401 protein-coding genes, 2 tRNA genes, 1 other RNA gene, 1 pseudogene and 1 riboswitch (1 of these 406 only partly in view) are annotated in these 457,353 nt (G+C 63.3%); of the genes and pseudogenes, 272 read left to right on the forward strand and 133 right to left on the reverse strand.

Annotation, left to right across the window (positions count from 1 at the left end):
• Positions 1-199 precede the first annotated feature (199 nt).
• From CDPAHKCJ_RS06560 to tldD, 4 genes are all read left to right on the forward strand, one after another.
• Positions 200-880, forward strand: a complete 681-nt coding sequence (locus tag CDPAHKCJ_RS06560) for a Maf family protein (protein WP_166019162.1) — start codon at positions 200-202, stop codon at positions 878-880.
• Positions 881-1,064: 184 nt separating this feature from the next.
• Positions 1,065-2,528 carry a ribonuclease G gene (gene rng / locus CDPAHKCJ_RS06565; protein WP_043332570.1) on the forward strand — a complete coding sequence of 488 codons (1,464 nt, stop codon included), beginning with the start codon at positions 1,065-1,067 and terminating at the stop codon, positions 2,526-2,528.
• An 80-nt stretch (positions 2,529-2,608) separates the two neighbouring features.
• Complete coding sequence (locus tag CDPAHKCJ_RS13530) at positions 2,609-6,949, forward strand: AsmA-like C-terminal region-containing protein (protein WP_166019163.1); 4,341 nt, start codon at positions 2,609-2,611, stop codon at positions 6,947-6,949.
• Complete coding sequence (gene tldD / locus CDPAHKCJ_RS06575) at positions 6,946-8,406, forward strand: metalloprotease TldD (protein WP_166019164.1); 1,461 nt, start codon at positions 6,946-6,948, stop codon at positions 8,404-8,406. Before CDPAHKCJ_RS13530 ends, tldD begins: the two co-directional genes overlap by 4 nt.
• Before the next feature lie 88 nt (positions 8,407-8,494).
• Here the strand turns inward: tldD and yjgA are convergent, their stop codons facing one another.
• Positions 8,495-8,998: a ribosome biogenesis factor YjgA gene (gene yjgA / locus CDPAHKCJ_RS06580; protein WP_043332563.1), complete on the reverse strand. Its 504-nt coding sequence runs from the start codon at positions 8,996-8,998 to the stop codon at positions 8,495-8,497.
• A 76-nt stretch (positions 8,999-9,074) separates the two neighbouring features.
• Here yjgA and pmbA point away from each other — a divergent pair, with 76 nt between their 5' ends.
• Positions 9,075-10,445 (forward strand): metalloprotease PmbA, encoded by a 1,371-nt coding sequence (gene pmbA, locus CDPAHKCJ_RS06585; protein ID WP_166019165.1) that lies wholly within the window; start codon positions 9,075-9,077, stop codon positions 10,443-10,445.
• A gap of 105 nt (positions 10,446-10,550) precedes the next feature.
• Here pmbA and mgtE read toward each other — a convergent pair whose 3' ends face one another.
• The 12 genes from mgtE to CDPAHKCJ_RS06645 form a co-directional block, all read right to left on the reverse strand.
• Positions 10,551-11,906: a magnesium transporter gene (gene mgtE / locus CDPAHKCJ_RS06590; RefSeq protein ID WP_166019166.1), complete on the reverse strand. Its 1,356-nt coding sequence runs from the start codon at positions 11,904-11,906 to the stop codon at positions 10,551-10,553.
• Positions 11,907-12,313: 407 nt separating this feature from the next.
• Positions 12,314-12,583: an HPr family phosphocarrier protein gene (locus tag CDPAHKCJ_RS06595; RefSeq protein WP_166019167.1), complete on the reverse strand. Its 270-nt coding sequence runs from the start codon at positions 12,581-12,583 to the stop codon at positions 12,314-12,316.
• Positions 12,570-13,565 (reverse strand): RNase adapter RapZ, encoded by a 996-nt coding sequence (rapZ, locus tag CDPAHKCJ_RS06600; RefSeq protein ID WP_166019168.1) that lies wholly within the window; start codon positions 13,563-13,565, stop codon positions 12,570-12,572. The genes CDPAHKCJ_RS06595 and rapZ overlap by 14 nt, the downstream gene beginning before the upstream one ends.
• Before the next feature lie 137 nt (positions 13,566-13,702).
• The gene (locus CDPAHKCJ_RS06605; protein ID WP_043332557.1) at positions 13,703-14,173 is read right to left on the reverse strand and encodes a PTS sugar transporter subunit IIA; all 471 of its coding nucleotides are present in this window, start codon (positions 14,171-14,173) and stop codon (positions 13,703-13,705) included.
• Positions 14,174-14,182: 9 nt separating this feature from the next.
• On the reverse strand, positions 14,183-14,491 hold the full coding sequence (raiA, locus tag CDPAHKCJ_RS06610) for a ribosome-associated translation inhibitor RaiA (protein WP_043332555.1): 309 nt from the start codon (positions 14,489-14,491) through the stop codon (positions 14,183-14,185).
• Positions 14,492-15,145: 654 nt separating this feature from the next.
• Positions 15,146-16,594, reverse strand: a complete 1,449-nt coding sequence (locus tag CDPAHKCJ_RS06615) for an RNA polymerase factor sigma-54 (protein ID WP_054555105.1) — start codon at positions 16,592-16,594, stop codon at positions 15,146-15,148.
• A 234-nt stretch (positions 16,595-16,828) separates the two neighbouring features.
• Complete coding sequence (lptB, locus tag CDPAHKCJ_RS06620; RefSeq protein WP_166019169.1) at positions 16,829-17,566, reverse strand: LPS export ABC transporter ATP-binding protein; 738 nt, start codon at positions 17,564-17,566, stop codon at positions 16,829-16,831.
• A gap of 3 nt (positions 17,567-17,569) precedes the next feature.
• Positions 17,570-18,148: a lipopolysaccharide transport periplasmic protein LptA gene (lptA, locus tag CDPAHKCJ_RS06625; RefSeq protein WP_225347607.1), complete on the reverse strand. Its 579-nt coding sequence runs from the start codon at positions 18,146-18,148 to the stop codon at positions 17,570-17,572.
• A gap of 111 nt (positions 18,149-18,259) precedes the next feature.
• Positions 18,260-18,943, reverse strand: coding sequence for an LPS export ABC transporter periplasmic protein LptC (gene lptC / locus CDPAHKCJ_RS06630; RefSeq protein WP_166019170.1), 684 nt, complete (start codon positions 18,941-18,943; stop codon positions 18,260-18,262).
• Positions 18,943-19,512 (reverse strand): HAD hydrolase family protein, encoded by a 570-nt coding sequence (locus tag CDPAHKCJ_RS06635; RefSeq protein WP_166019171.1) that lies wholly within the window; start codon positions 19,510-19,512, stop codon positions 18,943-18,945. Before CDPAHKCJ_RS06635 ends, lptC begins: the two co-directional genes overlap by 1 nt.
• Before the next feature lie 128 nt (positions 19,513-19,640).
• Positions 19,641-20,693, reverse strand: coding sequence for a KpsF/GutQ family sugar-phosphate isomerase (locus CDPAHKCJ_RS06640; RefSeq protein ID WP_166019172.1), 1,053 nt, complete (start codon positions 20,691-20,693; stop codon positions 19,641-19,643).
• A gap of 99 nt (positions 20,694-20,792) precedes the next feature.
• Entirely contained in the window at positions 20,793-21,737 is a 945-nt protein-coding gene (locus CDPAHKCJ_RS06645; RefSeq protein WP_166019173.1) for a calcium/sodium antiporter, read from the reverse strand.
• 314 nt (positions 21,738-22,051) lie between these two features.
• On the opposite strand from CDPAHKCJ_RS06645, the gene CDPAHKCJ_RS06650 reads away from it, so the two are divergent.
• From CDPAHKCJ_RS06650 to hisD, 9 genes are all read left to right on the forward strand, one after another.
• Positions 22,052-22,972, forward strand: coding sequence for an ATP-binding cassette domain-containing protein (locus tag CDPAHKCJ_RS06650; RefSeq protein ID WP_082388135.1), 921 nt, complete (start codon positions 22,052-22,054; stop codon positions 22,970-22,972).
• A complete protein-coding gene (gene mlaE / locus CDPAHKCJ_RS06655) occupies positions 22,969-23,769 on the forward strand; it encodes a lipid asymmetry maintenance ABC transporter permease subunit MlaE (RefSeq protein ID WP_043332547.1) in 801 nt (266 codons plus the stop codon). Before CDPAHKCJ_RS06650 ends, mlaE begins: the two co-directional genes overlap by 4 nt.
• Positions 23,769-24,233, forward strand: coding sequence for an outer membrane lipid asymmetry maintenance protein MlaD (gene mlaD / locus CDPAHKCJ_RS06660; protein ID WP_043332545.1), 465 nt, complete (start codon positions 23,769-23,771; stop codon positions 24,231-24,233). The genes mlaE and mlaD overlap by 1 nt, the downstream gene beginning before the upstream one ends.
• Positions 24,234-24,387: 154 nt before the next feature.
• The gene (locus CDPAHKCJ_RS06665; RefSeq protein WP_043332543.1) at positions 24,388-25,050 is read left to right on the forward strand and encodes an ABC transporter substrate-binding protein; all 663 of its coding nucleotides are present in this window, start codon (positions 24,388-24,390) and stop codon (positions 25,048-25,050) included.
• Positions 25,051-25,064: 14 nt separating this feature from the next.
• Positions 25,065-25,436: an STAS domain-containing protein gene (locus CDPAHKCJ_RS06670; protein WP_166019174.1), complete on the forward strand. Its 372-nt coding sequence runs from the start codon at positions 25,065-25,067 to the stop codon at positions 25,434-25,436.
• 223 nt (positions 25,437-25,659) lie between these two features.
• Positions 25,660-25,914 (forward strand): BolA/IbaG family iron-sulfur metabolism protein, encoded by a 255-nt coding sequence (locus CDPAHKCJ_RS06675; protein WP_043332541.1) that lies wholly within the window; start codon positions 25,660-25,662, stop codon positions 25,912-25,914.
• Positions 25,915-25,926: 12 nt separating this feature from the next.
• Positions 25,927-27,192: a UDP-N-acetylglucosamine 1-carboxyvinyltransferase gene (gene murA / locus CDPAHKCJ_RS06680; RefSeq protein WP_166019175.1), complete on the forward strand. Its 1,266-nt coding sequence runs from the start codon at positions 25,927-25,929 to the stop codon at positions 27,190-27,192.
• An 83-nt stretch (positions 27,193-27,275) separates the two neighbouring features.
• Positions 27,276-27,920: an ATP phosphoribosyltransferase gene (gene hisG, locus CDPAHKCJ_RS06685; protein WP_043332537.1), complete on the forward strand. Its 645-nt coding sequence runs from the start codon at positions 27,276-27,278 to the stop codon at positions 27,918-27,920.
• 215 nt (positions 27,921-28,135) lie between these two features.
• Complete coding sequence (gene hisD / locus CDPAHKCJ_RS06690) at positions 28,136-29,440, forward strand: histidinol dehydrogenase (protein ID WP_166019176.1); 1,305 nt, start codon at positions 28,136-28,138, stop codon at positions 29,438-29,440.
• A gap of 134 nt (positions 29,441-29,574) precedes the next feature.
• Here the strand turns inward: hisD and CDPAHKCJ_RS06695 are convergent, their stop codons facing one another.
• Complete coding sequence (locus CDPAHKCJ_RS06695; protein ID WP_166019177.1) at positions 29,575-30,891, reverse strand: Do family serine endopeptidase; 1,317 nt, start codon at positions 30,889-30,891, stop codon at positions 29,575-29,577.
• A 187-nt stretch (positions 30,892-31,078) separates the two neighbouring features.
• Here CDPAHKCJ_RS06695 and CDPAHKCJ_RS06700 point away from each other — a divergent pair, with 187 nt between their 5' ends.
• A complete protein-coding gene (locus tag CDPAHKCJ_RS06700; protein WP_166019178.1) occupies positions 31,079-31,846 on the forward strand; it encodes a Nif3-like dinuclear metal center hexameric protein in 768 nt (255 codons plus the stop codon).
• An 88-nt stretch (positions 31,847-31,934) separates the two neighbouring features.
• Here the strand turns inward: CDPAHKCJ_RS06700 and CDPAHKCJ_RS06705 are convergent, their stop codons facing one another.
• Positions 31,935-32,387 (reverse strand): DUF1043 family protein, encoded by a 453-nt coding sequence (locus tag CDPAHKCJ_RS06705; RefSeq protein WP_043332529.1) that lies wholly within the window; start codon positions 32,385-32,387, stop codon positions 31,935-31,937.
• Positions 32,388-32,941: 554 nt separating this feature from the next.
• On the opposite strand from CDPAHKCJ_RS06705, the gene zapE reads away from it, so the two are divergent.
• The 8 genes from zapE to CDPAHKCJ_RS06745 all read left to right on the forward strand — a co-directional run bounded on the left by zapE (position 32,942) and on the right by CDPAHKCJ_RS06745 (position 39,673).
• Positions 32,942-34,099 (forward strand): cell division protein ZapE, encoded by a 1,158-nt coding sequence (gene zapE / locus CDPAHKCJ_RS06710; RefSeq protein WP_043332526.1) that lies wholly within the window; start codon positions 32,942-32,944, stop codon positions 34,097-34,099.
• A 251-nt stretch (positions 34,100-34,350) separates the two neighbouring features.
• Positions 34,351-34,779 carry a 50S ribosomal protein L13 gene (gene rplM, locus CDPAHKCJ_RS06715; protein WP_043332524.1) on the forward strand — a complete coding sequence of 143 codons (429 nt, stop codon included), beginning with the start codon at positions 34,351-34,353 and terminating at the stop codon, positions 34,777-34,779.
• 13 nt (positions 34,780-34,792) lie between these two features.
• Entirely contained in the window at positions 34,793-35,182 is a 390-nt protein-coding gene (gene rpsI / locus CDPAHKCJ_RS06720; RefSeq protein WP_043332522.1) for a 30S ribosomal protein S9, read from the forward strand.
• Between the two features lie 217 nt (positions 35,183-35,399).
• Positions 35,400-35,996 carry a ubiquinol-cytochrome c reductase iron-sulfur subunit gene (gene petA / locus CDPAHKCJ_RS06725; RefSeq protein ID WP_043332520.1) on the forward strand — a complete coding sequence of 199 codons (597 nt, stop codon included), beginning with the start codon at positions 35,400-35,402 and terminating at the stop codon, positions 35,994-35,996.
• A complete protein-coding gene (locus CDPAHKCJ_RS06730) occupies positions 35,996-37,258 on the forward strand; it encodes a cytochrome bc complex cytochrome b subunit (protein WP_166019179.1) in 1,263 nt (420 codons plus the stop codon). The genes petA and CDPAHKCJ_RS06730 overlap by 1 nt, the downstream gene beginning before the upstream one ends.
• Positions 37,259-37,332: 74 nt before the next feature.
• The gene (locus CDPAHKCJ_RS06735) at positions 37,333-38,067 is read left to right on the forward strand and encodes a cytochrome c1 (protein WP_205700830.1); all 735 of its coding nucleotides are present in this window, start codon (positions 37,333-37,335) and stop codon (positions 38,065-38,067) included.
• 215 nt (positions 38,068-38,282) lie between these two features.
• The gene (sspA, locus tag CDPAHKCJ_RS06740; protein WP_043332516.1) at positions 38,283-38,909 is read left to right on the forward strand and encodes a stringent starvation protein SspA; all 627 of its coding nucleotides are present in this window, start codon (positions 38,283-38,285) and stop codon (positions 38,907-38,909) included.
• Positions 38,910-39,076: 167 nt separating this feature from the next.
• The gene (locus CDPAHKCJ_RS06745; RefSeq protein ID WP_166019180.1) at positions 39,077-39,673 is read left to right on the forward strand and encodes a ClpXP protease specificity-enhancing factor; all 597 of its coding nucleotides are present in this window, start codon (positions 39,077-39,079) and stop codon (positions 39,671-39,673) included.
• A 184-nt stretch (positions 39,674-39,857) separates the two neighbouring features.
• Here the strand turns inward: CDPAHKCJ_RS06745 and CDPAHKCJ_RS06750 are convergent, their stop codons facing one another.
• The 4 genes from CDPAHKCJ_RS06750 to CDPAHKCJ_RS06765 are packed head-to-tail and all read right to left on the reverse strand — an operon-like array spanning position 39,858 to position 43,393.
• Positions 39,858-40,436 carry a BON domain-containing protein gene (locus CDPAHKCJ_RS06750; protein ID WP_054555092.1) on the reverse strand — a complete coding sequence of 193 codons (579 nt, stop codon included), beginning with the start codon at positions 40,434-40,436 and terminating at the stop codon, positions 39,858-39,860.
• Between the two features lie 37 nt (positions 40,437-40,473).
• On the reverse strand, positions 40,474-41,067 hold the full coding sequence (locus CDPAHKCJ_RS06755) for a phosphoheptose isomerase (RefSeq protein ID WP_043332512.1): 594 nt from the start codon (positions 41,065-41,067) through the stop codon (positions 40,474-40,476).
• A 21-nt stretch (positions 41,068-41,088) separates the two neighbouring features.
• Positions 41,089-41,490 (reverse strand): YraN family protein, encoded by a 402-nt coding sequence (locus CDPAHKCJ_RS06760; RefSeq protein WP_166019181.1) that lies wholly within the window; start codon positions 41,488-41,490, stop codon positions 41,089-41,091.
• Position 41,491: 1 nt separating this feature from the next.
• Positions 41,492-43,393, reverse strand: a complete 1,902-nt coding sequence (locus tag CDPAHKCJ_RS06765) for a penicillin-binding protein activator (protein ID WP_166019182.1) — start codon at positions 43,391-43,393, stop codon at positions 41,492-41,494.
• 196 nt (positions 43,394-43,589) lie between these two features.
• Between CDPAHKCJ_RS06765 and rsmI the strand changes: the two genes are divergently transcribed.
• The 17 genes from rsmI to lpxC all read left to right on the forward strand — a co-directional run bounded on the left by rsmI (position 43,590) and on the right by lpxC (position 63,971).
• Entirely contained in the window at positions 43,590-44,453 is an 864-nt protein-coding gene (rsmI, locus tag CDPAHKCJ_RS06770; RefSeq protein WP_166019183.1) for a 16S rRNA (cytidine(1402)-2'-O)-methyltransferase, read from the forward strand.
• A gap of 102 nt (positions 44,454-44,555) precedes the next feature.
• Positions 44,556-44,908, forward strand: an RNA gene (gene rnpB / locus CDPAHKCJ_RS06775) — RNase P RNA component class A.
• Positions 44,909-45,193: 285 nt separating this feature from the next.
• Complete coding sequence (rsmH, locus tag CDPAHKCJ_RS06780) at positions 45,194-46,180, forward strand: 16S rRNA (cytosine(1402)-N(4))-methyltransferase RsmH (protein ID WP_166019184.1); 987 nt, start codon at positions 45,194-45,196, stop codon at positions 46,178-46,180.
• A gap of 250 nt (positions 46,181-46,430) precedes the next feature.
• On the forward strand, positions 46,431-46,751 hold the full coding sequence (gene ftsL, locus CDPAHKCJ_RS06785) for a cell division protein FtsL (RefSeq protein ID WP_043332508.1): 321 nt from the start codon (positions 46,431-46,433) through the stop codon (positions 46,749-46,751).
• A 107-nt stretch (positions 46,752-46,858) separates the two neighbouring features.
• Positions 46,859-48,520 carry a penicillin-binding protein 2 gene (locus tag CDPAHKCJ_RS06790; protein WP_166019561.1) on the forward strand — a complete coding sequence of 554 codons (1,662 nt, stop codon included), beginning with the start codon at positions 46,859-46,861 and terminating at the stop codon, positions 48,518-48,520.
• A 105-nt stretch (positions 48,521-48,625) separates the two neighbouring features.
• Positions 48,626-50,224: a UDP-N-acetylmuramoyl-L-alanyl-D-glutamate--2,6-diaminopimelate ligase gene (locus CDPAHKCJ_RS06795; RefSeq protein ID WP_240916689.1), complete on the forward strand. Its 1,599-nt coding sequence runs from the start codon at positions 48,626-48,628 to the stop codon at positions 50,222-50,224.
• Positions 50,221-51,672 (forward strand): UDP-N-acetylmuramoyl-tripeptide--D-alanyl-D-alanine ligase, encoded by a 1,452-nt coding sequence (murF, locus tag CDPAHKCJ_RS06800; protein ID WP_166019185.1) that lies wholly within the window; start codon positions 50,221-50,223, stop codon positions 51,670-51,672. Before CDPAHKCJ_RS06795 ends, murF begins: the two co-directional genes overlap by 4 nt.
• Positions 51,673-51,681: 9 nt before the next feature.
• Positions 51,682-52,764: a phospho-N-acetylmuramoyl-pentapeptide-transferase gene (mraY, locus tag CDPAHKCJ_RS06805; RefSeq protein ID WP_043332504.1), complete on the forward strand. Its 1,083-nt coding sequence runs from the start codon at positions 51,682-51,684 to the stop codon at positions 52,762-52,764.
• Between the two features lie 13 nt (positions 52,765-52,777).
• On the forward strand, positions 52,778-54,289 hold the full coding sequence (gene murD / locus CDPAHKCJ_RS06810; protein WP_166019186.1) for a UDP-N-acetylmuramoyl-L-alanine--D-glutamate ligase: 1,512 nt from the start codon (positions 52,778-52,780) through the stop codon (positions 54,287-54,289).
• Positions 54,282-55,511 (forward strand): putative lipid II flippase FtsW, encoded by a 1,230-nt coding sequence (gene ftsW, locus CDPAHKCJ_RS06815; RefSeq protein ID WP_052384394.1) that lies wholly within the window; start codon positions 54,282-54,284, stop codon positions 55,509-55,511. The genes murD and ftsW overlap by 8 nt, the downstream gene beginning before the upstream one ends.
• 77 nt (positions 55,512-55,588) lie before the next feature.
• Entirely contained in the window at positions 55,589-56,665 is a 1,077-nt protein-coding gene (gene murG, locus CDPAHKCJ_RS06820; RefSeq protein ID WP_166019563.1) for an undecaprenyldiphospho-muramoylpentapeptide beta-N-acetylglucosaminyltransferase, read from the forward strand.
• A 22-nt stretch (positions 56,666-56,687) separates the two neighbouring features.
• Positions 56,688-58,100, forward strand: coding sequence for a UDP-N-acetylmuramate--L-alanine ligase (gene murC, locus CDPAHKCJ_RS06825; protein WP_166019564.1), 1,413 nt, complete (start codon positions 56,688-56,690; stop codon positions 58,098-58,100).
• Positions 58,097-59,098, forward strand: a complete 1,002-nt coding sequence (locus CDPAHKCJ_RS06830; RefSeq protein WP_166019187.1) for a D-alanine--D-alanine ligase — start codon at positions 58,097-58,099, stop codon at positions 59,096-59,098. Before murC ends, CDPAHKCJ_RS06830 begins: the two co-directional genes overlap by 4 nt.
• A gap of 3 nt (positions 59,099-59,101) precedes the next feature.
• Positions 59,102-59,830, forward strand: a complete 729-nt coding sequence (locus CDPAHKCJ_RS06835) for a cell division protein FtsQ/DivIB (protein ID WP_166019188.1) — start codon at positions 59,102-59,104, stop codon at positions 59,828-59,830.
• Positions 59,831-60,119: 289 nt separating this feature from the next.
• Entirely contained in the window at positions 60,120-61,400 is a 1,281-nt protein-coding gene (gene ftsA, locus CDPAHKCJ_RS06840) for a cell division protein FtsA (protein ID WP_043332496.1), read from the forward strand.
• Positions 61,401-61,440: 40 nt separating this feature from the next.
• Positions 61,441-62,607 carry a cell division protein FtsZ gene (gene ftsZ, locus CDPAHKCJ_RS06845; RefSeq protein WP_043332494.1) on the forward strand — a complete coding sequence of 389 codons (1,167 nt, stop codon included), beginning with the start codon at positions 61,441-61,443 and terminating at the stop codon, positions 62,605-62,607.
• A gap of 452 nt (positions 62,608-63,059) precedes the next feature.
• Positions 63,060-63,971: a UDP-3-O-acyl-N-acetylglucosamine deacetylase gene (lpxC, locus tag CDPAHKCJ_RS06850; protein ID WP_054555085.1), complete on the forward strand. Its 912-nt coding sequence runs from the start codon at positions 63,060-63,062 to the stop codon at positions 63,969-63,971.
• 216 nt (positions 63,972-64,187) lie between these two features.
• Here the strand turns inward: lpxC and CDPAHKCJ_RS06855 are convergent, their stop codons facing one another.
• Positions 64,188-64,667 carry a DciA family protein gene (locus tag CDPAHKCJ_RS06855; RefSeq protein WP_166019189.1) on the reverse strand — a complete coding sequence of 160 codons (480 nt, stop codon included), beginning with the start codon at positions 64,665-64,667 and terminating at the stop codon, positions 64,188-64,190.
• A gap of 62 nt (positions 64,668-64,729) precedes the next feature.
• On the opposite strand from CDPAHKCJ_RS06855, the gene CDPAHKCJ_RS06860 reads away from it, so the two are divergent.
• The 4 genes from CDPAHKCJ_RS06860 (at position 64,730) to CDPAHKCJ_RS06875 (ending at position 70,422) form a co-directional block, all read left to right on the forward strand.
• Positions 64,730-65,110 carry a hypothetical protein gene (locus CDPAHKCJ_RS06860; RefSeq protein ID WP_166019190.1) on the forward strand — a complete coding sequence of 127 codons (381 nt, stop codon included), beginning with the start codon at positions 64,730-64,732 and terminating at the stop codon, positions 65,108-65,110.
• Between the two features lie 175 nt (positions 65,111-65,285).
• A complete protein-coding gene (gene secA, locus CDPAHKCJ_RS06865; RefSeq protein WP_166019191.1) occupies positions 65,286-68,048 on the forward strand; it encodes a preprotein translocase subunit SecA in 2,763 nt (920 codons plus the stop codon).
• Positions 68,049-68,137: 89 nt separating this feature from the next.
• Positions 68,138-69,361 (forward strand): bifunctional glutamate N-acetyltransferase/amino-acid acetyltransferase ArgJ, encoded by a 1,224-nt coding sequence (argJ, locus tag CDPAHKCJ_RS06870; protein ID WP_166019192.1) that lies wholly within the window; start codon positions 68,138-68,140, stop codon positions 69,359-69,361.
• Between the two features lie 107 nt (positions 69,362-69,468).
• Complete coding sequence (locus tag CDPAHKCJ_RS06875) at positions 69,469-70,422, forward strand: Nudix family hydrolase (protein ID WP_166019193.1); 954 nt, start codon at positions 69,469-69,471, stop codon at positions 70,420-70,422.
• Positions 70,423-70,552: 130 nt separating this feature from the next.
• On the opposite strand, the gene yacG is transcribed toward CDPAHKCJ_RS06875, so the two are convergent.
• The 5 genes from yacG to pilB all read right to left on the reverse strand — a co-directional run bounded on the left by yacG (position 70,553) and on the right by pilB (position 75,533).
• Positions 70,553-70,798, reverse strand: a complete 246-nt coding sequence (gene yacG, locus CDPAHKCJ_RS06880) for a DNA gyrase inhibitor YacG (RefSeq protein WP_043332481.1) — start codon at positions 70,796-70,798, stop codon at positions 70,553-70,555.
• Entirely contained in the window at positions 70,791-71,441 is a 651-nt protein-coding gene (gene coaE, locus CDPAHKCJ_RS06885; RefSeq protein WP_166019194.1) for a dephospho-CoA kinase, read from the reverse strand. Before coaE ends, yacG begins: the two co-directional genes overlap by 8 nt.
• Positions 71,438-72,235, reverse strand: coding sequence for an A24 family peptidase (locus CDPAHKCJ_RS06890; protein WP_166019565.1), 798 nt, complete (start codon positions 72,233-72,235; stop codon positions 71,438-71,440). Before CDPAHKCJ_RS06890 ends, coaE begins: the two co-directional genes overlap by 4 nt.
• A gap of 145 nt (positions 72,236-72,380) precedes the next feature.
• Entirely contained in the window at positions 72,381-73,619 is a 1,239-nt protein-coding gene (locus tag CDPAHKCJ_RS06895; protein WP_166019195.1) for a type II secretion system F family protein, read from the reverse strand.
• A gap of 177 nt (positions 73,620-73,796) precedes the next feature.
• Positions 73,797-75,533 (reverse strand): type IV-A pilus assembly ATPase PilB, encoded by a 1,737-nt coding sequence (gene pilB, locus CDPAHKCJ_RS06900; protein WP_166019196.1) that lies wholly within the window; start codon positions 75,531-75,533, stop codon positions 73,797-73,799.
• A gap of 572 nt (positions 75,534-76,105) precedes the next feature.
• On the opposite strand from pilB, the gene CDPAHKCJ_RS06905 reads away from it, so the two are divergent.
• Complete coding sequence (locus CDPAHKCJ_RS06905; protein WP_166019197.1) at positions 76,106-76,552, forward strand: pilin; 447 nt, start codon at positions 76,106-76,108, stop codon at positions 76,550-76,552.
• 58 nt (positions 76,553-76,610) lie between these two features.
• Here the strand turns inward: CDPAHKCJ_RS06905 and CDPAHKCJ_RS06910 are convergent, their stop codons facing one another.
• The 6 genes from CDPAHKCJ_RS06910 to CDPAHKCJ_RS06935 form a co-directional block, all read right to left on the reverse strand.
• Positions 76,611-76,913: a hypothetical protein gene (locus CDPAHKCJ_RS06910; protein ID WP_043332474.1), complete on the reverse strand. Its 303-nt coding sequence runs from the start codon at positions 76,911-76,913 to the stop codon at positions 76,611-76,613.
• A gap of 180 nt (positions 76,914-77,093) precedes the next feature.
• Positions 77,094-78,392: a cation diffusion facilitator family transporter gene (locus CDPAHKCJ_RS06915; protein ID WP_240916690.1), complete on the reverse strand. Its 1,299-nt coding sequence runs from the start codon at positions 78,390-78,392 to the stop codon at positions 77,094-77,096.
• A 69-nt stretch (positions 78,393-78,461) separates the two neighbouring features.
• The gene (locus CDPAHKCJ_RS06920) at positions 78,462-80,021 is read right to left on the reverse strand and encodes an ABC transporter permease (RefSeq protein ID WP_240916691.1); all 1,560 of its coding nucleotides are present in this window, start codon (positions 80,019-80,021) and stop codon (positions 78,462-78,464) included.
• Complete coding sequence (locus tag CDPAHKCJ_RS06925) at positions 80,011-80,679, reverse strand: ATP-binding cassette domain-containing protein (RefSeq protein ID WP_346773903.1); 669 nt, start codon at positions 80,677-80,679, stop codon at positions 80,011-80,013. The genes CDPAHKCJ_RS06920 and CDPAHKCJ_RS06925 overlap by 11 nt, the downstream gene beginning before the upstream one ends.
• Positions 80,680-80,755: 76 nt before the next feature.
• Positions 80,756-81,637: a putative selenate ABC transporter substrate-binding protein gene (locus CDPAHKCJ_RS06930; RefSeq protein WP_205700810.1), complete on the reverse strand. Its 882-nt coding sequence runs from the start codon at positions 81,635-81,637 to the stop codon at positions 80,756-80,758.
• A gap of 239 nt (positions 81,638-81,876) precedes the next feature.
• A complete protein-coding gene (locus CDPAHKCJ_RS06935) occupies positions 81,877-82,734 on the reverse strand; it encodes a MurR/RpiR family transcriptional regulator (protein ID WP_166019200.1) in 858 nt (285 codons plus the stop codon).
• Positions 82,735-83,123: 389 nt separating this feature from the next.
• Here CDPAHKCJ_RS06935 and zwf point away from each other — a divergent pair, with 389 nt between their 5' ends.
• The 3 genes from zwf to CDPAHKCJ_RS06950 are packed head-to-tail and all read left to right on the forward strand — an operon-like array spanning position 83,124 to position 86,027.
• Positions 83,124-84,614 (forward strand): glucose-6-phosphate dehydrogenase, encoded by a 1,491-nt coding sequence (gene zwf / locus CDPAHKCJ_RS06940; RefSeq protein ID WP_043332469.1) that lies wholly within the window; start codon positions 83,124-83,126, stop codon positions 84,612-84,614.
• A 1-nt stretch (position 84,615) separates the two neighbouring features.
• Positions 84,616-85,308, forward strand: a complete 693-nt coding sequence (gene pgl, locus CDPAHKCJ_RS06945) for a 6-phosphogluconolactonase (RefSeq protein WP_166019201.1) — start codon at positions 84,616-84,618, stop codon at positions 85,306-85,308.
• A 56-nt stretch (positions 85,309-85,364) separates the two neighbouring features.
• Complete coding sequence (locus CDPAHKCJ_RS06950) at positions 85,365-86,027, forward strand: bifunctional 4-hydroxy-2-oxoglutarate aldolase/2-dehydro-3-deoxy-phosphogluconate aldolase (protein WP_043332465.1); 663 nt, start codon at positions 85,365-85,367, stop codon at positions 86,025-86,027.
• A gap of 289 nt (positions 86,028-86,316) precedes the next feature.
• Here CDPAHKCJ_RS06950 and CDPAHKCJ_RS06955 read toward each other — a convergent pair whose 3' ends face one another.
• From CDPAHKCJ_RS06955 to CDPAHKCJ_RS06965, 3 genes are all read right to left on the reverse strand, one after another.
• On the reverse strand, positions 86,317-87,363 hold the full coding sequence (locus CDPAHKCJ_RS06955; RefSeq protein WP_240916692.1) for a 2-dehydropantoate 2-reductase: 1,047 nt from the start codon (positions 87,361-87,363) through the stop codon (positions 86,317-86,319).
• A gap of 76 nt (positions 87,364-87,439) precedes the next feature.
• Entirely contained in the window at positions 87,440-89,584 is a 2,145-nt protein-coding gene (locus CDPAHKCJ_RS06960) for a DNA topoisomerase III (protein WP_166019202.1), read from the reverse strand.
• A gap of 69 nt (positions 89,585-89,653) precedes the next feature.
• A complete protein-coding gene (locus tag CDPAHKCJ_RS06965) occupies positions 89,654-91,561 on the reverse strand; it encodes a hypothetical protein (protein ID WP_043332458.1) in 1,908 nt (635 codons plus the stop codon).
• 267 nt (positions 91,562-91,828) lie between these two features.
• On the opposite strand from CDPAHKCJ_RS06965, the gene CDPAHKCJ_RS06970 reads away from it, so the two are divergent.
• Both CDPAHKCJ_RS06970 and CDPAHKCJ_RS06975 read left to right on the forward strand, forming a co-directional pair.
• The gene (locus CDPAHKCJ_RS06970; RefSeq protein ID WP_240916693.1) at positions 91,829-92,767 is read left to right on the forward strand and encodes a homocysteine S-methyltransferase family protein; all 939 of its coding nucleotides are present in this window, start codon (positions 91,829-91,831) and stop codon (positions 92,765-92,767) included.
• A gap of 155 nt (positions 92,768-92,922) precedes the next feature.
• The gene (locus CDPAHKCJ_RS06975; protein ID WP_166019203.1) at positions 92,923-94,749 is read left to right on the forward strand and encodes an SEC-C domain-containing protein; all 1,827 of its coding nucleotides are present in this window, start codon (positions 92,923-92,925) and stop codon (positions 94,747-94,749) included.
• 177 nt (positions 94,750-94,926) lie between these two features.
• On the opposite strand, the gene CDPAHKCJ_RS06980 is transcribed toward CDPAHKCJ_RS06975, so the two are convergent.
• The 9 genes from CDPAHKCJ_RS06980 to CDPAHKCJ_RS07020 all read right to left on the reverse strand — a co-directional run bounded on the left by CDPAHKCJ_RS06980 (position 94,927) and on the right by CDPAHKCJ_RS07020 (position 106,154).
• Positions 94,927-96,171, reverse strand: coding sequence for a hypothetical protein (locus CDPAHKCJ_RS06980; RefSeq protein WP_166019204.1), 1,245 nt, complete (start codon positions 96,169-96,171; stop codon positions 94,927-94,929).
• A gap of 70 nt (positions 96,172-96,241) precedes the next feature.
• On the reverse strand, positions 96,242-97,696 hold the full coding sequence (locus tag CDPAHKCJ_RS06985) for a WecB/TagA/CpsF family glycosyltransferase (RefSeq protein ID WP_166019205.1): 1,455 nt from the start codon (positions 97,694-97,696) through the stop codon (positions 96,242-96,244).
• On the reverse strand, positions 97,696-98,778 hold the full coding sequence (locus CDPAHKCJ_RS06990) for a glycosyltransferase family 2 protein (protein ID WP_166019206.1): 1,083 nt from the start codon (positions 98,776-98,778) through the stop codon (positions 97,696-97,698). The genes CDPAHKCJ_RS06985 and CDPAHKCJ_RS06990 overlap by 1 nt, the downstream gene beginning before the upstream one ends.
• Complete coding sequence (locus CDPAHKCJ_RS06995) at positions 98,775-100,151, reverse strand: oligosaccharide flippase family protein (protein WP_166019207.1); 1,377 nt, start codon at positions 100,149-100,151, stop codon at positions 98,775-98,777. The genes CDPAHKCJ_RS06990 and CDPAHKCJ_RS06995 overlap by 4 nt, the downstream gene beginning before the upstream one ends.
• A 147-nt stretch (positions 100,152-100,298) precedes the next feature.
• Complete coding sequence (locus CDPAHKCJ_RS07000) at positions 100,299-101,672, reverse strand: O-antigen ligase family protein (protein ID WP_205700811.1); 1,374 nt, start codon at positions 101,670-101,672, stop codon at positions 100,299-100,301.
• Positions 101,673-101,679: 7 nt separating this feature from the next.
• Complete coding sequence (locus tag CDPAHKCJ_RS07005; protein ID WP_166019208.1) at positions 101,680-103,134, reverse strand: hypothetical protein; 1,455 nt, start codon at positions 103,132-103,134, stop codon at positions 101,680-101,682.
• A gap of 58 nt (positions 103,135-103,192) precedes the next feature.
• Positions 103,193-104,365 carry a polysaccharide biosynthesis/export family protein gene (locus CDPAHKCJ_RS07010; RefSeq protein WP_166019209.1) on the reverse strand — a complete coding sequence of 391 codons (1,173 nt, stop codon included), beginning with the start codon at positions 104,363-104,365 and terminating at the stop codon, positions 103,193-103,195.
• Positions 104,365-104,724, reverse strand: coding sequence for an STAS domain-containing protein (locus CDPAHKCJ_RS07015; protein WP_166019210.1), 360 nt, complete (start codon positions 104,722-104,724; stop codon positions 104,365-104,367). The genes CDPAHKCJ_RS07010 and CDPAHKCJ_RS07015 overlap by 1 nt, the downstream gene beginning before the upstream one ends.
• Positions 104,725-104,948: 224 nt before the next feature.
• Complete coding sequence (locus CDPAHKCJ_RS07020; RefSeq protein WP_082388128.1) at positions 104,949-106,154, reverse strand: AmpG family muropeptide MFS transporter; 1,206 nt, start codon at positions 106,152-106,154, stop codon at positions 104,949-104,951.
• Between the two features lie 253 nt (positions 106,155-106,407).
• On the opposite strand from CDPAHKCJ_RS07020, the gene rfaH reads away from it, so the two are divergent.
• Entirely contained in the window at positions 106,408-106,935 is a 528-nt protein-coding gene (gene rfaH, locus CDPAHKCJ_RS07025) for a transcription/translation regulatory transformer protein RfaH (protein WP_166019211.1), read from the forward strand.
• Between the two features lie 68 nt (positions 106,936-107,003).
• Positions 107,004-107,510 carry a peptidylprolyl isomerase gene (locus CDPAHKCJ_RS07030; protein ID WP_043332448.1) on the forward strand — a complete coding sequence of 169 codons (507 nt, stop codon included), beginning with the start codon at positions 107,004-107,006 and terminating at the stop codon, positions 107,508-107,510.
• 663 nt (positions 107,511-108,173) lie between these two features.
• On the opposite strand, the gene CDPAHKCJ_RS13465 is transcribed toward CDPAHKCJ_RS07030, so the two are convergent.
• A complete protein-coding gene (locus tag CDPAHKCJ_RS13465; RefSeq protein WP_277343442.1) occupies positions 108,174-108,521 on the reverse strand; it encodes a helix-hairpin-helix domain-containing protein in 348 nt (115 codons plus the stop codon).
• A gap of 366 nt (positions 108,522-108,887) precedes the next feature.
• Here CDPAHKCJ_RS13465 and pyrF point away from each other — a divergent pair, with 366 nt between their 5' ends.
• A complete protein-coding gene (pyrF, locus tag CDPAHKCJ_RS07040; RefSeq protein ID WP_166019213.1) occupies positions 108,888-109,589 on the forward strand; it encodes an orotidine-5'-phosphate decarboxylase in 702 nt (233 codons plus the stop codon).
• Positions 109,590-109,701: 112 nt separating this feature from the next.
• Here pyrF and CDPAHKCJ_RS07045 read toward each other — a convergent pair whose 3' ends face one another.
• On the reverse strand, positions 109,702-110,526 hold the full coding sequence (locus CDPAHKCJ_RS07045) for an SIMPL domain-containing protein (protein ID WP_166019214.1): 825 nt from the start codon (positions 110,524-110,526) through the stop codon (positions 109,702-109,704).
• A gap of 178 nt (positions 110,527-110,704) precedes the next feature.
• On the opposite strand from CDPAHKCJ_RS07045, the gene CDPAHKCJ_RS07050 reads away from it, so the two are divergent.
• Positions 110,705-111,541 carry a helical backbone metal receptor gene (locus CDPAHKCJ_RS07050; RefSeq protein WP_166019215.1) on the forward strand — a complete coding sequence of 279 codons (837 nt, stop codon included), beginning with the start codon at positions 110,705-110,707 and terminating at the stop codon, positions 111,539-111,541.
• Between the two features lie 32 nt (positions 111,542-111,573).
• Here CDPAHKCJ_RS07050 and cobO read toward each other — a convergent pair whose 3' ends face one another.
• From cobO to CDPAHKCJ_RS07075, 5 genes are all read right to left on the reverse strand, one after another.
• Positions 111,574-112,173 carry a cob(I)yrinic acid a,c-diamide adenosyltransferase gene (cobO, locus tag CDPAHKCJ_RS07055; protein WP_153635209.1) on the reverse strand — a complete coding sequence of 200 codons (600 nt, stop codon included), beginning with the start codon at positions 112,171-112,173 and terminating at the stop codon, positions 111,574-111,576.
• A gap of 111 nt (positions 112,174-112,284) precedes the next feature.
• Complete coding sequence (locus CDPAHKCJ_RS07060; RefSeq protein ID WP_166019216.1) at positions 112,285-114,168, reverse strand: TonB-dependent receptor; 1,884 nt, start codon at positions 114,166-114,168, stop codon at positions 112,285-112,287.
• Positions 114,169-114,297: 129 nt separating this feature from the next.
• Positions 114,298-114,569: riboswitch (cobalamin riboswitch) on the reverse strand.
• A 306-nt stretch (positions 114,570-114,875) separates the two neighbouring features.
• Positions 114,876-116,117 (reverse strand): NupC/NupG family nucleoside CNT transporter, encoded by a 1,242-nt coding sequence (locus CDPAHKCJ_RS07065; protein WP_166019217.1) that lies wholly within the window; start codon positions 116,115-116,117, stop codon positions 114,876-114,878.
• A gap of 298 nt (positions 116,118-116,415) precedes the next feature.
• Positions 116,416-118,353, reverse strand: coding sequence for a sodium:proton antiporter (locus tag CDPAHKCJ_RS07070; RefSeq protein WP_166019218.1), 1,938 nt, complete (start codon positions 118,351-118,353; stop codon positions 116,416-116,418).
• Between the two features lie 281 nt (positions 118,354-118,634).
• On the reverse strand, positions 118,635-121,856 hold the full coding sequence (locus CDPAHKCJ_RS07075; RefSeq protein ID WP_166019219.1) for an FAD-binding and (Fe-S)-binding domain-containing protein: 3,222 nt from the start codon (positions 121,854-121,856) through the stop codon (positions 118,635-118,637).
• A 355-nt stretch (positions 121,857-122,211) separates the two neighbouring features.
• Here CDPAHKCJ_RS07075 and CDPAHKCJ_RS07080 point away from each other — a divergent pair, with 355 nt between their 5' ends.
• The 5 genes from CDPAHKCJ_RS07080 (at position 122,212) to CDPAHKCJ_RS07100 (ending at position 128,795) form a co-directional block, all read left to right on the forward strand.
• Entirely contained in the window at positions 122,212-123,096 is an 885-nt protein-coding gene (locus CDPAHKCJ_RS07080) for a hypothetical protein (RefSeq protein ID WP_166019220.1), read from the forward strand.
• A gap of 282 nt (positions 123,097-123,378) precedes the next feature.
• The gene (gene crcB / locus CDPAHKCJ_RS07085; RefSeq protein ID WP_166019221.1) at positions 123,379-123,756 is read left to right on the forward strand and encodes a fluoride efflux transporter CrcB; all 378 of its coding nucleotides are present in this window, start codon (positions 123,379-123,381) and stop codon (positions 123,754-123,756) included.
• Between the two features lie 130 nt (positions 123,757-123,886).
• Positions 123,887-125,164 (forward strand): serine--tRNA ligase, encoded by a 1,278-nt coding sequence (gene serS, locus CDPAHKCJ_RS07090; protein WP_043332430.1) that lies wholly within the window; start codon positions 123,887-123,889, stop codon positions 125,162-125,164.
• A 278-nt stretch (positions 125,165-125,442) separates the two neighbouring features.
• Complete coding sequence (gene cobA, locus CDPAHKCJ_RS07095) at positions 125,443-126,648, forward strand: uroporphyrinogen-III C-methyltransferase (RefSeq protein WP_346773904.1); 1,206 nt, start codon at positions 125,443-125,445, stop codon at positions 126,646-126,648.
• Between the two features lie 317 nt (positions 126,649-126,965).
• Positions 126,966-128,795 carry an acyl-CoA dehydrogenase C-terminal domain-containing protein gene (locus CDPAHKCJ_RS07100; RefSeq protein ID WP_166019223.1) on the forward strand — a complete coding sequence of 610 codons (1,830 nt, stop codon included), beginning with the start codon at positions 126,966-126,968 and terminating at the stop codon, positions 128,793-128,795.
• A 154-nt stretch (positions 128,796-128,949) separates the two neighbouring features.
• On the opposite strand, the gene CDPAHKCJ_RS07105 is transcribed toward CDPAHKCJ_RS07100, so the two are convergent.
• Complete coding sequence (locus CDPAHKCJ_RS07105) at positions 128,950-129,495, reverse strand: Mpo1-like protein (RefSeq protein ID WP_166019224.1); 546 nt, start codon at positions 129,493-129,495, stop codon at positions 128,950-128,952.
• A gap of 222 nt (positions 129,496-129,717) precedes the next feature.
• A complete protein-coding gene (locus CDPAHKCJ_RS07110; protein ID WP_166019225.1) occupies positions 129,718-130,170 on the reverse strand; it encodes a hypothetical protein in 453 nt (150 codons plus the stop codon).
• A 231-nt stretch (positions 130,171-130,401) separates the two neighbouring features.
• On the opposite strand from CDPAHKCJ_RS07110, the gene CDPAHKCJ_RS07115 reads away from it, so the two are divergent.
• Together CDPAHKCJ_RS07115 and CDPAHKCJ_RS07120 are read left to right on the forward strand one after the other, a co-directional pair.
• Complete coding sequence (locus tag CDPAHKCJ_RS07115) at positions 130,402-130,728, forward strand: YnfA family protein (protein ID WP_043332424.1); 327 nt, start codon at positions 130,402-130,404, stop codon at positions 130,726-130,728.
• Between the two features lie 134 nt (positions 130,729-130,862).
• Positions 130,863-131,234 (forward strand): hypothetical protein, encoded by a 372-nt coding sequence (locus CDPAHKCJ_RS07120; protein WP_166019226.1) that lies wholly within the window; start codon positions 130,863-130,865, stop codon positions 131,232-131,234.
• 287 nt (positions 131,235-131,521) lie between these two features.
• On the opposite strand, the gene CDPAHKCJ_RS07125 is transcribed toward CDPAHKCJ_RS07120, so the two are convergent.
• The 6 genes from CDPAHKCJ_RS07125 to bioB form a co-directional block, all read right to left on the reverse strand.
• A tRNA-Leu gene (locus CDPAHKCJ_RS07125) sits at positions 131,522-131,606 on the reverse strand.
• A gap of 99 nt (positions 131,607-131,705) precedes the next feature.
• Positions 131,706-132,494 carry a dethiobiotin synthase gene (gene bioD, locus CDPAHKCJ_RS07130; RefSeq protein WP_166019227.1) on the reverse strand — a complete coding sequence of 263 codons (789 nt, stop codon included), beginning with the start codon at positions 132,492-132,494 and terminating at the stop codon, positions 131,706-131,708.
• 58 nt (positions 132,495-132,552) lie between these two features.
• Positions 132,553-133,419: a methyltransferase domain-containing protein gene (locus CDPAHKCJ_RS07135; protein WP_166019228.1), complete on the reverse strand. Its 867-nt coding sequence runs from the start codon at positions 133,417-133,419 to the stop codon at positions 132,553-132,555.
• A 1-nt stretch (position 133,420) separates the two neighbouring features.
• Positions 133,421-134,248, reverse strand: a complete 828-nt coding sequence (locus tag CDPAHKCJ_RS07140; protein ID WP_166019229.1) for a hypothetical protein — start codon at positions 134,246-134,248, stop codon at positions 133,421-133,423.
• Positions 134,245-135,606: an 8-amino-7-oxononanoate synthase gene (locus tag CDPAHKCJ_RS07145; protein WP_346773905.1), complete on the reverse strand. Its 1,362-nt coding sequence runs from the start codon at positions 135,604-135,606 to the stop codon at positions 134,245-134,247. Before CDPAHKCJ_RS07145 ends, CDPAHKCJ_RS07140 begins: the two co-directional genes overlap by 4 nt.
• A 6-nt stretch (positions 135,607-135,612) precedes the next feature.
• Positions 135,613-136,791 (reverse strand): biotin synthase BioB, encoded by a 1,179-nt coding sequence (bioB, locus tag CDPAHKCJ_RS07150; RefSeq protein WP_166019230.1) that lies wholly within the window; start codon positions 136,789-136,791, stop codon positions 135,613-135,615.
• 419 nt (positions 136,792-137,210) lie between these two features.
• Between bioB and CDPAHKCJ_RS07155 the strand changes: the two genes are divergently transcribed.
• The 6 genes from CDPAHKCJ_RS07155 to CDPAHKCJ_RS07180 all read left to right on the forward strand — a co-directional run bounded on the left by CDPAHKCJ_RS07155 (position 137,211) and on the right by CDPAHKCJ_RS07180 (position 142,452).
• Positions 137,211-137,816, forward strand: a complete 606-nt coding sequence (locus CDPAHKCJ_RS07155; protein ID WP_166019231.1) for a ComF family protein — start codon at positions 137,211-137,213, stop codon at positions 137,814-137,816.
• A 182-nt stretch (positions 137,817-137,998) separates the two neighbouring features.
• Entirely contained in the window at positions 137,999-139,096 is a 1,098-nt protein-coding gene (locus CDPAHKCJ_RS07160) for a serine/threonine protein kinase (protein WP_166019232.1), read from the forward strand.
• Between the two features lie 297 nt (positions 139,097-139,393).
• Complete coding sequence (gene folE, locus CDPAHKCJ_RS07165; RefSeq protein WP_166019233.1) at positions 139,394-139,945, forward strand: GTP cyclohydrolase I FolE; 552 nt, start codon at positions 139,394-139,396, stop codon at positions 139,943-139,945.
• A gap of 86 nt (positions 139,946-140,031) precedes the next feature.
• Complete coding sequence (gene folX / locus CDPAHKCJ_RS07170; RefSeq protein WP_166019234.1) at positions 140,032-140,436, forward strand: dihydroneopterin triphosphate 2'-epimerase; 405 nt, start codon at positions 140,032-140,034, stop codon at positions 140,434-140,436.
• Positions 140,437-140,560: 124 nt separating this feature from the next.
• Positions 140,561-140,896, forward strand: a complete 336-nt coding sequence (locus tag CDPAHKCJ_RS07175) for a hypothetical protein (RefSeq protein ID WP_166019235.1) — start codon at positions 140,561-140,563, stop codon at positions 140,894-140,896.
• A 98-nt stretch (positions 140,897-140,994) separates the two neighbouring features.
• Positions 140,995-142,452 (forward strand): NAD-dependent succinate-semialdehyde dehydrogenase, encoded by a 1,458-nt coding sequence (locus CDPAHKCJ_RS07180; protein ID WP_166019236.1) that lies wholly within the window; start codon positions 140,995-140,997, stop codon positions 142,450-142,452.
• A gap of 557 nt (positions 142,453-143,009) precedes the next feature.
• Here the strand turns inward: CDPAHKCJ_RS07180 and glsB are convergent.
• The gene (gene glsB / locus CDPAHKCJ_RS07185; protein ID WP_166019237.1) at positions 143,010-143,951 is read right to left on the reverse strand and encodes a glutaminase B; all 942 of its coding nucleotides are present in this window, start codon (positions 143,949-143,951) and stop codon (positions 143,010-143,012) included.
• Positions 143,952-144,218: 267 nt separating this feature from the next.
• On the opposite strand from glsB, the gene CDPAHKCJ_RS07190 reads away from it, so the two are divergent.
• Together CDPAHKCJ_RS07190 and CDPAHKCJ_RS07195 are read left to right on the forward strand one after the other, a co-directional pair.
• Positions 144,219-144,458 (forward strand): DUF2061 domain-containing protein, encoded by a 240-nt coding sequence (locus CDPAHKCJ_RS07190; protein ID WP_077371853.1) that lies wholly within the window; start codon positions 144,219-144,221, stop codon positions 144,456-144,458.
• Between the two features lie 200 nt (positions 144,459-144,658).
• Positions 144,659-145,666, forward strand: coding sequence for an amidohydrolase family protein (locus CDPAHKCJ_RS07195; RefSeq protein WP_240916694.1), 1,008 nt, complete (start codon positions 144,659-144,661; stop codon positions 145,664-145,666).
• Positions 145,667-145,800: 134 nt separating this feature from the next.
• On the opposite strand, the gene purH is transcribed toward CDPAHKCJ_RS07195, so the two are convergent.
• The 8 genes from purH to dsbD form a co-directional block, all read right to left on the reverse strand.
• The gene (gene purH, locus CDPAHKCJ_RS07200; RefSeq protein ID WP_077371859.1) at positions 145,801-147,378 is read right to left on the reverse strand and encodes a bifunctional phosphoribosylaminoimidazolecarboxamide formyltransferase/IMP cyclohydrolase; all 1,578 of its coding nucleotides are present in this window, start codon (positions 147,376-147,378) and stop codon (positions 145,801-145,803) included.
• 62 nt (positions 147,379-147,440) lie between these two features.
• A complete protein-coding gene (fis, locus tag CDPAHKCJ_RS07205; protein WP_225348107.1) occupies positions 147,441-147,686 on the reverse strand; it encodes a DNA-binding transcriptional regulator Fis in 246 nt (81 codons plus the stop codon).
• A 47-nt stretch (positions 147,687-147,733) separates the two neighbouring features.
• Complete coding sequence (gene dusB, locus CDPAHKCJ_RS07210; RefSeq protein ID WP_166019239.1) at positions 147,734-148,768, reverse strand: tRNA dihydrouridine synthase DusB; 1,035 nt, start codon at positions 148,766-148,768, stop codon at positions 147,734-147,736.
• Between the two features lie 190 nt (positions 148,769-148,958).
• Positions 148,959-149,873 (reverse strand): 50S ribosomal protein L11 methyltransferase, encoded by a 915-nt coding sequence (gene prmA, locus CDPAHKCJ_RS07215; protein ID WP_166019240.1) that lies wholly within the window; start codon positions 149,871-149,873, stop codon positions 148,959-148,961.
• A 123-nt stretch (positions 149,874-149,996) separates the two neighbouring features.
• Positions 149,997-151,337 (reverse strand): acetyl-CoA carboxylase biotin carboxylase subunit, encoded by a 1,341-nt coding sequence (gene accC / locus CDPAHKCJ_RS07220; protein WP_043331987.1) that lies wholly within the window; start codon positions 151,335-151,337, stop codon positions 149,997-149,999.
• Between the two features lie 19 nt (positions 151,338-151,356).
• Positions 151,357-151,830 carry an acetyl-CoA carboxylase biotin carboxyl carrier protein gene (accB, locus tag CDPAHKCJ_RS07225; protein ID WP_043331985.1) on the reverse strand — a complete coding sequence of 158 codons (474 nt, stop codon included), beginning with the start codon at positions 151,828-151,830 and terminating at the stop codon, positions 151,357-151,359.
• 174 nt (positions 151,831-152,004) lie between these two features.
• The gene (gene aroQ / locus CDPAHKCJ_RS07230; RefSeq protein ID WP_043331983.1) at positions 152,005-152,445 is read right to left on the reverse strand and encodes a type II 3-dehydroquinate dehydratase; all 441 of its coding nucleotides are present in this window, start codon (positions 152,443-152,445) and stop codon (positions 152,005-152,007) included.
• Between the two features lie 256 nt (positions 152,446-152,701).
• Positions 152,702-154,750, reverse strand: coding sequence for a protein-disulfide reductase DsbD (gene dsbD, locus CDPAHKCJ_RS07235; protein WP_346773906.1), 2,049 nt, complete (start codon positions 154,748-154,750; stop codon positions 152,702-152,704).
• A gap of 439 nt (positions 154,751-155,189) precedes the next feature.
• Between dsbD and CDPAHKCJ_RS07240 the strand changes: the two genes are divergently transcribed.
• Positions 155,190-156,293, forward strand: a complete 1,104-nt coding sequence (locus CDPAHKCJ_RS07240) for a DUF2333 family protein (RefSeq protein ID WP_166019241.1) — start codon at positions 155,190-155,192, stop codon at positions 156,291-156,293.
• 132 nt (positions 156,294-156,425) lie between these two features.
• Here CDPAHKCJ_RS07240 and ppa read toward each other — a convergent pair whose 3' ends face one another.
• On the reverse strand, positions 156,426-156,956 hold the full coding sequence (ppa, locus tag CDPAHKCJ_RS07245) for an inorganic diphosphatase (RefSeq protein ID WP_043331979.1): 531 nt from the start codon (positions 156,954-156,956) through the stop codon (positions 156,426-156,428).
• 266 nt (positions 156,957-157,222) lie between these two features.
• Here ppa and CDPAHKCJ_RS07250 point away from each other — a divergent pair, with 266 nt between their 5' ends.
• Both CDPAHKCJ_RS07250 and CDPAHKCJ_RS07255 read left to right on the forward strand, forming a co-directional pair.
• On the forward strand, positions 157,223-158,950 hold the full coding sequence (locus tag CDPAHKCJ_RS07250) for a bifunctional protein-serine/threonine kinase/phosphatase (protein WP_043331977.1): 1,728 nt from the start codon (positions 157,223-157,225) through the stop codon (positions 158,948-158,950).
• Positions 158,951-158,997: 47 nt separating this feature from the next.
• Positions 158,998-159,654, forward strand: coding sequence for an NAD-dependent epimerase/dehydratase family protein (locus tag CDPAHKCJ_RS07255; protein WP_166019242.1), 657 nt, complete (start codon positions 158,998-159,000; stop codon positions 159,652-159,654).
• Between the two features lie 168 nt (positions 159,655-159,822).
• Here the strand turns inward: CDPAHKCJ_RS07255 and CDPAHKCJ_RS07260 are convergent, their stop codons facing one another.
• A complete protein-coding gene (locus tag CDPAHKCJ_RS07260) occupies positions 159,823-161,085 on the reverse strand; it encodes a 6-phosphofructokinase (protein WP_166019243.1) in 1,263 nt (420 codons plus the stop codon).
• 194 nt (positions 161,086-161,279) lie between these two features.
• Between CDPAHKCJ_RS07260 and mpl the strand changes: the two genes are divergently transcribed.
• The 3 genes from mpl to CDPAHKCJ_RS07275 all read left to right on the forward strand — a co-directional run bounded on the left by mpl (position 161,280) and on the right by CDPAHKCJ_RS07275 (position 164,101).
• Positions 161,280-162,722 (forward strand): UDP-N-acetylmuramate:L-alanyl-gamma-D-glutamyl-meso-diaminopimelate ligase, encoded by a 1,443-nt coding sequence (gene mpl / locus CDPAHKCJ_RS07265; protein ID WP_166019244.1) that lies wholly within the window; start codon positions 161,280-161,282, stop codon positions 162,720-162,722.
• On the forward strand, positions 162,719-163,372 hold the full coding sequence (locus CDPAHKCJ_RS07270; RefSeq protein ID WP_166019245.1) for a flavin prenyltransferase UbiX: 654 nt from the start codon (positions 162,719-162,721) through the stop codon (positions 163,370-163,372). Before mpl ends, CDPAHKCJ_RS07270 begins: the two co-directional genes overlap by 4 nt.
• A 99-nt stretch (positions 163,373-163,471) precedes the next feature.
• Positions 163,472-164,101, forward strand: coding sequence for a LysE family translocator (locus CDPAHKCJ_RS07275; protein ID WP_166019246.1), 630 nt, complete (start codon positions 163,472-163,474; stop codon positions 164,099-164,101).
• Between the two features lie 160 nt (positions 164,102-164,261).
• Here the strand turns inward: CDPAHKCJ_RS07275 and CDPAHKCJ_RS07280 are convergent, their stop codons facing one another.
• The 4 genes from CDPAHKCJ_RS07280 to CDPAHKCJ_RS07295 form a co-directional block, all read right to left on the reverse strand.
• Positions 164,262-165,140: a DMT family transporter gene (locus tag CDPAHKCJ_RS07280; RefSeq protein ID WP_166019247.1), complete on the reverse strand. Its 879-nt coding sequence runs from the start codon at positions 165,138-165,140 to the stop codon at positions 164,262-164,264.
• Positions 165,141-165,261: 121 nt separating this feature from the next.
• Positions 165,262-166,734 carry a bifunctional DedA family/phosphatase PAP2 family protein gene (locus CDPAHKCJ_RS07285; protein ID WP_240916695.1) on the reverse strand — a complete coding sequence of 491 codons (1,473 nt, stop codon included), beginning with the start codon at positions 166,732-166,734 and terminating at the stop codon, positions 165,262-165,264.
• On the reverse strand, positions 166,731-167,690 hold the full coding sequence (locus CDPAHKCJ_RS07290) for a diguanylate cyclase (protein ID WP_166019248.1): 960 nt from the start codon (positions 167,688-167,690) through the stop codon (positions 166,731-166,733). Before CDPAHKCJ_RS07290 ends, CDPAHKCJ_RS07285 begins: the two co-directional genes overlap by 4 nt.
• Positions 167,690-168,715, reverse strand: a complete 1,026-nt coding sequence (locus CDPAHKCJ_RS07295) for a hypothetical protein (protein ID WP_166019249.1) — start codon at positions 168,713-168,715, stop codon at positions 167,690-167,692. Before CDPAHKCJ_RS07295 ends, CDPAHKCJ_RS07290 begins: the two co-directional genes overlap by 1 nt.
• Positions 168,716-169,027: 312 nt before the next feature.
• Between CDPAHKCJ_RS07295 and CDPAHKCJ_RS07300 the strand changes: the two genes are divergently transcribed.
• The 12 genes from CDPAHKCJ_RS07300 (at position 169,028) to lipA (ending at position 181,241) form a co-directional block, all read left to right on the forward strand.
• Positions 169,028-170,311: a glutamate-5-semialdehyde dehydrogenase gene (locus tag CDPAHKCJ_RS07300; RefSeq protein ID WP_166019250.1), complete on the forward strand. Its 1,284-nt coding sequence runs from the start codon at positions 169,028-169,030 to the stop codon at positions 170,309-170,311.
• A 239-nt stretch (positions 170,312-170,550) separates the two neighbouring features.
• The gene (nadD, locus tag CDPAHKCJ_RS07305; protein ID WP_166019573.1) at positions 170,551-171,186 is read left to right on the forward strand and encodes a nicotinate-nucleotide adenylyltransferase; all 636 of its coding nucleotides are present in this window, start codon (positions 170,551-170,553) and stop codon (positions 171,184-171,186) included.
• A gap of 251 nt (positions 171,187-171,437) precedes the next feature.
• On the forward strand, positions 171,438-171,797 hold the full coding sequence (gene rsfS, locus CDPAHKCJ_RS07310) for a ribosome silencing factor (RefSeq protein ID WP_043331961.1): 360 nt from the start codon (positions 171,438-171,440) through the stop codon (positions 171,795-171,797).
• A gap of 145 nt (positions 171,798-171,942) precedes the next feature.
• A complete protein-coding gene (rlmH, locus tag CDPAHKCJ_RS07315) occupies positions 171,943-172,410 on the forward strand; it encodes a 23S rRNA (pseudouridine(1915)-N(3))-methyltransferase RlmH (RefSeq protein WP_043331959.1) in 468 nt (155 codons plus the stop codon).
• A 42-nt stretch (positions 172,411-172,452) separates the two neighbouring features.
• On the forward strand, positions 172,453-174,399 hold the full coding sequence (gene mrdA, locus CDPAHKCJ_RS07320) for a penicillin-binding protein 2 (protein ID WP_166019251.1): 1,947 nt from the start codon (positions 172,453-172,455) through the stop codon (positions 174,397-174,399).
• The gene (rodA, locus tag CDPAHKCJ_RS07325; RefSeq protein ID WP_166019252.1) at positions 174,389-175,537 is read left to right on the forward strand and encodes a rod shape-determining protein RodA; all 1,149 of its coding nucleotides are present in this window, start codon (positions 174,389-174,391) and stop codon (positions 175,535-175,537) included. Before mrdA ends, rodA begins: the two co-directional genes overlap by 11 nt.
• 70 nt (positions 175,538-175,607) lie before the next feature.
• On the forward strand, positions 175,608-176,651 hold the full coding sequence (gene mltB / locus CDPAHKCJ_RS07330; protein WP_240916696.1) for a lytic murein transglycosylase B: 1,044 nt from the start codon (positions 175,608-175,610) through the stop codon (positions 176,649-176,651).
• A complete protein-coding gene (locus CDPAHKCJ_RS07335; RefSeq protein WP_166019253.1) occupies positions 176,648-177,679 on the forward strand; it encodes a septal ring lytic transglycosylase RlpA family protein in 1,032 nt (343 codons plus the stop codon). Before mltB ends, CDPAHKCJ_RS07335 begins: the two co-directional genes overlap by 4 nt.
• 102 nt (positions 177,680-177,781) lie before the next feature.
• Positions 177,782-178,984 carry a D-alanyl-D-alanine carboxypeptidase family protein gene (locus tag CDPAHKCJ_RS07340; protein ID WP_233593436.1) on the forward strand — a complete coding sequence of 401 codons (1,203 nt, stop codon included), beginning with the start codon at positions 177,782-177,784 and terminating at the stop codon, positions 178,982-178,984.
• A gap of 194 nt (positions 178,985-179,178) precedes the next feature.
• Entirely contained in the window at positions 179,179-179,466 is a 288-nt protein-coding gene (locus tag CDPAHKCJ_RS07345; protein ID WP_043331948.1) for a DUF493 domain-containing protein, read from the forward strand.
• Positions 179,467-179,523: 57 nt separating this feature from the next.
• Complete coding sequence (gene lipB / locus CDPAHKCJ_RS07350) at positions 179,524-180,249, forward strand: lipoyl(octanoyl) transferase LipB (protein WP_082388119.1); 726 nt, start codon at positions 179,524-179,526, stop codon at positions 180,247-180,249.
• Complete coding sequence (gene lipA / locus CDPAHKCJ_RS07355; RefSeq protein WP_052384342.1) at positions 180,249-181,241, forward strand: lipoyl synthase; 993 nt, start codon at positions 180,249-180,251, stop codon at positions 181,239-181,241. Before lipB ends, lipA begins: the two co-directional genes overlap by 1 nt.
• Before the next feature lie 106 nt (positions 181,242-181,347).
• Here lipA and CDPAHKCJ_RS07360 read toward each other — a convergent pair whose 3' ends face one another.
• Positions 181,348-182,337 carry a LysR family transcriptional regulator gene (locus CDPAHKCJ_RS07360; RefSeq protein WP_043331946.1) on the reverse strand — a complete coding sequence of 330 codons (990 nt, stop codon included), beginning with the start codon at positions 182,335-182,337 and terminating at the stop codon, positions 181,348-181,350.
• A 193-nt stretch (positions 182,338-182,530) separates the two neighbouring features.
• Between CDPAHKCJ_RS07360 and CDPAHKCJ_RS07365 the strand changes: the two genes are divergently transcribed.
• The 6 genes from CDPAHKCJ_RS07365 (at position 182,531) to CDPAHKCJ_RS07390 (ending at position 189,201) form a co-directional block, all read left to right on the forward strand.
• Positions 182,531-183,946, forward strand: a complete 1,416-nt coding sequence (locus CDPAHKCJ_RS07365) for an acetyl-CoA carboxylase biotin carboxylase subunit (RefSeq protein ID WP_043331944.1) — start codon at positions 182,531-182,533, stop codon at positions 183,944-183,946.
• A gap of 83 nt (positions 183,947-184,029) precedes the next feature.
• Positions 184,030-185,862 carry a sodium-extruding oxaloacetate decarboxylase subunit alpha gene (gene oadA, locus CDPAHKCJ_RS07370; protein ID WP_166019254.1) on the forward strand — a complete coding sequence of 611 codons (1,833 nt, stop codon included), beginning with the start codon at positions 184,030-184,032 and terminating at the stop codon, positions 185,860-185,862.
• Positions 185,863-185,980: 118 nt separating this feature from the next.
• Positions 185,981-186,532, forward strand: coding sequence for a lactoylglutathione lyase (gloA, locus tag CDPAHKCJ_RS07375; RefSeq protein WP_166019255.1), 552 nt, complete (start codon positions 185,981-185,983; stop codon positions 186,530-186,532).
• A gap of 195 nt (positions 186,533-186,727) precedes the next feature.
• Complete coding sequence (locus tag CDPAHKCJ_RS07380; protein ID WP_166019256.1) at positions 186,728-187,480, forward strand: SDR family oxidoreductase; 753 nt, start codon at positions 186,728-186,730, stop codon at positions 187,478-187,480.
• Between the two features lie 95 nt (positions 187,481-187,575).
• Positions 187,576-188,283 (forward strand): prephenate dehydratase domain-containing protein, encoded by a 708-nt coding sequence (locus tag CDPAHKCJ_RS07385; RefSeq protein ID WP_166019257.1) that lies wholly within the window; start codon positions 187,576-187,578, stop codon positions 188,281-188,283.
• A gap of 63 nt (positions 188,284-188,346) precedes the next feature.
• Positions 188,347-189,201 carry an isochorismatase family protein gene (locus CDPAHKCJ_RS07390; RefSeq protein ID WP_166019258.1) on the forward strand — a complete coding sequence of 285 codons (855 nt, stop codon included), beginning with the start codon at positions 188,347-188,349 and terminating at the stop codon, positions 189,199-189,201.
• Between the two features lie 299 nt (positions 189,202-189,500).
• On the opposite strand, the gene CDPAHKCJ_RS07395 is transcribed toward CDPAHKCJ_RS07390, so the two are convergent.
• Both CDPAHKCJ_RS07395 and pyk read right to left on the reverse strand, forming a co-directional pair.
• Positions 189,501-189,974, reverse strand: coding sequence for a methylglyoxal synthase (locus tag CDPAHKCJ_RS07395; protein ID WP_054555025.1), 474 nt, complete (start codon positions 189,972-189,974; stop codon positions 189,501-189,503).
• Between the two features lie 79 nt (positions 189,975-190,053).
• Positions 190,054-191,523, reverse strand: a complete 1,470-nt coding sequence (pyk, locus tag CDPAHKCJ_RS07400; RefSeq protein ID WP_043331933.1) for a pyruvate kinase — start codon at positions 191,521-191,523, stop codon at positions 190,054-190,056.
• A gap of 747 nt (positions 191,524-192,270) precedes the next feature.
• Here pyk and topA point away from each other — a divergent pair.
• The 3 genes from topA to CDPAHKCJ_RS07415 all read left to right on the forward strand — a co-directional run bounded on the left by topA (position 192,271) and on the right by CDPAHKCJ_RS07415 (position 195,884).
• Positions 192,271-194,913 (forward strand): type I DNA topoisomerase, encoded by a 2,643-nt coding sequence (gene topA / locus CDPAHKCJ_RS07405; protein ID WP_166019259.1) that lies wholly within the window; start codon positions 192,271-192,273, stop codon positions 194,911-194,913.
• Entirely contained in the window at positions 194,913-195,392 is a 480-nt protein-coding gene (locus CDPAHKCJ_RS07410; RefSeq protein WP_166019260.1) for a DUF6586 family protein, read from the forward strand. Before topA ends, CDPAHKCJ_RS07410 begins: the two co-directional genes overlap by 1 nt.
• 252 nt (positions 195,393-195,644) lie before the next feature.
• Positions 195,645-195,884: a hypothetical protein gene (locus CDPAHKCJ_RS07415; RefSeq protein ID WP_052384340.1), complete on the forward strand. Its 240-nt coding sequence runs from the start codon at positions 195,645-195,647 to the stop codon at positions 195,882-195,884.
• A gap of 103 nt (positions 195,885-195,987) precedes the next feature.
• On the opposite strand, the gene lexA is transcribed toward CDPAHKCJ_RS07415, so the two are convergent.
• Complete coding sequence (gene lexA / locus CDPAHKCJ_RS07420; RefSeq protein WP_166019261.1) at positions 195,988-196,617, reverse strand: transcriptional repressor LexA; 630 nt, start codon at positions 196,615-196,617, stop codon at positions 195,988-195,990.
• A gap of 558 nt (positions 196,618-197,175) precedes the next feature.
• Between lexA and CDPAHKCJ_RS07425 the strand changes: the two genes are divergently transcribed.
• The 6 genes from CDPAHKCJ_RS07425 to CDPAHKCJ_RS07450 all read left to right on the forward strand — a co-directional run bounded on the left by CDPAHKCJ_RS07425 (position 197,176) and on the right by CDPAHKCJ_RS07450 (position 202,771).
• Complete coding sequence (locus CDPAHKCJ_RS07425) at positions 197,176-197,853, forward strand: TetR/AcrR family transcriptional regulator (RefSeq protein WP_043331928.1); 678 nt, start codon at positions 197,176-197,178, stop codon at positions 197,851-197,853.
• Positions 197,853-198,395 (forward strand): L,D-transpeptidase, encoded by a 543-nt coding sequence (locus tag CDPAHKCJ_RS07430; protein ID WP_166019262.1) that lies wholly within the window; start codon positions 197,853-197,855, stop codon positions 198,393-198,395. The genes CDPAHKCJ_RS07425 and CDPAHKCJ_RS07430 overlap by 1 nt, the downstream gene beginning before the upstream one ends.
• 259 nt (positions 198,396-198,654) lie before the next feature.
• Positions 198,655-199,800, forward strand: coding sequence for a beta-N-acetylhexosaminidase (gene nagZ, locus CDPAHKCJ_RS07435; RefSeq protein ID WP_166019263.1), 1,146 nt, complete (start codon positions 198,655-198,657; stop codon positions 199,798-199,800).
• A 48-nt stretch (positions 199,801-199,848) separates the two neighbouring features.
• Positions 199,849-201,195: a mechanosensitive ion channel family protein gene (locus CDPAHKCJ_RS07440; RefSeq protein ID WP_240916697.1), complete on the forward strand. Its 1,347-nt coding sequence runs from the start codon at positions 199,849-199,851 to the stop codon at positions 201,193-201,195.
• Positions 201,176-201,757 (forward strand): hypoxanthine-guanine phosphoribosyltransferase, encoded by a 582-nt coding sequence (locus tag CDPAHKCJ_RS07445; RefSeq protein WP_233593439.1) that lies wholly within the window; start codon positions 201,176-201,178, stop codon positions 201,755-201,757. Before CDPAHKCJ_RS07440 ends, CDPAHKCJ_RS07445 begins: the two co-directional genes overlap by 20 nt.
• A gap of 276 nt (positions 201,758-202,033) precedes the next feature.
• Entirely contained in the window at positions 202,034-202,771 is a 738-nt protein-coding gene (locus CDPAHKCJ_RS07450; RefSeq protein WP_166019264.1) for an S-methyl-5'-thioinosine phosphorylase, read from the forward strand.
• Positions 202,772-202,888: 117 nt separating this feature from the next.
• On the opposite strand, the gene mfd is transcribed toward CDPAHKCJ_RS07450, so the two are convergent.
• Positions 202,889-206,416: a transcription-repair coupling factor gene (gene mfd, locus CDPAHKCJ_RS07455; protein WP_166019265.1), complete on the reverse strand. Its 3,528-nt coding sequence runs from the start codon at positions 206,414-206,416 to the stop codon at positions 202,889-202,891.
• 554 nt (positions 206,417-206,970) lie between these two features.
• On the opposite strand from mfd, the gene CDPAHKCJ_RS07460 reads away from it, so the two are divergent.
• From CDPAHKCJ_RS07460 to CDPAHKCJ_RS07510, 11 genes are all read left to right on the forward strand, one after another.
• Positions 206,971-208,419 (forward strand): glyceraldehyde-3-phosphate dehydrogenase, encoded by a 1,449-nt coding sequence (locus CDPAHKCJ_RS07460; protein ID WP_166019266.1) that lies wholly within the window; start codon positions 206,971-206,973, stop codon positions 208,417-208,419.
• Between the two features lie 341 nt (positions 208,420-208,760).
• Positions 208,761-210,110 carry a Na(+)-translocating NADH-quinone reductase subunit A gene (locus CDPAHKCJ_RS07465; RefSeq protein WP_166019267.1) on the forward strand — a complete coding sequence of 450 codons (1,350 nt, stop codon included), beginning with the start codon at positions 208,761-208,763 and terminating at the stop codon, positions 210,108-210,110.
• On the forward strand, positions 210,110-211,342 hold the full coding sequence (locus tag CDPAHKCJ_RS07470; RefSeq protein WP_043331920.1) for an NADH:ubiquinone reductase (Na(+)-transporting) subunit B: 1,233 nt from the start codon (positions 210,110-210,112) through the stop codon (positions 211,340-211,342). Before CDPAHKCJ_RS07465 ends, CDPAHKCJ_RS07470 begins: the two co-directional genes overlap by 1 nt.
• A 1-nt stretch (position 211,343) precedes the next feature.
• The gene (locus CDPAHKCJ_RS07475; protein ID WP_166019268.1) at positions 211,344-212,126 is read left to right on the forward strand and encodes a Na(+)-translocating NADH-quinone reductase subunit C; all 783 of its coding nucleotides are present in this window, start codon (positions 211,344-211,346) and stop codon (positions 212,124-212,126) included.
• Positions 212,127-212,128: 2 nt separating this feature from the next.
• On the forward strand, positions 212,129-212,797 hold the full coding sequence (locus CDPAHKCJ_RS07480) for an NADH:ubiquinone reductase (Na(+)-transporting) subunit D (RefSeq protein ID WP_043331917.1): 669 nt from the start codon (positions 212,129-212,131) through the stop codon (positions 212,795-212,797).
• Between the two features lies 1 nt (position 212,798).
• Positions 212,799-213,419 (forward strand): NADH:ubiquinone reductase (Na(+)-transporting) subunit E, encoded by a 621-nt coding sequence (gene nqrE / locus CDPAHKCJ_RS07485; protein ID WP_043331916.1) that lies wholly within the window; start codon positions 212,799-212,801, stop codon positions 213,417-213,419.
• A gap of 25 nt (positions 213,420-213,444) precedes the next feature.
• Positions 213,445-214,677 (forward strand): NADH:ubiquinone reductase (Na(+)-transporting) subunit F, encoded by a 1,233-nt coding sequence (gene nqrF / locus CDPAHKCJ_RS07490; RefSeq protein ID WP_043331915.1) that lies wholly within the window; start codon positions 213,445-213,447, stop codon positions 214,675-214,677.
• Positions 214,678-214,722: 45 nt separating this feature from the next.
• Positions 214,723-215,754, forward strand: coding sequence for an FAD:protein FMN transferase (locus CDPAHKCJ_RS07495; protein WP_240916698.1), 1,032 nt, complete (start codon positions 214,723-214,725; stop codon positions 215,752-215,754).
• Between the two features lie 233 nt (positions 215,755-215,987).
• Positions 215,988-216,239: a (Na+)-NQR maturation NqrM gene (nqrM, locus tag CDPAHKCJ_RS07500; RefSeq protein ID WP_043331913.1), complete on the forward strand. Its 252-nt coding sequence runs from the start codon at positions 215,988-215,990 to the stop codon at positions 216,237-216,239.
• Positions 216,240-216,371: 132 nt separating this feature from the next.
• On the forward strand, positions 216,372-217,763 hold the full coding sequence (gene sthA / locus CDPAHKCJ_RS07505) for a Si-specific NAD(P)(+) transhydrogenase (protein WP_043331912.1): 1,392 nt from the start codon (positions 216,372-216,374) through the stop codon (positions 217,761-217,763).
• Positions 217,764-217,904: 141 nt separating this feature from the next.
• A complete protein-coding gene (locus CDPAHKCJ_RS07510; protein ID WP_107335345.1) occupies positions 217,905-218,237 on the forward strand; it encodes a YrhK family protein in 333 nt (110 codons plus the stop codon).
• A gap of 65 nt (positions 218,238-218,302) precedes the next feature.
• On the opposite strand, the gene CDPAHKCJ_RS07515 is transcribed toward CDPAHKCJ_RS07510, so the two are convergent.
• The 3 genes from CDPAHKCJ_RS07515 to CDPAHKCJ_RS07525 form a co-directional block, all read right to left on the reverse strand.
• Positions 218,303-219,172 carry a DNA replication terminus site-binding protein gene (locus CDPAHKCJ_RS07515; RefSeq protein ID WP_043331911.1) on the reverse strand — a complete coding sequence of 290 codons (870 nt, stop codon included), beginning with the start codon at positions 219,170-219,172 and terminating at the stop codon, positions 218,303-218,305.
• A 289-nt stretch (positions 219,173-219,461) separates the two neighbouring features.
• The gene (locus CDPAHKCJ_RS07520; protein ID WP_166019269.1) at positions 219,462-220,382 is read right to left on the reverse strand and encodes a carbon-nitrogen hydrolase; all 921 of its coding nucleotides are present in this window, start codon (positions 220,380-220,382) and stop codon (positions 219,462-219,464) included.
• Complete coding sequence (locus tag CDPAHKCJ_RS07525) at positions 220,382-221,443, reverse strand: agmatine deiminase family protein (protein ID WP_166019270.1); 1,062 nt, start codon at positions 221,441-221,443, stop codon at positions 220,382-220,384. The genes CDPAHKCJ_RS07520 and CDPAHKCJ_RS07525 overlap by 1 nt, the downstream gene beginning before the upstream one ends.
• Positions 221,444-221,696: 253 nt before the next feature.
• Here CDPAHKCJ_RS07525 and CDPAHKCJ_RS07530 point away from each other — a divergent pair, with 253 nt between their 5' ends.
• Both CDPAHKCJ_RS07530 and CDPAHKCJ_RS07535 read left to right on the forward strand, forming a co-directional pair.
• A complete protein-coding gene (locus tag CDPAHKCJ_RS07530; RefSeq protein ID WP_166019579.1) occupies positions 221,697-222,941 on the forward strand; it encodes a lipoprotein-releasing ABC transporter permease subunit in 1,245 nt (414 codons plus the stop codon).
• A gap of 52 nt (positions 222,942-222,993) precedes the next feature.
• On the forward strand, positions 222,994-223,716 hold the full coding sequence (locus CDPAHKCJ_RS07535; RefSeq protein WP_205700813.1) for an ATP-binding cassette domain-containing protein: 723 nt from the start codon (positions 222,994-222,996) through the stop codon (positions 223,714-223,716).
• Between the two features lie 90 nt (positions 223,717-223,806).
• Here CDPAHKCJ_RS07535 and CDPAHKCJ_RS07540 read toward each other — a convergent pair whose 3' ends face one another.
• Positions 223,807-224,388 (reverse strand): DUF2062 domain-containing protein, encoded by a 582-nt coding sequence (locus CDPAHKCJ_RS07540; protein WP_166019272.1) that lies wholly within the window; start codon positions 224,386-224,388, stop codon positions 223,807-223,809.
• A 201-nt stretch (positions 224,389-224,589) separates the two neighbouring features.
• On the opposite strand from CDPAHKCJ_RS07540, the gene CDPAHKCJ_RS07545 reads away from it, so the two are divergent.
• From CDPAHKCJ_RS07545 to murB, 9 genes are all read left to right on the forward strand, one after another.
• Positions 224,590-227,490, forward strand: a complete 2,901-nt coding sequence (locus CDPAHKCJ_RS07545; RefSeq protein ID WP_166019273.1) for a ComEC/Rec2 family competence protein — start codon at positions 224,590-224,592, stop codon at positions 227,488-227,490.
• A 106-nt stretch (positions 227,491-227,596) separates the two neighbouring features.
• Positions 227,597-228,376: a MotA/TolQ/ExbB proton channel family protein gene (locus tag CDPAHKCJ_RS07550; RefSeq protein WP_082388116.1), complete on the forward strand. Its 780-nt coding sequence runs from the start codon at positions 227,597-227,599 to the stop codon at positions 228,374-228,376.
• Positions 228,373-228,798 (forward strand): biopolymer transporter ExbD, encoded by a 426-nt coding sequence (locus tag CDPAHKCJ_RS07555; RefSeq protein ID WP_153635253.1) that lies wholly within the window; start codon positions 228,373-228,375, stop codon positions 228,796-228,798. Before CDPAHKCJ_RS07550 ends, CDPAHKCJ_RS07555 begins: the two co-directional genes overlap by 4 nt.
• 28 nt (positions 228,799-228,826) lie before the next feature.
• Complete coding sequence (msbA, locus tag CDPAHKCJ_RS07560; protein WP_233593441.1) at positions 228,827-230,575, forward strand: lipid A export permease/ATP-binding protein MsbA; 1,749 nt, start codon at positions 228,827-228,829, stop codon at positions 230,573-230,575.
• Complete coding sequence (gene lpxK / locus CDPAHKCJ_RS07565; protein WP_166019275.1) at positions 230,572-231,561, forward strand: tetraacyldisaccharide 4'-kinase; 990 nt, start codon at positions 230,572-230,574, stop codon at positions 231,559-231,561. The genes msbA and lpxK overlap by 4 nt, the downstream gene beginning before the upstream one ends.
• 54 nt (positions 231,562-231,615) lie before the next feature.
• Positions 231,616-231,810, forward strand: a complete 195-nt coding sequence (locus CDPAHKCJ_RS07570) for a Trm112 family protein (protein WP_043331901.1) — start codon at positions 231,616-231,618, stop codon at positions 231,808-231,810.
• Complete coding sequence (kdsB, locus tag CDPAHKCJ_RS07575) at positions 231,810-232,649, forward strand: 3-deoxy-manno-octulosonate cytidylyltransferase (protein ID WP_166019276.1); 840 nt, start codon at positions 231,810-231,812, stop codon at positions 232,647-232,649. Before CDPAHKCJ_RS07570 ends, kdsB begins: the two co-directional genes overlap by 1 nt.
• Positions 232,649-233,206 (forward strand): low molecular weight protein-tyrosine-phosphatase, encoded by a 558-nt coding sequence (locus CDPAHKCJ_RS07580; RefSeq protein ID WP_166019277.1) that lies wholly within the window; start codon positions 232,649-232,651, stop codon positions 233,204-233,206. The genes kdsB and CDPAHKCJ_RS07580 overlap by 1 nt, the downstream gene beginning before the upstream one ends.
• Complete coding sequence (murB, locus tag CDPAHKCJ_RS07585) at positions 233,203-234,282, forward strand: UDP-N-acetylmuramate dehydrogenase (protein ID WP_166019278.1); 1,080 nt, start codon at positions 233,203-233,205, stop codon at positions 234,280-234,282. Before CDPAHKCJ_RS07580 ends, murB begins: the two co-directional genes overlap by 4 nt.
• 285 nt (positions 234,283-234,567) lie before the next feature.
• Here murB and rne read toward each other — a convergent pair whose 3' ends face one another.
• A complete protein-coding gene (gene rne / locus CDPAHKCJ_RS07590; protein ID WP_205700814.1) occupies positions 234,568-238,755 on the reverse strand; it encodes a ribonuclease E in 4,188 nt (1,395 codons plus the stop codon).
• Positions 238,756-239,791: 1,036 nt separating this feature from the next.
• Here rne and rluC point away from each other — a divergent pair.
• The 3 genes from rluC to CDPAHKCJ_RS07605 are packed head-to-tail and all read left to right on the forward strand — an operon-like array spanning position 239,792 to position 242,553.
• Complete coding sequence (rluC, locus tag CDPAHKCJ_RS07595) at positions 239,792-240,751, forward strand: 23S rRNA pseudouridine(955/2504/2580) synthase RluC (protein ID WP_166019279.1); 960 nt, start codon at positions 239,792-239,794, stop codon at positions 240,749-240,751.
• Positions 240,744-241,430 carry an HAD-IA family hydrolase gene (locus CDPAHKCJ_RS07600; RefSeq protein ID WP_166019280.1) on the forward strand — a complete coding sequence of 229 codons (687 nt, stop codon included), beginning with the start codon at positions 240,744-240,746 and terminating at the stop codon, positions 241,428-241,430. The genes rluC and CDPAHKCJ_RS07600 overlap by 8 nt, the downstream gene beginning before the upstream one ends.
• A gap of 34 nt (positions 241,431-241,464) precedes the next feature.
• Entirely contained in the window at positions 241,465-242,553 is a 1,089-nt protein-coding gene (locus CDPAHKCJ_RS07605; protein ID WP_166019281.1) for a S49 family peptidase, read from the forward strand.
• Positions 242,554-242,616: 63 nt separating this feature from the next.
• Here CDPAHKCJ_RS07605 and CDPAHKCJ_RS07610 read toward each other — a convergent pair whose 3' ends face one another.
• Positions 242,617-243,213 (reverse strand): nucleoside triphosphate pyrophosphatase, encoded by a 597-nt coding sequence (locus CDPAHKCJ_RS07610; RefSeq protein ID WP_166019282.1) that lies wholly within the window; start codon positions 243,211-243,213, stop codon positions 242,617-242,619.
• A gap of 257 nt (positions 243,214-243,470) precedes the next feature.
• Between CDPAHKCJ_RS07610 and CDPAHKCJ_RS07615 the strand changes: the two genes are divergently transcribed.
• The 16 genes from CDPAHKCJ_RS07615 (at position 243,471) to CDPAHKCJ_RS07690 (ending at position 259,222) form a co-directional block, all read left to right on the forward strand.
• Positions 243,471-244,001: a YceD family protein gene (locus CDPAHKCJ_RS07615; RefSeq protein WP_107335333.1), complete on the forward strand. Its 531-nt coding sequence runs from the start codon at positions 243,471-243,473 to the stop codon at positions 243,999-244,001.
• A gap of 33 nt (positions 244,002-244,034) precedes the next feature.
• The gene (rpmF, locus tag CDPAHKCJ_RS07620; protein WP_065392644.1) at positions 244,035-244,205 is read left to right on the forward strand and encodes a 50S ribosomal protein L32; all 171 of its coding nucleotides are present in this window, start codon (positions 244,035-244,037) and stop codon (positions 244,203-244,205) included.
• A gap of 29 nt (positions 244,206-244,234) precedes the next feature.
• Positions 244,235-245,257 carry a phosphate acyltransferase PlsX gene (gene plsX, locus CDPAHKCJ_RS07625; RefSeq protein ID WP_166019283.1) on the forward strand — a complete coding sequence of 341 codons (1,023 nt, stop codon included), beginning with the start codon at positions 244,235-244,237 and terminating at the stop codon, positions 245,255-245,257.
• 287 nt (positions 245,258-245,544) lie between these two features.
• A complete protein-coding gene (gene fabD / locus CDPAHKCJ_RS07630; RefSeq protein WP_166019284.1) occupies positions 245,545-246,507 on the forward strand; it encodes an ACP S-malonyltransferase in 963 nt (320 codons plus the stop codon).
• 60 nt (positions 246,508-246,567) lie between these two features.
• Positions 246,568-247,311, forward strand: coding sequence for a 3-oxoacyl-ACP reductase FabG (gene fabG, locus CDPAHKCJ_RS07635; protein WP_043331893.1), 744 nt, complete (start codon positions 246,568-246,570; stop codon positions 247,309-247,311).
• A gap of 100 nt (positions 247,312-247,411) precedes the next feature.
• On the forward strand, positions 247,412-247,645 hold the full coding sequence (acpP, locus tag CDPAHKCJ_RS07640) for an acyl carrier protein (RefSeq protein ID WP_024950601.1): 234 nt from the start codon (positions 247,412-247,414) through the stop codon (positions 247,643-247,645).
• Positions 247,646-247,984: 339 nt separating this feature from the next.
• Positions 247,985-249,229: a beta-ketoacyl-ACP synthase II gene (fabF, locus tag CDPAHKCJ_RS07645; RefSeq protein ID WP_166019285.1), complete on the forward strand. Its 1,245-nt coding sequence runs from the start codon at positions 247,985-247,987 to the stop codon at positions 249,227-249,229.
• A 118-nt stretch (positions 249,230-249,347) separates the two neighbouring features.
• The gene (gene pabC / locus CDPAHKCJ_RS07650) at positions 249,348-250,238 is read left to right on the forward strand and encodes an aminodeoxychorismate lyase (protein ID WP_166019286.1); all 891 of its coding nucleotides are present in this window, start codon (positions 249,348-249,350) and stop codon (positions 250,236-250,238) included.
• 72 nt (positions 250,239-250,310) lie between these two features.
• Positions 250,311-251,312 carry an endolytic transglycosylase MltG gene (mltG, locus tag CDPAHKCJ_RS07655; RefSeq protein ID WP_205700815.1) on the forward strand — a complete coding sequence of 334 codons (1,002 nt, stop codon included), beginning with the start codon at positions 250,311-250,313 and terminating at the stop codon, positions 251,310-251,312.
• Positions 251,313-251,411: 99 nt separating this feature from the next.
• Positions 251,412-252,161, forward strand: coding sequence for a dTMP kinase (tmk, locus tag CDPAHKCJ_RS07660; RefSeq protein WP_166019287.1), 750 nt, complete (start codon positions 251,412-251,414; stop codon positions 252,159-252,161).
• Positions 252,158-253,183, forward strand: coding sequence for a DNA polymerase III subunit delta' (locus CDPAHKCJ_RS07665; RefSeq protein WP_166019288.1), 1,026 nt, complete (start codon positions 252,158-252,160; stop codon positions 253,181-253,183). The genes tmk and CDPAHKCJ_RS07665 overlap by 4 nt, the downstream gene beginning before the upstream one ends.
• Positions 253,184-253,483: 300 nt before the next feature.
• On the forward strand, positions 253,484-253,834 hold the full coding sequence (locus CDPAHKCJ_RS07670) for a PilZ domain-containing protein (RefSeq protein WP_043331891.1): 351 nt from the start codon (positions 253,484-253,486) through the stop codon (positions 253,832-253,834).
• Positions 253,835-253,944: 110 nt separating this feature from the next.
• The gene (locus tag CDPAHKCJ_RS07675) at positions 253,945-254,778 is read left to right on the forward strand and encodes a TatD family hydrolase (RefSeq protein WP_166019289.1); all 834 of its coding nucleotides are present in this window, start codon (positions 253,945-253,947) and stop codon (positions 254,776-254,778) included.
• A gap of 42 nt (positions 254,779-254,820) precedes the next feature.
• The gene (locus tag CDPAHKCJ_RS07680) at positions 254,821-255,465 is read left to right on the forward strand and encodes a DUF1285 domain-containing protein (RefSeq protein WP_166019290.1); all 645 of its coding nucleotides are present in this window, start codon (positions 254,821-254,823) and stop codon (positions 255,463-255,465) included.
• Positions 255,466-255,581: 116 nt separating this feature from the next.
• Positions 255,582-258,146: an ATP-dependent helicase gene (locus CDPAHKCJ_RS07685; RefSeq protein WP_240916699.1), complete on the forward strand. Its 2,565-nt coding sequence runs from the start codon at positions 255,582-255,584 to the stop codon at positions 258,144-258,146.
• A 113-nt stretch (positions 258,147-258,259) separates the two neighbouring features.
• A complete protein-coding gene (locus CDPAHKCJ_RS07690) occupies positions 258,260-259,222 on the forward strand; it encodes a sulfurtransferase (RefSeq protein ID WP_240916700.1) in 963 nt (320 codons plus the stop codon).
• A 94-nt stretch (positions 259,223-259,316) separates the two neighbouring features.
• Here CDPAHKCJ_RS07690 and CDPAHKCJ_RS07695 read toward each other — a convergent pair whose 3' ends face one another.
• A complete protein-coding gene (locus CDPAHKCJ_RS07695; RefSeq protein ID WP_166019291.1) occupies positions 259,317-260,552 on the reverse strand; it encodes a dicarboxylate/amino acid:cation symporter in 1,236 nt (411 codons plus the stop codon).
• 227 nt (positions 260,553-260,779) lie between these two features.
• On the reverse strand, positions 260,780-262,423 hold the full coding sequence (locus CDPAHKCJ_RS07700; RefSeq protein ID WP_166019292.1) for an electron transfer flavoprotein-ubiquinone oxidoreductase: 1,644 nt from the start codon (positions 262,421-262,423) through the stop codon (positions 260,780-260,782).
• A 593-nt stretch (positions 262,424-263,016) separates the two neighbouring features.
• Here CDPAHKCJ_RS07700 and CDPAHKCJ_RS07705 point away from each other — a divergent pair.
• The 8 genes from CDPAHKCJ_RS07705 (at position 263,017) to CDPAHKCJ_RS07740 (ending at position 270,604) form a co-directional block, all read left to right on the forward strand.
• Positions 263,017-263,769: an electron transfer flavoprotein subunit beta/FixA family protein gene (locus CDPAHKCJ_RS07705; RefSeq protein WP_166019293.1), complete on the forward strand. Its 753-nt coding sequence runs from the start codon at positions 263,017-263,019 to the stop codon at positions 263,767-263,769.
• The gene (locus CDPAHKCJ_RS07710; RefSeq protein WP_043331885.1) at positions 263,766-264,692 is read left to right on the forward strand and encodes an FAD-binding protein; all 927 of its coding nucleotides are present in this window, start codon (positions 263,766-263,768) and stop codon (positions 264,690-264,692) included. The genes CDPAHKCJ_RS07705 and CDPAHKCJ_RS07710 overlap by 4 nt, the downstream gene beginning before the upstream one ends.
• Positions 264,693-265,009: 317 nt before the next feature.
• Positions 265,010-265,921 carry a DUF3450 domain-containing protein gene (locus CDPAHKCJ_RS07715; protein WP_346773907.1) on the forward strand — a complete coding sequence of 304 codons (912 nt, stop codon included), beginning with the start codon at positions 265,010-265,012 and terminating at the stop codon, positions 265,919-265,921.
• The gene (locus tag CDPAHKCJ_RS07720) at positions 265,921-267,372 is read left to right on the forward strand and encodes a MotA/TolQ/ExbB proton channel family protein (protein ID WP_166019294.1); all 1,452 of its coding nucleotides are present in this window, start codon (positions 265,921-265,923) and stop codon (positions 267,370-267,372) included. The genes CDPAHKCJ_RS07715 and CDPAHKCJ_RS07720 overlap by 1 nt, the downstream gene beginning before the upstream one ends.
• A complete protein-coding gene (locus CDPAHKCJ_RS07725) occupies positions 267,365-267,988 on the forward strand; it encodes a MotA/TolQ/ExbB proton channel family protein (protein ID WP_082388107.1) in 624 nt (207 codons plus the stop codon). The genes CDPAHKCJ_RS07720 and CDPAHKCJ_RS07725 overlap by 8 nt, the downstream gene beginning before the upstream one ends.
• The gene (locus tag CDPAHKCJ_RS07730) at positions 267,981-268,379 is read left to right on the forward strand and encodes a biopolymer transporter ExbD (protein ID WP_166019295.1); all 399 of its coding nucleotides are present in this window, start codon (positions 267,981-267,983) and stop codon (positions 268,377-268,379) included. Before CDPAHKCJ_RS07725 ends, CDPAHKCJ_RS07730 begins: the two co-directional genes overlap by 8 nt.
• Position 268,380: 1 nt before the next feature.
• Positions 268,381-269,175, forward strand: coding sequence for an energy transducer TonB (locus CDPAHKCJ_RS07735; RefSeq protein ID WP_166019296.1), 795 nt, complete (start codon positions 268,381-268,383; stop codon positions 269,173-269,175).
• A gap of 133 nt (positions 269,176-269,308) precedes the next feature.
• Positions 269,309-270,604 carry a hypothetical protein gene (locus tag CDPAHKCJ_RS07740; protein WP_166019297.1) on the forward strand — a complete coding sequence of 432 codons (1,296 nt, stop codon included), beginning with the start codon at positions 269,309-269,311 and terminating at the stop codon, positions 270,602-270,604.
• Positions 270,605-270,726: 122 nt separating this feature from the next.
• Here the strand turns inward: CDPAHKCJ_RS07740 and xthA are convergent, their stop codons facing one another.
• A complete protein-coding gene (xthA, locus tag CDPAHKCJ_RS07745) occupies positions 270,727-271,539 on the reverse strand; it encodes an exodeoxyribonuclease III (RefSeq protein ID WP_166019298.1) in 813 nt (270 codons plus the stop codon).
• Positions 271,539-271,805 carry a hypothetical protein gene (locus tag CDPAHKCJ_RS07750; RefSeq protein ID WP_043331879.1) on the reverse strand — a complete coding sequence of 89 codons (267 nt, stop codon included), beginning with the start codon at positions 271,803-271,805 and terminating at the stop codon, positions 271,539-271,541. The genes xthA and CDPAHKCJ_RS07750 overlap by 1 nt, the downstream gene beginning before the upstream one ends.
• A 1,012-nt stretch (positions 271,806-272,817) precedes the next feature.
• Between CDPAHKCJ_RS07750 and CDPAHKCJ_RS07755 the strand changes: the two genes are divergently transcribed.
• Entirely contained in the window at positions 272,818-274,122 is a 1,305-nt protein-coding gene (locus CDPAHKCJ_RS07755) for a DEAD/DEAH box helicase (RefSeq protein WP_166019299.1), read from the forward strand.
• A gap of 262 nt (positions 274,123-274,384) precedes the next feature.
• Positions 274,385-276,523 (forward strand): ATP-dependent DNA helicase DinG, encoded by a 2,139-nt coding sequence (gene dinG / locus CDPAHKCJ_RS07760; RefSeq protein WP_166019300.1) that lies wholly within the window; start codon positions 274,385-274,387, stop codon positions 276,521-276,523.
• 163 nt (positions 276,524-276,686) lie between these two features.
• Here the strand turns inward: dinG and CDPAHKCJ_RS07765 are convergent, their stop codons facing one another.
• Positions 276,687-277,775, reverse strand: a complete 1,089-nt coding sequence (locus tag CDPAHKCJ_RS07765; protein ID WP_043331875.1) for a 3-deoxy-7-phosphoheptulonate synthase — start codon at positions 277,773-277,775, stop codon at positions 276,687-276,689.
• Positions 277,776-278,308: 533 nt separating this feature from the next.
• On the opposite strand from CDPAHKCJ_RS07765, the gene rpoE reads away from it, so the two are divergent.
• The gene (gene rpoE / locus CDPAHKCJ_RS07770; RefSeq protein WP_043331873.1) at positions 278,309-278,911 is read left to right on the forward strand and encodes an RNA polymerase sigma factor RpoE; all 603 of its coding nucleotides are present in this window, start codon (positions 278,309-278,311) and stop codon (positions 278,909-278,911) included.
• Positions 278,912-279,278: 367 nt separating this feature from the next.
• A complete protein-coding gene (locus tag CDPAHKCJ_RS07775; RefSeq protein ID WP_166019301.1) occupies positions 279,279-280,016 on the forward strand; it encodes a sigma-E factor negative regulatory protein in 738 nt (245 codons plus the stop codon).
• A gap of 220 nt (positions 280,017-280,236) precedes the next feature.
• Here the strand turns inward: CDPAHKCJ_RS07775 and CDPAHKCJ_RS07780 are convergent, their stop codons facing one another.
• Complete coding sequence (locus CDPAHKCJ_RS07780; RefSeq protein ID WP_166019302.1) at positions 280,237-280,482, reverse strand: VF530 family protein; 246 nt, start codon at positions 280,480-280,482, stop codon at positions 280,237-280,239.
• A 127-nt stretch (positions 280,483-280,609) separates the two neighbouring features.
• Here CDPAHKCJ_RS07780 and CDPAHKCJ_RS07785 point away from each other — a divergent pair, with 127 nt between their 5' ends.
• The 9 genes from CDPAHKCJ_RS07785 (at position 280,610) to acpS (ending at position 290,115) form a co-directional block, all read left to right on the forward strand.
• The gene (locus tag CDPAHKCJ_RS07785) at positions 280,610-281,080 is read left to right on the forward strand and encodes a SoxR reducing system RseC family protein (RefSeq protein ID WP_054554989.1); all 471 of its coding nucleotides are present in this window, start codon (positions 280,610-280,612) and stop codon (positions 281,078-281,080) included.
• A 301-nt stretch (positions 281,081-281,381) separates the two neighbouring features.
• Positions 281,382-282,797, forward strand: a complete 1,416-nt coding sequence (locus CDPAHKCJ_RS07790; protein ID WP_166019303.1) for a DegQ family serine endoprotease — start codon at positions 281,382-281,384, stop codon at positions 282,795-282,797.
• Positions 282,798-283,119: 322 nt separating this feature from the next.
• Positions 283,120-284,940 carry a translation elongation factor 4 gene (gene lepA, locus CDPAHKCJ_RS07795; protein ID WP_043331869.1) on the forward strand — a complete coding sequence of 607 codons (1,821 nt, stop codon included), beginning with the start codon at positions 283,120-283,122 and terminating at the stop codon, positions 284,938-284,940.
• A 55-nt stretch (positions 284,941-284,995) separates the two neighbouring features.
• The gene (lepB, locus tag CDPAHKCJ_RS07800) at positions 284,996-285,799 is read left to right on the forward strand and encodes a signal peptidase I (protein ID WP_166019304.1); all 804 of its coding nucleotides are present in this window, start codon (positions 284,996-284,998) and stop codon (positions 285,797-285,799) included.
• A gap of 340 nt (positions 285,800-286,139) precedes the next feature.
• Positions 286,140-286,832, forward strand: a complete 693-nt coding sequence (gene rnc, locus CDPAHKCJ_RS07805; protein ID WP_043331866.1) for a ribonuclease III — start codon at positions 286,140-286,142, stop codon at positions 286,830-286,832.
• Between the two features lie 92 nt (positions 286,833-286,924).
• Positions 286,925-287,869, forward strand: a complete 945-nt coding sequence (era, locus tag CDPAHKCJ_RS07810) for a GTPase Era (protein WP_052384345.1) — start codon at positions 286,925-286,927, stop codon at positions 287,867-287,869.
• Between the two features lie 203 nt (positions 287,870-288,072).
• Entirely contained in the window at positions 288,073-288,789 is a 717-nt protein-coding gene (gene recO, locus CDPAHKCJ_RS07815; protein WP_043331865.1) for a DNA repair protein RecO, read from the forward strand.
• A 121-nt stretch (positions 288,790-288,910) separates the two neighbouring features.
• Positions 288,911-289,741: a pyridoxine 5'-phosphate synthase gene (pdxJ, locus tag CDPAHKCJ_RS07820; protein WP_166019305.1), complete on the forward strand. Its 831-nt coding sequence runs from the start codon at positions 288,911-288,913 to the stop codon at positions 289,739-289,741.
• Positions 289,738-290,115, forward strand: a complete 378-nt coding sequence (gene acpS / locus CDPAHKCJ_RS07825) for a holo-ACP synthase (RefSeq protein ID WP_166019306.1) — start codon at positions 289,738-289,740, stop codon at positions 290,113-290,115. Before pdxJ ends, acpS begins: the two co-directional genes overlap by 4 nt.
• Before the next feature lie 110 nt (positions 290,116-290,225).
• Here the strand turns inward: acpS and CDPAHKCJ_RS07830 are convergent, their stop codons facing one another.
• On the reverse strand, positions 290,226-293,438 hold the full coding sequence (locus CDPAHKCJ_RS07830; RefSeq protein ID WP_166019307.1) for a hybrid sensor histidine kinase/response regulator: 3,213 nt from the start codon (positions 293,436-293,438) through the stop codon (positions 290,226-290,228).
• A gap of 221 nt (positions 293,439-293,659) precedes the next feature.
• Here CDPAHKCJ_RS07830 and cysM point away from each other — a divergent pair, with 221 nt between their 5' ends.
• The 5 genes from cysM (at position 293,660) to ppc (ending at position 302,315) form a co-directional block, all read left to right on the forward strand.
• Positions 293,660-294,646 carry a cysteine synthase CysM gene (cysM, locus tag CDPAHKCJ_RS07835; protein WP_166019308.1) on the forward strand — a complete coding sequence of 329 codons (987 nt, stop codon included), beginning with the start codon at positions 293,660-293,662 and terminating at the stop codon, positions 294,644-294,646.
• Positions 294,646-296,049 carry a 23S rRNA (uracil(1939)-C(5))-methyltransferase RlmD gene (gene rlmD / locus CDPAHKCJ_RS07840; RefSeq protein ID WP_166019309.1) on the forward strand — a complete coding sequence of 468 codons (1,404 nt, stop codon included), beginning with the start codon at positions 294,646-294,648 and terminating at the stop codon, positions 296,047-296,049. The genes cysM and rlmD overlap by 1 nt, the downstream gene beginning before the upstream one ends.
• A 56-nt stretch (positions 296,050-296,105) precedes the next feature.
• Positions 296,106-298,370, forward strand: coding sequence for a GTP diphosphokinase (gene relA / locus CDPAHKCJ_RS07845; protein ID WP_166019310.1), 2,265 nt, complete (start codon positions 296,106-296,108; stop codon positions 298,368-298,370).
• Positions 298,367-299,335, forward strand: coding sequence for a nucleoside triphosphate pyrophosphohydrolase (mazG, locus tag CDPAHKCJ_RS07850; protein WP_166019311.1), 969 nt, complete (start codon positions 298,367-298,369; stop codon positions 299,333-299,335). The genes relA and mazG overlap by 4 nt, the downstream gene beginning before the upstream one ends.
• A 331-nt stretch (positions 299,336-299,666) precedes the next feature.
• Complete coding sequence (gene ppc, locus CDPAHKCJ_RS07855) at positions 299,667-302,315, forward strand: phosphoenolpyruvate carboxylase (RefSeq protein ID WP_166019312.1); 2,649 nt, start codon at positions 299,667-299,669, stop codon at positions 302,313-302,315.
• A 233-nt stretch (positions 302,316-302,548) separates the two neighbouring features.
• Here ppc and CDPAHKCJ_RS07860 read toward each other — a convergent pair whose 3' ends face one another.
• From CDPAHKCJ_RS07860 to CDPAHKCJ_RS07895, 8 genes are all read right to left on the reverse strand, one after another.
• Positions 302,549-303,595: an asparaginase gene (locus tag CDPAHKCJ_RS07860; RefSeq protein WP_166019313.1), complete on the reverse strand. Its 1,047-nt coding sequence runs from the start codon at positions 303,593-303,595 to the stop codon at positions 302,549-302,551.
• A 102-nt stretch (positions 303,596-303,697) separates the two neighbouring features.
• Entirely contained in the window at positions 303,698-304,357 is a 660-nt protein-coding gene (pcp, locus tag CDPAHKCJ_RS07865; protein WP_166019314.1) for a pyroglutamyl-peptidase I, read from the reverse strand.
• 76 nt (positions 304,358-304,433) lie between these two features.
• The gene (locus tag CDPAHKCJ_RS07870) at positions 304,434-305,345 is read right to left on the reverse strand and encodes a DUF979 domain-containing protein (protein WP_166019315.1); all 912 of its coding nucleotides are present in this window, start codon (positions 305,343-305,345) and stop codon (positions 304,434-304,436) included.
• On the reverse strand, positions 305,342-306,115 hold the full coding sequence (locus CDPAHKCJ_RS07875; protein WP_166019316.1) for a DUF969 domain-containing protein: 774 nt from the start codon (positions 306,113-306,115) through the stop codon (positions 305,342-305,344). The genes CDPAHKCJ_RS07870 and CDPAHKCJ_RS07875 overlap by 4 nt, the downstream gene beginning before the upstream one ends.
• 367 nt (positions 306,116-306,482) lie before the next feature.
• Positions 306,483-307,673 (reverse strand): MFS transporter, encoded by a 1,191-nt coding sequence (locus CDPAHKCJ_RS07880; protein WP_240916701.1) that lies wholly within the window; start codon positions 307,671-307,673, stop codon positions 306,483-306,485.
• A 227-nt stretch (positions 307,674-307,900) separates the two neighbouring features.
• Entirely contained in the window at positions 307,901-308,515 is a 615-nt protein-coding gene (locus tag CDPAHKCJ_RS07885; protein ID WP_166019318.1) for a hypothetical protein, read from the reverse strand.
• 250 nt (positions 308,516-308,765) lie between these two features.
• Positions 308,766-309,380, reverse strand: coding sequence for a CBS domain-containing protein (locus CDPAHKCJ_RS07890; RefSeq protein WP_166019319.1), 615 nt, complete (start codon positions 309,378-309,380; stop codon positions 308,766-308,768).
• 343 nt (positions 309,381-309,723) lie between these two features.
• On the reverse strand, positions 309,724-310,224 hold the full coding sequence (locus tag CDPAHKCJ_RS07895; RefSeq protein WP_131431471.1) for a hypothetical protein: 501 nt from the start codon (positions 310,222-310,224) through the stop codon (positions 309,724-309,726).
• Between the two features lie 707 nt (positions 310,225-310,931).
• Here CDPAHKCJ_RS07895 and CDPAHKCJ_RS07900 point away from each other — a divergent pair.
• From CDPAHKCJ_RS07900 to CDPAHKCJ_RS07910, 3 genes are all read left to right on the forward strand, one after another.
• The gene (locus CDPAHKCJ_RS07900) at positions 310,932-312,122 is read left to right on the forward strand and encodes a GGDEF domain-containing protein (protein ID WP_166019320.1); all 1,191 of its coding nucleotides are present in this window, start codon (positions 310,932-310,934) and stop codon (positions 312,120-312,122) included.
• Between the two features lie 87 nt (positions 312,123-312,209).
• Positions 312,210-312,845 carry a hypothetical protein gene (locus CDPAHKCJ_RS07905; protein WP_166019321.1) on the forward strand — a complete coding sequence of 212 codons (636 nt, stop codon included), beginning with the start codon at positions 312,210-312,212 and terminating at the stop codon, positions 312,843-312,845.
• Positions 312,846-313,212: 367 nt separating this feature from the next.
• On the forward strand, positions 313,213-313,752 hold the full coding sequence (locus CDPAHKCJ_RS07910; RefSeq protein ID WP_166019322.1) for a glycine zipper 2TM domain-containing protein: 540 nt from the start codon (positions 313,213-313,215) through the stop codon (positions 313,750-313,752).
• Positions 313,753-313,895: 143 nt separating this feature from the next.
• Here the strand turns inward: CDPAHKCJ_RS07910 and CDPAHKCJ_RS07915 are convergent, their stop codons facing one another.
• The 8 genes from CDPAHKCJ_RS07915 to CDPAHKCJ_RS07950 all read right to left on the reverse strand — a co-directional run bounded on the left by CDPAHKCJ_RS07915 (position 313,896) and on the right by CDPAHKCJ_RS07950 (position 326,120).
• Entirely contained in the window at positions 313,896-314,591 is a 696-nt protein-coding gene (locus CDPAHKCJ_RS07915) for an ABC-type transport auxiliary lipoprotein family protein (RefSeq protein ID WP_166019323.1), read from the reverse strand.
• Between the two features lie 11 nt (positions 314,592-314,602).
• Entirely contained in the window at positions 314,603-316,237 is a 1,635-nt protein-coding gene (gene pqiB, locus CDPAHKCJ_RS07920) for an intermembrane transport protein PqiB (protein ID WP_166019324.1), read from the reverse strand.
• Positions 316,234-317,721: a paraquat-inducible protein A gene (locus CDPAHKCJ_RS07925; protein ID WP_166019325.1), complete on the reverse strand. Its 1,488-nt coding sequence runs from the start codon at positions 317,719-317,721 to the stop codon at positions 316,234-316,236. Before CDPAHKCJ_RS07925 ends, pqiB begins: the two co-directional genes overlap by 4 nt.
• Positions 317,722-318,092: 371 nt before the next feature.
• On the reverse strand, positions 318,093-321,224 hold the full coding sequence (locus tag CDPAHKCJ_RS07930) for an efflux RND transporter permease subunit (protein WP_166019326.1): 3,132 nt from the start codon (positions 321,222-321,224) through the stop codon (positions 318,093-318,095).
• A 101-nt stretch (positions 321,225-321,325) separates the two neighbouring features.
• A complete protein-coding gene (locus CDPAHKCJ_RS07935; protein WP_277343443.1) occupies positions 321,326-322,534 on the reverse strand; it encodes an efflux RND transporter periplasmic adaptor subunit in 1,209 nt (402 codons plus the stop codon).
• A 316-nt stretch (positions 322,535-322,850) separates the two neighbouring features.
• Entirely contained in the window at positions 322,851-324,071 is a 1,221-nt protein-coding gene (locus CDPAHKCJ_RS07940) for a TRC40/GET3/ArsA family transport-energizing ATPase (protein WP_166019328.1), read from the reverse strand.
• A complete protein-coding gene (locus CDPAHKCJ_RS07945) occupies positions 324,062-324,382 on the reverse strand; it encodes a cory-CC-star protein (protein WP_200019223.1) in 321 nt (106 codons plus the stop codon). The genes CDPAHKCJ_RS07940 and CDPAHKCJ_RS07945 overlap by 10 nt, the downstream gene beginning before the upstream one ends.
• Positions 324,372-326,120 (reverse strand): carbon starvation protein A, encoded by a 1,749-nt coding sequence (locus CDPAHKCJ_RS07950; RefSeq protein WP_166019329.1) that lies wholly within the window; start codon positions 326,118-326,120, stop codon positions 324,372-324,374. Before CDPAHKCJ_RS07950 ends, CDPAHKCJ_RS07945 begins: the two co-directional genes overlap by 11 nt.
• Before the next feature lie 528 nt (positions 326,121-326,648).
• Here CDPAHKCJ_RS07950 and coxB point away from each other — a divergent pair.
• The 4 genes from coxB to CDPAHKCJ_RS07970 are packed head-to-tail and all read left to right on the forward strand — an operon-like array spanning position 326,649 to position 330,915.
• Positions 326,649-327,755 carry a cytochrome c oxidase subunit II gene (gene coxB / locus CDPAHKCJ_RS07955; RefSeq protein ID WP_240916722.1) on the forward strand — a complete coding sequence of 369 codons (1,107 nt, stop codon included), beginning with the start codon at positions 326,649-326,651 and terminating at the stop codon, positions 327,753-327,755.
• Positions 327,756-327,785: 30 nt separating this feature from the next.
• Positions 327,786-329,438 (forward strand): cytochrome c oxidase subunit I, encoded by a 1,653-nt coding sequence (ctaD, locus tag CDPAHKCJ_RS07960; RefSeq protein WP_166019330.1) that lies wholly within the window; start codon positions 327,786-327,788, stop codon positions 329,436-329,438.
• 26 nt (positions 329,439-329,464) lie between these two features.
• Positions 329,465-330,058 carry a cytochrome c oxidase assembly protein gene (locus tag CDPAHKCJ_RS07965; protein WP_166019331.1) on the forward strand — a complete coding sequence of 198 codons (594 nt, stop codon included), beginning with the start codon at positions 329,465-329,467 and terminating at the stop codon, positions 330,056-330,058.
• The gene (locus CDPAHKCJ_RS07970; RefSeq protein WP_166019332.1) at positions 330,055-330,915 is read left to right on the forward strand and encodes a cytochrome c oxidase subunit 3; all 861 of its coding nucleotides are present in this window, start codon (positions 330,055-330,057) and stop codon (positions 330,913-330,915) included. Before CDPAHKCJ_RS07965 ends, CDPAHKCJ_RS07970 begins: the two co-directional genes overlap by 4 nt.
• A gap of 17 nt (positions 330,916-330,932) precedes the next feature.
• Here the strand turns inward: CDPAHKCJ_RS07970 and CDPAHKCJ_RS07975 are convergent, their stop codons facing one another.
• Positions 330,933-331,124 carry a DUF2909 domain-containing protein gene (locus tag CDPAHKCJ_RS07975; protein WP_043337068.1) on the reverse strand — a complete coding sequence of 64 codons (192 nt, stop codon included), beginning with the start codon at positions 331,122-331,124 and terminating at the stop codon, positions 330,933-330,935.
• On the opposite strand from CDPAHKCJ_RS07975, the gene CDPAHKCJ_RS07980 reads away from it, so the two are divergent.
• The 3 genes from CDPAHKCJ_RS07980 to CDPAHKCJ_RS07990 all read left to right on the forward strand — a co-directional run bounded on the left by CDPAHKCJ_RS07980 (position 331,123) and on the right by CDPAHKCJ_RS07990 (position 334,139).
• The gene (locus CDPAHKCJ_RS07980; RefSeq protein WP_166019333.1) at positions 331,123-331,947 is read left to right on the forward strand and encodes an SURF1 family protein; all 825 of its coding nucleotides are present in this window, start codon (positions 331,123-331,125) and stop codon (positions 331,945-331,947) included. The genes CDPAHKCJ_RS07975 and CDPAHKCJ_RS07980 overlap by 2 nt on opposite strands.
• 75 nt (positions 331,948-332,022) lie before the next feature.
• Positions 332,023-332,688 carry a hypothetical protein gene (locus tag CDPAHKCJ_RS07985; protein ID WP_166019334.1) on the forward strand — a complete coding sequence of 222 codons (666 nt, stop codon included), beginning with the start codon at positions 332,023-332,025 and terminating at the stop codon, positions 332,686-332,688.
• A gap of 344 nt (positions 332,689-333,032) precedes the next feature.
• The gene (locus tag CDPAHKCJ_RS07990) at positions 333,033-334,139 is read left to right on the forward strand and encodes a COX15/CtaA family protein (protein WP_240916723.1); all 1,107 of its coding nucleotides are present in this window, start codon (positions 333,033-333,035) and stop codon (positions 334,137-334,139) included.
• A 134-nt stretch (positions 334,140-334,273) separates the two neighbouring features.
• On the opposite strand, the gene CDPAHKCJ_RS07995 is transcribed toward CDPAHKCJ_RS07990, so the two are convergent.
• Positions 334,274-334,669, reverse strand: coding sequence for a glutathione S-transferase N-terminal domain-containing protein (locus CDPAHKCJ_RS07995; protein ID WP_166019335.1), 396 nt, complete (start codon positions 334,667-334,669; stop codon positions 334,274-334,276).
• A 75-nt stretch (positions 334,670-334,744) separates the two neighbouring features.
• Positions 334,745-335,824 (reverse strand): LysR family transcriptional regulator, encoded by a 1,080-nt coding sequence (locus CDPAHKCJ_RS08000; protein WP_166019336.1) that lies wholly within the window; start codon positions 335,822-335,824, stop codon positions 334,745-334,747.
• A gap of 131 nt (positions 335,825-335,955) precedes the next feature.
• On the opposite strand from CDPAHKCJ_RS08000, the gene CDPAHKCJ_RS08005 reads away from it, so the two are divergent.
• The 6 genes from CDPAHKCJ_RS08005 (at position 335,956) to CDPAHKCJ_RS08030 (ending at position 341,368) form a co-directional block, all read left to right on the forward strand.
• Positions 335,956-337,161: a multidrug effflux MFS transporter gene (locus CDPAHKCJ_RS08005; RefSeq protein WP_240916702.1), complete on the forward strand. Its 1,206-nt coding sequence runs from the start codon at positions 335,956-335,958 to the stop codon at positions 337,159-337,161.
• Positions 337,162-337,346: 185 nt separating this feature from the next.
• Positions 337,347-338,255 (forward strand): lipid kinase YegS, encoded by a 909-nt coding sequence (yegS, locus tag CDPAHKCJ_RS08010; RefSeq protein ID WP_166019337.1) that lies wholly within the window; start codon positions 337,347-337,349, stop codon positions 338,253-338,255.
• Positions 338,256-338,418: 163 nt separating this feature from the next.
• A complete protein-coding gene (locus CDPAHKCJ_RS08015; RefSeq protein ID WP_166019338.1) occupies positions 338,419-338,874 on the forward strand; it encodes an NfeD family protein in 456 nt (151 codons plus the stop codon).
• Positions 338,875-339,041: 167 nt separating this feature from the next.
• Positions 339,042-340,067: an SPFH domain-containing protein gene (locus tag CDPAHKCJ_RS08020; protein ID WP_043337056.1), complete on the forward strand. Its 1,026-nt coding sequence runs from the start codon at positions 339,042-339,044 to the stop codon at positions 340,065-340,067.
• 73 nt (positions 340,068-340,140) lie between these two features.
• Positions 340,141-340,599 (forward strand): nucleoside deaminase, encoded by a 459-nt coding sequence (locus tag CDPAHKCJ_RS08025; protein ID WP_166019339.1) that lies wholly within the window; start codon positions 340,141-340,143, stop codon positions 340,597-340,599.
• Positions 340,600-340,819: 220 nt separating this feature from the next.
• Positions 340,820-341,368, forward strand: coding sequence for a hypothetical protein (locus CDPAHKCJ_RS08030; protein WP_166019340.1), 549 nt, complete (start codon positions 340,820-340,822; stop codon positions 341,366-341,368).
• Between the two features lie 258 nt (positions 341,369-341,626).
• On the opposite strand, the gene CDPAHKCJ_RS08035 is transcribed toward CDPAHKCJ_RS08030, so the two are convergent.
• Positions 341,627-341,830 carry a cold-shock protein gene (locus tag CDPAHKCJ_RS08035; RefSeq protein WP_043335501.1) on the reverse strand — a complete coding sequence of 68 codons (204 nt, stop codon included), beginning with the start codon at positions 341,828-341,830 and terminating at the stop codon, positions 341,627-341,629.
• Between the two features lie 247 nt (positions 341,831-342,077).
• Between CDPAHKCJ_RS08035 and CDPAHKCJ_RS08040 the strand changes: the two genes are divergently transcribed.
• From CDPAHKCJ_RS08040 to CDPAHKCJ_RS08075, 8 genes are all read left to right on the forward strand, one after another.
• Entirely contained in the window at positions 342,078-342,917 is an 840-nt protein-coding gene (locus CDPAHKCJ_RS08040) for a 2OG-Fe(II) oxygenase family protein (RefSeq protein ID WP_043335503.1), read from the forward strand.
• Between the two features lie 206 nt (positions 342,918-343,123).
• Complete coding sequence (locus tag CDPAHKCJ_RS08045; RefSeq protein ID WP_166019341.1) at positions 343,124-343,549, forward strand: TM2 domain-containing protein; 426 nt, start codon at positions 343,124-343,126, stop codon at positions 343,547-343,549.
• 127 nt (positions 343,550-343,676) lie between these two features.
• On the forward strand, positions 343,677-344,102 hold the full coding sequence (locus CDPAHKCJ_RS08050; RefSeq protein ID WP_166019342.1) for a hypothetical protein: 426 nt from the start codon (positions 343,677-343,679) through the stop codon (positions 344,100-344,102).
• A complete protein-coding gene (locus tag CDPAHKCJ_RS08055) occupies positions 344,099-344,815 on the forward strand; it encodes a divalent cation transporter (RefSeq protein ID WP_166019343.1) in 717 nt (238 codons plus the stop codon). The genes CDPAHKCJ_RS08050 and CDPAHKCJ_RS08055 overlap by 4 nt, the downstream gene beginning before the upstream one ends.
• A gap of 98 nt (positions 344,816-344,913) precedes the next feature.
• Positions 344,914-345,498 carry an exopolysaccharide biosynthesis protein gene (locus tag CDPAHKCJ_RS08060; RefSeq protein ID WP_166019344.1) on the forward strand — a complete coding sequence of 195 codons (585 nt, stop codon included), beginning with the start codon at positions 344,914-344,916 and terminating at the stop codon, positions 345,496-345,498.
• Between the two features lie 301 nt (positions 345,499-345,799).
• Positions 345,800-346,444, forward strand: a complete 645-nt coding sequence (locus CDPAHKCJ_RS08065) for a LysE family translocator (RefSeq protein WP_166019345.1) — start codon at positions 345,800-345,802, stop codon at positions 346,442-346,444.
• A gap of 67 nt (positions 346,445-346,511) precedes the next feature.
• The gene (locus tag CDPAHKCJ_RS08070) at positions 346,512-347,048 is read left to right on the forward strand and encodes a hypothetical protein (RefSeq protein WP_166019346.1); all 537 of its coding nucleotides are present in this window, start codon (positions 346,512-346,514) and stop codon (positions 347,046-347,048) included.
• Positions 347,049-347,161: 113 nt separating this feature from the next.
• The gene (locus CDPAHKCJ_RS08075; protein WP_166019347.1) at positions 347,162-348,187 is read left to right on the forward strand and encodes a hypothetical protein; all 1,026 of its coding nucleotides are present in this window, start codon (positions 347,162-347,164) and stop codon (positions 348,185-348,187) included.
• Positions 348,188-348,343: 156 nt separating this feature from the next.
• Here the strand turns inward: CDPAHKCJ_RS08075 and CDPAHKCJ_RS08080 are convergent, their stop codons facing one another.
• On the reverse strand, positions 348,344-350,326 hold the full coding sequence (locus CDPAHKCJ_RS08080; protein WP_346773908.1) for a transglycosylase SLT domain-containing protein: 1,983 nt from the start codon (positions 350,324-350,326) through the stop codon (positions 348,344-348,346).
• Between the two features lie 274 nt (positions 350,327-350,600).
• Here CDPAHKCJ_RS08080 and CDPAHKCJ_RS08085 point away from each other — a divergent pair, with 274 nt between their 5' ends.
• The 12 genes from CDPAHKCJ_RS08085 (at position 350,601) to sixA (ending at position 365,862) form a co-directional block, all read left to right on the forward strand.
• Positions 350,601-350,933 (forward strand): YkvA family protein, encoded by a 333-nt coding sequence (locus CDPAHKCJ_RS08085; RefSeq protein ID WP_166019348.1) that lies wholly within the window; start codon positions 350,601-350,603, stop codon positions 350,931-350,933.
• Between the two features lie 261 nt (positions 350,934-351,194).
• Positions 351,195-351,581: an MAPEG family protein gene (locus tag CDPAHKCJ_RS08090; protein WP_166019349.1), complete on the forward strand. Its 387-nt coding sequence runs from the start codon at positions 351,195-351,197 to the stop codon at positions 351,579-351,581.
• The gene (locus CDPAHKCJ_RS13370; protein WP_346773909.1) at positions 351,572-352,747 is read left to right on the forward strand and encodes a PaaI family thioesterase; all 1,176 of its coding nucleotides are present in this window, start codon (positions 351,572-351,574) and stop codon (positions 352,745-352,747) included. The genes CDPAHKCJ_RS08090 and CDPAHKCJ_RS13370 overlap by 10 nt, the downstream gene beginning before the upstream one ends.
• Before the next feature lie 343 nt (positions 352,748-353,090).
• A complete protein-coding gene (htpG, locus tag CDPAHKCJ_RS08105) occupies positions 353,091-354,974 on the forward strand; it encodes a molecular chaperone HtpG (protein WP_166019350.1) in 1,884 nt (627 codons plus the stop codon).
• Positions 354,975-355,391: 417 nt separating this feature from the next.
• On the forward strand, positions 355,392-356,312 hold the full coding sequence (locus CDPAHKCJ_RS08110) for a glucosaminidase domain-containing protein (RefSeq protein ID WP_166019351.1): 921 nt from the start codon (positions 355,392-355,394) through the stop codon (positions 356,310-356,312).
• Positions 356,313-356,369: 57 nt separating this feature from the next.
• Positions 356,370-358,457 carry an ATP-dependent helicase gene (locus CDPAHKCJ_RS08115; RefSeq protein WP_166019352.1) on the forward strand — a complete coding sequence of 696 codons (2,088 nt, stop codon included), beginning with the start codon at positions 356,370-356,372 and terminating at the stop codon, positions 358,455-358,457.
• Entirely contained in the window at positions 358,450-360,165 is a 1,716-nt protein-coding gene (locus tag CDPAHKCJ_RS08120) for a protein adenylyltransferase SelO family protein (RefSeq protein WP_166019353.1), read from the forward strand. The genes CDPAHKCJ_RS08115 and CDPAHKCJ_RS08120 overlap by 8 nt, the downstream gene beginning before the upstream one ends.
• Before the next feature lie 635 nt (positions 360,166-360,800).
• The gene (locus CDPAHKCJ_RS08125) at positions 360,801-362,018 is read left to right on the forward strand and encodes an NAD(P) transhydrogenase subunit alpha (RefSeq protein ID WP_205700817.1); all 1,218 of its coding nucleotides are present in this window, start codon (positions 360,801-360,803) and stop codon (positions 362,016-362,018) included.
• Positions 362,015-362,341, forward strand: a complete 327-nt coding sequence (locus CDPAHKCJ_RS08130; RefSeq protein ID WP_166019354.1) for an NAD(P) transhydrogenase subunit alpha — start codon at positions 362,015-362,017, stop codon at positions 362,339-362,341. Before CDPAHKCJ_RS08125 ends, CDPAHKCJ_RS08130 begins: the two co-directional genes overlap by 4 nt.
• A complete protein-coding gene (locus tag CDPAHKCJ_RS08135; RefSeq protein ID WP_166019355.1) occupies positions 362,341-363,729 on the forward strand; it encodes an NAD(P)(+) transhydrogenase (Re/Si-specific) subunit beta in 1,389 nt (462 codons plus the stop codon). Before CDPAHKCJ_RS08130 ends, CDPAHKCJ_RS08135 begins: the two co-directional genes overlap by 1 nt.
• Before the next feature lie 338 nt (positions 363,730-364,067).
• The gene (locus CDPAHKCJ_RS08140) at positions 364,068-365,195 is read left to right on the forward strand and encodes an NAD(P)H-dependent glycerol-3-phosphate dehydrogenase (protein WP_166019356.1); all 1,128 of its coding nucleotides are present in this window, start codon (positions 364,068-364,070) and stop codon (positions 365,193-365,195) included.
• Between the two features lie 157 nt (positions 365,196-365,352).
• Positions 365,353-365,862, forward strand: coding sequence for a phosphohistidine phosphatase SixA (gene sixA, locus CDPAHKCJ_RS08145; protein WP_166019357.1), 510 nt, complete (start codon positions 365,353-365,355; stop codon positions 365,860-365,862).
• Between the two features lie 135 nt (positions 365,863-365,997).
• Here the strand turns inward: sixA and CDPAHKCJ_RS08150 are convergent, their stop codons facing one another.
• Both CDPAHKCJ_RS08150 and CDPAHKCJ_RS13470 read right to left on the reverse strand, forming a co-directional pair.
• On the reverse strand, positions 365,998-366,948 hold the full coding sequence (locus tag CDPAHKCJ_RS08150; protein ID WP_166019358.1) for an AEC family transporter: 951 nt from the start codon (positions 366,946-366,948) through the stop codon (positions 365,998-366,000).
• 129 nt (positions 366,949-367,077) lie between these two features.
• Positions 367,078-367,209 carry a hypothetical protein gene (locus CDPAHKCJ_RS13470; RefSeq protein WP_277343445.1) on the reverse strand — a complete coding sequence of 44 codons (132 nt, stop codon included), beginning with the start codon at positions 367,207-367,209 and terminating at the stop codon, positions 367,078-367,080.
• A 579-nt stretch (positions 367,210-367,788) separates the two neighbouring features.
• Here CDPAHKCJ_RS13470 and CDPAHKCJ_RS08155 point away from each other — a divergent pair.
• From CDPAHKCJ_RS08155 to CDPAHKCJ_RS08180, 6 genes are all read left to right on the forward strand, one after another.
• A complete protein-coding gene (locus CDPAHKCJ_RS08155) occupies positions 367,789-368,979 on the forward strand; it encodes an ABC transporter ATP-binding protein (RefSeq protein ID WP_166019359.1) in 1,191 nt (396 codons plus the stop codon).
• On the forward strand, positions 368,976-371,663 hold the full coding sequence (locus tag CDPAHKCJ_RS08160; RefSeq protein ID WP_166019360.1) for a GldG family protein: 2,688 nt from the start codon (positions 368,976-368,978) through the stop codon (positions 371,661-371,663). Before CDPAHKCJ_RS08155 ends, CDPAHKCJ_RS08160 begins: the two co-directional genes overlap by 4 nt.
• Complete coding sequence (locus CDPAHKCJ_RS08165; protein ID WP_166019361.1) at positions 371,663-373,090, forward strand: DUF4340 domain-containing protein; 1,428 nt, start codon at positions 371,663-371,665, stop codon at positions 373,088-373,090. The genes CDPAHKCJ_RS08160 and CDPAHKCJ_RS08165 overlap by 1 nt, the downstream gene beginning before the upstream one ends.
• 126 nt (positions 373,091-373,216) lie before the next feature.
• Positions 373,217-374,191: an alpha/beta hydrolase gene (locus CDPAHKCJ_RS08170; protein WP_166019362.1), complete on the forward strand. Its 975-nt coding sequence runs from the start codon at positions 373,217-373,219 to the stop codon at positions 374,189-374,191.
• Positions 374,188-375,156: an alpha/beta fold hydrolase gene (locus tag CDPAHKCJ_RS08175; RefSeq protein WP_166019363.1), complete on the forward strand. Its 969-nt coding sequence runs from the start codon at positions 374,188-374,190 to the stop codon at positions 375,154-375,156. Before CDPAHKCJ_RS08170 ends, CDPAHKCJ_RS08175 begins: the two co-directional genes overlap by 4 nt.
• Positions 375,157-375,214: 58 nt before the next feature.
• Positions 375,215-376,387 (forward strand): patatin-like phospholipase family protein, encoded by a 1,173-nt coding sequence (locus tag CDPAHKCJ_RS08180; RefSeq protein WP_166019364.1) that lies wholly within the window; start codon positions 375,215-375,217, stop codon positions 376,385-376,387.
• A gap of 141 nt (positions 376,388-376,528) precedes the next feature.
• On the opposite strand, the gene CDPAHKCJ_RS08185 is transcribed toward CDPAHKCJ_RS08180, so the two are convergent.
• Positions 376,529-377,371: a transporter substrate-binding domain-containing protein gene (locus tag CDPAHKCJ_RS08185; protein ID WP_205700818.1), complete on the reverse strand. Its 843-nt coding sequence runs from the start codon at positions 377,369-377,371 to the stop codon at positions 376,529-376,531.
• Between the two features lie 221 nt (positions 377,372-377,592).
• The gene (locus CDPAHKCJ_RS08190; RefSeq protein WP_166019365.1) at positions 377,593-378,198 is read right to left on the reverse strand and encodes a Smr/MutS family protein; all 606 of its coding nucleotides are present in this window, start codon (positions 378,196-378,198) and stop codon (positions 377,593-377,595) included.
• A gap of 207 nt (positions 378,199-378,405) precedes the next feature.
• Here CDPAHKCJ_RS08190 and prmB point away from each other — a divergent pair, with 207 nt between their 5' ends.
• The 5 genes and pseudogenes from prmB to phaC all read left to right on the forward strand — a co-directional run.
• Positions 378,406-379,368, forward strand: a complete 963-nt coding sequence (gene prmB / locus CDPAHKCJ_RS08195; RefSeq protein ID WP_166019366.1) for a 50S ribosomal protein L3 N(5)-glutamine methyltransferase — start codon at positions 378,406-378,408, stop codon at positions 379,366-379,368.
• 110 nt (positions 379,369-379,478) lie between these two features.
• Positions 379,479-380,570, forward strand: coding sequence for a chorismate synthase (gene aroC, locus CDPAHKCJ_RS08200; RefSeq protein ID WP_166019367.1), 1,092 nt, complete (start codon positions 379,479-379,481; stop codon positions 380,568-380,570).
• A gap of 284 nt (positions 380,571-380,854) precedes the next feature.
• On the forward strand, positions 380,855-381,385 hold the full coding sequence (locus tag CDPAHKCJ_RS08205) for a DUF6489 family protein (RefSeq protein ID WP_166019368.1): 531 nt from the start codon (positions 380,855-380,857) through the stop codon (positions 381,383-381,385).
• A gap of 216 nt (positions 381,386-381,601) precedes the next feature.
• Positions 381,602-382,054, forward strand: coding sequence for a phasin family protein (locus CDPAHKCJ_RS08210; RefSeq protein WP_166019369.1), 453 nt, complete (start codon positions 381,602-381,604; stop codon positions 382,052-382,054).
• Positions 382,055-382,665: 611 nt separating this feature from the next.
• A pseudogene (gene phaC, locus CDPAHKCJ_RS13375) lies at positions 382,666-384,429 on the forward strand (class I poly(R)-hydroxyalkanoic acid synthase); the annotation flags it as partial.
• Between the two features lie 1,018 nt (positions 384,430-385,447).
• Here the strand turns inward: phaC and CDPAHKCJ_RS08220 are convergent.
• Positions 385,448-386,338 (reverse strand): LysR family transcriptional regulator, encoded by an 891-nt coding sequence (locus tag CDPAHKCJ_RS08220; protein ID WP_166019371.1) that lies wholly within the window; start codon positions 386,336-386,338, stop codon positions 385,448-385,450.
• 359 nt (positions 386,339-386,697) lie between these two features.
• Here CDPAHKCJ_RS08220 and leuC point away from each other — a divergent pair, with 359 nt between their 5' ends.
• The 15 genes from leuC (at position 386,698) to CDPAHKCJ_RS08295 (ending at position 405,389) form a co-directional block, all read left to right on the forward strand.
• Positions 386,698-388,149 carry a 3-isopropylmalate dehydratase large subunit gene (gene leuC, locus CDPAHKCJ_RS08225; RefSeq protein ID WP_141392273.1) on the forward strand — a complete coding sequence of 484 codons (1,452 nt, stop codon included), beginning with the start codon at positions 386,698-386,700 and terminating at the stop codon, positions 388,147-388,149.
• Positions 388,150-388,160: 11 nt separating this feature from the next.
• The gene (leuD, locus tag CDPAHKCJ_RS08230) at positions 388,161-388,814 is read left to right on the forward strand and encodes a 3-isopropylmalate dehydratase small subunit (RefSeq protein WP_166019372.1); all 654 of its coding nucleotides are present in this window, start codon (positions 388,161-388,163) and stop codon (positions 388,812-388,814) included.
• A gap of 142 nt (positions 388,815-388,956) precedes the next feature.
• Positions 388,957-390,039, forward strand: a complete 1,083-nt coding sequence (leuB, locus tag CDPAHKCJ_RS08235; RefSeq protein WP_166019373.1) for a 3-isopropylmalate dehydrogenase — start codon at positions 388,957-388,959, stop codon at positions 390,037-390,039.
• 218 nt (positions 390,040-390,257) lie between these two features.
• A complete protein-coding gene (gene asd / locus CDPAHKCJ_RS08240) occupies positions 390,258-391,379 on the forward strand; it encodes an aspartate-semialdehyde dehydrogenase (protein ID WP_166019374.1) in 1,122 nt (373 codons plus the stop codon).
• A gap of 468 nt (positions 391,380-391,847) precedes the next feature.
• Positions 391,848-394,703, forward strand: coding sequence for a FimV/HubP family polar landmark protein (locus tag CDPAHKCJ_RS08245; protein ID WP_166019375.1), 2,856 nt, complete (start codon positions 391,848-391,850; stop codon positions 394,701-394,703).
• On the forward strand, positions 394,703-395,839 hold the full coding sequence (gene truA / locus CDPAHKCJ_RS08250) for a tRNA pseudouridine(38-40) synthase TruA (protein ID WP_205700820.1): 1,137 nt from the start codon (positions 394,703-394,705) through the stop codon (positions 395,837-395,839). Before CDPAHKCJ_RS08245 ends, truA begins: the two co-directional genes overlap by 1 nt.
• 22 nt (positions 395,840-395,861) lie before the next feature.
• Complete coding sequence (locus CDPAHKCJ_RS08255; RefSeq protein WP_166019591.1) at positions 395,862-396,494, forward strand: phosphoribosylanthranilate isomerase; 633 nt, start codon at positions 395,862-395,864, stop codon at positions 396,492-396,494.
• A 303-nt stretch (positions 396,495-396,797) separates the two neighbouring features.
• Complete coding sequence (accD, locus tag CDPAHKCJ_RS08260) at positions 396,798-397,817, forward strand: acetyl-CoA carboxylase, carboxyltransferase subunit beta (RefSeq protein ID WP_166019376.1); 1,020 nt, start codon at positions 396,798-396,800, stop codon at positions 397,815-397,817.
• Positions 397,810-399,312 (forward strand): folylpolyglutamate synthase/dihydrofolate synthase family protein, encoded by a 1,503-nt coding sequence (locus CDPAHKCJ_RS08265; protein ID WP_166019377.1) that lies wholly within the window; start codon positions 397,810-397,812, stop codon positions 399,310-399,312. The genes accD and CDPAHKCJ_RS08265 overlap by 8 nt, the downstream gene beginning before the upstream one ends.
• A gap of 49 nt (positions 399,313-399,361) precedes the next feature.
• Positions 399,362-400,072, forward strand: coding sequence for an SPOR domain-containing protein (locus tag CDPAHKCJ_RS08270; protein ID WP_166019378.1), 711 nt, complete (start codon positions 399,362-399,364; stop codon positions 400,070-400,072).
• A complete protein-coding gene (locus CDPAHKCJ_RS08275; protein WP_166019379.1) occupies positions 400,069-400,797 on the forward strand; it encodes a CvpA family protein in 729 nt (242 codons plus the stop codon). The genes CDPAHKCJ_RS08270 and CDPAHKCJ_RS08275 overlap by 4 nt, the downstream gene beginning before the upstream one ends.
• A gap of 243 nt (positions 400,798-401,040) precedes the next feature.
• Complete coding sequence (gene purF / locus CDPAHKCJ_RS08280) at positions 401,041-402,555, forward strand: amidophosphoribosyltransferase (protein ID WP_166019380.1); 1,515 nt, start codon at positions 401,041-401,043, stop codon at positions 402,553-402,555.
• 234 nt (positions 402,556-402,789) lie between these two features.
• A complete protein-coding gene (locus CDPAHKCJ_RS08285) occupies positions 402,790-404,004 on the forward strand; it encodes an O-succinylhomoserine sulfhydrylase (protein ID WP_166019381.1) in 1,215 nt (404 codons plus the stop codon).
• Positions 404,005-404,181: 177 nt separating this feature from the next.
• On the forward strand, positions 404,182-404,724 hold the full coding sequence (locus CDPAHKCJ_RS08290; RefSeq protein ID WP_166019382.1) for a cytochrome b: 543 nt from the start codon (positions 404,182-404,184) through the stop codon (positions 404,722-404,724).
• A gap of 65 nt (positions 404,725-404,789) precedes the next feature.
• Complete coding sequence (locus CDPAHKCJ_RS08295; protein WP_043336921.1) at positions 404,790-405,389, forward strand: YceI family protein; 600 nt, start codon at positions 404,790-404,792, stop codon at positions 405,387-405,389.
• Positions 405,390-405,507: 118 nt separating this feature from the next.
• Here the strand turns inward: CDPAHKCJ_RS08295 and CDPAHKCJ_RS08300 are convergent, their stop codons facing one another.
• Complete coding sequence (locus CDPAHKCJ_RS08300; protein WP_166019383.1) at positions 405,508-406,125, reverse strand: LysE family translocator; 618 nt, start codon at positions 406,123-406,125, stop codon at positions 405,508-405,510.
• A 633-nt stretch (positions 406,126-406,758) separates the two neighbouring features.
• Positions 406,759-407,625 (reverse strand): 2OG-Fe dioxygenase family protein, encoded by an 867-nt coding sequence (locus CDPAHKCJ_RS08305; protein ID WP_084589647.1) that lies wholly within the window; start codon positions 407,623-407,625, stop codon positions 406,759-406,761.
• 695 nt (positions 407,626-408,320) lie between these two features.
• On the opposite strand from CDPAHKCJ_RS08305, the gene CDPAHKCJ_RS08310 reads away from it, so the two are divergent.
• Positions 408,321-410,111 (forward strand): EAL domain-containing protein, encoded by a 1,791-nt coding sequence (locus tag CDPAHKCJ_RS08310; RefSeq protein ID WP_225347763.1) that lies wholly within the window; start codon positions 408,321-408,323, stop codon positions 410,109-410,111.
• Between the two features lie 398 nt (positions 410,112-410,509).
• Here the strand turns inward: CDPAHKCJ_RS08310 and CDPAHKCJ_RS08315 are convergent, their stop codons facing one another.
• Positions 410,510-411,433, reverse strand: coding sequence for a LysR family transcriptional regulator (locus tag CDPAHKCJ_RS08315; RefSeq protein WP_166019384.1), 924 nt, complete (start codon positions 411,431-411,433; stop codon positions 410,510-410,512).
• A 245-nt stretch (positions 411,434-411,678) separates the two neighbouring features.
• Here CDPAHKCJ_RS08315 and trpB point away from each other — a divergent pair, with 245 nt between their 5' ends.
• Both trpB and trpA read left to right on the forward strand, forming a co-directional pair.
• A complete protein-coding gene (trpB, locus tag CDPAHKCJ_RS08320; RefSeq protein WP_054554923.1) occupies positions 411,679-412,920 on the forward strand; it encodes a tryptophan synthase subunit beta in 1,242 nt (413 codons plus the stop codon).
• Between the two features lie 126 nt (positions 412,921-413,046).
• Positions 413,047-413,886, forward strand: coding sequence for a tryptophan synthase subunit alpha (trpA, locus tag CDPAHKCJ_RS08325; RefSeq protein WP_166019385.1), 840 nt, complete (start codon positions 413,047-413,049; stop codon positions 413,884-413,886).
• 169 nt (positions 413,887-414,055) lie between these two features.
• Here trpA and CDPAHKCJ_RS08330 read toward each other — a convergent pair whose 3' ends face one another.
• Positions 414,056-415,027, reverse strand: coding sequence for an alpha/beta fold hydrolase (locus CDPAHKCJ_RS08330; protein ID WP_166019386.1), 972 nt, complete (start codon positions 415,025-415,027; stop codon positions 414,056-414,058).
• Positions 415,028-415,401: 374 nt separating this feature from the next.
• On the opposite strand from CDPAHKCJ_RS08330, the gene CDPAHKCJ_RS08335 reads away from it, so the two are divergent.
• The 3 genes from CDPAHKCJ_RS08335 to CDPAHKCJ_RS08345 all read left to right on the forward strand — a co-directional run bounded on the left by CDPAHKCJ_RS08335 (position 415,402) and on the right by CDPAHKCJ_RS08345 (position 419,426).
• Positions 415,402-417,753 (forward strand): EAL domain-containing protein, encoded by a 2,352-nt coding sequence (locus tag CDPAHKCJ_RS08335; RefSeq protein WP_166019387.1) that lies wholly within the window; start codon positions 415,402-415,404, stop codon positions 417,751-417,753.
• Between the two features lie 190 nt (positions 417,754-417,943).
• Positions 417,944-418,020 (forward strand) — tRNA-Arg (locus CDPAHKCJ_RS08340).
• Positions 418,021-418,181: 161 nt separating this feature from the next.
• The gene (locus CDPAHKCJ_RS08345; RefSeq protein WP_166019388.1) at positions 418,182-419,426 is read left to right on the forward strand and encodes a tyrosine-type recombinase/integrase; all 1,245 of its coding nucleotides are present in this window, start codon (positions 418,182-418,184) and stop codon (positions 419,424-419,426) included.
• On the opposite strand, the gene CDPAHKCJ_RS08350 is transcribed toward CDPAHKCJ_RS08345, so the two are convergent.
• The 5 genes from CDPAHKCJ_RS08350 to CDPAHKCJ_RS08370 form a co-directional block, all read right to left on the reverse strand.
• A complete protein-coding gene (locus tag CDPAHKCJ_RS08350) occupies positions 419,395-419,628 on the reverse strand; it encodes an AlpA family phage regulatory protein (protein ID WP_166019389.1) in 234 nt (77 codons plus the stop codon). The two genes, CDPAHKCJ_RS08345 and CDPAHKCJ_RS08350, sit on opposite strands and share 32 nt — an antisense overlap.
• 13 nt (positions 419,629-419,641) lie before the next feature.
• On the reverse strand, positions 419,642-419,791 hold the full coding sequence (locus CDPAHKCJ_RS08355; RefSeq protein ID WP_166019390.1) for a hypothetical protein: 150 nt from the start codon (positions 419,789-419,791) through the stop codon (positions 419,642-419,644).
• 184 nt (positions 419,792-419,975) lie between these two features.
• A complete protein-coding gene (locus CDPAHKCJ_RS08360) occupies positions 419,976-420,890 on the reverse strand; it encodes a DNA cytosine methyltransferase (protein ID WP_166019391.1) in 915 nt (304 codons plus the stop codon).
• A 374-nt stretch (positions 420,891-421,264) separates the two neighbouring features.
• Positions 421,265-421,891, reverse strand: a complete 627-nt coding sequence (locus tag CDPAHKCJ_RS08365) for a hypothetical protein (RefSeq protein WP_166019392.1) — start codon at positions 421,889-421,891, stop codon at positions 421,265-421,267.
• 96 nt (positions 421,892-421,987) lie between these two features.
• Entirely contained in the window at positions 421,988-422,275 is a 288-nt protein-coding gene (locus tag CDPAHKCJ_RS08370; protein ID WP_166019393.1) for a hypothetical protein, read from the reverse strand.
• 380 nt (positions 422,276-422,655) lie between these two features.
• Here CDPAHKCJ_RS08370 and CDPAHKCJ_RS08375 point away from each other — a divergent pair, with 380 nt between their 5' ends.
• The gene (locus CDPAHKCJ_RS08375; RefSeq protein WP_166019394.1) at positions 422,656-423,183 is read left to right on the forward strand and encodes a hypothetical protein; all 528 of its coding nucleotides are present in this window, start codon (positions 422,656-422,658) and stop codon (positions 423,181-423,183) included.
• A 407-nt stretch (positions 423,184-423,590) separates the two neighbouring features.
• On the opposite strand, the gene CDPAHKCJ_RS08380 is transcribed toward CDPAHKCJ_RS08375, so the two are convergent.
• The 4 genes from CDPAHKCJ_RS08380 to CDPAHKCJ_RS08395 all read right to left on the reverse strand — a co-directional run bounded on the left by CDPAHKCJ_RS08380 (position 423,591) and on the right by CDPAHKCJ_RS08395 (position 425,533).
• Positions 423,591-423,866: a hypothetical protein gene (locus CDPAHKCJ_RS08380; RefSeq protein WP_166019395.1), complete on the reverse strand. Its 276-nt coding sequence runs from the start codon at positions 423,864-423,866 to the stop codon at positions 423,591-423,593.
• A 166-nt stretch (positions 423,867-424,032) separates the two neighbouring features.
• Positions 424,033-424,269 carry a hemolysin XhlA gene (locus CDPAHKCJ_RS08385; RefSeq protein WP_166019396.1) on the reverse strand — a complete coding sequence of 79 codons (237 nt, stop codon included), beginning with the start codon at positions 424,267-424,269 and terminating at the stop codon, positions 424,033-424,035.
• A gap of 76 nt (positions 424,270-424,345) precedes the next feature.
• Positions 424,346-424,699: a hypothetical protein gene (locus CDPAHKCJ_RS08390; protein ID WP_166019397.1), complete on the reverse strand. Its 354-nt coding sequence runs from the start codon at positions 424,697-424,699 to the stop codon at positions 424,346-424,348.
• Positions 424,700-424,840: 141 nt separating this feature from the next.
• Positions 424,841-425,533, reverse strand: a complete 693-nt coding sequence (locus tag CDPAHKCJ_RS08395; protein WP_166019398.1) for a helix-turn-helix transcriptional regulator — start codon at positions 425,531-425,533, stop codon at positions 424,841-424,843.
• 366 nt (positions 425,534-425,899) lie between these two features.
• Between CDPAHKCJ_RS08395 and CDPAHKCJ_RS08405 the strand changes: the two genes are divergently transcribed.
• The 13 genes from CDPAHKCJ_RS08405 to CDPAHKCJ_RS08465 all read left to right on the forward strand — a co-directional run bounded on the left by CDPAHKCJ_RS08405 (position 425,900) and on the right by CDPAHKCJ_RS08465 (position 432,997).
• The gene (locus CDPAHKCJ_RS08405) at positions 425,900-426,394 is read left to right on the forward strand and encodes a phage regulatory CII family protein (protein ID WP_166019400.1); all 495 of its coding nucleotides are present in this window, start codon (positions 425,900-425,902) and stop codon (positions 426,392-426,394) included.
• 81 nt (positions 426,395-426,475) lie between these two features.
• Positions 426,476-426,796, forward strand: a complete 321-nt coding sequence (locus CDPAHKCJ_RS08410) for a hypothetical protein (protein ID WP_166019401.1) — start codon at positions 426,476-426,478, stop codon at positions 426,794-426,796.
• A gap of 41 nt (positions 426,797-426,837) precedes the next feature.
• Positions 426,838-427,053 carry a hypothetical protein gene (locus CDPAHKCJ_RS08415; protein WP_166019402.1) on the forward strand — a complete coding sequence of 72 codons (216 nt, stop codon included), beginning with the start codon at positions 426,838-426,840 and terminating at the stop codon, positions 427,051-427,053.
• A gap of 28 nt (positions 427,054-427,081) precedes the next feature.
• The gene (locus CDPAHKCJ_RS08420; RefSeq protein WP_166019403.1) at positions 427,082-428,089 is read left to right on the forward strand and encodes a DnaT-like ssDNA-binding domain-containing protein; all 1,008 of its coding nucleotides are present in this window, start codon (positions 427,082-427,084) and stop codon (positions 428,087-428,089) included.
• A complete protein-coding gene (locus CDPAHKCJ_RS08425; RefSeq protein ID WP_166019404.1) occupies positions 428,031-428,780 on the forward strand; it encodes a replication protein P in 750 nt (249 codons plus the stop codon). Before CDPAHKCJ_RS08420 ends, CDPAHKCJ_RS08425 begins: the two co-directional genes overlap by 59 nt.
• A complete protein-coding gene (locus tag CDPAHKCJ_RS08430) occupies positions 428,767-429,123 on the forward strand; it encodes a hypothetical protein (protein ID WP_166019405.1) in 357 nt (118 codons plus the stop codon). The genes CDPAHKCJ_RS08425 and CDPAHKCJ_RS08430 overlap by 14 nt, the downstream gene beginning before the upstream one ends.
• Positions 429,124-429,301: 178 nt before the next feature.
• The gene (locus CDPAHKCJ_RS08435; protein WP_346773910.1) at positions 429,302-429,604 is read left to right on the forward strand and encodes a hypothetical protein; all 303 of its coding nucleotides are present in this window, start codon (positions 429,302-429,304) and stop codon (positions 429,602-429,604) included.
• Positions 429,601-430,137 carry a VRR-NUC domain-containing protein gene (locus CDPAHKCJ_RS08440; RefSeq protein WP_166019406.1) on the forward strand — a complete coding sequence of 179 codons (537 nt, stop codon included), beginning with the start codon at positions 429,601-429,603 and terminating at the stop codon, positions 430,135-430,137. The genes CDPAHKCJ_RS08435 and CDPAHKCJ_RS08440 overlap by 4 nt, the downstream gene beginning before the upstream one ends.
• Before the next feature lie 35 nt (positions 430,138-430,172).
• Complete coding sequence (locus CDPAHKCJ_RS08445; RefSeq protein ID WP_166019407.1) at positions 430,173-430,730, forward strand: hypothetical protein; 558 nt, start codon at positions 430,173-430,175, stop codon at positions 430,728-430,730.
• 723 nt (positions 430,731-431,453) lie between these two features.
• Complete coding sequence (locus tag CDPAHKCJ_RS08450; protein WP_166019408.1) at positions 431,454-431,984, forward strand: glycoside hydrolase family 104 protein; 531 nt, start codon at positions 431,454-431,456, stop codon at positions 431,982-431,984.
• 44 nt (positions 431,985-432,028) lie between these two features.
• On the forward strand, positions 432,029-432,382 hold the full coding sequence (locus CDPAHKCJ_RS08455; RefSeq protein WP_131431534.1) for a phage holin, lambda family: 354 nt from the start codon (positions 432,029-432,031) through the stop codon (positions 432,380-432,382).
• Positions 432,370-432,795, forward strand: coding sequence for a hypothetical protein (locus CDPAHKCJ_RS08460; RefSeq protein ID WP_166019409.1), 426 nt, complete (start codon positions 432,370-432,372; stop codon positions 432,793-432,795). The genes CDPAHKCJ_RS08455 and CDPAHKCJ_RS08460 overlap by 13 nt, the downstream gene beginning before the upstream one ends.
• Positions 432,779-432,997, forward strand: coding sequence for a hypothetical protein (locus tag CDPAHKCJ_RS08465; RefSeq protein WP_166019410.1), 219 nt, complete (start codon positions 432,779-432,781; stop codon positions 432,995-432,997). The genes CDPAHKCJ_RS08460 and CDPAHKCJ_RS08465 overlap by 17 nt, the downstream gene beginning before the upstream one ends.
• 5 nt (positions 432,998-433,002) lie before the next feature.
• Here the strand turns inward: CDPAHKCJ_RS08465 and CDPAHKCJ_RS08470 are convergent, their stop codons facing one another.
• Positions 433,003-433,194 (reverse strand): DUF2188 domain-containing protein, encoded by a 192-nt coding sequence (locus CDPAHKCJ_RS08470; protein WP_166019411.1) that lies wholly within the window; start codon positions 433,192-433,194, stop codon positions 433,003-433,005.
• Between the two features lie 398 nt (positions 433,195-433,592).
• Between CDPAHKCJ_RS08470 and CDPAHKCJ_RS08480 the strand changes: the two genes are divergently transcribed.
• From CDPAHKCJ_RS08480 to CDPAHKCJ_RS08550, 15 genes are all read left to right on the forward strand, one after another.
• On the forward strand, positions 433,593-433,919 hold the full coding sequence (locus CDPAHKCJ_RS08480; protein ID WP_240916703.1) for an HNH endonuclease: 327 nt from the start codon (positions 433,593-433,595) through the stop codon (positions 433,917-433,919).
• Between the two features lie 124 nt (positions 433,920-434,043).
• Entirely contained in the window at positions 434,044-434,523 is a 480-nt protein-coding gene (locus CDPAHKCJ_RS08485) for a phage terminase small subunit P27 family (RefSeq protein WP_054557049.1), read from the forward strand.
• A 6-nt stretch (positions 434,524-434,529) separates the two neighbouring features.
• Positions 434,530-436,239: a terminase TerL endonuclease subunit gene (locus tag CDPAHKCJ_RS08490; protein ID WP_166019414.1), complete on the forward strand. Its 1,710-nt coding sequence runs from the start codon at positions 434,530-434,532 to the stop codon at positions 436,237-436,239.
• 1 nt (position 436,240) lies between these two features.
• Positions 436,241-436,405 (forward strand): hypothetical protein, encoded by a 165-nt coding sequence (locus CDPAHKCJ_RS08495; RefSeq protein ID WP_166019415.1) that lies wholly within the window; start codon positions 436,241-436,243, stop codon positions 436,403-436,405.
• Positions 436,402-437,622, forward strand: coding sequence for a phage portal protein (locus tag CDPAHKCJ_RS08500; protein WP_166019416.1), 1,221 nt, complete (start codon positions 436,402-436,404; stop codon positions 437,620-437,622). Before CDPAHKCJ_RS08495 ends, CDPAHKCJ_RS08500 begins: the two co-directional genes overlap by 4 nt.
• Positions 437,619-438,221 (forward strand): HK97 family phage prohead protease, encoded by a 603-nt coding sequence (locus tag CDPAHKCJ_RS08505; RefSeq protein WP_054557052.1) that lies wholly within the window; start codon positions 437,619-437,621, stop codon positions 438,219-438,221. Before CDPAHKCJ_RS08500 ends, CDPAHKCJ_RS08505 begins: the two co-directional genes overlap by 4 nt.
• Positions 438,222-438,236: 15 nt before the next feature.
• On the forward strand, positions 438,237-439,472 hold the full coding sequence (locus tag CDPAHKCJ_RS08510; RefSeq protein WP_166019417.1) for a phage major capsid protein: 1,236 nt from the start codon (positions 438,237-438,239) through the stop codon (positions 439,470-439,472).
• Between the two features lie 77 nt (positions 439,473-439,549).
• Complete coding sequence (locus CDPAHKCJ_RS08515) at positions 439,550-439,879, forward strand: head-tail connector protein (RefSeq protein WP_054557054.1); 330 nt, start codon at positions 439,550-439,552, stop codon at positions 439,877-439,879.
• A gap of 7 nt (positions 439,880-439,886) precedes the next feature.
• Complete coding sequence (locus CDPAHKCJ_RS08520) at positions 439,887-440,432, forward strand: head-tail adaptor protein (protein WP_166019418.1); 546 nt, start codon at positions 439,887-439,889, stop codon at positions 440,430-440,432.
• An 11-nt stretch (positions 440,433-440,443) separates the two neighbouring features.
• Complete coding sequence (locus CDPAHKCJ_RS08525) at positions 440,444-441,022, forward strand: hypothetical protein (protein WP_166019419.1); 579 nt, start codon at positions 440,444-440,446, stop codon at positions 441,020-441,022.
• Positions 441,019-441,459: a hypothetical protein gene (locus tag CDPAHKCJ_RS08530; RefSeq protein WP_166019420.1), complete on the forward strand. Its 441-nt coding sequence runs from the start codon at positions 441,019-441,021 to the stop codon at positions 441,457-441,459. Before CDPAHKCJ_RS08525 ends, CDPAHKCJ_RS08530 begins: the two co-directional genes overlap by 4 nt.
• A 3-nt stretch (positions 441,460-441,462) precedes the next feature.
• Complete coding sequence (locus CDPAHKCJ_RS08535) at positions 441,463-442,209, forward strand: hypothetical protein (protein ID WP_166019421.1); 747 nt, start codon at positions 441,463-441,465, stop codon at positions 442,207-442,209.
• Between the two features lie 12 nt (positions 442,210-442,221).
• The gene (locus CDPAHKCJ_RS08540) at positions 442,222-442,413 is read left to right on the forward strand and encodes a hypothetical protein (protein ID WP_054557059.1); all 192 of its coding nucleotides are present in this window, start codon (positions 442,222-442,224) and stop codon (positions 442,411-442,413) included.
• A gap of 71 nt (positions 442,414-442,484) precedes the next feature.
• On the forward strand, positions 442,485-446,288 hold the full coding sequence (locus CDPAHKCJ_RS08545; protein ID WP_166019422.1) for a hypothetical protein: 3,804 nt from the start codon (positions 442,485-442,487) through the stop codon (positions 446,286-446,288).
• 33 nt (positions 446,289-446,321) lie between these two features.
• On the forward strand, positions 446,322-446,720 hold the full coding sequence (locus tag CDPAHKCJ_RS08550; RefSeq protein ID WP_166019423.1) for a hypothetical protein: 399 nt from the start codon (positions 446,322-446,324) through the stop codon (positions 446,718-446,720).
• Positions 446,721-446,724: 4 nt separating this feature from the next.
• On the opposite strand, the gene CDPAHKCJ_RS08555 is transcribed toward CDPAHKCJ_RS08550, so the two are convergent.
• Positions 446,725-447,015, reverse strand: a complete 291-nt coding sequence (locus CDPAHKCJ_RS08555) for a hypothetical protein (RefSeq protein ID WP_082388878.1) — start codon at positions 447,013-447,015, stop codon at positions 446,725-446,727.
• Positions 447,016-447,232: 217 nt separating this feature from the next.
• Between CDPAHKCJ_RS08555 and CDPAHKCJ_RS08560 the strand changes: the two genes are divergently transcribed.
• From CDPAHKCJ_RS08560 to CDPAHKCJ_RS08580, 5 genes are all read left to right on the forward strand, one after another.
• Complete coding sequence (locus tag CDPAHKCJ_RS08560) at positions 447,233-450,610, forward strand: hypothetical protein (protein ID WP_166019424.1); 3,378 nt, start codon at positions 447,233-447,235, stop codon at positions 450,608-450,610.
• Positions 450,611-450,696: 86 nt separating this feature from the next.
• Positions 450,697-451,956 carry a hypothetical protein gene (locus tag CDPAHKCJ_RS08565; RefSeq protein WP_166019425.1) on the forward strand — a complete coding sequence of 420 codons (1,260 nt, stop codon included), beginning with the start codon at positions 450,697-450,699 and terminating at the stop codon, positions 451,954-451,956.
• A gap of 12 nt (positions 451,957-451,968) precedes the next feature.
• Complete coding sequence (locus CDPAHKCJ_RS08570) at positions 451,969-452,841, forward strand: hypothetical protein (RefSeq protein WP_166019426.1); 873 nt, start codon at positions 451,969-451,971, stop codon at positions 452,839-452,841.
• A 17-nt stretch (positions 452,842-452,858) separates the two neighbouring features.
• A complete protein-coding gene (locus tag CDPAHKCJ_RS08575; RefSeq protein WP_166019427.1) occupies positions 452,859-453,239 on the forward strand; it encodes a hypothetical protein in 381 nt (126 codons plus the stop codon).
• A gap of 8 nt (positions 453,240-453,247) precedes the next feature.
• The gene (locus CDPAHKCJ_RS08580) at positions 453,248-455,332 is read left to right on the forward strand and encodes a hypothetical protein (protein ID WP_166019428.1); all 2,085 of its coding nucleotides are present in this window, start codon (positions 453,248-453,250) and stop codon (positions 455,330-455,332) included.
• 984 nt (positions 455,333-456,316) lie between these two features.
• Here CDPAHKCJ_RS08580 and CDPAHKCJ_RS08590 read toward each other — a convergent pair.
• On the reverse strand, positions 456,317-457,018 hold the full coding sequence (locus CDPAHKCJ_RS08590) for a hypothetical protein (RefSeq protein WP_166019430.1): 702 nt from the start codon (positions 457,016-457,018) through the stop codon (positions 456,317-456,319).
• Positions 457,019-457,189: 171 nt separating this feature from the next.
• Here CDPAHKCJ_RS08590 and CDPAHKCJ_RS08595 point away from each other — a divergent pair, with 171 nt between their 5' ends.
• Positions 457,190-457,353: the 5' portion of a hypothetical protein gene (locus CDPAHKCJ_RS08595; protein ID WP_166019431.1), read on the forward strand. The gene runs 58 nt beyond the window's last position; 164 of the gene's 222 nt are visible here — the first part of the coding sequence; the start codon lies at positions 457,190-457,192; the stop codon falls past the right edge of the window.

Here is a 457,353-nt window from a genome sequence, read left to right on the forward strand (position 1 = left end):
CTTGTGAGCTTCCAAAAGCCGCCTACGGGCGGCTTTCTGGTACTTGTCAGCCATCAATATCTGTCAGCCATGTTTCTCCGCGAGGTCTTCCATGTCATCCAGTTCAAGGTCATCCGCTTCCAGGCCATCCACACCTGACACCGAAAGCACCACTTCCTCACTCTTTGCGAACTCTGACGCCGCGACGCAGCGCAAAGTGATGTCTCAGGGCACTGATGAACAGGGCACTGATGAACAGGGCTCAGATCAACAGGACGTAGCTCATGCGGAATTGATTCTGGCCTCGGGGTCGCCGCGTCGACGCGACCTGCTGGCCAGTATCGGCATCCACTGTGATGTGGCACCGGTGGATATCGATGAGACGCCGCAGCCCAATGAGTCGCCGGAGCATTACGTGCTGCGTCTGGCGCGGGAGAAGGCGCAGGCCGGGTTCGCGGCTCTGGCGCAGCGGACGGCAGTCCAGACAACGGGGCGGCGAGTGCTCGGCGCGGATACCGCGCTGGCACTGGATGGACGCATTCTCGGCAAGCCGCGTGACGAGTTGGACGCGCGCGAGATGCTGCTCAGCCTCTCGGGGCGTAGCCATCAGGTGCTCAGTGGCGTGGCGCTGTGTCATGGTGAGGCCGGGCGCGACATGCGCTGCGAGATCGAGTTGGTCGAGAGCCGTGTGACCTTTTGCACCATCACCCCGGAGGAGGCCGCGCGCTACTGGGCGACCGGTGAGCCTGCCGACAAGGCGGGTGGCTACGCCATCCAGGGGCTCGGCGCCGTCTTCGTCAGCCATCTCGAAGGCAGTTACAGCGCCGTCGTCGGGCTGCCGCTGCATGAGACCGCACAGCTCTTGAGCAAGGCGGGCGTTCAGCCGTGGCAATCGCTCTGACCGAGATGATCTTCACTGCGTCAGTCGGGTGTCGAATCAGTGCTCCAGCGTCCTCGCGAAAGACGATCGCTTATGTGCGTGGCACAAAATACCCGTTGCAGGAAATCCTTAGTCGATAGATCACAGCCGGGGGCTCCCTTGCTATGTCATAATCGCAAGCAACGACTTTACAAGGACTTGCGCTATGAGCGGCGAGGTATTGATCAACCTGACACCGATGGAGACCCGCGTGGCGGTGGTCGAGAACGGTGTCCTGCAGGAAGCCTTCATCGAACGCAGCGGGCGACGCGGCATCGTCGGCAACATCTACCGTGGCAAGGTGGTGAGAGTGTTGCCCGGCATGCAGGCGGCCTTCATCGATATCGGTCTCGAACGTGCGGCCTTCATCCATGCCCAGGAAGTCATGCCGGCGCACACGCCGCATGATGAGCAGCTCTCTATCCGCGAGCTGCTCAGCGAAGGCCAGCCACTGGTGGTGCAGGTCACCAAGGACCCCATCGGCACCAAGGGCGCCCGGCTGACCACGCATCTGTCGGTGCCGTCACGCTATCTGGTCTACATGCCGGACTCGCCGCATACCGGCGTGTCGCAGCGCATCGAGAGCGATGCCGAGCGTGACCGCCTCAAGGAACTCACCGAGCAGTGCCTGACGGCGCTGGACCCGGAAGCGCCCGGTGGCTTCATTCTGCGCACGGCGGCCGAAGGCATCAGCGAGGCCGAGCTCAAGCAGGACATGCACTTCCTGCTGCGGCTGTGGCGCAAGGTCAGCGAGCGTCGCCTGACCGCCGCCGTGCCCAGCGTGATCTATGATGATCTGCCGCTGTTCATGCGCACGCTGCGCGACGTGATGCGTGACGAGATCGAGCGCGTGCGTATCGACTCGCGTGAGAACTTCATCCGGCTCAAGGAATTCGCCAGCGAGTTCATGCCCGACATGGAAGGGCGCATCGAGTATTACCCCGGCGAGCGGCCGATCTTCGATCTGTTCAGTGTCGAGGATGAGCTGCACAAGGCGATGGGTCGCAAGGTGCAGCTCAAGAGTGGCGGCTATCTGGTGATCGACCAGACGGAGGCGATGACCACCATCGACGTCAACACCGGGGGTTTCGTTGGTCATCGCAACCTCGAAGAGACCATCTTCAAGACCAATCTCGAGGCGGCGACCGCCATCGCGCGCCAGCTGCGGCTGCGCAATCTCGGCGGCATCATCATCATCGACTTCATCGACATGGAAGAGACCGAGCACCAGCGCCAGGTGCTCAGGGTGCTCGAGAAGTCGCTGGAGCGTGATCACGCCAAGAACAAGATGACCGGCGTGACCGAGCTGGGCCTGGTGCAGCTGACGCGCAAGCGCACGCGCGAAAGTCTGGAGCAGGTACTGTGCGAGGCCTGCCCGACCTGTCAGGGGCGCGGCACCCTCAAGACGCCGGAGACGGTCTGCTACGAGATCTTCCGCGAGATCATGCGCGAAGAGCGCGCCTACAGCCCGGATACCTACATGGTGCTGGCCTCACAGAACGTGGTCGATCGCCTGCTGGACGAGGAATCCGCGGCCGTGGCGGACCTCGAGAGCTTCATCGGCAAGACCATCCGCTTCCAGGTCGAGGCGCATTACACCCAGGAGCAATACGATATTGTGCTCATGTGATCTGTCAGCTGCCGCGCCTGCGATGATGCCGGGAGTCGCGTTATCCACATCGTGAGACTGTCCTGTTCGGAGAACCATCAGTGACCCGTTCTACCTCACAAGAGGCGGCACGTTCTACCTCGCAAGAGGTGGTGCAGGAGGGCGTCGATGACGCCCCGTCTTCGTCAGCTTCGTCCCCACCGCCACCCTCGCGTGGACGGCGGTGGGGGCGCGGGCTGCTGATGGTGCTCGCGGTGCTGCTGGCGTTGCTGGCCATCCTGATCGGGGGCCTGCGCTGGTGGTTGACCACGCTGGAGTCGCGCAGTGAGTCCATCAGTGACTTCATTGCCACCCAGACCCATTCCAACGTGGGAATGACATCGCTTGAGGGCCGCATGGATCACCTTGATCCGGCCATCAAGCTGTCCGGTCTGAACCTTTTTCGTCCCAACGAGATGCAGGCGGCGCCGCTATTGAGCGTGTCCCATCTGGAAACCCGTCTCGATGTGCTTTCCTCCCTGCGCCATCTAGCGCCTGTCTTCGATCGCGCTACCGCCACCGGCGTCATCGTGCACCTGTACCAGCGCGAGGATGGCAGCTGGGGCTGGCCGGGGCCGCCGCGTCCTCCCGAAGCGCTCGAGCCCGAAGGGCAGATGAGTCTTGCGCAGATGGAGCAAGGGCTGGCGCTGCTGGCGCGCCAGCGTGTGCGACTCGAGGACGTGCGTCTGGTGCTGCATGGTCGCAACGATACCCTCAACCTGAATGCCGCCGAGCTGTTGCTGTCGGGGGAAGGAGACCGCGCGCATCTGGAGGGCCAGTTGCGTGTCGGAGAATCGCCTCAGGCCGGTGTCAGCGCCGTGCTGGAGGTGCTGCCGGGAGACGACGGCCTCGCCGACTACTCGGCCCAGCTACAGGTGGAGCTGGACGCCGGTGCGTTGGCGAGTGTCGGGCGTCTGATGGGCGAGCGCGACAGCCTGATGCTGCGCGACGCCGATGGCAACGCGACCTTGTGGGCGCGTTGGCGTGAAGCGCGACTGGAAGATGCTCGTCTGCGTCTCGACCTCAATCGCCTGACGCTGGATCACCATGGCGCCCAGCTGGCGCTCAAGGACATTCATGCGCGTGGCCAGTGGCTGCGCGACCTGGCGGGCAGTGATCGCTGGCAGGCCTGGCTCAATCAGATATCGGTTGGCGCCTCGCAACTCGATGACGCCCCGGTGGCCGGCACTCCGGTGGCCGGCACTCCGGTGGCCGGCACTCCGGTGGCCGGCACTCCGGTGGCCGGCACTCCGGCGACCGGCGTCCCGGCGACCGACGCTTCTGTGGCAGACAGTGATGAGCAGACACCACAAGCGGCGCCATCGTCAGAAGTCTCCGCGGCGCTCGCCAGCCTGCCCGAGCGTATTTCGCTGTCGGGAGATCTCGCCGATGGCAGCGTGTCGCTGGTCACCAGCAGTTTCGATCTGGAGAAGGTGGCGCGCTGGCGCAACGTGCTGGCGCTCGGCGAGCTCGGGGATGTGCTCGAGTCTCTCGATCCGCGTGGCACGGCCACCGGACTCTCCCTGTCGCTGGCCGGTATCGGACTCGAGGCCCCGCTGACCATGAAACTGGCGCTGGGCCTCACCGGCGCCGAGGTGGAACCCTGGCAGGGCGCTCCGGGTCTCGGCCCCCTGGCCGCCTGGGTCACCGCGCAGAGTCTTGATGAGGGCGGTATCACGAGCCGGATCGCGTTTCGTGGTGACCCGGGCATGCGCTTTCACTTCCCCGACGTCTTCGGCGACGGCTGGCAGCTCGAGGCTGCCGACGGAGTGGTCGAGGTCAAGGTCGATGACAGTGGCAGCAGTGTCTCGGGGCATGACCTGCATATCCAGCGCGCTGGTGCCGATGTGACGGGCGGCTTCGGCCTGCAGATTCCCGCTCAGGATCATGATCGCTTCCAGCTGGATCTCGAGATGCGCGACGTGAATGCTCGCAGCATTCCGCTGGCCTCCTGGTTGCCGATGAAGGTGCTGGACCCGGCGCTGAGCGAGTGGTTGACGCGTGATGTCGCGGGGCAGGTCCCCGAGGGCAGCCTGCATCTCACTCAGGTGTGGGATGACGACAATGGTGAAAATGGCTATGGCCCCGGCGATTCGATGGACCTTGAGCTGGCCATCGAGGATGGGCGACTCGGTTATGCCGAGGGCTGGCCTGCGCTGGAGGGCGTGAAGGGCAACCTCGCGCTGCATGACAATACGCTGAGTGCCACGGTCGCGGCGGCGCACTCTCAGCCGGCCACGGCGCTGGGCAGTGCAGCGCCCCTGGCGGTGCGTCAGGCCGATGTCGACATGCAGGACAACACCTTGAAGATTCAGGGTGATGTGACCGGCAGCGTCGAGGCGCTGTTCGATCTGCTCTCGCATGCGCCGCTGGAAGATACCGCTGCGCTGATCGCCGAATGGCAGGGCAAGGGCTCGGTGGATGCGACGATGGACATCCGCGTGCCGCTGGAGGACGCCGAGCAGACGCGCATCACGGCGGCGGGCAAGGTCGGCGAGCGCCAGGCGGCGACGCTGGCCTTCCCGGGGCCGGGCATCGAGGTTGACGGCATTCGCGGGCCGCTCGAGTTCGTGCATGACCCATCCCGCCCCGAGGGGCGGCGTGAGCAGTTGACCGGCAATCTCTCTGGCAAGCTGTTCGGTGGTGCGGTCAAGGCGGCGCTCAACATCGGACAGGCAGATTCAAACAGCAAGGGCGCGATCACCTTCGACGGCAAGGCGCCATTGGCACCGGTGCTGGGCTGGCTGGGCGCGCCCGAGCACCTGATCGGCGATGCCGCCGAGAACACCCGGGCCGCCTTGCAGGACGGCGAGACCCCGCGTGCGCTGGGCGGCGAGTTCAACTACCAGGCGCGCCTGATGCTGCCGGATGACGGCGCCAGTCTGGCGCTCTCGAGTGACCTCAAGGGAGTCGCCATCAATCTGCCGGCACCCTTTGGCAAGACGCGAGAGGAGGCGGCACCACTGGCGGTGGATATCGGGCTCGCGGAGGGTGGCGGTGATGTGCGCCTCGACAATCGCGCCCGTGCACGCTGGAAAGGCGGCAATACGCGAGACGATGGCAGCACGGTGGCGATGACGGGGCAGTTGTGGCTGGAACGTTGGCCGAGCGACCCGCAGTGGCCCACCCAGACGGGCTGGGACATCGCCTGGCGCACGCCGACCCTCGCCCCTGAACTCTGGAAGCCGTGGGCGGGAGCGCTCTCCGGTGATGGCAGCGCGAGTGATGAGGGCGGCGATGCTGAGCAGAGCGATCCCCTGCGTGCCTTGTCACGCCTGCGCGTTGCTACCGATTGCCTGATGATCCAGTCCCGGTGTACGGGGCCGATGACGCTCGAGGCCGCGCCGCGGCAGAGCTCGCAGCAGCAAGGGCTGGGTCTGGCCGCGACGCTGGATGGTCAGCTCGCCAGTGGCGAGCTGGTGTGGCAGTCAGGTGCCGCGCGGCCGCTGATTCTGGACCTGGATACCCTGAATCTCGATGCCCTGTGGCCCGCGGATGCCGAGCAGGAGACGCAGACCGCCAGTGCGCCAAGCAACTTTACCGAGGCTATCGATGTCGGTATCGAGCCGACGCCGTATCCCGCCGAGCTGGCCGACTTGCCCGCGGGCAGTCTGCGTCTGGCACACCTCATCTGGCGCGATCAGCAGCTGGGGCCGATCAGTGCGGACTGGACCGCCGACAGTCAGCAGCTGGTGGTGTTGCCGCTCTCCATCACGCTGGGCAAGATCACCGCGGTAGGCAGCATCACCTGGGAGGATGCCGGCGCCAACAGTCTGACGCGCGCTCGTCTGTCCGCCGATGGCAGTGACCTGGGCGGGCTGCTCGAGCGTCTCTCCCAGCCTCGCGGCATCGAGGCGGACCGTGCCCGGGCCGAGGTCAAGCTGGCCTGGCCCGGCGCGCCGCAGGACTTTGCCCTGTCGCGCTCCAATGGTCGTGTCGAGGTCAAGCTGGACGACGGGCGCTTCCTGAATCTGGGCTCGACCTCTGCCCGTCTGCTGGGGCTGGTCAATGTGGATAACCTGCTGCGCCGCCTGTCGCTGGACTTCTCTGACGTCACCGACAAGGGGACGGCCTTCGACAAGGTGCGCGGTGCAGCGACCCTCTTCGATGGGCGGCTGGAAAGCGATGGCTCCTTGCGTATCGAGGCGCCGTCCACCACCGTGACACTCAACGGGCAGGTCGATCTGCTTCGCGGTACCCTTGATCAACGCATGGCCATCACGGTGCCGGTCAGCCAGAACCTTCCGCTGGCCGCCGTGCTGGCAGGCGCGCCCGCCGTGGGCGGGGCGCTGTTCGTGGCCGACAAGATCTTCGGCCGCTTCATCGACAAGGTGACGCAAATTCACTATCGGGTATCAGGCCCCTGGGGCGACCCGAACATTACTCTGGAAAGTGCCGAATGACGCAAAATGCGAGTTCCGGTCGCGTGCTCGACGATGCCGCGGCCCTGTTGCTGACCCCGGGCGGGCTCAGCCTGGATGATCTGGATGCTGGCCTGGCACATGCCATGGGCCCGGGCACCGACTATGCCGACCTCTACTTCCAGCGTATCTGGCAGGAAAGCTGGGTGCTGGAAGACGGCGTCGTCAAGGACGCCAGCTACAACATCGATGGTGGCGTGGGCGTACGCTCACTGGCGGGCGAGAAGACCGGCTTCGCGTACTCCAATCAGATCGATGCCGCCGCGCTTGCCGACACCGGCCGTACTGCGGCGGGTATCTCGCGCAGCGGCAGTAGCGGTACGGTCGCGCGCTCGATCATCACCGAGGCCCCGTCCTTCTACGCGGGCATCGACCCGCTGAATGGCCTGAGCGCTGAGGACAAGGTCGCGATGCTCAAGGAAGCGGATCGCATCGCGCGCAGCCTTGACCCGTCCATCAGTCAGGTATCGGCCTCGCTGTCGGCGCTCTACGAGGTGGTGATGGTGCGTGCCAGTGACGGCACCCTCGCTGCAGACCTGCGTCCGCTGGTGCGTTTCAACATCAGCGTCATCGCGGTGCGCAATGGCCGACGCGAGCGTGGCAGTGCCGGTGGCGGTGGTCGTTTCCCGCTGACCCGTCTGCGCGATGAGAATGTCGCCGAGCGTTACGCGCGTGAAGCCGTGCGTCAGGCGCTGGTCAATCTCGAGGCCATCGATGCGCCGGCCGGTCAGATGCCGGTGGTGCTGGGCAATGGCTGGCCGGGTGTGCTGCTGCACGAGGCAGTCGGTCACGGTCTTGAAGGTGATTTCAACCGCAAGGGCAGTTCTGCCTTCTCGGGCCGCATGGGTGAGCAGGTCGCGGCGCGCGGCGTCACCGTGGTCGATGATGCGACCCTGGCCGATCGCCGTGGCTCGCTGTCCGTCGATGACGAAGGCACCCCGGGGCAGTACACGCCGCTGATCGAGGACGGCATCCTCACCGGCTACATGCAGGACAAGCTCAATGCCCGCCTGATGGGCATGGCGCCGACGGGCAATGCGCGTCGTGAGTCCTTCGCGCACCTGCCGATGCCGCGCATGACCAATACCTACATGCTGGGTGGCGATCGCGATCCGCAGGAGATCATCAAGAGCGTCAAGCGTGGCCTCTACGCGGTCAGCTTCGGCGGTGGCCAGGTCGACATCACCTCCGGGCGCTTCGTGTTCTCCGCAAGCGAGGCCTATCTGATCGAAGACGGCAAGGTGACTACGCCAGTCAAGGGCGCGACCCTGATCGGCAACGGGCCGGAAGCCATGGGCCGCGTCTCGATGATCGGCAATGACCTGGAGCTCGACACAGGTGTCGGCGTGTGTGGCAAGGATGGCCAGTCCGTGCCCGTCGGTGTCGGTCAGCCGACGTTGAAGCTCGATGAGCTGACGGTCGGCGGCACCCAGTCGTGAGCCGGTGGGACTGATCAGCAGAGAATAGACATGACGACGCCGCCGTGGCTGGGCCGCGGCGGCGTCGGTGAAGCGGGAAGTACCAGGATTACAGATCGAGCTCGGCACGCAGCAGCTTGAAGAGCTTCTTGGCGCTGTTGGGCTGTTTGCCGGCGTCACGTTCGGCACGCGCATTGCGGATCAGCTGACGCAGGGCCTGACGGTCCACGTGAGGATAATCCTCGACGAAGATCACGAAGGCTTCATCGTCGTCCAGCAGGCGATCGCGCCAGCGTTCGAGACGCTGGAAGGACGCATCGCGACGCACGTTCTGCTGCTCCATGGCTTCGAAGACGGCACGCACGGCGTCCAGGTCTTCCTTGCGCATCAGCTTGCCGACGTACTGCATGTGGCGACGCAGGCCTTCGTGACTACGAATGCGATGGGTCTCCTCGATGGCGGCCAGCATGTCGTCAGAGAGCGGGAACTTGGCGCGCTGGCCTTCCGGCAGATCGATGATCTTCTTGCCCAGCGCCTGCAGCTCGATCATCTCGCGCTTCAACTGGGACTTGCTGGGGCGCTCGACGAGCTCCTCGGGTCTTTCTTTACGCATGCCAATTCCAATGAGTCGGGGAAATTTGCGGCAGTATAGCACTGCCGGGCCCCCGTCTCCTCAGAAGGAGAACAACATGAGCCAGGCCTTTGATGCCGTTGCTCAGCAACAACTGCTCGAGCGTCGCGTCAGCGAAGCTCTCGAGCTTGCCCGCAGCCTGGGTGCCGACGCCTGTGAGGTCGGTGCCAGCGTCGATCAGGGCGTCAGCATCTCGGTACGTGACGGCGAAGTCGAGACGGTCGAACTATCGCGTGATCAGGGCATCGGCGTGACTGTCTACCTCGGCAACCGCAAGGGCAGCGCGACCTCTTCCGATGCAGGCAGCGACTCGATTCGTGCCGCGGTCGAGAAGGCGGTCTCCATTGCGCACTACACCGGCGAAGACAGCTTTGCCGGTCTGGCGCCTGCCGAGCTGATGGCCACTGACTTCCCTGACCTCAAGGCGCACCACCCCTGGGCGATCAGCGTCGATGAAGCGACTGATCTGGCGCTGGCCTGTGAGCGTGCCGGGCTGGAAGTGGAAGGTATCGCGCAGTCCGAAGGTGCCAGCTTCTCCAGTGGTGAAGGCGTACAGGTCTATGGCAACAGCCATGGTTTCCTGGCCAGCCAGTGCGGCAGCCGCCACTCGATGTCGTGCATGCTGATCGCCAAGGATGCACAGGGCATGCAGCGTGACTATGACTACACCAGTGTGCGCAATCCGGCAGACCTGCGCTCCCCCGAGTCGGTGGGACGTGAAGCCGCACGCCGCACGCTGGCGCGTTTGAATGCGCGCAAGGTGGCGACGGGTCGCATGCCGGTGCTGTTCGATCCGCAGATGTCGGCGGGGCTGGTCGGCCATTATCTGTCTGCCATCGCCGGTGGCTCGCTCTACCGTGAGTCCAGCTTCCTGTGCGATAGCCTGGGTCAGCCGCTGTTCCCCGACTGGTTCACGCTGGGCGAGAAGCCGCGGGAAGTCGGTGGCATGTCCAGCGCCGCCTTCGACAATGATGGTGTCGCGACGCGTGACAATGTCTACTTTGCCGACGGCAAGGTGCAGAGTTATATGCTGAGCGCCTACAGTGCCCGGCGCCTGAACATGCAGACTACCGGCAACGCCGGCGGCGCGCGCAACGTGCGGATCACTGCGCCGCTGACCTCCCTCGATGAGATGCTCAAGCAGATGGGCACCGGCGTACTGGTGACCGAGCTGATGGGCCAGGGCGTCAACGGCGTCACCGGTGACTACTCACGCGGCGCCTCCGGTTTCTGGGTCGAGAACGGCGAGATCCAGCATGCGGTCGAGGAGTTCACCATTGCCGGCAATCTGCGCGACATGGCGGCCAATCTGCTGGCGGTCGGTGATGATGTCGATACGCGTGGCAGTATCCACAGCGGTAGCTGGCTGATCGATGGCATGACCGTCGCCGGCATGTCCGAAGGCGAAGACGATGAGCTGGAAGGCTGATCGCTGAAGCTTCTGTCTCTGCGCGACAGTCCAGACACAACACGGCCGCTCCCTTGGGAGCGGCCGTGTTGTGTCTGGAGCAGTCACTGGACCCCGTCGGGCGTATTACAGATAGAGCCAGGTTGCCAGCCCCAGGAAGGCCATGAAGCCGATCACGTCGGTCACGGTGGTCAATATCACGCTGCCGGAGAGGGCAGGGTCGATATTGAGTTTCTTGAGCAGCACCGGCAGCAGCGTGCCTGTCACGGCGGCGATCAACAGGTTGATCATGATCGCGGCGCCGATGATGGCTCCCAGTTGGACATCCCCGAACCACACGATGGCGATGCCTGCCACCACCACGGCCCATAACAGGCCGTTGAGTCCCGCGACGATGACCTCGCGCTTGAGTAGCCAGCGCACGTTGCCGCTCTTTACGTGCCCCAGCGCGATACCACGAATCAGGACGGTGAGTGCCTGAGAGCCTGCGATGCCGCCCATGCTGGCGACGATGGGCATCAGCACGGCCAGTGCGGTGATCTTCTGAATGGTGCCTTCGAACATGCCGATCACGGCGGAGGCCATGAAGGCGGTCAGCAGGTTGATGCCGAGCCAGACGGCGCGGCGCCATGAGGTTCGCATCACGGGAGAGAAGGTGTCTTCGTCCTCATCCATCCCCGCCATCGACATCACCTGGTGCTCGGCGTCGCCACGGATGACGTCAACCACGTCATCGATGGTGATACGGCCCAGCAGGTTGCCATCGCCGCCGACCACGGGCGCCGAGATCAGATCGTGCTTCTCGAACAGCGAGGCGACTTCGGTTTCCGGCATCAGCGCCGGAATCACCACGCTGTCAGTGTCCATCACTTCGCGCACCGTGACGCCGGGGTCCGAGACCAGCAGGCGATTGATGGGCAGGGCACCGATGAATTCGTCGCGACGTGAGACGACCAGCAGGGTATCGGTGGAGTCGGGCAGGCGCTCGTGACGGCGAATGTAGCGCAGCACCACATCCAGGGTGATGTCCGGACGAATGGTGATGGTGTCCGTGTTCATCAGGCCGCCGGCGGTGTCCTCCGGGAAGGACAGTACCGTTTCGACGCGCAGGCGCTCCTGCGTCTCCATGGAGTCGAGGACTTCGAGAATCACCGCATTCGGCAGGCGCTGCAGAATGTCGGCGACATCATCCGGTTCCAGGTTCTCGGTGGCGGCGAGAACGTCAACGGCGTCCATGTCCTTGAGGAAGTCGGTCTGGATGTCTTCGCCAAGGTATTGAAGGACATCGCCCTGCAGCTCGGCATCGACCAGCTCCCAGAGCAGATTACGCTCCTTGGGGGGCGAGGATTCCAGCAAGTGCGCCACGTCCACTGGCGCGAGGCCGCGATTGAGCATGCGTCTTGCCTGTTCCAGCTCGCCGCTTTCCAGCGCCTGTGACAGGCGATCAAGTCTTGGCTTGAGTTTACGAGACGTCTTGCTCATCTGTCGGCTTCCCCTGTCGACATGAAGGTCAGCACTGATTCTACCATTGGCCCAGGGGGGCGCGTCGACAAAAGAAAACAGTGTTTCTTATCAAAAGGACAATCCACGTCCCCTCACTGGCGCAAAAGCAGCGTTGCCTGGCTGTCAGGCGCAAGGATAGGTGCAGGGATAGGTGTGAGGACGGATACAAGAATCGTCGCGAGAAGTCTCGCGCAAGCAGTGATGGCTGTCGCCCAGGGGGATTGCCATAGGGGGCTGGCCATAGAGGGCTTGCCAAAGGGGAGCTGACCGAAAGGAAGGTGGAGTGCAAAGGGCGAAAGAGGCGAGAGCCCGACGAGCTGATCGCAATGCAGCGCTGACACACAGCCCTGATATACAGCACTGATGTACAGCCCTGTCAGTGGCGGTTACTCGTCTTCCTCGAAGCGCGCCTCGAACAGCGCTTCGATGGCCAGCATCGCCTCATCGGCCTGTTCGCCCTCGACATCGATCAGCAGCGTGGTGCCGCAGGGTGCGGCCAGCATCAGCAATGCCATCACATTGGCCGCATTGGCGCGTCGCTCGCCATGGCTGACCATCACCGTTGCGGAATAGGGCGCACAGCAATTGACCAGCTTGGTGGCTGCGCGGGCATGCAGACCGCGACGGTTGGTCAATGTCAGCTCACGAGAGGCCATCGCGGTGCTCCTGCTGACGATCTTGTTGATCGCTCTTCTGACTGTCCTGTGCGCTGGCAGATACATGGCTTGGCTCGGCCGTCTCGCCGTCACTTGCCTCACCCGCGTTGCTCAGCGCGGTATGAATGCCCAGCTCGCGGTGACGCAGACGCACCTCAGGCAGGCGCTCGGCGAAGTAGCTCGCCAGCTGCTCGCACAGGTAGACGCTGCGATGCTGGCCGCCGGTGCAGCCCACGGACACCGTCAGGTAGCTGCGATTGCTGTCCTGATAGGCGGGCAACCAGCGTTCCAGCCAGCCGGCGATATCGTCATGCATCGCCTGGACGGTGGGGTAGCGCTGCAGGAATTCCGCCACGCTGTCATCGCGACCGGTATCGCCGCGCAGGTTGATGTCCCAGTACGGGTTGGGCAGGCAGCGGGCATCGAACACCATGTCGGCGTCGGTCGGTACACCATGCTTGAAGCCGAAGGATTCAAAGGTCAGCGTCAGGTGGCGGGAGCTGTGCTGGGCGACCTGTTCGGTGATACGCGAGCGCAGGTCGTGCACGCTCAGGTTGGTCGAGTCAATGACCAGATCGGCCTTCTGGCGAATGGGGGCGAGCGTCTTCTGCTCGATCTCGATGGCCTCGGCCAGGGTGTGGTCGTTGTCGCGCGTCAGAGGGTGACGACGACGGGTCGCCGAGTAGCGTTCCAGCAGCACTCGTGAATCGGTGGTCAGGTAGACGACCTGGACGTCCATGCCGCTCTGGCGGACGCTGTCGAGCAATTCGGGGAAGCGGGTCAAGGCTTCCGGCAGGTTGCGGGCATCGATGGAAACCGCGATGCGCCGGCGCGCCGGGCTGTCCTTTTCGAGCTGATCGACCAGTGGCGCCAGCAGCATGCCGGGCAGATTGTCGATGGCATAGTAGCCAATATCTTCCAGCGCCTGGAGCGCGATGGACTTCCCGGAGCCGGAGCGGCCGCTGATGATCACGATCTTCATGAAGTGCTCTCCAAGGGCGAGGTCAACGTCGAAAGAATGCAGGGGTGGGGCAGAAGGCTGCCCGCTATCAGTGCGCTGTACGTCGGCCGATGGGAGGCCAGCAAGACGAAAGCCCGGACGATGTCCGGGCCTGTCATTCAGCGCGCCGGTAATTCGGCGATGGCTTGGGTCAATGCCTCAAAGAGTGCACGCTGGCTGTCTGCCTGGCGCAGAGCCGAGCGATTGGTCGGGGAATTGAGCAATTCCGCGACCTGCCCGAGCAGCGTCAGATGGGTCTCATCCGCTTCCTCAGGTACCAGCAGCACGAACAGCAGATCGATGGGTTCTCCGTCGATGGCATCGAAGTCGATGGGTTCACCGAGCTTCAGAAACGCAGCGATTGGCGTCTTGCAATGCGGGCTGCGTGCATGGGGCACGGCCACACCGTGGCCAATGCCGGTCGACCCCAGTCTCTCGCGCCCGATCAGGCGCGAGAAGACTTCCTGGCTATCCAGGCTGGGAATGTTCTGTGCGATGAAGGTGCTGAAGAATTCAAGCACCCGCTTCTTGCTCCCCCCGGGGACACCGTAAAGCGTGCGCTCGGGGGGAAGGATCTGATCAAGTGTCATGGCTGAAGGTCAACGGGTCCCGGTGCCCTGAGAGCGAGCCTGGGACTTTTCCTTGTGTTTGACCAGCTGGCGATCCAGCTTGTCGGCGAGCGCGTCGATGGCAGCGTACATGTTGGGGTCTTCTGCCAGGGCGTGGAGGTCAGCGCCTGCCGCGTGCAAGGTGCAGGCAGCCTGCTGGCGCTCCTTCTCGATCGACAGTGTCACCTGAACATTGGTGATGTTGTCGTAATGCCGTTCGAGGCGAGCGAGCTTCTCGTTGACGTAATCGCGGAGAGGATCGGTAAGTTCCACATGATGCCCGGTGATATTCACTTGCATGGACACGCTCCTTTATCCAGCGGGTTGCCATTCAATTGTAACCCTTTTTGACTACGAGCAAACCCTGATCGGACGCTCTGCAACAGGCTTGACGGCCACCGTCTGGTGATGTTTTCGCACCCTTGCCAGTGGCGTCAGATGTCGTGAGCGTCTGTACCGACAATGCCCAAGCTTTGCGCAAAGATCAACGCTGCGCTGCATCGTGGCTCAGTGCTTGTCTTCAACTCAGTGAGGGGTAACGGAGTGGACTTCAAGGCAGCGTCTGATGGGTGGTGCGTGAAAGACGCGCAAGAAGGCGGGTTTTCGTCGCCAATCCCTGCATGTACGTCGCCTTTCAGGCGCTTCGATTGTGTGGAGCAAGCGGCCTGTCGGAGAGGTCATCAAGTGTTATCCACGTGCAACAGGCGCAAAAGTGACTTTAAAAACATGCGATTGACGGAGAATGGCACTACCGGAGCGGCAGATTTTTGCCATCATCCTGTGCTCCGTCATTGGCCATGATGGGGCATTGACGAGCGGTTGGCGGGGTGACAGGGCGCGCGACAGGCGCCCGATACCCGCGAAGTCAGAAGCTGGCGAGCGGAAGATCCAGCGCTTGAAGTTGGCGGCGGCTGCCATTGCAGAGGTGAGGGCATGGCAGCCGCAGGTGACGCGTCAGGCCAGACGCTTGCGCTCGCTGGAGGACGGGATGCCCATCGCTTCGCGATACTTGGCCACGGTACGGCGTGCGACCTCGATGCCATCGCTGGCGAGCAGATCGACCAGTCGAGAGTCGGAGAGAGGCTTGCGGGCCGGCTCTTCCGCGATCAGCTTGCGGATACGGGCACGAATGGCGGTGCTTGAGTGGGCGTCGCCACTGCCACTGCCACCGACCTGGCTCGAGAAGAAGAACTTGAGCTCGAAGACGCCGCGCGGGGTGTGGATATACTTCTGGGTCGTGACCCGCGAGATGGTCGATTCGTGCATCTCGACCACTTCGGCGATGTTGGCCAGAATCAGCGGCTTCATGCCTTCCTCGCCTTGCTCGAGGAAGTCGATCTGACGCGCCATGATCTCGCGGCCGACCTTGAGCAGGGTGTCATTGCGCGATGACAGGCTCTTCATCAGCCAGCGCGCTTCCTGCAGGTTGTCCTTGAGGAAGGTGTTGTCGGCGGACTTGTCGGCACGCTTGATCAGCGCGGCGTATTCCGGTTGGATGCGCAGCTTGGGCAGCGCTTCCGGGTTGAGCTCGACCTGCCAGCCATGGCGGGTATGGCGCACCAGCAGATCAGGGATCACGTAATCGCTGGCGGGCTCGCCCCAGGCGGATGCCGGACGCGGATCGAGCGCGCGCACCAGGCGGATGACGTGATCCAGCTCGTCATCGTCAAGGCTCAGGCGGCGCTTGAGCAGCTTGCGGTCATCGTTGCCCAGAGCCTCGAGGAATTGACGTACCAGGCGTCGCGCCTGCGCCAGCAGCGGCAGGTCATCCGGTAACAGTGCCAGTTGCAGCAGCAGACACTCGCGCAGATCACGGGCGAAGACGCCGGTCGGGTCGAATTGCTGCAGACGCAGCAATACCTGCTCGAGCTCGGAGGCCTTGAGGCCGGGCAGGCCCTGGCCACGCAGGCCATCGACCAGCTCGTCGAGTGACAGGCTCAGATAGCCGGCTCCGTCGACGGCATCGATCAGGCTCTCCGCCATCTGGCGTTCACGACCATCGAGGTCGGTCATCGCCAGCTGCCAGCGCAGGTGGTCCTGCAGGCTCTCGACACTGGTATTGCGATCGAAGTCCGGCCCTTCTTCGCTCCCGCTGCCACTGCCGGAGCTGGTCAGGCTACCGGCGTGGTCCTGGTAGAGGTCCGACCAGTCACTGTCGAGGGGGTATTCCTCGGGAATCTCGCTCGAGGAGTCGGCAGTGGAGATCTCGCTCGAATCCTGTGTCTCGACGACATCCAGCGACTCGTAGTCCTCGTCGAGCTCCAACATGGGGTTGGACTCGAGGGCTTGCTGAATCTCCTGACGCAGGTCGAGCGTCGACAGCTGCAGCAGCTGGATCGCTTGCTGAAGCTGCGGCGTCATGGTCAGCGAGGTGCCGAGGCGGAGTTGCAGGGTGGGTTTCATGGAGTCAGTCAATTCACGGCAAAGGAACGTGCTTACTACGCTATACCGTGACTCGGGGCACTGACAAGTGGTTGCCGTGAATATTCAAGCAACTTGCATGCCATGTTTCCACCAAGGTGGTATGGACGTCATGCATGCGTCTGATGTCAGACATGAAAAAGCCGCTACGCGATAAAATCACGCAGCGGCTTTTGAAGCTTTCGCCTCCGGTGGGGCTCAGCGTATCTGCTGACCCTAGAGCTTGAACTCGTGGCCCAGGTAGACGTCGCGCACCTGCTGGTTGGCCAGGATGGAGTCCGCGTCACCGTGGGCGATGATCTGGCCATCGCCGACGATATAGGCGGTATCGCAGATATCGAGTGTCTCGCGCACGTTGTGGTCGGTGATCAGCACGCCGATGCCACGATCGCGCAGTTGGCGCACGATGCTCTTGATCTCGCCCACCGAGATGGGGTCGACGCCGGCAAAGGGCTCATCGAGCAGCACGAAGTCCGGCTCGGTGGCCAGTGCCCGGGCGATCTCGACCCGTCGACGCTCCCCGCCGGACAGGCTCATGCCGGCGCTGGCGCGGATGTGCGTGATGCTGAATTCCTCGAGCAACTCTTCAAGGCGTGCCTTGCGGCCATTGCGATCCAGGTCCTTGCGGGTCTCCAGAATCGCCATGATGTTGTCGGCCACCGACAGCTTGCGGAAGATCGATGCCTCCTGCGGCAGATAGCCGATGCCGGCGCGTGCACGCTGATGCATGGCGGCAGCGGAGAGGTCCTTGTCATCGATGGAGACGTTGCCGGCATCGGCGCGCACCAGCCCGACGATCATGTAGAACGAGGTCGTCTTGCCGGCGCCGTTGGGGCCCAGCAGGCCGACGATGTCGCCCTGGCGGATCTCCAGCGAGATGTCCTTGACCACCTTGCGGCCCTTGTAGGCCTTGGCCAGATGGCGAGCGCTCAGCGTACGCGGAGTAGCAGTCATGACTCAGTTTTCCTTGCTGGCATTGGCGCCACGCGGCGTCAGAGTCATGTGCACGCGACCGCCTTCGGTCTGCTGTGCCGTCTTGCTGTTGTTGGCGTTCACCTGGCGCTTGTCGAGGAAGTACTCCACGTAGCCGCCTTCGAAGGTATCATCGCCTTTTTCGAGCCGCGCATTGCCGACCAGCTCCACGCGACGCTCCAGTGCATGGTAGCGGATGGTGTCGGCCCAGCCCTTGACCAGCTTCTCGTCGGGCGCGGGTTGCTGTTCCAGGTAGGCACGCTTGCCGGTGGCCTTGACCAGCGAGATCTCGCCGCTACCGGCGCGGCTGATATCGACGCGGCTGGCATCGAGTTTCATGCTGCCCTGGCGCATCTCCACCTGACCGGTGTAGGTGGCGGTACCGGCCTTGTCGTCGAGAGACAGGGCATCCGCGGCGATGTTGATCGGCTGGCTGGCATCGCTGTCCAGCGCCATGGCGGCCGGGGCGAAGGTGGACATGCCCAGTGCCAGGCAGAGCGCCATGACACCGCTGTTGAGGGTCTGGCGACAGGCCGTCAAGGGCTTGCGAGTCGTGGAAGTCATGGTGGCTCCTTGGCATGACGGGGTCGCCGCCCGAGCAATGATGCCATCGAGCGGCAGAGAATAAGGTATTGCGGCGCGGGTCATGGCGCGAAGGCCGCCAGCCCGGCAGGTTCATTCATCGCTGGCAGGCGCTGCCTCGAAGGTGCTGTTGACGCGCCCATCCTCGGTGGTGGTGCTGTCGGCGCCCGAGTCGATGCGCTCGGCTTCCTTGCTGGCTTCGCTCTGGCCCTTGCCGGGTTGCAGAACGCTGCGAACGCGGCCCTGCAGCACGGCGGCATCCTGGGAGAGGTCGGCGCTGAAGCTGTCGCTCTCGACATGCTGGCCATTCTGGGTGATCACGACCGGCACGTCACTCCAGGCGCGGTTCTGATCACGGCTGTAGTGCAGGACATCGGTATCGAGGGTCCAGCGGTCATCGGGCTGGCGCAGCCTGGCATTGCCCTCGAGGGTGAAGGTGTCGCCGCCGGCGCTCAGCACGCCACTGTCACCCGTGGCATACCAGCGGCGGTCTTCACTGTCGTTGGTGCGAATCTTCGGGGTCTGCGCCCGGGTCACGTCATCGCCTGGCGTGTGCTCGATATGCGGTGATGACATGGATTGGATCGCCACACCGCGCGCATCGAAGCGTGTCATGTCTGCCCCGTCGAGATAGTAATCCGGCTCACTGCTGTCGACCTCGACATTGACGGTCGATTCCAGGCTGTTGCGCTGCTCGATCAGCGCCAGCACGCCACCGACGAGCAGCAACAGCAGCATCAGCCAGAGACGCGGAGAAGGGCGGGGCAGACGTAACATCAGGGACGCGACTCCTGCAGGTAGGTATCCAGCACCGAGGCCCAGTGGCCCTGTGCCTTGAGCAGCAGATCACAGAGCTCGCGCACGGCGCCATCGCCGCCCTGGCGTGAGGTGACCCAGTTGGCTTCGCTCATCACGTAAGCCATGGCGTTGGGCACGCTGACGCCGAGACCGACACGACGAATGGCCTCGCGGTCCGGCAGGTCATCGCCACAATAGGCGACGTCTTCCAGCTCGATCCCGTGCTCGCGGCACAGGTCGGTCAGCGCGACCAGCTTGTCTTCGCGGCCCTGGATGACATCCTGAATGCCCAGCTCCTTGGCGCGACGCTCGACCATAGGCGAGCTGCGGCCGGTAATCAGCGCGACGCGAACGCCACTGCGCAGCACCAGCTTGAGGCCATGGCCATCCTGGACGTGAAAGGACTTGGTCTCCACGCCGTTGGCATCGTAGTGCAGGCGGTTGTCGGTGAGCACGCCATCCACATCCAGCGCCAGCAGACGCACGCGGCGTGCGCGGTCGATGATGTCCTGCGGATATTCGTCGCTCAGGGAATTCGTGTCGCTCATGGTCTTTCTCCTCGCACTCCGTGCATGCTTGACGCTGTCCTGTGAACGGCGCTGATGGGCGTTGAGCGGTAGCGTCTGCTGCCGGGACGATCTGCCGTCGAACAGAGACAGCGAACGCCCGCGGGAGTTCAGATCACGCCGCTGGCCAGCAGGCCGTGCATATGGATGGCTCCGATGGGGTGCTCATCCTCGTCACAGACTACCAGAACGCTGATGCGGTTTTCTTCCATGATGCGCACCGCTTCGGCGGCCAGCATGCTGGCGCGCACGGTCTTGCCGCCGCGGGTCATGACATCATCGACCTTCAGCGCCCGCAGATCGCCGTGCTGGTCGAGGGTGCGGCGCAGGTCACCATCGGTATAGACACCGACAAGATGGTCATCATCATCGATCACGCAGGTGAAGCCCATTCCCTGACGCGTGATCTCGAGCAGCGCATCGCGCAGCGGGCTACCGAGCGCCACGCGCGGCAGGGCATCGCCCTGATGCATGACATCCTGCACGCGCAGCAGCAGGCGTCGGCCCAGGCTGCCGCCCGGATGGGAAAGCGCGAATTCCTCGGCAGTGAAGCCACGGGCCTCCAGCAGTGCCACCGCCAGGGCATCGCCCATCACCAGCGCGGCGGTGGTCGAGGCAGTGGGTGCCAGATTCAGCGGGCAGGCTTCCTGGGCGACGCTGGTGTCCAGGTGGGCCTCGGCGTCACGCGCCAGGGTCGAGCCGGGTTTGCCGGTCATCGAGACCAGCGGGGTGCCCATGCGCTTCAAGAGCGGCAGCAGCGCAGTGACTTCGGCGGTCTCTCCGGAGTTGGACAGCGCCAGCACCACATCGGCCGGCGTGATCATGCCCAGGTCGCCATGGCTGGCTTCCCCGGGATGGACGAAGAAGGCCGGGGTGCCGGTGCTGGCCAGGGTGGCGGCGATCTTGCTGGCGACATGGCCGGACTTGCCCATGCCGGTCACGATGACGCGGCCCCTGGTGGCCAGCATCAGCTGACAGGCACGGTCGAAGTCGTCATCGAGATGGCTTTCGAGCGCGGCGATGGCCGCTTCTTCAATGGCGAAGGTGCGGCGGGCGCTGGCGCGGAAATCCGCCTGGCTGGCAGGAGTCTGATCGGCGGCGGACTGACTTGAAGCAGAGGCGCCAGGCGCGGTGGCATGCGGAGTGCTGGAAGGCTCGGTCATGATCGAATTGTTGCCTGTGGTTGGCCAGGGCTCATGCCGCACGGAAAGGGCGTGTCATCCCGCGCGGCGGCGTGGCAAACGATGATGAAGATGCTGCCGTCAGCGAGTCAGGCTGATGGCAAGCCAGGCCGTGTAGGCCAGATAGCAGGCGAGCAGGATAACACCTGGGCCGCGGCCGATGCGTCCACGGCGCTGCCAGATGAGCAGCGCGGCCAGCAGCAGCGTCAGCCCCAGCATCACCGGATAGTCGCGGCTGATGGCGCTGCCATCCACCGGGCCTGGCGCCAGCAGGCCCGGCACGGGCAGGACGGCGAGGATGTTGAACAGGTTGGAACCGATGACGTTGCCGATGGCGATGTCGTGGTGGCGCTTGAGGGCGCTGGCCACGCTGGCGGCCAACTCCGGCAGGCTGGTGCCGATGGCGATCACGGTCAGGCCGATGATCAGTTCCGGCACGCCGAGTGCCTGGGCGATGTCGGTGGCCCCCCATACCAGCGCGCGCGAGCTGGCGATCAGCACCGCCAGCCCGATCAGCAGCCAGAAGATGGCGCGTCCGGTGCTCATCTCGGGCACGTCATCCTGGCTTTCCGCCTCGCTCGGCGAGTCGACCTTGAACAGCCACACCAGCGTGAAGACCAGCAGGGCCAGCAACAGGATGCCATCGAGACGCTCGAGTCCGCTGTTGGACAGCGCATAACCGCCCAGTGCCGTGGCCGCCAGCAGCAGCGGCAGCTCGCGGCGTACCAGCCCGAAATGCACCGGAATCGGGGCGATCAGCGCCGTGACACCGAGCACCAGGCCGATATTGGCGATGTTGGAGCCCAGCGCATTGCCGGTCGCGATATCCGGAGTGCCATCAAGAGAGGCCATGATGGAGACGACGATCTCGGGGGCAGAGGTGCCGACGGAGACGATCGTCATCCCGATCAGCAGTTTGCTCATCCCGGCGCGCCACGCAGTGGCCGCGGCTCCTTCGACGAAGCGATCAGCACTCCAGACAAGACCAATCAGGCCGATGACGACTGCAAGGATGGGAAATAGCATCAGAACTCTCGGGGCAGGGGGCAGGGCGGTGGCGTATCGCCGGGAACCGCGCCATTAAACGCATCCCCCCAATCCATTGCAAGACGGCGGCCTTGTTCGCATTGCAGAGCGTGTTGTCGGGCGCATTGCTGACTGCGTCACCATCCGCGGCACGGCTCTGTTGCCTGATGAGACTGGCGGCATGGGGGTGGGTTCGGATACGATGTTCGCTAACTAACTTGATCCTTGGATCCCATGACTCGGACATTCGACCTGTCCGCGAGCCGACTGCGTGTGGCTCGTCACGGCGAAGGTCCCTCACAGCGGATGCTTCTATGACTGATTTGCCCGGTCAGACCGCAACCCGGACGGGTGCGGACGGCCAGGATGCGCAGGCTTCTTCACGCGGCGCGGCAGGCGAGATCAATCTCGATGACGCCCTGATTCGTGTCGAAGGCCTGCGGTTCACCCGTGGAGAACGCGAGATATTCTCCGGCATCGACCTCAAGATCCCGCGTGGCAAGATAACCGCCATCATGGGGCCTTCCGGTACCGGCAAGACGACACTGCTCAAGTTGATCGGCGGCCAGCTGACACCTTCGGCAGGGCGCGTCGAGATCGCCGGGTTGCATGTGCATGGCCTGTCGCGGCGCGAGCTGTTTCGGATGCGCCGTCGCATGGGCATGCTGTTTCAGAGCGGTGCCCTGTTCTCCGATCTGAGCGTGTTCGAGAACGTTGCCTTCCCGCTGCGCGTCCACACCGATCTCCCCGATGCGATGATTCGTGACATCGTGCTGATCAAGCTCGAGTCCGTCGGGCTGCGCGGCGCGCGTGAATTGATGCCGGCCGAACTCTCCGGCGGCATGACGCGGCGTGTGGCACTGGCGCGAGCCATCGCGCTGGACCCGGACCTCATCATGTACGACGAGCCCTTTGCCGGCCAGGACCCCATCTCGATGGGCGTGTTGGTCAATCTGATCCGGCGCCTCAACGATGCGCTGGGAATGACGGCGCTGGTGGTCTCGCACGATATCAAGGAAACGCTGACCATCGCCGATTACGTCTACGTGATCGCCGATGGCAAGGTGATGGCGCAGGGCACCCCCGAGGCGCTGAACGCCGAGTCGGACCCGCGCGTGGCCCAGTTCATCCATGGCAAGCCGGATGGCCCGGTGCCCTTCCATTATCCCGCCCCGGACTTCGCCGGCGACATTCTCGATGGTCGCGAATCGGCAACCCGCAGGAGAGAGTCATGAGTGGTCTGAATCGTGGCCCGCTCGGGGCCATCACGTCACTGGGCCGCAGCAGCATCGACGTGATCGCGGCCATCGGGCGTGCCGGCATGCTGCTGGTACAGGCCGGTATCGGCATTCCGTCTCGTGAGGGCATCGGCCTGTGGGTACGGCAGATGCATTTCGTCGGTGTGCTGTCGCTGGCCATCGTGCTGGTCTCGGGGCTGTTCATCGGCATGGTGCTGGCGCTGCAGGGCTACACCATTCTGGTCGGTTTCGGCGCCGAGGAGGCGCTGGGGCAGATGGTGTCGCTGTCACTGCTGCGCGAGCTGGCACCTGTGGTCGCGGCCTTGCTGTTCGCCGGGCGCGCGGGGTCGGCGCTGACGGCGGAGATCGGCCTGATGAAGGCCACCGAGCAGTTGACCAGCATGGAGATGATCGGCGTCGATCCGCTCAAGCGCATCGTCGCGCCGCGCCTGTGGGCCGGTTTCGTCTCGTTGCCGCTGCTGACCATCGGCTTCAGTGTCGTCGGCATCTGGGGCGGCAAGCTGGTGGGGGTCGACTGGCTGGGTATCTACGAGGGCGCCTACTGGAGCAGCATGCAGTCGAACGTCGATTTCATCGGTGATGTCATGAACGGCGTCATCAAGTCACTGGTCTTCGGGCTGGTGGTCAGCTGGATCGCCGTCTTCCAGGGCTATGACCTGATCCCGACCTCGGAAGGCATTTCGCGTGCCACCACGCGTACCGTGGTTTATTCATCTTTGGCGGTGCTGGGACTCGACTTTGTCCTCACGGCCGTCATGTTCGGAGAGATTTGATGAAACGTACCCGCATGCTCGAGTTCGGCGTGGGCCTGTTCATACTCGCTGGTTTCTTGGGAATGGTCTTCCTGGGGCTGCGTGTCAGCGGCGTCACGTTCCAGCAGGCCGATGACACCTTCGTGCTCAATGCCAACTTCTCAGGGATCGGAAGCCTCAAGGCGCGGTCAAAGGTCACGATGGCAGGTGTCGCCGTCGGCAGCGTCGAGAAGATCGAGCTGGACCCGAAGTGGTTTGACGCCCGTGTCACGATGAAGCTGGACAGCAGCCTGCGTGGCAAGCTGAGCAAGGACACCACCGCCGCCATCCTGACGTCCGGCCTGCTGGGCGAGCAGTACATCGGCCTGAGCACCGGGGGAGACCCGGACGTGCTGGAGGACGGCGATACCATTCGCGATACCCAGTCTGCACTGGTGCTGGAAGAGTTGATCCAGCAGTTCGTGTCCAATTTTTCGAAGAGCTGATTCTCGAAGCGTTGATATTCGAAGTATTGATATTCGATGCGCTGTTCATCGAAGTGCAGGCACCCGGCGCACGCGTGTGATGCACCGAAAGACCTGACTCGGTGCCTGCGGTTTCACGTTCGAGCACGATGCACATTTTCAAGGAGCAACCCTGATGACCTCTAGTCTCAAGAAGCTGATTCGTCCGTTGAGCGTGCTGAGCCTGTCCGCCCTGATGGCGCTGAGCCCGCTGGCCATGGCCGCCCCGCAGGAGCCGGACGTGCTGCTGCGCGACACGGTCGAGGGCCTGACCACCAAGATCGATAGCCGCGAGAGCTACTACAAGGACAATGTCGACGAGCTGGAAACCCTGGTGGATTCCGCGCTGAAGCCGGTGGTGGATTATCGCTACATCGCCGCCAGCGTGATGGGCAAGTACTTCAAGGGCGCCTCTCCTGAGCAGCGCACCGAATTCTCCAAGGTCTTCCATGACACCCTGATCGGCACCTACGCCAAGGGTCTGGTGAGCTTCGATTATGCCAGGCTGGACGTGAAGGACAGCGAAGGCGAGCGTCGCTATGAAGACCAGGATACCGTCTACATGGACGTGGTCGATACCAAGGGCAAGGTCTACCCGGTGGCCTATTCCATGCGTCTGCGCAACGACGAATGGAAGGTGGTCAACGTGATCGTCAATGGCGTCAACCTGGGCCTGACCTTCCGCAACCAGTTCGATCAGGCCATGCGTGACAACGGCCGCGACATCGACGCCGTCATCAAGGGCTGGCAGCCGGATGTCGACCTCGAGAAGGGTGAGGGGGATCAGGGCAACAGCTGAGCCCTGTCGTCGCCATGACCATGAAAACTCTCTTCGATCGCGAGGGCGTCACGCTGCAAGCCGGTGACGCGCGGCTGAGCCTGAGTGGCCAGCCGGATTTCGACAATGCCGCAGAGCTGGCGGATTCCGGCAGGAAATGGCTGGGGCGCCGCGAGGATGGGGTTTCCATCGATCTGTGCGGCGTGGATAGCGCCAGTACCGCCACCCTGAGCGTGCTTCTCGAGTGGCAGCGCCATCTGGCGGAGCATGGTGGGCATGTCGCTCACCTCGCGCTGTCTCCCGCCTTGAGCCGACTGGCGGCAGTTTCCGGACTGGAAAACCTGCTGCCGGGGCTGAATGTCGCTGAGATCAGCGCAGAGCCCCCGCTGTCACTCGAGACGTCCTGAGCCAGCGGCGGCCTGACCACCTGTCAGGCCGCACCGCTCTGCTGGTCGCTCGAGGCTTGTCCGTATCGCCATTCATGCGCGCGGCAACGTGGAGGCAGCGATTGACTGCCAATCGCGTTCCCGCGCGCTTTTGATTACCATGTGCGGTCATATCGCATCGATCGTCGCGCAAGGATCCCCTGCCACGATCCCGACATGTACCGCGAAGGAGTCATCGCCCGTCATGCAACCGAATGATGTCAAGGCCCTGCTCGAGGCTCGTATCGAGAACGTCGATTTTCATATCCAGGGTGAGGGCTGCAATTTCCAGGTCGTCGCCGTGGGAGATGTCTTTGCCGAGCTGAGCCGCGTCAAGGCCCAGCAGCTGGTCTACTCCGCACTCAATGACGAGATCCGCTCTGGCGCGCTGCATGCCATCAGCATTCGTACCTATACCCCGGCGCAGTTCGAAGCTGCCGCCGGCAACGCTCAGGGTTGACCGGAACATTTCATGGATAAGCTGATCATCACTGGCAACGGGCCGGTCAACGGGGAAGTCTGGGCCAGCGGCGCCAAGAATTCGGCACTGCCCATTCTGGCAGCCACGCTGCTGTCGGAAGGTCCCGTGACCATCAGCAACCTGCCGCATCTGCAGGACATCACGACCAGTCTCGAGCTGCTCGGACGCATGGGCGTCGAGCCGGTGATGGGCGACAACATGACCGTGCAGCTGGATGGCTCCAAGGTCGAGCATTGTCACGCGCCCTATGATCTGGTCAAGAAGATGCGTGCCTCGATTCTGGTGCTTGGCCCGCTGCTGGCGCACTTCGGTAGCGCCGAAGTCTCGCTGCCGGGCGGCTGCGCCATCGGCTCGCGTCCGGTGGATCTGCACATCCGTGGCCTGGAGGCGATGGGTGCCGAGATCACGGTCGAGAATGGCTACATCCGCGCCAAGGCGCCGGGTGGCCGCTTGAAGGGCGCGCGCATCGTCTTTGATGTCGTGACCGTCACCGGTACCGAGAACCTGCTGATGGCCGCGACCCTGGCCGATGGCCGCACCGTGCTGGAGAACGCCGCGCGTGAGCCGGAAGTCGTCGATCTGGCCGAGTGCCTGATCGCGATGGGCGCGAAGATCACAGGCCAGGGCTCCGACACCATCGTCATCGACGGTGTCGAGAAGTTGCACGGCTGTGAATACTCCGTCATGCCGGACCGCATCGAGACCGGTACCTTCCTTGTCGCCGCGGCTGCCTCGCGCGGCAAGGTGCGTGTCACGCGTACGCGTGCCGACACCCTGGACGCCGTACTGGCCAAGCTGGAAGAAGCCGGTGCCACCATCACCACCGGTGATGACTGGATCGAGCTTGACATGCACGGCAAGCGCCCGAAGGCAGTCAATATCCGCACAGCGCCGTACCCGGCATTCCCCACCGACATGCAGGCCCAGTTCGTGGCGATGAATGCGGTCGCGGAAGGCACCAGCACCGTGATCGAGACCATCTTCGAGAACCGCTTCATGCACGTGCAGGAGCTCAACCGCATGGGCGCCCACATCGCACTCGAGGGCAACACCGCAGTCGTGACCGGCACCGAACGCCTGTCCGGCGCGCCGGTGATGGCGACGGACCTGCGCGCCTCCGCCTCGCTGGTGATCGCGGCGATCGTCGCCGACGGCGAGACCATGGTCGACCGCATCTATCACATCGACCGCGGTTACGAGTGCATCGAAGAGAAGCTCTCCGGGCTGAACGTGATCATCCGTCGCTCCGCCGGCTGATCAGTGCCCCACCTCGCGCTGTCGGCCTTGATTGACCGGCAGCGCGTGCCGAATTCCTACGTACAAGCACGGGCGAATACCCCATGAGCAAGCAACTGGTCGTCGCCCTCTCCAAGGGGCGTATCCTCAAGGAAACCCTGCCGCTGCTGGCTGACGCCGGCATCGAGCCGCTGGAAGATCTCGACAAGAGCCGCAAGCTGCTCTTCGATACCAATCTGCCGGACGTCAAGCTGGTCATCATTCGTGCCACCGACGTGCCGACCTACGTGCAGCTGGGTGCCGCCGATCTCGGCATCGCCGGCAAGGACGTGCTGCTCGAGCACGGTGCCGAAGGTCTGTACGAGCCGCTGGACCTGGAAATCGCCAAGTGCCGCCTGATGACCGCCGGTGTCGTTGGCCAGCAGCAGCAGGGTGCTCGCCGCCGTGTCGCGACCAAGTTCGTCGATGTCGCGCGTCGCTATTACGCCGAGCAGGGTATCCAGGCCGAAGTCATCAAGCTCTATGGCGCGATGGAGCTGGCCCCGTTGATGAACTTGGCCGACGAGATCGTCGATATCGTCGACACTGGCAATACCCTGCGCGCCAACGGCATGGAGCCGCGCGAGCTGATCACCGACATCAGCACGCGTCTGGTGGTCAACAAGGCCGCCATGACCATGAAGCACGATCGCCTCAAGCCGCTGATCGATCGCCTGCGTCAGGCCGTGGAAGCCCGCCGCGAGGCGTGATGGCCGCGTGCTGTTGGCATCGACCCGATGGATACCCAAGGTCGCATAGATGACCGTGGCAGACGATGACTCTCGAAACGCCAGCTGCCGCCCCTGCTCGTCATGATGCTCATCAAGATGTTCATCACGATGCTTATCAAGATGATGCGGGCAGGCGCTGGACAGTGCCCGTCCGGTTCAGCCTTCTCTGCCAAGCAATGAGAAAAGAGGTTCGCATGGATACCTTGATCAACCGGCTTGATAGCCGTGATACCGATTTTACTGCCCGCCTGGACCGCTTGCTGTCATGGGAGGGCGTGTCCGATGCCGAGGTTCAGCATCGTGTCACCGACATCCTCGCGCGCGTCAAGCAGGAAGGCGATGCGGCGCTGGTGGAGTTCTCCAATCGCTTCGACCGCCTGAATGTCTCGAGCATGGCTGAGCTGGTCATCGGTGCCGAGCGTCTGGCCCGTGCCTATGCCGACCTGCCGGCGGATCAGCGCGAGGCGCTGGCTGTGGCTGCCGAGCGTGTGCGTGTCTATCACGAGCATCAGAAGCCGGAAAGCTGGTCCTTCAAGGACGAGCACGGCAGCCTGCTGGGCCAGAAGGTCACACCGCTGGACCGCGCCGGGATCTACGTGCCGGGCGGCAAGGCGGCCTATCCGTCTTCCGTGCTGATGAACGCGATTCCGGCGCATGTCGCGGGCGTGCGCGAGATCATCATGGTCGTGCCGACGCCGGACGGCGTGGTCAATGAGCTGGTGCTGGCCGCGGCGCACCTGGCGGGTATCGATCGTGTCTTCACCATCGGCGGCGCCCAGGCCGTGGCGGCGCTGGCCTATGGCACCGAGACCGTGCCGCGGGTCGACAAGATCGTCGGTCCCGGCAACATCTACGTGGCGACTGCCAAACGTGCGGTGTTCGGTCAGGTCGGTATCGACATGATCGCCGGGCCGTCCGAGATTCTGGTGGTCAGCGATGGCGTGACCGATTCGGACTGGCTGGCGATGGACCTGTTCTCCCAGGCCGAGCATGACGAGGATGCCCAGGCGATCCTCATTGGCTGGGATGATGATCACCTCGCTGCCGTCGAGGCCTCCATCGAGCGCCTGGCACCGACCATGGAGCGTGCCGAGATCATTCTGACCTCGTTGCGTGAGCGTGGTGCCCTGATCCGCGTCAGCGGGCCGGAACAGGCGCTTGAGTTGACCAACCGCATCGCGCCGGAGCATCTGGAGCTTTCGGTGGCGAATCCCGAGGAGTGGGTCGAGGGCGTGCGTCACGCCGGCGCCATCTTCATGGGCTCGCACACCTCCGAGGCGCTGGGCGATTACTGCGCCGGCCCGAACCACGTGCTGCCGACCTCCGGCACCGCGCGTTTCTCCTCGCCGCTGGGCGTCTATGATTTCCAGAAGCGCTCCTCGCTGATCCAGTGCTCGCCAGAGGGTGCGTCAGTGCTTGGGCGTACTGCCTCGGTGCTGGCACGTGGCGAGTCGCTGACGGCGCATGCGCGCAGTGCCGAGAATCGCATTCTCGACTGAGCCTGAGACTGGGACTGAGACTGAATCTGAGCCTTGTCTGGTCAGTAAGAAAAGCCCCGCGACGGATACCGTCGCGGGGCTTTTTGTCATCATGAGTGGGTGCTCTGCTCAAGGCGCCGCACCGAGGCTTCGCCTCAGCCCTTGTCCTGCACGGATGGCTCGACGGCCGCCGGCGTGTTCTCGGGAATCGGGCGCTCGCCGACCTTGACGTCGATGTCCAGCGTCTTGCCGTCACGCAGTAGGCGCAATTCCAGCGCATTGCCGGGTTTGACGGCGGCGATGTCGGCCATGGCCAGGCGAGCATCCAGCAGGCGCTTGCCGCCGATGGCGGTCAGGATATCGCCAGGGCGCAGGCCGGCACGCGCGGCAGGGCCATCACGCAGTACGGCGGCCACCACCACACCTTGCGGAGCGCTCAGGCCGAAGGAGTGCGCCAGCGACGGCGTCAGCTCCTGGACTTCCAGACCCAGCCAGCCACGAATCACGCGACCGTGGTCGACCAGCGCTTCGAGGATGTCACGTGCCAGGTTGGCGGGGATGGCGAAGCCGATGCCCTGCGAGCCGCCAGAGCGCGAATAGATGGCGGTATTGATGCCGACCAGCGAGCCGTCGGTATTGATCAGCGCGCCGCCGGAATTGCCAGGGTTGATCGCGGCATCGGTCTGGATGAAGTCTTCATAGGCGTTCAGACCAAGGTGATTGCGTCCGGTGGCCGAGATGATGCCCATGGTGACCGTCTGGCCGACTCCGAAGGGATTGCCTATCGCCAGCGAGACATCGCCGACGTGGACCTGGGTGGAATCGGCAATCGCCACGGTGGGCAGGTTGTCGAGGTCGATCTTGAGCGCCGCGAGGTCGGATTCCGGGTCCACGCCCACGACCTTGGCGAACGTCTCGCGGCCATCGCGCAGGGCGACCTGAATCTGGTCGGCGCCCTGGATGACGTGGTTGTTGGTCAGGATATAGCCGTCACTGGAGAGAATGACGCCGGAGCCCAGGCTCGACAGCATGCGCTGGCTGCGCAGGGCGTCTTCCCCGTAGAACTGGTTGAAGAAGGGGTCGGACATCAGCGGATGCTTGCTGTCGTCCTTGATCTCGCGCGAGGAGTAGATGTTGACCACCGCAGGCGCGGCGGCGTCCACCGCGGCCTGATAGCTGGCCGGGCCGCTGTTGCGCTGCAGCGGCGGTGCTTCGCGCAGTACCGGGTCTGCCGACTCTTCGCGCTGCGCCGCTGACAGCGTCAGGCTCGGAGGCGGCAGCACCTGCTGATTGGCGGCAGAGTTCTGTGACGGGCTCGGGTAGGGGGCATTGCCTGCCTGCTCGTTCTGCTGTGGGGCGGGCTCGCCCAGGCCCAGCGTCGGAAAGCGATCCAGCACGACGACGGCCAGCAGGACGCCGGTGACGACGGGCCACAGTAGCGGGAGCAGTGTGCTGCGAAGAGAACGGGGCATCGGATTACCTGATAAAAAGTCCGCGCACCGACGCGATGCTGCGGACATGAAGATGAATAGCCTGAAACTCCACGTGCCAACGCGCAGGGATGGCCCCGGTCTAGGCGCGACACGCTTACATGGCGCCGATGCGCCGTTACAATGCTCGCCAGTGTAACACTCGATGACTCTGACTGCTGGAGGCCCAATGGCTGATCGTGACACGCTGATGAAGGCGCTGGATGGCTGTCTGGAGGCGCAGGCCTTCAAGGACTATACCGTCAATGGCTTGCAGGTGGAGGGGCGCAGTGAGGTGCGCCGCGTGATGACCGGCGTGACGGCCAGTCAGGCGCTGCTCGATGAGGCGCTCGCCTGGCAGGCCGATCTGGTGCTGGTGCATCACGGCTACTTCTGGAAGAACGAACCGGCCCAGATCACCGGCATGAAGCGTCGGCGCCTCAAGACCTTGCTGGCCAATGACATCAATCTGGCGGCCTATCACCTGCCGTTGGATGCGCACCCGACACTTGGCAACAATGCCCAGCTGGCCGAGCGTCTGGGGCTGGTCAGTGAAGGCTGTCTGGATGGCGTGCCCGGGCGTGGCCTGGTGCATGTCGGGCGTCTGGCCGCTGAGGTGGAAGGGCTGGACAGCCCCGCGCTGGGGGCCGAGTTCAGTCGGCGTCTGGGGCGTGAAGTGCTGGTCGTGGCCGGTCATGATCGCCCCATCAAGCGCATTGCCTGGTGCACCGGCGGCGCTCAGGACTATATCGGACTGGCCATCGAGGCCGGTGTCGATGCCTTCCTCTCGGGCGAGATCTCCGAGCGCACCACCCATAGCGCCCGCGAAGAGGGAGTGACCTACTTCGCGGCGGGCCATCATGCGACCGAGCGTGACGGTGTGCGGGCCCTCGGCGAGTGGCTGGCCGCCGAGCATGGTGTGGAGCACCGCTTCGTGGATATCGACAACCCGGCGTGACATCTGATGCCGGAAACGACAACGGCCACCTCGCGAGGTGGCCGTTGTCGTTGTCAGATGCCGTGAGAGGTTCACGACAGCAGGGCGATCAGATGCGCGGCGGGTTGGTCGCCGGAGTCTCGCCTTCACTCGGTTGCGGCTTGAGGCCGAAGTCCTCTGACAGGGTGCCACGGTTATCGGCGTAATCACGCGGCAGGTCGACCTTGTCGGTCTCGCTGTCGTCCGGCGTGGTGTCGGTGTCCAGCAGGCGGCGCTTGAGCTGGCTGTCATCGCACAGTGCGGTGGCGCCAGTGGCCAGATGCTGGCGCAGCTCATTGCCGGCGCGCTGGATCTGGTCGGTCAGGTCGCTGGCCTTGGAGAAGTGGTCGTTGAGGGCATCGCGGAACTGGGTCAGCTCCAGCTCGCGCTCAGCCAGCTTCTGGCGGGTCTTCTGGTTGCGGGCCACGTTGGCATTCAGCAGGTGGTAGCACAAGGCGCCGATACCGATGCCAGCCAGAAAACAGGCAATGGCCAGGATCCAGTCAATGTTGCTCTCGTTCACGTCGCTCTCCTTGTGTCACGACTGCGGTGATCGTCACCGCTTGGGCATGGTAGCGCTGAGATACGATGCCGGTATTCAATGATGTTCCATCACGCCGATCTCGGGATCGGTCTGGTGTCCAGCAGGTCAGCGCCGCTTGCCGCTGTCCTTCTTGCGTCAGTCTTGCGTGTCTCTTTCTTTGCTCTGTCTTTCGTGGTCCGGTCCTTCGTGACCCGGTCTTTCGTGCCGCTTGCGTTTCAAAAGCGTCCACGCGCCATTATATCGGTGTGGTGCAGCGATGCGTCAATTCACACGGCGCGCGACCTTGGTCGCCTGTCGACGCAGTCGGCGACGTGTGGGCGGATGCCAGCTCACACCTTGCGCGTGATGCGCGCGGCGAAAGTCACCTCGCGCAGCCGATTGCTGGCCGGTGAGTGGGTAAAGTGGCCATCAAGGCGTATAATGCCGCGCAATTTCGTCCTTGCCTGCCCGCCGTGTCGGGTCAGGCGTGATCTTGTTCCTTTCATGTCAGGCGTGCGCCTGTGCGTAGCGCCTGACCTGCAGCGGGTTTCTCAATGCCAGCACCGACGCCTCTCGAGAAGTACCAGGCAGACCTCAAGCGTGATGACTTTGCCTACGATGCCGCCCAGGAAGATGCGGTTCGCCATCTGCAGCGTCTCTACGACGACCTCGTGCGCACGCCGCGTCAGACGCCCGACAAGGTGTCCGACGCGACGGGTGGCGGCGGGTTGGGCTCCAAGGTGCGTCGTCTGTTCGGCAAGCCGTCACGCACGGCGCCTGTCGATGAAGCGCCCGAGATCATGGGCCTCTACTTCTGGGGTGGCGTGGGGCGCGGCAAGACCTATCTCGTCGATACCTTCTACGAGAGCCTGCCGTTTGCCGACAAGATGCGCACGCACTTCCACCGTTTCATGCAGCGTGTCCACAATGAACTCGGCCATTACAAGGGCGAGAAGAACCCGCTGACTCTGGTGGCGGCCAAGTTCGCGGTCGAGGCGCGCGTGATCTGTTTTGACGAATTCTTCGTCAAGGACATCACCGATGCGATGATTCTCGCCACCCTGTTCGAAGAGCTGTTCAAGCAGGGCGTGGTGCTGGTCGCGACCTCCAATATCGTGCCGGATGATCTCTACAAGGACGGCCTGCAGCGGGCGCGCTTCCTGCCGGCGATCGACCTGGTCAAGCGTCACTGCACGGTGGTCAACGTCGATTCCGGCATCGACTACCGCCTGCGCGCGCTGGAGCACGCCGAGCTATTCCATAGCCCGCTGGGCGACGACAGTGCCGCGCGACTGGCGCGGGAATTCCGCTCCATCGCCGGTGCCGAAGGCCATGCCGATGAAGGCTTGAGCATCAATCATCGCGTGCTGCATGCCCTGCGTCGCCATGAAGACGTGGTGTGGTTCCACTTCGATGAGCTGTGTGATGGCCCGCGTAGCCAGAATGACTACATTGAGCTTGCGCGTGAATTCCATACCGTGCTGGTGTCCGAGGTGCCGCAGATGGGGCGCGACAGTGACGACCAGGTGCGTCGTTTCATCAACATGGTCGATGAGTTCTATGACCGTGGCGTCAAGCTGCTGATGAGCGCCGCGACGCCCGTCGAGGACCTCTATACCGGCGGCAATCTGGATTTCGAATTCCAGCGCACGCTGTCACGTCTGCAGGAAATGCAATCGCGTGAGTATCTCGCGCTGCCGCACAAGCCCTGAGTCCTGCTGCGAGGGTAAAATAGCCTTTGTGGTAGGCGGGCATGACATGTACAATGCGCGCTCGCTCGAACTGTTGACCGGTTCTCGAGCCATCCTGAGTCATTCACTCCTGATGGGCGAGGGCAGTCTGGAGATGAGAGGACAGTGACTGCGCAAGCAGCACGCCGCTCGCTGCCAGGCGTCGGACAACCAAGAAAAATAGGGATTGGTCGCGCACACAAGTGCAAGACCCGACTATAGGTGATTCATCCATGAAGACGTTTACTGCTAAGCCGCAGTCCGTCCAGCGTGACTGGTTCGTCGTCGACGCAGCCGGCAAGACGCTGGGCCGTATGGCTACCGAAATTGCTCGTCGCCTGCGCGGCAAGCATAAAGCCGAGTACACTCCGCACGTTGATACTGGCGATTACATCGTCGTCATCAATGCCGAGAAAGTCGCTGTGACTGGTCGCAAGGCAGAAGCCAAGACCTACTACCGTCACACCGGTTACCCGGGCGGCCTGCGCTCCATGAACTTCAACCAGATGATCGAGCACAAGCCTGAGCGCGTGATCGAACTGGCTGTCAAGGGCATGCTGCCGAAGGGCCCGCTGGGTCGTGCCATGCAGTCCAAGCTGAAAGTCTATGCTGGCTCCGAGCATCCGCACGCTGCGCAGCAGCCGCAAGAACTGAACATCTGAGGGAAGCATCGCCATGACACAGCAGCACTACGGTACCGGGCGCCGCAAGACTTCTACCGCGCGCGTCTTCCTGAAGCCGGGCACCGGCAAAATCACCGTCAACCAGCGTGACCTGAACGACTACTTCGGTCGTGTGACAGGCCGCATGGTTGTCCGTCAGCCGCTCGAGCTGACCGAAACTACCGAACAGTTCGACGTCTACGTCACTGTTGCTGGTGGTGGTGGTTCTGCTCAAGCCGGCGCTATCCGTCACGGCATCACTCGTGCCCTGATGGCTTACAACGAAGACTTCCGTCCGGCCCTCCGCGCCGCCGGTTACGTCACTCGTGACGCTCGTGAAGTCGAGCGTAAGAAAGTCGGCCTGCGCAAGGCCCGTCGTCGTCCGCAGTTCTCCAAGCGTTAAGAGAACTCGCGTCGACCACAAGAACGTCCAGTGCCCGCAAGGGTGCTGGACGTTTTTTTTGCGGTCTCGCTGCACGATTGACGAAAGCGGCTTTGGTCAAGGTGGCTTTCTTGAGTTGTGAGTGACCTGTTCTTGCCCTTTAATACAAGCAAGCATCAAGTGCTCAGCAAGTGGATGGCCCAGCATCAGGCGGTAGTGTTTGGGAGATAACAATAAAATGTCAGATCAAGCTGTGAATCGAGGACGACGCCGCTTCCTCGTCAGCGCAACCACCGTGGTCGGGGCGGTAGGGGTGGTCGGTATCGCAACGCCCTTCCTGGCATCCTGGCAGCCAAGTGCGCGTGCCCGTGCGGCAGGCGCGCCTGTCACGGCGGATATCTCGCGGCTGGCACCCGGCCAGCAGATGACCATCGAATGGCGCGGCAAGCCGGTGTGGGTGGTGCGTCGCACTCCCGAGATGATCGCCGATATCCGCGCCATTCCCCCCGCAGAGCTGCAGGACCCCGAGTCACTGCGTCCCCAGCAGCCCCCCTATGTCGATGCCGTGCTGCGTTCCATCAAGCCGGAATATGTGGTGTTGGTGGGTATCTGCACGCACCTGGGCTGCTCGCCTGGCTATCGTCCCGAGATCGGCGCGGCGGATCTCGGCGCGGACTGGCCGGGCGGCTATCTATGTGCCTGCCATGGGTCCAAGTTCGATCTCGCCGGGCGAGTCTTCACCGGAGTGCCGGCGCCTTCGAATCTGGAGGTGCCGCCGCATCGTTACGAGAGTGAGCAGGTGCTGGTGGTGGGTGTCGACGAGGAGGCAGCCTGATGGGGAATCCAAACCGTGCCAAGGCGCCGCGCGGCATCATGCGCTGGATCGATGATCGTCTGCCGGCCACCCAGTTTCTGCAGGACCACCTGACCGGCTACTATGTGCCGAAGAACTTCAACTTCTTCTACTTCTTCGGCTCGCTGGCCTTGCTGGTGCTGGTCAATCAGATATTGACCGGCATCTGGCTGACGATGAGCTATACGCCGAGTGCCGAGGAGGCCTTTGCCTCCATCGAGTACATCATGCGCGATGTGGAGTACGGCTGGCTGATCCGCTACATGCATTCCACCGGTGCCTCGGCCTTCTTCGTGGTCATCTATCTGCACATGTTCCGTGGCCTGCTGTATGGCTCCTACCGCGCGCCTCGCGAGCTGGTATGGATCTTCGGCATGTGCATCTATCTGGCGCTGATGGCCGAGGCCTTCATGGGCTATCTGCTGCCCTGGGGGCAGATGTCCTACTGGGGCGCGCAGGTAATCATCTCGCTGTTCACGGCGATTCCGGTCATCGGGGCAGATCTGGCGCAGATGATTCGTGGCGACTACCTGGTCTCGGGCATTACCCTGAACCGCTTCTTTGCGTTGCATGTCATCGCCTTGCCGCTGGTGATCGTCGGGCTGGTGGTGCTGCATCTGGTGGCGCTGCACGAGGTGGGCTCAAACAATCCGGATGGCATCGAGATCAAGGACCGGAAGGATGAAGCGGGGCAGCCGCTGGATGGCATTCCGTTCCATCCCTATTACACGGTGAAGGACCTCGTCGGTGTCGGCGTCTTTCTGTTCGTGTTCTGTGCGGTGATCTTCTACTTCCCCGAAGGTGGCGGTTACTTCCTGGAGACGCCGAACTTCGAGCCGGCCAATTCGCTCAAGACGCCCGAGCACATCGCGCCGGTGTGGTACTTCACGCCGTTCTACGCCATGTTGCGGGCCGTGAACTATCCATTGTTCGGGGTCGATGCCAAGTTCTGGGGCGTGGTGGTGATGGGGTTGGCGATCGCCATCCTGTTCGTGTTGCCGTGGCTGGATCGCTCGGCGGTGCGCTCGATCCGCTACAAGGGCTGGCTGTCGCGTATCGCCATCGTCATCTTCGTGGTCAGTTTCGTGACGCTGGGCGTGCTGGGGGTGATGCCGCCCACGCAGGAGCGCACGATCATCGCGCAGCTGGCGACCGTGGCATATTTCGCCTTCTTCATACTGATGCCGCTGTATACGCGCTTCGAGACGACGCGAGCGGTGCCTGACAGGGTGACGGGCCGATGAGCGCGCTGATGGGTGGGTCAAGGGAGTGGCTCAAACGCGGGCTGGCAGCAGGGTTGCTGACCGCAGTGAGCCTGATGGGATCGGGCATGGTGAGCGCGGCGAGCAGTGCGGTGCCACTGGAGACGATGCAGCCGGATCTACACGATCAGCCCTCGTTGCAGCGAGGCATGCAGCTTTACACCAATTACTGTCTCGGCTGTCATAGCCTGCAGTACCAGCGTTACTCGCGTGCCGCAGAGGACCTGGGAATGCCCGAGGACCTGGTCGAGCAATATCTGATTCTCTCGCCAGCGCTCAAGATCAATGACACCATGCGCACGGGCATGCAGAAAGAAGACGCGGCCGGCTGGTTCGGCACGCCGCCACCGGATCTGTCGCTCGAGGCGCGTCTGCGCGGCACTGACTGGATCTACACCTATCTGAAGAGCTTCTATCGTGACGCGTCACGTCCATGGGGCGTGAACAATGCGGTCTTCCCTCAGGTCGGCATGCCGCATGTGCTGGAATCGCTGCAGGGCGTGCAGGAAAAGGTCTGTGGGCAGACTGATATGGCGGTAGCGGGGGCGGAGATCGATCCCGACACGGGGCGTTATGCGTCCTGTGATATTCTAGAGATCACTCAGCCTGGCAGCATGACGGCAGGGGAGTTTGATCAGGCGATGTGGGATCTGACCAATTTTCTGGCCTATGTCGGCGAGCCTTCGCGACTCAAGGCTGAGAGCATGGCCCCCAAGGTGTTAATATTCATTCTGATCTTTACCTTGCTGGCGTATCTTCTCAAGAAGGAATACTGGCGCGACATTCATTGATGGCCTCCGGGGCGGGGTCTCAGTGATAATGGCGAGCCGGCAGTGACGGGCGCGCGGCTGATCAGTCGCGCGCCCGCTTGCGTCGCCTTGAGGTGGCGCAGGCTGACCCTCTGGCAGGGCCCGTTGTGACAAGGGCAGGCCAGAGGAAACTTATCCCCGTTTGTCAGGCCAAAAGCTGACACGGGCATGTCTCGAACAGATGCGAGGACAGTTTCATGGGTGTTGTGGCCAAGCGTTCATCGATGACCTTCTACTCCGGTGGTGACGACCACTTCAGCCACCGTGTACGGATCGTGCTGGCCGAGAAGGGTGTGGCAGTCGATATCATTGATGTGGATGATGACAGCCGTCCGGCCGAACTGGCCGACCTGAACCCGTACAACAGTGTGCCGACGCTGCTGGATCGTGACCTGGTACTCTACGAGTCCAAGGTCATGATGGAATATCTGGACGAGCGTTTCCCGCATCCGCCGCTGTTGCCGGTGTATCCGGTGGCGCGCGCCCAGAGCCGTCTGTGGATGCATCGCATCGAGCGCGAATGGGTGCCGATGATGGAAACCATCCAGACCGGCACCAAGAAGGAAGCCGACAAGGCACGCAAGGAATTGCGTGAAAGCCTGATCGGCATTTCCCCGATCTTCGACGACATGCCGTTCTTCATGAGCGACGAGTTCTCGCTGGTGGATACCTGCATTGCCCCGATCCTGTGGCGCTTGCCGACACTGGGAATCGAGCTGCCGGAGAAGCAGGTCAAGCCGCTGCTGACCTACATGGAGCGGTTGTTCGGGCGTGATGCCTTCAAGGCGTCGCTGTCCGAGGCCGAGCGCGAGATGCGCATCTGATCCGTGCGTGATCCTTCGGTCACTGATCGATCGGTCACGCATTCGGGCTTTCGCCCTCGCTCATCAGTCTGAGGTCGATGGATGTGAGCGATGTGCGGGGCGTTGGCCCGTTGGCGGAATGGACTTCGGTCGTCGCTGACACTCATTGCAGTTCAAGAGGTTCTCCCATGCTTTCCAGTCGCCCTTATCTGGCACGCGCACTCTACGAGTGGCTGCTGGATAACGACAATACGCCGTACATCGTGGTGGACGCCGAGCAGGAAGGTGTCCAGGTGCCGCGTCAACACGTCCAGAACGGTCAGATCGTGCTCAATATCGCACCCGGTGCGGTGCGTGATCTGTTGATCGCCAATGAAGGGGTCAGCTTCAATGCCCGCTTCGGTGGTCAGCCGATGCACGTCAGCGTGCCGACGGCGGCCCTGGTCGCGCTGTATTCGCGTGAAAACGGTGTCGGTATGGTCTTCGGTCACGAGCCGGTGATGCCGGGTGCCGATGAGATGACATTCGGTGAAGCCGCGCCAGATGCCGAGCCGGCCGCCACAGCGCGCCCGACGCTGGCCAGTGTCGGCAGTGCGCCCGCCGAAGAAGAGGCGCCTGCCTCGGAATCGGTGGATGCGTCCGTCGAGCCAGGCGCAGGCGCTGATGCCGAAGTGGCCGGTGAAGAGTCGGCGTCGGACTCGGCCAGCGACGAGCAGGGGGCTGATGACAATGATCAGCCCAAGCCGCCGCGCAAGGGGCGTCCTTCGCTGCGCGTGATCAAGTAATCACGTCGGCAGGTGGGGGCGATGGATGAGGGTTGGCCATTGTCCACCTGATGTCGCTCCTGTCATGAAAAATGCCCCGCAGGCTTCGGCCTGCGGGGCATTTTTCATTCTGGATGCTGTTCATTCTGGATGCTGTTCATTCAGGGTGCCTTGCATGTCAGGCATGCAAGGCGCGCCGCCTCGATCAGTCGAGGTACTCGAAGACCTTGGCGATACGCTGGATGCCGCCGACTTCAGAGACCTTGCTGACGATCTGGTCGGCTTCGGCGCGGGTCACGATACCCATCAGGTAGACGCTGGCATTCTCGGTGAGTACCAGGATGCGGCCGGAGTCGATGTTGGCATCCGCCGCCAGCGTGGCCTTGACGCGCGTGGTCAGCCAGGTGTCCTGCACGCGCTGGCTGGCCGGGGCATTGGCGCTGATTTCCAGCGCGTTGTGCACCTGGCGCACGCGGCGCACATCCTTGGCGATGTCCGTGGCCTTCTGCTTCAGCTCGTCGCTGGCGACCTGGCCGGTCAGCAGCACCATGCCGTTGTAGGAATTCACGTTGACGTGGGCATCATTGAATCGGGCATCGGTCTTGCCGAGATTGACCTCGATCTTGGTCTCGATGCTCTCGTCTTCCACCTGGGCACCCAGGGTGCGATCGCCATAGTCTTCGTCGATCGGGCCGCTGTTGGTCAGGTCGGCGACGGTGGTGCAGCCGGCCAGCGTCAGGAAGCCGGCGGTGGCCATGAGGGAAAGCAGATTCTTGGGCGTCATGCCGTTTTCTCCTGGTGAATGCCGTGGGGCGCGCGGATTACTCGTTGCTGCCGAACAGCTGATGATCAATCAGGTCGCACAGGCAGTGGATGGCCAGCAGATGGACTTCCTGGATGCGTGCCGTAGAGGTGGCGGGAACACGAATCTCGCAGTCTTCGCTGCCCAGCAGTGACGCCATGTCGCCACCGTCGCGGCCGGTCAAGGCGACGACGCGCATGTCACGGTCGTGAGCCGCCTGGATGGCCTGCACCACGTTGGCGGAGTTGCCGCTGGTGGAGATGGCCAGCAGGATGTCGCCGGGCTGACCCAGGGCGCGGATCTGCTTGGAGAACACCTCGTTGTAGCTGTAGTCGTTGGCGATGGACGTCAGCGTGGAGGTGTCGGTGGTCAGCGCGATGGCCGGCAGGCTCGGGCGCTCGCGCTCGAAGCGGTTGAGCAGTTCGGAGGAGAAATGCTGGCTGTCGCCGGCGCTGCCGCCGTTGCCGCAGGCCAGGATCTTGCCGTCATTGACCAGGCTCTGGACCATCATCTGGCTGGCCGCTTCGATGAAGGGCGGCAGCACTTCGCTGGCGTAGGTCTTGGTGTCAATGCTGGCGTTGAAGTGGCCGAGAATACGCGATTGGAAATCCATGATGGCTCTTGGTCGTTGGCTTCAGAACGCTTCGAAGGCGTGGCGAATCCAGTGAATGGATCGAGGGGAGGTCCCCTCCACGCCTACCACGTCGAAGCGGCAGGAACATGATAGCCCGTGCTGGGCCAGATAAAAACGCGCGGCAGTGATCAGCCGGCGTTGCTTGGTATGGGTCACGCTTTCCAGCGCGCTGCCGAACCGGGAATTGGCCCGGTAGCGCACCTCGATGAAGACCAGGGTCTCGGCGTCAAACATGATCAGGTCGATCTCGCCGCCCTTGGCATGCTGGTTGCGCGTGACGGGTGTCAGGCCACGCGCTGCCAGCCATTGTTCTACCTCCGCCTCGATGACGGCGCCGCGCGCTCGGGCGCGACGCTGGGGAGGCGGGTGCGCCTTGCCAGAGGGCGAGTCGGCGCGTGTCATGTCAGGGCGTGTAGGCTTCGACGGTGCGGCTGTTGGCGCCTTTCAGTGGCGGACGCGGTACGCCACCTCTGAATTCAGCCCAGGGCAGCGTGCGCTCGATGCGTCCATCGTGGCGCGGGAAGAGGCTGCCGGTGGCGCCGAAGAGTTCGCCGCCCGCTCCGGCCAGCATCAGCGGTACGCGCTGGGCCAGACGATAGGCATCGACCCCCATGGCGTTGAGCTTGAGCATGCGCGGTGAAGCATCGGACAGGGCGCGATAGGTGTCGGCCTCCGGCAGGGATGCCTTGCCACCGGAAGAGGCCTCCGGCACTTCCCAGGGAATGTCCACGAAGTCGACGCCATTGAGGTCGCCGTCCTGATCGGGCTGCGGTGCGCCGTCATAGAGATGGGAGGTGCCGTAGATCGGCAGGTCGCCCGCGTAGTAGAAGTCCAGCATCGGCGGCACCTGGCGAGCATAGCTCGGTAGCGCCAAGAGGAAGATCATGTCGATGTTGCCGGAATGGGCACGGCCGTATCTGCTGCCGGATTTCTTGGCGGACTTCATGCGCGCCTGATCCTGGCTCGAGACCGACAGCAGGTCCTTGACGGCTGAGCTGACGGCACCCTTGGGGTTGTAGCGCTCGACGGAGACGATGTCGCCACCTTCCTGCTCGAAGCGGTCGCGGAAGGCACTGTAGACGCGTTGGCCCCAGGCATTGTTGGGCACCAGCGCGGCGGCGCCCCGATGGCCGTCGAGAGCAGCTCGCAGGGCGACCTGGCGGGCTTCGTCCTCGGCGGAAAGGCCGTACTGGAACAGGTTGTCGGCACGGTTGCTGTCATGGGTGCCGTAGTTGAGGGCCAGTGTCGGCAGCGGCAGGCTGTTCTGAGTCTCGAGCTGACTGACCAGCTTCTTGTCCAGCGGGCCGAGCACGACCTGAGCGCCATCCATGGTGGCACGGGCATACAGGGTCTTGAGGTCCGCGCTCGAGGTGTCATAGAAACTCAGCTGCGGCGTGGCCTCGGCATTGTCGATGGCGCTGCGATGGCGTGCCTCGATGCCTTCACGGATGGCCTGGGCTATCCGCTTGAGCGAACCGGACTCGGGCAGGAAGACGGCAATCTTGCGCACTTCCTGGCCGGAGAGCTCGCGCAGGTCGAGAATGCCCTGTGGCATCTGACGCGCGGCGGGATGCTGCGGATTGGCGTCCGACCAGTCGTTGATGGCGGAGAACATCTGATCGATGTTGCCGCCGAAGCGACGCTGCAGGCGCAGCAGGTCCGTCCAGCCGCTGGCGGTCGGGCTGGCGCTGGCCAGCTCATTGAGCTGACTGGGAGACAGGCGAGTGAGCTGCTCCCACAGGGTGTCGTTGATGCTCAGGTCATCGCTGTCAGCCTGCAGGGCGATCAGGGTCTGAGCGCTGGCCAGAGGCTCACCGACCATGCCGAGTGCCAGCCCGCGACGCTTGCGCAGCGTGCGTTGGTCATCGCTGGATATCGGGATGTCGTCCTCGAGCACGGAGGTCGCCAGGATCGTGTTCCAGCCGTCCTGCTGTTCAAGGGCGATGCGCGACAGCAGCAGGGCCCATTGCACGCGTTCCTGCGGCTCGAGGCTTGCCGGATCGATGTCGGATGCGATGGTGATCGCCTGCGCGTTGTCGCCGCTGCGTGCTAGGATGTCCGCAGCTTGCAGGCGCGTACTGGCCGCTTGCTGACCCTGTTGCTGCTCGGCCTGAGCGAGCAGGGCATCGGCACCGGGGCCGCTGGAAAGCGGAGACTGTCCGGCACACCCTGCCAGCAGCAGGGCGGAGGCGGCAAGGCCTGCCAGCGTGCGCAGGCCGGAACGTGAACGGCGCGCGGCCTCCTGCCGGATGGCTGACGAAGTGCCCAGCGTGTTGGCTGATGCACGATTCCATGTCTGGCGCATGTACGACGGTCCCTTGGCTGATGGGCGATGTGGTCAGGACTGCATCGCCGCCTACTGTGATGAAGGGTGAAAGGCATCATGGCACTCGGTCGATCAGGGCCACGCATGCAGCGTCCTTCGGATGAAATGTCCCAAGGCAATCTGCCTGTGTCTGACGACCATTTCTACCATTGAGTTCAACGAGTCGAAGCATTGAATGTCCGAGTCTTCTGAAGGCGTATTGTACGTGGTCGCCACGCCGATTGGTAACCTCGATGATCTCAGTCCCCGCGCCGCGCGGGTGCTGGGAGAAGTGGACCTTATCGCAGCCGAGGATACCCGCCACAGCGGGCGGTTGCTGCGTCACCTGGGCCTGGAAGTGCCCATGATGTCCCTGCACGATCACAACGAACGTGGCCGTGTCGATCAGCTGTGTCAGGCACTGGAGGCAGGCCGACGCGTCGCGCTGGTCTCCGATGCCGGCACGCCGCTGATCTCCGATCCCGGTTTCATTGTCGTGCGCGCCCTGCGCGAGCGTGGCTTCAAGGTAGTACCGTTGCCGGGGCCGTGTGCGTTGATCACCGCCCTCAGCGCGGCGGGTCTGCCGACAGATCGCTTCACCTTCGAAGGCTTTCTGGCCCACAAGGGTGGCCCGCGTCAGGCGCGCCTTGCTGCGCTGCGCGACGATAGTGCCACCCACGTGCTGTACGAGTCTCCGCACCGCATCCAGGCGCTGCTGGGCGATATTCGCGAGGTGCTGGGCGAGCGCCGGGTCGTGCTGGCCCGTGAGCTGACCAAGACCTTCGAGACATTCCTCGATGGTACGGCGGCTGAGCTGCTGGCGCAGATGGACGCCAACAGTGATCAGACCCGCGGCGAGTTCGTGGTCATGATCGAAGGGGCGCCGGCACGTGACGGTGACGAGGCGGCCAGTGTCGAAGGTGACGCCCTGTTGCAGGTGCTGTTCGAGGAGGGCGTCGGCGTCAAGCAGATGGCCGCCATCGCCACGCGTCTGGTGGGCGGGCGCAAGAAAGCCTGGTATGCCAAGGCGCAAGCCATGAAGGACGCAGCAGAGGAATAAGCAAACCTCTGTCACGCCAGACTTTTTTGCCGCTGCCATTGTTCGGCCTGCGTGGGCTTCGTCTTGTGAAAGGCCCATGACACTGGTAGTCTTGCGCGCTTGGGAGACGGCCAGACAGTCGCCGCCAGCGCAAGCTGGGGGAGGAAAGTCCGGGCTCCATAGGGCAAGGTGCCAGATAACGTCTGGGCGGCGCGAGCCGACGGCAAGTGCAGCAGAGAGAAGACCGCCTACGTCAGCTTCGGCTGGCCGGTAAGGGTGAAAGGGTGCGGTAAGAGCGCACCGCGCGGCTGGTAACAGTTCGCGGCGAGGTAAACCCCACCTGGAGCAAGACCAAATAGGCCCCCTATGCTGCTGCCCGCAGTGGGGGCGGGTTGGTTGCTTGAGCCCTGAAGTGATTCAGGGCCTAGATGAATGACTGTCCACGACAAGACCCGGCTTATCGGCCATCTCCCGCCTTATAACGTCAGTGTGCTGCCAACCTTCGCGACGCGAGCGATGACAGCACACCTTGAATTCGCATGACCGGCGCCGTCCGCTGCGTGTTTCGTGAATGACCATTGCAGTTGGATGGCAACGAACACGCTGCCGTGACAGGCGCCGGTTGTCGGTTATGGCACTTGAATTCGTGTTTCAGCCGCTTGCCTGCTGCACGCAGGCGCTGTTTACGCTCTTATGCTGTCGGTGTACTTTGCCACCGGCTCTCACTGCCCGCATCGCGTGCCAAGGTCCAGAGTTTCGTCATGTCCAAGCCCAGCGCCCCTTCCGTTACCGAGTCTGTCGATACCGAGTCCGTCGAAGTGGCTGATCGCTTCGCGCATGTCAGTGTCATGCTCGATGGCGCGGTCGATGGCCTGATTCAGGACGCGGCCGGCGTCTACTTCGACGGCACCTTCGGTCGCGGTGGCCATTCGCGTCTGATCCTGTCGCGTCTGGCGCCCGAGGGGCGTCTGATCGCCTGTGATCGTGACCCCCAGGCGCTGGCGGAAGCCGCGACCATCGATGATGGGCGCTTCAGTATCCATGCCGGTGAATTCGCGCGTCTTGGCGAGTATGCCGAGCGTGAGGGCGTGCAGGGTCAGCTGGATGGGATCCTGCTCGACATCGGCGTGTCATCCCCGCAGCTGGATGATGCCGAGCGTGGTTTCAGCTTCATGAATGATGGCCCGCTGGACATGCGCATGGACCCCACCAGCGGCGAGAGCGCCGCCGAGTGGTTGTCACGTGCCAGTGCCGAGGACATGGCCTGGGTCTTCAAGACCTATGGTGAGGAGCGTTATGCCAAGCGTCTGGCACGCGCCGTGGTGGAGCGTCGCGCCGAGCGACCCATCACGCGCACCGGCGACTTCGCCAGCCTGATCAAGGATGCCCATCCCAACTGGGAGAAGCACAAGCACCCGGCGACGCGTGTCTTCCAGGCGATCCGCATTCACATCAATGGTGAACTGGATGAGCTGACCCGCGCGTTGGATGCCGGTCTCGAGGCGCTCAAGCCCGGCGGTCGTCTGGTCGTGATCAGCTTCCACTCGCTGGAAGACCGCATCGTCAAGCGCTTCATGCGTGACAAGGCGCGGGGGGATCAGGCGCCGCGTGGCATGCCGATCCGTGAAGACCAGCTCAACAAGCGTCTCAAGCTGGTGGGCAAGGCGCAGAAGGCATCGCAAAGCGAAGTCGATGCCAATGTCCGTTCGCGCAGTGCCGTGATGCGCATTGCCGAAAAGCTCAAATAGCGTCAGTGCTCCCTCTGGGGACTCGTGCCTCTTTCTGCGCCTGCCTACCGGCAGGCGCGCGCGTGAGTGGACTGTGGGGAAAGGACGACACAAGTGTTGCCGTGCTGCAACTCTTAGCGGCTAACGCCACTTGCTGACATAATGCGCCGGGCGCTTGAAACAAGTGAGCGAACATCGCGCCTGCACGTTGGCAGTCTGCAAGGATATTCGTGGTGCGGGGCATCACGTTCAGAGTGATTAGGGAGTCGGCATGGCGGGACGGAGACAGGATGGCTGGACGGGTAACTGGCCGATCAAGGTGCAGATGCGTTGGCGTCACCTGTGTTTCGCGGTGCTGATGCTCAGTCTGCTTGGTTCTGCCGCTGCTGTCGTGATCAGCTCCCATCTCTCGCGCGGCCAATATGCCCAGCTGCAGAAGCTGGAAGCGGCGCGCGATGATGCGCGTGCACGCTGGGGGCGCCTGCTGCTGGAAGAGAGCGCCTGGTCGGCACCGGCGCGTATCGAAAGCATCAGCATCGAACGACTCGAGATGCGTGTGCCGGATGTCCACGATGTCGAGGTCATTCGCTGATGGCCACGCGTCGCCCGCCTTCGTCTCGTCCGCGCAAAGCCGCCGGCGCTGAGGCGCCCACCCGCACCAAGGCCGCAAGCGGTGCCCGCAAGAGCGCGCGCGCCGCCATGGGGCCTGCCCGCTATCGCATCATGCTCTTCATCGTGCTGGCCGGGCTTGTCGCTCTGGTCGGCCGCATCGGCTATCTCCAGCTCTTCGATCAGCAGTTCCTGCAGGATCAGGGGGACGCACGCACCCTGCGTGTCGACAGCATCAATGCTCACCGCGGCATGATCACCGATCGCACCGGTGAGCCTCTGGCGATCTCCACGCCGGTCATCACCCTGTGGGCCGACCCGCGCAAGGTGCCCGACGACCCCGTGCGGCTGTCATTGCTGGCGCGTGCGCTGGGTCAGCAGCCGGATGATCTGATCGCACGCGTCCGCCGCTATCGTGATGCCGGCAAGGGCTTCATGTACATCAAGCGCCAGATGACCCCACCGCAGGCCCAGCCTGCCATCGACCTCGATATTCCGGGCGTCAGCCACAAGCAGGAATACAAGCGCTATTACCCCTCCGGAGAAGTCTCCGCCCAGTTGATCGGCGTGACCAACGTCGATGACAAGGGACAGGAAGGGCTTGAGCTTGCCTACAATTCCTACCTTTCCGGGACGCCGGGCAAGCGACGCGTGCTCAAGGATCGCAAGGGGCGCCTGGTGCGCGACCTGCATCTGATCAGCGAAGCCAAGCCCGGCGGCGACCTGACACTTTCCATCGACCTGCGTCTGCAATACATGGCCTACCGCGAACTCAAGGCGGCCGTGGCGGAGCACCGTGCCGATGGCGGCACCCTGGTGATGATGGATGCCCGCACCGGCGAAGTGCTGGCGATGGTGAATCAGAAGTCCTATAACCCGAACAACCGCGCCGGGCTTGATCCCGCCGGGCTGCGTAACCGCGCGATCACCGATGCCTTCGAGCCCGGCTCGGTGATGAAGCCGCTGTCGATGAGCGCCGGCCTGGCCTCCAACAAGTATCAGCCTGACTCGGTGATCGATACCACGCCGGGTTACATGCGGGTCGACCAGTTCACCATTCGTGACTTCCGCAACTACGGCAAGCTCGACATGGCGGGCATTCTCTACCACTCCTCGAATATCGGCATGAGCCGCATGGCGCTGAGTCTCGAGGATGATGCGGTCTGGAATCGCTACTATGAGCTGGGCCTCGGCCAGGCGCCGGGTACCGGCTTCCCTGGCGAGACGACCGGCGTGCTGCCGCCGCCGACCAACTGGTCGCGCAGCAAGCGGGCCTCCATCTCCTACGGTTACGGTATCAGCGTCTCGGCGCTGCAGCTGGCCAGCGCCTATACCGCGCTCGCCAATGATGGCCGACGTGTGCCGCCGTCGCTGCTCAAGGTCAAGACGCCGCCGGTCGGAGACCAGGTGATCTCCCCGGACAACGCGCACGCCCTGCTCGGCATGATGGAGAAGATCGTGCAGCCCAATGGGCCTGCCAAGCGGGCGGTGGTCGAAGGCTATCGTATCGCCGGCAAGACGGGCACCGTGCGCAAGGTGACGGCCGGTGGTTATCAGAAGACCGCGTATCGTTCGTTGTTCGCGGGTGTGGCACCGGTGTCTGATCCGCGTATCGTGACCGTGGTGATGATCGAGAACCCCAAGGGGGAAGAATATTACGGCGGTCTGGTGGCGGCGCCCGTGTTCGGGCGCGTGGTGGGCAAGGCATTGCGCCTGCTGGATGTGCCGCCGGACAGCAAGGTCGGTGAGTAACGCTTTTCATGTGGCACGGTCGTCGGCCTCGGGCGGGCGACTGCGTCTTTTTTCTCATGTAGTGAATACGTTCCGGGACATCGGGAACAAGGAAGGTCTTCCGACATGACTTCACCGCACGATTCCAGGCGCCTGGGCGAGTTTCTGGCGCGCCCGTTGGCCACGGCGACAGACATGCTGGCAGCATTGCTGGCGCTGTGGCCAGGCGCCCTCAATGACGATTGGCGTGCACGGCTTGCCGCGCGCGATGACTGGCACCTGACGATCGACAGTCGCAATGCCGCGCAGGGCTCCCTCTTCATTGCCATTCCCGGCATCGCCAGCGATGGCCGCGACTATATCGCCGCGGCGCTCGAGGGCGGGGCCGAACTGGTGCTGGCCGAAAGACCCGCAGACGGGGATGCACGTCTGGCACTGCATTCAGGCGATGCCAGAGTCGTCTGGCTCGAGAATCTGGGCGAGCAGCTCGGTGAGCTGGGGCGCCAGGCCTTCCGCGTGCCCGAGTCGCTGATGCTGGTCGGGGTGACGGGCACCAATGGCAAGTCTTCCGTCACCCATTACATCGCCGAGCTGGCCGAAGCGATGGGCACGCCCGCCGGCATGATCGGCACGCTCGGCATCGGGCGCCCCGGCGCCCTGGTGGCAGGCGAGCGCACCACGCCCGACGCCCTGGCCGTGCAGGCGGCGCTCAAGGGCCTGAGCCTTGTTGGTGCCGAGCTGATCGCGATGGAAGTCTCTTCCCATGCGCTGGACCAAGGGCGCGTCAATGGCTGTCGTTTCACCGTCGCGGGCTATACCAATCTTTCGCGAGACCACCTCGACTATCACGGCAGCATGGCGGCCTATGCGGCGGCCAAGGCAAAGCTGTTCAAGCGCCCCGAACTCAAGCTTGCGGTGCTCAATGCCGATGATGCGCTGGCGCGTCTGATGCTGGCCGGCATGCAGCGCGGCGTGCGCGTGCTGGCGATGGGGCGTGATGACGTCGCGACCCTGCGCGTGCTGGATGTCTTCCCCGAGCCGCTGGGCCAGGTTGCCGTGATCGCGACGCCGGATGGCGAGCGTGAGCTGGGCCTCAATCTGATGGGGCGCTTCAATCTCGACAATGCCTTGCTGGCAATGCTGATCCTGCATGGCCTCGACTATTCGTTCGAGGGGCTGTTTGCCGCCGCGCCGCGTCTGACGCCGGTACCGGGGCGCATGCAGCGCCTGAGTCGTGATGGCGCGCCGGTGGTGGTGGTCGACTACGCCCACACGCCGGAGGCCGTCGAGACGGCGCTGACCGCGCTGCGCGCTCACCTGCCGGCGCGGGATGATGCGCGCTTGTGGTGTGTGCTCGGCTGTGGTGGCGATCGCGACAGCGGCAAGCGCCCGCTGATGGCCACGGCCGCCGAACAGGGCGCCGACCGCGTCGTGATCACCGATGACAATCCGCGTACCGAGGATGCGGCTGCCATCCGTCAGCAGATGATGACCGGCATCCATGCCCGCGAGCGTGTGCTGGATATCGCCGAGCGTGGTGAGGCCATTGCCCAGGTCATCCGCGATGCCGGCGAGCATGATGTCATCCTGATCGCCGGCAAGGGGCACGAGGATTATCAGGAAATCGACGGCCAGCGACTGCCGTTTTCCGATGTGGCCCATGCGATCGCGGCACTGGAGCGCCGCGAGCTCTCGATGCTGGAAGGTCAGGAGCGTGACGCATGAGTGCGCCTGAACAGCCCGTCGGTCTGAGCACCTTCGAGGAACTGGCCGTGGTGCTCGGCGCGCAGTTGCCACAGGCATTGTACGGTCAGACGCTGGGTGCCATCGAGACGGATACCCGCAAGCTTGGCGAGCAGGCTGCACCGCTGTTCGTGGCGCTGAAGGGTGAGCGCTTCGATGCCCATGACTTCCTCGCCCAGGCTCGCGCCAATGGCGCCGTCGCGGCGCTGGTCGAGCGAGCAGTGGATGATCCGCTGCCGCAGATCGTCGTCGCGGATACCCGTCTGGCTTTCGGGCTGCTGGCGGCGGCGCGTCGGCGTGCCTGGGGGAGGCCGCTGATCGCGGTGACCGGCAACAGTGGCAAGACCAGCGTCAAGGGCCTGGTGCATGCCATCCTTGTGCGGGATGCCGCGCGTTTCGAGGCTGAAAGCCTCGCCAATCACGGCAACCTCAACAACGATTTCGGTCTGCCGATGACGTTGCTGCGCTTGAGCAATGCCCACCAGCACGGCGTGGTCGAGCTGGGCGCCAATCATCTCGGTGAGATCGCCTGGACGACGGCCCTGGCGCGCCCACAAGTGGCGGTGATCACCAATGTCACCGGCGCCCATGTCGGCGAGTTCGGCGGCATGGGGCAGATCGCCCAGGCCAAGGGTGAGATTCTGGCGGGCCTTAGTCCGTTGGGGGGGCGACGTCCGGTCGCGGTACTCAACCGTGATGACGCCTACTTCTCGCTATGGCAGGCACTGGCCGCGACTGGTCAGGCGGTCGATGTCATCGACTTCAGCGTTGCGGATGGCGCTGCGGATGATGGTGACCGCCCGGCACGCCTGCAGGCGCGTGAGCTAGGCGCGGATGAACTCGGGCGTTATGCTTTCGAACTGACGTTTGATGGCCGCTCGCTCGGCCGTGTCCAGCTGGCGTTGCTGGGGCGTCACAACGTGGCCAATGCGCTGGCGGCTGCCGCGGCGTGCCTGGCACTGGGCATCGACAGTGATCTGGTGATCGCCGGGCTCGAGAGTGCCGAGAGCGTACCTGGCAGGCTGGGCGTCGTGGCGGGCATCAACGGTTCGCGTCTACTGGATGACAGCTACAACGCCAACCCCGGCGCCATGCTGGCGGCGCTGGATCTGCTGGCGACACTGCCTGCGCCGCGCTGGTGCCTGATGGGCGCCATGGGCGAACTCGGAGCAGACGCCGAACGTCTGCATGCCGAGGTGGGCGATTACGCCCGCAAGCTGGGCATAGATTTCATTGCCACCTGCGGCGAGGGCGCTCAGGCGACTGCCGAGGCCTTCGGGGCCGGTGGCAAGCACTTTATCGAGCGGGCGGAACTTGAAGCTTACGCCCGTAACCATCTACCCACCGGGGCCAGTGTTCTGGTCAAGGGGTCTCGCAGCGCTGGCATGGAGAATGTCGTTGCCGCGCTCAAGGTCGACGCATCAAGGTGAATGTGAGTCATGCTGCTGCTGCTTGCTGAGTTTCTGGCCCAATTCAATGGCGCCTTCACGGTTTTCAATTATCTGACCCTGCGCGTGGTATTGGCCACGTTGACGGCACTGTTGCTGTGTCTGTGGCTGGGTCCCTGGGTCATACGCAAGCTCGTCGATGGCCAGATCGGCCAGGCCGTTCGCGACGATGGTCCCAAGTCTCACCTTTCCAAGGCCGGTACGCCGACCATGGGCGGCGTGATGATCCTGCTGTCGATGGCCGTCTCCACCCTGCTGTGGGGCGATCTGACCAACCTGTATGTCTGGGTGGTCCTGGCTGTCACGCTGGGCTTCGGTGCCGTCGGCTGGGTCGATGATTACCGCAAGGTGGTGGAAAAGAATCCGCGTGGCCTGCCGGCGCGCTGGAAGTACTTCTGGCAGTCGGTGGTGGGCATCGGCGCCGCCGTGGTGCTGTACCTGACGGCGAGCACGCCGGCCGAGACGGGTCTGCTGGTGCCGTTCTTCAAGGACGTCGTCATCCCGCTGGGCGTGTTCTACATGGTGCTGACCTACTTCGTGATCGTCGGCAGCTCCAATGCGGTCAACCTGACCGATGGCCTCGATGGTCTGGCGATCATGCCGACCGTGCTGGTCGCCATGGGCCTGGCCATCTTCGCCTACGCCTCTGGCAACCTGAAGTTCGCCGAGTATCTGCATATTCCATTCATCGCCGGCTCCGGTGAGCTGGCGGTGTTCTGCGCCACCATCGCGGGTGCCGGCCTCGGTTTCCTGTGGTTCAACACCTATCCCGCCCAGGTCTTCATGGGCGATGTGGGCGCGCTGGCACTCGGCGCGGCACTGGGGGTCGTGGCGGTCATCGTGCGTCAGGAAATCGTGCTGTTCATCATGGGCGGCGTCTTCGTGATGGAAACCGTCTCGGTGATCCTGCAGGTCGGTTCCTACAAGCTGACCGGGCGACGCATCTTCCGCATGGCGCCACTGCATCACCACTTCGAGCTGAAAGGCTGGCCGGAGCCGCGCGTCATCGTGCGCTTCTGGATCATCACCGTCGTGCTGGTGCTGCTTGGCCTGGCCACACTCAAGGTTCGCTGAGGACGCATTCGCGATGACCCTCTCTGTCACCTCCCGAGCATCGGCCTCGCCGGTGCCTGCCAAAGGACCGACCCTGGTGGTCGGTCTTGGCGTCTCCGGACAGGCGATCGCTCGCCATCTGAGTGATCGCGGCATCGACTTTGCCGTCGCCGATACTCGTAGCGCACCGCCGGGCCTCGAGAGCCTGCGCGAGCATGCGCCGCAGGCCGAGGTGCATCTCGGCCCACTGGAAGCGCTGGATCTGTCACGCTTCGGCGAGGTGGTGCTCAGTCCGGGCATCGACCCGCGTCAGGCGGTATTCGATGGGGTTCGCGAGCGGCTGGTCGGCGAGATCGCACTCTTCGTGCGCGCGCTGGACGAGCGTCAGGCCCGCGACGCGCAGGGCAAGCGGCCCACGCTGGTCGCGATCACCGGCTCGAACGCCAAATCCACCGTGACCACACTGATCGCGCAGATGGCCGCGCGTGCCGGCCGTGACGTGGCGGTCGGTGGCAATCTGGGCACTGCCGCGCTGACATTGTTGCGTGAGCAGCCTGATGCCGAGCTCTACGTGCTAGAGCTGTCCTCCTTCCAGCTCGAGACCACGCCTGAACTCAAGGCCGATGTGGCCTGTTTCCTGAATCTCTCCGAAGATCATCTCGATCGCCACGATGGCATGCGCGGCTATCAGGCCGCCAAGCGCGGCATCTTCCGCGGCGCAGGCCTTGCGGTCATCAATGCCGATGACGCCTGGAGCTGGCCGGCCGAGGGTGATGCGGTGGCGCGAGTCAGCTTCAGCGTTCAGCTCGATGAGTCAGCTGATGAGTCGACCGATGAGGCTGCCGGGCAGGCACAATGGCGCCTGGCGGAGCAGGGCGGCACGCTGTCGCTGTGTCATGTCGAGTCTGGCCAGCTGCGCGGCGTGATGCCTGCTGCGGAGGTGCGACTGGCCGGTCGCCATAACCAGGCCAATGCGCTGGCGGCACTCGCGATGGGTACCGCGATCGGCCTCGACGAGACGGCGATGGTCGATGAACTAGCCAGCTTCGCAGGGCTGCCGCATCGCGGCGAGCTGATCGCCGAGGTGGCGGGCGTGCGCTGGATCAATGATTCCAAGGGCACCAATGTCGGGGCGACGCTGGCGGCGATCGCCGGTCTCGGCCCGACGCTCGAGGGCAGGCTGATATTGCTGGCCGGCGGCCAGGGCAAGGGCGCGGACTTCACGCCGCTGGCGGCGCCACTGGCCCGTTACGCCCGTGAGGCGGTGGTGTTCGGACAGGATGCGCCGTCATTGACGCAAGCCCTGGCCGATGACGTCACCGTGACGCCAGTCATGACGCTGTTGGAGGCCATGCGTCATGCACGACAGATCGCACAGGCGGGGGACTGCGTGCTGCTGTCACCGGCCTGCGCCAGTCTCGATCAGTTCCCCAATTACATGACGCGCGGCGACGCGTTCCGTGACTGGGTCACCCAGCACATCATGACCGGTGCTGACGGCAATTCTGGCTCTGGCAGCAGCGACAAGGAAGCCTGTGATGCGTAACAAGGCCCGGCGAGTCCATGACACCTTGACGGCAGAGCGTCAGCCCGTCGACGGCTGGCTGCTGTTCTGCGCGCTGGCGATCCTGTGTATCGGCTGGGTGATGGTGACGTCTGCCTCCAGCGAGATATCGAGCGAGCGCTTCGATGGCAATGCCTTCTACTACAGCATGCGCCACGGCATCTTCATCGTGATCGGCCTGGTGGCCGCCTTCTGTACGCTGCGCGTGCCGATGTCCGCCTGGCAGCAGCGCAGCTTCGCGATGTTGATGCTGGGCTTCGTGCTGCTGGTGGTCGTGTTGGTGGTCGGACGCGAGATCAACGGCGCCAAGCGCTGGATACCGCTGCCATTGGTCGGCGGGGTGCAGGCCTCCGAGATCGCCAAGCTGTGCCTGATGATCTGGCTGGCCGGCTATCTGGACCGCCGCCTCGACAAGGTGCGCGCCAGCGTCGTCAACGGCCTCATTCTGCCCTGTGTCCCCTTGTTGCTGATGATCGTGCTGCTGGCACTGGAGCCTGACTTTGGCTCCATCGTGGTGATGGGCGGTGCCGTGATGGGCATGCTGCTGATGGCGGGTGTCGCCTGGTGGGGCTTCATCGTCTTGCTGGGCCTGGCGGGCGGCGGTGGTTGGCTGTTGGCGATCGCCGAGCCCTATCGCTGGGAGCGTCTGACCACCTATACCGACCCGTGGGCCAACATGTATGACAGTGGCTATCAGCTGACCCAGGCGTTGATCGCCTTCGGTCGTGGCCACCTGAGTGGCATGGGGCTGGGCAACAGCGTGCAGAAGCTGTTCTATCTGCCGGAAGCGCATACCGATTTCGTGTTTGCCGTGCTGGCCGAAGAGCTGGGCTTGATCGGGGCGACGGCCGTGGTGGCGCTGTTTGGACTGCTGATCTACCGCGCCTTCAAGATCGGTCGCCGCGCTGAACTCGCCGGCTTGCCGTTCAGCGCCTACCTCGGCTACGGTATCGCCCTCGTGCTGGGGGCGCAGGCCTTCATCAACATCGGTGTGGCCAGCGGACTGCTTCCCACCAAGGGGCTGACCCTGCCCTTGATGAGTTATGGCGGCTCCAGTCTGATCGTCAGTTGCGTGCAGATCGCGATACTGCTGCGTATCGATGCCGAGACCCGCAAGCTGACCCGTACCCCGACAGGAAATGCCGCCGCGCCCCGGCGCAAGGCCAAGAAGCCGACCGAGACACCGCAAGGAGCACAGGCATGACGTCATCTTCTTCTACCATCGCTCCCGAGGGAGCGGTTGACTCGGTAGACCCTGTCTCCAGGGGCGTCGTGCTGATGATGGCCGGCGGGACGGGAGGGCATGTGATTCCGGCGCTGTCGCTGGCACGTGCCCTCGCGGCGGCCGGTCACGAGATCCATTGGTTGGGCAGCCCGCGCGGCATCGAGAATCGCCTGGTGCCTGACGCCGGCTACCCGCTGCATCGGGTCGAGGTTGCGGGCCTGCGTGGCAAGGGGCTGGCGGGCTATGCGGCAATTCCGTTTCGTCTGACCCGCGCTGTACTGCAGGCGCGACGCATCATCCGTGAACTCAAGCCGGTGCTGGTGGTAGGCCTCGGTGGCTTCGCCAGTGGTCCGGGCGGGCTCGCGGCGCGCCTTGAAGGCATTCCGCTGGTCATCCATGAGCAGAATGCCATCGCGGGGCTGACCAACAAGGTGCTGGCGCGAATGGCGGCGCGTGTCTACGCCGCCTTCCCGGGTGCCTTCCCGTCGGCCCTCGGAGCTCAGGTGGTGGGCAATCCGGTGCGCGATGAGATCGCCGATGTCGGTGCCGCGGGGCATGCGTCCGAGTCTGCTGTCGAGGCGGCAGGCGAGTCGCGTGCCTTGCATCTGCTGGTGATGGGCGGCTCGCTGGGCGCTCAGGCGCTCAACGAGACGCTCGCGCCGGCGTTGGCCCTGCTGCCGGAAGCCTCGCGTCCCGTGGTGCGCCATCAGGCCGGACGTGACAAGCAGGAGGCGACCCTCGCCGCCTATCAGGCCGCCGGTGTCACGGCTGAGGTCAGCGAGTTCATCGGTGACATGGCCGAGGCCTATGCCTGGGCAGACCTCGTGGTCTGTCGCGCCGGTGCCCTGACCGTAGCCGAGCTGGCCGCGGCAGGTCGGCCTGCGGTGCTGGTGCCGTTCCCCCACGCCGTGGATGACCACCAGACCGTCAATGCCGCGGTATTGGTCAAGGCGGATGCCGCGCGTCTGATTCCCCAGAATACGTTGACTGCCGAGCGCCTCGCCGAGACGCTGGCAGAATTGCTCGACCCCAAGATACTCACTGGCATGGCCGCTCGCGCTCGCAATAGTGCGGAACTCGATGCGGTAGCGACCATGCTGGCAGGCTGCATGGAGACTCGCCTTGAACGCTAGCAATTCTGATCGCGGTGCAGGTATGCGCCGCATCCGTCGTATCCACTTCGTCGGCATCGGCGGTGTGGGCATGTGTGGTATCGCCGAAGTACTGGGCAACATGGGCTATGAGGTCAGCGGCAGTGATCTCAGGGAATCCGCCGTCACGGCGCATCTGCGTGAGTGCGGCGTGCGTGTCGCCATCGGTCATGCGGCCATCAATGCTGAAGGCTCGGATGTGGTCGTGGTCTCGACTGCGGTGGACACCACCAACCCGGAAGTGGCCTGGGCGCGGGAGCATCGTATCCCTGTCGTGCGTCGTGCGGAGATGCTCGCCGAGCTGATGCGCTTCCGCCAAGGCATCGCGATTGCCGGTACTCACGGCAAGACCACCACCACCAGCCTGACCGCGACCCTGCTCGCGGAAGGTGGCATGGACCCGACCTTCGTCATCGGCGGCAAGCTGACCAGCGCGGGCACCAATGCCCGTCTGGGCGAGGGCGAGTATCTGGTCGCCGAGGCGGACGAGTCCGATGCCTCCTTCCTGCACCTTCAGCCGTTGATCTCGGTGGTGACCAACGTCGATGCCGATCACATGGCCACCTATGAGGGCGACTTCAATCGCCTCAAGGACACCTTCATCGAATTCCTGCACAACCTGCCGTTCTACGGTCTGGCGGTGCTGTGTATCGATGATGCCAACGTGCGTGAGCTGCTGCCGCGAGTTCAGCGTCAGTTCGTGACCTACGGCTTCAGCGACGATGCCGATTACCGCATCAGCGATTTCCGCCAGGGAGGCGGTCAGCTAAGCTTCACGGCGCTGCGTCCGGAAGGCCATGCACCGCTCGAGATCACCCTGGCGATGCCCGGTGAGCACAACGCGCTCAACGCCCTGGCGGCGATCGCCATCGCCACCGATGTCGGCGTCAGCGATGAGGCCATCGCCCGCGCGCTGGCAAGCTTTGCCGGTGTCGGTCGTCGCTTCCAGGTGCACGGAGAATTCGCGGCACCCAATGGCGAGCAGAGCGTGATGCTGGTGGACGACTATGGCCACCACCCGCGCGAAGTGGAGATGGTGATTCGCGCCGTGCGCGCCGGCTGGCCGCAGCGCCGTCTGGTGATGGCCTACCAGCCGCACCGTTATTCGCGCACCCATGATCTCTATGAAGACTTCGTGCGTGTGCTGTCCGAAGTCGACACCCTGTTGCTGCTGGATGTCTACAGCGCCGGGGAAGCGATGATTCCGGGCGCCGATGGCCGCTCGCTGGCGGGCTCGATCCGTCAGCGCGGTCAGGTGGACCCGCTGTTCGTCGAGCACAAGCGTGCCTTGCCGGACTTGCTCAAGAACGTGCTGCGTCCGGGCGATATCCTGATCACCCAGGGGGCGGGCGATGTCGGTGGCATTGCGCTGGCACTGGCGGGGGCCGACCTCAAGCTTGACGAGGTGACGCTATGACCGTCTCTTCCTCCCCCTCCGGATCGACAGGCGTGAATCCTGAACTGGCCACGCGCTATGGACGTGTCGTGGTGCTGTTCGGTGGTCTGAGCGCCGAGCGCGAGGTGTCGCTCAAGAGTGGTGCGGCGGTGCTGGCCGCCCTGCAGGGCGCAGGCGTCGATGTGCAGGGCTATGACATGGCGCATGGGCTGGCCGGTCTCGAGGCATTGCGCCCAGACCGTGTCTTCATCGCCATGCACGGTCGCGGCGGCGAAGATGGCACCTTGCAGGGGGCGCTGGAGTTGCTGGGCATCCCCTACACCGGCAGCGGCGTGCTGGCCTCTGCACTGGGCATGGACAAGCTGCGCACCAAGAAGCTCTGGGATATCGAAGGCTTGCCGACGCCACGCTCCTGTCGCCTGGCGGCGAACACGGACTGGCAGTCAGTGCTCGAGACGCTCGGGACACCGGTGGTGGTCAAGCCGGTGCATGAGGGGTCGACACTCGGCATCCATATCGTCGAGGACGCACAGGCGCTCCAGGATGCCTGGACGGATGCCAGCCGCTTCGATGCGGTGGTGATGGCCGAGCGTTTCATCAAGGGGCCGGAATACACGGTGTCGGTATTGGACGGCGAGGTCCTGCCGGCCATTCGTATCGAAGCCGACAGCGGATTCTATGATTACGACGCCAAATACATCGCCAATACCACGCGCTACCTGCTGCCTTGTGGTCTGAGCGCTGCGCGCGAGGCGGAACTGGCCGAGATCTCGCTCAAGGCCTTCAACGTGCTGGGGTGCGAGGGCTGGGGCCGTGTCGATGTGATGGAAGATGCGGATGGCGTCTTCTGGCTGCTTGAGGTCAATACCTCGCCGGGGATGACGGATCACAGCCTGGTGCCGCAATCCGCGGCGCATGTCGGGCTCGATTTCGCCACCCTGGTGCTGCGTATTCTTGACACGACTCTCGCCGAGCGGGACGCAAACGATGCGTCAGTCGCTCAGCAGAGTGGTCATTGATCGATGGCGGCGCGTAGCACTACCGGCGCAATCTTCGGCCTCGTTCTCGGTCTTGCGCTGCTGGTCGCGGGCGGACAGGCATTGTGGACCTGGCTTGACCGTCCCATTGAGCGAGTCACCATCAAGGGTGACTTCGATCATGTCAGTGCTGCCTACCTTCAGCGCCATATCGCGCCGTTGATTCGTGGTCAGAGCTGGCTCTCCGTCCCATTGGGTGAGGTTCGGCGTCGCGCGTTGGCGATCGATTGGCTGAGTGAAGTCAGCATTTCGCGTCGCTGGCCGGATACACTCGAATTCGAGCTGTTTGAACAGCAGCCGGTGGCCTACTGGAATGATGGCGAATTGCTCAATGTGCGTGGTGATGCCTTCCAGGCGGGGCCGGTCACGCAGCTGGGCAATCTGCCCAATCTGGCGGGGCCCGAGGGCAGTGGATCCGAGGTGCTGGCCGAGCTTGACGCGTTGCAGAGCCAGTTGGGCGGGCTGGGGCTCAATGTCTCCCAGTTGAGATTGGAGCCGCGCGGCGCCTGGCGCTTTCAGGTCAATGATTCGGTGTGGGTGATGCTGGGGCGCAATGATCGAGAGGCGCGTCTGGCGCGTTTCATGGCGGCCTGGCAGCGGCGTCTGGGTGATGAGGCGTCGCAGATCCGCTACATTGATCTGCGTTACCCCAACGGAGTGGCAGTGGCGTGGCATGGGGAGACGACGGCACTCGAAGAAGGCAAGGACAGTTGAAGCAAATGGCGACACTCACTACATGCTTCATTTGCGTGTGAGTATTAGCAAAATGGCGATATCGCCAGTTTCATTTGTCGTCAATCCCGCCTATTCTAGCGGGGATTTGCGCCCCTCGGTATTTTAGGCTGGTATGCCCCAAGTGGCTGCTCCTATACTGGGAAGTCAAATCCCTCTGTACGGGTTAAACGGAACGTAAACCCGTTCTGGGTGGTGCGGCAGACATGTTGTCTGTCAAAGCGCGCAATTATTTTCATGATGAACCAGAATCAAGGAGCTGGCCCGACCTATGGCAGGACATTCCAAATCACAGGATATGGTGGTCGGGCTGGACATCGGAACCTCCAAGGTAGTCGCGATCGTGGGTCAGCCGACCGATGATGGCGGTATCGAAATTGCGGGAATTGGCTCCCACCCTTCACGTGGCATGAAGAAGGGTGTGGTGATCAACATCGAATCGACCGTACAGTCGATTCAGCGCGCAGTGGAGGAGGCTGAGCTGATGGCCGGCTGCGATATCCACTCGGTATATGTGGGCATCGCCGGCAGTCATATCAGTTCGATGAATTCCGATGGTGTCGTGGCGATCAAGGATCGCGAAGTGACGCCGTCTGATATCGAACGCGTGATCGACTCGGCACGCGCTCGAGCGATTTCTGAAGGTCAGCGCATTCTTCACGTGCTGCCGCAGGAATATGCCATTGACCGTCAGGAAGGTATTCGCGAGCCATTGGGCATGTCCGGGGTGCGCCTTGAGGCGCGCGTTCACCTGGTCACTGCCGCACTGAATGCCGTGCAGAATATCGAGAAGTGCGTGCGTCGCTGCGGGCTCGAAGTCGACGACATCATTCTCGAGCAGCTCGCCTCGAGTCATGCGGTTCTGACCGAGGATGAGCGTGAATTGGGTGTGTGCATGGTGGATATCGGCGGTGGTACCACGGATATCGCCGTCTTCACCGAAGGTGCCATTCGTCATACGGCTGTGATCCCCATCGCGGGTGATCAGGTCACGAATGACATCGCCATGGCGCTGCGCACACCGACGCAATATGCAGAGGAAATCAAGGTCAAGTATGCCTGTGCCCTGACCCAGCTGGCCTCCAGCGACGAGACGATCAAGGTGCCGAGTGTCGGTGACCGACCGGCACGTGATCTGTCCCGTCAAGCGTTGGCTGAAGTGGTCGAGCCCAGGTATGAGGAACTGTTCACCCTGGTCCGCGATGAGTTGCGTCGCAGTGGCTATGAAGATCTCGTGGCTGCGGGCGTGGTTCTGACGGGTGGAACGTCACGCATGGAAGGTGTCGTTGAGCTGGCGGAGGAGATCTTCCACATGCCGGTTCGCATCGCTTGCCCGCAAAATGTGCGTGGACTGGCGGATGTGGTCCGCAATCCGATTTATTCCACGGGTGTGGGTTTGCTACATTATGGGATGAAACAGGAGCGGCACACGCCATCGTCGACGACCGTCGCGGTGCGCAGAGAGGAATCTGCCGCGCGACGCGTTCACGGCCAAGAGCACGACACCTCCACGCTGGAGCGGATCAAGGGCTGGTTCAAGGGAAATTTCTGACAGGGATTACAGAAAGACTGTGATCCAGGAGACAGGGCATATGTTCGAACTGGTAGATAACGCACCCTCCAGCAGCGCGGTCATCAAGGTGATCGGTGTTGGCGGCGGCGGTGGTAACGCCGTCAATCACATGGTCGAGAGCAATATCGAAGGCGTCGAGTTCATCTGCGCCAACACCGATGCTCAGGCGCTCAAGCGCGTGGCCGCCAAGACTGTCCTGCAGCTGGGCAGTGAAATCACCAAGGGGCTTGGCGCTGGCGCCAACCCGGAAGTGGGCCGCCAGGCCGCGATGGAAGACCGTGAGCGTATCGTCGAGCTGCTGCAAGGCGCCGACATGGTCTTCATCACGGCTGGCATGGGGGGTGGTACCGGTACCGGCGGTGCTCCTGTCGTGGCGCAGGTCGCCAAGGAACTGGGCATCCTGACCGTGGCCGTCGTCACGCGTCCGTTCCCGTTCGAAGGGCCGCGTCGTCAGAAGGCGGCAGAGCAGGGCATGAAGGAGCTCTCCGAGCACGTCGACTCCCTGATCACCATCCCCAACGAGAAGCTGCTGTCTGTGCTTGGCAAGAGCGCTAGCCTGCTGAGTGCCTTCAGCGCCGCCAACGACGTGTTGCTGGGTGCCGTGCAGGGGATCGCGGAGCTGATCACCAGCCCGGGCATCATCAACGTCGATTTCGCCGACGTGCGCACTGTCATGTCCGAGATGGGCATGGCGATGATGGGTACCGGTGACGCCATCGGTGAGAACCGTGCTCGTGAAGCCGCCGAGAAGGCCATTCGCAGCCCGCTGCTCGAAGACATCGATCTGCACGGCGCGCGCGGTATCCTGGTCAACATCACGGCGGGCCCGGACCTCTCCATCGGTGAATTCAACGATGTGGGTGCCACCGTGCAGGAGTTCGCTTCTCCGGACGCCACCATCGTGGTCGGGACATCCATCGATATGGACATGACCGACGAGCTGCGTGTCACTGTCGTGGCGGCAGGTCTCGACGGTCGCGTCGAGAAGCCAGCGGCGCGTGAAACGGCACCGGCCAAGCGTACCGTCGAGAAGCCGGCGGACTACCGCAGCCTGCAGACGCCGACGGTCACCCGTCAGGCCAAGGAAGAGCAGGAAGCGGCAGCCAAGAAGTCGGAGCCGCGCAAGTCGCGTGATATGGATGACTATCTCGATATCCCGGCCTTCCTGCGTCGCCAGGCTGACTGATGCGCACTGACTGACATGTCATTGACGCTCATGTGCCAGTCGGCATAAGTCTGAGATGACACGGCTCATCGTGAGTCTGACTTCACCCACCCGGGGCTTCCCGGGTGGGTGAAGTCGTTTCCGGGGCAGACAAAAAGGGCCTTTCGCTGCTGGTGCGGGGCGCTGCCTGTGCGTCGCGGGTGCATCCGCCAGTGCTGTGGGTGCGTAAGGAGGAGAGGCCTTCAAGCTGTCTTGCACATTGATTATCGTTTTATGGCAGTGCGAGTGAGAACTGTTTGGTGATTGCGTGTTCATACTCAGCATGAGGCCAGCAGGCGCGCGGATCAGCCTCAATGGTGCTCGAAAGGCAATGTTGAATTTCCCTAACAGCGGCAGGTGACAATTTGTTGAATTCCTGCATTGCTGTTATCATGAACACTGTTTCCAAATTCAGGCTGACTGGCTATCTCCCTATGATTCGACAAAAAACACTCCAGAATACGATCCGCGCCACAGGCGTTGGTCTGCACTCAGGTGACAAGGTTTACCTGACGCTGCGTCCTGCTCCGGTCAATACCGGCATCGTCTTCATCCGCACCGATCTCGAGCCGCAGGCTCATATCCGTGCCGATGCGATGAGCGTCCGTGACACTACCATGTGCACCGCCGTTTCCAACGGTGAAGCCAAGGTGACGACCGTCGAGCACCTGATGTCCGCCTTCGCTGGTCTGGGCATCGACAATTGCTTCGTCGAGCTGTCCGCGCCGGAAGTGCCGATCATGGATGGCAGCGCGGGTCCGTTCGTCTTCCTGATCCAGTCCGCTGGTATTCAGGAGCAGTCGTCGCTCAAGAAGTTCATCCGCATCAAGCGCGAGATCGAAGTGCGTGATGGTGACAAGGTTGCGACCTTCCTGCCGCACAACGGCTTCAAGGTATCCTTCGCCATCGACTTCGATCACCCGGTGTTCGAGCAGCAGAAGCAGACCACCACGGTCGACTTCTCTACTACCTCCTTCGTCAAGGAAGTATCGCGCGCGCGCACCTTCGGTTTCATGCGTGATCTCGAGTTCCTGCGCTCCCAGAACCTCGCGCTGGGCGGAAGCCTCGACAACGCCATCGTCGTCGATGACTATCGCATCCTCAACGATGAAGGCCTGCGTTACGACGATGAGTTCGTCAAGCACAAGGTGCTGGACGCCATCGGTGACCTCTATCAGCTGGGTCACAGCATCATTGGTGAGTTCCGTGGCTACAAGTCCGGTCATGGCCTCAACAACATGCTGTGCCGCGCGCTGCTGGAAAATGCCGACAGCTATGAGATCGTCACCTTCGAGAACTCCGATGCGATGCCGATTTCCTATGCTTCTCCGGCGCTTGCCGTCTGAGTCGAGGTCAATGACATCCTCGAAAGCTGCAAGACGAGGTATTTCAGAAGAAAAGCACTCAGAGAGACAGTACGAGCAGAACACTGTGACCTAGCCCGTCCAGCCTGACAGCCCTGCTCCGGCCTTAGCCAGCCGGAGATGGAAACGACAACAGCCGCGCCGCCCTTCCGGGCGGCGCGGCTGTTTGCATGCAAGACAAGCAATGTGTGAGTTGGCTCAGGGCGTCTCGGTGTCGTCGCTCGAATCCGATGCGTGAGCTGCCAGTCGCTCCAAGGCGAGGCGCAGACGGTCGTCCCGGGTATGTGAGGCGCAATCCAGCAGGTGTTCCGCGGCAGCTTCTGGGAGGTGGCGTGGTTGGCGTGCGGGCACGAAGGCCGGGCGGATCGGGCGGACCTTGAAGGCCAGGCGCGCGAGGGTGGCGAGTTCTGGAAGCTCGCGCAGCACACTGATCAGGCGGCGCTGCTCATAGCGCAGCCAGGTCAGCCAGGAGGCGCGGCTAGTGATCAACGTCAAGGTGTCATCGTGATAGCCGCCGACGAAGACCTGTTCCTGCATGTCTTTGGGCAGTGCAGCACGCAGGTGCAACTGGGCCTGCTCGAGCATGCGCGCCTGGCGCATGACGTTGCCAAGTTGCCCCTTGCCGTTCAACAGGCGCGCCGCGGGCTGGGCGCGGAAACGCTTAGCCTTTATACTCATGGGCTTGCATGCCGGTTCAGTGATTTCCGGCAATCTATCATGAGCGGGAGTCCGGCAACAGCATGAGCCCTGTCGATGCCACAGCACGCCCTCGTGCGTTACCGGATTCCGGTAGCGGCGCTTCGCGTCGCTGGACGGTACGCACGGCGCCGCGCTGGCTGCTGGCAGGCCTGCTGCTCAGCTGTCTGTTCCCCGCTGGACTGAGCGCGGCTCAGGTTGAGCGTGTCAATCTGACGCTGGCCAGCATCCAGTTGCTGGCACCCGCGGTGATTCGTGCCGAAAGTCGTCGCCAGGGGCTGCGCTGCCTGCGCAAGCGGGTGCGTCGTGTGCCCCAGGCCAGTCCCAACCTCCCACGCCAACGCTCCTTCGTCTCCTGCACGCGCGTCCTGCTGCGTGGCCTCGTCAATGCCATCGCGCCGCGTGCGCCGCCCATTCTGTCCTGACACCCCCGTTCATCGTTCGCGCCGCGGATGATGAGGTTCGTTTTCTCTTTCGAGCGTAATGCCTGATGGGCCTCGGGCCACATCGAGCTGCCTGTCATCGCATTTGGCGGCAGCGCTTGAGTGTCATGACATGTGAAGGCGTGACCCGTCCACGGGTCACGTACAAGGACAGAATATGCTGGGTAAATTCCTGACCAAGGTAGTGGGTTCCAAGAACGATCGCGAAGTGAAGCGCCTGCGCAAGCGGGTCAACGCGATCAATGCGCTCGAGAGCGAGCTTGAGCCGCTCTCCGATGAGGCGCTGACAGCCAAGACCGCGGAATTCCGCGAGCGTCTCGCGCAAGGGGAAAATCTCGACAAGCTGCTGCCGGAAGCCTTTGCAACCGTGCGTGAGGCCAGCAAGCGCATCATGGGCATGCGTCACTTCGATACCCAGATGGTCGGCGGCATGGCGCTGCACGAAGGCCGCATCGCCGAGATGAAGACCGGTGAGGGCAAGACGCTGGTGGGAACACTGGCGGTCTATCTGAACGCACTGACAGGCGAAGGCGTCCACGTGGTGACGGTCAACGACTATCTGGCCACCCGTGACGCCAACTGGATGCGTCCGCTGTATGAATTCCTCGGCCTGAGTGTCGGTGTCATCTACTCCGGCCAGCCCAACGAAGACAAGCGCGCCGCCTATCAGGCCGATATCACCTACGGCACCAACAACGAATACGGTTTCGATTACCTGCGCGACAACATGGCCTTCTCGCTGGAAGACAAGGTCCAGCGCAAGCTGCACTTCGCCATCATCGATGAGGTCGACTCCATTTTGATCGATGAGGCGCGCACGCCGCTGATCATCTCCGGTCCGGTGGAAGAGAATACCGACCTCTACAAGATCATCGATCGCATGGCACGCGAGCTCGAGCAGTGCAGCGATGAGGAAGATCCGGAAAGCGGCGACTTCACCCTCGACGAGAAGCAGAAGCAGGTCGAGCTGACCGAGTTCGGCCACCAGAAGGTCGAGGCGCTGTTGCGTGCCCAGGAGCTGCTCGGGGAAGAGGATTCCCTGTATGCGGCCCAGAACCTGAGCCTGCTGCACCATGTGCACTCTGCGCTGCGTGCCCAGAACCTGTTCGTGCGTGACGTGGATTACATCGTCAACAACGGCGAAGTGGTCATCGTCGATGAGCACACCGGGCGTACCATGGTCGGTCGTCGCTGGTCCGAAGGTCTGCACCAGGCGGTCGAGGCCAAGGAAGGCGTTGCCATCCAGAAGGAAAGCCAGACGCTGGCATCCACGACCTTCCAGAATTACTTCCGTCTCTACGACAAGCTGTCCGGCATGACCGGTACGGCCGATACCGAGGCCTTCGAATTCCGTCAGATCTACAACCTCGACGTGATGGTCATCCCGACCAACAAGCCCATCGCGCGCAAGGACATGAATGATCTGGTCTACCTGACCGCGGAAGAGAAGTTCAACGCCATCATCGAGGATGCCCGCGAGAAGGTCGCGGAAGGCCGTCCGGTGCTGGTGGGTACCGCCTCGGTCGAGACCTCCGAGCTGCTGTCGCAGATGATGCACAAGGCGGGTGTCAAGCATCACGTCCTGAACGCCAAGCAGCACGTCAGCGAGGCTGCCATCATCGCCCAGGCGGGCCGTCCGGGTGCCGTGACCATCGCGACCAACATGGCCGGTCGTGGTACCGACATCATGCTGGGTGGCAACTGGGAAGCTGAGCTGGCCGCGCTGGAAGCGCCGACCGAAGAGCAGATCAACGAGATCAAGCATGGCTGGCAGGAGCGTCACGAAGCGGTGCTGGCGGCGGGCGGCCTGCACGTGATCGGCTCCGAGCGTCACGAGTCACGCCGTATCGACAACCAGCTGCGCGGACGTGCCGGTCGCCAGGGTGACCCGGGCTCCACGCGCTTCTTCCTGTCGCTTGAAGACAGTCTGATGCGCCTGTTCGGTTCTGATCGCGTGCAGCGTCTGATGGGGGCGCTGGGGCTCGAGAAGGGCGAAGCCATCGAGCACAAGATGGTCTCCAATGCCGTCGAGCGCGCGCAGAAGAAGGTCGAGGGTCGCAACTTCGACGTGCGCAAGCAGCTGCTTGAGTACGATGATGTGGCCAATGACCAGCGCAGCGTGATCTACGAGCAGCGCAACGACATCCTCGAAGCCGACGAGATCGCCGAAAACATCGCCGGCATCCGTCGTGAAGTGCTCGATGACGCCATCTCCCTGCGTGTACCGCCTCAGAGCCTGCCGGAACAGTGGGATCTGCCGAGCCTCGAGAACGACCTCAAGACCGATTTCAATCTCGACCTGCCGCTGGTGCAGTGGGCGGAAGAGGACGAGCACTTCCATGAGGAAACCCTGCGTGAACGCCTGCAGGACGCCCATGAAGCGCTTTATGCCGAGAAGGTCGAGGCCGTTGGCCCTGAGCTGATGCGCCGCTTCGAGAAGCAGGTCATGCTTCAGGTGCTGGACACGCGCTGGAAGGAGCACCTGCAGGCCATGGACAACCTGCGTCGCGGTATCCATCTGCGCGGTTATGCCCAGAAGAATCCGAAGCAGGAATACAAGCGCGAAGCGTTCGAGCAGTTCCAGACACTGCTGGTCAACATCAAGTCCGATGTGGTGCGCATTCTCAGCCACGTGCAGGTGCGTCGCCAGGAAGAGGTCGACACGCTGGAAGAAGAGCGTCGTGCCAATCTCGAGCGCGAGCAGGCCAGTGCCGAAACGCGCCGTGTCGATGAAGATGCGGTCAGTGAAGACGGTGTCCAGGCGGCCGAAGAGGTTGTCGAGGCACAGTACGGTTCGCAGCCTCAAGGTCAGGCCGATGGCGAGCCGATGCGCCGCGATGTGCCCAAGGTCGGCCGCAACGACCCGTGCCCGTGCGGTTCCGGCAAGAAATACAAGCAGTGCCACGGCAAGCTGAGCTGACACTGCGCCAAACAGCCTCCCTGCGCGTCACGTCGATTCGGCTCGCAGGGGGCAGTTGTCACAGAACACCATGATTGGAGACGTGAGCGATGGCGGTAGGGCCTTCCACTTTTCCCGCTGATATGCCGGCGATTGCCGGCTTTCAGATCGGGGTTGCTGAAGCCGGTATCAAGAAGCCGGGTCGTCGTGATCTGGTGATCATGGCCCTCGAGGCAGGGTCGCGTCTTGCAGGCACTTTTACCCGCAACGCCTTCTGCGCGGCGCCGGTCCATGTCGCACGTGAGCACCTCACGGCAGGCGTCGAAGGACCGCGTTATCTGGTGATCAACACCGGTAATGCCAATGCGGGAACCGGCGAGCAGGGCATGACCGATGCTCGCGCGACCTGCCAGGCCCTGGCGGAGATCGCCGGCTGTGATGCCCGGGCAGTGCTGCCGTTCTCGACCGGCGTGATCGGTGAACCGCTGCCGATGGGTCGCCTGACAGCGGCGTTGCCGACAGCCTTTGCCAACCTGGGTGAGGGCGACTGGTCTGCCGCGGCGCATGGCATCATGACCACCGATACGCGGCCCAAGGGCAGCTGGCGGACGCTTGCGCTGAGCAATGGCGAGAGCGTGACGCTGGCGGGTGTCTCCAAGGGCTCCGGCATGATCTGTCCGAACATGGCGACCATGCTGGGATTCGTGGCCACCGATGCTGATCTCGCCATCGATCAGGCGGCTCTCGACGCCATGCTGCGCCGGGTGGTGGTCAAGAGCTTCAACAGCATCACCGTCGATTCCGATACCTCCACCAATGACGCCTGCATGCTAGCTGTCACGGGGCAGGCCGGGCGTGTCGAGGGTGAAGACCTGATCGCGTTCGAGGCCGCTCTGGCGGAGGTCATGCTGGAGCTGGCTCAGGCCATCATTCGTGATGGCGAGGGGGCGACCAAGTTCGTCACCATCGAGGTCAGCGAGGCGCGTTCACAGGAAGAGGCACGTGCCGTCGGCTTTACCGTCGCGCACTCGCCGCTGGTCAAGACAGCCCTCTATGCCAGCGACGCCAACTGGGGGCGCATTCTGGCGGCCGTCGGACGTGCGCCGCTGGAAGAGCTGGACGTCACGGGTGTCGCGATCACGCTCAATGACGTCACCATCGTCGAACAGGGCGGCCGTGCCGACAGCTATACCGAAGCCGCCGGCAGTGCCGCCATGGCCGAGGAAGAGCTGGTGATTGGCATCCGCTTGGGACGTGGACAGCAGGAAGCTCGCATCTGGACATCGGATCTGTCCCACGATTACGTCTCGATCAACGCTGATTATCGTAGCTGACGCCCGAGGGCGAAGGCTTACGCTGAAACGGTAATGCAATATCTCCCGCAGGCTTCGCCTCTCGAGGCGGAGTCGGATGTACAACGCGAGTCAAAGGTACAGGCATCATGCCGAAGCGAAGGGTTCACGTGGCGGCTGCCGCCATCTTAAACGAACAGGGCCAGGTCCTGATTGCACGTCGTCCCTCGACGGTGGATCAGGGTGGCTTGTGGGAGTTTCCGGGTGGCAAGCTGGCGCCTTACGAAACCGGTCTGGAAGCGCTCAAGCGTGAGCTGTGCGAAGAGCTGGGCATCGAGATCATTCGTGCTCAGCCGCTGATCCGTATTCATCACGAATACCCGGACAAGCACATCCTGCTGGATGTGTGGGAAACGCGTCAGTTCACTGGCGAGCCCTTTGGTCGTGAAGGGCAGGCAGTGCGCTGGGTCGAGATCGAGGATCTCTACAAGTACGCCTTCCCCGCGGCGAATCTGCCGATTCTGCGGGCGGTCTCGCTGCCGCGCGAGTATCTGATCACGCCAGAAGAAGCTGATGAAAACGTCTTCGAGACACGTCTGACGCGTGCACTGGATGAAGACGGCGTGCGGCTGGTCCAGCTGCGCGCCAAGGAGCTGGATGAGGCGGCCTATATCGCGCGTGCCGAGAAGGCACTGGCGATCTGTCATGCGCGTGGTGCTCGTCTGCTGCTCAACGCCGAACCGTCCATGCTCGACAAGGTCGATGCGGATGGTATCCACCTGACCAGCGTGCGTCTGGCAGAGTTGGCGGAAAAGGGCGAGCGCCCGATTGCCGCCAACAAGTGGCTGTCTGCCTCCACCCACGATCAGCAGCAGCTGGATCAGGCGGGCCGTGTGGGATGTGACTTCGTGTCACTGTCGCCGCTGCGTGTGACGCCGTCGCATCCGGAGCGTCCGCCGCTGGGCTGGCATGACTTCCAGGGGCTGGTCGAACAGGCGTGCATGCCGGTCTATGCGCTGGGTGGCATGTCTCGCTATGACAGCGATCACGCACGTGCCGTCGGTGCGCAGGGTATCGCATCGATCCGTGATTTCTGGAAATGATGATCGCGCGTTGATGGCAGTTGTCTGAACAAAAAAGACCCACGAGGCTAGCCTCGTGGGTCTTTTTTATGCCCAGCGTCTTGAGTGTCTAGCGCTGCATCAGTCTGAACCAGCAGGGCTTTCTCGAGCGCTACTGCTGATGCATGTCGCGCTCCATGCGCGCCACCATCTCGTCGATGCTGGTCTCATCCATGGCAGGCTCACCGGCGATGCTGTGGGATTCGTCAGCCCAGGCACCGAGGTCCAGCAGTTGGCAGCGTTTGCTGCAGAAGGGGCGAAACTCGCTGGCGGCACTCCATACCACGTCGGTACGGCATTGCGGGCAAGCGACGGTCAATGGTGTTTTGCCATTGTGGGAAGCGGTGGCATCAGACATGAGGGGTGTCCTGAAACGGTGTATGGGGAGCGCTCAGTGATCGATAATAGGCATCCATGGCCGCTACCTGTTCACGAAGATGCGCTTGGCTTCCGTCATTGTCGATGACATCGTCGGCCTTGGCCAGTCGTGTCTCGCGTGGTAGCTGGGCGGCGAGGATGGCGCGTACCTGCGCTTCGCTGACACCATCGCGACTCAGCGTGCGCGCCAGCTGGATATCCTGGCTGACATCCACCACCAGGGTGCGTGAGACGAGGCTGTCCTGCCCGGACTCGAACAGCAGGGGAGAGACCAGCAGGCGATAGGGGCTGGTCATGGCCGCGAGATGCTCGACGATCCGCTCCCGGATACGCGGATGGGTGCAGCGCTCCAGCCATTGGCGCTCCTCGGGGGCAGCAAAGATCCGCTCGCGCAGTGCGGAGCGGTCAAGCTCGCCCTGCGCCGTGACGATCGACTCGCCGAAGTGGGCGATGATCTCGGCCAAAGCGGTTTCTCCGGGGCGCACGATCTCGCGCGAGACATCATCGGCATCCACCCACTGGATGCCCAACTCGCCGAACAGTCGCGCGACGCTCGACTTGCCGCTGCCGATGCCGCCGGTGACCCCGATGATAGGGCCTTGGGTTGGAGAGGACGTCGTCATGCGCCGATCACGCTCAGGTAGAGGCTCATCAAGGGCGTGCCAAACAGCAGAGCAATCCAGCCGGCAACCGCCAGGTAAGGGCCGAAGGGCATCGGGGCGCCACGCAGACGCGGTACCAGCAGTTGCAGCAGGATGCCCAGAACGGCCCCGAGACCGGCGGACAGAATCAGCAACAACGGCAACCACTGCCAGCCGAGCCATGCACCCAGCGCGGCGAGCAGCTTGAAGTCACCGTAGCCCATGCCTTCCTTGCCGGTGATCAGCTTGAATAGCCAGTAGAAGCTCCACAGCACCAGATAGCCCGCCATCGCGCCGATGACGGCACTGGGTAGCATCAGAGGCTGGAACAACAACTGATAGGCGAGGCCTGCCCACAGTAGTGGCAGGGTGATGGCATCTGGCAGCAGCTGGGTACGGAAGTCGATGACTGACAGCACCAGCAGAGTCAGGCAGGCACCGAAGATCCACAGGCTCTGTGCCTCCAGGCCGTAAATCAAGGCGATGGACGCGCCGAGCGCGCCACCGGCCAGTTCCACCAGCGGATACTGGGCGCTGATACGCGTATTGCAGCTGGCGCAGCGGCCACGCCGTTTCAGCCAGCCGAGGATGGGGAGGTTGTCGTGCCACTTGATCGGCGTGTCACAGCCCGGGCAGCGTGATGCGGGCACCAGCAGATTGAAGCGCGGTGTGTCTTCGGCTTCCAGCTCCAATGCCTCGCGGGCCTCGGCGCGCCATTGGCGCATCATCATCACGGGCAGGCGAGTGATGACGACATTCAGAAAGCTGCCTACCATCAAACCGAATATACCGGCCAGGCAGGCCTGCAGAGTGGGAGAGAGTTGGGCGAGTGATTCCACGAGTCTTCCTTGTCAGTAAATGACATGGCCGCGCCCCAAAAGTGGCGCGGCCATGTCTCCAAAAATAAACTTTGTTTAATGGTTATATAACATTACCCATTTCAAAGATAGGTAGATACATAGAGACGACCAAGCCGCCGACAAGAGTACCTAATACCACGATGATAAAGGGTTCCAGCAATGAGGTCAGCGCATCTACCTTATTGTCGACGTCTTCTTCGTAGAAATCCGCCACCTTGTTGAGCATGGCATCCAGTGAACCGGATTCCTCGCCAATCGCCACCATCTGTACCGCCAGTGTCGGGAACAATTGCGTATTGCGCATAGCAAAATTCAGCTGCTGTCCGGTAGAAACATCTTCCTTGATCTGGGCGATCGCGCGCTCATAGACCTTGCTTCCAGTGGCACCCGCTGCTGTATCAAGTGATTCAATCAGTGGCACACCGGCCTGAAATGTGGTTGCCAATGTTCGTGAATAGCGAGCAACGGACGATTTGTCCAGGATGTCACCGAGTACGGGCACCTTGAGCATGAAGCGATGCATGGCATACGCAAATTTATCTGAGCGCTTCATTGCTTGTGCAATCAAGATGCCAGTCAATATCACTGCTCCTAAAGCTACATACCAGTAACTTTGGGCATATTCGGACATGGTTATAGTCAACTGAGTAAAGGCAGGTAATTCGGCACCGAAGCCATTGAAAAGAGTCTCAAACTGCGGGACTACTTTTATCAATAGAATAGCAGTCACACCAAAGCCAACACATATTACAGCGGCTGGGTAATAAAGGGCCTTCTTTACTCGTGCCTTGAGAGAATCAATTTTTTCTTTATAGGTAGCAACACGGTCAAGCATCTTGTCCAATGCACCCGCTTGCTCACCTGCTGCAACCAGGTTTGTAAATAAACTATCAAAATGCTGAGGGTGTTTTCGCAAGGCTTCCGAAAAGCTGGCACCTGCTCCCACCTGATTCATCATGTCTTCGACCAGATGACGCATGCCCGGGCTTTTCATGCTCTCGGCCACGATGCCAAATGCCTGGAGTACCGGTACGCCAGCACGGATCATGGTCGCCATCTGACGGGCGAACATGGTGACATCCTTGCCGCTGACCTTTTTGCTGCCGCCAAACAGGGAGGACTTCTGGCGCAGGCGCTTGACTACGATTCCCTGGCTGGTCAGCGTGTTCTTGACCTGATCGACATTGGCCGACATCAGCTCGCCCTTGACGTTTTCGCCGCGCGAGTTCTTGCCCGACCATTGCCAGATTTCTATGCCAGCTTTTTTCTGGTCTTTTTTGGCAGTTCTGGGAGTTGCCATGTCAGTTATCGTTCCCTGATAAATGGGGAGCAGGCATTGAAGGTCGAGCCATGATCAATGCCTGGGTCATCTTGTCTTCAATGTGCCTGATGACTGAGCAAAAGTCAGCTATCTGGCGTATTGATCGCTGTCAGTTACCATGGAGAGCCACTCTATACTCGATCTGTCAGCAGTGGCTCAGTCCTTGGTGATGCGATTGACTTCTTCCAGCGAGGTCATGCCCGACATCACCTTGCGCAAGCCGCTACGCCTCAGGTCTGAAAGCCCTTCCTTGCGCGCCTGGTCTGCCAGCTCGATGGCGGTGCCCTCGCGCATGATCAAGCGGCTCATCTCATCCGAGATCGGCATGACTTCATAGATGCCGACGCGCCCCTTGTAACCCAGCGTGCACTGACTGCAACCGACAGGACGGAATATGGTCGCCGCCTCGAGTTCTGCTGCGCTGAAGCCATTGCCTTCACTGAAGCCCATCGAGGCCATCGCCTCGGGCGGAATCTCCGCTGGCTGGCGGCAGTGGGTGCATAGGCGACGCGCAAGGCGCTGAGCGATGATCAACGAGACGGAACTCGCGATGTTGAAAGGGGCAATCCCCATGTTGCTCAGGCGTGTCAGTGTCTCGGGCGCTGAATTGGTGTGCAAGGTAGAAAGTACCAGGTGACCGGTCTGTGCCGCCTTGACGGCAATTTCGGCGGTTTCCTTGTCACGAATCTCCCCGACCATCACCACATCGGGATCCTGGCGCAGGAAGGCGCGCAGGGCCGAGGCGAAGTCCAGTCCGATCTTGGGTAGCACGTTGACCTGGTTGACGCCTTCTACCTTGAGTTCGACCGGATCTTCCGCCGTCGAGATATTGCGCTCCGGTGTATTGAGGATATTCAGTCCGGTGTAGAGCGTCACGGTCTTGCCGCTACCGGTAGGCCCAGTGACCAGAATCATGCCCTGTGGCTGATCCAGCGTCTTCTCGAACATGGCGCGCTGTTCGGGTTCGAAGCCCAGCGCCTCGATGCCCATCTTGGCCGAGCTGGGGTCGAGGATACGCAACACCAGCTTCTCACCGTAAACGGTGGGCAGTGTGTTGACGCGGAAATCGATGGAGCGAGACTTGGACAGGCGCAGTTTGATCGCACCATCCTGCGGTAAACGGCGCTCGGAAATATCCATGCGCGACATGACTTTCAGGCGCGCCGAGATTCGGTTACGCATATTGAAAGGCGGCCGGGTGTTCTCGATCAACATGCCATCGATACGAAAACGAATGCGATAGGTGGATTCGTAGGGCTCGAAGTGGATATCCGAGGCACCACGCTTGATGGCATCCAGCAGTACCTTGTGAACGAAGCGCACCACTGGCGCATCGTCACTGCTGGCCGTGATGGCAAGATCGTTGTTGTTATCCTGTTCGCCCTCGAACTCCAGGCCATCGAGGGCTTCACCTTCGCCGCCAAGCATGTCCATGGCGCTTTCTTCGCCGGCTTCCAGATATTGCTCCAATGCCGGTGTCAGCTGGTCGGCAGCGACCAGAACACTCTCGATAGACAAGCCGGTGGCAAACTGCAGTTCATCAAGATGCGTGAGCGTCGATGGGGAAGGTACGCCGACGGTCAAGCGATGCTCACGGCGATAGAGTGGCAATACGCCCAGCTTGCGCAGCACCTTCTCGGGCAGTTCTTCGATTGACGGTAGCGAGTCGATACGAATGGCATCGAGATCCACATACGGCAGGCCATATTCCCAGGCCGCCGCTAATGTCGCGTCACGTGCCGGTACTAAGCCGTGCGCGATGATATGCAGCAACAGGCTTTCCCCTGCTTCATTGGCTTCCTGTTCCGCCAGCTGTGCTGCCTGTGGTTCGAGCAGGCCAGAGTCGACCAGTCGTGCGGCAAATCCTTTTAGCGTGTGTTCTGACTGGGGCATGACACTCTTCCTGTTGCAGTTGCCGATGGGCCTACTCTCGCTGCTTCAAACGTGAAACAGGTGCTGATGCGCTATGCGTGAACTCTGGTGCGGCAAGCCTTCGTATTACAAACATCGTCTTGCAGAGGAGTGTAGCTGGATTGCCCTGCGCTAGGAATGGCGCATTCGTGACATGAGAAGGGGATAGAGTTTGTGGAGGGAGGTAGCCAGACGCTGGTGGGGCGGGAGTAACGTTGAAGAGAGTCTGAATTTCGAACAAAAAGTTTTTGTCTACGTTGCTTGCAATGTCACCGAGTGTAATCTATTGTAACAGCTAAGCAGCCGTCAGCGCCGCCAGGCAAGCGTCTTGCGACATGGCAATGGCACCTGAACTGTGGCTGTGGTATCACTCGTCCCGTCCGGTCGACACCCCGTGATATCAAGATGTTATGCTGATGAAGATGTTGTTGGGAACATTAGAAACAAACGCCCATACTGACATTCTTCTGTAACATCCTGCTGGTCAGGGAAGGTAACCGGGGTTTCAGGACGTACGACCTGATCTCACTACGCAAATGCAAGGGAGTCACACCATGACACGCAAACAATCTGGTTTTACATTGATCGAACTGATGATCGTTGTGGCGATTATTGGTATTCTGGCGGCTATCGCAATCCCGCAATATCAGAATTATGTAGCACGTTCTGAGGCAGCTTCTGCACTGGCAACGATTCGTAGCGTACAGACTGATGCAGAAGATATTATGGTTCGTGGATTAGAGCCAAAAGTTGAAGAAGCTGCAGCTGCCACCGAGCGAGATTTAGGTATTGCTGCTGATGCAAGTAGTTCAGGTACTATTAGTGTTGCAAATTATACTGCCGCTGGTGTATTGGATATAGTGTTTACATTCAATGCTACAGGTGTTAGTCCGCAGGTGCAGTCTACTACTATCACTTTATCGCGTGATACCGATGGTGTTTGGAGCTGTGCAACTACAATCGACCAAGACTTTGCTCCGGGTGATTGTACTGGTGCGTAAGGCTTTATGTTCAAATCTAGAAGTTAAAAACCGCCCTTGGGGGCGGTTTTTATTGCATTCAATAAAGCGCTTCTTCCTCTTCTACCACATCCTTCAGCAGCTCCAGGAACAGCTTGTCTGCATCGGAGTGCTCTGCCGGATCTTCCGGGATATGGATGCTGGTAGTGTCAGAAATCTCGTTGGCGATGATAGCCAGCACTGCTTGCTCATTCTTTCCTTGTTCTGCCCCTTCCTTGAGGCGCGCTCGCGCCACGACCAGTGACTGCTCGAGAATCTTCGGGTCTTGCAGCAGCTTGCGGATGAAGCCTTTCAGCTCACTGATGATGCGTGTCTTGTGCATTTCGCCGGATGCGTTGCTCATGGCGTGCTCCTTGTCTGGTGGATGTCTGTCTTTGAGTTCGAACGTGAATTCTGGTCTGGATGACGATGCCTGGAATGCCTTTGAGCGCTTTTGAACCTGAGGGCCAATCCAGGCCTGCCCAAGCCTGCCTCTGAAATGCATGACGTCATGTCTGCCTTTGCCTGCAGTGTAACCCACACGTCAGCGCTGGTGGATATGTGACATCACGCCGATCTCCAGCTTGCCAAACCACTCAAGCCCCTCTGCCAGGCGTTCCATCTCGGCGATTGATGCGTTGCGTGAGTCTGCGTCGCGGTAACATTGCAGAGCAGTTTCCGTGGCAGCTTCGGTAGTACAGCTAGGCAGCTCCAATAGGATATCCACATGCGGGGTAGTCGAGTGGTAAGAGGTCGTGGGAGTGACATGGTTGACGTAGTGCAGGGTGAGGCCGCTACGCGCCTGCCAGAGAGGCGACTGCTGCCAGCATTCATCCAGCGCGATGATGATGTCACTGCGCAGGGGTAGCGGCTGCTGTAGCGTGGGCTGCGCCAGGCTGGCCTGGCCGAGATGCGAGTCATCTTCAGGGTCGATGTGATAAAGCACATCACTTAACTGGGGGAATTCGGCCTTGAGGCGAGCCACGGCGTGATGGCCGATAGCATGGCCTTCCGAGACGCTGATACGTGGCGCGACCAGCAGGTGGACTTCCAGCACGATACGGCCGGCCAGCGTGCGGCTGCGCAGGTCATGTGCGCCACGTACCTCCGGCAGTGACAGCAAGCACTCACGCATGGCGTGTTGCTGTTCGCGGGGCAGGGCGGTGTCGATCAGTTCGCGTGAGGCCTCCCAGGCCAATGAGGCGCCGATCTTGCCCACCATCACGCCAACGACGACCGCCGCGATGCCATCCAGCCAGCTGGCCCCCAGCTGGGTACCGATCAGGCCAATGAGCACCGCCACGGTGGAGAGCGCATCGCTGCGTGAGTGCCAGGCATTGGCCTCCAGCAGCTTGGATTTCTGCTTGCGCGCGATCTTCAGCGTGGCGCGAAAGATGCCTTCCTTGCCGAGTAGCGAGATGATCGCGATGCCGATGCCCAGCGCGCCGGGCAACGGAATGGTCAGCGAGCCGAACATCAACTCCCAGCTGCGCAGGATGCCTTCCCAGCCTATTGCGCCTGCCACGGCCAGCAGCAGGCTGCCGAGTACCAGAGTGCCGAGCGTCTCGATGCGCTCATGCCCCCAGGGATGTGAGCGATCCGGTGCCTGGCGGCCGTAGTGAGTCGCCACCAACACGAAGGCATCCGTCACCAGGTCTGACAGGGAATGGATGCCATCGGCGATCAGTGCCTGTGAGCCGACCAGCTTGCCGATGACAAGCTTCGCGACACCCAGCACGCCATCCAGCGCCGCGCCGATCAAGGTGATGCGCTGTGCTTCACGCTTGGCGCTTGCTGTGCTGGCAGACTCCGTGGATGACGATGGTGGCATGGAGGGGGGCATGGGAAGGCTCGCTCAAAGGGGAGTCGGGTGCGGCATGAAGTCAGCGCCTACTCCTGCGTAGGGCAGCAGTCAGCGGACACAGCTGTCTTCAGAGATCTCACCGCTGGGGCGCAGGCGCCGCGCGAGGCTGTCAACGCCGATATTGAGTATGGCGGTGAGCACCAGCAGGGCAAATGCCTGATCAAACATCAGGTATTCGAAGCTCGAGTCGATGTGGAAGCCCAGTGTTACCACCCCCAGCATGCCCAGAATGGCCGTCTCGCGAATGATGGTCTCGGCGCGGTAGAGCAGCAATGCGAACATGCCGGGAGCGACACGTGGGTTGAGCTCGTAGAGCCAGCATTCGAACTTGCCCTGCGGGCGACTGGGCGGCAGCTGAATCTGGTTGGCATGGCGAGCACACAGAAAGGCGATAATCGCGCCGTTGTGCAGTGCCAGCGCCAGCCAGGCGGGCAGCAGCGAGGGCCCCAGCAGCAACAGCAGGATGAAGGCTAAAATCAGTTCCGGCGTGGTGCGCAGGAAGATCAGCAGGCCGTTGGTCGAGTGCTGTGAGAGGCGATTGCCCACATGGCGGCTGGCCAGCGGCCATAGCAGCATGGCGATCAGCAGACTGCCGGCGGTGCCCAGCAGACCGAGCAGCAAGGTATTGCCGATGGCGGGCAGCAGATCGGGCAGGTGACTTGCCCACTGCAGCAGGTCTGTCGCGAGCTCACCCGAGATCAGTGACTCGAATGATGCATTGACCAGCGGCGCCGGCCAGATGTCATGACTGATGAAGCGCCACAGCAGGGTCGGGCTGACATCGGGCCATGGCCCCAGCCACCAGAGACTGGCGATGGCCAGCACCGGCAATACCCGACGGTGTCCCCACCACGGGAGCGTGGCGATCAGCAGATAGAAGATCCATAGCAGGGCGCCCGCCTCGGCGTAACGGCCCTCGCGAAAGGCGCTTTCCAGATAGAAGCCCAACGTGGGCAAGCCGACGAAGCCGAGCAGGACGCTGGCGCGCAGTCCGCATTCGAAGCGATAGCGGGTGTAGCTGGCCATGCGCCGCCACGCCATCGGCAGTTCTGCATACAGAAAGCGCATCGCGCGTGAGCTGGCACAGGGTAGCGCCTTGAGCGGCGCCTGCGGCAGTTGTTCGAGAATCTCGGCATAGACCTTGGCGAAGGTCGCCGCATAGGGAATCGTGATCGCGGCCAGCGCCGTGGCGGCCGACAGCCCGAACACCTGCAGCAACAGCAGTGCCCAGAACAGCTCATGCACCGCGCGCAGCCCGGCACTGATGCCCCGCAGCAGGCGCGAGCGAGAGTAGACCAATGCCAGTGGCAGCCCGATCAGCGCGCCCAGCAAGGTGCCCCACAGCGCGAAGGCGATGGTCAGGACCAGAGCGTGCAGCGGAGATTCCAGCGCGCCGGGAGCCGGTGACGCCAGGCCCGCCAGCATGCGGCCCAGTTCCTGCCAAGGGTCGCGCGAGGTGACGGAGAGATCGGCGAAGGGCACCAGCACCAGCATCGCGATGACCAGACCGCCACCGAGGCGCAACAGGCGCGCGCCGTCACTGCGTGCCTGCCACCAGCGAGGAGGATGGCGCAGCTCTGCCGTCATGGTGGAGGGGTCAGCTGACATCGGATGACTCGCGGGTCGCCGCAGCGGGGTACAGGAAGTCCAGGTCACCGGGCGTCAGTCCGTCGGTCGCGACATCCAGCAGGACCTGACCCTGACCATGGCTCATGCCATCAGCCTGCTTGCCAAGACCGATCACGCGCGTGAAGTGAGTGAGTGCCAACTCCCGCTGGTGAAGCGCCACCACACTGGTGGCGTGACGGGCATGAATCAACTGGATCAACTGGCTGGCCTGATGCGGGTCCACGCTTGCGACGGGTTCGTCACCGAGGAACAGGTCATGGCCCTGATAGAGCGCGCGTGCGATGGCGACACGCTGGCGCTGACCGCCGGAAAGCGCCTCGACGGAGCGCTCCATCAGGCCGGCGATACCCAGCGGTTCGCACAGTGTGGCGACCGCCTGCCAGTGAGCCGGTTTCGGGCGCAGCAGATTGAACAGGTTGGTCAGCCGTGAGTGCTGGTCCAACCGGCCCATGAAGATGTTGTGGTAGACTGACAATTGCGGCACCAGCCCCTGGCGTTGAGGGCACCAGGCGGCCGCTACGCCGCGCTGTTGCAGCGCGGCGCGCAGGGCTTCCAGCAGCGTGGACTTGCCTGCGCCACTGGCACCGAGCAGGGCGATGCGCTCGCCCTGCTCGAGGCGAATATCCAGATCACGCAAGACTACTTCGGCGCCATGGCCGAGGTGGTCTTGCGAAAGGTGCAGCAGTGGAGAGGGTGTTTCCTGGGTCATGAGCTCAGCGCAGCAGACCGAGCTGTTCGCCGACGGTCTTGATCGGCGCGTAGTCATCGTTGCTTGCCGGAATGAAGCCGGAGCGTGGGAAGCTCTCGAGCAGGTCCGGGTCCTTCATGTCCAGCAGGGCCGTGGTGACATGGGCGGTGAAGTCCGCGCCGAAGTGGCTGTCGGCATCGCCACGAATCGTCCACTGATAATCCGGATAGGCCGGCGTCTGCCACAGCACCTGCACCTTGCTCGGGTCGACCTTGCCATCCTTGACGGCTGCTTCCCACACCGCGAAGTTGACCGCGCCCACGTCATAGGTGCCGGCGGCGACCAGTGCGATGGTGCGGGAGTGGTCGCCGGAGAAACCGACGCGGCTGAACAGGGTGTCCGGTGCCTGCTGGAACTGCTCACGCAGATAGTATTCCGGCATCAGGCGACCCGAAGTGGAGGTCTTGGCGCCGAAGGTGAAAGAGTGGCCTTCGACGGAGTCGGGCAGTGCGTCCAGCGGCTCGGCGGCATCGCCGGCCAGCTTGAGGTCGCGACGCGCGATGAAGTAGCTGCGGAAGGCAGCATCTTCCACGCCCTGTGCGATGGCGACGGAGCCCGGCACCATCTGACGCGCTTGAACGCCTGTCAGGCCGCCGAACCAGGCCATCTGGATCTGGTCATTGCGAAAGGCGCTGACAGCGGCGCTGTAGGATTTGACCGGCACATACTCGACATCGACGCCCAGCTTCTCTTCCAGATAATCGGCAACCTTGTCGAAACGCTCGACCAGGCGTGATTCGTCTTCATCCGGAATCGCCGTGAACTTGAAGGTGTCGGCCTGAGCCAGACTCATGGCCATGGGAAGGGCGGAAATCAGGGTCAGAGCAGCAGTGGCCAGCCAGCGCATGGGAAGCATCCTCAGCATTCACGACATGAGACATCATGCGGCAGGCACCGCATGTCAGGGGGTATGGCGCGTATTGTTGTGTCTTGGCCACGCGGGTGCAAGCCCTACGCCATGCCTGAAGGATCGCTCAAGTGGGCCTGGGGCCATTAAGGCGTTGAATGGTCGCGCGGGAACTGCTCATTTGCCGTGGCCGGGCCTGATGTTGCCGGGCCGGGTGCTCATGATCTTCAGACAAGTGCTCAAGATTCCGGCGGAAAGCGGGTGTCCTTCAAACTGTCCTTGATCTTCTTGAGATGCTGCTGGAAATCTTCTCCACGGCGCAGCGTCACACCGGTGGCCAGCACGTCGATCAAGGCCAGGTGGATCATGCGTGAGGTCATCGGCATATAGATATCGGTGTCTTCCGGCGCCATGACTTCCAGCACTTCGGTGCACTCGCGCGCCAGCGGAGAGTCCGGTGCGGTGATGCCCAGTACCGCGGCACCGTTGCTGCGTGCGAGCTTGGCGATATCGACCAGCTCGCGGGTGCGTCCGGTGTAGGAGATGATCACGATCACGTCGCCGGTATGGCAGGCGGCGGCCACCATGCGCTGCATGAGCACGTCTTCATAGGCCATGACCGGCAGGTTGAAGCGGAAGAACTTGTGCTGGGCATCCGCCGCGACCGGGCCTGAGGCGCCAAGGCCGAAGAAGCAGATCTGCTTGGCCTGGCTCAGGTAGTCGACGGCGCGTTCGATGCGTCTGGGGTTCAGTGCGCGACGGGCGTCGTCGAGCGCGGCCACGGTGGCGCCGAGAATCTTGTCGCCATAGGCCGCGGCATCATCGCTCTGATCGACACTGCGTGACACATAGGGCGTGCCGCCGGCCAGGCTCTGGGCCAGCTTGATCTTGAAGTCGGGGAAGCCCTTGGCATCGAAGTTGCGACAGAAGCGGTTGACGGTCGGCTCACTGACCAGCGAGGCCTGAGCGAGCGCCGCGATGCTCATGCCGGTGGCCGCAGCCGGGTCCGCCAGAATGACGTCGGCGACCTTGCGCTCGGAGCGATTGAGCTCGTCGAGACGTTCACGGATGCGATTGATGAGGTCGTGTACTGCCATTCGCCTGTTACCCTGCCATTGTGTAGTGAAATAACTACGTAATCTGGGCATCCTAGCCTCACTCGTCTGGTAGGCCAAGCATCTCTTTGGGTCACTTGCTGATCCAGAGGCGCGAAGGACGAGGTGAAGGCGAAAGCGCCGCTGACTACCACTTTTAGGTAAGTTTACCTATTTGTGGGGCGAATTGTCTTGAGTGACAGCGGCGTTATCGCTACATTTGTTGTTAATATAACCAGCCATGTATCGCCAACGCCTTCCCGGTGCCGTGTGTCATTCGAGCCTCTCCTCGCCGCGCCAACCTGCGCAGCCTTCACGGAGCGGGTTCGAAGTCGCCCACCTTGTCGGTCATTTCGGCATACAGGGCAGTTTCGACGGGAGAAATCGGCGGCATGAGTTCCGACATCATTCCGGGCGTGGATATTGCCCTGTTCGGCGCCTTGGGCGACCTCGCCAAGCGCAAGCTATATCCAGCCCTCTATCACCTCGACCGTGACGGCCTGCTCGAGAAGGCAACTCGCCTGATCGGTCTGGCGCGTCAGGATGTCAGCCTCGAATCCTTCAAGGACACCGTGCAGGCGGCGCTCAAGGAGCGCGTCAAGCCGGAACACCTCGAGAAGGAATGCATCGAGCGCTTCCTCTCTCGCATCAGCTACGCGGCGCTGGACTTCAGCACCGTGGAAGGCTATTCCGCGATCGCCGACTGGCGTGTGGATGCCAAGGGCAAGCCGTCACCGCGTCCGCTGATGATCTATCTTTCCGTACCGTCGCGTATCTACGGCGACATCAGCAGCAATCTGCAGGCGGCGGGCTGTCTCGACGAGCACTCACGTGTCGTGGTCGAGAAGCCGATCGGCTCTGATCTGGAAAGCTCGCGTGTCGTCAACGACGCGATCGGCGCCGTCTTCCACGAGTCCCAGATCTATCGCATCGATCACTATCTGGGCAAGGAAACCGTCCAGAACCTGATCGCGCTGCGCTTCGCCAACCCGATGTTCGGCAATCAGTGGAATCAGAACCAGATTTCCCACGTCGAGATCACCGTGGCGGAGAAGGTCGGCATCGAAGGACGCTGGGGTTACTTCGATCAGGCCGGTCAGCTGCGTGACATGGTGCAGAATCACCTGCTGCAGCTGCTGTGTCTGATCGCGATGGACCCGCCGTCCAACCTGGATGCGGACGCCATTCGTGACGAGAAGGTCAAGGTGCTCAAGGCGTTGCGCCCGATCACCGGCGAGCGTCTCAACACGGATCTGGTACGTGGCCAGTACATCGCGGGTGCCGTCGACGGCCAGCACGTGCCGGGCTATCTCGAGGAAGAAGGGGCCAATACCGAATCCCAGACCGAGACCTTCGTGGCTTTCAAGACCGAAGTCTCCAACTGGCGCTGGGCCGGTGTGCCGTTCTATCTGCGGACCGGCAAGCGCATGCCGGAGAAGCTGTCACAGATCGTGATCCACTTCCGTCAGCAGCCGCACTACATCTTCGATCCGGACCAGCGTTCGCTGGCGGCCAACAAGCTGATCATTCGTCTTCAGCCGTCCGAAGGCATCTCCCTGCAGGTGCTGACCAAGGACTCCGGTCTCGACAAGGGCATGCGTCTGCGTCCGGGCCCGCTGGACCTCGACTTCAACAGCGCCTTCCCCAAGCGCCGTATTCCGGAAGCTTACGAACGTCTGCTGCTTGAGGTCATCAAGGGTCAGCAGTATCTGTTCGTGCGTCGTGACGAGATCGAACACGCCTGGCGTTGGGTCGATACCCTCATCGATGGCTGGGAATCCCGCGCTGCCACGCCGCGCCGTTATCCGGCTGGCTCCTGGGGGCCCGTCTCCTCGATCGCGATGATCACGCGCGATGGCCGCAGCTGGTATGAGGAGTATTGAGATGAGCGCCACCGTGACTGAGCAGGACCCGCGCGTACAGACCGCACACTCTCTCGCCGAGTATCTGGCCGCCGCCTTGCGCGCAGACCTCGACGTTGATCCGTCAGCGCGTGCGCTGCTGGTGGTTTCCGGCGGCTCCACGCCCAAGCCGCTGTTTGCTGCGCTGCGCGACAAGCCGCTGGACTGGTCGCGTGTCGATATCACTCTCGCCGATGAGCGTTGGGTGAGCGAAGACGCCGATGACAGCAATGCACGCTTCGTCCGTGAGCACCTGCTGAGCGGTGCGGCCAGTGCCGCCACCTTCCATCCGCTGACCAACGCCGAGGCAGAGCCGGAGGGCGGTTGCGCAGAAGTGAGCGCTCGCATCGCGGCACTCCCCTGGCCGGCCTCCGCGCTGATTCTCGGCATGGGTGGCGATGGTCATACGGCCTCGCTGTTTCCCGATGGTGACCGCCTGCAGGAAGCGCTGACCAGCGCGGATTGCTGTGTACCGATGCGTGCACCCAGCGTGCCGCAGGCGCGTATCACGTTGTCTCTCGAGCGTCTGCGCCAGACGCGTCGTACCGTGCTTCATCTCACGGGGACCGACAAGCAGGCCGTGCTGTCGCGCGCGCTGAGCGACGTCGAAGCGGTCAGTGAACTGCCGATTCGTGCCTTCCTGTCCGCGCCGCTGGCGCTTTACTGGGCCCCCTGATCACATCGGCCGCGGCCAGCCACAAGGGAGGTTGGCCGCGGCACAAGGAGAACGCCATGAGCTTTGAAAAACAGCTTCCGTCGACTCGCACCACCGAGATCGACAGCATCTGCCAGAAAGCCTCCGTGCTGCCGGTGATCGCCGTCGAGCGCATCGAGGACGCCGTACCGCTGGGCAAGGCCCTTTACGAAGGTGGCCTGACCGTACTGGAAGTCACGCTGCGCACCGATTGCGCGCTGGAAGCCATCCGCCTGATGCGTGAAGCGCTGCCCAACGCCAGCATCGGTGCCGGCACCGTGCTGACGCCGGAACAGTATCGCCAGGTGGAAGAGCTGGGCGTCGACTTCATCGTCACGCCGGGCACCACCGAAGCGCTGTACCAGTACGGCGTGACCAGCAGCGTGCCGATGCTGCCGGGTGTCGCGACCGTCTCGGAGCTGATGACGGGCTGGCAGTACGGTTACCGTCGCTTCAAGTTCTTCCCGGCGGAAGCCGCGGGCGGCGTCAATGCGATCAAGTCCTTCGGTGGCCCGATCAGCGAAGCTCGCTTCTGCCCGACTGGCGGCATTTCCCTGAGCAACGCCGCTGACTACCTCGCGCTCAAGAACGTGATGTGTGTCGGTGGTAGCTGGGTCGCGCCGCAGAAGCTGATCGATGCGGGTGACTGGGATGGTATCCGCGAGCTGGCGCGTGAAGCCTCAGAGCGTTTCCACCGCTGAAGCCTGATATCTGGATGAGTGCGCTCTCTCGACTCAGCGCTCGCGATCCAATTGCGCGGGCACTGAGTCCGGGCCACTGATCCAGCGGTTGCCTGTCAACGTCATGCACGCCGTCGTGCTTGAGGCTGACAGGCTGCCAGTACTGCTCTCTCTCGACAGCTTGGCTGTTGCTTGTGACCCGTCTCTCGCGAGGCGGGTCTTTTTTGTGCGCGTCATCTGGCGGGCTGGCGGGGTGATTGGCTGATAGGTGAGCCCGGCTGGAGCCGCTTGGCTGGCTGTGACATCTGTCTCAATGCTGCGGCGTGCTCAGCTGTCGATAGAGGTCATCCAGCAGGGGCAGTGCCAGCCCATGTCGGGTGGCGGCAAGGCGCAACGGGCCAAGGATCGCCTCGACCTCGGTAGGGCGACCGGCGAGCACATCCTGAAGCATCGAAGCGCGATTGTTGGCGGTCGCGCGGATGACCTGTTCGACCAGCGCCTGCCAGCCTTCCCCCGGGGCAGAGATACCTTCGCTATCCAGCACCGTAGCGATCTCCTCGACCGCATGGCGGACCATCGGGGCAAATGGCCGGTCACGCAGCTGGCCATTGCGAATGCGATAGCGTGCCACCAGAGGATTGATCGCCGCATTGATTGCCAGCTTGTGCCACAGGCGAGTCTGGATGTCCGGCGTCTGTTCGCACGCAAACCCTGCAGCCTTCAGCCACTCACATTGCATGAGGGCGGCCTGGTGGGACTGGCTGTCGGGGTCGCCGTCGCCGTCACTTTGCCATGCGCCCAGCCAGGTGTGACCGCGTCCGGCGTGTTGCACGCCAAGGTGCTGGAGTTCATCCGCTGTTGAGCCAGCGTCAGGCGTCGCGCTTGCACCAGTCTCGGCTGGCAGCCAGGCGCCTTCGGTGGTGCTGGCGCATAGCAGATTGGCGTGGCGTTCGGCCAGCCACGGCTGAGCGCTCAGGCCATTCTGCCAGCAGGTCACGGAAGTCTCGGGCGTGATATGTGGTGCTAGTTGCTGCCAGACGGCGGGTACGCCGTGGGCCTTGGTCGTCAGCCAGATGGTAGAGGGCTTTCTAGATGACGAGCCTTGCAGTGTGCTAATTGTCGAGTATTTTATCTTTGTGCTAACAGTGTGTGATTCTGGTGTGGTCATGTCGAGAATGATCGCTTGCCCCGCTACCGCCTGACGCCCCAGCAGCAGGACACGCGGTAGCTCGGTTGCCCCCTGCTCACGCAGCTCTCGCTGGCGCGCTGCCATCAGCGAAGCCGCCAACAGGCGCCCGATGGCGCCCGGGCCGATGATCCACAGCCAGTTGTCTTCCGGGTCAGTCATTGTGTGCATATTTCTCATCTTGTTCTGGAGGGCAGAGGAGTGCGTGAGCGCGGGAAAGGCCGGTTGTATTTCACCTGACCCGCTGTCAACTATCGGTCTTGCGCCGTGACGCAGTCGCTCGCTTGCGGGGACTCCTGGTGGAAGCACTTTTACGAGAAGCGCCGTCCTTATTGCTGCCAGCAGTGTTGCCAGAAGAGCCGCCAGAGGCACGCTTCTTGTAGGACGTTGTCTTGCGACGCGCGCCGCCCTTGCCGCCGCCCTTGCGCGGCGCGGGTGTCGCACCGCCGACGCTGGCCAGTGCCGTGCTCAGACGGCTGGCGGAGCTATCGGCGAGCAGCGCACGCAGATCCACGATCAGATCGCTCAAGAAGGGCGCTGCCGGGTCGCCTTGCTCGTGGATCATGCTCAGGCGTTGCTCCCACTGTGCGGTGCGCTCCGGACGGGATACGGCAGGCGGCAGCGCATGAATCAGTGCGCGACCGATACGTGTCGAGCGCATTGCCTGACCCTCGCGCACCAGATAGCCGCGATTGATCAGCGTCTCGAGCATGCCCGCGCGTGTCGCCTCGGTGCCCAGGCCATCCACATCGCGCAGCGTGCGCCGCACCGCTTCATCCTCGACGTAGCGTGCGATGTTCATCATCGCCTGGATCAGGCTGGCGTCGTTGAAGGGCTCCGGCGGGCGGGTCTCTTTCTCCTCGATACCACAGTCGAGCACGCAGGCCGGTTCGCCTTCCGTCAGGGCGGGCAGTGGCGGCGGGGTCTTGTCATCGGCGGCTGCGTTCTTTTCTGAGGTCTTCTTGTCTGAGGTCTTCTTGTCAGCTGTCTCCCTGGCCTCCGCAGTGCGCTGGAACAGCACCTTCCAGCCCTCGTCGATGACGCTGCGGCCACTGGCGCGGAAGGGCTCCTTGGCGAAGCGCAGCTCGACCTTGACCTCGCGATAGCGGTAGGCCGGGTAGAACTGGGCCAGCACGTTGCGCGTGATCATGCGGTAGAGATTGGCTTCATCGCGGGAGAGGCGCGCATAGTCCGGCTCGCGCCCGGTCGGCGCCAAGGCGTGGTGCGCGCTGACCTTGCTGTCATTGAAGGCGCGTGAGCGCAGGCTGAAATCGGCGCCGCCACTGAAGCGTTCAAGCTCGCGGTCACCCACGCAGGCGCTGATCATCAGATTGGCCATGCCGGCGTGATGTTCGCGCGGCAGGTAGCGACAGTCGGAGCGCGGATAGGTGATCAGCTGGTGACGCTCGTAAAGCGCCTGACAGGTGTCGAGGACTTTCTGGGCGGGCAGACGGAAACGGCGCGCGGCATCGACCTGCAGCGCCGACAGCGAATAGGGCAGCGGCGCGGGCTGTGACTTGTCGCTGGCCTCGACACTTTCGACATGGCCATCGCCGAGGGTGGTCAAGGTCGCGAGATGGCGGGCGAGGCGCTCGGCGGGACGGCTATCCAGCAGGCGGCCCTTGTCATCGAGTGGCAGCGGGGTGCCCTTGTCCGCCAGACGTTGCAGCCAGGGTGAGCTGGGCGCATGCCACCAGGCCTTGAAGCTGCCCGCCGCCATGCCAGCCTCTATCCACAGCGGGAAGAAGGCGCGGGGCTCGAAGGCCTCGATTTCCTCGTCACGGCGCACCACCAGCCCCAGCAGCGGCGTCTGCACACGCCCCACCGACAGCACGCCGTCGTGGCCGGCCTGACGCCCGGTCAATGTCCAGGCGCGGGTCAGGTTCATGCCATACAGCCAGTCTGCGCGCTGGCGCGCCAGCGCGGCTTCATAGAGCGGCTGCCAGCGCTGATTGTCGTCCAGCTTGTTGAGGGCACGGCTGACGGCGGGGCGGTTCATGTCGCTGATCAGCAGGCGTTTGACCGGCCCGCGCCAGCGCATGTGCTCCAGCACTTCCTGTACCAACAGCTGGCCTTCGCGATCGGGGTCGCCGGCATGCACGACCTCATCGGCCAGCTTGAGCTGCTCGCGGATGGTCTTGAGCTGACCGCGCGCCTGGCTGCGTGGCTTGAGCTTCCATTGCTCGGGGATGATCGGCAGGTGATCCAGCGACCAGCGCTTGAAGCGCTCGTCGTAGTCATCCGGCGGGGCCTGCTCCAGCAGGTGGCCGATGCACCAGGTGACACGGGTGTCACCGGCATCGATATAGCCGTCGCGCTTGCTTGAGCGTCCGGGCAGCGCCTCGGCAATGGCGCGGGCGAGGCTGGGCTTTTCGGCGATGATCAGGCGCATCGGGCATCCCGCGGTCAAAGGCTGTCGATATGATGATCCATACAGTATGCCGTTGGCCCGAGGCGGGGATCAATCGTCGTCGAGCGCGCGACGCGCCTGGACGAGGGCGCGATACCAGTCGCGGTTGGCGGTCTGGATCAGCGGGGGGCGATTGGAGAGATAGCTGACCGGGTGGTGGTCGGCGGGCTGATAGTTGCTGAGCATGTTGAGCGTCGCTTCACGGGCGCCGAAGGTATCGCGCAGGAACTCGATGGCCAGCGGCTCCAGCTCGACGCGGTAGTGGCGTACCAGCGCGATGGCCAGTGATTCGGCGGTGCGTGACAGATCATCGTCGATCTCGCGCACCATGGCGCTGCCCAGGGCCGCCTTGGCCGCCGCGGACTGATTGGGCTCCAGCTGGCCGAAATAGGCGGCGTTGGAGCCATTGATGGCGCGCTGCACGGCCGGGCGTGACAGGTGTATGTGGGGCTCCAGCGCGAGGGCGATCTCGACCGCCATCGCCTTGGCCTTGTCGACACCGACCCGTAGCACCGTCTCGCGCGCCTGATAGGCGATCTCGCTGTCGACGCGCTTGATGCGGCTCTCGTTCAAGTGATCGGCCAGATGCTTGCAGACCTCCGCCTTGGCTTCATCGTCCAGCGCGATGGTCTTTTCCTGAATGCGCAGACCGCGACGGCCCGGACCGACCCGCAGGCGTGTAGCGTCATCGGACATCTGCGAGGCGATGTTTTCCCAGCGCTTGGACATCTTGAGGAAGACGGCGTGGCTGCGTCCGACCTGCTCGTAGGCATTGGTCACCGTCTTGTAGAGGCGGATGGCGTTGGTGAGGATGTCGGCCCGCGAGCGCAGCGCGGCGCGGTGTTCACGATCGCCCTCATTGACCGCGATCGCCAGATGCGTCACCTGCTCGGCTAGGGCGTCCATCGCCTGGGTGGAGCGCTCCAGCAGTACCTCGGCGCGCAGGCCGGAGGCGGCGTCTTCCACCAGGGTGCCGGACTGCTCGGCCAGATAGACCGTCAGCGCCTTGAGGCGTGACAGGCCGGTGGCCTGACGAATGCGATAGCGCGAGCGGGCATGCTCGAGGTTGTCCAGCGCGCGCGCCAGCTTCCAGCGGCCACGGTATTCGAAGGTCAGCAGCGGAATCTTGCGCCCGCTGATCAGCTCGAAGGCCAGAATCAGCATCTCCTCCACGTCCTGCAGGGTCATCAGCAGGTCGTTGTCCTGCTCGATGGCCGCCAGCACACGCTCGATGAAGTTCTCGTCACGCGGCACGCCGCTGTGCAGATCCGGTGCGCGCCCTTCGAAGCGCTCACGCAGCAGGCCGATGGCCTCGGGGGCCAGTTCGGCCAGCTCATTGAACTGGGGTTCGAGCCATTCGCGGTTGAGGCTGTTCATGTCGCGGATGCGCGCATGCAGGCCCACGCGACGGTAGACGTCGATCTGGCTGATGATGCGCGCGGCATCACGGTCATCGAGCAGCTCCAGCGCCGCCAGCTCGACCCCCTCCGGCGCAAGGTCCTGCTTGCGCAACAGCATGGCTGCCGCTTCACGCCGGCGAGCATCGCCTTCCAGGCTCTCGACGATCAGGTTGCGCGTGGCGAGGATCAGCTCCGGCACGGTGTCGATGACGCGCTCGATCTTGGCTTCGGTGCGGTCATAGCGCCGTGAGCTGGTCAAGTTATGGGCGATGTTGGCCACGATGCCCGCGACACCGGTGATGACGGTGTAGGAGATGAAGAAGATGTAGTTCTCGAAGGTCGGTTCCTTGCCGTAACCGAGCAGATAGCCGCCCCAGGCGCCGATCAGCGTCACCGGGCCTGCGGTCCACAGGATCTGCATCAGGCTCACCGACCAGGGCACACGCTCCACGGCCTGGGTAATGCGGCGAATCTCGTCGCGGCCCTCACGCTCAAGACGTACCTGGGGCGCGTCATTGGCAGTGTTGGCTCGGGGACGAAAGGGGCTCGGCAACAGCAAGGCAGGCTTCCTTGATTGAACGGGGTGGGGCTTCTGGCGCGACATGGGCTGCCGAGAGGTTCGTGAGCACGAGCCTCGAGCGCAGCGCGGGGCAGAGGGTGTCGTCAACAGTAGCATTGGGCAACCTTTTGGCTCCAGTGAGCAAGGGCCGCAAGCGGGTCGAGCGTGGTAGAATTTCGCCCGCCACTGACTGGCCAGCGGGTCTCGCCAGGTCGTCAGGCTCACGCTAGGACATCAAAAAGCTCTGGAGGTTGTGTGGAACGAGACTTGGAAGCAGGAAAGGGGGCAGGTGACGGGGCTGAAGTCGTGCTGCTGGACGGCGGCATGGGCCAGGAACTGGTGCGTCGTAGCGGTCGTGAGCCGACCCCGCTGTGGTCGTCTCAGGTGATGCTGGATCAGCCTGAGCTGGTGCGTGACCTGCACCTGGATTTCATTCGTGCCGGCGCGCGCGTCATCACGCTCAATACCTACACGGCCACGCCGCAGCGTCTGGGTCTGGCGGGTGTCGGCGAGTCGATCGCGGCCATTCATGCCGCTGCTGGCAAGGCCGCGCGGGATGCCATCGACCTGAGCGATGAGACGGATGTCCGCGTGGCGGGCTGCCTGCCGCCGCTGGTCGCCACCTATCGCCCCGATGTCGCGCCGGATGCTGACGAGTCCCTGGCCAGCTATCGCCGCTTGGTGGAGTTGCAGGCGCCGCTGGTCGATATCCTGCTGTGTGAGGCGCTGTCCTCCTGCGTCGAGGCGCGCGCCGCGGCCACCGCAGCACTCGAGAGCGGCTTGCCGGTGTGGGTCTCGCTGACGGTGAAGGATGACCTGACCGCGACCCTGCGCAGTGGTGAGCCGCTGGCAGACGCGGTCAGCATGCTGCAAGCGATGGGCGTGGACGCGATCCTGATCAATTGCAGCGCGCCGGAAGCCATTCAGGGTAGTCTGGAAAATCTGCTGGCCAGCCCGCTGCCGACCGGTGCCTATGCCAACGGCTTCACCTCGATCGCGGAGCTCAATCCCGGCGGCACCGTCAAGGACCTCAAGGCGCGCGAAGACCTGGGGCCGGAGCAGTACGCGGCGCATGCGCTGGGGTGGGTCAATGCCGGCATTCGAATCGTCGGCGGTTGCTGCGAGGTGGGACCGGCGCATATCGCCTGCCTGGCCGAACAGCTCAGCTCAGCAGGTTATCGCTGCGTCAGCCGCTTGAGTGAGTGAACGATGAGGGGCGAGGCTTCCTCGTGATAGACTTCGCCCCTTGATTCGCAGGTTCTGACGGGCATCGCGCCTGAGGAAACGCCGAAGTGAACGCCGAGGCGACGACCGGGATGCGGTGCCTGCAGGGCTGTGAAACGCTTTTTTAGGGAGATGCCATGCTTGCCGAGTGGGTCGAACGGCTCTTGAGTTACGCCAGTGGGGCACTTGATGCCATCCGCGCCGATGAATCCTTTCCTGCCTTCATGCAGTGGGCGCATTCGGAGGGCGTGAACTACAGCGGTGGCGACGAAGCGCTGGCGGTAGCGCTGGCGCCGGTGCTGTGGAGCCAGACTCCGCTGGTGCGACTCGACTTCGCGCGCGAGTCATTGGCACCGCCCGGACGCAACGAGCCTTGCTGGTGTGACTCGGGTCGCAAGTACAAGCAGTGCTGCGACAAGGTGCAGCTGCCGGCGATTCCGGATCACCTGATGTGGATGCTGTCGCTGCGCGAGTTCAAGGGTGAACAGCTCAAGGCGGCGCTGGCCTCCGGTCTCGCGCCGGCGCAGGCGCTGCTCGAGGCGGGGCTGATCAGCGCCGAGAGCGGCAATCGCGGTCGGGCTCAGCAGATCATGGAGGCGCTGTTCGATACCAGCGACTGGTCGCGTCTGCCCGAGCAGGCCGAGCCTGGCTTCGAGCTGCTGCTGGATCTCTATCAGGAGCGCGGCTTCACCCGCAAGAAGGCGCTGCTGCTCGATGAGGTGCTGGAGCGTGGTCCTGCCTTCCTGCGTGGCGTCGCCCTGGAGCATCAGTGTCTGCTGCATCTGGACAGCGATGATCTGGGCTCGGCGCGCGCCGCCTTCATTCGTGCCCAGCAGACGCTGCCCGATTCGCCGACGCTGGCGTATATCGAGGCCATGCTGCTGCTGCATGAAGGTCAGCCCGAAGAGGCGCAGGATCGTGCGCGCTTCTGGTGGCGTCGTCTGTCCAAGCAGAAGGACATCGAGCCCGGTCAGCTGGAATTCCTGGCGGATCTGGCCGAAAATCCGCGTGCCACGCTCGCCGAGCAGATGGTCAATTCCGATGAGTCGCTGTCGGATTCACTGGCTGCACTGCAGGCGCTGTTCGAGGTGATCGAGCATCCGCCACGTCTGGCGCTGGAAACGCAGGACGATGGCAGTCTGCTGTTCCGGCAGAATGCGGAGCAGGCCGTGACACTCGGGCTCTGGGAGGCGGTCTTCCCGGCGCGTATCGAGGAAGAGGCGGCGCTGGCGCTGGATATCGATCCCTGGGAGGTCCAGGACCCCAACGAGTGGTTGCAGCAGCTGTGCGCCAGCCCCGAATGGCTGGACGTTCCGGCGGTGTGTCAGGGGCTGATCCTGGCGCTGGCCAGTCGCTTCGGTAGCCTGCCGTGGATGTCGGATACCTTCTTCGTGCCGCTGGCACAGCGCTTCGATCGCTGGCTCGATCAGATCGAACAGGCCGGCGGCCTGCTGCGCTGGGAAGATGGCGACAACGCCCAGTTGCTGCGCTGTGGGCTGGGGCTGGTGATCGGCATGGAGCGCGGTGAGCGTGAGCGTTCGCGCCAGCTGGCGGAGCGCCTGCTCAAGCTCGACGAGGAAGACAGCCTCGGCCTGCGTGAGCTGGTGCTGGATCAGCTGCTGCGCGAAGGTCGCAACGACGAGGCCGTGACCCTCGCCGAGCATGATATCGAGCGACGTGCCGTCGATGAGGAAATGCCGCTGCTGGGCATCCTGATGGGCCAGGTGCTGGCGCTCTATCGACTGGGTCGCGACAAGGACGCCGAGCAGGCACTCGAGATCGTGAGGGAAGCCAATTCGCATCTGATCAGCTTGCTGCTGGCGGAGCATCCGCGGCCGGTGAGTCTGGCGGTGGAAGCGCCGGAACCCGGCACGCGTGGCGAGGCCTGGCAGTACCGCACCCTGATGCGGGACCAGTGGAAGCGCAGTGAAGGCGCGCTTGCCTGGCTGGCCAAGCATCGCTGAGCCGGTGTCAAAGGCCGCTCATGCTGCCTGACGAGTGATCGCAAGCGCTCGCATGACAACACCTCGTGTGACAAGGCCGCGTATGACGAGGCCCGTATGAAAAACCCCGCAGTGCCTTGGCACTGCGGGGTTTTTTGTATCTCGACCTGTATCAGGAGGAAGCGTGAACGAGTGTGATCACTGCTGCTTGCCTTGCTGGCGCAGTCGCCAGGCTTCTCGAAGGGCGCCGCGTAGCCCCGGCGTCTGGCCGACCTGGATGGCCTCCAGCGTCGCGGCGAAGGCATCCGGTGTAGCGCGCCAATCCGGGGGCTGGATGGCGCCTGCACTGCTGATGCCGACCCTGTCCAGTGGTGGTGGCGAGCGTTCGGGCAGTGCCCCGAAAAGCCGCATGCGGCTGTCCTGCACCTGACGCAGGCGATGGCGAAGCTCCTTGTAGCGCGAGCCGAAGGGGCGTGTGGCCAGGGTGATCAGGGCCGCCAGAATCCGCTCTTGCCATTCTGGGCGTGCCGGGTTGCGGTAGGCGACGCCGCGTTGTGAGGCGGCGCCCGCCTGACGGCGGTCCTTGAGCCAGTGCGGGGCCGTCCTGTCGAGTGCCTCGCCCTCGAACAGGATGCCGGCATTGACCTGCTGGCCACCGTGCACGCGAGTGAAGGGCAGGATGACGCAGTCCTCGAGCATGGCGCCTTCTTCCACGTAGCTGCCCTGTTCCAGGCAGCATTGCCCCTTGAGCAGCACGCCGGGCTCCACATGGGTGGTGATGCCGGCGAAGCCGCCAGTGAGGCGCGATTCATCCAGGCGCGTGGCGCCGGCGGCGTAGTAGACGTGGTGCAGGTCCTGCTCGCCGGGCAACACCCCACGTTCGCCATGCGGTGTCAGGCCTGGGTCAGCGGCATCGAGTGCCTGCATCACCAGGGTGTGATAGTGCGACAGCGAGGCCAGCAGGGCAGGCCCCAGCCCGAGATTGTCGCGCAGTTCAGGCCAGTGCAGGCGAGCGAGAGACGGGTCTGCCACGCTGGCCGGATGGCAGACTGGCGCGCCCGACGCCATGGCCTGCTCGCTGATCGCGAGACTGTCATCCTTGAACCACTCCGGCATCAGCAGCACATCGGTGCGCAGCACCGGCGCGGGCAGGGCGGCCATGGCGCCGAGCCGTTTGATCTGCTCGGCCGGGTCTCGCTCGCCGGGCATCGGCAGAATGTCGAGATCGATGCCCCAGCGTGAGCCATCGGCGATACGCGCCCGGAACCACTCGGGGTCACGGGCGATGATCAGGCTGATATGCGTCACGCCTCGCCCGACCAGCAGGTCGAGGTTGCGCTCCAGCACGCTGCGTCCGGCGATCGGCAGCAGGGCCGGCGAGTAGCGGCGGTCAATCGGCGCGACTTCCTGGCCGAGGCGGTCCGCCAACAGGATCACATGCATTGCACACCTCCTTGGCATGAGTCGTGACACTGGCGCAGCGCAGCACGAATGAGAGAGGGAGTCTCGCGCATCAGTAGGCTCCACGGCTGGTCAGAACGGCAGGAATCGTGCGCAACAGCAGCTTGATGTCTTCCTTGATGCCCTGACGATGCAGATAGAAGAGGTCCAGATGGATCTGTTGCTCGAAGGACAGATCCGAGCGTCCCGAGACCTGCCACAGTCCGGTCAGCCCCGGGGTGGCATCCAGACGCATGCGCGCGCGCGCCTCATAGAGCGCCACCTCGCGGGCCAGTGCCGGGCGTGGCCCGACCAGCGCCATCTCGCCGCGCAGAACGTTCCATAGCTGCGGCAGTTCATCGATGGACAGCTTGCGGATCACGCGACCCACCCGCGTGATGCGCGGGTCCTGCTTCATCTTGAACAGCACGCCACCTTCGCTCTCATTGGCGGCCTGCAGTTCGCGCAGACGCTCTTCGGCGTCGATGTACATCGAGCGGAACTTCCACAGCTTGAATGGCTTGCCGTGGCGCCCGATACGCTCCTGACCGAACAGCACCGGGCCTGGCGATTCCAGGCGGATGGCCAGCACCGTGCCCAGCAGCAGTGGTGACAGCACCAGCAGCACGCCGCTGGCACCGACGATATCCATGGCGCGGCGCGCGCGCGGAGTCAGCCAGTTGCTCACTCGCCATCGAAAGTGGCGCCAGTTGGAGCGTGATTTCATCCACAGGCCGCGGCCGGGAATCGCCTCTTCCCCATACTTGCGCACGCTCATCAGAAAGCTCGGGTTGCCAAGCACGTAGCGCTTGAACATGCGGCGTGGCTCCATCAGCAACCGCCAGGCCCATTCCATGCCCAGTCTGCGCACGACGCCCGGCGCACGTGGGATGCGCTGGGAATAGAAGTCGAACAGACCGCCGACCCCCATGACCACTGGCACCTCGAGTCGCTCACGGTAGGTCGAGATCCACTTCTCCTGCGCCGGCACGCCCATCGCCACCAGCAACAGGTCGGTGCCCTGATTGATCTGCGCCAGTACGTCGTCGATGATTTCCGGGCCGATGAAGCCGTGATGTACACCACTGATTTCGAGCGTCGGCCATTGCTCGCGGAGCTTGTCGGCCATTTTGTCGGCCACGCCCGGGGCGGCGCCGAGCAGGAACAGGCGCTTGTTCTCCGCCACCAGCATGTCGCACAGATGGGGCAGCAGGTCGGTGCCATTGAGGTTGGCTTCAAGCTCCTGGCCGAGCATGCGACAGGCCATCTTGATGCCGCTGCCATCGGGCAGCAGCAGGTCGCTGTCATGCAGCACCTGCAGGTAATAGCGATCGACCTGGGCCACGTTCAGGCAGTGCGCATTGACGAAATTGACGGTGCGCGGCTGCGGATCGCTGATCCAGCTCTTGAGCAGGCTCAGGCAGGTGTCGAGACTGGTGTTGACGAAGGGCACCCCCAGCACCTTGGCGTGAGGCAGCGTCTTGACGTGCTCAGTGGTGAAGAGGGCTTGATCCAATGGCTGGCTCATCATGGCGACTCCACTTCATGAGCGTCCTGCTGTTGATTCGGTCTGGCCGCCTGCGGGCGCGGCGCATTGTCGATCTTCTTCTTCTGCGCCTTGCCGATGATCCCCTGGGCGAGCCCTTCACAGCGCAGATAGAGACTCTTGGGCATCACGCGCAACATCAGGGCGGCCCCTGCCGTGGCAGCGGTGCGCCCGAATTCCGCCTTCCAGATACCCGGCCATGCCTTGATGGCGCGGCGGCAATACTCCCAGGCAGCATCCCCGTCACGCAGGCGAATCGCCTGACGCGACAGATAGCGCAGCTGGTAGGCCTGGGCGCGGGGATACCACTGTTCGATGAAGTCAGGTGCGTAGGCGCGCGTCAGCTCGACGATCGCAAGCCAGCTCTGGTATTGGCGCTCCAGTTGTGCCGAAAGCCCGCCTTCATTGAGCCGGTAGCGGGTCAGCGGCTCGGGAATGCCTTCCACCGTGGTGCCGGTCTTGAGGGCGATGCGTGTCCAGCACTCGATGTCTTCGCTCTGGCGCAGGCTCTCATCGAAATAACAGGGCAGCACGCCACCCCCCTTGACCTCACAGTCGAAGGCGATGGCCTCGAGAATCTCGCGGCGGATGACCGGTGCCGAACCATTGCCCACCGGGTTGCGACAGAACAGCAGCCCCGGCGTGATGTCGGTCAGGCTTGGCATCTGGTAGTAGTCCAGCGGCTCGCCAGCGGCATCGATGAAGGCCGAGCGCGAGAAGGACAGGCCTACCTCGGGGCGTGCCTCGAGGTGCTCGCGGTGGCGCGCAAGTTTCGCGGGCTCCCAGATGTCGTCGGAGTCCAGGAAGGCCAGGTAGCGACCCTGTGCGGCACGTACGCCGGTGTTGCGCGCCCCGGCCAGACCGCGATTGACCGGATGAGAGATCAGCGTGATGCGCGGGTCGTCATAGGCTTCGCAGATCGTCCGGCTGCCATCGGGGGAGCAGTCATCGATGATGAGCAGTTCAAGATCGCCATCCTCCTGCGCCAGCACGCTGTCGATGGCGGCCGCGACGAAACGTTCGACGTTGTAGATCGGCATGATGACCGAAAAGGTCGGGGTCATGGTCTGGCCTCCTGGACGTCCCTGTCTTGGGAAAGCGATGCGGTGGATGCTGCGTGAGGTGTGTCTGGTATGTCTGGTGGCGGCGCATCTGTCACCGGGCTGTCCTGAGCGAGGATCAGCCGGCGTGTCCACAGGTAGCCGGGCAGGGCGGCCAGGCTGATGCCGACCAGAATGCCGGCTGCGACGCCATTGATGCCGAAGGGCACGCCGGCGAACATGCCGGCGCCGAGCATCAGTGTCATGAAGATCTGCAGCTTGAGATCTGCCCCGGGCATGCCCTGGGCGCGCAGCAACTGGCCGCAACTGTCGAGCAGGATTCGCGGCAGGGCGGAGAGGCAGATCAGGATCAGGATCGGCAGGGCGCCACGCTCGACCCAGGCTTCCCCGAACAGGATCGGCACATACCAGGGCGCCAGCAGGCTCTGGGCGATGATGGCGGGCACGGCGACCAGCGCGAACAGACGCATGCCGTGGTGCATGCGTGCCAGTCGCTCACGCGAGGTCATGTCGCCGCATAGCTGCGGGAAGATGGCGGTGGAGTAGGCGCGCAGGAGGCCAAGGCTGATGCCGAGTCCGGCATTGAAGGCAAAGAAGTAGACGCCGAGCACGTCCATGGCGAACAGGGCACCGACCAGCAGGTAATCCATCTGCTGACGCAGCACCGAGACCACCTCGACGCCCATCATTGGACGCGCGAAGCTCATCAGTGGCCGCGACCACAGCGTGGTGGGGCGCTCATCGATGCGCCATGATTCGCACCAGCGGTAGGTCAGGGTCCAGATGGGCGTCACGATCAGCTTGGGCAGGATCAAGGCCCAGAACCCGGTACCCATGGCGGCCAGCAGCATCACGCCGACGGCCTCGCCGATGCTCTGGCCCATCTCGATGCGCGCCGTGATGTGCAGGCGGTTGCTGCGCAGAATTCGCGCCGCATTGATGGCGGCGGGGGGCAACATCGGGAAGATCAGCGCCAGCGCCATCAGCGGCAGCGTCAGATCGGGAGCGTCATAGAGGTAGGCCAGCAGCGGGGCCAGTGCCATCTGCAGCACCATCAGGCCTAGGCACACCACCCAATTGAACCAGTAGGCATCGCGGCACAGGCGTTCATATCCCTCGCGACCGGCCTGCACCAGGGCGGGTACCACGGCGGCATTGGAGATGGCGTGCATGATCTCGTGTGCGGTGAGCACGATGGCGGCGATACCGAAGGACTCCGGCGCGATCATGCGCGCCGCCACCAGGGTCGCGCCCAATCGCGCGATGCGGTGCACCCCTTGCGACATGCCCATCCAAGCCAGATTGCGGATCAGGCGGCCGTTGCCACCGTCTCCGCCACCTGACAGGCGTGTCTTGAGTCGCGTGATCACACCCATCGCCTGGCTCCCTGGCTTGTGGTGCCCTTTGAAGGCATCTGGTCTTGTCAGTCATGCTTTTGAACGGCTGGTGTAGCCACTCTAGCGCAACGTACTGATGAATTGGCGTGATCTGGCGCAGCCTTGTTCCACTATCCCGTGATCGGACTAGGTTGCCGTGTCGCTGCTACCGGTATCAGCGGAGGCGGGCGCTGCCCTTGAAAGCGGCTTCTCCACATCCACCGGTCCCATGTTGTGGATATGCCCTTCGCTGGCGGGCAGGCCCGCCAGCTGATGTGCCTTGCCGATCAGGATCAGTCCCGGCCAGATCAGGTAGGCAAGGATTTCCAGATTCTCACCGAAGGAGTAGACGAACAGCAGGCCGACCATGATCAAGCCCAGCTGCACGACAGGGCGGCCGACCACGAATCGCAGCAGATGCAGCAGGCTGACCAGCATCGGGATCAACAGCGCGAACAGGCCGAAGATGCCCTTGACGAACAGGAGTCCATACCAGCTGTGGTGAGAGCCGATCGGCATGTACTCCACCAGGTGTGGGCCGCGCTCGACGATGCCGTGGCCGAACCAGGGTGCCTCGTTGCGCCAGCGATCCACCGCGATGCGCCCCAGCGCGGCCCGCACGCGGGTCGAGTCCGCTCGCGAGCCCTTGAAGGCGGCGATGAAGTTGTCGATGGCTTCCAGAATCGGTGCGCCGAGAAAGCCGGCGATCAAGCTCGCGCCGGAGAAGCTGAACCACAGCCACGGCTTGTGCAGGCGCTTGAGCAGGAACATCCCGGCGCTGATCAATACCAGCGACACCAGCGCCATGCGCGAGCCGGACATCAGGATCATCAGCACGCTGCCGCCGATGCCGATCGCCTTCCACAAGGGATGCTTCTCGAGCAGGGCGCAGGCGAAATAGATGCTGGCGACAAAGCCCACCGCCGGCGCCCAGGGCGTGAACAGTCGCCAGCGCGGCATGCCGCTGCCGGGGTCGATTTCATAGAGCGAGACGGCGAAGAATTCCGGCCCCGGCCCGCCGATGGCCTGCAGCGGTGAGACGAAGGGCACCTGGGGTAGCCCCGCCAGCCAGGCGCCGACGAACACCGGCAGCAACAGCATGGTGTGCAGGCAGACATGCATGGCCGCGCGAATGATCACCGCCGGGCGGATCGCCAGGCAGCCGATGATCGGGAAGACCGCCAGCAGCGCCCAACCCTTGGCCCAGCCGATGGAGGACTTGATCAGCTTGCCGGTGCCGAGGTTCTCGATCAGGTGGCCGGCCAGCAGCGAGAACTCCATCACGATCATGCCGATGATCCACACCCACAGTGGCCAGGGCAGGCGGGGGAAACGCTGGCGGCCCTTGAGGTGCAGCCAGGCGGCACGCATCACCAGTGACCATGCCAGCACGGGGGCCAGCACGTAGAGGCCACCGATCAGGTAGAACAGATAGGTCGCGGTGATCGAGAACCAGATGATGCGCTCTTCCGGGGTCTCGGGACGGACATCCGCCTCCGGCCCCGCCTTCAGGGAAAACATCGGCGGCTCACACGCTTTGCTGCAGGCGCAGCAGATAGGGTTTCCTGATCCACAGCAGGATCAGGCCGATGATGCTGAAGACGCTCGCCGCCAGCGCGCCGACGATGGCCAGCTTGATGCCCAGCGAATCCGCCTTCTCGGGTAGTGGCGGCGGATCGAGAATCTGCAGCATCGGGTAGCTGGCGAAGGGGTCGATCTGGCCGATGTCGATCTTGGCCAGCGCCGTGGTGTAGACCGCCGTGGCGACCTGTTGCTCGCGCAGCAGGTCCTGCAGTTGGGCGGCCTTGGCGACACTGTTGTCCAGTCGCTGCTGGCGAGCCGCCAGATTGGCACGCCCGGTGGCAAGCTCGCTGATCACGCCGCGCCGCTGGGTATCCAGGGTGATCAGCTCGCCGACCAGGGTGTCCTGATTGGCATGACCCGATGCGGCACGCAGGGCATTCTGGATGCGCGAGGTCTGGCGGGGCAGCAACTGGCGCATGCGTGAGGCCAGCGAACGCTCGAGAGCATCAAGCCCCGCGGCCAGATTGATGACTTCCGGATTGCGCTCGCCCCATTTGCCGCGCGCTTCATCAAGACTGGCCGCCTGCTCCGCTGCCTGCGTCAGCAGTGCCTGATAGCGGGCATCGCGCTGCAGGGCGATCACGCCACCGGCCTGGCCGGCATCCAGTCCCAGGCGACTGGACAGGGTGGCGAGCCGGGCATTCAGAGCCGACAGCTCGCCATCACGCGTCTCGAGCGTGTCCTTGAGCGCCTCGACACTCAGCGTCAATTCCTTGAACTGCTCCATCGAGACCAGCCCGGAGGTGGACTGGAACTCGAGCAGCTTGCGCTGGGTTTCCTTGAGCGTGCGGTCGTAGGTCTCCAGCGAGCGGCGGATGACGGCTTCGCGGCGCGCCTGTTCATCATTGCGCAGCTGTTCGATCACCTCATTGAAGGCATCGATGTGCGCATTGGCACGTGCAAGCGCGGCCTTGGCGCTCGGTGCGCTGGTCTGGAAGGCGATCAGGGCGGTCTGGTCGGTCAACTTTATCTTCGGCTTGCCGTAATCGTCAGGATGCATGTCGACCGTGCTGGCGGCACGTTCCAGCACGGCAGGGCTCTCGGCGATGGCGCGGTAGTTGACCTTGGGGTCCAGCGAGGAACTCGAATAGGACGAATTTGCACTGGTACTGGCCTGGCCGATGCTCTCGAAGTTCACCGACAGGCCGGAGCCGGTGCCCGGCAGAATCATCGTCCAGCTGGTGGTGTAGGTGACAGGTGCCACGGCGATGAAGGCGATGGTCAACCCCCAGATGACACTCAGGATGGCGGTCGCCAGCAACAGGTAGGCCGCGCGGCGGGTGCGCGGGCGCATGCTGGAGCCGCGCGCCGCCCAGCCCAGCAGGACGCCGAGTATCCGGCGTCCCAGTGAGGGCTTCGCTGTAGCTTTCGGCGTATCCGAGGAGCGGGACTCTGTCATGCACATCCTTGTCACGTGGGAGTGAATCGTCGCATCGCGGCAACGGGCGGGCGAAACGTTACAGCAGAGTGGCCGGCGTCAGCAGGTCAGTCAGCGTTCTGGCGATATCCCGGATGTTGGTAACGCCGGAGTCATAGCAACCGACCACATCTTCGGGCATCAGGTAGGGATTGACGCCCACATCCGCCGGATTGGCCAACAGGGCATCGATACCGCGATCGACCACGACCGGCTGATGCGTCATCGGGTTGGTACTGATCAGTACCGCACGGCGTGACCCGGAGGTCGCCTGGATGCCGCCGACGCAGTTGGCATTGATCACGCCCTGCAGCATGCGTACGCCGTAGGGCACCTGCGAGCGCAACACCGTGTAATTGCTGACGTTGTTGTTGTTGGCAGGGGTGGTCAGGTTGGAGGCATAGATGACGATGCCCGGCGCGGTGAGCGGCGAGGGGCGCATCAGCGCGGCCTGGAAGGCACCGCTGGAGGGTACGTGGATCCGGTCCCCCACACGCAGCCAGGGATTGGCGGCATACTCGCCGTCGATCAGGCCGCGCATGTCGAGAATCTGTGTCTGGCCGTCGCGAATCAGCTCGATGTGGCTCAGGTCCGCGTCGGGGCGGATACCGCCGGCCGTGGTCAAGGCAGCCGACAGGCGGCGCTGCTGACTGGCATCGCCGCCGGCGAAGTCGCGACGCACCATGCGCTCTTCTGGCAGACGGGTATTGATGACCGCCTCGCCCGGGAAGAACACCGCGCCGGACACCGCAACGGCCAACGGCGCCCATTCCTCGAGCCGGATGCTGACATGCGCCAGCCCCGGGCGAATCAGCTCTTCCTGCACCAGACGCCGGGTGATCTCATCCGCCAGGGCGTCGATGGTCTTGTTGGAGGCCTCGACCGGCGAAAGCCACGGCAGGCGCAGGCGTCCGTCATGATCTACCTCATAGCTGCCATCGAAGAGTTCGCTGCCGGCAACCCTGACGCTCAGTCGATCGCCCGCTGCCAGCCGCTGGTCATCGCCTGCGGGCAGCTGCATGAAGCGATCATCGGCATGAGGAGCAGGCAGCTCCAGCGGCCAGTGGGTCGCCTGTTGCCAGTGATCTTCGGCGGGAGTGTCGTCCAGCATGATCGGCGTACAGCCGCTCATCAGGGCGGCCGTGATCGCGACGCCCAGCAGGTGTCGAAGAGAGCAGACAAGGGAGGTGGGCCGAGCCAGATCGCGTTTCATCAGGCTACCTCACGAGAAGGCCCTGTCCGTGTGTCACCGCTCGACTCCAGCAGCGGGTCGCGCTGATAGTAGATATCGAAGAGCTCGAACAGGCGCACGCGCTCCAGCTCTGCCTGCATGACCGGCGAGGGTTCGACCACCACCAGCGCCGCCGGGGACAGCGCATCATGCAGACTGACCAGTACCGAGAGCCCATCGGCATCGATGGCCTCGACATGGCTGAGGTCCACCGCCAGCGTGCCGGTGTGCTCAGGAGTCATCGCGAGCATTTCCTGGCGGAAATAGCGCGCGAGCTCGCCTGTCAGCTGCGCCGGCGGCGTGACCAAGATGCCTTCGTGGATTCGGGTAGTGATGGGCATGACGGGCTCCCTGTGCTTGATGTCACCGCCTGGCCCCAGCTGGGCCTGCGGTGCAGCTTGTTATCTTTATGCACTATGCCGCATAAGCATCGTTTACCTGCTGTTACAGTGTCAACGACGCCGACTGACTTGCCTCATTCTTTCTTGCTGGGTTTCGTAGTTCTGCCTGCTGTTTTCGGGCTTTCCTGCTGTTTTCAGGCTTCGAGGTTGCCTGCGCGATGTTGTCACTCGCCCGACATGGCGGGTGACTTGTGTGGCGTGGCCAGCATCGCGCCCCAATGGCGGAAGCGCAGCAACAGCAACAGGCCCGGTATGGCGGCCAGCGTACAGATCCAGAAGAAGCTGTCCCAGCCGGCGGCATCGGCCAGATAGCCGGAAGGCGCGGCAATCACCACGCGCGGCAGACCCATGATCGAGGAAAGCATCGCGTACTGGCCGGCGGTGAAGCGCTTGTCGGTCAGCGCGCCCATGAAGGCGATGAAGGCGGCGCTGCCCATACCGGCTGCCAGATTCTCGAAGGCGACCACAGCCGCGAGCCACGCCAGCGAATCACCGACGTGATGCAGCCAGACGAAGCCGGCAGTCGACACCATCTGCAGGATGCCGAACCACCAGAGCGCCCGATAGATGCCGATGCGCATGATCATCAGGCCGCCGAAGAAGGTGCCGGCCAGCAACGGCCACAGGCCGAACAGCTTCACGGTCGCGCCGATTTGGGAGTTGCTGAAGCCGATGTCCTTGTAGAAGGGCGTGGTCAGATTGCCGGCCACGGAATCGCCCAGCTTGTAGAGCAGGATGAACAGCAGCAGCCAGATGGCACCATCGCGCTTCATGAAGTGGCGGATGGGGTCCCACAGGATCTCATGCAGATGATGGGCGCGCGGCGCGGCCTGAGCCTCGGGCTCCGGTGCCAGCAGGGTCACCAGCATGCAGGCGCCCAGGGTCGCGGCCATGATCAGGTAGGTCACGCGGAAGCCGATCATGTCGGCCAGCACCAGGCCACCGGCGGAGGCCATCAACATGCCGATGCGGTAGCCATAGACATAGAAACTGGAGCCCAGCCCCAGCTCGTTGTCCGGCAGATGCTCGCGCCGATAGGCATCGATCACGATGTCCTGGGTGGCGCTGAAGAAGCTGACCGCCAGCGCGATGGCCCCCATGGTCAGCGGCGACATGTGCGGGTCCTGCAGGGCAAGCAGCGCGATGAGAGCGGTCAGGGCCAGTTGGGCGATCATCAACCAGCCACGGCGCCGACCGAGCACCGGCGGCATGATACGGTCCAGCAATGGCGCCCACAGAAACTTGAGGGTATAGGGCAGGCCGACCAGTGCGAGCAGGCCCACGGCGTCAAGCGAGACACCGGCATCCGTCATCCAGGCCTGCAGCACGCTACCGGTCAGCAGCAGTGGCAGCCCGGAGGCGAAGCCCATCAGGAACGTGATACCATGACGGCCAACGAGTAAGCGTAAATCCTTTGAAGTCAAAGCCTTGCCTGTCCATGCAGAGGGTGTGGCCGTGCGTGTCACACGCACGGTGAGCGGCTATCTGCCGCTTGCGTCATTCATGGCCGGATTGTCGCACTGCCTGAGGGCAAGAGCCATGCATTGTCCTGCCGGTCAGCCGACAGGCATGATGCTAGTCGAGACACGCATGAGTGGGGCAGGCAGGCAATGAGAGGTCATCATGAGTGAAGCCCGAGAAGCTGCCAAGGCGCATTGGTATCTGATCCAGTGCAAGGGCGGGGAATCCTTCCGTGCGGCGGAGAACCTCACCAATCAGGGATTTCACGTCTTCCACCCTCTACTGGAGGTGGAAAAGAAGCGCGGCGGCAAGCTGCGTTGGGTCGAAGAGCCGCTCTTCCCCTATTACCTGTTCATACGCCTCGATCAGATGGATGACAACTGGCGTCCGATTCGCTCGACCCGTGGCGTGCTCAAGCTGGTCAGCTTCGGCAACACGCCGACGGCGGTGCCGACGCCCCTGGTGGAAGCCCTGATCGCCAGCGGCGAGCAACGTCAGGAACAACCGCCGGAGAATGTCTATTTCCGGGCCGGAGAGCAGGTCGAGATCATCGATGGTCCCTTGAGTTCGCTCAGTGGCGTCTTCGAGAGCGCGAAGGGCGATGAGCGCGTCATCGTGCTGCTCAATCTGATCAATCAGCAACAGCGTGTCGAGCTTTCCAGTCGTCAGCTGCGGCGCACCGAAAGCTGAGCTGTCGTCCTGTCTCATCCGACTTGATCCGCGAGACCGCATTGCACCTTTCTTCTGGAGTGGTTCCCATGGCGATTACTTCCCAGCAGGTCGTCAGCCTGCATTACACCCTGCGCACCGCTGATGGCACTGTGCTGGATAGCTCCCTTGAGCGTGAGCCGATGGATTACCTGCATGGCCATGACAATATTCTGGCAGCGCTCGAGAGCGCGCTTGAGGGCTGTGATGTCGGCGACCGCAAGGTCGTCAATCTGACGCCAGCCGAAGGCTTCGGTGAGCGGGATGAAGGCCTGGTGCAATACTTCGGGCGTGATGCCTTCGGCCCGGGCGAGATCAACGCCGGCATGCGCTTTCAGGCCCGCACGCCGGAAGGCCAGCGGTCGGTCACGGTGCTGGAAGTCGGCGAGCAGCAGGTCAAGGTCGATGCCAATCATCCACTGGCAGGCCAGGCGCTGAGCTGGGAAGTCGAGGTGCTGGAGGTGCGTGATGCCACGCGTGCCGAGCTCTCGGCCGGTCATCCGCTCGGTCTCGATGTCAGTCATACCGAGATCGAAGACAAGAAGGTGCGCCGCTGAAGTCGGCATTGCAAAAGGGTGCGACGCTGAAGCGCCTCGTTGCAGCCCCTCTTCAACAATAGACAGCCCCGCAGCCGGAATCCTCGGCTGCGGGGCTGTCTGTTGTTGGGGCCTATGGCGATGGAGAAAATTGATATGGATCAGTCGTCTACGCGCCTGCCGCAAGGAACGAGCCGTGAAGCCTTCAGGACTTGATACAGATCAGATTCGCGCGGGACATGGCGGGGTAGAGTGTCCCTGTCGAGGCCGCAGCAGGCCGACACAGGCGGAAGAGCTATTGATGTCAGAGCTATTGATATCAGAGCTATCGATGTCAGAGCTATTGATGTCAGAAGCAGAGGTGTCAGCTGCCGACAGAGGCTGGCATTCAGGGAGCCCCTTGGGGAAGGGGCAGGCCAGGATGGCCGCTGTCAGAATCGGGCTTTTTTGCAGGTGCCGATTCGCCGTCAGGGGAGGGGGAAACCCCGCTAGCCGACCTTCGGGTCGGCTTTTTTGGTTGTGGGGGTCAGATAGAGAATGGCTAGTGTCGTGTTTGCATGACGATCGCTTGCCTCTGGGCTGCTTCAAGGCTCTTGCCAGTTCCTGGCAGTTCTCCGGGAGGAAGAGAATCTCTGGGCAGGCAGCCCCGCAACTGACACGAGGTTGCCTGCCCAAGGTGACGGCTCAACTATCGTTGCTGGCAGTCTTGAGGCTCTCGACTTCCTTATGGGAGTCGATGGCCTTCCCGGCGGTGGGCTTGTCGATGCCTTGATCTTTCTTGACAGCCTCGCTTTGCTTGGCCGATGGGCTCTTCGTGTTGATGGCCGAGGTCGTCTTGCCCGGTTCGCCCAGCGTCAAAGTCGTGTTCATCCGCTTGAGCGTATTGGGGCCGATTCCCTTGATTTCCGTCAACTGGGCCACGTCGGTGAAGGGGCCGTTCGCCTTGCGCCACTCGATGATGGCCTGGGCCTTCTTGCCGCCGATGCCCTTGAGCTCGGTCAATTGTGCGGCAGTGGCGGTATTGATGTTCATGTCTGCGGCCTGACTGGTCGGTGACAGTACCAGTAGGCTGGTCACGAGAAGTGTTCCTAGCAAGGTTTTCATGGTCGCTTCCTATGCTCACATCAGGGCGGTCGATTGGGGGTGCGCGGGGCGACCACCCGAGGCCCTGCGCGAGAAATACTCTGGACCAGGGATTAGATTTGTAGTCATTTAGATTTAAACGATTTCTCATCCTTGCGTGGCTTTCTGCGCTCAACGCAAGAAAGCACTACGAGCATTAGCTTGCTGATTCGATTCGTCTTTCTCTGGGCATACAACCACAGAGCCGAGCGCTATAATGTCGCCCCGAGCCCATGACCTCCTGTCATTGCGCCTGCCACATCGCCTGGAGCCCGGATGCCTGCCACGACTTCCCCCCTGATCATCGCCCTCGACTACCCGGACATGAGTGCTGCGCTTGCCATGGCAGACCAGCTGGATCCTGCGCGCTGTCGCGTCAAGGTAGGCAAGGAGCTGTTCACGCGTGTAGGTCCCGAGATTCTCAAGGCATTGCATCAACGCGGCTTCGAGGTCTTTCTCGATCTCAAATTCCATGACATCCCCAACACCACCGCCCAGGCCGTGCTGGCGGCAGCGGAGCACGGCGTGTGGATGACCAATGTCCACGCCTCTGGTGGTGCGCGCATGATGCAGGCCGCTGCCGAGGCGCTCTCGACCCGTGGCCTCGACACCCAGCTGATCGCCGTGACGGTGCTGACCAGCATGGAACAGTCCGATCTGGCCGGTATCGGGCTGGATGTCACGCCGCTTGCGCAGGTCGAGCGACTGGCGGGCCTCGCCCAGCAGAGCGGCATGCACGGTGTGGTGTGCTCCGCTCGTGAGACCCCGAGCCTGAAGGCGCTGTGTGGTCCGGAGTTCCTGAAGGTGACGCCGGGTATTCGCCCGAGCTTCGCGCAGGCCGGTGATCAGCGGCGCACCATGACGCCCGGTGAAGCCATGGCAGCCGGCAGCACCCATCTGGTGATCGGGCGTCCTGTCACCCAGGCGGAGGAACCGCTGGCGGCGCTGGCGCTGATCGAGCAGGAGCTGGGCGCCTGATCGGCTGATTGGTTGATTGCCAAAAAAGACGCCAGCCGCAGACTCTGCGGCTGGCGTCTTTTGCTTGGCAATGATCACTGCTGATCACTCGCTCACGTCTTGCGCGACTGCCTCAATCGGCAGACTTGATATGCCAGCTGACCTGAACGCTGCTCTCGAGGCTCAGCTCGCCGGGGCGGTATTCGCTGCCGCTGCTCTTGGCCTCTGCCATGTCGGCGCGCATTGCCATCATCTGCGGGCGCGGGCTGTGTGAAGACTCATTGATCGACTGCACGTTGCCCAGGGTCGCGCCGAGGGTCTCGGCCATCAGCTGTGCCTTGTGGCGTGCCTTGGTCAATGCCTCCTTCAATACCTTGGCTTCCAGGGCATCCCGTTCACTGATCTGATACTGCACACCGGCCAGTTGATTGACGCCAGCCCCCAGCAGCAGGTCGATGACTTCCGGTACCTTGTCCAGGTCATCGAGAGAGAGGCTGATCGGACGTTCGAGGTGCGTACGACGCCATTGCTGGGGCTGCTGCTGACCATTGTTGCGCTCGTAGTACTGCTCAGGGCGCAGGTTGAGGCTGCCGGCGCTGATCTGACGGCTGTCGATGCCCGCTTTCTCCAGTGCCTGAATCAGGGTCGTCATGCGCGATTCCAGTGACTCGCGCGCCTTGCGGGCCGCCTGACCCTCTGCCTTGCTGTCGGGAGCCTTGTCATCCACCTTGCGCGCGGGCGTCTTCTCCCACAGGCGCGCCTCGATGATCGCCTTGTCGGGCGCCGCCTCCAGGCTGGCACTGGCGCTGACATGCACCAGAGCCGGTGCGGGCGTCTGGTCGGCGCGGGCCATGTGCGTGGCGCTGACGGTGCAGAGCGTCAGGCCGCATAGCATGGCGGTGCGACGCAGGCGCTGGGCGAGGGAGGCCGGGCCTCTGGTGGCATGGTTCATCAGCATGGGAATTCCCTTGAGTAAAGTGGCAACATTGTCGCCTGGCGCTTGGTGAGGGGCATGAATACGAGCGCGACAGGCTTGAAAGTATCAGCAATGGGGGCGATGCGTGAAGGTACACGAGAGGCTGCGCTGGATACGTGGCGCTGCACTGGCAGTGTCGACGCTGGTCATGACATCACCGATGGTGTCGTCTGTCCTGGCCGCAGGGCGTGAGGTGATCGATGATGCAGGCGACGTCGTGGCACTGTCACAGCCGGCGCAGCGGGTGGTCACGCTGGCCCCGCATGCAGCCGAGCTGGTGGCGGCGGCGGGAGGCTTGCCGGCCTTGATCGGCGTGAGCCAGGGCAGTGATTTCCCCCCTGCGGTCAGTGAGCTGCCGCGCCTGGCCAGTTATCACGGCCCCAACCTGGAGGCACTGCTGAAAGCACGGCCTGATCTGATCGTGGCATGGGGCAGTGGGCTTTCCGATGAGATGCATGAGCGTCTGACGGCGTTAGGAATGCCCGTCTTCGTCAGCGAGCCCGCCACACTCGATGACGTGCTGTCCAATATCGCCCGGCTTGGCACCTTGCTGGGTACCCGCGACATCGCAGATAAGCATGTTGCGATGCTCGCAGCGCAAATCGAGCAGCTGGAAAGCACCCGCGACAGCGCCCCCTTGCCGGTCTTCTTCCAGCTGGGGGAGAGCCCGATGACGACGCTGGGCGGCAATCATCTGGTCAATGAGCTGATTCGGCGCTGCGGCGGTGAGCCGCTGCTGACGGACTCACCTGCCGTGGTGCCGCAGATCAATCGGGAAGCCTTGTGGCTGGCCGAACCGCACCTGATTCTGCATCCAGTCGCGAAGGGGCCGGCGCGAAGGGAGTGGATTGCCGCCTGGCGTGCGAAGGCAGGACCGCTTTCCGAGGTGGCACTGGCGGGCCTGAATCCTGACTTGATCAGCCGTCCCGGCCCGCGCAGTGTCGAGGCGATGGCAGAGGTCTGCGCTGCCATCGCGAAGGTACAGGTGTCGGGCTGAGGGGGGGGAGGCGGACTGAGGGCGTCGGGCGCTCAGAAATCGATGCCGCGTCGCGCCTTGAGACCATGATTGAAGCCGTGGCGAATCTCGGTCATCTCGGTGACGGTATCGGCACAGGCGACGATTTCACGATTGGCATTGCGCCCGGTGATGATGACGGTCTGTTCCGCCGGGCGATTCTCGAGTGCCGTCATCACTTCCTCCAGCGGCAGATAACCGAACTTGACCATGTAGGTCAGCTCGTCGAGCACCACCAGATAGACGCTGTCATCGCGCATCAGGCGCTGCGCTTGCTGCCACACGGCCTGACAGGCAGCGGTATCGGCCTCACGATTCTGGGTATCCCAGGTGAAGCCGGTGGTCATGGCATGCACTTCGAGATTGGCATCTTCGGCGAGACGTTCGCGCTCGCCACATTCCCACAGCCCCTTGATGAACTGGATGACACCGACCTTGTAGCCATAGCCCAGCGCGCGGGTGATGGTGCCCCAGGCGGCAGTCGTCTTGCCCTTGCCATTGCCGGTGAACACCAGCAGCTGGCCGCGCTCCTCATTGGCCTGTGCCACCTTGTCATCGACATGTGACTTGAGCTTTTCCATCGCGGCCTTGTGGCGAGTGTTGCGGTCCGTCATGTGTATGCTCCGTGAGTCAAAGGCACAGCACCGACCCTGGGGCCGGTGCTGTGGTAGGTATGGCTGGCTGTCACGAAGGGCTCTTCGAAGAGGTGCCCTCGGGAAAGCTGATCAGAAGAAGAAGGTGACGCCGCCTTCCACATAACGGCCCTGGGTGTTGTAGCCATTGACCAGCTGATATTCGCGGTCGAAGACGTTATCCAGCTTGGCGCTCAGCTTGACGTTCGGCATCACCTGCCAGCTGGTGCGCAGGTCGACCACGCCATAGCCAGCGGTACGAGTGTCGGTATAGGTGTCTGCGTCAGTATCGCTGCGGCTGGCGCTGCCGCGAAGCGTAGCGCCGAAGCTCCAGTCGTCGAGGGCGTAATCGGCGTCCAGACGCGCAAAGCGTTGGGCGCGGCGCTTCAATTGCTCACCGGTATCGCGGTCCTCCGGGTCCTGCCAGGTCATGGCAAGGTTCACGCTGAGCGCATCACCTTGCCAGCCACTGCTCAGTTCGATGCCACGGATGCGTGAACGATCGATATTGATCGGCGTGAAATCGGCACCTTCGTAGCTGATCAGATTGTCGATATCCGTCTGGAAAGCATTGACGCCTACGTGCCACCGCTGCTCCTGCAGACGCCAGAAGAGTTCGGCCGTCGTGGAGGTCTCGGCATCGAGATCCGGGTTGCCGGAGCCGTAGGGGCTGTAGAGGTCGATCAGGTTCGGTGCCTTGAATGCGCTGGAATAGCTGGCACCGAGCTGTTGCGCGGCCGTCAGATCATAGGCGTAGCTGGAGCCGCCCGTCATCTGATGGCCATATCGATTGTCGTCGTCGTAACGCAGGCTGGTCGTGACATGATGACGCTGTTGCTCAAGATGCCAGCTGCCATAGACACCGGTGGCATAGCGGCTATCGACGCTGTAGCCCTCGGCGGTGAAGTAGGGGCCATCGGCATCCAGGCTTTCCTCGCGATGGTCCACCCCCAGACTGAGCGTGCCGAGGTCGGTGTAGAAGTCGTGGCGCAGGCCGATCTCGTTGCGGGTACTGGCGACACGCCCGGCATCGCTGCCGGCTTCGGTGTTCTCGTACTCGTCTCGCGTGCGCGCCACGCTGACCGTCATGTCCCAGTTCGGGTTCAGGTGCGTCAGCAGGCTGGCATCCAATACCATCTGGCTGCCTTCGCCGTGGCAGTCTTCCGAGGCGCTGAAGCTGCTGTCGTAGCAGTCGTCATAGTCGTAATCGGTCTCGGTGTTGGCGACGCCGAGGCTGAGCGTAGCCTGCTGACCGAAGTCGTGGCCAAGGCGCAGTTCGGCGCCCGTGGCCTCGTAGCCATCATCTTCACTGCCGGTATCGCGGGCCGAGAAGCCATCGCTCTCATCATGATGGAGATTGGCCGAGAGGCGTGTGTCGTCTTCCACCGAGCTGAACTGGGCGTTCTGGCGGTAAGTGCCGTCGCTGCCGGCGCGCAGCGTGACTTCTGCATGCTGACCGACTTCGCTGCCGCCACGCGTGATCAGGTTGATCACACCACCAATGGCATCTGCGCCGTAGACGCTGGCGCGCGGGCCACGCACGATCTCGACCCGCTCGATGCCGGCGAGTGGCAGGAATTCGAAATGCGCCAGGCCATCGGCACTGTTGGCGACGCGCTGACCATTGACCAGAATCAAGGTGTGGTCAGACTCGGTGCCGCGCATGAACAGGCTGGTCTGGCTGCCCATCGGGCCGCTGCGCGCGACTTCGATGCCATTGCGTGATTGCAGCAGATCGACCAGCGAACTGGCCTGCAGGCGATCGATCTCGTCGCGCGTGATGACCTCGGTGCTGGCCAGCACATCATTCTGCAGCTGGGGGATGCGATTGGCGGTGACCTGAACGGTGTCCAGATCATCGGATGCCTCCGTGGTCAACGCATCAGCGGCGACGGCGGGCGGGGTCAGCAGCAGGCTGCCGACGAGGGTGAAGCTGGCCTGCGCGGATGCGCGACCACGAGTGTTGTTGTGTTTCATGAATGATCCTCAAGCGTCAGACGCAATGAGGAGGACAGCGTGACAGGGTGCGTGAGCACACGTCCCCCGCGCGTCCTGATCATGCAGGCCCGTCGCGGGAAACTTGCCACTGGTGAGGCCCTCCGCATCAACCAGTGTGGAAGCGAGGGCCGGTCTCCGGACTGACGCCTGATGGACTCCAATGGCAGGAGTCTCATCCCCTCATGCGCCTTCCCACCTCCTTCCCTTGGGGGAGGCCTGAATGACAGGACCTCCCGGAGGCAGTGGCTGGCCGTGTCGATCTTGTCGATCGTGGTCGACCTGCATGAGCGTTGCGATCACCGTTGCGGGGGCAGTACGGGGTTTTCACCCGTTTCCCGAACACCCTGGCTTCAACGTGAACCATTGTCTGGGGCGGGGGGGAGGGAGTCAATCGGCAAACCGGCGTTGCGCAGGCTGCCACCCAGGGCCGCTCAGGCGGGGGCATTCAGGGAGAGAAGTCAGAGGGTAAGCAGAGAGTCAGTCAGCGGCTACGTCACAGGTCGTGTCATAGGCCGTGTCATAGGTTGTGTCATGGCTTCTGCCAGATACGACAACGCCCGCACGGGGCGGGCGTTGTCGAGAGGTGAGTCTGGCCAGATGGCTGTGTCTGCTCTATAAAAGCTCGCTTGCAAAAGCTTGCACTCCAGCAGCGTGTTTTCTGGAGACTGGCTCACAAGCGATGATCTCTAGAGAGACAGGAACAGACCGGCGAGACTCGCTGACATCAGGTTGGAGAGGGTACCGGCGAGAATCGCCTTCATGCCCATCTGCGCGATATCACCGCGACGGTTCGGTGCCATCAGCCCCAGCCCACCCATCAGGATGGCGACGGAGGACAGGTTGGCGAAGCCGCACAGCGCGAAGATGATGATGGCTTCTGAGTGCTCGGACAGCTTGATCTGGTGGCTGGCGAGGTCGGCGAAGGCGACGAACTCATTGAGCACCAGCTTCTGACCGATGAAGCTACCCGCCTGGATGGCTTCGTGCCACGGCACGCCGATGACCCAGGCCACCGGAGCGAAGGCATAGCCCAGCAGCAGCTGCAGCGTGATGTCTTCATAGCCGAACAGGCCGCTGATCCAGCCCACGATGATGTTGCCCAGCGCGATCAACGCGATGAAGGCCAGCAGCATGCCGCCGACATTGATCGCCAGCTGCACGCCAGAGGCCGCGCCGGAGGCGGCGGCATCGATGACGTTGGTCGGGCGATCAATGTCCTTGCCCAGCGCTTCTTCGACGCTCTGGGTCTTGGTCTCGGTCTCCGGGATCAGCATCTTGGCCATCAGCAGGCCACCCGGCGCCGCCATGAAGGAGGCTGCCAGCAGGTACTTGAGATCGATGCCCAGCGAGGCGTAGCCCACCAGTACGGAGCCGGCCACCGAGGCCAGGCCGCCGGTCATCACGGCGAACAGCTCCGAGCGGGTCATGCCGGCGATGAACGGGCGCACGACCAGCGGGGCTTCGGTCTGGCCGACGAAGATGTTGGCGGCCGCGGACAGGGACTCCGGACGGCTGGTGCCGAGCACCTTCGACAGGCCGCCGCCGAGCACGCTGATCACGACGTTCATCACGCGCAGGTGATAGAGCACCGCGATCAATGAGGAAAAGAACACGATGATCGGCAGTACGCGCAGCGCGAACACGAAGCCGCCGCCGCCGAAGACTTCGAACATCTTGTCGCTGACCAGGCCGCCGAACAGGAAGTCCATGCCGACGTTGGCACTGGACATTACGGCCTGTACACCTTCGCTGAGCCCAAGCAGCATGCTCTTGCCGGCTGGCACGTAGAGCACGAAGATCCCCAGCATCGCCTGGATGGCGAAGGCACCCAGTACGGTGCGCAGGCTGATGGCGCGTCGGTTTTCAGAGAGAAGGAAGGCAATCCCCAGCAGGGCGAAGACGCCCACCAGGCCCATGACGATCTGCATCAAGCAGCTCCTGAATGCGTAGGTGTTACGTTGAGGACAAGGCAATAGCGCTGGCCACAGGACGGTATGGCCAAAACTGGCGCGTACTCTACCAGTATTTTTGCCCTCTGTCGGAGTCTGCCACTAACGTTTGACGCATTTTTTGTGAATCGCGCGAGGCGTGTCTGCGTCAACACGCACGAGGCCCGCCATGAGCGAGCCTCGTGCCTTCTTTCCTGATATAGCGCCGTGATGTCCCGACGTGATGCTGGGTCTGACCGCTGACCGCTGACCGCTGACCGCTGACCGCTGACCGCTGTCAGGTGCCGGCACCCGGCAGTCGACTGGCCGGCAGGGGGCCTGACCCCGAGCCCGGCGGCGTCTGGGATGACTTGCTGCCTGTGCCCTTGTCGGCCTGGGAAGCTTCAGCCTTGTCGGTCCTGGGTTGGGACGACTTGTTCAGCTCCGGCGAGTCGGCATGGATCAGGCTGATCAGCGTCTCGCCGGCCTTGGGCTCCAGTGCCACGGCCGTGTTGGCGATCCGGATGCGGCCCTGACTGCTGATGCAGAACAGCGGCAGCAGGCGCTCTTCATGAATCCTGCGGTAATCCTCGAGGCTGAAGCTCTCGGTGATGCGGGCGCGGCGGAACTGCGCGCCCTGAGACAGCAGGCTCGCCAGCTTGGCATAGGTGATCTTGCCATCGAACAGCAGCGGCAGGTGCCCCAGCGCCTGGTCCTGCTGGCGCTTGGCGTTCTTGCCATTGTCCTCGGCGAGCCGGAAGACACGCCCGTGGCCCAGGATGTGCTCAAAATGCAGCGCAGCCAGGCTATTGAGTTCGCGATAGGGGGACAGCGGCATCAGGTGGCCGATACCGGTCAGCTCGAGATGCTGGGCGGCATGTTCGGACAGTGGATTGCCGTAGTAGACCGGCAGGCCTGCCATGCGTGCTTCCTGCACCGCGTCCCAGTTGGTATCGGTCAAGCGCACCGAGAATCCGGCATCCACCAGTTCACGGGCGACCTGGCGCGACACCGAGTTGGCACCCAGGATCAGGAAGCCGGAGGGCGGCGGCTCGCCAACGCCCAGCACCTTGACGATGGGACGTGACAGCAGGCTCTGGACCACCACGGTGCCGATGATGACCAAGAAGGTCATCGGCACCAGCATCTCGGCGCCTTCGATGCCCTGGGATTCGAGCTTGAGGGCGAACAGCGAGGCGACCGCTGCCGCGACGATGCCGCGCGGCGACAGCCAGGCCAGCAGTGCCTTCTCGCGCAGTGTCAATTCGCTGCCCAACGTACACAGCCAGACGGTCAGCGGGCGCGCGACCCACATCAACACCGCCAGGAAGACCCATGCCGGCCACGACAGCAGGGATAGCTGCTCGACGGTCAGGCGCCCCGCCAGCAGCAGGAACAGTCCCGAGATCAACAGGACCGTCAGGGTCTCCTTGAACTCGATGATCTGCTGGGTCGGCACGCCGCGCATGTTGGCCAGCCACACGCCCATCACGGTGACGGTCAGCAGGCCGGATTCATGGAACAGGGTATTGGAAATGGCGAACAGCCCCAGCATCACCATCAGGGTGCCGAAGTTGTGCAGCTTCTGGGGTAGCCAGAAATGTCGCAGCACCAGCCCCCAGCACCAGCCACCCAGTGCCCCCATGCCGAGCCCGAGGCCCACCGTCTGGGCGAACAGCAACAGAGTGTGGGAAGCCGCATTGCCGGTCATGCCGAGCGCGACGTACTCATAGACCAGTACCGCCAGCAGCGCGCCGACCGGGTCGATCATGATGCCTTCCCAGCGCAGGATCTGGGTCAGGTTGCCGCGCGCACGCAGCGTCTGCAGCAATGGCATCACCACCGTCGGGCCTGTCACCACCAGCAGGGCGCCGAGCACAGCGGCCATCTCCCAACGCATGTCGAGCAGATAGTGAGCGGCCACGGTGCCGATCACGCCGGTGATCACCACGCCGGTGGTGACCAGCCTCCTGACGATATGGCCATGGCCGCGCAGGTCCTTGAAGTCCAGCGTCAGGCTGCCCTCGAACAGGATGACCGCCACCGCCAGCGAGACCAGCGGGAACAAGAGATCGCCGAGCAGCTCATCCGGCTTCAGCCAGCCCGTGACGGGGCCGGCGAGGATGCCGACGATCAGCAGCGGCAGGATGGCGGGCAGACGCATGCGCCAGGCCAGCCACTGGCAGCCGAGGGCCATCAGACCGATCAGGGTCAGGGCCAGAGCAGGTTCGGTCATCGGGTGTCTTCCTTGGAGTCAGCGAAAATGAGCGGTGCCACTGTTGCGGTCACCGCTCATCGTTTCGTTGTGTCTCAGCCGTCTGTCCGTGGTCCCTGCCCCTGCCTGTCCGAACAGGCTCGAAGCAGGGGGCAGGCGCCACTCAGGTGCCGCGCGGCAGGCCGAAAGGGCGCAGCCTAGCGATTGATTCCGTGGTATGCAACGTCGCGTTGCCTTATCGCGCTCTCCTCATTTCCTTTCTCTGTCGTACCCGCATGATGACGTCGGGCAGACGCGATCCCTCATTGGGCGCGACGCAGCAGTGGCAGCAATGCCTGCAGCGGATGCGGCAACTGGCTGTCCGAGAAACGCTTGCTCTGACTGCGGCACGAATAGCCACTGGCGACCAGCTTGCCCTGGTTGGCGTCGTCTTCGACCACGGACTTCCATGACAATTCATAGATGGCGCGTGATGTCTCGAGATTGCGCGCTTCGTGGCCATAGGTACCGGACATGCCGCAGCAGCCGGTGGCGATGGTCTCGAGCTTGAGGCCGAAGGCTGAGTAGACCTGCTGCCAGGCCTTGGCCGAACCCGGGGCATTGGTGCTCTCGGTGCAGTGGCTCAGAAGCTTCATGCCCGGGTCCATCTTGCCCAGCACCGTCTTGGTGACGCCGACCGGCAGCAGCTTGCGCAGGCTGATCAGCCACTCCTGCAGCAGCAGGACGTCGGGGACCGCGTCCGGGCCAAGGGACTTCACGTACTCCTGACGATAGGTCAGGGTCATCGCCGGGTCGATGCCGACCAGCGGTACGCCGAAGTCGGCGATCGCCTTGAGGCGCTTGGCCTGGGCGCGCGCGGTGCGCTGGAAGGCACCGGTGAAGCCCTGCACCTGCAGCGGCTTGCCGTTGGGGGCAAAGGGCGCGACGAAGACATGGATGTCGAGTCGCGACAGCAGCTCGATGATGTCGATCACCAGCTGGGCCTCGAAGTGGCTGGTGAAGGCGTCCTGCACCAGGATTACGCTTCTGGCCTTCTGGGATTCGGTCAGACGGCCGAGCTGGGTCGGCGTCGCCTCGGACACGCCCCAGCTCTTGAGCTGCTTGCGCAGACTGGCGCGCGACAGGCGCGGCGCATCGACCATGCCGATCGGACCTTCCAGCAGACGACTGACCAGCTTGTTGGTCAGCAGGCCGTTATAGATCGGCGTGACGCGCTCGGCCCACGGCAGCACGAACTCGAGGCTGCCGATCAGATAATCGCGCAGCGGGCGCTGATAACGATGGTGATAGACCTCAAGGAAGCGGCTGCGGAAATCGGGCACGTTGACCTTGATCGGGCACTGGCCTGCGCAGGACTTGCACGCCAGGCAGCCGGACATGGCGTCGTAGACCTGCTGGTCGAAGTTGGCGTCAGACTGACCCTCAGCCTGCGCGGAGCCGGCACGGCGCGCCTTGAGCGAGGCGCTGATGCGCGCCGGCAGACGCGCCAGCCACATGCCGGCCCCCTTGAGGCCCGGTGTGCGTGCGGCCTGGGCCTCGGCGATCACGTCGCGTCCGGCGTTGCCTTCCAGGCGCAGCCACTCACGCATCAGGCTGGCACGCCCCTTGGGCGAGTGGATGCGCTGGCGAGTCGCCTTCCATGACGGGCACATGGCGTCGTTGGGATCGTAGTTGTAGCAGGCGCCATTGCCGTTGCAGTAGACGGCGCTGGCGTATTCCTGCCACACGCGCTCATCGATCTGACGGTCGAGATCGCCGCGCATGGTCACGTCATCGATACGCATCAAGCGGGGGTCGAAGGCCTCGACGGCGCTGTCAGCGTGATCACGCTTGTCGCTCCCTTCGCTGCCCCCTTCGCCGGCGCCAGCGTCGTCGACCAGCGCCACTGACAGGCGCGGGGAGGCGATCTTGCCCGGATTGAGTTGATTGTGCGGGTCAAAGGCCGCCTTCACGTCCTGCAGCGCGCCGTAGAGGCTGCCGAAGAAGCGTGGTGAATATTCGGAGCGCACGCCCTTGCCGTGCTCACCCCACAGCAGACCACCGTACTTGTGGGTGAGGGCGGCGACCTCATCGGAGATCTCGCGAATCATCGCCTGCTGGGCGGGGTCCTTCATGTCCAGCGCCGGGCGCACGTGCAGCACGCCGGCATCGACATGCCCGAACATGCCATAGCGCAGGCCACGGGCATCCAGCGCGGCGCGGAATTCGGCGATGTAATCGGCCAGATGCTCCGGCGGAACGGCGGTGTCCTCGACGAAGGGCAGCGGGCGGGCTTCGCCGTCGACATTGCCCAGCAGGCCCACCGAGCGCTTGCGCATGCCATAGACACGACCGATCTGCGCGCGGCCACGGGCTTCGGTGAAGCCGAGACGCTCGACGCTGGTATCGCTGGCCAGGTGCTCGCTGAAGGCGCGGACCTTGGCATCCAGCACCTCTTCGCTGTCGGCATTGAATTCGATCAGGTTGATCCCGCCGATGGCCGGGGTGCCTTCGGCGCTGGCCGGGAAGAATTCCTCGACGCTGTCCCACACGAAGTCCTGCATGGCGAGGTTGAGCACGGTGTCATCCACCGTCTCGATGGAGGTCGGGCGATTGCCCTCGACCGCCATCAGCGCCTTGGCGTCGCGCAGTGCGTCCATGAAGCTTGCGTAGCGCAGGTTGATCAGCGTCGAGCAGGGCGCGATGGGCAATGCATTCAGCTCGGCCTCGACCACGAAGCCCAGCGTGCCCTCGGCGCCGCACAGCAGGCTGTTGAGGTTGAAACGCCCATCGCCCTCGCGCAGGTGGGCGAGGTCGTAGCCGGTCAGGCAGCGGTTGAGCGGCGGAAAGATGTCGGCGATTTCCTCGGCGCGCTCATCGGCGATCGCGCGTGCGGTGCGGTAGACCTCACCGACGCGATCCTCACGTGCACACAGTGTCTCGAGCTCGGCATCATCGATGGCATGGCTCGACAGTCGTGTCCCGTCGAGCAGAACGCTGTCGAGCGCCAGCACGTGGTCACGCGTCTTGCCGTATTCGCAGCTGCCCTGACCGGAGGCATCGGTATTGATCATGCCGCCAATGGTGGCGCGGTTGGAGGTCGATAGCTCCGGGGCGAAGAACAGGCCATGCGGCTTGAGCGCGGCATTCAGCTGGTCCTTCACCACGCCGGCCTCGACGCGCACGCGACGGTTCTCGACATCGATCTCGAGAATGCGGTTCATGTGCCGCGAGACATCCACCAGCACGCCGTCATTGAGCGACTGGCCATTGGTGCCGGTACCGCCGCCGCGTGGCGCCAGGGTGACGCCCGAAAAGCGTGGCTCGTGGGAGAGGCGCGCGATGCGCTGGACATCCTCGGCATGGCGCGGGTAGACCACGGCCTGAGGCAGCACCTGATAGAGCGAGTTGTCGGTCGACAACACGGTGCGGTTGGCATAGTCCGGACTGATGTCACCGGCAAAGTCTGCATCTCGCAGAGCGGCCAGGAAGTCCAGATAGAGGGAATCGACGGGGGCGGGCATATCCAGCAGGCGTTCGGTCATGATCTCGCTCGGGCAGTGAGTCGCGTCAGGCAGGCATCCAGGGCCAATGGGCCTAAGCTTACCTGAGCTGGGCGTGTGGCCCCAGCCCAGCGCGGCATTGCGTCACTCGCGAGACGGGAATTCAGGTGAAAGGAGTGAGGAATGACTACGCTGTGAAGAGTCATCAAATCAATGTGTGTGCGCCAGAATGCAAGCCACAAGGGGGTGATGTGCACATGCTGCGGGTGATCATCAGGCATCAGTCGCCGCTTCAGTGGTACCGTTGGCATCGCAAGGCAGACTGTCATGCCACATCCCCTCTGCTTCTTTCCTTGAAGCTGTCTTCCCCCTCAGCTGAGTCATCAGGAGTTAGCTCATGGCATCGTCCACCTATTCCTCGACCTCCACCTGTCATCGCGAGTCTCGTCAGCCGCCCACGCGATTGGGAGTGCTGGGGGTGGGGGAGTTGGCGGAGTCATTGCTGGTCGCGTTGGCGCGCGGTTCTCAGCGCGAAGGTCGTTCGCGGCATGATCTGGAATTTCATCTCTCGCCGCGCAACGACGTTCGCAGTCATCGTCTAGGCTGGCGTTTCGGTGCCATCCGCCACGTCAGCAATGTCGCGGTGTGTGAGTCCAGCCTGTGCATGCTGGTCGGCGTGCGGCCAGAGCAGCTGGAAGCGCTGGCCATGGAGCTGCGTGAAAGCCGCGCGCTGAGCAAGGATCATCACCTGATGGTGCTGGCGGCCGGCGTGCCACTGCAGCAGCTTCAGCGCTGGTTCGCGCCGGCGCGAGTGGTGCGGGTGATGACGGGGCTGGCGGTCTGTGAGGGGCAGAGCGCTCTCACGCTCCATCCGGAAGACCCGCTGACGCGGGACCTGCTCGGTCCGGCGGTCCGGCAGATCATCGCCTTCGATGATGAAGCGGCCTTCGAGGCCAGCATGCTGGCGGTCTGCGTGAATGCCTGGCAGATGGCGCAGCAGCAGGCGTTGCTCGACTGGTTCCAGACGGTGCCCGGCATGAGCGGCCCCCAGGCGCGTATGTTATTGATGGCGCAGTTGCGTGATGCGCTGGCCTTGATGGAAGCCCACCCCGATACCCCGCCGGGCGAGCTTGCCTCGCGGATCGGCACCCCCGGTACCTGGACGGCACGGGGTCTGGAGCAGCTGGGGGGCAAGGAGGGCGCACACCGCCAATGGCAGCAGGTGCTGGAGCAACTGCGCGCGGAGATCGAGCAGAGCAGCGCGTCACCCGGAAGTGAATGAGGCGCTCTGCCGCCTGCTGATATCAGGCTGCTGCCAACTGGGATCTTGCTTCACTACCTCCTACCCTCAGCCACCCGCGATGCCCATTGGTCAGGAGGCGCATCGCGGGTGTCGTACTTTGTTCAACCCGCCTTTCGTGAGTCGTGGATTCCCCGTGGCTGGCGATTTTCCTACAATGGAGCGCTAGGCGGCACCCTCGGGTGCCAGAGTGGCGGGCGGCCGATCCATGGCGTAGCGCAGCACTCAACTCGCAATGAATCGAGCACGGGGCATACAAGGCACATGGGAACCTGGTTGGCAGTAGCAGCGGGCGGCGCCATCGGGGCGCTGGGACGATATCTCGTCAGTGGCTGGATCATCGGCGCTGCCGGGCGCGGTTTCCCGTGGGGGACCCTTGGCGTCAATCTGATCGGCAGCTGCCTGATGGGGTTCCTGTTCATCTGGGTGACCCAGGAGCTCAAGCTGGCTCCCGTCTGGCAGGCGATCATGGTGGCGGGGTTCACCGGCGCCTTCACTACCTTCTCCACCTTCGCCCTCGAGGCGCTCAACCTGATGATGAGCGGGCGCATGCTGGCGGGTCTGGTGTATGTCGCCGTCAGCGTGGTGGCGTGTCTGGGCATGGTCGCGCTGGGCATGAAGATCGCACGCGTTCTGCTGTGATTCCTGTGCTCGGGCGCGCCCTCCTGTCGCCTGGGCGGCTGCGAAGCAGGGCATGGCTGAGGTAGACTATGCGCAACCCTTTTCCGTGCCGCTCTGCGGCCTGAGTGATCCGACGAGAGAGCCTTCCCACATGCTGGACCCGAAACTTCTGCGCGCTGATCTTGAAGCGACTGCCGAGCGCCTCGCACGTCGTGGCTATCAGCTGGATACCGAAGCCTTTGCCGCGCTGGAAGCGCGCCGCCGTGACCTGCAGGTCGAGACGGAATCCCTGCAGAACGAGCGCAACACCCGCTCCAAGTCCATCGGTAATGCCAAGGCACGCGGCGAAGACATCGCGCCGCTGCTGGCAGAAGTCAGTGATCTGGGCGAGCGTCTCGACGCCGCCAAGTCCGAGCTCAATGAGCTGCAGGCCAAGGCCGATGCCATGGCGGCCAGCCTGCCGAACCTGCCGGACGCCGAAGTGCCGGAAGGCGCTGACGAGAGCGACAACGTCGAGCTGCACCGCTGGGGCACGCCGCGTGAATTCGATTTCGACGTGCGTGATCACGTCGACCTGGGTGAGCTCAAGGGCCAGCTGGACTTCGAGTTGGCGGTCAAGATCACCGGTTCACGCTTTGCCGTGATGCATGGCTCCATCGCTCGCCTGCACCGTGCGCTGGTGCAGTTCATGCTCGACAAGCAGACGCTTGAGCATGGCTACGAAGAATATTACGTGCCGTATATCGTCAACCGCGATTCCCTGATGGGCACCAGCCAGCTGCCCAAGTTCGAGGAAGACCTGTTCAAGCTCAACGACGATCGTGATTTCTTCCTGATCCCGACCGCCGAAGTGCCGCTGACCAACATGGTGCGCGACGAGATCATCGACGCCGGCAGTCTGCCGCTCAAGTTCACCGCCCATACCCCGTGCTTCCGCAGTGAAGCTGGTGCCTATGGCCGTGATACCCGCGGCATGATCCGCCAGCACCAGTTCGACAAGGTCGAGATGGTGCAGGTCGTCGCGGCGGAGAAGAGCGACGAAGCCCTCGAAGAGATGCGCGGCCACGCCGAAGCCATCCTGCAGGCGCTGGAACTGCCGTACCGTGCCGTGACCCTGTGCACCGGCGACATGGGCTTTGCCGCCGCCAAGACCTACGACCTGGAAGTCTGGCTGCCGAGCCAGGCGACCTACCGCGAGATTTCCTCCATCTCCAATTGCCGTGACTTCCAGGCGCGCCGCATGCAGGCGCGTGTGCGTGTCGAAGGTCAGAAGAAGCCGCAGCTGGTGCATACCCTGAATGGGTCCGGTCTGGCCGTGGGCCGCTGCCTGGTCGCCGTGCTGGAAAACCATCAGAACGCCGATGGCTCCATCACTGTGCCGCAGGCGCTGCGTGGCTACATGGGCGGGGTGGAAACTATCAACGTCTGAGGTGCGTGAATTGCCGTAGTGGATTCGCGTAGTCAAGGCCCCCGCTTTCCCATGGAAGCGGGGGCCTTCGTTTATCGCGGAGACAGAGGCCTCGCCCGATCTCACCACTCGTTATTCCCTCACTCGGTATTTCCTCACTCGGTATTTCCTCTGCGCGACTACAACGTAGCATCAGGGTTGTTATTCTTATTGGTTATTTTAGAGAGTGGTTCTTATGCTCTAAAATGCGACCCATCGAAGGCTGCTCCCCAGCCTCGCCGCGTTTGTGGATGTGCCCCATGGAATTTCTCAATCTCTCCTGTGATCCCTCACGACTCCAGCTGTGCCTGATCGGTGGTGGCCAGGAGGCTGTCGCTCTGGCGGAGCGTTTTGCCGGACTCGGCGCTGACTTGTGTGTCTACGGCGATGCCCGCATGCCGATGCTGGAGACCCTGTGTGGTCGTGAAGGTTGGGAGGTTGCCGATACCCTGTTGCCCGTGCCGGCACCGGGCCAGCTATGGCTGGTCGCGACCGGCAGCGAAGGACGTGATCGCGGCATCCTGCGTCATGCGCGCGAGCAGCACGTGATGGTGTTCGCGCCGAGCCACCCCCGGGACTCCAGCGTGCGTCTGCCGCCACGCCTGGTGGCAGGCGAGGCGGTATTGCCGGTAAAGGAGGAGGACCGCTTCACGGGCACGCATGGCCAGGTGGCGTTGGTCAGTGCGGGACCGGGCGATCCGGAGCTGCTGACCCTCAAGGCGCTGCGTCATCTGCAGCAGGCCGATGTCATCATTCACGACCGTCTGGTCAGTCACGAGATTCTGGCGCTGGCCAAGCCTGAGGCGCGTCGCCTGTACGTCGGCAAGGCGCGCAGTGATCATAGCGTGCCCCAGGAAGGCATCAATCAGGCGCTGGTGGATTACGCTCGCGCCGGGCATCGCGTGGTGCGCTTGAAGGGCGGTGATGCCTTCATCTTCGGGCGCGGCGGGGAAGAGCTCGAGACCCTGGCCGGTGCCGGTATCAGTTTCGAGGTGGTTCCGGGCATCACGGCGGCTTCCGGTTGCGCGGCTTACGCGGGCATCCCGCTGACCCATCGCGACCACGCCCAGTCGGTGCGCTTCGTCACCGGGCATCTCAAGGATGGCAGCTGTGACCTGGATTGGGAGGCGCTGGCGCGTCCGGCCCAGACGCTGGTCTTCTACATGGGGCTTGGCAGCCTGGGCCTGATCTGCGAGCAGTTGATCGCCAATGGCCTGGCGGCGTCCACGCCGATCGCGCTGGTCGAGCAGGGCACCACCGCGCGTCAGCGTGTGCATGTGGCAACGCTGGCGGACATGCCGGCGCAGATCGCCGGTCAGGGCCTCAAGCCGCCGACGCTGATCATCGTCGGGAATGTGGTCAAGCTGCACGACACACTTCAATGGTTCTCGCCGAACGCCAACAGCAGCCTTGGGTGGGAGGATGGCAAGCACCCGACGCCGCTGGCCAATGCGGTATCGGTATAGCGCGACCGTCGTGGAAACGAAGGTGTAGAAGCGAAAAAGTAGCGACATGAGCAGTGACAAGACGCCGCCTCGGTAACCCCGGGGCGGCATCTTGCGTTATGTCGCGGGCCATGGGGGCCGTGGTCGTTGGCCTGACCATCGCGTTGACACATGGCTGGGCGGCTCTTGGGCCAAGGTCGAGATGACGTGGCATCTGATTGCGCCTATTGTTTCAAGCAATCGTTTGAATTCTGCTGGGCGAAGCCCGTCTTTCATCACGGGCGTGAGGCAAGTCTTTCGCGCAAGCCCTTAGCACATGAGTCAGTGAGGACAGTGATATGGCCAAGTATCAGGCGCCACTCAAGGATGCACGCTTCATTCTCGATGAGGTGTTTGCCGCCGAGCAGGAATGGGCGGACATGGCAGCCACCGAAGAGGTGAATGTCGAGCTGGCCGAGGCGATTCTCGAGGAAGGTGCGCGCGTGACCCAGGCCGAGCTGCTGCCGCTGAACCTGAGCGGTGACGCCGAGGGTGCGCGTTTCGAGAACGGCCACGTCACGACACCCAAGGGCTTCAAGGAGGCCTATCGGGTGCTCGCCGAAGGCGGCTGGATGGGACTGGGCGGCAATCCTGAATACGGTGGTCAGGGCATGCCCAAGATGCTCACCGTGGCCTTTGAAGAGATGCTCTACGCCACCAATGCCAGTTTCGCGCTCTATCCGGCGCTGAATGCCGGTGCCTGTCTGGCGGTGGACAGCCACGCGCCGGAGTCCGTCAAGCAGGTGTTTCTGCCGCGCATGTATGCCGGCGACTGGCTGGGCACCATGTGCCTGACCGAGCCGCATTGCGGCACGGATCTTGGCCTGATCCGCACCCGTGCCGAACCCCTCGAGGGCGATGACCCGCTGCTGGGGCTGCCGCGCTATCGCCTCACCGGCACCAAGATCTGGATCACCGGCGGCGAGCACGACATGGTCGACAACATCGTGCATCTGGTGCTCGCCAAGCTGCCGGATGCGCCGCCGGGGACGCGTGGCATCTCGCTGTTTCTGGTCTCCAAGCACCTGCTCGATGCCGATGGGCAGCCGACGGCACCGAATGCGGTCAGCTGTGGCTCCATCGAACACAAGATGGGTATCAAGGGCAGCGCGACCTGTGTGATGAACTTCGACGGTGCCGAAGGCGTGCTGATTGGCGAGCCACATCAGGGGCTGGCGGCGATGTTCACCATGATGAACTACGAGCGTCTCTCCATCGGTCTGCAGGGGCTGGGGTTGGGCGAGGTGGCCTATCAGAGCGCGATGGACTTCGCCGCCGAGCGTCTGCAGAGCCGGGCACCGACTGGGGCCAAGGCGCCTGACAAGCCGGCCGACCCGATTCTGGTGCATCCTGACGTGCGACGCATGGCGCTTGAGGTGCGCGTCTGGAACGAGACCGGGCGCGCCTTTGCCGTCTTCGTGGGCCAGCAGCTGGACCGCGTCAAATATCACGCCGATGACGCGGTGAAGGCTGGCGCGGATGCGCTGGTGCAATTCATGACGCCGATCGCCAAGGCGCTGCTGACCGACCGTGGCTTCGATGCCACCGTCATGGCGCAGCAACTCTATGGTGGCAATGGCTACTGCGTGGAGTGGGGCGCTGAGCAGTACGTGCGCGATGCACGCATCGCGATGATCTACGAAGGCACCAACGGCATTCAGGCGATGGATCTGGTGGGGCGCAAGCTCTACCGCAATCGTGGCGCCCATATGGCGAGCTTTGCCGCCCTGGTACGAGCCGAGCTTGAGTGTCAGGTCGACGATGCTCGGACCCACCCGTTCGCCGAGGCCTGCAAGACGGAGCTTGCGCGTCTGGAGCGAGTGTCCGAGCAGTTGCTGGCCCGTGCCGATGACAACCCGGAAGAGCTGGGCGCGGCGGCCTGTGACTACCTCAATCTGGCAGGGCTGTGTGTCTACAGCTATCTGTGGCTGCGCATGGCGCGAGCTGCGGCGCATGGACTGGCGCAAGCAGGTGCCAGCGGTGAGGCCTTCTATCGCCGCAAGCTGGCGCTCGGGGAGTACTTCGTGGCACGCGTGCTGCCGCGCGCCGTCGCCCTGGAAGCCCAGATCAGTGCTGGTGCAGCGCCATTGATGGCCTTCAGCCTCGAGGATTTCGCGCCGGAGCAATGACGCAAGACGCAATGACGTAAGGCTAAGGCACCGTGATCGTCACTAGCGTCCCATGAAAAGCCCAGCGACCGTGTCAGGTCGCTGGGCTTTTTTGTGTGGCCTGAGCCCCTGTCCATCGGACCGTGTCGGTAAGCTTGCATGCTTGCAGGTCGGCTCATGACCGCTCGGTCGGCTCATCCTGCCTCAGCAGCCAGTCACGCATGGCGGGGAACAGCTCGACCAGCACGAACAGCGGGCCGATCAGCAGCTGACGCAGATCATCGAGGAAGGCCGGTTTGCGGCCCTCGATACGATGGCCGACGACCTGACCGATCCAGGCAACCATGAAGGCCGCCAGCATCATCGGAGTCACCGGCCAGTTGAGCCCAAGCATCACGAACATCACGGCCAGACTGGCCAGGGTCCAGGCGACCATCACGCCAAGCACCCTGAGAGAGAAGCGCGCATAGACGGCCAGGAGCGCCAGGGTGACCACGCCACCGGGCAGCATCCACAGACCCAGCCCCGGTTCACTCGATAGCCCCTGCCCCCCGAGCAGTCTCCATAGCAGGATCAAGCTGGCAGTGAAGATGACAGGTACGCAGACCAGATGCATGCGGATGTTTTCACGATGCTGATGACTGGCCGCGTAGTGCTCGAGTGCTTCATGCAGACGCTGGTGAGCGTCTGCCTTGATATGAGGGTGCGATAATATACCCATGAGGCATTCTCCAGACAGACATTGAAAATGCCCGCATGCGCAGGTGCGCAGCGGGATCGATGGCGTGTTATGTCAAGGAGCAATGGCGTGAGTCAGCAGGGTCCGGCAACCCTGCTGGCTACTGTCAGCGTAGCGTATTGCCGTGCTGCCAGCCTGTGTCAGAGCAGGCAGACTGTCGAACTTGGCGCTTTTTTCTGGTGTGAATCAAGCGGCACTGGCCCTTCAGAGGTGGAAATGACCGCAGGCTTCCGGCTGATGCAGGATGGCTTCCAGGCGGATGATGTCGCTCTGGCCATCTTCCCGGGGCAGCGTGATCTGCTCGCCAACCGCCATTCCCAGCAGCGCGATGCCCAGTGGCGACATGATGCACAGGGCCAGTGAGGTCTCTTGCTCTTCGGGCTGCGGCAGGTGGTTGCGCAGTGAAATGCACTCACCATCCTCCGGGGTGGGATAGTGCAGTGTCAGCTCGCTATCGCCGGAGCGCGACCCCTTGAGACGCAGGCGGCTACGCATGCTGACGCGGTCTTCGGGGAAGTCATCGGGGGGCACGATCTCTGCCTGGATCAGGCGGCTTTCGAGGCGAAGGGACAGCTCCTCATCGTGCTGCTGAGCGTCGATCAGGCGCTGGAGGCGGTCAGCATCCAGGCGGTTGATGATCAGTCGTTGCCGAGTCATCGTGGGGTTCCTTGTTATCGAGTCACTGCGCGATATCATGCGCAGCAAGACGGCGCCAATCCTGGCTTGGTCAATACGGAGAGACGGACAGGGAATCCATCGGCCGTGATTGTCCATGGATTGTCCGCTAATTAATCCTAGCGGCTTTTGATGGGGTGCGGGAGTCGTCTGATGCCGACAACTTTCATGGCGCTGTCACCCAGGGCTGCCAATCTCACACGAGACTCATCGATGTCGATTCTCTGGATATATCCGCTGGCGGCGCTCGCCGAGATCGCCGGCTGCTTCAGTTTCTGGGCCTGGTGGAAGCTGGAGCGCAGCCCCGGCTGGCTGATTCCCGGCATGCTCAGCCTGGCGCTGTTCGCCTGGCTGCTTTCACTGGTCGACGTCAGTCACGCCGGGCGCGCCTTTGCCGTCTATGGCGGTGTCTATATCGCCGCGTCAGTGGCTTGGCTGTGGCTGGTCGAGCAGCAGTTGCCCAGTCGCTGGGACCTGCTGGGGACACTGGTCTGCCTGGCAGGCAGCGCCATCATCGTGCTGGGCGCCCGTGCGCAATGAGCGAAAATGTCTTGTTTATTAGTATTTTATTAAATATATCGGGCGTTGAGCATGAGAGCGCTCATTGTTGGGTATACTGCGCCAGGATGAGGCAATGACCCTCGGAATTCGATCTGACGCAATGAGGCACCAGCATGCAGTGGGAATGGTTATGGGGGCTGGGCGGCCTTGGCATCGGCGGTTTCATCGGCTTCTGGCTCGGTCGCTGGCGGCCGCGCAGAGAGGAATGGAATCAGGCCGTGCAACCACTGCTATCGGCATTGGTGGAGGCGGAGCCAGACGTTGCGCGTGGTGAGCGGCTGGCGCTTGACCCCTCACTGCTCGACGCCTTTCGCCAGGTGGCCTCGCGTCGCGAGTTCTATCGCTTCACCAGCGGGATCGAATACGTGAACCTGCAGCTCGCCGCGGCGCATGCCGCTCATCATGATCGTGAAGAGCGCCAGCTGATGCTGGATCAGGCGCGTGTCAGCCTGGCCAACCTGCAAGACAGCATAAGACGACGCTGAGATTCGTCCAGACGCGCGAATGCCGCACCACAGATCGACCGGGGGCGCAAAGTAGAGGAACGCTAAGCAGGAGAATGCAGAGCAGGTAGTTTGCAAAGCAGATAGTTTGCAAAGCAGAGTAACGCAGAAAGCGGGAAAGACGCGGGACCAGTAATCGGCTGGAAGGCGCTGACAATGATGATGGGTGCAGAAGGCGTCAGATATCACGACGCATGCATGACAGATTAAAAGCGAGAGGACTTGCTGACTGCGCCAGGCAGTTGGGGAGCATCAGCAGAGTCTGCTGATGGTGCGGAAGGGGGGACTCGAACCCCCACACCTTGCGGCACCAGAACCTAAATCTGGCGTGTCTACCAATTCCACCACTTCCGCGAGAAGCAGGGCTGCATTTTACCTGTGATGCCTTTCAAGTCAATCGCTTGTGTCGATTATCCCCTGAAATTCCCCGCCTTGTGCTGTGCCTTCAGTGCCTCACTCCTGTACGACATGCACGCTACGTGATTCCAGCCCGCAGGGCAGTTGCAGATAGCTGGCGGCGCGCTCGGCGGCGTGGCGTGTATTGGAGAGATCTTCATCGCACATCCACGGAACGACCCCCAGACAGGGGGCTCGCAGCGTGCGTGACAAGGTTGCCATGTTGTCTTCGCTGACCTCGATATCCGCTTCCAGATGGTTGATGACATAGCCGGCGATCTCCAGCCCGTCGCGTTCGATGGCCTCTAGTGTCAGGCGCGCATGATTGATGCAGCCCAGGCGCAGCCCGACGACCAGAATCACCGGCAAGCCCAGCTCGATGGCCAGGTCCGAGAAATCCTCATCGTCATTTAGCGGTACCCGCCAGCCGCCAGCGCCTTCCACCAACAGCAGGTCGCGCGGTGCGCTTGTTTGCTGGCCCCGCACTTGCGCCGCGATCTTTGCCACCTCGAGATTGACGCCCACCTGACGTGCGGCAATGTGCGGGGCGATGGCCGGCGCGAAGCGCCAGGGGTTGATGCTTTCATAATCGGCTTCCGGTTCGCACTGCGCCTGCAATGACAGGGCGTCGGCGTTGACCAGACCATCGTGATTCTCGAAGCAGTCAGAGGCCACGGGCTTGAGGCCCAGCGTGGTCAGGCCGCGCAGGCGAGCACGTGCCAGCAGGGCGCTGGCGATGAAGGTCTTGCCGATTTCGGTATCGGTGCCGGTCACGAAGGCGGCGATGCCATGTTCGGCTCGCGCAGGCGGAGTCGTGTTCCGTGACGAGCTGTCCGCGGTTTTCATATCAGTTTTCATTGTATCCGAGCGAGGCAGGTAATTGCCTTCAAGCAAAGTATCAGTGTTATTCGTACGCAATTCTGACCGGTTTTTCGAGCACAAGTTCAATGACTTGATAGCTTACAGGTAATCCCTTCGCGGTACGCAAGGTTTCATGCCGCGCCTTGGCCTGCTGCACCTCGGCACGTGTCAGGCGCCGGCCAGTGGCGGTCTGTGCCCCGATGCCCTTGATCGAGGCCATGACGGCGGCGACATCGGGATAGTGAAATATCCGCGGGCGTAACTGCCAGTGGCAGCGCAACCCGGCGGCTTGGGCATGGCGTGCAAGATGGGAGGCGCTGGGGAAGTGACGCACGGAATCATCCGCGCGCTGCCAGGCATGGCGTACTTCCTTGAGGGTGCCGGGCCCCAGGGTGTTGATGTGCGCTCGAGCGCCGGGTTTCAAGGTGCGTGACAGTTCCGCGAGCCATAGCCGAGGGCTGTCGCACCATTGCACGGCCAGGCTCGAGAAGGCCAGGTCCAGACTCGCATCGGCCAGTGGCAGGCGCTCGGCATCGGCGCGCAGCCAGTGCAGGCGTCCAGAGTCGCCACTCGCAAGTTCGCTCGTCTGGCGTGCGGCTTCACGCAGCATCTCAAGCGAGAGATCCAACCCCATGCAGCAAGCTCCAGAGTAGCGCTGCGCCAGTTCGAGCGTCCAATGCCCCGGGCCGCAACCGAGATCGAGCACTCGCGCGGCGGGTGGCAGCCGCTCAGGGAGCGAGGCGAACAGGGTGGCCGCCATGGCGTGCTGCGCCTGCGCCAGCGTGAGGTAGTCGGTAGCGCCGCGATCAAAGGCGCGGGCAATCTGCTGGCGGCTCGGGGTAGGCGTAAGTGGAGGCGTGAGCGGGGGTGTTGCAAGCTCTGCAGGCGGCACGCTGACGGCTATCGACATCTCAGGCCTCCTCGCTGATACGTGTGACGTGGGTGGTGAGGCCCATGCGTGTGAGCAGGGCATCGGCAAGCGCCTCGGTCGCGCTCAATGGCAGGCAGTGGCCACCCTCGAATTCCGCGACCACCTGGCCCTGCGCGCGCAGCGCCGCACTCAGGCCCGGTGCCAGTAGCGGGTCCTGCTTGCCGAGCCAGAACTCGAGCGGTAGCTCTGGTTGAGGCGCCAGTGACATCTGGCGGCTGGCCAGTTCCGCCAGTCCTGCCGCCAGCACCGCTGCGCGACTGACGGGGTGGCGACCGATCAGTTCGCGCAATTGCTTGAGGCAGTCACGTGCAGAGCCCTCACCACTGGCCTGCCAGCGCAGAAAGTGTTGCCAGCTGGCGGCAGGGTTGCGCGCGAAGGCTGCACGGAAGTCCTCCAGCACTTCTGGTGCCAGGGCGGGAATCGTCTGTTCAGATGGGGCCTGGTCGATGAAGCTTGGTCCCATGGCCAGCGAGACAAGAGCGGCCGGCGCTTGTTCTCTCGCCAGCGCCTCGGCCCGCAGGGCGCCCAGCGACCAGCCCAGCCACAGGGTATCGGCCCCGCCCAGTGAGGCTTGCGAGGCAGTCGGCTCTGAGTCTGCTCGTGAATCGGCTTGCGGGCCTTCTTCTGGCCAATCCGGCGCAATGATCTCCAGCGGGCGACGCTTTGTCTGATCATCTGCCCCGTCACCTGCCTGATCATCCGTCTCCGTGACGTGAGCGAGGCGTGCGTGCAGGCAGGCGATCAAGGGCTGCCAGATACGCGCATCGATGCCCCAGCCGCTGAACAGCACCAGACGAGACAGCGTCATGGCGTGACTCCTTCTATGCTCGCTTGCGATGCATCTGACCGGGGCTGGGCCTTTTCCGCTGCCAGTACCGCTTCGAGAGCCTCAAGCAGTGCCGCGATATCCTCGGCCGTGTGCTCGGCAGAGAAGGTGAAGCGCAGGCGCGAGCTGCCGGCGGGCACCGTGGGCGGGCGGATGGCCGAGACCAGCACGCCGCGCTCGCGCAGTGCCGCGCTCCAGGTCAATGCCCGCGCTTCGCTACCCAGAATCAGCGGCTGAATCGGGGTCAGCGGAATGAAGGGTGAATCATTCGTGTCGGCTGGCGACAGCCCGAGTGCGAGCCCACTGCCCGCCAGCAGATGGGCACATCCATCACGGAACTGCTGCACGCGGGCCTGCAACTGCTCACGGCGCTGCGGCTCGCGCGCGATGGTCTCCAGCGCCGCCAGGGTCGCGGCGGCGACATGTGGCGGTTGCGCGGTGGTGTAGATGTAGGGGCGGGCCAGCTGGATCAGACTTTCGATCAGCGCATCGCTACCGGCGACGAAGGCGCCGCTGCTGCCGAGGGCCTTGCCCAGGGTGCCGACCAATACCGGCACATCAGCCAGCGAGGTCTCGCGCCCGACCAGGCCTTCGCCATGCTCACCCAGCACGCCCAGTCCGTGGGCATCGTCGATCATCAGCCAGGCGCCGTGCCGGGCGCAGGCCTGGCTCAGGCCCGCGATATCGGCGCAGTCGCCATCCATGCTGAACACGCCATCGCTGATCACCAGCTTGTCATCGGCCCGGGAGCGCGTCAGCTGGCGCTCGAGGTCTTCAAGATCGCGATGGTGGAAGCGACGCGAGCGTACGGCAGTGGTGCCGGAGGACGCTAGGCGCGCGCCGTCGAGGAGGCTGGCGTGATTGAGGCGATCATGCAAGATCTCGAGGCTGCGACCGGCCTCGCGCGAGGCGCTCGCCAGCGCATCGACCACGCCCAGATTGGCCATGAAGCCAGTGGAGAACAGCAGCGCGCGTGGCCGCCCGGTCAGCTCGGCCAGACGAGCCTCCAGCTGGTGGTGAGCGCGCTGGTGGCCATTGACCAGGTGGGCGCTACCGCTGCCGACACCGAAGTCACGCGCCGCGCGACAGCCGGCCTCGATCAGTGCCGGATGCTTGGCCAGGCCCAGATAGTCATTGGCAGTGAAGTTGAGCAGCGGGCGCGCCTCTGCATCGGTTGCCTGCCCGGCGAGGATGACGTGGGGGCCCTGGGGCGAATCCAGCGTCAGGCGCCGGCGATAACGGCCGGCCTGCTCACGCTGAGTGAGCAGTGCCTCCAGATGCGTGAAGCTGCCGCTGGACTTGGAGCTTGCGCGCGGGCGGGCGAGCGTGTCAGTGGCCACGAGCGATCAGACCACCAGACCGCAGGGCTTGCGTTCGCGCACCTGGCCTTCGCTGCTGGCGGGCGTCGCTTCGCGCGTGGCGTCATAGAACAGGCTGCCCTCGACATTGGCGCGTGCCTTTTCTTCCATGGCGGCCTTCAGGGCGGCTTCGCGCACTTCGTCGCTGGCGACTTCCTGGCGGGTCTCCGGGTGCAGGCCGAGGCGCTCGAACAGCTCGCGGTCACGGTTGGCCTGCGGGTTGCCGGTGGTCAGCAGACGCTCGCCATAGAAGATGGAGTTGGCACCGGCCAGGAAGGCCAGTGCCTGGGTGGAATCGTCCATCTGCTCGCGGCCGGCGGACAGGCGCACGTGACTCTTCGGCATCATGATGCGTGCCACGGCGATGGCGCGGATGAACTCGATGGGATCGAGGTCATCGACATTCTCCAGCGGCGTGCCCGCCACCTTGACCAGCATGTTGATCGGGACCGATTCCGGCTGCGGCTCCAGATTGGCCAGCTGACGCAGCAGGCCGGCACGGTCGGTGGTGGTCTCGCCCATGCCGAGGATGCCGCCGGAGCACACCTTCATGCCGGCTTCGCGCACGCTGGCCAGGGTGTCCAGGCGCTCGCTGTAGCTGCGCGTGGTGATGATCTCGCCGTAGTACTCCGGTGAGGTGTCCAGATTGTGGTTGTAGTAGTCGAGGCCGGCATCCGCGAGCTTTCTGGCCTGATCGGTATCGACCATGCCCAGTGTCATGCAGGTCTCGAGTCCCAGCGACTTCACCTGACGCACCATCTCGGTGACCACTTCGAGGTCGCGCTCACGCGGGCTCTTCCAGGCCGCGCCCATGCAGAAGCGGCTGGCGCCGGCATCCTTGGCGGCACGTGCCTGCTCGACCACCTTCTCGATCTCCATCAGCTTTTCCTTGCCAAGGCCGGTGTTGTAGTGGCCGGACTGCGGGCAGTACTTGCAGTCTTCCGGGCAGGCGCCGGTCTTGATCGACAGCAGGGTGGAGACCTGTACCGCATTCGGATCGAAGTGCTGGCGGTGCACCTGCTGGGCACGGAACAGCAGGTCATTGAAGGGCAGGGCGAACAGCGCCTCGATTTCCGCGACGCTCCAGTCATGGCGTACCACGCTGTCATCGGCAGGCGCAGGGATATTCGTGGCTTGTGTGGTCACGCGGGAGGCTTCTACGGTCATGAGCTTGAGGTCCTTCATCAGGCGGGCAGAGCGAGAGCGCGCTGAGCCGTTCATCCGTGGGTGAGTCCGGCAGCCGAGCTGGCGAGTAGTCAGTCAACGCATCGAGTAAGACAAGGTTAACTGAGATGATAGAGTTTCCGCGGGCGCTGTCAACGATGAGGAATCTGCTGGTTGACCACTGGCAGCTGTCGCGACCCTGCGCCTTCTGTCAGCGTCAGCTGACGACAGCCATGTCCGGCGCGGCCGAACGGCAGAGCGCTTCAGTTTCACCTCCCCATTCATTTTCCTCTCTAGCGACACGCTCGCGTCATGAGCGAGCGCTGTCATCGCGCCGCGAGTGGTGCGACGCCTGCGAGGCGAGAATCGCGCGCAATCAGCATGCCTGTCCGCGCTGTGCTGAGCCTGTCGCCTCACTGGCCTTGAGTCAGCAGGCCTGCGCGCGGTGCCTGTCGTCACCGCCCGCCTTTGCGCGCTGCTATGCGCCACTGCGTTATGAAGGACTGCTGGCGGGGCTGTTCCAGCGCTACAAGGACCAGCATCAGCGCCGCGCCGGACGACTGCTTCGCCAACTCATGCAGCGGGAGCTGACGCACTTCTGCCACGAGTGGCGCCAGTCGCATCCTCACGGCGCAGTGCTGCTGGTGCCGGCAGATGCCTATCGTCGTCGCCAGCGCGGCCATGATGCGCTGGCAGAGCTGTGTCGCGGGCTGAGCCCCGCCATTGCTGGCCATCCGCGGGATATGGCGCGGGTACGCGACAGGCGCATGCCGCACGAGGCGTTAGTCGCGGTGGCCAGGGCAGCGCCGGATCAGCGTCTGCGGGATAGGCGCGGGCGTCTGAAGGCCCAGCGTGGGCGTTATGACATCGAGGGCCTACTGCCCGAGCACGTGCTGCTGATCGATGACGTCATGACCAGCGGTGCGACGCTCGACAGTCTTGCTCAGGCCTGCCTGCGAGCCGGTGCCCGTGAGGTCGATGCCTGCGTGCTGGCGCGGACTCCCCTGGCCTCGCGCGGGGCGCTGTGACCCGCAAACGCGATACGAAGGTGAGCCGCACGACATGTGCCGCCAGGGCTCAACCTCCCAGCGGGCGTTGAACTCAGCGGGCAGGCGGGGTCAATCAGGGAGAAGACTGGCGTGCAGAGGGTCTAATCTCATAGCATGCAAGGTCCGGCAGCCGTTTGCTGGTCCATGCCCGAGGAATTGCCATGCCTATTGATCCTGTTTCCCCCGAAGACACGCAATCTTCCGGCACCTCGCGCGAGTTGGATGCGCGCTCCAATGGCAACACCTGGTCGACGACATCCGCGCCAGAGGGCCAGGGAGACACGCGTTTTCATCCCTTCGATGCTCTCGCGCCGGACCGTGTCGTGGCCGCTGTCGAGTCGCTGGGCTTCTGGTTGCCCGGCGAGCCGTTCGCGCTGAACAGTTACGAGAATCGTGTCTACCATCTCGCCGATGATGACCGACGCCGCTGGGTGGCCAAGTTCTATCGCCCCGAGCGCTGGAGCCGTGCCCAGATTCTCGAGGAGCACGCCTTCCTGGCCGAACTGGATGAGGCCGGTGTCCCGGGCGCCCCCGCGTGGGCGAACGAGGCCGGCGAGACGCTGCATCGATTCGAAGGCTTCGACTTTGCTCTCTTCCCGCATGTGGTGGGGCGCGCGCCGGAGCTTGAATCTGCCGAGCACCTCTATCAGCTGGGCGAGCTGATCGGCCGCGTGCACGCGGTGGGGCGCAAGAGCGCGTTTCGTGAGCGGGAGACGCTCTCGCCGCTGCGGATTCTGGAAGAGAGCTGCGCCAGCGTGCTGGCCTCCGACTGGTTGAGTGAGCGCCAGCGCGACAGCTACCAGCGCGTCATCGAGGCACTGCGCCCGTTGGTCGCGGAGCAGAGCTGGCCGGAAAGCGCCTTGATCCGCACCCACGGTGACTGCCACATCGGCAACATGCTGGGGCGCGATGACAGCTTCGCGCTGGTCGACTTCGATGACTGCCTGAGCGCCCCGGCGGTGCAGGACCTGTGGATGCTGTTGACCGGTCAGAGCGACCCGGAGCTGCACATGCAGCTGTCCGAGGTGCTGGAGGGCTACGAGCAGCATTGTGAGTTCAATCGCAGCGAGCTCAAGTGGATCGAGACCCTGCGCACACTGCGCATGGTGCGTCACAGCGCCTGGGTGGTGCGGCGCTGGTCGGACCCCGCCTTCCCGCAGGCCTTCTCGCACGTGGCGAGTCTGGGCTACTGGGATGACCACATTCGCAGCCTGGAACAGCAACGCGTCGCGCTGTCTGCGCCGCGTTGGCTGGCCTAGCGGTCGTGACATGGCCTGAAAGCTGCAGTGAGGCCTGAGCCCCCTTTGGCCAAGTGATTGACGTCGCCCCTTCATGCGCCCCCATCGGTTACCGATGGGGGCGCATGTGTTGCATGGATACGACAATCGCGTGAACAGACCTGCGTTGACGGCATGCCTGAGGTAGAATCTGGGCCTGACATTGAACACGAAGTTATACGATTTCTTGCCATCTGATCGCTTGTGTATGACTTTTGTGCTTTACCCCTGCTATGCGTGCGCTAGTGCGCGCCCCTGACCGATACCATAGGCAGACGGATGACCGAAGAGATTGCCAACCACTACCGCCAGATCATCACCGCATTGGGTGAGGATCCAGAGCGTGAGGGCCTGCTGGATACGCCCAAGCGCGCGGCCAAGGCCATGCAGTACCTGACTCATGGCTATCATCAGTCGTTGGAGGAGATCGTCAACGGCGCTGTCTTCACCTCCGATACGGACGAGATGGTACTGGTCAAGGACATCGAGCTTTACTCGATGTGCGAGCATCACCTGCTGCCGTTCATCGGCAAGTGCCACATCGCCTATCTGCCGTCTGGCAAGGTGCTCGGTCTGTCCAAGTTCGCGCGTATCGTCGACATGTATTCGCGTCGCATGCAGATCCAGGAAAACCTCACCAAGCAGATCGCCGAGGCCGTTCAGCAGGTCACCGGTGCACGTGGTGTGGCCGTCGTGGTCGAAGCGCGTCACATGTGCATGATGATGCGTGGGGTGGAAAAGCAGAATTCCAGCATGAAGACGTCCGTGATGCTGGGCGCCTTCCGCGACAATCAGCCGACCCGTCAGGAATTCCTGACGTTGATCAGCTGACAGCTGAGTAAAGACGCCGCCTTTCGAGGCGGCGTTCTTGTCTGGGAGTCATCTCGCGCGTTTCCCTTGATCAGGAGTCCTTGCCGATGCCGATGCATGCCTTGCACGATGAACATCTCGATCACGATCTCGCCACCATTCGCATCAAGAATCTGCGCCTGAGAACCTATATCGGAATCAATGAAGACGAGATCCAGAACCGCCAGGATGTCGTGATCAACGTGGTGATCCGCTATCGCGCGGCACGCGCCGTGCAGTTCAATCACATCAGTGAAGCGCTCAATTACCGCACCATCACCAAGCAGTTGATCGCGCATGTCGAGGAAGGGCGTTTCGCGCTGCTCGAACGCATGACCCGTGAGGTGCTGGATATCGTGATGGCGCACGAACAGGTGCTGACGGCGCAGGTCGAGATCGACAAACCACATGCCTTGCGCTTCTCTGACTCGGTGTCCGTCACCCTGTCGGACAGTCGCGAAGCGCATGACTAGTCGGCCGGGCAGGCGTTGAGAAGCTCAGATGTCGAGAAGCTCATATGTCGAGAAAGTCAGATGTCGAGAAGCTCACATATCGAGAAAGTCAGGCGCAGAAGTCTGAAGAGTCGGGAGACATGATGTGATCGGGGAAATCATCCATTTCGATGATGCAGAACAGCAGGGCACCATTCGGGACGAGAAGGGCAGTGAGCACGCCTTCGATCTGGTCGGCTGGCGCGGGCGTGGCTTGCCGGGGCCGGGAGTGGCGGTGGACTTCGAACTTCGCGACGGGCGTGCAGTACAGGTCTTCAATGCGCGAATCAAGCAGCAGAAGGCGCGACGAGTCGTCTCGATGCCGCCCGAGAGCGAGGCCCCCGGAACCACGGCCGACGCCGTCAGGCCAGCGATACGCAAGCGCTGGTGGCTCGTCGGGCTGGCCATCGTGGTACTAGTGCTGGCAGGGTTGTGGATCTAGCGCCACGCCCGCATCTAGGCTATATCAGGTTAGTCTTGAGTAGTCTCGGTTAGCCGGGAATCACTACCTTGACCCACAAGCACGCCTCGGGAGTCTTCATGGAACATCTCAACGATACCAGTCTGTTTCGTCCATTTGCCTATATCGACGGTGGCTGGGTAGCCGCGGATTCCGGCGAGCAGATCGAGGTCGACAATCCTGCCACCGGCGAGATCATCGGCCGCGTGCCTCGGCTGGGTTACGCCGAGACCGAACGCGCCATCGAGGCAGCGCAGCGCTCCTTTGCTGACTGGAAGGAGACGCCGGCGCTGGAACGCGCTGACATCCTGATGAAGTGGTACGCCTTGATGCTGGAGCACAAGGATGATCTGGCGCAGATCATGACGCTGGAGCAGGGCAAGCCCCTCGCCGAAGCCGCCGGTGAAATCCAGTACGCGGCCAGCTTCCTGCGCTGGTTCGCCGAAGAAGGTCAGCGCGTGTATGGCGACACCATTCCGGCCGCCAAGCGTGACCAGCGTATCCTGGTGCTCAAGCAGCCGGTCGGGGTGGTGGGGGCGATCACGCCGTGGAACTTCCCGGCCTCGATGATCACCCGCAAGGCGGGCGCCGCGCTGGCCGCGGGTTGCCCGATCGTGGTCAAGCCGGCCAGCCAGACCCCGTTCTCGGCGCTGGCGCTGGCGGTGCTGGCGGAACGCGCTGGCGTGCCGCGCGGCGTCTTCAATGTCGTGCCGGGCTCGGCCAAGGACATCGCCAGGGCGATGACCGATTCCAGCATCGTGCGCAAGGTGACCTTTACCGGTTCCACGGAAGTCGGACGTGGCCTGATGGCAAATGCCGCGCAGCATATTCAGAAGATCTCACTGGAGCTTGGCGGCAACGCGCCCTTCCTGGTGTTCGAAGATGCTGATCTCGATGCGGCGGTGGAAGGCGCGATGGCAGCCAAGTTCCGCAATGCCGGCCAGACCTGCGTCTGCACCAATCGCTTCCTGGTGCAGTCCAGCGTGGTCAATGCCTTCAGCGAGAAGCTGGCTGCCGCGATGAACGCCGAGCTGACCGTGGGCAATGGTCTGGAAGAGGGCGTCAAGGTCGGCCCGTTGATCGATGGCGATGCCGTCGAGAAGGTCACCGAGCACGTGCAGGATGCCCTCGACAAGGGCGCCGAGCTGCTGCTGGGCGGTCATCCGCATCCGCTGGGGGGCAGCTTCTTCACGCCGACCCTGATCTCGCAGGTGACGCCGGAGATGAAGGTCGCCCGTGAGGAAACCTTCGGTCCGCTGGCGGCGATCTTCCCCTTCGAGAGCGAAGAAGAGGCGATCGAGATGGCCAACGACACCGAATTCGGACTGGCCAGTTATTTCTACAGCAGCGATCTCAAGCGCGTCTGGCGTGTCTCGGAAGGTCTGGACTACGGCATGGTTGGCATCAACACCGGCCTGATTTCCAACGCCGCGGCACCCTTCGGCGGCACCAAGGCATCGGGGCTGGGCCGTGAAGGCTCCAAGTATGGGCTCGAGGAGTACATGGAAACCAAGTATCTGTGCCTTTCACTTGGCTGATCCATCGTCAATGGGTCCGCACTAAGGCAATGATCGGACGCGACATCATATGACATGAAAAAGCCCGCCCGGGAAACCGGGCGGGCTTTTTCATGTCACGCATTTAACCAATCTGCTTGCACCGAGTCTGTCTGCAACCGACCTATGAATTTTCTTTGCTGATGAGAGCGACCTTTCGCTGTTGATGAGAGATCGGCATGCGCGACAGGCGGCCAATCTCGCGTCAAGAGGTGCATGAGTCATTGGTCGTAGAGAGGGAGTGTCTCGAGTATCAACGGCGCTGCGCATGTCAGACCAAAGCGGTACATCGCGGTCTTTTAGCGCAGATCAGGGACAAAGACAGGTGTGCTTTGTCGGCATTCTCTTACTTGTGGATATGCTTATTTACGCTACAGTCAAAGAGCGGGACCTGTGGTGATAGTCTTCAAGGATTGAAGACAGGGCGAGTGGCGTGGCGGACGCGACTTGCCCTTTTTTATTGCCGCCTTCGGCTCTCATGCCTCAACTCTCATATCTCGATCCGCCCATCTCAGCCCTCACTTCTCGGCTCGCATATCTCACCCCAGTGGCGAAAGCCCCATGCCCGCCACCAGGCCTTCCAGCGCATGCCGTCCGGCAATCGAGTTGCCGTAGCCGTCCAGACGTGGCGACCAGACGCAGATGCTCATCTGTCCCGGCAGGATGGCGATGATGCCACCGCCGACCCCACTCTTGCCCGGCAGACCCACCCGCCAGGCGAAGTCACCTGCCGCGTCGTAAAGGCCGCAGGTCAGCAACAACGCATTGAGCTGGCGTGTCTCCAGTGGCGAGACCACTTCCTTGCCATCCAGCGGATTGACGCCGCGATTGGCCAGAAAGGCAAAGCTGCGTGCCAGTTCCACGCAGTTCATCGACACCGAGCAGCTGTGGAAGTAGGTATCCAGCAGGTCATCCACATCGGAATGCACATTGCCATAGGCCTGCATCAGATAGGCGAGCGAGGCATTGCGTGCCTTGTGATCCATTTCCGAGCGCGCGACCTTCTCATCGAAGCCGATATCGTCGCTGCCGGACAGACGCCTGAGCTGCTCGCGCAGGGTGTTCTGGATCGAGACGATGCGCGACACCAGCAGATCGGTGATCAGCAAGGCACCGGCATTGATGAAGGGATTGCGTGGAATGCCGTTCTCGACCTCCAGCTGCATGATCGAATTGAACGCCTGGCCAGAGGGTTCACGTCCCACGCGTGACCAGATCTCGTCGCTTTCCAGACGCTGCATCGCCAGTACCAGTGCATGCACCTTGGAGATCGACTGGATCGAGAAGCGCGTGTGTGCATCCCCGGCGTACTGGACGCGGCCATCCACATGGCAGACGGCAATCCCGAACTGATCCGGGGCCACCTGCGCCAGGGCCGGGATGTAATCCGCGACCTTGCCCTCGTTGAAGCAGCGGCTGGCATCATTGGACAGGCGTTCAAGCAGCGTCTGGAGGGCATCAGAGTCGAGTGGCGGCGTCATGGCGACCTTGAGGAGACAGAGTGGATGGAATGCAATCGCATGGTACGGCTGCGCATTCTACCCAATCCTGTGGGCTGTGGCGCGTGGTGATCCGAGCGCTTGATAGCCAGCCCTTATCAGCGGGGTAGGGCAAAGTGATTTCAAGTTGCAGATGAGACTCACTATCATTCATTACATCGAGGCAACAACAGGTTGCCCACCAAGAGACACGCGACGCGCTGGGGTTCAGCGTCTCGCTGAGCACAGACCGCCCGGAGGGCAGCCAACATGATCAAGACATTGACCTTTGCCAGCATGCACTTCTCCATCGCCTTCGGTGTCACCTACCTGCTGACCGGTGACATCGTGGTCGGCGGTCTGGTCGCCATCGTCGAGCCTGCGGTCAACACCGTCGCCTTCTTCTTCCACGAGAAGGTCTGGAATCGTGTGACTGCCCGTCGTCAGCAGGCAGCTGAACAACAGGCCAGCCGCCCCTCCGGCATGAATGGTGCGGTATTGGCGAGCTGAGGACACTTGCGTCGGCAAGGGTGGGCACCGCAGAATCGAGCGATCTTTCCTCGGAGCCACCCATGCTGACGCTTGCCCAATGCACCGCCCGTTCCTTTCTTCCTGCCAGGGGCTCCTGTCCTGCCCAGCCCTCTTGTCCTGCCGAGCCCTCTCATCCTGCCTGCTCCCGCCAACGTCCTCTCGTCCAGGGGGCGCTGGCGTTGCTGCTGGGGCTTGCCGGCAGTCTGGCTGGCCTCGAATCCGTGGCCGCCGACGAGACACGCGATTATCATTACAGCGACGCCCATCTGCACTTCGTGGACTTCTTCCAGCAGGGCGATGGTCTGGGGGCCTTGCTGGATGCCATGGACAAGGCGCAGGTCGATCACGCCCTGGTCACGGGGATCGGCGTCGCCAAGAAATGGCAGCAGGACGCGCCCAAGAAGCCACGTTACTACATGGGCGATGATGCGCCGGTCTACTGGTATTCTGGTACCGATTACATCCTGGCCGAGGCGCTGACCCGCGCACCGGGGCCGGTACAGGCGCGTTTCTCGCCGTTCATCACCGGCTTCAACCCCACCGATCTGAACGCCGCCGACGAGATCCGCCAGTTGATGGCGATCTATCCCGGCTTCTGGAAGGGCATCGGTGAAGTCTTCACGCGCCATGATGACCTGACGCGTCTGACCGAGGGCGAGACGCCGCGTGCCAATCATCCTGCCTTGATGAAGGTCTATGCGCTGGCGGCGGAGAAGGGCCTGCCGGTGATGATCCATTCCAATATCACCAGCAAGCGGGAAGGGCATGAGGGCCTGTATCTCGAGGAATTCGAGAGTGCGGTGCGCGACAACCCCAAGACGACGTTCATCTGGGCACACGCCGGGACCAGTGCCGAGCTCAATCGCCGTCTGGGGCGCATGACCTGGCTACATGGCGAGATCGAGCGCATGCTCGAAACCTATCCCAACCTGAATATCGACCTGTCCTGGTCGGTGCTGGAGCCGTACCTGCTGGATGAATCAGGTCAGCCGCGCTCGCGCTGGGTCAAGCTGGTCGAGCGCTTCCCGCAGCGCTTCGTGCTCGGCAGTGATGTGGTCGGGCGCTTCGGCTCGGTGGGCGATATCCTGGCAAGTTACACGCCCTTCCTCGATGCGCTGTCGCCACAGGCGGCGCGCAATGTCGCGCGCGACAACTTCCTGCGCTGGGTCAACCTGCCGGTCGAATGACCGCTGTTATTGTCTCATGCGCATGAAAAAGCCCCCGTCAGCGTATCGCTGGCGGGGGCTTTTGCGTGAGCGCTAGACTATAAGCTCGTGCAGATCACTGCGCTCCTGCATGTCACCGAAGCACTGACATCCGATCAGTGACGGAAGTGACGCATGCCGGTGAAGACCATGGCGATGCCAGCTTCGTTGGCCGCATCGATGACTTCCTGATCGCGCATGGAGCCACCCGGCTGGATGACGGCGGTGATGCCGGCCGCTGCCGCGGCGTCGATGCCATCGCGGAACGGGAAGAAGGCATCGGAGGCCATCACGGAGCCCGGCACCTTGAGCCCTTCATCGGCGGCCTTGATGCCGGCGATCTTGGCGGAGTACACACGGCTCATCTGGCCGGCGCCCACACCGATGGTCTGGCCATCCTTGATGTAGACGATGGCGTTGGACTTGACGAACTTGGCCACTTTCCAGGCGAAGGTCAGGTCGTTGAGTTCCTGCTCGCTCGGCGCACGCTCGGTGACGACCTTGAGCTCATCACGGCCGACCATGCCCTGGTCACGGTCCTGCACCAGCAGGCCGCCGGTGACGCGCTTGAAGTCGTGACCGCCGGTACGTTCGGCCGCCCAGGCATCCGCGACGTCGAGCAGACGCACGTTGGCCTTGGTGGCGACGATGGCAGCGGCTTCGTCGCTGATTCCCGGGGCGATGATCACCTCGACGAACTGACGTGAGACGATGGCCTGCGCGGTCTCGGCGTCCAGCGGCACGTTGAAGGCGATGATGCCGCCGAAGGCGCTGGTCGGGTCGGTCTGATAGGCACGCTCGTAGGCGGCCAGGGCAGACTCGCCGATGGCGACGCCACACGGGTTGGCGTGCTTGACGATGACACAGGCGGTCTCGTCGAAGGCCTTGACGCACTCGAAGGCGGCATCGGTGTCGGCGACGTTGTTGTAGGACAGCGCCTTGCCCTGGACCTGCACGGCCGTGGCGACGCTGGCCTCGGTGGCACCGTCCTCGACGTAGAAGGCCGCTTGCTGATGCGGGTTCTCGCCGTAACGCATGTCCTGCTTCTTGCTCAGGCTGACGTTGTACTGGCGCGGCAGGCCTTCGCTGCCACCCTCGACACGCTGGCCCAGCCAGTTGGCGATGGCGCCATCATAGGCGGCGGTGTGCTCGAAGGCGGCCACGGCCAGGTCGAAACGCGCCTCGTCGCTGACGGCGTTGTCATTGGCATCCATCTCGGCGATCACGCGGTCGTAGTCGGCCGCGTTGACGACGATGGTGGTGTGGGCGTGGTTCTTGGCGCAGGAACGCACCATGGTCGGGCCGCCGATATCGATGTTCTCGATGGCGTCTTCCAGCGAGCAATCCGGGTTGGCCACGGTGGCGGCGAACGGGTACAGATTGACGATGACCATGTCGATGGGATCGATACCGTGCTCGGCCATCACCGCATCATCCTGGCCGCGACGGCCGAGAATGCCACCGTGGATCTTCGGGTGCAGGGTCTTGACCCGGCCATCCATCATTTCCGGGAAACCGGTGTGCTCGGACACTTCCGTGACGGCAAGGCCGTTGTCCTTGAGCAGGCGGAAGGTACCGCCAGTGGACAGCAGGGCGACGCCGCGGGCGTCCAGGGCACGAGCGAATTCGACGATTCCGGTCTTGTCGGAAACACTCAGGAGGGCGCGACGGATGGCTTGGGGCTTGGCTTGCATGATGCTCCACTCGTGGATCAACAAAAAGACGCCGGGGCACCTGTCAAGGTGCCCCGGCGGGGTCAGATCAGATCAAACTGCTTGAGCTTCTTGCGCAGTGTGCCTCGGTTGAGGCCCAGCATGTCGGCGGCGCGGGTCTGGTTGCCCTGCGCGTGGGCCATCACCGCCTCCAGCAGCGGCGCCTCGACCTCGGCCATCACCATGGCATGCAGGTCGGTGACCTGCTCGCCATCCAGATGGGCGAAGTAGCGCGCCATGGAATGCTCGACGGCCTCGCGCAGGGTCTGATGGTGCCGCACGGGCGTCATCAGGGTGGCCTGGCTTGCGTCGTCGGGTGAAAGAGGGTGCCTGCTGGTCATGCTGCGTGACTTCCTTGCGTCTCGGTGCGGGCGATGCCTTCCGGCTCGCCGAACAGGCGGGTCAGGAACTGGCGCTGTTGTTCCGGCTCCTCGAGGGGATTGAAGTGGCGCTTGAGCTCACTGCCATCCTCGCGTGTCGCCAGATACCAGCCCACATGTTTGCGCGCGATGCGCGTTCCCATGTAGTCACCGTAGAATTCATACAGGGCCTCGAGGTGGGTGCGCATCACGAGGGCGCGCTCCGCATCGCTCGGGCCACAGGCTACCTGGCCGGTGGCCAGGTAGTGATTGATCTCGCGGAAGATCCAGGGATTGCCCTGGGCCGCACGGCCGATCATCACGGCGTCGGCGCCCGTATAGTCAAGCACATGTCGCGCCTTCTCGCCGCTGTCGATATCACCATTGGCAAAGACCGGAATCGACACCGCGGCCTTCACGGCGGCGATGGTGTCGTATTCGGCCTCACCGGTATATTTCTGCTGACGAGTACGACCATGCACGGACAGCGCCTGGATGCCGGCACTCTCGGCCATGCGCGCGATGGCGATGGCGTTGCGCGTCTCTTCGCACCAGCCGGTGCGCATCTTGAGCGTGACCGGCACGTCCACGGCGCCCACCACGGCATCGAGAATCTCGCCGACGAGCTTCTCGTCGCGCATCAGGGCAGAGCCGGCGGCCTTGTTGCAGACCTTCTTGGCCGGGCAGCCCATGTTGATGTCGATGATCTCGGCACCCATCTCGGCGTTGAGCGCCGCGGCCTCGGCCAGCATGGCGGCATCACCGCCGGCGATCTGCACGGCACGCGGGCCGGGTTCGCCGGCATGGTTCATGCGCGTGCGGGACTTGACGGTATTCCACAGCCGCTTGTCACTGGTCACCATCTCCGATACCACCAGTCCGGCGCCCAGCTCACGACATTGCTGTCGGAACGGGCGATCGGTGACACCGGCCATCGGGGCCAGAATCACGCGATTGGGAAGCTGATGTACGCCGATGCGAGGCAGGTCGGCGGGAAGCGGGGTATCGGTCATGGGTCTCGTGTCATGCGAGTGGTGTCAGGCGCGCGAGCCGCTGTCGTGTCAGGGATTCGCGGGGGCGTCATGATACCTAGAGCGCCGCAGGGTTTGAAGGGCTATTTCATCCACAATGCGTCCTGGATGCGTTCCCCCTGCGCGGCTGCGGCGCTCATGGCGTGGCTCATGACGTGTCTTGTGGCGAGGTTCAGCCCATCAGTGGACGCTGACCATTGAGGCGCACCCAGCCATCGCGTTCGGTGGGTTCTTCCATGATCAGGCCAGCTTCACGATAGGCGTCGAGCACTTCTCCCGCCTGGGGCGCGAGAATGCCGGAGAGCGCCAGCAGGCCACCCGGGGCGACGCTGCCCGCGATCTGCGGAGCCAGTTCGACCAGCGGGCCGGCCAGGATGTTGGCGACCACGATCTGATAGCCCGCGTCCGGCAGGCGGTCCGGGTAGCACAGGGTCAGCTGGTCACTGACCTCATTGCGCTGGGCGTTCTCACGCGAGGCCTGCAGGGCCTGCGGGTCGATATCGGTGCCCAGCGCATCCACCGCGCCAAGCTTGAGGGCGGCGATGGCGAGAATCCCGGAGCCGCAACCGAAATCGAGCACGCTGTGCCGGGCGAGCTTGCCATCGACGGCCAGCCCATCGAGCCATTCCAGGCACAGGGCGGTGGTCGGATGGGTGCCGGTGCCGAAGGCCAGGCCCGGGTCGAGCATCAGGTTGACGGCGTCCTGCTCCGGCGCATCGTGCCAGCTGGGCACGATCCACAGGCGCTGGCCCATCTTGAGCGGCTCGAAGCCATCCATCCATTCACGGGCCCAGTCACGATCCTCGAGGATCTCGACCTCGATCTCCGGGCAGGGCTCATCGGGAATCAGCGCCGCCCAGCCGGCCTTGACCCGCTCGCGCATGGCGTCGATGCCTTCGGTGCCATCCCACAGGCCAGTGAGGACAGTCTCGCTCCACAGCGGCGTGCTGCCGAGGTCCGGTTCGAACAGCGGTTGGTCTTCAGCATCCTGCAGCGTGATGGCGCAGGCGCCTTCTTCCATCAGCAGATGCTCGAGAATCTCGGCGTGGTCGGGGGCGATACGCGCCTTGAGTTGCAGCCAGGACATGGTGACTCCTGTCGATGGGCGATAAGAGAGGGGAGGAGGGCACAGACGACAGAAGGGCAGCCGAGGCCACCCTTCTGTCGTGCGTCCATCGGCAACGGCGTTACCGAACTCAAGCAGGGCGTCCTACAGGCCCAGCTTCTTCTCCAGATAGTGGATGTTGACGCCACCTTCCTGGAAGCCGGCATCACGCACCAGATCCTTCTGCAGGTCAGTGTTGGTCTTGATGCCTTCCACCAGCAGCTCGTCGAGGGCATTGCGCATGCGCGTCAGTGCGATCTCGCGGCTCTCGCCCCAGGTGATCAGCTTGCCGATCAGGGAGTCGTAGTGCGGCGGAACGGTGTAGCCGGAGTACAGGTGTGAGTCCATGCGCACGCCCAGACCGCCCGGCGCGTGATAGAGCTCGACCTTGCCCGGAGACGGCATGAAGGTACGAGAATCCTCGGCATTGATGCGGCACTCGAAAGCGTGACCGCGCAGCTCGATATCTTCCTGCTTCACGGACAGCGGCAGGCCGGAGGCGATGCGCAGCTGTTCCTTGACGATATCGATGCCAGTGACCATCTCGGTCACCGGGTGCTCGACCTGAACACGAGTGTTCATCTCGATGAAGTAGAAGCCGCCGTTCTCGTACAGGAACTCGAAGGTGCCGGCGCCACGGTAGCCGATCTCGATGCAGGCATCGGTGCACGACTTGAGTACCTTGGCACGCGCTTCTTCGTCCAGCTGCGGTGCCGGTGCTTCTTCCAGTACCTTCTGGTGACGACGCTGCAGGGAGCAGTCGCGGTCATACAGATGGATGGCGTTGCCCTGGCCATCGGCCAGTACCTGGACTTCGACGTGACGCGGGTTCTGGAGGAATTTCTCCATGTACACCGTGCCGTCGCCGAAGGCCGCGGCCGCTTCACCCTGGGTGATGCTCACAGAGGACAGCAGGCTGGCCTTGGAGTGCACCACGCGCATGCCGCGACCACCACCGCCAGCGGCGGCCTTGATGATCACTGGATAACCGATGCGCTCGGCGATGGCGTACATCTCGTCTTCGTCTTCCGGCACCGGGCCGTCGGAACCCGGCACGGTCGGAACGCCGGCCAGCTTCATCGCCTCGATGGCCGCGACCTTGTCACCCATCATGCGGATGGTGTCAGCGCGCGGGCCGATGAAGGCGAAGCCGGAACGTTCGACCTGTTCGGCGAAGTTGGCATTTTCCGACAGGAAGCCGTAGCCCGGGTGGATGGCGTCGGCGTCCGTCACCTCGGCGGCTGCGATCAGCGCCGGGATGTGGAGGTAGGATTTGGCAGAGGAGGCCGGGCCGATGCACACAGCTTCATCCGCCAGGCGGACGTGCATCAGGTCGCGGTCGGCCTTGGAGTGCACCGCTACCGTCTTGATGCCCAGTTCCTTGCAGGCGCGAAGGATGCGAAGGGCGATCTCGCCGCGGTTGGCAATCAGTACCTTGTCGAGCATGGTGACGTGTCCGTTGGGATCAGGAAATGACGATCATGGGCTGGTCGAATTCAACCGGCTCGCCGTCTTCGATCAGAATGGCTTCGACGACGCCATCCTTGTCGGCTTCGATCTGGTTCATCATCTTCATGGCTTCGACGATGCAGACGGTATCACCTTTCTTGACGCTCTGGCCGACTTCGATGAAGGCCTTGGAGCCCGGCGCCGGAGAACGATAGAAGGAGCCGACCATCGGGGAATTGATGGTGTGACCCTGCGGAGCAGCCGGTGCTGCCGGAGCGGCCGGTGCTTCAGCGGCGCCAGCGGCTGCCGGAGCGGCCTGCTGCATCGGCTGCTGCTGCATCATCATCGGGGCCTGCATCATCGGCTGCTGGGCGAAGCCCTGCGGATGGCGGCTGATGCGAACGGACTCTTCGCCTTCCTGGATCTCGATTTCGCTGATGTTGGACTCTTCGAGCAGCTCGATCAGCTTCTTGACCTTGCGGATATCCATGAAATTAATCCCGATGTAAATGTGGCTGGAAATGGGGGGTGTGCAGCCGTGATAGTAGCGGCTGCGGGCGACAGCCCTGACGGCTGTCCCGACCATGGCGTTGGTCGGTGAATCCTGGTATCAGGCAGTGATGAGGCCTGATGGCGGTGCGTGAACACCGCTCTGGACGTGCCCTTACTGCGCGAGATCGTCCAGGGCGGCGTCAAGCGCCATGTCATAACTTCGAGCGCCAAAGCCCATGATCACGCCGCGTGCCACATCGGAAAGATACGAATGGTGGCGGAACGGCTCGCGGGCATGGGTGTTGGACAGGTGCAACTCGATGAACGGGAGTGCGACGCCGAGTAGCGCATCGCGCAGCGCAACGCTGGTATGGGTAAAGGCCGCCGGATTGATCAGGATGATGGCGGTGCCATCTTCACGGGCAAGGTGGATGCGTTCGATCAGCACATGCTCGGCATTGGACTGCAGCCAGTCCAGCTGATGGCCGGCCGCGCTGGCGCGCTGGACCAGACGCTGGTGGATATCCTCCAGCGTGGTGGTGCCATACACCTCGGGTTCACGGGTCCCCAGCAGATTGAGATTGGGGCCGTTGAGTACCAGGATGCGCGCCATGAATGTCCCTTGTGTCAGCCGTGCTCGAGCACCAGGCTCATTGAGCTGTTAACCCATGAAGAAAATGCAAAGATACCGTCACTATCCACGACGTTTACCTATTGAGCGTAGGCTCTTGCCGTAGTGACGCGGATTCTGCCGAAATTCTCGAACGCTGTCCAGTTTGGCACTGAACCGAAGATTTTGCTGCATTCTTCGTCCTTGCGTGCGTCTCGTCAGCAACGGCCCCACGCCGGGCATGGGGCAGACACGCCGCTCAGTTCGCACGTTGTGACGTGGCGCGCTGCTGATCCAGCACCGCTGTCAGGTGCTGGCCGAGCTGGCTGGCGTCGACTTCCCCCTGGATGCGCGCCTCCTCAAGCTCGCGTTCATCGGCGAAGAACAGCAGACTTGGGGGGCCGAACAGGCCGAATTGCTTGAGCAGCGCCTGGGTCGCGGCCCCGGTACTGGTGACGTCGGCGCGAATCAGGTGGAACTGGCGCAACTGGCTGGCGACCCTGGGAAAGACCTCGCGCTCCATCACCTTGCACGAGATGCACCAGTCGGCGTAGTAGTCGACGAAGACCGGCTGGCCGCGGCTGGCGGCCAGTGCCAGTTCTCGCTTGAGCTCGCTCATGTCGCTGACGGTGGTGAAGTCCAGTGACGTCTCAGTAGCCTGCCCGGATGATGTGCCGCCAGTGAAGGGGGCCAGCGGACGCAGCGGGTCGCTTGCGCCGCCTGCCACGCCCAGCAGGCTGATCATGCCCCAGCCCAGCGCGACCAGTCCCAGTGCCTGACTGGCACGCGCCCAGCCTCGGGTCTGTGCGCTGAGCGCCCCCAGCGCCACGCCGGTGCCGATGGCCAGAATGGCCCAGCCCAGCACTGTCAGCGAGGCCGGCAGCAAGCGCTCCACCAGCCACAACGCCACCCCCAGCAGCAGGATACCGAAGGCCTGCTTGATACCCTCCATCCAGCCGCCGGCCCTGGGCAGCAGGCTGGCGCCGAAGGTGCCGACCAGAATCAATGGCACGCCCATGCCCAGCCCCAGCGCGAAGAGTGCCAGACCGCCGGTCATGGCATCGCCACTGGCGGAAAGATAGACCAGCGCACCGGCCAGAGGTGCCGAGACGCAGGGCGATACCACGAGTACCGATAACGCGCCTGCCAGCGCCAGGCCGCCGGGACCGGCGTTCATCAGGCGCCCTTGCAGCGTGTCGAGACGTGAATGCATGCCGCTGGGCAGACGTAGATTGAAGGCGCCGAACATGGCCAGCGCGAACAGCACGAACAAGGCCGCGAAGGGAATCAGTACCGCCGGCGCCTGCAGATGCGCCTGCAGGTTGAGTCCCGCGCCGAACAGGCCCATCAAGGTGCCGGCTGCGGCGTAGGTCAGAGCCATGCCCAGGGCGTAGCTCGTGGACAGCAGCAAGGCGCGCGGGCGGCTGGGGCGCTGGCCGACGATGATCGAGCTCAGGATCGGAATCATCGGCAGCACGCAGGGCGTGAAGGTCAGGCCGAGCCCGGCGAGGAAGAACAGCCCCAGAGCCGTCAGCAGGCTGGCGTCCGCGAACAGTGCGCTGAAGCCGGCATCGGTGCCGCTGATCGGGGCTTTAGTGGTGCGGCTGACCGTCGACGCCGTCGTATCGCTCGACGGGCTGGTGGTCGGCATCAGCTGCGCGAAGGGGGCAGGGGCACTCTGCTCACCGGCCTGCAGAGTGACGGTCTCCGGCGGATAGCAGAGCCCGGCATCGGCGCAGCCCTGGAAGGTGATGGAGAGCGGGATCGGGCCGCTGGCCGGTGTGTCGTCACGCACTGCCTTGCCAGAGGAGGCGCTGGTCAGCGGGATGCGAATGACCAGCGCATCATGGAAGACATGTACCTCGCCCATGTAGGGGTCGTTCTTCAGCTCTCCCGGCGGCAGGTCGGCGTCGCCCAGCACGACCTGGTCGCTGGTGGTCGCGAAGCTGAACTGATGACGATAGAGGTAATAGCCTTCGGCGCTGGTGAAGCCGACATACAGGGTGTCGCCCTCGCGCCAGCTGCGCGGCGTGAAGGCTTCACTGACCGGCAGGAAATCGCCCTGATTGCCGCCGCCGAACAGGCTGGACGCCGCACTGCTTGAGCCGCTGCCGGCGTTTGAACTTGAGCCTGAGCCTGAGCTGAACAGGCCGGCATTGGCGGGCAGCGCCGTCATCGCCTGGGCGACAACCAGAGCGACCGCGAGCAGGGTTGCCGGCAACGCAGGGCCCAGCAGGCGTGAGAACGCGGAGGGGCGTGCGCGGCCCGTTGGCAGCGCCATGCTGACTTTCAAGAACGAACGAAGCACGAAAGCATCCTTATACAGTGCCGAAAGAACATCCTGCAGGCCTCAAGGCACCGCAGTGTCGCGCCGCCATCCTCCTGCTCGGGGGCGAGCGCTGGATCGAGGGCAAGCCCATCATCGCCGCGCACGACTTGCACGCGGATGAATGTGCCACCATGTAGCTGACATCCCCGCTCGTGAGAGGACGTGTGAAAGCGTGTTGGGCCGTCAGTGCGGGCGACAGCCTGGCCCGTGACCCGGTCCGCGATCCGGAGTACATCGCCTTGCGGCAGAACCGGCACTTCACCGAGTGCGACTGGCACGTGCAGGGGCGCATGATAGGATAGGACGTACGTCATGAGTACCGGCGCTGGATGCATCGGCGCGGCTCACCTGCGTTCAGGCAGGTCTGACTCGTCTCTCACACGGCTTTTTCTACAAGGCTTCATACAAGGAAGAACGCATGGCCCTATTCGGTAAAGGCAGCAAGCGCGGCGCCAATCGCGATGTGCTGGAAACGCCTCAGTATGGCTGGATCTGGAAACCACTGATCGGGCTGTTCGTCATTTACCTGCTGGTCTGCGTTGGCCTTGGGATCTACTGGAGCAGTGAGCCGGACGAGTTCAACATCGATCAGGCCACGCGCACCGAGCTGGCTCGCGTGCACGGTCTGGCCGCGCCGGTGGCCAAGGTCGAGGGCGAAGAGCCGGCACCGGCTTTCGAGACCTTGCCGACAGGCACCGCGACCGTCGCCACCCTGATGACACTCAACGATACCCTGCTGCACAAGCCGGGCGGTTATCTCAAGAATGATGTGGCGCCGCCGGGGCTGATGCTCGACAACATGCCCAACTGGGAATATGGCGTGCTGGTGCAGGTGCGTGACATGACGCGTGAGCTGCGCAAGGAATTCAGCCGTTCGCAGTCCCAGTCCAGCGATGACAAGGCACTGGGCAAGGCCGAATCGCTGCTGTTCATCGATGCCAATGCCTGGATGCTGCCGGAAGCCGAGCACGAATATGCCGACGCCAACCGTGAGCTGGGCGACTACCTCAAGCGTCTGAGCGATGACACCCAGAACAATGGCCAGTTCTATGCGCGCGCCGACAATCTGGTAGCCTGGCTGTCCGATGTCGAGAATCGTCTCGGCTCCCTGTCCCAGCGCCTGTCGGCCAGTGTCGGCAAGTCGCAGCTCAACCTGAGCCTGGCTGGCGACAAGAGTGCCACCTCGGCCAAGAGCACCCAGACGGAAGAAGAGATCAAGACACCGTGGCTCGAGATCGATGATGTCTTCTATCAGGCGCGCGGTACTTCCTGGGCGTTGATCCATCTGCTCAAGGCGGTTCGCCATGACTTCCAGGGGGTGCTGGAAGACAAGAACGCGCTGACCTCCATCGATCAGATCATCCGTGAGCTGGAATCCACCCAGACCGATATCGGCAGTCCGGTGATTCTCAATGGCTCCGGCTTCGGCTTCTTCGCCAACCATTCGCTGGTGATGGCCAACTACATCGCGCGTGCCAACTCCGCGATCAGTGACCTGCGCAGCCTGCTCGAGAAGGGCTGATCCGTGACGTCCGATACCGCCTGAGGGGTCTCCTCATCGGTGTCGGGCGTGAGCCGGAAACGAAAAAGCCCCCGTCATTGACGGGGGCTTTTTGCATCGTGATGCAGGAATCGCGCATCACTTCAGAAGAACTCAGTCCTTCTGGTAGGCAGCGGCTGCCTTCTCGATCGCGGCACGGGCTGCATCAGCACCGTCCCAGGAATCGATCTTGACCCACTTGCCTTTCTCGAGATCCTTGTAGTTCTCGAAGAAGTGCGCGATCTGCTGACGCAGCAGTTCCGGCAGATCAGTGACTTCCTGGACGTCGTCGTACAGGGAGGTCAGCTTCTGATGCGGGACGCAGACCAGCTTGGCGTCTTCACCGGCTTCGTCGCTCATGTTGAGCACACCGACCGGGCGCGCACGGATGACGCTGCCCGGTGCGACCGGATACGGGGTCACGACCAGCGCGTCGAGGGCATCGCCATCGTCGGCCAGGGTGTTCGGGATGTAGCCGTAGTTGGCCGGGTAGAACATCGGGGTGGCCATGAAACGATCCACCATGAGCGCATCGATGTCCTTGTCGATCTCGTACTTGATCGGCGCGTGATTGGCCGGAATCTCGATCGCTACGTAGACGTCGTTCGGCAATTCCTTGCCAGCGGGGATCTTGTCGAAACTCATTGTCGAGTCCTTGGGTTTGCGGGTTGAAGGCCTGCGGGTCAAAATTCCGCTGAATTATACGAACTGGCAGACCGTTTTGCCATTATGCCACGCTCGATCGCCTTGCGTTGCACCAACGAGTGGTGGCACTGCAGGCTGACTCGGGTAACACTTGGGGCCGCCCAGCGCGGCGCAACGGCGATTGCGCGTTTCAGCGTCGGGCTGGGGCTGCGTCACCACCGCATGCATGAGACGTAACGGCAGGATCGAGACGCAAGGAGACCGCCTTGGCGGATGCAGAGCTTTCACTCAGTTACGGTCAGGCCTTCGTGGCTCCCGACCGCAAGCGTCATCGCAGCTCGATGTCGCTGGAGATACCGCTGGAGCGCGGTCCGCTGGCGGCCAAGGGCGGCTGTGCGCTGATCGCCGACACCACCAGCAAGAACGCGATCGCCAAGCAGGCCGGCGATCTTGCCGTGCGTGGCTTTCTGGCCGACTACTTCGCCACGCCCGATAACTGGAGCGTCAAGTATTCCGCGACCCGCGTGCTGCGGGCGCTGAACAGCTGGTGCTACAGCCAGAGCCGCTTCGTGCGGGGTGGCAGTTACGTGACCTCGATTTCCGCGGTTGTCTTCCGGGGCCAGTCGGCGCATCTGTTCCATGCCGGCGACACGGTGGTCTTCCGTCTGCGTGGCGGCGAGTTCGAGCAGATCTCGCGCGATCATGTCACCGATCTCGGCGGCTATCGTTATCCGTCGCGGGCACTGGGCATGGATGTCAGCCTCGACATCGACTACATCGAGCTGCCGCTCAAGCAGGGCGATATCTTCCTGTTCACGACCCAGGCGGTGCGCGGCACCTTGCTGCCTTCCGATTTCGTGTCACTGATTCGCGATGACGTCTCGGATCTCGATGCCGCCAGTGAGCGCCTGGCGCATGCCGCGGCGGACCGCGCCGATGAGCGCGGCTACACGGCCGACCAGTTCTGCTTCCAGCTGGTGCGCATCGATCGTCTGGCGACTGCCTCCGACGATACGCCGGGGCGCGTCTATGGCGACCTGCCGGTACCGCGTGAGCTGGAGCCGGGCGACCGCATCGATGGCCTGGAAGTGATGGAGGTCATGTCGCGCAGCGCGCGGGTGCGCGTCTACAAGGTGCGTGACCTCAAGAGCCGCCGCGTGATGGTGATGAAGGCGCCCAGCCCGGAGCTGTCGCTCAAGAATGCCTATCTGGAGCATTTCCTGCTCCAGCAGTGGGTGGTGGACCGTGTCAGCTCGCCCTTCGTGGTCAAGGTGGTGGAGCCGTCACGCCCGCGTGATCACCTCTACTACCTGCTCGAACATCTGGAGGCGCAGACACTGACCGAATGGGCGCGCATGCACCCGCAGGCCAATCTCGAGCAGCGTCTCGACATCGCGCGCCAGCTTGGCAAGGCCGTGCATGCTCTCAATCGTCGTGAGGTGCTGCACCAGCTGATTCACCCCGACAACGTGATGATCGACCGGCATGGCAAGGTGGTGCTGGTCGATTTCGGCGCCTGCCATCTGCGTGAGGGAGATGGCCATGAGAGCGCCGGTCCGCTGGCGCGTCAGGTGGGCCTGACCGAACACAGCGCGCCGGAATATGCCCTTGGTGCCGATGTCAGTCGACGCAGCGATCAATACGGCCTGGCCTCGGTGATCTACTGGCTGCTGACCGGCATGCAGCCCTACGCCCAGTCGATGGAGCAGCTGCGCACCCATACCGATCTCGAACTGCTGGAATATCAGCCAGCCCGGATGCGCAATCCCCAGGTGCCACAGATCCTGGACGATGCTCTCAGGCGCGCCCTGGACCCGCAACGCACCCTGCGCTATCGCCGCCTGTCTGAGCTGCTTTACGCGCTGCGCCTGCCGCAGCAGGACCCCGGCAAGGCGCTGACGCCCTCGGAGGCGATCCGTGAACCGGCCAATTTCTGGCAGGGCGTCGCCGGCATCCTGCTGTTGCTGCTGGTGCTGTCCTGGCTGCTGAAGTGAACGCAGAGCCTGATGGGGCTCAAGGCCATGGTGGGAGGAAGAGGTGTATGGGGCAGACCGCGATCGTGATCGGGGCGACCGGCGTGGTGGGGCGCGAGGTGGTGGCTGAGCTCAGCGCCTGTGAGGCCATCGCCCGAGTCGTCACGCTGACGCGCCGGCCGGCGCCGAGCGATTGCGGCAAGGTCGAGAACCATGTGGTCGACTTCGCGCGATTGGAAGACTGGGCCCACTGTTTCCAGGCGGACCTGCTGTTCTCGTGCCTGGGCACCACACTCAAGCAGGCGGGGTCGCTCGAGGCCCAGCGGCGTGTCGACATCGATCATCAACTGAGTGCCGCCCGGCTGGCGGCCGCCCAGGGAGTGACGCACTACCTGCTGGTTTCCTCCAGCTGCGCCAATCATGCGAGCCGCAATGGCTATCTCAGGATGAAGGGCGAGCTGGAAGTGGCCATCAAGGCGCTGCCCTTTGCGCGTATCAGTGTCTTCCAGCCGTCATTGCTGCTGGGTAAGCGCCGCGAGTCCCGCCTGGGCGAGTCGCTGGCGCGCTATCTGTTGCCGTTGCTCACCCGCTTGCCGGGCTTGCAGCGCTATCGACCGATCCGTGGCGCTCAGGTGGCGGCGCGTATGGTCGAGGTCAGTCAGCATCAGCAGCAGGCGCATGTGGTTTACCGGCTGGAGGAGGTATTCCCCTCTACATCTGCATGACAACTGACAGCCATCAAAAAGCCCCGCACAGTTGCCTGTGCGGGGCTTTTTTACACTCGCTTCACTGTCATGACCGGCTCTGTCAATGACCGGGACAGTCAGCTATCTGTACTGTCAGCAACTGGCCGTATCAGCGACGAACCGCTCAGGCACATCAACGCCAGGCGATCAGATCGTGAACGGTGTCAGCTTCTTCTCGACCTTGGCCAGCGTGAGCCTGGCGACCGCCGGCAGACCATTGACGAACGGCGGGAAGTCCTCACCCTGGATCAGCGGCGACAGATATTCGCGGCAGGCATCGGTGATGTAGAAGCCATCTTCGCTGATGAACTCCAGCGGCATGAACTTCTCGTGGTTGGCGATCTGCTCCAGCGGCGCCTCGATGATGTCCCAGGCGTAGTCAGCGCCATCACCGAGGCGACGGATCGCCGGCATCACGGCATTCTTGCCGGCCAGGGCCATCTCGACGGCGGCACGGCCAGTGGCGTAGGCCTGCTCGACGTCGGTCTTCGAGGCGATGTGGCGTGCCGCGCGCTGCAGGTAATCGGCCACCGCCCAGTGGTACTTGTAGCCCAGATCCTGCTTGACCATGCCGGCCAGTGTCGGCGCGACGCCGCCCAGCTGACGGTGGCCGAAGGCATCGGTATTGCCGGCATCGGCCAGGAAGGTGCCATCTTCGTACCGCGCCCCTTCGGAGACCACCACCACGCAGTAGCCGTGTTCCTTGACGCAGGCATCGACGCGCGCCATGAATTCCTTGCGGTGGAAGGCGACTTCCGGGAAGACGACGATGTGCGGCGGCTGGGTGGCATCTTCACCGGCCAAGGCGCCGGCGGCGGCGATCCAGCCCGCGTGACGCCCCATGACTTCCAGGATGAACACCTTGGTGGAGGTGGCGCACATGGAGGCGATGTCGAGACCGGCTTCACGGGTGGAGGTGGCGATGTACTTGGCCACGCTGCCAAAGCCCGGCGAGTTGTCGGTGATCGGCAGGTCGTTGTCCACGGTCTTGGGTACGTGGATGGCCTGGATCGGGTAGCCCATGGTCTCGGCCAGCTGAGAGACCTTCAGGCAGGTATCGGCGCTGTCGCCGCCACCGTTGTAGAAGAAGTAGCGGATGTCGTGGGCCTTGAACACCTCGATCAGACGCTCGTACTGGGTACGGTGGTCCTCGATGCTCTTGAGCTTGTAGCGGCAGGAGCCGAAGGCACCGCCCGGCGTGTGGCGCAGCGCAGCGATGTTCTCGTCGCTTTCCTGGCTGACGTCGATCAGGTCTTCGGTCAGGGCACCGATGATGCCGTTGTGACCGGCATACAGCTTGCCGATCTGGTCGCCGTTTTCACGAGCGGCTTCGATGACGCCACAGGCACTGGCGTTGATGACGGCGGTAACGCCACCGGACTGGGCGTAGAAGGCATTGTGCTGGGGCATGGGCTTCTCGTCTCTGCTTCCTTGTCATGGTCTTGAACGGGCTGGCGCTTACCCGCCGCATCATATCCGAAAGACATGACCCCTGCACGACGCCCGAATGCCACTGGGGGTGTCGTCCATCCCTGACAGGCCGCGCGCTACTCGCCGCCTGGCGGGCATGCTAGGCTGCTCGGGCTTCCGGATTGGAGAAACAGATGCACCTTCACGTCATCGGTATTTGCGGTACCTTCATGGGCTCTCTGGCGCTGCTGGCGCGCGCGCGCGGTCATCGCGTCACGGGGAGCGATGCCAACGTCTATCCGCCCATGAGCACACAGCTGGCCGAGGCCGGTATCACCCTGATGGAAGGCTATGCGGCCGACAATCTCGTCCCCGCGCCTGACCTCACGGTGGTCGGCAATGCCGTCTCGCGCGGCAACCCCGAAGTCGAGGCGCTGCTCGAGCGCGGGTTGGCCTATACCTCCGGCCCGCAATGGCTGTGTGACGAGGTGTTGACCGGTCGTCCGGTGATCGCCATCGCCGGCACCCACGGCAAGACCACCACCGCGACCATGACCGCCTGGATTCTCGAATGTGCGGGTCGCACGCCGGGCTATCTGATCGGTGGCGTGCCGCCGCAGCTGGGGGATTCCGCGCGTATCGGCGACCCGCAGGCGCCCTTCGTGGTCGAGGCCGATGAGTACGACACGGCCTTCTTCGACAAGCGCTCCAAGTTCGTGCATTACCGTCCGCGCATCGCCGTGCTCAACAATCTCGAGTTCGACCACGCCGACATCTTCCCGGATCTCGCCGCCATCGAGCGTCAGTTCCACCATCTGGTGCGCACCGTGCCGGCTGGCGGCAAGCTGGTGGTCGCAGCGGACGCCGTCGCCGGTGCCGAGGCGCTGGAACGCGTGCTGGATCAAGGCTCCTGGACGCCGGTGACGCGCTTCGGCGATGAGAGCGGTATCGAGAACGCCGGTGGCGACTGGCGCTATCGTCTGATCAGTAACGATGGCAGCCACTTCGCGCTGGCGGCGCCGGCCGCCGTGTCCGGCGAGGCGGACCGCTTCATCGAGTGCCAGTGGGCGATGCGCGGACGCCACAACGTGGCCAATGCCTGTGCCGCGGTGGCCGCTGCCGTCGAGTGTGGCGTGAGTGTCGAGGCGGCGCTGGAGGCGCTCGCGCGCTTCGCGCCGCCCAGGCGTCGACAGGAGCTGCGCGGTGAGGTAGCGGGCGTCAAGGTCATCGATGATTTCGCGCACCACCCGACCGCCATCGCCACCACGCTCGAGGGCCTGGCGCCGGGCGTGGCGGCCGAAGGGCAGGGCGGTCGCCTGTGGGCGGTGATCGAACCGCGCTCCAATACCATGAAGCTTGGCACCATGAAGGCGCGTCTGCCGGCTTCGGTGACCGCGGCCGACCGCGTCAGCTGGTTCGCGGGCCCCAGCCTCGGCTGGTCATTGGACGAGACGGTCAGTGAGTGCCGCGCGCTCGGCGTGGAAGCTGAGGTGGAGCAGGACCTCGACGCCCTGATCGCGAAGATCGCCAATCAATCCCGCGCCGGCGACTGGGTGGTGGTGATGTCCAATGGCGGCTTCGGCGGTATCCACGAGCGCCTTCTGGCGGCGCTGGCAGCACGCGAAGGTGAAGCATGAACACGCAAGCGACAGCCCCTGAGGGCGAATTCAAGTCGGCGGTTACCGTTGCGCTGACCGGTGCCTCCGGCGCCCAGTACGGCCTGCGCCTGATCGAGTGTCTGGTCGCGGCGGGTCATGAGGTGATGGTGATGGTCTCCAAGGCCGCGCACATGGTGATCGCCACCGAGACCGACGAGGAGCTGCCGGCCCGTCCGGCGCGCCTCACCGAGGTGCTCACCCAGCGCTACGACGCCAGGCCCGGTCAGATTCGCTGCTTCGGGCGCGAGGACTGGATGGCCCCGGTGGCCTCCGGCTCCGGCGCGCCGAGTGCCATGGTGGTGTGCCCGTGTTCCACCGGCTCGCTGTCCGCGATCGCGACCGGGGCCAGCAACAACCTCATCGAGCGCGCTGCCGATGTGGCGCTCAAGGAGCGTCGCACGCTGATTCTGGTGCCGCGCGAGACACCGTTCTCGGCCATTCACCTCGAGCATATGCTCACGCTGACGCGCATGGGCGCCGTCATCCTGCCCGCTGCGCCCGGTTTCTATCATCGCCCGCAGTCCCTCGATGACATGATCGACTTCATCGTCGCACGCATTCTCAACCAGCTGGGGATCGCGCATGCGCTGATGCCGCGCTGGGGCGAGGGGCATGTCAGCGGCGATTGAAGGGCGATCGGTCGATCCGCTCAGGGGAGAGTTCGTCGGTGAGAGCTTGTCAGAGGCATCCCTCTGGCACTGCATCAGATTGCGCAAGGAGAGCAGGGAATGCTGAATTGGTCATTGTTGTCGGTGTTCGTGCCGACGTTCTTTCTGGTCTCGCTGACGCCGGGCATGTGCATGACATTGGCGATGACCCTGGGCATGACCCAGGGCGTCAAGCGTACGCTGTGGATGATGGTGGGCGAACTGCTGGGCGTCGGGCTGGTGGCGGTGTCGGCGGTGATCGGCGTCGCGACCATCATGCTGCGCTATCCGATGGTGTTCTCGGCCTTCAAGCTGGCGGGGGGCGCCTACCTGGCCTGGCTGGGGATCCAGATGTGGCGTTCACGTGGCCGCCTGGCCCTGGGGGTAGCAGGGGAGGATGCGACGGCACCGCGCGCCTCGCGCCGTGCATTGGCCGCACAGGGCTTCGTCACCGCGATTGCCAACCCCAAGGGCTGGGCGTTCTTCATCGCATTGCTGCCGCCGTTTCTGGATGCCAGCCTGCCGCTGGCGCCGCAGCTGATCGCACTGGTCGGCATCATTCTGACGCTGGAATTCACCTGCCTGCTGCTCTATGCCGGCGGTGGCAGCAGCCTGGCGCGCTGGCTGGGGCGGGGCTCGCGAGTGCGGCTGATGAACCGCGTGGCCGGCACGCTGATGATCGGCGTGGGAATCTGGCTCGCGACCGGTTGATGTCGGCATGATCGAGCAAAGAATGTCAGCTTGTGAACACACCAAGGCCCGCCATTGGCGGGCCTTGGTGTGTTCAGGGGCGCGGCGCTGATTCAGCTGCGACTTCGAGTCAGCTGCGACTTCGAGTCAGCTGTGACTTCGGTTCAGCTGCGACGCTGATTCAGCTGCGACGCAGTGTCTCAAGCGCTGCCGCGGCCACGATGAAGCTACCGCCGACCAGTGTCAGCCAGGTGGGCACCTCGCCGAGAATCAACCATGCCAGCAATACGCCGTAGACGGGTTGCAGGCAGCCGATCATGCCGACGGTCTTGGCCTTGAGGCCACCGAGGGCAAAGGTCATCAGGGCATGCGGTGCTGCCGTGAAGACGATGGCCAGCACCAGCATGGCGATCCCCGTCGAGGGGCTGGCATCCATGATCTCGCCGGAGACGAATGGCAGCGTCAGCACCACGACGCCCAGCGCCTGCAGGCTCATCGACAGTACCGGGTTGAGGTGGCTGAGACGGTAGCGCACCAGCAGATTGCGCGCCGCGAACAACAGGCCCGAGAACACGCCCCATAACACTCCCGCCAGGCTGTCGCCCTGCGCGCTGCTGTCGCCGCCTGGGACAAGCAGCCAGACGCCGATGCAGACCAGCCCCGCTGCCGCCAGATCCTTCGCTTTCAGGCGCGTGCCTTCCACCCAGGGTTCCAGCAGCACGATGAAGATGGGGTAGGTGAACAGCGCCAGCATGCCGGTGGCCACGGAAGACACCTGCATCGAGTGAAAGTAGCTCACCCAGTGCGCGGCCATCAGCGCGGCGGCGATGCCCAGCAAGAGCCAGTCGCGCCCGCTCAGGCGCAGCGAGACATGCCACTTCAGGCGCGCCAGCCACAGCAGGAACAGTCCCGCCAGCAGGCTGCGCCAGGTGGTGATGTCGAGCGCCGAGAGGGGCACCCCTTTCGAGAACAGCGCCGTACCGCCGAGCAGCGCGATGCCGAGATGAATCGACATCAGCGCCTGGGGCTGGTTGGCGGGAGGGGCAGCAGGGCCGGGCATGAGGTTCCTCGTCATCAGGGGGAGTGACAAAGCCGCCATCTCAGACGGCTCATCGGTTTACAGCGTTATCACGGCAACGTTATCGCGACGGCCTGAGCGGCAGCAGTCTGATCACGACAGCCTAGAGCGGCAGCCAGGCGAAGCGTGCCGCCAACAGCAACAGACTCGCCATGCTCAACCACAGCAGCGGGGCTGGCGAGTCGAGGGGGCGCGAGGGCTGACGCACGAAGGCGGGATAGCTGATGCGCACCAGTGCACAGACCAGCAGCCCCAGGCAGGCACCGCCCAGCACATCGCTGAGGTAGTGGACGCCAAGCGTGATGCGTGACAGGCCGACAAGCGTACAGGCGGCGATGGCTGCCCAGTAGATCCAGCGGCGTCGTGAGGATGGCTGGCGCTCGGCAATGAAGGCGGCGGCCAGTCCGAACACTGCCACGCTGCCGGCGGCATGGGCGCTGGGAAACGACATCGAGCCTTCCAGGAAGGCGGGGGTATCCGGGCGCGGGCGCTGGATCAGATACTTGAGCACGGTATTGGCGCTGGCGATCCCCAGCCAGGCGGCCGTCAGATGCAACCACACCGCGTGGCGGCCCTTGAGCAGCAGCCATACCAGCCACGGAGCCACGAGCGCCGCCAGGCCGGTGCCATCGGCGAGGCGAGACAGCCCCAGGCTTGCCTCGCGCAGCCAGTCCTGGGGCATCAGTGAGGTGAGGCTTGCGGCCAGCGAGGCGGCCACGCGGTCGATCCACCACGGCTCGGGATGGGCCAGCACCGCCAGGCTCATGGCGGGCACGCTGATCACCGCGAAGATCAGCAGTGCCATCGAGGCGAGCGGGAATTCGCCCTCGGGGTCGGGATGACGCAGCTGCCACCACAGACGCCGCCCGGAGGGGCTGCGACGCATGCGGCGAGCCAGCCAATGATAGAGGCGGCCCTCGCGGCCCAGCTGGCGGCGCAGGAAGGAGAAGGCGAAGGCACAGGCGATCAGTCCGCTGGCCAGGCCGACCAGCAGGCCATCGGCCCCTTCCGGCAGGGTGAACAGTGACTGCCAGGTCTGGCCCAGCAGATAGCCCGGCAGCAGGTAGGCCGGTGCCCAGGCCAGTGCCGAGAGACCATTGACCAGGAAGAAGCGTGCCGGCGGCATGTCGAGCATACCGGCGACCAGCGGGATGATCGGGCGCACCGGACCGACGAAGCGTCCGAAGGCGATCGACCAGCTGCCGTGGCGATGAAAGAACTGCTGACCGTGCTCGATCCACTCGGGATGGCGCGAGAAAGGCCAGCGGCCGGGCAGTTGATCGCGATAGCGGATGCCCAGCCAGAAACTCACGCCATCGCCGATGATGGCGCCCAGCGCCCCGGCGGCCAGCAGTATCGGCAGCGAGAGTTCGAGATGGCCGGCCAGTGAGGCACCGGCGGTGAGAATGACCACGCCCGGCACCAATAGGCCGATGATGGCGAGAGATTCAAGCAGTGAGACCAGGCCGATGACGGCGACAAGGGCTGCCGGGTGATCGCTCAGCGTGGTCATCAGGGTGTCGATCATCACGCTGGGATTCAGCCAATGCAGCAGTGACGCAAGGGTGTCGCTCATTCATTGAGATCCATCAGGGCAAGCTGGCTGGCCAGCAGGCGTTGCTCGAGTTTCTGGGTGGTGTCATCGGCCTTGTACGTCACCAGGCGCGCGCGGGCAATGATGGAGCCGGTTTCCGGCTGTGTGGCCGCTGCCAGCGCCGCGGTCAGGCGCTCGCGCATGATCAGCGCTCCGGCCTCGCCGGTATTGGGCAGCATCAGCCAGAAGGACGACTTGTCGCTGCGACACAGCAGGTCGCCCTGGCGCGAGACCTCCTGCATCACGTCGCAGGCCATCGCCAGGCATTCGACGCGCCTGTCTTCGCCGAACTGCTCGCCGAGCATGTCCAGTTGCGGCAGATAGACGACCAGAATGCTGAACGGTTGGTCCAGCGCCCGCGCACGCGCCGCCTCACTGATCAGTCGTTGCTGACCGGTACGCGCATTGAAGGCATTGCATTCGGTTTCCTCGCTGGCGGTCAGGCTCATGACACCTGCCTGCAGGCTGTTGATGACGAACGGCTGGCTGGCCACCAGCAGCAGACACAGGTAGCGCAGTACCTCGCCGAAGTTGTCTTCCTGCTGGCCCAATAGCCATAGCCACAGCGGTGCCAGCACCAGATTGAGCAACATCGCCGGTGCCAGGGGCAACAGCAGCAATGTCAGCACGCTGGGCAGCCCCAGCCACAGCGACATGCCCGGATAGGTGCCCGGCGCCTCGAGTGCCAGCATCAGATAGCTGGCGATCAGCGTCAGGTAGGAAGGCAGCGGCTGCTCATCATCGAGGTGATTGAGGCCGGCGGCAATCGCCATCAGCAGGGTAGCCAGCACGGGGGTCAGGATATGCTCGAAATCGCCGACCAGGTAGCGCCACAGGGCGTAGGTGGCGATCACCGCGGCGGCCAGCAGCATGATCAGTGTCTTGCGATTGGCGAGTTCCCGGCGCTCGCGATGGGCCAGACTGTGCAGAGGAGACATCAGTGATCATTCCCCCGCGACGGTGCCACGGCGACCTTGTCTGCCGCGCTGGCCTGTTTGAGGGTGCCTCGCCCGGCATCTGACGGGACGTTGTCTGTCGAGGTTTCGTCTGTTGAGGCATCGGCAGGCTTGCGAGGCAGTGGCGCCAGCAGGGTGATCGGCTGCGTTTCATCACTCAAATGGGCGCTGAGGCGCTTGAGGTCCAGCGCGCTGGGATCACTGTCGTTGAGGGGCTGCACGCGGGCGCGGACCGGCATCGCGAGATGCTCGATCAACTGGCGACGGCGCAGACTGGCCATGCGCTCGCCGCGGGTGACCAGCAGGACGGCCAGTGCCCCGTCATCGAGCTGGTAGCGGGTCTCATGCGGCAGCGCGGCACTGTCGAGGGTGTTCATCAGGCGACGGTTGGCCAGACGACCGGTCTTGACCGGTGCGAGCAGGATCAATTCGATATGGATCTCCTCGCGATCGGCACGGGCAATTTCCCGCGGCAGGTCGCGCATCAGCTGGTATTGTGACCAGATCGCGCGGCTGGAATCACGCCGGCCACGACGTTCCAGCTGCATCCAGACCTGCTGCTGGCGTCGCCCACCGATGGCACCGAGCGCCATCAGAGTCGCGGTGATGCCGATGCCAAGACTCAGCCAGTCGCTGCCCAGCTGGCTGAGCGCCACCCAGGTGGTGACCAGTCCGATCAGTGCGCAGGCCGGGGCCAGCCAGCGCGGGCGCGGATAGAGCAGCAGGACGGCGAAGCCCCACAGCCACATCAGGTGCTGTTGCGGGGCCAGCAATACCAGTGCACTCATGATCAGCGCGACGCTGAGCATCACCAGCGTGCGGAACCAGCGTAGGGTAAACAGCTCGTGGGCGAGAGAGACCACCAGCAACATCGTGCCGCCCACCGCCAGCAACAGGGCAGTGAGCGTCAGACCGATACTGATCTGTCGTGCCGCTTCCAGCAGCAGCAATACAGAGCCGAGCAGACAGACGAACTGACTGAGACGGACTTTGAACTTGATCTCCATGGTGACTTATATTGGCACCTTTGCCGTGGATGGCGCGAAATCGGCCGAATTCCCTGGCCGAACGGTCTGTGACGTGGGCATTGCCGACACGTTTGCAAGATGCGACGGTGCTCCGATCATGCAACGTCGCCTGCAATAATGGCAGCATACCCCAAACGGCGAGTGACACTAGTGTCTACGCCTCCAAGGCCTATACGGCTGGCCTTCGCATCAGGCCTTCACGTCAGGGCTTCATGGCGAAATGTCCCCCCGCGGCGCCCGGCGGATGATGTAATGAGCACGTGGACACTGACAACCAGCGAGATTAGGCACATGAGTGAGCAGGGCAAGCACGACACCACGGACGTCGTGGCGTACATGAATCGTCTGGGGCATGCAGCGCGCGCGGCAAGCGTCGTGATGCGTCGCGTTGACAGCGGCATCAAGAATCGTGCTCTGCAGACCATGGCGCGTCTGATCGATGAGCGTCGCGAGGCACTGGCGGAGGCCAACGCCGAGGACCTGACGCGTGCACGCGCCAATGGGCTCTCGGAGGCGATGGTCGATCGTCTCGCGCTGACGCCGGCGCGTATCGACGGCATGATCGAGGGGCTCGAGCAGGTCGCGGCGCTGCCGGACCCGGTCGGCGAGGTCGATGGTCTGCGCTCGCGTCCGAGCGGCATTCAGGTCGGCCACATGCGCGTGCCGCTGGGCGTGATCGGCATCATCTTCGAGTCACGTCCCAACGTGACCATCGAGGCGGCCAGCCTGTGTCTGAAGTCCGGCAATGCCTGCATCCTGCGCGGTGGCTCCGAGGCCGCGTCCAGCAACCGTGCGCTGAGCGAGATCATCAGCGAGGCATTGGTGCTCTCCGGGCTGCCAGCCACGGCAGTCCAGGTCGTCGCCACCACGGACCGCGCCGCGGTCGGTGAGCTGATCGCGATGCCCGAGTTCGTCGATGTCATCATCCCGCGCGGTGGCAAGAGCCTCATCTCGCGTATCTCGCGTGATGCGCGCGTGCCGGTCATCAAGCACCTCGATGGCATCTGTCACGTCTATATCGATGCCACGGCTGACCTGGCGATGGCGGTCCGGATCGCCGAGAACGCCAAGACCCACCGCTACGGCACCTGCAACACCATGGAGACCCTGCTGGTCGATGCGCCGGTTGCCGCCGAGGTCCTGCCGCGTATCGCCGAGCGTCTGGCGGCACATGAGGTCGAGATTCGTGGTTGCGAGCGCACCCGTGAAGTGCTGCCGCAGGCCGTGGCCGCCAGTGCGGAAGACTGGGATACCGAATACCTGGCACCGATTCTGGCGATTCGTGTCGTGGATGGCGTGGATGAGGCGATGGCGCATATCGAGCGTCACAGCTCCGGGCATACCGAGGCCATCATCACCGAGAACTATGCGCTGGCGCGCCGTTTCATGGCGGAAGTCGATTCCAGCTCGGTGATGGTCAACGCCTCCACCCGCTTCGCCGATGGCTTCGAATATGGCCTGGGCGCCGAGATCGGCATCTCCACCGACAAGCTGCATGCGCGTGGTCCGGTCGGGCTTGAGGGCCTGACGACCCGCAAGTACATCGTGTTCGGTGATGGGCAGATTCGCCAGTGAAGGACCATGTCTCACCCGCCAAGGGGCAGGTCGCGCCCGAGCAGACCTTGACGAACGAGCAGGCCCTGTCCCCCGAGGCGCTGGAGGACACCCAGCGCCCCTTGAATGCCGATGGTCTCGCGCAGGAGCGTGAGGCCGTGCATCACGACACCGAGTCGGCACATGACTCGCGTTCAAGGACTGACACGGCAGCGGAGCCGAGCTTCGAGGGCTGTCTCGGCCCGGTGCCGCGTGTCGCCATGCTCGGCGGTACCTTCGATCCCATTCATCACGGCCATCTGCGCAGTGCCATCGAGCTGCGCGAAGCGCTGGGGCTGGACCATGTACTGCTGGTGCCTTCGCATCAGCCGCCGCATCGCGCCGCGCCCGGCGTCAGCAGTGATCAGCGTCTGGCGATGCTGGAAGCCGCGATAGAGGGAGAGCCGGGTCTCAAGGCCGATGGGCGTGAGTTGCTGCGCGATGGCCCCTCCTACAGTGCCGACACCCTGGCCAGTCTACGTGCCGAATATGGCCCGCAGGCGCGGCTGGTGATGGCGATCGGCCATGACGCCTTCCTCAAGCTCGGGGACTGGCATGCCGCCGATCGTCTGTTCGATGAAGCCCACGTGGTGGTGATCGAGCGGCCTGACCATGATGCACCGCTGCCCCGGGCGCTCGAAGCGCTGATCCAGGGGCGCGAGGTCGACTCGGTGGCGGCCTTGATGGCGCGCCCGGGCGGCCACCTGTTGCGCCTGTCATTGCCGACGCGCATGGCCATCAGTGCCACCTTCGTGCGTGAGCGCCTCGCGCTGGGTGACAGCGTGCGCTACCTGTTGCCGGAAGCGGTGATCCGTCATATCGAGGCGCATGGCCTCTATTGTCCGTCCTCGTCCTGAAGTGTCCGTCATCGACCTGAGCCCGTAATCGAACTGAACCCATCACTGAGCTGAGCCCATCATCAAGCTGAGCGTTGTGGCTCTGAACGTCATGTCGCGTGCGAGCGTGGCATCATGAGAGAGTGCGCCGGCGCAGTGATCCCGCATCGCCGTGCGTGGCGCCACTTTGGCGAGTAAATGACGATGCCCATAGGCGCGCGCATCGCCAACGGGTAGAATGCGCCCCCTGCCGAACAAACTCCCGAGGAATCATGCAGACCGAAGCTCTTAAAAACCTGGTTGTCGACGCCCTTGAAGAACTCAAGGCCCAGGAAATCAGCGAGATCAATGTCTCCAAGCTGACCAGCGTCACCGATGTGATGGTGATCGCGACCGGTACGTCCAGCCGCCATATCTCCGCGTTGGCCAACAACGTGCAGGTCACCGTGAAAGAAGCCGGCGTCAAGCCGCTGGGCTGTGAAGGCGACAACGGTTCCGACTGGGTGCTGCTGGATCTGGGCGATGTCGTCGTCCACGTCATGCTGGCCGAAACCCGTGCCCTGTACGACCTCGAGCGCCTGTGGAGCGATCTGCCCCGCGAAACGCGTGAAGAGTACGAGCAGAGCCATTGATCCTGCCAGCCTGACCCGACGGGTTGCTCGTCGGGGCATGCCAACCGCGCGTTGTGTCCTTGCCGGTCGCGATGTCGCGGGCAGGGAGTATCCGATGGAAGGACCGCGGGCTTGCCCGTCGTTCTGACACAGCACGGGACAGGACATGAAGATCCGAGTTTTGGCGGTCGGGCAGAAGATGCCGGACTGGGTGGAGAAGGGTAGCCGGGAATATCTCAAGCGCATGCCGCGGGATTTTTCGCTTGAGTTCATCGAGCTGGCGCCCGGCAATCGCGGCAAGAATGCGGACATCGCCCGTGCCATGGCCAGTGAAGGCGATCGGATGCTTGAAAAACTCAAGGGAAATGAACATGTTGTCGCCCTTGATGTCCTAGGTAAGGCCTGGAGTACCGAGCAGCTTGCCCAGCATGCCGATGATTGGCGGCTGGGAGGGCGAGACGTGGCCATCCTCATCGGTGGCCCGGATGGGCTCGACCCACGCCTGCTGGCACGTGCCGATCAGCGCTGGTCGCTCTCGGCACTGACGCTGCCGCACCCCCTGGTGCGCATCGTGCTGGCGGAACAGCTTTACCGCGCCTGGACATTGCTGGTCGGGCACCCCTATCACCGGTAAGCGCCTGCCGCTTGCGACACGACACTGGTTGCGAGACCCGCCATGCGCCAACGCCGGGCGACGATAAAGAATCCTCAACAGGAAGTGCGGATCTTTCGCCTTCGCAGCATCGTGGCTGCCGGCCTTGTGCTGGTGCTGGCCGGGTGTCTGCTGGCGCGGCTGCTCTTCCTGCAGGTCGTGGAACACGACATCTATACGACGCGCTCGGACAAGAACCGTGTGCGTGTCGAGCCCTTGCCGCCCACGCGCGGCTTGATCTATGACCGCAATGGTCAGCTGCTCGCCGAAAACCGCCCCAACTACAATCTCACCATCGTGCGCGAACGCGCCGGTGATCTCGAGACGACGCTTGAGCGCCTGGTCGAGATTCTCGATCTGCCGCCCGATGAAGTCGAAGACTTCAAGGAACGCTCGCGTCAGCGTCAACGTCCCTATCAGCCCGCCCTGTTGATGAGTGAGTTGAGTCAGGAGCAGATCGCACGTCTGGCCGTCAATCGCTATCGTCTGCCCGGCGTCGAGGTCGAGGCGCAGCTGCTGCGCTACTACCCGGATGCCAAGCCGTTGTCGCATACCCTGGGGTATGTGGGGCGCATCAATCAGGCTGAGCTCAAGACCCTCGACAAGGGCAACTATTCGGGCACCCACTTCATCGGCAAGACCGGTATCGAGCGCTTCTATGAAGAGGCGCTGCACGGTCAGGCGGGCCTGCGCAAGGTGGAAACCAATGCGCGGGGTCGCGTGCTGCGTGAGCTGTCGCGGATCGATCCGGTGCCGGGCAAGGACCTGACGCTGACCATCGACCGCGGTCTGCAGGATCTCGCCTATCGGCTGCTCAAGGGGCGACGTGGTGCCATCGTGGCCATCGAGCCCGAGACGGGCGACATTCTGGCGATGGCCTCCGTGCCGGGCTTCAACTCCAACGAGTTCGTCACCGGCATCAGCGTCAAGAGCTATCGCGCGCTGCAGAATGATATCGACCTGCCGCTGTTCAATCGTGCCATTCGCGGCCAATACCCGCCGGCCTCGACCGTGAAGCCCTTCATGTCGCTGGCGGGGCTGGAGAACGGTGCCATCACCACCAGCACCACCTTCTACGATCCCGGCTATTTCCAGCTGCCCAATGACAGCCACAAGTATCGCAACTGGCTGCGCTGGGGGCATGGGCGCGTCAACATGCGGCGTGGCATTGCGGTGTCCAATGACACCTTCTTCTACAACGTCGCCTACCGTCTGGGGATCGATCGCATCAGCGAGTACATGCACAAGTTCGGCTTCGGTGAGCAGATGGCGCTGGACGTGCAGGGCGCGCTGCCCGGCCTGATGCCGTCCAAGGAATGGAAGCGCAATCGCTACGACAAGCCCTGGTACCCCGGCGAGACCATCTCCATCGGTATCGGTCAGGGCTACTGGCTTGCCACGCCGTTGCAGCTCGCCTCGGCGGAGGCCGTGCTGGCCAATCGTGGCCGACACGTGACGCCTCACCTGGCCAAGCGCATCGGTGACGAGACGGTGTTGCTGCCCCGAAGCGAGGAAAAGCCGGATGTAGTGCTGGACAACCCGGCGTGGTGGGACGATGTCATCGCCGCGCTCGAGGACGTGGTCAGCGGACGAGAAGGTACGGCGCGCAAGTATGTCGGCCCCGGGCTCAAGTACCGCATGGCCGGCAAGTCCGGTACCGCGCAGGTCTTCACCCTCGGTCAGGACCAGAAATACAACGGCAAGGAGCTCGCGGAGCGTCTGCGTGACCACGCCCTGTTCGCCGCCTTTGCGCCGGTCGAGCATCCGGAGATAGCCGTTTCCGTGGTGATCGAGAACGGCCAGGGTGGCAGCTCCGTGGCAGGTCCGATGGCGCGCGCCGTCACCGATTACTGGCTGTTGCCGCGCATTGATCCCGAGGCGCGTGAGGCGGCGCTTACGCTGGCTGCCGCTCTGGCACCCCCGGAAGTACCGGCGGGCGAGGGTGAGCAAGGAGAGAATGATGCCGACTGATTACCAGCGCTCGATGCGAGGTGTAGGGGGAGATCTCAGTCATCGCCGCCGCACCAGTCTGTGGGAGCGTATCCACCTCGACCCCTGGCTGTTGCTGTTGCTGCTGGCCGTGCTCGGCTGCGGGCTGATCGTGCTCTACAGTGCCAGCGGCCAGGATATCGACTTCACGCTGCGCCAGGCCTCACGCCAGGCGCTGGCACTGGTGATCATGATCGGGCTTGCCCAGCTGTCACCCGCAACGCTTTATCGCTGGGCGCCGGTCGTCTATGGCGCCGGCTTCCTGATGCTGGTGGCGGTGGAGGTGCTGGGGGATGTCGGCATGGGCGCCCAGCGCTGGCTGGTCATTCCCGGGGTGGTGCGCTTTCAGCCCTCTGAGCTGATGAAGCTGGCAATGCCGATGATGGTGGCCTGCTGGCTCGGGCAGCGCCCGTTGCCCCCTCGCTGGCGCGACCTGGCCATCTGCGCCGTGATCATCGTCGCGCCGGTGCTGCTGATCGCGCGCCAGCCGGACCTCGGCACCTCGTTGCTGGTGGCGGCGGCGGGCGTGTTCGTGATCCTGCTGGCAGGGCTTTCCTGGAAGCTGATCGCCTTCTTCGGCGCCTTGATCGCCTCGGCATTGCCACTTCTGTGGATGGTGATGCACGACTATCAACGCCGCCGTGTGCTGACATTCCTCAATCCGGAGTCTGACCCGCTCGGCGCGGGTTGGAACATCATCCAGTCCAAGACGGCCATCGGCTCGGGCGGCATCTTCGGCAAGGGCTATACCCTGGGGACCCAGTCCCAGCTCGAGTTCCTGCCGGAGCGCCATACCGACTTCATCGTCGCGGTCATCGGGGAGGAATTCGGCCTGATCGGCATGAGCTTCTTCCTGGGGCTCTACGTGCTGATCGTGCTGCGCGGGCTGGTGATGTCCAACAATGGCCAGGACAGTTTTGCACGGCTGACGGGGGGCGCGATCATCCTGACGTTCTTCGTCTACGTCTTCGTCAACATCGGCATGGTATCGGGTATCTTGCCGGTCGTTGGCGTCCCGTTGCCGCTGGTCAGTTATGGTGGGACCTCCAGCGTGACCTTGTTGGCAGGCTTCGGTATTCTCATGAGCATTCATACCCACCGGCGCCTATTGTCGCGATGACGTGGCGGCCAGTTGCCGAGTGGCAAGGACATTCGCGAGCCAAGCTCGCAGACAGGCAAGGAGAGAGTCGATGACGGTGATCAATGCGCGTGGGCGACGTCTGAAGCACTGGGGCGCAGCCCTGGTGATGGTGGCACCGCTGCTGGGAATGTCAGGCATGGCCAAGGCGGCGCCTGATGGCTTCGCCCCGGCGACTCACCCGGAAACGGCCAAGCTGGTCGACGAACTGGTGGCCAAGGGGCTGGATCGCGATCGCGTGACTGAGCTGATGAACCAGGCCGATTACAGCCAGAAAGTGCTGGATGCCATGTCGCGCCCGGCGGAAGGTCATCTGCGCTGGGACCAGTACCGCGCCATCTTCATGAAGGAATCCCGCATCGAGGCCGGGGTGAAGTTCATCGCCGAGCATCGCGAGACCTTCGACCGTGCCCAGGCCGAGTATGGCGTGCCACCGGAAGTCATCGCCGCGATCATCGGCGTCGAGACCTTCTTCGGCAAGCACACCGGCACCCATCGGGTGATCGATTCGCTCTCGACGCTGGCCTTCGATCATCCGCGACGTGGCACCTTCTTCCGGGGTGAACTGGCCGCCTTCCTGCAGCTGACCCTGGAGCAGGGCATCGACCCGCTCTCGATCAAGGGCTCCTATGCCGGCGCGATGGGCTATCCGCAGTTCATCCCCACCAGTTATCAGGCCTATGCGGTCGATTTCGATGGTGATGGCGTGCGGGATCTGTGGCATAACCCAGTCGATGCCATCGGCAGTGTCGGCAACTACTTCGCGCGTCATGGCTGGAAGGCCGGTGCGCCGGTGGTCAGCGCCGCGGATGGCCCCGGCACTCCGCCGTCCTCCGTCACCTTCAACAAGACCAAAAAGCCGTACATGAGCGTTTCCGCGCTCGAGGCGGCCGGTGTCCAGGTGGCAGGCGACGTGGCCGGCAATACCCAGGTGATTCCGTTGGCGCTGGACCTGAAGCAGGGCTATCGCTACGCCGTTGGTTACGACAACTTCTACGTCATCACGCGCTACAACCACAGCCACATGTATGCGATGGCCGTGGATGAGCTGTCCCGGGCGATCAAGCGTCGTCTCGAGGACGGAGGTGCGGGATGAGCTGGTCACGCGCGCTACCGCTGACCCTTGCGCTTGCCCTGCTGGCCGGGTGTGCCAGCAGTGGGGGTGGCACCCAGGTCAGTGATGGTGCCTCGGCGAGCACGGGCAAGAAGGCCGGCAAGAATGGGCGTTACGAGATGGACAGCGATGCCTATCCCGATGATGCGCCGGATGTCTCGGCAGTGCCCGATGAAGTGCCCCGTGTCGAACCCTATACCCGCAGCGGCAACCGCAGCGAGTATGAGGTATGGGGCAAGACGTATCACGTGATGGATGATCCGCGCGGTTACGTGGCCGAGGGCACTGCTTCCTGGTACGGCAAGAAGTTTCATGGCTACGCCACCGCCAGTGGCGAGATCTATGACATGTACACCATGACGGCGGCTCACAAGTCGCTGCCATTGCCGACCTATGCGCGTGTCACCAATCTGGACAACGGCAAGCAGGTCATCGTCAAGGTCAACGATCGCGGCCCCTTCCATGAAGACCGTCTGATCGACCTGTCCTACAGCGCGGCGTGGCGACTGGACATGCTGGGCCATGGCACCGGGCATGTGCGTGTCGAGACCCTCGATGCCACGACCTGGAAGCCGGGCCCGAGCCCGACCCAGGGCACGGCTGAATCCGAGCGCCTGCTGGCGCGCAGCCAGGCGGTACGCCGCGAGCAGGGCATTGCCGGACTTGACGAGATGGAGGCAACTGCCGGTTCCGTGGCCTCGAGCGCTTCTGGCGCGAGCGTTGCCGCCAAGCCCGTGGTAGCCTCTGCTGCGCCGAGCAGCACGTCCTCCGTGGCGAACGGGGAAGCTACCTTCCTGCAGGTTGCGGCGGTCAGTGATCTGAGCAAGGCCGACAGCATTCGCGCCAGCGTCAGCTCCCGTCTGGGACGACCGACCCGCGTGCTGGGTAGCGGCGACCTCTACAAGGTTCAGGTCGGCCCGCTGGAAGACAATGTCCGTATTGAATCGCTCAAGTCGGCGCTGGCCGATGCTGGCTATGCCGGAGCCTTCAGCGTCACGGCAGAGCGATAAGGGCCGCAGGCCCGTTTTCATCCATCATGCGCTTCGTGAAGAGGCGCAACATGGCCGAGGCGCAAGCCTCGGCTTATGCATGAGTGTCAAAGAGATTCCAACATGTCCCTGAAAGCCCGACTTCTTCCTCTTCGGCGTCGATTCTCCGCGCTGATGGCGGCCAGCGGCATTGCGCTGTTCGCAGGCGTTGCCGCCACCCCGGCCCATGCCATCGAGACGGATACCCTGATTCCGGCGGCACCGCAGCTGGCGGCATCTTCCTGGATCCTGATGGATGCCAATTCCGGGCGCATCCTGGTCGAGCACAACGCCGACAAGCGCCTGCCGCCGGCCAGTCTGACCAAGATGATGACGGCCTACCTGGTCGAGAGCGAGATCGACGACGGCAAGCTGAGCCCGGACGAAGACGTGCGCATCAGCGTCAATGCCTGGAAGACTGGTGGCTCGCGCATGTTCATCCGCGAAGGCACCAGTGTCACCGTCGATGACCTGCTGCACGGTGTCATCATCCAGTCCGGCAACGACGCCAGCGTCGCGCTGGCCGAGCGCATCGGCGGCAGCGAGGGCTCCTTTGCCGACCTGATGAACCAGCACGCCAAGCGTCTGGGCATGAAGAACACCCACTACATGAACGCTACTGGCCTTCCGCACGCGGAGCATTACTCCACGGCGCACGACCTGGCGATTCTGGCGCGTCGCATCATCAAGGATTATCCGGATCACTACGAGATCTATTCCCAGAAGTACTTCACCTGGAATGGCATCAAGCAACCGAACCGCAACAAGCTGCTGTGGCGTGACAAGGACGTCGATGGCCTGAAGACCGGCCACACCGAAGAAGCCGGCTACTGCCTGGTGGCATCCGCCAAGAAGGAAGATACCCGCCTGATCAGTGTCGTGATGGGGACCAAGTCCGAAGAGGCGCGTGCGCAGGAATCCCAGAAGCTTCTGACCTACGGCTTCCGCTACTTCGAGAGCAAGAAGCTCTATGACAAGGGCGCGGTACTCAATCAGGCGCGTGTCTGGGGTGGCGAGAAGGACCAGGTGCGTCTGGGCATGGCTCAGGATGTCTTCCTGACCGTGCCGAGTGGCCAGGCTGACAAGCTGACCGCGCGTCTTGATCTCAAGGACACCATCAAGGCCCCGGTTCAGGCCGGCGAGCAGTACGGTACCCTGCAGATCAAGCTGGACGACAAGGTGCTGGCCGAAGAGCCGCTGGTCGCACTGGAGCCGGTGGAGCAGGGCGGTCTGTTCAAGCGTCTGTGGGATGCCCTGATGCTGTTCTTCCACGGCCTGTTCAACTGAGTCAGTCGTCTGGTTGCGTGAAGTGACGCGGCCGATGACATGATTCAGTGATGGAAGTGGGGCGCGCGCTGGCGGTGCCAGGCGCGCGCCCCTGAATATCGCGGTCGTGTACTCAACAAAGGGCGATCCGGCTGACGGATCGCCCTTTGTTGAGTAGAATGGTCGGAAATAGAGTTACCTGAAGGGCTATCCCCATGGCCAAGACGCCAGCAGCTGGTGGGCAGACGCCCCCGAAGATTGAATTCCCGTGTGATTTCTCCCTCAAGATCGTCGGCACCGCCGCAGAAGATCTCGTCGAAGTGGTCTGCAATATCCTGGAAGTGCATGCGCCGGGCTTCGATGCGACGGCCATCACCTGGCAGGACAGCAAGAACGGCAACTATCGCAGCATCCGTGTGGTGATCCGTGCCACCGGTACCGATCAGCTGGATGCGCTGCACCGTGACCTCAAGGCCACCGGTCGCATCCATATGGTGCTGTGATCCAGGCATGAAACGCTGGATTTCCTTGTCTTGCGCCTTGATGACAGGAGCGCATGCATGAACACGATTCACGTCTACCACCTCGGCCTCAAGGCCTATGATGAAGTGTGGTCGGCCATGCGCCACTTCACTGATACGCGTGCGGCCGATGCGCCTGACGAGCTGTGGGTGGTGGAGCACCCGCCCGTCTTTACCCAGGGCCAGGCGGGCAAGCCGGAGCATCTTTTGATGCCGGGCGACATTCCGGTGGTGCAGACCGACCGTGGCGGGCAGGTGACCTATCATGGGCCCGGCCAGCTGGTGCTCTACCCGCTGCTCAACGTCAAGCGGGGTGGCATCGGCGTTCGCCAGCTGGTGACGGCGCTGGAAGAGACGGTAGTGGCGGCGATGGCCGAGCATGGCATCGAGGCCTATCCACGTCCGGACGCGCCTGGCGTCTATGTAAAGAAGTCGGCGCAGCGTGGCGATGACCCGCGTCGTTCGATGGAAGAGGCCAAGATCGCCTCGCTGGGACTGCGCATCCGGCGTGGTTGCAGCTTCCATGGCGTGGCGATCAATCTGGACATGGACCTCGCGCCCTTCGGGCGCATCAATCCCTGCGGCTATGCCGGCATGGCGATGACCCAGCTGCGCGATCTCGTTCGCGCACCGGTGGATCTCGCCAGCGAGCGTGACCGCCTGGTGCGTTGTCTGGGCGCAAGCCTGGGCGATGTGACCCTGACTCCGGTGAGCGGCCTGCCCGCGGCACTGGCTGACATTTCTCGAACAGCAGGACAGAACTGATGACCGAGACCATCGCTACCACGAAGCCCGCTCCCTCCGCTGCTCCTGCCCGCAAGGAGCGTGGCGTGAAGCTGCGCGGCGCCGAGAAGGTTGCCCGCATTCCGGTCAAGGTGATTCCCACCGAGACCTTGCCCAAGAAGCCTGACTGGCTGCGTGTGCGCATGCCGGCCTCGCCGGAAGTCACGCGCATCAAGCAGACGCTGCGCAAGCACGGCCTGCACACGGTCTGTGAAGAAGCCTCGTGCCCGAACTTGGGCGAGTGCTTCAGCGGCGGCACCGCAACCTTCATGATCATGGGTGACATCTGCACCCGTCGTTGCCCATTCTGCGACGTGGCCCACGGTCGTCCCAACGCGCTGAACGCCGACGAGCCGCGCGAGCTGGCCGAGGCCATCGCCGAGATGCGCCTGAATTACGTCGTCGTGACCTCCGTCGACCGTGATGACTTGCGCGACGGTGGCTCCAACCACATCGCCGAGTGCATCCGCGAGATTCGCGAGAAGTGCGATGGCACCGAGATCGAAGTGCTGGTACCGGACTTCCGTGGCCGCATGCAGGTCGCGCTGGACGTGCTCGAGCAGACGCCGCCGGACGTCTTCAACCACAACCTGGAAACCGTGCCGAGCCTTTACCGTCGCGTGCGTCCGGGGGCCGACTACCAGTGGTCACTGGATCTGCTCAAGGGCTACAAGGAGCGTCGTCCGGAAGTGAAGACCAAGTCCGGTCTGATGCTGGGTGTCGGCGAGACTGATGAGCAGGTGCTCGAGGTCATGCAGGACCTGCGCAACCACGGCGTCGACATGCTGACCCTGGGTCAGTACATGCAGCCGTCGCGCAACCACCTGCCCATCGATCGTTGGGTGCACCCGGACACCTTCGACTGGCTCGGCCAGAAGGCGCGCGAGATGGGCTTCTCGCATGTCGCCTCCGGCCCGCTGGTGCGCTCTTCCTATCACGCCGACAAGCAGGCGCACGGTGTGGAAGTGAAGTAAGCCGCACTGCTGACATGCCGTCAGCTGCCTTAACGAAAAAAAACCGCCATGGAGCTCGTCTCCATGGCGGTTTTTTCATGTGGCTTGCGCCGTCAGGAGGCTATGTTCATTGCTCGGTCGCCAGCGGCAGGCAGGCCACGCTGTGCCCGGGGATGGGCTCCATCGGTGCGCTGAAGTGCGCATTGAGCTCCGGCAGCAGCTCGCGCACGAAGCGCAGGAACAGCTCGGTGACCGGCGTGGGGTAGCGGTCCTTGGGGTAGACGGTGCACCAGCTGCGTCTGAGCGGGAAGCCCGGCAGAGAGGGCGAGGCCAGCAGGCCTGAGGCCAGCTCGAGCTGAACCGACAGTCGCGGCAGGATCGCCACGCCCAGGTGCGCCATCACGCCTTGCTTGATGGCCTCATTGGAGCCCAACTCGAGCGTATGGCGCAGCGAGACGCGCTCGCGTGCGGCGAACTCCTCGAAGGCGGTACGCGTGCCGGAACCGGGTTCACGCATCAGCATGTAGTACTGCGCGAGGTCTTCCAGGGTGATGCCCTTGACCTCCAGCAACGGATGACCGGGCCAGACCACGGGGATCAGCTCGTTGTCGAGAATCGGCATGAAGGCCAGGTTGGCGTCGTCCGGCACCATGCCCATGATCACCAGGTCATCGCGCCGCTCGGCGAGGCGCTCAAGCGCCTGACCGCGATTGCAGACGCGCAGGCGCACCGACACTTCCGGATACCGTGCCCGAAAGCGCGCCAGGATATGCGGCACCACGTACTGTGCCGTTGAGACGGCCGCCAGATTCAGCTCACCGCGGATGGTGCCGGCAATCTCCGACAGCTCCATCTGCAGGCTCGAGACCTCGCCGAAGATCGACTGCACCGAGTTCGCCAGGGCATCAGCCGCCGGCAGGATATGCAGCGTCTTGCCGGCATATTTGAACAGCGATTGCTCGAGTGCCTGCTCCAATTGACGAATCTGGGCACTGACGGCGGGTTGCGTCAGGCCAAGTTGCTCGGCCGCACGGGAGTAGGACTGCTGGCGATGAACCGCTTGGAACACCTGTAACTGTCTGAAAGTTAAGCGATTCAACAAGTTTGGACGCGACATGACACACCCAGTCATAAGGTTTTACTTATAGATTGGCAAAAAAATATCAACTTTTCTATTGGTCTCTCGCTGGGTAGCGTGGAACGCATGCTACCTCGTGTCTGTCAGCGCCGTTGTCGCGTCTGGCGGTCAATGACAAGCGCACGACCAGAGCACCACAACAAGATCACGCGTCACGTCCGGGAGAGTCACCATGTTTCGCAAGTTGCTGATTGCCAACCGAGGGGAAATCGCAGTGCGCATTGTACGCGCCTGTGCCGAGATGGACATCCGCTCAGTCGCTGTCTACACCGAACCTGACCGTTTCTCCTTGCACGTCAAACGCGCCGATGAAGCGCATTTCATCGGCGAAGACCCGCTGGCCGGCTATCTGGATGCCCGCCGCCTGGTCGATCTCGCGCGCGAGACCGGCTGTGACGCCATCCATCCGGGCTACGGATTCCTGTCGGAGAACGCCGAATTCGCGGCCATCTGTGAAGCGGCGGGTATCGCCTTCGTGGGGCCGGCCAGCAGTGTCATCGCCCGCATGGGTGACAAGACCCAGGCCCGCGATGCCATGAAGGCGGCCGGCGTGCCGGTGACGCCGGGCTCGGCCGGCAATCTGGCCGATGTCGAGGAAGCGCTGAGTGTCGCCGAGCAGGTCGGCTACCCCGTCATGCTCAAGGCTACCTCAGGCGGTGGGGGGCGCGGTATCCGGCGTTGTGATGATGCTCATCAGCTTGAGCAGGCCTGGGGGCGCGTGATCTCGGAAGCCACCAAGGCCTTCGGCAGTGCCGATGTGTTCCTCGAGCGTTGCGTGGTCGACCCGCTGCATATCGAGGTGCAGATTCTGGCTGACAATCACGACAACGTGATTCATCTGTTCGAGCGTGACTGCTCCATCCAGCGTCGCAATCAGAAGCTGATCGAGATCGCCCCCAGTCCGCAGCTCACACCGGAGCAGCGCTCCTACGTCGGTGAGATGGCGGTACGTGCCGCCCGCGCCGTCGGCTATCGCAATGCCGGTACCGTGGAGTTTCTGGTCAAGGGCAACGAGATCTACTTCATGGAGATGAACACTCGCGTGCAGGTGGAGCACACCATCAGCGAGGCCATCACCGGCGTGGACATTGTCCGTGAGCAGATCCGCATCGCCTGGGGCCACAAGCTGGCCTTCCGTCAGGAAGACATTCGCCATCACGGCTATGCCATCCAGTTCCGCATCAATGCCGAGGACCCCAAGAACGACTTCCTGCCAAGCTTCGGACGCATCACGCGCTACTACGCGCCGGGCGGGCCTGGCGTGCGTACCGATACCGCGATCTATACCGGCTACACCATCCCGCCGTATTTCGATTCCATGTGTCTGAAGCTCATCGTGTGGGGGCTGACCTGGGAAGAGGTCATCAACCGTGGTTCACGTGCCCTCAATGACATGCGTCTGCAGGGCGTCAAGACCACGGCGCCGTACTATCAGGAAATCCTCAAGCACCCTGATTTCCGCAACGCACACTTCGATACCGGCTTTGTGGCTGCCCACCCGGAATTGACCCAGTACTCGGTCAAGCGCCTGCCGGAGCAGACAGCGCTGGCGATCGCGGCGGCCATCGCGGCCCATGCCGGTCTCTGATGCGTACCTGATGCCCCTGATGTCGTGAATCTTCCCTGAGCTTCCCCCGGTTCACGTAGCCAACAATTAAAAGGACCCCAGACATGACAGCTGCAACCCCCAACACCAACGCCGTCGATCATGCCGATCGCGTCAAGGTCACCGAAGTCGTGCTGCGCGATGGCCACCAGTCATTGATCGCGACCCGCATGCGCACCGAGGATATGCTGCCGATTGCCGCGCGCCTCGATCAGGCCGGTTTCTACAGCCTCGAAGTGTGGGGCGGCGCGACCTTCGATGCCTGCGTGCGTTTCTTGAAGGAAGACCCCTGGGCGCGCCTGAAGGCGCTCAAGGAAGCCATGCCCAACACCCCGCTGCAGATGCTTCTGCGCGGCCAGAACCTGCTCGGCTATCGTCACTACGCCGATGATGTGGTGGAGGCCTTCGTCGAGCGCGCCGCGGCAGGTGGCATCGATATCTTCCGTGTCTTCGATGCCCTGAATGACCTGCGCAACATGGAAACCGCCATGCGCGCGGTCAAGAAGGCCGGCAAGCACGCCCAGGGCACCATCTGCTACACCGTAAGCCCGGTGCATACGCTGGAGATGTATGTCGAGCAGGCGCGCAAGCTGGTCGAGATGGGGGCCGATTCCATCGCCATCAAGGACATGGCCGGCCTGCTGACGCCGTACGCCACCTATGATCTGGTCAGCGCGCTGGTCGAGGCGGTCGAGGTACCGATCCACCTGCACAGCCACGCCACGGCAGGCCTGGCGCCGCAGTGCCAGATCAAGGCCGTCGAGGCGGGCTGTCGCCACATTGACACCTGCATCTCGGCCTTCGCCGGCGGCACCAGCCATCCGGCCACCGAATCCTTCGTGGCCTCGCTGCGCGGCACCCAGTGGGATACCGGCCTTGAGCTGGAGTCGCTGCGTGAGATCGGCGATTACTTCCACGAGGTACGCCGCAAGTATTCGGCCTTCGAGAGCGAATTCACCCGTGAGGATGTCTCGGTCCAGATCAGCCAGATCCCCGGCGGCATGATGTCGAACCTGGCCAGCCAGTTGAAGGAGCAGAACGCCCTGGAGCGCATCCGCGAGGTCTTCGATGAGATTCCGCGTGTGCGTGCCGATCTCGGCTATCCGCCGCTGGTCACTCCGACCTCGCAGATCGTCGGCACCCAGGCGGTACTCAACGTGCTGACCGGCGAGCGCTACAAGAGCATCACCAATGAAGTGAAGCGCTACCTGCAGGGCGGCTATGGCCAGGCGCCGGCACCCGTCAATGAAGAAGTCCGCTCGCGTGCCATCGGCAATGCGCCGGTGGAAGTCGGGCGCCCGGCCGACCTGCTCACCCCGGAGATGACGCGCCTCACCGACGAGCTGGGCGAGCTGGCCGAGTCCCCCGAGGACGTGCTGACCTTCGCCATGTTCCCGGAACTGGGACGTGACTTCCTCAGTGAGCGTCGCGCCGGCACCCTCACGCCGGAAGTCATTCCCCAGGGCGAGGCGGAGCGTCCGGTGACCTCTGGCGTGCCGACCGAATTCGTCATCGACGTGCACGGCGAGTCCTACGCGGTGCAGATCACCGGTGTCGGCGGTGCCAAGGGCAGCAAGCGTCACGTCTACCTGACCCTGGACGGCATGCCGGAAGAGGTGGTGTTCGAGGCCAAGGACGATTACGTGGCAGGCGGCCAGAGCGGCGGACGTGCCAGCGCCTCGGCGCCGGGCCATGTCACCACCGCGATGCCGGGCAACATCGTCGAGGTGCTGGTCGCGGTCGGTGACAGCGTCACCGCGGGTCAGTCGGTGCTGATCAGTGAGGCGATGAAGATGGAGACCGAGATCGCCGCGCGTGTCGACGGTACCGTCAAGGCCATTCATGTCGTGCGTGGCGATCGTGTGACGCCGGGGGAAGTGCTGATCGAGATCGCGTGATGCCAGCGGCGGCGAGGTTGCAAAATCTGGTCACCGTCACCATCTGACAGCTATACGATCACTAGGGGCGGCCGGGCACCTTCGAGGCCCTGCCGTCCTTTTTTGCGGAAGGACCGACATGGCAACACATTTCGAGCAGGTTCCCGGCCTGAGTGAGCAGATCGACCCGGCCACCCGTGGTTACGTCTTCAACCAGACCATGCTGCGCATCAAGGACCCCGAGCGCAGCCTGGATTTCTACACCCGCGTGCTGGGCATGCGTCTGGTACGCAAGCTCGACTTCCCGGAGATGCAGTTCAGCCTTTATTTCCTTGCCTATCTGGATGACGATCAGGCCAGCGAAGTGCCCGGTGATGATCTGAAGCGCACCACCTACACCTTCGGGCGTGAGGCGATGCTGGAGCTGACCCATAACTGGGGCACCGAGAACGACCCGGACTTCGCCTATCATGACGGCAATGCCCAACCGCAGGGCTTCGGCCATATCGGGGTCAGCGTGCCGGATGTCTACGCGGCTGCCGAGCGTTTCGAGTCGCTGGGCGTCGAGTTCGTCAAGCGCCCCGACGATGGCAAGATGAAGGGTCTGGCCTTCGTGAAGGACCCTGATGGCTACTGGATCGAGATCCTGCGCGCCGATACCTTCGAGCGTCAGGCCAACGGCGAAGCCTGAAGCAGGCCGCTGCCGTAAGAGAACCGCCACCATCGGCATGCCCGGGGTGGCGGTTTTCGTTTATACGTAACCATACGTTGCAGGGGTGTCAGCGGCATCCGCTTGCTGCAATGATGATGTCTGACTGACACTCGCAAGGCGTTCATCATTGATGGCCTTCGAGATCGATCGCCCATGACGAAAGAGGAGACAGCTATGTCGGAGAATGCACAGCGGTTGAGCGGCAAGGTGGCAGTAGTCAGTGGGGCTTCACGCGGGATCGGTGCCGGGATCGCGCAGCGTCTGGCGGAGGACGGCGCTCTCGTCATCGTCAACTATCGCAGCGACAGTGATGGCGCCTTGCAGGTCGTGAAGGATATCGAGTCACGGGGTGGCAAGGCGACCGCCGTAAAGGCCGATGTCGGTGTCAGCAGTGACGCGGCACAATTGTTCACGCAAGCCCTGCACCTGTATGGCGGAGTGGATATCCTAGTCAACAATGCCGGCATGAGCATCTACAAGCCCATCGCCGAATTCACGGATGACGACTTCGCCAAACTGATGCAGGCCAATCTGACCGGTTCCTTCAATCTGATGCGTGAGGCGGCGCAGCACCTGCGTGATGGCGGACGCGTGATCAACATGTCCACCTCGGTGACGCGGCAGATGTTCGCGACCTACGGGCCCTATGCGGCTTCCAAGGCCGCGGTGGACCAGCTGACGCGGGTGCTGGCCAAGGAAGTCGGTGAGCGAGGCATTACGGTCAATGCCGTGGCACCGGGCCCGACCGATACTGGCCTGTTTCGTCATGGCAAGAGTGAAGAGACCATCGAGCGCCTCAAGGGCATGGCGGCGCTGGGGCGCATTGCGGACCCGCAGGATGTTGCAGCCGTCGTGGCCTGGCTTGCCAGCGAAGATGCCGGCTGGGTGAGTGGCCAGGTCATCGGTGCCAATGGCGGCTTTGCCTGAGGTCACCTGGGAGGGTTTTGCCTAACACCGTCCATGTTTGCGGCTATGCTGTTGTCAGGATGAGGTTTGTTCAGACATTGGCATGAGGGGCTGGTATGAAGGTGACAGCTAGCGAAGTCCACGGCGATATCTCGCCGCAGGGCGTGATCCCGGCTCCCGATGGGTTGCGTGTGGGTTACCCCGGGCACCTTGGGGGGTACTCGCGCGAGTGTGCGCTCAAGCTCTATGCCAACGACGCCCAGCTCAAGGCCTACGCAGGCATCGACGAGGTCATCAGGGCGCTGGCGGAAGGTGAGGTCGATACTGCCGTGGTGCCCTGGTCACGTGGGCATCAGCGTCCGGTACGCGCCACGCATCAGGCCCTGGCCTTCTGGACGGGTATCTGCGTCGAGCGGCGTGTCTTCCGTGCCATCAGCCTCAGTCTGCTCGGGCCGCCCGGGGCTTCGCCGTCGGCGGTGAGGCGTATCGTGGCGCGGGAGGCTCTGTTCGAAGAGTGCGATGCCTGGCTGCAGCAGAACCTGCCGGAGGTCGAGCGGGTGGAGTGTCTGCACATGGCGGATGCACTGGACATGGCAGAGAGTCGCAGCGATACGCTGGCCATCGCGCCGCCATCACTGGCACGCCGCCCGGGCCTTGTGTGCCTCGCGCAGCGCATCGAGGATGATCCCGGTCGTGTAGCGCAATTCGCGGTATTGAGGCGTGATCACGCGCGGGTGCGCGGCCAGTGCTTTTCCTGTGATACCACGGTAGATGAAGGGCAGGGCAACGTCGTGCTGTCCGGGGCCAGCGAGCCCACCGGGTGAAGGTCGCCGCTCGGCCCTGAGTTCCGTTATGCTGAAGGCCATTCGTCATCAGAGGCCTTTTGCATGGTGTCTTCCGACCAGCGCTTCTCCGCATCCTCCGCACCCTTTACATCAGAGACGCAGGACGCCGCGACTTCACCCGATGTCGCGGCGTTTTGCGTGGTGCAACGCATTCCTGCCACTCCCGCCGAATGGGTTCCCCCCGGCGAGCTTGACGCCCGCCTGCCGGTGCGGCCTGACGTGGTGCCGGTGTCGCTACCGACGGCCGGACTGATCATCGTCGATGAGATCAACGGCTTCTGTCAGGTCGCAGGCGGTGCGTTGGCGCCTCAGGCGCCCAATGCCCAGGTCAGCAGGATGATCGCCCTCAGCGATACGCTGGCGCGGACCTTCAGTGAGCGTAGACGCCCGCTGCTGGTCTTCATTGATTCCCATGCGCCGGGCAAGTCGGAGCCGCCCTATCCCGCCCATTGTGAGCAGGGCAGCGGCGAGGATGAGCTGGTGGCGGAACTTGCCTGGCTGGAAGAGGATCCGCAGGCCACGCTGGTACGCAAGGACTGCATCAATGGCTATGTCGGCGCGATTGATCTCGATACCCAGGTCAATGCGCTACAGGAGTGGGTGAGCGACGAAGGGCTGGAAACCCTGGTCGTGGTAGGCATCTGCACCGATATCTGCGTGATGGACCTGGTACTGACGTTGCTGTCGGCGCGCAATCACGGCCTGTTGGGCAAGGTGCGCGACATCGTGGTGCTGGAGCCTGGCTGTGCCACCTACGACCTGCCAGCCGAGGTGGTCGCGCAGCTGGGGCTTCCCGATACGGCGACGCATCCCCAGGCAGACAGTCATCACATCGGACTTTACTGCATGGCGGCGCGTGGTGCGGTGATCGCCAGTCAGCTTGAGCTGACCTCTTGAGCTGATCTCTTGAGTTGACCTATTGAGTAGATGTCCTGATCTGCTGTCATGGACTGAGCTGCGTCTCTCGAATAGCGTCGCCGGATAGCGGGGGAGGCGAATAGAGGGATAGGCGCAAAGTGAGTTATTGAAGTGCGAGGCGAGGGATGGCAGGAAGGCAGGCAGAAGTTTCGCCAGATGCCGCGCAGCCGATACCGCCTGTCTGCGCAAAAGGTAGTTTGATTACAACATCTGGCCATGAAAACGCCGCCTCTCTTGCGAGCAGGCGGCGTTTTCATGGGGGCGTCATCCAGCGTCATTCAGGCGCGGGTGCTGACCCAGTCGTTGGCGTCCGGCACGGCCACTTCGACTTCCTCGGAGATCAACTTCGAGTGGAAGAGGAAGTCTGCGCTGGCCGCGTTGCTGGCGACCGGCACGTTCCATAATGCCGCCAGGCGCAGCAGCGCCTTGACGTCAGGGTCGTGCGGCATCGGCGCGAACGGGTCCCACAGGAAGACCAGCAGGTCCAGATTACCTTCGGCGATGCGCGCGCCGATCTGCTGATCACCGCCCAGCGGGCCACTCAGCAGGCCCTCGACCTCGAGGCCCAGCTCCTTGCTGATACGGCGGGCAGTCGTGCCCGTGCCCAGCAGCTGGTGGCGGGACAGCTCATCGCGCCAGCGATTGGCCCACGCCAGCATTTCATCCTTCTTGCCATCGTGCGCCACCAGCGCAATGCGCTTGCGTGCTGGCAAGGTGCGCCGTGCCTGGCGCTTGGGTCGTTGTTCGCTCATTCCCTGACCTCCTGAGGATGGGGCAATGTCGCTGACCCTCCGCCCCGAAAGGCCCGGGGCGGAGGATCAGCGAGGCCGATCAGTCGATGGTGCTGCCGACAGTCACGATCTTCATGGTGTTGGTGCCGCCATGTGCGTTCATCTGGTCACCACGAGTCAGGATCACCAGGTCACCGCGAGTCGCGATGCCGCGGGCTTCCAGCTCCGCGATGGCGCGACGATTGATTTCCGCCGCCGGCAATTCGCTGGAATCGAAGGGCAGTGACACCACACCGCGGTAGAGCGCCATGCGACGCTGGGTCTTCTGGTCCTGCGCCAGGCCGACGATGGGCAGACCGGAGCGGATGCGCGAGGCGATCAGCGGGGTATAGCCGGATTCCGTCATGCAGACGATGGCCACGACACCGGTCAGGTGGTTGGCGGCATACATCGCGGACAGCGCGATGGTCTCGTCGGTCTTGCTGAAGCCTTCGTGGATGCGGTGCTGGGATTCCTGCGCGGCACGTTCACGTTCGGCGCCCAGGCAGACGCGATCCATGGTCTCGATGGTCTCGACCGGGAAGTCGCCGGCGGCGGTCTCGGCCGACAGCATCACGGCGTCGGTGCCGTCGAGCACGGCATTGGCGACGTCGAAGACTTCGGCGCGGGTTGGCAGCGGCGCGCTGATCATGGATTCCATCATCTGGGTGGCCGTGATGACCACGCGGTTGAGGCTGCGCGCGCGGCGGATCATGCGCTTCTGCACGCCGATCAGCTGGGCATCGCCAATCTCGACGCCCAGGTCACCACGCGCCACCATCACGCCTTCACTGGCGAGAATGATGCCGTCCAGCACGGCGTCGTCGGCCACGGCTTCGGCTCGCTCGACCTTGGCGATCAGGCCGATGTCACGACCTTCCTCGCCCAGCAGCTCACGTGCCAGCTGCATGTCGGCGCCGCTGCGCGGGAAGGACACGGCCAGATAGTCGACACCGATATCGATGGCGGTCTTCAGGTCTGCCTTGTCCTTGTCGGTCAGGGCTTCGGCAGACAGACCGCCGCCCTGCTTGTTGATGCCCTTGTTGTTGGACAGCTTGCCGCCGACCTTGACAGTGGTGTGGATCTCGTTGCCCTTGAGCTCATTGACTTCAAGCACCACGCGGCCATCGTCGAGCAGCAGCACGTCGCCCGCGACCACGTCATCGGCCAGTTCCTGGTAGTCACAGCCGACGCGCTCGACGGTGCCTTCATCACGGCCCAGGCCGATATCGAGGATGAACGGCTGGCCTTCGCTCAGCTTGACGGCGGTATCCTTGAAGCGCGCGATGCGGATCTTCGGGCCCTGCAGGTCACCCAGCACCGCGACGCTGCGGCCCTGGGCGGCAGCGGCCTGTCGTACGGCCTCGGCGCGCATGCGGTGATCTTCGGGGCTACCGTGGGAGAAGTTGAGGCGTACCACATCGACTCCGGCACGAATCATCGCGTCGAGCACACCCGGCTTGTCACTGGCAGGGCCGAGAGTGGCGACAATCTTGGTGCGGCGGATCGGGCCGTTGAACGCGTGCGGCATGAAAGCATACTCCTTGAACACTGGCGTGATGGACTGGCTGAAAACGCAAACCAGGTTGTTGTCATTTTACTACATTGAAGGCTGAAAGGGAGCCTGTCGAGTATCGTCGGCTGTCGTTGTCCATTCTCGTGATCACGATCGGGACTGCAAGGGGGGACGTGAAGTCTGCCGCGCGATTGTTGCGAATACGTTGTCGCGGGTACGCGGACGTGGACTCTCGCTTGAGGGTTTGCCGCGCTACGCCATGCGGGGGCGGCCGGCCATTTCGACGCCTGACAGCCAGGCGTCGCATGCCCTCTGTGTCGGCGTCGGGGTGATCGCCCCATCACGCCAATGTTCGCTGGCTGGCTTTCACAGGCAGCCATTTCACTGCTACCTATATAGTGGCAATAGCCTGCTGAGCGACATTTCCGCTCATCGAGCCGGCGCAGACCGTGTACCGGCCCCGTTGACCGCTGCCATGCGCTGATGACCTATGCTCAAGTCCGGCTCGGAGGCCGGATTGCCACGACCCCATGCATGACGGCTGTCGATGTCATCTGACGCAAGCCGCACGCTGGCATGGCATGTCTCGGGGCTGTCGCAGAGGCGTCATCTTGAGCCGCCTTGACGAGGTGCCAGTCTCAACATTGCTGGTCAGCGCTGAAATGCTGGGGTAGGGTAGGCGCATTTTTCGGCTGGGACAAAACCCAGCGCGACGAGTCATTCGCCGGCGCAATCAGTGCCGGCCAGGAGATGCGAGCAACCATGGGCAAGTCACTGGTGATCGTCGAGTCGCCCGCCAAGGCCAAGACCATCAACAAGTATCTCGGCAACGACTTCGTGGTGAAGTCGAGTGTCGGGCACATCCGCGACCTGCCGACCAGCGGTAGCGGCAAGCAGGCCACCGACCCCAAGGAACGTGCCCGTCAGGCGGCGGAGACCCGCAAGATGTCGCCCGAGGTCAAGGCGGCTCACAAGGCGCAGAAGGCCAAGACCCAGTTGATTCGCCGCATGGGGGTCGACCCGGAGAATGGCTGGGAGGCGCATTACGAGATCCTGCCCGGCAAGGAAAAGGTCGTTTCCGAGCTGACGCGCCTGGCCGAGAAAGCCGACACCATCTATCTCGCGACGGATCTGGACCGCGAAGGTGAGGCGATTGCCTGGCACCTGCGCGAGACCATCGGTGGCGACGATTCGCGTTACAAGCGTGTGGTCTTCAACGAGATCACCAAGAAGGCGATCACGGCGGCCTTCGATGAGCCGGGCGAGCTGAAGATGGATCGCGTGCATGCCCAGCAGGCACGCCGCTATCTGGATCGCGTCGTCGGCTTCATGGTCTCGCCGCTGCTGTGGGCCAAGGTCGCTCGTGGCCTGTCCGCCGGTCGTGTGCAGTCGGTTGCCGTGCGTCTGATCGTCGAGCGTGAGCGCGAGATCCGCGCCTTCATCCCCGAAGAGTTCTGGGATGTCCACGCTGAGCTGGCCGCCGCCAGTGGTGAAGCGATCCGTTTCGAGCTGGCGCGTCAGGATGGCAAGGCCTTCCGTCCGACCAGCGAGAAAGAGACGATGGATCGCATCGCGGCGCTGCGCACGGCCAAGCTCGCGATCACCAATCGTGAAGACAAGCCGACGCGCTCCAAGCCGAACGCGCCGTTCATCACCTCGACCCTGCAGCAGGCGGCCAGTGGTCGTCTCGGCTTCTCGGTCAAGAAGACCATGATGATGGCCCAGCGTCTCTACGAGGCGGGTTACATCACCTACATGCGTACCGACTCGACCAATCTGTCGGCGGACGCGGTCGCCACGGCGCGTGACTTCATCAGCGAAGAATACGGCAGCAACTACCTGCCGGAAGCGGCCAACGTCTACTCCAGCAAGGAGGGCGCCCAGGAAGCGCACGAAGCGATTCGTCCTTCCGAAGTGTCGCGCCGCGCCACCGATCTCGCCGGTATGGAGCGTGACGCCGAGCGTCTGTATGAGCTGATCTGGCGTCAGTTCGTGGCCTGTCAGATGCTGCCGGCTGAATACCTGTCCTCCACGCTGACCATCGAAGTGGATGGCTACGAGCTGCGTGCCAAGGGCCGTGTGCTCAAGTTCGACGGCTACACGCGTGTCATGAAGCCGATGGGCAAGAAGGAAGAGGACCAGTCGCTGCCGGATCTTGCCATCGGCGAGAAGCTGGACCTTGTCGAGCTGCAGCCGCTTCAGCACTTCACCAAGCCCACGGCGCGATACACCGAGGCCAGCCTGGTCAAGGAGCTGGAGAAGCGCGGTATCGGTCGTCCGTCCACCTATGCCGCCATCATCTCCACCATCCAGGACCGTGGCTACGTGGCGCTGGAAAACCGTCGCTTCTATGCCGAGAAGCTGGGCGACATCGTCACCGATCGCCTCAGCGAGTCCTTCAAGGACCTGATGGACTTCGGCTTCACGGCGCGCATGGAAGACTATCTCGATGAAGTGGCCAACGGCGGGCGCAACTGGCGCGAGCTGCTGGACACCTTCTACGCCGAGTTCAAGGCCGAGCTGGATCATGCCCAGTCCGAAGAGGGCATGCGTCCGAATCAGCCGGTGCCGACCGATATCGCCTGCCCGACCTGTGGGCGTGAGATGCAGATCCGTACCGCCTCCACCGGGGTCTTCCTGGGTTGTTCCGGCTACAACCTGCCGCCCAAGGAGCGCTGCAAGACCACCATCGATCTGCTGCCGGGTGATGAGGCCGTGGCGGCCGATGCCGGTGAAGATGCCGAGACGGATGCGCTGCGAGCCAAGCGCCGCTGCCCGATCTGCGCCACCGCGATGGACAGCTACCTGATCGATGAGCAGCGCAAGCTGCACGTCTGCGGCAATAGCCCGGACTGTGTCGGTCACGAGGTCGAGGAAGGGCAGTTCCGCATCAAGGGTTACGATGGCCCGGTGATCGAGTGCGACAAGTGCGGCTCCGACATGCAGCTCAAGACCGGGCGTTTCGGCAAGTACTTCGGCTGCACCAACGAGAATTGCAAGAACACCCGCAAGCTGCTCAAGTCCGGTGAGGTAGCGCCGCCGAAGATGGACCCGATTCCGATGCCGGAACTTGCCTGCGTCAAGGTCGAGGACCACTACGTACTGCGCGATGGCGCCAGTGGCCTGTTCCTGGCGGCCAGTCAGTTCCCGAAGAATCGCGAGACGCGTCCGCCGCTGGTCAAGGAGCTCAAGGCGCATGCCGACGAGCTACCGGAGAAGTATCACTTCATTCTTGATGCCCCGGATCAGGACCCGGACGGACGTCCGGCGCAGATTCGCTTCTCGCGCAAGGTCAAGGCTCAATACGTCATGACCGATGAGGAAGGCAAGGCGACCGGTTGGAAGGCGACCTATGACAACGGCCGCTGGGTCGTCGAGGACAAGCGCAAGGGAGCCAAGAGCTGATGAGCCAGCGTGCCCGTACCAATCAGCTGCTGTATCAGGCCGAGTTGCTGCTGGCCCAGTCAGCAGCCTCTGGCGACGATGAGCATGCCGTGGCACGACGCATGGCCGGTGAGGAGGGCGCGCTCGCCCTACTGGAGCTTGCGCTGGCGTCATTGCTGGAAGAGTGTGCCGTGACGGCGCGCTGGCCGCAGGGTGGCTGGCGTGAGCGCCTGACCACCCCGCCGACGCCCATTGCCGAGGTCGAACAGCTGCGCAGCCTGCTGGAGCGTCCCGACAGCTGGTTGTCTGAGCTGGTCGCGGATGTGACCCGCCTGCATGAAGAGGGCGGTGCCGCTCGCCGCGAGGAATCGCGCTCGCGTGGTGATGGCCTGATCATCGCGGCAGCCTCGAACGCCTCGCTGGCCGAGCGTCTCAGTGCCGCCATCACGGCATTCAAGGCGCTGCTGCCGCAGCTGCGCGAGTCGAGTGTCGAGTGGTAGGTTCAGGCGTTGATCTGGTGCTGCACGCTGGTGATGACTGGCGTATGGCTATCGGGTGACGTTTCGCCTTCACGGGTGCTAGACTGATCGCATTGTGGCAAGCCCTGCATTCTCCGGTACGACCATGGCTCTGGCTGTGGTCGTACTTTTTTCTGCGTCGCTGATGGCAGCGCGGTGCCGGGCTTGCCAGCCGTCGCGCTGACGATTACAACGACGCCGGTATCTCGCGAGATGCCGTGCAGGAGGAATGACGTGTCCGATCCCGCCGTACTTGAAATTGTGCAAATGGAAGATGGTGAAGTGATTCTGCGCGCCGCGGAAAGCGAAGGTGAGCCGCTGCTCAGCATTCGCATTTCGGACGAGGCCGCTGATCTGCTGCGTGACAATCGTTTCGAGGTCGCGCGTGAGATGATCGACCACGCCATCACCCGGACTCGCCTCTGGGATGGCGAAGAAGACGAGGACGAGCAGTCAGAAGGCATCGTGCACTGATTCATCGCTCATGCTTCGCGCACAAAAAAACCCGCCTCGAGGCGGGTTTTTTTGTGCGATGCGTGCGGCTTTTCTGCTGGGCAAAGCGCTGCTGGTCAAGGCCTCAGTGCAGGCCACCATCGCGGATGACGCCCACCCCGAGACCCTCGATCTCCAGACTGTCCGTGCGCAGGTCGACCTTGATCGGCGAGAAGTCCTCGTTTTCGGCTTCCAGCCATACGTAGTGCCCGTCACGGCGGAAGCGCTTGACGGTGACTTCATCCCCCAGGCGGGCCACCACGATCTGGCCATCACGCACGCTGGTGGTGCGGTGTACGGCCAGCAGGTCGCCTTCCAGAATCCCCACATCCTTCATCGACACGCCGCGCACACGCAGCAGGTAGTCGGCAGCCGGCGAGAAGTAGTCACTCGGCAGCGGACAGTGGCGGTCGATATGCTCGCTGGCAAGAATCGGGCTGCCGGCGGCCACTTCCCCGATCACCGGCAGGCCATCGTTGGCGCTGTCGTCGACGTCAGCCAGCGACGGCACGCGAATGCCGCGTGAGGTGCCCGGCACCATCTCGATGGCGCCCTTGCGCTTGAGGGCGCGCAGATGCTCTTCGGCGGCATTCGGCGAGCGAAAGCCCAGCGCCTGGGCGATTTCGGCCCGCGTCGGCGGGTAGCCAGAGGACTTGATGGTCTTGATGATGAAGTCGAAGACATCCTGCTGGCGCGGAGTAAGCGGCTGGGTCATGGCATTGCCTTTGGCCTGGGCGGCATCTTGAGCTGACGGCACGGGGTGTGCATCCATACAACTGTCATTGTATCCAGTCATGGCGGTCATGCAAGGCATCGTGGCTTGCGTGGTGGCCTCAAAGGGCAGGTAGTCGTCGAGAGATCGCTGTCTGGTGACCTTGCTTGCCCGATGTCAAAGGCTCTGCTGATGAGGTCAGGCGGGCTGTCTGGGAGAGGCGGACATGGCGAGTCCTTGGATCGCCACGGTCAGCGTTCAGCGAATATCAGCCTTGGCTAAACCTCTGGCGTTTGAAACGCGAGAGAATTGTCAGTCATGGCATGGCGCGCTAGAATCAAAGTGTTTCAAACGAATGTTCGTCGATGGCGGTGTCCGGTCGAGCCATGATCAAACATGCCGTGCTCGAGCGGGCCGTGCTCGAGCGGGCCGTGTTCGAACATGCCTTGATCGTACGCGGCCTTGCCGTGAACCAGCACCACCTCATGAGAGAGTCGCCGTGCGGGGCTTGTGCCGTGACCTACGACTCCAGTCCTTTTCTACCTGACAAGGGTTCCGCCCATGGCCCAGACCGATACCGTTACCCGCATCCTCGATACTGCCGAGGTGCTGTTCGCCGAGCGCGGCTTCGCCGAGACCTCATTGCGCAACATCACCAGCAAGGCCAAGGTCAATCTGGCGGCGGTGAACTACCACTTCGGCTCCAAGAAATCGCTGATCCAGGCGGTCTTCGCGCGCTATCTCGATCCGTTCAGTGAGCGTTTCCACGCGGCACTCGACAGCGTCGAGCAGCAATACGCCGGGCGTCAGGTGCCGCTGGAGGTCCTGCTGGAGGTGATGGCGCGCACCGTGCTGGAGGTGCCGGCCGAGCGCAACAGCCTGCGTACCTTCATGCGCCTGCTTGGGCTGGCCTATACCCAGGGGCAGGGCCACATGCGGCGCTATATCCGCGAGCATTACGGCACGGTCTTCAGCCGCTTCGCCGAGCTTCTGAAGCTGGCGACGCCTGATCTGCCGGACAACGAGCGCTTCTGGCGCCTGCACTTCATGCTCGGCAGCGTGATCTTCACCTTCTCGGGCCTGGATGCACTGCGCGATATCGAGGAGGCCGAATACGGCCATCACACCACGGTGCGTGAGCTGATTCAGCACATGCGGCCGGTGGTGGTCGCGGCGATGGCAGCGCCGTTGCCGGCCTCGCTCGGGGATGGTGAGGCGGTCACCCAGGCGGCCAGCTGATGGCCTGCTGGGTCGCGGTGGATCTCTCACGCCAGAGCCTCGAGATACGCAATGACGCGCCGAGTGGCAGTAGTGATGCGCCGCCCCCCGCGGCCGGCCCTGACGCGCTGGTGCACGCCTGCGCGATCTCCAGCGGCCTCAACGGTATCGGCGAGCTCGACGGCAGCGGTTGCACGCCAACCGGCTGGCATGTGATTCGTGCCGCCATCGGGGCGGGCAATCCGCGTGGCGCCGTCTATCGCGGACGGCGCTTCACGGGTGAGGTGTTCACGCCTGAGCTTGCCGCCGAGCATCCTGAGCGTGACTGGATACTGACGCGCATTCTGTGGCTCAGCGGCCGCGAGCCCGGCCTCAATCGCGGTCGCAATGCCCGCGGCGAGCGGGTCGATAGTCTGCGCCGTTACATCTATTTTCATGGCACGCCCAGCACGGAGCCCATGGGCGTCGCGGCATCCCACGGCTGCATTCGCTTGCGTGATGACGACCTGCTGCGACTCTTTGCCGAGGCTGTGCCCGGCACACCGGTGCTGCTGCATGTCTGAAGGCGTTGGTGTCCGAGTCTGATACCCTCCATGAGCCGTCACCGAAATCCGTGTGGCAGTCCCTTGCCGGGGTGCAGCTGGTCGCGACTGTTCGATAGGGGTTCAGTCGGCTAGAATTGCGCCTTTCCTCGCGCTGGCAGCCTGATTCATCACGTTTCTTCCAGGCTGCCAAGCCCCGTAAAAGACATGAAGTCCTGACGGTCGTGATTCCTCTCTTCACGGGACATCACTGCCGCAGGCCATGGACAGGAAGGATGACATGACACAGCCACTGGGCTCCGTAATGGTCGATGTTGCGGGGCTGACCCTCGCCCGCGACGAACGTGAACTGCTGGCACGCCCTGCCGTCGGGGGCGTCATCCTGTTTGCGCGCAACTGCGCTTCTCCCGAGCAGGTGCTGGAGCTGAGCCGCGAGATTCGCAGCGTGAATCCCCACCTGCTGATCGCCATCGATCAGGAGGGCGGGCGCGTCCAGCGTCTGCGCGAGGGCGTGACACGCCTGCCATCGATGCGCAGCCTGGCACAGTGCTGTCTCGGGCGTGACTGTGATGGTTGCGGCGAAGACGCCCAGGCCGCAGGCCTGGGTCTGGCACGCGATGCCGGCTGGCTGCTGGGCATGGAAATGGCAGCCATCGGCTGTGATATCACCTTTGCGCCGGTGCTGGATATCGATGTGGCGGGCTCGACCATCATTGGTGATCGCAGCTTCGGCGCCACGCCGGAAGACGTCATCGCGGTGGGCGGCGCCTTCATCGATGGGCTGCAGGAGGCGGGCATGTCCGCCGTCGGCAAGCATTACCCGGGGCATGGTGGCATTTCGGCCGATACCCATCTGGAGCGCGTGGTCGACCCGCGTCCGTTCCGCGAGCTGCGCGAACATGATCTCAAGCCCTTCGCGGCCCTCGCCGAGCGTCTGGGCGGCGTGATGCCGGCGCATGTGATCTATCCGGATTTCGATGCACGTCCCGCGGGCTTCTCGCCCAGCTGGTTGGGCCTGCTGCGCGAAGAGTTCGGCTTCAAGGGCGCCATCTTCTCCGATGATCTGGGCATGGCGGCGGCAGTCGCGGAAGGTGGCCCGGCAGAGCGTGCGCGCCTGGCGCTGGACGCCGGCTGTGACATGGCGCTGGTCTGCAATGACCCGGCCGCCGCGCGCGAAGTGCTCGACAGCCTCGATGACGATGAGCAGCGCCATCGAGGCAAGCGCCAGGCGCGGTTGCGCTATGCGCGGGCTCGCCCGACGCTGGATGGCCTGGTGGGGCTGGCACGCTGGCGGCGCACCCACGCGCGGCTCGAATCGATGGCGGCCAGCCAGGCATCACAGCAGGTTGCCATGCCCTCGGGCACGTTTGGCAGCGCCGAGGCGTCTGACACGTCGTCGGCCTCTGAGTCCGGTAGCGCGCAATAATCAGGCACGCGGTGTCTTTTTCGAGTCGACGACTGGCAAGGAATCCCCATGGCTGAGCAATCCGCCACCGAGGCTGCTGCCGACAAGCTGGCAGCGCCTGCCGAAGAGATGATCAATCAATGGGTCGAGCCGCTGCGCCAATGGGTCGAGCAGACCTTTGGTCTGCCGCTATGGGGCATCAATCTGGCTCTGCTGCTGCTGGCGGTGCTGTTGCTGCACCTCATCGAACGAGTGGTGCTCACTCGCCTGGCGGCGCATGCCGAGAAGAGCCGCAACCTGTGGGATGACGCCCTGGTGCATGGCCTGCGCCATCCCTTGTCATTCTGGCTCTACAGCATGGGGGTGTTGCTGGCGCTCGGCATCATCGCCGGCCAGTTCAGCCTCGGCGGGGCCGAGAAGTACCTGGGCACGGCGCGCCAGATCGTGACCCTGCTGGCGCTGGCCTGGGCGTTGATTCGCATGGTCAAGCGCTTCGAGGCGCTGCGCACCATGCCGCCGCCCGGCACCAACGTCAACGCGATGGATGCCACCACGGCCTCGGCGATCAGCAAGTTGCTGCGTGCGGTCGTGGTCGTGCTGGTGGGGCTGGCCATCCTGCAGAATCTCGGCGTCTCGCTGTCCGGGGTGCTGGCCTTCGGGGGTGTCGGCGGTATCGCGGTCGGCTTTGCGGCGCGGGATCTGCTGGCCAACTTCTTCGGTGCCCTGATGATCCATCTCGACCGGCCCTTCAAGGTCGGCGACTGGATCCGCTCACCGGACCGCGAGATCGAAGGCACCGTCGAGGATATCGGTTGGCGCCTGACGCGTATCCGTACCTTTGACATGCGCCCCCTCTACGTGCCGAACGCCATCTTTACCAGCATCTCGGTGGAGAATCCGTCGCGCATGTACAATCGCCGCATCTTCGAGACCGTGGGGCTGCGCTATGAGGATGCCGCCCAGGTCGGCCCCATCGTTGCCGCGGTACGCGAGATGCTGGAAGGCCATGACGAGATCGACCAGACGCGCACCCAGATCGTGAACTTCACCACCTACGGTGAGCATTCGCTGAACTTCTTCGTCTATGTCTTCACGCGCACCACCGACTGGGTGAAGTACCACGCGATCAAGCAGGATGTCCTGCTCAAGGTGCACGACATCATCCGTGAGCATGATGCCCAGGTGGCGCTGCCTGGCCAGCGTCTGCACTTTGCCGATGTGCTGTCCTTTGAAGGACGCCACCATGAACACGACGCCGAGGCGGAGAACGCCGCGGCGTCATCAGACACGCAGACGCGCGGGTCCCGCCGCCGTTCTGATTCAACCGCCGCTGCTACATCCTCTTCTGCGCCTGTCCGGCGTGGAGATGAGGCCAGTGACACCCAGGAAACTCCCGATGCTGACTCCGACGCCTGAGACTCTCACCGCCCTGCATGACGAAATGCGTGAGGTGATGGACAACGCCGACTGCCTGATCCCGCAAGCTGACCTTGAAGTGGCACTCGACCGCATGGCCGTTGAGCTGACGGAACACCTCGGCGATCGCATGCCGATCTTCTATTGCGTGATGAACGGCGGCCTGATCACCGCCGGCCAGCTGCTGACCCGTCTCGACTTCCCGCTGGAAGTCGATTATCTGCACGCCACTCGCTACCGTGGCGCGATGCGCGGCGGCGAGCTGTTCTGGCGTGTCAACCCGGAACTGCCGATGGCCGGCCGCGACGTGGTGATCGTCGATGACATCCTCGATGAAGGAGGCACTCTGGCCGCGATCCTCGAGTATTGCCGTGAAGCCGGCGCGCGCAGCGTGTCCAGCTGCGTGCTGGTCGACAAGAAGCATGACCGCAAGGCCTTCCCGGGCTTCAAGGCCGATTTCTGTGGGTTGGATGTCGAAGACCGCTTCCTGTTCGGTTTCGGCATGGACTACAAGGGTTACTGGCGTAACGCGCCGGGCATCTACGCGCCCAAGGGTCTGTAACCCAAGTGTCTGTGACATGAGTCGCCGGATGTGAGTCGCCATCGCCGACTGACATCGCCATCGCGTGCGATAGCCATCGTCAACGCTGGCATTCGTTCACCACCCGCCCGGGCAACCGCGGCGGGTGGTGTCGTTTTCGGGGCCTTTTCTGTTCTCTTGACGCAAGACATGACGATTGTGCTTGTCGTTGTCGGTTGGCTCGGAGTAGCGTTCGCTGAGGGGGCGGAGGGTCCGGTCCCGAGAGATTCCTGCACATGGGTGGCAAGGAGGCGGGCGATGCTGGCGGTGATCGGTGGGACGGGGTTCGGCAGTTGGGTGGGGATGGAAGTGCTCAAGCGCGGCGGTCAGGAAACGCCCCTGGGGGCGGCCTCCTGTGGCGTCGTGGAAGGCCGTCTGAATGGGCAGCCGCTGCTGTTCCTGGCTCGTCATGGTCAGCCGCACAAGGTGCCACCGCATCGCATCAACTATCGCGCCAATCTATGGGCGCTCAAACAAGCGGGCGCGACCCATGTGGTGGGAGTCAACTGCGTGTCCGGTATCGACCCGACGCTGACCCCGGGCACACTGGTGGTGCCGGACCAGCTGATCGATTACACCACCGGTCGCGAGGGCTCATTCTTCGATGGGCGTTTCAAGCCGTTTCAGCATGTGTCGTTCGCCTGGCCGTATCATCGGGTCTGGCGCGAGGAACTGCATGCGGCGGCGGCCGAGGCGGGGCTGCCCATCACGGCCGGCGGGGTGCTGGGCGTGGTGCAGGGGCCGCGCCTGGAAACGGCCGCCGAGATCCGCCTGATGGCGCGTGATGGCAATACGCTGGTCGGCATGACAGGCATGCCCGAGGCCGTGCTGGCCCGTGAGCTAGAGATGGAATATGCCAGCCTGTGTCTGGTGATCAGCCATGCCGCAGGCGTCGGCGAAGAGGAGCCGACACGCGCGGGCACGGAATCCGTTATCGAGGCTGGCATGCCCAGGGTGCAGCGCTTGCTGGCAGCGCTTCTGGCACGCCATGCCTGAGGCGCTTGTCCCCTGGGAGGTGAGGCGGTCTGACTACCAGAAAAAACGGCCTGCATCCGCGATGCAGGCCGTTTTCATGTTCTGCGCATTTTCACGTGCACAGTGGTAAGTGGGGCGTCAGGCGGCCTTGGTCTTGGCGTTGAGCAGGTCCAGCAAGGTCTCACAGAAACTGAAGCGTTTCTCGGCGTCATCCATGTCGGTAGCGAAGCGCAGGGTGTCGGCGCCTTCCAGCTTGTAGACATCCGACTGGCGCTGGATCAGGTTGACCAGCGTCAGCGGATCGACCGGCGTCTGGGCGCCGAAGATGATGCGACCCCGCCCGGCGCCGGCCTCCAGCTTGATGATACCCAGGGCCTGGGCGCGCTGGCGCAGCTGGGTCTGGCGGAACAGGGTCTTGACCGGTTCCGGCAGCAGGCCGAAACGGTCGATCATCTCGACCTGCAGTTCGCGCAGGTCGCTTGCGTTCTCGGCGTTGCTGATGCGCTTGTACATCATCAGGCGCTGCTGGACGTCGTGCAGATAATCGGCCGGAATCAGTGCCGGCAGATTGAGGCTGACCTCGACGCCTTCATCCAGCGGCGACTCGATATTGGGCGTCTTGCCTGCCTTGATGGCCTTCACGGCGCGATCGAGCATCTCCATGTACAGCGAGTAACCGATGGTTTCCATCTGGCCGGACTGCTCGTCACCCAGCAGCTCACCCGCGCCGCGGATCTCCATGTCATGGGAGGCCAGCGTGAAGCCGGCACCGAGGTCCTGGGATTCGCTGATCGCCTCCAGGCGCTTGACCGCATCGCGGGTCATCGCCTTGGGGTGCGGGGTCAGCAGGTAGGCGTAGGCCTGGTGGTGCGAGCGCCCGACGCGGCCACGCAGCTGATGCAGCTGGGCCAGGCCGAACTTGTCGGCGCGCTCGATGATGATGGTGTTGGCGCTAGGGATGTCGATGCCGGTCTCGATGATGGTCGAGCACACCAGCACGTTGAAGCGCTTGTGATAGAAGTCCGACATGCGCCGCTCCAGGCTGCGCTCCGGCAGCTGGCCGTGGGCGACGCCGACATTGGCCTCCGGCACCAGCTCCGCGATGCGCGCGGCGCTCTCCTCGATGGTCTTGACCTCATTGTGCAGCACGTAGACCTGCCCGCCGCGTAGCAGCTCGCGCAGGATGGCTTCCTTGACCACGCCGTCGTTGCGCTGCTGCACGAAAGTCTTCACCGACAGGCGACGCGCCGGCGGCGTGGCGATGATGGACAGGTCGCGGATGCCGCTCATCGCCATGTTCAGCGTGCGCGGAATCGGCGTGGCGGTCAGGGTCAGGATGTCGACCTCGGCGCGCAGACTCTTGAGGCGCTCCTTCTGGGAGACGCCGAAGCGGTGCTCCTCATCGATGATCAGAAGCCCCATGTTGGGCAGCTCCAGCGACTTGGAGAGCAGCTTGTGGGTGCCGATCACAATATCGGCCTGGCCGTTCCTGATGCGCTCGAGCGAAGCTTCCTGGCCCTTGCCGCTGGTGAAGCGCGACAGCAGGGCGATCTCCACCGCGGTGTCGGCGAAGCGGTCGCGGAAGTTGTCGTAGTGCTGCTGGGCGAGCAGGGTGGTGGGCACCAGCACCACCACCTGTCGGCCGGCATTGACGGCGAGGAAGGCGGCGCGCATCGCGACTTCCGTCTTGCCGAAGCCGACATCGCCACATACCACGCGATCCATCGGCTGGGGGGCGCACATGTCCTGGATCACCGCGCCGATGGTCTGCGCCTGGTCCGGAGTTTCCTCGAAGGGGAAGCTGGCCGCGAAGCGTGCATAGTCCTCGGCGGGGAAGTCGCAGGCATGGCCGACACGCGCCTCGCGGCGTGCATAGACATCCAGCAGCTCGGCGGCGGTATCGCGGATCTTCTCGGCCGCCTTGCGCTTGGCCTTCTCCCACTGCTCGGAGCCCAGCTTGTGCAGCGGTGCCAGCTCGTCGCTGGCTCCGGAATAGCGTGAGATCAGGTGCAGGCTGTCCACCGGCACGTAGAGCTTGGCGCCATCGGCGTATTCGAGGGCGAGGAACTCGGCCTCCTGGCCACCGGCGTTGATGGTCTCCAGCCCCAGATAGCGGCCGACGCCGTGGGTGTGGTGCACCACCGGCGCGCCTTCACGCAGCTCCGAGAGGTGACGCACGGCCAGCTCGTTGTCATCGGTGGCGCGCGCCTGGCGGCGACTTTGACGTACCACTTCGCCGTAGAGCTCGGTCTCGGTGATGACCACCAGCCCCTTGTGACTGTCGGTGTCATCACTGGACAGCGCATCTTCTCCCTGCGCGCTGGCCACCCAGGTGCCATGCGTCAGGCCACCGACGGTCAGGCCAACGGCGGCTGGGCTATCCACGAAGTGCTCGAAGCTCGCGAAGTCATCCAGGCTGCGCAGCCCGAAGCCGCGCAGCAGCGGGGTGAGCTGCTCCTCGACGACTTCGCGGCGGCCCTGGGTCTCGGCGACGAACAGCACGCGTTGGGCATGTTCGCCGTTGAGGCGCTGCTTGAGAAAGCTGGCCAGCGCCTGGGTCGGGTCGGCGCTGCGCGCATCGATGGCCAGGCTCGGCAGTGTCTGGTGGCCGAATTCGATGGCGTGGGCATTGGGCTCGCGCACCAGCTCGATGCGCTCGTGCTGCTTGATCAGGCCCAGCAGCTCATTGACCGGCACGAAGGCGCGGTGCGGTGGCAGCAGCGGGCGGGTCGGGTCGACGCCCAGATTGGCGTAGCGTGTGGTGATGGCATCCCAGTGGCTCTCGGCCGCCTCGCGCACGCCGGGCAGCATGGCGATGCGCAGTTCGTCGCCCATGTGATCAAAGAGCGTCGCGGTCTCGTCGAAGAACAGTGGCAGATACTGCTCGAGCCCCGGCGAGGGAATGCCCTTGATGGCGTCGTTGTAGAGAATGCACTGGCGCGGGTCGACATCGAACAGCGTCTCGAAGCCCTCGCGGAAGCAGGCGATGGCGCCACGGGTCAGTGGATATTCATGTGCAGGCAGAATCTCGATCGCCTCGACCTTGTCGCCACTGCGCTGGGTGTCAGGGTCGAAGGCGCGCAGGGTGTCGATCTCGTCATCGAACAGATCGATGCGCAGCGGCTGCACGCTGCCCATGGGGAACAGGTCGATCAGCGCGCCGCGCAGGGCGTATTCGCCCGGTTCGTAGACCGTCTCCACCGCGCGGTAACCGGCCCGCGACAGGCGTGAGCGGAAATCCTCGCGATCGAGGATGTCACCCCTGGCGAGACTGAAGACCTGGCCTGCGATGTAATCCACCGGCGCGAGGCGCTGCATCAGGGTGTTGACCGGTACCGGCACGATGGCGCGGCGGCTGGTCTGCAGGGTACGCAGGGTGCGCAGACGCTCCGAGACGATGTCCTGGTGCGGTGAGAAGCTGTCGTAGGGCAGCGTTTCCCAGTCGGGGAAGGGCAGCAGGCGCTCGGGATGGCGCGTATAGAAGCGCAGGTCGGCTTCCAGGCGCTGGGCGCTGGCGGTGTCCGGCGTGATGACCATCAGCGGCGCTTCATCGGCATCGGCCAGGCGCGCCAGCGCCAGCGCCGCGGCGCTGGGGTCATTGAGCATCCAGAAGGTGGTTTCGCGGCGCGAGCGCGGCAACGGGGGCGTCAGCGGAGTCTCGAACATGGGCTCTGGTGTCTTGTGTCCTGGGCTTGGGCGCAACGCCTTGCGGCGTTCACGGCACGGGATGACGTCACGGGCAGGGCCCGAGTGAAATAAGGTGCTGGGTCAGTCGCTCATGGTGAGCGGCCCACGCATGCAGATGACGCTGAGCGACTCATGGGTGCAAGGCAGTCTCTCGGGTGCACGGCACATTGGTGAGGGCACGGCACACTCAGGAGAGCCACAAGGCAGGCGCTTCAACGCAAGCTATCGCAGCGCAATGGGCTGCAGCGTCGGTCGCCGCCATGAAAGGAGTCGCGCTTGATCATAGCAAGTCAGTTGCCACATGGGGGCAAGTGATCCTCTTTTCAGCACCGTGGACACCGATGACCGAGCGTGGGATGGAGGAAGCGCTTTTGTAGTCAAATCGTTGATTCTGTAGCACTACTACCCTGCGTGCGACCATCCTTTCATTGTGGTGCATAGCCGCGTTACGCATACTCAGCTGGCCTTGTCCGGCGTCGCCAAGCGATCGGTGACGACCATCATTATTTGCCCGCACGTGAGAGGATGCACCCGTGAGCCAAGAGAATCTCGAAGCCTGTTTCAAGCAGTGGCAGGACAATGAAGCCCTCGCGGAGCAGATGATCCCGCTGTTGGGAGATCTCTACCGCCGCTTCAACGTCGTGCCCTCCATCTACGGGCGTTCGCTGATCAACCGCTCGATGGTGCGCATCCTCAAGAACCACCGCTGGGTGCGCAAGGCCGAAGGCGTCGAGCTGTCAGTGGAAGACACCTTCCCGCTGGTGCGCGCGATGATCGAGCTCAACCTGGGCCCGGCCCACGTCGATATCGGCAAGCTGGCCGTCGCCTTCAAGCGCTCCGACGAGACGGACATCACCGCCTTCCTCAAGCGTGAACTGGCCGATATCGTCGGTGGCTACGTCGAAGGCGGCATGGGTGGCGACCCGAAGGACGTCGTCCTGTATGGCTTCGGGCGTATCGGTCGCCTGTTGGCGCGCATCATGATCGAGAAGGCCGGCGGCGGTAACCTGCTGCGTCTGCGCGCCATCGTGGTGCGTGGCAGCAAGGATGACCTGGAAAAGCGGGCCAGCCTGCTGCGTCGCGACTCGGTGCACGGTCCCTTCGAGGGCAGCATCACCGTCGATGAGGAAAACTCGGCGCTGATCGTCAATGGCAACTACATCAAGATCATCTACGCCAATTCGCCCACCGAGATCGACTACACCGCGCACGGCATCGACAACGCCATCGTGGTCGACAACACCGGCAAGTGGCGTGACGAGGCCGGGTTGGGGCAGCACCTGGAGTGCAAGGGCGTGGCCAAGGTGCTGCTGACGGCGCCGGGCAAGGGCGATCTGAAGAACATCGTCTACGGCGTCAACCACACCGACATCAGCGATGATGACCGCATCATCTCCGCGGCCTCCTGTACTACCAATGCCATCGTGCCGGTGCTGAAGGTGCTGCACGATGAGTACGGTGTCAGCCAGGGCCACGTCGAGACGGTGCACTCCTATACCAACGACCAGAACCTGATCGACAACTTCCACAGTGGTGACCGTCGTGGGCGTGCCGCGGCGCTCAACATGGTGTTGACCGAGACTGGTGCCGCCAAGGCCGTCGCCAAGGCGCTGCCAGAGCTTTCCGGCAAGCTGACCGGCAATGCGATCCGCGTGCCGACGCCCAATGTCTCGATGGCGATCCTCAACCTGACGCTGGACACCGCAAGCGATGCCGAGCGCATGAACGACTTCCTGCGCACCGCCTCCCTGCATTCCTCGCTGCAGAAGCAGATCGACTACGTCGATTCCTGTGAAGTGGTGTCCTCGGACTTCGTCGGCAACCGCCATTCCGGCATCGTCGATGGCCAGGCGACCATCGTCACCGACAAGCAGGCCGTCGTGTACGTGTGGTACGACAACGAGTTCGGTTACAGCTGTCAGGTGGTACGTATTCTGCAGCACATGTCCAACGTGCGTTTCAGCTACTTCCCGACGCGCTGAGTCAATGCGCCGCGCCTGTGGCGTGACTCGCGAAAAATTGAAATAAATACCTGCTGTTACAACGCCCCCGCCCTCAATGATGGCGGGGGCGTTGGCGTTTTCGGCGTGTGCACCACTTTAGTGTCGTATGGTCTTTCCGGCCTCGCATCTTTATAATGAGCCGGATTTTTTTGGGCCGGTCCAATCTCTGGGCTACACCTCCAACCGTCTGATAAGAAAAGCATTCACATTGCCTGATACGCGAAAATCGCGAGGCTGCCTGGTCAATTATCGGCCTCGAGGCGTATCTACGATGGGTGATCTTTCCTGAACAACATCAGATCCGACAATTGGGCGAGTCTATGATCGAAGTCAAACGTGGCCTGGATCTCCCCATCGCCGGGGCGCCGGAGCAGCGTATCGAGGATGCGCAGCCCGTTCGTCGCGTAGCGATCCTGGGTGTTGACTACGTCGGCATGAAGCCGACGATGGAAGTCCGTGAAGGGGACAAGGTGAAGCAGGGGCAACTCCTGTTCACTGACAAGAAGACCCCGGGCGTCCGTTACACCGCGCCTGCTGCCGGTACTGTGGTCGAGATCAATCGTGGCGAGAAGCGCAAGCTTCTGTCCGTGGTCATCGAGATCGACGCGCAGGGCGAAGCTGTGGAATTCACTGCACATGGCGACGCCGCCATTGCAGGTCTCGAACGTCAGGTCGTGGTCGACCAGCTGGTCGAGTCCGGTCTGTGGACGGCGCTGCGTACCCGCCCGTTCTCGCGCGTGCCGGCGCTGGATGCCAAGCCGGCAGCCATCTTCGTCACCGCCATCGATACTCACCCGCTGTCCGCGGACCCGGCCGTGGTCCTCAAGGGCCAGGAAGCCGCTTTCCGTCAGGGGCTCGTCGCACTGACGCGTCTGACCGAAGGCAAGGTCTTCCTGTGCCAGGCACCGGGGGCTGATATCCCGGGTGGCGACGTCTCCGGTGTGGTCAGCGAGTCCTTCAAGGGCCCGCACCCGGCGGGTCTGCCGGGCACGCACATCCATCACCTCGCGCCGGTCAGCCTGCAGCGTCAGGTCTGGCATGTCGGTTATCAGGATGTGGTCGCCATCGGTACGCTGCTGGCGGAAGGTCGCCTGGACACCACGCGCATCATCGCCGTCGGTGGCCCGCGTGCCACCAAGCCGCGCCTGCTGCGCACCCGTCTGGGCGCCAGCACCGAAGAGCTGCTCAAGGGCGAAGTCGAGCAGCCGGAAGACACGCGTGTCATCTCCGGTTCGGTGTTCTCCGGCCTGACCTGTGAAGGGGCGCTGCGTTTCGTCAGCCGCTACCACAATCAGGTGAGCCTGCTCGAGGAAGGCAACAAGCGTGCCTTCATGGGCTGGCTGTCGATGGGCGCCAAGCGTCACTCGGTGCTGGGTATCTACCTGTCGAAGCTGACCGGTCTCACCGACTACCGTCCGAATACCTCCACCAATGGCTCCGAGCGTGCCATGGTGCCGGTGGGCGCGTACGAGAAGGTCATGCCGCTGGACATTCTGCCGACGCAGCTGCTGCGTTCGCTGATCGTGGGTGATATCGAGACCGGCATGCAGCTTGGCTGCCTGGAGCTTGATGAAGAGGACCTCGCGCTGTGCACCTACGTGTGCCCGGGCAAGTACGAATACGGTCCCATCCTGCGTGACAACCTCACCACGATCGAGAAAGAGGTCTGATGATGGGCATTCGACAGACTCTGGATAACCTGGAGCCGCACTTCCACAAAGGTGGCAAGTACGAGAAGTTCTACGCGCTCTACGAAGCCGTGGACACCATTTTCTATGCGCCGGCGAGCGTCACGCGCAGCACCACCCACGTGCGTGATGGCATCGACCTGAAACGCATCATGATCACGGTCTGGATGTGTACCTTCCCGGCCATGTTCTTCGGCATGTACAACGCCGGTCTGCAGGCCAATGAGGCCATCGCGGGCGGTTACAGCGCGCTGGGCGGCTGGCGTGAAGCCATCGTCATGTTGCTGGCGGGCAGCCATGATGCCGGCAGCGTGTGGGCCAACTTCATCCTGGGCGCCACCTACTTCCTGCCCATCTATCTGGTGACCTTCGCGGTCGGCGGGTTCTGGGAAGTGCTGTTCGCGATGCGTCGCGGTCATGAGGTCAACGAAGGCTTCTTCGTCACCTCCGTGCTGTTCGCGCTGACACTGCCGGCGACCATTCCGCTGTGGCAGGTCGCGCTCGGCATCACCTTCGGTGTGGTGATCGGCAAGGAAGTCTTCGGCGGTACCGGCAAGAACTTTCTCAACCCGGCACTGTCCGGCCGTGCCTTCCTGTACTTCGCCTACCCGGCCAGCATTTCCGGCGACGCGGTCTGGGTGCCGGCGGATGGCTTCACCGGTGCGACCGCACTCTCCACTGCAGCCCAGGATGGCATGGGTGCCCTGATGCAGCAGATGAGCTGGACCGACGCCTTCCTCGGCTTCATTCCGGGCTCGGTGGGTGAGGTCTCCACGCTGGCGATCTTCCTGGGTGCCGCAGTGCTGCTGTGGACGCGTATCGCCTCGTGGCGAATCATGCTGGGCGTCCTGCTGGGCATGATCGCGACCTCGGCGCTGTTCAATGCCATCGGCAGCGACACCAATGCCATGTTCGAGATGCCGTGGTACTGGCACATGGTCATCGGCGGCTTCGCCTTCGGTATGGTCTTCATGGCCACCGATCCGGTCTCCGCCTCCATGACCAACAAGGGCAAGCTGGTATTCGGTGCACTGATCGGCGTGATGACCGTGCTGATCCGTGTCGCCAACCCGGCCTTCCCCGAGGGCATCATGCTGGCGATCCTGTTCGCCAACCTGTTCGCTCCGCTGATCGACCACTTCGTCGTGCAGGCCAACATCAAGCGCCGCGTCAAGCGCGAGACTGCCGGCATCGCGAACGAGGAGACCGTCTGACATGGCCAGCAACAACTCCATCAAGAAAACCCTCGGCGTCGCGCTCGGGCTGTGCATCGTCTGCTCGGTGGTGGTTTCCACCGCAGCGGTCGTGCTGCGTCCGATGCAGATGACCAATGCCGAGCTGGATCGCAAGAGCAACATCCTCGCGGTCGCCGAGCTGCTGCAACCGGGTGAGGACATCGGTCAGCAGTTCCGTGACAAGGTCACCGCCAAGGTGGTGGACCTGGATACTGGTGACTACGTCGATGACATCGACCCGGAAAAGTACGACCAGGCCAAGATGTCCAAGGACCCGGCCACCTCACGCACCCTGTCTGGCGACGAAGATCTGCCGGGCATCAAGCGTCGTGAGCAGTACTCCGTGGTCTATCTGGTCGGCGATGTCGAACAGCCCGACGAGATCATCGTCCCGGTGCGCGGCAACGGCCTGTGGTCAATGATGTACGGCTATCTGGCACTGAAGGGTGACGGCAATACCGTGGTCGGTCTCTCCTTCTATCAGCAGGGCGAAACTCCGGGGCTTGGCGGCGAAGTCGACAACCCGAAGTGGAAGGCTCAGTGGGATGGCAAGAAGATCTATCCCGAAGGCAGCATGGACCCGGAAGTGCACCTGAAGAAGGGCGGCGTGAATCCGTCTTCTCCGGATGCCAAGTACCAGGTCGATGCGCTGTCAGGGGCTACCCTGACCAGCAACGGCGTGACCAACCTGTTGCAGTTCTGGATGGGTGAGAATGGCTTCGCCAAGTACCTGACCCAGTTCCGTGACGTCAAAGGAGCGTAATGATGGCAGCCGAAACTCCTAAAGGTGTCCTGACGACGCCGATCTTCAAGAACAACCCCATCGCGCTGCAGATCCTTGGTATCTGCTCCGCGCTGGCGGTGACCAACTCGATGAACACCGCCCTGATCATGGGGATCGCGGTGTGCCTGGTGACAGCGTTCTCCAGCATGTTCATCTCGTTGATCCGCAATCACATCCCGTCGTCCATCCGCATCATCGTGCAGATGACGATCATCGCCTCGCTGGTCATCGTGGTCGACCAGTCGCTGAAGGCCTTCGCCTTCGAGACGTCTAAGCAGCTGTCGGTCTTCGTCGGTCTGATCATCACCAACTGCATCGTGATGGGTCGCGCTGAAGCCTATGCCATGCAGAATGGCCCGACGATGAGCTTCATCGACGGTATCGGCAACGGTCTCGGTTACACCGTGATCCTGCTGGTGGTCGGCTTCGTGCGTGAGCTGTTCGGTTCCGGCTCCCTGTTCGGCGTGACCATCCTGCAGACCGTCAACGACGGTGGCTGGTATATCCCGAACGGCCTGATGCTGCTGCCGCCGTCCGCGTTCTTCGTCATCGGTCTGTTCATCTGGGTGCTGCGCAGCATCTACCCGGAGCAGGTCGAGAAGGCGGAGTACAAGATTACCGCCAACACCAAGATCAAGGAGGCTGTGTAACATGTTCGAACACTATCTGAGCCTGTTCATCAAGGCCGTGTTCGTCGAGAACATGGCACTGGCCTTCTTCCTGGGCATGTGTACCTTCCTGGCGGTGTCCAAGAAGATCCAGTCCGCGATCGGTCTGGGCGTGGCCGTCATCGTCGTGCTGGCGGTGACCGTTCCGGTCAACAACCTGATCCTGAACTACCTGCTGCGTGAAGGCGCGCTGACCTGGACGGGTCTGGAAGGGGCGGAAAGTATCGATCTGTCCTTCCTGGGCTATCTGTCCTACATCGGCGTCATCGCGGCGATCGTCCAGATTCTCGAGATGTTCCTCGACAAGTTCGTGCCGGCGCTCTACAACGCGCTGGGCGTGTTCCTGCCGCTGATCACGGTCAACTGCGCCATCCTCGGTGCGGCCCTGTTCATGGTGCAGCGTGACTACACCTTCGGTGAGTCCGTCATCTATGGCGTGGGGGCCGGCTTCGGTTGGGCACTGGCCATCGCTGCACTGGCCGGTATCCGCGAGAAGCTCAAGTACTCTGACGTGCCGGCTGGCCTGCAGGGTCTGGGCATCACCTTCATCACCGTTGGCCTGATGTCGCTGGGCTTCATGTCCTTCTCCGGCGTCCAGCTGTAACGCAACCGAGCATAAGGAAATCGAAATGGTAGATACCTCCATCATCGTGCTCGGCGTCGTCATGTTCACTGTGGTCGTTATCGGCCTGGTGCTCGTGATTCTCGCGGCACGCAGCAAGCTGGTCTCGAGTGGTGACGTCCAGATCGAGATCAACAACGACCCCGCCAACACCCTGACGACCCAGGCCGGCGGCAAGTTGCTGCAGACTCTGGCCGCCAACGGCATCTTCCTGTCCTCCGCCTGTGGTGGCGGTGGCTCCTGTGCCCAGTGCAAGTGCCGGATCTCGGAAGGCGGTGGTTCCATCCTGCCGACCGAAGAATCCCACTTCACCATGGGTGAGAAGAAGGAAGGCTGGCGCCTGTCGTGCCAGGTCCCGGTCAAGCAGGACATGAAGATCGAAGTGCCGGAAGAGATCTTCGGCGTGAAGAAGTGGGAAACCACCGTCACCGCCAACCCGAACGTCGCGACCTTCATCAAGGAGCTGAACCTGCAGCTGCCGGAAGGCGAGGAAGTCAACTTCCGCGCCGGTGGTTACGTCCAGCTGGAAGCGCCGGCCTACGACATCAAGTTCTCCGACTTCGACATCGAGGAAGAGTATCGTGGTGACTGGGAGAAGTTCGGTCTGTTCAACGTTCAGCACAAGAACGAAGAGCCGGTCATCCGCGCTTACTCCATGGCGAACTATCCGGAAGAGTACGGCATCCTGAAGTTCAACATCCGTATCGCCACTCCGCCGCCGAATTCCCAGCATCCGCCGGGTCTGATGTCCACCTACGTCTTCTCGCTGAAGCCGGGTGACAAGGTGACCGTGATGGGGCCGTTCGGTGAGTTCTTCGCCAAGGACACCGATGCCGAGATGGTCTTCATCGGTGGTGGTGCTGGCATGGCGCCGATGCGCAGCCATATCTTCGATCAGCTCAAGCGTCTGAATTCCAAGCGCAAGATGTCGTTCTGGTACGGTGCGCGCTCCATGCGCGAGTCGTTCTACAACGAGGAGTATGACAAGCTGGCCGAAGAGAACGAGAACTTCGAATGGCACCTGGCGCTGTCCGATCCGCAGCCTGAGGACAACTGGGAAGGCCCGACGGGCTTCATCCACAACGTCCTGTACGAAAACTACCTCAAGGACCATCCGGCGCCTGAGGATTGTGAGTACTACATGTGCGGGCCGCCCATGATGAACGCGGCAGTCGTCAAGATGCTCACCGACATGGGTGTGGAGCCGGAGAACATCCTGCTCGATGACTTCGGTGGTTGATCGATGATGTCACGCGTCGCAAGACGACTGGCAGGGCCGGCCCTCATGGGGCTGGCCCTGCTGGTTGCAGGCTGTGAAAATTCCAGCAACCCTGAGTTGCATCGCTTCGCCGGCCCCATCTTCGGCACCGGGTTCCATGTCACGGTGGCTGCGGACCTGGACGCCGATGAGGTGGCGTCGCTCAAGCAGGCGAGCCTCGAGGCGCTCGACAAGGTCGACTGGCAGATGTCGACCTACAAGGACGCCTCGGAGCTCTCGAAGCTCAATCAGGCGCCGCTGGATACGCCTATCACGCTGTCGGATGGCCTGGCGCAGGTGCTGGCCGAGTCGCAGGATATCGGCAAGCGCTCCGACGGGGCCTTCGATATCACCGTCGGCCCGGCCGTCAATCTGTGGGGCTTCGGCCCGGATGAGCGCCTCGACAAGGCGCCGAGCGATGAACAGATCGCGCAGGCGCTCGAGAAGGTCGATCATCTGGCACTGGAGCTCGATGGCAATACGGTGATCAAGCGCAAGCCGGTGTATGCCGACCTGTCGGGGATCGCCAAGGGTTATGGAGTGGACCGGGTCGCCGATGTTCTCGAGGCCAATGGCATCGAGAACTATCTTGTCGAAGTCGGTGGCGAGATTCGCGTCAAGGGTGAGAAGCCCGGCCACAAGCCGTGGCGTATCGCCATCGAAGCGCCGAAGTCCTTCGAGCGCTCCGTGCAGCGCATCATCGATCCCGGCAATGCCGCGGTTGCCACCTCCGGTGATTACCGCAACTATTTCGAGCAGGACGGCGTACGTTACTCGCATACGATCGATCCACGTACCGGTCGACCGATCCAGCACAGTCTGGCCTCGGTCACCGTGATCACGCCGGATTGCGCGAGTGCGGACGCCTGGGCTACGGCACTCAACGTGCTGGGCGCCGAGAAGGCAATGACGATCGCAGATCGCGAGAACATTGCCGCCTATTTCATTGTCAAAACGGATGATGGCTTCAAGCAGTCCTGGAGTCCGGCATTCGCGCCCTACCTGAAGGACGCGCCGGCGACAGGCGACACGAAGCCCGCAGAGGAAGCCGGTGCCTGACTCCGGTCTACCGAGAGCCGGTCTACCGAGAGCCGGCCTGCCGAAAGGCAGCCGGCTGGGCTTTCTTGTCTGCCATCTGTCGAGACACGCCTCCGACAGGGTCGGGCGCTCAGACTGCATGGCATCTTCTGGATGCCGTCCTGGATGATCCACTGGATCGACAGGGGGCAAGCTGCGCTGAAGCCGATCCGCGCGAGAGGTTTACAATGGGGCCATGCCCCGGGAGGAATGACATGACGATCTGGTTACTGGTGTTCGCCGCGATGCTGCTGCTGATTGGCGTGATGGCCGTCGGTGTCCTGATGGGCCGCAAGCCGATCGCCGGCTCCTGCGGTGGTCTCAACAACCTCGGGCTCAAGGATGGCTGTGACATCTGTGGCGGCAAGGACGAGGAGTGCGAGAAGGAGCAGGATCGCCAGCGTCTGATGGCAGAGAGTGGCGGCAAGCCGGCCAGCGATCTGGCCTACGACGCCGCACGTCGCTGATTTCTGCTCTGATGGCTCAGAGCCCGCCGGCCGCAAGGCCTGCTACCGGCCCTGACATGGCAGTGTCACCGCGAGGTGAGACCGTACGTGTCAGGGCCGGTCTACGAACAATCAAGGAGCAAAGCGAGTCTCATGGCAGTCTATAACTACGATGTCGTCGTGATCGGTACCGGTCCGGCAGGGGAAAGCGCGGCAGTTAACGCGGCCAAGCATGGCAAGCGTGTCGCCGTGATCGAGGCTCAGTCTTCCGTGGGCGGCAACTGCACCCACAAGGGCACCATCCCTTCCAAGGCGCTGCGCCACGCGGTCAAGCAGATCATCGAGTTCAACACCAATCGCATGTTCCGCGACATCGGTGAGCCGCGCTGGTTCTCCTTCCCCAAGGTACTGGAGCGTTCACGCCGCACCATCGAGCAGCAGGTCGAGATGCGTACGCGCTTCTACGCCCGCAATCGCATCGATGTGTTCTTCGGTACCGCACGCTTCAAGGACGAGCACACCGTCGTGGTGCGCGATGCCCATGAAGGGGTCGAGGAGCTGCACGCGGAGAAGGTCGTGATCGCCACCGGCTCGCGTCCCTACCGCCCGGCGGACGTCAACTTCCGCCACCCGCGCATCTACTGCTCCGACACCATCCTGGGCCTGTCGCACACGCCGCGCACACTGATCATCTACGGCGCCGGTGTCATCGGCTCCGAGTACGCCTCGATCTTCTCCGGCCTTGGCGTCAAGGTCGACCTGATCGATACGCGTGACCGTCTGCTGTCCTTCCTGGATAACGAGATTTCCGACGCGCTGTCCTACCACCTGCGCAACAACGGCGTGCTGGTGCGTCACAACGAGGAATACGATCGCATCGAGGGCGACGAGTCCGGCGTGGTCGTGCACCTCAAGTCCGGCAAGAAGCTGCGTGCTGACGCCTTCCTTTGGGCCAACGGCCGTACCGGCAATACCGACAGCCTTGGTCTCGAGAATGTCGGCCTGCAGGCCAACGGTCGCGGTCAGCTGACCGTCGATGATCAATACCGCACCGAGCTGGATCACGTCTATGCGGTGGGCGATGTCATCGGCTGGCCGAGCCTGGCATCCGCCGCCTACGATCAGGGCCGCTTCGCGTCGGCCAACCTGCTGGGGGAAGAGTTCAAGTTCGTCAATGAGGTGCCGACCGGCATCTACACCATCCCCGAGATCAGCTCGGTGGGTCGTGGCGAGTCCGAGCTGACCGAGGCGCGCATCCCCTACGAAGTGGGACAGGCGTTCTTCAAGGACACCGCCCGTGCCCAGATCACCGGCGATACTGTCGGCATGCTCAAGATCCTGTTCCATCGCGATACCCTGGAAATCCTCGGCATCCACTGCTTCGGTGACCAGGCATCCGAGATCGTGCACATCGGTCAGGCCATCATGCAGCAGAAGGGTGAAGCGAATACGCTCAAGTACTTCGTCAACACCACCTTCAACTACCCGACCATGGCGGAAGCCTATCGGGTCGCGGCCATGAACGGACTCAACCGTCTGTTCTGAGCGGCGCGGGCCTCGCGCCCGCTGACTTGTCCGCTGACTTGAAGGCACACCACAAGGCCCCGACATCAATGATGTCGGGGCCTTGTGGTTGTCGGGCTCCCAGTCGGGAAACCTTGTCGATGAGCCTTGAGGAAATCACGCATGCAGGATGATTCACAGCAACACGACACTCGCCAGTCGGGCACGCAGTCACGCGAGACACTGCAGGATGATCCGACCACGGACCTCACGCTGCGGCTTGGCCATGAGGAGCTGATCATCCATCGCCGTTATGAGCTGGCCAGCATCATCAATGAGCTGGTGCTGGGCCTGCTGTTCACGATCGGCAGCGTGTGCTTCTTCTGGGAAGAGTGGATGACGCTGGGAATCTGGCTGTTCGTGATCGGCTCGCTGCAGCTGACGCTCAAGCCGGTGATTCGCCTGGCGCGCCGCATGCACCTCAAGCGGATGCCCGAATCGGCGCTGGACCTCTAGCAGGCGTCTTCACGGCCTGACTGTCTCACCGGCTCTCCGGATCTCTGGCCCTCTTGCTCTAGGGATCAACGATAGCGATGCACGCGCAGACTCTTGAGGAAGGGCGTGTCCTCGATGCGCACGTCGCCGCGGCGGGCGCGGGTGCGCTCGGTGGGCGGCGTCGGGCTTGGCTGGTTGAGTGCGGGCAGGCGCAGGTCATCATGCGGCAGGAACAGCGGCAGAGAGACATTCAGCGCGCGGCGCGTACGTAGCTCGCCGTCTTCGCGCATCACTGGCTCACGATAGAACAGGTTGGCGCGCATCAGCGGTGCCTGGGGCTGGATGCGGGCCAGAATCTCATCCGATGGCAAGCCAGCGAGCAGCTTGAGCTGCAGGCGTACGTGCTCGGCCTCGGTATCCAGTTTCATCAGCAAGGCTTCACACTCCGCCACGCTGACGCGCTGGATCGAACGCCCGGAGCTGTACCAGGCGAAGCGCACTCGCGCGACCGGTGCTTCTGCCACCGGCACCCGCCGCCAGCACTGTTTCAGGTGCAAACGGGCAAGGCCATCGCCCCTCAGGTGCTGGTTCAGCCCCGGATGGCGGAAGGGCAGAATTGCCTTCAGCTCGGCCAGTTGGTCGGGATATTTCTCGCGCAGCTCGGCGAAGAGCTCCGCCAGCTGCTCCTTGGCCGCGTTGAGCGCCGCAACGCGCTCGATCACCGTCGGGCCTGCGGCGACCACGCCCAGATAGGGGCGGGTGACTCGGCCGTCCTGGCCATCCTGATACCACACGTCCTGCAACGCCTGGCTGAGCCATTCGCTATCGGCACTGACGCCATCCAGCCGCCAGAGTGGCGAATTCTCTTCTCTGACCGCGGTGATGACCTGATCGGCGGCACTGATCTGCGTATCGAAGGCCGCTTCTATTCTGGCCATCAACTGGTATTCGGGCATGCTCTGCGTCCTGATTGCAGCAAGGGAGACGTGATTTTTTATCGCGTTATCTTGTTTAGCCTAGCGTGACCGGGATGGCAAGTCAGACCATGGCGGCATGCGCGGGCAGAAGAAGGGCTCCGAGAGGCTGAATCACCCGGAATGGAGTGACGGGATAGGCCGGCTGCGCCGGCGCCGACAGACTGAAACAGAAGAGGGCGCCACGCTGGGCGCCCTCCTGTTTCTGCGGGGTCTGTGTGATCTCGACAGGGCGCCGTTGTCAGGCCGGCCCCTGCAAAGCCTGATGCGCTCAGCGGTCGCGATAGCGCTCGGTGAGATCGCCATAGGCATCGATGCGACGATCGCGCAGATAAGGCCAGATGCGACGTACGTCTTCGCCGCGCGCCAGGTCCACCTCGACCAGCAGCTCCTCGGGCTCGGTGCCGCCATGCGCCAGCAGCTCGCCCTGGGGGCCGCAGATGAAGCTGCCGCCCCAGAACTGGATGCCTTCGCTGGCAGGCGTCGGGTCCGCTTCATGACCGACCCGGTTGGCGACGATCACCGGCACGCCATTGGCGACGCCGTGACTGCGCTGGATCAGGGTCCAGGCATCCTTCTGGCGTGTCTGCTCGGCTTCATCGTCGCGCGGGTCCCAGCCGATGGCGGTGGGGTAGAGCAGCATCTCGGCACCGGCCAGCGCCATCAGGCGCGCGCCTTCGGGATACCACTGGTCCCAGCAGACCTGCACACCCAGACGCCCGATCGAGGTGTCGATGGGTTCGAAGCCGCGGCGCGGGGACTGTGCGCTCGGTGCATCGCCCGGCGTGAAGTAGAACTTCTCGTAGAAGCCGGGGTCATCCGGGATGTGCATCTTGCGGAAGGTGCCGACCAGGCCAGCGGCCTTGTCGAGCACCACGGCGGTGTTGTGATACACGCCCGCCGCGCGGCGCTCGAAGATGGAGCCGACGATGACCAGGCCGAGTTCGGCGGCCAGGCCGGCCAGTCGCTGGGTGGTCGGGCCTTCGAGGGGTTCGGCGAGATCGAAGATCTCGGTGTCTTCGGTCTGGCAGAAGTAGTGGCTGGCATGCAGCTCCTGCAGCATCACCAGCTCAGCGCCACCGGCTGCCAGGCGGCGAATGGCGGCTTCGCTGGCCGCCAGGCTTGTGTCCTTGTCGGGCCAGCCCTGTTGCTGGACGACACCGACCTTGAGTGTACGGCGGGAAGCAGTCATCACAGTGCTCCTTGAGAGGTGTTCGAGGTGGCCAGCGTACCCTTGGGCAATTGCATGGTCATGCAGTGCAGGCTGCCGTGCTGGCGAATCACGGCGCGGCAATCGACCGGAATGATGTCACGCTTGGGGAAGGCGCTGGCAAGGGCCTTGAGGGCGATCATGTCGTGACGATCGGCGTAGGTCGGCACCAGCACGGCCCCATTGATGATCAAAAAGTTGGCGTAGGTCGCCGGCAGACGATGGCTGTCGTCCGGATCGAAGCAGACATCCGGCCACGGCAGCGGTACCAGGAAGTACGGGTCGCCATTGGCGTCGCGCAGTGCTTCAAGCTCGGCTTCCATCGCCTTGAGCGCCGGGTAATGCGGGTCGTTGCGATCATCGCAGCGGACGTAGGCGATGGTGCGCGGGTCACAGAAGCGCGCCAGGGTGTCGACATGGCTGTCGGTGTCGTCGCCTTCCAGATGACCATTGGCGAGCCACAGCACGCGTTTGACTCCCAAATCGGCCTTGAGTTGCGCCTCGACCTGGGCGCGGCTCAGGCCGGCATTGCGGTTGTCGTTGAGCAGGCAGGCTTCGGTGGTCAGCAGGGTGCCCTGGCCGTCGCTCTCGATGCCGCCGCCTTCCAGAATGAAGTCGCGGCTTTCCACCGGGCTTACGTAAGCCCCCTGCGCGGCGAGGGCGCGGGTCAGGGCGTTGTCGCGGGCGGCCTCGAACTTGCCGCCCCAGCCGGTGAAGGTGTAGTCGAGAAGTACCGGCTGGCCATCACGTTCGACGGTGATGGGGCCGTGGTCGCGCGTCCAGGTGTCATCCAGCGGCGCCACGAAAAGATGCAGGCGCTCGGCGGGCACGCCGAAACCGGCGAAGCGCGCGGCAAGGCGCTCGCGGGTGGTGTCATCGCTGACGCTGATCAGCACGTGCTGATAGCGGCTGATGGCGATCACCATGGCCTCGCAGGTGGCTTCGATGCTCTCGAGCATCTCGCTCCAGTCACTGTGCGGGCTGGGCCAGCTGAGCTGGATGGCGTCCTGCGGGTGCCATTCGGCGAGCAGACGGGTGGCCATGGGCATCTCCCTGATGAAGAGGTAACGATAAAGGCGCAAGCCGCAATGCCGCGGACTCGGCGCGCGATGATAGCAGAGCCATGCGCCGACGCTAGCCCTGTGCTGTCTGACGTGCACATGTCTTGCCATGATGGCGGTTCATGTTGGCCACAGACGAAGGCTGGCAAACTGCGTTCGAATATGGCTCCATGCGCCGAGCCTGCGGAATGCGTATCATGGCCCGCGACCCTGACCCAAGGAATCGACATCGATGCTGCTGGATCGCCTACCCTTTCTGATCGGCCTGCGCTATACCCGCGCCAAGCGCCGTAACCATTTCATTTCCTTCATTTCCTTGACCTCGATGCTGGGGTTGTCGCTGGGCGTCGCCGTGCTGATTCTGGTGCTGTCGGTGATGAACGGCTTCGACCACGAGCTGCGCACCCGCGTACTGGGCATGGTGCCGCATGTGCGCGTCGAGGCGCGTGACAGCGTCACCGACTGGGAGACGCTGGCCGGCAAGCTGCGCGAGAAGCCGCATGTCGTCGGCGCGGCGCCCTATATCGAGCAGCAGGGCATGTTCACCACCAACGGCCGCAACAAGGGCGCGTTGGTCACCGGCATCGATCCGTCCGCGGAGGATCAGGTCTCGATCATCAGCGAGCACATGGTGCAGGGCAGCCTGGCGGATCTCACGCCCGGCAGCTGGGGCATCGTGATGGGTGAGCTGCTGGCGCGCAACCTGGGCGTCGGCGTGGGGGATCGCGTCACGCTATTGGTGCCCGAGGCCTCCATCACGCCCGGAGGCATCTTCCCGCGCCTCAAGCGCTTCACGGTGACCGGTATCTTCAAGGTCGGCGCGGACGTCGATGCCAGCCTTGCCTACACCGATATCTCGGACATGGCCAAGCTGGCGCGCTTCAAGGAAGGCGACGTCCAGGGGGTGCGCCTCAAGCTCGATGACCTGTTCAGCGCCGATCAGGTCACACGTGACATCGTCAGCCAGCTGGGGCCGCAGTATCGGGGCATGGACTGGAAGCGCACCCACGGCAATCTGTTCGCCGCCATCCAGATGGAGAAGAACATGATCGGCCTGTTGCTGATGGTGATCGTCGCCGTCGCGGCCTTCAACATCGTCTCGACGCTGGTGATGATGGTGACCGACAAGCACGCCGACATCGCCATCCTGCGTACCCTCGGGGCCAAGCCCGGTTCCATCATGGGCATCTTCATCGTGCAGGGGCTGACCATCGGCGTGATGGGCATCATCATCGGTGCCATCGCCGGTGTGGCACTGGCGCTGAGCGTCTCCGACATCATCGCCTGGGTGCAGTCGACCTTCGGTATCCAGTTCCTGGATCCCAACGTCTACTTCATCAGCTATCTGCCATCGCGCCTCGAGATGAGCGACATGGGCATCATCATCGGCTCCGCGCTGGTGCTGAGCTTCCTGTCGACGCTGTATCCGGCCTGGCGCGCCTCGCGCATCCAGCCGGCGGAGGTGCTGCGCTATGAGTAATCCGTCGACATCGTCTGATGCATCCATCCGTTCCGCTGCTGGAGACACCGCCATGCCGACGCCGGCTTCTGACACTCACGCGCCGGATCAGACCCACGGCAAGCCGATGCTGATCTGTGAGCGCCTGAGTCGTAGCTACGATGAAGGCCCCCAGAAGGTGCAGGTGCTCGACGAGCTGGAGCTGCGCGTGCATGCCGGCGAGCGAGTCGCCGTGGTCGGCAGCTCCGGCTCCGGCAAGACTACGCTGCTCAACCTGCTGGGCGGGCTGGACCACCCCACCCAGGGCATCGTGAAGGTGGCTGGCCAGCGCCTGTCCGAACTCAGCGAGTCGGCGCTGGGCAGCTTCCGCAATCAGCACATCGGCTTCGTGTATCAGTTCCACCACCTGCTGGCGGAATTCAGTGCCGAAGAGAATGTGGCGATGCCGTTGATCATCCGTGGCCACAAACGCGCCGAGGCCGCCGTCAAGGCGCGCAAGCTGCTGGAGCGGGTCGGCATGGCACCGCGCGCCGATCACAAGCCGGGCGAGCTGTCCGGAGGTGAGCGCCAGCGCGTCGCCATTGCGCGTGCGCTGGTGACGGACCCGAGCCTGGTACTGATGGATGAGCCGACCGGCAACCTGGACCAGACCACGGCGGCGCGCATTCTCGAGCTGATGGATGACATCGCGCGCGAAGCGCAGGCGGCCTTCATCATCGTGACCCACGACAACGGTCTGGCCGCGCACCAGCACCGTGTGCTGCGTCTGGACGGTGGCAAGCTGCACGAGGATTGAATCGAGCCGCTGTTACGCCATGCCAGAAAGCCAAACGCCCCGCCATCGAGAGATGGCGGGGCGTTTTTCATGCGCGTCTGTCGGCAGCGTTCAGGGCGTGTCCGTGTCCTGCTCAGTGTTCTGGCGTGACGATTGCTCCTTGCTGCAACGTCTGGCGGCCAAGCGTGCCTTGCGGCGGCTGCGCCAGTTGCGTACCACCTGATAGCGCCACAAGAGGCGGACCAGCATGTTGGCCAGCAGCGCGAGGACGACGGCGCTGACCAGCGAACCCAGCGCCAGGGCGGGCAGGATGTCTTCCAGCTGGTTGGCGAACCAGGCCGCGGAGACCTGGTCCGGCATCACCCGTGCAGGCGTGTCCAGCATCCAGGCCCCCACGCGGTAGGTCGCGTAGTAGACCACCGGCATGGTCAGCGGGTTGGTCACCCACACCAGACCCACCGACAGCGCGAGGTTGCAGCGCAGTGCCCAGGCACCGAAAGCGGCCACCACCATCTGGAAGGGAATCGGCAGCAGCGCACAGAACAGCCCCACCATGAAGGCATTGGCCACAGTGCGTCGCGACAACGCCCACAGTGCGGGATCGGCGATCAGGTGATGCATGAAGCGCAGCGACTTCTTGCGCTTGAGTGCATCCGGTTCCGGCATGAGCCGCTTGAGTAGACGACGAGGCATGACTTGGCCATTTGGCATTCAACGCCGGCCATTATCCATACATGGCTGCAGGACTGCCATGCTGACTGCGCAGTTATCCGGTTCGTGATCTGCAACCCGCGTGTCTCGATTCGACACCGAGCGCAGCAAAGCCCGCGCCATGCCTGACGGGCTGCGCCACGGGTGTCCTTGCAAGAGGCCAGCAACATGTCAGGCGCCACCGTGAATAAATCGTCCCATCCCGCTCGATTCTGGCTGTCACCGGCCTCGCTGGCCCAGCTGCTGGCGGGACTGGTGGTGGGGATCTGGCTGTCACGCCAGGGCGAGTGGGGCGCGGATTGGCAGTCACGCTCATCGGCAGGGCTCGGCGCGCAGGAGGGTGGGGCGCATGGCTGGGCCGCCTTCATGACGCTGAGCGTCAACCTGCTGTTGCCCGCCTTGCTGCTCTGCTGGCTCATGGTAGCGGGGGCCTTTGCAGCCACTTCCGCCCGTGCTTGCCGGCACTCTGCTATCGACGCCGGGTCACGCCGCTCTCGGCTTGGAGCCTTGAGCCTGCGGCTGTCGGCAGCGTTGGGGTTCGGGCTGGTGATCGGCCTTCTGCAGCAGCCGATCGTGATGGCGGAGGCGCTGACGCGCCAGGAGCTGTGGCTGGAAGGCCGGATCGAACAGGTCAATCGCGCATTGCCGACGCCCGATGACTCGGTGCGCCTGGTGCTGCGTATCTCGCGCTGTGATCTCTTCCAACCGACGGAGTCGCCGGGCGCGGATGCCGGGCGTCAGGCCGCCTGTCAGCGGCTGCTGGATCAGCGGGTGCAGCTTCGGCGCTACTGGCCACGCAAGCCACCCCGCGATGTTGCGACACGCGAGGCGCTGGCGACTCCCTGGCAGGCCGGTGAGCGCTGGCGCATGGTCGTGCGTCTGGTGCCGCCTCATGGCGCCAGCAACCCGGCATTCGGGCGCTCAGCGAGCCCGGCGGAGTTCGACCGTGTCGCCTGGCTATGGCGCGAGGGTATCGTCGCCACGGGTTATGTGCGCCAACTGTCCCTTGCGCAGCGCTTGGCGCCGCCAGGCGGGCTGGCAGCACTGCGCCTTCATGCCGAGCAGGCGCTATGGCAGCGCTGTGGCAAAGGCGAGGGCGAAGGCGAGGCGCTGGTCGACTGGCCGGGTTCGCCCTGTCGCTGGCTGGCGGCACTGACGCTGGGCAAGGTCTCGGCACTGACCCATGCCGATTGGGACACGCTGAACGCTACCGGGCTGACACATCTGGCGGTGGTGTCGGGGCTGCATGTCGGCCTGATGGCCAGCCTGGTGCTGGGGCTGAGTTTCGGCGTGCTGCGCCTCTGGCGACCGGGCGGGTGGCGATTCAGCGTGGCGCCCTGGTGGCTTGCCTGTCTGGCGGCCTGGAGTTTCGCCTTGCTGGCAGGCCTGGCGCCGCCGGCACTGCGCGCCGCCTTGATGGTGACGGTCGGGCTTTGGATGGCGAGTGGCCGCAGCGGGCTGGGTGTGTGGCAGGTCTGGATGCTGGCGCTGATTCTGGTGCTGGGGCTGGACCCGCTGGCACTGTGGCGCCCGGGCACCTGGTTGTCATTCATCGCCGTGGCGGTGTTGCTACTGGCCTGGCAGGGCTGCTCGCGACCGCGGGGAGTGCGCGGCTGGTGTCTGGCCACCTTGCGCAGCCAGTGGTTGTTGACGCTGGTCATGGGAGCGGCCCTGCTGCTTTCGCGCGGTCAGCTTTCCTGGCTGTCATTGCCGATGAATCTGGTGATGGCGCCCTTGGTGACGCTATTGATCGTGCCACTTGGCATGCTGGGCTGGGGACTTGCGGGCCTCGAGCAGCTGTTGCTGTTCACGGGGCTCGTCCCGTCACGGCTCGCGGTGATGCTCGCCGACGGTGTGTTCAGTGGCGGTCTATGGCAGCTGCTGGCACAGGGCATGGCGCAGACGATGGAGATATTGTCTTCGCTTGCATCGACACAGGGGCGCTGGCCGCAGGTGCCAATGACGGCGGGCCTGTCGGATGCCACTCCCTCGGGCTTGATCCTGACGCTCGCGGTCATGGCCCTGCTGTGTGCCTGGCTGGCGGAGGGTGTGCCGGGCCTCGATGGCCGTCTGAAGCGCCTGTGTGGCAGCGTGGCACTCTGCTGGGGGCTGTCACTGGCGGCGCTGACCTTGCCATGGTCACCGACTGCGCTGGCCACCGTCGGGCGGGACGCCGGCACGCGCGCGACAGAAGCCGCCTCGTTCTCGCCCAGGGCGCCCGCGCTCAGTCTGACGGTGCATGATGTCGGGCAGGGTCTGGCGTTGTCGCTGCGCAGCCATCTGGCGTCGAGCACGAGCGGCTCGACTGATGCGTCACGGCAGGTGCCGAGGCACTGGCGTTATGACCTGGGGGCGTCATCGCGCAATGCCAGCGCTCGCTTACCGGGAGCCCCCCATGTGGCGGAAGAGCCTATCGGCGTGATCATGAGTCATGGGGATGGTGACCATGCCGGCGGCCTGCAGGCGCTGTCTGCCGAGGAGATCGCTGTCTTGTGGGTGCCGGCTGGGCAGCGGTCGCGACTGGGGCGTCAGGTTGACTGGCTCGATGAGGTGGCAGTGCGTGAGTGTGTCGCCGGGCGCAGCATTATCCTCGGTCAACTGCAGGGCCATCCCGTGCGTCTTGAGATGCTGTGGCCGCCAGCAGGGTTGAAGACCCTGCGTGACAATGCGCACTCCTGTGTGGTCTTGATAGCGCATGGCATGCGTCCGCTGGCGTTGCTGACCGGCGATATCGGTCAGCAGCAGGAGCGCGAGTTGCAGGCGACGCTGCACCAGCGCCTGGCCGGGCGTGGCTTGCCATTGCTGGTGGTCGCACATCACGGCAGCCGCACCAGCAGTGGTGATGCCTGGCTCGAGAGCCTGGCGGCACGTCATGCGATTGTCAGCGCCGGTCGCTACAATCCGCATGGTCATCCGCATCCGGACGTGGTGGAGCGTCTGGCGCGTCATGTCGAGTGTCTCTGGCATGTCGGGCTGGATGGTGCCTTGCACTGGGAGTGGTCGCCGCAGGGGGAGCGGCTGCAACCAGCGCGCAGGGCTGGCGGTATCGGAGTGAGGTGCCTTGGGGTAAAATCCGCTGAATGATCAGATGCATGGCGGATTCATCGGCCTGCGCGACAGGGATGGCGCGTGACATCTGACACGACAACAATGGTGCCCGCAGAGGCATCGAGACCAAGGGAGAGGTCACATGCTGGAAGCCTTGTACGCAGGGGGAGTCTTGATGCTCCCCATCCTCGGATGTTCCGTCGTCGCACTGGCCATCATCCTCGAGCGCCTGTGGACGCTGCGTCGTCGACGCATCGCGCCGAAGGGCCTGGGACAGCAGGTGTGTGAACTGATCAGCCAGGGACAGGTCAATGTCTACTGGCTGGAGAGTCATTCGCCGCTGGGCAACGTGCTGGCGGCGGGACTGCGCAATGCGCGCCTGGGCAATGAGCAGGTACGCGCGCGCATGCAGGAATCGGCCGTGGCCGTGATCCATGACATGGAGCGCTTCCTGAGTCCGCTGGGCACCATCGCCGCCATCACGCCGCTGTTGGGGTTGTTGGGCACGGTAGTCGGCATGATCGACGTCTTTGCCGTGATCGTCGATGCGGGCAGCGCCGAGCGAGCCCAGGAGCTGGCCGGCGGGATCTCCCAGGCGCTGGTGACGACGGCGTCCGGCTTGACGGTGGCGATTCCGGCACTGATGTTCCATCGCTATTTCCAGCGCTGTGTCGAGGACATCACCGTCAACATGGAGGAGCAGGCAGGGCAGGTGGTGGAGTATATCTCGCACCATCAGGGTGAGCTCGGGCTGGCCGAGAGCCATGACGGCATCGACCGTCGCCCGGGGCAGCGCCCCGGCCAGGTGCCGGAGCCCCATGAGCGCCTGCCGGAAGACTTGCCGGCCTACATGCGTCGTGATGCCGATGACCCCTATGGTGGCGATGATGGCAAGGGGGCAGGTGCCGGGAGGCCGTCATGAGGTTTCCGCGTCGCCAGCGTGAGTCGGTGGAGGTCAATCTCACCCCGCTGATCGACGTGGTGTTTCTGCTGCTGATCTTCTTCATGGTCTCGACCACCTTCGATAGCCGTCGAGCGCTGGACCTCATCCTGCCGCAGTCCAGTCAGGCCAGCGCGGTAGAGCAGGCGCCCTTGATTCTGAGCATCGGGGCAGCAGGTGATTTTACGCTCGGCGAGGCAAGCCTCGGCGAGGATGAACTGGGAGCGCAACTTGCGCAGTACAAGGACCAGGCAGATCGTTTCGGGTTGATCCTCGAAGCCGATGGCCGCACGCCCCACGCCAAGGTGGTCACGGCGCTGGACGCCGCCGCTGAAGTGGGTATCACCCGTGTGCGCATCAGTACGCGTATCGGGACGGAATCATCATCACCGGATGCCCCATGAGGGCGCCGCCCAAGTCTATGGAGACCCCGTGAGTCGCGACTCCACCTGGATTCATTACCGCCGCTTGCTCGGCTATGTTCGCCCGTACTGGAAGATGTTTCTGGCCGCCATCGTCGGCTACATCATCTACGGTGCCTCGAGTACGGCGCTGGCCGAGATGATGAAGCGCCTGATCGACGGCATTCAGAATCCTGACGCCCAGTTCAGACTGTTCCTGCCGCTGTTCGTGATCGGCATGTTCGCCGTGCGTGGCGTCGGCACCTTCCTGGGCACCTACTGCATGAGTGATGTGGCACGCAACGTGGTGCACACCCTGCGCACCACGGTGTTCAATCACATGCTGCACCTGCCGGGGCGCTATTTCGACGAGAACTCCACCGGCCATCTCATCACTCGCGTCACCTACCATGTCGAGCAGATCACCGGCGCGGCCACCAAGGCGCTGACCATCATCATGCGCGAAGGCTTCTTCGTGCTCGGCCTGCTGGGCTATCTGTTCTGGACCAACTGGAAGCTGACACTGGTATTCATCGCGGTCACGCCGCTGATCGGTTGGGTGGTCAGCTATGCCAGCAAGCGTTTCCGCAAGCTCTCCAAGCGCATCCAGGGTTCGATGGGGGAGGTGACCCACGTGGCCTCCGAAGCGCTGTCCGGCCATCGTGTCGTGCGTACCCACGGTGCCGAGGATTTCGAGAAGGCGCGCTTCGCCGCGGTCAGTGAGTACAACCGCGAGCAGAAGATGAAGGAAGCGCTGACCAAGGCCACCGCCACGCCGGTCATCCAGCTGTTGATCGCCGTGGCGCTGGCGACGCTGGTGTGGCTGGCGATGGCGCCGGAACTGATGGCAGGCATGAGCGCCGGTGAGTTCGTCGGCTTCATCACCGCCGCTTCGATGATGGCCAAGCCGGTGCGTCAGCTGACCGAAGTCAACGGCGAGATCCAGAAGGGCATGGCAGCCTCGGAAGAACTGTTCGGTCTGCTGGATACGCCGGCAGAGCCGGACAACGGCACCCTGGTGCCCGAGGGTCGCCTCGAGGGGCGTGTGCGCTTCGACAATGTCCACTTCCGCTATGCAGACCATCAGCCGGAGGTGCTCAAGGGCATCGATCTGGAGGTGAAGCCGGGGCAGATGGTGGCTATCGTCGGGCGTTCGGGGTCGGGCAAGTCGACATTGATGAGCCTGCTGCCGCGCTTCTACGCACCGACCACCGGCCGTATCCTGATCGATGATGTTGCCATCGAGGACTACAAGCTGCGCCCGATGCGTCAGCAGATCGCGCTGGTTTCACAGAATGTCACCCTGTTCAATGCCGACCTGACCGCCAACATCGCCTACGGCACCGGCGAGGTCGACAAGGCGCGGGTGGAAGAGGCGGCGCGTGCGGCCTATGCCCACGAATTCATCGAGCGCATGAGTGAAGGCTACGACACCATCGTCGGCGACAATGGCGTGATGCTCTCCGGTGGTCAGCGCCAGCGGATCGCCATCGCTCGCGCCATCTACAAGGACTCGCCGATTCTGGTGCTGGACGAGGCCACCTCGGCGCTGGATACCGAATCCGAACGCTATATCCAGCGCGCGCTGGAAGAAGTGTGTCAGGGCCGGACGACCTTCGTGATCGCCCACCGTTTGTCCACCATCGAGAAGGCGGACCGCATCCTGGTGATGGATGATGGCGAGATCATCGAAGACGGCACCCACGAATCATTGATTGCTCAGGAAGGTGCTTATGCCGCGCTGCATCGCATCCAGTTCCGGGAGACGGCAGACGCATGAGTGAACGACTGGTAGACGCCTGGTATCGCGGCGCCGGCTGGCTCCATCTACTGCGCCCGCTGGAACATGTCTACAGGAATGTGGTGGCGCGCAAGCGCAATGCCTATCTCACCGGCAAGCGTGAGGTCTGGAAGGCACCGGTGCCGGTGATCGTGATCGGCAACATCACCGTCGGCGGCACCGGCAAGTCGCCGCTGGTCGCCTGGCTGGGGCGCTGGTTGAGCGAGCAGGGCTGGCGCCCGGGCATCATCTCGCGCGGCTATGGCGGGCATTCGCCGCGCTATCCCCTCTACGTGCAGGCCGATACCGACCCTCAGCATGCCGGCGACGAGCCGGTGATGCTGGCCCAGCAGACCGGTCTGCCGGTGGCGGTCGACCCGGATCGCCCGAGCGCGGCGCGGCGCCTGATTGCCGCCGGCTGTGACATTCTGCTTTCCGATGATGGCCTGCAGCACCATGCGCTGGGACGCGATATCGAGCTGGTGGTCGTGGACGGAGAGCGTGCCTTCGGCAATCAGCGTTGCCTGCCTGCCGGGCCGCTGCGTGAGCCGTTGTCGCGCCTCGCCAGTGTCGATGCGGTGATCTCCAACGGTGTCATCGACTGCTCACGTCTGCCGGTGGAATCGCATTGCATGACGCTGACGCCGGTCCATTGGCGTCACCTGATCGACGACGTGCGGTATCCTGCCCACCAGTTGCCATTCAGCGGTCAGGTGCATGCGTTGGCCGGTATCGGCAATCCGCAGCGCTTCTTCCGCACCCTGACCAACCTCGGGGTCGAGCATCTGCCGCGTCCGCTGGCGGACCACCATCGTTTCACGCCGACGGATCTGCGCTTTTCCGACAATCTGCCCGTGGTGATGACCGCCAAGGACGCCGTCAAGTGTCGCAGCTTCGCCAATGAGCGCTGCTGGGCGCTGGATGTCGAGGCGCGTCCGGATCAGGCGCTGGTGGACTGGCTCGCCAAACGCCTTGAGGCGCTCTGAGGGCTTGATCGCTGAATTTTCTTTCTTTTCTGCTGTTATTCCGGAGATGTCTCGATGGACAAGGAACTGCTCGCGCTACTGGTCTGCCCGCTGTGTCAGGCCAAGCTGACCTATGATGCGGCGAACGCCGAGCTCAAGTGCTTCTATGATGGCCTCGCCTATCCGGTACGCGACGGCATTCCCGTCATGCTGGAAGAAGAAGCGCGCCAGATGGATGCCGACGAGAAGCTCAAGGGGAGCCGCGGCTGATGAGTGACCTTCTGCAGCAGGGGCAGGCAGACGACAGCCGTTCAGAGGGCGAGGCCGGCTTCGTGGTCGTGATTCCGGCGCGTTTCAACTCCTCACGCCTGCCGGGCAAGCCGCTGGCGGACATTCATGGCCAGCCGATGATCGAGCATGTCTGGCGCAATGCCTGCGCCAGTCAGGCCAGCCGGGTCGTGATCGCCACCGATGACGAGCGTATCCGTGAGGTCTGCGAAGACTTCGGGGCCGAGGTGGTGATGACGCGTGCCGATCATCCCAGCGGGACGGACCGCCTTGCCGAGGTGGTCACGCTGCTGGCGCTGGCCCCCGAGACCCTGGTGGTCAACGTCCAGGGCGATGAGCCGCTGCTGCCGGCGGCGCTGATCGATCAGGTGGCGGTGCGTCTCGGGGAAGACGAGGGGGCCTCGATCGCCACGCTGGCGGAGTCGATCGCCAGCGTCGACAGCCTGTTCAACCCCAATGTGGTCAAGGTGGTGCGTGACCTGCGCGGGCGTGCTCTGTACTTCTCGCGTGCGCCCATTCCGTGGGATCGCGAGCACTTCACCACGCCGCCGGACATGCTGGCCACCGATTCCTGGCTGCGCCATATCGGCCTCTACGCCTACCGTGCCAGCTTCCTGACCGATTACGTTGACTGGCTGCCGGCCCCGCTGGAGCAGCTCGAACAGCTCGAACAGCTGCGCGCGCTGCATCATGGTCATGCCATCCAGGTAGCCATTGCCTGCACGGCGCATCCGGCCGGTGTCGATACGCCGGAGGATCTCGAGCGCGTGCGCGACTGGTTGGCGCAAGCAGCAGCAGGCAGCGCGAGCGGAGAGGGCTGATGAGCGAGCTTCTTGAGCAACTGTCCCAGCGTCAGGCGCCATTGGAGCGCATCCTGATGGTGTGCCTGGGCAATATCTGCCGCTCACCGAGTGCCGAAGGCGTGTTGCGCGCGGCGCTGACGCGCCATGGCCTGGAGCAGGTCGTCACGGTGGACAGCTGCGGCACCAGTGACTGGCATGTCGGCGGTCAGCCTGATTCGCGGGCCATCGCCCATGCGGCCAAGCGCGGCTATGACATCAGCGCGCTGCGTGCCCGTCAGTTGTGCGAGCAGGACTTTCACGACTTCGATCTGATTCTGGTGATGGACGACGCCAATCTTGCCGATACACGTGCCTTGGCTGCGCGCAGCAACAGTGGCGATCAGGCGCTGATCGGTCGCCTGCTGGACCTGCTGCCAACCCCGCTGCCCGCGCTGGCGGCGGGCAGTCGTGAGGTGCCGGACCCCTACACCGGGGGCCCCGATGCCTTCGAGCGTGTGCTGGATCTGATCGATGTGGCCTGCGAGGCGCTCATCGCGGCACTGCCTGCGGCGACCACGGCGCGGGCGCGCTCATGACTCAGGTGTCAAGTGAGCAGAGCGCAGGCGACACCTCGCAACGCGAGGGGGTGGCACTGGATGGCTGTAATACGCTGGGTTTCTCGGCGCGCGCCCGCGCCCTGAGTGAGCCACACACCATCGAGGCGGCAAGGGCGCAGGTGCTGGCCTCCCGGCAGGCTGGTGAGCGTCTGGTGGTGATCGGCGGTGGCAGCAACCTGGTATTGCTGCCATGGCTGGATGCCCATGTCATGCGTCCGGCCTTTGACGAGGTCACCATCACGCCGGCAGAAGACGGCCTGACAGCCACGGTCTGCGTCGAGGCCGGCAAGCGCTGGCATGCCCTAGTGATGGAGCTGGCCAGCGCCGGCTGGTGGGGCTATGAAAATCTGGCACTGATTCCCGGTTGCTGCGGTGCGGCGCCTATCCAGAATATCGGCGCCTATGGCGTCGAGCTGGCAGACCATCTGCTGCGCCTGGAAGTCATGTCGCTGGAAGATGGCAGCTGCCGTTGGATGAATCGTGAGGAATGCGGTTTCGGCTATCGCGACAGCATCTTCAAGGGCGCGCTTGAGTATCGCGTGCTGATCACGCGTCTGGAGTTGCAGGTATCGCGCCAGGCGTCGCCCCGGCTCGGTTATGGTGATCTCGCCCAGCGCGTCAGTGCGGCGCTGCCGCAAGGGGAGGAGGCGACGCCGTTGCAGGTCGCCCGGGCGGTGATTGCCACGCGCAGTGAAAAGCTGCCCGACCCCGCGCAACTCGGCAATGCCGGCAGTTTCTTCAAGAATCCACAGCTTCCCCAGGCTGAGGCCCAGGCGTTGTTGACTCGCTTCCCGAGCTTGCCGCATTACCCGCAGGCCGATGGCAGCATCAAGCTGGCAGCAGGCTGGCTGATCGATCAATGCGGTCTCAAGGGCGCGCGCAGAGGCCATGTCGGCGTGCATGCTCAGCAGGCGCTGGTGCTGGTGCACTTCGGCGAGGGTGCCGTCACGGAGCTGCTGGCACTGGCGCAGGAGGTGCGTGAGGCCGTCCATGCCCGCTTCGGGGTCTGGCTCGAGCAGGAGCCGCGCGAGCTGGGAATGATGCCTAAAGGGTGATGCCCGAGGGCTGAGGCCCAGAGTCGTGCGCACGAGACCTGCGCTGAAGTGAAGGCACGCACACAAGGCGCTGAAAATAGCATGCACTGAAAACAAGAACGCCCCGCAGGCTTGCCTGCGGGGCGTTCTTGTTTTCAGTGCTTGGTTCTGACTTGCTGCTCAACGCGAGCGGCTGGCAGACCCTGGCATAGACCCTGTCTTGCTGCCTTTCTGGCGCCCCCTTCAGCGCTGGTGGCTGAAAGGGGCGCCAGAGTGACGGCAGGGGCAGGGCGCCTGCCTCAGGACTCATTGTGACGTGTTGCTGTCATCCTGGGCGGTCGTGTCCTGAGTCTCTGCGCTGGCCTGTTGTGCGGCAGCACGTTCGGCAGCTTCACGCTCACGACGACGCACTTCGCGTGGATCGTTGTAGGCGCGTTCGCCACGGCGACGGCGGGTCTCGGCGGCTGGCTGCGTGCTTTCCTGCTGCGCGCCTTCTGCCACTGTCGTCTCGCCTTGCTCGCTCGGTGCCTGCTTCTGCTCGCTGTCAGCGACTTCCACTGTGTGGGAGTCGTCGCTCACGGCTTGTGCCACGGTGACATTGTCGTGACGCTCGGCAGTCGCGAACGCTGCCTCGGCCGGCGCATTCTCGACGCTGGCGCTGACGTTGACGGCGCTTTCGGCACCTTCAGCAGTAGCATCAGCGCCTTCAGCGTTTGCAGAGCCTTCAGCAGCATCAGAGCCTTCAGCCGATTGAGAGCCTTCAGCCGATTGAGAGCCTTCAGCTGATTGAGAGCCTTCCGCAGCTACAGCGACAGTATCTGTGGTGCGCTCAGTGCTGACGGCAGGCTCAATCTCAGTACTGGCCACGTCAGCGCTTTCTGCCACCTTCGCCTCACTGGTCTCAGTCTGCTGAGGAGCCTCTTGACGCACGGCCTCCTGTACAGGCTGTTCAACGGCGGCTTCTTCCACGCCAGGTTCTTGCGCCACAGGCTGCGCAGGCTGGCTGGCAGTGTCTGTTTCAGCGGCGACCGCTTCCTCTGCTTCAGCGACAGGTGCCTGAGCTTCGGTGGCCGGTGCCTGGGCGCTTTGCTCGGCGGCGGCTGACGCTTCAGGCACAGCGGCTTCGCTGGTCACGCTTTCCTTCAGCGACTGCTCATCGGCCGCGGCTTCCGGCGCGACTTCTGCCGCGGTGACGGCCGGCGTGTCGACGGCGTTGTCAGCTGCGCTGGCCTGCGGCTGGTGCACGCTTGGCTGCTGGACGGCGTGCTGCTCAGTGCGCTGGGCGGCGTGCTGCTCAGTCTTCTGCGCTTGGTGAGCGCCAGTGGCAGGCGCTTCGGACGCCTCTTCGGCAGGTGCTTCGATCGGCGCTTCGACGACCGGCTCGGCCACTTCCGCTGGCTCGTCGGATGGCGCTGACTCAGGGGCGACCGTCTCTTTGAGCGTCTCGTTGCTCGGCTCGCTGATTTCCGGTGCGGCGGCTGCCGTGAGGTCTGCGCTGGCAGACTGCTCGACGGTGGTCGGTGCGTGCTGTGCAGCGGTGCTGTTTTCATCATGCGGGGCGCTGTCGTTGCCTTGCGGGGCATTGGCTTCGCCCTGCGGAGCAGCGCTGACGGCTTCGGCACCTTCGGCACCTTCCTCGGCAATGGCCGGCACCGTAGCGGCTGCCGAAGCAGCAGCGGCCGGAGCCTGCGGGCCTGCCAGCGTCATGGCCTTGAGCGACTCCTGCTCTTCGACCGCCTGCGGGTTCAGAGCGTGCTGACGGCTGCGCACACGCGGGTTGTTGCGAGTCTGCTGGTCTTCGCTGCTGACCTGCTGTTCCACCTGCTCGGCCTGTTCGGCTGCCTTGATGGACTCGCGTGCCTGCTTGCTGTCGACCTGCTCGGCCTTGTCTGTCTTGGCCGGCTTTTCACCACGTGCCGGCTTGTCGCTGCGCTTGCCGGAATCGCGCTTGCTGGCGTTGTCGGCCTTGGCGTTCTGGCTATCGCTGCTCCTGGCTTCGGCTTTCGGGCTGTTGTCAGCCTGCGGCGTCTGCTCCGGTTCGGCCTGCGGCTTGCTGTCGTTGGTGACGATTTCCTGCTGGCTGTCCTGACGCGACTCGTTGGACTTGCGACGGTTGCCACGGTCGTTGCGCTGGCGACGCTTGTTGTTGCTGCGGCCATCGTTCTGGCTGTTGCTGTCAGCGTCGTTGCCACGGGCATCGTTGCCGCTGTTGCGTGACTCGCTGTCGCTGTTGCGTGACGCGTTGTCATTGCGACGACGGGAGTCCTTGCGGTTGTCATCACGCTCGTTGCCACGGCCGTCATTGCTGCGGTCGTTGTTACGATCGTTGCTACGTTCAGCGTTGCGACCACTGCGGGACTCGTTGCGAGCCGCTGCCGGAGCGCTGGATTCACTGACGGTCTCGCGACGCTCGCGGGCCTTTTCCAGTGCCTTGCGGGCTTCGCTGGACTTGGCCGGCGCAGCAGTGTCGCTGTCATTGCCCAGCAGGCGGCTGAAGCCTCGGGCCAGGCGCGACAGCAGACCGCCACCGGCGGCCGGAGCCGCAGTCCTGGCGGGAGTCTGGGCTGACGGCTGCGCCACGACTTCCTGCTTGCTGGCCTGAGCGCGGGTGTCATTGCCCTGGCTCGAGCGGTTGCCCTGACGGTTGTCATTGCGCGCGCTCTGACGGCTGTCGTTGCGGCCTTCGCTGCGAGTGTCATTACGAGACTCGTTGCGCGACTCCTGACGGTTGCGGCCGTTGCTGCTGCCGTTGCCGTTGCGACGACGATTGCCGTTGTTCTTGCCGTTGCCGTTGCCGTTGCGGCTATCGCTGTCATTGCTGCTGTCAGTGGTCTCTGCCACGGCGGCGGGCGCTGCGGCAGGCGCTTCCGGTGCGGCAACCGGGGCAGGCGTGGTGTGGGACACGCTCTTGACGGCGGCTTCAGTGCGCGCCGGCGGCTTGTCGAAGTTCGGATCCGGTTCCTTGCCGACCTCGGTCTCGACGGACAGCTCGAAGCTGGACTTGTCGGCACCGTCTTCATCGACGTGGTCATCACGCAGACGCACGACTTCGTAGTGCGGCGTGTCGAGCTCCGGGTTCGGCAGCAGCACGACATTCACGCCCTGACGGCGCTCGATGTCGAACAGCGTGGCGCGCTTCTCGTTGAGCAGGTAGGTCGCGACCGGCACCGGCAGGATGGCGCGGATCTGCGAGCTGCGCTCCTTCATGGCCTCTTCTTCGATCAGACGCATGATGGAGAGTGCCATGGAGCGCACATCACGAATGGTGCCCTGGCCGTCACAGCGCGGACAGACCACGCCGCTGGTCTCGCCCAGCGACGGACGCAGGCGCTGGCGCGACATTTCCATCAGGCCGAAGCGTGAGATGCGACCGATCTGGACGCGGGCGCGGTCGATCTTGAGCGCGTCGCGCACACGATTCTCGACTTCACGCTGGTTGCGTGCCGGCGTCATGTCGATGAAATCGATCACCACCAGGCCGCCGATGTCGCGCAGACGCAGCTGGCGGGCGATCTCGTCGGAGGCCTCCAGGTTGGTCTGCAGCGCGGTTTCCTCGATATCACTGCCGCGGGTGGCGCGAGCGGAGTTGATATCGATGGAGACAAGGGCTTCGGTGTGGTCGATGACGATGGCGCCACCGGAGGGCAGCTTCACTTCACGCTGGTAGGCGGTCTCGATCTGGGATTCGATCTGGAAGCGCGAGAACAGCGGCACGTCGTCTTCGTAGAGTTTGATCTTCTGCTGGTAGCTCGGCATCACCTGACGCACGAAGGACAGCGCTTCTTCCTGGACTTCCGGAGAGTCGATCAGCACTTCGCCGATGTCATTGCGCAGGTAGTCGCGCATGGCACGGATGATGACGTTGGATTCACGGTAGATCAGGAAGGGGGCAGGGCGGCTGGAGGCGGCCTTGGTCACCGCGTCCCACACCTGGGCCAGGTAGTCGAGGTCCCACTGCAGCTCTTCGGCGCTCTTGCCGATGCCGGCGGTGCGCACGATGACCCCCATCTTGTCCGGCAGGGTCAGGCTGTTCATCGCTTCCTTCAGCTGAGCGCGCTCTTCGCCCTCGATGCGGCGGGAGATACCACCGGCACGCGGGTTGTTAGGCATCAGCACGAGGAAGCGGCCAGCCAGACTGATGAAGGTGGTCAGGGCGGCACCCTTGTTGCCACGCTCTTCCTTGTCGACCTGGACGATGACTTCCTGGCCTTCCTTGAGCACTTCACGAATGTTGGGACGGCCCTGGCCGGGGTCCTTGGAGAAGTACTCGCGGGAGATTTCCTTGAGTGGCAGGAAACCGTGGCGTTCGGCGCCGAAGTCGACGAAGCAGGCTTCGAGGCTGGGCTCGATGCGGGTGATCTTGCCGCGGTAGATATTGGCTTTCTTCTGTTCGCGGGCGCCGGACTCGATGTCGAGATCGTAAAGGCGTTGTCCGTCGACCAGTGCGACGCGCAGCTCTTCTGGCTGGGTCGCGTTGATGAGCATCCGTTTCATGTCGTCTCGCTAGACTGGGCGTGCCGAAGGGCAGCCGCATTGTGCGTCGGCGACGAGGAACCGTTTTCCGCTTCGTGTTGTGCTCAGCGCATGTCGTGGAATGCGTTTTTCGCATGCAGGCAAGTCCGTGGACGGGCCACATGCGGCATGATCATGTTGAGTACTTGGAAGAGGCAGGACGTGTTGCGGGGATTGGTACTCCTCCGGCCCTGCGGTCTCTTCCCTAACACCTGGCATTAGCCGATTCATCGACGCCGGCCTTCGGCACGGATATCGAATGATTGCCCGGGCTTCATGCCCGGGCGGTCTTGTGTCGTTGGCCCATGAATGACTGGGCATCTTGCTGTCTTGCCTGCGCAGGCGGCTTTCGGGCTCCCGCGACAGCATCTCGTGGAGTCTGCAACGAAGGCTCGAAGGGCGATTGCGCTGCGGCGCGCGGCGTCATGCGTTCCGCGCCCGCTGATATCGTCACCAGGTCCTGTGAGACCTGAGCGACATCGATGTTTTGCGTCAGCTTCTGGTCTGGCCGCTGGCCGCGAATGACTGTCCTTGGGGCGGCCTTCGCTGCCTGTGATTGACAGGTGCGATGCGCGGGACAGCACGCTACCGACAGGGTAGATGACAACAGGGTGCTTGCGTGACCTGCACGGTGCTGATGTCGGTGCGCGTTGCTTCATTGCGGGCCATCTGACCCTCTCCGCCGGCGTGAAGCACCTTGTTGAAGTGCCGGGTGCGCCGTTTTTCCGGCCGCTGTGACAGGGCTGCGGAGACGATGATCGGGCATATAGAGAAGGCCCATCTCACTGCGCTCGAATATACCAGTAAAGGTATGTACCAGCAATTCAGCTGCCAGATCAAACGCTTCGCTACATCGCCCGAGATACGAGGCCCGGTGAGCCGCTCATGAGAGCGGCATGTGGCACGATGATTCCCCATTGGTCGCATGACACCGTAGAATGGCCGGTCTGAGTGCGCCCAGGCGCACGGCAACAAGATGAGCAGGCCGCGCGAAGGCGGGGCCGGAAAGGAGTGCGACATGGCCGAAGGCCAATCAGTCCAGTGGATCGAGGTTGCCCCGGAATTGGCCGGGCAGCGCATCGACAACTTTCTGCGTACCCGCCTCAAGGGCGCACCCAAGGCGTTGATCTATCGCATCGTGCGCAAGGGGGAAGTGCGCGTGAACAAGAAGCGCATCAAGGTCGATTATCGCCTGCAGGCGGGCGATCTGGTGCGGGTGCCGCCACTGCGCCTCTCGCCGGAAGCCGCCGTGCAGGAAGTCAGTGACAATCTGCGCGAGGTGCTGGCGGGCTGCATCGTGCGCGAGACGGATGACTTCATGGTCATCAACAAGCCCTCGGGGCTTGCCGTGCACGGTGGCAGTGGCGTCAAGATCGGTCTGATCGAGGCCATGCGCCAGATTCGCGCCGACCTGCCGTTCCTGGAGCTGGTGCACCGCCTGGACCGTGATACCTCCGGCTGCATTCTGCTGGCCAAGACGCGGGCTGCGCTGTTGCAGCTCAATGCCGACCTCAAGGCCCACAAGATGACCAAGCTGTATCTGGCACTGGTCGAGGGGCGCTGGGATTCACGTCGCGATTACGTCAATGCACCGCTGGAGCGCTACGACGGTGGCAATGGTGAGCGTCGGGTGCGCGTCGATGAGGCCGGCAAGACGGCCAGCACGCGTTACGCGGTACGTGAGGCCTATTCGAGCATGACGCTGGTCGAGGCCGAGCCGATTACCGGGCGTACCCATCAGATCCGCGTGCACTCGGTGCATGCCGGGCATCCGTTGCTCGGCGATACCAAGTACGGCACCGAGCGCGGCAATGCCCTGGCGAAGAAGGTCGGGCTGGAGCGCCTGTTCCTGCATGCCGCCCAGCTCAGCTTCCCTGATCCGATCGACGGGCGAACCGTCACCGTGCGCGCGCCGCTGGACAAGCGGATGAAGCGCGTTCTCGCCACTGCCAGAGAGCTGGGAGCTCGTCATGACTGATCTCGTTGCAGGACTGCCGCAACCGCGCTATCGCCTGGTCATCTTCGACTGGGATGGCACCCTGATGGATTCCGAGGCGCGTATCGTCGACTGCCTGCAGGCGGCCTCACTGGCGACGGGCATGGGCGAGCTGCCTGCCCATGCGGCGCGCGACATCATCGGGCTCGGGCTGCCCGAAGCCATGGAGCGCCTGTTCCCGGGGGCGACGGCCGAGCAGTGCGAGGCGCTGGTCGCGGCCTACAAGGCGCATTTCGTGGCGGTCGATACCACGCCGCTGGACTTTTTCCCCGGTGTCGAGGCCGGCATCCAGCGTCTGCGTCGCCACCCCGAGCAGCTGCTGGCCGTCGCGACGGGCAAGAGCCGGCGCGGGCTGGACCGCATGTTCAGGGCCCATGATTGCGGTGACTGGTTCCATGCCTCGCGCACCGCGGACCTGACGCTGTCCAAGCCGCATCCCCGCATGCTCGAGGAGCTGTTGGCCGAGCTGAACGTTGAGGCGCATGAGGCGCTGATGGTCGGCGATACCGAATATGATCTGGAAATGGCGCGTGCCCTGGGCATGCACAGTGTCGGTGTCGACTACGGCGTACACAGTGTGCCGCGCCTTGAGGCCTGTGCGCCGCAGCGCATCGTCTCGCATTTCGATGAATTGATGGAGTGGCTGTACGTGGCCAGATAACGGTCGCGATCACCCAGCACAGGAGCAGCAATCGATGAGTGACAGGCCGCAGGATCCCTGGCGTGAAGGCGCGGGTGGCAAGGACGAGAGCGTAGCGGGCTTGAGCGGGCCGGGCATGAGTGGACAGTGCGCGGCTACCGCCTCCGAGCGAGAGGTGGACTGGCAGGCGCGCGAGCGTACCGCGCAGCTTGAGATGATGGACCGCTGGGTGCAAGGCGTGGTCACCGAGCAGCGTCGTTCGCGGCGCTGGAAGCTGTTCTTCCGCTTCCTGTTCGCCTTGCTGTTCATCGCCTCGATCGCGACCTCGGTGACCCTGTTCACGCTCGGTAGCCAGCCAGCGGCGCTGCCCGGCGAGCAGCATCTGGGCGTAGTGCGCGTGAAAGGCGTGATCGAGGCGGATGGTGAAGCCAATGCCGAGCGCATCATCAAGGGGCTACGCGCGGCCTGGGAGTCACCGGCCTCCGTGGCGGTGGTGCTCGACATCAACTCGCCTGGTGGCAGCCCGGTGCAGTCACAGCGTGTCTATGACGAGCTGATGCGGCTACGTGAGCAGGGCGACAAGCCGGTGATCGCGGTGATTGAAGACCTGGGTGCCAGTGGTGCCTATTACATGGCGGCCGGTGCCGGTGAGATCATCGCGGCACCCTCAAGCCTGGTGGGCTCCATCGGCGTGATCTCTTCAAGCTTCGGGCTCAAGGGGCCGATGGAGAAGCTGGATATCGAGCGTCGCGTGTTCACGGCGGGAGACAACAAGGCGTTTCTTGATCCGTTCTCGGAAATCTCGCCAGACCAGCGTGCCTTCTGGCAGAGCGTGCTGGCCACGACGCACCAGCAGTTCATCGCGGCGGTCAAGGCCGGGCGCGGTGAACGCCTCAAGGACGATCCCGAGCTGTTCTCGGGGCTGATCTGGACCGGCGAGCAGGCCCGGGGGCTGGGGCTGGTCGATCGTACCGGCACGCTGGAAGAGCTGGCGGCTGAGCTGACGCCAGAAGCAGAGCTGCACGATTACACGCCGCGTCAGGACCCCTTCGAGCGCTTCACGCGGCGCTTCGCCGGTGTAATGGCCAGTGCGATGGGGCTCGAGACGACGGTATCACCTGTCAGCTACCGCCTGCCCCGGTAGGCGAGCCAGAGCCGCAGCCCTCGTCGCTCAGGGCTGCGGTGTCTCTCAGGAGCGCGGTGCCACTCAGGAGCGCGGCGCATCCAGCAGAGGGTCGACGCCTGCCTCGCGCAGCAGTTCGCACAGGCGAATCAGCGGCAGACCGATCAGGCTGTTGGGGTCACGCCCCTCGAGGCGCTCGAAGAGCGTGATGCCCAGCCCTTCCATGCGGAAGCTGCCGGCGCTGTCGAGGGGGCGCTCGCGCTCGACGTAGCGCGCGATCTCGGCGCTGCTCAGAGGGCGGAAGACGACCTCGTAGTCTTCATGACAGACCCAGTGGCGCGCAGACTGGGTGTCGATCAGCGCCAGGCCGGTCACGAAGCGTACGCGACGTCCGGAAAAGCGCGCCAGCTGGTCGCATGCGGCTGACAGATCCGCCGGCTTGCCCAGTATCTCGCCTTCGAAGACGGCGACCTGATCGCTGCCGATGATCAGGTGGTGGGTATAGGCATCCGCCACGGCATTGGCCTTGCCGAGTGCCAGACGATGGACCAGTGTCTCGGGGCTTTCTTCGCGGCGCGGCGTTTCATCGATGCTGGGGGCTGTCCAGGTGAAGGGCAGCCCGAGGCGTTCAAGCAGTTCACGACGCCAGCGTGAGCTGGACGCCAGGACCAGTGGAGTCATCATGGCTCTCCGTTGGGGCGCGTTGCGGTCATTGGCTGGGCGGCGCGCGGCAAGTATTTGAAAAACAAGGGCTGCAGGATGCCGTAAATCCTCTCGGCATTGAAGCGTCAGGCGCGTACAATCGCGCGCTGGACGTGTAGCCCAGTGTCAGTTGCCGCATATCGACGTGAAAGCGTGATGGTGAGGGGGCTGGCAAAAGCAACAAGTTGCTCATGCATTTTGACACCGGGAGGGGGAATCCCTATTATGGCGCGCCTATGTTGACCACAAGACTGCCGACCAAGGTCGAGCCCTACCGGCTGGCGTCAGCGGGTAAACGCCTTGAAGGCGTGATTCCACTGGCGAACATGCCCCGTGTTGTTGAGGCCATCGGTGCTCAGGAAGGGGACGTCAGCGTCTCCATGACCTTTGACATCGACACTCAACGTCGCAGCTTCATCGAAGGCTCCATCGCCTTCGAGGCAAGTCTGTTATGTCAGCGTTGCCTGGGACCCACCGAGCCGGAGCCGCTTTCCAGCGAGTTCCTGTTGGGCCTGGTGACCAGCGATGCACTGGCGGCGCAGCTGCCCGGTGAGTACGAGCCGGTAGTGGTGGAAAACGAACAGCTGGATCTCCTGACAGTGATCGAGGATGAAGTGCTCCTGGTCCTGCCGCAGGTGGTCTACCACGAGGAGGCCGATTGTGCCGTCTCTCGCGACCAGCTGGCCAGCGGTGTGGAACCCGAGGCCTCGGACGCACCCGCTGTGAATCCATTCAGTGTGCTTCGCACCCTGAAGGACAAGCACTGAACTCAATTTGTCGACAAGATTGGAGTAATCCCCATGGCAGTTCAGCAGAACCGCAAAACTCGTTCCAAGCGTGGCATGCGTCGTAGCCACGATGCCCTGACTGCACCGACCCTGTCCCAGGACAAGGAAACCGGTACAGTTCACCTGCGTCACCACGTCTCTGCCGACGGTTTCTACCGTGGCCGCAAAGTCGTTGATGCATAAGGCATTGATGCAGCGCGCGGCGTAACGCCGTGCGTATCGCCATCGATACGATGGGCGGGGACTTCGGTCCCCGCGCTACGTTACGGGGCACGGCCAGTGCGCTGTTGCGAGACTCGCAACTCAGCGCCATCCTGGTTGGCCCGCAGCATCTACTGGATGCCGAGTTAGACTCCCTCCCTGCTTCACTCTCCCGTGTTCGTGATCGCCTTCAGACACTCGCTGTCGACGGCATTGTCGCGTCTGATGCTCGCCCGTCCCGCGTCTTGCGCAGTCGCGAGCCCAGCAGCATGTCTCAGGCCCTGGGCCTGGTGGCGAAGGGCCAGGCGGATGCCTGTGTCAGTGCCGGCAATACCGGCGCCTTGATGGCGCTGGGCATGCGCGAAGTGGGAAGAGTGAAAGGGGTGGAGCGACCTGCCATCTGTGCCGCGGTGCCCACGCGTGGCGTGCGTGCCTGCAGCTTGCTGGATCTCGGCGCCAACGTCGATGTCGCACCGCACCACCTGCTGGCGTTCGCCCGCATGGGCGCGATGCGCAGTCGCCTCATCGACGCGGTCGAGCGTCCGCGAGTGGGGCTGCTCAACGTGGGGGTCGAGTCGGTCAAGGGGACTGCGCAGGTGCAGGAAGCGCACGCCCTGCTGGCTGCCAGCGAGTCGGACTTCGACTACCTTGGCTTTGTCGAGGGCGGTGACCTCTTCTCCGGCAAGGTAGATGTGGTGGTCTGTGACGGCTTCGTCGGCAATGTCGTGCTCAAGAGCAGTGAAGGGCTTGCGCAGATGCTGTCGGCGCAGCTGGGGGCGACCCTGGCGGCCAGCTGGCGCACGCGCCTGATGGCCTGGCTGGCGCGCCCGGCGCTGACGCGACTCTCGCGTGAGCTGGACCCGGTGCGCTACAACGGCGCCAGCCTGCTGGGCCTGGCGAACGTGGTGGTGAAGAGCCACGGCGGCGCGGCGGCGGAAGGCTTTGCCTTTGCCGTCACGCGGGCGGCCAGCGAGGCTCGCGAGCAATTGCCCTCGCGCCTGGCGCAGGCCCTGGAAGGCACATACTCACGCTGAATGAGTAAATTGGTCTGATTTGTTCCTGTTGGGGTCGAGCTTCGGCGCACACGGTGCGACAATGCCAGCGCTTCGCGGCCGGGCGGTGAAGGCGGACGGGAGTCAGGGGCGGGCAGCCCCCGCAAGAAGCCCCCGCAGGGCAGCAGCATGACGTAAATGACAGGAAGCAGGCTTTCCCCTGGCAGAAGCGTGAGACACGACAGTGGTCGTCTCGCTTGCGAGCCAGCGGAAATCGGGTTTCTTGACCCGTGTCAGTCCCACCTGAACAGATGGAAATGGTGACAGCAATGACAGATTCCCTGGCCCTCATCTTCCCGGGACAGGGCTCCCAGCAGGTCGGCATGCTGCGGGAGCTGGCGGAGCGCTATAGCGTGGTCCGCACTACCTTCGAGGAAGCCTCTGACGCGCTGGGGCGCGATCTCTGGCACCTGACACAGGAAGGTCCGGCGGAGGAGCTCAATCGTACCGAGCTGACCCAGCCGGCGCTTCTGACCGCCAGTGTCGCCATCTGGCGCGTCTGGCAGGAGCTGGAAGGCCCGCGTCCGGCGCGCATGGCCGGTCACTCCCTGGGTGAATACAGCGCCATGGTCTGCGCTGGCGTGATCGGTTTCGCCGAGGGCGTCAAGCTGGTCAATCTGCGCGGCGAAGCCATGCAGACTGCCGTGCCGCAGGGGCAGGGCGCGATGGCGGCCATTCTCGGTCTCGAGAATGCCCAGGTCGAAGCCGCCTGTGCCAGTGCGGCACAGGGTGAAGTGGTCGCGGCAGTCAACTACAATGCGCCGGGACAGGTCGTCATCGCCGGTGGCACCGCTGCCGTCGAGCGTGCCATCGCGGCATGTCAGGAGGCGGGTGCCAAGCGCGCCATGCCGCTGCCGGTGTCGGTGCCGTCGCATTGTGATCTGATGCGTCCGGCGGCCGACAAGCTGGCCGAGGCGATGAATGCCATCGAGTTCCGTGCGCCGCGCTATACCGTCATCCAGAATGTCGATGCCAAGGCGCATGACGATGTCGAGACACTGCGTCAGCGTCTGATCGAGCAGCTTTATCAGCCGGTACGCTGGACCGATTGCGTCAATGCCATGTTCGACAGTGGCGCGCGCAGCTTCATCGAATGCGGCCCGGGCAAGGTATTGACCGGCCTTGGCAAGCGCATTCAGCGTCAGGCGCGTGGCCTGGCCGTGAATGATCCGGATAGCCTGGAAGCGGCGCTGGAACTTGCCCGCGAGACCGCTGCCGAACAGAATCAGTAAGCTCGTGGCTGGCCCATCTGGCCGGCCATGTGACTTGGATCAGCCAACTCAGGACTCAAGATGACGAGCGAACGCAGAATCGCACTGGTGACCGGTGCCAGTCGTGGCATCGGCCAAGCCATCTCCCGTGAACTCGGCCGTCAGGGCCGTATCGTGATCGGTACTGCCACCAGCGAGAAAGGCGCAGCGGCCATCGGCGCTGACCTCGAGGCGCACGGTATCGAAGGCGCGGGCATGCTGCTCAACGTCACCGATCAGGCCAGCGTCGACGCCGTGCTCAAGGAAATCGGCGAGCGCTTCGGCGCCCCGACCATTCTGGTCAACAATGCCGGTATCACGCGTGACAACCTGTTGATGCGCTTGAAGGAAGACGATTGGGACGCGGTGCTCGACACCAATCTCAAGTCGGTCTTCCGTGTCAGCAAGAGCTGCCTGCGCGGCATGACCAAGGCGCGCTTCGGCCGCATCGTCAACATCTCGTCCGTGGTCGCGACCATGGGCAACCTCGGTCAGGTCAACTATGCTGCCGCCAAGGCAGGCATGGAAGGCTTTGCCCGCTCGCTGGCGCGCGAAGTCGCGTCACGCAATATTACCGTCAACTCAGTGGCGCCGGGCTTCATTGCCACTGACATGACTGAAGCATTGCCGGAAGCGCAGCACGAAGCGTTGCTCGGCAACATCCCGCTGGCGCGCCTTGGCCAGCCGGAAGAGATTGCTGCGGCAGTCGGCTTCCTGACCAGTGATGCAGCAGGCTACATTACCGGTGAGACGTTGCAGGTGAACGGTGGCATGAACATGCGCTGAACCCCACGCAGGGACGTGGTTGCGTCCTTTTGGGGTGGCCTATAAACTACGCCCAGCTTTTTCGAGCTGCGGATTCCGTACCACTAGGAGTGATTGTTAAATGAGCACCATTGAAGAACGCGTCAAGAAGGTTGTGGCTGAGCGCCTGAACGCCAAAGAAGAAGAAATCCAGAACTCTTCCTCTTTCACTGAAGACCTGGGCGCCGATTCCCTGGACACCGTCGAGCTGGTGATGGCTCTTGAAGAGGAATTCGATACTGAAATTCCTGACGAAGAAGCAGAGAAGATCACCACCGTGCAGGAAGCTATCGATTACATCGTCAACCACCAGTAAGGTGTGTTGAAGCGATCACGGAGCAACCTGTTGCTCATGGTCGTGATGCAATTGTCTGTACGTTCAAGAGCCGCACTGTTCCTCAGTGCGGCTCTTGTCGTTCAGGGATGTGCTGCGCAATGCCGCGCCGACAGGGCGCGAATTGCCTGGTGGTAGACGGCGGGCTTCGTGACAAATGCCCCCTTGTGGCAAGTGTCGGAATTCCTTCGTGAAAGTGGCCAGAAAAGCGCTTGAAAACCGACTGCCCACGCATGGCCAGGTTTCTGTATAATGCGCTCAATTACCGTCCGGGCGTCCATGGCCCTGGCGTGCCAATTCGATAGTTTTGGAGGAGACACGATGCCTCGCAGAAGGGTAGTGGTAACAGGTCTTGGCCTGGTAACCCCGGTCGGGAATACCGTCGAGGAAAGCTGGAGCAACATCAAGGCGGGCAAGAGTGGCATCGCGGCCATCGAGCATTTCGATGTCAGCGGTTTCAATACCCGTTTCGGTGGCTCCATCAAGGACTTCGATGTGAGTCAGTACCTGAACCCGAAAGAGGCCCGCAAGATGGACCTCTTCATCCAATACGGTATCGCGGCGGCCCACCAGGCCATCACCGACTCCGGCATTGAATGCACCGAAGACAACGCCGAGCGCATCGGTGTCGCCATCGGTTCCGGTATCGGCGGCCTGCCGATGATCGAGCACAACCACAAGGCGCTGGAGAAGGGCGGTGCGCGTCGCATCTCGCCGTTCTTCGTGCCGGGCTCCATCATCAACATGATCTCCGGCAATCTGGCGATCCAGTTCGGTTATCGTGGCCCGAACATCGCGATCACCACTGCCTGTACCACCGGGACGCACAACATCGGTTATAGCGCACGTACCATCGCCTATGGCGATGCCGACGTGATGGTGGCCGGTGGTGCCGAGATGGCGACCACGCCGCTGGGCCTGGGGGGCTTCTCCGCGGCGCGTGCGCTGTCGACCCGCAACGATGATCCGCAGGCGGCCAGCCGCCCGTGGGACCGCGACCGTGATGGCTTCGTGCTGTCCGACGGCGCCGGTGTCGTCGTGCTGGAAGAGTACGAGCACGCCAAGGCGCGTGGCGCGACCATCTACGCCGAGGTGCTCGGGTTCGGCATGTCCGACGACGCTCACCACATGACAGCGCCGCCCGAAGACGGCCGTGGTGCGGCCTCTGCGATGCGCAACGCCATCCGTGACGCCAAGCTCGAGCCGAGCCAGATCGACTACATCAATGCCCACGGCACCTCCACCAATGCCGGCGACAAGGCGGAAAGCCTCGCCGTCGAATCGGTGCTGGGTGATGCGGCGCGTGATGTGGCGGTCAGCTCCACCAAGTCGATGATCGGTCACCTGCTGGGCGCTGCCGGTGCGGTCGAGGCCGTGTTCTGCGTGCTGGCGATGCGTGACCAGATCGCGCCGCCGACCATCAACCTGGACAACCCGGCCGAGGGCTGCAATCTCGATTACGTGCCGAACGTCGCACGTGACATGAAGATCGAGTACACCCTGTCCAACTCGTTCGGCTTCGGTGGCACCAACGGCTCGCTGGTGTTCGGCAAGCTCAAGGACTGATCACACGCTTTCGTGTTCTCTCTCCTCAGACGCGCTCCCATCCGGGGGCGCGTTTGTCTGTGGGGCGTCACCTGCTTCGCGTGTCGTGTCCGCAACCGTTCTCTGGAGGGCTGTATCGATGACGACTGATGCCTCTGGCAGCAAGAGCTCAGATGACCGGGCGTCTGATGAAAGGAGCGGTGACGACACGTGCTCTCCTGCGGCGCTCGCCGCCGATCTGCCCAGTGATGACCGTGGCCTTGCCTATGGCGAGGGCGTGTTCGAGACGATTCTGGTGCGTGAGGGTCAGCCGCAGCTGTGGTCCTGGCACGAGGCGCGCCTGAGGCGCGGTTGTCAGCGTCTGGGGATTGCAGCGCCTTCGGCAGCTGAACTGGCGGGCTGTCTGGCGGTCTGTCAGGGCGAGGGGCTTGAAGTGCTCAAGCTTATCGTCACCGGCGGCACTGGCGGGCGGGGCTACAGGGCACCGGAGTCACCGCAGGCGCGCTTGCGGGCACGTGCAACGCCTTTTGCGGTCAATCAGCAGGCGCGGCGTGGCATCACGGCACGGGTCTGCGAGCTGCGTGTGGCTGAGCAGCCGGCACTGGCGGGGCTCAAGCACCTCAATCGGCTCGAGAACGTGCTGGCGCGTCGTGAGTGGAGCGACACGACCATCAGCGAGGGGCTGTTGCTCAATGCGCAGGGCGAGCTGATCGAGGCCACCAGCATGAATCTGGCCTGGTATCGTGACGGGCGCTGGTTCACGCCGTGTCTTGATCGTGCCGGTGTAAAGGGCACGCTGCTGGCGGCGCTTGAGGCCGAGATGACGTTCGAACGAGTGCGTGAGGGGCTTGAGTCACTCGCGCGGGCCGAGCAGGTGGTCGTCATGAATTCCGTGCAGGGCGTCTGGCCGCTGCGCACCCTGCTCAAGTCCGATGGCGCGATTCTGTGCGAGTGGAAGGATGAGGCGCATCCGGCGCTGGACGAGTTGAATCACACTGTCGCGCGCTTGCTGGGCGAGCCCGCGAACTGACGGAAGGCGACGAGCGTCAGCAGGCATGCCTGTGTGGTCGTCGCCTTCGCCATGAAGACTGGAAACCTGATTATGCGAGTGTTCAAGATCCTCCTGATGCTGGTAGTGCTGGCCGTGGCTGCGGGTGTGGTGGGCTTTCGTTATTGGCAGGCGCAGTTGCTGTCACCGTTGGCGATCGAAAAGGAACAGCTGTTCGAGGTGCCCAAGGGCGCCAGTCTGACCAGGGTCGTGGGCGAGCTCGAGTCACAGGGCATCATCGAGGCGAGCTGGCCGTACAAGGTCTGGGCGCGCCTCGAGCCTGAGGCCGTCAATGGCCTGCGCGCCGGTGAATTCCGTCTCACGCCGGGCTTGAACGGCCGTGAGCTGGTGGCGCTGCTGTCCAGTGACGATGTGGTCAGCTATACCTTGACCGTGCCGGAGGGCTGGACCTTCGCCCAGATGCGCACTGCCATGGACGCCTCACCCAAGCTTGAGCACACGACTCGCGACATGAGTGACGAGGAGCTGATGGCGGCCGTCGGTGCAGAGGGCAAGAAGCCGGAAGGGCGCTTCTTCCCGGACACCTACCGCTATCACAAGGGCGTCAGCGACCTCTCGCTCTACAGGCAGGCCTATACCCGCATGAGCAAGACGCTGGAGGAAGTCTGGGCCGGGCGTGACGACGACCTGCCGATCACCAGCGCCTACGAGGCGCTGATCATGGCGTCACTGATCGAGCGCGAGACCGGCGCGCCGGAAGAGCGCGACGAGATCGCCGGCGTCTTCAAGCGTCGCATGGAGCGTGGCATGCGCCTGCAGACCGACCCGACCGTCATCTATGGCCTGGGCAAGGACTATGATGGCTCGCTGTCGCGCGCCGACCTGCGCAAGCCGACGCCCTGGAATACCTATGTGATCACCGGTCTGCCGCCGACGCCGATCGCGATGCCCGGGCGCGCCGCGCTGGAAGCGGCGGTGCACCCGAAGGAAGGCGATACCTACTACTTCGTCGCCAAGGGTGAGGGCAAGCATCACTTCTCGCGAACGCTGCGCGAGCACAACAATGCCGTGCGCCGTTATATTCTCAATCGGTAATGCGTGGCGAATGAGCTGAAACCCGTGTGGCGAACAGGGTCTGCCATGCTGCACGGGGCTTTCGTCGCGAGTCATCTGCTGTCTGAATCAGGAAACATCATGTCTTCACGTCCGAGCGCATCAAGCACGACGTCTTCTCGCCACGCCGCCAGCGCGGCGGCCACCCGGGCCTCGGCCGGTGGTCGCTTCATCACGCTGGAAGGCGGTGAAGGCGTCGGCAAGAGCACCAATGTCGCCTTCGTGGTCGCCGAGCTCGAGGCGCATGGCCTCGAGGTCGTGCGCACGCGTGAGCCGGGTGGCAGCGAGCGAGCGGAAGCCATTCGCCAGTTGCTGCTGGACCCGGCGCCGGCCGAGTCGCTGAGTGATGATGCCGAACTGCTGTTGATGTTCGCCGCGCGTGCCCAGCATCTGGCCGCGACCATTCGCCCGGCGCTGGCGCGCGGTGCCTGGGTGGTGTGCGATCGTTTCACCGACGCGACCTTTGCCTACCAGGGTGGTGGCCGCAACCTGCCGCTGGCCGATATCTCGGCGCTGGAATCCCTGGTGCAGAAAGGCTTGCAGCCGGATCTGACCCTGCTGCTGGACATGCCGGTCGAGGCGGCACGTGGCCGTCTGGCCGCTCGTCGCGCCGAGACCGGTGAAGGCGCCGACCGCATCGAGCAGGAAGCCGAGCAGTTCTTCGAGGCGGTGCGAGTCGGCTATCACATGCGTCGTGACGCCGACCCCGAGCGCTTTGCCACCATCGATGCCGGTCAGTCGCTCGAGGCCGTGCAGGCCGATATCGCGGCGGTACTGGCAGCTCGCGTGGCGGCCTGGCAGGCGAACACTCCCACGGATGAACAGCCATGAGTGCTTCAGACGTCAGCAGTGGTGTCACGCTTTCGAGCTTCTCGCCGCTGCCGTGGCAGCATTCGCTGTGGCAACACTTCACCGCGGTACACGACAACGGCCGCCTGCCGCATGCGGTGATGCTCAGCGGGCCGTCGGGGCTTGGCAAGCATGAGCTGGCCGATGCGATGATCGCTCGCGTGCTGTGTCGCACCGCCCAGGGCAAGCCCGGCGCGGCGGCCTGTGGTGAATGTCATGGCTGTCAGATGCTGGCGGCGGGGCACCACCCTGATCTGATGGCGGTCGCGCCGCAGGATGTCGGCAAGATGATCCGCATCGACCCGATCCGTGAGGTCAACCGCTTCGTCTCCCAGACGGCCCAGCAGGGTGGTTACCGCGTCATCCGTCTGCAACCGGCGGAGTCGATGAACATCGCCTCGGCCAACGCCTTGCTCAAGAGCCTCGAGGAGCCCGGCGCCAATACGCTGTTCATTCTGCTCAGCGACATGCCGTCACGGGTGCTGCCGACCATCCGCTCGCGCTGTCAGCAATGGCCGCTGGTGATTCCGCCGGCCGAAGAGAGCCTGCCGTGGCTCACGCAGCAGCTGGGCGAGGATGCTCAGGCACTGCTGCGCATGGCGGGTGGACTGCCACAGCTGGCGGTGCGTCTCGGCGAGGCGGAGCAGCGTCAGCTACGTCAGGCCTTGCGCGAGCTGTTCGATGCGCTGGTGCGCGGTGGCGAGCCGGTGGCCGAAGCGTGGCGACTGGAGCGCCAACCGCTGGCGCAGGTGCTGTGGTACGGTATTGCCTGGCTGGAAGACCTGATCCGCATGGGCCTGTCCGGCAATGCCGGCGACCTGCGTGACCCCAGTCTCGAGCCGCTGTTGAGGCAGGCGGTCAAGAATGGTCGCACCCAGGACTGGTTCAAGCTGCTGGACTTCGCACGCGAGCAGCGCCGCCTGCTGGCCGCGGGCGGCAACCCCAACCCTCAGCTGGTGCTGGAAGCCTGGCTGGTGCGTTGGGCCGCCTTGCTGCGCTCCTGAATGCGCAGCTGGCTTTTTCTGAGGTGATGGCCCGAGTGAAGGTCTGAGCTTCTGGCGTGAAGGGCCTGAGTGAAGAGCTGAAGAAGGACCTGAGCAAAGGACCGCGTGGAAAGCCTCGAGGCTGCGCGAGGCAAGGCAGGCAGGCTAGACTGAAGCCAGCCAGGCCGCTTGCTCGCCTTGGGTCAGATATCAGCAGGCAATGGCCGAAGAATACGCATTGATACGCAGCGTCAGTCCTCATGTGAGCGCTGACGCTCGTCACGGGACTGCATGTGCCGGGAGACCGGCCGGAGGTGAAGGATGGATACCGCTCCACAGCAAGGCCAGAAGGCGCTCTCGCTGACCATTCGTGATCAGAAGACCCTGTTGGCCGCCTACATGTCGACCCTCGTGCGCGGCGGCATCTTCGTGCCGACCACCGAGCGCTACACCATGGGCCAGGAAGTCTATCTGCTGCTGACCCTGCCTGAGGAATCCGAGCGCATTCCGGTCACCGGGCGCGTGGTATGGATTTCCCCGCAGGGCGTCAGTGGCCGGCGCACTGCCGGCATCGGCATCCACTTCAGTGAAGAGGACCGCCAGGTGCGCGATCATATCGAGAACCACCTGGCCGGCATGCTCGGCAAGGGTCACGCGACCTATACGCTGTAGCGCGAGCGCAGCGTCGCTTCATCATCTCGACCGGCAGTGCCATGGGCGCCCGCCGGTCGAGCACGTTTTTCGCCGCGCAGCGCGTGGCCATCAGTAGTGAGAGTTTCCGGATGTTTGTCGATTCGCATTGCCACCTTGATCGTCTGAAACTGGAAGAGCACGGCGGTAGCCTCGAGGCCGTACTGGACGCCGCGCGCGTCCGTCACGTGCACCAGTTTCTCGCCATTGCCGTCACGCTCGACGATGTGCCCGAGATCTCGGCCATCGCCCGGCAGCATGAGGATGTGGTGATTTCCGCCGGTGTGCATCCGCTGCATCAGGTCGACCCGGAACCCACGGTCGAGGACATCAAGAAGTGCGCCGAGCGCTTCGGCGCGGTGGCCATCGGCGAGACCGGCCTCGATTATCACTACGAGAGCGTCAGCCGCGAGCTGCAGTACGAGCGCTTCACGCGCCATCTGATCGCCGCGCGTGAGCTCGAGCTGCCGGTGATCATCCACACCCGTGAGGCGCGCGAAGACACCCTGGCGCTGATCAAGCAGCACACGGACCCCGCTGTCGGTGGCGTGCTGCACTGCTTCACCGAAGATCTCGACATGGCGCGCGTCGCGGTGGGCCACGGCTTCATGGTCTCCATCTCCGGTATCGTCACCTTCCGCAACGCCGAACACGTCCGCGAGCTGGCGCGCGCCATCCCGCTGGACCGCCTGCTGATCGAGACCGACAGCCCCTATCTGGCGCCGGTGCCGTACCGTGGCACCTCCAATGTGCCGGGCAATGTGGTCGAGGTCGCCGAATGCATCGCCGCCGAGCGCGGCATCACCGTCGATGAGCTGGCGATGCAGACCACCGCCAACTTCTATCGCCTGTTCCGTGCCGCCGCGCCGGAAGCGCCGGACAACGTTCGCGAAGCGCTGGCCAGCAGCGGTATGCTCATCGATTGAGCGTGATGCCCCGCATGATCTGACCACCAGGGAGGGAACGTCATGAATCCAGCCGCCATCCTCACCCAGCTGGGCGACAAGGCCACCAGCGGCAAGACATTGCCGCCGGTGGATCAATGGCATCCGGCGCATTGTGGCGAGATGGACCTCGTCATCCGCGCCGACGGGCGCTGGATGCACGAGGGCACGCCGATCGGTCGCGCGCGCCTGGTGCACATGCTGTCGCGGGTCATGCGTCGTGAGTCTGATGGCAGCTACTGCCTGGTCACGCCGGTGGAGAAGGCCACCATCCAGGTCGAGGACCGCCCCTTCCTGGCGGTGGACTGCTCCCGCGTCGAGAGCGATCCTGCGCCGACTGAGCCCGGTCAGACAGAGTTCGAGCAGACAGGGCCCGGACAGACAGAACTTCAGCATGACGTCTGGCAGCTGGTCACCGATCAGGGCGATGTCGTGCGACTGGAAGGGGAGACCTGCCTGACGCTGAGCGAGACGCCGGACGGCCTGTGGTTGCCGGAAGTGCCGGTGCGTTTCGGGCTTGCCGCGCGCCTGCACCGCAATCTCTACTATCGGCTGCTCGAGAGCGCCGAGACGCATGAGCAGGAAGACGGCAGCCTGAGACTCGGCTTCATGAGCGGTGGGCGCTTCCAGATTCTGGGGCAGCTGGCGGCCGATGAGCTCGAGGTCTGAACTTGTCAGAGCCTGTCTGAACCTGTTTGAGCCTGCCGCCTTCTGCTCTCTTTTCCTTGTGTCCCTCGCGTTCTGCCTCGCTCCCATTCACTCGCCGTCAGCCATTGCAGGTCTTCATGTCGTCACCACTTCCTCCCATCGAGCCCGACAGCGCCGCGCCCCCCGGGGCAGATTCCGCAGCATCGCCACTGGCGCTGGCCGTCGATCAGCTGACGCAGCGACTGACGGATCAGCAGCGCGCCGTGGTGGCACATCGCGGACGACACGCCCGGGTGGCGGCGGTGGCGGGGTCGGGCAAGACCACCACGCTGGTGGCGCGGGTGCTGAGCCTGCTGGCGGAAGGCATACCGGCGCAGCGGATTCTGGTGCTGATGTTCAACCGCTCGGCGCGTGAGGACTTCGTCGCCAAGCTGGCGCAGTCGGCCCCGCCGGGCACACGGCTGCCCGACATCCGCACCTTCCACTCCATCGGCCATCGCCTGACCACCACTCTGGTGCGCTGGGGCAGCCTCGAGCCGCGCGAACTCATCCAGCAGGACTGGGCATTGGAGCGTCTGCTCAAGCAGGCCGCCCAGCGTGCGCTGGGCGATGCCGATCGCGCCGATCGTGAGGCAGCGCTGGAAGGCGAGCGCCTCGAAGCGCTCGCCCAGTTCTGTGATCTGGTCAAGGCCGAGATGTGCGAGCCGACGCTGCTGTACGAGCGCATGAACCTCGGCGAGCACACCGGCCACTTCGTCGAGTCCTTCGCCCAGCTTGAGCAGCTGCTCGAGCAGTACGGCCAGATGACCTATGCCGATCTGCTCTACCGGCCGCTGCGCCAGCTGGAGAGGGAGCCCGAGACCCGCGCGCGCATCCAGGGGCATCTGCAGCACGTCATCATCGATGAGTATCAGGACATCAATGAGGCGCAGCAGCGCATGCTGGCGCTGCTGGCGGGTGCGCCAACAGGCGAGGCGTCGCTCGGCGAGTCGTCGCTCGGCAAAGCCTCCTCGCCCGGCGAAGTGTCGCCCGCAGCCTCCGGCGCCTTGGCAGAAGTCATGGCGGTGGGGGATGCCAACCAGTGCATCTACGAGTGGCGTGGCGCGCGGCCTGACTACATGCTGACGCGCTTCGCCGAGAGCTTCGCCGCGCCACTGGATTTCCCGCTCAGCTATACCTTCCGCCACGGTCACCGTCTGGCGCTGGCGGCCAATCACGCCATCGCCGCCAATGCGCGCCGTCCGGACCAGCTGTGTCTGGCCGCGCCCGGCACGCCGCCGACGCGCTTGTTCGAAGGCCAGGGCGCCGCCAGTCTGGTCGCGGCGCTCACGGCCTGGCGAGAGTCAGGCCGCAGTGGCGCCGAGGCCGCCGTGCTGGTGCGCAGCTGGGCGCTGTCGGTACCGGTGCAGTTGCAGCTGCTCAAGGCCGGCATTCCCTTCCGGCTGGGGCAGGGGGATCGCTTCGTGTTCCGTCTGCCGCTGGTGCAGGCGCTGGCGGGCTATCTGGAGCTGGCGCGTGATGCCACGCGTCTGCGCGACCCGGCGCACCTGCTGCTGCTGTTCACCCAGCCCACCGCCTTCGTCGCGCGCGAGCGCCTCGAGCGTCTGTGTCAGCAACTGGCCGACAGCCAGCGCTGGCCACGCAAGGAAGACCCTATCCTCGAGGGGCTCAAGCCGTTGCAACGCCGCAACCTGCACAAGCGCTGGAAGCTGTTGTGCGATCTGCCTGCGCTGGGCGATTGGGCGCCCGCGCGGTTGCTGCGCCATGTGGTCGATGAGCTGGAAGCCGACAAGGTGCTGCGCCGTGCCGCAGCCCGGCGTGACAAGGGCGAGGAAGATGTGCGCCTGCTGGATGTGCTGATCGAGCAGGCGGGAGAGCTTGCCAATGACCCCGACGCCTTCATCAATCTGCTGCGCAATCCGGTCGAAGACGCCGCCGACGGCGTGCTGATCACCACGGTGCACGGGGCCAAGGGGCTGGAGTGGCCGCTGGTGGGGCTGTGGGGCATGAACGAGGAAGACTTCCCGGCCTACTCGCGTGACAACCCGCTGTCGCCGGAGCGCCTCGAGGAGGAGCGACGCCTGTGCTATGTCGGCGTGACGCGTGCCCGCGAGCAGCTGCACCTGTGGCGTGACGGCGGCACACATACGCCAAGCCGCTTCTTGGCCGAGCTGTGCGTGGAGGATTGCACTCGCCTCGGTGACTGGATTCACGGTGCCGGCAAGCGCGCCAGGCTCGCCCGTCTGCAGGCAGAGGACGGCGATGAGGCCGCCCGCGAGTCAGCGGACGGCAGCGACGAGCGCCTGCGCGTAGCGGCGCCGGCGCTTGGCGAGGCCTATCTGGCGCGGCTGCCTCTGGCACGCCACGGCATCACGCCGCCGACGCTGGAAGCGCTGCCGAAGAAGGCCGCCAAGTCCCCGGGCAAGCCGGCCAGCAAGTCGACTGCACAAGGCCAGTCAAGCTTTGGCGGCACCTATGCTCGCGGCGCTCGACAGGGCAATCGCTCTCCACGTGGCGAGCCGGCCGTGCTGCGACGCGTCGGTGATTGGGAGGTCGGTCAGCGCTTGCGCCACGAGAGTTTCGGGGAGGGGGTGATCGAAGAGGTCTCCGGCAATGAGGCCAATCCGCTGATCGAGGTGCGCTTCGCCGATGGCAACAAGCGCCGCCTGATCGCCACGCGCGCCCCGCTGACAGTCTTGTGACCCTTGTGACAATGGACTTGAGACTCGGGCGACAAGGCAGCGCGATTGCCAAGCCTTGCGCCGAGCGCCATCATGCCTGCAGCGCATCTTCGTCTGCCCGAAAAGGAGTTTCCATGGCTCAGTATCCCGATCCTGCCGCATTGGCGGCAGCCTCCGTCTCCGCCTCATCGCTGCTGGTGCCGGACCAGCGCCAGGCGCCCCTGATCGATGCCAGTCAGCTGGTGACACAGCTGGCGATGGCGGGCCTCAAGTCGCCCGTGGTGCTGGATTGCCGTGCGCGTCTCGATGATGGGGAAGCCGGCGAGCGTCTGTGGCGCGAAGGCCATCTGCCGGGTGCCATCCATGTCGATATGGACCGCGATCTGTCGGCCGCCGTGCGCGAGGACGGTGTGGGCGGGCGGCATCCGCTGCCGTCACATCAGGCGACGGCCGAGCTGTTCCGCCGCCTCGGCATCACGCCTGAGCAGCAGGTGGTGGTCTATGACGACATGGGTGGCCAGATGGCGGCGGCGCGGCTGTGGTGGATGCTGACCTGGGCCGGGCATCCGGATGTGCGGGTGCTGGATGGCGGCATCCAGGCCTGGAATCAGGCCATGGGCGAGCTCAAGCGTGCACCTGCCCAACCGGCGGTCCCCACGCCTAGCGACTGGCAGCCGAGCTTTGATGACAGCCTGCTGGTCAGCGCCGAGCAGGTGGCCGCCACGGATGACAGCTTGCTGGATGCCCGCGGCGAGGCGCGTTTTCGCGGCGAGCAGGAGCCGGTCGATCCGGTGGCAGGCCATATCCCTGGCGCATTCTGCCGACCGACCCCCAGCAATCTGGAAGCCAATGGTCGCTTCAAGGACCGCATGAGCCTGATGCGTGAGCTGCGTAGCCTGCTGCCGGCAGAAGGTGAAGTGATCGCCTATTGCGGTTCCGGCATCAGCGCCTGCCAGAACATCCTGGCCTTCGCGATCGCGGGGCTGCCGCTGCCGCGCCTGTATGCCGGCTCCTGGAGCGACTGGATCAGTGATCCCGCGCGCCCGGTTGCTACCGGTGAGGCCAGCGAGAAGTCGCCGCACGCGCCAGCGCGATGACGCCCTTCAGACACGACAACGCCCGCCAGAGGTTTCTCTGACGGGCGTTGTCGGTTGTGGGGCGCTTTGCCTGATTCTTTGCGTGCGTGCGTGCTTACGCTTGCGTCCTGGGCTGCGCGGCGGGCTTGCGCGAATCGAAGCGCTCCAGTAGGGCGGCGTTGGCGCAGTTGCCCATGACGTTGAGGGCGGTGCGCAGGCCATCGGTGAAGCGGTCCACCCCGGCGACCACGGCCACACCTTCCAGCGGCAGACCTGCCGCGCCCAGCACGGTGGTCATCGCGACCAGCCCCGCACCCGGTACGCCAGCCGTCGAGAAGCTGACCAGCAGGCCGGTGGTGAACACGGTGAGTACCAGCGAGGTGGTGACATCGATGCCGAACAGCTGCGCCACGAACAGCGCATTGAAGCCCTGCATCACGGCGGCACCATCCCGCTTGAGTGCCGTGCCGAAGGGCAGTGCGAAGCTGGCCAGGGAGTCATTCATGCCGTAGTCGCGGGCATTGCCCAGCGCCAGCGGCAGGGTCGCGCCGGAGCTTGCGGTACCGAAGGCGAAGCCCAGGCTCTGGCCGAAGTGGCGCACGAAGGCCAGCGGGCGGGCACCGGTGACGGCCAGCAGCACCAGATAGAGCAGTGCCATCAGCGCCAGCGCGATGATCAGGCCGATCACGTACATGCCCAGGCGCATCAGCAGGTCCAGCCCCTGGGTGGCGATCACCGAGGTGATCAGCGCGAAGACCCCCACCGGTGCCAGCTTGAGCACGAAGGACAGCACCTTGAGGCTGACGGTGTAACCGCTCTCGATCACGCGATGCAGCGGTGCGCTTTCCTGTGGCAGGGCGCGCATCGCCAGCCCGATCAGGGCGGCTGCGAAGATGACCTGCAGCAGGCCGCCGCCACCCAGCGCGGTGAAGGGGTTGTTGGGTACCAGACCCACCAGCCACTGGGCGATGCTGTCGGCGTTGCGACCTTCAGGTGCGGAATCCACCAGGCTCTCGGCGCCGCTGCCTGGCATCAGCCAATGTGCGACCAGCATGCCCAGCGTCAGCGCCACGGCGCTGGTGACCACGTAACTGCCCAGCAGGCGTCCGGCATGGCGACCGACATCGGCGCCGCCTTCGCGGTTGGTCAGGCTCATGATCAGGGCGCCGAACACCATCGGTACCACCACGAATTGCAGCAGACGCAGGAAGATCTGGCCCACCGGTGTCAGCAGGTGGCTGTCGAGCCAGGCGACGCTGCCTTCGGGCAGGGCGCCTGCCCCGGCGTTCAGGGCAAGGCCACTGAGAATGCCCAGCCCCAGGGCGAGCAGTATCTGGCGTGTGACGGACATGATGGCTCCGAAGCGATGGCGTGAGTCTGAATTCGAGGGAAGCCAATGTGCTACCGAGAAGCTGTTATATCAACAATCCCTTTGAGATTGTTTTGGAATAACACAAGAAGCGCTCACGGGGCGCAAGGCGTCCGCAGGCGCGGCGCTGAGGAATGAGGAGGGCCAGACACGACAACGCCGCCACGGCAGGGCCGCGGCGGCGTTGTCAGCTGGTGGGAAGCAGGGGCTTACATGTTGGGGTAGTTGGGGCCACCGCCGCCTTCCGGCGCGACCCAAGTGATGTTCTGTGCCGGGTCCTTGATGTCACAGGTCTTGCAGTGCACGCAGTTCTGGAAATTGATCTGGAACTGCGGCTCACCGGCTTCCTCGACGATCTCGTAGACACCGGCCGGACAGTAGCGTTGGGCAGGCTCGGCATAGCGCGGCAGGTTGTCACGCACCGGCAGATCCGGGTCGGACAGGCGCAGGTGACACGGCTGGTCTTCCTCGTGATTGGTGTTGGAGAGGAACACCGAGGACAGCTTGTCGAAGGACAGCTTGCCGTCCGGCTTGGGGTACTCGATCTTCGTGCACTCAGCCGCCGGGCGCATGCGCGCGTAATCCGGCGTGGTGTCATGCAGGGTCGGCAGGCGGCCGCCCGTCAGTTGGTCGAGGAAGTTGTAGGCGCCTCCCAGGAAGGTGCCGTACTTGTGCATGGCCGGGCCGAAGCTGCGCGAGGCGTCCAGCTCCTCATAGGCCCAGCTGTCCTTGAAGCGCTTGCCGAAGTCGACCAGGTCTTCACCGCCTTCGTCTCCGTTCTTGATGGCGTCGAATACGCTTTCCGCCGCCAGCATGCCGGACTTCATCGCGGTGTGCAGACCCTTGATCTTGGCGAAGTTGAGCGTGCCGGCGTCACAGCCGATCAGCAGGCCGCCCGGGAAGCTCATCTTGGGCAGGCAGTTGAGGCCGCCCTTGGCGATGGCGCGCGCACCGTAGGAGACACGCTTGCCGCCCTCGAGATGGCGGGCCAGGGTCGGGTGCTGCTTCATGCGCTGGAATTCATCGAAGGGCGACAGGTACGGATTGTCGTAGGCGAGATCGACGATCAGTCCCACCACCACCTGCTGGTCATCGGTGTGGTAGAGGAAGAAACCGCCTTCGGCGTTGCCCTTGAGCGGCCAGCCGCTGCCGTGTACCACCAGCCCCGGCTGGTGCTGTTCGGCGGGCACATCCCACAGCTCCTTCAAGCCGATGCCGTAGTGCTGGGCATCCGCCTCGCTGTCGAGGGAGAAGCGCGAGATCAGTTGCTTGCCCAGGTGGCCACGGCAACCCTCGGCGAACAGGGTGTACTTGCCGCGCAGCTCCATGCCCGGCATATGACCATCCTTCTCGCTGCCATCGGCGGCCACGCCCATGTCACCGACCACGATGCCGCGCACCGTGCCATCCTCGCCATGCAGCACTTCCTGGGCGGCGAAACCCGGGAAGATCTCGACGCCAAGCTCCTCGGCCTGTTCGCCCAGCCAGCGCGTCAGGTTGCCGGCGCTGATGATGTAGTTGCCATCGTTGTGCATGGTCCTGGGGACCAGTGCATTGGGGATGACCTGCGCTTTCTGGTCATCCTTGAGCAGCACGACTTCGTCACGGGTGACGGCCGTCTTGAGCGGTGCACCGCGCTCGGCCCAGTCGGGGAACAGCTCGGTCAGTGCACGCGGTTCGAGCACGGCGCCGGACAGGATGTGCGCGCCGACTTCAGAACCTTTCTCGACCACGCAGACCGTCAGCTCCTGCTCGGCCGCATTGGCCTGCTGCATCAGCCGGCAGGCCGCCGCCAGGCCGGAAGGGCCGGCACCGACGATGACCACGTCGAAATCCATGAATTCGCGTTCCATGACCCGTCTCCTCAATCTTTGCGCCGTCAGGGCCCCGCGGATCCGGCGGGGCGGGCGTGTCACGAACGGCCATGGCCGTTCGCTGGGCAGTGAACCTCCGGCGCGGCGTGCGTCAGGGCACGACTCGCCGGAGTGAAAATAGGGGTGCGACTCACGCTGGCTCGCCATGTCCTGCACGGACGATCGGCCGCTCGACACAAGGCGCTGGCGCGAAGCAGCCGCATAGCATGCCGCAACAGTAGCATTTAAAACGACCGTTTGTTTATTATGCTTGGGTCTGACGTAATAGCCACCGGGGGCGTTGCAGGAAATCGCCCGGTGGGTTTCACGCTCGGGCGTGTTGAGAGTGATTGTCAGGTTTGACCCCGGCAGCCAATTCTGCGCAAGATGCCCGCATGAGAATGGCGGCTCCCGGACAGTGAAAACCACGCCGGTCTGGCTGACTTCATCCGTCGGGTGCCAGCGGATATCGTGGCGAGACACTTGTCATCACGGTCATCTGTGGAAGATATTCACCTATCAAACGCTTGCATGAATCGAGCGCTGGCGGCCTCACGGTCACTGGTACTCCATGAGAAATCAGCGAGGACACCATGAAAGTACTCGTCGCGGTGAAACGCGTCATCGATTACAACGTCAAGATTCGCGTCAAGGCGGACCAGTCTGACGTCGATCTGACCAACGTCAAGATGGCCATGAACCCCTTCTGCGAGATCGCCGTCGAAGAAGCGGTGCGTCTGAAGGAAAAAGGCGTGGCGACCGAAGTCGTGGCCGTCACCATCGGCCCGAAGGCCGCCCAGGAACAGCTGCGTACCGCGCTGGCGCTGGGTGCCGATCGCGCCGTGCAGGTGATGACCGATGATGCCGTCGACTCGCTGGGCGTGGCCAAACTGCTGGCCAAGGTGGTCGAGGAAGAACAGCCCGGCCTGGTGATTCTTGGCAAGCAGTCCATCGATGCCGACAACAACCAGACCGGTCAGATGCTGGCAGCACTCACCGGCATGGGGCAGGGGACCTTCGCCTCCGAGGTGGTCGTCGATGGCGAGAGCGTCAACGTCACTCGCGAGATCGATGGCGGTCTGCAGACCGTCAAGCTGAACCTGCCGGCGGTGGTCACCACTGACCTGCGCCTGAATGAGCCGCGCTACGCCAAGCTGCCGGACATCATGAAGGCCAAGAAGAAGCCGCTGGACGTCAAGACGCCGGAAGAGCTGGGTGTCTCCACGGCTTCCAAGGTGTCACTGGTCAAGGTCACGCCGCCGGCCGAGCGTCAGGGCGGCATCAAGGTCGGCTCCGTCGATGAGCTGGTGGACAAACTCAAGAACGAAGCAAAGGTGATCTCATGAGCATTCTCGTCATTGCCGATCATCATGATGGCCAGCTGACCAGCAGCACCGCGAGTGTCGTGGCAGCCGCAACCGCCATCGGAGGCGATATCGACGTGCTGGTCGCCGGTGAGGGCGTAGGCGCCGTCGCCGAGCAGGCCGCCAGGCTTGCCGGTATCGCGCGTGTGCGTGTCGCCGACAATGCCGTCTACGCCCATCAGCTGGCCGAGAACCTGTCGGCACTGGTCGTGGCGCTGGCCGATGACTACAGCCACGTGCTTTCCAGTGCCTCCACTACTGCCAAGAACTTCATGCCGCGTGTCGCGGCACTGAAGGACGTGGCGCAGATCTCCGAGATCATCGCCGTCGAGAGCGCCGATACCTTCCAACGCCCGATCTACGCCGGCAACGCCATCGCCACCGTCAAGAGTGACGATGTGCTCAAGGTCATCACCGTGCGTGCCACCGGCTTCGATCCGGTCGCGCTCGACGGCCAGGCGGCCATCGAGGCCGTGGACGTGGTCGAGGATGCAGGCGTCTCGAGCTTCGTCGAGGAAACCCTGGCCGAAAGCGAGCGCCCTGAGCTTGGCTCCGCCAAGGTGGTGATCTCCGGTGGCCGCGGCATGGGCAACGGTGAGAACTTCGCGCTGCTCAACGGTATCGCCGACAAGCTGGGCGCCGCCATCGGTGCCTCACGCGCTGCCGTCGACGCCGGCTTCGTGCCCAACGACATGCAGGTCGGTCAGACCGGCAAGATCGTCGCGCCGGATCTCTACATCGCCGTCGGCATCTCCGGGGCGATCCAGCACCTGGCGGGCATGAAGGACTCCAAGGTCATCGTCGCGATCAACAAGGACGACGAAGCGCCGATCTTCCAGGTCGCGGATTACGGCCTGGTCGGGGATCTGTTTGAGGTACTGCCGGAGCTGGAAGGCAAGCTCTGAGCAACGCCCTGCATGACTGAGGCCGAGACACCGCAAGGTGCCCCGGCCAATCAACGCGACCCGCTTTGGCGGGTCGCGTTTTTTGTGTCTGCGGACAATGGCTGGGGAGGTCAGGGGTGAGTGCTTCAGGAGAAAGTGCAACGCTGCATTGCAGATTTCAGCGCCTGATGAGGGGGCAGAGCGAGGCAAGATCAATTGATAATTGTTCTTGTTTGTAATACCGTCCATGCCAGTGATTTGCATTTCCACTCGGAAGCCACTAGCGGCCTGGCAGGCGACCGAGGATGCAACCAAGCCTAGTTCTTCAGGAGATGTCCGTGCGGCGTTCGACTTCTTTCCCCTTCCCGTGCGTGCGAGCCCTCGGTGGCCTGCTCCCGGCGCTGGTGCTGCTTGCACCGCTGACAGCCACCGCATTGCCGGCGCATGCCGAGACACTGCGTGACAGTGCCGCCACTCATCAGGAAACCCAGCGTGAGCTGCAGGCGCGCATCGACGCCGCCGATGACGAGACGCGTGCGCTGCTGGTGCGCCTGCGCGAAGCGCGTCAGGAAGCCGCGCGTCTGGAAAGCTATACCGCGGAACTGACGCCGCTGAATGCTGACCGCGCGGCGCGTATCGAGCGCCAGCGCACGGCGCTGGAGAATCTCGAGGCCACGCGTGAGTCGCTGCCGGGCCTGCTGCGTCAGCAGGTCGAGGAGCTTGAGGACTTCATCGAGCAGGATCTGCCGTTTCTCAAGGACGAGCGCCTCGCGCGCGTCCAGCGTCTGCGTGACAACCTTTCCAATGCCAGCCTGAGCAATGACGAGCGCCTCGATCAACTGCTCAACGCCTGGCAGCAGGAGCTGAGCTACGGTCAGGGCTTCGATACCTGGCGCGCAGGGCTTGTCGGCGGAGAAGACACCGAGGTGCAGTATCTGCGTGTCGGCCGCGTCGGTCTCTATTACCTGACGCTGGATGGTCAGCATGGCGGCGCCTGGCAGGCCAGAAATGGCAGCTGGCAGGTGCTGGATGACAGCGGCCTGGAGGCGCTGCGCAAGGGCATCAGCATGGCGCGTGACCAGCAGGCACCGTCACTGGTGACCCTGCCGCTGTCGGTGCCGGTCGAGGACGTCGAGCTGGCGCCGAAGGGGCGTCTGTCGCAGTCCGCGCTCGAGAGCGCCGATCAGGCTGCCGCGGCAGTCACCAGCCCACGTACCACCACTACCCGTACCGCGCAGGAGTCCAGCTGATGGCGACGAATTCACAAGCGCCACGTGCGTCTCTGTCACGCCTGTTGCTGACGGCCGGCACCCTGGGGCTGCTGACGTTGTCATCTCCCGCCGTGCTGGCGGCGACCGGCAGTGCCGAGCAGTCATTGAGTGTCGAGCAGTTCGAACAGGCGGCCAGTCAGGCCGAAGGCCGCGATCAGGCGCGTCTCGACACCCTCTTGTCGGATCGCGAGGCACTGCAAGCGGCGGTCAGCGAGGCCGAGGCGCGGCGTGACAGCCTGCGCGAGACGCGCGCGACCCTCGAGGCCGAAGCGCAGGAGCAACAGGCGACTCTCAGCGGTCTGGACGAAGAGCGTCAGGCCCAGCAGGGCGATCTCGGTCAGGTCTTCGAGGTGGCGCGCAAGCATGCCCGCGAGACGCGTGAGGCGCTGGCGGGCAACTGGCTGTTGGTCGGCGGTCAGGCGCGTCTGCCGGACCTGGGACCCCGCGATGAGGTGCCGGGCCGCGAGCGTCTCGCCGCCCTGACCGCGGACATCCGCAGCATCGCCACCGAAAGCGGTCGCGCACTGCGCTTCCAGGCACCGCTGGCCGGGCCGGATGGCAGCATCAAGCCACGTGAGATCGTGCGCGTCGGCGAGCAGATGGCCTTCAGTGGTCACCACCTCTTGGCACCGCTGTCGGAAGACAAGGCCGTGGATGGCCCCTCGGCGCTGGAAACTCTCGGTCTTGCAGGCACCACGCCGCTGCGCATTCGCAAGCAGCTGGCGGCCTTCGATGCCGGTGACAGTGATCGCCTGAGCTTCGACCCCACCGGTGGCGATGTCACCCAGGCGCTGGCGCGGGCGCCGCGTCTCGGTGAGCGCCTCAAGCAGGGCGGTGCCGTCGGTTACGTCATCGTCGGCCTGGGCGTGCTGGGCCTGATCATCGCGCTGATTCAGCTGGTGCGCCTGTCGCTGACCCGCCGTGCGGTCAAGCGTCAGGAGGCCGACCTGAGCCAGCTCCGCGATGACAACCCGTTGGGTCGTGTACTGCATCGCTTTGAAGGCATGCGCCACGACCATGAGCCGGAAGCGCTCGAAGCCCGTCTCGACGAGGCGTTGCTGGCAGAGCAGCCCAGACTTGAACGTGGCCAGGCGCTGGTCAAGCTGCTGGCTGCCATCGCGCCGCTGCTGGGTCTGCTGGGTACCGTGACCGGCATGATCGGCACCTTCCAGTCGATCACCGTCTTCGGTACCGGCGACCCGAAATTGATGGCCGGCGGTATCTCCCAGGCGCTGGTGACCACCGTGCTGGGTCTGGTGACCGCCGTGCCGCTGCTGTTCGCCCAGACCGGACTTTCCAGTCTGTCCAAGGGCCTGATGGGCCGCCTCGAGGGCCGCGCCAGTGCACGTCTGGCCGACCACCTCGAGAAGCGCGCTCCGAGCAAGGCTGCCAGCGCGGCGGCGCGTCAGCGGGATACCGAGCATGCCTGATTCGTTGGCCGCCTCTTCCTTGCTGAGCGGTGGCTTCGCGCCAGTGATGCGGCTGGTGGAAAGCGGTGGCCCGCTGATCGTGGTGATCTGCCTGATCGCCATGGTGCTGTTCGGGCTGGCGCTGGAGCGCGGCCTCTACTGGCGGCTTGTGCACCGTCCGGCGCGTCAGCAGTTGATCCACGACTGGGTGGCGCGCAGCGAGCACCACAGCTGGTCGGCGCTCACCCATCGTGAAGTGCTGACCCGTGAGCTGCTGTCACGTCTGCGCGCGCCGCTGCCGTGGCTCAAGCTGCTGGTGCTGATCTGCCCGCTGGCCGGCCTGTTGGGTACCGTGACAGGCATGATCCATGTCTTCGACTCGCTGGCGATCGCCGGCACGGGCCAGGCGCGTGCCATGGCCGACGGTGTGGCTCGCGCCACGCTGCCGACGCTGGCCGGCATGGCGGTCGCGGTGGTGGGCCTGATGTTCGTCACGCGTTTCGAGCGCGTGGTGCGTCGTGAAGACCAGCGCCTGCACGACCGTCTGGCGCGCGCCGTCGACGATGCACGTTCCGGCATGTCCGCTGCGAACGGCTTTGATTCCTCCTCTGATACAAGCGAGACACCACATGCGTAGACGTCGCATGGAGGCCGCGGAAGACAGCGGCGAGATCAATCTGACGCCGATGCTGGATGTCGTCTTCATCATGCTGATCTTCTTCATCGTCACCACCAGCTTCGTCAAGGAGTCCGGGGTCGAGATCCAGCGTCCGGAAGCCTCCAATGCCACGGCGCGCCCCGATGCGGCGGTCATGGTCGCCATCACCGCCGAGGGCGCGGTGTGGGTCGACGGCCAGCCGGTGGATGCCCATCGCGTCGGCGACGCCGTGGCCGACCTTGCCGATGGTCAGCCGGTGGTGATCCAGGCCGACAGCCGCTCACAGACCGGCCTGCTGGTCGAGACGATGGATGCGCTGCGCAATGCGGGTGTGCAGGACATCGCGGTCGCCGCCTCGAAGGGCGAATGACATGACGCGACGCCTGTATGCCAATCGACTCGTCGGGCTTGTCGGCGGTGCCTTGCTGGCGCTGGTGCTGTTCTATGCGCTGGCCTTGCTGGTCGCGCCGCCGGTGAACGACACGCCGCCACCGGAGCCGCTGTCGGTCTCCACCGTGCAGGCACCTGAAGAGGCACCGCAGCCCGCACCGGCGGCGAGTGAAAGTCTGCCGACACCGCCTGCCGAGCCACCGCCGCCACCCAAGGCAGCCCCGATGCCGGCGCCCAAGGCGACAAGCCCGGTGGCGATTCCGGAGGTCAAGACGCCATTGCCGCCGACGCCAGAGCTGACCATGGATGACAGCCTGCCGCCGCTGGAAGTCGAGCGTCCGCCCAAACCGACCCCCAAGCCGAAACCGACGCCCAAACCGGCACCCAAGGCCAAGCCGGAACCCAAGGCGGTCGCCAGCCAGGCCGAGGCCGCTTCATCGGCGCAGTCGGCGTCTGACGCGTCATCACAGGCCGCGGCGAAGCCGTCAAAGCCCAAGGCAGCCCCGGCTGCGCAGGGTGGTTCACCGCGGCCCACCGTACGCACCGCTCCCGAATATCCGAGTCGCGCGCGTCGCCGTGGTATCGAGGGCTTCGTCGAGGTGGCCTTCGTGATTCGTCCGGATGGCAATGTCGATGGCGGCTCGCTGCGAGTGGTGCGTGCCGAGCCGTCGGGCGTGTTCGATCGGGCGGCGATGAAGGCGATCGCGCGCTGGGAATTCCCGGCCGCGGGTAATGCGCGTCAGGCGCGCCAGCGGCTCGAGTTCCAGTTGCGTTGAGGCAACCCATGACCCCATGGCGCGGACTTTCATCGGGTGTCTGATGTGTGTCATATGTCGTCATCTCCGAGGCCGTGGACTTATCGGCAATGCGCCGGGTCATGGCAGCGGATGAACGCAAGAGGAAAGACTCATGGTAGCGAAATCCACACCGCCGCAGGACGCCGACAGCGCTGAGCGATCGCGAGGCCTGATGGCCCGGGCGCGCCAGCTGCTGACACGCGGCGGGCGCCGACTCACCCGCGTGACACTGGTCTCGACCTGTCTGATGCTGATGATGGAAGTCGGTGGCATCAGTGCGGCCCATGCGGCGACGCGCGTCTCCGCCGAAGTGGCGGGGCAGTTGCGCACGCTGCAATCACGGCTGGATGAAGGCGATTATGACGAGGTCGGTGAGCGCGCCGAGCGTGAGGCCAAGCGCCAGCGCGGCGAGGTGCGCGCGCTGTATCTGTCATTGGCGGCCAGTGCCCGTGCACGCCAGGGCGATCAGGCCCAGGCGGCACGCTTGTATGCCGAGGCGCGTCGCCTGCCGGGCGTCAATGCCTCCCAGGCTCGCGAATGGCTGCGACGTGAAGCGATGCTGCGCCTGCGCGCCGGTGAGCGCGACAGCGGTATCGCTCGTCTGGCGGAGTATCTGCACGGTGGCTCGGCGAGTGCCGATGACCTGTGGCTGGCGGTCAGTCTGGAGGCCAATCGGGGTGACTGGGCGCGCGCCGAGGATTGGCTGGAGCGTGCCAGCAAGGCGAGTGCGCCGAGTGGCGATCGCTTGAAGCTGGCCGTCAGCGTCTATCAGCAGACCGGTCGCCATGGCGCGGCGGTGGCGCTGGTCGAGCAGGGGTTGGGCGAGTCACGTGACCCGCAGGACTGGCAGCGTGCCGTGGCGCTCTATCAGCGCCTCAACCAGAACACCCGCGCCGCCAGTACCTGGGAAGCGGCATGGGCGGCGGGGATCGTTAGCGGCAGTGATGCCTACCAGCAGCGGGTCGACCTGCAGTTGGCGGCCGGTGCGCCGGCGCGGGCGGCGGAGCTGATCGAGGCGGGGCTTTCGAAATCCGCGACGCCTGAGGGGCAGCCGCTGCTTGAAGACACCCCGGCGCTGCGTCGCCAGCTGGCGCAGGCCTGGACGGCGGCGCGCGATGTCGAGCACGCACTCAAGGCCTGGGCAGCCGTCTCGCAGCAGAGCCAGTCACTCGAGGATGCCCGGCAGTATGCCGAGCTTGCCTATGACTGGGGGCGCTGGGAAGCGGCGCAGCAGGCGCTGGCTGCGGCCGGTGAGCGTGGCGATGACTCGGCGCGTCATTGGCTGCTCTCCGGCGTGGTCGCCAGTCAGCTGGAGCAGTTCGACCCTGCGCGTGAAGCCTTCAAGAAGGCTCAGGCGCGTGGCGCTGAAGGGGCCGATGCTTGGCTGAAGTCCGTCGCCCAGCGCTGATGACATGAGACGCTGGCGATCCAGCGCTGTCTGAGCATTGCAACGCAAACGCCGCCTTTCCTGATCGTCCTGAGACGGGAAAGGCGGCGTTTGCGTGTCTGGCGCTGGCGTTGCTCAGCGTATCAGCCGATATCGGTCCACACCGGGGCGTGATCCGACGGCTTTTCCATGCCGCGCAGTGCGTAGTCGACACCGGAATCCTTGATCAGCGGGGTCAGGCCGGGGCTGGTCATGATCAGGTCGATGCGCAGGCCGCGCTTGGGCTCACGCTCGAAGCCGCGTGAGCGGTAGTCGAACCAGCTGAACTGGTCATCGACTTCCGGGTGCACGTGGCGGAAGCTGTCGGTCAGGCCCCAAGCGTAGAGGCGTTCCATCCACTCGCGCTCGATGGGCTGGAAGCTGGTCTTGCCTTCGCGCAGCCAGCGCTTGCGGTTGGGCTCGCCGATGCCGATGTCGCGGTCAGTGGCCGAGATGTTGTAGTCGCCCATCACCACCACGTGCTGCTCGGGCTGGTGGTCTTCTTCCAGCAGGCGGAGCAGCTGCTGATAGAAGCGCGTCTTGTAGGGGAACTTCACCGGGTGCTCGATATTCTCGCCCTGGGGGAAGTAGCCGTTGTAGACGATCAGCGGCTCGCCATTCGGGCCGTCGATCTCGACGCCGATCATGCGCTTCTGGGCATCCTCGTCGTCATCCGGCATGCCGTAGTGCACCTTCTTCGGCACCTGACGGGTCAGCATCGCGACGCCGTAGTGACCCTTCTGGCCGTGCCACACCACGTGATAGCCCAGCGCCTCGATGTGCGCGTGGGGGAATTCACTGTCCTGCACCTTGGTTTCCTGCAGACCAATGACTTCCGGCTGATGCGTCTCGATCAACGCTTCCAGCTGATGCGGACGCGCACGGATGCCGTTGATGTTGAAGGAAATCAGGCGCATCACGCTTCGCCTCCACCATCATCCTTGGAGGAGCTGTCTTCCTTTGCCGGCGCATCAGGGTGCAGCGGCAACAGCGGCGCCGCGTTCATGCGCTCCAGCTTGGCGGCCGCCTGGGACTTGCGCTGGTCCTTCTTCTTGGCCACGTAACGCGGCCCGGAATGCACCTGGTCCGGGTTCTCTGCGCGCCACTTCTTGAAGTCCTTGCGGCGGCCGGTACGAATCTGCACCTTGTCGGCGATGGAGCGGCTCTTCTTTCTACGTGTCATCTTCGGGCTTTCCTGTTCGGTGTCGGCAGTCGCCAGCCTTGAGTCGCACGGCAAGGCCGCGGCACGCGGGCAACCGCATCAGTTGTCGGGCATTCTACCAGCCTGCATGGGGCGGGTGCCATGAGGGGCGTCGTGGTGAGACGCATCGCGTGTCGTGCGCGCGAGGATGTCTTGCGCCAGGTGCGTCATGATGCAGGGGCGCGAAGACGCCGGCGGGCTGGTACAATATGACGGCGTTATCGTCGCTGCCCGCAGGTGAGGTGCGTGACTGGCCGCTTGAACCGGCGCCTTGCGTCTCATGCACGATGGCGAGTCGCCTGCCTTTCGGGGCACGCTTCCCCTCACGCATGTCAGCGACAACGGCTTGCCGGACGCGCCAGTCTTGCTGCCATTGCCCGTGCCAGCGACAAGCAATATGTGAGTGTTACCTGAATGACCCTGGCAGGTACGCCGCCCCGGTCCACGCAGTAAGACAGATAGACAGATAGACAGATGGGCGGCGGCGAACTGTCCCGTGGCGTGGCCAAGGTTGCCCGGCAGTCTGATGCCCGCCCGATGAAGAAGCCCTTTCGACCGACACGCAGTATCGGCCGTCCTTGTGGCGACCCATGAGCCCGTCCGTTGCGTGAGCCCGGCGATGACATGACCGGTGCCACGTGAGCAGACCCTCATGGCAGACGTCCGCTCCAGTCCCTTGCCGAACATTCGGGCAGGGGAGCGCTGGATGCGTGAATCCGTCAAGAACAGGTGAGAGCATTCGTGTCCTTCTGCACCCGAGGCCTGCGTGGCCTCGGAGACGCACACCCAGGGGGTGTCGCCGCAGAAGTGCAGGGAATGGCTCCCAATCCGGTAAAGGCGCATGCAGCCCGAGACTACCGCGCATCAGGCGCGAGTCAGGCGAACCAGGTGAGACGACTGGGCATGACGAACCAACCGGGTGTGGCCTGTCACGGCGAGATTCCGAGAACGACCCGCGCCTGTCGCATATGAACCCTTGAAAAGAACGGATTACATGAGCGAGACGGATCAGACCCAGCCAGCCGCTGAGCAGACTCAGCAAGAGCCGCAGGACCCGAACCAGAAGCCGAGAAAGCCCAAGCGTCGTCGTCGCAAGCCGCGTCGCTCCCAGTCCAAGTGGAACCTCGATCAATTCCCGGTCGCGCCGGTCGCCGGTCAGTGGCGCTTCCATGATTTCGATCTGCCGCTGCCGCTGATGCGTGCCATCCAGAAGGCCGGCTTTGAATACTGCACCCCGATCCAGGCCCAGACCTTCGAGAAGGCGCTGCTGGGTGGTGACGTGGTCGGTCGTGCCCAGACCGGCAGCGGCAAGACCGCCGCCTTCCTGATCGCCACCCTGGCCTACTTCCTGGAAGAGAAGGCGCCGGAAGGCCAGAAGCCGGGCGCACCGCGTGCCGTCATCATCGCGCCGACCCGTGAGCTTGCGCTGCAGATCGAGAAGGACGCCAAGGCGTTCTCCGAATTCGCGCGCATCTCGGTGGCCTGCGTGGTGGGTGGCATGGACTACCAGAAGCAGCGTGAGCGCCTCGAGCGCAAGGTCGACCTGCTGGTCGCCACGCCAGGCCGCCTGCTTGATTTCCATACCAAGCGCGATGTCGACCTCTCCGAGACCGAGGTGCTGGTGGTCGACGAAGCGGACCGCATGCTGTCGATGGGCTTCATTCCCGACGTCAAGCGCATCATCCGCGCCACGCCGCGTCCCGAAGAGCGCCAGACGCTGCTGTTCTCCGCCGAGCTGTCTTCCGACGTGCTGGGGCTGGCCGAGCAGTGGACGCATGAGGCGACTCAGGTCGCGGTCGAGCACGAAGCGACGGCAGCCATCGCGGCGTACAACGACGCCGTGCAGACCTACACCGTGAGCGATGATGACAAGTTGCGTCTGTTGATCAATCTGGTGAAGCAGGGCGAGATGGAACGCTCCGTGGTCTTCGGCAACAGCCGTGGGCTGGTGCGCAAGATCAACGCCGCGCTCAAGGAAGCCGGTATCGAGTCGGCGGTGATGTCCGGCGCCGAGACCCAGACCGAGCGCCTGGAAGCCCATGAGGCCTTCCGCAACGGCAAACTCAAGGTGCTGGTGGTCAGTGATGTCGCCGGACGTGGCTTCGCACTCGAAGACGCGACCCATGCGATCAACTTCACGCTGCCGGAAGTGCCGGAAGACTACGTTCACCGTGCAAGCTTCAGCGATGTGGCCTTGATCAGCTTCGTCGGTGAGGAGGATGTCTTCTCGCTGCCGGAAATCGAAGACTACCTGCAGGAAACGCTGCCGCGTCAGCAGCCGCCCCAGGGCCTGCTGTAACGCCTGCTTGCCTCCGGCCGGTCACAGAAAGGTGGCCGATCGAGCTGGGCAGTCGAGGTAGATGGCAGTAGCACGCAAAGACGGCGGACAGCTCAGGCTGTTCGCCGTCTTGCGCTCCATGACCCGCAGGTTTGACGACATGTGAGCTGATGTCACGCGAGCTGACGGCAGGTGATCTGGTGACAAGCAGCCAGCCGCCAGTTGTTGTCGACCGGATGTCGTGGGTCAGGGGTGGTTGGCCAGTTGAGGAGAGAGACACGCAATGCTGGAAGATAGCCTCAAGGGCGAGATTCAGGGCGCCTATCGCAAGTTGCTCGAGGGTCTTGAGCTGACGCCGCGCTACGGGCAGCGGCTGATGATCGCCGAGATCGCGCGCACCCTGGGCAACATCGAGCAGAATCCGGAAGGCTATCGCCTCGGCAACGAGCATGTCTGCGTGCTGGAGGCCGGTACCGGTACCGGCAAGACGCTGGCCTATCTGCTCTCTGCGCTGCCGGTGGCCAAGGCGCGTGGCAAGCGGCTGGTGGTCTCGACCGCGACCATCGCGCTGCAGGAGCAGGTCATGCATCAGGACCTGCCGGCGCTCAAGAAGCATTCGGGTCTGAGCTTCGACTATGCGTTGGCCAAGGGCCGTCGCCGTTACCTGTGCGTGCAGAAGCTCGATCAGGCGCTGGAAGGTGTCGAGGACAACCCGACCATGGCGCTGTTCGAGCGCGACATGATCGCCAGCGACGGCGGCGGCTTCGTGGAGCTGGCCGGCAAGATGGCCGAGGACTATGCCAGCGGCGAGTGGGCAGGGGATCGCGACAGCTGGCCACTGCAGATCGAGGACCGCGACTGGGCGCGTCTGACCACCGACCATCGTCAATGCACCAATCGCCGCTGCAGCCACTTCTCGGCCTGCGCCTTCTTCCGGGCCCGTCGTCAGCTGGAGCAGGCCGACATCATCGTCGCCAACCATGACCTGGTGCTGGCGGACCTCTCACTGGGCGGCGGGCTGGTACTGCCATCGCCCAGTGACTGCATCTACGTCTTCGACGAGGCACACCATCTGCCCGACAAGGCGCTGGATCACTTCCATCACCGTACGCCGATCAATCAGACGCTGCGCTGGCTGGGCAACCTCAAGAAGTCGCTCACCGAGCTAAATGCGGCGCTGGGCAGTCAGCCGACCATCGGGCGCCTGCTGGCGCGTATGCCCGAGTTGCTGGCGGATATCGAGCCGCGTCTGGGTGAGGTGTTCGGGCTGGGGCATCAGCTGGCGGATCTGCCCAATGGGGCCGGCGAGGACGTCACCAATCATCGCTTCGAGCGCGGTCAGGCACCGGAGGCGCTGAAGGAGCTGGGCCACAATCTGCTCAAGGGCTTCGCGGAGCTGTCGCGGGCGCTGGAGCAGATCGCCGACATCCTGCGTGAGAGCCTGGACCCGGAGAAGGCCACCGGCCTGCCCAAGGAGAATGCCGAGGACTGGCTGCCGCTGGTGGCCCTGCTGCACGGGCGTGCGCTGGAAGCCCATGCGCTGTGGGAGGCCATCGGCCTGAGCGACCCTGCCGATGGGCCGCCGCATGCGCGCTGGCTGACCTTCGAGCGCTTCAATGGCGAGCCGGAAATGACCGTGTCGGCAAGCCCGGTGTCGGCCGCGGAAACGCTGGCGCGCCACCTGTGGGGCGCCTGTTTCGGCGCAGTGCTGACGTCCGCGACCCTGACGGCGCTCAATCGCTTCGAGCGCCTGCAGGAGCGCGCGGGCCTGGCCAATCGCTATCGCTATCAGCGTCTGCCCAGTCCATTCGATTATGGCAAGGCGGTGCTGGCCATCCCGCGCGAGGCGGTGGAGCCGTCGCCACCTGGCCCGCATGAGCAGGCGATCGTCGACTTCGTCAATGCGCTGGATGTGCGCGAGGCGGTACTGGTGCTGTTCAGTTCACGCAAGCAGCTGGCGGCGGTCAACAAGGCGCTGGATGGTGAGACGCGCAAGCGGGTGCTGGCGCAGAGTCGTCTGCCCAAGCATGAGCTGCTCAGTCAGCATCGCAAGGCGGTGGATGGCGGGCGCGGCAGCATCATCTTCGGGCTGGCGAGCTTCGCCGAGGGCATCGACTTGCCCGGCAAGTATTTGACCCACGTGGTGATCACGCGGCTGCCGTTCGCGGTGCCGGATGATCCCGTCGGTGCGACGCTGGCGGAGTGGATCGAGTCGCGGGGCGGCAATCCCTTCATGCGTATCGCGGTGCCGGATGTCTCGATCAAGCTGGTGCAGGCCTGTGGGCGCCTGATCCGCAAGGAAGCCGATGAAGGGCGTATCACGATTCTGGATCGACGCATCCTGACCAAGCGTTACGGTCAGCAGTTGATCGAGGCACTGCCGCCCTTCGTGCGCGAGATCGATGGCGTGCGCCAGAACTGATGGGCCAGCAGTGATGGGCCAGAACTGATGGAGCAGGGCTGGACGGTCAGAGCTGGCCCATCAGCTGTCGACCCGGCGGCCACAAAAAAGCCCCGCCAATCGGCGGGGCTTTTTCATTCATTCAATGCTGCCGGTCTGAAATCAGTGGCCTCAGGCTTCTGGCTCAGGCTTCGGCGGGCTGCTCGAGGCGGGCGCGCAGGGCGTCCTTGAGCTTGGCGTCCATGGTCTTGAAGGTGTCTTCGGTGGTCGCCCAGTCGATGCAGGCGTCGGTGATGGAGACGCCGTATTCCATCTTGCTGCGGTCGGCATTGATCTTCTGCGCGCCCCAGTTGATATGCGACTCGACCATCAGACCCATGATGGAGCGATTGCCCTCGAGGATCTGCTGGGTGACGTTTTCCAGCACCAGCGGCTGCAGGCCCGGGTCCTTGTTGGAGTTGGCATGGGAGCAGTCGACCATCAGGTTGGCGGTGACGCCGGCCTTGGCCAGTTCCTGCTCGGCCAGCGCGACGCTGACGCTGTCGTAGTTCGGCTTGCCGTTGCCGCCACGCAGCACGACGTGACCGTAGGCGTTGCCGCGGGTGCGGATGATCGCGACCTGACCGGCCTGGTTGATGCCCAGGAAGTTGTGGCCGTGGGACACGGACTGCAGGGCGTTGACGGCGACATCCAGCGAGCCATCGGTGCCGTTCTTGAAGCCGACCGGGCACGACAGGCCAGAGGCCATCTCGCGGTGGGTCTGGGATTCGGTGGTGCGTGCGCCGATGGCGGACCAGCTGATGCAGTCCTGCAGGTACTGCGGGGAGATCGGGTCGAGGGCTTCGGTGGCCAGCGGCAGGCCCATCTCGGCCAGTTCGACCAGCAGGCCGCGCGCGATGTGCAGGCCTTCCTCGATCTCGAAGGTGTCATTGAGGTGCGGGTCGTTGATCAGGCCTTTCCAACCGACGGTGGTACGCGGCTTCTCGAAGTAGACGCGCATCACGATGTAGAGGCTGTCCTTCACTTCCTCGGCCAGCACCTTCAGGCGGCGCGCGTAGTCACGGGCGGCGTCCAGGTCATGGATGGAGCAGGGGCCGACCACGACCAGCAGGCGCGGGTCTTCACCGTCCAGAATGCGCTGGATGGTGCGACGGCCTTCGATGACGGTCTCTTCGGCCTTGGCGGTCAGCGGGATGTCCTGCTTGAGCGCTTCGGGGGTGATCAGCACGTCCTGTGACAGGACGTTGAGGTTGTTGACGTGTTGTTCTGACATGACAGTGTCCTGAGCGGTGTGCGGTCTGCATGGCTGCTAGCAGAGTCAGACGGGCGTCTTCGCGCCCGCCATCCGTGTTGTGCGTACTGAATGACGTCCATGGTATCTGCTGCATGCCAGCTTGTCAGCGCCCTTGGGTCAAATTTAATCAACTGTCAAGCTGGCTGGCGCTGACTTGGGGCTCGTGTGAATCAAGATGAGCGTAAATCGTAAAGAAATCGTTACGCTTTGACGTGTCAGCGTCGCCAAACGCTGTCATGACGGGAGTGAACACGCAAAACCTGAGGCTTTGACGGCATGGCGTCTTGCCGTACAAATGATAAACAGGAACACTGTGCGTTGATTTTGGTCGCGTCAGCGGGCCGCCGGGCGCTTTTTCGCCCCGCGCCAGGCATCGCATCCATCACAACGAATATCAAAGGGGCCGGATAACGCATGCGCGAGTCGCAATTCCTGTCAGGTGCTGATGCCCCGGGGATTCCTGATGTGGAGTCCGCAAGCGGTGCCTCCACTCCCGCGGAGGGAGCGAGTGAATGAGTGTCAATGAAACGGACCAGCAGTTGGTCGAGCGCGCCCAGAAAGGGGATAACCGCGCCTTCGATCTGCTGGTCAGGAAATATCAGCACAAGATTCTCGGCCTGATCAGCCGTTACGTACACGATCATTCAGAAGTGCAGGATGTCGCCCAGGAAGCCTTCATCAAGGCCTATCGTGCGTTGCCCAACTTCCGGGCCGAGAGTGCCTTCTATACCTGGATGTACCGGATCGCCATCAATACGGCCAAGAATCATCTGGTCTCGCGGGGTCGTCGTCCGCCGGGCACCGACATGGATATCGGCGATGCCGAGGTGGTCGATCAATCCGGTCGCCTGTCGGACATCGAGACGCCGGAAGCCGCCATGGCGCGTGATGAGCTGGAGAAGGTGGTCTTCGAGGCCATCGAGAAGCTGCCCGAAGACCTGCGCACCGCCATCACGCTGCGCGAATTCGATGGCCTGTCCTATGAGGATATCGCCGAGGTGATGCAGTGCCCGGTGGGCACGGTGCGTTCGCGTATCTTCCGGGCACGTGAAGCGGTCGACAAGGCGATCCAGGGGCTGGTCAGTCCCGCCGCGGCGGTGTCTGCCGTCGAGTGACGTCGCTGTTCTGCGTCGCCCCTGTGAGAGAAGAGCCACAAAAATTTTGTTGGTTAAATTCAATCAACTCAGTGGCTTGGCGAAATCTTGCAGCTAAAGTGAATGTTTTCTGAACGAATGGCGGAACAATCCGTGCGGCGCGTGTTCTTACTGTTCAGTAGTCATGTAGCTCAGCGACTGCGTGCATGAGCGCTGGAAAGTTGAGTGGTGAGGGGCAGGGCACGAAGGCCCCTCTTCCACGGCGCAGTAACGCTGTTTGCCGTTGGCCCGCCCAGGCCATCAGCCGCCATGGTGAATGACGCCATTTGTTGCCAGGAGTGCAGATTGAAGCCGTCGTTCAATCTGACGAGTGTGAGGGTATTTACGCATGAATCTGAAGACCACCGAATCCGTGAAGGAGTCGCTGTCCGCGCTGATGGATGCGGAGGGAGACGAGCTGGATCTGCGTCGTGTCCTCAAGGGACTCGATGAGTCTCCTGAGGCTGCAGACACCTGGCGCCGCTATCACCTGGCGCGCAGTGCCATGCATCGTGAGCGTGAAAGCACCTTCACTCTGGATATCGCGTCGGCGGTCAGCGCTGAGGTCGAGCTGATCTCCCGTGAGGCTCCCGCGAGCGCACCGCCCGTAGCCGAGCGCCGCAGCCTGTTCTCTTTTGCCGGTTCCGCCGCCATCGCGGCAGGCGTCGCGGTGATGGTGATCACCGGCGTGCAGGTCTTCAATGGCGGTGACAATGGGGTGCCCGGCGGCGTGAACAGCGGTGCAGAGCTTGCCAGTGGCTCTTCCGTCAACCAGGGTGGTTCCGCCATCCAGGGCGGCACCGTGCGTCAGGTCAGCCAGCCGTCGGTGAACGCCGAGGCGTCTCAGTGGGTACAGCCCGGCGCCAACAACGGCTTGATGCAGGTCGGCGTGACGCCCTCCAGCTCGCGTCCGATGTTCATGGCGCCGCAGAGTGGCAGCTACGATTCCGGCATGTCGTCCAGCAATGTCGCCGCGGCGGATCTCGCGCAGCGTCGTCTGCTCGAGGCCTACCTGAGCCAGCATTCCTCGCGCGGCCCGGTGCCGGAGCGCAGCGAGTGGATCAGCCTGCAGGATGTTGCCCAGTAACATTCGCGGGATGACTGACTTGCGTGACCTCGCTGCCTAGGCAGATGAAAGCGGCATGGATGAACGTAAAAAAGAGGGGCGGCCATTGGCCGCCCCTCTTTTTTACGTTCATTTTCACGTTCAATTTTTTCGTTCGATTTTTCAGGTTCAGGCTTTGCGCCCGCCTATCCTGCTCGCCTCCGGCCAACGCCGTCACTTGGCGGTGTGGCCACGCTCGGCCTCAGTCATGCAGATAGCGATCTGCCGTCTGGATGTAGAGTGCCTCGACCTTGGCGCGCGCCCAGGGCGTGCGGCGCAGAAACTTGAGGCTCGAGTTGATGCTCGGGTCGCTGAGGAAGCAGTTGATGGGAATCAGCTCGCCCAGGGTCTCGAAGCCGTAGTGGTCCACCAGCCAGGTCATCAGTGCCTTCAGGGTGACGCCGTGCAGCGGGTCCAGGCGGGAAGTGGATGGGGGTGCGTCACTCATGCGGGCTCCTGTTGATGGTATCGTGGGCGCTTGTCGGGCCTGAGGCGCGTGAAGTGCCGCCGTGAATGACGCTATTCTACGCGTATGTGTCGCCAGTGCGCGGCGAGTTTTTGCAGGAGTCAGCAAGATGATGCAGGAAGAGGGGCAGGTCACGGGGCATGGCAAGGAAGGCGTCTGGGTCGAGACCCAGCGTCGCTCCACCTGTGGTGCCTGCAATGCGCGCAGTAGCTGTGGCAGCGGCCTGTTGAGCCAGTTTTCGCGTCGCAAGCCGCATCGCGTGCTGATCCATGTGCCGGCAGGCGAAGACTTGCCGATGGTGGGCGAGCGGGTGGTGATCGGCATCGATGAGTCGGCGTTTCTGCGCAGTGCGGGCCTGCTGTATGGCCTGCCGCTGGTCAGCGGCATGCTGGGGGGGATCGTGGCCGAGCAGCTGGCGGGCGCTGGCACCCTGGCGGTGCCGTTGGGCTTCGCGCTCTCGTTGGCGGCGGGCCTGATGGTCGTGCGCTGGCATGCCGCGCGCCCTGAGCGGCAGGCACTCTACCGGCCGCGCTTGATGCGTCGTCTCGGCATGGATGCGATGGCAATCAAGGCGCTGTAGTCGGCTTGCTCAAGTGATGACGTGCTCAAGTGATAGCGGTAGTCGACTCTCTCGGCAAATCGGGGGAGTGACTTGTATTGCCGACAGGTGGCGACGTCAGTCTGCATCGGGCTGGCATCGGCACCTGTCGGATGTTGGCGACGCATGGTTGCGTCCAACGCGGCACCAATCGCTGAACTTCAACGACGCTTCGACGTCAATGAGAAGGACGCCGCCAGCGATGTGACGCTGCCATCGTCAGTAGTTGCGTGATTGCACGCCTGATAACAAGTGATGACAGGACGTACCAGGAGCCGCACTGATGAAATCCCTTTCCCGCCTGATGGTACCTGCCTTGGCCATGGCTGCCCTGATGGGCTCCCAGCTGGTCCAGGCTCGTGAATTGCCCGACTTCACCCAGCTGGTCAAGGACTCGGCACCCGCGGTGGTCAATATCGCGACCACCACCGAGATCCAGCGCAGCTCGGGGCCGGTGTTCCGGGGGCCCAATGGCGAAGAGATGCCCGAATTCTTCAAGCGCTTCTTCGGTGATCAACTGCCTGGCCCGGGCCGCGGGGGTATCGAGAAGCGCTCCAGCCTCGGGTCTGGCTTCATCATCTCCGATGATGGCTACATCATGACCAATGCCCATGTCATCGACGGTGCCGATGAGGTGATGGTGCGCCTCAACGACCGTCGCGAACTCAAGGCGCAGGTGGTCGGCGAGGACAAGAAGACCGATATCGCGCTGCTCAAGGTCAAGGCGGAAGATCTGCCGACCTTGCCGATGGGCGACAGTGACGCGCTGGAAGTCGGTGAATGGGTGGCCGCGATCGGCTCACCGTTCGGCTTCGATCATTCCGTCACCGCCGGTATCGTCAGCGCCATCGATCGCACCTTGCCGTCGGACGCCTATGTGCCGTTCATCCAGACCGATGTGGCGATCAATCCGGGCAACTCCGGTGGGCCGCTGTTTGACCTCGATGGCGATGTAGTGGGCATCAATTCCCAGATCTATACCCGCTCCGGCGGCTTCATGGGCGTGAGCTTCGCGATCCCGATCAATGTCGCGATGGATGTCGCCGACAAGCTCAAGACCGATGGGCGCGTGGACCGCGGCTGGCTGGGCGTCGTCATCCAGCCGGTATCCAAGGACCTGGCCGAATCCTTCGGCCTGGACCGCGCGCGCGGTGCGCTGATCGCCGATCTTGATCCGGATGGCCCGGCCGCCGCCGCTGGCCTCAAGAGTGGTGACATCATCACTGCCGTGGATGGCAAGGCGGTCGAGAGCTCGACTTACCTGCCGCGCATGGTCGGTGCCAGCTCGCCGGGCGATTCGCTCAAGCTCTCCATCCTGCGCGATGGCAAGAGCCAGACGTTGACTGCCAAGGTCGGCCATTGGCCGGGCAGTGAGCAGGCGCATGCCGCCAAGGCCACTGATGACAAGCAGGGGCTGGGCGTTGCGGTGGCAGAGCTCGACAAGGCCAGCTTGAACGAGCTCAATCTGGATCATGGGGTGCGCGTGATGGAAGTCGACCCGCAGGGCGTGGCCGCCGAGGCGGGCATCAGCACTGGCGACGTGCTGGTCGAGCTCAATCAGCAGCCGTTGACCAGCGTGCAGGCGCTGCGCGATGTGGTCGCCGAGCTGCCGACCAATCGTCCGGTCTCGCTGCGCCTGGTGCGCAATGGTCGCCCGCTGTATATCGCACTGCGCATGCGTGCCGACAGCGACGAGTGATCCAGTCAGCACCTGGGGCTAGTGACGAAAACGTGAGCGCCAAGAGTGTAGGCAACAGAAGGTGACCGCCACCGGCACGATGGCGGTTACTCCGGCAGCAGACGGGGCGCACGGGCGACTGTGCGCCCCGTCTGCTGCCGGGCGGCCCTGCGGCTCACCCGAGTTCAGGTGGGCTGTGACAGGGCCCGGACGGGCGCAAAAGGCAACGCCTTCTATCATCGCTTGTGGTCGGACTGTACAATGCGTGCAATTCGATTTCCGTCGTCTCCCGTGTTGGCCGTGTGATTTCACGGAGGCGGGCACAAATACAGAGCAGTGATCCATGACCGAACGCGTAACGCCGCCGTCCTTGAAGCATATCCGCAACTTCTCAATCATCGCCCACATCGACCACGGCAAGTCCACGCTGGCTGACCGCATCATCCAGCTGTGCGAAGGCTTGAGCGATCGTGAGCTCAAGGAGCAGGTGCTTGACTCGATGGACATCGAGCGCGAGCGCGGTATCACCATCAAGGCCCAGTCGGTGACCCTCGACTACCACGCCGATGATGGCAATACCTATCAGCTGAACTTCATCGATACCCCGGGGCACGTCGACTTCTCGTATGAAGTCTCGCGCTCGCTGTATGCCTGTGAAGGAGCGCTGCTGGTGGTGGATGCCGGCCAGGGTGTCGAAGCCCAGTCAGTGGCCAACTGCTATACCGCCATCGAGCAGGGCCTCGAGGTGCTGCCGGTCCTCAACAAGATGGATCTGCCGCAGGCGGACCCTGAGAAGGTCTCCCAGGAGATCGAGGAGATCATCGGTCTGGACGCGACGGATGCCTGTCAGGTGTCGGCCAAGTCCGGCATGGGCATGGAAGCGCTGCTCGAGCGTCTGGTGCGTGACATTCCGCCGCCCAAGGGCGATCCGGAGGCACCGCTGCAGGCGCTGATCATCGATTCCTGGTTCGACAACTACCTCGGCGTCGTCTCGCTGGTGCGTATCTTCGACGGCACCCTGAAGAAGGGTGAGAAGATCCGCCTGAAGTCCACCGGCCGCGACTGGGAGACCGGCGCGATCGGTATCTTCACGCCCAAGCGCAAGGAAACCGGCGTGCTGCGCGCCGGTGAGGTGGGCTTCATCGTCGCCGGCATCAAGGACATCATGGGCGCGCCGGTGGGTGACACCATCGTGCACACCAAGACGGCCGACAAGGTCGAGCGTCTGCCGGGCTTCCAGAAGGTCAAGCCGCAGGTCTACGCCGGCATGTTCCCGATCAGCTCCGATGACTACGAGGACTTCCGTGACGCCCTGCAGAAACTGGCGCTCAACGATGCCTCGCTGGATTACGAGCCGGAGAACTCCGATGCACTGGGCTTCGGCTTCCGCGTCGGCTTCCTCGGCACCCTGCACATGGAGATCATCCAGGAGCGTCTGGAGCGCGAGTACAATCTCGACCTGCTGACGACCGCGCCGACGGTGATCTATGAGGTGCTGATGGACAACGGCGATGTGCTGCCGGTGTCCAACCCGTCCAAGCTTCCGGACATGGCCAACGTCGATGAGCTGCGCGAGCCGATCTGCCGCGCTACCATCCTCGTGCCGCAGGAATATGTCGGCAACGTCATCACCGAATGCGTCAACCGTCGTGGTGTCCAGCTCGACATGCAGTTCCTGGGCAGCCAGATCCAGCTGATCTATGAACTGCCGATGGCGGAAGTGGTGATGGACTTCTTCGATCGCCTCAAGTCCATCTCCAAGGGCTATGCCTCGCTGGATTACAGCTTCGAGCGCTTCGAGGCCGCCAAGCTGGTACGTCTGGACGTGCTGATCAACGGCGATCGCGTCGATGCACTGGCGGCGATCATCCACCGTGATCACGCACATGGCCGCGGCCGTCTGCTGGTCGAGAAGATGAAAGAGCTGATTCCGCGTCAGATGTTCGATGTGGCGATCCAGGCGGCCGTCGGTGGCCAGGTCGTGGCACGCTCCACCGTCAAGGCGCTGCGCAAGAACGTGACCGCCAAATGTTACGGCGGCGACGTCAGCCGCAAGAAGAAGCTGCTCGAGAAGCAGAAAGCGGGCAAGAAGCGCATGAAGCAGGTCGGCCGGGTGGAAATTCCCCAGGACGCCTTCCTTGCCGTGCTCAAGATGAACGACTGAGGCAGGCCGCCGACTGGCGGCTTGCCACCAAGACCCAGGGCAGACAGGGACAACGATGGATTTCTCGCTAGTATTGGTGATTGCCGTAGCGGTAGCCGGCGTGGTGTGGTTGATAGACCTGGTTGCCCTGCGCAGTGCGCGCAAGGCGCGTGTGGCCAAGGCCGAGGCCTCCGTTGAAGGAGAACTGGACGCTGGCACGCGTGAGAAGCTGGCGCGTGACCCGTGGCCGGTGGACTATGCCAAGTCCTTCTTCCCGGTACTGCTGCTGGTGCTGGTGGTACGCTCCTTCGCGTTCGAGCCGTTCCAGATTCCGTCCGGCTCGATGCTGCCGACGCTCAAGATCGGCGACTTCATCCTGGTCAACAAGTATGACTATGGCCTGCGCCTGCCGGTGGTCGACATCAAGGTGCTGGAAGTCGGCGAGCCGGAGCGTGGCGATGTAATGGTGTTCCGTTTCCCGGAGGATCCGTCCACCAACTTCATCAAGCGCGTCGTCGGCCTGCCGGGCGATACCATTCGCTATGAAGGCAAGCAGCTTTACGTGAATGGTGAGGCCATCGACAAGACATTGAATGCGCGCAACTCCAGTGAACAGTCCGGTGAAGACCTGCTGGATGAGACACTGGGGAAACACGCGCATCAAATCTACAATAATCCTCAGGACCCCGGCCCGCAGATGCGCGAGATCCGGGTGCCGGAAGGCATGTACTTCGTGATGGGTGACAATCGTGATCACTCCAACGACAGCCGCTACTGGGGCTTCGTGCCGGAAGAGAACATCGTCGGCAAGGCGGTGGCGGTGTGGATGCACTGGAAAGAAGGGTTCCCGGACTTTTCCTCGGTACGCCTGATTCATTGATCAGTGCATTGACCGGGCCGCCGAGAGGCGGCCCGGTCGTGTCTGGCAGGGCCACATTGGCCCGCCGGCCTTATCAGTGCGGATTTTCGACATGGGACGATGCGTCGTGCCTGCCATGTCAACCTGCTGTTCATCATGTCGGACCCGTGGCCACAAGCTTGCGGGCAGCGCGGCTGACGAATATCGGATTGGGATGGTGGCAATCGGCAACTCCTCAAGCCGCGTAGGCTTCGGGCATCGCGAGACATGTCGAAGACGACAGGCATCAGCCAGCATGACTGATGCACCATTCGACAGGACGCCCGCGGGCGTCAGCGACAAAAAGAGAGTAGGGAGACCTGTGAGTAGCCCGCTGAATGCCTTTGTAAAGCGTATCGGCCACACCTTCGAGGATGCGAGCCTGCTGGAACTGGCTCTGACCCATCGAAGCTATGGTGGCCAGAACAATGAGCGTCTCGAATTCCTTGGCGATTCCATCGTCAATTTCGTGATCGCCGAAGCGCTGTTCCTGCGCTTCCCCCAGGCCCGTGAAGGCCAGCTGTCACGCCTGCGTGCGCGCCTGGTCAAGGGCCAGACCCTTGCGGAGCTGGCGCGTGAATTCAATCTCGGCGAGAACCTGCGTCTGGGCTCCGGCGAGATGAAAAGCGGCGGTCACCGTCGCGAGTCCATTCTGGCCGATGCCGTGGAAGCCGTGATCGGCGCCATCTATCTGGACGCCGGCATGCAGGTGGCGCGTGAACACGTGCTGCGCTGGTACGCCACCCGTCTTGAAGCGCTGAATCTTCAGGACACCCAGAAAGACCCCAAGACGCGTCTGCAGGAATTCCTGCAATCGCGTCAGGCGGCACTGCCGCGTTATGAGGTGACCAGCGTCGAAGGCGAAGCGCATTCGCAGACCTTCAGCGTCGATTGCCACGTCGAGATGATCGACACCAAGACCACAGGCGTCGGCTCCAGCCGTCGTCATGCTGAACAGCAGGCGGCCGAGTTCGCGCTGCAACTGCTCGAACCTGCCCGCGGAGGCCGCTCATGAGCCATACCCCAGAAGACAACGTCACCCCGAGCGGCGACGCCTCTGATCACTCCACTGATAACGGCGCCGGCACCCCGGATGCCCTCGAGGGCATGCTGGCCGCCGCCGGTGTCAGCGATCAGCCGCTGCCGGACACCCGCTGTGGCTTCGTCGCCATCGTCGGTCGCCCGAATGTCGGCAAGTCGACGCTGATGAACCACATCCTGGGCCAGAAGGTCTCGATCACCTCGCGTCGTCCGCAGACCACGCGTCACCAAGTGATGGGTATCCATACCGAAGAGGGCACCCAGTGCGTCTTCGTCGATACCCCGGGGATCCACATCATGCAGCGCGATCGCAACAAGGCGATCAATCGCTTCATGAACCAGGCCGCCACCCAGGCGCTGCGTGACGTCGATGCCGTCGTCTTCATCGTCGACCGCACCCGCTGGATGGAAGAAGACCAGATCGTGCTCGAGAAGCTGGCCCACGTGAAGGCGCCGGTGATTCTGGTGGTCAACAAGATCGATTGGCTCAAGGACAAGACCACCCTCGCGCCCTGGCTGCAGAGCCTGCAGGAGCGTCGTGACTTCGCGGCCATCATTCCGATGTCGGCCAAGAACGGCACCAACATCGATCTGCTGCTCGAGAACGTGATGAAGCGTCTGCCGCAGGGCGAGCACATGTTCGCGGACGACCAGATCACCAACAAGAGCTCTCGCTTCCTGGCCTCCGAGCTGGTGCGCGAGAAGGTGATGCGTCAGCTGGGCGACGAACTGCCCTACCAGATGACCGTCGAGATCGAGGAATTCAAGACCGATCAGCGCGGCACCCTGCACATCAGCGCGCTGATGATGGTCGAGCGCCAGGGCCAGAAGAAGATCCTGATCGGCGAGAACGGTGAGCGCATTAAGAACATCGGTCGCGAAGCGCGTCTCGAGATGGAGCGTGCCTTCGACGCCAAGGTCATGCTGAACCTGTGGGTCAAGGTCAAGCGTGGCTGGTCGGATGACGAGCGTGCCCTGAAGAGTCTGGGTTACACCCACGACAAGGACTGACGACGTCGCACGAGCGGTGCAGGGCGGTGGCGATCCGAGAGGGTCGCACCTGCCGTGTGCCGCCCGTCGCTGATCCGATGTTCTCGCGGCCTCTGCCGCGCACCGCCTGGCCTTGCCCAGGCGGTCTCGTTTCTTGCCAGTCCCTCTGCCAGTCCTTCTGCCAGCTTTTTTTGCCAAGCCACCGTCTGACGTGAGCCTGCCTGATGACGCCGCAACCGGCCTTCCTGCTGCATCGCAAGCCCTACCGTGAAACCAGTGCCATCATCGAATTGCTGACCCTCGAACACGGACGGGTGCGCGCGGTGGCGCGTGGCGTTCAGCGCCCGGGCAGCAAGGCGCGTGCCCGACTGCAGCCGTTCACGCCCTTGCATGTCACCTGGCGAGGCGAGAGCGATCTCAAGACGCTCAACCTGATGGAGACCGGCGGCAGTGCCAGTCTGCTGGCGGGCGAGGGGCTGCTGTGCGGGTTCTACGCCAATGAGCTTTTGACCCGCACGCTGCCGGTGGAAATGCCGGTGCCGGAGCTGTTCGCGCTCTACTCGCTGACATTGGATGAGGTGGCACTGCCCGCCAGACGCGCGCCCGCGCTCAGGCGACTCGAATACAGTCTGCTGGAAGCGCTGGAGCAACTGCCGCAGTTTCGCGCCCTGGATGACAGCCCGCTGATGCCGGATGTGCGCTATGACTATGTGGTCAGTGAGCGACGCTTTCAGGCACAGCCGCCAGGCGCGGCGGGCATCGAAGGGCGGGCCCTGAAGTTGCTGGCCAGCGAAGACTGGGGCCATGCTGGGCTTGCCCGCGAGAGCCTGTGGCTGGCGCGGCGTGCGCTGGCGCCGCTGCTGGGGGAGCGCCCGCTGCGCTCGCGCGAGTTGATGATGCAGCTGACGGCCAGGCGGCGTCAGAGTCGTCAGTCCGACTGACGTCATCAGGCGTGGCGACACTGTCCGGCTGCGGCGTGACGCATGATAGTATTGCGCGACCTGTCTTCGGCATGGCCCTCGTCGCCATGCCTGTTCTCTTGTTCATCGTTAGGAGCTGACCATGCATCCGCTGCGCATCCTGCTCGGGGTCAACATCGACCACATCGCCACACTGCGTCAGGCGCGTGGTACCCGCTATCCGGACCCGGTCCAGGCCGCGCTGGTCGCGGAAGAGGCGGGTGCCGACGGTATCACCGTGCACCTGCGTGAAGACCGTCGCCACATCCAGGAGCGCGACGTGCGCATTCTGGCCGAGGTGCTCAACACGCGCATGAATCTCGAGATGGCCGTCAGCGAAGAGATGCTGGCGCTGGCCGAGGAAGTCCAGCCGGCCAACGTGTGTCTGGTGCCGGAAAAGCGCGAAGAGCTGACCACCGAAGGCGGGCTGGATGTCGCCGGTGATCTGGCGCGCATCACCGCCGCCTGCGAGCGTCTGGCGGCGGCGGGCTGTGAAGTCTCGCTGTTCATCGACCCGGAGCCTGCGCAGATCCGTGCCGCCTTCGAGGCCGGTGCGCCGGTCATCGAGTTGCATACCGGTGCCTATGCCGATGCCACGGGCGAGACGGCGCGTGTCGAGTTCGAGCGCATCGCGGCCGCCGCGGAACTGGCCAACGAGCTGGGGCTGGTGGTCAATGCCGGTCACGGCCTCAACTACCACAACGTCGAGGCGATCGCGGGTATCTCCGGGCTCAACGAGCTGAACATCGGTCACGCGATCATCGCGCGCGCCATGTTCGTCGGCCTGAAGGAGGCCGTCATCGAGATGAAGCGTCTGTGTATCGCAGGCCAGGAAGCGGGCCTGATGGCCGCGCTGGATGCGCACGATCATGACCATGACCACGAACACGGTGATGACCATGAGCATGTGCAGGGCTCAGGCTGCTGCGGATGATCGTCGGCATAGGCACGGACATCGCGCGTATCGAGCGCTTCGAGGCCGGCATGGCGCGCCATGGCGAGCGCTTTGCGCGCCGACTGCTGGGGGAAGAGGAGCTGGCGCGCTTTGTCGATCACCCTCAGCCGGCGGCCTTTCTGGCCAAGCGTTTCGCGGCCAAGGAAGCCTTCGTCAAGGCGCTGGGCACCGGCCTGCGTCAGGGCATGCGCTTCACCCAGATTCAGGTGGTCAACGACGCCCTGGGCAAGCCCTCGCTCAAGCTGTCTGACGAGGCGGAAGCCCTGACCGCGCGGGCGGGTATCCGCCATCTGCACCTGTCGATCAGTGATGAGCGTGATCAGGCCATCGCCTTCGTGGTGCTGGAGCGTTAGCCTCCCTCGATCTGGCGCTGGATCGCGTCTCTGAACACGGCGCTCGAAAGACAACGCCACCCCTGCCTAGCGGCAGCGGGTGGCGTTGTCGTTTGTGCGGGGCTGGTCTTTCAGGGCTGGTCTTTGGACTGGGGCTCGCTCGTCTGTGGCTTGCTTGTCTGTGGCGAGCCTGTGTCGGAGGGCTCAGCGGGTGCGTCTGAGGGCGCGGTGGCGGACGATGAAGAGGTCTCGACAGAGGACGCTGTCGGCGTCTCAGGCGTCTCGCCCGCGGGACTGGCCGGTTCAAGCGGCGCGGCGAGCAAGGCCTTGGCCTCGTCGCTGTGCGACCACTGGATCAGGCTGTCGATGGCCGCGAACAGGGCATCGACATCCTCTTCCAGCTGCGACAGGCCGCTGACGCGGATGCGGGTCTCCAGTGCCTCCACCAGCAGTGCCAGACGCGGCACGCCACAGTAGCGGCAGGCGCCGTTGAGATAATGCACGCCATCGAGCATCGCCTCGTTGTCACGCGCCTGCCAGGCGCGACGGATCCTGGCCTCGCTCTCCGGCAGGCTCTCGATCAGCAGCCCCAGCATCTCCAGAGCCAGGGCCTCGCGGCCTCCGGCCATCTCCACGCCCAGCGCCATGTCGACCACCGGCAGGTCGGCGTCCTGCTCCAGGCTGAGCTGACTCTTCGCGGCAGAGCGGGGCAGGGGCGCTGCCGGCGACGAGGACTCGGCCTGGCTGGCAGCGTCTTTCACTCCCGGCGGCAAGGCAGACGTCGCCTGGCTGCGAGCAGGGCTGCGCGGTTGGTTGCGTTCTGGACTGCGCGATTGGCTGCGGGCAGGGCTGCGCGATTGGCTGGATGACCGCGCGGCCTGCGGTGGCGGGTTCAGCGAAATGCCCAGATGACGGCTGAGCAGGTTGGCCAGCAGGCCTTCATCGATGGGCTTGATCAGATAATCATCCATGCCTTCCGCCAGCAGCTCTCGCCGTTCATGCGCCAATGCATGGGCGGTGAGGGCGATCACCGGCAGGTGACGGTTGCCCTCGCGATGCTGATGCCGCAGCGCCTTGGTGGCTTCCAGCCCGTTCATGCCCGGCATCTGGATATCCATCAGGACGGCATCCACGGTCTGCTCCTGAGCCAGGGCCAGCGCCTCTTCGCCACTCTGGGCGGCCAGGGTGTCCAGCCCCATGTCGGTCAACAACTCCTCGGCCAGCAGGCGGTTGGAGGGGTTGTCATCGACTACCATCACGCATTTGCGTGGCGGTGCGGACGTCTCCTGACTCGCAGACTGGGCGGTGGGCTCAGGTCTCGGGCTAGCGGGCGTCTTGACAGGCGTGCTGGCGGGCTTGGTGCTCGCGTCAGGCGTGGCGGTCGGCTTGGCGGCTGGCGCCGTGCTTGCGTCCTGCTCACGTGTGGCCGGCTCGAACGAGGAGAAGGAGGCGCTGCGCGGCGCCTGAGTCGGGTCGCGGTGAGGTGAATGCAGCAGATTGGCCAGCTTGTGGCGCATCTGCAGGCGTGTGACCGGCTTGCTGACCACCTCGTCGATGCCGTACTGCTGCAGGTTCTCGGCGTCGGCGGGCAGGGGCGCGTTCAGCAGGCCCAGCACGCGACACGGCAGATGCTTGAGGCGCGCGCCCCATTCATCCAGCCGCTTGAGGTCGCGGCTCTCCAGCGCGACCACCACCAGGTCCGGCTGCTCTTCGATACCGACCAGCGTCAGTGACCAGCGGGTCAGCAGGTAACTCAGGGCGCGACGGGTGGCCGAGTGTGGCTCGATCAGGCAGATGCGTTGATGATCGAACACGACTTCGCGCGGGCGCTCCTCGATGCTGCTCACCGCCACCGGCACGCTGAACAGGAAGGTGGAGCCGTGGCCGGGCAGGCTGTCGACCTGGATCTCGCCGCCCATCTGCTCGACCAGTCGCTTGGAGATCATCAGCCCAAGGCCGGTGCCGCCGAACTGGCGTGCTCGTGACGGATCTCCCTGTGAGAAGGCCTGGAACAGGCGATTGCGCTGGGCGCTGTCCATGCCGATACCGGTGTCTGCCACCGCGATCTTGAGGCGGGTGTTGCTGCCGGACAGATCATCCACCATCACGCGCACGATGACTTCGCCGCGCTCGGTGAACTTGACGGCATTGGCGACCAGATTCGTCACCACCTGCTTGATGCGCAGCGGGTCGCCCTCGAAGCGCTGCGGCACGTCGTCATAGACAAGCCCGAGCAGATGCAGATGCTTGCGATGGGCCTCCGGGGCATGCATGGCGAGCACTTCCTCGATCAGCGGCTCGATGTCCATCTGCACCTTCTCCAGCTCGAGCTTGCCGGCTTCGATCTTGGAGAAGTCGAGAATGTCATTGATCAATGACATCAGGCTCGAGGAGGCATTCTGCATATGGCCCAGCCAGTCGCGCTGGCGGTTGTCCAGATCGCTGCGCCCCAGCAGGTTGCTGAAGCCGATGATGCCGTTGAGCGGCGTGCGGATCTCATGGCTCATGTTGGCCAGGAATTCCGACTTGATGCGGTTGGCTTCCAGCGCCTTGCGGCGCGCCATGTCGAGCTCGATGTTCTTGATCTCGACGGTTTCCATCGACTCGTGCAGGTCCTGGGTGGTCTGTTCGATCTGGTCCTGCATGTCCTCGCGGGCGCGCTTGAGCTGCTCGACGCTGCGGTTGTAGTTCTCGGCCAGCTCGGTGAGGTCGTCATTGCCTGCCACCGGCAGCTGGCGGTGAGTCTCGCCGCGCGCCAGACAAGTGAGGGCCTCGCCCAGCTCATGCAGCGGCTGCAGCATGCGGCGCGAGCCATGGAAGGCCAGCAGCAGCAGCGCCAGCCCGAAGACCAGATTGGCCAGCCCGTAGCCGACCAGCAGCTGGTAGCGATGCAGCACCAGGCGGGTGTCGGAGGCCTCCAGCACCAGCCATGACATCCGCTCGCCGCGTTGCGTCTCGCGCCACGGGTCGATGACCGGCATCACCATCACCAGCGAGTTCGGGTCCGAGGGGTAGGCCTGACTCTCGACCAGCGTGCTGGTTTCCGGACGCTGGCTGGGGCCGAGATGCAACAGGGCGCCGCCGTTGGCGGTGCGCAGCGTCAGGGCGCGCACGTCGCGCTGGTCGATCAGCATCTGGGCCTGCTCGTGCAGGCGCTGGTCGTCAGCGGCGAGGGCGGCGTTGGCCATGCCCGGCATGATGGCCTGCATGCTGGCCTGCAGGCGCTCCATCATGGCCAGGCGCTCACCGCTGATCTCGCGGTCCACCGCATACAGGCTGAACATCAGGCTGGTGGCGAGGGGCAGCAGCAAGAGGGCAAGCTGGAATCGGGTACGAAGCAGCATGGCAATCCATCGTCAAAGGGCGAACGAGCATCAGCGGCAAGCATACCTCGCGCTCTTGAGCGAAGCGATGGCGAGCGCCCTGACAGGGCTGGGCGGGAGCGATATACTGCGCGCATCATCTACACCCCGACGCGGCCCCCCGTTCGTCCTTGGTCCCGATGCCAGCGCCTGACCGCTGTCATTCGGCTGTCCGGGCGCGGCGTCTCTGGAGTCTGCCTCTCATGTCTCATCTCAGCGAAACCCCCGGTGACGCCACCCCTGGCGCGTCCGATTATCCCAGCCTTGCAGATGTCGTCGGCAACACGCCGCTGGTGCGCCTGACGCGCATCACCGCGGGCCGCAACAATGTGCTGCTGGCCAAGCTGGAGGGTCACAACCCCGCCGGTTCGGTCAAGGATCGTCCGGCGCTTTCCATGTTCCAGGAGGCGGAAGCGCGCGGCGAGATCTCGCCCGGCGATACCCTGATCGAAGCGACCTCCGGCAACACCGGCATCGCGCTGGCCATGACGGCGGCCATCAAGGGCTACCGCATGGTGCTGGTGATGCCGGCCAGTGCTTCCAGCGAGCGCAAGCAGGCGATGGGCGCCTACGGGGCCACGCTGATCGAAGCCGATGGCATGGAGCACGCGCGGGATCTGGCCGAGGCGATGATCGCGCGTGGTGAGGGCAAGGCGCTGGATCAGTTCGCCAACCAGGACAATCCGCTGTCGCATTACCGCACCACCGGGCCGGAACTCTGGCAGCAGACCCATGGGCGCATCACGCACTTCGTGTCCTCGATGGGCACCACCGGCACCATCATGGGCACCTCGCGCTATCTGAAGGAGCAGAATCCGGCCATCGAGATCGTTGGCCTGCAACCTGCCGAAGGCGCCAGCATCGCGGGTATCCGCCGCTGGCCTGCCGAGTATCTGCCGCGGATCTTCGATGCCTCACGCGTCGACCGCACGCTGGATATCGGTCAGCACGAGGCCGAGGTCTGCATGCGTCGTCTGGCGCGGGAAGAAGGCATCCTGGCCGGTGTCTCCTCCGGCGGTGCGCTGGCGGGCGCGCTCAAGCTCGCCGAGCAGGTCGAGAATGCGGTCATCGTGTTCATCGTCTGTGACCGGGGAGACCGCTATCTCTCGACAGGCCTCTATACCCAGGACGACGACATGACTCAGCAGGACACGCCCCACAATGAAGCTGTCGCAGGGGAGCGTTCCTGATGGCGCTGCTCGGACAGAAGCGACCGGCGCGCAAGCCGACCCGTCGCGAGAAGGAAGTGGCCAGCCGTGGCACCCGCAATGCCAGCGACGCCGACAGCCAGTGGCTGACGGTCGACCGCCTGGCCCATGACGGGCGCGGCATCGCCCATGACGAGAGCGGCAAGACCCAGTTCATCGATCAGGCCCTGCCCGGCGAGCGCGTGACGCTGGCCATCCACCGCACCCACAAGCGCTTCAATGAGGCGCATGTGCGTGCACGTGACAACGCGGCTGACAGTCGCGTGACGCCGCCCTGTGCCTATTTCGGCAGCTGTGGCGGCTGTGATCTGCAGCATATGGCGCTGGATGCCCAACGCACCCATAAGGTGCAGGTGCTGGGCGAACATGCGACACGCAATGGCGTGACGCTGCCCGAGATTCAGCCGCTGGGCGATGATGAAAGCCGTTATCGCCGCCGCGCGCGTATCGGCGTACGCGTGACCGATGCCGGTGAATTGCAGTTCGGCTTCCGGGGACGCGGCAGCAACCAGCTGGTCGATATCACCACCTGCAGCGTGCTGGTGCCGGAGCTGGACCGTCTGCTCGCGCCGCTGCGTGAGCTGATCGAAAGCCTCGAGGCGCCCAAGCGTCTGGGCCATCTGGAGCTGACCGCTGCCGAAGGGCAGGTCATCGTGGTGGTGCGCCAGCTCAAGGCGGTGCCGCGTGATGCGCAGCGCTGGCAGGCTTTCGCCGAGCAGCACGGCCTGGTGGTCGGCTGGCGGGACGGACGGGATCCGGTGGTGCTGGAGTGGCTGTCGGGCACGCCGAACGCCGCGTATTCGCTGAATATCGGCGCAACGACGCTGCGTCTTGCTTTCTCGCCGGGCGACTTCGTGCAGGTCAATGCGGCGCTCAATCAGCGCCTGATCGACACCGCCTTCGAATGGCTGGGCGACGTCAGTGGCCTCAAGGTGATGGACCTCTACGCCGGTGTCGGCAACCTGACCCTGGCGGCTGCCGCGGCCGGCGCCAGTGAGGTGACGGGCATCGAGGGCAGTCAGGGCATGGTCGACCAGCTGATGGCCAACGCCGAAGCCAACGGGCTGGCGCAGGTGAGTGCACGTCGAGCGGACCTGAGCAAGGCCCTGCCGTCACTCGAGGGTATCGACCTTCTGGTACTAGACCCGCCGCGTGATGGCGCTCAGCCTCTCTGCGAGGAGCTGGCACGTGATCTGCATGCTGGGAGGGTCAGCCGAGTGCCGCAGCGTGTGCTGTACATCGCCTGTGACCCGACCACGTTGATGCGTGATGCACGGCTGTTGCAGGACGCCGGTTATCGCGTCACGCGTGCCCTGATGGCGGACATGTTCGTTCACACGGCACATCTGGAATCGATGTTGCTGCTGGAGCGGGCGGAAGACTGAGGCGGTGCCCTCGGGCACTGTCATCAAGATGGCAAGATATTCAAGGACATAGGGTCATGGTCAAGGTGCGCGAAGATCAGCCGCTGACCGATAGCGGTGGTGTGGACATCCCGGTGTGGGTCGCGCGACTGCGCGAGGAAGTCCCGTCGGTGAATGCCGAGGTCATGGTGCAGGCCTGTGAAGTGGCGCTCAAGGTGGCGCGCGAGGCGGATGCTCGCGGTGACAAGCCGTGGCGCGAGCCGCTGCGCAGTTTCCGTTTCAGTCTCGAGATGGCCGACATCCTGTCGGAACTAAAGCTTGATCAACCGGCGCTGGTCGCGGCCGTGCTCTATCGCGCGGTACGTGAAGGGCATCTGGGGCTTGAGGCCATCGAGAAGCATTTCGGCAAGGAAGTGGCACGCCTGATCGATGGCGTGCTCAACATGGCCGCCATCAGTCAGCTGCAGGCGCCGAGTCATGGCATGGCGCAGCATGACCAGCAGGACAACCTGCGCAAGATGCTGGTGTCGATGATCGATGACGTGCGCATCGCGCTGATCAAGATCGCCGAACGTACCGTCGCCCTGCGTCACGTCAAGGATGCCCCGCGCGAGAAGCGCATGCGCGTGGCCAGCGAAGTCTTCGATATCTACGGGCCGCTGGCGCACCGTCTGGGCATCGGTCAGCTCAAGTGGGAGCTGGAGGACCTGTCCTTCCGCTACCGCGAGGAAGATGAATACAAGACCATCGCCAGGCAGCTGTCCGAGAAGCGCCTGGAGCGTGAGCACTACATCGCCGACCTGCTGGTCGAGATGCGCACTCTGATGAGCGAGCAGGGCATCAAGCACTTCGATGTCGCGGGCCGTGCCAAGCACATCTACTCCATCTGGCGGAAGATGAAGATCAAGCGCATCGCCTTCTCCCAGGTGTATGACGTGCGCGCGGTACGGATTCTGGTCGGCACCGTCAGCGATTGCTACACGGCGCTGGGGATCGTGCACTCGCGCTGGCACCACGTGCCGCATGAGTTTGACGACTACATCGCCAACCCCAAGAAGAATGGCTACCAGTCACTGCACACTGCGGTGGTAGGGCCGAGCAACAAGGTCATCGAGATCCAGATCCGTACCTTCGACATGCACGAGGAGGCGGAGCTGGGCGTGTGTGCCCACTGGCGTTACAAGGGCCACGATGTCGGCCACAAGAGTCGTAGCTACGAGGACAAGATCGCCTGGTTGCGTCAGGTGCTCGAATGGCAGGACGAAGTCGGCGAGAACGGCGGACAGGAGGCGATCCGTCAGGGGCTGAGCTCCGATGTCGCGCCGGACCGCATCTATGTCTTCACGCCAGAAGGGCATGTCATCGACCTGCCCAAGATCGCCACGCCGATCGACTTCGCCTACCGCGTGCACACCGAGGTCGGCCATCGCTGTCGGGGTGCCAAGGTCGACGGGCGTATCGTGCCGCTAACCTACAAGCTCAAGACCGGCCAGCAGGTCGAGATCCTGACCGCCACCAAGGGCGGCCCGAGTCGCGACTGGCTCAACCCGAATCTGGGCTATGTGCGCACCTCGCGGGCCCGCGCCAAGATCCAGACCTGGTTCAAGCTGCAGGCACGTGACCAGAACGTCGATGAGGGCAAGGCGCTGCTCGAGAAGGAATTCTCGCGGTTGGCGCTGGAGAATCTCGATCGTGACAAGCTGGCCAACGCCGTCAATTATCCGACGCGTGATGACATGTACGCTGCCATCGGTGCCGGCGATCTGCGCGTCGGCCAGGTGCTGCATCAGGCCCAGCAGCTGTTCGGCGATACCGATGATCAGGAGCAGCTCGAGCGCCTGCTGCGCCAGCGCAAGCCGCAGGGCAAGGAAAAGCCCGACGCCGTCATGGTGCTGGGGGTCGGCAATCTGAAGACCACCATGGCCAATTGCTGCCACCCGGTGCCGGGTGATCAGATCGCCGGGTTCATCACCCAGGGGCGCGGCGTGACCGTGCACCGTCAGGACTGCCCGAACCTGATCCAGCTGCGTTCGGACGAGCCGCGTCGCATCGTCGATGTCGACTGGGGGCAGCGCTCGCGCAACCAGTATCCGGTGGATATCGAGATCCAGGCCTGGGACCGCTCCGGCCTGCTGCGTGATGTCACCAACGTGCTGAGCGGCGACAAGGTCAATGTGCTGTCGGTGAACACGCGCACCGATCAGCTCGACAACATCGCCACGCTCAAGATCACGCTGGAAGTCGAGAACCTCGACGTGCTGGGGCGCGTATTCGCCCGCATCCAGCAGCTGCCCAACATCATCGACGTCAAGCGCCTGCGGGTCGGGGGCGACAAGGCATGAGTCGCCGATTCGATGCCAGTGTCGATGTCGCTGCAGGCAGGCAAGTTGATACGCGCTACACCCTCGATGACCTGCTGACCCTGATGGCCGTGCTGCGTGACCCGCAGTACGGTTGCCCCTGGGACAGCCGCCAGGATTACGTGAGTCTGGTGCCGCACACCCTGGAGGAGGCCTATGAGGTCGCCGATGTCATCGAGCGCGCCGCGGCCGATGCCAGTGTGCTCGAGGAGTTGCCGGCGGAACTGGGTGACCTGCTGTTTCAGGGCGTCTTCTACGCCCAGATCGCCAGTGAGCAGCAACGCTTCGATTTCCACGACGTGATCCATGTGCTGACCGAGAAGATGCTGCACCGCCATCCGCATGTCTTCCCGGATGGCACCCTCGCGTCGCGCCGTGAGGGCATCGCCACTCATGAGGTCGACGAAGGCTCGCTCAACGCCCAGTGGGAGTCGCTCAAGCAGCAGGAGTCCGGAGGCGTGCCTGCCAGCCAGACTGCCGGCGTCAGCGTGCTGGATGGCGTGCCGCTTGGTCTGCCGGCGCTGACGCGGGCGGCCAAGCTCTCGAAGAAGGCTGCGCGTTCGGGTTTTGACTGGCCGGACACGAGTGGCGTGCTGGCCAAGATTCGTGAGGAACTCGGCGAAGTCGAGGAAGCGCTGACCGAGGGCGATACGGCCCATGCGCGCGAGGAAGTCGGAGACCTGCTGTTCGCGGTGGTCAATCTCGCGCGTACTCTCAAGGCGGACCCGGAGCAGATGCTACGCGCCACCAATGCGCGCTTCGAATCACGCTTTCGCCATGTGGAAGCCGCGATCGCAGGGCAAGGGCGTACGCTGGATGAGGCGTCGCTTGCCGAGATGGATGCGCATTGGGATGAGGCCAAGCGCCAGGAACGTGCCGCTGAGCAGACGCGACGGGGCGATGGTGCAACGTCAGCAGCGCGTCCGGTGAGGCCGCTGGTCCGGTGAGGGAGCGTCGGCGCAGGGTATTGGGAAAAGGGCATCTGGAAAAATGTAGTAAGTTTACGCGATAGTCGGATTGTGGAGCCAAGGCCCGCGGTCGTATGCTGAGGGGAAGCGATCAGGACGCGAGTCTTGTCCTGCTTTCCGGTCTGCTGCGCCGCGGGTCTTTCCCTTTGCGCCAGTGTCTTCACCAGCGCCAGACCGGTGTCTTCCCTCAGCCGGTTGTCATCAGGTGTCTTTGCGCAATGAGGGAATCTGTTGTCAGCTATCTGACGATGTGCCCCTGGTGACAGGGGAAGATGACCGCGGCAGCACCGTCACTCCCAAGGAGGGTTTCATGAGTCACGACTTGCATGAATCGTTGCGCGATAACGTGCGTATTCTCGGTGACAACCTCGGCCAGACCATCGCGGCCGACCTCGGCGATGACTTCGTCGCACGCATCGAGCGCATCCGCGCCCTGGCCAAACAGGGCCAGCAGGGCGATCAGGCTGCCCGTCATGAGCTGATCGACTATCTGCGTGATCTGCCGGATGGTGATCTGCTGCCGGTCACCCGGGCGTTCAACCAGTTTCTGAATCTTTCCAACATCGCTGAGCAGCACTACCGTGGCCGCTTCAAGCGCGTCGAGGATTATCGTCCCGGCAGCCAGCCGGACCTCGGCGAGCTGATCACGCGTATACGCGAGCGTGGTTTCAGCGCGCAGAAAATCGTCGAGGAGCTCTCGGCGATGCGTGTCGAGCTGGTACTGACAGCGCACCCGACGGAAGTCATCCGCCGCACCCTGATCCAGAAATATGATGCCATCGAGGGCTGTCTGACCCAGATGGAAGGCGCCTGTGATCGCCCGGAACAGGCGACGCTTGCGCGTGCACGCCTGACCGAGCTGATCAGTCAGGCCTGGCACACCGACGAGATTCGCCACGAGCGTCCGACGCCGGTGGATGAGGCCAAGTGGGGCTTTGCCACCATCGAGAACTCGCTGTGGCAAGCGGTGCCGGACTTCCACCGTCAGCTTGATGAGATGACGCTGGACGCCGCCGGTGAGCGTCTGCCGCTGGACGCCGCGCCGATCTGCTTCGCCTCCTGGATGGGCGGTGACCGCGACGGCAACCCCAATGTCACCGCCAGCGTGACGCGGACCGTGCTGCTGCTGGGACGCTGGATGGCGGCGGACCTTTACCTTCGCGACCTCGAACAGCTCAAGTCGGAGCTGTCGATGTGGAAGTGCACGGCCGCTCTGCGTGCCGAGGCCGGCGATGTGGCCGAACCCTATCGCGAGATCCTGCGCCGCCTGATCCTGCGCATGGAAAGCACGCGTGACTGGGCCAAGGCGGGCCTGGACGGCAAGCGCCACGAAGGCGTCGATATCATCGAGACCCGCGAGCAGCTGTATACGCCGCTGCTGGCCTGCTACCGCTCGCTGTGCGATGTGGGGCTGGACACCATCGCCAATGGCGCACTGCTCGACACCCTGCGTCGCGTGGCCTGTTTCGGTGTCACCCTGACCAAGCTCGATATCCGCCAGGAAAGTACGCGTCACGCGCAGGTCTTCGACGAACTGAGCCAGACGCTGGGGCTGGGCAGCTATTTCGAGTGGGACGAGCAGCAGCGCTGTGACTTCCTCACCAGGGAGCTGGCTGGCCGTCGCCCGCTGATACCGCGCCATTGGGAATGTTCCACCGACACGCGCGAGGTGCTGGATACCTTCAAGGTCATCGCGCGCGAGCATCGCGAGGCGCTGGGCACCTACATCATCTCGATGGCCGGTCAGGCCTCCGATGTGCTGGCGGTGGCACTGTTGATGAAGGAGATCGGCGGTGATGTGCGTCTGCCCATCGCGCCGCTGTTCGAGACGCTGGATGATCTGGATCGCTCAGGCCCCGTCATCGACACGCTGCTGGGCATGCCGATCTATCGCGAGCAGGCCGGTGACCGTCAGGAAGTGATGATCGGTTACTCCGACTCCGCCAAGGACGCCGGTCAGCTGGCGGCCGCCTGGGCACAGTACCGCGCCCAGGAAACGCTGGTGGAAGTCACCAAGCGCCACGGCGTCGAACTGACCCTGTTCCACGGCCGTGGTGGTACGGTCGGTCGTGGCGGCGGTCCGGCGCATGCGGCGATCCTGTCTCAGCCACCGGGCTCGGTGACCGGCTCACTGCGGGTCACCGAGCAGGGCGAGATGATTCGCTTCAAGTTCGGTCTGCCGGACATCGCCAGTCGCTCGATGGAGATCTATGTCTGCGCGGTGCTGGAGGCCAGCATGCTGCCGCCGCCGGCGCCCAAGCAGCAATGGCGTGACGAGATGGATCGCCTGGCCGGCATCGCGCACAAGGCTTATGTGGGCGTGGTGCGTGAAGACCCGAATTTCGTGCCGTACTTCCGCTCGGTAACGCCGGAAACCGCGCTGGCCCGCCTGCCGCTGGGCTCACGCCCCGCCAAGCGTCGTCAGGATGGTGGCGTCGAGACGTTGCGCGCAATTCCGTGGATCTTCGCCTGGACCCAGATTCGCCTGATGCTGCCCGCCTGGCTCGGCAGTGGCGAGGCCTTCGCCACCCGCATGCAGGAAGAGGGCGGTCTGGAAGTGCTGCGCGAGATGATGAACGACTGGCCGTTCTTCTCCACCTATGTCGACATGCTGGAGATGCTGCTCTCCAAGGCCGATCTCTCGACGGCGGCCTACTATGAGCAGCGTCTGGTCGATGAGCCGGCCCTGAAGGCGCTGGGGCAATCGCTGCGTGATCGTCTCGAGCGCCTGGAGAAGGTGGTGTTGGAAATCCGCGATCAACAGGCATTGCTTGAGCATATGCCGTTGATCCGTCAGGCCATCGATGTGCGCAACCCTTACATCGACCCGCTGCATGGTCTGCAGGCCGAGCTGCTGCAGCGTAACCGCGACGCCGACGGCGCCATCTCCGCCGAGCTGTCACGCGCGCTGATGGTGACCATGGCCGGTATCTCGGCCGGTCTGCGCAACACCGGTTGATTCGGTTGATCCGGTGAACCAGCTGGCCCTGTTGATTTGCGCCTTGGTGTGAAGGGTTGGCCAAGGCCTATCAGCGCAAACAGAAAGCCCCCGTCAGGCATGCCTGGCGGGGGCTTTCTGTTATCTATCGGCCAACCATGGGGCTGTTAGCGCGCTGATCAGCGACAAGAGTTTAACTGCTAGAGTTCAGTCGTCAGCGACAATAGTGCAGCGATATGCGGGACTGCCAGGACTCACAGCAGGCCGCTGGCGCGCTCACCCACCAAGGGCATCAGGAAGCGTTCTCGCTGCCAGTCCTCATCCTGATCGAGCGCCACCAGATGCAGCAGTTTGGTGAAGGTCGCTTCCAGCGTCATGTCATCGCCTGACAGCACACCGATGGTGGCCAGACCTGCACCGGCTGCATAGTGGCCGATGGTGACCGGCCCGTGCGGACATTGGCTGATACCGGCCAGCAGCTTGCCTTCACCACGTGCATCGGCCAATACCCCCAGAAGCTCGCTGTCTTCTGGCAGATTGCCGCTGCCCCACAGCTCCAGCACGGCACCTTTGACCTCCGGGCGCATCAACTGCACGCGCACGCTCTCGGCGCTGATGCCGGGGTAGAGCGGCAGACGAATGATGCTGTCCTTGCCGAGTCGAGCATAGTCGGGCAGCTCGAAGGCGGGGCCCTGGTCATCCATCAGCCGGCCGGGGTAGAGCACGACGCGGTCATCGACCCATTCGCCCAGTAGCGGCGCATTGGGCGTGGTGAAGCCGCGGTGGTCCTGGGTGTACCACTTGCGGGTGCACACGCCACGCAGCAGCTGCCCGCCGAAGGCGACCACGACTTCGTTGAGGGTCGGCTGGGCGGCGGCGGTGAGCGCCAGTTCGACATTGCCCAGCGCGTCGCTGTGCTCGGCTTCCAGCGGCAACTGTGCGCCACTGACGATCACCGGGCGCGCGGTACCCTTGAGCTGGAAGGCGAGGCTGGAGGCAGTCCAGGCCAGGGTGTCGGTGCCCTGCAGCACGACGAAACCATCGAAGCTGTCGTAGGCGTCCGCGATCTGGCTGGCGATGGTGTGCCAGTCCGCCGGTGTCGCGGAGGAGGAGTCGATCAGCTGCGGAAACTCGCGCAGGGTGAAGGCGGGCAGACGGCCACGACGGCTGGGGGGCAGTTGTTCCAGTGCTGCACGCAGACGGGCATCGAAGTCACCGGCAGGTACCAGTCCTTGTTCACTTTCCACCATGCCCAGCGTGCCGCCGGTATACAGCACCAGGATGTGCGTCTCGGGAGTCATCGTGTCCACCTGCCAGAAATGGGAAAGCCGGCATTGTAACGCATGCCGGCTTGCAGGGGAGCTGTCGGAGTCGGGCGCTCAGCCGCGACGCGCGGGAGGTGCTCAGCTGATATTGCCACCGCCGATGCGCGCATCCTCCTGATGGGACATGGCGCTGACGCACATCACACGCACGCCTTCGAGCATGCTTTCAAGACTCATGGTCGGCAGGCGGCCATCGACACTCTGCTCGGGCAGCGCCGGGATATGCACGAAGCCTGAGCGGATGGGGCTATCCGCCAGATGACGCTGCACCCCATAGAACAGGTGGTTGCAGACGAAGGTGCCTGCCGTGTAGGAGACGCTGGCGGGAAGGCCCACCGCCTGGAGGTCGTTGACCATCGCCTTGATTGGCAGGGTGGTGAAGCAGCCGTCCGGGCCATCGGCCTCGATGGGCTCATCCACCGGCTGGTGGCCGCCGTTGTCCTTGATGCGATAGTCATCCAGGTTGATGGCGACCCGCTCCGGCGTGATGGCGCTGCGACCGCTGGCCTGACCGAGCATGATCACGGTGTCAGGGGCGTGCTGGCCGATGGCCTCGATGACGCTGTCAATCGCGGCGTAGCGTGTCACCGGCACCCGGCAGGTGATGATCTCGAAGCGCTCATCGGGCTGGTCGTGCATGGCCAGTCTCTGGCCGTCCAGTTGTTCGATGATCTTGAGGGCGGGATTGACGCTATCCGTGCCGAAGGGCTCGAAGCCGCAGAGTAGCAGACGATGCATGATGAAATTCCTTGGCTGGCATCGATCACCGCGGGTCACTGCTGGCGGTGATCGATGCGCGGGTGGGAGTGGGAGATCAGAAGGCCAGCAGCAGCATCAGGCTGATGTTGGCGGCCAGCATGACCAGCGCAGGCAGTATCTGTGCGCGAATGATGTGGTAGCGGTCATCCAGTTCCAGCAGGGCAGCCGGCACGATGTTGAAGTTGGCGGCCATCGGCGTCATCAGCGTGCCGCAGTAGCCGGACAGCATGCCCAGCACACCGACGATGGCCGGGTTGCCGCCATGCAGCGCGATGACCAGCGGATAGCCGATGCCGGAGGTGATGACCGCAAAGGCCGCGAAGCCGTTGCCCATCAGCATGGTGAATACGGCCATGCCGACGCAGTAGGCAATCACGCAGGCGATCAGGCTGGTATCCGGCACCACGCTCGAGACCAGCCCGGCGATGGTCTGGCCGACACCGGCCTGATCGAACAGCAGACCGAGGGCGGCCAGGAATTGCGGCAGGATGGCGGCCCAGCCGATGGCATCGGCCAGACGGCGACCTTCCTGCATGCCGGTCGCCGGGCTCTCGCGCAGCAGCAGCAGCGCCACGGCAAAGGCCAGCACCGTCGCGACGCCAAGGCCGACCAGCGCACTCTGACCTGTTGTGAGGGTGTATAGGAAGGTACCGACCGGAATCACCAGCGCGGGGATGAACAGGCGCGACCCGAGACGCTTGCGGCGCGCCTGACGCGCCTCATCGCTCAACTGGCCGTAGTTGCCGAACCCGAGCTGACCGGTGGCAGCCAGCAGGGCCAGCGCCAGCATGGCAATACCGACCACGACATCGGGTAGCCACTGACCAAATGCCAGGCTGATGCCGAAGATCATCCAGAAGGCACTGGTGCCGAGTCTGCGGGGATGATCACGATCGGTGAGCGTCAGGGCGGCAAAGGCCATGATGGCGAAGCCGGTAATCAGGTAGAGAGCGTCGATACCGTTCATGAGTGGCTCTCCGTCGCGGAAGTGGTGAAGGTGTCCTTGCCCGGTGTGGCGTTGGCCTGGCCGGAGGGCTGGGGATACTCCTCGCGCAACAGCTGATGTTCACGGCGAATGCGTGCGTCCAGCCGGCGGCAGAGCACGAAGACCACCACCAGTGACACCAGCGCGGTGGGAATGGCATACAACGCCATGTCGGCCAGGCTGACGCTGGCGCCGCTCTTGTCGAGCACGCTCTTGATCAGCAACAACCCGCCGGAAGCCACGAAGATCAGCTGGCTGAAGAAGTTGCCGAAGTTCTCGCTGACGGCATTCAGAACGCGTATGCGTTGGCTCAGGGCCTTGAAGCGTGGCGAGCTCAGCGCCTCTTCGGGGAGATCACGTTCGGCGGCGCCGACTGACATCGGGGCGACCAGCGGTCGGATCATCGCCGGGTGACCACCGAGCTGCAGGCCGAAGGCATTGGTCGCCTTGCGCAGTACCAGGTAGCTGAAGGAGATGCGTCCGGCGCTGGCGGCCCGCAGTTTCTGGACCAGATGTTCGGCCTGATCGCGCAGGCCATTGCGCTCGAGCAGCCCGATCACCGGCAGGGTGATGATGAACAGCGAGACGGCGCGGTTGTCGGTAAAGGCCTGACCGAGCGCGGCGAGAATTTCAGTAGGTGACATGCCGGCCACCAGGCCGGAGGAGAAGCCTGCCACTAGCACCACCAGCAGCGCATTGAGGCGCAGCGCGAGGCCGATGACGATGATGGCAACGCCGATCAATGACAGCATGAGGTGTCTCCCGTGCAGGGGGAGGACAATGGAATCCTTTCGAAGGACATGAGCCTGTGCCTCTGGGTGTGAGCTTGTTGTTATGCGGGTCTTGTTGCGAAGCCGGTCGAACATTGCCTGGCTATCTGAATATTGCCGAGCCGTTCGAACATGGCAGTGCCGTTCGAACATGGCAGGACGCAATGTTCGTTGCTTTACAACGAGAACTCAGAGGGTAGAGCGACACCAGAGGAATCCAAATGAGACATTCGGAATATATAAATTTCAACGACAAGTAGTATCGAGAGAACCTATCATCCAAATATGAATGACAGATAATATTGATACCTTGCTGGGGCCTTGCCTCACCCCGTGGGGGAGAATGATGTCAGCCATCGACCACTTCGGTGCTGCCATCTTCGCGCAGGCAGATACGGCGGCGCTTGCCGACCTGATAACCAAGCATGGCGGCGCTCAGCAGGATCAGCGCGAACAGCGACGCGATCACGCGCAGGTCGGCCGTGATTTCCAGCAGGATGCCGACGGCGAGTGGCCCGAGGGCGGCCAGCATGTAGCCGGTGCCTTGTGCCATGCCGGAGAGGGCGCCCGCCAGACGTGCATCGGAGGTGCGCAGCACCAGCAGCGTCAATGCCATCGAGAAGCTGCCCCCCTGGCCGAAACCGAGCAGCACGGCGAACAGCCAGCGCAGGGAGAGTGGCCCGATCATCAGTCCCAGCAGGCCGATGGCGGTACAGGACAACAGCAGCAGGATGGCGGGGCGCTGGTCGCGCCCCATGCGGCCGATCACGGGGGCCAACAGTGCGGTGAGCACCTGGGCCATCACCGAGGCGGCCAACAGCCAGCCGGATTCGATATCGCTCAGGCCGCGCTGCTGGAGCAGGAAAGGCAGCCAGCCAAAGACGATATAGGCCAGTGAAGACTGGCAGCCCATGAAGAAGGTGACCTGACGGGCCAGCGCCAGGTGCCACAGGCGAGGGGTGGCCTGCTGATGGCTGGTCATCTTCTCTGGCCACGGGTGGGGCATGCTCAGGCGCCAGGCGGGAAGCGCGATCACGACAAGCAGCGCCCAGCAGGCCAATGAGGCTTGCCAGCTGTCGAGAAGGTTGGCCAGTGGCACGCTGAGTCCCGCGGCCAGCGCCGCACCAAGACATAGCGCCATGGTGTACACGCCGGTGAACAGGTCGGCTCGCTCAGGATGCTCACGCTTGACGATGGCGGGCAGCAGGGTGCCGGCGACGCCGATGCTGCCACCACATAACAGGGTGCCGAGATAGAGCAGTAGTGCCATGTCACTGGCCCGCAACCATAGGGCGATGCCGAGAGTGGCCAGGGCAAGGCTGAGGGTGCGCTCTACCCCCAGGCGGCGGGCCAGGCGCGGCGCCAGTGGGGCGAACAGCCCCAGGCAGACGACGGGCAGTGTGGTGAGAAGGCCCGCTGCCAGCGTGCTCAGGCCCAGGTCCTGGGTGATGCGATCCAGCAGGGGCGCCAGGGATGACAGCGCCGGACGCAGGTTCAGGGCGACCAGAATCAGGATGAGCAGGAAAAGGGATGCTGGCATTCGGCGCATGAGGAAACCTGAACGAGAGGACAGGTCTGTGAGAATACCGGCATATGCTCAGGCTGTCTTGCCGCGAGCCGCTCTTCCTCTCACCGGGCTGGACAGCAGAACGCTCGGCAATTGCCGAGCGTTCTGTTTCAATGCGTCTGTCTCGATGAGCCTTTCTCACTGTATCTGTCCTGGCTCAATGTCCCGTCGCGATGCGCCGCTTGCCGGTACCTGAATGATCAGTACTTGGGCTCAAGCTCCAGCTCGCGTGTCGTACTATCGACCCTGCGTGCTGGGGCGCGTTGACGCGTCGTGGCGCCGTCGGCATGCACATCGTGGCCGCGGGGAGCGACATTGCGCCATGCGGGCGTCTTCTGCAGGCGCTCGGCATTGGCGCGTGCCATATTGGAGACTGGCTGGCGACTCGCCTTGGCGCGAATCAGGGTCATGTCCTCAGTGCTCAGCAGCATGCCCTGGGGCGTGCGCTCCAGCACGAGATGGCCACGGAAGTGCCAGCAGCGCATGGGGGTATGCGCGACACGATAGCGATGACCAGCCACCTCCAGCGAGATGGCTTCCTTCGGCTGGCAGCCAAGGGGATGCAGAGTCACTTCCTCCAGCAGCACCAGACGATTGAAGTCGTCCGGCTGAAGTACCTGATTGCCATCATGCATGCGCACCGGGAAGGCATGGTTGTCACGCTGCAGCTCACGCCGCTTGTGACTGACGCTGCCGTTGCCTTCCACGATGCCGGCACCACACACATGCACGAGCTCGCCATCAATCTGTTTGATGACAAGCACCTCGACGTGGCGCTGCTTGAAAAGATGATCACGCAGTGAGCGTAATGGCATGGCTGAAATCCTCATCTACACCATCCGTTGGCTGAGTATATCCGTCAGAGCCCGAGTCATCTCTCTGACCGACAGGCGCTTCCATGCTGCCTGCCAAGTGATATCTCGCGCTGATAGCCACATCATACGCCGTTTGTGAACATTTTTCCCGAATCAAGCACCAGTCTGGGGATAAATCATCTTGTCATGACACGTCTTCATGACAGCTCGGTCAGGCAGATGACTGAGAGCACTGCATCCTCGTGTCAGGTTACTCATACTTGCCCAGCACGGCCCGGCAGATGTCAGCGAAATTGCGTGCTTCCGGCGGGTGTTCCAGGTTGAGCCCCAGCGCCTTGCCGACGCGGGAAGCGGCGACCAGGCCACGCACGCTGGGCTTGCCATCGTCGCCCTGCTCGGTCACCAGCAGGTGGGATTCACCGCTCTGACGCAGCGTCTCGACCAGGTCCCCCACGCGGGCGCGCTTGAGCACGGCGAGAGGAATGCCCTGCAGCTCGGCGCGGGGGATCTGCACCATGTCGGTAGTGACTTCGTCGCGCTGAACATTGAAGCGGGTCATGGCGCGCATCACGACTCGGCCACCCTGCAGTTCTCGTGAGGTCACCACGCCGGTGAAGGTGCCATCATGATCGTGGACCAGCAACAGACGCACACCCGCCTGTTTCATGGTCGCCAATGCCTGACCGATGGAGGCGCTGCCCTGAATGCTGCGACCGGCGGTGACGGCAAAGTCCGTCACCAACTCACTGGCTGGGCTATCCATGGTGATGTCGCCGATAGGCTGCAAAGGCAGGCGAGCAGAGGTGACATGAGAGAGCGTTTCGACGTCGAGGGTATGATAAGCCGACGGTGCAATGGCATTCATGGACTGACTCCTGTAATCGGATGACGAGCATATTCTGGGTACTGTGAGTCAGGTGAGAGCCAGGAGTTTCCTGCACGATGGGTAACCTCAGGTTGCTACTGTCGCAACATTGGCAAGGATTTCGATCTATCAGGTCAATATCTGTCGCTATCTGTGCGAGAAAGGAAATGGATAGATTCCATTTCGGAAACAAATGCTCCCCCGGCAGATCGGCATTGGCATGAGTCAGCAGTTTCCCGGCCCCTGACGGCAATGATGCCCACTGCACGAGGCGAGAGGGCATCATTGAGGCGGTTCAGGGAGTTATCCCTTCATCAGGAGCTGGCGTGTACGTCTGGGCGCGTCACACCCACTGCTTGAGGTCGCCGCGTACGGCATCCAGGAAGGTGATGAAGTCCGTCTGGTCGTCGGCGTCGCAACGGTCCACCTTGCAGGCCAGCTTCATCTTGGTACCGGCGACGATTTCGTCATACACCTCGAGCGTGAGTTTCTCGACGCTGGCATCGGCGGGTTCCTGCTCGCCATCCAGCAGGCTGAACGTCGTCATCAGCGTGCCGCGAAGACGCGTTGTGCCGCCTTCCGCGACTACACGACGCACCTTGAGCCAGCCTTCGCGCACCATGATCTCACCCTGCGCATCGCGTTGCTTGTAGATGGTGCGATAGCATGCATTCTCGGAGACGCCCTTGGCGGCCATGCTTTCGTAGGCCTTGATCATGCGCGTCGCCATGGTGCCAGCTTCGGCGATCTTGCGGCGGGCAGCACGATGTTCACGTTCCAGGCGGTCTTGCTTGGAGAAACGCTGCCACAGGTGGAAGTCGCGTGTCAGAGTGGTCGCGTCCATTACAGTCTCTCTTCTCTAAAAACGGCGGGGAAAAGTGGGTGGCGGCTACTGCCATGTCCAGGCGCTGATGGTGTCACGAAGGCGGACGATTGTCTGCCCGGTTCTTGCCTCGGACGTCGAGGAGGGCCCGAGTGCCAGGTGGTGTGGGTCATGCAGCCTGGCGGCGAGATGTCAGTATTGCCATGCTCAAGAGTACCATTGACTGGTCACGGACTATTTCCAGCCCGGTCATCATCACGACTGAAATTAGGGCTTATATACTGCCTGAAAACCTTCGAGCACCCCCCACAAGGCACACTTTGTGAGAATCTTCGACTGCTGATCCTCGAGACTGCTGATGCTTCACGCTCAGGCGCCTGCTACGTGAGCCACGCCGCTGTGATGGGATTGCCAGTCTCGCAGGCGACGACTGCTGGTACGCGTGGAACACATGCCTGACTACGTGCATGCCTTGAAGGATGCGCAATGCAAATGGCTGTCACGTTCCATACAGCAGCGTGAGATAGAATAGACAGGTAAAATCATCAGGTGGCGCGCAGCGAAGGCACATGGGAAGTGCCGTAAATGAGGAAGGAATCATGGCGAAAGCAGATCGCCGTCGCAAACCGGGAAGTCGGCAGGGTGTCTTGCGCACGGTAAACATGAAGTGGCGGTGGCCAGCTCCGGCGGGGCTGGCTGAGCGGCACCTCGTGCTTTATCAGTTGTTCATGTGGATCTATATCAGTGCGCTCGGCTGCCAGCTGGGCTACTTCGCTCTGCTGGGCCTGCAGCCTTATCCGCAGCCGGTGGTGATCAATGTCATCGGCGTCCTGCTCAATGTCTTGGCCATCCTGTTCCACCGCAAGGGGTACATGAACACCGCGTTGCTGTTGCTGGTGGTGCCGATGTCAGCCAAGGCGGCATGGTGGGAATACCAGTTCGGCGCCGAGGGTGGCTTCGAGTATTTCCACATCGTCGCCATCTTCTTCATCTGTATCGCGTCCTTGTCACGCATTCAACGACTATTGTTCAGTGGTGCCCTGCTGCTGTTCTACATCGGCGCTCAATACCTCACCAGCCCGGTCTATATCGTTTCCTACGAATTCATGTCGTTGGCCAGTGTCGTCAACCTGGTGATTTCCGTCACCTTCATCGCGGTGGTGGCCGTGCAGATCGGGTGGGAGGCTGAGCAGCGCGAGAAGCGCTACCGTCGTGACTTGCGCCATGACCAGCTGACGGGGGCGCTGTCTCGTTTTGCCTTGCTGGAAGAGGGGCCGCGTCTGCTGAGTCGTGGTGGCCTGGGAGTGCTGATGATCGATGTCGATCACTTCAAGGCCATCAACGATACGCAAGGGCATGCGATTGGTGATGAGGTGCTGATAGAGCTGACACAACGACTGCGTCATCACCTGCGTGGCAGTGATCAGTTGTGCCGCCAGGGGGGAGAGGAGTTCGTGGCCCTGTGTCCGACGGAGGACCGAGAGGGGCTCCAGCATGCAGCCGAACGCTTGTTGCTCTCGATCAACAGTCGTGCTTTCACGCTGAGCAACGGCCAGCTGCTGCGGGTTACCATCAGTATCGGTGTCGCCCAGGGCGGGCCAGCCGCTTGCGCGGAATCACTGCTGCCGGACCTTCTGCAGCGTGCCGATCAGGCCATGTACCGTGCCAAGCGCGAAGGACGCAATCGAGTGGTGACCGTCTGGGATACGCCCGATCACGGCGCAACCAGTCTCGATCAGATCGAGCCGCCTGATCACGATCACGGCCACAACCCCGACAGCCTGGCCATGCCTGGCACGCAGCACCTGGATACTCCAGGCAATGGATCAGGCGAAGCGGCCTCGGCCCCCAGTCGCTCTGATGTCAGTCACCATGACGATGTGCAGACCGCCGATGAGGTCTATCAGTGGAAGCGCTGACGCAAGGATGATGGCTTTGCCATTTCACCTCATTGGGCGTGATATCCGTGCGTGATCCACGCTCTCACCAAGTGGAGAGACAAGTTGATGATGGATTCCTGTGGCAGCATTTCACGCCAGGTGTCGCGCCGGCTCTTGCGGGGACTGCTGGTGGCGGCGCTGGTCAGTGGTATGCCGCTTGCGGCGGTTCAGGCGGAGGAGTCGACGAATGCTGCGGCGTCTTCGAGTGACGGGCAGGCGCCCCGGGCGCAAGTGATTGCCGACCCGGCGACACCCTCTCTGCCGCCCGCCGCCAAGGCCAACAACAGCATCTTTCGTTGTATGCAGTCGGGTGTGCCCACCTGGCAGCAGCAACCTTGCCAGCAGGGCGATACCCCCGTCACGCTGGATGACTCGCTGACGGTGGTGCCCGCCGCTGACGTGATAGCAGAGACTTCAGGCGAAGACCCGACCGCGCAGCGCCTGGCGCGTGAGAAGGAGCGTGCCCTGGCCGCACGTGAGGAGAGTCAGCGCCAGTACCGCATTCGTTCAGCACTGGATGATGGCTATCTGGTGCAGGGCATGAGCGAGGCTCAGGCCATCTCGTTGCTGGGCAAGCCCAGTGATATCAGCGAGACGATTGCCGATGACACGTCCTGCCGTCTGCTGAATTGGTGGGAAGATGTCCGCGTGCAGTTCTGCAACGATGAAGCCGTGTCCATCACTGCCAATCAGCTGGACTGAGTGACTTGTGTCAGAGTCATCAAGGCAAGGGCCGGTGCGAGCTGAGGCGCTCGCACCGGCTCTGTTCGTCCTGTCCGGCTCGTACAGTCCGCGTCAGCGCCAGGACGATGAGCGGGGTTTTCTGGTCGCAAGTCTGCTTGCCAAGAAATTGCTAATATAAGGCATGATCTAGCGTAAAACCCGGCTTTTCGCGTCCCGTGTTGCGAAATGGCGACGACCGGGTGGTGAAGTTGCCACATTACCGAGTTTATCGAACAGTGTTAGATTACTCTCCGAACGCAGCGGCCAGCCCCTCAAGTGTTATCCAGAGGCATGGCTGACTGGCCGACGAGCCAGGCTGCAACATTATTCGGTGAGGAGAACACGCATGAACAAGTCCATCCTGATTGGCGCGATCGTTGCTGCACTGGGCATTGGTGGTGGAGTGGCGATCGGCAGCTATACGGCCAGCAACTCAGGCCCTGAATACGCCGATATCGTGGCGGTAGATGCCGTGACGGAAACCGTGACCACCCCGCGCGAGGTCTGTCAAAACGAGACCGTGACGCACCAGGCACCCAGCAAGGATACTCACAACGTCGTCGGCACGGCCGTCGGCGCGATCGTCGGCGGTGTGGTGGGCAATCAGTTTGGCGGTGGCAATGGCAAGAAGGTGCTGACAGCCGCGGGTGCCGTGGGTGGCGGCTATGCCGGCAACCAGATCCAGGGCCAGATGAAGAAGGGCGACACCTACACCACGACCGAACAGCGCTGTGAAACGGTGCAGGATGCGTCAGACAAGGTGGTTGGCTACGACGTCAAGGTCGACATGGGTGACGAGACCCGCACCGTGCGTCTCGAGGACAAGCCGGACGTGAAGCGTTTCGAGATCCGTGATGGTGAGTTGGTACTGCCCCAGCAAGGCTGAGGCCAGCTAGCCGCCAGACCAGAAGACCCCCGACGGAATCCGTCGGGGGTCTTCTGGTTTCTGGACATCCCGCTCTCTGGGCATCCAGCCGTACCCTGTTTTGTCAGTCTGTCAGTCTGTCAGACCGTCAGGTTCTCAGGTCGTCAGCTGGCATCCCCCGTGGTGGGCAGTGCCTTGGCGATCTCACGTGCCAACTGCTCGCCTGTCACACGCCAGCCTTCGCCCAGGCTATTGACCAGCGCCGGATAGCCGTCATCCGTCAGGGGAGTCAGCGTCTGGATGTCGCCTTCCTCCAGCACGCTGCCATCCACGCCGCGCAGGCGCCAGCGACCGGTGATGACGGACTGACCATCGTGGCGACCGATGAAGCGATCCAGGCTGACGCTCAGGCGTGCGCCCTTGAGGCCGCTCAAACTGGTGTCCGCGATGCGGTACTGGCTCAGCGGCTGGGCGGGGCTGGCCTTGAGCTGCGTCAGCAGCTGGCGGGTCAGCATGTCTTGCAGGTCATCGGCCCACTGGTTCTGGCTGGCCTGTACCAACGTGATGTCATCCGTCTGATACACCAGGCTACCGCCTTCCAGATAGCTGGCCAGTTGCACCGGCATCACTTCCAGCAGAGGGGCATCGGCGGCAACGCTGCGCTGGGCGGCGGCCTGTGTCGTCTGTGGCAGCAGGTAAGCGCCACCAGTGGCGGCGGTCGTGCAACCCGCCAGTGTGCCAAGCATCAGCAAGCCTGCCATCAGGCCGCCGAAGCGGCCCTTGTGCGACGTAGAAGTGCGCCGTGAGGCAGGCACGCTGAACGCTCGTGACATGGCTGCCGTGCGGGTCGAGAGACTCATGGCTGTCGTCATCATTGGGCCCTTGGAATTGGATCGCGAGTGGTCGGCTTGTCGAAGATCAGGCTGGAGGGATTCTTCTCCAGCGTATCGAGCAGCGGTTCCGCCTTCTTGAGCACACGGTCCAGACGTTCGAGATCGCCTTCCAGCTTGCGGTAGGCGGAAGAATCCGGCGTCAGGCCATCCAGGGTGCGATTGAGGTTGTCGATACTGGTGCTGATATCGCCCGGCAGCTTCTGCACCTCGTCGGAACCCAACAGGGCGTCGACATGGCCGGCGGTCTTGTCGAGACGCTTCACGAGGCTCTCGGAGGCCGACAGGGTCTTGTTGAGATTGCCCAGCACCGGCTCGATGTCCAGGCCATTGAGCTTGTCGAGCAGCGCATTGAGCTTGGCTTCCATCTGCGCGAGGCCGCCTGACACGCTGGGCATGACCTCGATGTCATCGAAGGTATCGGTCTTGTACGGCGGAGGATTGTCATAGAAGTCCAGATCGACGAACAAGGCACCGGTCAGCAGGTTGCCGGACTTGAGCGTTGCGCGCAGACCACGCTTGAACAGTCGCTCCAGTCGCTTCTCCCACTGCTTGACGCCTTCATCATCGACCTGCCCCTCGAGGCGTTCCGGTTCGATGCGAATCAGCACGGGAATCTCGAAGCTGGAGAGCGTGCGTACCCGCTGATGGGTCAGGCGGTAGGGCACGCTGACCACCGTGCCCAGTCGCACGCCGCGGAATTCGACCGGTGCACCACGCGACAGGCCGCGCACGGTATCGTCGACCATGATCACGTAGTCGATGGCCTGATGGAAGCTGCCTTCACGGGCCTCTTCCTGATCGGAATACAGGGTGAAAGAGGTGTTCTCCACCACCGGACGGCCACGCGGCAGGTCTTCGGGAATGCCGAAGGCGACGCCACCGCTCAGTACGCTTTCCAGTGAGCCGACATCGACCTGCAAGCCCTGGGAATCCAGACGCAGGCTGACCCCGCTGGTGGACCAGAAGCGCGTGGTGGAGGTCACCAGCTCGTTGTAGGGCGAGTCGATGTACAAGGTGTAATGCATTTCCTTCTCGCTGGGGCGGAACTCGCTGGATTCCACGCGCCCCACGACGAAGCCCTCGTAGGTGACGGGGTCGCCATCGGAGAGCACGCTGCCATCGTTGCTGGTGAGGTCGATGCGCAGTCCCTTGGCGTCCTGTGTTGTCACCGGCGGTTGCTCCAGCGCCACGAAGTGGTCCTCCTCATCACGACTGTCACCGGGCTGAAGCTGGATATAGGCACCTGACAGCACGGTATTGAGGCCACTGATGCCCTCGCGACCGATGCGCGGTTTCACGACCCAGAGTCGCGAGTTGGCATTGAGCATACGCTCGCTGTCCTTGGACATGCGCGCGGTGACGATGGTCTTGTCGAGGTTGTCCGAGAGGCGTACGGATTCGACCTTGCCGACCTCGACATTACGGGTCTTGATCAATGTCTTGCCCGCTTCGATGCCTTCCGCCGTCTCCATTTCGATCGTGATCAGCGGGCCACGGCTGGCGTAGTTATGCCACACCATCCAGGCGCCGATCAGCAGGGCCACGATCGGGACTATCCAGATCGGGGAAAGGCGGCGTCGACTTTCACGACGTGCGCGAGAATCATCACTCATAAGTCATCCTGTGAGGCGGCGGAAGGGGGATTGCGGGAGCGGGTCGGAGTCATGAACGGAGGCGTGGCCTGCGAGGACGAGGCAAGAGACGCGGAGCCCGTCAGTGGTGTCAGCGGCAGATCACCGAACAGCGTGTTCGCCATCATCGTCTTCTCCGCCTCGGTGTCCCAGACAAGGCGTGGGTCAAAGCTCAGCGCCGACAACATCGTCAGCACCACCACGCAGGCAAACGACAGCGCAGCGGGTCCCGGGTGGACCGACATCAGCGCACCCAGCTGGATCAACGCGGCCAGCAGCGCCACCACGAAGACATCGACCATCGACCAGCGACCGACATATTCGGTGATGCGGTACAGGGTCACTCGCGCCCGCGCATGCTGCACCTGCGGGCGCTGGGCGCTGATGCACAACCAGGCGATGGCGATCATCTTCGAGGCCGGCACCAGGATGCTGGCGATGAAGATGACCATCGCGATGGGCCAGTCACCATGTGACCAGAGCACCACGATGCCACCGGCAATCGTCTGCGGGTCGTTCTCCCCGAGACTGACCGTGGTCATGATCGGGAAGACATTGGCGGGGATGTACAGAATCGCCGCCGCGATCAACCACGCCCAGGTGCGCTGCAGGCTCTGCGTCTTGCGCTGATGGACAGGGTCGCCACAGCGGCGGCAGTGGGTGTGAGCCGTTCGTTCGCCGCAGGCATTGATCAGGCCGCAGCTATGGCAGCTGGCCAGCCCCTGCAAGGCGGCACCGATGCCCGGCAGCGTACCGCTGGGGGCTGCTGGCTCACCCGCTAGGGCGAACCACATGCGATCCCCATCGATGCTGGCCAGTGTCTTGGTCATCAGCAGGGCGAAGGCGCAGAACGCCCAGAAGGATGGGCCGAAACTGATATCGGCCATGCCGGCGATCTTGACCAGACTCACCATCACGCCGACCAGGAAGACATCTGCCATCATCCATGGGCGCAGATGGCTCAGGGTGCGCGCAATGCCACGAATGCCCGGCAAGGGCAGTTTCAGCCCGATGGCCGCATGGGTATAGATGACACCCAGCAAGTAGAGCGCCGGCAGCATCACGATGGTCAGAATCAGCAGTACGGCCAGTGAAGGATAGGACTCGGCCGTCAGGGCGGCTGGCGTATCGATCAGGCTGAGGCTTGCCGAGATGCCACTGGTGGCAAAGGCGATGAACTCGAAGGGCAGTGTCAGCACCAGCATCACCAGGCACGCCATCGCCAGTGCCAGTGTGCGTTGCACGGCGTGGGCATGGCGCTGGGCGAACAGGTGATCGCAACGCGGGCAGCGGGCGCGCTCGCCGGCCTTGAGCGCCGGCAGTGCCACCACGAGGTCGCAGCACTCGCAGGCACGCATCCGCCGCCGTGACACGCCTGACGTGACAGGCGCGAACACCTGAGGCGGGTCACGGGTTTCAAGGGTGCGCCGGGTGTAGCGGCGCAGGGCAGCAAGGGGACGAGGCATGTCGCTCCAGCGGGATCGGGTGGTGTATAGCCGTGCCATACATATTCGGGCCATGCACAGAGGCTTGGTCAGGCGTGGCTTGAACATGCCTGCGGCTGCGCTCTCGGGGATGCGCTTCCGGGCTGTGCTTTCTGGGATGTGCCGTCAGCGCTCTGGCTCCATGTGCACGCTGACCTGCGAAGGTGCATGAGCTGCGCAGGCAAACAGTGTTCGATAGTAGCATGATGCCGCAAAAGGCTGATGGCACTCAATGCTTGCCGCGTGAGCGCGCCTTTTTTGCCAGCCTGCAAACAGGCACGCCGCCCGGAGAGGGCGGCGTGCAGGGCCGTCACACAATGTGACGGCAATGAGGCTTCTGTCGTGATCAGCGATCAGACAAGGTCATCCTCCTGGCTGGCCGCTTCGTGGGCTCGCTTGAGCTCTTTCGGCTCCCCGAACACGCGGCGAACCACCACATAGCAGACCGGCACCAGGAAGATCGCCAGCACTGTGGCCGAGATCATCCCGCCGATCACGCCATTGCCGATGGCGTGACGGCTGGCGGCACCCGCACCCGTCGAGATGGCCAGTGGCACGGCACCCAGGGTGAAGGCCAGCGAGGTCATCAGGATCGGGCGCAGACGCATGCGTACCGCTTCCATGGTGGCGTCGATCAGTGAGCGGCCCTGGACCTCAAGGTCCTTGGCGAATTCGACGATCAGGATCGCATTCTTCGCCGAGAGCCCGATGGTGGTCACCAGGCCGACCTGGAAATAGACGTCATTGTCCAGGCCACGCAGCCAGGTGGCGAGCAGGGCGCCGAGCACCCCCAGCGGGACGACCAGCATGACGGAGAACGGAATGCTCCAGCTCTCGTAGAGCGCGGCCAGACACAGGAAGACGAAGACCAGCGAGATGGCATACAGGTAAGGTGCCATGCCACTGCTCTGGGATTCCTGCAGCGAGATGCCGGTCCACTCCAGCGCCACGCCACCGCCCAGCTCATCGACCATGCTCTGCATCGCCGCCATGGCTTCACCGGTGGAGTAACCTTCCGCTGCGGTGCCCAGCAGTTCCATCGCGGAGACCCCGTTGTAACGTTGCAGCTGGGGTGAGCCGAAGGTCCAGCTACCGGTGGCGATGCTCGACAGCGGGATCATCTCGCCCGCGCTGTTGTTGACGTACCATTTGTTCAGGTCATCGGGTTGCATGCGGGCCTCTGCCTGCCCCTGCACGTAGACCTTCTTGGTGCGACCGTTGTCCAGGTAGTCATTGACGTAGCTGGAGCCCCAGGCCGTGGAGAGCGTGGTGTAGACATCGGAAAGGTCAATGCCCATGGCGGTGGCCTTGAGTTCATTGATCTTGACGTTGTACTGGGGTCTGTCTTCCAGTCCATTGGGGCGCAGGCCGGTGACGGCCGGGTTCTGGGCGGCCATGCCCATCAACTTGTTGCGCGCCTGTGTCAGTGCCTCATGTCCGATGCCGCCTCGGTCCACCAGCATCATGTCAAAGCCCGTGGCATTGCCCAGCTCGCGAATGGAGGGCGGGTTGACGGCGAAGGCGAGAGCGCCTTTCAAGGTATTGAAATAGGCCTGAGCCTTGCCCACGACATCGAATGCCGAGCGCTCGCGCTCATCCCACGGCTTCATGTTGACGAAGGCCAGGCCCATGTTCTGGCCGCTGCCGGCGAAACTGAAGCCTGCCACGCTGAAGACCTGGATGACGGCATCGGACTGGTCGACCAGGAAGTGATGCTCAAGCTTCTTCATCACCTCGACGGTTTCCTGTTGGGTCGAACCGGCCGGCAGCACCACCTGGTTGAAAATGTTGCCCTGGTCTTCATCCGGCAGGAAGCCGGAGGAGATCTGGGTAAAGAGTGCGCCGCAGCCGAAGACAACCAGCACATAGACGATCATCGAGCGTCCGGTGCGCTTGAGCATCCCCTGGACACCCTTCTGATAGCGCGCGTTGGAGCGGTCAAAGGCACGGTTGAACAAGCCGAAGAAACCGGTGGTCTTCTCCTTGGTCGGCCTGAGCAGCGTGGCGCACAGGGCCGGTGTCAGGATCAACGCGACCAGCACGGACAGCACCATCGCGGCCACGATGGTCACCGAGAACTGTCGATAGATCGCACCCGTGGTACCGGGGAAGAAGGCCATCGGGATGAACACGGAAGACAGCACGAGCCCGATACCGACCAGGGCGCCGGTGATCTGCCCCATGGACTTGCGTGTCGCCTCGAGCGGCGAGAGCTTTTCCTCATGCATCACGCGCTCGACGTTCTCTACCACCACGATGGCGTCATCTACCAGTAGCCCGATCGCCAACACCATGGCGAACATCGTCAGGGTGTTGATGGAATAGCCGAACAGCTCAAGGATGCCGAAGGTGCCAAGCAGCACGACGGGTACGGCGATGGTGGGGATGAGGGTGGCCCGGAAGTTCTGCAGGAACAGCAGCATCACCAGGAAGACGAGGCCGATGGCCTCCAGCAGCGTCATCACCACTTCTTCGATGGACAGCTTGATGAAGGGGGAGGTGTCATAGGGCACCTTGTAGGAGACCCCTTCCGGGAAATAGGGCGCCAGTTCGTCAAGACGCTGCTTCACTGCTTCCACGGTATCCAGCGCATTGGCCCCTGAAGACAGCATGACCCCCATGCCGGCGGCAGGCTTGCCGTTGTACCGCGTGATGACACTGTAGCTTTCCGCGCCCTTTTCCACGCGTGCGACGTCTTTTAGGTAAACCTGTGAGCCGTCTGCCTGTGTCTTGAGCAGAATGTTGCCGAACTCCTCCGGTGTCTGCAGCAGAGTTCGTGCCACGATGGTGGCGTTGAGCTGTTGTCCTGCCTCTGCCGGCAGGTTGCCGAGCTGACCGGATGTGGTCTGGCTGTTCTGTGTGTCGATGGCTGCCGTGATGTCACTGGGCGTCAGGGAATAGTTGTTGAGCTTGGCCGGGTCCAGCCAGATGCGCATGGCACCGGGGGCCCCCAGCAGGCGGGTCTCACCGACCCCATTGACACGGGCAATCTCGTCCTGGACGTTGGATGATACGTAATCGGCAAGCTCCTGGTTGGTCATGCTGTCGTCGTCCGAGACGAAGGCCATGGCCATCAGGAAGCTCGAGGAGGATTTGGTGACTTCGATACCTGCCGTCTGCACGCTGGTGGGCAGTCTCGCCTCAGCCAGTGACAGCTTGTTCTGCACCTGCACCTGGGCGATGTCGGAGTCCGTCCCGCTGGCGAAGGTCAGCGTGATGGCGGCACTGCCCGTGGAATCCGAGGTCGAGGACATGTAAAGCAGGTTGTCGATCCCGGTCATCTGCTGCTCGATGACCTGGGTGACGGTGTTCTGAACCGTCTCGGCAGAGGCACCGGTGTAGGTGGCCTGAATCTTGATGCTGGGCGGGGCCAGTGACGGGTACTGCTCGATAGGCAGCTTCAGAATGCTCAGCGTACCGCCTAGCATCACGATGATGGCGAGCACCCAGGCAAAGATGGGGCGATCGATGAAGAATCTGACCATGACGTTTGGGGCTCCTGAAACGTCGTTCGGGACATGCGACAGGCCCTGACCTTGCGGTCAGCATCATCAAGATGACCTGTCGCCCTGGTGTGCGACGAGGATCAGGCGGCCGGACTTTCGTTGCCGCCGTTCGAGCCCGTTGTCTCATCTTCCGCCACCGTGACGGTGGCACCTTCCTGGATCTTCTGCAGGCCACTGGTGATGACCCTGTCTCCCGTCTTCAGGCCCTGGAGGACGATCCACTGGTGATCGATGGCCTGGCCGGTCACCAGTTCACGGCTTTCCACCTTGTTCTCATCGTTGATCACCAGCGCTGTGGCCTTGCCATCACTGTCACGGCTGACCGCCTTCTGCGGTACCAGGATGGCATTTCTGGCCACTGACTCGACCAGACGTGCCTTCACGAACATGCCGGGCAGCAGGAGTTCATCCGGATTCGGGAACAGTGCCCGCAATGTCACCATGCCGGTGCTTTGATCGACGCTGACATCGGTGAACTGGAGCTTGCCCTGATGCTCGTAGCGGCTGCCATCGTCGAAGATCAGCTCCACCATGGCCATGTCGGGAGCGGACGCGGCCTTGCCGTTGCTGGCCAGCTCACGCTTGATTCTGAGAATGTCATTGGCCGATTGGGTCACGTCGACATAGATCGGGTCCAGTTGCTGAATCGTCGCCAGAGCAGTGTCCTGGCTGGCAGTGACCAAGGCCCCCTTGGTGACGCTGGATTTGCCGATTCGCCCACTGATGGCGGCTTTCACGGTGGTGTAGTCGAGGTTGATCTGGGCACTCTTGAGAGCTGCCTTGGCGGAGGTGACATCCGCCGTGTCTTCACCGACGGTGGCGATGGCGTCATCGTAATCCTGCTGACTGACCATCTTGCGTGCCACCAGCGTCTTGTAGCGTTTCGCCTGCAGCTGCGAGGTATGCAGCGTAGCCTGGGCACGCTCAAGACTGGCCTTGGCACTATCCACGTCCGCCTGATAGGTGCGCGGATCGATGTGATAGAGCACCTGACCTTCCTCGACCACGCTGCCTTCAGTGAAATCACGCGACTGGATGACACCACCGACCTGTGGGCGAACCTCGGAGGACTGGTAGGCGCTGGTGCGGCCTGCCAGTTCATTGGTGATCGGGATGTCCTGAGCAGTGACCGTGAGAGCTTCGACTTCCGTGGCACGTGGGGCGCTCTGGGCCTGAGCGGAGGACGGGTCAGCATCCCCGCTCTCATTGCAGCCCGTCAGCAAGGCGCCCATCAACAGCAGGCCTGCAGACCACAAGGCCGGGCGGCGCTGAATGCGGAGTTTCGGCAAGCGCCTCGATGGGCGGAGGTGACTCGGAGAAGTCGAGACCATGGAGAATCCTCAATGATGTTCTGCTGCACGAATACGTGACCACCGCCCTGAAGGCCAGTTGCCGACAGTGGGAGGCGAAGCGAATAAAGTGTTTAGCCAGCTATTCTATCGGAAGGGCATGACATATGTATGCACTTATTGTGCAACCCTCGGGGCGTGTCCTGTCAGGCAGGCGGAAAACGGCTTGCGGGGCTGGCACCGGCAGGTTCTCTGGTCAGCTGCGGGCCGTGATGGGGACGGTCCAGCCCTGAGGGTGAGCAGAGGCGGAGATGATTCACCTCTGGTGCTGCGGGTGATGTGCCGAAGTGCACGTCGTGGGATGGGGAGACCTGGCTTGACAGCATGAGCTGGCGTGGCGCCACGGCCGGAACGTCGAGAGTGCCGTGATCAGGGGGGCGAGGCTCTCCCTGTCTTCCGGCAGGCGTGACTGACGTGACAGGCGCAGGCAGGGGCGATCAGCGAAGGCCTCCTCCAGTCTGGCGGCCCAGTGTTGCTGCTGTTCTCTCCAGCTCGCGACCCAGTCAGCCTGTGCTTCCCCGGAGGAGGGCGAGCTTGCGCCCGACACCTCTGACGAGGCGTCCGGCAGGCACTGATTGATGATCAGACCGCCGACGGCCAGACCATGTGCTTCCAGCGCGTCTCGTGTTCGAGTTGTCTCCAGGCACGGCAGCTTCTCTGGCGTACTGACCAGAATGACGCGCGCCCGGCTGGCATCCGTCAGGCACCGACGCAGCGCTTTGTAGCGGGTACGACGTTGCTCCAGCGCCTCGCTGATCGGGTCTTCGGGGGCAGAAGATCCGGGCTTGCTGGCGGTGGCTGTCTGCTGACTGTCCAGCCACAGGCTGCGCTCCGCGACGGCTCGCCGGCGCTGGCCCAGCATGCCTTCCAGCCAGCCGCCCAGCACCTCCGGCAAGCTCAGCAGTCGGATGGTATGCCCGCTGGGAGCCGTATCGAACAGGATGTGTCGATACGATGAGCTGTCCGATGTCAGTGGGGCAGGCGGGGTAAGGATGATCTCGACCAGCGCATCGAAGAGTGCCGCTTCACTGGTGCCCGGCGCATGGCGCGCGAGTGCCAGCTGGCGCATCACCGTGGCGCTGCGCTCCCCGCTGACCAGTGGCGCGATCCGCTGGCGTACCTCCTCGAGATAGCGCTCACACTCCTGTTCGGGGTCCAGCTCCATCACATCCAGGCAGGCCGCGATGGCGCGCGGCCTGCCTCCCAGGTCCCCGAACAGATCGCCCAGATTGTGCGCCGGGTCCGTCGACACCAGCAGTGTCGGCTCGCCTTTCTCTGCCAGCGCCAATGCCTGCGCCGCCGCGCAGCTGGTCTTGCCGACACCGCCCTTGCCACCGAAGAACCAGATCTCGGGGCGGGGGATGGCGCCTTCCTCTTGCGTAACATGCGCCCTGCCGGGGTCGGAGCGGCCTTCGGCTGCATGCGTGCGGCGGGCACCATCCTGTCGGCGACGCCGCCTGAGCCAGTTCAGCAGCATTTGATCCCTTCCAACGGTGAATGCTCGAGCCCCTGACGCAGGTGCCAGTCATGCATGCGTTCCAGCATCAACGGCAGCATCTCCAGCGAGACGGCAGGCGCCGGATTGGGGATGCCCATCAGCTCCGCGAAGCTCATCATCATGAAGATGTCCTCCTCCTCACGGGCAAGCTGCGCCAGATCGCGCTGCTGGTTGACGCGCAGCATGGCCTCCCAGCCATCCCGCAGCTGAAGGGCGCCTGTCAGCAGGCGCCTTGTCAGACCCGGCTGGCGGGGTGATGACGCCAGCCGGGAGTCGTCATCAGCTCTCATGAGCGCTCACCCGGGCGGGAGACGTCAGGCTGCGGCTGGCCTCGAGCAGGATCCACAGCGCGAACACCATGATCAGGCTGCCGAAGGTGAACAGCAGCCATTGCGGGTCGTTGCTGCCCATGCCCGACCAGTCCAGCACAACCTGCTGCACCATCGCCCACAGTGTCATGATCATCAGGAAGACCATCGGGGCCAGGGTATAGATGACAGGGCGTCCCTGACGCTTGAGCCATACCGACACCAGCATCAGCGAGATACCCGCCAGCAGCTGGTTGCTGGTACCGAACAGCGGCCACAGCAGGTAGCCACCGGAACCGAAGCCCTTGGGCCCCTGCGGCAGGATGACCAGCGCGGCACTGGCGATGACGGCGATGCTGGTGGCGACGTGCTTGTGGCTGAGTGCCGGCATGCCGTATTCGCTGCCCAGCTCCGCGATGATGTAGCGCATCAGGCGTACGGCGGAGTCCAGTGTGGTCGCCGCGAAGCTGACCACGATGACCGCGACCAGGGTGCTGCCGATGTTGGCAGGCAGACCGAGATGCGAGATCAACTGACCGGAGCCCTGAACGAAGCTCGAAAGCCCATTGGCGCCGGCGGCGGCGAAGCTTGAATAGGTTGCGCTGAAGTCGGCCTGGCTACCGAACAGGGTGGCCACCGCGATGATGGAGATCAGCGCCAGCATGCCTTCGCCCAGTGCACCGGAGTAACCGATCATGCGCGCATCCGGTTCATGCGACAGCTGCTTGGAGGTGGTGCCGGAGGCGACCAGACCATGGAAGCCGGAAATCGCACCACAGGCGATGGTGATGAACAGCAATGGATAGAACGACATCTCGGCATCGACATTGAATGCCGGCGCCGTGAGGTGCGGACCGCCCACGGCCAGCCCCAGATACAGCAGCACCAGCCCGACCACCAGCTGGTGAGAGTTGATGGTGTCGCGTGGCTGCAGCAGCTTCCAGACCGGCAGCACCGAGGCGACATAGACATAGGCCATCAGTGCGATGATCCACACCAGGAAGGCGCTGGCGATGGGCGAAAGGCCGAACAGCAGCGTGCCATCCTCGCCACCGGCCATGGCGGTGAAGGTTCCGGCCAGGTCGATCTGCAGGTACTCGAACTGGCCCGCCAGCAGCGCGGCGGCGTACATCACGATCAAGGCCAGTATCGAAGGAATCAGCATCTTGCCGCCGCGACGATAGACGCGATGGCCGATCCATACCGCCAGCGGGATCTGGATCAGCACCGACAGCACGCTGGCCGGGAAGTTGATGAACAGGTTGGCGATCACCCAGGCGAACACCGCGTTCAGCATCAAGACCAGAATCAGGATGATGAACAGGAACAGCAATTTAGCGCGCTTGCCGATCAGCTTGTCCGCCAGGGTGCCGACGGACTGGCCGCGATGGCGCGCCGACAGCGTCAAGGTGCCGAAATCATGCACGCCGGCCGCGAATAGACTGCCCAGCACGACCCACAGCACCGCCGGAAGCCAGCCCCAGTAGACCGCGATGGCCGGCCCGACGATGGGCGCCGCACCAGCGACCGAGGTGAAGTGGTGCCCCCACAGTACCCAGCGATTGGTCGGCAGGTAGTCGGTGTCATCGCGCAGCGCATGGGCTGGCGTCACGAAATTCGGGTCGAGGCGGAAGATGCGTTCGGCCAGAAAGCGGGAGTAGAAGCGATAGCCGATGGCGAAGGCAACGCAACCGAACAGGGCAAGCCAGATGGCGTTCATGGCAGATTCCGAGTGGCGTGGTGATGGATTGAGTAGGGCGTGCTGGCGTATGTCAGGTGTCTGGTCACATGCCGGAGGGCTTTCAACACGCTGGTGCAGATCGGCGTGACGCTAACATCGATAAATGCGCATATAACTTCGCCATTGGTCGCCCCGACGCGCGCCGTCATGTCACCAGCAAATCTGCAGGATATTTTTGAATCGCCGCCTTCCTGCGTGGACTGAACGCAGAAGCGCGCCACTGCCTCGTGCTCCGGCGGTATCACGCGCGGGGTAGCCGTTTTTGGCTCGCTCTGCCTTGCGACCAAGGAGTATCAGTGGGTTGATCCGCGCGACCTTGTGTTCCGTCAAGCTCTTCTATACTCGAAGCAAGTCGGAGCACGGGGAGCCGCTCAGCGCCGTCATCTGGTTGAGGCTCTCGATAACAATGACAAGGAGGCGCCGATGTCATGGTTCGCGGAATGCCTTTCCTGTGTCACCAGGCCAATGCGTCTGCGCTTGCGGCGTACAGTGACGCCCCTGTCACTGATGACCCTGTCACTGACGACCTTGTCACTGACAGTCCTTTCCCCTTCGGTGCTGGCAGTCGAATACAACATGCCGGTCGGCGTCACGGCCGTCAGCCGCGAGATCCACTCGCTGCACATGATCATCTTCTGGATCTGTGTGGTCATCGGCATCGTGGTGTTCGGTGTGATGGGCTACGCGATGATCAAGCATCGCAAGTCACGCGGTGCGGTATCGGCAAGCTTCCATGAAAATACCCGTATCGAGATTCTGTGGACCGCCATCCCGCTGCTGATCCTGGTGGTGATGGCGGTGCCTGCCACCGCCACGCTCAAGGACATGTACGACGCCTCCGAGTCGGCGCTGGACGTGAAGATCACCGGCCATCAATGGCGCTGGCAGTACGAATATCTGGGCGAGGATGTCGCCTTCACCTCAAGCCTCGCGACCCCGCGCGAGCAGATCAACAACACCGCCGCCAAGGGCGAGCATTACCTGCTGGAAGTCGACAACCCGCTGGTGTTGCCCATCAATCGCAAGGTGCGCTTCCTGACCACCTCCGCCGACGTCATCCACTCCTGGTGGGTGCCGGACTTCGGCGTCAAGAAGGACGCCATCCCCGGCTTCATCAATGAGGCCTGGACGCGCATCGAGACCCCCGGCACCTATCGTGGCCAGTGCACCGAGCTGTGCGGCAAGGACCACGGCTTCATGCCGGTGGTGGTCGAGGCGCTGCCGGAGGCCGAGTTCGATGAGTGGCTGATCGCGCGCAAGGCCGAAGCCGAGGCCGCGCTCAACGATGCCGGTCGTGACTGGAGCCTTGAGGAACTGATGGAGAAGGGCGAGAAGACCTACGCCACCATCTGCGCCTCCTGCCACCAGCCGGATGGCCAGGGCATGCCACCGGCGTTCCCCTCGCTGGTAGGCAGCGCCATCGTCACCCAGGACATGCAGGCGCACATCGATATCGTGGTCAACGGCAAGGCGGGCACGCCCATGGCGGCCTTCGCCGATGTGCTGAGCCCGGTCGAGCTGGCGGCTGTCATCACCTATGAGCGCAACGCCTGGGGCAACGATACCGGCGAGCTGGTACAGCCAGCCGTCATCAAGGAACAGCTGTCTCAATAGCGTGCAAGCGACGCATTCAGGAGGCGTGTCATGGCCAGTGAACAGCCACGCAAGGCGGTACTTCAGGCCAGCGAGAGCGAGGGGGCCACCGCAGGCGGCGCTCATGTGGGCGAGGGCCACGGCAGCGCGCCGCGCGGCATGCTGCGCTGGCTATTGACCACCAATCACAAGGATATCGGCACCCTCTATCTGATCTTCTCGCTGAGCATGCTGTTCATCGGCGGCATCATGGCGCTGGTGATCCGCACCGAGCTGTTCCAGCCCGGCCTGCAGATGGTGCAGCCGGAGTTCTTCAACCAGATGACCACCATGCATGGGCTGATCATGGTGTTCGGGGCCATCATGCCGGCCTTCACGGGGCTGGCCAACTGGATGATTCCGCTGCAGATCGGCGCGCCCGACATGGCGCTGCCGCGCCTCAACAACTTCAGCTTCTGGCTGTTGCCGGTCGCCTTCCTGTTGCTCCTTTCCACCCTGCTGATGGAGGGCGGCGGCCCCAACTTCGGCTGGACCTTCTACGCGCCGCTTTCCACCACCTATGCGCCGCCCTCGACCAGCTTCTTCATCTTCTCACTGCATATTGCCGGCATCAGCTCGATTCTCGGCGCCATCAACATCATCGCCACCATTCTCAACCTGCGTGCCCCGGGCATGCGTCTGATGGACATGCCGCTGTTCGTCTGGACCTGGTTGATCACCGCCTTCCTGCTGATCGCGGTGATGCCGGTGTTGGCGGGCGCCATCACCATGATGCTGTTCGACATCAATTTCGGCACCAGCTATTTCAATGCCGCCGGTGGCGGCGACCCGGTGCTGTTCCAGCATCTGTTCTGGTTCTTCGGGCATCCCGAGGTCTACATCATGATCCTGCCGGCCTTCGGCATCGTGTCCGCCATCGTGCCGACCTTCTCGCGCAAGCGACTGTTCGGCTACGCCTCGATGGTCTACGCCACCGGTTCCATCGCGATCATGTCCTTCCTGGTCTGGGCCCATCACATGTTCGCCGTCGGCCTGCCATTGGTGGCGGAACTGTTCTTCATGTACACGACGATGCTGATCGCGGTGCCGACCGGGGTCAAGGTCTTCAACTGGATCGCCACCATGTTCCGCGGCTCCTTGAGCTTCGAGCCCCCGATGCTGTTTGCGATCGCCTTCATCGTCCAGTTCACCATCGGCGGCTTCTCGGGGTTGATGCTGGCCATCGCCCCGGCGGATTTCCAGTACCACGACACCTACTTCGTGGTGGCGCATTTCCACTACGTTCTGGTGCCCGGCGCGCTATTCGCGATTCTCGCCGGAGCCTACTACTGGCTACCCAAGTGGACCGGCTTCTATCCCCACGAGGGGCTCTCCAAGTGGCATTTCTGGCTGTCGGTCATCGGCGTCAACCTGACCTTCTTCCCGATGCACTTCTCGGGGCTGGCCGGCATGCCGCGCCGCATTCCGGATTACGCGCTGCAATTCGCTGATTTCAACATGCTGTCCAGCATCGGCGCCTTCCTGTTCGGTATCTCGCAGCTGCTGTTCCTGGTCGTGATCGTCAAGTGCGCGCGCGGCGGTGTCAGGGCGCCAGCCAAGGCCTGGGAAGGGGCGGTGGATCTTGAGTGGAGCGTGCCAAGCCCGGCGCCGCTGCATACCTTCGAGATTCCTCCGCAGACCCGTGATGGCCAGATCATCCGCTGACGATGGACAGCGGCCAGGAGAGTGACATGCCCTCACGCGATCACGCAGCACAGCAACAGGCGGTGGCACGCACCGTGCGGCGCACGCTGATGGCGCTGGTCGCGATGCTGGGCTTCGCCTTCGCGCTGGTGCCGCTCTATGACGTCTTCTGCAATCTCACCGGCCTCAATGGCAAGGCCGCCAGTCAGGCCAGGGCCGCGGTGGCCATGGAGATCGACGAGAGCCGCTGGGTCTCGGTGCGCTTCATCACCCAGCAGGGGCAAGGTCTGCCGTGGACACTCGAGGCGCTGGATGAACAGTTCCGCATTCATCCCGGTGGCCAGTACAGCGCGCGCTTCGTGTTCACCAATCACGCCGATCATCCGGTGCGTGGCCGCGCGGTCCCCAGTGTCAGTCCTGCCGAGGGCTCACTGCATCTGCGCAAGATCATGTGCTTCTGCTTCCAGGAGCAGACGCTGGCAGCAGGCGAGCGGCGCGAGCTGCCGCTGGTCTTTCAGGTCGACCCTGACCTTCCGGAGGGCATTCGTGATCTGACCCTGGCGTACACGCTCTACCCGGTCACGACGCCGTCATCCGCGGAGGACGATGGTGCAGAGCAATCTGCAGGAGGTGAAACATGAGCAGTGGCAGCTATTACGTCCCGGCCCACAGTGCCTGGCCCATCTTCGGCGTGCTGGCGGTGGGCGGCATGATGATCGGGACCGGAATCTGGATGGTGCACGGCAGCGCCGCCTGGCTGTCAGGCATCGGCCTGCTGGCCGTGGTGCTGGTGATGGCGGGCTGGTTTCGGGATGTGGTGCGCGAGTCGATGGGCGGCCTCTACGATGACCAGATGGACCGCTCGTTCCGCTGGGGCATGGCCTGGTTCATCTTCTCGGAATTGATGTTCTTCGCGGCCTTCTTCGGGGCGCTGTTCTATCTGCGAACCTTCGCGCTGCCCTGGCTCGATGGCGAGGGCGCCAAGGGGGTGACGGCGCTGCTATGGCCTGACTTCACCGCCAGCTGGCCCCTGATGACGCCGCCGGATGCCAGCATCGCCGGGCCCAGAGAGCTGCTGTCGCCCTGGCAGCTGCCGCTGGCCAACACGCTGCTGCTGGTCAGTTCCAGCGTCACCCTGACGGTAGCGCATGAAGCGCTGAAGATGGAGTTTCGACGCACGGCGCGCAACTGGCTGGCGGGCACCGTGGTGCTGGGGCTGTGCTTCCTGACCCTGCAGGGCATCGAATACTACGAGGCCTGGCACCACCTGGGGCTGACGCTGCAGGCGGGGGTCTATGGCGGCACCTTCTTCCTACTGACCGGTTTTCATGGTCTGCACGTCACCATCGGCACCGTGATTCTGATCGTGATGCTGGTGCGCGTGGTACGCGGCCACTTCTCGAGTGAACGTCACTTCGCCTTCGAAGCGGCTGCCTGGTACTGGCACTTCGTCGATGCGGTGTGGATCGGTCTGTTCCTGTTCGTCTATGTGTTCTGACAGCACATGGCGTGATGTCAGTCCAGCATTCCGGTGGAGAAGCCAATGACCAGCAGAATCACCAGACACACTGCCAGGCCAACCCGCCATTTGAGAGAGGTCAGCAGGCGTCGACTGCGGCTGCCATCGCGCAGTAGAAAACCGGCGCCGGCGACCAGGCTTGCCAGCATGCCGATAAAGACCAGTGCGATCAGCGATTTGAGCAGCATGTCACCTCCCGGGGTGCAGACAGTGGCGGGCGAGCAGAGCGCGGCACTCGCTTGTGACAGTCGAGCTCATCTGTCTGACAAGCGCAAGTCAGAGCCCGCGGCGCAGTCGTCTTCAACGGCGACGACGCAGGAGCGCCAGGTCGGGCGCGGCTGGTGGCTGTTCTGGGGATGCCTGATCGTGCTCGGCCTGTGTCTGTGCAGCTGGCAGGTGATGCGTGGCCAAGCGCGTGCCCAGCATCTGGAGGATACCGCCAGCGCGCCGGAGCTGGTGATGCCGACGGCGCCACCCGCCAGTGCCAGCCTGATCGAGCTGCGCGGCGAGTGGCTCGCGGAGCACAGTCTGTTGCTGGACAACCGCACGCTGGACAAGCGCCATGGCGTGGCGGTGCTTACACCCTTCCGAACGCTGGATGGCCGCTGGTGGCTGGTGGAGCGCGGCTTCGTGGCATCGCCGGCCCCACGCAGCGACCCGGAGTTCACGACCCCGGCAGGCCCCGGGGTGATCAGTGGTCGCTGGCAGTGGCTGAACGGTCAGGGCAACAGCGGTGGCCCACTGTTCGGCCCCAATCGCGAGGGGCAGCGCCTGCAGCAGGTCGACCTGAGCGCCTGGCAGGCGCTGGGCACACCGGCGTTTGCGGGTGTCCTGCACCAGACGAGCGGGGAGGGACGATTTTTGCCCTGGTGGCAGCCGAGCAACATGACGCCGGAGCGACATTACGCCTATGCGCTGCAGTGGCTGGGACTCAGCCTGGGGGCGGCGGTGGTCATGATTCTGGGCGCGCGTCGTCAACGTCAGTCCGCGCTGCGTCAGCGCCAGGCCTAGCGTCTGGTGTTCGTGTCTTGAGTCTGTTATCCGCACGCTCGGGCATGCAGGGAAGCCGTCGTCAGGAGGAGAGCGATGACACACGTGATGCGACAGCGTCTGAAACTCGTGGCCTTGCTGGGGCTGTTGTCCGCACCGCTGCCTCTGGCGTGGGCCATGTTGAGCGCCCAGGTCGGGATTCCCGAGGGGCGGGTGGCAAATGGTGCCTTGTTGCCAAAGGTCAAGCCGCTCACTGACTGGTCGCTCGACTACCTCGTGACAGAAAACGCCACTGACAATGTCACCCAAAACGCCACAGGCAACGCGACTGAAAGCGCTGTCAATGCTGTTGGCGTGAAGGAGACTCCCGGCATGCCGCCGCTGGCCGCCAGAGGCGCGGATGAGCAGCGTTTCTGGCTCAGCTGGCCGGAGCCGAACCAGCCGCAGCTGGCCGCGGCGCAGGCCGAGCGCTGGTGGCGCCTGCATCGCGCGCTTGGCAAGGAGGCGCCACGCCTGGGCCGCCTGGTGGTGGCTGAAAAGGCCTTTGTGCATCCCCAGGTGCCGGGCGAACAACGGGCTCTCGGACGCTGGCCGGCGCCAAACGATGCCACTTCCGTGCCGCACCAGTTGCGCCTGATCGACCCTCACGGGCAGGTCGTGGTCGCCTACGGCCCCGAGATCACGCCGCAGGCCGTGATGAAGGATGTGCGCCGGCTGCTCAAGCGTAATCCGGTCGCGCCTCGCCAGGTCGGGCCTCGCTAAGCCAGACCTCGCCAAGTCGGGCCTCGCCAGGCCGGGAGTGATCTTCTTTCGCTTCACCAGGGAGATATGCCATGTCTCGCCTCGCCATACAGAAGCGCCATCCACCGCGGGCCTGCGCCGCCTCGCGGGCCCGCCAACGAGGGGCGGCGTTGTTGCCCCGCCCGCCATTTCTGCGTCACGCCACCACGGATGAAGCCTCAGCCACGCAGGCCTTCTCGATGGCGACGCCTGGTCTGACGTCTGGGCTGACGCCTGACCTGGTGAATGGCTCTGCCGCCCGACAGGTCGCTGATCTGCAGGTAACGGCACGCCTGTGGCGCAGCAGTCAGCGTCTGGTCGCCAGCATGCTGGGACTGGTCATTCTGGTGATCGGACTGGGAGCCTGGACGCGGCTGGTGGACGCCGGGCTGGGGTGCCCCGACTGGCCGGGCTGTTATGGCGCTCTGGTCGTGCCGGATGCCCAGACCGCGAGTCTGCACAGCCCACATCATCCGCTTGAAGGCTACAAGGCGTGGGCGGAGATGATCCATCGTTATGCGGCGAGTCTGCTCGGGCTTGCGGCAATCGCATTGCTCGCGCTGGGCTGGCGGATACGCCGTCGCGAGGCACGTCAGTGGCAAGCCTTGAGAAATGGCAGCGTCACGATAGCGACGGCGAACCGCTGGGGAGCACAGGCGCGCGCTCGTTTCCCATTGGCCGGCTGCTGGCTGTTGTTGGGCATGCTGTTGGTTCAGGGCGCGTTCGGGGCCTTTACCGTGACGCTGAAGCTGTGGCCGCAGGTGGTGACGCTGCATCTGCTGGGCGGTCTGAGCGTATTGAGCCTGCTGCTGTTGCTGTGGCTATCACTCAGACGGCGGGCGGCGTACCTCACGGTGACGGCTGAGCGACACAAGGCGGGAGCTGATGCACCTGGCATCCGGCGTCAGCCTTGGCTGGCCGCTCTGGCTGCGGCTCTGCTGCTGGGGCAGCTGGCCCTGGGGGGCTGGACCTCGAGCAATTATGCCGGGCTTGCCTGTGAAGGTTTCCCGACCTGCAATGGTGCCGCATGGCCGGCGATGGACTGGGGAGAGGGCTTCCACCTGACCCAGGATGTCGGCCCCAGCTATCTGCACGGGCAGCTGCATGGTGAGGCGCGCACGGCCATCCACATGGCGCACCGTGGCGGGGCCGTGCTGCTGGGGGCGGTGCTGTTGGCGCTGTATTGGCGCCAGCGCCGCCACTTGTCGGCGCGGACGGCAGCGCCTGACAACCCCTGGCGCTGGGCGCTAGGGTGTTGGCTGGTGCAGGCAGGCCTGGGGATCGCCAATGTGCTGTGGTGGTTGCCGCTGGATCTGGCGCTGGCGCATACCCTGGGGGCCGTCGCGCTGACGCTGGCGATGGTGTGGGCGATGGATCAGATGCGCCAGGCGGCTCGCCGCAAGCGGACATCCGTCTCGCAGACGCTGGCATGATGAGAGGCAAAAGGTGGGCAAGACGGTAAGCAGAAGAGAGACACCCAAGCGCGCGTGATCGCGCTCACCAGACCGCAAGAGGCCGCTCCCATGAGCGGCCTCTTGCGGTCTGAATCGTACTAGCCGTTATCCTGTCAGGCGGCGCTACCGAAGCGCTCTTGCAGGTAGGCATTGATGGTGTCGGATTCGTACATCCACTCTTCGCGACCATCGTCATGGGTGATCAGCAGGCACGGTACCTTGACGCGGCCGCCGCCCTGTTCGAGGGCTTGGCGGTGAATGGCGTTGTGCTGGGTGTCGCGCTGCTCGACGTTCAGGTTCAGCTGATGCATGCGTTTGCGCACCTTGATGCAGAACGGGCAGGTCGAGAACTGATACAGCGCCAGCTTGGCCGTCTCGGCGTCCACCTCGGCCTGCTGGGCGGGGCTACGCTCGAGCGCGTTGCCGCGTGTCAGCTTCTCGCTGAGCAGCATGAAGGGAGCCAGCACCAGACGCAGGGTGCGGAAGAACAGGCGGATGATGGAGCGCATGGCAGAACCTCATGGGACGTGCGGGTATCGACGCCAGTGCCGCAGCGCGGGTGGCGAATTCACAATGGGGCCATTCTAGAGCTCAGCGGCCTCGGCGTCTTCCCCATGCGCGTTGCGGATGTGCGTCAGCAGGGACTGTCGCAACCAGCGGTGCCCGGGGTCCTGCTCGTGGCTGGCATGCCAGATCAAGCGGTAGCTGAGCGCGGGCAGGCGCATCGGTAGCTCTAGGATCGCCAGCCTGTGAAGCTCGCTGCTGGCCTGGGCAAAGCTTCTGGGGGCGCAGAATACCAGCTCGCTGTGCGCGACGATGCTCAGGGCATCGCGGAAATCCGGAACCAGCACGCTGATGCGGCGTGGTGCGCCGTGCTGCTCCAGCCGCTCATCCAGCGACCAGCGAGAGCGCCCCTCGCAGGTGGCCTGCACATGACTCAAGGCCGCGAATTCGCTCAGCGTCATCGCTGTCTGGCGCCGCGTGAGCGGATGATCACGCCTTACCAGAATCACATGGTCGTCGCGCCACAGCAGGCGCGATTGGAAGCCAGCAGGGAGGGCAGGCGGCTCGCCCGGGGTCTCGGCGCTGTGATCGTGTCCGGCAAGCCCGATATCCAGCTGACCCTTTTCCATCAGGCTCAGGCAATCGGCCTGCCAGCGACTGATCTCGAGGCTGCCATGCGGCAGTGCATCGGTCAGTGCGCGCGTGCAGGATGGCATCAGGGTCGCCCAGGCGCTTTCCAGTACCGCCAGCTGAAAGCGCCGCTGGCTGGTGGCGGGGGTGAAGGTGGCAGGGGCGCTCAGATTCTCGAGACGCGAGAGCAGCTCGGCCAGCTCACCGCGCAATGACAGGGCACGCGCCGTGGGGCGCAGACCGTGGCGTTCGCGAATGAAAAGGGCGTCATCAAACATGACGCGCAGGCGTGCCAGACTCTTGCTGACGGCAGACTGCGAGAGGTGCAGACGGCCCGCCGCACGCATCACGCTGCACTCTTCCAGCAATACCTGCAGCACCTGCAGCAGATTGAGGTCGATGCGCGTGTTGAAGGGCGTGTTGAAGGGCGTGGCCGCTGGCGCTGAGCCCGAAGACACAGGCAGTGAAGACGCGGCTGGAGACTGGGCACCAACCGGCCTTGCGGGTGCCTGCGGGACTGTCGCGCTCATGAATTTCTCCAGTGGAATATCAGGCCTGAAATAATATCATTTTGCTTCATAAGTCGCAGGCGCTAGGCTCTGCGGATTCTTGATGGCCCCTCTGTCGGGCCGCCCTTGGTTTCTGACTCTCGAGATTATCCATGTCCGTGTCTTCCTCTGCTGCCGCAAGGCCCATGCCCAACGCACGACTATTGCTGTTGCTGCTGGTCGGCTGCGTGATGTTCTCGCCGCTGGCGATCGATATCTATCTGCCCTCATTGCCGGCGATGGCGCGTGAATTCGCCCAGCCCACCGATGTGATGCAGATGACGGTGACGCTGTTTCTGGGCGCTGTGGGTGTCGGGCAGATTCTGGTCGGCCCGCTGACGGACCTCTACGGGCGGCGTCCGGCGCTGTTGGGTGGCGCGACGGTCTATCTCGTCGGCGCGATGGTCGCCGTGCTGGCTCAGGACATCAGCATGCTGTATCTCGGGCGTATCCTGCAGGGACTGGGGGCATGCGCCACGGTGACGGTGGCCTTCGCGGCCGTGCGTGACTGCTACACGCCGGAGCAGGGCGCCAGAATGTACAGCTATCTGAATGGTGCGCTGTGCATCATTCCGGCGCTGGCGCCGGTGCTGGGCGGCCTGCTGGCGGTGCAGTTCGGCTGGCGCTCCAACTTCCTGTTCATGGCCGCCTTCGCGCTGTGCGTCGGCCTGATGGCGTGGAAGAGCTTTGGCGAGACGCGCCCTGCCACGACGGTCGTGGAGCGCCCGCTGTACAACTGGGCGCGCTACCGCCCCGTGCTGACCAGCTGGCGCTTCCTGTATCAGGCGCTGGTCGCGATGGCCGCGATGAGCGCCATCCTGCTGTATGTGTCGTCGTCCTCCGAGCTGCTGGTCGAGCGCCTCGGCCACTCCGAGCTGGTCTTCAGTGCCCTGTTCGGCGGCAATGCCGTGATCAATATCATCACCTTCTTCTTCGCACCGCGCGTGATCACCCGTCTCGGCCGTCAGCCCACCGTGCGTCTGGGACTGGCGATCATCCTGCTCTCCGGTCTGATGCAGGGCGCGGCCTTCGCCTGGCTGCCATTGTCTGCTGCTGCCTTCATGGTGCCGGTGGCAGTGCTGTCGGTCGGCTTCTCGCTGGCGCTCGGTGCGGCGTCAAGCCTGGCGCTGGAGGCCTTCGCCGAGCGTGCCGGCACCGCGGCGGCGCTGCTCGGCAGTATCCAGCTTGGCGGTTCGGCAGTGGTGGCAACGGTACTGCTCAATACGCCGCTCGCCCCTCAGCAGGGCCTGCTGCTGATCAGTGTGGTGATGGTGCTGCCGCTGCTGCTGCTGGGCGCGCGACGTCAGCCGGGCGTCTAGTCGTTATGACTGGCCGGTGAGACTGCGCGATGCGACTGGCCGTTGCCGCTGACCGGTGGGACTGGACAGGCATGAAGGGTTCGCTGGTTGGCGACAGCGGCTGGCCGCAGGGCAGAGATGGTTCATTGAAGGCCCCTGACCAGAGTATGCTTGTCGCTCGATCCGCATGTCGCCAAGGAGGCACCATGGAATCAGCGGCGCGTGTGCGCGTGATACTCAACGGGGACAAGGCTCAGCAGCCGGAGCTGCGTGAGGCCATCTTCGCTCAGCGTGAGCGTATGGCAGGGCTTGAAGTGCGGTTGACCTTCGAGGGAGATGACGTCGCGAGACTGGTGAGCGAGGCAGTCGCTGAAGGCGTCACGCGGCTGGTCGTTGGCGGCGGTGATGGCACTCTCAACCTGATCGCCAATGCATTGATGCAGCATCCACTCGCGAAGCGCCCGGAAGTCGCGATTCTGCCGTTGGGCACCGCCAATGATCTGGCGACCTCGCTCGGCATCCCCGAGCCGGTGACGGAATCGCTGGCGCTGGCCTGTGAAGGGGAAGCGCGAGCCGTCGATGTGGTGCAGCTGGATGATGCCTACTTCCTCAACATGGCCTCGGCGGGCTTCGGTGCCGAGGTGACGCGCTCGACGCCCGGTGGCCTCAAGAAGCTGTTCGGTGGCGGGGCCTATTCGCTGATGGGCGTGCTCAAGGCGTGGGACTTCCGCCCTTACCGTGGCAGCGTGACCCTCAACGGGGTGGAAGAGGAGCTGGCGTTGTTCGTGCTGGCGATCGGCAATGGTCGTCAGGCGGGCGGCGGGCAGGAGCTGGCGCCTCGGGCGTTGCTCGATGATGGCTGCTTCGATGTGCTGGTGATCCGCGACTTCCCCATCGCGCGGGTGGGTGAGGTGATCGAGGAGCTGGAGTCGCTTCCCGACAACGGCCATTTCGTGCGGTATGTGCGCACTGACTCGCTGCACTATCGTGGTGAGTCGTTGCCGGTGAATCTCGATGGCGAGAGCTACCTGATCGAGAACAGCGAATTCCAGCTGATTCCCGGCGCCCTGCGTCTGGTCGCCCCGCAGGGCGCCGCCCTGCTGACACACTCATGAGCCCGCAGATGGGCCATTGAGCGCCGGCTGAGCCATGAGGGCTGGCTGGTACACGAGCGCAGTCTGAGGTTTACTCAGGCTGCGCTCGTTGCGTTGGTGGCAGCGTATTCTTCCAATCTCTCAGCCGAGCAGGGCGGGAGCCAGGACTTCAGGGAGTGATTGCATGGTCGGTTTGGCGGCGTGGCATATCTGGGTCATCCTCGCGTTGATTCTGGCGGGGCTTGAGCTGCTGGGCGCGCAGTTCGTGCTGCTGGCGCTGGGTGTCAGTGCCCTTGGGGGGGCTCTGGCGGCAGGGCTGGGGGCGGGGCTGAACATCCAGTTGATCAGCGTCGCGATCACGGCCCTGGTGCTGGTGCCACTGTTCGTGCGCAAGATCCATCCCTATCTGTTGCCCAAGACGCCCTACGGTACCCTGGGCAGCGGCGCGGAAACCGGGCAGCTGGCCAAGGTGATCATCGGCAACGGTGGCAGACCTGCCGTGCGCGTGTCAGGCAATGAGTATCCGCTACGCTGGGAGGGGGAGACGCCGCCGGCAGCGGGGGATACGGTCAGGATCGTCAGCGTCGAAGGCATCACCGTCTGTGTCGAGCCTGTCTCGAAGGAGACTGACTCGAAGTAGTCTGCCTCGAAGGAGTCAGTGGAGTAGCGCCTGTCTCGAAAGAAACTGGCACAAGGATGCCATGAGATCGCGGCTCGATGACGCGGTCGTGGTGGTAGCGGGTCAAGCGTGATCGGATATCTCACCAGGGCTTGCGGATACGGCCCAGTTCAAGGGAGTTGAGCAATATGATTATCAGTCCGGGACTCATCATCATTCTTTTCATACTGGCGCTGGTGGTAATTCTGCTGGCCAAGGGGTTGATGATCGTCCAGCAGTCAGAAGCCGTCGTCATCGAACGCCTCGGCAGCTATAGCCGCACACTGGAATCCGGCGTGAATCTGGTGATTCCCTTCATCGACAAGCCGCGCTCCATCACCATTCGACGTTATCGTGAGGTCAAGGGCGACAATCTGCCGTTGGTGGTGGAAGAGACGCGCATCGATCGCCGCGAGACGGTGATGGACTTCCCCGGCCAGAGCGTGGTGACCACGGACAACGTCACCGTGACCGTCAATGGGGCGCTCTACTTCCAGATCGTCGATCCCAAGCGCGCCGTCTATGAAGTCGAGAACTTCACCCAGGCCGTCGAGGTACTGGCCAAGACCAGCCTGCGCTCCGAGATCGGTCGCATGGAGCTCGACAAGCTCTTCGAGAGTCGCAAGGAGGTCAATGACGCCTTGCAGATCACCATGGATGAAGTCGGTGACAAGTGGGGCGTCAAGGTGACGCGCGTCGAGATCCAGGACATCAGCATGCCCGAGGAAGTCGAGGATGCCATGCGGCTGCAGATGGCGGCCGAGCGCAAGCGTCGCGCCACGGTGACCGAGGCCAATGGCCAGCGCGAAGCCGCCATCGCGACCGCCGAGGGCGAGAAGCAGTCTTCGGTGCTGCGTGCCGAGGGTGACAAGCAGGCCGCGATTCTGCGCGCCGAAGGTGAGCGTCAGGCCATCTATCAGCTGCGCGATGCCATCGGTGCCGAAGACCCGCAGCTGGTGGTCGGCTACATGCTGGGCCAGAAATATCTGCAGGTGCTGCCGGACATGGCGCGTGAGGGTGATCGTGTCTTCATCCCCTACGAGGCCTCTGCCTTGCTGGGTGCCATGGGCAGTTTCCGCGAGCTTGCCACTGAAGTCGGCGAGCCCACCAATGCCAGCAATGAAGGGCTGAGACGCGCCCGTCAGATGATGACAGGCGAAGCGGGCCTGGGCTGAGTGTATTGTGCCAAGCAGTGAGTGGCAGTAGGCTGCCGCTCCACTGAATATTCACCGCATCTGGAGCAAGACGATGACAGCACTTACTACCGATCATGAGCGCTTTCTGCAGGCCGCCATTGAAGAGGCGGAAAAGGGCTACGCGGCTGGCGGCGTGCCGATCGGCTCGGTACTCGTCCATGATGGCAAGATCATCGGTCGTGGCCACAATCAGCGCCAGCAGAAGGGCAGCACGGTGTTGCATGGTGAAATGGATGCACTGGAAAACGCCGGTCGCCTGCCGGCCAGCGTCTATCGTGAATCCGTGCTCTATACCACGCTGTCACCGTGCCCGATGTGCAGTGGTGCCATCCAGCTCTACGGTATCCCGCATGTCGTGGTCGGTGAGAACCACACCTTCATGGGCGCGGAAGACCACTTGCGTGGCCTGGGCGTCAAGGTCGATGTGGTCGACAACGCGCGCTGCCGTGAACTGATGGCGACCTTCATTCGCGAGCAGCCGGACGTCTGGAACGAAGATATCGGTGAGTGATCGCGGTGCGGTTGTTGGTGGTAGCTGATGGAAAATGGTGTTCGTTAACACTATTCTGCTGTGAAAAGGGCAAAATGCTTGAAAAGCTGTCGGTCTGGCACCATGTCTTGGGTATCAGGCGTCAAGCCACGCTTTCGCTTGCATGACTACACGACCTTTGTTGCAATGCCACTTGCAGGAAACAGGGGCTGGCAACTCCCCACCTATCATGGAGAAGACGATGAAACTCAAGCAATGGATGATTCCCGCACTGGCCGCTGGCCTGTCTCTGGCCATCGCTGGTTGCGATAACGGCGATACTGACAAAGCTGCCCAGAACGCCGAGACCTCTGCCGAGCAGAGCGCCGAGCAGGCTGAACAGAGCGCCGATCAAGCGACTGACGCCGCTGCCGAGAAGATGGACCAGGCAGCTGACGAAGCGGCTGCAGAGATGGATGACGCTGCTGACAAGGCCGACAACATGGCTGACGACGCTGCCGAATCTGCCGATGCCATGGGCGACGAAGCTGCTGCCGAGAGCGAAAGTGCCCTTGAAGCAACCAAGAACGCTGCTTCCGAGACCTATGAGTCCGCCAAGGAAGGTGTCAACGACGCCGCTGACGCCACTGCCGATGCTGCCAAGAACGCCTATGACTCTACCAAGGAGCAGGCTGCCGAGCTGACCGACTCCGCTGAGCAGTCTGGCGACAACGCTGCTGCCGAAGCGAACGAGAAGATCAACGCTGCGCAGCAGGATGCCAACGAGTCCATCGACGAAGCGCAGCAGTAATCACTGGCCAGCGAATGCTGGCGTGATGCCTGTCGCAAGCCGTGTCACTGGCTGAGTGCGAGTGACATGGCCGCCGATACAAGAACGCCGTGCCCCCCTGGGTCGCGGCGTTCTTGTATCGGCGATGATTCGTGAAGCGTGAGTCAGGCCAAGGCCTGGCCACAAAAAAGCCCGCCAGAAGGCGGGCTTTTCCATGACTGTCTTGCTGCCATCATCAGGGCGCCGGTGAGGGCGGCCTGACCAGGCTGATCGAGAAGATCAGACCGGCTTGATGTTTGCGGCCTGAAGGCCTTTCTTGCCCTGGGTGACGTCGAAGGAAACCTTCTGACCGTCTTGCAGGGACTTGAAGCCTTCTGCCTGAATTTCAGAGAAGTGCGCGAACAGGTCATCGCCGCCGTCGTCCGGAGAAATGAAGCCGAAACCTTTGGTGTCGTTAAACCACTTGACTGTGCCAGTTGCCATGATTCTTTCCTTGCTTACGAGATGATGTTGGTGGTCTGCCCATCAGACCAGAGTGCGTTGGTGCGGCTAGGGGGAATTCCACCAGAGAGACGCGTTGCGTCCAGCGACGACATCCTTTCCTGCTTGACCTACGCATGCAGCCTGGGCTGCACGTGTTCGCTTCCATTCGAACAGAAAGTTGTCGTATTGGCGACTCCTTCCGGCTCAAGTAGGATGCTCACACAGAGCCAACATAGATGGAAATGCCATGAAGGTCCAGAACGTAGATTACCGCTCGGCCGATGCAGCCGAAAAATTTGTTGAATCCCTGCGCACGACGGGCTTCGGTGTCATCCGCAATCATCCGATCTCTCATGAATTGGTCGAGAAGATCTACGCCGAATGGGCCGAATTCTTCTCCAGCGCCGACAAGCTTGACTGGCGCTTCGACCCCAAGACCCAGGATGGCCTGTTCCCGGCAGATGTCTCCGAGACCGCCAAGGGCCATACGGCGCGTGACCTCAAGGAGTATTACCACATCTACCCGTGGGGCAAGATTCCGGACAGCCTGCGCGAGAATGCCATGGAGTATTACCGCCAGGCCGAAGCCTTCGCGGCAGAGCTTCTGAGTTGGGTCGAGGCCCATTCACCTGCCGAAGTGGCTGAGCTCTACCGTGAACCGCTCTCCAACATGATCAAGGACAGCGGTCAGACACTGCTGCGCGTGCTTCACTACCCGCCGATGACCGGCAGTGAAGAGCCGGGTGCCGTCCGTGCCGCGGCGCATGAAGACATCAATCTGTTGACCGTGCTGCCGGCAGCCAACGAGCCGGGCCTGCAGGTAATGGACGTCAATGGCGAATGGATGGACGTGCCCTGTGATCCGGGCCAGCTGGTCATCAATGTCGGCGACATGCTCCAGGAGACCAGCGGCGGCTACTTCCCGTCGACCACGCACCGCGTGATCAACCCGACCGGCGAGGGCTCCAGCCAGTCACGCCTGTCGCTGCCACTGTTCCTGCATCCGCGTCCCGAAGTGGTACTGTCTGACAAGCACACGGCGGATTCCTACCTCAAGGAACGTCTGCGCGAGCTGGGCGTCATCTAGCGCCGGCTCTGGTCCCGGCCTGGCTTTTGCTCTCGGGACCGCTGAGGAGACTTCAGCTGATCCGACGCCATCCGCGCCTGTGCGCGGGTGGCGTTGTCGTTTACGGGCGTGGCCTCTGGCGGCAGAAGGCTTGATTCATCGGCGTCAAGACCGCATTGACTGTATTCGCAATCATGATCTGCCGCATCGCGGCTAAGGCTTTACTGATGACCACATCGCCTGTTGTACAGGACACGCATTCCAAGACCATGGGCTACCTGCTGTGGATCTTCGGTTTCCTCGGCGCGCACCGTTTCTACTATGGCAAGCCGGTCACCGGCACCATCTGGCTGTTCACCTTCGGGTTGCTGGGCATCGGCTGGTTGATCGACCTGTTTCTGATTCCGGCGATGGACCGCGAGGCGGACTTCCGCTTTCGCGAAGGTCCGATCAATTATTCGCTGAGCTGGATTCTGCTCACCTTCCTGGGCGTGTTCGGCATTCACCGCATGTACATGGGCAAGTGGCTGACCGGCTTGCTCTACCTGTGCACCGGTGGGCTGTTCTTCATCGGTGTGCTGTATGACTTCTGGACACTCAATGACCAGATATCGCTGCGTCATGCCGAGCAGTCGCCGGCCACCCAGCGCTAGAGATCACACCTGCGTTGCATCCAGCGGGACGGAAGTGACGTAGCAGGAAAGGCAGTGTCGAGTTTTCGCATGTTCTAATGTGCTGAAGCTCGGATGTTTTCATCAACATGACGACAAGGAAGTGAACATGATCTGGTTGAAATCCTTCATCGCCGCCTTTCTGGCGACTCTCATCTTCCATCAGGGCCTCTTCGGGCTCTTCTATCTGGCCGATATCCTGCCCAAGGCGCCCTACAACATGACGCCTACCGGGCCGCTGGGCATCCCGTCAGTGCTCTCGCTGGCCTTCTGGGGCGGGCTGTGGGGACTGCCGCTGTGGGCATTGGTGCGCCGCAGAACGGGCGTCAGCCATTGGCTGATCAGCCTCGTCTTCGGTGCAGTCGGCCCGACGGCCGTGGCCATGTTGGTCGTCTTCCCGCTCAAGGGAATCGAGGTAGCGCCGTTGATGGTGGTCGGTGGCCTGATCCTGAATGGCGCCTGGGGCATCGGCACCAGCCTGTTGATGCGTGTCCTGGGCGCGCGACCGAGTCCTGCGGCCCCGACCACAGCATGATGGCATCGATTCCGTGGACCATGGTGGCGCTGGCCTGGGCTGCCGGGCTGTGCATGCCGCTGGGTGGCGTGATCGCCCAGCTGGAGCGCAGCCACGAGAGTCACGTCAAGCGCAGTTGGCTGGCGGGGATTACCGCGCTCGGCGGCGGTATTCTGTTGGCCGCCGTGTCGCTGGTGCTGGTACCGCATGCCATGCAGGCGCTGTCCATCGCGGCGCTGTTGGGGCTGTTCCTGCTGGGCGCGCTGATCTTCATGCAACTGGACCGCTGGCTGGCGCGCGGTGGTGGTGCCAAGGGCCAGTTGCTGGCGATGCTGATGGACTTCATCCCCGAGGCGATCGCACTGGGCGCACTGGCCTCTGCCTCTCCCGCCGCGGCGATGCTGCTGGCACTGTTCATCGCGGTCCAGAACCTGCCGGAAGGCTTCAATGCCTACCGTGAGCTGGAAGGGGCCGGGCTGACTGCGCGTCAGGGGCTGGGGGCCTTCGTGATGCTGTCGCTGCTGGGCCCGCTGGCGGCATTGGCCGGCCATCTATGGCTTGCGGATGCGCCGAGCGTGCTGGGCGGGCTGATGGCCTTCGCCGCCGGTGGCATTCTCTATCTCGTCTTCCAGGATATCGCGCCCCAGTCGCGGGTGGCGCATCACTGGTCACCGCCGTTGGGCGCCTCGTTGGGGTTCATGATCGGCATGCTGGGCGATCGCCTGGTCGGCTGATGATCAGCTGACGATTCACCGTGACGGGGCGGCACCAGCTGACTCGCCACGGCTCGAGACTTTCACACCCTCCGTCATCTTCCCGATAGGGAGCTCGCATGAGCAAGCACGCCAATGAAGGCAACCTCACGGGGTTGCTGGAAGAGCTGGACCGCGAGATCGAAGGGGATATCTCGCTGGGCGACATTCTGGAGCATTTCAATTCCCGGGGCTTCGGCCCCTTGCTGGTATTGCCTGCCTTGCTGGTACTGCTGCCGACCGGGGCGATCCCCGGCGTACCGACGACCTGTGCGCTGTTCATCGTGCTGATCGCGGGTCAACTGTTGCTGGGGCGCAAGATGCCGTGGTTGCCACGCCGGTTGGCGCGCTTCAGTTTCGAGCATCAACGCCTGACCCATGGCGTCGAGCGGGCAAGGCCCTGGACGCGACGCCTCGATCGTCTGCTCAAGCCACGCCTGAGCTTCATGACCCGCGGCATTGCCTATCGCGGTATCGCGGCGCTGACCATCCTGCTGGCCACGGCCATGGTGCCACTGGAGCTGGTGCCCTTCGCCGCGGCCTTGCCGGCGGCAACCTTGATGCTGCTGGGGCTGGGGCTGATCGGGGAGGATGGCCTGGTCATCCTGCTGGCCTTGCTGGTGCTGTTGCTGGATATCGCCACGGGGTTCTGGCTGGTAGGTTGAAGGCTGCGTTGGTCGCTCAACAGCGACGCAGCGTATTTTAGGGGGCGAGGCTCGTATTCTTGATGACGCAAGTTGGCTCTCGCATGCCATCAACTGCGTGTTTCATGAGCGCGTCTGCGCTGGCGTGTAGCAACGCAGTAAGACAAAAGACTGAAGTGCACCATTCAGAGGCAAACCAGGCTGTCATCTTGAGGTGGATGGCTTTGCAGGCTGGCCGTGCTCGCCTAGACTGGTCGCCTGTTCAGTGCCATTGGGGCACGAATTCGGCTACTGAAGCGGGTCTGTCGCAAGGACGTTCGTCATGTTTGATTTCATCCAGTTCGATGCTGCCTTCTGGTCCTTCGTGGTGGCCATCACCTTGCTGACGGTCACGCCCGGGGTCGACACCCTGCTGGTGATTCGCAATACCTCGCGCGGCGGCCTGCGTGACGGCGTGCTGACCAGTCTCGCGATCTGTGCCGGTCTCTTCGTGCACGCGCTGGTGTCGTCGGCGGGCATCTCGCTGATCCTGTTGCAGTCGGCATGGGCATTCTCGGCTCTCAAGCTGGTCGGGGCGGGCTATCTGATCTGGTTGGGCATCAAGAGTCTCAAGAGTGCACGGCGCGCGCGCGGGCTGAATGTCGACGTCAGCGTGACACGTCAGCAGGTATCGTGCTGGCAGCCACTGCGCGAGGGCTTCCTGTCCAATGTGCTCAATCCCAAGACGGTGGTGTTCTACATGGCCTTTCTACCGCAGTTCATCGCGCCGACCGACCCGGCCGTACTCAAGTCATTGTGGCTGGCGGGTGTCCACTTCGTGATCGCCAATCTCTGGCAGATCAGCGTGGCGCTGATGGTCGGTGGTGCAGGGCGCTGGCTGGCAAGACCGCGGGTCGCCTGCTGGATGGAAGGCATCACCGGATCCGTCATGGTGCTGCTGGGGGCACGGCTGGCGCTAGGTCGCTAGGGATGAGCGGCCACTGCCAACATTGCAACGGAGCGCATGGGATGACGGTTCGTATCCTTGATGACACATGGATCCTGTGACATTGACTCTGGCGGCCTTTCTCAAGGTCGTCACGCACCTGGAGGTTCGGGATATCAGTGATGTCTACGATTCCCGCGTGCAGCAGGTACGGGTGCTTTACTACGGTTACACCATCGACTTCCGCCACCAGCTGTGGCGCATCGATGATGAGTCGGTCTGTGCACATCTGGAAAAGACCGGTACCGCCGTCGAGCAGCGCGAGTGCTCGCGCATGGCCAGCCGACTGTTCGTCGAGACCTGTCATGCCTTGCAGCGCCGGGGGCGGGCGGCGCATATCGACACCCGCACCATGTATTGCAAGGCCGCAGCGACCTTCAAGCCCCGGCGCGACCCCTATGCGGGCATGACGCCTGCAGAGCGCAAGGCACGCAAGGCGCTGGAAGCGGCGCATCGAGAAGCCGAGCAGGCCTGCAACCGCTACGTGCTGGATGCCCTGTCCTCGAATTCTCTGGAGGTCCTGCGCCTGCGGCAACGCTACTGCGACAAGAGCAATCGATTGGCAGCACGGCTCGAACAACAATGATGCCCGGGCCGGTGCTGACGCCTGCCCGAGCCAACGACAGCAGCGGTACAGTGCTGCATTCATGACATGAAGACCGGCCCATCAAGGCTGGCATTGGCAGGGAACGCAATCGGATGAGTCTTTCACATACCCTTCGTCGCCGTCTGGGCGGGTTGAGTGCCGTGGTGCTGGTGGTCGCCGGGATAGCGGCCTGGCTGTTCGCCGTCGATGAGGGACGCTGGGTCGGCCGCGTGACCACGCGCCCCGAAACGCTGAATCTCGAGTCGGTGGAGCAGGGCAATCTACCGGTCAATCAGTTCGTCTCGCTGCGCAATCACTGGGCGGTCTATCGCGAGCACACCGAGACTTTCCGCCTCGATGCCAACGCAGACGGTGGACGACGGATCGAGACGCTTTACTATCCTGTCATCTCTGACATGAATCCCTATCTGCTGGAATTGGCCGGGCTGTCACGCGCCTTCGGGGGCATCGATGGCATCCCCTCGGAAGAATGGCCGCGCATCGAGCGCATGGGCGTGCTGGTGCGAACCGACTCCGTGCAGAGCCTGGAAAACGTGCCGCCGCTGATCGAGTTCCCCGATGGCCTGTTCGGCACCGTCTTGCACGCCGAGACGGACCTGCCGGGCGATGAGCGTTCTCTTTTGGCCGAGCGCTGGCCCGACATCGATCTGTCGCGTGTGATCATCATCAATGCCGGCCACCGCCCCGGCAATGTCTGGGCGATGATCGTCTATGGCGTGCTGGGCACGCTTTGCTGGGCACTGGCCGCCTGGTTGATGGTGCGACTGATGCGTACACCGCGCGTCACGCGCTCCCAGCCTCTGGCCCATGCCGGCCACGCGGCATCGGAGCCGATGGTGTCGCAGGCAACCCCGGGCAGCGAGGCTGAGGGCGAGGGGGTATCTCAGTCCCATGACGACGCACCGCAGCCCCAGGGCGCGCCCGGCAAGCGTCAGGGCTGGCGTGGCAAGGGCGGCGACGAAGGACGACCCCTGAGCTATGCCGAGGCGCTGGGACGGTATACCCCTCAGCAGAAGCCGCCGTTCGGCAATGGTGTGGCTGCCTCGCGACCGAAAGAAGCCAAGGGCGAGAGCCAGTCCGGATCTTCGCCCGCCATCCGTCCACGTCGCGATGATTGACTGAACGAATGGCTGAACGAATGACTGAAAGAATGGCTGAAGGGCGCAATGAGCTCTGTCGTCATGGGCCCTGACGCCATGGGCCCTGATGCCTGGGAAACGAAAACGCCAGCCCCCTCGGGCTGGCGTTTTCGTTGCTGGATGCTACTGCTCGGCTCAGCGGCGATCCACCAGAGCGGTGGTATAGCGCTGGCTGACTTCGCGGTCGCTGACTACCTTGACGCCCTCGCTGGTGCCCTTGGCCAGGCTTTCGAAGATCACGCGGTAGGCCAGCACGGCCTTGACGTATTCACGGGTCTCCTTGAAGGGGATGCGCTCGACGAAGCGGTCGTATTCGCCCGGGGTGTCGGCGAGCCATCGATCGACACGCCCTGGCCCGGCGTTGTAGGCCGCGGCGGCAGCCAGGCGGTTGCCGGAGTAGCGGTCGAGCATCTCGCGGATATAGGTGCTGCCAAGACGGATATTGGTGACCGGATCCCCCAGCGCCGCGTTGCTGGGCGTGGGCAGGCCCAGGCCGCGACTGACCTGAGCGGCGGTGCCCGGCATCAGCTGCATCAGGCCGCGTGCGCCCACCGGCGAGGTGGCGGTGGGGTTGAAGGCGCTCTCGCGGCGCGCGAGTGCCATCAGCATCCACGGGTCGACGCCGGCATCGGCACCGAAGCGCTGGAAGTCCTGCTGCCAGGCCGGCGGGAAGCGCCAGGAAAGGCCATCCCACAGCTGACCACGGATGGTGGCGAAGACGGTCAGATCATACCACTGCTGCTGAAGCGCGTAGGCTGCCAGGCGGCGAGCCCCGGCGTCATCCGCCTGGGTGACGGCATTGAACCACTCGGAGCGAGCCAGACCGATCTCGTCGATGTTCATCAGCGCTCTGACGCGCTTGACGGCCGGCGTCGCGGCGACCTCGGCCAGTTCCGCATCGGAGAAGTCCTGGTCATCGCGATTGAGCGAGTAGGCCTGGCCGATACGGTCGGCGGCCAGGAAACCGTAGAAGTTGCGCTCGGTCGCGGCGCGCGTCCAGGCGACGCGTGCTTCCTGCGGGCGACCAAGGCTGTCATCGGCACGCCCCAGCCAATACTGGTAGCGGGCGTCGTTGCGGAAGCGGTCCGGCATCTTCAACACCCATTCACGCACCTGCGGCCAGTCGCCATCGCGCACCGCGTTGCGCATGCGCAGATCGAACAGCTCCTCGTCATCGAGGATGGTCAGGCGCTGATCGACCCAGCCGCGGTTGTTGGGGATGTCGCGCACCAGTGAATACCAGGCCAGGTCGCGCTCGACGGTGTGGCGCTGCTCATCACTCATCGGCATGTGCGGATTCACCTTGCGCCAGGCTTCCAGCGCGGCCTCGGTGTCGGCACGCACGAAACCATGCATGGCGGCGACGCTCAAGGCGGCGAAGGCATGGCCGCCGTGGCCGAGGTTGGTCGGCAGGCGCGTGATGGCGGCAAAGTTGCCTTCAAGTTGCTCGCGCGCCGCGATGGCCCGCTGCCAGCTGCTGGGCAGCTGGCGCTCGAGATAGCTGACCATGCCACCCTGGCCGGCAGCCCAGGCGAGCATGGCGCGCTCCCAGATGGCTTGATCATCAATCACGCCACGCTCGCGCAACGCCGAGAACAGCGGGTCACAGGCCGAGTCCTGCGAGCCGGACACATGCCAGAGCTTCAGGCCGCCTTGCGATGCGCTCGCGACATCATTGCCCAGCTGCGCCGTGTAGTAATAGCACTGGCGCTGCGCGCCGGCCGGCACGCCATCGCTGACTTCCAGCAGGGCATCATGACGGCCGGTACGCCCGTAGGCGGAGATCGCCTGGCCTCGCATCCACTCGGCCAACGGCGAGTCTGCATGACGCTCGATGAAGGACAGTACTTCCGCGGCGGTAGCGTACGGCAGGCGGGCCTTGAGCTGGTGGTACTCGATATAGCCTTCCAGCACGTGGCCATTGACGGCGACCTGCTGAATCTCGTCGAAACGCTTGGCGCGTGCATCATCGAAGGCGGCGCGGAAGCTTTGGTCACTGGGAGTGGCGGCCTGCAGGGGCAGGCTCAGTCCCAACAACAGGCCTAGGCCGGTGAGGTGCCGCAGCGCCGCGAAGCGGCGGCTGCCACGGGGTCGGAGAGTTTGCTTGCCTGATGTCACCTGGGACTCCTGCGACTGTCGGTAAAGGGGGCGTGGACTGGTTGCGACCTTGTGGTGGCGGTTCAGTGCCCCGATGTTGAACAAGTGCCCCGATATTGGCTATCAGGGGTTGCCGATTCAGTAACGATAGTGGCTATCGTGGCAGTGGTCGGCGCTGAATAACAGCACCATCTGATACTGATAGTGAATTATCCGAGAGTGATACCGCGGCTGTGCTGCCGCGAAGATGGAAAGCTCAGTAAACGAAATTTGTGCTACCCGTGAGGAGTCCACTATGGGCAAGGCATTATGGTTGACGCGATTGTTTGGCCGCCGACATGTGCTGGGCAAGGCAGGCGCCGCCTTGCGCACCATGGGGCCCTTGCTGCGCGACGTGGTGAGCGGTCGTTATCGCCCGGTACCGTGGAAGGCGCTGGGGTTGGCGGCCGGCGCCTTCATCTATCTGGTCTCGCCGTTGGATCTGATTCCGGATCTGCTGGTGGGGCTGGGGATTCTCGATGATCTGGTGATCGTGACCTGGTTGCTCGGCAAGCTCGATGATGCGCTGGCCGACTATCGCCTGTGGCGTGGCGAGATCCCCGATCCCTCCGACCCGCCGACCCCGTGAAGGCGTGCAGCGTGGAAATGCCATGCCTCTACCAGCCCTGACGCAGGCACTGGCCATTGGCCGCATGGCAGGGGCGCCGCGACCCTGCCATGCTCGTGACACGCTATCAAACACCAGTTTGAATTGACGTGCCGTCAGTGTTTGATCTGTTATCTATTACAGGGCAGTGCGCCGTTTCATCACAGGGCGATGCGCCGTTTCATCACAGTAAGCCGTGCCGTTGTGGCAACGCCCTGAAAACGCCATTCAAGGAAATCCTGCATGCTGATCTATGCCTGCCTGTTGTTTGCGGCACTGATGCTGGTGCTGACCAAGGTGCCGGTCGCCTGGGCACAACAGCAAACCGGACGCTACGACAACCACGACCCGCGCGCACAGCAACGTGAACTGACGGGCTTCGGGGCCCGCGCGCTCGCCGCGCACCAGAACACCATCGAAGCCTTCCCGATGTTTGCCGCCGGGGTGCTGGTCAGCGTGATCACCGCGCCGGGCGCGCCCATCGCGACCACGCTGGCGGTGATCTTCGTCCTGGTACGTCTGGGCTATTGGGGCTGCTATCTGGCCAATATTGCCCTGTTGCGCTCCCTGCTGTGGGGCGTCGGGTATCTGATCTCCCTCGCGTTAATGGCGATGCCGCTGTGGATGTGAAGCATGCAGTGCCGCAGAGCCTGCTGGGGCTGGCCGTCAATCCCGCTGACGTGCCGGCTGCGGGTGGCGTGTTGGATGACGCCAGCTGGGCGCGGGCGCTGACCGGATTCCTGAGCTTCATTCCGCATACGGCGCGCTTGAACGTCAGGGTCGAGGAGGTCGCCGCGCCGGCCATTCGTATGCAGCTGCCATGGCAGCCGGCCTTGATCGGCGATCCGCACCGCAGGCTGGTACATGGCGGTGTGCTGACCATGTTCGCCGATACGCTGTGCGGCAGTGCCGTACTCACGGGGTTGTCGGCACCGGAAGTCTGCCCGACGCTGGATCTGCGCCTCGATCACTACCGACCCGGCGTCGAGGGCCTGGCGTTGGTGGGCGAGGCGCGCGTGCTGAGGGTCACGGAGTCGATGGTGTTTACCGAGGCGCAGATCTGGCAGCAGCCGGGCAAGATCCTGTGTCGTGCGATCGGCAACTTCGTCAGGCTCGGTGAGCGCAATACGCCCAGCGGTTTTGCCGAGGCGCTGCTGGCGGCGGCCAACGCTCAGGCCCCCGCGAACCCCTCCATGGACGAGTCAGAACCGCAAGGGCAGGCAGCACAGTCAGCGGGCGAGAGGGCCGAGCCGCAAGCGCCGCGCGATGCCCAGGACCCGCGTGGTCTGCTCAGTGCGCGGCGTTTTGTCGAAGGACAGCGCACTCACGCCGATCTGGCGGCGCTGCTGGAGAGTCTGCCCTACGCGCAGGCGATCGGGCTTGGATTGTGTGCCATTGACGGGCAGCAGGCGGGCGTGGCCAGTGATGTCGAGCTGCGTCCTGAGCAGGCGCTGAGCTATTCCATGGCGGCGATGCCCGACAATGTCGGCAACCCGATGCTGCCTGCAGTGCATGGCGGTGTGCTGGCTGCGGCGATGGAAACCGCCGCCACGCTTGAGGTGCTCAGGCGGCATGGGCGCGGCGGCCGTGAAGCGCGCCTGCCCAAGCTGATCGATTTCTCCATCGACTATCTGGCCACGGCGCGCGGCGATCAGGTGACGCGCATCGACTGTGAAGTGATGCGTGAAGGTCGGCGCATGACCAATGTGCGCGTCAGCGCCTGGCAGAAATCCCGTGAGCAACCTGTCGCCAGCGCGCGCATGCACTTCGTGCTGGAGTCACTCGCCTCGCCGTGACGGGCAGTTGATGTCTGCTCCGCAGGCGTCACACTCGAAAGCGCCTCTCTGATGGCTACCCCTCCGTTGGCTTCCTTCGTTGTTACCCATCGTTGGCTCCCCTCGTTGCTGACCGGGAAGCCGCTAGGATGTTTTGTGCCATGCGTCAGGTGGGCCGGGCGCAATCATCTGTCGCTAGTGCCTTGAAATCCCTCACCCTTGCCCCATATCTGATCCACGAGTGCTCCCTTCGATCTGCCGCCCAAGAAAGGCAGGCGTCGGCGAGCCGGTTCCACTGTTGCGGGGGCGCTCTGGCCACCGCGAATCTTCTTTTCAGGCATCCACGACATAGAGGTCCTTTTCGATGACGACCGCCACTCACACCGAAACGCATGGCTTCCAGACAGAAGTGAAGCAGCTGCTTCACCTCATGATTCACTCGCTGTATTCCAACCGCGAGATCTTCCTGCGCGAGCTGGTCTCCAACGCGGCGGATGCCTGCGACAAGCTGCGTTACCAGGCGCTGGACAACGATGCCCTTTACGGCAATGACAGCGAGCTGCGCATCGAGATCGAGCACGATGCCGAGGCGAAGACCATCACTCTGCGTGACAACGGCATCGGCATGAGCCGTGAGGATGTGGTCGCCAACCTGGGCACCATCGCACGCTCCGGTACCGCCGAGTTCATGAAGAACCTGTCGGGTGACCAGCAGAAGGATTCGCGTCTTATCGGTCAGTTCGGGGTCGGCTTCTACTCCGGCTTCATCGTCGCCGACGAGATCACCGTGCGCACCCGTCGCGCCGACCTGGGCGCCGATCAGGGCGTCGAATGGAAGTCCCGTGGCGAAGGCGAGTTCAGCGTGGCGGACATCGAGCGCGCCGAGCGCGGTACCGAGATCGTGCTGCACCTCAAGGACGATGCCATCGAGTTCGCCGACGATTATCGCCTGCGCAACCTGGTCACCAAGTACTCCGACCATATCGAGCTGCCGGTGCGCATGAAGCGCGTCGAGAAGGACGAGGAAGGCAACGAGCAGGTCCATTGGGAAACCGCCAACTCCGCCACCGCGCTGTGGGTGCGTTCCAAGTCCGAGGTCAGCGACGAGGAGTACAAGAACTTCTACAAGCACGTCTCGCATGACTTCTCCGACCCGCTCAGCTGGAGCCACAACAAGGTCGAGGGCAAGCTCGAGTACACCAGCCTGCTGTTCGTGCCGGGCCGTGCGCCGTTCGATCTCTACCAGCGTGATGCCGCGCGTGGCCTGAAGCTCTACGTGCAGCGCGTCTTCATCATGGACGACGCTGAGCAGTTCCTGCCGCTGTACCTGCGCTTCATCAAGGGCGTGCTGGACACCAACGATCTGTCGCTGAACGTCTCGCGTGAACTGCTGCAGCAGGACCCGCAGGTCGACAAGCTCAAGTCCGCGCTGACCAAGCGTGGCCTGGACATGCTCAAGAAGCTGGCCAAGGATCCCGAGCAGTACCAGACCTTCTGGAACCAGTTCGGCTCCGTGCTCAAGGAAGGTCCGGCGGAGGACTTCGCCAACCGCGAGAAGATCGCCGAGCTGCTGCGCTTCTCCACCACCGAGACCGACAGCGCGACTCAGGACCAGTCACTGGCCCAGTACGTCGAGCGCATGAAGGAAGGCCAGAGCAAGATCTACTATCTGGTCGCCGACAGCTTCAATGCCGCCAAGTCCAGCCCGCACCTCGAGATCTTCCGCAAGAAGGGCATCGAAGTCCTGCTGCTGACCGACCGCATCGACGAGTGGCTGATGAGCCACCTCACCGAGTTCGACGGCAAGTCCTTCGCGGATGTCGCCAAGGGTGACCTTGATCTCGGCGATGTCGAGAACGAAGAAGAGAAGAAGGCCCAGGAAGAGACCGCCAAGGCCAAGGAAGATCTGGTCAAGCGCGTCAAGGAAGCGCTGGCCGAGAACGTTCAGGAAGTGCGCATCACGCACCGCCTGACCGATTCCCCGGCCTGCGTGGTGCTGCCGGAGCACGAGATGGGCTACCAGATGCGCAAGATGATGGAAGCCGCTGGTCAGCCGCTGCCGGAAGTGAAGCCGATTCTCGAGCTGAATCCGGAGCACGCCCTCGTCACGCGTCTGGAAGGCGGTGAAGGCGATTACTTCACCGACCTGGCACACGTAATGCTCGATCAGGCCATCATCGCCGAAGGCGGTGCGCTGGAAGACCCGGCCGCTTACGTGCGCCGCCTGAACAGCATGCTCAGCGCCTGAGACGGCGGAACGATCGAGTCATCGGCTTGATCAAGCATGTTCGCAACGACGCCCTCGCAGCCTGTGCTGCGGGGGCGTCTTTCGTTGGGTGTGTCGTAAGCGGTAGCGTCCAGTGCGAGGTGCAGGGCAGGAAGGTCAGAAAGATCAGAAAGGCGGCAAGGTAGGAAGGGAGGGGGAAGCGCAGAAAGCGCAGGGAGCGCGGGGAGCACAGAGAGCGCGTTGCGTCAGAAGCGCGAAAAGGCAGGTATCGTCTGGCAGCCTGTCGGTGACGGACGACAGGGCTTGCCGTGTCTTTCCTCGCTTGGTCAGTCGCGCCATCTTCTCGCCCACGCGTTTTTAGGGTTTCATGCAGCCTCATGAGATACGCTGATGGTATCTCGCGTCCTGCTACTGCATCCCTCTCGATGAGCGCAGCACATGACTTACCTATCTTTCTCTGCGGATTGGCTGACTGGCGGGGTGCGTGGCCTGCCGCGCCTGTCGTCGTGGGCCCTTTCGCGGCGCTCAAGGCGGCTATTGTGGTGCCTGAGCCTTGTTCATCTGAGCCCTGCTCACCTGATCATCGTTGCCTTGCTGCCGGTGATGGGGCTGGGCTCCATGGCGCAGGCGGCACGGCTGGATGATGAGCTGCTGGCCCGTGACAGGACCCATCAGATGCCGGACCTGCGGCCCTATCCCGCGGGCAACAAGCGCAAGGTCGCATTCTTCGAGCTGATGATTCCGCTGGTGGTGGCCGAGAACCAGCGTATCGCCGAGCAGCGTGACTGGTTGCTGGCGATGCGCAAGCGCGCCGGTGATGGAGGGCGTGACTACAGCGAGCGCGAGCAGGAGCGCCTCAACGGCCTGTGTGACCAGGCCAATCTGCCCTGTGACGTCACGCGCGAGGACATCGGCGTCAGCTGGACGCGCCTGCTGCTGCGCATCGATACCCTGCCGCTGGACATGGTGCTGGTGCAGGCCATCGAGGAATCGGGCTGGGGGACATCGGGTCATGCCCGTGAGGCCAACAATCTGTTCGGCATGCGCTGTTTCTCGCGCGGCTGCGGTATCGGGCCGCCGGGGCGTGAATATCGGCGCTTCGAGAGCCTGGAGGCGGGCATCGCCGCCTATTTCGACAATCTCAACTCCCAGCGCAGCTATGCCGAGCTACGTGAGCTGCGCGGGCGTCTGCGCAACGCGGGCCAGCCGGTGCGTGCCGAAGACCTCATCCCGACGCTGAGTGCCTACTCGACGCGGGGCAACGCCTACTTCACCACGCTCTATGATCTGTTGCGCTGGAATCGTGGCCTGATGCGTACCGTGCGTGAGCGCCTCGCGGCCAATGGCGCCCTGTCCTAGGCATGATCGCGCAGCGAAGGTCTTGCCCCCCGCGCTGACAGGGGGGATCATGCCGCCATGCATCTGAGCAATGATCAACGGCGAATTCTCGCCCATCCCTTTCCCTCGCGCCTGCGCGATCGCACGCCGGCCAACAGCGCCGAGCACAGCGATTGCGTGGTGGTGCGTGCCTGTGCCGGCAGCGGCAAGACCGTGCTGATGGTCGAGCTGGCACGTACCTACGCCGACGAGACCCTCATCTATACCTCGCTCAACCCGGCGGTGGCCGGGCGGACTGCCAGTCAGCTGCCCGCCAATGTCCAGTCGCTGTCGCTGCATCAGCTGGCGCGCCAGGCCTTGATGGAGGAGTACGGCGACAAGCTCAAGCGCCAGCCCGACATCACACGCCGCCTGGCGCCGCAGAGTCTCAGCTGGCTGGGCAGTCTTTCCAGTCAGTCACGCAGCCTGATCGCCCAGGGCCTGAACACCTTCTTCGCCGAGAGTGACGCGGTGCCGATGCCTGAGCACCTGCCCGAAGGCGTGGCACAACGGCTGAGCGCCAATGAGCTGCGTCAGCTGGTCGAGAGCATGCGACTGGTGTGGGAGTGTCTGCTGGACCCCGCCGATCATCAGCAGAGCCTGTCGTTCAACGCCTTGCTCAAGCTGTGGTCGCAGCATGGCCAGTCGCTGGAGGCCGACCTGGTGATGCTGGATGAGGCGCAGGACGCCACGCCAGCGCTGCTGGCCATGTTGCGTCGCCAGCGCTGCGACCTGCTGCTGATCGGCGACCCGCATCAGAGCCTGTCGCGTCAGGTGGAAGGCTTGAGCTCGCTGGATTCGCCGCTGCTGGCCGATGCCACCGTCTATTCGCTGCCCGGCGCCTGGCGCTTCGGACCCGCATTGGCGGCGCTTGGCACGCGGCTGGCGGCCTGTTCGCCTACCGCCCGCGAGCAGGCCATAAGCGGCCTCGGCCCGGCGACCCGTCTGGCGCTGCCCGCGGTGCGTGAGGCATTGCTGCACTCCGGCAAGCGCCATGCGGTGATCAGTGCCGGCCCGGTGGCGGCGCTGGGAGAGGCGCTGTCACTGCATCAGCGCGGCATCGCGGTGGCCTGGCTGGACGGCATCGAGGGCTATCCGCTGGCGGGGCTGCTGGATCACTGGCGGCTCTGGCGCGCACATCAGATGGCCGAGCAGGGCGACAGCGCGAGTCAGCGCGAGTGGTGGCGACTGCTGCCTCCTTCCCTGACACGGCTCGGTCAGACCCCGGCGCAGGTGCTGGGGGCTCTGACGCGTCTCGATGATCATCAGGCGCGCAGCCTGCATGAGCTGGCCTCCTGGTATGCCCAGGCGCCACTCGATCAATGGATCGGTGAGCTGCGCAAGCACGATGGCGACCTGCAGGCCGCCATTGCCAGTGCTCACTCGCGGGGCCAGTCGCTCGAGCTGCCGACGGTCATGCTGGGGACGGTGTTCCGTGCCAAGGGTCTCGAATTTGATTGCGTGGTGCTGGCCGATGATCTGGCATTGCCAAGTGAGCGCCAGCAATTGCCCAATCAGGTGCTGGTCACCAATCTCAGCTACACCGCCGCCACGCGGGCACGCCAGCTGCTGGTGCTCAATGAACGCCTGAGCCACTGGTGGCAGGCGCAGGGCGAGAGTGAGCGCTTCCCTCTGCTCGAGGCACTGCCGCAGGCATGGCTGAGCGAGTCCACACATGGCGTCCAGGCGCCGCACCCGTGGTGGGGCAAGGCACGTCTGTCGGAGTTGGCGCTGACACCGCGCAAGCGCCTGCTGCTGCGTCGTCATGAGACGTCGCTCGAGGCCACGTCTGCCGCCGTGCCGCCCGAGGCTGGCACGCGCGATCACGCGCCAGCCTCGGGCGACCCTGCCAGTCATGCTCAGCACCTGGCTCATGATCAGCACCTGGCTCATGATCAGCACCTGGGCCATGCCCAGGGCTCCGACGATGCCCTGCAGGCGCTCAAGCGTCAGGCACGCACCGACACGACGGCGCGCAAGCTGTATGAAATGGCCAGCAAGCTGCCGCCCGGGCGTCCGTCCGGCGGCCTGCGCAGCCTGTTGACCCCGAGTGACGCCGCCGCGTCCACTTCTTCCCCCAGCGAGTCGCCGACCCCCGGCGGCCCGACGGAGCCTCTTGATGAGTGAGTTTGCCCCTACGCCCGCCGCGCACGTGCACGACCTGGCGGCGCTGCGCTTCAACAATCGTTATGCCCGCCTGCCGGAGCACTTCTTCACGCGTGTCGCCCCAGAGCCGCGACACGGTACGCGCCTTGCCGATGTGAGCCCTGACTGCGCCCGTCTGCTGGGGCTGGAGGCGGCCTTGACTGCTGATGCCTCCAGCGCAGAGGCGCTCGAGCAGCTGCGCCTCTTGATGGCCGGTGAGCAGTTGCTGCCGGGCATGGACGCACTGGCCCAGAAATACACTGGCCATCAGTTCGGTCATTACAATCCGCAGCTCGGCGACGGGCGAGGCATTCTGCTCGGTGAGCTTGAGACCGGCCACGGCAAGACCTTAGATCTGCATCTCAAGGGGGCCGGGCGTACGCCTTACTCGCGCTTCGGCGATGGTCAGGCGGTGGTGCGCTCCAGCGTGCGCGAGTATCTGGCCAGCGAGTACATGGCGGCGCTGGGCATTCCCACCAGCCGCGCGCTGGCACTGGCAGTGAATGCCGAGCGGGTTCAGCGCGAGACCGTCGAGCCTGGCGCTACCGTGTTGCGCGTCTGTGAGAGCCACCTGCGCTTCGGGCACTTCGAGTGGTTGGCCCACTCCGGCCGGCATGAAGACCTCAAGACACTGATCGATCACGCCCTGCGGGAGCATTTTTCAGAATGTCTGCCTGAGCGTCTGCCCGAGGAGCTGACTGAACGTCTTCCGGAAGGCGGCGCGCAGACAGCGGCGGACCAGCCGCTTGCAGACCAGCCCCTTGCAGATCAGGTGCGCGTGACCAGTGCGCTGGCCATGTTCGAGACAGTGATCACTCGCACCGCGAGACTGATCGCGGCCTGGCAGGCCTACGGCTTCGTGCATGCGGTGATGAACACCGACAACATGTCACTGCTGGGGCTGACCTTCGATTACGGGCCTTACGCCTTCCTCGACGGCTATGAAGAGAATCTGGTACCGAATCATACCGATCAGGCCGGGCGCTATGGTTTCGCCCAACAGCCGGGCATCGGGCTATGGAATCTGGAGCGTCTGGGGATCGCGCTGTCGCCGCTGATCGATGTCGAAGCGCTCTCCGCTGCGCTGGGCGCCTATGAGGGCGAGTTGCAGCGTGAATATGCGCGCCTGATGCGTGCGCGTCTCGGGTTGCCGGATGCGCGCGATGAGGACATGACGCTGGTGCAGCAGTGGCGAGAGCTGCTGGAGGCCGGCAAGGTCGACCACACCCATGCCTACCGTCTGCTCAGTCATTGGGATGTCACGCAGCCCGCGCCGGAAACGCTGGTCGTGCGTCTGGCGGGTGAGCGTGGGCCGCATGGCAACTCGGCCCGGGCGCGCGATGAAGCCTCGGCGTGGCTCAAGCGCTATCAGGCGCGCGTCATGGCCATCGGGCTTTCCGCCGAGGATGAGCGCCAGCGACGTCTGACCATGCTCGGTTGCAATCCGCTCTATGCGCCGCGCACGCATCTGCTGCTGGAGGTGATCGCACGGGTCGAGCAGGGTGATGACACGACACTCAAGGCCTTGCGTCAGCGTCTGACGGCGCCTTTCTTCCGCCCCGAGGAGGGCAGTCTTGAGGCGGCGCTGGCGCTGGGGCAGGCGCAGGGCGTCGCGGCCGAACTCGTCGATGACTGGACACGGCCACCGGCGGCGAATGCCGCGCCGATCTGCATGAGTTGCTCTTCCTGAGCCGCTCTAGCTGATCAACTTCTCCAGAGCGGCTTACATGGAGGGGCCTGAACTGCTGTGCTGACAGCGCAAGCCATGGACTAACATCCGCTTTGTGCAATGCGGGAATCACGCGCTGACACTCAAGTCATCGTCATGAAAATGGGATACTGCTGCGGCGGTATCCCATTTTTCATGGCAGGCACTGTCACAGCCATAAGCTCGAGATTATGCGATGCATAACACAAAGCTGAGCTATTCTTGGTGAGGTGCCTTTTGTAAACTCATTGAAAATCAGTGACTTGGTAGTGTCGCAAGGCGCCTGCCAGCATAAGGCAGCTGTTATGGCTGTCATAACGATAGCTTTATGCTTGATTTTATTGCTTTTTTTGCAATGCAGCGCTTGACCCTGATGCACCGTCAAGAAAAGACTGATGCTGGACACTCATCGTGTCGCGGGTGATGTCAGGCCTTCTGGCCATGCGTGAGTCACGGCTTGCGATTCAGGCAAGTCTCACCTGTGACAGGCAATAACGTCGCTGAAAGCGCCTCCGGCAGGCAGGATGGCGCGAATCAGCGCTCAACAGGAACGACGCCATGAACCTTTCAAGGCTGGCAGCCTCAGGCATGAACACGGACGTGAAACGAGGTGCGCGATGCTGAATATTCTAGTCGTGCGCGAGATGCGTGCACCGGACCTGGTGACACCCGACGAGGGCGTGAGCAGCACACTGGCGCGCGGGGAATGCCGCGTCGCGCTGGACCCGGTGACGGCCGGCAAGCTCGCGCGTCATCTGGACAGCAGCGTCAGTGACACCCGCGATGCCATCGTGCACGTGGAGAGCGGTGCCGGACGCCACGCGCACTTCGACGATGCGGCCTACGCCGCCCAGGCCGGGGTGGCGGTCGTCGCCGAGGCCGATATCACGGCGGCGCGTGCCGCGGCGGATCTCGTGCTGTGCGTGCGCACGCCCAGCGAGTCACAGATCAGCGAGTTCCGTGAGGGCGCGGTGGTGGTGGCATTGATGACGCCGTACCAGAACCCGCAGCTCATCACCAAGCTTGCCAGCCAGGGGCTGACCAGCCTGTGCATGGAATTCGTGCCGCGTATCTCGCGCGCCCAGAGCATGGACGCCCTGTCCTCGCAGGCGGGTGTCGCGGGCTATCACGCCGCGCTGCTCGCGGCCAATGAGTCCTCGGTGTTCTTCCCGATGCTGACGACTGCCGCCGGGACCGTGCGTCCGGCGCGTGTCGTGGTGGTCGGTGCCGGTGTCGCGGGGCTGCAGGCCATCGCCACCGCCAAGCGTCTCGGCGCGCAGGTGTGGGCCTATGACATCCGCGCCGCCGCGCGTGAGCAGGTCGAGTCGCTGGGCGCCAAGATGATCGATACCGGCGTCGATGCCTCCGGCGAGGGCGGCTACGCCCGCGAGCTGACCGATGACGAGCGCGCCCAGCAGGCCGAGGCGCTGGCACGTCACATGGGCGATGCGCATGTGGTGATCTCCACCGCCGCGATTCCGGGGCGTCCGTCACCGCGCATCATCAGCCGCGAGATGGTCGAGGGCATGAAGCCTGGCGCCGTGCTGGTCGATCTCGCCGCCGAAGGCGGTGGCAACTGTGAACTGACCGAGCCCGGCAAGCGTGTCGAGCACGCCGGTGTCACGGTACTCGGTCCGTTGGACATGGCCTCGAGCCTGGCGGTCAATGCCAGTGAGATGTACGCCAAGAACCTCTTCAACCTGCTGACCCCCTTCATGAAGGATGGCGAACTGACGCTGGACTTCGAGGATGCGGTGCTCGGCCCGATGCGTCTGACCGATGGCGGCCGCATCACCCACGATGACGTACGCGCTCGCGCGGAGGACGCCGCATGATCGAAGGACTTTCTGCCGTATACATCCTGATGCTGGCGGCCTTCGTCGGCTACGAGGTCATCTCGCGCGTGCCGGTGATTCTGCACACTCCGCTGATGTCCGGTTCCAACTTCATCCACGGCATCGTGCTGGTGGGCGCGATGATCGCCCTCGGTCAGGCCGAGACCGGCATGCAGCAGTTCATCGGCTTCATCGCCGTGCTGCTGGGGGCGGGCAACGCCGTCGGCGGCTATGTGGTCACCGAACGCATGCTGGAAATGTTCAAGACCAGTGATCGCAGCAAGGGCGCTGCCAATGGCATCAACGACAAGGAGGCTCGCTGATGAACTGGCTGGTCGAAACAGGGTATTTCGCGGCGGCGGTGGTCTTCATCCTCGGCCTCAAGCGCATGTCACATCCTTCCACGGCACGCAGCGGCATCCATTGGGCCGGTATCGCGATGGTCGTGGCCACGCTGCTGACCTTCCTGCATCCGCAGATTGATGGCCGTTATGGCCTGATGCTGCTGGCCATCGTGATCGGTGGCGGCATCGCCTGGTATTCCGGCAACAAGGTCGAGATGACCGACATGCCGCAGATGATCGCCATCTACAATGGCATGGGCGGCGGTGCGGCAGCGGCGATCGCCGCGGTCGAGCTGATGCGCATGAGCGACAACCCGGCGCTGATCGAGCAGCACGGCTCGCTGGCGCTGTGGCTGGGTGTACTCGGGGCGATGATCGGTGCGGTGGCCTTCTCTGGTTCCATCGTGGCCTGGGCCAAGCTGGATGGGCGCCTCAAGAAGACGTTCAACTTCCCGAGTCAGCAGTTGATCAACATGATCGTGCTGGGCCTGACGGTCTATCTGGGCATCGTGATCGCGGCGGTGGAGCCTTCAAGCTCGCTGGTGCTGGTGTTCTTCGCGCTCGCGTTGCTGTTCGGTGCGATGCTGGCACTGCCCATCGGTGGCGCCGACATGCCGGTGATCATCTCGCTGTTCAATGCGCTGACCGGCCTTGCGGTGGCGATGGAAGGCTTCGTGCTCGGCAATGCCGCGATGATCATCGCCGGTACTGTCGTCGGAGCGGCCGGTACGCTGCTGACCCAGCTGATGGCCAAGGCCATGAATCGCCCGATCCGCAACGTGCTGTTCAAGCAGTTCGGGGGCGCCTCCGGTGTCGAGCAGGGCGAGATCGAGGGCAGCATGAAGGCTTCCGATCCGATGGACGCCGCCGTGCAGCTGGCCTTCGCCGAGCGCGTCATCATCGTGCCGGGCTACGGCATGGCCGTGGCGCAGGCGCAGCACAAGGTCTGGGAGATGGTCGAGCTGCTGGGTGAGCGTGGCGTCGAAGTGCGCTTCGCGATCCACCCGGTCGCCGGTCGCATGCCGGGTCACATGAACGTGCTGCTGGCGGAAGCCGGCGTGCCCTACGACATGATCGCGGACCTGGATGAGATCAACAACGACTTCGAGACTACCGACGTGACGCTGGTCATCGGTGCCAATGACGTGGTCAATCCGGTCGCCAAGAATGACGCCTCAAGCCCGCTGTACGGCATGCCGATCCTCAATGCCGACCAGTCACGCAATGTACTGGTGATCAAGCGCGGTCAGGGCTCCGGCTTCTCCGGGGTCGAGAATCACCTCTTCTATCTTGACCACGCGCGCATGGTGTATGGCGATGGTCAGAAGGTGGTCGGCGACATGATCACGGCCCTCAAGACGCTGTGATCTGACGCCTCGGCGTGATGGGGCAAGTCTGCCGCCATCACGCCAGTGCTGAACAGACCGGCAATTTCTGCGCCTCAGGGGGCAGGAATTGCCGGTTTTTTTTGTATACATCGAGAGTTCATGCAGGTCGCTTGTTGATGCAGATCAATTGTAAAGACCGGTCGATGACTCATGTCGGTCGGTTGCGCGCGAGGCGCGCATGGCAGTCGCGTCACGCGGGCGCAGCCCCCTGCGTTGGCCACGAGGTCTGCGCGGACATCTCTCGTTCAGCATTCTCTGACAAACTATGAGTACAATGCCTGCCATTCACTGAGCACATCGTCATCCAAGGAGTCAGCATGTCTGCCACTACCCCTTCACCTCGTCGGGCCATTCGTGATCGCGAGGTAAGCGAAACGACCCCTCAGGCGGTGGGACTCAATGTCTGCGTGCTGGGTGGCGGCAGCTTCGGGACCGCGATCGCCTCGATTGCCGCCGACAACGGTGCCAGCGTCACCCAGTGGATGCGTGATGCCAGCCAGGCCGAGGAGGTCAACACCCGACACCGCAATTCCGGCTATCTGCCGGGCTTCGAGATCAATGCTTCGGTGCGTGCTACCACCGACATGGCCGATGCACTGGCCGAGGCCGAGCTGGTCTGCGTGGCGATTCCCTCCAAGGCCTTCCGCACGGTGGTCCGCCAGGCGCGCGCTCACCTGCGTGACGGGCAGATTCTGGTGGCTACCACCAAGGGCATCGAGAGCGAAGGCTTCACCCTGATGAGCGAGGTGCTGGAGCAGGAAACCGGCTTCACGCATATCGGCGTGCTGTCTGGCCCCAATCTGGCGGCCGAGATCGCCCAGCGGCAGCTGACGGCCACGGTGATCGCCTCCGACGACGCCTACACCCGCGCTCGCGTGCAGACGGCCTTCGGCTGCGACTATTTCCGTGTCTACGCCAGCAATGACCGCTACGGTGTCGAGCTGGGCGGGGCGCTGAAGAACATCTACGCCATTGCGGCCGGCATGGCCGCGGCCCTTGGCATGGGCGAGAACACCCGCGCCATGCTGATGACCCGCGCGCTGGCCGAGATGAGTCGCTTCGCCGTGGCCAAGGGCGCCAATCCGATGACCTTCCTCGGCCTTGCCGGCGTGGGCGATCTGATCGTGACCTGCTCCTCGCCGTTGTCACGCAACTATCGGGTCGGCTACGCGCTGGGAGAAGGGCGCACACTCGACCAGGCGGTCGAGGTGCTGGGGCAGGTCGCCGAGGGTGTCAACACCGTGCGATTGGTGCAGGATGAATCCGAACGGCTGGGCATTTACATGCCGCTGGTCAGTGGCATGGCCAAGGTGCTGTTCGAGAATGTCGATCCGCATCACATGGCCCGCGCGCTGATGGGCGGTGAGCAATCCAGCGATGTGGAATTCGTGCTGTCGCGTGAGTCGGTGCAGCAGGCGCGGCAGTTGGAACCCGACGGCTCCTGAGGACTCATAGCAGGTAGCGGGTGATGGAGCCTGTCTCGCCATCCCCTTGTCTGGCTCGTGCAACGCTCCGGTTGGCGAGTCCCTGGTCATCGGCCGCAGCGACAGAGCGAGTCATGAAGCGCTTGCGCTGCGGCAGTCATCTTTTCAGGAGAATGTCATGAGTGTACTGATCATGCGTCACGGTGAGGCCCAGGCCGGCACGCCGGACCCCAGCCGCGAATTGAGCGAACATGGCCGCGAAGAGGCGCGCCGCATCGGTTGCTGGTTGGCCCATCAGCTGCCCGCCGAGCGTCGTGCGCGTCTGACGCTGGTCGTCAGTCCGTTCACCCGCGCCCAGCAGACCGCTCAGGAAATCTCCTCGGCGCTGGAGCTGAGTGGTGAGCAGCAGACCACGCTCGAGATCATCACCCCGGACGACCCGCTGACGCCGGTGCTCGACTGGCTGCAGACCCATGTGCCGCCTACCTCTGAAGGGCGTGAGCCGCGCGACTGGTTGATCATCAGCCACAATCCGCTGGTCTCGAATCTGGCCAGCGCCCTGGTCGATGGCCCCGGCAGCACCCAGCTAGCCTTTGCCACCGCAAGCCTCGCCTGGCTGGACGCCGATGTCTGGGCTGCTGGCCTGGCGGATCTTCACCAGTTCGTGAGCCCGGCGGAACTGACCTAAGTCACGCACCGCTGTCATGCACCGCAACGAAACGCCCCCGCCAGTCTGCACTGGCGGGGGCGTTTCGTTGGGGCGTGTTTGCGTGGCGTGCCGTCTTCTGGCTCAGAGCGCTGCTGCTTGATCAGACCGCTGTTGCTAGACCAGGCCGCTCAGCTTGAGCACGAAGATGCCTGCCGTGATCGTGATGCCCGCCATCAGGGTGCTGATGGCGATGATATTGGCGGCCAGACGGTCATTGCCGCCCATCGCCCGCACCATCACGAAGCTAGCCGCCGCCGTCGGTGAGGCGAAGAACAGGAACAGCACCCCGAGTTCGGTGCCGCGAAAGCCCAGCAGCACGGCGACGGTGGTCGCCAGCAGCGGCACGCTGATCATCTTCATCAGGCTGGCACTGATGGCCAGCTTGCGGCCTTCACGCAGTGAGCGCATCGACAGAGTGCCGCCGATGCAGATCAACGCCAGCGGCAGCGTCATGCGCGCGAAGTAGTCGCCGGAGGTCTCCAGCCACTCGGGCAACTGCCAGCTGAAGGCCGCGAAGGGCAGGGCGGCCAGCACGCCGAGAATCAACGGGTTGGTGATGATGCCGCGCGCGATGCCACTCCAGCTGGTGCGGCCATCGCCGAGATAGCTCGACAGCACCACCACCGACAACATGTTGTAGGACAGGATGACGACGCCCATCAGGATGCCGCCCATAGAGAGGCCGAGATCGCCATAGAGATTGGCGGCCAGTGCCAGCCCGACGATGGCGCAGTTGCCACGAAACGAGCCCTGTACCACCTCGCCGCGCTCCGTTCTCGGCACGCGCAGGATCGCCCAACCCCACAGCAGCAGGAAGGTGCCCAGTGTCGCCAGCGCGAAGTAGGTCAGCATGCCCGGACGCAGGGCGTGATCCAGGTCCGCACGCACGATGGAGAGGAAGACCAGCGCCGGCATGGTGCCCTTGAACACCAGCGATGAGGCGGTGCCGATGAAGGTGTCATCGATCCAGCCGAGGCGTTTGAGGCCCAGGCCCAGAAATACCATCGCGAAGACCGGAACGGTGACGTTCAGGGTCGCGACGAACAGCGCCAGCATGTCGTTCATGAAGTAGTCTCGCTCATTTCCGCCCTTGTCCTGTGAGTGTTGCGGTCTGTCTGGTGAGGCTTCTGGTCAGCGCCTGATGTACGTCGCGCGACTGCGGCGGCCCGTTTCGAATTGCCGCGTTGGCCTGGCTCAGGCCAGCCAGAAGCCCGTGATCAAGGCCGCTGCCAGCAAGGTCCAGAACAGGCCGTTGCGCAGGCGGGTATCGCGGCGCGGCCTGGAAGACGGCGAGGAGGTAGCGGGCTGCTTGTCATGCTTGGGCATCGAGGGGTCCTGTCCAGCAAGGTGAAATGTTGGCTCAGCGAATGTGCGAATGAAGGCTCAACGTGTGAAGTCTCTGGCAGGCAGACCGCCGGCCAGCAAGGCGCTCTGGCAACAGCGCGTGCCTGTCATCCGCCCAGCATATCAGGCTTTCCTTAGACTTAGGGATAGTCGTTCAGCTCTGGGCTAGTGGTTCAGCTCTGGTATCAGGTTCTGCTGTGCGAATGCTGCCAACTAGGGGCGCGTGTGGGCGTGATGATCGAGAAGACAGGCACCGCGATACGCCTTGAGGGCCGGCAAAGGGCGGAATAGACGCCATAACCGCGCGAGTGGCGACTGCGCGCGCACTCCTGCTTGGCGAGCGCAGGCTGTCCGCTTACCCTGTGCGCTGCATTGTCATCTGTCACGGTTATCTGCCGGAGCCCCGATCATCTTCCGGCCTCATGATCACCTGCCGGAATCATCAGCCCCGGCAACGCATTGCCCCTATCAAGAAAAGTACAAGGAGCGGGTATCTTGCAGGACCCATACACGACCTCTGCGTCATCTTCTGCCGCGACGCCCTCTGCTGCGACTCGTTCTGTGGCAACCCGCTCTGCGGCAGCTCGTTCTGCGGCAGCTCCCGCGGGCGCGTCTGCCGAGCCGTCCTCCTCTCCAGCGTTGTTGGTCAGTCGTGGGCTCGGACGTCAATTCGGTGAGCAACAGGCAGTCACAGGACTGACCTTCACGGCCTCGCGTGGCGAGGTCATCGGTCTGCTGGGTCCCAATGGCGCCGGCAAGACCACCAGTCTGCGCATGCTGGCGGGCACGCTCGCTGCGACCCAGGGTCAGCTGGAGCTGGAAGGCGAAGCCTTCGATGGTCGCGCCAGTCAGCGCCAACTCAATCGTCTCAAGCGACGCATCGGCTATCTGCCGGAGGGCGCGCCCCTGTGGCCGCAGCTGACGGTGCGCGAGAGCCTCGAGTGCGTCGCGGGTCTGCATGGGTTATCGCGCAAGGTGCGTAATGATCGCCTTGCGGCATTGATGGATCGCCTGGATATCACGCCTTTCGCCAATCAATTGTGCGCTGTGTTATCCAAAGGCTATCGTCGTCGCGTGGCGCTGGCGATGGCGTTGACCCATGATCCGGACATCCTGCTGCTCGATGAGCCCACCGATGGGCTGGACCCGCTGCAGAAGGACAGCGTGCGCGCCTTCATACGCGAGCTGGGGCGCGAGCGACTGATCATCGTTTCCACCCATCTGCTGGAGGAAGTGCCTCGCATCTGTGATCGCGTGCTGGTCATGGCCAATGGCCAGCTGGGCTTCGATGACACGCCGGAGGCGCTGGCCGCGACCTCCGTCAGCGAAGGCATTCTGGGCGGCAGCCGTTCGCGCTATGGCGCGGGGTATGGGGCGAGTTCCAGCCTGCCGGTTTGGCGAGTGACGCTGAGCCGGGCCCTGAGCGAGCGCGAGCTGGCCAGTGTCTCGCGTCTGCCGGGCGTGGCGGCCATCACGCCCGTCAAGCCCGGCGATGCCATGGCGCGTGACAAGTCGCCGCTGGTGGTCTCGACCGGTGCCGTGCTGCGCCTGGCGGGGCGTCTCCACCAGGACCCGCGGCCCGCGCTGGCACGCTGGTGCAGCTACATGGAAATCCGCCTTGATGAATGCGTCCACGAACGGGGCGATATCGAGGTCGCGTTCCGCCAGCTGGTGACGCGCATGGCACAGCAGCCCTCGCCGCTGCCGATGCGCAAGCAGACACCGCGCGCAGATCAGGAGGTGTCGTCATGAGGGCCGTTCTCGCATTGGTCCGCCGTGACCTGCATCAGGCACTGACACAGGGCGCCAGCTGGTCGCTGCTGGTGGTGATGGCGGTGCTGGCCCCGCTGGGGGCCTTCGAGGTGGGCGATCTGCTGGCACGTGATCGCGCCGACCTGGGCTCGCTGTGGCAGGTGTTGCCCTGGCTGCTGGTGCTGTGGACGCCGCTGCTGGCCCTGCGCGGCTGGCCGGAAGAGCGTGCCAACGGCCTGCTCGAATGGCTGTCCGGCCTCGGGCTGGGGTCATGGCGCCTGGCCAGTGCACGCCTGATCAGTGCCAGCGTGCTGGGCTGGCTGGGACTTGCGATGACGGCGCCACTGGTGGTGCTGATCCATTGGCTCGGCACGCCGGATCTCGGCCTGATGCTCAGCGGCTATCTGGGCATGGCGCTGCTGGTGATGGCGCTGGCCAGTCTCGGTCAGGCGCTGGCGGTGCGCGCGCCTTCTGCGCTGTCGGCGTGGCTCGGGGCGCTGGTACTGGGCCTGGCGCTGATGCTGCCGGGCACACCCGCGGTGACGAGCCAGCTGGCTCAGCATCTGGCACCGCACTGGGTGCAGCTGCTCGATCTGATCAGCTTGCCGGCGCATCTGACGCCTTTCAGCGAAGGCCGACCGACCTGGCTCGATGCCAGCTACTTCCTGCTGCTGACCCTGGCCGGGCTGGTGCTGCAGGCGCGCGGCCTCAGTCAGGAGCGCCATGCGCGCAAGCAGGCGCCACAGTGGCTGGTCACGACGGCGCTGGCGGCTGTGGTCACCGCGCTATTGCTGGCCGGCGTGCGCCTGCCGCCGCTGCTGACGGCCGACGGCCACAACCCGCTTACTCGCGCACATGATCTGACCGCCTCGCGTCAGCACAGCCTGAGCACCGCCAGTCGTGCGGTGCTCGGTGGCCTCGAGGCACCGGTGACGCTGACCTTCGCCTACAGCGAACGCTTCGCCGCCGATCTGCCGCAGCTGCGTGAACTGGCGACACGGATCGAGACGCGTCTGGCCGCCTTCGCGCGTGAGCCGCAGATACGTCTCAAGCGTGTCGACCCTGCGCCGGACAGTGCCGACTTCGCGGATCTCGAAGCGCAGGGCCTGACCGCGCTGTCATTGCCGGGCGGCGAAGAGATGCTGTTCGGGTTGGTGGTGGATGGCCCCTACGCCGAACGCCGCGCCATCCCGCTGCTCAAGGCGGCGGATATCGGCGGGCTGGAAGCGCAGGTGACGCGCCAGATCCAGGAAGTCTCGCGCACCGAACCGCCGCGCCTGGGAGTCGTCTCGAGTTTGCCGGTGATGGGCCAGCCCAGCCTGGAGCAGGGCAGGGCGCTGGGCAGCTGGGGCCTGATGGAGCACCTCAATGCACGCCTGCGCATCGACTGGCTGTCGGCCGGTGATGATGCCGCGCGCCCGATCGCCGATCAGGATGCTTTGCTGGTGATCGCGCCGCGGCTGTTGCCGGTCAAGACGCTGGAGGCCATCACGACCTATCTCGAGCGTGGCGGCCGGGTGTTGATGCTGGTGGACCCGCTGCCCGAAATGCTCGATCAGCCGGCGCCGGCTTCCGAGGCGCTCACGAGGTTGCTGGCGCGCGCCGGGCTTGAATCACGCGCGGGTGAGGTAGTGGCGGACGCGCAGCTGGCCTTGCCGATCGGCTTGCTGGATGGCACGCGTGCCTTGAGTCCGACGCTGCTCGGGCTAAGCGCCGCGCAGCTGTCGGACGCCGCGCTCAACCTCAATGTCGAGCAACTGGTGATGTCCAGCGCTGGCTGGTTGGCGCCGCTGCCTGATGCAGCAGACGCATCATCGAAAGGCCCGGGAGCGCAAGACGCGCCGTTGCAGTGGCTGATTCGTGCCAGTGATGAGGCGCGCCTGATTCCGGCGGCGCGTGTCCACGCCAGCCGCATGGACCCGCGTCCGCTGTCGGGACTGGCAGGGGAAACAACGCCGGCGGGCGGGCTGGCCGTGCTGGCGCAATGGCCGACAGCGGGTGCCAAGGGTGGCCAGTTGCTGGTGGTCAGCGATGTCGACATGGCCAGTGACCGTCTGTGGCGGCGCACGGCGGCGGATGGCAGCGAACAGGCCCTCAATGCCAATGCGCGCTGGCTGGAAAATGCCGTGGACCTGCTGGCAGGCAGCCCCGAGCTGGTCGCCTTGCGCGCGCGTGCCCATCAGGTGCGCGAGCTGACGCGTCTGCATCAACTGGCCGATCGTCAGGCCGCCGAGGAGACACGGCTGCGCAATGACTGGCAGACGCGTCTGAGTGCGCTCGGTGCGACGCCGGTGTCTGGCAAGGCCGAAGCCGCCCAGCAAAGCGACGCCTTGGCGGCGATGCAGCATGACTTCGAGGAAGCGCTGTCACGTCAACAGCGTGAAGCGAATGCCGAGCGTGATGCCCTGCGCCGCGAGCTGCGCCTATGGACGCTGCTGGCCTTGCCGGTGGCGTTGAGCCTGCTCGGCGAGCTGATCTGCTGGCGTCGCTATCGTGCCAGCCGTCGCGCGGGCTATCAGTCGACAGGGCGTCTGTCGGGCCACGGTCAGCCCAGCGGAAAGCGCAGCGCAGAACGTAATGGACAGCGTAATGGACAGCGCAATGAACAGCACAGCGCTCGCTCTACCGGTGCCAAGCCTGCGCGGACGACGCCGAGCGATACTACCCAGTCGGGAGGTGATTGATGGGGCGCTTCAATCGGACGGGATGGGCACTGACGGCGCTGGTCTCCGTGGCCGCGGTGACGGCGCTTGCCGCTGGGCCGTCACTGCTGGAATCGCTGCGCTCAGGCCCCGTTACGGACGGGGCAGGCCCTGTGCAGTGGCCCAGAGAGGTGCTGATGAGCGAGTCGCTGATGAGTCAGGCGCTGACGAGCGAGGCCGCGGGTCAGTCAGGCGTCTTGCAGCCCTTGCCGCTGCTGTCGCAGGTGGCCGCCTCGGCGCAGCATATCGGCATTCGACGTGGCGCAGAGGCCAGCCAGGACTGGTTGAGTCTGGCGCGTGGGCCGGCAGGCGACTGGCAGATCACCTCATTGGCCGGCTGGCCTGCCCGCCAGGGCAAGGTGGAGGCGCTGGTGAGTCAGCTGGGCGAGGCACGATTGCGCACGCGCAAGCCGGCCACGGACAAGGCACTTGAAGCGCTGGGCTTCAGCGCGCAGTCACCGCTGCTGAGCGTGAAGGGCAATGGCGCTCAGGTGAGTCTGCAACTGGGCGCCAGGCCCGCGGCGGCAACACAGCTGAGCGGTGCGGGCAGTGTCGAGTTGGCGGGGCGTTACGTGCGGTGGGTGCCGTCGCCCTTGGACGTGAAAGGTTCCCCCGCCATGGCTGGTGTGAATGGCGTAAGTGGCGTAAGTGGCGCGAGTGGCGCGCCGGTCTGGGAGCTGTCACGCGATATCGGGTTGCCGGATTGGCGCGGCGGCATGGCGCCCAGCGAGGTGCTGGACGTCACCGAGCTACGCAGTGACGCTGCGGTGTACAAGCCGCTGAGTCGCATGGACATCTCGCTGGCGGCGTCTGCTCTTTCGGCTTCTGCCCGAGACGCGTCAGTACCGCAAGCGCCGCTGGTGCGAGGCCTGGCACCTGACAGCGACGCTGCCCATGAGATTCTCGCTGCGCTGTCGCCGCTGACCCAGAATGACCTGCGCCCCCGTGACTCCACGCCTGAAAGCGGCGATGAGAACGTCGTCGAGAGCGGCGCAGCCCCGCAGGGTGGCTGGCAGCCCGCCGTGACGCTGACCCTCAACTGGTCGCGCCCCTCGCTCTATTACCGTCAGCATGAGCAGCTCAAGGATCGCACCCAGCTGGTGTTGGCCATCGCGGCGGGCAGCAAGCCCTGGGCGCGGCTGACGCTCTCCGGCAAGGGATGGCCACCTGAACTGGTCGCACGCTTGAATGCCGTCGAGATTCAGGTCAATGGTGCGCTGCGCGATCATCTGCTGGCGCTGGGTGCGAGGGCGTTGCAAGACGAACCCGTTGAGCTCACCGCTGGCGCGATTCAGGCGGCGCTGGCGGTCAGTCGTGCATTGGCGTTGCCTGAAGCGGGAGCGGAAGTCGCCGAGCCGAGTACGGAAACAGGCGATGCGCTGGTGCCGAAGGGCATGGAAGGGGAGTGAGATGCAGCATGGGCCAAAGGGAGGAGTGGCGCCCATGGGGCGGGGCTGGCATGCTGTTGACTATATTTAAACAACCGTTTGTCTGGGCGCGTCAGGGACGGCGGCCCGTGGTAAGGAGACCTTGCGATGAATGCCACCTCACGGCAACCCCGGTCCGGGCAGGCCTTGTCCGAACGTGCCTTGTCCGAACAGGCCTTGTCCAAGCAGGGCGACGCTAACCCGGCGGGCCTGGATGCCGACACCGAGCGCCCGGTACTGGCCTTCGCGCATGCCAATGGCTTCACCGGTGCCTGCTACAAGAGCCTGTTGGCGCCGCTGGCCGAGCATTTCAATCTGCTGCCGGTGGACCGACTGGCGCACGACCCTGCCTACCCGGTCGGCAACAATCTGATCTCGCTGCGTGATGAGTGGCTGGCGTGTCTGGATACCGCGCTGGGGCCATTGCCCTCGGCGGTCGGCACCGGGCGCAAGGTGATCGGGGTCGGCCATTCACTGGGAGGCATCGTCAATTACATGGCGGCGCTGAAGCAGCCGGAACGCTTTCATTGCCTCGTGCTGCTCGACCCGCCGTTGATGCTGGGCCGCGATGCGCTGGGCATGAAGGTCGCCAAACGCTTCGGCTTCATTGATCGTGTCACGCCGGCAGGCCGCACCCGTGGGCGTCGCGCGCGCTGGGACTCCCGTCAGGCCATGCAGGATTACCTGCGCCGTCGCTCGCTGTTCGCCAACTTCACGCCAGAGGCGCTGGACGACTACGTCGACAACGCCACCCATCGTCACGCGGATGGCAGCCTGTCGTTGAGCTTCGATACCCGTCACGAGGTCGAGATCTTCCGCCACCTCAGCGATCACCTGTCAGGTTCGCCGGCGAAGCTGGCGGTGCCGGTCAGGATTCTGGCCGGCGCCCAGTCTGATCTGCTCACGCCGGCGCGTCAGGCACGCCTGCGCCGCGCCGGGCTGACGGTGGAGCATGTCCGGGGAGGACATATGTACCCCTTTGAATACCCACAGGAGACGCGTGCCGCGCTGCTGGCGGCCATCGCGGACCTCGCGCCGCCGAATGTACTGCCGCCAGGTCTGCTGGCCGGGAGGCAATCATGAGCACTGATCAAACCGTGCAGGACATTGCCGAGACGCCCGTGAGCGCCAACGTTACGCTGCGTGAGCGCCGCTTCCCACGACGCACGGGCGGAGAGCTGGCGGCCCTGGAGTGGGCGCCTGCCGAGCACGCGGAGCAGGCTCCGACGTGGCTGGCGCTGCATGGCTGGCTCGACAATGCCGCCAGTTTCAGTCGTTTGGCACCGCTGTTGTGTGAACGGCTGGGCATTCGTCTCATCGCCATCGACATGGTCGGTCACGGACGCTCGAGTCCGCTGGGTGAGCATGGGGATTATGCGGTGTGGGATTACTGTCACGATGTGATCGAGGCGCTGGAAGGCCTGTATGACGCGGGGCTGCCGCGCGCGCCGGTCACGGTGATGGCGCACTCGCTGGGGGCGGCGGTGGCGGGGCAGGTAGCTGCGGCGCTGCCGGAATATATCGCGCGACTGGTGCTGATCGATGGCATCGGCGCACTTGCTACGCCAGCCTCGGAGGTGGTCGATCAGCTGCGCCGCGGTTTGCTGGCACGCCACGCGCAGCCGGTCAGACGCGCCACCACGCGACGTGCCCATTATCGTCATGTCGAGGATGCCGTGGCGGCGCGGGTCGCGGGAGGCGTCACGCCGATCGATGCCGACACGGCGCGGCCGATCGTCGAGCGAAACCTCGAGGTGCTGGAGGACGGTGGCCTGCGGCTGAGAAGTGACCGCCGCCTGCTGCGGCCTTCATTGATGCGCTACACCCCGGAGCAGGTGCTGGCGTTATTGTCGGCGTTGACCCAACCGGTACTGCTGATCGAGGGCGAGCAGGGTATCCTGACCATAAGGCACGAGGCACAGCAGGCGCGCGATGCCGTGAAGAGGCTCGAGCGTCGTGTCTTGCCGGGTGGCCACCACCTGCATCTGGAGCCGTCCCATGTGGCGGCGGTTGCCGATGCCATCGTCGAGTGGATCAGCTCGCAATGAGCGATGCCTCGCGTGCCGCGTCCGTTCATCTTTCATCATCTGCAGCGGGAGACATGCCATGGCCAAGCGCAAGACCATCGCCCTGGCACTGGGGAGTGGCGGGGCCCGAGGTTATGCCCATATCGGCGTCATCGAGGAAGTGCTGGCGCGCGGTTATGACATTCGCGCCATTTCGGGCTGCTCGATGGGGGCATTGGTCGGGGGCATTCATGCCGCCGGCAAGCTGGATGCCTATCGTGACTGGGTCTGTGAGCTGGATTACTTCGATGTGCTGCGGCTGGTGGATGTCACCTGGAGCCCGATGGGCGCCATTCGCGCGCGCCGTATCATGGATGAGCTGGAAGCCTTGATCGGCGACACGCGCATCGAGGATCTGCCGATTCCGGTCACCACCGTTGCCACCGACCTGATCGCCCAGAAGGAGGTCTGGTTCCAGAGCGGCAACCTGCTCGAGGCGATTCGGGCCTCCATCGCGGTGCCTGGGGTGATCACGCCGGTGCAACGCGACCGCAAGGTGCTGGTGGATGGCGGCCTGATGAATCCCCTGCCGATCACGCCACTGGTCGCCGCCCACGTCGATCTGGTGCTGGCGGTCAATGCCACGGCGCATTCGCCGCGCAATCAGACGCTGGAGCAGATGCTGCCGCCGGCCGATGCCGCCGAGGAAGAGGCGCGTGAAGCCGCCCTGGAAGCGCGTGGCGGTGGTTTCAGTGACTGGCTGCGGGGAGTGCGTCGCGGTGCCGAGCGCATCTTCTCTGCCGAGAAGGAGCAGGCGCTGGAAGACCAGCAGGGCATAGCATTTGCCAGTCCGGTCGGCGGTGTCCCGCTGCCACCGGGCGATGCCTCGCGCCTGAAGTTCGAGGCACTGAAAAGCAGCGATGCCGAGCCGGCGCCGGGGGCAGAGGCGTTGGCAGAGCCGCAGGCAGGTGCCGGCGCTGTTGCCCAAGACAAGCAACAGCAGCCTGCGAACGAAGCCGAGCCTGGACTGGTCGATGAGAACGCGCCGGAGCTTGCCTGGGGCAAGCTGGACATGATGATGCGCTCCTTCGATATCACCCAGGCAACGCTGGCCAAGTACAAGATCGCCGGCTATCCGCCGGATATCCTGGTCGAGATTCCCAAGACGGTGTGTGGTGCCTACGAATTCCACCGCGCCGCGGGCTTGATCAAACTAGGCCGCCATCTGGCCGCCGAAGCGTTGGACCGCTACGAGAAGGGCAGCGACGGCTAGCCTGTCGTGAGTTGCCCTTCAATGAAAAAGCCCCCGCCAATCGGCGGGGGCTTTTCGTTGCAGTGCTCTTGCATACAGTGCTCTTGGATACGGAGCGCTTCGTTGCAGAGTGTGTGTCCGGAGCCTGAGCGAAATGTCGCCTCAGCCGTTGATCCACTTGTCGAAGATGGCGGCCTGCTCGCCGGTGCCCTGCATCTGGGTCAGCCACTGATCGACGTAGGCCTTCCAGATATTGTCGCCCAGCGGCAGCAGATAGCCCTTCTGGGAGAAGGTGAACGGCGCATCAGGATGCACGCTGCACAGCTCCGGATGACGGCTGGCCTGCAGCTGGGTCTCGATGGCGTCGGTGACCATCACATCGGCGCGGTCTTCGATGATGTTGTTGAAGATGGTGCGGTTGTCGTTGTGCGCGACGCGCGTGGCATCGCTCAGGAATTCATTGGCGAAGCGCTCGTTGGTGCCGCCCGGATTGACGGTGATGCGCACGCTGGGCTGATTGATCTGTGCGACGGTCTGGTACTTGTCGACGTCCTCGCAGCGCACGATGGGCGTCTTGCCGCCGGTCTGGTACGGCTGGCTGAAGTAGGCCTGAGCCTGACGGTCCAGCTTGACCGAGATGCCGGACATGGCGATGTCGCACTTGCCGGAGGTGAAGTCTTCCATCAGCGTCGGCCAGCTGGTCGGCACGGTCTGTACCGTGGCACCCAGGCTCCTGGCCAGTGAAGCGGCCATGTCGATGTCGATGCCTTCGAAGTCGCCATTGTCTTCACGGTGGCTGAAGGGCGCGTAGTCACCGGTGGTGCAGACCTTCAGCACCTGGCCTTGTTGCACGCGCGAAAGGGTGCTGTCGGACAGTGCATCGCTGGCGGCGGCCGGCATGGCGAAGGCCAGTGACAGGCCGGCGGCGGTCGCGCTGCCGAGAATGGCAGCACAAAGGGTGCGGCGTGAAGCTGTGCGCATTGGCTGTTCAGCGTTGGGTGTCATCAGGGTGTTCCCTTGTCGTTATGGTGGCAGGCTCGGCGTGAGGCCTGCCTCTGCTACTCATGAGCTCTGCTACTCGAGTGCTCTGCTATTCAAGTGCTCTGCTATTCAAGTGCTCGGCTATTCAAATGCTCGGTTATTCAAGCACTCAGTTATTCAAGTATTCGGCTATTCAGATGCTCGGATGGTCAATGTCTCGGCGGTGTGGCGACCGTAGGGTTCACTCAGTCGAGCAGCGGGTCACGGCCCTTGCTGCGCAGCAGGACATAGACCGCGCCGCTGCCGCCATCCAGCTCCAGTGACGAGGTGAAGGCCAGCACGTCAGGCCATTGGCGCAGCCAGGCATTGACGTGGCTCTTGATGATGGGGTGATCGGCCATGCCGGTCCATGCCTTGCCATGCACCACCAGTACGCAGCGTGAGCGACGCGCAATGGCATCGTCGATGAAGGACTCAAGCTCGATGCGGGCCTGCTCCAGCGTATAGCCGTGCAGGTCGAGACCCGCCTCCCAGGGAATCTCGCCGCGCTTGAGGCGCTGACGCTGACGGTAGGGGAGGTCCGGTACCGCGAAGTCAAGCAGCTGACTGGGCGTGACCGGCTCGACCTGACCATCGGTGGTACGTGATGGCGTGCCGAGCGAATCGGTGGAGGCTTCACTGGCGGCCGCGCGCCGCGCCGCCAGACGCGCCTGCTCTTCCTTGTCGACGGGCTTGCGGCCAGGGTCAGCGCGGTTGGTGGTGATCTTGCGTACGCCGGCCTGCTTGAGGGCGGCACGGAAGGTGTTGAAATCGTCGCCGGTATCCGAGCTGTCGTCGTGGTTGGGTGGCATGGCCGGGCTCCGCAGGCAATAAAATGGCAAGTCGCGCAGTATAGCGCGGCTGTCGGTGCTGTGAAGCACCACATCCTGCGCGGCGCCCATGGCGCGAGCAAGGGTCGCCGCCACGCCTCGTGAACGCTACAATGCCTGCGCGAGACGCCGCCGACCGCACACGATTGGTGGCGCTCGTTGTCCATCTGTCCGCTTACAGGAATCACCGTGTCCACTACTTCCGCGTCCGACCTGCGCCACCCTTCCAGCCTCAGTGAGCCGGATACCCGTCTCGTCGAGGAGCTGGTGACCCTGCGCGACCTGATCCGCTGGGCGACCAGCGAGTTCCACGCGCATCGCCTGCACTTCGCCCATGGCACCGATTCTGCCTGGGACGAAGCGGTGGCGCTGGTACTGGGTGCGCTGCATCTGCCGTGGGACACGGACCCCGCCGTGATCGACGCGCGTCTGCTGACCATGGAACGTGCGCGTATCGTGGCGCTGGTACGTGAGCGCATCACCACCCGCAAGCCGCTGCCGTACCTGCTCGGCGAGGCCTTCTTCACTGGCGTGCCCTTCGATGTCGATGAGCGCGTGCTGATTCCGCGCTCGCCGATCGCCGAGCTGATCGAGAGCGGCTTCTCGGCCTGGTTCCCGGAACTGCCGCCGACTCGCGTGCTGGACATGTGCACCGGTTCCGGCTGCATCGGCATCGCCACTGCGCTGGTGATGCCGACCGCCGAGGTCGATCTGGTCGATATCAGCAGCGAGGCGCTGGAAGTCGCGCGTCGCAACATCGAACGTCACGACGTGGCGGGGCGTGTCATCGCCGTGCAGTCGGACCTGTTCGCGGGCGTGGCCGGCAAGCGCTATGACCTGATCGTCTCCAATCCGCCCTACGTGGATACCTTCGATCTCTCCAACATGCCGCAGGAATTCGGCCACGAGCCAGCGCTGGCGCTGGGCGCCGGTGATGACGGCCTGGATATCGTGCGTCGTATCCTGCGCGAGGCGCGTGACTACCTGACCGACGACGGCGTCTTGATCGTCGAGGTCGGCAACTCCGAACGCCACCTGATGGAAGCCTTCCCGGAAGTGCCCTTCATGTGGCTGGAGTTCGAGCGCGGCGGCAATGGTGTCTTCGCCATCGATGCCCAGACGCTGGAAGTCTGCGCACCCGAATTCGCCTGAAGTCAGGCTGGGCTGGTGCTTTCGCTTCAACTCCAGACCTGAAAAGCTCATGACAACCATTATCAGAACGCCGTCGGCCATGACCGGCGGCATCGCCTGAGGACCCCTGAATGTCCGGAAATACCTTCGGCAAGCTGTTCACTGTCACCACCTTCGGCGAAAGCCACGGCCCGGCACTGGGCGCCATCATCGATGGTTGCCCGCCGGGTATCGAGATCAGCGAAGCGGATCTGCAGATCGATCTGGACCGCCGCCGTCCCGGCACCTCGCGCCACACTACCCAGCGTCGCGAGCCGGACCAGGTGCGCATTCTCTCGGGCGTGTTCGAGGGTCGTACCACCGGCACGGCCATCGGCCTGATGATCGAGAATACCGATCAGCGCTCCAAGGACTACGGCAAGATCAAGGACCAGTTCCGTCCTGCCCACGCCGACTACACCTATCACCACAAGTACGGTGAGCGTGACTACCGTGGTGGCGGCCGTAGCTCCGCCCGCGAGACCGCGATGCGTGTCGCCGCCGGTGCCATCGCCAAGAAGTATCTGGCGGGCCTGGGCGTGCAGGTGCGTGGCTACCTGTCCCAGCTCGGCCCCATCGAGCTTGAGGTCAAGGACTGGTCGCTGGTCGATACCAATCCGTTCTTCTGTGGCGATGCCGATCGCCTCGAGGAGCTGGAGCAGTACATGGACGCCCTGCGCAAGGAAGGCGATTCCGTGGGTGCCAAGGTCACCGTCGAGGCAACTGGCGTGCCGGTGGGGCTCGGTGAGCCGATCTTCGATCGTATCGATGCCGAACTCGCGCATGGCCTGATGAGCATCAATGCCGTCAAGGGCGTCGAGATCGGTGACGGTTTCGCCGTGGTCAGTCAGAAGGGCACCGAGCACCGTGACGAGATGACGCCGGAAGGTTTCCTCTCCAATCATGCCGGCGGCATTCTGGGCGGTATCACCAGCGGCCAGACCATCCGTGCCAGCATCGCGCTCAAGCCGACCTCCAGCCTGCGGCTGCCGGGTCGCAGCATCGACGTCAATGGCGAAGCGGTCGAAGTGATCACCACCGGCCGTCATGACCCGTGTGTCGGCATCCGTGCCACGCCGATCGCCGAGGCGATGGTCGCGCTGACGCTGATGGACCACCTGCTGCGCCATCGCGGCCAGAACGCCGACGTCAAGGTCGAGACCCCGGTGCTGCGCGAGGTGTAAGCCGCTTGTGGCGCGGCTGAACTTGTGACGCTGCCAGGCCGCTGAACTTGTAACGCTGCCAAGCCGCTGAATATTGAAAAGACACGCCCCAGCCATGGAGTGATGCCCTGCATCCTTCGTGGCTGGGGCGTCTTGCGTTGTGGACTGGCTTGCACAAAGTAAATAAGAAAAGGCGTAAGTAGCAGGCTGCCCCGTGTCTTTCTCGCTGCTAGACTCGAATGGCATGCATGCCAGCAGACTCGCGTACCACGCCGTGCGCGGGGAGACAACACAAGGAATCTGCCATGAAGATCAACGTCGAATTCGACCTCACGCCCCAGGAATTTCGTCAGGCGATGGGCCTGCCGGATGTGGAAGCCTTCCAGCAGGAATTGATGGAGCGTTTCCGTCGTCAGATGGAGGCGGGTGTTGAAGGTTACGACCCCATGAGTCTGCTCAAGCCACTGATGGCCCCGGGCGCAGGCACGCCGTTTGCCAAGTTCATGCCGCCGGGCATGGCCGAGGGGATGATGGGTGGCGCGTCTAGCGCTGGCAATGCCGGGCAGGGCGCAGCGGGCGACATGGGCGAGAGCATGGCCCAGGGCATGGCCGCCTTCAATCAGTATCAGAAGATGATGCTGGATACTCTACAGCAGTTCGGTCAGGGCGGTGCGGAAGGCAAGGAGTCTGACAAGACGGAGTCTGCCGCGCGCAGGAGTTCAGGGCGTAATAGTGATCACAGCGCGGATCAGAAGGCAGAGCAGAGCGCCAACAGGACGGAAGATGCGAAACCGGCCTCTGCGGCCAGTGCGCGCTCACGCGCCAAGCGCAGTTGATGACAGGCGCGATGAGAGTCATTGGCTGATATCGGTGTGAGGCATGCCCGGCCAATCCCGTGACAGAAAATGCCGTCTGACAGTTTTCTGTCATGGGATTGCAACCACCTGAGGAGCAGACTAGTCTTTGTGCAGTGCAGCATATTGCTGTGCTCCACAGGTGGCGCAGAGACTTCTGCGCGCTGTCCCGGTACGGAATCCATGGGAGGAACCGTCATGCAGCAGGATCAGATGTTCAACGCCTTTGCCGAGCAAGCCCGCAGCTTCTACCAGCCGATGCGCAAGCTCAACACTCTGATGCTCGACCATATGGGCAAGATTGCCGATTATCAGATGGACGCTGCCAAGCGTTACGCCGATACCGGTTTTGAGCGTGCGCGTGCCGCCACTGAAATCAAGGGTATGGAAGAGTTCAGCAAGTTCAGCAACCGCCAGCTGGAAGTGGCGACCGAACTGTCTCAGCAGATGATGGATGATTCCCTGAAGCTGGCCGAGATGGGCAACGAAATGCGTGCCCAGCTCGAACAGGCCTACTCTGACGCTGGCAAGGAAGCCACCGACAAGGCGTCCGCTGCCACAGAGAAAGCCGCTTCAGCAGCAGAGGACAAGGCATCCTCCGCTGCCAGCAACAAGCCGGCTGCCGCGACAAGCCGAGCCAAGCAGAACTGAGGTATACCCCGAAAAGGCTGGCGCTTGCGCCAGCCTTTTTTTTGCCGTTTTCAGGCATTGCCCCTGCCGTGCTGAAAGGCGCATGCTGGAGATGGGTACGCTGACGCACAGGCTGTTTTGCTCTCGCATTTGCCGCGCGCGAATCCGATGGAAAGCAGACCTGCAGGTGACAGGGTGTTGCAACTGACAGCGCACTGCAGCTGACAGTGCACTTCGCTTGCCTTGCCATGCTTGCCTGCAGCGCCCTGAAATCAGTCATGAACAGCCTTGCAAACAGCCGTGAACGGACTTCAACCCATCTTCTGAAACGGTCTTCAAAACAGTCTTCAAAACAAACAGTCTGGAAAGCAGTGCCCGTCGCCAGTGAAGGCGCCCGTCAACGAGAGACGGCATGGTATTGCTCAGTGGTCAGGAAGGATTCGATTCGATGAAATCGTGCCGCCGGCAGACGTTCGGCAGCCAAGCTTCGATAGCCAATGACGTGATGGTCAATGACAAGGAGGAAGGGCGATATGGACTCAGCCCAGCAGCAGGCGTTCTCGCAGACATTCTCTCAGGCCTTTACCAGTCTGTTTCCCGACGGTGCTGAAGGCACGGAGTGGGCCAGCGTGATGCAGCAGGCCAGTGCCCAGTATCAAGCCTTGATGAGTGACATGCTGGAGCGCCTATGGCCCAGCGCTGCCGCTTCCACCATCTATGACGAGATGGGGCGTTGCTTCCAGGCGGGGGCCGAGGCCCTGGCACGTGACCCGCAACTGTTGATGTCGACCCAGACTCGCCTATTTCAGGACCAGATGGCCCTGCTGCAGGGCACGTTGCGCGAGCTGAATGGCGAGAGTGTCGAGCCGGTGATCACGCCTGCGCGCTCGGATCGTCGCTTCCGCGACGAGGCCTGGCAGAGTGAACCCTATTACCACTTCCTCGTGCAGCAATACCTGCTGTTCTCGCGCGCCGTGGACGACATGCTGGCCGGCATTCAAGGCCTGCCGGAGAGTCAGAAGCGCAATCTCGAGTTCTACGCGCGCCAGTACGTCAGCGCCTTCTCGCCCTCCAACTTCGCGTCCACCAACCCGGAAGTGCAGCGCGTGACCCGCGAGACCGGCGGCCAGAACTTGCTCGATGGCCTGAAGCGTCTGCGTGATGACCTGGCCAACTCTGCCGAAGGCATCAATGTCGCGATGACCGACACCGAAGCCTTCCGTCTCGGCGACAACATCGCCGTGACGCCGGGTGACGTGGTCTTCGAGAACGAGCTGATCCAGTTGATCCAGTATCGTCCGGCGACCGAGAAGGCCTTCAGCACGCCGTTGCTGGTCGTGCCGCCGTGGATCAACAAGTACTACATTCTCGATCTGCGCCAGGACAATTCGATGATGCGCTGGCTGGTGGAGCAGGGGCATACCGTATTCCTGATTTCCTGGCGCAACCCGGGGCCCGAGCAGCGTGATCTCACCTGGGCCGATTACATGCAGATGGGGCCGCTTGCCGCGATGGATGCCATCGAGCAGGCCACCGGCGAGAAGCAGGTCAACATCCTGTCCTACTGCATCGGCGGCACGCTGACGGCCAGCACCATGGCCTATCTGGCGGCCGAGAAGCAGTCTGACCGCGTGCGCTCGGTCAGCTACATGGCGACGCTGCAGGACTTCTCCGATCCCGGTGAGATCGGTGTCTTCCTCAACGAGCCGGTGCTGCAGGGCCTGGAGAAGCAGATGGCACAGGATGGCTATCTGGATGGCCGCGTAATGGCGTTCTCCTTCAATCTGCTGCGCGAGAATGACCTGTTCTGGTCGTTCTACGTCTCCAACTATCTCAAGGGCGAAGCGCCGACCGCCTTCGACCTGCTGTACTGGAACACCGACGGCACCAATCTGCCGGCCGGTACCCATGCCTGGTATCTGCGTCACATGTATCTGGAGAACCGCCTGGTGCAGCCCGGCGGCATCGAGCTGGATGGCGTGCCGATCGATCTCTCGCAGATCGAGACGCCCAGCTACTGGGTCTCCGCGCGCGAGGACCACATCGCCAAGTGGCAGACCACCTATAACGGCACCCAGCTGCCCAAGGCCTCCATCAAGCGCTTCGTGCTCGGTGGCTCTGGTCATATCGCGGGTATCGTCAATCCGCCACACAAGAACAAGTATGGCTACGCCACCAATGACAGCCTGCCGGCGACACCGGATGAGTGGCTCGAGGGCACCGAGCAGCACGAAGGTTCCTGGTGGAATGACTGGCAGGCTTGGATGACCGGCAATGGCTTCGTGGAGCCGGAACCGGAAGTCTCTGCGCGTACGCCGGGTGAGGGCAAGCTCGACGTGATCGAAGCGGCGCCGGGGCGTTATGCTCGCCAGACCATCCCCGAAGTACTCGGGCAGGCCGTACCGGAAGAGATCACCAGCGTAGCGGATGCGCAGCTCAAGGCCGTGCGTGATGTGCAGCAGACGGTCGAGAAGAGCGTGAATGAAGCGCTCAAGCAGGTGACGCTGCCGCTGGAAGAGGCCATGACCGCGATGACCGAAGCCGTCACCGGCAAGGCCGCCAATGATGCCGGCGACACGACGGGCAACAGCTCATCCAGTGCCTCCAGGGCGCAAGGGGCGCGTACCAGGCCAGCCGCTTCCAAGGCGGCATCAGCGGCTACTGAGTCAGCAGCGCCGGCAAGCAAGCCCGCCGCGCGCAAACGTGCTGCACCCAAGAGCACGGCTTCCAAAAGCACTACTGCCAAGAGCACTGCAAAACCGAGCACGGCAAAATCGAGCACTGCGAGCACGGCTGCCAGCAGTACAGGTAGCTCAGCGGCGAAGACCACCACGGCGAGAAAGACCTCCACGCCGCGCAAGACGGCTGCCAACAAGACGACCGCGAGCAAGACAACTGCGGCCAAGACGACGGCGAGCAAGTCAGCCTCTGACAGCAAGCCGCCTGAATCCGGCACCTCGAACAGCAGCACTTCTTCCACGGTTTCGGGTTCCAGCGCGGCAGGCTCCAGCGCTACCAAGCCCGCGACGACGCGCAAGAGCACTGCTAGCAAGACTACGGCGAGCAAGAGCACCGCCAGCTCGACGGGAAGCGCGAGCACTGCCAAGACGGGTAGCAGCGCTGGGACTTCCAGTCAGAGCGCTTCAAGCTCCGGTGCTTCCACTACCACCGCCAAGAGCGACACCAGCAGCGAAGCACCCAAGCCGCGCCGTGGCCGTCCCTCCAACGCCAGCAAGGCCGCCGCCAAGGCAGCGGAAGAGGCGAAGAAGGATGATGCCAAGCCTACGACCAGCAAGACGGATGGCTCGTCGGGCAATGACAAGGACACTGGCAAGCCCTGATCAGCGGCGCCACCAGCAGGACGTTCTTCAGCAACGCCAGCCCTCAGGGCTGGCGTTGTGCTTTCGAGATTCGTCAGCGGTGTCTCGACGCCGCATCCCTTGCTCCTTCCAGCAGTTCGATCATCGCGCTGGCGGCGTTCGAGAGGGTGCGGTTGTTGTGATAGAGGTAGCCGAGCTGGCGTTCGATGGGGCGGTGGTCGATGGGCAGGATCTCGATCTCGTCGTCGATCATGCTTCCCGGCAGTACGCTCCAGCCCAGGCCGATGGCGACCATCATCTTGAGGGTCTCGAGGTAGTTGGTGGACATCGAGACTTCCACCGAGAGGCCATCACGGGCGAAGGTGTCGATGACGATGCCACGCGTGAAGGTCAGGTGGCCCGGCAGCACGGCGTCGTGCTGTGAGAGGGCGGCCAGCGGCAACGCTTTATGGCCAGCCAGCGGGTGGTCCCGTCCGCAGACGAAGCGCATCTCATCCAGCCACACCGGCACCACCGTCAGATTGGGATCGCGATGCGGTGCCAGGGTGACGACGGCCAGCTCCAGCTCCCCATCCAGTACGCCCTGATAGGCCTGTTCCGAATCCAGAAAGCGCATGTCCATGCGCACCTCGGGGTGGGCCATGGTGAAGGCCTTGAGCAGCGGTGGCAGCCGGTGCAGGCCCACATGATGGCTGGTGGCCATCGTCAGGCTGCCTTTTACCTCGCCGGACAGATTGCGCAGCGCGCGCCGGGTGTCATCGTGCATCACCAGGATGGCGCGGGCGCGGGGCAGCAGGATATTGCCGGCCTCCGTCAGTGAGACACGCCGTCCGATGCGATCGAACAGCCGTGCGCCATGCAGTTGCTCTAGCTGGGCGATGCGCTTGGAAACGGCCGGCTGGGTGAGGTGCAGCTGCTCGGCGGCAAGCGAGAAGGAGGCGGTTTCGGCGACGGCGACGAAGGCCTGCAGAGAGGGTGTGTCCATGTGGGGCAGCTATCCTGTCATGAGGGCGTTCAGAGAGGCATTCATAGGAGCGTCAAGCGGGGCGATCGATGCCGCCGCAGGCGGATGCACTCCTGCTCAAGACCTGATGAGCAATGGTATTCCTTTTGGGAATCCAAAGCATGAAAAACATGAATTGCTTTTATTCATTGTCGCCGAGTACTCTTGATGGCACAGGACGCGGCGGCGATGCTGGAGCCTGCAAGCAAGTGGTCACTATCCACGGGCTCGCACGACCGCCCCGCCATCAACACTGGACGACACACCCTCATCAAGGGGCCGCCACGAGCCCCGAGGCAGCAAGCGCGCTCTTACCGTAAGGCGCCACGAGGAGACACGACATGGCTAGCCAGACCCTTTATGACAAGTTGTGGGATCAGCACCTGGTCAAGCAACGCGAAGACGGTACTGCACTCATCTACATCGACCGTCACCTGCTGCACGAAGTCACGTCGCCGCAGGCATTCGAAGGGCTGCGTCTGGCCGGTCGCAAGCCGTGGCGTCTGGATGCCAACCTGGCAACGCCGGACCACAACGTGCCGACCTCTCTCAAGGAGCGCGCTGCCGGTATCGCGGGGATCGAGGACGAGACTTCACGCATCCAGGTGCAGACCCTTGACGACAACTGCAACAGCTTCAACATCGAGCAGTTCACCATCAATGATGCGCGTCAGGGCATCGTGCACGTGGTTGGGCCGGAGCAGGGCGCGACCTTGCCGGGCATGACCGTGGTGTGTGGCGATTCCCACACCGCGACCCACGGTGCCTTCGCGGCACTCGCTCACGGTATCGGCACCTCCGAGGTCGAGCACGTGCTCGCCACCCAGTGTCTGATCCAGCGCAAGATGAAGAACATGCTGGTGCGCGTCGATGGTCGTCTCGGCACTGGCGTCACCGCCAAGGATGTCGTGCTCGCCATCATCGGTGAGATCGGCACCGCCGGCGGTACCGGCTATGCCATCGAATTCGGCGGCTCCGCCATCCAGGACATCTCCATGGAAGGCCGCATGACCATCTGCAACATGGCCATCGAAGCCGGGGCACGGGTCGGTCTGGTCGGGGTCGATGACATCACCATCGATTACCTTCGCGACCGTCCCTATGCGCCGAACGCCCAGCAGTGGGAAGCGGCTGTCGCCGATTGGCGCAATCTGGTCTCCGATGCGGACGCCGAATTCGACAAGGTCGTCGTGCTCAAGGCCGAGGACATCGCCCCGCAGGTCACCTGGGGCACCAGCCCGGAGCAGGTCACCAGCGTCAATGGCGTGGTGCCGGACCCGGCAGCCGCCAACGATGACACCGAAGCGCGTGGCATCACCCGTGCGCTCGAGTACATGGGCCTCAGCGCTCAGCAGAAGATCACCGACATCAAGCTGGACCGCGTGTTCATCGGTTCCTGCACCAACTCACGTATCGAGGACTTGCGTGAAGCGGCGCGCGTGGCCGAAGGCCGTACGGTTGCCAAGAGCCTCAAGCAGGCGATGGTCGTGCCGGGCTCTGGCCTGGTGAAGGCACAGGCGGAAGCCGAAGGACTGCACGAGATCTTCCTCGCCGCGGGCTTTGAATGGCGCGAGCCGGGCTGCTCCATGTGTCTGGCGATGAATGCCGACAAGTTGGGCGCCGGCGAGCATTGCGCCTCGACTTCCAACCGCAACTTCGAAGGCCGTCAGGGCTTCGGTGGGCGTACGCACCTCGTCAGCCCGGCCATGGCCGCCGCTGCCGCGATTGCGGGTCACTTCGTTGATGTTCGTGACTTTGCCCCCATTCCTACTTCCGATACCCACGCAGCCTGAGGAGGCCCGACATGGAAAAGTTCATTCGCCAGCAGGGCCTCGTGGCACCGCTCGATCGCGCCAACGTCGATACCGACCTGATCATCCCGAAGCAGTTTCTTAAGTCGATCAAGCGTACCGGCTTCGGGCCGAACCTCTTCGATGAGCTGCGTTATCTCGATGAGGGCTATATCGGCCAGGACATCAGCAAGCGTCCGCTGAATCCGGACTTCGTGCTCAACCAGCCGCGTTATTCAGGCGCAAGCGTGCTGCTGGCACGTCGCAACTTCGGCTGTGGTTCCTCGCGGGAACACGCGCCCTGGGCACTGACCGACTTCGGTTTCCGCGTCGTCATCGCGCCGAGCTTCGCCGATATCTTCTACAACAACTCGTTCAAGAACGGCCTGTTGTTGATCACCCTCGACGAGGACACGGTGGACCGTCTGTTCAAGGAAGCCGAAGCGGTGGAAGGGTATCGTCTGGATATCGATCTCGAGGCACAGGCCGTCATCACGCCGTCCGGCGAGTCGATTCCCTTCGAGGTGGACAGCTTCCGCAAGCATTGCCTGATGGAAGGCCTGGATGACATCGGTCTGACCCTCAAGGATCAGGACGCCATCGACAGCTTCGAGAAACGCCACCGCACCGAGCGTCCGTGGCTGTTCCGCGATGGCAAGACGGCCTGATCTGTCCAGCATCGCGTCAGTCAGCACCGAAGTCGCAACACATTCGTCATGGCTCGCCGTCCAGAGTGGCAGCGAGCCCAGTCTCAGCACCGGCGGTGAACCGTCGGTCTTGCCGGAAGCTCTCCGGCCCAAGGAGTTCCAGATGAGCCGCAATATCCTGATTCTGCCCGGTGATGGCATTGGCCCGGAAATCACTGCCGAAGCCGTGAAGATCCTCGAAGCCGCCCGCAGCGAAGGTCTGGACATCACGCTGAGCGAAGGCAAGGTCGGTGGTGCAGGGTATGACGCGGCGGGCCATCCGCTGCCCGCGGAAACGCTGGACGCCGCCAAGGCGGCAGACGCCATCCTGCTCGGCGCGGTCGGTGGCCCGCAGTGGGACAAGCTCGAGGACATCTCGCTGCGTCCGGAGCGTGGCCTGCTGGGCCTGCGCAAGGAACTTGAACTGTTCGCCAACCTGCGTCCGGCGATCCTCTACCCGCAGCTGGCCGAGGCCTCCAGCCTCAAGCCGGAAGTGGTATCCGGTCTGGACATCATGATCGTGCGTGAGCTGACCGGTGGCATCTACTTCGGCCAGCCGCGTGGCATCGAGACGCGCGACGGCCAGCAGGTCGGCTACAACACCTACGTCTACTCCGAGTCCGAGATCGAGCGTATCGGCCGCACCGCCTTCGAGATGGCGCAGAAGCGCAACAAGAAGCTGTGCAGCGTCGACAAGGCCAACGTGCTGGAAGTCACCATGCTGTGGCGTGACGTGATGGAGCGTATCTCCGCCGACTACCCGGATGTCGAGCTGTCGCACATGTACGTCGACAACGCGGCCATGCAGCTGGTGCGCGCACCGAAGCAGTTCGATGTGGTCGTCACCGGCAACATGTTCGGCGACATCCTGTCGGATGAGGCCGCGATGTTGACCGGTTCCATTGGCATGCTGCCGTCCGCCTCGCTGAATGCCAGCGGCCAGGGCATGTATGAGCCGTGCCACGGCAGCGCGCCGGACATCGCGGGTCAGGGCATCGCCAACCCGCTGGCGACCATCCTGTCGGTGGCCATGATGCTGCGCTACTCCCTGAGTGAAGCGGCGTGGGCCGAGCGTATCGAGAAAGCAGTCGGTGTGGTGCTGGATGAAGGTCTGCGTACCGCGGACATCGCCTACGCCGGGACCCGCAAGGTCTCCACCTCCGAGATGGGCGATGCCGTGCTGGCCGCCTTCAAGGCGCAGGCGTAAGGCAATACCCGCGTGAACGTCGAAAGTGAGCGGCGTTCACGCGATGATCATGGGGGAGCCCGGCGTGCGTCGCCGGGTTCTCATGTCAGGACCTGCGGCTGGAGCGTTGGGCAAGGCTCGCCTCGTGTGAGTTGCCTGTGCTCGCTGCGGGTCATTCCTGTGTCGGGAGCGGTGGTGTCTTCCAGGCTCCTGGCCGTGCATGAACAAGGAGAACAAGCATGTTGAAAGTCGGATTTGTCGGTTGGCGTGGCATGGTCGGTTCCGTGCTGATGCAACGCATGCGTGATGACAACGATTTCGCCGGTATCGAGCCGGTATTCTTCTCCACCTCCCAGGTCGGCCAGGCCGGCCCGGATGTGGGCACGCCGGTGCCGGCGCTCAAGGATGCCAACGACATCAACGAGCTGAAGGCGCTGGACGTCATCGTCACCTGTCAGGGCGGCGACTACACCAAGCAGGTGTTCGGTCCGCTGCGTGAAGCCGGCTGGAAGGGCGACTGGATCGATGCGGCCTCCACCCTGCGCATGGACAAGGATGCCGTGCTGGTGCTGGACCCGGTCAACCGTCACGTGATCGATGAGAAGATCGGCGCCGGTGCCAACACCTTCGTCGGCGGCAACTGCACCGTCAGCCTGATGCTGATGGGCCTGGGCGGCCTGTTCGAGGCCGGCATGGTCGAGTGGATGACCTCCATGAGCTACCAGGCGGCGTCGGGCAGCGGTGCGCGTCATATGCGTGAGCTGCTGACCCAGATGGGCCAGCTCAATGGCAGCGTGGCCTCCGAGCTTGCCGATCCGGCCAGCGCGATCCTCGATATCGACCGCAAGGTGACCGCCACCATGCGCGGCGATGACTTCGCGACCCAGCAGTTCGGTGCGCCGCTGGCCGGCTCGCTGCTGCCGTGGATCGATTCCGCGATGGAGTCCGGTCAGACCCGCGAGGAGTGGAAGGCCGGTGTCGAGGCCAACAAGATTCTTGACAGCCAGGGCAACCCGATCATGATCGATGGTCTGTGCGTGCGTATCGGTGCGATGCGTTCCCACTCTCAGGCCTTCACCGTCAAGCTCAAGCAGGATGTGCCGCTGGACGAGATCGAAGACCGCCTGGCCAAGCACAACGACTGGGTCAAGGTCGTCGCCAACACCAAGGAAGACAGCCTCAAGCACCTGACGCCGGCCGCCGCTACCGGCACGCTGACCGTGCCGGTCGGCCGTCTGCGCAAGCTGGCGATGGGCGGCGAATACCTGTCCGCCTTCAGTGTCGGTGATCAGCTGCTGTGGGGGGCCGCGGAGCCGCTCAAGCGCATGCTGACCATCCTGCGTGAACATCGCGCGGCCTGATCGCGGCCTGATCGTAATGTGTAGCGGGAGGATGTCGGGTTCGTAGCGAGCCTGACCCGAAAGCGCCCTCGGCTCTCTGGAGTCGAGGGCGCTTCTCTTTTGCACGTTACGACTTGGAAGGTCGGTGATTTCAGGTAAGAGGTAAGTCACGGACGTCACGCTGAGTACCAGATATCTCAGTCTTTCCTGCGCATTTTTTGCGATTTTGACTGGCGCTTTTGATGCATGATGGCAGAGAGGTGTTTTTTACGGGTATCGTAAAGGGGGTTATCGCCGAGCTGGTCACTCGCGATATGACACCTCTGCGGCCTTTATCGATCGTGGGCCGTCACTCTATCGTTGAAACTTTTTCCACTTTGCCAATGGCTTCCCGCACTCTTGGGACGGACTCTCTGGTATCTTGTGTAAGTATACGTAACATAATGCGCAGGCCGGGCAATGATTCGGCCGCATACGAAGGGACACTCAATGGGACGCAAGCTTCCTCTCGCACTGGCGGTGTCGTTCGCCGTCTACAGTGCTCAGGCCTTGGCAGTCGGCATGGAATCGCCGCGGTTGCGCTCGAATCTGAATCAGCCACTGGACGCGCGCATCGGCCTCACGGATACCTCGGGCCTCGATGCCAGCCTCATCAAGGCCGGCGTTGCCGATTCTGCCGCCTTTACGCGAGCGGGCGTCGATCGCAGTTATGTGAGCGATGACATCAAGGTTGCCGTCAAGCAGCAGGGTGGGCGCTACTACCTTCAGCTGTCCACCAATGGCGCGGTACGTGAGCCCTATGTGGACCTGCTGCTGGATGTCGAATGGCCCAATGGCAAGCTGCAGCGTCAGGTGACCCTGTTGTTCGATCCGGCGGGGTATTCGAGTCAGCCGTCATTGGTGACACCTGTCGGCGCGCGCTCGCGCCCGCTGGCCACCAATGATTCCTCGCCGACGCGTTCCGTGGTGTTCCGAGACAATGCCCAGCCCAGCCAGGCTGCCTCGCGCAGTGCGTCATCCAGCACGCCGCCGTCCAGCATCAAGGTGCGCAACGGTGATTCGCTGTGGACGATCGCGCGTCGCGTGCGTCCGGATGCCAGTGTCAGCATCCGTCAGGCCATGCTGGCGATCCAGGAAGCCAACCCCAGCGCCTTCCCGGGCGGCAACATCAACAAGCTGCGTGCGGGAGTGGTGCTGAGCGTGCCGGACCGCAGCACCATGTTGGGACGTTCGCGTACCGAGGCCGACAAGGAAGTGCGTCAGCAGTATCAGCAGTGGGTCGCGGGCGCGCAGGGCAAGACCGTGCCGGCTCCGGCCAGCAAGAAAACCGCTGCGGCCAGCACATCGAACGAGCCCTCCGCCAGTGCTGCGCCTGCGGCCACGGCCGCACCGAGCGGGCCCGCCAGCGCGGGTGCCGACGGCAAGCCGCGTCTGACGCTGCTGGATGAAGACGGCAGCAAGCCCAAGGCGGCGGCAGCCAGTGGTCAGATCTCGGCGGGTAGCCAGCAGGCGATCGATGAACTGTCCGATCGCCTCGAGTCGCTGGAAGATCAGCTGCTGACCAATCAGCAACGCCTCGATCAGCTGGAGCAGGAGCGGGATGACCTGCGCAGCGAAGTGGCCTCCCTGCGCAACGAAGTCGGCGAGCTGCGAGCGTCGCTGGCAGAGCGTACCGAGCAGCTCGAGACGGCCAAGGTGCTGCTCGCCAAACAGAATCGTCTGCTCGTCAACAGCGGCATCTCGCCGTTGGCGTTGCCGGAAAGCCTGATCGCCGCCGGGGTGGACCTCGGTCAGCCGCGCGACGGCGAGGGCAACCTGGTGTTGCCCAAGCAGCCGTGGCCCCAGGCGACCTGGCAGTGGGTGCAGGACAACCTGGCCATCGTCGGCGGGGCTGCCGGGGCATTGCTGCTTCTGTTGCTGCTGTTGCTGCGTCGCCGCTCCGGTTCCGGTGGCGATGAGAACATGAGCTTTGCCGATGCGGTCCGCGGCAATGAAGAGCCCGACCGGGATAAGCCACGCGTCTTCCCGGATACCTTTGCAGCCTCGACTGCCGCAGCTGCCGCGGGTCACAAGTCATCTGCGTCTGAAGATGCCAATGTGGCGGCGCGCCGGGGGTCCGGCAGTCTCGAGCCGCTCTCCCAGCCGGAAGCGGCTGCGATCAGTGAGGCGGACATCTTCATCGCCTACGGCCGCTTTGATCAGGCCCAGGCCCTGCTGGAGGCCGGTCTGGTGGAGGACCCCGCACGCCAGGACCTGCGTCTCAAGCTGATGGGAGTCCATGGCGAGCTTGGCAATGCCGAAGCCCTGCATCATGAAGGCGAGCAGGTGCTGGCAGCCGGCAATGAGGAAGAGCGTTTCGAGGCTCAGGCGCTGCTGGATCGTTATAGCGTCTCAAGCAGTGCCCTGCGTGCTGTCGCCGGCGGTGGCGCGAGTCAGGTAGGGCGCAAGGTTTCCTATCTGTCGGGAGTGGCAAGCCAGCAGACGGCAGCGCCTCGCGCTCCGCTTGAAGGCCGCGACAGGACAGATGATTCGGCTCACGGCATGGCTGATGCGTCTGCCAGGGGGACTGATGCCTCCCTTGATGCCCCGGAAGATACCGGCGCGCTGTCTGACAGCGAACCGCATGCCGGTGACAGCGTAAGCGAACCGCTGGTCGAGCACGCTCCCGATCAAGGCGTCGCGTTCGAATCGGGTCTCAAGGGCGAGGACCTCGAGAAGACACCCGTGCGTGAGAGCCTCTTCAACAGCGACAACGTGATCGATTACCAGGCGCCGGAATTGACGCTGGGCGATGCTGGTCACGCTGATGGCGAGAAGAGCACTGATAGCGTGACATCCAAGGCCGCGGATAGCGCGCTCAAGGGCGAGTCCGTCGAGTTCACCTCGCTGCGTGAAGAGCTGTATGACAGTGCCGCGATCGAGAGCGGTGTCGCGAGTGAGAAGAAAGGCGCCGCAAGTGAGAGCAACGCAGCGAGCCAGAAGCCCTATGAGGCGTCCAGCAAGCCGTCAGCCGCAGTCGATGGCATGGACGAGTTGCCATCACTGGATAGCATGACGCTGGAAGAGGTGGACGTGCCGCGGCGTGATATCTCGGAATTCGAGGTCGAGGAAGTGGCGTTCGAGTCTGGGGATCAGGATAATGCCTATCCCTCTGTCGAGTCGGCAGGGTTTGGGGCTGGCGCCCAGGATACCAAGGCCTTCCAACAGCTCGAGGAAGCCCGTCAGTTGTTGGTGGATGGCGATGATGATCAGGCGGCAGCGCTGCTTGAGCCGCTCGCTACCGCTAGTGATGACATGGTCCGTGAAGAGGCGCTGGCGTTGATGGAGCGCTTTGGTCTGACCTGATGCCCTTTTTTACACCGTTGGATGATAACGAGAAACGCCCGGGGCGCATTGCTCTGGGCGTTGAATATGATGGCACCCGCTATTGTGGCTGGCAGCGTCTGAGCCACGCCCCCTCCGTGCAGGAAGCGCTCGAGAAGGCCTTGTCCAAGGTCGCCTCCACGCCGATTACCGTGCATTGCAGTGGCCGCACCGATTCCGGTGTGCATGCCGTGCGTCAGGTCGTGCATTTCGACACCCCCGTGGGCCGCAGTCGCAAGGCCTGGCGCATGGGCGGTAACGTCAACCTCCCCCCCGATATCGGGATTCATTGGGCCGTGCCGGTGCCCGATGATTTCCATGCGCGTTTCAGCGCCATCGCCCGTCGCTATCGCTACATGATCATCAACCAGCCGTTTCGGCCGGTGATGGAGCGCAACAATGTCACCTGGTGTCGCGAGCCGCTCAACGTCGCCGACATGCAGGCCGCGGCGGCGCACCTGGTGGGAGAGCTGGATTTCTCGGCGTTCCGCGCGGCAGGCTGTCAGTCGCGTTCGCCGCGCCGCCACGTGCACTTCATCGAAGTCAGTCGCCATGGCCATATGGTCATGATCGATATCCAGGCCAACGCCTTCCTGCATCATATGGTGCGCAATATCGCGGGCACCCTGATGGCCATCGGGCGTGGTGAGAAGCCTGTCAAGTGGGTCGTCGAGCTGATGCGCGGGGGAGACCGCACACGCTCGAGCGCGACGGCAGCGGCGACAGGGCTTCACTTCGTCGATGTCATCTATCCGCCGCGCTATGCGCTACCCAAGGAACCCCTGGGGCCTGGTCTGGTCGCACATCTTGGCGAGTGGACGGGCGAGCGTCCGTTGCCAGACTGCCCGATGGTGCGCTCACGCATGGCACGTGCCGAGGCCGAGGGTGCCGAAGAGGCGCGCGCGGCGGGCAAGCTCAGTGAGCAGGAAGCCATCCGGCTGGGCAACGTGGCCCGTGAAGCCGAGCGCCTCAGTCGCGAGCATGAACAAGCGATTCCTGCGGCAGGCGTCCCTGCGCCAGGCGATCCTGCGGCAGGCGGCCCTGCGGTAGGCGGCCCTGCGGCAGGCGCCGAGGATGACACGCTGACGGCTGCCACCCAGAATGAATCCTCACGTTGAACGGAGTGATCCCATGACCGAGATGAGCGCTCGTGCGAGCCAGCGTACCCGGATCAAGATCTGTGGCTTGACGCGTGAGCAGGATATCCGCGACGCCGTGGCGGCAGGTGCCGATGCGCTGGGCTTCGTGCTGTGGCCGGGCAGCAAGCGTGCGGTCGATGTGGCGCGATTGGCCGAGCTTGCCGCGTGCGTGCCGGCCTTCGTGACACGGGTCGGCCTGTTCGTGGATGCCAGCGCCGAAGAGATTGCCGCAGCGGCGCCACATCTCGATCTGCTCCAGTTGCATGGCAATGAGACGCCGGAACAGTGCCGGGCGGCAGGGCGGCCCTATATCAAGGCGTTGCGAATGCGTGACGGGATCGATCTCGCCGCAGAGGCGGCGCGCTACCACGACGCGCGTGGCTTGCTGCTGGATGCCTATCGCCCTGGCGTGCCCGGTGGCACCGGCGAGACCTTCGACTGGTCGCGCATCCCGGCTGATCTGTCGCTGCCGGTCATTCTCGCCGGTGGTCTCGAGTCAGGCAATGTCGCCGCGGCGGTGACGCAGGTCGCCCCTTACGCGGTCGATGTCTCCGGCGGTGTGGAAGCCGCGCCTGGCGAGAAGAGCGCCGAGCGCATGCAGGCATTCTGTCAGGCAGTCCGCCATCGGCGCTGATTTGCCGGCAAGCGTTGCGACCCTTGCGCTGCTTTCGTCATCAGCCGCGAGGGCCGCAACGCTCAATTGGCATCTCGCACTACCCGCAAGGGGGGCGAAGCCGCTACAATGACCCCCAGAATTCGGAAAAGTGGCCGTACGACCAATGGGTTGCACGGTCTTTTCCATTGGCACTGCCCTGTGATGGTAGCTGCCCGCCATATTGCCGGGGCGTGAGCGCCCTGGAATATGTGCCAACTCGCATGGCCGCCGACAGTCGTCGAGCGGTGCCCAGAACAGCAGCAAAACGGAAGCCTCCCCACCATGAGCTGGCTTGACAAGATTGTGCCGTCAATGAGCCGTATCCAACGCAAGGATCGGCGTACCTCCATTCCTGACGGCCTGTGGCGTAAATGCCCCAAGTGCGAAGCAGTCCTGTACCTTCCGGAGCTGACCAAGCACGACAACGTCTGCCCGAAGTGTGACCATCACCTGCGTCTCACTGCGCGTGCACGTCTGTCCTGGTTCCTCGACAGTGAAGGCCGCGAGGAAATCGCGGCGGATCTCGAGCCGGTCGATCGCCTCAAGTTCCGCGACTCCAAGAAGTACAAGGATCGCCTGAGCGCTGCCCAGAAGCAGACCTCAGAGAAGGATGCGCTGGTCGCCATGCGCGGTGCTCTCTCCGGTCAGCCGGTCGTGGCCGTGGCCTTCGAGTTCAGCTTCATGGGCGGCTCCATGGGCGCCATCGTCGGTGAGAAGTTCGTGCGTGCAGCAGAACTTGCGCTGGCCGAGAACATCCCGCTGGTCTGCTTCGCCGCCTCCGGTGGTGCTCGCATGCAGGAAGCCTTGTTCTCCCTGATGCAGATGGCCAAGACCTCCGCGGCGCTTGAAAAGCTCAAGCAGGCTGGCGTGCCGTACATCAGTGTGCTGACTGACCCGGTCTTCGGTGGCGTCTCCGCGTCGCTGGCGATGCTGGGTGACCTGAATGTCGCCGAGCCGAACGCCCTGATCGGCTTTGCCGGTCCGCGTGTCATCGAGCAGACCGTGCGTGAGAAACTGCCCGAAGGCTTCCAGCGCTCCGAGTTCCTGCTCGAGCATGGCGCCGTCGACATGATCATCCACCGCCGCGAGATGCGTGAGCGCCTGTCCAGCATCCTGCTCAAGCTGCAGGGCATGCCGGTCAGCGCCGCCAACCTGCCGGTCGCGGATGCGGTCGTCGAGGAAGAATCCGTCGAGGCGGATGCGACTGTCGAAGCACCGGCCGAGCCGCGTTCCGCCGTGGACAGCGTGCTCGACGAGACCTTCACCAGCGAGAAGCCGCAAGGCGAACGTCGCGATGGCTGAGCAGGGCTCCGCCCCGGCAAGCTGCAGCACTGATGAGGTGCTGCAGCCTTCCTCACTCCCTCCGCTGGATGCCGCTTCGTGGCAGCTTTCCCCTCTGCATGATGCCGTGCCGCGTGGCCTCTCGCTGGATGAGTGGCTGACGCGTCTCGAGCATCAGCACCCGGTCAGTATCGATATGGGCCTCGCCCGAGTACTGTGCGTGGCCAGGCGTCTCGGTCTGGTCGGGGCGGGCGCGCGTCGGCTCGGTGGCCGCATCATTACCGTGGCGGGCACCAACGGCAAGGGCTCGACGGTTGCCATGCTCGAGGCGCTGGGGCGTGCCCACGGGCTGAGTACCGCCACCTATACCTCTCCGCACCTGCTGCATTACAACGAGCGTCTGAGCTTCAATGGTCAAGACGTCAGTGATGCGGCACTGGTCACGGCCTTCGAGCAGGTCGATTCCGCGCGCCACTCCGAGCTGTCAGCCAGTGGTGAGGCGGTGGATGACGAGGGCGTGATCAGCCTGACCTACTTCGAGGCCGGCACGCTGGCCGGGCTATGGCTGATCGCTCAGCAGCAACCGCAGCTCGCGATTCTGGAAGTCGGCCTGGGCGGGCGTCTGGACGCCGTCAACATCATCGATTGTGATGTCGCGATGATCATCACGGTCGCGCAGGACCATGCCGCGTTTCTTGGCACCGACCTGGAGAACATCGGCTTCGAGAAGGCCGGTATTCTGCGCGCCGGCAAACCGGCCGTGTTCGGCTCGGATGTGCTGCCCGCCAGTTGCGCGGCGCATGCTCGCTCGCTGGGCGTCACGCCGCAGGTACTGTGGCAGGACTTTCGCTGGCAGGCCGCGGCTGAATCTGTAAATGGCACTGTGGATGGCAGCATGGACCATTCGGCTACCTCGCAATGGCAATGGCAGCGCCTGTCGGCACCGGCGCTGACATTCGATGCGCTGCCAGACCCGGGCTTGCCGCGGGACAATGCGGCCAGTGCGCTCAATGCTCTGGTCGAGGCCGGTATCGAGCTCAACGCCGAATGCGTGCAGCAGGCCATGGCGAGCGTCAAGCTCAAGGGGCGCATGCAGTGGCTGAGTCGTCACGGGCGTGACTGGTGTCTGGATGTCGGCCATAACCCGCATGCCGCGAGTTATCTGGCCAGCCGTCTTGCCGCTCATGACCTGCGTTGCGCGCGGGATCCTGCCACCCGGCCGCGGCGAGCGTTGCTTGCCATGTTGGGCGACAAGGACGCCGCTGGCGTGATTCAGGCGCTGGCACCGGTGGTGGATGGCTTCGTCGTCGCCACCCTGGATGGCGAACGTAGCCGCCAGGCCAGTGAGCTTGCCTCCGTGGTCCGCCACTGTGGTGGTGCGGTGCTGGCGGAGTGCGAGACGGTCACCGCTGCAGCCGAATGGTTGGCACGCGAGACGAGCGCTGGAGAAGTATTGGTCTGTGGTTCCTTCTTCACGGTCGGTGAAGCATTGATATGGCTCGACGCACAGGCCTGATGCAGGCCGGCGGCGGGTCCGGGATTTCGGGTGCAAGGGAGATGTCACAATGAAATATGGCAAGCGCGAGCGAATCAGTGGTGCGGTCATCCTGCTGGCGTTGGGGGTGATCTTCATCCCGATGCTCTTCGATGAGCCGCCGGCCCGTGATGAGCGCCCGAGTCCGGTGATGACGCTTGGCAAGCCGGTGGATATCGATCGCTCCAACGTCGATGAGCCGCAACCGCCCAGCGAGCTGAAGATTGGCACGGATGTGCCGATCACCTTCGTCGACAGCAGCGGCAAGGTGCGTGACAGTGCCCCGGGTGCTGGCAGCGACAGTGGTTCCGAGTCCCAACGCCGTATCGCCGAGGCCGAGCAGTTGTCGCCGACCCGCTCTGTAGCCAGCAGTGAGTCGCAGTCAAAGCCTGAACCGGCGCCGGAACCAGAACCCACTCCCAAGCCGGCTCCCAAGGCTGAACCCAAGCCCGCGCCCAAGCCTGAGCCGAAGCCTGCCGCGGCTTCAAATGCGCCATCATCTTCCGCCGGTGGCTGGGCCGTGCAGGTCGGCAGCTTCGGTGACCCGGCCAACGCCGAGCGTCTCCAGAAGGAGCTGCAAGGCAAGGGGTTCGCGGCATACCGTATTCCGCGTGGCAGCAAGTTGACCGTGGTCTTCGTCGGCCCGTACAAGTCCTCCGAGATCGGTGAGTCCGCACGCTCGCGCCTGCAGCAGCAGGTCAATATCAAGGGCCTGCTGGTACGACGCAAGGAGGGTGAGTGAACGATCTGGTCTGGATCGATTGGTTATGTCTGGGCCTGATCGGTATCTCGGTACTGCTGGGGCTGATGCGGGGGCTGCTCAGCGAGGCCCTGGGCCTGGCGGGCTGGCTGGTGGCATTGGTCGCGGCGCGTCAGTTCGGCGCTGAGGTGGGAGGCCTGCTCGAGGAGATGATCGTCTCGCCGGGCATTCGTACCGCGGTCGGCTTCGTGTTGGTGGTGATCGCGAGCGTACTGATCTGGGGGCTGATGTTGCGCCTGCTGGAGCGCTTGATTCATGCGGTCGGCATGGGCGGCTTCAATCGCTTGCTCGGCGGTGTGTTCGGTGCCTTGCGCGCGGCGGTCATACTGGTGTTGATTACCGCCGTGGTGGGGCTGACCCCCCTGCGTGACAGCGCCGACTGGCAGGCCGCCCAGTTGCGGCCGACGCTTGAGCAGCTGCGCGACTGGTCGTTGGCTCGCTATCGTGAGTGGGATACGGGCGGTGACTGGGGGCAGAGCGTGTCGTTGCCGGATTCTACCGGCGGCACCCGGCTCAAGCAGCAGGCCAGCGGTCTGATCGACAGCGCCCAGCGAGAAGGGCGTGCGTTGAGTGACAGCCTCAGCCAGCAGGCGCTGCAGTCGTTCACGCGCCAGGATTCCACGCAGGACCAGCCCTCGCTGGAGGCGTTGCTCAGGGGCAGCACCACTGGCGAGGCCGCAAGCCGCAATGCGGGTGATGAGCAGTGACAGGCAGGATTTTCAGCGCCGGGCATCATGGCCCGGCGTTGTCGTTTTCGGAATTCGGCACGCGTTGCTGAAGCCTCATGCGGGGCAGTCGAAGGGGTTGACCCATCGGTCAGGTGTTGCCTGCATGGGGGGCAGGCCTGACAATTGCGCCGTGTGAGCACTCATATTGCCATATGGACGGGCGCCGGCAGTCGCCAGCGTGCGCTTCCCTATCCAAGTGTGTATTAGTGAGGTAATGACGGGATGTGCGGGATTGTAGGTTTGATGGCCAACGCCTCGGTCAACCAGGCGCTGTATGACGCGCTGACCGTATTGCAGCACCGCGGGCAGGATGCCGCGGGCATGATGACCTGGCACGAAGGTCGTTTCCTGCTGCGCAAGAGCAATGGTCTGGTGCGTGATGTCTTCCGCACTCGTCACATGCAGCGTCTCAAGGGCAACATGGGCATCGGCCATGTTCGCTACCCGACCGCCGGTTCCTCCAGCGAGGCGGAATCACAGCCGTTCTATGTCAACTCGCCTTACGGCATCACGCTGGCGCACAACGGCAACCTGACCAACTCCGACCAGCTCAAGCAGGAGTTGTTCTCCTCTGATCTGCGTCACATCAACACCAGCTCCGATTCCGAGGTGCTGCTCAACGTCTTCGCTCACGAGCTGGGCAAGCAGGGCATGCGTCTGGGCGCCGGTGATGTGTTCGATGCCGTGCGTCGTGTGCATCGTCGCTGCAAGGGCGGCTACGCGGCGGTCTCGATCATCAACGGCACTGGCCTGGTCGCTTTCCGCGATCCGCACGGCATCCGTCCGGCGTGTTTCGGCAAGCGTGACTCCGCCGAAGGCGTCGAGTACATGATCGCCTCCGAGTCCGTGGCGCTCGACGTCGCCGGCTTCGAGCTGATCCGTGACCTGGCTCCGGGTGAAGCGGTATTCATCGACATGGATCGTGAGCTGCACACCCTGCAGTGCGCGGATGATCCGGTCCTCAAGCCATGCATCTTCGAACACGTCTACCTGGCGCGTCCGGATTCCCTGCTCGACGGTGCCTACGTCTACGGCACCCGCATGCGCATGGGCGAGAAGCTGGCCGACAAGATCGTGCGTGAATGGCCGGAGCAGGACATCGATGTCGTGATTCCTATCCCCGATACCTCGCGTACCTCCGCCCTCGAGCTGGCCCAGCATCTGGGAGTGACTTACCGCGAAGGCTTCATGAAGAACCGCTATATCGGCCGTACTTTCATCATGCCGGGTCAGACACTGCGCAAGAAGTCCGTGCGTCAGAAGCTCAACGCCATCGATATCGAGTTTGCCGGCAAGAACGTGCTGCTGGTGGATGATTCCATCGTGCGCGGCACCACCTGCAACGAGATCATCCAGATGGCGCGTGAAGCGGGCGCCAAGAACGTCTACTTCGCCTCGGCAGCCCCGGCGGTTCGCTACCCCAACGTCTACGGCATCGACATGCCGGCGGCGGAAGAGCTGATCGCCCATGGCCGTACCGAGAAGGAGATCGCGGACCTGATCGGCGCTGACCGTCTGTTCTATCAGGACCTCGATGACCTGAAGGACGCCTGTCGTGAAGTCAATCCGGCGCTGGATGAGTTCGATTGCTCCGTGTTCGACGGTGTCTACGTGACCGGCGATATCGACGAAGCCTATCTGAACGACCTGCGTGCCTCGCGCAATGATGGCGCCAAGAGCGCTGGCGAGACCCACGCGGTGGTGGATCTGCACAACGATTCGGAAGATATCGACTGATCCGGCTGCCTGTCATCCTCGGCAGGCAATCACGCGATGAGCGAACCGCAACGGGCTCCGGAGAAATCCGGGGCCCGTTGCGCGTTCAAAACCGGTAACATTGGCGCATCGCTTTTCCTTCTTCTTGCTGTCGACGCGACCCGAAATGCTGAAGACGCGACATGTCACAGCGGCGCGTGACGCTGGATCGTGATCACAGGGCAGTAGATTCCATCAGTAGAGGTACTGGACACCATGCACGACGACAATCTTTCCCGCGCCGGTCTTTCCCGCGATGAGCTGGGTCTCGAGACGCTCGCCATCCGTGCCGGTCACCTGCGCGGTGCCGAGCAGGAACACGGCGAGCCCATCTACACCACCTCAAGCTTCGTCTATGGCAGCGCCGCTGAGGCCGCAGCCAAGTTCGGGGGCGATGAAGCCGGCAACATCTACTCGCGGTTCACCAATCCGACGGTGCGCTTCTTCGAGGAGCGCCTGGCGGCGATGGAAGGCGGTGAGCGTTGCGTGGCGACCAGTTCCGGCATGGCCGCGATCATGTCCACCGTGCTGGCATTGCTGGAATCCGGTGATGAAATCGTCGCATCGCGTTCCATCTTCGGCTCGAGTGTCAGCCTGTTCACCAAGTACTTCGGCAAGCTGGGCATCACCACGCGCTTCGTCGAACTGAAGGATCTGGACGCCTGGCGCGAGGCGATCACGCCGGCCACCAAACTGCTGTTTGCCGAGACGCCATCCAACCCGCTGTCCGAGCTTGGCGATATCCAGGCATTGGCGGCGCTGGCCCATGAGAACGACGCCTGGCTTGCCATCGACAACTGCTTCTGTACGCCGGCCCTGCAGCGCCCGCTGACGCTGGGCGCCGATATCGTCATCCACTCCGCCACCAAGTATCTCGATGGTCAGGGCCGGACGCTGGGTGGTGCCGTGGTCGGAAGCTCCTCGTTGATGGAGGAGGTCTATGGCGTGGTGCGGACCTGCGGGCCGTGCCTGAGCCCCTTCAACGCCTGGGTCTTCCTCAAGGGCCTGGAGACGCTGAACATTCGCATGGAAGCCCACTGTGCGCGCGCGCTGACACTGGCACATTGGCTGGAGGCGCATCCGGCCATCGAGCGGGTGCATTACTCCGGGCTTGAGAGTCATCCGCAGCATGAGTTGGCCAAGGCCCAGCAGAAGGCCTTCGGTGCAGTGCTGGGAGTGGTGGTCAAGGGCGGCCGCGAGGCGGCCTGGTCGGTGGTCGATGCGACGCGCATCCTGTCGATCACCGGCAACCTGGGTGACGTGAAGACCACCATCACGCACCCGGCCACCACGACTCACGGTCGCCTCAGCGATGACCAGAAAGCGGCCGCCGGCATCGAAGAGGGCCTGCTGCGTATTGCCGTCGGCCTGGAAGATCTCGATGACATCAAGCGTGATCTGGCGCGCGGGCTTGATCGTCTCGCGAGCTGAGCCCCGTAACGCCTGCTTTGCATACCAACGCCCGGTTCTGCCGGGCGTTGGTGTCTCTGGACAATTTCCCCCGGTGTTGCCCGCAAGGGTTGGCGTCCGTCCGGGCACTGGTTAAGCTCTTGCTCAAAGAACCTGCCAGCTCGAGGGGCAGGTGGAGACTGTCATCAGGAGCACCTCATGTGGCGTAATTCTCGACGGGGCTGGGGCTGGCCTGTCATCGTGATGCATTGGCTGTCGGCGCTGGCCATCGTCGGGCTCTTCGCGCTGGGCTGGTGGATGACGTCGCTTGGCTATTACGATGCCTGGTACCAGCTCGGTCCGTGGTGGCATCGCTCGGTCGGGGTGATATTGATGGTGCTGACGCTGGTGCGACTCGCCTGGCGCTGGAGCCAGACGACCCCGCAGGCTCACGGCACGCGCAATGAGCAGCGTGCGGCGCTGATCGGGCATGTACTGCTCTACGTGCTGATGCTGGTGGTGATGATCTCGGGTTACCTCATTTCCACCGCTGACGGGCGTGGCATCAAGGTATTCGATCTCTTCGAAGTGCCGGCAGTGATCTCGGGGCTGAAGGATCAGGCATCGCTGGCAGGTGAGGTGCATTGGTATGCTGCCTGTGTGTTGATCATCCTGTCGCTGGGGCATGCGGCGGCAGCATTCAAGCATCATCTGCTGGATGGGCAGGACACGTTGCGGCGCATGATTCGGCCGCTGCGCTGACGAAAAGGAAGGCGTTGGGTACGCTCGAACGCCAGATGTGACGAAACCTCTCAAGGAGCACCAACATGAACAAGACATCCTTCCTCGGCAAGTCACTGGTGGCAGGTCTCATGGCGGCGTCGTTGCCGCTGATGGCGGGTCAGGCACAGGCCTCCGATTACACGATCGATACCGATGGCCAGCACGCCTTCATCCAGTTCAAGATCAGCCATCTGGGCTATTCCTACGTGCTGGGGCAGTTCAAGGAGTTCAGCGGTGATTTCTCCTATGACCAGGGCAAGCCGGAAGATGCGAAGGTGTCGGTAGAGGTCGATGTCGATAGCCTGGACAGCGCCCACGCCGAACGCGACAAGCACATCAAGTCGGCCGACTTCCTGGATGTCTCCCAATATCCGACGGCGACCTTCACCTCGACCGGCTTCGAGTCTACTGGCGATGGTTCCGGCAAGCTGAAGGGTGACTTGACGCTGCACGGCCAGACTCAGCCCGTGACCCTGGATGTGGATCATATCGGTGGCGGTGAAGACCCGTGGGGCGGCTACCGTCAGGGCTTTGAAGGCACTACCACGCTGAAGCTTGCCGACTATGGTATCGATACATCCAAGCTTGGTCCGAATGCGGCCACCGTCGATCTGTACCTGGTCATCGAAGGCATCCGCCAGTAATGACGGCAAGCGCTGTGCAATCACACCACATGCTTCTCGACACAAATGCCCCTGCCAATCGGCAGGGGCATTTGTGTTTGTGCAAGGCGCTCGTGTCACATGGAGCGTCGTTCAGGCGTCAGCCGCGCAATGCCAGATAGCCACCCGCCCCGATCATTAGACCGCCGGCGCTGCGATTGAGGCGTCTGACCGCCTTCGCCGAACGCAGATAGCGGCGGACACGGCCCGCGAGATAGCCCACCGGCACCACGCCCAGCAGCAATGCGCTTAGGTTGAGTCCGGCGGCGATCACGATATCGCTACCGGTCAGCTGGGTGATATCCATGAAGGTGGGCAGGAAGGCGATATAGAACAGGATGACCTTGGGGTTGGAGGCCGAGATGAGAAAGCCCTGCAGAAACCCTTTCCACCAGTTGCCGCGTAGCCTGGGAACCTCAGCTTCCTCCAGCGTCGGTGAGCTCGTCCATAACTTGTAGCCGAGATAGAGCAGGTAGGCGGCACCCAGGATACGGATGACCACGAAGACCTCGCCCCAATGCGTGGCCAGGGCCGACAGGCCAAACACCGCCGCCAGCATGTAACAGACATCACTGAGGCTCATGCCCACGGCCATCGGCACGCAGGCATTGCCCCCCTGGCTCATGCCACGCGCCAGCAGCGCCAGGATGCCAGGCCCGGGGGTGATGCCAAACAGGAAGATGGCGATGAAAAAGGTCAGCCCGCTTTCAAAGGTCATGAGAGGTCCCTGATGCATAGAGGGAAGGACAGCGCCGCCGCAGCGACGATGCAAACAAACGCGGCTCGACGACTGACGAGCGCGCCAAGAGTGCCAAGTGCACGACACCAGAGTAATGCAAAGCGCGGTAGCGGGGGAGAGCAGAGCAAGAGGAGAGGATGAAGGAGGAGAAAGCGAGAACAAGGAAAGAGTGAAGAGTTGAGAAAGCAGAAAGCGGAAAGAAGAAAGAAGAGGAGAGAAGAATCATGTAACAGGGCAGAAGCATGATTCAGGACAAGCGCGAAGCGGGCGCTCTATGGCATATAGAAGCGCCAGCCGGTTGCCCGACTGGCGCTGGGTGCTGCATATGCACGTTTTCGTCGGCGCGCATCTTGTGACAGTGCGTCACCTGATGACAGGTTCTCCTTCTTCTTCCCTGCATCTGACGCCATGAGGCTCAGGTACTTGGATACCCATGCACTTTGATACTGAGATGTTCAGGTACACATGCGCTTGGGCGCTCAGGCGCTGAGAGCAGGGTTTCACGTATCGGGGGGCATCGGCATCGTGGCTTCTGCGCGGCGGGGCTTCAGATGAGACGACGCCGAAAGCTGCGAAGCGTCTCGCTGTGATGGCTCGCGAGCAATCCGTTGCTCACTCGCAGTCGTTGAGGACGGCGTCCGGGAAATGACGACGCAGCATGCGGTTCTGGAACTCGTCGATGAACGAGCAGTTGATGATGATGATGAAGCGCTCGAAGTGCTCGCCGGCGTTCTCCTGGGTGATGGAGCTGACACTATGGAACAACTGGTCATCGTGGATATGCAGGACCTCGCCCGGTGCCAGCTCCGTGGTGGTCAGCAGTTCCTTGCCTGCCTTGTCCTGATAGAGGGTGTTGATGGCGCCGCTGACATTCTCGCGGTTGAGCACCAGGATGCTCAGGTACTTGCAGCCATCGGCGTGGATGCCCTGACCCTGGAGAGGATCGATGGTGCCATCACCGCGCACGCCGGTGATCTGCATCAGGATCGGTTCACGCGGGCCGATACCCCACATGTCGGCCCAGGCCTTCACGAAGGCACGCACATCCTCACGCTCGGTGAAGCTTTCTTCCAGCGGTGCGTAATAGCGCAGACGGTCAGCCATGCTGGCGGCGTCATTGAACTTGCCGCCCTGTGCCATCGGACATTCTCCCAGCGTCTCGACTTCATGCTGGTCGTTCAGGTGCAGCCAGGACATGCGCTTCCAGCGGGTGTTGACGTAGGGGTCGCGCGGCAGGTCCTTCAGGAAGCCCTGCCAGGCCTCGAGGTCGATCTGGGAAGTGATGGAAGCCTTGCTCCAATGCTGGCGCGCCAGCTCCTCGTGGACTGCCTCCGGCCAGTACTGCGAGGCAAGCGGCAGGCGCAAGGGGGTGGTGTCCGTCTTGGGGGTCGGGTAGTGCTCCACCAGGCCACCCTGTTCCAGGGTGATCTTGCGGGAAGAGTCGGCCAGTTGACGTACGCCACGATTTGCGATGTTCATATGAAATTCCTCGACGTTTTGTGCGCTTGGGCGCAGATGGAAGGTGTTGCGTTGGCAACGTCGAGGAGAATGGGAAGGTGCGCACGAGATAGTCAAACCCGTACCATGGCGGTAACACGCTAATCTCGCGCAAGTATCATCAATATGGGTACATCGCCAATATCGAGGTATGAGTAATCTAATCGACTGGTATTATGTAAGTCATTGGCGCTATTCTTCGCGCTTTGCAGACGAGCAGCGCGACGCATGTGCAGGCCGTCTGGCACTGCATGAAGCGTTGAGGAGAGTCATCGAGAGGTGCTGCAAGACGCTGGGTTTACGCGCAGCAGACCCTTAGACTTTTCCCATGACGACAAGAACTCGTTCTGCGTGTGAGAGAACTCGTTCGAAGTGACATTCCGTCACGAGTGGATCTGCCCCGCCGAAGTCCGGCGAACAGGCGAAGGACGGCAGCGGAGGTATCCTTCAACATGGCTAAAGGGTTCCGCCAGGCCTTCAGGGCCGCCGGAATATTGTGCTCTCGTCCCGTCATCATTGCCGTGGTACTGACGTTGATGGTGGTGGTGATGTGGGGCCAGAGCATGCTGGGTCGATGGCCAACCGCGTTACTGATGGTGATTCTTGGCGCAACTGCGGGCATCATGCTATCTCGCAAGCGTCAGGTGTCACATCATCAGCATACGCAGGAGGCGGTCATGCAGACGAGTATGGTTGGCCTCTCGACCAGCAAGGGACTTCCCGTCAGTGATCAGCGCTTTCGAGAGCTGTTGGAAAGTCTGCCGCGCGTCGCCGTTCAGGGCTATGACAGCCAGCGCCGCGTCATCTACTGGAACGAGGCCAGCGAGCGGCTATACGGCTATAGCGAGCAGGAAGCTCGCGGACGATGCCTGGAAACTCTGGTGATCCCGGAGACGATGGCAGATGTCGTGGTGGACGCACACCATGCCTGGGTCTCTCAGGGTATCGAGATTCCCTCCAGTGAACTTGAGCTCAAGCACAAGTCAGGCGCCCCCGTGCCTGTCTTTTCCCATCATGTGATGCTGGGAGAGCGCACTGACAACCCGCTGATGTTCTGTATCGATATCGATCTGGCGGGTGAGCGCAAGGTCCAGCGTGATCTGGACTACATGACGCGTTTCGACCCACTGACGGAGCTGCCCAATCGCCAGACCTTCGAGAGCGAGCTCGGCGAGGCGCTCAGTGAATGTCAGCGGCATGACGACACCCTGATGGTGCTGTTTCTCGATATCGATCATTTCACCGAGATCAATGACACCCTCGGTTACGAGATGGGTGACCGCGTCATCCGTAGCGTGGCCAAGCGTCTGCAGGGCTTCCAGCGCAATCAGGATCTACTCTCGCGCTTTGGTGGCGATGAATTCGTGCTGGCGATGCCACGTCTGGATTACGAGAGTGATGCCCTGTCGGTGGTCGAGCGCATTCGTCAGGACTTCCAACGACCCTTCGAGATCGAAGGGCGCCAGTTGCTGCTGCGCCTGAGTATCGGCATCAGCCTGTATCCCGAGAATGGGAGCGAGGCGGCCGAGCTGGTGCGCAATGCCGATGTCGCCAAGCATCGTGCCAAGCTGGCCGGGCGCGATGGCTATCAGTTCTTCAATCAGGAAGTCCGCAACGAGATGCTGCATCAGCACCATCTGGCCGGACGCCTGCAGGCGCTGTTGAATCAGGATGGCGGAGGGGAATTGTCGCTGCATTATCAGCCGCAGGTGGCGGCGCGCAGTGAGCGCATCGAATCCTTCGAGGCGCTGCTGCGCTGGCATTCTCCCGAGGGCTATATTCCGCCCTCCGATTTCGTGAAGGTCGCCGAGCGCACCAACTTGATCGAACGTCTGGGAGACTGGGTCATCCGCCAGGCGTGTCGTCAGCAGGCCGAATGGCGCGCCATGGGTCTCAAGGGCTATCGGATCGACATCAACATCTCCGGACGCCAGGCCATCAGTTCGGACGTCTTCACCCGCCTTGAGGCCTATGTCGAGGAATACGGACTGACACCGCGGGACATCGGTATCGAGCTGACCGAGAACGTGTTGATCGATGCCGATATCAAGGTGCGCGACAGCCTGCGGGCGCTCTACGACCGTGGCTACAAGATCGCCATCGATGACTTCGGCACCGGCTATTCCTCGATGAGCTATCTCAAGTTGTTGCCTGTGACGGCGCTCAAGATAGATCGCTCCTTCGTGATCGAGTGCGCCCAGGAACCCAAGGACCGCGCCATCATGGAGGCTACGGTCTTCCTCGGTCATCGCCTCGGGCTGGAGGTGGTCGCTGAAGGGGTGGAGAACGAGCAGCAGCTGGAGTTGCTGCGCGAGATGCGCTGTGACCTGATCCAGGGCTATTACTTCTACAAGCCGATGGCGGCCACGGATATTCAGCGTCTGTTACTCGGTGGCAACAATCCGCCGAATCGCGCCTCGGGGGCCCTCGCCTCGGACAAGGGCGCTGCAGCCCCTGGCTGTCACTGATACCAGTCGGCCATGCGAGCGATTGATGGTGCTTCTCCAGCAAAGGTCTGTTGCTGTTTGGGCCCTTTTTTGTTCGCGGACTAAAAGATATGATGCTGACAGTTGAAACGCGTCAGGCCGTCACCCTTCATCTCGAGTCCTCCATCTCGGATAAGGACTGGCCACCTGACGTGAAGTCTTCGAGTCGAGCCAGCCATGGCTCCTCGATCATTTCTGCTGAGGGTGGCTGCGTCGTTCAATGCGCAGGGTTGTTCGCCCATCCTCGCTTCCAGCCTGCGTTGCAGGTTGCGATGGTTCCTTGAGCGGATTCACGATCTTTCCGGCGCTATCCTCTGGATACATGTCCGGGCAAGCCAGTCCTTGTGACTGGCTTTTTTTATGCCCGTCACAAAGTGTGGCTAGTGAGGCGGTGCCGTCGCCAGTTCCCGGGCGAGCCATTCGCCCAGCGCCTCGGCATGCGGGTGGCGAGCGCGAGCGCGGCCGACCTGCGGCAAGGTCAGCGTCAGGCATGCCTCGGTCTCGACGAACCCCCAGGGGGCCACGAGGCGCTTGCTGCGCAGGTCTTCCTCCACCAGATAGTCCGGCGCGATGCCGACGCCCAGCCCGACCAGTGTCGCCTCGAGCAGGTAGTTGAGGTGTTCGAAGCCTTGCGCGTAATCAAGCCCCTCACTGGATAGCCCTTGGCGTGAGCACCAATCCGGCCAGGCTTGCGGGCGTGATCCGGTATGCAGCAGGGGCAGGCCCAGCAGAACCTCGGGGGAAGGGGGGCTGGATGCCTCATCGAGCCACTCGCTGTCGGGCCGCAGTACGGGCCCGATGCGCTCGGTGCCCAGCACGCGCGTCTCCTGATGCTCGGCGTCATCAAAGGGCGGCGTCTGGAAGCGCAGGACACCGTCCACGCCATTGCGCAGCCCTTCGTTGTCATCACTGGCGGTCAGGTGCAGCTCGAGTTCCGGCAGGGCGTCCTTGAGTGCCCCCAGTCGCGGAATGAACCAGCGTGCCAGAAACGACCCCGGGCAGCTCAGCACGAAGGGCGCCCGCGCATCACTGCGTGCCAGTGCTCCGCACACGCGTGCCAGGCCGCCAAGGTGATGACGGGTCGCGGTTGCCAGCTCACGACCGGCCTGTGTCAGTGTCAGGCCACGGCCGGCGCGATCGAACAGGCGTGTGCCGAGTGCGTCTTCCAGCTGGCGGATCTGACGGCTGACGGCACCGTGGGTTACATGTAGCTCCTCTGCGGCGCGCGAGGCGCTCTCGTGGCGAGCTGCCACATCGAAGGTGCGCAGTGCATTGAGGGGAGGCAGTAGCTCGGTGCGCTCCATGGTGTATCTCCTGAGCAAGTGCTGGGCGAGTGCTGGGCGAGTGCTGGGCGTGTCATTGGCATGGAAAGGGTGACTGCGCGGCAGTGACCGTCTCGACAATGTGTGAGTTTTTCTCACGTATCTTGGCGAATTTATCGTTTTTCTTCCAGTGCCTGTAGCGCTAGGATGATCACCATATCGCTGGCCCCGCAGATGCCTTGCGCAGTATGTGGGACCAGCCACTGACACGATTCGAGGAGTTCAGCATGAGCCAGACGACTGCTACCCCCAGCCTGCGCCAAGGGCCTGATGCCAAGGGTTTCTTCGGTGATTTCGGCGGCCGCTTCGTTGCCGAGACGCTGATGCCGTTGATCCTGCACCTGCAGCGCGAGTATGAAGCCGCCAAGCAGGATCCGGCATTCGCCGAGGAGCTGGCTGGCCTGTCCGCGGACTATGTCGGCCGCCAGAGCCCGCTGTATTTCGCCGAGCGCCTGACCGAGCAGCTGGGCGGCGCCAAGATCTATCTCAAGCGTGAAGACCTGATGCATACCGGGGCGCACAAGATCAACAATGCGCTGGGCCAGGTACTGCTCGCTCGCCGCATGGGCAAGCAGCGCATCATCGCCGAGACCGGTGCCGGCATGCACGGTGTGGCGACTGCCACCGTGGCGGCGCGTTTCGGGCTGGACTGCGTGATCTACATGGGCTCCACCGATATCCATCGTCAGCAGCCCAACGTGCAGCGCATGCAGCTGCTGGGCGCCAAGGTCGTGCCTGTCACCGCCGGTGATGGCACGTTGAAGGACGCCATGAACGAGGCGCTGCGCGACTGGGTCACCAACGTCGATGACACCTTCTACATCATCGGTACCGTCGCCGGGCCGCACCCGTACCCGCAGCTGGTGCGTGACTTCCAGTCCATCATCGGTCAGGAAACCCGCGTGCAGCTGCAGGAGAAGGAAGGGCGTCTGCCGGATTCGCTGGTTGCCTGCATCGGCGGCGGCTCCAATGCCATGGGCCTGTTCCACCCGTTCCTCGATGAGGAAAGCGTCGAGATCATCGGTGTCGAAGCGGCGGGTGAAGGCCTGGAGACTCCGCGCCATGCCGCCAGTCTCAAGGGCGGCCTGCCGGGCGTACTGCATGGCAACCGCACCTTCCTGCTGCAGGATGAAGAAGGGCAGATCGGCGATGCGCACTCCATCTCCGCCGGGCTCGACTATCCGGGTATCGGTCCGGAACACGCATGGTTGCATGACATCAAGCGTGCCGAATATGTCGCCGCGACCGACCAGGAAGCGCTGGATGCTTTCAAGATGCTGTGCCGTCTGGAAGGTATCATTCCGGCGCTGGAGTCCTCCCACGCGCTGGCGGAAGTCATCAAGCGTGCACCGGGCCTGCCGAAGGACCACCTGATGGTGGTCAATCTGAGCGGCCGTGGTGACAAGGACATGGCCACCGTGACTCATCACTTGGCCGATGAGCTGGGCCTGAACCCTGATGGTGAGTAAGCCAGGGCCTGTCACGTGTTGCCCGGCGTCAGAGTCGTCAATCGCTGATCGAATCTGAGCGCCCTCTGCCTTCTTCGCCTGCAGGTGTCATCGATGCCTGCAGGCCAGCAAATTCGGAGTCTATTGATGAGCACTTCCGCTATCGACACTACTGCCAGCAGCCGTCTTGATCGTCGTTTCGCTGCCGTGCGTGATGAGAATCGCGCTGCGCTGGTGACCTACATCACTGCGGGCGACCCCGGCTACGATGCCAGTCTCGCGACCTTCCTCGGCATGGCCAAGGCCGGTGCCGATGTCATCGAGCTGGGCATGCCGTTCACCGACCCGATGGCCGATGGTCTGGCGATCCAGCATGCCACCCAGCGTGCCCTGAAGGCCGGCCAGACCATGGACCGCACCCTGGCGATGGTCACGGAATTCCGCAAGCAGGATCAGGACACCCCCATCGTGCTGATGGGTTACTACAACCCGATCTATCGTCGCGGTGTGGCCACCTTCCTCGAGCAGGCAAGCGAGGCCGGAGTCGACGGACTGATCGTCGTCGATCTGCCACCGGAGCACGATGACGAGCTGTGCGTCCCGGCCAGCGAAGCGGGCATCAGCTTCATTCGTCTCGCCACTCCGACCACGGACAGCGAGCGTCTGCCAGGTGTGCTGGCCAACACCTCGGGCTTCCTCTACTACGTCTCCAGCAATGGCGTGACCGGTGGCGCGGCACCGACTGCCGAGAAGGTCGAGGCCGAGGTCGGTCGCATTCGTGAACATACCGACATTCCGGTCGCGGTCGGCTTCGGTATCCGTACCGCGGAACAGGCAGCACGTATCGGGCGCTTCGCTGATGGCGTGGTGGTCGGTTCCGCCCTGATTGACCTGCAGGCCAATGCCGAGACACCGGAGCAGGGTACTCAAGCCGTGCACGCCCTGACCCGTGAGCTGGCTGATGCCCTGAAGACCGCGCGTCAGTGATCGCTGGTCAGCGGACAGCACGCCCCTCGCAGGGGCGATAGTTGGATAGATAGACAGCAACGCCTCGAACCCTGTTCGGGGCGTCGCTGTTTGTGGGGAACGCGCTATCGGCACGACGCGGCGTGTCACGCCCAACGTCTAGTTTTTACTCTCGCTCTCGCTCTTGCTTTCATTCTTGTGAAGCTTGCGCTGGCAGGATCTCGGCCAACCAGTGTGCGATCCGCCCACGTACCTGCTCTCTGTCGTGCCATTGCAGCAGCAGGTGGGGAGCCTCGGGCAGGTAATGAATCTCGAGCGTATCGCGTGAGGCGCTCGGCCAGTCCCTGACCAGCCGCTCGATGGCCACGCGGGGCACGGTGTCATCACGATCACCATGCAACAGCAGGGCGGGCGGCAGTCGTGTGTCAGCAGAAAGATTCGCGATCTCATCACTGGCGTGATCCGTCAAGCGGATCAGGCCGTAATAGGCGTCAAGGCGCACGGAATGCACGACGCGTGAATCCTCGGCCAATCGCCTGGCGGCTGCGGGCTGGAGTTCTCCTTGGGGGTACCTGCGTGGTACCTCCACGCTGGTCGTGGGGATCAGATGCGCCGCCGTCCAGAGTCCTGCGTTGTATAGATAGCGCCAGCGGATGCCGCCGCGGACGCCCGGGGCGGCGAGCAGGTTACCGTCGATCGACAGCTCCGGGTGGTGGGCGAGGGCATTGAGTATCACCGAGCCGCCCATGCTTTCGCCCGCCACGATCAAGGGGAGGCTCGGGTGGCGCTGGCGCAACACCGTAATGGCGTCCACCAGGTCCTCGATCAGCAACGGGGACTCCGGCCATTGCCCTTGCTGGCTGGACTCCCCGAAGCCGCGTTGGTCATAGGCATAGGTCACGATGCCTTGATCTGCCAGCCATGGACCTAGATCGGCATATGCCAGGCGAAAGTCGCCGTAGCTGTGCAGGCCAAGCAGCATGGCGCGTTGAGGGGTTGCCTGCGCAGGTTGCCATGACTCCCATGCCAGTGACGTGGCATCTCGGGTCACGAGCTGGGATGAGGTGGAGGATTCCTCAAGATAGGGAGCCTGGTGGATGTCATTGGCCGCAAGGTAGTGCGGCCCGCATCCCGATAGCAGCATGCAGAGTGAGACTGACATGCAGGACAGCAGAGCGTTCAAGGCATGGCTCTCCGTGGCGAATGGCGTGAAGTGTTTCCTACGCCCGACGCTATCGTATGGATCATGCTGTCAGGGCGTCTGAAAGGTGAGCACTGTCCATGTTGTGGCAGTGATCGCACTCGATTCAAAGGGCTGTGCGATGCTCGAGTGCCGGATGATGGTCGATGCCAGTGCTGATCGAATGACGCTGGACCCATATTCAACGCATCGCATTGGGTTAATATTACGGAGACATAGGCCGCATACTGGTGCCGAGGAGCAGGCACGCTGGTGCTGGTAATTCGCCGAGTCCAGCACAAGACTCGACATGTCATCCAGCCAGGATCGCAGAGGAGTCTGCTGAGGATACGCCAGTGAGTGACACCACATCGTTTGGCACCATGCCGAGCACTTCCCGGCCGGCCAATGGTCAGGAAGCCGAAGGCTTGCTGAATCAGCTGCTGGATCACACCAGCAACGGCGTCTGTTGCTACGACCTCGAAGGGCGCATTCGCTGGGTCAACCCCGCCTTTGAGCAGCTTCTCGGCTATCGAGAGCAGCAGGTGATCGGCAAGGTGCCCAGTGAATTCCTGATGGGACCGGCATCCGATCTGCTGGTCATCACCCGATTGCGTGAACAGCGGCGCCGCGGCGAACCCAGCGATGAGGAGCTGGTGCATTACGACAGCAATGGCCAGCCCCTGCGATTGCGGCTGCGCTGTATTCCGCTCAAGGATTCCAGGGGGCGGGTGGAAGGGTATCTGGGGTTGCAGACGGACATTACCCAGATGCACAGGGCCTTGATGTTGAGCCATTCCCAGCTCGAGCTGCTGGAAGCCGTGGCGGCAGGCCAGTCTCTGGACAAGACATTGCGAGACCTGTGTCTGACCATCGAAGGCGCCGCGGTTCACGTGCGCTCCTCGTTGCTGCTGCTGGATGATGTAGGCCGCACCATCGTGGCAGGTCAGGGACCCAGTCTGCCGGCAAGCTTCATGCTGTTCACCCGCGGCTTGAAGATCGGGGAAGGTGTGGGCACCTGTGGGACGGCGATGTGGCGGCGCGAGCCGGTCATGACGCCTTCCATCGCTCAGGACCCTGCCTGGGAGGGCTTCCGGGAGCATCCGCATGCGTTGGGGCTGGATGCCTGCCTGTCGATGCCGATTCTCGATGGCGATGATAACCCCCTGGGCAGCTTTGCCTTCTATGCCGAGACGGGCGAGGTCTTCGATGCGACCCACCATGGCTTGCTCGAAGTGGCGGTCAAGGTGGCCAGGCTGGCGATCGAACGCTATCGACGTGACCAGCAACTGACGCATCAGGCCTTGCATGATTCGTTGACCGGCTTGCCCAATCGGCGTCTCGTGCGGCGTCATCTCTGTGAGCTGGCGGAGCATGCCCGGCCAGGAGAGATGGGCGCGCTGATGTTTCTGGATCTCGATCACTTCAAGCGCCTCAACGATATTCTCGGCCACGATGCCGGCGACCTGGCGCTCAAGCAGGTCGCCTCGCGTCTGGCAGAGATGCTGGGTTCGCAGGACTTCCTCGCGCGCCACGGGGGAGACGAGTTCATCGTGCTGCTGGCACCGAGAGCCGGTGGGCCGCGCGAAGCGGCTACCCGGGCGCGTCAGGTGGCGGAGCTGATGCTGGAGCGACTGCAGGAGCCGTTGGAGCTTGAAGGGCGAACGCATCAGTTGACCGGCTCGTTGGGCATCACGCTCTATCCGCGACACGAGAAAGGCTATGGGGCCTGCTCGCAGCAAGTGTTGCCGACCGGCAAGGCGGAGCGTGACGAGATTGATAGAGAAGAAGGCGATGCCTGGAGCCACCTCCTGCATCAAGCGGATATCGCGCTCTATGAAAGCAAGGGGGCCGGGCGTGCACGGCTGTGTTTCTTCGCCCCCGAGATGCGCCAGCGCATCATCGATGCCGCCCGAATGGAACACGCGCTGCGTGAGGCCGTGTCTCGCCAGCAGCTGAGCGTCTATCTTCAGCCGCAATTTTCCCTGCCCGAAAGTGGTGAGCCGCAGCTGTGTGGCGCCGAGGCATTGCTACGTTGGCATGATCCGCAGCTGGGGATGGTCTCGCCAGCGACCTTCATCCCCATCGCGGAGGAGTCCGGGCTGATTGTCGAGCTGGGGCATTGGGTGCTGGAGCAGGTCTGTCGCGCGCTTGCCGCCATGACCGCCCGAGGACATGCGCTACCGATGGCGGTCAATGTCAGTCAGGTGCAGTTCCGTAGCAGCGAGTTCGTGCCGCAGGTCACCAAGCTGCTGGCGCAACATGACTTCGCGCCTGAGCTCTTGCGTATGGAAATCACCGAGAGCCTGGCGACGGATGATGAAGCGGCAATGCTCGAGAAGATTGACCAGCTGGCAGCCTTGGGCCTGAGCTTCTCGATTGATGATTTCGGCATCGGCTACTCGAATCTGTCGCGTCTGCGTCGCATGCCGCTCAAGGAGCTGAAGATAGATCGCAGCTTCATCAATGACCTGTCTCATGAGGATTCGCCAGACACGCACACCACAGGCAACGAGATCGTGCGTGCCATGCTGATGATGGCGCGCGCCCTGTCACTCGATGTCGTGGCGGAAGGCGTGGAAGAGGTAGAGCAGCTCGAAGTCTTGCGGCGCATGGGCTGCGAGCGAGTCCAGGGCTACCTGCTGGGGCGCCCGCGTCCGATGGCAGAGGTGATTGGCGACGCGGAAACCCGATTGTCGAAAGGATAGGGAAGGCATGTTCATGAGGCTGTCTCGGCCAGCCAGGGGGCATGACACCGAAATCAGGCGTCGAGCATGCCCTCAGGTTATTGATCCGGTGCCTGAAGCATGTGGCCGACGACAGGGGGCGTGATGCTGGAGGCGCAGCAATTGTCGGGTTTATCTCGCCACTTCAATGGCTTATACTTCCGCTCGCTACGCCCCCTTAGCTCAGCTGGATAGAGCGGCCCCCTCCTAAGGGGCAGGTCGCAGGTTCGACTCCTGCAGGGGGCGCCAAGTCCCTCTTTTTCCCTGCTTTACCCTCCTCTTATATTCTCGTAACTCCTTGTTTTACCTTTATTTCGTCCGTAATGCTGTATATTTATACATGCATCCACTCTAGAGGCCCGTGTATGGTGTGGTGTATGGTGAGGTTCCACCATACATGGGCACCATACATGAAGCGTGATGCTATCAAGCGGCGACCGCTTGCAGACACCGTGTTGTCTACCCTCGAGCCAGAAGCGCGTGAGTATCGTGAGGCCTATGGCCTGGACCGTCTCTACTTCGTCGTGTCGCCAACTGGCCGCAAGCGCTGGGAGGTTCGCTACAAACACCCGATCACGCAAAAGTGGTCGTTCATGGGGGTAGGGGGTTACCCGGACACCAAGGCCAAGAAAGCGCGAGCTCAAGCTATCCAGATTGCCGAGCTGGTAGCCGACGGCATTGATCCCCGGGAGCACCTTAGAGGGGGCGGTGGTGTCCGGACCTTTGGGGTGGTCGCGGAGCAGTGGTACGAGCACAAGCAGATGCAGGGGAGATCGGCCAAGACGCTGACCAAGATGAGGCATTGGCTCGATAATGATGCGTTGCCTGCACTGGGAGATATGGCAGTTGCTGATGTGTCACGGGCTGACTGCGTGCGCGTTCAGAAAGGCATTGAGGCCCGCAAGGCTTTCAATATTGCCGAGAAGTCCCGAGCTTTTCTGCGCCGGATCTTCGACTTCGCCATTGCTCACGGCTATTGCGAGAACAACCCAGCTTCGAACCTGCTGGACGTTGCGGCGCCGGCACCTGTCTCCAAGCCTCGTCCTCATCTACTGGAAGAAGATCTACCAGACTTTCTGCGTGCGCTGCGTATGACAACCAGCCGCCGGTCTACTCGCTTGGCTGCTTGGATGGTCGTGTGGACGGCATCGCGGCCAGGCATGGTGCGATGGATGGAATGGACCGAGATCAAGGGCAAGTCGTGGCACATCCCCGCGGAGAAGATGAAGATGCGCCGCGATCATGTCGTGCCACTTTGTCGTCAAGCACTGCAAGCACTTGAAGAGATGCGTCCTCTTTCTGGACGATCGAAGTATGTATTCACTGGGGAGGGGGCAAAGCTACCTGTCCTGTCGGATGCAGCGATCAATCGCTGCTTCTCGAATGCAGGGTATAAGGAGAGGATGACGGGGCATGGAGCCCGCCACACGGCCAAGACGCTGCTGAGTGAGCATGGGTGGCCGTTACAGTGGACGGAGATACAGCTTGCGCACAAGCCGATCGGGTTGGAGGGCGTGTACAACCAGGCGTCGTACCTTGAGCAGAGACGGAAGATGATGCAGTGGTATGCCGACTACCTTGAGGCACTGGAAGTCGGCATGACCAAGGCCAAGCGGGACAAGTTCAAGCGTCGTCAGCGGGACGTAACTGCGTAGCCCATTGGCTCATCCATGCTTCAACCTCATGCTCATACCAATAGTTGGTCGAGGCTCGGCCAATGCCATCCTTGATGGGGCGCGGGAAGTTGGAATCTTTCACAAGCAGCTTCTCAAGTGATGAGCGGCTGCGGCCTATCTTCTCGCAGACTTCACGGGTGCGGAGGAAGCGCAGCGGCTGGTGAGTGGCTGTGTCTGTCATGGTCATCTCCTGTCTAGTCACCTTGATAACGGCTCGAGCTGTAGCCCAAGGCCTGCTCTTCTTGCGCGGTGGCATGATTGGCCATCGCGTCTTGCACACCGGGCACCTGCATCATCAATGTGTACTTGCGGCGCCAGTGATCTCGTCGTTTGCTGATCATCACGATCAGGTCTTCCAGTGGCAGTGCTTCACCATCTTCTGCGGCGTACCCGGTGCCGTGACAATGGACACATGGGGAGGTATGGAAGACGCCTCGAAATGTGCCACTGCCATCGCATTGCGGGCATGGTCCATGCGCTGGCGGCTCCCACGTTGCTTGCGATACCTGACGCATAGACTCCTCACATTCATGCTGCTTGCTGCAGCGCCTTGATGATGTGGCTGACCGGGGTAGGGCAGACCGCGTTGCCGAGCAGATGCACTGCGAGACGGTGGTTGTCCGGTAGCTGATAGGTATTGGGGAAGCTCATGGCCGACCGGCACTCCCACCGGCTGAGCATGCGCATGCGGTCGCCATCGATGATGGCCCAGCGATCGCGCGTGGTGATGGTGCCAATGGGGCGTTCCAGCGAGCGCCCTGTCTTAGTGTTGCCGTAGTAGCTGATCAGGAATCTCTCGCCGTGGGTGGCGCGGCCAGCGCGAACACGCTCGAGAGTGGCAGCGGCTCGCCCGGGCTTCTCGACGGGTTGCCAGCGGCCTGCATCGAAGTCGATGAAGCTGGCGGCCGGAAGGTGATCGAGCGTTGGCAGGTTCAGTTTCAGCGGCTGAGCGGACTGGGTGAGCACCAGGAACATGCGGATACGATTCTGCGGGGCGCCGAGATCCGCGGCGTCTACTACGTGTGGGCTGACGGCATAGCCCAGTGCCTGCATGGCCAGCACCCAAGGGCGGTAGAGCTGCCAATCGAGGAACTCGGGGACGTTCTCCACAAGGATGGCTGGCGGCCGGTGGTACTCAGCAGCCGATACCACTGCCCAGGCAGTCGAGCGGCTGGCATCGTGCTGAGGGTTGCCGCTGGCCTTGCCTCGCGCCTTGCTGTGGCCCTGACAGCAGGGCGACGCCAGCATCAGGTCATGCGCGGGCACCTGGCTCCAATCCGCCTGATGCAAGTCTTGGCAGATGTGCGCTGCGTTCGGATGGTTGCGGCTGTGCCACTCGACAGCATCCGGCCAGTGATTGGCAGCCCAGGCCACATTGCAGCCGGCCATGCTGGCGCCGGTGCTGAATCCACCCGCACCGGCGAAGAGGTCGATGACGTTCATGTGTTATCCGTGTCGAATTGTTCCGAACAAGCACGAAAAAGCCCCCTGAGAGGGGGCTTGGATAGCGTGCTTTGATGTTCCTGTTAGCTATATCCGCAAGTCAGCGGATAGCGATCAGTCATCACTTATGGTTGTCAGCCACGTCATAATGAGGGGAATACTAATAACAGTGACTGACATGAGGAGGGTGGCAAGTAGTTCCAATAGCTTACTGCTTTGTCTGTGGGGGATTGTCGAAGCAATGATATCAGGTGTGGTTAATTACAACTTTTCGCTGATCGGCTAATTTTCAACGGCTGGTGCTTTAGTAACCAACGCCTCTTGCTTGAGCTTCTCGGGGCGGCGGCGCAAGTTTTAGTGCGTGAGGGAGTGGTTCATGACTCTACCTTGCGATGGCCTGCGTCGTAGAGCGCACCCAGCAGGTACTCTTCCGACAATGCTCCGTGCAGCTCGCGCCTATGAGCATCAGCCGCGGCCTTGGTGATCTGCTTCATCTCCTCGATCGCCTTCTCTCGATCGGGACGGATGGGGCGGAAGCAGGCTTCTAGATAGTAATCCAGCGACTTGTTGTCTCCGGCGTGGCTGATGGTGAATGCCGCCACCATTCCGCATGGCTGCTTGAAGTGCGCTATCACCTCGCACTCTCGCCACTCGCTGGATATCTGAACCTCCACCACCGCACCCACCGGCGGCAGGCCCTCGCCATTCCAGTCGCTTGGATCGACTTCATCTGCTGAGGTGATTGCGATTGCATCGCTGACTGGTTGCTCGAGATGTTGGACGTGTGCCAGTAGCGCCTCTTCCCATTGTTCCCGGGGAATGACGATGCGGCGCTCATGGGCGCCTATCCATGCGTAGTGCCATTCGTTGTTGGTCGGGCCCTTGATCCAGCCCTCGAGATCGCCGTGGCCGTTGTCGGTCGGCAGATTGCAGTCCGTCTCGGGCCGCGGCCACGGGTGGGGGAGGTGCAGCAGGCTTTCCATCAGTTGATCGCGGGTCATGTCAGTCATCCTTGGTGAGCAGCGTGTCGAGCCAGCCACCGGCGAGCAGGTAAAAGAAAGCCGCCAGGCAAGTGGCGGCGATGAGTAGCAGGTGAATCATGATGATGCCTGTTTGAGTGAGGCGTAATCGCCCAGTCGCTTGGCAGTTGCCAACAGGCCGGCGGGCGTGCGTCTCAAGGTGCTGATGATCTCTTCTTGACTGGGCGATGACACTGGCTTGCGAGACCTGGTGGCTGGATCAAGCAGTAGTATCGGGTCATGACGACCCAAGCGCGTCATGCGGGACATGAGTGTCCCTTCCCCGATACCGAGCCGCTCGGCGTGTTCCGCCATTGTCGCGGTGATGCCATCGACGGTGACCCGAGATCGAAGAAAGAGCGTCATGCTGGTCTCCTTGAGTGGTTGAGCGCACAGGTCAGCCCCCAGAAGAGACTGGCGTGTGAGCACAAAAAGGCCCACCGGTTGGGGTGGGCAAGGTCAGGGTTTGCGAATGAGGTGCCGGTCAGCCCCGGCTTGCTCACCACTACGCAGGTGACGCGCCTGCTATCACCACAACAGCAGGAGACTCTATAAAGCTGTGCTAATCTGGCGTTACACCACAACAGCCAGGAGTTATTGCAATGAATGCAGCAGGGAAGGATTCAGGTAATAAGCCCAACACCTCTCAGCCCTCCAGGAAGGAGCAGAGAGATCACACCTCCAATCATAAGGTTGAGCCGCCAAAGAAGCGGCCCGGCCAAAGCTGACAACCGACAGAGGCCACCATGACCGATCAAAATCAGAAGTTGGAATACGATGTCGTGTATTCACTTCATGTTGAAAAGATGACCGAGCGATTTAATCGACGGCTCGACAATCTGATTACCTTCGGCCTCATTCTGCTTGGCTCTGCTATTGCTGGATCACTCGGCAATAGCGTTTTGATCGGCATTCTAGTTGCGACTTTCTCGGCATCCCAGCTTGTATGGCGGTTCGGTGAGAAGGCCGGGCATGCTGCGGCTCAGATGAAGCGCTATGAGCAACTTCTCTCCGAGTTCAATGCTCTTGATGATGACAGTGTGAGGGCAGGTCTCAATGCGCTATCTGCCCAAGATTCTACGCCGCTGACATCTCTTGAAAACATTGCGACCCGCAATGCCATCATTTATCTGGGGTGGTATGAAAATGACCTTGGCCTGACTCGGCTTGAGCAGGTACTTGGATTCTTTTGCGGTGCAACACCAATGCCCAAGAAGCCCCGCCAGGGACATGGCGGGGAAGCACAGGCAGCGCACGATGAAACTCCGGCGTAGGGCGTTCGCCCTCGCTTCTTACTGATGGTGGTTGGCCCACTCGGGAATGCACAGTGATGCACTCTCGGGTGGGCTCTGCCATTGGCAAAGCCCCATACCATTCCCAGTATTTCGACAGCCCTGGGCGGCGTACTCCCAGCGGCCTCTCGCGTGTCTAGCGCTACGGGCGGGCTGGGCATGCCTGATTGTTAAAGAGCAGCCGCATTGCCCGGCGGTTCGGGGCTCATCAGGCGATACCGGCAGTGCCGATGCCCTCTGATAAGCGCTGTCTCTCCAGCTGTCACACCACTTGCCCAGGTGTCGGGGGTAAGGCCGCTAGCGCAAGGGAGGAACCGGCGCCTTACCTGCGGGTGGTTATGCTCGCAATCCCCACTGGCACCACCTGCTGGCCGAGGGGCGAGGCGTGATCAGCGACTGGCGAGCTGCTGACCATGCGTAATCTGAGGGGAGCAGAGGCTGGCGGCATTGCCGTGGAAGTCCGGCCAGCCGCGGCGCTGTGATTCGACGAAACCGGCCTTGGCGTCTTCCTGCCACATGGCGGTCATCTCGCAGTATTCGGCTTCGCTGGCGGTCAGCTGGCGCGGGCCATCGGTCTGCTGGGTGAGGCTGGCGAGCGTGACCAGTCCGCCAACGATGACGGCGAGAGTGAAGGCTGAACGATGCTTGCGGGCTGTGTCGGTCATGGGCTGCTCCAATCCACTCAGTGACGATGGCGATGTACCGTGTCGATGGATTAAAAAGGTATAGCTATCTATACCTAGAGGTCAAGAATTTATTTTAGATTTCTATACATGTGAGCGATAAAAAACCCGCCACAATGGGCGGGTCAGAGTCGAATTCAGAGGCCGGTCAGGTAGCCGGCACCATGCGCATGATGGCGAAGACGAGGCTAGCGGCGGCGATGATGGTGCCAACGCTCCACATGGTCTGAAGCCGCAGTGAGGAGTGCAGCTCGGCTTTCAGCTCAGCCTTGAGTTCGTTGATGTCCGCCTTGGTGGCGTAGTTGGACTTGATGACCGCCACGTCCTCACGGAGTGTTCGCACATCAGCTTCGAGTGCTGTGACGCGTGTTTCTAGTGTGTTCATGGGCGGCTCTCCTCCCGTGCTGTCTCCACTGCCCGTGCCGTTACCGGGGCCGGAGAATGGGAAAACGTTACTCCCCTTACTCATCATTGGCATCACCTTCACCAGCAGCTTCCTTGTTGCTCCTGACCCATCCTTCAATCCGATGAGCATTGAAAAGTATCACATGGCCACAGTCGAGACACGTGATGAAGTAGTTGCCCAGTTGAAACGCACCGCCGCCAACATGAACTGGCGTCGTGAGCAGGTGAGCAGGCCCATCAGAGCTGTCGGCATGCAGCATGAGGTTTTCCGTCGTCTGGCACATCGGGCATTTCAGGCCTGGGCAGCGCTTGGACAGATAGTCGGAGAAATCCTGTCCGGTGATGGCGAGATGATCGCTAGGCATGTCCATATGGCCTCCTGATACCCCGCCGAAAGGAAGGGCTTTCATGATGGTGTCGGTAAAGGGAGGGTGTCACCAGTGTCAGGGGGAGAGCGTCACCAGTGTCATGGGGAGGGTGACGCCATTGTCGTACCCAGAACCTACCTACTTGAACCACTCTCTCTGGTAACGCGTGCGCGAGAGGATTTCTCAGGCAAACACTTCCCACCAGAAGACACGACCGATGATCTTCGGGGCATCCGGATCGCCCAGGGTGTAGACCTCTTCCGGATACTCGATGTGGTTGTCACTGACCACCCGCATGCGACCTAACGGCAGGCGGTAGAGGCGCTTCACGCGCAACATGCCGCCATGATCCAGCGCGTAAATCTTGCCATCGATGATGTGGCGGCAGCTCTTGTCGATACCGATCGGACACCCATCCACTATGATGGGCTCCATTGAATCGCCGGTTACGGTAGCGCAAGCCGCCTGCTTGGGGTCTACCCCGGCGCGAGCTAGGCGCGGCAGGTTAAACCGCATGTAGGCCCCGTGGTTCTCGATGACTTGCGTGCGGCCATCGCCAGCCGCCATCTCGACTTCGCGGAAGTAGGGGATCTCTACCTCATCTGGCCCGAGCGGAGCGTCGTCGTCTACAAACTCCGGTTCATGGAGGATCAGTTCATCGGAGATTGGTGCAGAGGTTTGTGAATCTCTGCCATTGAGTAGCCACTCAGCTGTGACGCCCAAGGCTTTCGCGAGTGAGTACAGGTTCTGACCGCTTGGGTTGGTCGCCCCTTGCTCCCACTGGCTTATGGCTCCCTTGGTTACTCCTACCTGCTTGGCAAGCGCGTCTTGGCTAAGTCCCGCCTCTTTTCGTTTTTGCTTGATGCGGACCTTCATGGCATCGCCCTTCAAAAGTGTATGACAAGAAAACTATACGAAATGTGCGTATAGAGTCTTGTCTCCTTTGTGGATAGAGTTCTATACTTCGGCCTATACATTAAGGAGACGCCAAATGACCAAGAAGGACTTGGTTGATTGCTTCGGAAGCATGGCTGCGGCTGCAAGGGCGCTTGGAAGAACCCGGAGTGCTGTTCAGCAATGGCCTGAGGATCTCCCTGCCCGCGTTCAATTCGAAATCGAAGGGCGAACAAGGGGAAAGCTCAAAGCCAGCCCGGAGCTACGAAACAAGAACACCGCCTGACACCCACAGCATAGCCCGCCGCCCATATCGGCTTAAACGGAACGAACACGGAGAAATTGACCATGGATGCCCATACAGAGATCGAGCGAGACATGGATGCCTTCCTGGACGCAGTGCATGACGTGGCGTTCGAGTGCCAGCCCAAGCAGCTGGCGAGTGATCTGGGCATGTCAGCCAAGTCCATGTATCGCCGCCTCAGTGAAGACGAGCCGATGCCGCTGCGCTTCATCGATTTCGTGGGGATCTTCTGGAACGTGGACCGCGAGCACCAGATGCGCCTGATGGCTCCGTTTCTGGATTACCTGGGCATGGTGGCGGTGCCGCGTTGTGCGAAGGGCCAGGTGAGCCGTGGTGACGTGTTCGCGTCAGTGCTGGATGCCCAGCAGGGGCAGGGCGCGATGGCGGCGCTGATTCAGGCAGCGATTGCAGATGGCGAGGTGGACGAGGAAGAGGCGGCGCAGCTTGAGGCGCAGCACAAGGCCATTGAGCAGCAGATGAGCACCCTGATGGGGCAGCTGCAAGCGATGCGCAAGCCGCTGAAGGTGGTGAGCCGATAACCGGGCACCAGATACAAAAATCCCCCAAAGGCGTCCAAACCAATCCGGGGGAAGCATCTCAAAACGCCAAGGAAGTATGGCATGACGATCAAGACGAGTGAAGCCAGGCAGATGTTGACCAGCTATCGGGGTTGGAGCTGTGAGTCCCTCAAGGCTGAGACCTATCGGCTGGCGGTGATGATCGACAAGCGCGAGCGAGTGGGTGGCGTGATTGACCTGCGCATGAGCATGCAGCACCACCTGGCCGTAGTGGCCCTGCTGGAGTGCGGCAAGGGGCAGGGTGAGACGGCACAGGCAGATGCCCGCCGCACTCTGTCGATCGACCACCACATGAGCGAGGCAGGACGTTTCGAGCGCCTGTCACTAGGTGTGGCAGCCAAGGGCGATGAGGTATCGGCATGAGCATCACAGCACGAATGAGTTCAGCACGCCTTGAGACAGAGATGTCTCGTGCTGGCCGCAAGATCGCCAAGCTGAAGGAGCTGCTGCCAGACCAGCCGCGTCTCACCGGTGAATATCACTCGGCCTATGCCGCCTGGCACCAGTGCAATGCGTTGCTGGCGGCCCGTCGCGGCGACAAGGACGGCGATCTAGGCAGCATGCAGTGGCATCAGGCCCGCGCTGCCAAATATCTGACACTGGCAGGAGGTGAGGCATGACTCTGCATCGATCACAAACGAGCCGTCAATGCGCGATGCGGGGATATCGCTGATGCAGTATCTCGTTGCTATCAATCAAGCCAAGGCCGTCGAGTGGGGGCTCAATGCTCAGCAGGCGATGCTGTTTGCGTTTCTGCATCAGGTGCCGACCTGGGCAAATGCGCGTCAGATCGATGGCCACACCTACTTCAACATCGGCAAGGGGAAGATCTGCGAAGAGCTTCCGCTGCTGACTGATAAGCACGACACCGCCTACCGGCTCATGAAGCAGCTGGCCAAGCTCGACCTGATCGTGATGACCAGTTGCGACAACCGGACGTACATGCGCCTAACCGAGAAGGGTGTGACCTGGGGACGCTCGACAGGGTCGGAAAAATCTCCGATCCGTCCCTTGGCGCCTGATTCTCAAGGGTCGGAAAAAAATCCGACCTCGGAAAAATCTCCGAGAGGGGTCGGAAAAATATCCGTGCCAGGGTCGGAAAAATCTCCGACGAATCAGGGTACCAATGATCCTAACCCCTCTCTCTCTGGCGCAGGCGAGCCGAGCATCTTCGAACGAGCGGCCCAGCATGCAGACAACGGCCAGCCGCAAGCGACTGCCGGCGCCCGTCAGGTGCCGATGACGTTGGACTGGCAGCCGGATGCCAGCCACTGGCAGACGGAGACGATGCGCCGGGGTAATCCATCCCTGACATGGGATCAGGGCGAGCTGGCGGACTTCACCGCGCACTTCGCGGATCAGCCGGGCCGGAGGCACTCACATCATGCCTGGTGTACTCGCTTCGTGCGCTGGGTGAGTGAGAACCGCAAGCGAGAGGCGGCCCGCCAGGCCTGCATGAGTCAGAACGCCAACACTTCATCGAACAACACTGTACGCAACGCTGGAGGCACCCATGGAAGCCGTCGCTCAACTGGTCCAATCCGTAACTCGAAACTCTCAGCCGCTGAAGGGCGTGCACTCATTGAACAGCGCCGCCGTGAACAAGCCGAAGGCCAGCCGCCGTCCGGCGACGTCATCGATGGCGAGTGGCTGTGATGACCTGCCACGGGTGAGCCAGAAGGCGGTGGATGCGTTGTTCGATCGCTTGGCCCAGCTGCATGGCGCCCACTGGCACCGCCGCTGCCGTGAAATGGGCTGGGGCACTGAAGAGAATGGCCAGTGGGTGAGCTGTGACGTGGAAGGCGAGTGGCTGGCAGCCCTGAGCCACCTGAGCACCCAGCATCTGCGCTGTGGCTTGCAGGCCGAGAAGGCCCGTACGGCCAAGTCGCTCCAACAGCGTGGCAACGCCTTCCCGCCGGACAGCGCCATGCAGTTCGCCGAGCTATGCCAGATGACGCCCGAGGGGTTGGGCCTGCCGGACTTTGATACTGCCTGGCAGGCATTGCAGGACCACGCCTTCACCGGCAAGCCGTATCCGCATGAGGCCATCGCTGCCGCTGGCGAGCACATGGACCTTCACGGTATGGCCTCGGCCACCTATCAGCGCATGGACCGGCACGAACGGGCCTTCCGCGTGTACTACCAGCAGGTGGTGGAGCGATACGCTCGGGGTGATGACCTCAAGCCGCAAGCGGCCATTGGGCATGACGGCCAGCTGTCACCGGCAGAACGTGCCGCCATGACGGGGGAGGAGAAGGCCCGCAAGGCGGCGGGCGAACTGGCAGGCATCACACCTGCCCAGGCACTGAAGATGATGCGAGGAGGGCTGACACATGGCGAATCATGAGAATCAGGCAATCACCACGGGGATTGGCAGCAAGTCTACTGGTGCGACTCGTCCGCGCCGCGCGTCGCTGGACAATCCAGCTTGCCAGCTAGGGCGGACGTATCTGGCACTCAGTGAATCGCGCTCGTGGCTGATGCTGAATGAGCTGGCTGCCGAGATCCGCAAGCGCTTCGATCGGCTGGATAGTGAGGCAGCCATCAGTGCCCGCCTGCGAGATCTGCGTCGCCAGCATGGGTTGATCGTGGAGAGCCGCCGGCGTGGAGACAGTGCCGCACATGAGTACCGCCTGATCCGCCTGGCACCGGTAAAGCGTCAGCCGGATATGTTGGGGGTGTTGCAGTGAGCTATCGCCCCGCTGGCAGCTACAGGCGGCCGAATCGCTCAGCCCTGCGCCGCTGCTTTGCTTGCGGTAGGCGAGTGGCCGTCCATCAGCTGGCGGGGTGCCTGGGGACGTGCAATCGCTGCATTGCTTTGGGCGCTCCCCGCTTCAATGCCAATGGTGAGCGACTGAGGGGGCAAGCGTGACTGAGACCACACCCAAGCCCGTTGGTGGCCCGCTGGCCCGCAAGGCCGCGATGCTGTGCCAGGCCGAGGGATTCCATTGCTATCTGGATCAGGCGCGCCGCGCCCGGCACGGCATCGACACCAACGTGATGCCAGACGGTACGCATAAGGAGGAAGACGCGGTGGACTTCATTCGCACGGCCTGCGGGGTGAAGAGTCGGGCCGAGATCGATCATGAGCCGAGGGCGGCGCACATGCTGCGCCGGATCATCACCAACTATCGCCGCTGGCAATCCAATCAGGTGAGGGCATCGTCATGAGCTGGGCAACACATCCTTCCGCCAAGGTGGCGGCCCGCAAGTCGCCGAACCGTACCGCCGGACAAGCCCGCAAGTCGGCGCCACGCATCGACCGTGAAGGGTTGGAGCAGAAGGTGCTGATTCGCTGGCTCAAGGGCGAGAAGCTGCGCGGCAAGCCGGTGGGCGTGCTGCTCGAGGATGTCACCTATCACGTCCCCAATGGCGGCAAGCGCAACAAGAAAACGGCTGCCGACCTCAAGGCCCAGGGCGTGCGTGCTGGGGTGAGTGACCTGGTGGTGGCGACGGCCCGTGGCGGGTATCACGGGCTCTACATCGAGTTTAAAGCGGCGCCACCTCACGATGCTGCCCTGGCGAAGTCTCAGCGCGAATGGCTTGAGAAGATGGAGGGCAATGGCTATCTGGCAGTGCTGGCCAAAGGCGTGGATGAGGCCAAGGCGGTGCTGGTGGCCTATGCGAGCTGGCCCGAGACGGTGGTGGCCGGTGAGCCAGAAGTGATGCCGCATGGCAGTGAGTGGCGCAAGGCAACGGCATAGCGCTCACGTAGCAATCCGGAGTAGGAGGGCAGGACATGCAGCGGATCGAGGATATGGGGCTGGCGGAGACCTTCCGCCTGATCGAGAAGCTGCCGGAGGGCGTGAGGCGTCAGCAGGCGTTGGCACATGCTCTGGATGAGCTGCTCGAGGAAGAGATCGAGTATCGCACCGGGCTGCGCCACCAGAACGCCGGTTGGCATCAGGTGTCATCGGTGGGCGGCATGGGGGAAGGGCGTGGCGAGTGCACAGGCCTAGTGGATCATGTCGGCAAGGCGGCAGAGCGCTTTCAGCAGGAAAGCCAGTGGCGGACGATGGCGGCGGCGTTGCTGTCACGCCTGACCGATCGTCAGCGCATGGCGGTACTGCTGGCGGCCTATGCCATTCCGCCGGTGCAGCATTGCCAGTCCCCCCGCATGATGACCCAATCTCAGGCCGTGGCGGCACAGGTGGCGATTCTGGCACGACTGGGCTGGGTGCCCGGGGCAGTGAAGGTGGAGCCGTTCAAGTCGGCCAAATCGATGCAGTGTGCGGCATCTCGTGGTCGTGAATCGCTACTGCATATGGTGCTTTCTCAAGCTGAAATGGCTGCCTGACTACCATATGTTGCAAAAGCGAGGGTTTGAGGGTACGATCCAGCTATTGTGTGATTCTTGCGTCTCTGGATCACCGCTCATTTCAAGGCCCTGCCATCTGGCGGGGCTTTTTGGTTTATATCTCGTTGATAGGTAACTTGGCTCTTCTCCCCGATATGGCTCACCCTCGCTGATGGGGGCACTCTGAGTAGGGGATAACATGAATCACATAGACGCTGGACTCGTTGAAAGAGCTAAGGCTGACCCTTCGGAGCTTCTGGCTCTAGGGGCTTTGCTAAATAAAGAGCGAAACAGGGACGAGCTCACCTTCTCGGAGCTACTCGAACGCTATAGACACTTAGGGCTGACGAGTGACATAGCAGGTTCGGCCTGTCACGAGGAGGAGCTTGCGCGCAGGCTGGAGCAAGCGAGAGGTATCAATCGAACTTTTTCCTTTAAGGACGGCCATGCTCGATGACATCATTTGTGTGACTCATGTGGAGATGGCCAAAGGGGGCGATTTCAGGCCTCTTGGCGAGTCTCTATGCATTGTGTGTGACGACATGGGGATAGACTTGGATGTTGTCATTGAGGAATGTGAATTTACACGGCTCACTCATGACGTAGCTGAGGCAGCGCTGGAGCACGGCCGTTCCCGCAGACGATATTCGTAGTGTGTTCCATATAATTTGCGAGCCCTGCCATCTGGCGGGGCTTTTTCGTATCTGCTCCCCGGTGATTCCTATGCCTGCACATGCTCCCGCGCACTGGCTCGATGAGGTCGAGCTGGTGGGCTTCGATGCGCCTATTGATCCGTCGGCTGATGATGCCAGCAATCTGTCGGCCTTCCTGGACACCATTGCCTATGCCGAGGGCACGCCGCGCTTCAGCTCGATTGAGGGCTATGACGTGCTGGTGGGCGGCAAGACCTTCGGTGGCTTCGATGATCATCCCCGCCAGTCGGTATGGCTGAAGTCGTACAACATCCACAGCACGGCGGCGGGCCGGTATCAGTTCCTGGTCGGGACGTGGGATGACCTGGCCAAGCGCTTCCACCTGTCGGACTTCTCGCCCGCCTCGCAGGATGAGGCAGCCAAGCAGTTGATCCGGCAGTGTCGGGCATTGGGCATGGTGTATGACGGGCGTATCGCTGAGGCCATCCACGCCTGCCGGCGCATCTGGGCGAGCCTGCCAGGGGCAGGTTATGGGCAGCGTGAGCTTGATACCGATGAGCTGCTGGGCGTGTACGTGCGTGCTGGCGGCCACATCGCATAACGATAACGACGAACTGCGCAGGGCCTACCGACTCAGGAGGCCATATGCATGACGACGACCACGAGCCCGCCGATATGCCACACCGCGATCCATCGACATGGCAGATGCTGCTGGAGTGGCTACAGCCGTATCAAGCCAACCTCTATGCAGCGGGGCTGTCATTCGTGATCGCACTGCTGCGCGGCCTGCATGCTGGTGGCCGCTTCTACAAGTCATTGCTCGAGGCGACCCTGGTGGGTGGCCTGACATTGGCGCTCAAGCCGCTGCTGGACTGGGGCGGCTTGGATCAGGACATGGCCGTGGCCATCGGGGCTGCGATCGCTTTCCTCGGTGTCGAGTGGCTGCGTGCCAAGTCTGACGCCATCTTCGATAAGGTGCTGGGACGATGGCTGCACTGATCACGACCGCGTGGGCATGGGGCCGCAAGCTGATATCAGGCTTGAAGATCGAGGTCATCCTGATGGCAGTGGTGCTGGGCTGGGGTGCGATGAAGACCTATGAGGCGACCAAGGCCGAGCAGCATGCCAATGATCTCAAGGCTGAGCTATCCACCGAGAAGGCGGTCAACCGCGGGCTCGAGATGATGGCGCTGCACTACGGCAATCAGATGAAGCGACTGTCCGTCGCATTGGAGGCACGCGAAGCCAGCCGCGCTCTGGATGACCGTTCAATCATGGCTGCCCGGGCAGCTGCACGCCGGATGGAGAGAGACGATGCGCCGACTGGGGATTGGGCTGACCGGCCTGTGCCTGACGCTGCTGCTGAGTGGCTGCAGCGCCTTCGAGAGCAAGCCAGTGGTAATGCCAACTGAGTGGCAGTGCACACCCGAAGTGCCGAGCTACCTGCTCAATCCACTGCCTGCACCTGACAGGCCAGTGACATACAACCGCGATCTGCTCAGCCTGCTGGCCGATTATGAGTCACAGCGGCGGCGCTTCAATGATGACCGCACGGCGACGGCCTCGATCCTCGAGCGCCTGGCCGATGGACCAGAAGACGTGGGGAATGAATGATTTAGTCAGATCACACGATCTCGCCCGTTCCCCCCGTCGCGGATGACGAAGAGCTTGTAGCCTTTGATGTGACTGAGAGTCTTAGCGTACTCGCGGGCTTCGTCTTCACTCTTGAACGTCTTGTGAGGGATGTCTTCGTACTCACGACGCACTGCCCAGCCATCAGAGCATTGATAGAAATACATCTCGATCATCATAAGAGGCTCCTGTGATCGAAAGCCGTGGATCGATATATGTGTAGTTCTTACTGTAGTAATGGTGAGTATTTATCAACAATGTTTCCGCCTCTTGCTTCAATCACGAGCTTGGTTCTTAGTCGGGCCGCGAGGGCGCGTGCGTAATCAATCGCATCGTATTGTGTTGTAAAACATCTGATACACAGCGTTTTCCCCTCTCGCTTCACGGCCCACTGGTTGCCTCTAGCGACCACGCGGATGCTGCTAGGAGCCGTCATCTCGGCCTCTCTTTGTGTAGATATGTCTTGTTAATTTTGGTGCACTAAATTAGTTGCATCAATAAGAATAAAAATATCTATCGACGTTCATGTTGAGGGCTTTATATGCCTATCAAACCACCACGACCCTGCAAGGCACCCATGTGTGGTGGCAAGACGACTGCCTCTCACGGGTACTGCGAGTCGCATGCCGATCGCGCTATCAACTGGGGCAAGAGTAGGCGAGGCGGGCAAGGCCGAGGTGGTCGGCCATGGCGGCGACTGCGAAATGCGATTCTCAAGCGTGATCGTTACCTCTGCCAGCAATGCGAGCGCTTGAATCGCATCACGCCAGCCACTGAAGTCGATCACATTGTGGGTAAGGCTCAGGGTGGCACAGACGCCGCTGACAACCTTGAGGCGATCTGCAAGGTCTGCCACCAAGCCAAGACGGCAAGCGAGGCACTGGCGGCCAGATCAGGAGATTGAGGCAGGCCCTGAGAGGGGGGAGGGGGTGCAATCTCTACCACCTTTGGGGGCGGCCACCGTTCCGTTACGTTTCTTTCTCACACCCGCGAAATTGAAAAATCAGCCTAGCGCGAAGGATTCTCAGATGACACGAGGTCGCAAGCCCAAACCAAGCCACTTGAAGGCGGTGCAGGGCAACGCCGGCAAGCGTGCCATCAACCATGACGAGCCCGAGGGCGATGCGCTCGATGAAGCCCCGCCGGCACCCGACTGGCTATGCGAGATCGGCCGTGATGCCTGGGACAAGCTCGCGCCCTGGTTGGTCGGCTCCAAGATCCTGACGCGCTCTGACCTACATCAGCTCGAGGCCTACTGCGATGCCTACGCCACCTGGCGTCAGGCCGTGGTCGAGATCCAGCAATGCGGCCTGGTGCTGGAAAGTCCTGCCACCGGTGCCCCCATCAAGAACCCAGCTCTGACCGCGAAGAATGAGGCGGCCCGCCAGATGACGACCTTCGGCAGCGCACTCGGTCTCGACCCATCCAGCCGAGCACGCCTGGCCGTGCCCGGGTCCAAGGATGCCGCCAACCCCTTCGCCGAGCTGCTGGGTGGCAACAAGCGATGACACTCAATGGCCAGCTATCCCAACGTCAATGCTGCGAACAAGTACGCTCGGGACGTGGTGGCTGGCCGGATACCCGCTTGCAAGTGGGTCCGCCTTGCCTGCCAGCGTCATGTCGATGAACAGAAGGCGGCCAAGACGCGCGCCTTTCCCTATCGGTTCGATCGTGACGCCGCCGAGCGGGCATGCGCCTTCATTCAGCTGCTGCCTCACACCAAGGGCAAGTGGGCGCGCGAACGCAAGCTGATTACGCTCGAACCCTGGCAGCTCTTCATCTTCAGTGTGCTGTTCGGCTGGATGAGCAAGCGCAGTGGGCAGCGCCGTTACCGTGAGGCTTACATCGAGGTACCGCGCAAGAACGGCAAGTCAGTGATCGCCGCGGGCGTGGCCACCTACATGCTGGCCGCCGATGGGGAATACGGCGCCGAGGTCTACTGTGGTGCCACCACAGAGAAGCAGGCTTGGGAGGTCTTCCGCCCGGCCAAGCTGATGCTGCAGAAGTCACCGGCCCTGATCAGCGCCGCCGGCATTGAGGTGATGGCCAAGAACATCAGCATCCCCGGTGACGGCTCCCGCCTGGAACCGATGATCGGTGACCCGGGCGACGGCTCGAGCCCCAGCTGCGCCATTGTCGATGAGTTCCACGAACACCAATCGCCCAGCCTCTACGAGACCATGCTGACCGGCATGGGTGCCCGCGATCAGCCGCTGATGTTCATCATCACCACTGCTGGCTTCAACCTCGCTGGCCCTTGCTACGACAAGCGCCGGCAAGCGCAGCAGATGCTCGAGGGTGTGGTTGATAACCCTGAACTCTTCGCGCTGATCTACACCATCGATGAGGGCGACGACTGGCAGTCTCCGGACGTGCTGCGCAAGGCCAACCCCAATTTCGGTGTCAGCGTCAGCGAGGAATTCCTGCTCAAGGCGCAGCGCGACGCCATCCAGTACCCCAGCCGCCAGAACTCCTTTCTGACCAAGCACCTTGATGTCTGGGTCTCGGCACGCAGCGCCTGGCTGAACATGGCCACCTGGCTGGCGGCCGGCGATGACTCGATGTCGCTGGACCAGATGGAGGGCGAGCCCTGCTGGCTGGGCGTTGACCTTGCCAGCAAGACCGACATCGCCGCCATCGGCCTGATCTTCCGCAAGGTGCGCGAAGACGCCAAGGTCGAGTGGCGTGCCTTCGTGCGCAGCTACCTGCCGGAAGGCGCAATCGAGCGCGCCAGCAGCAACCGCGCTGCCTATGAGGGCTGGGTCAACTCCGGCCACCTGATCATCACTGATGGTGAAGAACTCGACTTCGAGGTCATCCGGCAGGACATCCTCGACCTCTCCAGTCGCTTCGATGTGCAGGAAGTCGCCTACGATCCCTGGCGGGCTACCCAGCTCGCCCATCAGTTGATGCAGGAAGGCGCGCCAGTCATTGAGTACCGCAACACGGTCCAGAACATGAGCCCCGCCATGCGCGAGATGGAGGCCGCCGTCACTGGCGGTCGCTTCACGCACCCGGCTGACCCGCTGCTCACCTGGATGGCCAGCAATGTGGTCGCCAAGGCCGACGCCAAAGAGAACATCTACCCGCGCAAGGAAGCCGCCGACAACAAGATCGACGGCATCATCGCGCTGCTCATGGCGTTGGGGCGTGCCATCACCCTCGATGTCGAGCCACCCAGCCTTCTCGACTCCCTCTCAGACGACGACTTCCTGGTCATGTGACATGCGAAACCTACTGTTCGACACCCTCGGGCTGGCCGGCTTCGCCAGCCTGACGGGCGGCCTGTACCTGCGATTCGGCCTCGCGGACGCGCTGATGGTCAGTGGCAGCCTGCTACTGGTGTTGGCACTGCTCGGCGCACGCGCCATGCGCAAGGGGGCCTCATGATTCTCGATCAACTGTTCTCCACCCGCTCGGTCGAGAACCCGGCAACACCGCTCACCGGTCAGACGCTGGCGGACTATCTGCATGGCGACTCCAGCATCACGGTCAACCAGCAGAGCGCCATGACGCTTGGCGCGGTCTACGCCTGTATCTACGTGCTGTCATCCTCGCTGGCGCAATTGCCGCTGCACGTCATGCGCAAGCAGAACGGCGTCATCACCGCCGCCATGGACCACCCCGCGTATCAGCTGCTGCATGACGAGCCCAACGACTGGCAGACCAGCTACAAGTGGCGCGAGACGGCCCAGTCCCACGTGCTTGGCTGGGGCAATGGCTACACCGAGGTGGTTCGGGATGCGCGGGGCAATGCCGTCTCCCTGCAACGCCATTGCCCGTGGAACTGCAGTCCGGTGAAGCGCGGCAACCGCTGGCTATATGCCGTCACCGATGAGGATGGCTCACGCGCCGTCGCGACCGAGGACATGATCCACGTTCGTGCACTCGGCTCGCACGATCGCACCGGCGTCAGCGTGGTGCGCCAGCACGCCGAGACCATTGGCCTCGGGCTGGCGGCCCAGCGCTACGGCAAGGATTTCTTCGAGGGAGGCGGGCGCCCGACCGGGCTTGTCACCGTCAAGGACAGCTTGAACGCCGACAGCTGGAATCGCCTCAAGGAGACCTGGGCCAAGGCCGTGGCCAGTCTGCGCCAGTCCGAGAACAAGACGCTGATGCTCCCCGCACAGCTGGATTACAAGTCGATCACCATCGCGCCGGAGGACGCCCAGTTCCTCGAGACGCGCAAGCTCAACCGCTCCGAGGTGGCCGGCATCTTCAACGTGCCAGCGCACATGATCAACGACCTGGACAAGGCCACCTTCTCGAACATCTCCGAGCAGGCCATCCAGTTCGTGCGGCACACGATGATGCCCTGGGTCATCAACTGGGAGCAGGAGATCAACCGCGCCATCTTCACGCCCACCGAGCGTCGGGCTGGCTACTACGCCAAGTTCAACCTCGCCGGGCTGCTGCGCGGCACCCCCACGGAGCGTGCCGAGTTCTATCACAAGGCCATCACCGATGGCTGGATGGATCGCAACGAAGTCCGCGCCCTGGAAGACATGAACCCACGCGATGGCCTCAGCGAGATGCTGATCAGCGTCAACGCCACCCCAGCCAGTCAGCTGGGCCAGTCACCCTCGCCCGAGGACTCCACATCATGAGTGAGACAGAAAAGCGCGCCCTGACGTGCGAGGTCCGCGCCGAAGCGGGCGGAGACGGCCAGCCGTTGCGGATCATTGGCCACGGCGCCGTCTTCAACAAGCGCAGCGAAATGATCATGGGCATGTTCAAGGAGCAGATCGCCCCCGGTGCATTCGACAACGTGCTGGGCGATGACGTGCGCGCCCTGTTCAACCATGACCCCAACTTCGTGCTCGGCCGCACCCTCAGCAACACGCTGTCGCTGTCCGTGGATGAAGAGGGCCTGCGTTATGAGATCGACCCACCCGACACCCAGTCGGTGCGTGATCTGGTCATGGCGCCGCTGGCACGGGGCGACATCACCGGCTCCAGCTTCGCCTTCCGAGTCGCCCCCGATGGTGACGAGTGGGGCGAGGACGAGCACGGCGTCATCGTGCGCACTATCCACCGATTCAGCCGCCTGCTGGATGTGTCCCCCGTGACCTATCCGGCCTACCCCGATGCGGGCGCCGCCAAGCGGTCGCTCCAAGCCCGTTGCGATGAACTCCGAGAGATCACGCAGCGTGCCGTCAATCAGCGCCGCGCCCGCGAGCGCTTCCTTGAACTCATCAATGCCTGAGCCCGTGGAGGCTACATGAAACTCTCTGAACTGAAGCAGAAGTACGCGGCCGTCGCCAAGGACATGCGCAAGATGCATGAAGATGCCGGTGACACCGAATGGAAGGATGAGCAGCGCAGCCAGTGGCAGTCCATGAAGAGCGAGCTGGATGGCCTGCAGGACAAGATCGATCGCGAAGAAGCCCTGCGCGATGCAGATCAGCGCTTCGTGCGTGACAACGAAGAGGAGCTGCGCGGCCAGTCTCAGACGCCGGAAGCTGGGCAGTCCCAGGGCCCGAGCGTGGATGAGCAGCGTGCCGCGGCCTTCGATGCCTTCGTGCGTGAAGGCATGGGCAACATGAGCAAAGAGCAGCGCGCGATCATGCGTGAGATGCGAGCTCAGGCAGCGGGCGAGAATGACAAGGGCGGCTACACCGTCCCGACCACCATGCTCAACCGCATCCATGAGTCCATGCAGGACTATGGCGGGCTGGCCTCGGTCGCCCAGATCCTGACTACCTCCGATGGCGCCACCATCGAATGGCCGGTGTCTGACGGTACCGGGGAAGAGGGCGAGCTGCTGGGCGAGAACACCGCCGCCAGTGAAAAGGATGTCGAGTTCGGCATCCAGAACCTCGGCGCCAAGAAGCTGAGCTCCAAGGTCATCCGTGTCTCCAACGAGCTGCTGCAGGACTCGGCCTTTGATATCGAGGGGTTCCTGGCCTCGCGCATCGGCTCCCGTATCGGTCGCGCCGAAGCCAAGTACCTGGTGAGCGGTACCGGTGCCGGCACTCCCCAGCAGCCCAAGGGCCTCGCTACCTCGGTCACTGGCACCGTGGCGGCAGCCGCTGCGGCCAGCCTGAACTGGAAGGACATCACCAAGCTGATCCACAGCATTGATCCGGCGTACCGTCGCGCGGCGAACTTCCGTCTGGGCTTCAACGACAACACCCTGCAGAAGATCACCGAGATGGAAGATGGCCAGGGTCGCCCGCTGTGGCTGCCGGCCGTCGCGGGCCTGGCGCCATCCACGGTACTCGGTCAGTCCTACTTCATTGATCAGGGCTTCGAGGACATGGCCGCGAGCAAGAAATTCATGTTCGCCGGTGACTTCCAGCAGTTCGTGATTCGCCGCATCAACTACATGACGCTCAAGCGCCTGGTCGAACGCTATGCCGAGTTCGACCAGACGGCCTTCCTCGCCTTCCATCGCTTCGATTGCGTGCTGCAGGACACTGCCGCCATCAAGGCGCTGACCGGCAAGGCGGCCTGATCCTCACCCACCACCTGACACAAGGGCCGCCATCGCGCGGCCCTTGCCTGTTGGGGCCAACCCCATGAGGCATGCCGATGCTCGAGCTGGACATCATCAAGTTGCACGTCCGGCTGGAGCCGGACTTCTCCGAGGACGATCAGCTCCTCGAGACCTATTCCAATGCGGCCCGTCGCGTCATTGAAGGACGCACGGGGCGCACGCTGTATGAAACCCACGACGCCATCCCGGCAGAAGGGGATGAGCACGCGCTGGTCATCGATGACGACATCACCACCGCGATGCTGCTGCTGATCGGCCACTGGTACGAGACCCGTGAAGCCGTGGTCATCGGCACCATCACCTCAGAGGTACCCATGGCCGTGGGCGCCCTGGTCGATCACTACACCCATTACCACTTCGCATGAGGTGACTATGCGCGCCGGACAGCTTCGTCATCGCGTCACCCTGCTGGGTAGCCGCACCGGGCATCCGCCCAGCTGGCCCACCTTGCGTGAGGTCTGGGCCGAATTCGTGGAGCCCAAGAGTGCCGGGCGAGAAGAGCAGGCGGGTATCCGTGCCCCATCTTCCACGCTGGTGCGTATGCGGCCCCGCGATGAGTTGGCAGCAGGCCAGATCATCCGCCGCCGCGACGGAGTGCTGTTCATCATCGAATCCCTCGATCCGGCACGCAGCATGGTGGAGATTGCCGCGCGTCGCCTGCAAGGCGTGGTGGCCGAGTATGAGCCGATGAGGGGGGAGGCCTATCCCATTCAGGCATGGCTGCACCGGCAGAACGTCTTCATCGGCCAGGCCAATGAGGCCCGCAACGTGGTCGAGATACTGCAACCGGAGCTGCGCTGGCCGTGGCCAGAGCCCGGCGACAGGATTCACATCGCCGGCCTGGCGCTCGAGATCGAAGGCATCGTGGAAGGCAGCGATGACGGCATCACCGTGCAGCTGTTCACCATTCCTCGCTGACAGGAGGCCGCATGCCTCGCAAGCGTGGCAAGAACTCACGGCTGCCCAAGGGCGTGGCCATCGAGGGGTTGACCGATAGCCTGGCGGAGTTCAGGGCGCTACCCGCGGCCACCCGCCGCGCGATGACCTCGGCCATCAATGAGCAGGCATCCGCGACCCGCAAGCAGCTCATCGATGACATCAGCGCCGATGGCAAGGTCAGGCCGACGGCGGTGCGCTCGCGCATCACGGTCGAGAAGGCCAGCAAGGACCAGCCAAGCGCCAGCCTCACGCTCAGCCGCTCACCGGTGCCATTCAATTTCTGGCAGTACCGCACCGAGGTGGAGGATGGCACCGGTACCCGCGCCAGTATCTGGATTCGCAAGGGCGGCCAGCGCATGCGGGTCTATGGCTTCGTCAATCCCAAGGGCGGCAGCAAGACACCGCTGGTGCGCTACCGCAAGGGCAGCCAGCGTCGCCTCACCCGTGCCAACGGCTGGACCCTCAAGAACCACTGGAATCATCAGGTGAATGGCGAGCTGCGCAAGCAGGTCGCCTTCGACCTCCAGCAACGCTTCCTCGCTCGCCTGGCCAAGGAGAGAGCTACATGACGCCCATCACCCGCGTGATCGATGCCTTCGTGGCGCAACTGGCGGCCATCTCGACGGCCAATGGCCATGCCACCGACATCGCGCATATCGAGACCGAGGCCATCCAGATCAACCTGCGCTCGGAGACCCCGCTACCACTGCTGCATGTCCGTCGCCTGGCCAGCAATGTGGATGCCCGTGCCGGGCGGGGGACGCGCAAGGAATCGATCAGCCTTCAGATCGAGGCCTACCTCGACCTCAAGACGCATGGGCGTGCCGGTCAGGATGCGCTGCTCAATGATCTTTACAACGCCATCTATCCGGAGAGCCAGGTACTGCTGGATGGGCTGGCGGTCGCCATCACGACTGGTGAAGCCGAACTGGATGATGCGGAGCTGGGCAGCCGCATTCTTCCCATCTATCTGCCCGTGACCATCACCTACACCCGCACGAGGTAACTCATGGCTGACTTCAAAGACACAGGCCTGATCATGTCTGGCGACATCTTCATGGCCGAGGTGGATGCCGATGGCAAGTTCGGCGCCCTGAATGGCCCGATGAACGTGCCGTCCCTGAGCATCACGCCGACCAGCGTGAACCGCATCTCTCGCCCTTCCTATCAGAAGGACAACTACGGCCAGGCGCTGGATGCCGTCAACCTGCCCAGCGATTCGGCCAGTGTCACCATCCAGTTCGATTCCATGCCGGCCAGCATGCTGGCGGAGACGCTTGGCGGCACGGCAGAGCTTGCCGATGCTGAAGCTGACAGCGTGACCGGTGAGGCGCTGACCCTGACGGAAGGGGCCTGGGCGGCGCTGCCGCATTCCTCGCTGGCCGCGGGCAGTGTCGTGGTCACCAAGGACGCTACCGATGTCACGGCTGACTGCGACATCAACCTGAGTGCCGGCCTCATCAAGGCGCGTACCGCTGCCGCGGCAGGCGATGTCACCGTGGATTACGACACCGAGGCGGTCACCGGCCATCGCGTAATGGGGGACACCGAGATCTCCAAGCCGCGTTACATCCTGGTGGATGGCATCAACCTCGCCACCGGCAAGCGTACCCGGGTCGAGATCTTCCGTGCCGTGTTGTCGGCGGATCAGGCCACCGAGCTGATGGGCACCGAGTTCATCACCGGGCAGCTGTCCGGCTCGCTGGTGGTGCCGCCCGGCAAGGGCGCCGCCTACACCGCCACCATGTACAGCTAACGGGAGCGAGCCATGACCGACAAGACTGCTACGGGCAAGACTGGCACTGAGGCCAAGCCCGGCACTGAGGCAAAGCCCACCGACTCGGTGAGCGTCAAGCTCAGGAAGGCGCACCGCCACGGCGGTAAGGAGTATGCCGCCGGCGACTCCCTCACCCTCGAGGTGCGCCAGCTGGATCGATTGAAGAAGGCGGGCAAGGTCTGAGCCTGCCTGCTGTGAGTTGCACCACCTAGCCCGCCATCTGGCGGGCTTTTTCATGTCCGGAGCACGACACGATGGCCAATCAGAGTGACATTCAGCTGCGCATTCAGGCCGCGGTCGATGGGCTGCAAGACATCGGCAAGCTGATGAGCGAGCTGGACAATCTCGGGCAGGATAGCAGCGAGGCCTCAGCCGAGGTCGAGCGCCTCTCTGAAGAAATGTCGGCCATCGGCCAGCAACAGAAGCTGGTCACCCAGATCAACAAGGTCGCGGCGGTCGTGGATGACGCCGGGACTGCCATGCGCGAGGCCGTGGACAAGGCTGACGGCTTGCAGGCCGCGTATGAGAATTCCGCCAATGGTGCGGACTCGCTGCGGCTGGCGACACAGCGGGCTGCTCAAGAGGCGGACGACGCCAAGGCGGCGCATGTCGCCCAGACTCAGACGCTGACCCAGCTGCAGACCAGCTACAAGGGCGCCCAGACCGCCACCACCGCCGCACGTCAGGCATGGCGTGATGCCGCCCAGCGTGTGCGTGACCTCAAGTCCGAGATCGGCCGGAGCGCCAGCGCCACCGACGAGCAGCGGCAGGCATTGTCGCGGGCCAGTGGTGCAGTGGATCAGGCGAAGGATGCCTACGATGCCCAGGCGCAAAGCCTCAACAGCCTGCGTGATGAGCTTCAGCAGCAGCGAGAAGCGACGGATGAGGCCAAGGAAGAGTGGCAGAACGCCAGTGCCAGTGCGGCCCAGCTGACTGCCGAGCTCAAGCCGGTCGAGCGCGAACTGAAGCAGCAGGAAAAGGCCCTCAACAAAGCCCGCGCGGCAGCCGACAAGGCGACCGCCGGTCATGAGGCTCAGGCCCAGAAGCTCACGCGCCTGCAGCAGGATGCCCACGCCGCGGGTGTGGACATCGACAACCTGGCCGATGAAGAACAGCGCCTGGCCCGCCAATCCCGTGAGCTGGAAGACGACGTGACCTCGCTGGCATCCGGCTTGCGTGAGACCGCCGCGGCCGCCCGCGAATCCGGTGAGGCAGCCGAGCGCAGCGAAAGCCGCTTCAAGAAAGCGGGTGCCTCACTCAAACAGTGGGCTGCCGGTGCTGCCGCCGCCACGGTGGCAGGGGCAGGGCTGGCCGTCGGATGGGCCACGCGCTACACCGCTCAGCAGGCCGAGATGGCCCAGCAGCTGGATATCACGTCGCGCTCGCTGGGTATCTCCACTCAGGCGCTGCAGGGCTATCAGTACGCCTTTCAGCGTGCCGGTATCGATGCCGACAAGACCGGCAATATCTTCAAGGACACTGCCGACAAGATTGGTGACGCCTACCAGAACGGCGGCGGTGAGGCTCAGGACGCCCTCGATGCTCTGGGCATCAAGGCTGAGGAGCTGATCGAGCTGGCGCCAGACGAGATGATGTTGCGCCTGGCTGATGCCATGAAGGATCTGCCCCAGGCAGCTCAGGTCAACCTGCTGGAATCGCTGGCAGACGATGCCACACGCCTGCAGCCACTGCTTGCCAATAATGCCGCTGAACTCCGAGCTCTGATGGAAGAGGCCAGCGAGGTGGGGCTGATCATGTCCCCCGAGCAGATCGCCAATCTGCAAGCGACCGATGCCGCCATCACCCGCCTGCAAGGCCGACTACAAGGGTTGAGCAATCGCCTGATGGGCGAGCTGTCACCGGCGGTCAATCAGGTGTCCGCTGACTTCGAGAAGGCTCTGGCGGAAAACCCCGGGCTGCTGGACGACCTCGCCACGGCCATCGGGGGTGTGATTCGCACCGGCGGTGAGTGGGCGCGCAGTTTCATAGAGCATCGCGATCAGATTGGCGGTGCCATGCAGTCGGTCGTCGATACCGGCCAGTTTATGGGCAATTCTCTGCTGGCCGTATTCCGGTTGGTGCAGTCAGCGGCCGCCGGATTGACGGCCGGCATCGCAAGCGTCAGCACCGGTGTGCTGCAGCTCAACGCCAAGTCGCTCGAGTTGCTGAACAAGGTTGGCGCTGCTACCGATGAAGAAGTCGCCAGGGCGCAGGCCAAGGCCAAGGCGGCAGAACAGACGCTCTATGACCTCAACAAGGATGCCGCGCGTTACTTCAAACAGGCTGCCGAGGCAGGGAAGGACGCGGCCAACGCCTTCGATAACAGCGATACGGCCGCGCAGAAAGCCGCCAAGTCTGCTGCCAAGCAGGCCGCTGCCTCTGAGGCTGCGGCCATTGCCGCCAAGAAGCAGGCCGAGGAGGAAGAGAAGGCCGCCAAGCAGGCAGCGGATGCGGCCGCCAAACGCCAGAAGGCTCTGGAAAACGCTGCCACATCTCTCGGCACCTCGCTTGGCGAGCTGTCCAGTGGTATCGCGGATAGCGAGCAGGAAGCCCTCGATGCCTTCGCCACGCTGGCGGCCAGTGGTGAATTGAGTGCGGCGCAGCTAGCGACGGCCTTCGAGAAGGCGCAGGACAAGATCAAGTCTGACAAGGGGATCGCCGCCCTCAAGGATCAGGTCGATGGGCTGGTGAATGACGGCGTGAGCGGCGCGGATTCTCTCGCGACCAAGTGGAAGTCTGCCGGTGCCCGCCTGGCCAAGGACATGGGCACCACCCTGGAAGAGATTCGCACCGGTGTGACCGAGGCGGAACGCTCGGCCATTGATGCCTTCACCAAGATCGCCTCCACCGGTGAGCTGTCCGCCAAGGAGCTGAGCCGTGCCTATGTCGGCGCCAAGGAGCAGATCAGCTCGAAGGAAGGCATCAAGGCCTTCGGCGCGGTTCTCGATGGGCTGGTCAAGGATGGCGTGACCGGGGCTCGCACGCTCAAGGCGCAGTGGATCGAGGCGCAGGAAGCCACGGCCAAGGCAGCCCGGGACACGGGAGACAAGGCGCAGCAGGCCTCTGCCGACACGGCCAAGACGGTGGAGGCCTCTGTCACACGCAGTGCCCAGACCATTGCTCAGCTGATGAGCAATGCCTTGCACGAGACGGAAGAGCAGATGCGGTCACTCAGTGACGCCGCTTATCAGGCCTTCGCGACTGACTGGGGGATCGATACCCAGGCCGAAGGCATCGAGGGAATGCAGGACCGCATTGCCGAGTTGGATCATGAAATCGGTGATCTTCGCGACAACCTCGCCACCCGTCTCGACTCCACCGGCTTCACGGCCTGGATGACGGACCTCGCCACTACGTCACGTCAGACCGAGATCGCCTTCCTCGAGCAGAAGATCGCCGTGGAATCGCTGACCGATCAGATCGAGGCAGGGCGGGCGCCAGCCAGCGCACTCTCACAGGACATGGACGATCTCTCAAGCCGCTTCGACCTGCTCGATGAGTCGGATCTTTCCGGCCTCGAAAGCGCCATTCAGTCGGTGCGCAGTCAGGTCGAGTCGCTGTCAGACAGCGTGAGTGACACCTTGGCCAGTCTGCGCTCGGAGCTCGCCAGCCTGCAGGGCGATAGCGCCCAGGTCGAGGCGCTGCGGTATCAGCAGCAACAGACCGAGCTTCAGGAGGCGCTCAACGCCGCCCGGGCATTGGGCGATGCTCAGACCATCAGCGCGGCGCAGGAGTCGCTGCGGCTCGCGGAACGCGCACATGATCTGCGCCTTGAGGATATCCGCGCCCAGTCTGAGCAGGAGAAGCAGCAGGCTTTGGCAGATGAGGCTGAGCGTCAGCGAAACGTGCAGGAGGCTGAGGCCACCCAGCGCGAGAACAACCGTGACGCCCAGAACCGTACCAGCCAGCTCACCCAGTCGGTGCAGGCTCAACGCCGCGTGGCGGTGGATCTCAACATCGCCGGCCAGCAGGTCACGCTGAACGGTGTGGATGAGAGCGAGGCCGATGCCTTCCTTGACAGATTGACCCAAGCCTCACGCACGACGGCCCGCCGCTGATGGCGGGCGTTTCATTTCTATTGAGAGAACGCCATGGCGATCACCCTTGAGGGCATTGTGCTGCCCGATGACATCCAGTGGACCGATGAGCTGGTGTCCCACAGCGTCGGCCAAGTGCAGACGCCCACGCTGACGGGGGCACTCATCATCGAGGAATCCGCGCAGGCGGCAGGGCGGCCCATCACCCTCGCCAGCGGCAACGGGGCCTGGGTAACCCGCGCCACCGCGTTGGCTCTCACTGAGCTGGCGGCCACACCGCGGGCTGACGGTACGCCCATGACGCTCACCTGGGGCGATGGGCAAACCTTCGATTGCGTGTTCGATCGTGCCAGTGGTGAGGCGGTCACGGCCACCGAGGTCTATCGCCTCGCCGCTGGCGGCCAAGGGGCGGATCACCCCTACACCATCACGCTGCGCCTGATTACGGCTTGATCTTTCACTTCGCAGATATCACGGGTGTGATCAATTCTTCTAAATCTTTGCGCATATCGATTTCTGAAAGGCTAGGTGAATGTAGTAAGTCTTCAATTTCATGAATGCTGTCTGCTCCCGTTAACCCTAGTTTATTCATCAATGACTCTATGAAGTGAAGAACTTCATAGCCTTCATCTTTATCAATTCTCGCTCTATCAAGTTCGCCAGCGTATTCACCATCCCCGCTATCCCTACTCCAAGTGTATGAGTATTTATCAATTTGTAGCTCGGATCTTCTGATTTTGCCTGTCATATTTAGCTCTCATGTGATTTTGGATTGAACATTAAACGTGCGAGATAACTATCGAAATGTACGGGCAGTAAGTCAAAGAAACATTTACATGCTACGACGAATTAATATTTAACATCTGGTCAACGAATAATGGTTATCGGCTGGACAAATACCCATAAGCATGAAAGTGATCAAGCTATACCGCAGAAAGGCGTAGCAACTTATAGGAGCCAGCCCAATGGCCGACGAAACAATCCATAGCGGCGACATCCGCATCCTGCAGTCTGAGCGCATGACCGACAACGCCGATGGCGGTGGCCGGCTGACTGGCCGTCCCGTGACCGATGGCGCGAGCAATGACATCTTTGATGACATCTCTGATCTTGATCGCGCAGCGGGGCGCACCTCGCTGCGCAAGGTGGGTGCCGGCGTACTGACCGACAACACCGCCCAGTATTTCGGCGCGCACGCGATCATTGACCAGGTGCCGGCTGATCCGAATGTCAGCGTGGTGATGTTCGATACCGGCTCGCCATCTGATGAGCGTGCCGAGTCCCGCGATTATGTCGAGAGCTATGTGACCGCCGGCGCGACCTCGCGCATGACGCTGCTGGGCGATCAGCTGGCCGGCCAGCGCAGCATCATCACGTTTCAGATGCCAGAGGCTACGCTGCCCGATCTGGGCGATGTGCTGGCGCTGATGACCGAGCAGGGCGATGCCGCCGGCGAGGTCCAATATGTGCGCATCTCAGAGATCGACCACGAGATCAGAACGTTTGAGTATGAGAACGGCAGCAACGTGCAGACGTTCGAGCGCCGCGTGCTGACACTGGGGCTATCCACCGCGCTGCGCCAGCGTGTCTATGGTGTGCAGCCCAAGCCTGGCACCCTCAACCCCGATACCGTGATCCGCGAGGGGCAGAGCACTGATGCCGCCCGTTACTATGGCGTCAGCACCCTGACCCAGCCGGCCACCTTCGGGGCCAATAGCGTCACCGTGGCCAGCACCTATGCGCCGCTTGTGCCGGCGACCACCACCGAGCAGGCGGTGACCGATGTGCAGGTGGGCGGCACGGCCACCATCAGCGTCAGCAGCGGTGGCTCGACCTTCGAGGTGGCGCAGATCGCCAGCACCACCCAGATCGCTATCGAGCTGAATAATCGCGGTTTCACCTATGTCAGCCGCCTGGACCCACTGCCGGCACCTGGCAGCGTGGTGATCGCTTATCGCTCGCTGGGCAAGTGGTATGAGCTGCGCGACGATGACGCCAATGGCGATCTCAGCGGCAGCGGGGCGGGGCGCGTGGACTACGCCACCGGATCTGTCAGCGTGACGCTGGGCGGCCTGCCGGATGTCGGCAGTTCGGTGCTGTTCAGCTGGGGCACGCCGGCCCACTATGAGGACCGCGCCGGCCAGGCCACCATCGACAAACCCTGGATGACGTTCGTGCTCGATCACGCCGGCGTGATGCCTGGCAGCGTTACCGTGCGCTGGATCTCTGGCGGCAGCGAGAAGACGGCCACCGATGATGGCCTGGGCAGCCTCAGCGGCGCAGCCACCGGCCGCGTGGTCTATGGCTATGCCGACGGCAGTGGCGCGCCCCAGCCTGGCGAGGCGTATGTCGAGTTCAATGGCGATGCCTTCCCAGATGCAAGCACCCAGGTCGAGATCGAATATGACTACGGGGCACCGAAAACCGAGCAATTTCTGCCGTCTGCCAACGGGGCCGGCCTGGTCAGCCTCAGCATCAGCGATGCGCCGGTGCGTCCTGGTAGCGTCGCCATCACCTGGTCGGTGGTGCGCACCTGGTCGAGCAGCGAGAGCGAGTCGCGCAGCAGTCCGCGCACCGGCACCTGGGAGACTGTCGAGCAGAATGGCGGCGAGGCCGATGTCACCTACACCATCACCGATGATGGGCAGGGTGGTTTTAGTGGCGGCTGGGAGGGCAGCATCGACTACGCCACCGGCGCGGTGACTTTCGAGGTCGAGAAGGTCCGCGAGGTCAGCGAATGGGATGATGGCGACGCCACGCACCGCGAGTGGGGCAGCAAAGAAAAGCGCGACGTTTTCGAGAATGGTTCGAGCGTCTGGCTGACCAGTCAGCTGGACAGCGCCGCCCCGACCACCCACACCATCACCCAGGATCTCGCCCCGCTCGATGTCGAGCTGATGCCCCTGCTGCAAGATAGCGTCGTGCCTGGCACGCTGTCTTTCATCTTCCGAGGCGATACGTTCATCGACCGCCAGGGCAGTCTCTATCGCAGCGTGACCAGCAACGGGGCCGGCGTTCTCGCGGGGACCATCGACTATGGCACCGGCGATGCGCGCATCACTGACTGGCCGAGCGGCACCAGCGCCACCATCACCGTCAAAACGCTGGTGAGCACCTTCGGCACCTGGACGCTCGATGAGGCGTTTTTCCGCACGCCAGGCTCGCCGCTGCAGGTGGGTGGTCTGCTGATCCAGGCCACGACGCTCGACGGCCGCTCGATTACCGGCCAGGCGGCACTCTCTGGCGAGATCGAGGGTGACGAGATGTCAGGCAGCGTGAGCTTCGAGACGGGAGTGGTGCGCGTCACTTTCGGCGCGCTGGTCAGCAATGACAGCCTGAGCGCTGCCGAGCGCGCCGAATCCTGGTACGACGCCACGGCCGTGGATGACGCCGGCATGATCTGGCGGCCCACCCAGGTGATCCCGAGCACCGCGCGCTTCAATGCCGTCATTCTGACCACGCTGCCGCTCGAGGCTGAGCTGATCGGCATCGACCCCGTGCGCCTGCCCAGCGATGGCCGCGTGCCTATCTATCGCGCCGGCGGCGTGGTGGTGGTGCATCACACTGCTCGCGCCCCGTTCCCGCTGGGGATCGGTGGCGGCACCACGCTGGATGTCGGCCGCTCGCGGCTGGCCAGTCTGGTGGTGGAGGACGCCACCGGCGAGGAGGTGCCGGCCACCCAGTACAGTGCAGACCTCGACGCCGGCACCGTGCAGCTCGCTGCACCTGACACGGCCACCCACCCCGAACCCTGGTACGCCCTGCACCGCGTCGAGGACATGCTGCTGGTGGGTGACGTGGATCTATCGGGGGCGCTGACCCTCAAGGGCAATTTGAGCCATGACTACCCCGCCGGCGATACGCTGGTCAGCGCCGCGATGGTGGCCGGTGATCTGCAAGCGCGCGTGGCTGATTTCTTCGATCTCTCGAGCTGGGATCGAGACTGGAGCAAAGATGACAACGATGGCGCAGATGGCACCCTGGCCGAGTACAACGTGACCACCTACCCGCCGATCATCACCAATCGCGGGGCCATCACTGAGGATTGGGCGCTGATCTTCACCAGCTCCAGCACGTTCCGCATCATCGGCCGCACCGTGGGCGAGATCGGCGTGGGCAGCACCAATGAGGACAGCTCGCCTACCAACCCGAATCAGGGCGTACCCTACTGGACGCTCAAGGCAGCTGGCTTCGGGGCCGGCTGGGTGAATGGCAACGTGATCCGCTTCTCGACCATCGGTGCGAGCTTCCCGATGTGGCTAGCGCGCGTGATCCTGCAGGGGCCGGCCAGCGGCCAGCAAGATTCTTTCCGGCTGCAGATCCGTGGCAACGCCAACGCCTGACCATAGGCGGCAGGCGCAACCCTCTATCCCTATCCCTCAACCGCCCAGCCACTCGCTGGGCGGCCTTGTTTCTGGAGACGTTCAAGATGGCCGATTTTCCCGTGAAGTGGTTTAGCAGCAACATGGGCGGCGCGCCGGTGCTGTCAGATCAAACGCCAGGCGAGATGATCGCTCTGATGAAAGCCTGCCTTTCAACTGGCTTCAATCTCATGCCCATTGACGGCATGGAGTTCGATAGCGGCACCGGCCTTGCCACCGTCAATCTGAGCACTGGGCATGGCTTCCTGCCGTGGCAGGTGATCGAGATCAGCGGTGCGGATCAAGCCGGCTACAATGGCGAGCATCGAGTGGTGAGCGTGGGCACCGGCTGGCTGACGTTCGCCCCCGACACTGCCCCGAGCGCTGGCGCTGCGACCGGCGAGAGCATGGAGATCAAGGCCAGTCCGTCCAAGTCATGGGAGTTCATCGACGAGGACGCCGCCACCTATCAGGCATCGTTCCGCTCGACCATGCCTGATGCCACTGATCATGTTGTGATCATGACGGATGATGACCCGACGGATAGCGATGTTACCTCTTCGGCGGATTGCGTAAAAATGACAGTCGCTGAGATTTATACCGATCTCTCCGATTATCAAGAGACGATGAAGCAATGGTGGCCAGCGTCTCATCGTTATTGGGAGGATAAATACGCAAAGTATTCCTATGGGAAAAGAGATTGGGTGCTTATTACTAACGGTAAATTAGTCTACTTTGCCCTAAGCTATGGGCGCTCAAGCAAACGCGCAATTATGGTGCTAGGTAATTTTGATAGTGTGCGCCCCGCCGATGCACACCATTTCATTTTGAATGGAATTAATAGCTCAGCTGGGTGGTCGAGTACAAATTATGATATGTATAACGATTTTCTCAGGCTTGAGGAATCTGATGATGAGGAGCTTCGCAAGATATCCAGAAAATACACTCAGATACCAGAGTCCGTAAGTTTTAACTTGCTAGGGTACGGGAAAAGAATAGGCGGCGCATTTAGTGCGCCAAACCCAGCGGATAACGGATTTTATGTTGCATCTGGAAAGATTGGTGTTTTGGAGGAAATACAAGGTTCAACCGCTTATCAAGCTCTCAGGGGGTATATGCCTGGGATAGTGCAGCCGCTTTGCACCGTTCCTTTCTATGATATGCAGATACTGGATGACGTGCCCAGCCTCGAGGGGCGGCCAGTCCTATTCATGCTGGCAACCGCCAGAGATCATGGGCAGTACGACTCTGTATCATTTACGGAATGGACAGTCATCAGCAATTATCATCCGTACTTGATTGGCTTCCATCTCGATCATTGGGAATAAGGTGCAGATGCGATGCCAACGATTACGATTGACTTCGAGGATGACAGCTGGCGCAGCCATATATCAGGCGATTGGATAGTGACGGACGATGGCGCGCAGCCGGCCTATGATGGCAGCTATGCGCTCAGAACGCCGCCCATGGACGAGACAGGAACAAAATATTCTTATCTCGATTTATCGAGCCTGATACCCAATACGCAAGGCGGCATTGTCAGCTTATACTTTAGGAAAAGCACCTATGGTGCCCATAACATTTTCTATTTAGATGGCGATGTCACGGGTGGTTATGGAAATGAAGTTGATTGGCAAAAAGAAACCTTGCCAGGCTATAAGGTAAATAGTGACATTATCGAGCTGCGTTACTTCAAAAATATTGCGGTAAAAGAAGGGGAGGATGCAGTCTTTGTTGACCATATCGAAATAGAATTAGTGTCAACTGATATTAAAGCATTGCCGCCAGTCTCGACTCATTTGGTCAACGATTATGGCGGGATTCCCAACCCTGGGGCGGTAACGCTCAGCGGGATGCTCAGCGTGGAAAGCACTATCAGCAGGCGCATATCTCATGTGGCGGACCTCATGTTCGGTGGCGGGGCGGCCAATACGGCCAACCCTGGGGGCGTTTTGCCCATACCCGAGCGCCGTGGCGTGATCGCCGGCACCGTGCTGGACATCCAGGCCCAGCCCGTCAGCCGGCGGGTGCGGGTGCATGAGCGTGCCACTGGCCGCATTGCACGCGAGACGTGGAGCGGTCCCGATGGCAAATACCGCTTTACTGACCTCGATACGCGCATCGCGTTCTACGTGATGGCCTTCGATCACACCCTGCAGCAAAACGCTGTCGTGTCAGACAACGTGCATTCTGAGGTGGAGGACAGCCCGTGATCAGCTTCTCGACAAGCGTGAAAAATGCACGCCTGGCGGCCATCGCCGGTGCGATAGATGCTGGCGATTCGCCGGCGTCATTTGTTGTGTACTCCGGCACCCGCCCATCGCCTGGCGCTGCCGTCACCGATCAGGTGGCGCTGGCCACGCTGGAGGTGCCCCAGCCATTCGCCGCCGATCTCTCTGGTGGCGTCCTGACGGGGGCAGCCTTCGAGGAGGTGATGGCCGATGCTGATGGCGAGGCCACCTGGTCGCGCCTGGTCGATGGCGAGGGTGCCTGGGTGATGGATCTGGATGTCGGCATCGAGGGATCAGGCGCTGACGTGACCATCAGCTCGACAACGATTTATCGCGGGATACTGACGCGGATCAGCCGCATGGTATTCGCTGAGGGCTAGGGGGCACCGTGAGAGAGATCAGGCTGCAGTTTGTCCAGGGTCTTACACCCTGGAATGCGCGAGCGCTCGAGCTGCGCCTGGGGGGCGATCCTGGTTTGCTGCTGCTGTTCGCCGGTGACTATACGCCGCCGGCGGGTGGCAATGTCGTGCTTGGCTTTGGTGGTGCCACTGAGGCGGTGGAGCTGCCGCGCGAGCTGGTGCTCGATGCTCAGCTGACACCGCCATCCCTCGATGCTCGACTCGCCCAGGGTGGTGCTATCGAGATCGCGGCCAGCCTGGTGATGCCAGTGGCCACCGTGCGTGCGCAGCTCGAGCTGATCCAGTCGCTCAGCCTGGAGGTGACCACGCCGCCGGTGACGGCAGAGATCCGGCTCGAGCATGGCATCGACATCTCGCTGGTGGCTACGCTGGGTGCGCCGGCGGTGGTCGATGTCGCGCTGACCCGCGAGATCAATGTCTTTCGTGGGCCATCAGATAGTGCCGGTGCTCGCTTCGAGAACGCGGTCCCGCTCGAGGCCCAAGGCAGCACGCGCTGGCAGCAGCCGGCTCGCCCCTATGGGGCCACCGCGTCAGCTTTCGAGCAGGGCGCAACGCTTGCGGCCAGCCAGGGCGGCCAGTGGTCGGCACGGCCCCGCACCGATGCCATCAGTGGCTCGCGGTGGGAGCAGGCCGAGCGCATCCTGGGCACCCTCAGCGGCAGTGCATGGCTGAGCTTGCCCCGCGCGGGCAGATCCTCGCGGCCGGTATGGGAGCAGGGGCAGGGCATCGCTGCTGCTCGCTCGAGTGGCTATCAGCACCCGCCGCGCAATGATGCCCGCCGGCGCTCGCGCTATGAGGAGGCCCGCACCCTCGAGCCGGTGACGATGGATGTGCCCTATCAGCAGGGGCGCACCACCGGCGACGATTGGCGCGTGCCCTGGGAGCAGGCCCGCCGGCCACCGCCTGGCATCGACTTGCCGCCAGATCCGCCTGAGCCGCCGGTGCTCGAGCCGGTGGAGGGCAGCACCACCCTGCAATTCTGCCACGCCATGCCGAGCGCCCCGTGGGTGCTGCAGTTCGGTCTGACGTGTGAGATACCCACCCCGACCATTCCCGTCAAAAGGCTCTATATCGTGCAAAACTCCGCGCGCCTGGTGCGCCTCTCCGATGGCCTGGAGCTGCCGGCCACCCAGATGACGCTCAGCATCGACGCTGACAGCTGGGCATGGTCATTCTCTGCCGGCCTGGCAGGGAGTGACGCTCAAGCGCTGGTGACTGGCACCGATGGCCAGCCGGTGGAGGTGATGGCCGAGATCAATGGCGAGCAGTGGCGGTGCCTGGTGGATGGCTGGCGACGCTCTGAGAGCTGGCAGAGCCATAGCGTGACCATCAGCGGCCGCTCGCTCGCGGCGTACCTGGGCGCGCCCTACGCCACCGCGCGCAGCTACACCGAGGACAGCCAGGCCACCGCCTCGCAGCTCGCCCGTGCTGAGCTGCCAGAGGGCTGGTCACTGGATTGGCGCATGACTGACTGGGTGGTGCCCGCCGGCGCGTGGAGTTATGACAGCCTCGCGCCCATCGACGCCATCTCGCGGATCGCCCAGGCGGCCGGCGGCTATGTGCAGGCCCACCAGCAGGATCAGACCATCATCGTCGCGCCCCGCTTCGAGGCAGCGCCCTGGCGCTGGTCTGAGGCCGAGGTCGATCTGGCGGTGCCGCGCGACATCATCACCCAGCTGGGCAGCGATCAGCAGCCAGGTGATGCCCGCAATGCCGTTTGGTTGCATGGCGACACCGGCGGCATCCAGGCCCAGATCATCCGGCAGGGCACCGCAGGCGATCAGCTGGCACCCACCGTGGTGGATGCCCTGATCACCGATCAGGCACCGGCCCAGTCGCGCGGGATCGCTGAGCTGGCCGCTACCCTACGCCAGAGCACCGAGAGCCTGCAGATGCCCCTGGCGGCCTCTCTGGGCGGCCTGCTGCTGCCTGGCATGATGATCGAGTGCGATGGCTGGCGTGGTGTCTCGCGTGGCGTGAGCGTCAGCGCCAGCCTGCAGGGGCGTGCCCTGAGCGTGCGCCAGTCTATCGAGCTGCAGAGATTCTATTTATGAATTTTTAATAGTGTATCATTTTATGTTCATGCTCGGAGTGGCGCATTTTCGATACATCTATTAATAGCCTATCGCAATGCTTTCTCAGGATTAGTTCATTGTTACCATCAATTTTAGAGCCCAAGAATATCTTGGTAGGCTTTGGTGCGATGATATAATTGTTAGAAGACTTTTTGATTAGCAGTCTCCATTCTTTTTCGTAGCTCCAATTTATGCTTTTATATATAGTTGACTTGAGTATTAATAAAAGATTGATAGGTTGATTGTTCAGCTGGCGAAAGATCAGACTGGTTATGTCGATCATTTTATTGTTATAGATTACTGGATGCAGTCCCCTTCGCAGTATGTGAAGTTCATTCAGTCCGGAAATGTCATATTCTATACAAATGCCAGTATGGTTTTTAGCATAATGAGCCCACATTAAGACAGATTGATAATCTTCGGTAAAGCAGGATATGAGCAGTATGTCTTTAAATCTATTTAGAATTCTGTCTTTTTCGTTATCAAGATTTTCTCTTTGCTCCTTTTTAAAGGTTTTTAATTTGAGCGATATATCTTGGCTGGTGTTTTTGCAGTAGTTAAAGTTCAGTCTTTCTTTGATGGCTTTATGTAGCTTCGCCTGTCTTCTTATAACAATTAAAAGCCTGGCTATTGATAGCTTGCACATACTGTCGTAAGGGTCGTTAAAGTTACTAGGGCTGTTCAGATATATCTTGTTATCTTCTATGCTCTTAATAACCCTGCTCATGTTATCTAGGTTTATAAATTTGTATATTTTGGATGGCAAGTGTTTATCTTTAAATGTTACGCACTCGTCTAGATGTGTAAGGCTTGGTTCTCCGTATAGCCATAACATCTCTACAAATTTTTCCTTCCAATCTGCATTACCGATAGTAATCATATTCATAGTTTTAGGCTTACTGTTAGATTGTAATGTCATCAATGAAGTTGTATTGAGCTCATTCGATCTTTAGCGATTTTTATTCACTCTAGAGTGGCTATTATATTGTCATACTGTACTGAGGTTAGGTTTCTATAGAATTTTTTAGAGTTTTTGCTACTTTCAGTGTCTGAATTGGTTATCAATTCAATATAGTAGCTGTTACCTAATCTCCATCCTTTCATTATAGTAGTTAAATTATCAGATGTTATTTCTCTTTCATGAATCAACTCTTGACTAGTTAGTTTTTTTAACTTTGAAGTTCGTGGCCATTTTACATGCCATTCCTTGTTTGTTTGATCATAAAAAGATACTTTATAAATATTGTGTATTGGAAGACCATTGGGTATGTCAATATTAAATGCTTTATTTTGTCCTTCTTCGATTGTAAGCTTTCGAGTTTTTTGTATATAGCTGAATCCATGTAATTTGTGAGATCTGCTTTTTATTATTTTAAGTTTCCAGCTTGGTGGATTGATATAATACTTTATTTTATCTATGGTAATGGGTCTTTTCCCGCCATTAATAGCTACTAGACTATGGGTTGGAGTGCTTGGATCGTAGAATTGAAAATCAGCAATACATACAAGTTTCGGCTTATCTAAGTTATGCTGCTTGAATCTTAGCCATAAGTTTACAATACCTGCTATTGTGCCGATCGTGCCAGTTATAGCTCCCCAGAGCGCTAAATGTTCTGTAATCATAATTATGGATTCTTTTAGTAGATTGAAAGATAATGTTTTCAAGTAATCTCTAATTCAACATAGATCAACAACTCTTTGAGTGACGTGAGGGTTATCACTATAGTTGCGCGATCCTAATCATTACAGTTTACAACTTAGTATGCTTTGTAAGTCATTTTATGTCGAGTTGTAGAGCTATATTACTGAATGTCAAGCGAGAAGAAGGATTAGTCAATGTCCAACCCGTACAGGCGCTTGCTAGCGTTGCTGCCAGCAACGCCGCGACAAGTAGGCGAGGTGATCAGCGTCAGTGGCTCGCGCGTTCGCGTGGATCTGGTAGGGGGTGGGGTGCGCACCTGCCAGGGCGATGCCCAGGTGGGTGGCATGGTCTACGTGGA

Source organism: Cobetia sp. MB87, from assembly GCF_011319755.1.
Lineage (GTDB): Bacteria > Pseudomonadota > Gammaproteobacteria > Pseudomonadales > Halomonadaceae > Cobetia.

Bases quoted from the DNA above. Each gene is read 5' to 3' on its own strand.
- CDPAHKCJ_RS06560 (WP_166019162.1), top strand. From the start codon at position 200: ATGTCTCAGGGCACTGATGAACAGGGCACTGATGAACAGGGCTCAGAT.
- rng (WP_043332570.1), top strand. From the start codon at position 1,065: ATGAGCGGCGAGGTATTGATCAACCTGACACCGATGGAGACCCGCGTG.
- tldD (WP_166019164.1), top strand. From the start codon at position 6,946: ATGACGCAAAATGCGAGTTCCGGTCGCGTGCTCGACGATGCCGCGGCC.
- yjgA (WP_043332563.1), bottom strand. From the start codon at position 8,998: ATGCGTAAAGAAAGACCCGAGGAGCTCGTCGAGCGCCCCAGCAAGTCC.
- pmbA (WP_166019165.1), top strand. From the start codon at position 9,075: ATGAGCCAGGCCTTTGATGCCGTTGCTCAGCAACAACTGCTCGAGCGT.
- mgtE (WP_166019166.1), bottom strand. From the start codon at position 11,906: ATGAGCAAGACGTCTCGTAAACTCAAGCCAAGACTTGATCGCCTGTCA.
- CDPAHKCJ_RS06595 (WP_166019167.1), bottom strand. From the start codon at position 12,583: ATGGCCTCTCGTGAGCTGACATTGACCAACCGTCGCGGTCTGCATGCC.
- rapZ (WP_166019168.1), bottom strand. From the start codon at position 13,565: ATGAAGATCGTGATCATCAGCGGCCGCTCCGGCTCCGGGAAGTCCATC.
- CDPAHKCJ_RS06605 (WP_043332557.1), bottom strand. From the start codon at position 14,173: ATGACACTTGATCAGATCCTTCCCCCCGAGCGCACGCTTTACGGTGTC.
- raiA (WP_043332555.1), bottom strand. From the start codon at position 14,491: ATGCAAGTGAATATCACCGGGCATCATGTGGAACTTACCGATCCTCTC.
- CDPAHKCJ_RS06615 (WP_054555105.1), bottom strand. From the start codon at position 16,594: ATGAAACCCACCCTGCAACTCCGCCTCGGCACCTCGCTGACCATGACG.
- lptB (WP_166019169.1), bottom strand. From the start codon at position 17,566: ATGACTGCTACTCCGCGTACGCTGAGCGCTCGCCATCTGGCCAAGGCC.
- lptA (WP_225347607.1), bottom strand. From the start codon at position 18,148: ATGACTTCCACGACTCGCAAGCCCTTGACGGCCTGTCGCCAGACCCTC.
- lptC (WP_166019170.1), bottom strand. From the start codon at position 18,943: ATGTTACGTCTGCCCCGCCCTTCTCCGCGTCTCTGGCTGATGCTGCTG.
- CDPAHKCJ_RS06635 (WP_166019171.1), bottom strand. From the start codon at position 19,512: ATGAGCGACACGAATTCCCTGAGCGACGAATATCCGCAGGACATCATC.
- CDPAHKCJ_RS06640 (WP_166019172.1), bottom strand. From the start codon at position 20,693: ATGACCGAGCCTTCCAGCACTCCGCATGCCACCGCGCCTGGCGCCTCT.
- CDPAHKCJ_RS06645 (WP_166019173.1), bottom strand. From the start codon at position 21,737: ATGCTATTTCCCATCCTTGCAGTCGTCATCGGCCTGATTGGTCTTGTC.
- CDPAHKCJ_RS06650 (WP_082388135.1), top strand. From the start codon at position 22,052: ATGACTGATTTGCCCGGTCAGACCGCAACCCGGACGGGTGCGGACGGC.
- mlaE (WP_043332547.1), top strand. From the start codon at position 22,969: ATGAGTGGTCTGAATCGTGGCCCGCTCGGGGCCATCACGTCACTGGGC.
- mlaD (WP_043332545.1), top strand. From the start codon at position 23,769: ATGAAACGTACCCGCATGCTCGAGTTCGGCGTGGGCCTGTTCATACTC.
- CDPAHKCJ_RS06665 (WP_043332543.1), top strand. From the start codon at position 24,388: ATGACCTCTAGTCTCAAGAAGCTGATTCGTCCGTTGAGCGTGCTGAGC.
- CDPAHKCJ_RS06670 (WP_166019174.1), top strand. From the start codon at position 25,065: ATGACCATGAAAACTCTCTTCGATCGCGAGGGCGTCACGCTGCAAGCC.
- CDPAHKCJ_RS06675 (WP_043332541.1), top strand. From the start codon at position 25,660: ATGCAACCGAATGATGTCAAGGCCCTGCTCGAGGCTCGTATCGAGAAC.
- murA (WP_166019175.1), top strand. From the start codon at position 25,927: ATGGATAAGCTGATCATCACTGGCAACGGGCCGGTCAACGGGGAAGTC.
- hisG (WP_043332537.1), top strand. From the start codon at position 27,276: ATGAGCAAGCAACTGGTCGTCGCCCTCTCCAAGGGGCGTATCCTCAAG.
- hisD (WP_166019176.1), top strand. From the start codon at position 28,136: ATGGATACCTTGATCAACCGGCTTGATAGCCGTGATACCGATTTTACT.
- CDPAHKCJ_RS06695 (WP_166019177.1), bottom strand. From the start codon at position 30,891: ATGCCCCGTTCTCTTCGCAGCACACTGCTCCCGCTACTGTGGCCCGTC.
- CDPAHKCJ_RS06700 (WP_166019178.1), top strand. From the start codon at position 31,079: ATGGCTGATCGTGACACGCTGATGAAGGCGCTGGATGGCTGTCTGGAG.
- zapE (WP_043332526.1), top strand. From the start codon at position 32,942: ATGCCAGCACCGACGCCTCTCGAGAAGTACCAGGCAGACCTCAAGCGT.
- rplM (WP_043332524.1), top strand. From the start codon at position 34,351: ATGAAGACGTTTACTGCTAAGCCGCAGTCCGTCCAGCGTGACTGGTTC.
- rpsI (WP_043332522.1), top strand. From the start codon at position 34,793: ATGACACAGCAGCACTACGGTACCGGGCGCCGCAAGACTTCTACCGCG.
- petA (WP_043332520.1), top strand. From the start codon at position 35,400: ATGTCAGATCAAGCTGTGAATCGAGGACGACGCCGCTTCCTCGTCAGC.
- CDPAHKCJ_RS06730 (WP_166019179.1), top strand. From the start codon at position 35,996: ATGGGGAATCCAAACCGTGCCAAGGCGCCGCGCGGCATCATGCGCTGG.
- CDPAHKCJ_RS06735 (WP_205700830.1), top strand. From the start codon at position 37,333: ATGGGATCGGGCATGGTGAGCGCGGCGAGCAGTGCGGTGCCACTGGAG.
- sspA (WP_043332516.1), top strand. From the start codon at position 38,283: ATGGGTGTTGTGGCCAAGCGTTCATCGATGACCTTCTACTCCGGTGGT.
- CDPAHKCJ_RS06745 (WP_166019180.1), top strand. From the start codon at position 39,077: ATGCTTTCCAGTCGCCCTTATCTGGCACGCGCACTCTACGAGTGGCTG.
- CDPAHKCJ_RS06750 (WP_054555092.1), bottom strand. From the start codon at position 40,436: ATGACGCCCAAGAATCTGCTTTCCCTCATGGCCACCGCCGGCTTCCTG.
- CDPAHKCJ_RS06755 (WP_043332512.1), bottom strand. From the start codon at position 41,067: ATGGATTTCCAATCGCGTATTCTCGGCCACTTCAACGCCAGCATTGAC.
- CDPAHKCJ_RS06760 (WP_166019181.1), bottom strand. From the start codon at position 41,490: ATGACACGCGCCGACTCGCCCTCTGGCAAGGCGCACCCGCCTCCCCAG.
- CDPAHKCJ_RS06765 (WP_166019182.1), bottom strand. From the start codon at position 43,393: ATGCGCCAGACATGGAATCGTGCATCAGCCAACACGCTGGGCACTTCG.
- rsmI (WP_166019183.1), top strand. From the start codon at position 43,590: ATGTCCGAGTCTTCTGAAGGCGTATTGTACGTGGTCGCCACGCCGATT.
- rsmH (WP_166019184.1), top strand. From the start codon at position 45,194: ATGTCCAAGCCCAGCGCCCCTTCCGTTACCGAGTCTGTCGATACCGAG.
- ftsL (WP_043332508.1), top strand. From the start codon at position 46,431: ATGGCGGGACGGAGACAGGATGGCTGGACGGGTAACTGGCCGATCAAG.
- CDPAHKCJ_RS06790 (WP_166019561.1), top strand. From the start codon at position 46,859: ATGGGGCCTGCCCGCTATCGCATCATGCTCTTCATCGTGCTGGCCGGG.
- CDPAHKCJ_RS06795 (WP_240916689.1), top strand. From the start codon at position 48,626: ATGACTTCACCGCACGATTCCAGGCGCCTGGGCGAGTTTCTGGCGCGC.
- murF (WP_166019185.1), top strand. From the start codon at position 50,221: ATGAGTGCGCCTGAACAGCCCGTCGGTCTGAGCACCTTCGAGGAACTG.
- mraY (WP_043332504.1), top strand. From the start codon at position 51,682: ATGCTGCTGCTGCTTGCTGAGTTTCTGGCCCAATTCAATGGCGCCTTC.
- murD (WP_166019186.1), top strand. From the start codon at position 52,778: ATGACCCTCTCTGTCACCTCCCGAGCATCGGCCTCGCCGGTGCCTGCC.
- ftsW (WP_052384394.1), top strand. From the start codon at position 54,282: ATGCGTAACAAGGCCCGGCGAGTCCATGACACCTTGACGGCAGAGCGT.
- murG (WP_166019563.1), top strand. From the start codon at position 55,589: ATGGCCGGCGGGACGGGAGGGCATGTGATTCCGGCGCTGTCGCTGGCA.
- murC (WP_166019564.1), top strand. From the start codon at position 56,688: ATGCGCCGCATCCGTCGTATCCACTTCGTCGGCATCGGCGGTGTGGGC.
- CDPAHKCJ_RS06830 (WP_166019187.1), top strand. From the start codon at position 58,097: ATGACCGTCTCTTCCTCCCCCTCCGGATCGACAGGCGTGAATCCTGAA.
- CDPAHKCJ_RS06835 (WP_166019188.1), top strand. From the start codon at position 59,102: ATGGCGGCGCGTAGCACTACCGGCGCAATCTTCGGCCTCGTTCTCGGT.
- ftsA (WP_043332496.1), top strand. From the start codon at position 60,120: ATGGCAGGACATTCCAAATCACAGGATATGGTGGTCGGGCTGGACATC.
- ftsZ (WP_043332494.1), top strand. From the start codon at position 61,441: ATGTTCGAACTGGTAGATAACGCACCCTCCAGCAGCGCGGTCATCAAG.
- lpxC (WP_054555085.1), top strand. From the start codon at position 63,060: ATGATTCGACAAAAAACACTCCAGAATACGATCCGCGCCACAGGCGTT.
- CDPAHKCJ_RS06855 (WP_166019189.1), bottom strand. From the start codon at position 64,667: ATGAGTATAAAGGCTAAGCGTTTCCGCGCCCAGCCCGCGGCGCGCCTG.
- CDPAHKCJ_RS06860 (WP_166019190.1), top strand. From the start codon at position 64,730: ATGAGCCCTGTCGATGCCACAGCACGCCCTCGTGCGTTACCGGATTCC.
- secA (WP_166019191.1), top strand. From the start codon at position 65,286: ATGCTGGGTAAATTCCTGACCAAGGTAGTGGGTTCCAAGAACGATCGC.
- argJ (WP_166019192.1), top strand. From the start codon at position 68,138: ATGGCGGTAGGGCCTTCCACTTTTCCCGCTGATATGCCGGCGATTGCC.
- CDPAHKCJ_RS06875 (WP_166019193.1), top strand. From the start codon at position 69,469: ATGCCGAAGCGAAGGGTTCACGTGGCGGCTGCCGCCATCTTAAACGAA.
- yacG (WP_043332481.1), bottom strand. From the start codon at position 70,798: ATGTCTGATGCCACCGCTTCCCACAATGGCAAAACACCATTGACCGTC.
- coaE (WP_166019194.1), bottom strand. From the start codon at position 71,441: ATGACGACGTCCTCTCCAACCCAAGGCCCTATCATCGGGGTCACCGGC.
- CDPAHKCJ_RS06890 (WP_166019565.1), bottom strand. From the start codon at position 72,235: ATGGTAGGCAGCTTTCTGAATGTCGTCATCACTCGCCTGCCCGTGATG.
- CDPAHKCJ_RS06895 (WP_166019195.1), bottom strand. From the start codon at position 73,619: ATGGCAACTCCCAGAACTGCCAAAAAAGACCAGAAAAAAGCTGGCATA.
- pilB (WP_166019196.1), bottom strand. From the start codon at position 75,533: ATGCCCCAGTCAGAACACACGCTAAAAGGATTTGCCGCACGACTGGTC.
- CDPAHKCJ_RS06905 (WP_166019197.1), top strand. From the start codon at position 76,106: ATGACACGCAAACAATCTGGTTTTACATTGATCGAACTGATGATCGTT.
- CDPAHKCJ_RS06910 (WP_043332474.1), bottom strand. From the start codon at position 76,913: ATGAGCAACGCATCCGGCGAAATGCACAAGACACGCATCATCAGTGAG.
- CDPAHKCJ_RS06915 (WP_240916690.1), bottom strand. From the start codon at position 78,392: ATGCCCCCCTCCATGCCACCATCGTCATCCACGGAGTCTGCCAGCACA.
- CDPAHKCJ_RS06920 (WP_240916691.1), bottom strand. From the start codon at position 80,021: ATGTCAGCTGACCCCTCCACCATGACGGCAGAGCTGCGCCATCCTCCT.
- CDPAHKCJ_RS06930 (WP_205700810.1), bottom strand. From the start codon at position 81,637: ATGCGCTGGCTGGCCACTGCTGCTCTGACCCTGATTTCCGCCCTTCCC.
- CDPAHKCJ_RS06935 (WP_166019200.1), bottom strand. From the start codon at position 82,734: ATGGCAGTACACGACCTCATCAATCGCATCCGTGAACGTCTCGACGAG.
- zwf (WP_043332469.1), top strand. From the start codon at position 83,124: ATGAGTTCCGACATCATTCCGGGCGTGGATATTGCCCTGTTCGGCGCC.
- pgl (WP_166019201.1), top strand. From the start codon at position 84,616: ATGAGCGCCACCGTGACTGAGCAGGACCCGCGCGTACAGACCGCACAC.
- CDPAHKCJ_RS06950 (WP_043332465.1), top strand. From the start codon at position 85,365: ATGAGCTTTGAAAAACAGCTTCCGTCGACTCGCACCACCGAGATCGAC.
- CDPAHKCJ_RS06955 (WP_240916692.1), bottom strand. From the start codon at position 87,363: ATGCACACAATGACTGACCCGGAAGACAACTGGCTGTGGATCATCGGC.
- CDPAHKCJ_RS06960 (WP_166019202.1), bottom strand. From the start codon at position 89,584: ATGCGCCTGATCATCGCCGAAAAGCCCAGCCTCGCCCGCGCCATTGCC.
- CDPAHKCJ_RS06975 (WP_166019203.1), top strand. From the start codon at position 92,923: ATGCTTGCCGAGTGGGTCGAACGGCTCTTGAGTTACGCCAGTGGGGCA.
- CDPAHKCJ_RS06980 (WP_166019204.1), bottom strand. From the start codon at position 96,171: ATGCATGTGATCCTGTTGGCGGACCGCCTCGGCCAGGAAGTCGCGCCG.
- CDPAHKCJ_RS06985 (WP_166019205.1), bottom strand. From the start codon at position 97,696: ATGAGCCAGCCATTGGATCAAGCCCTCTTCACCACTGAGCACGTCAAG.
- CDPAHKCJ_RS06990 (WP_166019206.1), bottom strand. From the start codon at position 98,778: ATGACCCCGACCTTTTCGGTCATCATGCCGATCTACAACGTCGAACGT.
- CDPAHKCJ_RS06995 (WP_166019207.1), bottom strand. From the start codon at position 100,151: ATGGGTGTGATCACGCGACTCAAGACACGCCTGTCAGGTGGCGGAGAC.
- CDPAHKCJ_RS07000 (WP_205700811.1), bottom strand. From the start codon at position 101,672: ATGTTTTCCCTGAAGGCGGGGCCGGAGGCGGATGTCCGTCCCGAGACC.
- CDPAHKCJ_RS07005 (WP_166019208.1), bottom strand. From the start codon at position 103,134: ATGACAGAGTCCCGCTCCTCGGATACGCCGAAAGCTACAGCGAAGCCC.
- CDPAHKCJ_RS07010 (WP_166019209.1), bottom strand. From the start codon at position 104,365: ATGAAACGCGATCTGGCTCGGCCCACCTCCCTTGTCTGCTCTCTTCGA.
- CDPAHKCJ_RS07015 (WP_166019210.1), bottom strand. From the start codon at position 104,724: ATGCCCATCACTACCCGAATCCACGAAGGCATCTTGGTCACGCCGCCG.
- CDPAHKCJ_RS07020 (WP_082388128.1), bottom strand. From the start codon at position 106,154: ATGGGCTTCGCCTCCGGGCTGCCACTGCTGCTGACCGGTAGCGTGCTG.
- rfaH (WP_166019211.1), top strand. From the start codon at position 106,408: ATGAGTGAAGCCCGAGAAGCTGCCAAGGCGCATTGGTATCTGATCCAG.
- CDPAHKCJ_RS07030 (WP_043332448.1), top strand. From the start codon at position 107,004: ATGGCGATTACTTCCCAGCAGGTCGTCAGCCTGCATTACACCCTGCGC.
- CDPAHKCJ_RS13465 (WP_277343442.1), bottom strand. From the start codon at position 108,521: ATGAACATCAATACCGCCACTGCCGCACAATTGACCGAGCTCAAGGGC.
- pyrF (WP_166019213.1), top strand. From the start codon at position 108,888: ATGCCTGCCACGACTTCCCCCCTGATCATCGCCCTCGACTACCCGGAC.
- CDPAHKCJ_RS07045 (WP_166019214.1), bottom strand. From the start codon at position 110,526: ATGCTGATGAACCATGCCACCAGAGGCCCGGCCTCCCTCGCCCAGCGC.
- CDPAHKCJ_RS07050 (WP_166019215.1), top strand. From the start codon at position 110,705: ATGGTGTCGTCTGTCCTGGCCGCAGGGCGTGAGGTGATCGATGATGCA.
- cobO (WP_153635209.1), bottom strand. From the start codon at position 112,173: ATGACGGACCGCAACACTCGCCACAAGGCCGCGATGGAAAAGCTCAAG.
- CDPAHKCJ_RS07060 (WP_166019216.1), bottom strand. From the start codon at position 114,168: ATGAAACACAACAACACTCGTGGTCGCGCATCCGCGCAGGCCAGCTTC.
- CDPAHKCJ_RS07065 (WP_166019217.1), bottom strand. From the start codon at position 116,117: ATGCAGATCGTCATGGGCCTGGTGGGCGTCTTCGCCCTGCTGGGGATT.
- CDPAHKCJ_RS07070 (WP_166019218.1), bottom strand. From the start codon at position 118,353: ATGACCGAACCTGCTCTGGCCCTGACCCTGATCGGTCTGATGGCCCTC.
- CDPAHKCJ_RS07075 (WP_166019219.1), bottom strand. From the start codon at position 121,856: ATGACCGAACGCCTGCTGGATATGCCCGCCCCCGTCGATTCCCTCTAT.
- CDPAHKCJ_RS07080 (WP_166019220.1), top strand. From the start codon at position 122,212: ATGGCATCGTCCACCTATTCCTCGACCTCCACCTGTCATCGCGAGTCT.
- crcB (WP_166019221.1), top strand. From the start codon at position 123,379: ATGGGAACCTGGTTGGCAGTAGCAGCGGGCGGCGCCATCGGGGCGCTG.
- serS (WP_043332430.1), top strand. From the start codon at position 123,887: ATGCTGGACCCGAAACTTCTGCGCGCTGATCTTGAAGCGACTGCCGAG.
- cobA (WP_346773904.1), top strand. From the start codon at position 125,443: ATGGAATTTCTCAATCTCTCCTGTGATCCCTCACGACTCCAGCTGTGC.
- CDPAHKCJ_RS07100 (WP_166019223.1), top strand. From the start codon at position 126,966: ATGGCCAAGTATCAGGCGCCACTCAAGGATGCACGCTTCATTCTCGAT.
- CDPAHKCJ_RS07105 (WP_166019224.1), bottom strand. From the start codon at position 129,495: ATGGGTATATTATCGCACCCTCATATCAAGGCAGACGCTCACCAGCGT.
- CDPAHKCJ_RS07110 (WP_166019225.1), bottom strand. From the start codon at position 130,170: ATGACTCGGCAACGACTGATCATCAACCGCCTGGATGCTGACCGCCTC.
- CDPAHKCJ_RS07115 (WP_043332424.1), top strand. From the start codon at position 130,402: ATGTCGATTCTCTGGATATATCCGCTGGCGGCGCTCGCCGAGATCGCC.
- CDPAHKCJ_RS07120 (WP_166019226.1), top strand. From the start codon at position 130,863: ATGCAGTGGGAATGGTTATGGGGGCTGGGCGGCCTTGGCATCGGCGGT.
- bioD (WP_166019227.1), bottom strand. From the start codon at position 132,494: ATGAAAACCGCGGACAGCTCGTCACGGAACACGACTCCGCCTGCGCGA.
- CDPAHKCJ_RS07135 (WP_166019228.1), bottom strand. From the start codon at position 133,419: ATGTCGATAGCCGTCAGCGTGCCGCCTGCAGAGCTTGCAACACCCCCG.
- CDPAHKCJ_RS07140 (WP_166019229.1), bottom strand. From the start codon at position 134,248: ATGACGCTGTCTCGTCTGGTGCTGTTCAGCGGCTGGGGCATCGATGCG.
- bioB (WP_166019230.1), bottom strand. From the start codon at position 136,791: ATGACCGTAGAAGCCTCCCGCGTGACCACACAAGCCACGAATATCCCT.
- CDPAHKCJ_RS07160 (WP_166019232.1), top strand. From the start codon at position 137,999: ATGCCTATTGATCCTGTTTCCCCCGAAGACACGCAATCTTCCGGCACC.
- folE (WP_166019233.1), top strand. From the start codon at position 139,394: ATGACCGAAGAGATTGCCAACCACTACCGCCAGATCATCACCGCATTG.
- folX (WP_166019234.1), top strand. From the start codon at position 140,032: ATGCCGATGCATGCCTTGCACGATGAACATCTCGATCACGATCTCGCC.
- CDPAHKCJ_RS07180 (WP_166019236.1), top strand. From the start codon at position 140,995: ATGGAACATCTCAACGATACCAGTCTGTTTCGTCCATTTGCCTATATC.
- glsB (WP_166019237.1), bottom strand. From the start codon at position 143,951: ATGACGCCGCCACTCGACTCTGATGCCCTCCAGACGCTGCTTGAACGC.
- CDPAHKCJ_RS07190 (WP_077371853.1), top strand. From the start codon at position 144,219: ATGATCAAGACATTGACCTTTGCCAGCATGCACTTCTCCATCGCCTTC.
- purH (WP_077371859.1), bottom strand. From the start codon at position 147,378: ATGCAAGCCAAGCCCCAAGCCATCCGTCGCGCCCTCCTGAGTGTTTCC.
- fis (WP_225348107.1), bottom strand. From the start codon at position 147,686: ATGACGCCCGTGCGGCACCATCAGACCCTGCGCGAGGCCGTCGAGCAT.
- dusB (WP_166019239.1), bottom strand. From the start codon at position 148,768: ATGACCGATACCCCGCTTCCCGCCGACCTGCCTCGCATCGGCGTACAT.
- prmA (WP_166019240.1), bottom strand. From the start codon at position 149,873: ATGTCCTGGCTGCAACTCAAGGCGCGTATCGCCCCCGACCACGCCGAG.
- accC (WP_043331987.1), bottom strand. From the start codon at position 151,337: ATGCTCGACAAGGTACTGATTGCCAACCGCGGCGAGATCGCCCTTCGC.
- accB (WP_043331985.1), bottom strand. From the start codon at position 151,830: ATGGATATCCGCAAGGTCAAGAAGCTGATCGAGCTGCTCGAAGAGTCC.
- aroQ (WP_043331983.1), bottom strand. From the start codon at position 152,445: ATGGCGCGCATCCTGGTACTCAACGGCCCCAATCTCAATCTGCTGGGG.
- CDPAHKCJ_RS07240 (WP_166019241.1), top strand. From the start codon at position 155,190: ATGGCCCTATTCGGTAAAGGCAGCAAGCGCGGCGCCAATCGCGATGTG.
- ppa (WP_043331979.1), bottom strand. From the start codon at position 156,956: ATGAGTTTCGACAAGATCCCCGCTGGCAAGGAATTGCCGAACGACGTC.
- CDPAHKCJ_RS07255 (WP_166019242.1), top strand. From the start codon at position 158,998: ATGGGGCAGACCGCGATCGTGATCGGGGCGACCGGCGTGGTGGGGCGC.
- CDPAHKCJ_RS07260 (WP_166019243.1), bottom strand. From the start codon at position 161,085: ATGCCCCAGCACAATGCCTTCTACGCCCAGTCCGGTGGCGTTACCGCC.
- mpl (WP_166019244.1), top strand. From the start codon at position 161,280: ATGCACCTTCACGTCATCGGTATTTGCGGTACCTTCATGGGCTCTCTG.
- CDPAHKCJ_RS07270 (WP_166019245.1), top strand. From the start codon at position 162,719: ATGAACACGCAAGCGACAGCCCCTGAGGGCGAATTCAAGTCGGCGGTT.
- CDPAHKCJ_RS07275 (WP_166019246.1), top strand. From the start codon at position 163,472: ATGCTGAATTGGTCATTGTTGTCGGTGTTCGTGCCGACGTTCTTTCTG.
- CDPAHKCJ_RS07280 (WP_166019247.1), bottom strand. From the start codon at position 165,140: ATGCCCGGCCCTGCTGCCCCTCCCGCCAACCAGCCCCAGGCGCTGATG.
- CDPAHKCJ_RS07285 (WP_240916695.1), bottom strand. From the start codon at position 166,734: ATGAGCGACACCCTTGCGTCACTGCTGCATTGGCTGAATCCCAGCGTG.
- CDPAHKCJ_RS07290 (WP_166019248.1), bottom strand. From the start codon at position 167,690: ATGTCTCCTCTGCACAGTCTGGCCCATCGCGAGCGCCGGGAACTCGCC.
- CDPAHKCJ_RS07295 (WP_166019249.1), bottom strand. From the start codon at position 168,715: ATGGAGATCAAGTTCAAAGTCCGTCTCAGTCAGTTCGTCTGTCTGCTC.
- CDPAHKCJ_RS07300 (WP_166019250.1), top strand. From the start codon at position 169,028: ATGAGTGAGCAGGGCAAGCACGACACCACGGACGTCGTGGCGTACATG.
- nadD (WP_166019573.1), top strand. From the start codon at position 170,551: ATGCTCGGCGGTACCTTCGATCCCATTCATCACGGCCATCTGCGCAGT.
- rsfS (WP_043331961.1), top strand. From the start codon at position 171,438: ATGCAGACCGAAGCTCTTAAAAACCTGGTTGTCGACGCCCTTGAAGAA.
- rlmH (WP_043331959.1), top strand. From the start codon at position 171,943: ATGAAGATCCGAGTTTTGGCGGTCGGGCAGAAGATGCCGGACTGGGTG.
- mrdA (WP_166019251.1), top strand. From the start codon at position 172,453: ATGCGCCAACGCCGGGCGACGATAAAGAATCCTCAACAGGAAGTGCGG.
- rodA (WP_166019252.1), top strand. From the start codon at position 174,389: ATGCCGACTGATTACCAGCGCTCGATGCGAGGTGTAGGGGGAGATCTC.
- mltB (WP_240916696.1), top strand. From the start codon at position 175,608: ATGACGGTGATCAATGCGCGTGGGCGACGTCTGAAGCACTGGGGCGCA.
- CDPAHKCJ_RS07335 (WP_166019253.1), top strand. From the start codon at position 176,648: ATGAGCTGGTCACGCGCGCTACCGCTGACCCTTGCGCTTGCCCTGCTG.
- CDPAHKCJ_RS07340 (WP_233593436.1), top strand. From the start codon at position 177,782: ATGTCCCTGAAAGCCCGACTTCTTCCTCTTCGGCGTCGATTCTCCGCG.
- CDPAHKCJ_RS07345 (WP_043331948.1), top strand. From the start codon at position 179,179: ATGGCCAAGACGCCAGCAGCTGGTGGGCAGACGCCCCCGAAGATTGAA.
- lipB (WP_082388119.1), top strand. From the start codon at position 179,524: ATGAACACGATTCACGTCTACCACCTCGGCCTCAAGGCCTATGATGAA.
- lipA (WP_052384342.1), top strand. From the start codon at position 180,249: ATGACCGAGACCATCGCTACCACGAAGCCCGCTCCCTCCGCTGCTCCT.
- CDPAHKCJ_RS07360 (WP_043331946.1), bottom strand. From the start codon at position 182,337: ATGTCGCGTCCAAACTTGTTGAATCGCTTAACTTTCAGACAGTTACAG.
- CDPAHKCJ_RS07365 (WP_043331944.1), top strand. From the start codon at position 182,531: ATGTTTCGCAAGTTGCTGATTGCCAACCGAGGGGAAATCGCAGTGCGC.
- oadA (WP_166019254.1), top strand. From the start codon at position 184,030: ATGACAGCTGCAACCCCCAACACCAACGCCGTCGATCATGCCGATCGC.
- gloA (WP_166019255.1), top strand. From the start codon at position 185,981: ATGGCAACACATTTCGAGCAGGTTCCCGGCCTGAGTGAGCAGATCGAC.
- CDPAHKCJ_RS07380 (WP_166019256.1), top strand. From the start codon at position 186,728: ATGTCGGAGAATGCACAGCGGTTGAGCGGCAAGGTGGCAGTAGTCAGT.
- CDPAHKCJ_RS07385 (WP_166019257.1), top strand. From the start codon at position 187,576: ATGAAGGTGACAGCTAGCGAAGTCCACGGCGATATCTCGCCGCAGGGC.
- CDPAHKCJ_RS07390 (WP_166019258.1), top strand. From the start codon at position 188,347: ATGGTGTCTTCCGACCAGCGCTTCTCCGCATCCTCCGCACCCTTTACA.
- CDPAHKCJ_RS07395 (WP_054555025.1), bottom strand. From the start codon at position 189,974: ATGAGCGAACAACGACCCAAGCGCCAGGCACGGCGCACCTTGCCAGCA.
- pyk (WP_043331933.1), bottom strand. From the start codon at position 191,523: ATGCCGCACGCGTTCAACGGCCCGATCCGCCGCACCAAGATTGTCGCC.
- topA (WP_166019259.1), top strand. From the start codon at position 192,271: ATGGGCAAGTCACTGGTGATCGTCGAGTCGCCCGCCAAGGCCAAGACC.
- CDPAHKCJ_RS07410 (WP_166019260.1), top strand. From the start codon at position 194,913: ATGAGCCAGCGTGCCCGTACCAATCAGCTGCTGTATCAGGCCGAGTTG.
- lexA (WP_166019261.1), bottom strand. From the start codon at position 196,617: ATGACCCAGCCGCTTACTCCGCGCCAGCAGGATGTCTTCGACTTCATC.
- CDPAHKCJ_RS07425 (WP_043331928.1), top strand. From the start codon at position 197,176: ATGGCCCAGACCGATACCGTTACCCGCATCCTCGATACTGCCGAGGTG.
- CDPAHKCJ_RS07430 (WP_166019262.1), top strand. From the start codon at position 197,853: ATGGCCTGCTGGGTCGCGGTGGATCTCTCACGCCAGAGCCTCGAGATA.
- nagZ (WP_166019263.1), top strand. From the start codon at position 198,655: ATGACACAGCCACTGGGCTCCGTAATGGTCGATGTTGCGGGGCTGACC.
- CDPAHKCJ_RS07440 (WP_240916697.1), top strand. From the start codon at position 199,849: ATGGCTGAGCAATCCGCCACCGAGGCTGCTGCCGACAAGCTGGCAGCG.
- CDPAHKCJ_RS07445 (WP_233593439.1), top strand. From the start codon at position 201,176: ATGCTGACTCCGACGCCTGAGACTCTCACCGCCCTGCATGACGAAATG.
- CDPAHKCJ_RS07450 (WP_166019264.1), top strand. From the start codon at position 202,034: ATGCTGGCGGTGATCGGTGGGACGGGGTTCGGCAGTTGGGTGGGGATG.
- mfd (WP_166019265.1), bottom strand. From the start codon at position 206,416: ATGTTCGAGACTCCGCTGACGCCCCCGTTGCCGCGCTCGCGCCGCGAA.
- CDPAHKCJ_RS07465 (WP_166019267.1), top strand. From the start codon at position 208,761: ATGATCGAAGTCAAACGTGGCCTGGATCTCCCCATCGCCGGGGCGCCG.
- CDPAHKCJ_RS07470 (WP_043331920.1), top strand. From the start codon at position 210,110: ATGATGGGCATTCGACAGACTCTGGATAACCTGGAGCCGCACTTCCAC.
- CDPAHKCJ_RS07475 (WP_166019268.1), top strand. From the start codon at position 211,344: ATGGCCAGCAACAACTCCATCAAGAAAACCCTCGGCGTCGCGCTCGGG.
- CDPAHKCJ_RS07480 (WP_043331917.1), top strand. From the start codon at position 212,129: ATGGCAGCCGAAACTCCTAAAGGTGTCCTGACGACGCCGATCTTCAAG.
- nqrE (WP_043331916.1), top strand. From the start codon at position 212,799: ATGTTCGAACACTATCTGAGCCTGTTCATCAAGGCCGTGTTCGTCGAG.
- nqrF (WP_043331915.1), top strand. From the start codon at position 213,445: ATGGTAGATACCTCCATCATCGTGCTCGGCGTCGTCATGTTCACTGTG.
- CDPAHKCJ_RS07495 (WP_240916698.1), top strand. From the start codon at position 214,723: ATGGGGCTGGCCCTGCTGGTTGCAGGCTGTGAAAATTCCAGCAACCCT.
- nqrM (WP_043331913.1), top strand. From the start codon at position 215,988: ATGACGATCTGGTTACTGGTGTTCGCCGCGATGCTGCTGCTGATTGGC.
- sthA (WP_043331912.1), top strand. From the start codon at position 216,372: ATGGCAGTCTATAACTACGATGTCGTCGTGATCGGTACCGGTCCGGCA.
- CDPAHKCJ_RS07510 (WP_107335345.1), top strand. From the start codon at position 217,905: ATGCAGGATGATTCACAGCAACACGACACTCGCCAGTCGGGCACGCAG.
- CDPAHKCJ_RS07515 (WP_043331911.1), bottom strand. From the start codon at position 219,172: ATGCCCGAATACCAGTTGATGGCCAGAATAGAAGCGGCCTTCGATACG.
- CDPAHKCJ_RS07520 (WP_166019269.1), bottom strand. From the start codon at position 220,382: ATGACTGCTTCCCGCCGTACACTCAAGGTCGGTGTCGTCCAGCAACAG.
- CDPAHKCJ_RS07525 (WP_166019270.1), bottom strand. From the start codon at position 221,443: ATGGCCACCCGTCTGCTCGCCGAATGGCACCCGCAGGACGCCATCCAG.
- CDPAHKCJ_RS07535 (WP_205700813.1), top strand. From the start codon at position 222,994: ATGCCGACGCCGGCTTCTGACACTCACGCGCCGGATCAGACCCACGGC.
- CDPAHKCJ_RS07540 (WP_166019272.1), bottom strand. From the start codon at position 224,388: ATGCCTCGTCGTCTACTCAAGCGGCTCATGCCGGAACCGGATGCACTC.
- CDPAHKCJ_RS07550 (WP_082388116.1), top strand. From the start codon at position 227,597: ATGCTGGAAGCCTTGTACGCAGGGGGAGTCTTGATGCTCCCCATCCTC.
- CDPAHKCJ_RS07555 (WP_153635253.1), top strand. From the start codon at position 228,373: ATGAGGTTTCCGCGTCGCCAGCGTGAGTCGGTGGAGGTCAATCTCACC.
- lpxK (WP_166019275.1), top strand. From the start codon at position 230,572: ATGAGTGAACGACTGGTAGACGCCTGGTATCGCGGCGCCGGCTGGCTC.
- CDPAHKCJ_RS07570 (WP_043331901.1), top strand. From the start codon at position 231,616: ATGGACAAGGAACTGCTCGCGCTACTGGTCTGCCCGCTGTGTCAGGCC.
- kdsB (WP_166019276.1), top strand. From the start codon at position 231,810: ATGAGTGACCTTCTGCAGCAGGGGCAGGCAGACGACAGCCGTTCAGAG.
- CDPAHKCJ_RS07580 (WP_166019277.1), top strand. From the start codon at position 232,649: ATGAGCGAGCTTCTTGAGCAACTGTCCCAGCGTCAGGCGCCATTGGAG.
- murB (WP_166019278.1), top strand. From the start codon at position 233,203: ATGACTCAGGTGTCAAGTGAGCAGAGCGCAGGCGACACCTCGCAACGC.
- rne (WP_205700814.1), bottom strand. From the start codon at position 238,755: ATGAAACGGATGCTCATCAACGCGACCCAGCCAGAAGAGCTGCGCGTC.
- rluC (WP_166019279.1), top strand. From the start codon at position 239,792: ATGGCCGAAGGCCAATCAGTCCAGTGGATCGAGGTTGCCCCGGAATTG.
- CDPAHKCJ_RS07600 (WP_166019280.1), top strand. From the start codon at position 240,744: ATGACTGATCTCGTTGCAGGACTGCCGCAACCGCGCTATCGCCTGGTC.
- CDPAHKCJ_RS07605 (WP_166019281.1), top strand. From the start codon at position 241,465: ATGAGTGACAGGCCGCAGGATCCCTGGCGTGAAGGCGCGGGTGGCAAG.
- CDPAHKCJ_RS07610 (WP_166019282.1), bottom strand. From the start codon at position 243,213: ATGACTCCACTGGTCCTGGCGTCCAGCTCACGCTGGCGTCGTGAACTG.
- CDPAHKCJ_RS07615 (WP_107335333.1), top strand. From the start codon at position 243,471: ATGTTGACCACAAGACTGCCGACCAAGGTCGAGCCCTACCGGCTGGCG.
- rpmF (WP_065392644.1), top strand. From the start codon at position 244,035: ATGGCAGTTCAGCAGAACCGCAAAACTCGTTCCAAGCGTGGCATGCGT.
- fabD (WP_166019284.1), top strand. From the start codon at position 245,545: ATGACAGATTCCCTGGCCCTCATCTTCCCGGGACAGGGCTCCCAGCAG.
- fabG (WP_043331893.1), top strand. From the start codon at position 246,568: ATGACGAGCGAACGCAGAATCGCACTGGTGACCGGTGCCAGTCGTGGC.
- acpP (WP_024950601.1), top strand. From the start codon at position 247,412: ATGAGCACCATTGAAGAACGCGTCAAGAAGGTTGTGGCTGAGCGCCTG.
- fabF (WP_166019285.1), top strand. From the start codon at position 247,985: ATGCCTCGCAGAAGGGTAGTGGTAACAGGTCTTGGCCTGGTAACCCCG.
- pabC (WP_166019286.1), top strand. From the start codon at position 249,348: ATGACGACTGATGCCTCTGGCAGCAAGAGCTCAGATGACCGGGCGTCT.
- mltG (WP_205700815.1), top strand. From the start codon at position 250,311: ATGCGAGTGTTCAAGATCCTCCTGATGCTGGTAGTGCTGGCCGTGGCT.
- tmk (WP_166019287.1), top strand. From the start codon at position 251,412: ATGTCTTCACGTCCGAGCGCATCAAGCACGACGTCTTCTCGCCACGCC.
- CDPAHKCJ_RS07665 (WP_166019288.1), top strand. From the start codon at position 252,158: ATGAGTGCTTCAGACGTCAGCAGTGGTGTCACGCTTTCGAGCTTCTCG.
- CDPAHKCJ_RS07670 (WP_043331891.1), top strand. From the start codon at position 253,484: ATGGATACCGCTCCACAGCAAGGCCAGAAGGCGCTCTCGCTGACCATT.
- CDPAHKCJ_RS07675 (WP_166019289.1), top strand. From the start codon at position 253,945: ATGTTTGTCGATTCGCATTGCCACCTTGATCGTCTGAAACTGGAAGAG.
- CDPAHKCJ_RS07680 (WP_166019290.1), top strand. From the start codon at position 254,821: ATGAATCCAGCCGCCATCCTCACCCAGCTGGGCGACAAGGCCACCAGC.
- CDPAHKCJ_RS07685 (WP_240916699.1), top strand. From the start codon at position 255,582: ATGTCGTCACCACTTCCTCCCATCGAGCCCGACAGCGCCGCGCCCCCC.
- CDPAHKCJ_RS07690 (WP_240916700.1), top strand. From the start codon at position 258,260: ATGGCTCAGTATCCCGATCCTGCCGCATTGGCGGCAGCCTCCGTCTCC.
- CDPAHKCJ_RS07695 (WP_166019291.1), bottom strand. From the start codon at position 260,552: ATGTCCGTCACACGCCAGATACTGCTCGCCCTGGGGCTGGGCATTCTC.
- CDPAHKCJ_RS07700 (WP_166019292.1), bottom strand. From the start codon at position 262,423: ATGGAACGCGAATTCATGGATTTCGACGTGGTCATCGTCGGTGCCGGC.
- CDPAHKCJ_RS07705 (WP_166019293.1), top strand. From the start codon at position 263,017: ATGAAAGTACTCGTCGCGGTGAAACGCGTCATCGATTACAACGTCAAG.
- CDPAHKCJ_RS07710 (WP_043331885.1), top strand. From the start codon at position 263,766: ATGAGCATTCTCGTCATTGCCGATCATCATGATGGCCAGCTGACCAGC.
- CDPAHKCJ_RS07720 (WP_166019294.1), top strand. From the start codon at position 265,921: ATGGCGACGAATTCACAAGCGCCACGTGCGTCTCTGTCACGCCTGTTG.
- CDPAHKCJ_RS07725 (WP_082388107.1), top strand. From the start codon at position 267,365: ATGCCTGATTCGTTGGCCGCCTCTTCCTTGCTGAGCGGTGGCTTCGCG.
- CDPAHKCJ_RS07730 (WP_166019295.1), top strand. From the start codon at position 267,981: ATGCGTAGACGTCGCATGGAGGCCGCGGAAGACAGCGGCGAGATCAAT.
- CDPAHKCJ_RS07735 (WP_166019296.1), top strand. From the start codon at position 268,381: ATGACGCGACGCCTGTATGCCAATCGACTCGTCGGGCTTGTCGGCGGT.
- CDPAHKCJ_RS07740 (WP_166019297.1), top strand. From the start codon at position 269,309: ATGGTAGCGAAATCCACACCGCCGCAGGACGCCGACAGCGCTGAGCGA.
- xthA (WP_166019298.1), bottom strand. From the start codon at position 271,539: ATGCGCCTGATTTCCTTCAACATCAACGGCATCCGTGCGCGTCCGCAT.
- CDPAHKCJ_RS07750 (WP_043331879.1), bottom strand. From the start codon at position 271,805: ATGACACGTAGAAAGAAGAGCCGCTCCATCGCCGACAAGGTGCAGATT.
- CDPAHKCJ_RS07755 (WP_166019299.1), top strand. From the start codon at position 272,818: ATGAGCGAGACGGATCAGACCCAGCCAGCCGCTGAGCAGACTCAGCAA.
- dinG (WP_166019300.1), top strand. From the start codon at position 274,385: ATGCTGGAAGATAGCCTCAAGGGCGAGATTCAGGGCGCCTATCGCAAG.
- CDPAHKCJ_RS07765 (WP_043331875.1), bottom strand. From the start codon at position 277,775: ATGTCAGAACAACACGTCAACAACCTCAACGTCCTGTCACAGGACGTG.
- rpoE (WP_043331873.1), top strand. From the start codon at position 278,309: ATGAGTGTCAATGAAACGGACCAGCAGTTGGTCGAGCGCGCCCAGAAA.
- CDPAHKCJ_RS07775 (WP_166019301.1), top strand. From the start codon at position 279,279: ATGAATCTGAAGACCACCGAATCCGTGAAGGAGTCGCTGTCCGCGCTG.
- CDPAHKCJ_RS07780 (WP_166019302.1), bottom strand. From the start codon at position 280,482: ATGAGTGACGCACCCCCATCCACTTCCCGCCTGGACCCGCTGCACGGC.
- CDPAHKCJ_RS07785 (WP_054554989.1), top strand. From the start codon at position 280,610: ATGATGCAGGAAGAGGGGCAGGTCACGGGGCATGGCAAGGAAGGCGTC.
- CDPAHKCJ_RS07790 (WP_166019303.1), top strand. From the start codon at position 281,382: ATGAAATCCCTTTCCCGCCTGATGGTACCTGCCTTGGCCATGGCTGCC.
- lepA (WP_043331869.1), top strand. From the start codon at position 283,120: ATGACCGAACGCGTAACGCCGCCGTCCTTGAAGCATATCCGCAACTTC.
- lepB (WP_166019304.1), top strand. From the start codon at position 284,996: ATGGATTTCTCGCTAGTATTGGTGATTGCCGTAGCGGTAGCCGGCGTG.
- era (WP_052384345.1), top strand. From the start codon at position 286,925: ATGCTGGCCGCCGCCGGTGTCAGCGATCAGCCGCTGCCGGACACCCGC.
- recO (WP_043331865.1), top strand. From the start codon at position 288,073: ATGACGCCGCAACCGGCCTTCCTGCTGCATCGCAAGCCCTACCGTGAA.
- pdxJ (WP_166019305.1), top strand. From the start codon at position 288,911: ATGCATCCGCTGCGCATCCTGCTCGGGGTCAACATCGACCACATCGCC.
- acpS (WP_166019306.1), top strand. From the start codon at position 289,738: ATGATCGTCGGCATAGGCACGGACATCGCGCGTATCGAGCGCTTCGAG.
- CDPAHKCJ_RS07830 (WP_166019307.1), bottom strand. From the start codon at position 293,438: ATGCTGCTTCGTACCCGATTCCAGCTTGCCCTCTTGCTGCTGCCCCTC.
- cysM (WP_166019308.1), top strand. From the start codon at position 293,660: ATGTCTCATCTCAGCGAAACCCCCGGTGACGCCACCCCTGGCGCGTCC.
- rlmD (WP_166019309.1), top strand. From the start codon at position 294,646: ATGGCGCTGCTCGGACAGAAGCGACCGGCGCGCAAGCCGACCCGTCGC.
- relA (WP_166019310.1), top strand. From the start codon at position 296,106: ATGGTCAAGGTGCGCGAAGATCAGCCGCTGACCGATAGCGGTGGTGTG.
- mazG (WP_166019311.1), top strand. From the start codon at position 298,367: ATGAGTCGCCGATTCGATGCCAGTGTCGATGTCGCTGCAGGCAGGCAA.
- ppc (WP_166019312.1), top strand. From the start codon at position 299,667: ATGAGTCACGACTTGCATGAATCGTTGCGCGATAACGTGCGTATTCTC.
- CDPAHKCJ_RS07860 (WP_166019313.1), bottom strand. From the start codon at position 303,595: ATGACTCCCGAGACGCACATCCTGGTGCTGTATACCGGCGGCACGCTG.
- pcp (WP_166019314.1), bottom strand. From the start codon at position 304,357: ATGCATCGTCTGCTACTCTGCGGCTTCGAGCCCTTCGGCACGGATAGC.
- CDPAHKCJ_RS07870 (WP_166019315.1), bottom strand. From the start codon at position 305,345: ATGAACGGTATCGACGCTCTCTACCTGATTACCGGCTTCGCCATCATG.
- CDPAHKCJ_RS07875 (WP_166019316.1), bottom strand. From the start codon at position 306,115: ATGCTGTCATTGATCGGCGTTGCCATCATCGTCATCGGCCTCGCGCTG.
- CDPAHKCJ_RS07880 (WP_240916701.1), bottom strand. From the start codon at position 307,673: ATGCCAGCATCCCTTTTCCTGCTCATCCTGATTCTGGTCGCCCTGAAC.
- CDPAHKCJ_RS07885 (WP_166019318.1), bottom strand. From the start codon at position 308,515: ATGCCATTACGCTCACTGCGTGATCATCTTTTCAAGCAGCGCCACGTC.
- CDPAHKCJ_RS07890 (WP_166019319.1), bottom strand. From the start codon at position 309,380: ATGAATGCCATTGCACCGTCGGCTTATCATACCCTCGACGTCGAAACG.
- CDPAHKCJ_RS07895 (WP_131431471.1), bottom strand. From the start codon at position 310,224: ATGGACGCGACCACTCTGACACGCGACTTCCACCTGTGGCAGCGTTTC.
- CDPAHKCJ_RS07900 (WP_166019320.1), top strand. From the start codon at position 310,932: ATGTGGATCTATATCAGTGCGCTCGGCTGCCAGCTGGGCTACTTCGCT.
- CDPAHKCJ_RS07905 (WP_166019321.1), top strand. From the start codon at position 312,210: ATGATGGATTCCTGTGGCAGCATTTCACGCCAGGTGTCGCGCCGGCTC.
- CDPAHKCJ_RS07910 (WP_166019322.1), top strand. From the start codon at position 313,213: ATGAACAAGTCCATCCTGATTGGCGCGATCGTTGCTGCACTGGGCATT.
- CDPAHKCJ_RS07915 (WP_166019323.1), bottom strand. From the start codon at position 314,591: ATGAGTCTCTCGACCCGCACGGCAGCCATGTCACGAGCGTTCAGCGTG.
- pqiB (WP_166019324.1), bottom strand. From the start codon at position 316,237: ATGAGTGATGATTCTCGCGCACGTCGTGAAAGTCGACGCCGCCTTTCC.
- CDPAHKCJ_RS07925 (WP_166019325.1), bottom strand. From the start codon at position 317,721: ATGCCTCGTCCCCTTGCTGCCCTGCGCCGCTACACCCGGCGCACCCTT.
- CDPAHKCJ_RS07930 (WP_166019326.1), bottom strand. From the start codon at position 321,224: ATGGTCAGATTCTTCATCGATCGCCCCATCTTTGCCTGGGTGCTCGCC.
- CDPAHKCJ_RS07940 (WP_166019328.1), bottom strand. From the start codon at position 324,071: ATGCTGCTGAACTGGCTCAGGCGGCGTCGCCGACAGGATGGTGCCCGC.
- CDPAHKCJ_RS07945 (WP_200019223.1), bottom strand. From the start codon at position 324,382: ATGAGAGCTGATGACGACTCCCGGCTGGCGTCATCACCCCGCCAGCCG.
- CDPAHKCJ_RS07950 (WP_166019329.1), bottom strand. From the start codon at position 326,120: ATGAACGCCATCTGGCTTGCCCTGTTCGGTTGCGTTGCCTTCGCCATC.
- coxB (WP_240916722.1), top strand. From the start codon at position 326,649: ATGACCCTGTCACTGACGACCTTGTCACTGACAGTCCTTTCCCCTTCG.
- ctaD (WP_166019330.1), top strand. From the start codon at position 327,786: ATGGCCAGTGAACAGCCACGCAAGGCGGTACTTCAGGCCAGCGAGAGC.
- CDPAHKCJ_RS07965 (WP_166019331.1), top strand. From the start codon at position 329,465: ATGCCCTCACGCGATCACGCAGCACAGCAACAGGCGGTGGCACGCACC.
- CDPAHKCJ_RS07970 (WP_166019332.1), top strand. From the start codon at position 330,055: ATGAGCAGTGGCAGCTATTACGTCCCGGCCCACAGTGCCTGGCCCATC.
- CDPAHKCJ_RS07980 (WP_166019333.1), top strand. From the start codon at position 331,123: ATGTCACCTCCCGGGGTGCAGACAGTGGCGGGCGAGCAGAGCGCGGCA.
- CDPAHKCJ_RS07975 (WP_043337068.1), bottom strand. From the start codon at position 331,124: ATGCTGCTCAAATCGCTGATCGCACTGGTCTTTATCGGCATGCTGGCA.
- CDPAHKCJ_RS07985 (WP_166019334.1), top strand. From the start codon at position 332,023: ATGACACACGTGATGCGACAGCGTCTGAAACTCGTGGCCTTGCTGGGG.
- CDPAHKCJ_RS07990 (WP_240916723.1), top strand. From the start codon at position 333,033: ATGCTGGGACTGGTCATTCTGGTGATCGGACTGGGAGCCTGGACGCGG.
- CDPAHKCJ_RS07995 (WP_166019335.1), bottom strand. From the start codon at position 334,669: ATGCGCTCCATCATCCGCCTGTTCTTCCGCACCCTGCGTCTGGTGCTG.
- CDPAHKCJ_RS08000 (WP_166019336.1), bottom strand. From the start codon at position 335,824: ATGAGCGCGACAGTCCCGCAGGCACCCGCAAGGCCGGTTGGTGCCCAG.
- CDPAHKCJ_RS08005 (WP_240916702.1), top strand. From the start codon at position 335,956: ATGTCCGTGTCTTCCTCTGCTGCCGCAAGGCCCATGCCCAACGCACGA.
- yegS (WP_166019337.1), top strand. From the start codon at position 337,347: ATGGAATCAGCGGCGCGTGTGCGCGTGATACTCAACGGGGACAAGGCT.
- CDPAHKCJ_RS08015 (WP_166019338.1), top strand. From the start codon at position 338,419: ATGGTCGGTTTGGCGGCGTGGCATATCTGGGTCATCCTCGCGTTGATT.
- CDPAHKCJ_RS08020 (WP_043337056.1), top strand. From the start codon at position 339,042: ATGATTATCAGTCCGGGACTCATCATCATTCTTTTCATACTGGCGCTG.
- CDPAHKCJ_RS08025 (WP_166019339.1), top strand. From the start codon at position 340,141: ATGACAGCACTTACTACCGATCATGAGCGCTTTCTGCAGGCCGCCATT.
- CDPAHKCJ_RS08030 (WP_166019340.1), top strand. From the start codon at position 340,820: ATGAAACTCAAGCAATGGATGATTCCCGCACTGGCCGCTGGCCTGTCT.
- CDPAHKCJ_RS08035 (WP_043335501.1), bottom strand. From the start codon at position 341,830: ATGGCAACTGGCACAGTCAAGTGGTTTAACGACACCAAAGGTTTCGGC.
- CDPAHKCJ_RS08040 (WP_043335503.1), top strand. From the start codon at position 342,078: ATGAAGGTCCAGAACGTAGATTACCGCTCGGCCGATGCAGCCGAAAAA.
- CDPAHKCJ_RS08045 (WP_166019341.1), top strand. From the start codon at position 343,124: ATGACCACATCGCCTGTTGTACAGGACACGCATTCCAAGACCATGGGC.
- CDPAHKCJ_RS08050 (WP_166019342.1), top strand. From the start codon at position 343,677: ATGATCTGGTTGAAATCCTTCATCGCCGCCTTTCTGGCGACTCTCATC.
- CDPAHKCJ_RS08055 (WP_166019343.1), top strand. From the start codon at position 344,099: ATGATGGCATCGATTCCGTGGACCATGGTGGCGCTGGCCTGGGCTGCC.
- CDPAHKCJ_RS08060 (WP_166019344.1), top strand. From the start codon at position 344,914: ATGAGCAAGCACGCCAATGAAGGCAACCTCACGGGGTTGCTGGAAGAG.
- CDPAHKCJ_RS08065 (WP_166019345.1), top strand. From the start codon at position 345,800: ATGTTTGATTTCATCCAGTTCGATGCTGCCTTCTGGTCCTTCGTGGTG.
- CDPAHKCJ_RS08070 (WP_166019346.1), top strand. From the start codon at position 346,512: ATGGATCCTGTGACATTGACTCTGGCGGCCTTTCTCAAGGTCGTCACG.
- CDPAHKCJ_RS08075 (WP_166019347.1), top strand. From the start codon at position 347,162: ATGAGTCTTTCACATACCCTTCGTCGCCGTCTGGGCGGGTTGAGTGCC.
- CDPAHKCJ_RS08085 (WP_166019348.1), top strand. From the start codon at position 350,601: ATGGGCAAGGCATTATGGTTGACGCGATTGTTTGGCCGCCGACATGTG.
- CDPAHKCJ_RS08090 (WP_166019349.1), top strand. From the start codon at position 351,195: ATGCTGATCTATGCCTGCCTGTTGTTTGCGGCACTGATGCTGGTGCTG.
- htpG (WP_166019350.1), top strand. From the start codon at position 353,091: ATGACGACCGCCACTCACACCGAAACGCATGGCTTCCAGACAGAAGTG.
- CDPAHKCJ_RS08110 (WP_166019351.1), top strand. From the start codon at position 355,392: ATGACTTACCTATCTTTCTCTGCGGATTGGCTGACTGGCGGGGTGCGT.
- CDPAHKCJ_RS08115 (WP_166019352.1), top strand. From the start codon at position 356,370: ATGCATCTGAGCAATGATCAACGGCGAATTCTCGCCCATCCCTTTCCC.
- CDPAHKCJ_RS08120 (WP_166019353.1), top strand. From the start codon at position 358,450: ATGAGTGAGTTTGCCCCTACGCCCGCCGCGCACGTGCACGACCTGGCG.
- CDPAHKCJ_RS08125 (WP_205700817.1), top strand. From the start codon at position 360,801: ATGCTGAATATTCTAGTCGTGCGCGAGATGCGTGCACCGGACCTGGTG.
- CDPAHKCJ_RS08130 (WP_166019354.1), top strand. From the start codon at position 362,015: ATGATCGAAGGACTTTCTGCCGTATACATCCTGATGCTGGCGGCCTTC.
- CDPAHKCJ_RS08135 (WP_166019355.1), top strand. From the start codon at position 362,341: ATGAACTGGCTGGTCGAAACAGGGTATTTCGCGGCGGCGGTGGTCTTC.
- CDPAHKCJ_RS08140 (WP_166019356.1), top strand. From the start codon at position 364,068: ATGTCTGCCACTACCCCTTCACCTCGTCGGGCCATTCGTGATCGCGAG.
- sixA (WP_166019357.1), top strand. From the start codon at position 365,353: ATGAGTGTACTGATCATGCGTCACGGTGAGGCCCAGGCCGGCACGCCG.
- CDPAHKCJ_RS08150 (WP_166019358.1), bottom strand. From the start codon at position 366,948: ATGAACGACATGCTGGCGCTGTTCGTCGCGACCCTGAACGTCACCGTT.
- CDPAHKCJ_RS13470 (WP_277343445.1), bottom strand. From the start codon at position 367,209: ATGCCCAAGCATGACAAGCAGCCCGCTACCTCCTCGCCGTCTTCCAGG.
- CDPAHKCJ_RS08160 (WP_166019360.1), top strand. From the start codon at position 368,976: ATGAGGGCCGTTCTCGCATTGGTCCGCCGTGACCTGCATCAGGCACTG.
- CDPAHKCJ_RS08165 (WP_166019361.1), top strand. From the start codon at position 371,663: ATGGGGCGCTTCAATCGGACGGGATGGGCACTGACGGCGCTGGTCTCC.
- CDPAHKCJ_RS08170 (WP_166019362.1), top strand. From the start codon at position 373,217: ATGAATGCCACCTCACGGCAACCCCGGTCCGGGCAGGCCTTGTCCGAA.
- CDPAHKCJ_RS08175 (WP_166019363.1), top strand. From the start codon at position 374,188: ATGAGCACTGATCAAACCGTGCAGGACATTGCCGAGACGCCCGTGAGC.
- CDPAHKCJ_RS08180 (WP_166019364.1), top strand. From the start codon at position 375,215: ATGGCCAAGCGCAAGACCATCGCCCTGGCACTGGGGAGTGGCGGGGCC.
- CDPAHKCJ_RS08185 (WP_205700818.1), bottom strand. From the start codon at position 377,371: ATGACACCCAACGCTGAACAGCCAATGCGCACAGCTTCACGCCGCACC.
- CDPAHKCJ_RS08190 (WP_166019365.1), bottom strand. From the start codon at position 378,198: ATGCCACCCAACCACGACGACAGCTCGGATACCGGCGACGATTTCAAC.
- aroC (WP_166019367.1), top strand. From the start codon at position 379,479: ATGTCCGGAAATACCTTCGGCAAGCTGTTCACTGTCACCACCTTCGGC.
- CDPAHKCJ_RS08205 (WP_166019368.1), top strand. From the start codon at position 380,855: ATGAAGATCAACGTCGAATTCGACCTCACGCCCCAGGAATTTCGTCAG.
- CDPAHKCJ_RS08210 (WP_166019369.1), top strand. From the start codon at position 381,602: ATGCAGCAGGATCAGATGTTCAACGCCTTTGCCGAGCAAGCCCGCAGC.
- CDPAHKCJ_RS08220 (WP_166019371.1), bottom strand. From the start codon at position 386,338: ATGGACACACCCTCTCTGCAGGCCTTCGTCGCCGTCGCCGAAACCGCC.
- leuC (WP_141392273.1), top strand. From the start codon at position 386,698: ATGGCTAGCCAGACCCTTTATGACAAGTTGTGGGATCAGCACCTGGTC.
- leuD (WP_166019372.1), top strand. From the start codon at position 388,161: ATGGAAAAGTTCATTCGCCAGCAGGGCCTCGTGGCACCGCTCGATCGC.
- leuB (WP_166019373.1), top strand. From the start codon at position 388,957: ATGAGCCGCAATATCCTGATTCTGCCCGGTGATGGCATTGGCCCGGAA.
- asd (WP_166019374.1), top strand. From the start codon at position 390,258: ATGTTGAAAGTCGGATTTGTCGGTTGGCGTGGCATGGTCGGTTCCGTG.
- CDPAHKCJ_RS08245 (WP_166019375.1), top strand. From the start codon at position 391,848: ATGGGACGCAAGCTTCCTCTCGCACTGGCGGTGTCGTTCGCCGTCTAC.
- truA (WP_205700820.1), top strand. From the start codon at position 394,703: ATGCCCTTTTTTACACCGTTGGATGATAACGAGAAACGCCCGGGGCGC.
- CDPAHKCJ_RS08255 (WP_166019591.1), top strand. From the start codon at position 395,862: ATGAGCGCTCGTGCGAGCCAGCGTACCCGGATCAAGATCTGTGGCTTG.
- accD (WP_166019376.1), top strand. From the start codon at position 396,798: ATGAGCTGGCTTGACAAGATTGTGCCGTCAATGAGCCGTATCCAACGC.
- CDPAHKCJ_RS08265 (WP_166019377.1), top strand. From the start codon at position 397,810: ATGGCTGAGCAGGGCTCCGCCCCGGCAAGCTGCAGCACTGATGAGGTG.
- CDPAHKCJ_RS08270 (WP_166019378.1), top strand. From the start codon at position 399,362: ATGAAATATGGCAAGCGCGAGCGAATCAGTGGTGCGGTCATCCTGCTG.
- purF (WP_166019380.1), top strand. From the start codon at position 401,041: ATGTGCGGGATTGTAGGTTTGATGGCCAACGCCTCGGTCAACCAGGCG.
- CDPAHKCJ_RS08285 (WP_166019381.1), top strand. From the start codon at position 402,790: ATGCACGACGACAATCTTTCCCGCGCCGGTCTTTCCCGCGATGAGCTG.
- CDPAHKCJ_RS08290 (WP_166019382.1), top strand. From the start codon at position 404,182: ATGTGGCGTAATTCTCGACGGGGCTGGGGCTGGCCTGTCATCGTGATG.
- CDPAHKCJ_RS08295 (WP_043336921.1), top strand. From the start codon at position 404,790: ATGAACAAGACATCCTTCCTCGGCAAGTCACTGGTGGCAGGTCTCATG.
- CDPAHKCJ_RS08300 (WP_166019383.1), bottom strand. From the start codon at position 406,125: ATGACCTTTGAAAGCGGGCTGACCTTTTTCATCGCCATCTTCCTGTTT.
- CDPAHKCJ_RS08305 (WP_084589647.1), bottom strand. From the start codon at position 407,625: ATGAACATCGCAAATCGTGGCGTACGTCAACTGGCCGACTCTTCCCGC.
- CDPAHKCJ_RS08310 (WP_225347763.1), top strand. From the start codon at position 408,321: ATGCAGACGAGTATGGTTGGCCTCTCGACCAGCAAGGGACTTCCCGTC.
- CDPAHKCJ_RS08315 (WP_166019384.1), bottom strand. From the start codon at position 411,433: ATGGAGCGCACCGAGCTACTGCCTCCCCTCAATGCACTGCGCACCTTC.
- trpB (WP_054554923.1), top strand. From the start codon at position 411,679: ATGAGCCAGACGACTGCTACCCCCAGCCTGCGCCAAGGGCCTGATGCC.
- trpA (WP_166019385.1), top strand. From the start codon at position 413,047: ATGAGCACTTCCGCTATCGACACTACTGCCAGCAGCCGTCTTGATCGT.
- CDPAHKCJ_RS08330 (WP_166019386.1), bottom strand. From the start codon at position 415,027: ATGTCAGTCTCACTCTGCATGCTGCTATCGGGATGCGGGCCGCACTAC.
- CDPAHKCJ_RS08345 (WP_166019388.1), top strand. From the start codon at position 418,182: ATGAAGCGTGATGCTATCAAGCGGCGACCGCTTGCAGACACCGTGTTG.
- CDPAHKCJ_RS08350 (WP_166019389.1), bottom strand. From the start codon at position 419,628: ATGACAGACACAGCCACTCACCAGCCGCTGCGCTTCCTCCGCACCCGT.
- CDPAHKCJ_RS08360 (WP_166019391.1), bottom strand. From the start codon at position 420,890: ATGAACGTCATCGACCTCTTCGCCGGTGCGGGTGGATTCAGCACCGGC.
- CDPAHKCJ_RS08365 (WP_166019392.1), bottom strand. From the start codon at position 421,891: ATGACCCGCGATCAACTGATGGAAAGCCTGCTGCACCTCCCCCACCCG.
- CDPAHKCJ_RS08370 (WP_166019393.1), bottom strand. From the start codon at position 422,275: ATGACGCTCTTTCTTCGATCTCGGGTCACCGTCGATGGCATCACCGCG.
- CDPAHKCJ_RS08375 (WP_166019394.1), top strand. From the start codon at position 422,656: ATGACCGATCAAAATCAGAAGTTGGAATACGATGTCGTGTATTCACTT.
- CDPAHKCJ_RS08380 (WP_166019395.1), bottom strand. From the start codon at position 423,866: ATGACCGACACAGCCCGCAAGCATCGTTCAGCCTTCACTCTCGCCGTC.
- CDPAHKCJ_RS08385 (WP_166019396.1), bottom strand. From the start codon at position 424,269: ATGAACACACTAGAAACACGCGTCACAGCACTCGAAGCTGATGTGCGA.
- CDPAHKCJ_RS08390 (WP_166019397.1), bottom strand. From the start codon at position 424,699: ATGAAAGCCCTTCCTTTCGGCGGGGTATCAGGAGGCCATATGGACATG.
- CDPAHKCJ_RS08395 (WP_166019398.1), bottom strand. From the start codon at position 425,533: ATGAAGGTCCGCATCAAGCAAAAACGAAAAGAGGCGGGACTTAGCCAA.
- CDPAHKCJ_RS08405 (WP_166019400.1), top strand. From the start codon at position 425,900: ATGGATGCCCATACAGAGATCGAGCGAGACATGGATGCCTTCCTGGAC.
- CDPAHKCJ_RS08410 (WP_166019401.1), top strand. From the start codon at position 426,476: ATGACGATCAAGACGAGTGAAGCCAGGCAGATGTTGACCAGCTATCGG.
- CDPAHKCJ_RS08415 (WP_166019402.1), top strand. From the start codon at position 426,838: ATGTCTCGTGCTGGCCGCAAGATCGCCAAGCTGAAGGAGCTGCTGCCA.
- CDPAHKCJ_RS08420 (WP_166019403.1), top strand. From the start codon at position 427,082: ATGCGCGATGCGGGGATATCGCTGATGCAGTATCTCGTTGCTATCAAT.
- CDPAHKCJ_RS08430 (WP_166019405.1), top strand. From the start codon at position 428,767: ATGGCGAATCATGAGAATCAGGCAATCACCACGGGGATTGGCAGCAAG.
- CDPAHKCJ_RS08440 (WP_166019406.1), top strand. From the start codon at position 429,601: ATGAGCTGGGCAACACATCCTTCCGCCAAGGTGGCGGCCCGCAAGTCG.
- CDPAHKCJ_RS08445 (WP_166019407.1), top strand. From the start codon at position 430,173: ATGCAGCGGATCGAGGATATGGGGCTGGCGGAGACCTTCCGCCTGATC.
- CDPAHKCJ_RS08450 (WP_166019408.1), top strand. From the start codon at position 431,454: ATGCCTGCACATGCTCCCGCGCACTGGCTCGATGAGGTCGAGCTGGTG.
- CDPAHKCJ_RS08455 (WP_131431534.1), top strand. From the start codon at position 432,029: ATGCATGACGACGACCACGAGCCCGCCGATATGCCACACCGCGATCCA.
- CDPAHKCJ_RS08460 (WP_166019409.1), top strand. From the start codon at position 432,370: ATGGCTGCACTGATCACGACCGCGTGGGCATGGGGCCGCAAGCTGATA.
- CDPAHKCJ_RS08470 (WP_166019411.1), bottom strand. From the start codon at position 433,194: ATGATGATCGAGATGTATTTCTATCAATGCTCTGATGGCTGGGCAGTG.
- CDPAHKCJ_RS08480 (WP_240916703.1), top strand. From the start codon at position 433,593: ATGTGTGGTGGCAAGACGACTGCCTCTCACGGGTACTGCGAGTCGCAT.
- CDPAHKCJ_RS08485 (WP_054557049.1), top strand. From the start codon at position 434,044: ATGACACGAGGTCGCAAGCCCAAACCAAGCCACTTGAAGGCGGTGCAG.
- CDPAHKCJ_RS08490 (WP_166019414.1), top strand. From the start codon at position 434,530: ATGGCCAGCTATCCCAACGTCAATGCTGCGAACAAGTACGCTCGGGAC.
- CDPAHKCJ_RS08495 (WP_166019415.1), top strand. From the start codon at position 436,241: ATGCGAAACCTACTGTTCGACACCCTCGGGCTGGCCGGCTTCGCCAGC.
- CDPAHKCJ_RS08500 (WP_166019416.1), top strand. From the start codon at position 436,402: ATGATTCTCGATCAACTGTTCTCCACCCGCTCGGTCGAGAACCCGGCA.
- CDPAHKCJ_RS08505 (WP_054557052.1), top strand. From the start codon at position 437,619: ATGAGTGAGACAGAAAAGCGCGCCCTGACGTGCGAGGTCCGCGCCGAA.
- CDPAHKCJ_RS08510 (WP_166019417.1), top strand. From the start codon at position 438,237: ATGAAACTCTCTGAACTGAAGCAGAAGTACGCGGCCGTCGCCAAGGAC.
- CDPAHKCJ_RS08515 (WP_054557054.1), top strand. From the start codon at position 439,550: ATGCTCGAGCTGGACATCATCAAGTTGCACGTCCGGCTGGAGCCGGAC.
- CDPAHKCJ_RS08520 (WP_166019418.1), top strand. From the start codon at position 439,887: ATGCGCGCCGGACAGCTTCGTCATCGCGTCACCCTGCTGGGTAGCCGC.
- CDPAHKCJ_RS08525 (WP_166019419.1), top strand. From the start codon at position 440,444: ATGCCTCGCAAGCGTGGCAAGAACTCACGGCTGCCCAAGGGCGTGGCC.
- CDPAHKCJ_RS08530 (WP_166019420.1), top strand. From the start codon at position 441,019: ATGACGCCCATCACCCGCGTGATCGATGCCTTCGTGGCGCAACTGGCG.
- CDPAHKCJ_RS08535 (WP_166019421.1), top strand. From the start codon at position 441,463: ATGGCTGACTTCAAAGACACAGGCCTGATCATGTCTGGCGACATCTTC.
- CDPAHKCJ_RS08540 (WP_054557059.1), top strand. From the start codon at position 442,222: ATGACCGACAAGACTGCTACGGGCAAGACTGGCACTGAGGCCAAGCCC.
- CDPAHKCJ_RS08545 (WP_166019422.1), top strand. From the start codon at position 442,485: ATGGCCAATCAGAGTGACATTCAGCTGCGCATTCAGGCCGCGGTCGAT.
- CDPAHKCJ_RS08550 (WP_166019423.1), top strand. From the start codon at position 446,322: ATGGCGATCACCCTTGAGGGCATTGTGCTGCCCGATGACATCCAGTGG.
- CDPAHKCJ_RS08555 (WP_082388878.1), bottom strand. From the start codon at position 447,015: ATGACAGGCAAAATCAGAAGATCCGAGCTACAAATTGATAAATACTCA.
- CDPAHKCJ_RS08560 (WP_166019424.1), top strand. From the start codon at position 447,233: ATGGCCGACGAAACAATCCATAGCGGCGACATCCGCATCCTGCAGTCT.
- CDPAHKCJ_RS08565 (WP_166019425.1), top strand. From the start codon at position 450,697: ATGGCCGATTTTCCCGTGAAGTGGTTTAGCAGCAACATGGGCGGCGCG.
- CDPAHKCJ_RS08570 (WP_166019426.1), top strand. From the start codon at position 451,969: ATGCCAACGATTACGATTGACTTCGAGGATGACAGCTGGCGCAGCCAT.